This window comes from Gordonia gummivorans (assembly GCF_022513585.1).
Taxonomy (GTDB): Bacteria; Actinomycetota; Actinomycetes; order Mycobacteriales; family Mycobacteriaceae; genus Gordonia.
The window spans coordinates 1-415,175 of record NZ_JAKWBF010000001.1 but is presented as its reverse complement, the minus strand read 5'-3'; the positions used below and the strand labels follow the sequence as shown (position 1 = coordinate 415,175).

363 protein-coding genes, 2 tRNA genes and 6 pseudogenes are annotated in these 415,175 nt (G+C 66.3%); 199 read left to right on the top strand and 172 right to left on the bottom strand.

Going from position 1 to position 415,175, the window contains the following annotated elements:
- The 12 genes from MKW15_RS01860 to dnaA all read right to left on the bottom strand — a co-directional run.
- The coding region (locus tag MKW15_RS01860; RefSeq protein ID WP_240855535.1) for an enoyl-CoA hydratase at nucleotides 1–461 on the bottom strand (461 nt) is incomplete at its 3' end.
- Nucleotides 462–472: 11 nt separating this feature from the next.
- Nucleotides 473–1,606, bottom strand: a complete 1,134-nt coding sequence (locus MKW15_RS01855; protein WP_240855534.1) for a hypothetical protein — start codon at nucleotides 1,604–1,606, stop codon at nucleotides 473–475.
- Nucleotides 1,607–1,724: 118 nt separating this feature from the next.
- Nucleotides 1,725–2,561 carry a hypothetical protein gene (locus MKW15_RS01850; protein WP_240855532.1) on the bottom strand — a complete coding sequence of 279 codons (837 nt, stop codon included), beginning with the start codon at nucleotides 2,559–2,561 and terminating at the stop codon, nucleotides 1,725–1,727.
- Between the two features lie 557 nt (nucleotides 2,562–3,118).
- Nucleotides 3,119–3,194, bottom strand: a tRNA-Ala gene (locus MKW15_RS01845).
- A 7-nt stretch (nucleotides 3,195–3,201) separates the two neighbouring features.
- Nucleotides 3,202–3,278 (bottom strand) — tRNA-Ile (locus tag MKW15_RS01840).
- A 248-nt stretch (nucleotides 3,279–3,526) separates the two neighbouring features.
- Entirely contained in the window at nucleotides 3,527–4,468 is a 942-nt protein-coding gene (locus MKW15_RS01835) for a DUF3566 domain-containing protein (protein ID WP_240855530.1), read from the bottom strand.
- Between the two features lie 108 nt (nucleotides 4,469–4,576).
- Entirely contained in the window at nucleotides 4,577–7,060 is a 2,484-nt protein-coding gene (gene gyrA, locus MKW15_RS01830; RefSeq protein WP_240855528.1) for a DNA gyrase subunit A, read from the bottom strand.
- 98 nt (nucleotides 7,061–7,158) lie between these two features.
- On the bottom strand, nucleotides 7,159–9,219 hold the full coding sequence (gene gyrB / locus MKW15_RS01825; protein ID WP_240855526.1) for a DNA topoisomerase (ATP-hydrolyzing) subunit B: 2,061 nt from the start codon (nucleotides 9,217–9,219) through the stop codon (nucleotides 7,159–7,161).
- 307 nt (nucleotides 9,220–9,526) lie between these two features.
- Entirely contained in the window at nucleotides 9,527–10,075 is a 549-nt protein-coding gene (locus tag MKW15_RS01820; RefSeq protein WP_240855525.1) for a DUF721 family protein, read from the bottom strand.
- Entirely contained in the window at nucleotides 10,068–11,258 is a 1,191-nt protein-coding gene (gene recF / locus MKW15_RS01815; RefSeq protein WP_240855523.1) for a DNA replication/repair protein RecF, read from the bottom strand. Before recF ends, MKW15_RS01820 begins: the two co-directional genes overlap by 8 nt.
- A 31-nt stretch (nucleotides 11,259–11,289) precedes the next feature.
- A complete protein-coding gene (dnaN, locus tag MKW15_RS01810) occupies nucleotides 11,290–12,456 on the bottom strand; it encodes a DNA polymerase III subunit beta (RefSeq protein ID WP_240855521.1) in 1,167 nt (388 codons plus the stop codon).
- A gap of 590 nt (nucleotides 12,457–13,046) precedes the next feature.
- The gene (dnaA, locus tag MKW15_RS01805; protein ID WP_240855517.1) at nucleotides 13,047–14,678 is read right to left on the bottom strand and encodes a chromosomal replication initiator protein DnaA; all 1,632 of its coding nucleotides are present in this window, start codon (nucleotides 14,676–14,678) and stop codon (nucleotides 13,047–13,049) included.
- Nucleotides 14,679–15,258: 580 nt separating this feature from the next.
- Between dnaA and rpmH the strand changes: the two genes are divergently transcribed.
- The 9 genes from rpmH to MKW15_RS01760 all read left to right on the top strand — a co-directional run bounded on the left by rpmH (nucleotide 15,259) and on the right by MKW15_RS01760 (nucleotide 22,210).
- Nucleotides 15,259–15,402, top strand: a complete 144-nt coding sequence (gene rpmH / locus MKW15_RS01800; RefSeq protein ID WP_006337454.1) for a 50S ribosomal protein L34 — start codon at nucleotides 15,259–15,261, stop codon at nucleotides 15,400–15,402.
- Nucleotides 15,403–15,452: 50 nt separating this feature from the next.
- Nucleotides 15,453–15,854, top strand: a complete 402-nt coding sequence (rnpA, locus tag MKW15_RS01795) for a ribonuclease P protein component (protein ID WP_240855510.1) — start codon at nucleotides 15,453–15,455, stop codon at nucleotides 15,852–15,854.
- On the top strand, nucleotides 15,851–16,204 hold the full coding sequence (gene yidD, locus MKW15_RS01790) for a membrane protein insertion efficiency factor YidD (protein ID WP_374245920.1): 354 nt from the start codon (nucleotides 15,851–15,853) through the stop codon (nucleotides 16,202–16,204). Before rnpA ends, yidD begins: the two co-directional genes overlap by 4 nt.
- Nucleotides 16,205–16,207: 3 nt before the next feature.
- The gene (yidC, locus tag MKW15_RS01785; protein ID WP_240855508.1) at nucleotides 16,208–17,389 is read left to right on the top strand and encodes a membrane protein insertase YidC; all 1,182 of its coding nucleotides are present in this window, start codon (nucleotides 16,208–16,210) and stop codon (nucleotides 17,387–17,389) included.
- A gap of 59 nt (nucleotides 17,390–17,448) precedes the next feature.
- A complete protein-coding gene (locus MKW15_RS01780; protein ID WP_240855506.1) occupies nucleotides 17,449–18,126 on the top strand; it encodes a Jag family protein in 678 nt (225 codons plus the stop codon).
- 277 nt (nucleotides 18,127–18,403) lie between these two features.
- Entirely contained in the window at nucleotides 18,404–19,072 is a 669-nt protein-coding gene (gene rsmG, locus MKW15_RS01775; protein WP_240855584.1) for a 16S rRNA (guanine(527)-N(7))-methyltransferase RsmG, read from the top strand.
- Nucleotides 19,073–19,212: 140 nt separating this feature from the next.
- Nucleotides 19,213–20,151, top strand: coding sequence for a ParA family protein (locus MKW15_RS01770; RefSeq protein WP_240855504.1), 939 nt, complete (start codon nucleotides 19,213–19,215; stop codon nucleotides 20,149–20,151).
- 64 nt (nucleotides 20,152–20,215) lie between these two features.
- Nucleotides 20,216–21,274 carry a ParB/RepB/Spo0J family partition protein gene (locus MKW15_RS01765; RefSeq protein ID WP_240855503.1) on the top strand — a complete coding sequence of 353 codons (1,059 nt, stop codon included), beginning with the start codon at nucleotides 20,216–20,218 and terminating at the stop codon, nucleotides 21,272–21,274.
- Between the two features lie 135 nt (nucleotides 21,275–21,409).
- Complete coding sequence (locus MKW15_RS01760) at nucleotides 21,410–22,210, top strand: hypothetical protein (RefSeq protein WP_240855501.1); 801 nt, start codon at nucleotides 21,410–21,412, stop codon at nucleotides 22,208–22,210.
- Here the strand turns inward: MKW15_RS01760 and MKW15_RS01755 are convergent.
- The 5 genes from MKW15_RS01755 to sigM all read right to left on the bottom strand — a co-directional run bounded on the left by MKW15_RS01755 (nucleotide 22,181) and on the right by sigM (nucleotide 26,357).
- On the bottom strand, nucleotides 22,181–23,359 hold the full coding sequence (locus MKW15_RS01755) for an N-acetylmuramoyl-L-alanine amidase (RefSeq protein ID WP_240855498.1): 1,179 nt from the start codon (nucleotides 23,357–23,359) through the stop codon (nucleotides 22,181–22,183). The genes MKW15_RS01760 and MKW15_RS01755 overlap by 30 nt on opposite strands.
- Nucleotides 23,360–23,471: 112 nt before the next feature.
- Entirely contained in the window at nucleotides 23,472–23,810 is a 339-nt protein-coding gene (trxA, locus tag MKW15_RS01750) for a thioredoxin (RefSeq protein ID WP_240855497.1), read from the bottom strand.
- Between the two features lie 39 nt (nucleotides 23,811–23,849).
- Complete coding sequence (gene trxB, locus MKW15_RS01745; protein WP_240855491.1) at nucleotides 23,850–24,842, bottom strand: thioredoxin-disulfide reductase; 993 nt, start codon at nucleotides 24,840–24,842, stop codon at nucleotides 23,850–23,852.
- A 135-nt stretch (nucleotides 24,843–24,977) separates the two neighbouring features.
- Nucleotides 24,978–25,685: a hypothetical protein gene (locus MKW15_RS01740; RefSeq protein WP_240855489.1), complete on the bottom strand. Its 708-nt coding sequence runs from the start codon at nucleotides 25,683–25,685 to the stop codon at nucleotides 24,978–24,980.
- A 96-nt stretch (nucleotides 25,686–25,781) separates the two neighbouring features.
- Nucleotides 25,782–26,357, bottom strand: coding sequence for an RNA polymerase sigma factor SigM (gene sigM, locus MKW15_RS01735; RefSeq protein WP_240855487.1), 576 nt, complete (start codon nucleotides 26,355–26,357; stop codon nucleotides 25,782–25,784).
- A 337-nt stretch (nucleotides 26,358–26,694) separates the two neighbouring features.
- Between sigM and MKW15_RS01730 the strand changes: the two genes are divergently transcribed.
- The 4 genes from MKW15_RS01730 (at nucleotide 26,695) to MKW15_RS01715 (ending at nucleotide 29,988) form a co-directional block, all read left to right on the top strand.
- Nucleotides 26,695–27,339, top strand: a complete 645-nt coding sequence (locus tag MKW15_RS01730; RefSeq protein ID WP_240855485.1) for a TetR/AcrR family transcriptional regulator — start codon at nucleotides 26,695–26,697, stop codon at nucleotides 27,337–27,339.
- Nucleotides 27,336–28,607 carry a glycosyltransferase gene (locus MKW15_RS01725; RefSeq protein WP_240855483.1) on the top strand — a complete coding sequence of 424 codons (1,272 nt, stop codon included), beginning with the start codon at nucleotides 27,336–27,338 and terminating at the stop codon, nucleotides 28,605–28,607. Before MKW15_RS01730 ends, MKW15_RS01725 begins: the two co-directional genes overlap by 4 nt.
- Before the next feature lie 156 nt (nucleotides 28,608–28,763).
- Nucleotides 28,764–29,279, top strand: a complete 516-nt coding sequence (locus MKW15_RS01720; protein ID WP_240855482.1) for a hypothetical protein — start codon at nucleotides 28,764–28,766, stop codon at nucleotides 29,277–29,279.
- Nucleotides 29,280–29,304: 25 nt separating this feature from the next.
- Nucleotides 29,305–29,988: a GNAT family N-acetyltransferase gene (locus tag MKW15_RS01715; RefSeq protein WP_240855480.1), complete on the top strand. Its 684-nt coding sequence runs from the start codon at nucleotides 29,305–29,307 to the stop codon at nucleotides 29,986–29,988.
- A gap of 19 nt (nucleotides 29,989–30,007) precedes the next feature.
- Here the strand turns inward: MKW15_RS01715 and MKW15_RS01710 are convergent, their stop codons facing one another.
- The 3 genes from MKW15_RS01710 to MKW15_RS01700 all read right to left on the bottom strand — a co-directional run bounded on the left by MKW15_RS01710 (nucleotide 30,008) and on the right by MKW15_RS01700 (nucleotide 32,013).
- Nucleotides 30,008–30,862: an oxygenase MpaB family protein gene (locus tag MKW15_RS01710; RefSeq protein WP_240855475.1), complete on the bottom strand. Its 855-nt coding sequence runs from the start codon at nucleotides 30,860–30,862 to the stop codon at nucleotides 30,008–30,010.
- Nucleotides 30,863–30,935: 73 nt separating this feature from the next.
- A complete protein-coding gene (locus MKW15_RS01705) occupies nucleotides 30,936–31,295 on the bottom strand; it encodes a DUF2834 domain-containing protein (protein ID WP_240855470.1) in 360 nt (119 codons plus the stop codon).
- A gap of 31 nt (nucleotides 31,296–31,326) precedes the next feature.
- Entirely contained in the window at nucleotides 31,327–32,013 is a 687-nt protein-coding gene (locus MKW15_RS01700) for a TetR/AcrR family transcriptional regulator (protein ID WP_240855468.1), read from the bottom strand.
- A 118-nt stretch (nucleotides 32,014–32,131) separates the two neighbouring features.
- Between MKW15_RS01700 and MKW15_RS01695 the strand changes: the two genes are divergently transcribed.
- Nucleotides 32,132–33,079, top strand: a complete 948-nt coding sequence (locus MKW15_RS01695; RefSeq protein ID WP_240855466.1) for a sterol desaturase family protein — start codon at nucleotides 32,132–32,134, stop codon at nucleotides 33,077–33,079.
- A 54-nt stretch (nucleotides 33,080–33,133) separates the two neighbouring features.
- Nucleotides 33,134–34,168 (top strand): alpha/beta hydrolase family protein, encoded by a 1,035-nt coding sequence (locus tag MKW15_RS01690; RefSeq protein WP_240855463.1) that lies wholly within the window; start codon nucleotides 33,134–33,136, stop codon nucleotides 34,166–34,168.
- Here MKW15_RS01690 and murJ read toward each other — a convergent pair whose 3' ends face one another.
- The 3 genes from murJ to MKW15_RS01675 form a co-directional block, all read right to left on the bottom strand.
- The gene (gene murJ, locus MKW15_RS01685) at nucleotides 34,169–38,005 is read right to left on the bottom strand and encodes a murein biosynthesis integral membrane protein MurJ (RefSeq protein ID WP_462476161.1); all 3,837 of its coding nucleotides are present in this window, start codon (nucleotides 38,003–38,005) and stop codon (nucleotides 34,169–34,171) included.
- A gap of 89 nt (nucleotides 38,006–38,094) precedes the next feature.
- Nucleotides 38,095–40,773: a DUF6049 family protein gene (locus tag MKW15_RS01680; protein WP_240855455.1), complete on the bottom strand. Its 2,679-nt coding sequence runs from the start codon at nucleotides 40,771–40,773 to the stop codon at nucleotides 38,095–38,097.
- Nucleotides 40,766–41,977: an NUDIX domain-containing protein gene (locus MKW15_RS01675; protein WP_240855453.1), complete on the bottom strand. Its 1,212-nt coding sequence runs from the start codon at nucleotides 41,975–41,977 to the stop codon at nucleotides 40,766–40,768. The genes MKW15_RS01680 and MKW15_RS01675 overlap by 8 nt, the downstream gene beginning before the upstream one ends.
- 111 nt (nucleotides 41,978–42,088) lie before the next feature.
- Between MKW15_RS01675 and MKW15_RS01670 the strand changes: the two genes are divergently transcribed.
- Nucleotides 42,089–43,582, top strand: a complete 1,494-nt coding sequence (locus tag MKW15_RS01670) for a CCA tRNA nucleotidyltransferase (RefSeq protein ID WP_374245910.1) — start codon at nucleotides 42,089–42,091, stop codon at nucleotides 43,580–43,582.
- A 7-nt stretch (nucleotides 43,583–43,589) separates the two neighbouring features.
- On the opposite strand, the gene MKW15_RS01665 is transcribed toward MKW15_RS01670, so the two are convergent.
- Nucleotides 43,590–44,510, bottom strand: coding sequence for a diacylglycerol/lipid kinase family protein (locus MKW15_RS01665; RefSeq protein ID WP_240855578.1), 921 nt, complete (start codon nucleotides 44,508–44,510; stop codon nucleotides 43,590–43,592).
- 58 nt (nucleotides 44,511–44,568) lie between these two features.
- On the opposite strand from MKW15_RS01665, the gene MKW15_RS01660 reads away from it, so the two are divergent.
- Together MKW15_RS01660 and MKW15_RS01655 are read left to right on the top strand one after the other, a co-directional pair.
- Nucleotides 44,569–45,171: a TetR/AcrR family transcriptional regulator gene (locus tag MKW15_RS01660; protein WP_240855452.1), complete on the top strand. Its 603-nt coding sequence runs from the start codon at nucleotides 44,569–44,571 to the stop codon at nucleotides 45,169–45,171.
- The gene (locus tag MKW15_RS01655; protein ID WP_240855450.1) at nucleotides 45,171–46,706 is read left to right on the top strand and encodes a glycerol-3-phosphate dehydrogenase/oxidase; all 1,536 of its coding nucleotides are present in this window, start codon (nucleotides 45,171–45,173) and stop codon (nucleotides 46,704–46,706) included. Before MKW15_RS01660 ends, MKW15_RS01655 begins: the two co-directional genes overlap by 1 nt.
- A 3-nt stretch (nucleotides 46,707–46,709) precedes the next feature.
- Here MKW15_RS01655 and MKW15_RS01650 read toward each other — a convergent pair whose 3' ends face one another.
- Nucleotides 46,710–47,801 carry an aminotransferase class V-fold PLP-dependent enzyme gene (locus MKW15_RS01650; protein WP_240855447.1) on the bottom strand — a complete coding sequence of 364 codons (1,092 nt, stop codon included), beginning with the start codon at nucleotides 47,799–47,801 and terminating at the stop codon, nucleotides 46,710–46,712.
- A 206-nt stretch (nucleotides 47,802–48,007) separates the two neighbouring features.
- Between MKW15_RS01650 and MKW15_RS01645 the strand changes: the two genes are divergently transcribed.
- Complete coding sequence (locus MKW15_RS01645) at nucleotides 48,008–48,538, top strand: hypothetical protein (protein ID WP_240855445.1); 531 nt, start codon at nucleotides 48,008–48,010, stop codon at nucleotides 48,536–48,538.
- A gap of 383 nt (nucleotides 48,539–48,921) precedes the next feature.
- Here the strand turns inward: MKW15_RS01645 and MKW15_RS01640 are convergent, their stop codons facing one another.
- A complete protein-coding gene (locus MKW15_RS01640; protein ID WP_240855443.1) occupies nucleotides 48,922–50,244 on the bottom strand; it encodes an MFS transporter in 1,323 nt (440 codons plus the stop codon).
- A 62-nt stretch (nucleotides 50,245–50,306) separates the two neighbouring features.
- Here MKW15_RS01640 and MKW15_RS01635 point away from each other — a divergent pair, with 62 nt between their 5' ends.
- Nucleotides 50,307–50,984, top strand: coding sequence for a YqgE/AlgH family protein (locus MKW15_RS01635; protein WP_240855441.1), 678 nt, complete (start codon nucleotides 50,307–50,309; stop codon nucleotides 50,982–50,984).
- 92 nt (nucleotides 50,985–51,076) lie between these two features.
- Entirely contained in the window at nucleotides 51,077–53,113 is a 2,037-nt protein-coding gene (locus MKW15_RS01630) for a CocE/NonD family hydrolase (protein ID WP_240855439.1), read from the top strand.
- A gap of 93 nt (nucleotides 53,114–53,206) precedes the next feature.
- On the opposite strand, the gene MKW15_RS01625 is transcribed toward MKW15_RS01630, so the two are convergent.
- Nucleotides 53,207–54,199 carry a bile acid:sodium symporter family protein gene (locus tag MKW15_RS01625; protein ID WP_240855436.1) on the bottom strand — a complete coding sequence of 331 codons (993 nt, stop codon included), beginning with the start codon at nucleotides 54,197–54,199 and terminating at the stop codon, nucleotides 53,207–53,209.
- A gap of 21 nt (nucleotides 54,200–54,220) precedes the next feature.
- Nucleotides 54,221–54,730, bottom strand: a complete 510-nt coding sequence (locus MKW15_RS01620) for an SdpI family protein (protein ID WP_240855435.1) — start codon at nucleotides 54,728–54,730, stop codon at nucleotides 54,221–54,223.
- 118 nt (nucleotides 54,731–54,848) lie between these two features.
- Here MKW15_RS01620 and leuS point away from each other — a divergent pair, with 118 nt between their 5' ends.
- The gene (leuS, locus tag MKW15_RS01615) at nucleotides 54,849–57,656 is read left to right on the top strand and encodes a leucine--tRNA ligase (RefSeq protein ID WP_374245939.1); all 2,808 of its coding nucleotides are present in this window, start codon (nucleotides 54,849–54,851) and stop codon (nucleotides 57,654–57,656) included.
- A gap of 80 nt (nucleotides 57,657–57,736) precedes the next feature.
- Here the strand turns inward: leuS and MKW15_RS01610 are convergent, their stop codons facing one another.
- A complete protein-coding gene (locus tag MKW15_RS01610; RefSeq protein ID WP_240855427.1) occupies nucleotides 57,737–58,069 on the bottom strand; it encodes a TfoX/Sxy family protein in 333 nt (110 codons plus the stop codon).
- Between the two features lie 138 nt (nucleotides 58,070–58,207).
- Here MKW15_RS01610 and MKW15_RS01605 point away from each other — a divergent pair, with 138 nt between their 5' ends.
- Nucleotides 58,208–59,404, top strand: coding sequence for an acyl-CoA dehydrogenase family protein (locus MKW15_RS01605; protein ID WP_240855426.1), 1,197 nt, complete (start codon nucleotides 58,208–58,210; stop codon nucleotides 59,402–59,404).
- Nucleotides 59,405–59,414: 10 nt separating this feature from the next.
- Here the strand turns inward: MKW15_RS01605 and MKW15_RS01600 are convergent, their stop codons facing one another.
- Nucleotides 59,415–60,287, bottom strand: a complete 873-nt coding sequence (locus MKW15_RS01600) for an RDD family protein (protein WP_240855425.1) — start codon at nucleotides 60,285–60,287, stop codon at nucleotides 59,415–59,417.
- Nucleotides 60,288–60,589: 302 nt separating this feature from the next.
- Between MKW15_RS01600 and MKW15_RS01595 the strand changes: the two genes are divergently transcribed.
- Nucleotides 60,590–61,582, top strand: a complete 993-nt coding sequence (locus tag MKW15_RS01595; RefSeq protein ID WP_240855423.1) for a stage II sporulation protein M — start codon at nucleotides 60,590–60,592, stop codon at nucleotides 61,580–61,582.
- Between the two features lie 3 nt (nucleotides 61,583–61,585).
- On the opposite strand, the gene MKW15_RS01590 is transcribed toward MKW15_RS01595, so the two are convergent.
- From MKW15_RS01590 to MKW15_RS01570, 5 genes are read right to left on the bottom strand one after another with little or no spacing between them, the layout of a single operon-like run.
- Nucleotides 61,586–61,984 carry a hypothetical protein gene (locus MKW15_RS01590; RefSeq protein ID WP_240855421.1) on the bottom strand — a complete coding sequence of 133 codons (399 nt, stop codon included), beginning with the start codon at nucleotides 61,982–61,984 and terminating at the stop codon, nucleotides 61,586–61,588.
- Nucleotides 61,985–62,033: 49 nt separating this feature from the next.
- Nucleotides 62,034–63,326, bottom strand: coding sequence for a DUF58 domain-containing protein (locus MKW15_RS01585; RefSeq protein ID WP_240855420.1), 1,293 nt, complete (start codon nucleotides 63,324–63,326; stop codon nucleotides 62,034–62,036).
- On the bottom strand, nucleotides 63,326–64,378 hold the full coding sequence (locus MKW15_RS01580; RefSeq protein ID WP_240855418.1) for an AAA family ATPase: 1,053 nt from the start codon (nucleotides 64,376–64,378) through the stop codon (nucleotides 63,326–63,328). Before MKW15_RS01580 ends, MKW15_RS01585 begins: the two co-directional genes overlap by 1 nt.
- The gene (locus MKW15_RS01575) at nucleotides 64,375–65,631 is read right to left on the bottom strand and encodes a DUF4350 domain-containing protein (protein ID WP_240855416.1); all 1,257 of its coding nucleotides are present in this window, start codon (nucleotides 65,629–65,631) and stop codon (nucleotides 64,375–64,377) included. The genes MKW15_RS01580 and MKW15_RS01575 overlap by 4 nt, the downstream gene beginning before the upstream one ends.
- Nucleotides 65,628–66,302, bottom strand: a complete 675-nt coding sequence (locus MKW15_RS01570) for a DUF4129 domain-containing protein (RefSeq protein WP_240855414.1) — start codon at nucleotides 66,300–66,302, stop codon at nucleotides 65,628–65,630. The genes MKW15_RS01575 and MKW15_RS01570 overlap by 4 nt, the downstream gene beginning before the upstream one ends.
- Before the next feature lie 167 nt (nucleotides 66,303–66,469).
- On the opposite strand from MKW15_RS01570, the gene MKW15_RS01565 reads away from it, so the two are divergent.
- The gene (locus MKW15_RS01565) at nucleotides 66,470–66,859 is read left to right on the top strand and encodes a nuclear transport factor 2 family protein (RefSeq protein WP_240855412.1); all 390 of its coding nucleotides are present in this window, start codon (nucleotides 66,470–66,472) and stop codon (nucleotides 66,857–66,859) included.
- Nucleotides 66,860–67,260: 401 nt separating this feature from the next.
- Here the strand turns inward: MKW15_RS01565 and MKW15_RS01560 are convergent, their stop codons facing one another.
- On the bottom strand, nucleotides 67,261–67,941 hold the full coding sequence (locus MKW15_RS01560) for an SDR family oxidoreductase (RefSeq protein WP_240855410.1): 681 nt from the start codon (nucleotides 67,939–67,941) through the stop codon (nucleotides 67,261–67,263).
- Nucleotides 67,942–68,022: 81 nt separating this feature from the next.
- Between MKW15_RS01560 and ggh the strand changes: the two genes are divergently transcribed.
- The 14 genes from ggh to MKW15_RS01490 all read left to right on the top strand — a co-directional run bounded on the left by ggh (nucleotide 68,023) and on the right by MKW15_RS01490 (nucleotide 83,136).
- Nucleotides 68,023–69,366, top strand: coding sequence for a glucosylglycerate hydrolase (gene ggh / locus MKW15_RS01555; RefSeq protein ID WP_240855409.1), 1,344 nt, complete (start codon nucleotides 68,023–68,025; stop codon nucleotides 69,364–69,366).
- A gap of 219 nt (nucleotides 69,367–69,585) precedes the next feature.
- Nucleotides 69,586–69,972, top strand: coding sequence for a cupin domain-containing protein (locus MKW15_RS01550; RefSeq protein WP_240855407.1), 387 nt, complete (start codon nucleotides 69,586–69,588; stop codon nucleotides 69,970–69,972).
- Nucleotides 69,973–69,978: 6 nt separating this feature from the next.
- Nucleotides 69,979–70,593 carry a dimethylamine monooxygenase subunit DmmA family protein gene (locus MKW15_RS01545; protein ID WP_240855405.1) on the top strand — a complete coding sequence of 205 codons (615 nt, stop codon included), beginning with the start codon at nucleotides 69,979–69,981 and terminating at the stop codon, nucleotides 70,591–70,593.
- Nucleotides 70,590–71,585: a PDR/VanB family oxidoreductase gene (locus tag MKW15_RS01540; protein ID WP_240855404.1), complete on the top strand. Its 996-nt coding sequence runs from the start codon at nucleotides 70,590–70,592 to the stop codon at nucleotides 71,583–71,585. Before MKW15_RS01545 ends, MKW15_RS01540 begins: the two co-directional genes overlap by 4 nt.
- A complete protein-coding gene (locus MKW15_RS01535) occupies nucleotides 71,582–73,096 on the top strand; it encodes a heme-dependent oxidative N-demethylase family protein (protein ID WP_240855403.1) in 1,515 nt (504 codons plus the stop codon). The genes MKW15_RS01540 and MKW15_RS01535 overlap by 4 nt, the downstream gene beginning before the upstream one ends.
- Nucleotides 73,093–74,088, top strand: coding sequence for a PDR/VanB family oxidoreductase (locus tag MKW15_RS01530; protein WP_240855402.1), 996 nt, complete (start codon nucleotides 73,093–73,095; stop codon nucleotides 74,086–74,088). Before MKW15_RS01535 ends, MKW15_RS01530 begins: the two co-directional genes overlap by 4 nt.
- Nucleotides 74,085–75,119 carry a heme-dependent oxidative N-demethylase family protein gene (locus tag MKW15_RS01525; RefSeq protein WP_240855401.1) on the top strand — a complete coding sequence of 345 codons (1,035 nt, stop codon included), beginning with the start codon at nucleotides 74,085–74,087 and terminating at the stop codon, nucleotides 75,117–75,119. The genes MKW15_RS01530 and MKW15_RS01525 overlap by 4 nt, the downstream gene beginning before the upstream one ends.
- A 62-nt stretch (nucleotides 75,120–75,181) precedes the next feature.
- Complete coding sequence (locus tag MKW15_RS01520; RefSeq protein ID WP_240855400.1) at nucleotides 75,182–76,534, top strand: ammonium transporter; 1,353 nt, start codon at nucleotides 75,182–75,184, stop codon at nucleotides 76,532–76,534.
- A 197-nt stretch (nucleotides 76,535–76,731) separates the two neighbouring features.
- Nucleotides 76,732–78,075, top strand: coding sequence for a type III glutamate--ammonia ligase (gene glnT / locus MKW15_RS01515; RefSeq protein WP_240855398.1), 1,344 nt, complete (start codon nucleotides 76,732–76,734; stop codon nucleotides 78,073–78,075).
- Nucleotides 78,076–78,180: 105 nt separating this feature from the next.
- Nucleotides 78,181–79,077: a class II glutamine amidotransferase domain-containing protein gene (locus MKW15_RS01510; RefSeq protein WP_240855397.1), complete on the top strand. Its 897-nt coding sequence runs from the start codon at nucleotides 78,181–78,183 to the stop codon at nucleotides 79,075–79,077.
- Nucleotides 79,065–79,805, top strand: a complete 741-nt coding sequence (locus tag MKW15_RS01505; protein ID WP_374245898.1) for a GltB/FmdC/FwdC-like GXGXG domain-containing protein — start codon at nucleotides 79,065–79,067, stop codon at nucleotides 79,803–79,805. The genes MKW15_RS01510 and MKW15_RS01505 overlap by 13 nt, the downstream gene beginning before the upstream one ends.
- Nucleotides 79,806–79,885: 80 nt before the next feature.
- Nucleotides 79,886–81,229 carry an FMN-binding glutamate synthase family protein gene (locus tag MKW15_RS01500; protein ID WP_240855394.1) on the top strand — a complete coding sequence of 448 codons (1,344 nt, stop codon included), beginning with the start codon at nucleotides 79,886–79,888 and terminating at the stop codon, nucleotides 81,227–81,229.
- Nucleotides 81,226–82,422 carry an NAD(P)/FAD-dependent oxidoreductase gene (locus tag MKW15_RS01495; protein ID WP_240855392.1) on the top strand — a complete coding sequence of 399 codons (1,197 nt, stop codon included), beginning with the start codon at nucleotides 81,226–81,228 and terminating at the stop codon, nucleotides 82,420–82,422. The genes MKW15_RS01500 and MKW15_RS01495 overlap by 4 nt, the downstream gene beginning before the upstream one ends.
- Nucleotides 82,423–82,446: 24 nt before the next feature.
- Entirely contained in the window at nucleotides 82,447–83,136 is a 690-nt protein-coding gene (locus MKW15_RS01490; protein WP_240855390.1) for a helix-turn-helix domain-containing protein, read from the top strand.
- A 468-nt stretch (nucleotides 83,137–83,604) separates the two neighbouring features.
- Here MKW15_RS01490 and MKW15_RS01485 read toward each other — a convergent pair whose 3' ends face one another.
- Together MKW15_RS01485 and MKW15_RS01480 are read right to left on the bottom strand one after the other, a co-directional pair.
- Nucleotides 83,605–84,885, bottom strand: coding sequence for an MFS transporter (locus MKW15_RS01485; protein WP_240855388.1), 1,281 nt, complete (start codon nucleotides 84,883–84,885; stop codon nucleotides 83,605–83,607).
- Between the two features lie 18 nt (nucleotides 84,886–84,903).
- Complete coding sequence (locus tag MKW15_RS01480; RefSeq protein ID WP_240855386.1) at nucleotides 84,904–85,371, bottom strand: MarR family winged helix-turn-helix transcriptional regulator; 468 nt, start codon at nucleotides 85,369–85,371, stop codon at nucleotides 84,904–84,906.
- Nucleotides 85,372–85,524: 153 nt separating this feature from the next.
- On the opposite strand from MKW15_RS01480, the gene MKW15_RS01475 reads away from it, so the two are divergent.
- Both MKW15_RS01475 and MKW15_RS01470 read left to right on the top strand, forming a co-directional pair.
- The gene (locus tag MKW15_RS01475; protein WP_240855383.1) at nucleotides 85,525–86,754 is read left to right on the top strand and encodes an ATP-binding protein; all 1,230 of its coding nucleotides are present in this window, start codon (nucleotides 85,525–85,527) and stop codon (nucleotides 86,752–86,754) included.
- A 10-nt stretch (nucleotides 86,755–86,764) separates the two neighbouring features.
- Nucleotides 86,765–86,989, top strand: a complete 225-nt coding sequence (locus MKW15_RS01470; RefSeq protein ID WP_240855382.1) for a PLD nuclease N-terminal domain-containing protein — start codon at nucleotides 86,765–86,767, stop codon at nucleotides 86,987–86,989.
- A gap of 45 nt (nucleotides 86,990–87,034) precedes the next feature.
- On the opposite strand, the gene MKW15_RS01465 is transcribed toward MKW15_RS01470, so the two are convergent.
- From MKW15_RS01465 to MKW15_RS01455, 3 genes are all read right to left on the bottom strand, one after another.
- Nucleotides 87,035–89,107, bottom strand: coding sequence for a PhoX family protein (locus MKW15_RS01465; protein ID WP_240855381.1), 2,073 nt, complete (start codon nucleotides 89,105–89,107; stop codon nucleotides 87,035–87,037).
- A 139-nt stretch (nucleotides 89,108–89,246) separates the two neighbouring features.
- Nucleotides 89,247–91,274 (bottom strand): TPM domain-containing protein, encoded by a 2,028-nt coding sequence (locus MKW15_RS01460; RefSeq protein WP_240855380.1) that lies wholly within the window; start codon nucleotides 91,272–91,274, stop codon nucleotides 89,247–89,249.
- A gap of 42 nt (nucleotides 91,275–91,316) precedes the next feature.
- Complete coding sequence (locus MKW15_RS01455) at nucleotides 91,317–92,117, bottom strand: LLM class F420-dependent oxidoreductase (protein WP_240855378.1); 801 nt, start codon at nucleotides 92,115–92,117, stop codon at nucleotides 91,317–91,319.
- A 92-nt stretch (nucleotides 92,118–92,209) separates the two neighbouring features.
- Between MKW15_RS01455 and MKW15_RS01450 the strand changes: the two genes are divergently transcribed.
- The 6 genes from MKW15_RS01450 to MKW15_RS01425 all read left to right on the top strand — a co-directional run bounded on the left by MKW15_RS01450 (nucleotide 92,210) and on the right by MKW15_RS01425 (nucleotide 99,541).
- Complete coding sequence (locus MKW15_RS01450) at nucleotides 92,210–93,358, top strand: MalY/PatB family protein (RefSeq protein WP_240855377.1); 1,149 nt, start codon at nucleotides 92,210–92,212, stop codon at nucleotides 93,356–93,358.
- Nucleotides 93,359–93,547: 189 nt separating this feature from the next.
- Nucleotides 93,548–94,153 carry a class I SAM-dependent methyltransferase gene (locus tag MKW15_RS01445; RefSeq protein WP_240855375.1) on the top strand — a complete coding sequence of 202 codons (606 nt, stop codon included), beginning with the start codon at nucleotides 93,548–93,550 and terminating at the stop codon, nucleotides 94,151–94,153.
- Nucleotides 94,154–94,187: 34 nt separating this feature from the next.
- Nucleotides 94,188–95,396: a DNA polymerase IV gene (gene dinB, locus MKW15_RS01440; protein WP_240855374.1), complete on the top strand. Its 1,209-nt coding sequence runs from the start codon at nucleotides 94,188–94,190 to the stop codon at nucleotides 95,394–95,396.
- Nucleotides 95,397–95,670: 274 nt separating this feature from the next.
- Nucleotides 95,671–97,134 carry a CitMHS family transporter gene (locus MKW15_RS01435; RefSeq protein ID WP_240855370.1) on the top strand — a complete coding sequence of 488 codons (1,464 nt, stop codon included), beginning with the start codon at nucleotides 95,671–95,673 and terminating at the stop codon, nucleotides 97,132–97,134.
- A 105-nt stretch (nucleotides 97,135–97,239) separates the two neighbouring features.
- Entirely contained in the window at nucleotides 97,240–98,883 is a 1,644-nt protein-coding gene (locus tag MKW15_RS01430) for a sensor histidine kinase (RefSeq protein WP_240855367.1), read from the top strand.
- Nucleotides 98,876–99,541 (top strand): response regulator, encoded by a 666-nt coding sequence (locus MKW15_RS01425; protein ID WP_240855366.1) that lies wholly within the window; start codon nucleotides 98,876–98,878, stop codon nucleotides 99,539–99,541. The genes MKW15_RS01430 and MKW15_RS01425 overlap by 8 nt, the downstream gene beginning before the upstream one ends.
- 275 nt (nucleotides 99,542–99,816) lie before the next feature.
- Here the strand turns inward: MKW15_RS01425 and MKW15_RS01420 are convergent, their stop codons facing one another.
- From MKW15_RS01420 to MKW15_RS01410, 3 genes are all read right to left on the bottom strand, one after another.
- Entirely contained in the window at nucleotides 99,817–100,566 is a 750-nt protein-coding gene (locus MKW15_RS01420; RefSeq protein WP_240855570.1) for a DUF429 domain-containing protein, read from the bottom strand.
- On the bottom strand, nucleotides 100,563–101,864 hold the full coding sequence (locus MKW15_RS01415) for a TrpB-like pyridoxal phosphate-dependent enzyme (protein WP_240855364.1): 1,302 nt from the start codon (nucleotides 101,862–101,864) through the stop codon (nucleotides 100,563–100,565). The genes MKW15_RS01420 and MKW15_RS01415 overlap by 4 nt, the downstream gene beginning before the upstream one ends.
- Before the next feature lie 115 nt (nucleotides 101,865–101,979).
- Nucleotides 101,980–102,549 (bottom strand): GNAT family N-acetyltransferase, encoded by a 570-nt coding sequence (locus tag MKW15_RS01410; RefSeq protein WP_240855361.1) that lies wholly within the window; start codon nucleotides 102,547–102,549, stop codon nucleotides 101,980–101,982.
- Between the two features lie 137 nt (nucleotides 102,550–102,686).
- Here MKW15_RS01410 and MKW15_RS01405 point away from each other — a divergent pair, with 137 nt between their 5' ends.
- From MKW15_RS01405 to MKW15_RS01380, 6 genes are all read left to right on the top strand, one after another.
- Nucleotides 102,687–104,063: a 4-hydroxyphenylacetate 3-hydroxylase N-terminal domain-containing protein gene (locus MKW15_RS01405; RefSeq protein WP_240855359.1), complete on the top strand. Its 1,377-nt coding sequence runs from the start codon at nucleotides 102,687–102,689 to the stop codon at nucleotides 104,061–104,063.
- Nucleotides 104,060–105,274, top strand: coding sequence for an acyl-CoA dehydrogenase family protein (locus MKW15_RS01400; protein WP_240855357.1), 1,215 nt, complete (start codon nucleotides 104,060–104,062; stop codon nucleotides 105,272–105,274). The genes MKW15_RS01405 and MKW15_RS01400 overlap by 4 nt, the downstream gene beginning before the upstream one ends.
- Before the next feature lie 32 nt (nucleotides 105,275–105,306).
- Nucleotides 105,307–106,416 carry a homogentisate 1,2-dioxygenase gene (locus MKW15_RS01395; RefSeq protein WP_240855353.1) on the top strand — a complete coding sequence of 370 codons (1,110 nt, stop codon included), beginning with the start codon at nucleotides 105,307–105,309 and terminating at the stop codon, nucleotides 106,414–106,416.
- Nucleotides 106,413–107,591, top strand: a complete 1,179-nt coding sequence (locus MKW15_RS01390; RefSeq protein ID WP_240855352.1) for an alpha/beta hydrolase — start codon at nucleotides 106,413–106,415, stop codon at nucleotides 107,589–107,591. The genes MKW15_RS01395 and MKW15_RS01390 overlap by 4 nt, the downstream gene beginning before the upstream one ends.
- Before the next feature lie 63 nt (nucleotides 107,592–107,654).
- Nucleotides 107,655–108,773 (top strand): acyl-CoA dehydrogenase family protein, encoded by a 1,119-nt coding sequence (locus MKW15_RS01385; protein ID WP_240855349.1) that lies wholly within the window; start codon nucleotides 107,655–107,657, stop codon nucleotides 108,771–108,773.
- A 255-nt stretch (nucleotides 108,774–109,028) separates the two neighbouring features.
- The gene (locus MKW15_RS01380) at nucleotides 109,029–109,865 is read left to right on the top strand and encodes an endonuclease domain-containing protein (protein ID WP_240855348.1); all 837 of its coding nucleotides are present in this window, start codon (nucleotides 109,029–109,031) and stop codon (nucleotides 109,863–109,865) included.
- A gap of 527 nt (nucleotides 109,866–110,392) precedes the next feature.
- Here MKW15_RS01380 and MKW15_RS01375 read toward each other — a convergent pair.
- From MKW15_RS01375 to MKW15_RS01360, 4 genes are all read right to left on the bottom strand, one after another.
- A complete protein-coding gene (locus MKW15_RS01375) occupies nucleotides 110,393–111,784 on the bottom strand; it encodes an acyl-CoA synthetase (protein WP_240855568.1) in 1,392 nt (463 codons plus the stop codon).
- Nucleotides 111,785–111,808: 24 nt separating this feature from the next.
- Complete coding sequence (locus MKW15_RS01370; protein WP_240855347.1) at nucleotides 111,809–113,419, bottom strand: GMC oxidoreductase; 1,611 nt, start codon at nucleotides 113,417–113,419, stop codon at nucleotides 111,809–111,811.
- Nucleotides 113,420–113,563: 144 nt separating this feature from the next.
- Complete coding sequence (locus MKW15_RS01365; RefSeq protein WP_240855345.1) at nucleotides 113,564–114,112, bottom strand: TetR/AcrR family transcriptional regulator; 549 nt, start codon at nucleotides 114,110–114,112, stop codon at nucleotides 113,564–113,566.
- Between the two features lie 79 nt (nucleotides 114,113–114,191).
- Nucleotides 114,192–114,821 carry a helix-turn-helix transcriptional regulator gene (locus MKW15_RS01360; protein WP_240855344.1) on the bottom strand — a complete coding sequence of 210 codons (630 nt, stop codon included), beginning with the start codon at nucleotides 114,819–114,821 and terminating at the stop codon, nucleotides 114,192–114,194.
- Nucleotides 114,822–114,953: 132 nt separating this feature from the next.
- On the opposite strand from MKW15_RS01360, the gene MKW15_RS01355 reads away from it, so the two are divergent.
- Complete coding sequence (locus MKW15_RS01355; protein ID WP_374245936.1) at nucleotides 114,954–115,727, top strand: MSMEG_1198 family transcriptional regulator; 774 nt, start codon at nucleotides 114,954–114,956, stop codon at nucleotides 115,725–115,727.
- A gap of 8 nt (nucleotides 115,728–115,735) precedes the next feature.
- Here MKW15_RS01355 and MKW15_RS01350 read toward each other — a convergent pair whose 3' ends face one another.
- Genes MKW15_RS01350 through MKW15_RS01325 form a run of 6 tightly spaced genes read right to left on the bottom strand, consistent with a single transcriptional unit; the run spans nucleotide 115,736 to nucleotide 122,492 of the window.
- On the bottom strand, nucleotides 115,736–116,899 hold the full coding sequence (locus tag MKW15_RS01350) for a TerD family protein (protein WP_240855342.1): 1,164 nt from the start codon (nucleotides 116,897–116,899) through the stop codon (nucleotides 115,736–115,738).
- The gene (locus MKW15_RS01345; RefSeq protein WP_240855566.1) at nucleotides 116,896–117,735 is read right to left on the bottom strand and encodes an HAD family hydrolase; all 840 of its coding nucleotides are present in this window, start codon (nucleotides 117,733–117,735) and stop codon (nucleotides 116,896–116,898) included. The genes MKW15_RS01350 and MKW15_RS01345 overlap by 4 nt, the downstream gene beginning before the upstream one ends.
- Nucleotides 117,736–117,782: 47 nt before the next feature.
- Complete coding sequence (locus tag MKW15_RS01340) at nucleotides 117,783–118,913, bottom strand: cysteine protease StiP family protein (RefSeq protein WP_240855340.1); 1,131 nt, start codon at nucleotides 118,911–118,913, stop codon at nucleotides 117,783–117,785.
- The gene (locus MKW15_RS01335) at nucleotides 118,910–120,178 is read right to left on the bottom strand and encodes a phosphoribosyltransferase family protein (protein WP_276614457.1); all 1,269 of its coding nucleotides are present in this window, start codon (nucleotides 120,176–120,178) and stop codon (nucleotides 118,910–118,912) included. The genes MKW15_RS01340 and MKW15_RS01335 overlap by 4 nt, the downstream gene beginning before the upstream one ends.
- Entirely contained in the window at nucleotides 120,175–121,380 is a 1,206-nt protein-coding gene (locus MKW15_RS01330) for an HpcH/HpaI aldolase/citrate lyase family protein (protein ID WP_240855337.1), read from the bottom strand. The genes MKW15_RS01335 and MKW15_RS01330 overlap by 4 nt, the downstream gene beginning before the upstream one ends.
- Nucleotides 121,377–122,492: a hypothetical protein gene (locus tag MKW15_RS01325; RefSeq protein WP_240855564.1), complete on the bottom strand. Its 1,116-nt coding sequence runs from the start codon at nucleotides 122,490–122,492 to the stop codon at nucleotides 121,377–121,379. Before MKW15_RS01325 ends, MKW15_RS01330 begins: the two co-directional genes overlap by 4 nt.
- Nucleotides 122,493–122,685: 193 nt before the next feature.
- Between MKW15_RS01325 and MKW15_RS01320 the strand changes: the two genes are divergently transcribed.
- The 3 genes from MKW15_RS01320 to MKW15_RS01310 are packed head-to-tail and all read left to right on the top strand — an operon-like array spanning nucleotide 122,686 to nucleotide 124,777.
- A complete protein-coding gene (locus MKW15_RS01320) occupies nucleotides 122,686–123,306 on the top strand; it encodes an AIM24 family protein (RefSeq protein ID WP_240855335.1) in 621 nt (206 codons plus the stop codon).
- Nucleotides 123,307–123,314: 8 nt separating this feature from the next.
- Nucleotides 123,315–124,019 carry an AIM24 family protein gene (locus tag MKW15_RS01315; RefSeq protein WP_240855333.1) on the top strand — a complete coding sequence of 235 codons (705 nt, stop codon included), beginning with the start codon at nucleotides 123,315–123,317 and terminating at the stop codon, nucleotides 124,017–124,019.
- Complete coding sequence (locus tag MKW15_RS01310) at nucleotides 124,016–124,777, top strand: AIM24 family protein (protein ID WP_240855331.1); 762 nt, start codon at nucleotides 124,016–124,018, stop codon at nucleotides 124,775–124,777. Before MKW15_RS01315 ends, MKW15_RS01310 begins: the two co-directional genes overlap by 4 nt.
- 16 nt (nucleotides 124,778–124,793) lie before the next feature.
- Here the strand turns inward: MKW15_RS01310 and grpE are convergent, their stop codons facing one another.
- Nucleotides 124,794–125,291 (bottom strand): nucleotide exchange factor GrpE, encoded by a 498-nt coding sequence (gene grpE, locus MKW15_RS01305; RefSeq protein ID WP_240855329.1) that lies wholly within the window; start codon nucleotides 125,289–125,291, stop codon nucleotides 124,794–124,796.
- A 65-nt stretch (nucleotides 125,292–125,356) separates the two neighbouring features.
- Here grpE and MKW15_RS01300 point away from each other — a divergent pair, with 65 nt between their 5' ends.
- The 3 genes from MKW15_RS01300 to MKW15_RS01290 all read left to right on the top strand — a co-directional run bounded on the left by MKW15_RS01300 (nucleotide 125,357) and on the right by MKW15_RS01290 (nucleotide 129,922).
- Complete coding sequence (locus MKW15_RS01300) at nucleotides 125,357–127,033, top strand: Hsp70 family protein (RefSeq protein WP_240855326.1); 1,677 nt, start codon at nucleotides 125,357–125,359, stop codon at nucleotides 127,031–127,033.
- 9 nt (nucleotides 127,034–127,042) lie between these two features.
- Nucleotides 127,043–129,139, top strand: a complete 2,097-nt coding sequence (locus tag MKW15_RS01295) for an Ig-like domain repeat protein (RefSeq protein WP_240855324.1) — start codon at nucleotides 127,043–127,045, stop codon at nucleotides 129,137–129,139.
- 75 nt (nucleotides 129,140–129,214) lie between these two features.
- Nucleotides 129,215–129,922: a TerD family protein gene (locus MKW15_RS01290; RefSeq protein ID WP_240855323.1), complete on the top strand. Its 708-nt coding sequence runs from the start codon at nucleotides 129,215–129,217 to the stop codon at nucleotides 129,920–129,922.
- A gap of 184 nt (nucleotides 129,923–130,106) precedes the next feature.
- Here the strand turns inward: MKW15_RS01290 and MKW15_RS01285 are convergent, their stop codons facing one another.
- From MKW15_RS01285 to MKW15_RS01275, 3 genes are all read right to left on the bottom strand, one after another.
- On the bottom strand, nucleotides 130,107–131,261 hold the full coding sequence (locus MKW15_RS01285) for a DUF475 domain-containing protein (protein WP_240855321.1): 1,155 nt from the start codon (nucleotides 131,259–131,261) through the stop codon (nucleotides 130,107–130,109).
- A 128-nt stretch (nucleotides 131,262–131,389) separates the two neighbouring features.
- The gene (locus MKW15_RS01280) at nucleotides 131,390–131,965 is read right to left on the bottom strand and encodes a TerD family protein (RefSeq protein ID WP_240855320.1); all 576 of its coding nucleotides are present in this window, start codon (nucleotides 131,963–131,965) and stop codon (nucleotides 131,390–131,392) included.
- A gap of 106 nt (nucleotides 131,966–132,071) precedes the next feature.
- Complete coding sequence (locus MKW15_RS01275) at nucleotides 132,072–133,004, bottom strand: quinone oxidoreductase family protein (RefSeq protein WP_240855561.1); 933 nt, start codon at nucleotides 133,002–133,004, stop codon at nucleotides 132,072–132,074.
- Nucleotides 133,005–133,109: 105 nt separating this feature from the next.
- Between MKW15_RS01275 and MKW15_RS01270 the strand changes: the two genes are divergently transcribed.
- Nucleotides 133,110–134,834, top strand: coding sequence for a plasmid pRiA4b ORF-3 family protein (locus MKW15_RS01270; RefSeq protein WP_240855318.1), 1,725 nt, complete (start codon nucleotides 133,110–133,112; stop codon nucleotides 134,832–134,834).
- A gap of 200 nt (nucleotides 134,835–135,034) precedes the next feature.
- Nucleotides 135,035–137,053 carry an aconitate hydratase gene (locus MKW15_RS01265; protein ID WP_240855317.1) on the top strand — a complete coding sequence of 673 codons (2,019 nt, stop codon included), beginning with the start codon at nucleotides 135,035–135,037 and terminating at the stop codon, nucleotides 137,051–137,053.
- 338 nt (nucleotides 137,054–137,391) lie between these two features.
- Here MKW15_RS01265 and MKW15_RS01260 read toward each other — a convergent pair whose 3' ends face one another.
- Both MKW15_RS01260 and MKW15_RS01255 read right to left on the bottom strand, forming a co-directional pair.
- Nucleotides 137,392–138,483, bottom strand: a complete 1,092-nt coding sequence (locus MKW15_RS01260) for an inositol-3-phosphate synthase (protein WP_240855315.1) — start codon at nucleotides 138,481–138,483, stop codon at nucleotides 137,392–137,394.
- The gene (locus tag MKW15_RS01255; protein ID WP_240855310.1) at nucleotides 138,476–139,195 is read right to left on the bottom strand and encodes a PadR family transcriptional regulator; all 720 of its coding nucleotides are present in this window, start codon (nucleotides 139,193–139,195) and stop codon (nucleotides 138,476–138,478) included. The genes MKW15_RS01260 and MKW15_RS01255 overlap by 8 nt, the downstream gene beginning before the upstream one ends.
- Nucleotides 139,196–139,395: 200 nt before the next feature.
- Between MKW15_RS01255 and MKW15_RS01250 the strand changes: the two genes are divergently transcribed.
- From MKW15_RS01250 to MKW15_RS01235, 4 genes are all read left to right on the top strand, one after another.
- The gene (locus MKW15_RS01250; protein ID WP_240855308.1) at nucleotides 139,396–139,785 is read left to right on the top strand and encodes a DUF5318 family protein; all 390 of its coding nucleotides are present in this window, start codon (nucleotides 139,396–139,398) and stop codon (nucleotides 139,783–139,785) included.
- Nucleotides 139,786–139,958: 173 nt separating this feature from the next.
- Nucleotides 139,959–142,247, top strand: a complete 2,289-nt coding sequence (locus tag MKW15_RS01245; RefSeq protein WP_240855306.1) for a transglycosylase domain-containing protein — start codon at nucleotides 139,959–139,961, stop codon at nucleotides 142,245–142,247.
- A gap of 8 nt (nucleotides 142,248–142,255) precedes the next feature.
- Nucleotides 142,256–143,869: a glycosyltransferase family 87 protein gene (locus MKW15_RS01240; RefSeq protein ID WP_240855305.1), complete on the top strand. Its 1,614-nt coding sequence runs from the start codon at nucleotides 142,256–142,258 to the stop codon at nucleotides 143,867–143,869.
- A 28-nt stretch (nucleotides 143,870–143,897) separates the two neighbouring features.
- Nucleotides 143,898–144,506 (top strand): hypothetical protein, encoded by a 609-nt coding sequence (locus tag MKW15_RS01235; RefSeq protein ID WP_240855299.1) that lies wholly within the window; start codon nucleotides 143,898–143,900, stop codon nucleotides 144,504–144,506.
- Nucleotides 144,507–144,520: 14 nt separating this feature from the next.
- Here MKW15_RS01235 and MKW15_RS01230 read toward each other — a convergent pair.
- Nucleotides 144,521–144,916, bottom strand: a pseudogene (locus MKW15_RS01230) (GNAT family N-acetyltransferase); the annotation flags it as partial.
- Between the two features lie 7 nt (nucleotides 144,917–144,923).
- Between MKW15_RS01230 and MKW15_RS01225 the strand changes: the two are divergent.
- Nucleotides 144,924–145,192 (top strand): annotated as a pseudogene (locus MKW15_RS01225) (hypothetical protein); the annotation flags it as partial.
- 172 nt (nucleotides 145,193–145,364) lie between these two features.
- On the opposite strand, the gene MKW15_RS01220 reads toward MKW15_RS01225, so the two are convergent.
- A complete protein-coding gene (locus MKW15_RS01220; protein ID WP_240855297.1) occupies nucleotides 145,365–146,225 on the bottom strand; it encodes a Mesocentin in 861 nt (286 codons plus the stop codon).
- Between the two features lie 244 nt (nucleotides 146,226–146,469).
- Here MKW15_RS01220 and MKW15_RS01215 point away from each other — a divergent pair, with 244 nt between their 5' ends.
- The gene (locus MKW15_RS01215; protein ID WP_240855295.1) at nucleotides 146,470–147,363 is read left to right on the top strand and encodes a LysR family transcriptional regulator; all 894 of its coding nucleotides are present in this window, start codon (nucleotides 146,470–146,472) and stop codon (nucleotides 147,361–147,363) included.
- Nucleotides 147,364–147,390: 27 nt separating this feature from the next.
- Here MKW15_RS01215 and MKW15_RS01210 read toward each other — a convergent pair whose 3' ends face one another.
- Nucleotides 147,391–147,969, bottom strand: coding sequence for a GNAT family N-acetyltransferase (locus tag MKW15_RS01210; protein ID WP_240855293.1), 579 nt, complete (start codon nucleotides 147,967–147,969; stop codon nucleotides 147,391–147,393).
- Nucleotides 147,966–149,354, bottom strand: a complete 1,389-nt coding sequence (locus MKW15_RS01205) for a hypothetical protein (RefSeq protein WP_240855292.1) — start codon at nucleotides 149,352–149,354, stop codon at nucleotides 147,966–147,968. The genes MKW15_RS01210 and MKW15_RS01205 overlap by 4 nt, the downstream gene beginning before the upstream one ends.
- A 50-nt stretch (nucleotides 149,355–149,404) precedes the next feature.
- On the opposite strand from MKW15_RS01205, the gene MKW15_RS01200 reads away from it, so the two are divergent.
- From MKW15_RS01200 to rplI, 5 genes are all read left to right on the top strand, one after another.
- Nucleotides 149,405–149,818, top strand: coding sequence for a hypothetical protein (locus MKW15_RS01200; RefSeq protein ID WP_240855288.1), 414 nt, complete (start codon nucleotides 149,405–149,407; stop codon nucleotides 149,816–149,818).
- 130 nt (nucleotides 149,819–149,948) lie between these two features.
- Nucleotides 149,949–150,230 (top strand): 30S ribosomal protein S6, encoded by a 282-nt coding sequence (rpsF, locus tag MKW15_RS01195; RefSeq protein WP_240855285.1) that lies wholly within the window; start codon nucleotides 149,949–149,951, stop codon nucleotides 150,228–150,230.
- Between the two features lie 129 nt (nucleotides 150,231–150,359).
- The gene (locus tag MKW15_RS01190; RefSeq protein ID WP_240855283.1) at nucleotides 150,360–150,881 is read left to right on the top strand and encodes a single-stranded DNA-binding protein; all 522 of its coding nucleotides are present in this window, start codon (nucleotides 150,360–150,362) and stop codon (nucleotides 150,879–150,881) included.
- Between the two features lie 27 nt (nucleotides 150,882–150,908).
- Nucleotides 150,909–151,169, top strand: coding sequence for a 30S ribosomal protein S18 (gene rpsR, locus MKW15_RS01185; RefSeq protein ID WP_240855280.1), 261 nt, complete (start codon nucleotides 150,909–150,911; stop codon nucleotides 151,167–151,169).
- A gap of 19 nt (nucleotides 151,170–151,188) precedes the next feature.
- Nucleotides 151,189–151,641: a 50S ribosomal protein L9 gene (gene rplI, locus MKW15_RS01180; protein WP_240855279.1), complete on the top strand. Its 453-nt coding sequence runs from the start codon at nucleotides 151,189–151,191 to the stop codon at nucleotides 151,639–151,641.
- Between the two features lie 214 nt (nucleotides 151,642–151,855).
- Here rplI and MKW15_RS01175 read toward each other — a convergent pair whose 3' ends face one another.
- Complete coding sequence (locus MKW15_RS01175) at nucleotides 151,856–152,527, bottom strand: hypothetical protein (protein ID WP_240855277.1); 672 nt, start codon at nucleotides 152,525–152,527, stop codon at nucleotides 151,856–151,858.
- 496 nt (nucleotides 152,528–153,023) lie between these two features.
- On the opposite strand from MKW15_RS01175, the gene dnaB reads away from it, so the two are divergent.
- Nucleotides 153,024–155,276 carry a replicative DNA helicase gene (gene dnaB / locus MKW15_RS01170; RefSeq protein ID WP_240855276.1) on the top strand — a complete coding sequence of 751 codons (2,253 nt, stop codon included), beginning with the start codon at nucleotides 153,024–153,026 and terminating at the stop codon, nucleotides 155,274–155,276.
- Nucleotides 155,277–156,428: 1,152 nt separating this feature from the next.
- Here dnaB and rsgA read toward each other — a convergent pair.
- Nucleotides 156,429–157,544, bottom strand: a complete 1,116-nt coding sequence (gene rsgA / locus MKW15_RS01165; RefSeq protein WP_276614456.1) for a ribosome small subunit-dependent GTPase A — start codon at nucleotides 157,542–157,544, stop codon at nucleotides 156,429–156,431.
- Nucleotides 157,545–157,834: 290 nt separating this feature from the next.
- Here rsgA and MKW15_RS01160 point away from each other — a divergent pair, with 290 nt between their 5' ends.
- The 8 genes and pseudogenes from MKW15_RS01160 (at nucleotide 157,835) to MKW15_RS01125 (ending at nucleotide 166,927) form a co-directional block, all read left to right on the top strand.
- The gene (locus MKW15_RS01160) at nucleotides 157,835–159,151 is read left to right on the top strand and encodes a helicase-associated domain-containing protein (RefSeq protein ID WP_240855268.1); all 1,317 of its coding nucleotides are present in this window, start codon (nucleotides 157,835–157,837) and stop codon (nucleotides 159,149–159,151) included.
- A gap of 72 nt (nucleotides 159,152–159,223) precedes the next feature.
- Nucleotides 159,224–159,352, top strand: a pseudogene (locus MKW15_RS01155) (type 1 glutamine amidotransferase domain-containing protein); the annotation flags it as partial.
- A 189-nt stretch (nucleotides 159,353–159,541) separates the two neighbouring features.
- Entirely contained in the window at nucleotides 159,542–160,864 is a 1,323-nt protein-coding gene (locus tag MKW15_RS01150) for a lipase family protein (RefSeq protein WP_240855266.1), read from the top strand.
- Nucleotides 160,865–160,941: 77 nt separating this feature from the next.
- Nucleotides 160,942–161,562, top strand: a pseudogene (locus tag MKW15_RS24640) (glycosyltransferase family 39 protein); the annotation flags it as partial.
- A 1,394-nt stretch (nucleotides 161,563–162,956) separates the two neighbouring features.
- Nucleotides 162,957–164,024 (top strand): glycosyltransferase family protein, encoded by a 1,068-nt coding sequence (locus MKW15_RS01140; RefSeq protein WP_240855263.1) that lies wholly within the window; start codon nucleotides 162,957–162,959, stop codon nucleotides 164,022–164,024.
- A complete protein-coding gene (locus MKW15_RS01135; protein WP_240855261.1) occupies nucleotides 164,017–165,096 on the top strand; it encodes a glycosyltransferase family 4 protein in 1,080 nt (359 codons plus the stop codon). Before MKW15_RS01140 ends, MKW15_RS01135 begins: the two co-directional genes overlap by 8 nt.
- On the top strand, nucleotides 165,096–166,094 hold the full coding sequence (locus tag MKW15_RS01130) for a hypothetical protein (protein ID WP_240855560.1): 999 nt from the start codon (nucleotides 165,096–165,098) through the stop codon (nucleotides 166,092–166,094). The genes MKW15_RS01135 and MKW15_RS01130 overlap by 1 nt, the downstream gene beginning before the upstream one ends.
- Nucleotides 166,091–166,927: a glycosyltransferase family 2 protein gene (locus MKW15_RS01125; protein ID WP_240855260.1), complete on the top strand. Its 837-nt coding sequence runs from the start codon at nucleotides 166,091–166,093 to the stop codon at nucleotides 166,925–166,927. Before MKW15_RS01130 ends, MKW15_RS01125 begins: the two co-directional genes overlap by 4 nt.
- Nucleotides 166,928–167,131: 204 nt before the next feature.
- Here MKW15_RS01125 and MKW15_RS01120 read toward each other — a convergent pair whose 3' ends face one another.
- The gene (locus tag MKW15_RS01120; protein WP_240855559.1) at nucleotides 167,132–167,878 is read right to left on the bottom strand and encodes a SigB/SigF/SigG family RNA polymerase sigma factor; all 747 of its coding nucleotides are present in this window, start codon (nucleotides 167,876–167,878) and stop codon (nucleotides 167,132–167,134) included.
- A 546-nt stretch (nucleotides 167,879–168,424) separates the two neighbouring features.
- On the opposite strand from MKW15_RS01120, the gene MKW15_RS01115 reads away from it, so the two are divergent.
- Genes MKW15_RS01115 through MKW15_RS01105 form a run of 3 tightly spaced genes read left to right on the top strand, consistent with a single transcriptional unit; the run spans nucleotide 168,425 to nucleotide 169,702 of the window.
- Complete coding sequence (locus tag MKW15_RS01115; RefSeq protein WP_240855257.1) at nucleotides 168,425–168,751, top strand: phage holin family protein; 327 nt, start codon at nucleotides 168,425–168,427, stop codon at nucleotides 168,749–168,751.
- A 35-nt stretch (nucleotides 168,752–168,786) separates the two neighbouring features.
- Nucleotides 168,787–169,512 carry a HemK2/MTQ2 family protein methyltransferase gene (locus tag MKW15_RS01110; RefSeq protein WP_240855255.1) on the top strand — a complete coding sequence of 242 codons (726 nt, stop codon included), beginning with the start codon at nucleotides 168,787–168,789 and terminating at the stop codon, nucleotides 169,510–169,512.
- The gene (locus MKW15_RS01105) at nucleotides 169,499–169,702 is read left to right on the top strand and encodes a CDGSH iron-sulfur domain-containing protein (RefSeq protein ID WP_240855253.1); all 204 of its coding nucleotides are present in this window, start codon (nucleotides 169,499–169,501) and stop codon (nucleotides 169,700–169,702) included. The genes MKW15_RS01110 and MKW15_RS01105 overlap by 14 nt, the downstream gene beginning before the upstream one ends.
- 13 nt (nucleotides 169,703–169,715) lie before the next feature.
- Here the strand turns inward: MKW15_RS01105 and MKW15_RS01100 are convergent, their stop codons facing one another.
- From MKW15_RS01100 to MKW15_RS01085, 4 genes are all read right to left on the bottom strand, one after another.
- On the bottom strand, nucleotides 169,716–170,717 hold the full coding sequence (locus tag MKW15_RS01100) for an iron-containing redox enzyme family protein (protein ID WP_240855252.1): 1,002 nt from the start codon (nucleotides 170,715–170,717) through the stop codon (nucleotides 169,716–169,718).
- Nucleotides 170,718–170,817: 100 nt separating this feature from the next.
- Nucleotides 170,818–171,024 carry a hypothetical protein gene (locus MKW15_RS01095; protein ID WP_240855249.1) on the bottom strand — a complete coding sequence of 69 codons (207 nt, stop codon included), beginning with the start codon at nucleotides 171,022–171,024 and terminating at the stop codon, nucleotides 170,818–170,820.
- Between the two features lie 43 nt (nucleotides 171,025–171,067).
- Nucleotides 171,068–171,388 carry a DUF6480 family protein gene (locus tag MKW15_RS01090; RefSeq protein WP_308220998.1) on the bottom strand — a complete coding sequence of 107 codons (321 nt, stop codon included), beginning with the start codon at nucleotides 171,386–171,388 and terminating at the stop codon, nucleotides 171,068–171,070.
- 85 nt (nucleotides 171,389–171,473) lie between these two features.
- Nucleotides 171,474–172,136 carry a GAF and ANTAR domain-containing protein gene (locus MKW15_RS01085; protein ID WP_240855558.1) on the bottom strand — a complete coding sequence of 221 codons (663 nt, stop codon included), beginning with the start codon at nucleotides 172,134–172,136 and terminating at the stop codon, nucleotides 171,474–171,476.
- A gap of 384 nt (nucleotides 172,137–172,520) precedes the next feature.
- Between MKW15_RS01085 and mbp1 the strand changes: the two genes are divergently transcribed.
- Both mbp1 and MKW15_RS01075 read left to right on the top strand, forming a co-directional pair.
- Nucleotides 172,521–172,763, top strand: a complete 243-nt coding sequence (mbp1, locus tag MKW15_RS01080; RefSeq protein ID WP_240855247.1) for a microaggregate-binding protein 1 — start codon at nucleotides 172,521–172,523, stop codon at nucleotides 172,761–172,763.
- Nucleotides 172,764–173,322: 559 nt separating this feature from the next.
- Nucleotides 173,323–173,634, top strand: coding sequence for an STAS domain-containing protein (locus MKW15_RS01075; protein ID WP_240855245.1), 312 nt, complete (start codon nucleotides 173,323–173,325; stop codon nucleotides 173,632–173,634).
- A gap of 2 nt (nucleotides 173,635–173,636) precedes the next feature.
- On the opposite strand, the gene MKW15_RS01070 is transcribed toward MKW15_RS01075, so the two are convergent.
- Complete coding sequence (locus MKW15_RS01070; RefSeq protein ID WP_240855244.1) at nucleotides 173,637–174,074, bottom strand: anti-sigma factor; 438 nt, start codon at nucleotides 174,072–174,074, stop codon at nucleotides 173,637–173,639.
- Between the two features lie 170 nt (nucleotides 174,075–174,244).
- On the opposite strand from MKW15_RS01070, the gene MKW15_RS01065 reads away from it, so the two are divergent.
- Entirely contained in the window at nucleotides 174,245–174,514 is a 270-nt protein-coding gene (locus MKW15_RS01065) for a DUF4235 domain-containing protein (RefSeq protein WP_240855243.1), read from the top strand.
- A gap of 25 nt (nucleotides 174,515–174,539) precedes the next feature.
- Here MKW15_RS01065 and MKW15_RS01060 read toward each other — a convergent pair whose 3' ends face one another.
- Both MKW15_RS01060 and MKW15_RS01055 read right to left on the bottom strand, forming a co-directional pair.
- Nucleotides 174,540–175,916 carry an NAD-dependent succinate-semialdehyde dehydrogenase gene (locus tag MKW15_RS01060; RefSeq protein WP_240855242.1) on the bottom strand — a complete coding sequence of 459 codons (1,377 nt, stop codon included), beginning with the start codon at nucleotides 175,914–175,916 and terminating at the stop codon, nucleotides 174,540–174,542.
- A 300-nt stretch (nucleotides 175,917–176,216) separates the two neighbouring features.
- The gene (locus tag MKW15_RS01055; RefSeq protein ID WP_276614491.1) at nucleotides 176,217–177,014 is read right to left on the bottom strand and encodes an SDR family oxidoreductase; all 798 of its coding nucleotides are present in this window, start codon (nucleotides 177,012–177,014) and stop codon (nucleotides 176,217–176,219) included.
- Nucleotides 177,015–177,190: 176 nt separating this feature from the next.
- On the opposite strand from MKW15_RS01055, the gene MKW15_RS01050 reads away from it, so the two are divergent.
- Nucleotides 177,191–178,369 (top strand): zinc-dependent alcohol dehydrogenase, encoded by a 1,179-nt coding sequence (locus MKW15_RS01050; protein WP_240855240.1) that lies wholly within the window; start codon nucleotides 177,191–177,193, stop codon nucleotides 178,367–178,369.
- A gap of 422 nt (nucleotides 178,370–178,791) precedes the next feature.
- On the opposite strand, the gene MKW15_RS01045 is transcribed toward MKW15_RS01050, so the two are convergent.
- Nucleotides 178,792–179,487, bottom strand: coding sequence for a DUF6766 family protein (locus tag MKW15_RS01045; protein ID WP_240855237.1), 696 nt, complete (start codon nucleotides 179,485–179,487; stop codon nucleotides 178,792–178,794).
- Nucleotides 179,488–179,865: 378 nt separating this feature from the next.
- On the opposite strand from MKW15_RS01045, the gene MKW15_RS01040 reads away from it, so the two are divergent.
- Together MKW15_RS01040 and MKW15_RS01035 are read left to right on the top strand one after the other, a co-directional pair.
- Complete coding sequence (locus tag MKW15_RS01040; RefSeq protein ID WP_240855236.1) at nucleotides 179,866–181,440, top strand: DUF222 domain-containing protein; 1,575 nt, start codon at nucleotides 179,866–179,868, stop codon at nucleotides 181,438–181,440.
- Nucleotides 181,441–181,497: 57 nt separating this feature from the next.
- Nucleotides 181,498–181,950 carry a hypothetical protein gene (locus tag MKW15_RS01035; RefSeq protein ID WP_240855234.1) on the top strand — a complete coding sequence of 151 codons (453 nt, stop codon included), beginning with the start codon at nucleotides 181,498–181,500 and terminating at the stop codon, nucleotides 181,948–181,950.
- A gap of 55 nt (nucleotides 181,951–182,005) precedes the next feature.
- Here MKW15_RS01035 and MKW15_RS01030 read toward each other — a convergent pair whose 3' ends face one another.
- From MKW15_RS01030 to MKW15_RS01000, 7 genes are all read right to left on the bottom strand, one after another.
- On the bottom strand, nucleotides 182,006–182,341 hold the full coding sequence (locus tag MKW15_RS01030) for a hypothetical protein (RefSeq protein WP_240855233.1): 336 nt from the start codon (nucleotides 182,339–182,341) through the stop codon (nucleotides 182,006–182,008).
- A 90-nt stretch (nucleotides 182,342–182,431) separates the two neighbouring features.
- Nucleotides 182,432–183,088, bottom strand: coding sequence for an SRPBCC family protein (locus MKW15_RS01025; RefSeq protein ID WP_240855232.1), 657 nt, complete (start codon nucleotides 183,086–183,088; stop codon nucleotides 182,432–182,434).
- Nucleotides 183,089–183,090: 2 nt separating this feature from the next.
- Nucleotides 183,091–183,948, bottom strand: coding sequence for an FAD binding domain-containing protein (locus MKW15_RS01020; RefSeq protein WP_240855231.1), 858 nt, complete (start codon nucleotides 183,946–183,948; stop codon nucleotides 183,091–183,093).
- Nucleotides 183,945–186,359, bottom strand: a complete 2,415-nt coding sequence (locus MKW15_RS01015) for a xanthine dehydrogenase family protein molybdopterin-binding subunit (protein ID WP_240855229.1) — start codon at nucleotides 186,357–186,359, stop codon at nucleotides 183,945–183,947. The genes MKW15_RS01020 and MKW15_RS01015 overlap by 4 nt, the downstream gene beginning before the upstream one ends.
- Nucleotides 186,356–186,907: a (2Fe-2S)-binding protein gene (locus MKW15_RS01010; protein WP_240855228.1), complete on the bottom strand. Its 552-nt coding sequence runs from the start codon at nucleotides 186,905–186,907 to the stop codon at nucleotides 186,356–186,358. The genes MKW15_RS01015 and MKW15_RS01010 overlap by 4 nt, the downstream gene beginning before the upstream one ends.
- Nucleotides 186,908–187,042: 135 nt before the next feature.
- Nucleotides 187,043–188,137: a vWA domain-containing protein gene (locus tag MKW15_RS01005; protein ID WP_240855226.1), complete on the bottom strand. Its 1,095-nt coding sequence runs from the start codon at nucleotides 188,135–188,137 to the stop codon at nucleotides 187,043–187,045.
- Nucleotides 188,134–189,024, bottom strand: a complete 891-nt coding sequence (locus tag MKW15_RS01000; protein WP_240855224.1) for an AAA family ATPase — start codon at nucleotides 189,022–189,024, stop codon at nucleotides 188,134–188,136. Before MKW15_RS01000 ends, MKW15_RS01005 begins: the two co-directional genes overlap by 4 nt.
- Nucleotides 189,025–189,435: 411 nt before the next feature.
- On the opposite strand from MKW15_RS01000, the gene MKW15_RS00995 reads away from it, so the two are divergent.
- Genes MKW15_RS00995 through MKW15_RS00965 form a run of 7 tightly spaced genes read left to right on the top strand, consistent with a single transcriptional unit; the run spans nucleotide 189,436 to nucleotide 197,443 of the window.
- Nucleotides 189,436–190,560: an XdhC family protein gene (locus MKW15_RS00995; RefSeq protein WP_240855222.1), complete on the top strand. Its 1,125-nt coding sequence runs from the start codon at nucleotides 189,436–189,438 to the stop codon at nucleotides 190,558–190,560.
- 19 nt (nucleotides 190,561–190,579) lie between these two features.
- On the top strand, nucleotides 190,580–191,467 hold the full coding sequence (locus tag MKW15_RS00990) for an FAD binding domain-containing protein (RefSeq protein ID WP_240855221.1): 888 nt from the start codon (nucleotides 190,580–190,582) through the stop codon (nucleotides 191,465–191,467).
- Nucleotides 191,468–191,500: 33 nt separating this feature from the next.
- A complete protein-coding gene (locus MKW15_RS00985; RefSeq protein ID WP_240855220.1) occupies nucleotides 191,501–192,001 on the top strand; it encodes a (2Fe-2S)-binding protein in 501 nt (166 codons plus the stop codon).
- On the top strand, nucleotides 191,998–194,397 hold the full coding sequence (locus tag MKW15_RS00980) for an aerobic carbon-monoxide dehydrogenase large subunit (RefSeq protein WP_240855219.1): 2,400 nt from the start codon (nucleotides 191,998–192,000) through the stop codon (nucleotides 194,395–194,397). The genes MKW15_RS00985 and MKW15_RS00980 overlap by 4 nt, the downstream gene beginning before the upstream one ends.
- 33 nt (nucleotides 194,398–194,430) lie before the next feature.
- The gene (locus MKW15_RS00975; RefSeq protein WP_240855218.1) at nucleotides 194,431–195,357 is read left to right on the top strand and encodes an XdhC family protein; all 927 of its coding nucleotides are present in this window, start codon (nucleotides 194,431–194,433) and stop codon (nucleotides 195,355–195,357) included.
- Nucleotides 195,354–196,238 (top strand): AAA family ATPase, encoded by an 885-nt coding sequence (locus tag MKW15_RS00970; RefSeq protein WP_240855217.1) that lies wholly within the window; start codon nucleotides 195,354–195,356, stop codon nucleotides 196,236–196,238. The genes MKW15_RS00975 and MKW15_RS00970 overlap by 4 nt, the downstream gene beginning before the upstream one ends.
- Nucleotides 196,235–197,443, top strand: a complete 1,209-nt coding sequence (locus MKW15_RS00965) for a vWA domain-containing protein (RefSeq protein WP_240855216.1) — start codon at nucleotides 196,235–196,237, stop codon at nucleotides 197,441–197,443. Before MKW15_RS00970 ends, MKW15_RS00965 begins: the two co-directional genes overlap by 4 nt.
- 28 nt (nucleotides 197,444–197,471) lie before the next feature.
- Here MKW15_RS00965 and MKW15_RS00960 read toward each other — a convergent pair whose 3' ends face one another.
- Nucleotides 197,472–198,440, bottom strand: coding sequence for a LysR family transcriptional regulator (locus MKW15_RS00960; RefSeq protein ID WP_240855214.1), 969 nt, complete (start codon nucleotides 198,438–198,440; stop codon nucleotides 197,472–197,474).
- 337 nt (nucleotides 198,441–198,777) lie between these two features.
- Between MKW15_RS00960 and MKW15_RS00955 the strand changes: the two genes are divergently transcribed.
- The 3 genes from MKW15_RS00955 to MKW15_RS00945 all read left to right on the top strand — a co-directional run bounded on the left by MKW15_RS00955 (nucleotide 198,778) and on the right by MKW15_RS00945 (nucleotide 200,805).
- On the top strand, nucleotides 198,778–199,131 hold the full coding sequence (locus MKW15_RS00955; RefSeq protein WP_240855212.1) for a hypothetical protein: 354 nt from the start codon (nucleotides 198,778–198,780) through the stop codon (nucleotides 199,129–199,131).
- A gap of 94 nt (nucleotides 199,132–199,225) precedes the next feature.
- Nucleotides 199,226–200,593, top strand: coding sequence for a wax ester/triacylglycerol synthase domain-containing protein (locus MKW15_RS00950; protein WP_240855211.1), 1,368 nt, complete (start codon nucleotides 199,226–199,228; stop codon nucleotides 200,591–200,593).
- A 44-nt stretch (nucleotides 200,594–200,637) separates the two neighbouring features.
- A complete protein-coding gene (locus MKW15_RS00945) occupies nucleotides 200,638–200,805 on the top strand; it encodes a hypothetical protein (RefSeq protein ID WP_240855209.1) in 168 nt (55 codons plus the stop codon).
- Nucleotides 200,806–201,042: 237 nt separating this feature from the next.
- On the opposite strand, the gene MKW15_RS00940 is transcribed toward MKW15_RS00945, so the two are convergent.
- Together MKW15_RS00940 and MKW15_RS00935 are read right to left on the bottom strand one after the other, a co-directional pair.
- Complete coding sequence (locus MKW15_RS00940; protein ID WP_240855207.1) at nucleotides 201,043–201,480, bottom strand: peroxidase family protein; 438 nt, start codon at nucleotides 201,478–201,480, stop codon at nucleotides 201,043–201,045.
- Nucleotides 201,481–201,543: 63 nt separating this feature from the next.
- A complete protein-coding gene (locus MKW15_RS00935) occupies nucleotides 201,544–202,686 on the bottom strand; it encodes a peroxidase family protein (RefSeq protein ID WP_240855206.1) in 1,143 nt (380 codons plus the stop codon).
- Between the two features lie 166 nt (nucleotides 202,687–202,852).
- Between MKW15_RS00935 and MKW15_RS00930 the strand changes: the two are divergent.
- The 3 genes and pseudogenes from MKW15_RS00930 to MKW15_RS00920 form a co-directional block, all read left to right on the top strand.
- A pseudogene (locus MKW15_RS00930) lies at nucleotides 202,853–203,005 on the top strand (type II toxin-antitoxin system VapB family antitoxin); the annotation flags it as partial.
- Between the two features lie 230 nt (nucleotides 203,006–203,235).
- On the top strand, nucleotides 203,236–203,478 hold the full coding sequence (locus MKW15_RS00925) for a PIN domain-containing protein (protein ID WP_240855204.1): 243 nt from the start codon (nucleotides 203,236–203,238) through the stop codon (nucleotides 203,476–203,478).
- A gap of 14 nt (nucleotides 203,479–203,492) precedes the next feature.
- The gene (locus MKW15_RS00920; protein WP_240855202.1) at nucleotides 203,493–203,912 is read left to right on the top strand and encodes a hypothetical protein; all 420 of its coding nucleotides are present in this window, start codon (nucleotides 203,493–203,495) and stop codon (nucleotides 203,910–203,912) included.
- On the opposite strand, the gene MKW15_RS00915 is transcribed toward MKW15_RS00920, so the two are convergent.
- Nucleotides 203,885–205,351 carry an MFS transporter gene (locus MKW15_RS00915; protein WP_308221000.1) on the bottom strand — a complete coding sequence of 489 codons (1,467 nt, stop codon included), beginning with the start codon at nucleotides 205,349–205,351 and terminating at the stop codon, nucleotides 203,885–203,887. The two genes, MKW15_RS00920 and MKW15_RS00915, sit on opposite strands and share 28 nt — an antisense overlap.
- Before the next feature lie 156 nt (nucleotides 205,352–205,507).
- Between MKW15_RS00915 and MKW15_RS00910 the strand changes: the two genes are divergently transcribed.
- Both MKW15_RS00910 and MKW15_RS00905 read left to right on the top strand, forming a co-directional pair.
- Nucleotides 205,508–206,080 carry a TetR/AcrR family transcriptional regulator gene (locus MKW15_RS00910; RefSeq protein WP_240855200.1) on the top strand — a complete coding sequence of 191 codons (573 nt, stop codon included), beginning with the start codon at nucleotides 205,508–205,510 and terminating at the stop codon, nucleotides 206,078–206,080.
- A 29-nt stretch (nucleotides 206,081–206,109) separates the two neighbouring features.
- Nucleotides 206,110–206,952, top strand: a complete 843-nt coding sequence (locus tag MKW15_RS00905) for a Cof-type HAD-IIB family hydrolase (protein WP_240855198.1) — start codon at nucleotides 206,110–206,112, stop codon at nucleotides 206,950–206,952.
- Between the two features lie 751 nt (nucleotides 206,953–207,703).
- On the opposite strand, the gene MKW15_RS00900 is transcribed toward MKW15_RS00905, so the two are convergent.
- The 8 genes and pseudogenes from MKW15_RS00900 to MKW15_RS00865 form a co-directional block, all read right to left on the bottom strand.
- On the bottom strand, nucleotides 207,704–208,753 hold the full coding sequence (locus MKW15_RS00900; protein WP_240855197.1) for an agmatine deiminase family protein: 1,050 nt from the start codon (nucleotides 208,751–208,753) through the stop codon (nucleotides 207,704–207,706).
- A pseudogene (locus MKW15_RS00895) lies at nucleotides 208,750–209,743 on the bottom strand (nitrilase-related carbon-nitrogen hydrolase). The gene MKW15_RS00900 and the pseudogene MKW15_RS00895 overlap by 4 nt, the downstream one beginning before the upstream one ends.
- A 21-nt stretch (nucleotides 209,744–209,764) precedes the next feature.
- The gene (locus MKW15_RS00890; protein ID WP_240855194.1) at nucleotides 209,765–211,300 is read right to left on the bottom strand and encodes an APC family permease; all 1,536 of its coding nucleotides are present in this window, start codon (nucleotides 211,298–211,300) and stop codon (nucleotides 209,765–209,767) included.
- 19 nt (nucleotides 211,301–211,319) lie between these two features.
- A complete protein-coding gene (locus MKW15_RS00885; protein ID WP_240855193.1) occupies nucleotides 211,320–212,795 on the bottom strand; it encodes an NAD-dependent succinate-semialdehyde dehydrogenase in 1,476 nt (491 codons plus the stop codon).
- Nucleotides 212,792–214,141, bottom strand: a complete 1,350-nt coding sequence (gene gabT / locus MKW15_RS00880) for a 4-aminobutyrate--2-oxoglutarate transaminase (protein WP_240855192.1) — start codon at nucleotides 214,139–214,141, stop codon at nucleotides 212,792–212,794. The genes MKW15_RS00885 and gabT overlap by 4 nt, the downstream gene beginning before the upstream one ends.
- A 62-nt stretch (nucleotides 214,142–214,203) precedes the next feature.
- Nucleotides 214,204–215,064 carry a universal stress protein gene (locus MKW15_RS00875; RefSeq protein ID WP_240855190.1) on the bottom strand — a complete coding sequence of 287 codons (861 nt, stop codon included), beginning with the start codon at nucleotides 215,062–215,064 and terminating at the stop codon, nucleotides 214,204–214,206.
- Nucleotides 215,061–217,022 carry a primary-amine oxidase gene (locus tag MKW15_RS00870; protein WP_240855188.1) on the bottom strand — a complete coding sequence of 654 codons (1,962 nt, stop codon included), beginning with the start codon at nucleotides 217,020–217,022 and terminating at the stop codon, nucleotides 215,061–215,063. The genes MKW15_RS00875 and MKW15_RS00870 overlap by 4 nt, the downstream gene beginning before the upstream one ends.
- 10 nt (nucleotides 217,023–217,032) lie before the next feature.
- Entirely contained in the window at nucleotides 217,033–218,460 is a 1,428-nt protein-coding gene (locus tag MKW15_RS00865; RefSeq protein WP_240855187.1) for an aminobutyraldehyde dehydrogenase, read from the bottom strand.
- A gap of 111 nt (nucleotides 218,461–218,571) precedes the next feature.
- Here MKW15_RS00865 and MKW15_RS00860 point away from each other — a divergent pair, with 111 nt between their 5' ends.
- The 3 genes from MKW15_RS00860 (at nucleotide 218,572) to MKW15_RS00850 (ending at nucleotide 221,856) form a co-directional block, all read left to right on the top strand.
- A complete protein-coding gene (locus tag MKW15_RS00860; RefSeq protein ID WP_240855185.1) occupies nucleotides 218,572–220,128 on the top strand; it encodes a PucR family transcriptional regulator in 1,557 nt (518 codons plus the stop codon).
- A complete protein-coding gene (locus tag MKW15_RS00855; RefSeq protein ID WP_240855184.1) occupies nucleotides 220,116–220,661 on the top strand; it encodes a YceI family protein in 546 nt (181 codons plus the stop codon). Before MKW15_RS00860 ends, MKW15_RS00855 begins: the two co-directional genes overlap by 13 nt.
- A gap of 541 nt (nucleotides 220,662–221,202) precedes the next feature.
- Nucleotides 221,203–221,856, top strand: a complete 654-nt coding sequence (locus MKW15_RS00850; protein ID WP_240855182.1) for a hypothetical protein — start codon at nucleotides 221,203–221,205, stop codon at nucleotides 221,854–221,856.
- A 55-nt stretch (nucleotides 221,857–221,911) separates the two neighbouring features.
- Here MKW15_RS00850 and MKW15_RS00845 read toward each other — a convergent pair whose 3' ends face one another.
- Genes MKW15_RS00845 through MKW15_RS00835 form a run of 3 tightly spaced genes read right to left on the bottom strand, consistent with a single transcriptional unit; the run spans nucleotide 221,912 to nucleotide 227,152 of the window.
- Complete coding sequence (locus MKW15_RS00845) at nucleotides 221,912–223,348, bottom strand: wax ester/triacylglycerol synthase domain-containing protein (RefSeq protein ID WP_240855180.1); 1,437 nt, start codon at nucleotides 223,346–223,348, stop codon at nucleotides 221,912–221,914.
- 25 nt (nucleotides 223,349–223,373) lie between these two features.
- Complete coding sequence (locus MKW15_RS00840) at nucleotides 223,374–224,855, bottom strand: HAD-IB family hydrolase (RefSeq protein ID WP_240855178.1); 1,482 nt, start codon at nucleotides 224,853–224,855, stop codon at nucleotides 223,374–223,376.
- Nucleotides 224,852–227,152: a glycerol-3-phosphate 1-O-acyltransferase gene (locus MKW15_RS00835; RefSeq protein ID WP_240855176.1), complete on the bottom strand. Its 2,301-nt coding sequence runs from the start codon at nucleotides 227,150–227,152 to the stop codon at nucleotides 224,852–224,854. Before MKW15_RS00835 ends, MKW15_RS00840 begins: the two co-directional genes overlap by 4 nt.
- Nucleotides 227,153–227,278: 126 nt before the next feature.
- On the opposite strand from MKW15_RS00835, the gene MKW15_RS00830 reads away from it, so the two are divergent.
- Nucleotides 227,279–227,743 (top strand): cupin domain-containing protein, encoded by a 465-nt coding sequence (locus MKW15_RS00830; RefSeq protein ID WP_240855175.1) that lies wholly within the window; start codon nucleotides 227,279–227,281, stop codon nucleotides 227,741–227,743.
- 2 nt (nucleotides 227,744–227,745) lie between these two features.
- On the opposite strand, the gene MKW15_RS00825 is transcribed toward MKW15_RS00830, so the two are convergent.
- A complete protein-coding gene (locus MKW15_RS00825; protein WP_374245808.1) occupies nucleotides 227,746–228,561 on the bottom strand; it encodes a DUF1206 domain-containing protein in 816 nt (271 codons plus the stop codon).
- A gap of 196 nt (nucleotides 228,562–228,757) precedes the next feature.
- Between MKW15_RS00825 and MKW15_RS00820 the strand changes: the two genes are divergently transcribed.
- A complete protein-coding gene (locus MKW15_RS00820; RefSeq protein ID WP_240855173.1) occupies nucleotides 228,758–229,582 on the top strand; it encodes an SHOCT domain-containing protein in 825 nt (274 codons plus the stop codon).
- Between the two features lie 130 nt (nucleotides 229,583–229,712).
- On the opposite strand, the gene MKW15_RS00815 is transcribed toward MKW15_RS00820, so the two are convergent.
- Nucleotides 229,713–230,156: a nitroreductase family deazaflavin-dependent oxidoreductase gene (locus tag MKW15_RS00815; RefSeq protein ID WP_240855171.1), complete on the bottom strand. Its 444-nt coding sequence runs from the start codon at nucleotides 230,154–230,156 to the stop codon at nucleotides 229,713–229,715.
- Nucleotides 230,157–230,226: 70 nt separating this feature from the next.
- Here MKW15_RS00815 and MKW15_RS00810 point away from each other — a divergent pair, with 70 nt between their 5' ends.
- Entirely contained in the window at nucleotides 230,227–231,210 is a 984-nt protein-coding gene (locus MKW15_RS00810; protein ID WP_240855169.1) for an MDR family oxidoreductase, read from the top strand.
- A 408-nt stretch (nucleotides 231,211–231,618) separates the two neighbouring features.
- Here the strand turns inward: MKW15_RS00810 and MKW15_RS00805 are convergent, their stop codons facing one another.
- Nucleotides 231,619–232,539, bottom strand: a complete 921-nt coding sequence (locus MKW15_RS00805; protein ID WP_240855166.1) for a LysR family transcriptional regulator ArgP — start codon at nucleotides 232,537–232,539, stop codon at nucleotides 231,619–231,621.
- Nucleotides 232,540–232,671: 132 nt separating this feature from the next.
- Between MKW15_RS00805 and MKW15_RS00800 the strand changes: the two genes are divergently transcribed.
- The gene (locus MKW15_RS00800) at nucleotides 232,672–232,827 is read left to right on the top strand and encodes a DUF6131 family protein (protein WP_240855164.1); all 156 of its coding nucleotides are present in this window, start codon (nucleotides 232,672–232,674) and stop codon (nucleotides 232,825–232,827) included.
- A gap of 10 nt (nucleotides 232,828–232,837) precedes the next feature.
- Here MKW15_RS00800 and MKW15_RS00795 read toward each other — a convergent pair whose 3' ends face one another.
- The 3 genes from MKW15_RS00795 to MKW15_RS00785 are packed head-to-tail and all read right to left on the bottom strand — an operon-like array spanning nucleotide 232,838 to nucleotide 236,046.
- Nucleotides 232,838–233,794, bottom strand: a complete 957-nt coding sequence (locus MKW15_RS00795; protein WP_240855163.1) for an HpcH/HpaI aldolase/citrate lyase family protein — start codon at nucleotides 233,792–233,794, stop codon at nucleotides 232,838–232,840.
- A 57-nt stretch (nucleotides 233,795–233,851) separates the two neighbouring features.
- Nucleotides 233,852–234,925 (bottom strand): phosphotransferase family protein, encoded by a 1,074-nt coding sequence (locus MKW15_RS00790; RefSeq protein WP_240855161.1) that lies wholly within the window; start codon nucleotides 234,923–234,925, stop codon nucleotides 233,852–233,854.
- 5 nt (nucleotides 234,926–234,930) lie between these two features.
- Nucleotides 234,931–236,046 carry a hypothetical protein gene (locus MKW15_RS00785; RefSeq protein ID WP_240855159.1) on the bottom strand — a complete coding sequence of 372 codons (1,116 nt, stop codon included), beginning with the start codon at nucleotides 236,044–236,046 and terminating at the stop codon, nucleotides 234,931–234,933.
- An 86-nt stretch (nucleotides 236,047–236,132) separates the two neighbouring features.
- Here MKW15_RS00785 and MKW15_RS00780 point away from each other — a divergent pair, with 86 nt between their 5' ends.
- Nucleotides 236,133–236,741: a TetR/AcrR family transcriptional regulator gene (locus MKW15_RS00780; protein ID WP_240855157.1), complete on the top strand. Its 609-nt coding sequence runs from the start codon at nucleotides 236,133–236,135 to the stop codon at nucleotides 236,739–236,741.
- Here the strand turns inward: MKW15_RS00780 and MKW15_RS00775 are convergent.
- Nucleotides 236,725–237,345: a DedA family protein gene (locus tag MKW15_RS00775; RefSeq protein ID WP_240855155.1), complete on the bottom strand. Its 621-nt coding sequence runs from the start codon at nucleotides 237,343–237,345 to the stop codon at nucleotides 236,725–236,727. The two genes, MKW15_RS00780 and MKW15_RS00775, sit on opposite strands and share 17 nt — an antisense overlap.
- A gap of 144 nt (nucleotides 237,346–237,489) precedes the next feature.
- Between MKW15_RS00775 and MKW15_RS00770 the strand changes: the two genes are divergently transcribed.
- Entirely contained in the window at nucleotides 237,490–239,124 is a 1,635-nt protein-coding gene (locus tag MKW15_RS00770; RefSeq protein WP_240855154.1) for an acyl-CoA synthetase, read from the top strand.
- 147 nt (nucleotides 239,125–239,271) lie between these two features.
- On the opposite strand, the gene MKW15_RS00765 is transcribed toward MKW15_RS00770, so the two are convergent.
- From MKW15_RS00765 to MKW15_RS00715, 11 genes are all read right to left on the bottom strand, one after another.
- A complete protein-coding gene (locus MKW15_RS00765; protein WP_240855152.1) occupies nucleotides 239,272–240,381 on the bottom strand; it encodes an MSMEG_0565 family glycosyltransferase in 1,110 nt (369 codons plus the stop codon).
- 4 nt (nucleotides 240,382–240,385) lie between these two features.
- A complete protein-coding gene (locus tag MKW15_RS00760) occupies nucleotides 240,386–241,237 on the bottom strand; it encodes a carbon-nitrogen hydrolase family protein (RefSeq protein WP_240855150.1) in 852 nt (283 codons plus the stop codon).
- Between the two features lie 15 nt (nucleotides 241,238–241,252).
- Nucleotides 241,253–242,695: an MSMEG_0567/sll0787 family protein gene (locus MKW15_RS00755; RefSeq protein WP_240855148.1), complete on the bottom strand. Its 1,443-nt coding sequence runs from the start codon at nucleotides 242,693–242,695 to the stop codon at nucleotides 241,253–241,255.
- A gap of 3 nt (nucleotides 242,696–242,698) precedes the next feature.
- A complete protein-coding gene (locus tag MKW15_RS00750; RefSeq protein WP_240855146.1) occupies nucleotides 242,699–243,754 on the bottom strand; it encodes an MSMEG_0568 family radical SAM protein in 1,056 nt (351 codons plus the stop codon).
- A gap of 54 nt (nucleotides 243,755–243,808) precedes the next feature.
- Nucleotides 243,809–245,101, bottom strand: a complete 1,293-nt coding sequence (locus MKW15_RS00745) for an MSMEG_0569 family flavin-dependent oxidoreductase (RefSeq protein ID WP_240855144.1) — start codon at nucleotides 245,099–245,101, stop codon at nucleotides 243,809–243,811.
- Nucleotides 245,102–245,124: 23 nt separating this feature from the next.
- Complete coding sequence (locus tag MKW15_RS00740) at nucleotides 245,125–245,421, bottom strand: MSMEG_0570 family nitrogen starvation response protein (RefSeq protein ID WP_240855142.1); 297 nt, start codon at nucleotides 245,419–245,421, stop codon at nucleotides 245,125–245,127.
- Nucleotides 245,414–246,313: a carbon-nitrogen hydrolase family protein gene (locus MKW15_RS00735; RefSeq protein ID WP_240855141.1), complete on the bottom strand. Its 900-nt coding sequence runs from the start codon at nucleotides 246,311–246,313 to the stop codon at nucleotides 245,414–245,416. The genes MKW15_RS00740 and MKW15_RS00735 overlap by 8 nt, the downstream gene beginning before the upstream one ends.
- A 2-nt stretch (nucleotides 246,314–246,315) precedes the next feature.
- Nucleotides 246,316–246,840: an MSMEG_0572/Sll0783 family nitrogen starvation response protein gene (locus MKW15_RS00730; protein ID WP_240855139.1), complete on the bottom strand. Its 525-nt coding sequence runs from the start codon at nucleotides 246,838–246,840 to the stop codon at nucleotides 246,316–246,318.
- Between the two features lie 624 nt (nucleotides 246,841–247,464).
- Nucleotides 247,465–249,504: a heavy metal translocating P-type ATPase gene (locus MKW15_RS00725; RefSeq protein ID WP_374245931.1), complete on the bottom strand. Its 2,040-nt coding sequence runs from the start codon at nucleotides 249,502–249,504 to the stop codon at nucleotides 247,465–247,467.
- A 69-nt stretch (nucleotides 249,505–249,573) separates the two neighbouring features.
- Nucleotides 249,574–250,203 (bottom strand): TetR/AcrR family transcriptional regulator, encoded by a 630-nt coding sequence (locus tag MKW15_RS00720; protein ID WP_240855137.1) that lies wholly within the window; start codon nucleotides 250,201–250,203, stop codon nucleotides 249,574–249,576.
- 28 nt (nucleotides 250,204–250,231) lie between these two features.
- Nucleotides 250,232–251,503 (bottom strand): competence/damage-inducible protein A, encoded by a 1,272-nt coding sequence (locus MKW15_RS00715; RefSeq protein ID WP_240855135.1) that lies wholly within the window; start codon nucleotides 251,501–251,503, stop codon nucleotides 250,232–250,234.
- A 129-nt stretch (nucleotides 251,504–251,632) separates the two neighbouring features.
- Between MKW15_RS00715 and MKW15_RS00710 the strand changes: the two genes are divergently transcribed.
- Nucleotides 251,633–252,820: a hypothetical protein gene (locus MKW15_RS00710; RefSeq protein WP_240855133.1), complete on the top strand. Its 1,188-nt coding sequence runs from the start codon at nucleotides 251,633–251,635 to the stop codon at nucleotides 252,818–252,820.
- Nucleotides 252,817–254,040 (top strand): sulfotransferase family protein, encoded by a 1,224-nt coding sequence (locus MKW15_RS00705; protein WP_240855131.1) that lies wholly within the window; start codon nucleotides 252,817–252,819, stop codon nucleotides 254,038–254,040. The genes MKW15_RS00710 and MKW15_RS00705 overlap by 4 nt, the downstream gene beginning before the upstream one ends.
- 4 nt (nucleotides 254,041–254,044) lie before the next feature.
- Here MKW15_RS00705 and MKW15_RS00700 read toward each other — a convergent pair whose 3' ends face one another.
- The 5 genes from MKW15_RS00700 to MKW15_RS00680 all read right to left on the bottom strand — a co-directional run bounded on the left by MKW15_RS00700 (nucleotide 254,045) and on the right by MKW15_RS00680 (nucleotide 261,487).
- On the bottom strand, nucleotides 254,045–254,908 hold the full coding sequence (locus tag MKW15_RS00700; protein WP_240855130.1) for an SDR family NAD(P)-dependent oxidoreductase: 864 nt from the start codon (nucleotides 254,906–254,908) through the stop codon (nucleotides 254,045–254,047).
- Nucleotides 254,909–254,952: 44 nt separating this feature from the next.
- Nucleotides 254,953–257,943, bottom strand: a complete 2,991-nt coding sequence (locus MKW15_RS00695; protein WP_240855128.1) for an Ig-like domain-containing protein — start codon at nucleotides 257,941–257,943, stop codon at nucleotides 254,953–254,955.
- 163 nt (nucleotides 257,944–258,106) lie between these two features.
- On the bottom strand, nucleotides 258,107–259,741 hold the full coding sequence (locus tag MKW15_RS00690) for an MDR family MFS transporter (RefSeq protein WP_240855555.1): 1,635 nt from the start codon (nucleotides 259,739–259,741) through the stop codon (nucleotides 258,107–258,109).
- Between the two features lie 220 nt (nucleotides 259,742–259,961).
- Complete coding sequence (locus tag MKW15_RS00685) at nucleotides 259,962–260,441, bottom strand: MarR family winged helix-turn-helix transcriptional regulator (RefSeq protein ID WP_240855126.1); 480 nt, start codon at nucleotides 260,439–260,441, stop codon at nucleotides 259,962–259,964.
- Between the two features lie 26 nt (nucleotides 260,442–260,467).
- Nucleotides 260,468–261,487 carry a LacI family DNA-binding transcriptional regulator gene (locus tag MKW15_RS00680; protein WP_240855124.1) on the bottom strand — a complete coding sequence of 340 codons (1,020 nt, stop codon included), beginning with the start codon at nucleotides 261,485–261,487 and terminating at the stop codon, nucleotides 260,468–260,470.
- 128 nt (nucleotides 261,488–261,615) lie between these two features.
- Here MKW15_RS00680 and MKW15_RS00675 point away from each other — a divergent pair, with 128 nt between their 5' ends.
- The 5 genes from MKW15_RS00675 (at nucleotide 261,616) to MKW15_RS00655 (ending at nucleotide 266,298) form a co-directional block, all read left to right on the top strand.
- Nucleotides 261,616–262,797: a Gfo/Idh/MocA family protein gene (locus MKW15_RS00675; protein WP_240855122.1), complete on the top strand. Its 1,182-nt coding sequence runs from the start codon at nucleotides 261,616–261,618 to the stop codon at nucleotides 262,795–262,797.
- A 47-nt stretch (nucleotides 262,798–262,844) separates the two neighbouring features.
- Nucleotides 262,845–263,843: a sugar phosphate isomerase/epimerase family protein gene (locus tag MKW15_RS00670; protein WP_240855121.1), complete on the top strand. Its 999-nt coding sequence runs from the start codon at nucleotides 262,845–262,847 to the stop codon at nucleotides 263,841–263,843.
- 34 nt (nucleotides 263,844–263,877) lie between these two features.
- On the top strand, nucleotides 263,878–264,885 hold the full coding sequence (locus tag MKW15_RS00665; RefSeq protein ID WP_449754780.1) for a sugar ABC transporter substrate-binding protein: 1,008 nt from the start codon (nucleotides 263,878–263,880) through the stop codon (nucleotides 264,883–264,885).
- Nucleotides 264,885–265,766: a sugar phosphate isomerase/epimerase family protein gene (locus tag MKW15_RS00660; RefSeq protein ID WP_240855119.1), complete on the top strand. Its 882-nt coding sequence runs from the start codon at nucleotides 264,885–264,887 to the stop codon at nucleotides 265,764–265,766. Before MKW15_RS00665 ends, MKW15_RS00660 begins: the two co-directional genes overlap by 1 nt.
- A 142-nt stretch (nucleotides 265,767–265,908) precedes the next feature.
- A complete protein-coding gene (locus tag MKW15_RS00655) occupies nucleotides 265,909–266,298 on the top strand; it encodes a DUF5313 domain-containing protein (RefSeq protein WP_240855118.1) in 390 nt (129 codons plus the stop codon).
- 37 nt (nucleotides 266,299–266,335) lie between these two features.
- On the opposite strand, the gene MKW15_RS00650 is transcribed toward MKW15_RS00655, so the two are convergent.
- Entirely contained in the window at nucleotides 266,336–267,172 is an 837-nt protein-coding gene (locus MKW15_RS00650; protein ID WP_240855116.1) for an SDR family oxidoreductase, read from the bottom strand.
- Nucleotides 267,173–267,245: 73 nt separating this feature from the next.
- Complete coding sequence (locus MKW15_RS00645; RefSeq protein WP_240855114.1) at nucleotides 267,246–268,472, bottom strand: NAD(P)/FAD-dependent oxidoreductase; 1,227 nt, start codon at nucleotides 268,470–268,472, stop codon at nucleotides 267,246–267,248.
- A gap of 326 nt (nucleotides 268,473–268,798) precedes the next feature.
- On the opposite strand from MKW15_RS00645, the gene MKW15_RS00640 reads away from it, so the two are divergent.
- Both MKW15_RS00640 and MKW15_RS00635 read left to right on the top strand, forming a co-directional pair.
- Nucleotides 268,799–269,926 (top strand): TDT family transporter, encoded by a 1,128-nt coding sequence (locus tag MKW15_RS00640; protein WP_240855111.1) that lies wholly within the window; start codon nucleotides 268,799–268,801, stop codon nucleotides 269,924–269,926.
- A gap of 180 nt (nucleotides 269,927–270,106) precedes the next feature.
- The gene (locus MKW15_RS00635; protein WP_240855110.1) at nucleotides 270,107–272,107 is read left to right on the top strand and encodes an OPT family oligopeptide transporter; all 2,001 of its coding nucleotides are present in this window, start codon (nucleotides 270,107–270,109) and stop codon (nucleotides 272,105–272,107) included.
- Between the two features lie 13 nt (nucleotides 272,108–272,120).
- On the opposite strand, the gene MKW15_RS00630 is transcribed toward MKW15_RS00635, so the two are convergent.
- Nucleotides 272,121–273,422, bottom strand: coding sequence for an aspartate aminotransferase family protein (locus MKW15_RS00630; protein WP_240855109.1), 1,302 nt, complete (start codon nucleotides 273,420–273,422; stop codon nucleotides 272,121–272,123).
- A gap of 66 nt (nucleotides 273,423–273,488) precedes the next feature.
- Here MKW15_RS00630 and MKW15_RS00625 point away from each other — a divergent pair, with 66 nt between their 5' ends.
- Nucleotides 273,489–274,094 carry a maleylpyruvate isomerase family mycothiol-dependent enzyme gene (locus MKW15_RS00625; protein ID WP_240855107.1) on the top strand — a complete coding sequence of 202 codons (606 nt, stop codon included), beginning with the start codon at nucleotides 273,489–273,491 and terminating at the stop codon, nucleotides 274,092–274,094.
- A gap of 56 nt (nucleotides 274,095–274,150) precedes the next feature.
- Entirely contained in the window at nucleotides 274,151–275,374 is a 1,224-nt protein-coding gene (locus MKW15_RS00620) for a lipase family protein (RefSeq protein ID WP_240855105.1), read from the top strand.
- Here the strand turns inward: MKW15_RS00620 and MKW15_RS00615 are convergent.
- The 3 genes from MKW15_RS00615 to MKW15_RS00605 form a co-directional block, all read right to left on the bottom strand.
- Nucleotides 275,364–276,740, bottom strand: a complete 1,377-nt coding sequence (locus MKW15_RS00615; RefSeq protein WP_240855103.1) for a linalool dehydratase/isomerase domain-containing protein — start codon at nucleotides 276,738–276,740, stop codon at nucleotides 275,364–275,366. The genes MKW15_RS00620 and MKW15_RS00615 overlap by 11 nt on opposite strands.
- Nucleotides 276,661–277,401, bottom strand: coding sequence for a hypothetical protein (locus tag MKW15_RS00610; protein WP_240855101.1), 741 nt, complete (start codon nucleotides 277,399–277,401; stop codon nucleotides 276,661–276,663). The genes MKW15_RS00615 and MKW15_RS00610 overlap by 80 nt, the downstream gene beginning before the upstream one ends.
- Before the next feature lie 80 nt (nucleotides 277,402–277,481).
- Complete coding sequence (locus MKW15_RS00605) at nucleotides 277,482–278,918, bottom strand: NAD(P)/FAD-dependent oxidoreductase (RefSeq protein WP_240855099.1); 1,437 nt, start codon at nucleotides 278,916–278,918, stop codon at nucleotides 277,482–277,484.
- A gap of 74 nt (nucleotides 278,919–278,992) precedes the next feature.
- On the opposite strand from MKW15_RS00605, the gene MKW15_RS00600 reads away from it, so the two are divergent.
- The 3 genes from MKW15_RS00600 (at nucleotide 278,993) to MKW15_RS00590 (ending at nucleotide 281,585) form a co-directional block, all read left to right on the top strand.
- A complete protein-coding gene (locus tag MKW15_RS00600) occupies nucleotides 278,993–279,631 on the top strand; it encodes a TetR/AcrR family transcriptional regulator (RefSeq protein WP_240855096.1) in 639 nt (212 codons plus the stop codon).
- 45 nt (nucleotides 279,632–279,676) lie between these two features.
- Nucleotides 279,677–280,333, top strand: a complete 657-nt coding sequence (locus tag MKW15_RS00595) for an O-methyltransferase (RefSeq protein WP_240855095.1) — start codon at nucleotides 279,677–279,679, stop codon at nucleotides 280,331–280,333.
- 169 nt (nucleotides 280,334–280,502) lie between these two features.
- Nucleotides 280,503–281,585, top strand: coding sequence for an alpha/beta hydrolase (locus MKW15_RS00590; RefSeq protein WP_240855093.1), 1,083 nt, complete (start codon nucleotides 280,503–280,505; stop codon nucleotides 281,583–281,585).
- A gap of 175 nt (nucleotides 281,586–281,760) precedes the next feature.
- Here MKW15_RS00590 and MKW15_RS00585 read toward each other — a convergent pair whose 3' ends face one another.
- From MKW15_RS00585 to MKW15_RS00575, 3 genes are read right to left on the bottom strand one after another with little or no spacing between them, the layout of a single operon-like run.
- Nucleotides 281,761–283,488 (bottom strand): NAD(P)/FAD-dependent oxidoreductase, encoded by a 1,728-nt coding sequence (locus tag MKW15_RS00585; protein ID WP_240855091.1) that lies wholly within the window; start codon nucleotides 283,486–283,488, stop codon nucleotides 281,761–281,763.
- Between the two features lie 41 nt (nucleotides 283,489–283,529).
- A complete protein-coding gene (locus MKW15_RS00580; RefSeq protein ID WP_240855089.1) occupies nucleotides 283,530–284,651 on the bottom strand; it encodes a hypothetical protein in 1,122 nt (373 codons plus the stop codon).
- A gap of 1 nt (nucleotide 284,652) precedes the next feature.
- A complete protein-coding gene (locus MKW15_RS00575) occupies nucleotides 284,653–285,801 on the bottom strand; it encodes a phosphotransferase family protein (RefSeq protein WP_240855088.1) in 1,149 nt (382 codons plus the stop codon).
- Nucleotides 285,802–285,842: 41 nt separating this feature from the next.
- Here MKW15_RS00575 and MKW15_RS00570 point away from each other — a divergent pair, with 41 nt between their 5' ends.
- The 3 genes from MKW15_RS00570 (at nucleotide 285,843) to MKW15_RS00560 (ending at nucleotide 288,250) form a co-directional block, all read left to right on the top strand.
- The gene (locus MKW15_RS00570; protein ID WP_240855086.1) at nucleotides 285,843–286,436 is read left to right on the top strand and encodes a TetR/AcrR family transcriptional regulator; all 594 of its coding nucleotides are present in this window, start codon (nucleotides 285,843–285,845) and stop codon (nucleotides 286,434–286,436) included.
- A gap of 27 nt (nucleotides 286,437–286,463) precedes the next feature.
- Nucleotides 286,464–287,774, top strand: coding sequence for an NAD(P)/FAD-dependent oxidoreductase (locus MKW15_RS00565; RefSeq protein WP_240855085.1), 1,311 nt, complete (start codon nucleotides 286,464–286,466; stop codon nucleotides 287,772–287,774).
- Nucleotides 287,775–287,848: 74 nt separating this feature from the next.
- A complete protein-coding gene (locus MKW15_RS00560) occupies nucleotides 287,849–288,250 on the top strand; it encodes a hypothetical protein (protein WP_240855084.1) in 402 nt (133 codons plus the stop codon).
- On the opposite strand, the gene MKW15_RS00555 is transcribed toward MKW15_RS00560, so the two are convergent.
- Nucleotides 288,166–288,945 carry a sulfite exporter TauE/SafE family protein gene (locus MKW15_RS00555; protein WP_240855083.1) on the bottom strand — a complete coding sequence of 260 codons (780 nt, stop codon included), beginning with the start codon at nucleotides 288,943–288,945 and terminating at the stop codon, nucleotides 288,166–288,168. The genes MKW15_RS00560 and MKW15_RS00555 overlap by 85 nt on opposite strands.
- A 56-nt stretch (nucleotides 288,946–289,001) precedes the next feature.
- On the opposite strand from MKW15_RS00555, the gene MKW15_RS00550 reads away from it, so the two are divergent.
- Complete coding sequence (locus tag MKW15_RS00550) at nucleotides 289,002–289,424, top strand: CoA-binding protein (protein ID WP_240855082.1); 423 nt, start codon at nucleotides 289,002–289,004, stop codon at nucleotides 289,422–289,424.
- 737 nt (nucleotides 289,425–290,161) lie between these two features.
- On the opposite strand, the gene MKW15_RS00540 is transcribed toward MKW15_RS00550, so the two are convergent.
- Nucleotides 290,162–291,043 (bottom strand): LysR family transcriptional regulator, encoded by an 882-nt coding sequence (locus tag MKW15_RS00540; protein WP_240855080.1) that lies wholly within the window; start codon nucleotides 291,041–291,043, stop codon nucleotides 290,162–290,164.
- A 111-nt stretch (nucleotides 291,044–291,154) separates the two neighbouring features.
- Between MKW15_RS00540 and MKW15_RS00535 the strand changes: the two genes are divergently transcribed.
- The 6 genes from MKW15_RS00535 to MKW15_RS00510 all read left to right on the top strand — a co-directional run bounded on the left by MKW15_RS00535 (nucleotide 291,155) and on the right by MKW15_RS00510 (nucleotide 296,847).
- Nucleotides 291,155–291,544, top strand: a complete 390-nt coding sequence (locus tag MKW15_RS00535) for a YybH family protein (protein WP_240855079.1) — start codon at nucleotides 291,155–291,157, stop codon at nucleotides 291,542–291,544.
- Between the two features lie 83 nt (nucleotides 291,545–291,627).
- Nucleotides 291,628–292,122, top strand: coding sequence for a MarR family winged helix-turn-helix transcriptional regulator (locus MKW15_RS00530; RefSeq protein ID WP_240855552.1), 495 nt, complete (start codon nucleotides 291,628–291,630; stop codon nucleotides 292,120–292,122).
- 88 nt (nucleotides 292,123–292,210) lie between these two features.
- On the top strand, nucleotides 292,211–293,653 hold the full coding sequence (locus MKW15_RS00525; protein ID WP_240855078.1) for a phosphotransferase family protein: 1,443 nt from the start codon (nucleotides 292,211–292,213) through the stop codon (nucleotides 293,651–293,653).
- Between the two features lie 52 nt (nucleotides 293,654–293,705).
- Complete coding sequence (locus MKW15_RS00520) at nucleotides 293,706–294,971, top strand: acyl-CoA dehydrogenase family protein (protein ID WP_240855077.1); 1,266 nt, start codon at nucleotides 293,706–293,708, stop codon at nucleotides 294,969–294,971.
- 62 nt (nucleotides 294,972–295,033) lie between these two features.
- Nucleotides 295,034–295,507, top strand: a complete 474-nt coding sequence (locus MKW15_RS00515; RefSeq protein WP_240855076.1) for a hypothetical protein — start codon at nucleotides 295,034–295,036, stop codon at nucleotides 295,505–295,507.
- Between the two features lie 14 nt (nucleotides 295,508–295,521).
- A complete protein-coding gene (locus MKW15_RS00510; RefSeq protein ID WP_240855074.1) occupies nucleotides 295,522–296,847 on the top strand; it encodes a chloride channel protein in 1,326 nt (441 codons plus the stop codon).
- 147 nt (nucleotides 296,848–296,994) lie between these two features.
- Here MKW15_RS00510 and MKW15_RS00505 read toward each other — a convergent pair whose 3' ends face one another.
- The 4 genes from MKW15_RS00505 to MKW15_RS00490 all read right to left on the bottom strand — a co-directional run bounded on the left by MKW15_RS00505 (nucleotide 296,995) and on the right by MKW15_RS00490 (nucleotide 300,107).
- Entirely contained in the window at nucleotides 296,995–297,537 is a 543-nt protein-coding gene (locus tag MKW15_RS00505; protein WP_240855070.1) for a DUF1697 domain-containing protein, read from the bottom strand.
- 25 nt (nucleotides 297,538–297,562) lie between these two features.
- Nucleotides 297,563–297,733 (bottom strand): hypothetical protein, encoded by a 171-nt coding sequence (locus MKW15_RS00500; protein WP_240855069.1) that lies wholly within the window; start codon nucleotides 297,731–297,733, stop codon nucleotides 297,563–297,565.
- 103 nt (nucleotides 297,734–297,836) lie between these two features.
- Nucleotides 297,837–299,141: a DUF4185 domain-containing protein gene (locus tag MKW15_RS00495; protein ID WP_240855068.1), complete on the bottom strand. Its 1,305-nt coding sequence runs from the start codon at nucleotides 299,139–299,141 to the stop codon at nucleotides 297,837–297,839.
- Between the two features lie 198 nt (nucleotides 299,142–299,339).
- On the bottom strand, nucleotides 299,340–300,107 hold the full coding sequence (locus MKW15_RS00490) for a methyltransferase domain-containing protein (protein WP_240855067.1): 768 nt from the start codon (nucleotides 300,105–300,107) through the stop codon (nucleotides 299,340–299,342).
- Between the two features lie 130 nt (nucleotides 300,108–300,237).
- Here MKW15_RS00490 and rnhA point away from each other — a divergent pair, with 130 nt between their 5' ends.
- Genes rnhA through MKW15_RS00460 form a run of 6 tightly spaced genes read left to right on the top strand, consistent with a single transcriptional unit; the run spans nucleotide 300,238 to nucleotide 304,446 of the window.
- Nucleotides 300,238–300,717: a ribonuclease HI gene (gene rnhA / locus MKW15_RS00485; protein ID WP_240855064.1), complete on the top strand. Its 480-nt coding sequence runs from the start codon at nucleotides 300,238–300,240 to the stop codon at nucleotides 300,715–300,717.
- A complete protein-coding gene (locus MKW15_RS00480; RefSeq protein ID WP_374245756.1) occupies nucleotides 300,717–301,622 on the top strand; it encodes a D-isomer specific 2-hydroxyacid dehydrogenase family protein in 906 nt (301 codons plus the stop codon). Before rnhA ends, MKW15_RS00480 begins: the two co-directional genes overlap by 1 nt.
- Nucleotides 301,623–301,653: 31 nt before the next feature.
- On the top strand, nucleotides 301,654–302,121 hold the full coding sequence (locus MKW15_RS00475; protein WP_240855549.1) for a gluconokinase: 468 nt from the start codon (nucleotides 301,654–301,656) through the stop codon (nucleotides 302,119–302,121).
- A gap of 29 nt (nucleotides 302,122–302,150) precedes the next feature.
- On the top strand, nucleotides 302,151–302,618 hold the full coding sequence (locus MKW15_RS00470) for a MerR family transcriptional regulator (RefSeq protein WP_240855060.1): 468 nt from the start codon (nucleotides 302,151–302,153) through the stop codon (nucleotides 302,616–302,618).
- Nucleotides 302,615–303,595 carry an aldo/keto reductase gene (locus MKW15_RS00465; RefSeq protein ID WP_240855058.1) on the top strand — a complete coding sequence of 327 codons (981 nt, stop codon included), beginning with the start codon at nucleotides 302,615–302,617 and terminating at the stop codon, nucleotides 303,593–303,595. The genes MKW15_RS00470 and MKW15_RS00465 overlap by 4 nt, the downstream gene beginning before the upstream one ends.
- Nucleotides 303,596–303,654: 59 nt before the next feature.
- Nucleotides 303,655–304,446, top strand: a complete 792-nt coding sequence (locus tag MKW15_RS00460; protein ID WP_240855056.1) for an SDR family oxidoreductase — start codon at nucleotides 303,655–303,657, stop codon at nucleotides 304,444–304,446.
- Between the two features lie 83 nt (nucleotides 304,447–304,529).
- Here MKW15_RS00460 and MKW15_RS00455 read toward each other — a convergent pair whose 3' ends face one another.
- Entirely contained in the window at nucleotides 304,530–305,102 is a 573-nt protein-coding gene (locus MKW15_RS00455) for a YdeI/OmpD-associated family protein (RefSeq protein WP_240855055.1), read from the bottom strand.
- Between the two features lie 48 nt (nucleotides 305,103–305,150).
- On the opposite strand from MKW15_RS00455, the gene MKW15_RS00450 reads away from it, so the two are divergent.
- A complete protein-coding gene (locus tag MKW15_RS00450) occupies nucleotides 305,151–305,828 on the top strand; it encodes a hypothetical protein (protein WP_240855054.1) in 678 nt (225 codons plus the stop codon).
- A gap of 125 nt (nucleotides 305,829–305,953) precedes the next feature.
- Here MKW15_RS00450 and MKW15_RS00445 read toward each other — a convergent pair whose 3' ends face one another.
- The 6 genes from MKW15_RS00445 to MKW15_RS00420 all read right to left on the bottom strand — a co-directional run bounded on the left by MKW15_RS00445 (nucleotide 305,954) and on the right by MKW15_RS00420 (nucleotide 314,814).
- Complete coding sequence (locus MKW15_RS00445; protein WP_308220997.1) at nucleotides 305,954–307,882, bottom strand: ABC transporter ATP-binding protein; 1,929 nt, start codon at nucleotides 307,880–307,882, stop codon at nucleotides 305,954–305,956.
- Nucleotides 307,879–309,612 carry an ABC transporter ATP-binding protein gene (locus MKW15_RS00440; RefSeq protein ID WP_240855053.1) on the bottom strand — a complete coding sequence of 578 codons (1,734 nt, stop codon included), beginning with the start codon at nucleotides 309,610–309,612 and terminating at the stop codon, nucleotides 307,879–307,881. The genes MKW15_RS00445 and MKW15_RS00440 overlap by 4 nt, the downstream gene beginning before the upstream one ends.
- 75 nt (nucleotides 309,613–309,687) lie before the next feature.
- Nucleotides 309,688–310,491 (bottom strand): family 1 encapsulin nanocompartment shell protein, encoded by an 804-nt coding sequence (locus MKW15_RS00435; protein ID WP_240855052.1) that lies wholly within the window; start codon nucleotides 310,489–310,491, stop codon nucleotides 309,688–309,690.
- A gap of 26 nt (nucleotides 310,492–310,517) precedes the next feature.
- Complete coding sequence (locus tag MKW15_RS00430) at nucleotides 310,518–311,525, bottom strand: Dyp-type peroxidase (RefSeq protein ID WP_240855051.1); 1,008 nt, start codon at nucleotides 311,523–311,525, stop codon at nucleotides 310,518–310,520.
- Nucleotides 311,526–311,603: 78 nt separating this feature from the next.
- Nucleotides 311,604–313,277 (bottom strand): FAD-binding dehydrogenase, encoded by a 1,674-nt coding sequence (locus MKW15_RS00425; RefSeq protein ID WP_240855050.1) that lies wholly within the window; start codon nucleotides 313,275–313,277, stop codon nucleotides 311,604–311,606.
- Between the two features lie 49 nt (nucleotides 313,278–313,326).
- A complete protein-coding gene (locus MKW15_RS00420) occupies nucleotides 313,327–314,814 on the bottom strand; it encodes an amidase (protein WP_240855048.1) in 1,488 nt (495 codons plus the stop codon).
- Nucleotides 314,815–315,159: 345 nt separating this feature from the next.
- Here MKW15_RS00420 and MKW15_RS00415 point away from each other — a divergent pair, with 345 nt between their 5' ends.
- Nucleotides 315,160–316,119 carry an alpha/beta hydrolase gene (locus tag MKW15_RS00415; protein ID WP_240855046.1) on the top strand — a complete coding sequence of 320 codons (960 nt, stop codon included), beginning with the start codon at nucleotides 315,160–315,162 and terminating at the stop codon, nucleotides 316,117–316,119.
- A gap of 409 nt (nucleotides 316,120–316,528) precedes the next feature.
- On the opposite strand, the gene MKW15_RS00410 is transcribed toward MKW15_RS00415, so the two are convergent.
- Both MKW15_RS00410 and MKW15_RS00405 read right to left on the bottom strand, forming a co-directional pair.
- On the bottom strand, nucleotides 316,529–318,055 hold the full coding sequence (locus MKW15_RS00410) for a PorA family protein (RefSeq protein ID WP_240855045.1): 1,527 nt from the start codon (nucleotides 318,053–318,055) through the stop codon (nucleotides 316,529–316,531).
- A 100-nt stretch (nucleotides 318,056–318,155) separates the two neighbouring features.
- Entirely contained in the window at nucleotides 318,156–319,532 is a 1,377-nt protein-coding gene (locus MKW15_RS00405; RefSeq protein ID WP_240855043.1) for an ABC1 kinase family protein, read from the bottom strand.
- A 153-nt stretch (nucleotides 319,533–319,685) separates the two neighbouring features.
- Here MKW15_RS00405 and MKW15_RS00400 point away from each other — a divergent pair, with 153 nt between their 5' ends.
- The 8 genes from MKW15_RS00400 (at nucleotide 319,686) to MKW15_RS00365 (ending at nucleotide 327,663) form a co-directional block, all read left to right on the top strand.
- On the top strand, nucleotides 319,686–320,681 hold the full coding sequence (locus MKW15_RS00400; RefSeq protein ID WP_240855042.1) for a hypothetical protein: 996 nt from the start codon (nucleotides 319,686–319,688) through the stop codon (nucleotides 320,679–320,681).
- Nucleotides 320,682–320,775: 94 nt separating this feature from the next.
- Nucleotides 320,776–321,819, top strand: a complete 1,044-nt coding sequence (locus MKW15_RS00395) for an NAD(P)-dependent alcohol dehydrogenase (protein WP_240855040.1) — start codon at nucleotides 320,776–320,778, stop codon at nucleotides 321,817–321,819.
- A 128-nt stretch (nucleotides 321,820–321,947) separates the two neighbouring features.
- A complete protein-coding gene (gene nadB / locus MKW15_RS00390; protein WP_240855037.1) occupies nucleotides 321,948–323,534 on the top strand; it encodes an L-aspartate oxidase in 1,587 nt (528 codons plus the stop codon).
- 205 nt (nucleotides 323,535–323,739) lie between these two features.
- Nucleotides 323,740–324,615: a hypothetical protein gene (locus MKW15_RS00385; RefSeq protein ID WP_240855036.1), complete on the top strand. Its 876-nt coding sequence runs from the start codon at nucleotides 323,740–323,742 to the stop codon at nucleotides 324,613–324,615.
- Nucleotides 324,616–324,702: 87 nt separating this feature from the next.
- Entirely contained in the window at nucleotides 324,703–324,996 is a 294-nt protein-coding gene (locus MKW15_RS00380) for a metal-sensitive transcriptional regulator (RefSeq protein ID WP_240855034.1), read from the top strand.
- Between the two features lie 58 nt (nucleotides 324,997–325,054).
- Nucleotides 325,055–325,258: a heavy-metal-associated domain-containing protein gene (locus MKW15_RS00375; RefSeq protein WP_240855033.1), complete on the top strand. Its 204-nt coding sequence runs from the start codon at nucleotides 325,055–325,057 to the stop codon at nucleotides 325,256–325,258.
- A gap of 9 nt (nucleotides 325,259–325,267) precedes the next feature.
- Complete coding sequence (locus tag MKW15_RS00370; RefSeq protein WP_240855032.1) at nucleotides 325,268–325,417, top strand: hypothetical protein; 150 nt, start codon at nucleotides 325,268–325,270, stop codon at nucleotides 325,415–325,417.
- Nucleotides 325,414–327,663, top strand: coding sequence for a heavy metal translocating P-type ATPase (locus MKW15_RS00365; protein ID WP_240855029.1), 2,250 nt, complete (start codon nucleotides 325,414–325,416; stop codon nucleotides 327,661–327,663). The genes MKW15_RS00370 and MKW15_RS00365 overlap by 4 nt, the downstream gene beginning before the upstream one ends.
- 7 nt (nucleotides 327,664–327,670) lie before the next feature.
- Here the strand turns inward: MKW15_RS00365 and MKW15_RS00360 are convergent, their stop codons facing one another.
- Nucleotides 327,671–329,137 carry an FAD-binding protein gene (locus MKW15_RS00360; RefSeq protein ID WP_240855028.1) on the bottom strand — a complete coding sequence of 489 codons (1,467 nt, stop codon included), beginning with the start codon at nucleotides 329,135–329,137 and terminating at the stop codon, nucleotides 327,671–327,673.
- Between the two features lie 146 nt (nucleotides 329,138–329,283).
- On the opposite strand from MKW15_RS00360, the gene MKW15_RS00355 reads away from it, so the two are divergent.
- The 9 genes from MKW15_RS00355 (at nucleotide 329,284) to MKW15_RS00315 (ending at nucleotide 341,845) form a co-directional block, all read left to right on the top strand.
- Complete coding sequence (locus tag MKW15_RS00355; RefSeq protein WP_240855027.1) at nucleotides 329,284–330,831, top strand: molybdopterin-dependent oxidoreductase; 1,548 nt, start codon at nucleotides 329,284–329,286, stop codon at nucleotides 330,829–330,831.
- Nucleotides 330,832–331,295: 464 nt separating this feature from the next.
- On the top strand, nucleotides 331,296–332,801 hold the full coding sequence (locus MKW15_RS00350; protein ID WP_240855026.1) for an alpha/beta hydrolase family protein: 1,506 nt from the start codon (nucleotides 331,296–331,298) through the stop codon (nucleotides 332,799–332,801).
- A 119-nt stretch (nucleotides 332,802–332,920) separates the two neighbouring features.
- Entirely contained in the window at nucleotides 332,921–334,495 is a 1,575-nt protein-coding gene (locus MKW15_RS00345) for an alpha/beta hydrolase family protein (protein ID WP_240855025.1), read from the top strand.
- 233 nt (nucleotides 334,496–334,728) lie between these two features.
- The gene (locus tag MKW15_RS00340; protein WP_240855024.1) at nucleotides 334,729–335,817 is read left to right on the top strand and encodes a Re/Si-specific NAD(P)(+) transhydrogenase subunit alpha; all 1,089 of its coding nucleotides are present in this window, start codon (nucleotides 334,729–334,731) and stop codon (nucleotides 335,815–335,817) included.
- Nucleotides 335,817–336,122: an NAD(P) transhydrogenase subunit alpha part 2 gene (locus tag MKW15_RS00335; protein WP_240855022.1), complete on the top strand. Its 306-nt coding sequence runs from the start codon at nucleotides 335,817–335,819 to the stop codon at nucleotides 336,120–336,122. The genes MKW15_RS00340 and MKW15_RS00335 overlap by 1 nt, the downstream gene beginning before the upstream one ends.
- The gene (locus MKW15_RS00330; RefSeq protein WP_240855021.1) at nucleotides 336,119–337,633 is read left to right on the top strand and encodes an NAD(P)(+) transhydrogenase (Re/Si-specific) subunit beta; all 1,515 of its coding nucleotides are present in this window, start codon (nucleotides 336,119–336,121) and stop codon (nucleotides 337,631–337,633) included. The genes MKW15_RS00335 and MKW15_RS00330 overlap by 4 nt, the downstream gene beginning before the upstream one ends.
- 69 nt (nucleotides 337,634–337,702) lie before the next feature.
- A complete protein-coding gene (locus MKW15_RS00325; RefSeq protein ID WP_240855019.1) occupies nucleotides 337,703–338,146 on the top strand; it encodes a DoxX family protein in 444 nt (147 codons plus the stop codon).
- 133 nt (nucleotides 338,147–338,279) lie between these two features.
- A complete protein-coding gene (locus MKW15_RS00320; RefSeq protein ID WP_240855545.1) occupies nucleotides 338,280–339,290 on the top strand; it encodes a YdcF family protein in 1,011 nt (336 codons plus the stop codon).
- A 314-nt stretch (nucleotides 339,291–339,604) separates the two neighbouring features.
- Nucleotides 339,605–341,845 (top strand): solute carrier family 23 protein, encoded by a 2,241-nt coding sequence (locus tag MKW15_RS00315; protein ID WP_240855018.1) that lies wholly within the window; start codon nucleotides 339,605–339,607, stop codon nucleotides 341,843–341,845.
- A 6-nt stretch (nucleotides 341,846–341,851) separates the two neighbouring features.
- On the opposite strand, the gene MKW15_RS00310 is transcribed toward MKW15_RS00315, so the two are convergent.
- From MKW15_RS00310 to MKW15_RS00300, 3 genes are all read right to left on the bottom strand, one after another.
- Nucleotides 341,852–342,592, bottom strand: coding sequence for a metallophosphoesterase (locus MKW15_RS00310; protein WP_240855017.1), 741 nt, complete (start codon nucleotides 342,590–342,592; stop codon nucleotides 341,852–341,854).
- A gap of 85 nt (nucleotides 342,593–342,677) precedes the next feature.
- The gene (locus MKW15_RS00305) at nucleotides 342,678–343,439 is read right to left on the bottom strand and encodes a dienelactone hydrolase family protein (RefSeq protein ID WP_240855016.1); all 762 of its coding nucleotides are present in this window, start codon (nucleotides 343,437–343,439) and stop codon (nucleotides 342,678–342,680) included.
- Between the two features lie 45 nt (nucleotides 343,440–343,484).
- Complete coding sequence (locus MKW15_RS00300; protein WP_240855014.1) at nucleotides 343,485–346,010, bottom strand: ATP-dependent DNA ligase; 2,526 nt, start codon at nucleotides 346,008–346,010, stop codon at nucleotides 343,485–343,487.
- A gap of 88 nt (nucleotides 346,011–346,098) precedes the next feature.
- On the opposite strand from MKW15_RS00300, the gene ku reads away from it, so the two are divergent.
- The 3 genes from ku to MKW15_RS00285 are packed head-to-tail and all read left to right on the top strand — an operon-like array spanning nucleotide 346,099 to nucleotide 349,102.
- Nucleotides 346,099–347,025, top strand: coding sequence for a non-homologous end joining protein Ku (gene ku, locus MKW15_RS00295; RefSeq protein ID WP_240855012.1), 927 nt, complete (start codon nucleotides 346,099–346,101; stop codon nucleotides 347,023–347,025).
- Between the two features lie 46 nt (nucleotides 347,026–347,071).
- Nucleotides 347,072–348,433 (top strand): MFS transporter, encoded by a 1,362-nt coding sequence (locus MKW15_RS00290; protein WP_240855007.1) that lies wholly within the window; start codon nucleotides 347,072–347,074, stop codon nucleotides 348,431–348,433.
- A 48-nt stretch (nucleotides 348,434–348,481) separates the two neighbouring features.
- A complete protein-coding gene (locus MKW15_RS00285) occupies nucleotides 348,482–349,102 on the top strand; it encodes a LysE/ArgO family amino acid transporter (protein WP_240855006.1) in 621 nt (206 codons plus the stop codon).
- On the opposite strand, the gene MKW15_RS00280 is transcribed toward MKW15_RS00285, so the two are convergent.
- Nucleotides 349,071–349,949 (bottom strand): LLM class flavin-dependent oxidoreductase, encoded by an 879-nt coding sequence (locus MKW15_RS00280; RefSeq protein ID WP_240855005.1) that lies wholly within the window; start codon nucleotides 349,947–349,949, stop codon nucleotides 349,071–349,073. The genes MKW15_RS00285 and MKW15_RS00280 overlap by 32 nt on opposite strands.
- A gap of 6 nt (nucleotides 349,950–349,955) precedes the next feature.
- Complete coding sequence (locus MKW15_RS00275) at nucleotides 349,956–352,199, bottom strand: MMPL family transporter (protein ID WP_240855004.1); 2,244 nt, start codon at nucleotides 352,197–352,199, stop codon at nucleotides 349,956–349,958.
- Nucleotides 352,200–352,273: 74 nt separating this feature from the next.
- Between MKW15_RS00275 and MKW15_RS00270 the strand changes: the two genes are divergently transcribed.
- Nucleotides 352,274–353,554: an alpha-hydroxy-acid oxidizing protein gene (locus MKW15_RS00270; RefSeq protein WP_240855002.1), complete on the top strand. Its 1,281-nt coding sequence runs from the start codon at nucleotides 352,274–352,276 to the stop codon at nucleotides 353,552–353,554.
- Between the two features lie 11 nt (nucleotides 353,555–353,565).
- Here MKW15_RS00270 and MKW15_RS00265 read toward each other — a convergent pair whose 3' ends face one another.
- Nucleotides 353,566–354,537, bottom strand: coding sequence for an oxygenase MpaB family protein (locus tag MKW15_RS00265; RefSeq protein WP_240854996.1), 972 nt, complete (start codon nucleotides 354,535–354,537; stop codon nucleotides 353,566–353,568).
- 86 nt (nucleotides 354,538–354,623) lie between these two features.
- Here MKW15_RS00265 and MKW15_RS00260 point away from each other — a divergent pair, with 86 nt between their 5' ends.
- The 5 genes from MKW15_RS00260 (at nucleotide 354,624) to MKW15_RS00240 (ending at nucleotide 359,170) form a co-directional block, all read left to right on the top strand.
- The gene (locus MKW15_RS00260) at nucleotides 354,624–355,352 is read left to right on the top strand and encodes a TetR/AcrR family transcriptional regulator (protein ID WP_240854992.1); all 729 of its coding nucleotides are present in this window, start codon (nucleotides 354,624–354,626) and stop codon (nucleotides 355,350–355,352) included.
- A 16-nt stretch (nucleotides 355,353–355,368) separates the two neighbouring features.
- Nucleotides 355,369–356,064 carry a TetR/AcrR family transcriptional regulator gene (locus MKW15_RS00255; RefSeq protein WP_374245723.1) on the top strand — a complete coding sequence of 232 codons (696 nt, stop codon included), beginning with the start codon at nucleotides 355,369–355,371 and terminating at the stop codon, nucleotides 356,062–356,064.
- 101 nt (nucleotides 356,065–356,165) lie between these two features.
- Entirely contained in the window at nucleotides 356,166–357,377 is a 1,212-nt protein-coding gene (locus tag MKW15_RS00250) for an acyl-CoA dehydrogenase family protein (RefSeq protein WP_240854990.1), read from the top strand.
- Nucleotides 357,374–358,399, top strand: a complete 1,026-nt coding sequence (locus MKW15_RS00245; RefSeq protein ID WP_240854986.1) for a phosphotransferase family protein — start codon at nucleotides 357,374–357,376, stop codon at nucleotides 358,397–358,399. The genes MKW15_RS00250 and MKW15_RS00245 overlap by 4 nt, the downstream gene beginning before the upstream one ends.
- A 27-nt stretch (nucleotides 358,400–358,426) precedes the next feature.
- Nucleotides 358,427–359,170 (top strand): SDR family NAD(P)-dependent oxidoreductase, encoded by a 744-nt coding sequence (locus MKW15_RS00240; protein ID WP_240854985.1) that lies wholly within the window; start codon nucleotides 358,427–358,429, stop codon nucleotides 359,168–359,170.
- 15 nt (nucleotides 359,171–359,185) lie between these two features.
- Here the strand turns inward: MKW15_RS00240 and MKW15_RS00235 are convergent, their stop codons facing one another.
- Nucleotides 359,186–359,899: a histidine phosphatase family protein gene (locus MKW15_RS00235; RefSeq protein WP_240854982.1), complete on the bottom strand. Its 714-nt coding sequence runs from the start codon at nucleotides 359,897–359,899 to the stop codon at nucleotides 359,186–359,188.
- A 107-nt stretch (nucleotides 359,900–360,006) separates the two neighbouring features.
- Between MKW15_RS00235 and MKW15_RS00230 the strand changes: the two genes are divergently transcribed.
- Nucleotides 360,007–360,423, top strand: coding sequence for a VOC family protein (locus MKW15_RS00230; protein ID WP_240854981.1), 417 nt, complete (start codon nucleotides 360,007–360,009; stop codon nucleotides 360,421–360,423).
- Between the two features lie 37 nt (nucleotides 360,424–360,460).
- Here MKW15_RS00230 and MKW15_RS00225 read toward each other — a convergent pair whose 3' ends face one another.
- On the bottom strand, nucleotides 360,461–361,507 hold the full coding sequence (locus MKW15_RS00225) for a sigma-70 family RNA polymerase sigma factor (RefSeq protein ID WP_240854977.1): 1,047 nt from the start codon (nucleotides 361,505–361,507) through the stop codon (nucleotides 360,461–360,463).
- A gap of 674 nt (nucleotides 361,508–362,181) precedes the next feature.
- Between MKW15_RS00225 and MKW15_RS00220 the strand changes: the two genes are divergently transcribed.
- Nucleotides 362,182–363,360, top strand: coding sequence for an ROK family protein (locus MKW15_RS00220; RefSeq protein ID WP_240855542.1), 1,179 nt, complete (start codon nucleotides 362,182–362,184; stop codon nucleotides 363,358–363,360).
- A 204-nt stretch (nucleotides 363,361–363,564) separates the two neighbouring features.
- Here MKW15_RS00220 and MKW15_RS00215 read toward each other — a convergent pair whose 3' ends face one another.
- Nucleotides 363,565–364,410: an ABC transporter permease gene (locus tag MKW15_RS00215; RefSeq protein ID WP_276614449.1), complete on the bottom strand. Its 846-nt coding sequence runs from the start codon at nucleotides 364,408–364,410 to the stop codon at nucleotides 363,565–363,567.
- Nucleotides 364,407–365,438 (bottom strand): ATP-binding cassette domain-containing protein, encoded by a 1,032-nt coding sequence (locus MKW15_RS00210; RefSeq protein WP_240854976.1) that lies wholly within the window; start codon nucleotides 365,436–365,438, stop codon nucleotides 364,407–364,409. The genes MKW15_RS00215 and MKW15_RS00210 overlap by 4 nt, the downstream gene beginning before the upstream one ends.
- 297 nt (nucleotides 365,439–365,735) lie before the next feature.
- Here MKW15_RS00210 and MKW15_RS00205 point away from each other — a divergent pair, with 297 nt between their 5' ends.
- From MKW15_RS00205 to MKW15_RS00190, 4 genes are read left to right on the top strand one after another with little or no spacing between them, the layout of a single operon-like run.
- The gene (locus MKW15_RS00205; protein ID WP_240854974.1) at nucleotides 365,736–366,137 is read left to right on the top strand and encodes a TOBE domain-containing protein; all 402 of its coding nucleotides are present in this window, start codon (nucleotides 365,736–365,738) and stop codon (nucleotides 366,135–366,137) included.
- Nucleotides 366,137–366,901, top strand: a complete 765-nt coding sequence (gene modA / locus MKW15_RS00200) for a molybdate ABC transporter substrate-binding protein (RefSeq protein WP_240854973.1) — start codon at nucleotides 366,137–366,139, stop codon at nucleotides 366,899–366,901. The genes MKW15_RS00205 and modA overlap by 1 nt, the downstream gene beginning before the upstream one ends.
- A gap of 29 nt (nucleotides 366,902–366,930) precedes the next feature.
- Entirely contained in the window at nucleotides 366,931–367,719 is a 789-nt protein-coding gene (locus tag MKW15_RS00195) for an ABC transporter permease (RefSeq protein WP_240854968.1), read from the top strand.
- Between the two features lie 17 nt (nucleotides 367,720–367,736).
- Entirely contained in the window at nucleotides 367,737–368,810 is a 1,074-nt protein-coding gene (locus MKW15_RS00190; protein ID WP_374245710.1) for a sulfate/molybdate ABC transporter ATP-binding protein, read from the top strand.
- On the opposite strand, the gene MKW15_RS00185 is transcribed toward MKW15_RS00190, so the two are convergent.
- From MKW15_RS00185 to MKW15_RS00165, 5 genes are all read right to left on the bottom strand, one after another.
- Nucleotides 368,774–369,004 (bottom strand): hypothetical protein, encoded by a 231-nt coding sequence (locus tag MKW15_RS00185; RefSeq protein ID WP_240854960.1) that lies wholly within the window; start codon nucleotides 369,002–369,004, stop codon nucleotides 368,774–368,776. The genes MKW15_RS00190 and MKW15_RS00185 overlap by 37 nt on opposite strands.
- 550 nt (nucleotides 369,005–369,554) lie before the next feature.
- Nucleotides 369,555–370,016, bottom strand: a complete 462-nt coding sequence (locus tag MKW15_RS00180; RefSeq protein WP_240854959.1) for an Hsp20/alpha crystallin family protein — start codon at nucleotides 370,014–370,016, stop codon at nucleotides 369,555–369,557.
- 184 nt (nucleotides 370,017–370,200) lie between these two features.
- Nucleotides 370,201–371,022 (bottom strand): hypothetical protein, encoded by an 822-nt coding sequence (locus tag MKW15_RS00175; protein WP_240854958.1) that lies wholly within the window; start codon nucleotides 371,020–371,022, stop codon nucleotides 370,201–370,203.
- Between the two features lie 67 nt (nucleotides 371,023–371,089).
- A complete protein-coding gene (locus tag MKW15_RS00170; RefSeq protein WP_240854957.1) occupies nucleotides 371,090–372,064 on the bottom strand; it encodes an adenylate/guanylate cyclase domain-containing protein in 975 nt (324 codons plus the stop codon).
- Nucleotides 372,057–373,235: a TetR/AcrR family transcriptional regulator gene (locus tag MKW15_RS00165; protein WP_240854955.1), complete on the bottom strand. Its 1,179-nt coding sequence runs from the start codon at nucleotides 373,233–373,235 to the stop codon at nucleotides 372,057–372,059. The genes MKW15_RS00170 and MKW15_RS00165 overlap by 8 nt, the downstream gene beginning before the upstream one ends.
- 130 nt (nucleotides 373,236–373,365) lie before the next feature.
- On the opposite strand from MKW15_RS00165, the gene MKW15_RS00160 reads away from it, so the two are divergent.
- The 3 genes from MKW15_RS00160 to MKW15_RS00150 all read left to right on the top strand — a co-directional run bounded on the left by MKW15_RS00160 (nucleotide 373,366) and on the right by MKW15_RS00150 (nucleotide 377,946).
- Nucleotides 373,366–374,577 carry an acetyl-CoA C-acetyltransferase gene (locus MKW15_RS00160; protein ID WP_240854953.1) on the top strand — a complete coding sequence of 404 codons (1,212 nt, stop codon included), beginning with the start codon at nucleotides 373,366–373,368 and terminating at the stop codon, nucleotides 374,575–374,577.
- A gap of 38 nt (nucleotides 374,578–374,615) precedes the next feature.
- A complete protein-coding gene (locus MKW15_RS00155; protein ID WP_240854951.1) occupies nucleotides 374,616–376,790 on the top strand; it encodes a 3-hydroxyacyl-CoA dehydrogenase NAD-binding domain-containing protein in 2,175 nt (724 codons plus the stop codon).
- A gap of 472 nt (nucleotides 376,791–377,262) precedes the next feature.
- Nucleotides 377,263–377,946 carry a slipin family protein gene (locus MKW15_RS00150; RefSeq protein ID WP_240854949.1) on the top strand — a complete coding sequence of 228 codons (684 nt, stop codon included), beginning with the start codon at nucleotides 377,263–377,265 and terminating at the stop codon, nucleotides 377,944–377,946.
- A gap of 189 nt (nucleotides 377,947–378,135) precedes the next feature.
- Here MKW15_RS00150 and MKW15_RS00145 read toward each other — a convergent pair whose 3' ends face one another.
- The 3 genes from MKW15_RS00145 to MKW15_RS00135 form a co-directional block, all read right to left on the bottom strand.
- Nucleotides 378,136–378,993, bottom strand: a complete 858-nt coding sequence (locus MKW15_RS00145; RefSeq protein WP_240854947.1) for an alpha/beta fold hydrolase — start codon at nucleotides 378,991–378,993, stop codon at nucleotides 378,136–378,138.
- 396 nt (nucleotides 378,994–379,389) lie between these two features.
- Nucleotides 379,390–380,346, bottom strand: a complete 957-nt coding sequence (locus tag MKW15_RS00140; protein ID WP_240854946.1) for a R2-like ligand-binding oxidase — start codon at nucleotides 380,344–380,346, stop codon at nucleotides 379,390–379,392.
- 129 nt (nucleotides 380,347–380,475) lie between these two features.
- Nucleotides 380,476–382,590 (bottom strand): MMPL family transporter, encoded by a 2,115-nt coding sequence (locus MKW15_RS00135; protein WP_240854943.1) that lies wholly within the window; start codon nucleotides 382,588–382,590, stop codon nucleotides 380,476–380,478.
- Between the two features lie 202 nt (nucleotides 382,591–382,792).
- Between MKW15_RS00135 and MKW15_RS00130 the strand changes: the two genes are divergently transcribed.
- Nucleotides 382,793–383,920: an NDMA-dependent alcohol dehydrogenase gene (locus MKW15_RS00130; RefSeq protein WP_240854942.1), complete on the top strand. Its 1,128-nt coding sequence runs from the start codon at nucleotides 382,793–382,795 to the stop codon at nucleotides 383,918–383,920.
- Nucleotides 383,921–384,130: 210 nt separating this feature from the next.
- Here the strand turns inward: MKW15_RS00130 and MKW15_RS00125 are convergent, their stop codons facing one another.
- Together MKW15_RS00125 and MKW15_RS00120 are read right to left on the bottom strand one after the other, a co-directional pair.
- On the bottom strand, nucleotides 384,131–384,724 hold the full coding sequence (locus MKW15_RS00125) for a potassium channel family protein (protein ID WP_374245699.1): 594 nt from the start codon (nucleotides 384,722–384,724) through the stop codon (nucleotides 384,131–384,133).
- The gene (locus MKW15_RS00120) at nucleotides 384,721–386,727 is read right to left on the bottom strand and encodes a M13 family metallopeptidase (RefSeq protein ID WP_240854940.1); all 2,007 of its coding nucleotides are present in this window, start codon (nucleotides 386,725–386,727) and stop codon (nucleotides 384,721–384,723) included. Before MKW15_RS00120 ends, MKW15_RS00125 begins: the two co-directional genes overlap by 4 nt.
- Before the next feature lie 61 nt (nucleotides 386,728–386,788).
- Between MKW15_RS00120 and MKW15_RS00115 the strand changes: the two genes are divergently transcribed.
- The 4 genes from MKW15_RS00115 to MKW15_RS00100 all read left to right on the top strand — a co-directional run bounded on the left by MKW15_RS00115 (nucleotide 386,789) and on the right by MKW15_RS00100 (nucleotide 391,052).
- A complete protein-coding gene (locus MKW15_RS00115) occupies nucleotides 386,789–388,264 on the top strand; it encodes a dihydrolipoyl dehydrogenase family protein (protein ID WP_240854938.1) in 1,476 nt (491 codons plus the stop codon).
- Nucleotides 388,265–388,320: 56 nt separating this feature from the next.
- Complete coding sequence (locus MKW15_RS00110; RefSeq protein WP_240854937.1) at nucleotides 388,321–389,049, top strand: FadR/GntR family transcriptional regulator; 729 nt, start codon at nucleotides 388,321–388,323, stop codon at nucleotides 389,047–389,049.
- Nucleotides 389,046–389,750, top strand: coding sequence for a sterol desaturase family protein (locus MKW15_RS00105; RefSeq protein WP_240854936.1), 705 nt, complete (start codon nucleotides 389,046–389,048; stop codon nucleotides 389,748–389,750). The genes MKW15_RS00110 and MKW15_RS00105 overlap by 4 nt, the downstream gene beginning before the upstream one ends.
- Nucleotides 389,751–389,825: 75 nt before the next feature.
- Nucleotides 389,826–391,052: an alpha/beta hydrolase family protein gene (locus MKW15_RS00100; RefSeq protein WP_240854935.1), complete on the top strand. Its 1,227-nt coding sequence runs from the start codon at nucleotides 389,826–389,828 to the stop codon at nucleotides 391,050–391,052.
- A gap of 112 nt (nucleotides 391,053–391,164) precedes the next feature.
- On the opposite strand, the gene MKW15_RS00095 is transcribed toward MKW15_RS00100, so the two are convergent.
- Entirely contained in the window at nucleotides 391,165–391,902 is a 738-nt protein-coding gene (locus MKW15_RS00095) for a pirin family protein (RefSeq protein ID WP_240854934.1), read from the bottom strand.
- A 195-nt stretch (nucleotides 391,903–392,097) separates the two neighbouring features.
- Between MKW15_RS00095 and MKW15_RS00090 the strand changes: the two genes are divergently transcribed.
- A complete protein-coding gene (locus tag MKW15_RS00090) occupies nucleotides 392,098–393,732 on the top strand; it encodes an NTF2-like N-terminal transpeptidase domain-containing protein (RefSeq protein ID WP_240854933.1) in 1,635 nt (544 codons plus the stop codon).
- Nucleotides 393,733–393,738: 6 nt separating this feature from the next.
- On the opposite strand, the gene MKW15_RS00085 is transcribed toward MKW15_RS00090, so the two are convergent.
- Complete coding sequence (locus MKW15_RS00085; protein ID WP_240854932.1) at nucleotides 393,739–394,191, bottom strand: DUF3054 domain-containing protein; 453 nt, start codon at nucleotides 394,189–394,191, stop codon at nucleotides 393,739–393,741.
- Nucleotides 394,192–394,242: 51 nt separating this feature from the next.
- Nucleotides 394,243–395,415: a lysylphosphatidylglycerol synthase transmembrane domain-containing protein gene (locus tag MKW15_RS00080; protein ID WP_240854931.1), complete on the bottom strand. Its 1,173-nt coding sequence runs from the start codon at nucleotides 395,413–395,415 to the stop codon at nucleotides 394,243–394,245.
- Between the two features lie 55 nt (nucleotides 395,416–395,470).
- Between MKW15_RS00080 and MKW15_RS00075 the strand changes: the two genes are divergently transcribed.
- The gene (locus MKW15_RS00075) at nucleotides 395,471–396,727 is read left to right on the top strand and encodes an AI-2E family transporter (protein ID WP_240854929.1); all 1,257 of its coding nucleotides are present in this window, start codon (nucleotides 395,471–395,473) and stop codon (nucleotides 396,725–396,727) included.
- Here the strand turns inward: MKW15_RS00075 and MKW15_RS00070 are convergent.
- The 3 genes from MKW15_RS00070 to trmB all read right to left on the bottom strand — a co-directional run bounded on the left by MKW15_RS00070 (nucleotide 396,724) and on the right by trmB (nucleotide 401,558).
- Nucleotides 396,724–399,975 carry an MMPL family transporter gene (locus MKW15_RS00070; protein WP_240854927.1) on the bottom strand — a complete coding sequence of 1,084 codons (3,252 nt, stop codon included), beginning with the start codon at nucleotides 399,973–399,975 and terminating at the stop codon, nucleotides 396,724–396,726. The two genes, MKW15_RS00075 and MKW15_RS00070, sit on opposite strands and share 4 nt — an antisense overlap.
- 129 nt (nucleotides 399,976–400,104) lie before the next feature.
- Nucleotides 400,105–400,782, bottom strand: coding sequence for an NYN domain-containing protein (locus MKW15_RS00065; protein ID WP_240854925.1), 678 nt, complete (start codon nucleotides 400,780–400,782; stop codon nucleotides 400,105–400,107).
- Entirely contained in the window at nucleotides 400,779–401,558 is a 780-nt protein-coding gene (gene trmB, locus MKW15_RS00060) for a tRNA (guanosine(46)-N7)-methyltransferase TrmB (RefSeq protein ID WP_240854923.1), read from the bottom strand. The genes MKW15_RS00065 and trmB overlap by 4 nt, the downstream gene beginning before the upstream one ends.
- An 89-nt stretch (nucleotides 401,559–401,647) precedes the next feature.
- On the opposite strand from trmB, the gene MKW15_RS00055 reads away from it, so the two are divergent.
- The 8 genes from MKW15_RS00055 to MKW15_RS00020 all read left to right on the top strand — a co-directional run bounded on the left by MKW15_RS00055 (nucleotide 401,648) and on the right by MKW15_RS00020 (nucleotide 411,902).
- Entirely contained in the window at nucleotides 401,648–402,535 is an 888-nt protein-coding gene (locus MKW15_RS00055; protein WP_240854921.1) for a hypothetical protein, read from the top strand.
- Complete coding sequence (locus MKW15_RS00050; protein ID WP_240854920.1) at nucleotides 402,532–404,082, top strand: GTPase domain-containing protein; 1,551 nt, start codon at nucleotides 402,532–402,534, stop codon at nucleotides 404,080–404,082. The genes MKW15_RS00055 and MKW15_RS00050 overlap by 4 nt, the downstream gene beginning before the upstream one ends.
- Nucleotides 404,063–404,455, top strand: a complete 393-nt coding sequence (locus tag MKW15_RS00045; protein ID WP_240854919.1) for a DUF6802 family protein — start codon at nucleotides 404,063–404,065, stop codon at nucleotides 404,453–404,455. Before MKW15_RS00050 ends, MKW15_RS00045 begins: the two co-directional genes overlap by 20 nt.
- A 209-nt stretch (nucleotides 404,456–404,664) precedes the next feature.
- The gene (locus MKW15_RS00040) at nucleotides 404,665–406,491 is read left to right on the top strand and encodes a phosphoenolpyruvate carboxykinase (GTP) (protein WP_240854918.1); all 1,827 of its coding nucleotides are present in this window, start codon (nucleotides 404,665–404,667) and stop codon (nucleotides 406,489–406,491) included.
- A gap of 56 nt (nucleotides 406,492–406,547) precedes the next feature.
- Nucleotides 406,548–407,558, top strand: coding sequence for an esterase-like activity of phytase family protein (locus MKW15_RS00035; protein ID WP_240854917.1), 1,011 nt, complete (start codon nucleotides 406,548–406,550; stop codon nucleotides 407,556–407,558).
- Between the two features lie 76 nt (nucleotides 407,559–407,634).
- Nucleotides 407,635–408,522, top strand: coding sequence for an ABC transporter ATP-binding protein (locus MKW15_RS00030; RefSeq protein WP_240854916.1), 888 nt, complete (start codon nucleotides 407,635–407,637; stop codon nucleotides 408,520–408,522).
- A gap of 17 nt (nucleotides 408,523–408,539) precedes the next feature.
- Nucleotides 408,540–411,098: an ABC transporter permease gene (locus tag MKW15_RS00025; protein WP_240855537.1), complete on the top strand. Its 2,559-nt coding sequence runs from the start codon at nucleotides 408,540–408,542 to the stop codon at nucleotides 411,096–411,098.
- A 39-nt stretch (nucleotides 411,099–411,137) separates the two neighbouring features.
- Nucleotides 411,138–411,902: a hypothetical protein gene (locus MKW15_RS00020; RefSeq protein ID WP_240854915.1), complete on the top strand. Its 765-nt coding sequence runs from the start codon at nucleotides 411,138–411,140 to the stop codon at nucleotides 411,900–411,902.
- Nucleotides 411,903–411,909: 7 nt separating this feature from the next.
- On the opposite strand, the gene MKW15_RS00015 is transcribed toward MKW15_RS00020, so the two are convergent.
- The gene (locus MKW15_RS00015; RefSeq protein ID WP_374245926.1) at nucleotides 411,910–412,650 is read right to left on the bottom strand and encodes a class I SAM-dependent methyltransferase; all 741 of its coding nucleotides are present in this window, start codon (nucleotides 412,648–412,650) and stop codon (nucleotides 411,910–411,912) included.
- A gap of 209 nt (nucleotides 412,651–412,859) precedes the next feature.
- Between MKW15_RS00015 and MKW15_RS00010 the strand changes: the two genes are divergently transcribed.
- Nucleotides 412,860–413,996: a glycosyltransferase family 4 protein gene (locus MKW15_RS00010; protein WP_240854907.1), complete on the top strand. Its 1,137-nt coding sequence runs from the start codon at nucleotides 412,860–412,862 to the stop codon at nucleotides 413,994–413,996.
- Entirely contained in the window at nucleotides 413,993–415,012 is a 1,020-nt protein-coding gene (locus tag MKW15_RS00005) for an isopenicillin N synthase family dioxygenase (protein WP_240854906.1), read from the top strand. The genes MKW15_RS00010 and MKW15_RS00005 overlap by 4 nt, the downstream gene beginning before the upstream one ends.
- Nucleotides 415,013–415,175: the final 163 nt, after the last annotated feature.

Below are 415,175 nucleotides of genomic sequence, written 5' to 3'. Positions count from 1 at the left end.
GCCGTCTTTAGCGATTGGGGTGTCCGGACCGTAGTCTTGGACACGTAGGTTTGAACGGCGACCGTGCTCAGCCCGGAACCCGTCATCACCTCGCGCACGATCTTCTGTCCAGGTCGAGGACCAAAGGCCGCCGGAATCCAATAGTCACGATAGAAGGCCCGACTCCCCAAAGCGGTGATTCCGATCAGAAATCGGCACTGTGGATTTCGCGTCCATCCACGGCCGTTTCCGGTGAAGCCTCGAGAGGTCAGTGTGACTTTGACGACGCCCGGCTTCCGACTCTTCGAGGAGAGTCCCACGTCGAACGAACCACGACAGTAGTCATGATCACCGACTGTCGCGATGATCGGACTGTAGATCGCGATGTTGCCGAGGGGACGGTCGGCTCGCGCCGGGGCGGCACCAAACAGCATGGCCATGACGGCCACTGCGATCGATACGACTGCACTCTTGCGCACCATTCGAGGTCTCCTCAGTTCGGTCGTGCTTCTTGTGGCCACGCGATGTTCACACCGGGCACCACGGATTTCAGTGCTGCCGCACCCTGTTTCGTCAGAGCGCGAGCACTCTGCTCGACCTGCGGACCCAACACCCGATACGGGGCAGTGGCCTGCTCCACCGACCACCCGAACTTCTGGCCGGCGATATTGCCGCTCACATCACCACGCTTGTTCACCACATAACTCACCGCCGGCAACCCAGCACGCTTGGCCTCATCAGGACCCAGGGTCAGCACAAACTGGTTCCCTTCCGGATTCGGCAACGCATGCTTGGGACCCGGGTTCTGCTGCCACGGCGCCCGCGGATTCGCCCCCGGATCCCCCGCACCCAACGTGTACGCCACAACACCAGCAGCCACCGTGCCCGCCAAACCCACCACCGCCACCGGAACACCCAGCAACGCAGCACCCGTCACCGCGCCCACACCAGCGCCAATCAGGGCACCCGGACCGACGAACGGCCAGGGCGCAAGCGGCTCGATTGCAAGCCCGACCGCCGCACCAATGCCCGCGCCGACCGCGGCACCCGCGAGCCCACCCACAGCCGCCGCAGCCACCGTCGCACCCACCGCGACCGTGCCACCGGCCATCACACCGATGATCGTCGACGCAGCCTGACGACTCGCCTCATCCTTGGGCACGCCTACCGAAATCAAACCCTGTGCGATCTTCGACTCCCCATACGCAGACCACGCATTGATCGAGTTCACATCTCGAACACTCATGCCCTGCGGGATGTCGGTGATGAAGTTGCCGATACGAATCTTGTTCGGCGGCGGCGCAATCGGCCGCACCGGAGCCACCGGCTTCGGCGCGGTCAACGGACGATTCGGCACCGGCGAATACCGATCTCCATAATCAATCACCTCAGGCACATACGGCTGATACGGCGCCTCCTGCGGCGGACCCGGCACCGAACCCGGACCCGGCTCCACCAACGGAACCTCATTACCCGGCGACGGCGCCGGGGTGGTACCGCCCTGCTCCGGAACGCCCGGCGTTGTACCACCCTGCTCCGGAACACCATGAGCGACACCAGCACCCACACCCGTCGCCAGCGCGGCAGCCATTGCGGCGACACTCAACGACAGCCGTACCGAGCCCACTCCGTCGGCCTCCCGACGATGCTTCGACCGTCCCCGAGTTGATTGCTCACCTGTGATTTCCTCTCCTCCAGCGGCTCCCCCCGGGAGCACAGCGATTGTCGTTGTCGGCAAACACTTGTCAGCCCTCGTCCTTGGTTATCGACGCGATCCACGTCCTGCCTTCCAGCGACTCGGTGCGAATCACCTGCGGGTAGACGATCGGGGCGCCGCCGGTGGGCGGAAACACGCTGAGCCGCACCCGGTAGGTGCCTTCTCCGATGCTGGTGATCACCAAGCAGTGGTGAGATCCCGGACGAACGTTGTCGATGATGGCCTGCAGGACGTTCTCCGAATCCACTGCACCGGCCAGGGTTACGAGCCGAGCCTGCCGTGCGGAACGGGTGACGTAGTAGGCGTAGTTGAACGCCTTGATGGCACCGGCACCTGACCGCTGATCTCCCGCGTCGTTGCCGGTGGTGACCGGACCCCGGGTCGATGACGGGCAGTCGTTGGTGGGCGTCGACGAGATCGTGTCGTCGGGCGATGGCGTCGAACTCTGCGCGGCAACCGATTCCGTGGCGCGAGGTTCGCTGCCGCCGGTCAGCGCTAGTGTAAGGCCTCCGATGAGCGCAACTGCCACAAGAGCCGCCGCAGAGGCGAGAACCGCACCTCGATGGTCGTCCCAGACCCCGCGGACAGCTGACAGGCGCCCAGTCCGAGGTGGTGTGCGGTTGGGGGGCTCGAAGAGCGTCTCCCACTCTTGTGGAGCTCGCTGCGCCCTTGCCGCAGGCACTGCAGCCGGACGCTGGGGTTCAGACGGTGCTGTGGCGGCCGGACGCGGAGTTCCGAGTCGCGCCGCGGCGAGGTGGTCGGCGAGGACCCGGCCAGTTCTGGTGTCGGGTGTCGCGGCCGGCGGTTCGAGGTCATCGAACCAGCGCAAGGTCGGTTTCATCGCGTCAGCACCGGAACCGAGCATGACTCAACCCAGGCAGACCCTGCCCAGCTGATAGCCCTATCCCCCGACTGCTCACCGCAAGTTCCCCCGACGACAAATGCCCTGCACTTGAAACACTCTGAGCGCGACGCTACATCAGATCAAATGTGGAATTCATCCCGGCATCCACAGGTGTGTGCCCAGTCACAGTCGAGTGCATGGCTCTGGGCACGACGGTCCAAGCGACGGGCGCAGTGCTCCGCGGCAACAGTCGCTGTCTCCTATCGTGCTGAAAGCTGTCACCGTAGGGCCGGACCTGCTTGAGCGGACGCTCAGCCGCCGGAGCACCCGCACGGGGCCAGGCGGTCGGTGGTGGGGCGTGTTTGGAATCTGTCCCCACCAGGGACCGGCACAGGCTTGCCGGACGCGGTGGCACACTCACTCGCGATTTCAACTACACCCGGAGGTCGTGGCGCGTCATACTTTCAAAAGCTATGACTCCATGAGCATTCTCGTTTGGTCGATGACGGCCGGCTTCGCCTTACTGGCGAACGACGCGGCACGAGTTACATTCCGCAAGAATGAGGTGCGTGGTGGGGTGGTGGAGCCTAGGAGATTCGAACTCCTGACATCCGCCTTGCAAAGGCGGCGCTCTACCAACTGAGCTAAGGCCCCTGGTTCTTGGTGGGCCTAGGAGGACTTGAACCTCCGACCTCTTCGTTATCAGCGAAGCGCTCTAACCGCCTGAGCTATAGGCCCTTGAACCGAGGTGTGAGATTACCCGACCCGACGCTCAAGTAGCAAAACGGCTGGTCGGTGGGCCCTGGGAGCCTACGCTGCGCGGTGACACGCCACGGCGACCATTTCGGTGACCGTCACCGCGGGGCTCTCGACCCGAATGCCCGAACGCGATCGCCACTCCGTAGGAAAGCTGTACGTCTCGACCCCACCACATGCACTGTGCACTTGGTCGGCCTCCCAGGTACAGATTTCCGACGGGTCCGCCGTCAGTCCAGGTCGGCGAGTGTGACCTCGGCGCCACCGACGAGGTCGGCACAGATGTTGTAGATATAGGACCCGATGGTGGCCAGAGCGGTGATGAGGATGGCATTGACCGCACCGAGCAACGCCGACGCACCGAACACGGTTGTGGCGCTCACGATGTCACCTTCGCTCGCCGAACCGTCGGCGGTGACGAGGGTGCCGAAGGAGTTGTTCACCTGATCCCAGACACCCATGCCGTCGAGCACGAGGTAGAGAACGGCGATCGCGATCATCCAGATGATGAAGCCGATGACCGAGAGCACGGCGGCGATCTTGAAGGTCGCCCACGGATCGATCCGGCGGATCTGAACGGCCGCACGCAGCGGAGTGTTGCCGCGGACCTGCGCCGGCGCCGACCGTGCCGACGGTTTGGTCACCGCAGCGGCCGCAGCATTGTTGGCCGCTGCCTGTTTGGCCTCGGTGTGGTGGATCGCGTCGAGGTCGGGCAGCTGCTGCCCCTGCAGCTGGTCGCGCTCGATGGTGCTCGTCGGCGATTCGACGAACCGTTGCGTCGGCTCCTGGGTTGCGGTGGCCGTCCGCCGCGGCGGATTCTCCAGATTGGTGACCGGGGCCTGCTGTCCGCTCATGCTGGCGGCGGCGGTACCGCTGCTCACGATGCCGCGCGGCGGCGGGCCGCCTTGTCCATTCTGCGGCGGGCCGCCTTGTCCATTCTGCGGCGGACCGCTCGGCCCGGCTGGCGCACCCTGCCCGTTCGGCGGCCCGACGACGGTGTCCCGGGTCGGCCGCTCGATCTCCTGCGTGACGCCCGGATCCACCTGGTCACGGCTGTCGGTCTGGCCTCGCTGCCAGGGCGGGACCAGACCGCCCGTCGGCGTGCCTGTGCCCGGCTGACCCCCAGCGCTGGGACCACCGTTGTCCTTGTCCCGATTGTTCGGTGTGCTCACTCGCAATTCCCTCGCTCGGCGTCTTCTGGTCACCGTTTTGTCGGCAGCACGTCGTTCCCAGCCTAACGGTAGTCGAGGTCACATCCGCGTTACCGCCGCCGCTGTCGGCTACTCGGTCGGCTCGTCGGGCTCGTCGGCGTTGCGTGCGATGGCGATGACCGTGGTGCCCTCGTCGAGGTTCATCAACCGCACACCCTTGGTCTGACGTCCTGCCTTGCGCACCTGCTTGGCACCCGTGCGGATGACGCCCCCACCGGAGGTGATCGCGTACAGCTCGGATTCGTCGTCGACGATGAGTGCGCCGATCAGCTCGCCGCGCCTGCGGTCGTGCGCGATGGTCAGCACGCCCTTGCCGCCGCGTCCCTGGACCGGGTAGTCGTCCATGCCGGTGCGCTTGGCGTAGCCGCCCGACGTCGCGACCAGCAGATACGTGCCCTCGCGGACCACGTTCAGGCTCAGCAGGGTGTCGTCGGCGTTGAACCGCATGCCCTGCACGCCGGAGGTCTGGCGACCCATCGGACGCAGCGCCTCGTCGTCGGCGTGGAACCGGATCGACTGTCCCTTCTGCGATACGAGCAGCAGGTCGTCGTCGGCGCTGCACAGCTGCGCACCGACGAGTTCGTCCTCGCCGCGCAGGTTGATCGCCGCGATGCCGCCCGACCGGTTGGAGTCGAAGTCCTCGAGCCGCGACTTCTTCACCAGACCGTTGCGCGTCGCGAGCACCAGGTACGGGGCGTCGTTGTAGGTCTTGATCTGGATGACCTGCGCGATGCGCTCTTCCGGCTGGAAGGCCAGCAGGTTCGCCACGTGCTGGCCGCGTGCGGTGCGGTTGGCCTCGGGCAACTCGTACGCCTTGGCTCGGTAGACGCGGCCCTTCGTGGTGAAGAACAGAATCCAGTCGTGCGTCGACGACACGAAGAAGTGCTTGACGATGTCGTCCTGCTTGAGGCCGGCACCCTGCACACCTTTGCCGCCCCGACGCTGACTGCGATACAGGTCGGTCTTGGTGCGCTTGGCGTAGCCGGTCTCGGTGATGGTGACGACGACGTCCTCGCGGGCGATCAGATCCTCGTCGGACACGTCGCCGTCGGCCGCGATGATCTGGGTACGACGCTCGTCGCCGTACTTCTCGACGACCTCCTTGAGCTCGTCGCGCACGATCGCGCGCTGACGCTCGGGCTTGTCGAGGATGTCCTTGAGGTCGGCGATCTCGCGCTCGATCTCGGCGAGTTCGTCGATGATCTTCTGCCGCTCCAACGCCGAGAGGCGACGCAACTGCATCGCCAGGATGGCGTCGGCCTGGATCTCGTCGATCTCCAGCAGACCCATCAGGCCGGTGCGAGCGGCCTCGGTGTTGGCCGACGCGCGGATCAACGCGATCACTTCGTCAAGGGCGTCAAGGGCTTTCACCAGACCACGCAGGATGTGTGCGCGCTCCTCGGCCTTGCGCAGCAGGTACCGCGTGCGACGCACGATGACGTCGATCTGGTGCTCGACGTAGTAACGGATCATCTGGTCGAGACGCAGCGTGCGCGGCACACCGTCGACGATGGACAGCATGTTGGCACCGAAGCTGGTCTGCAGCTGGCTGTGCTTGTACAGGTTGTTGAGCACCACCTTGGCGACCGCGTCGCGGCGCAGGGTGACGACGATCCGCATGCCGACACGATCCGAGGACTGATCCTCGATTCGGCTGATGCCCTTGAGTTTTCCTTCGTTCACCTGCTCGGCGATCGACTGGATCAGGTTGTCGGGGTTGACCTGGTACGGCAGTTCGGTGACGACGAGAGTGGTGGTGCCCTTGTTCTCCTCGATGTCGACCACCGACCGCATCCGGATGCTGCCGCGCCCGGTTGTATAGGCGTCGCGGATGCCCTGGCTGCCAACAATCAGTGCGGCCGTAGGGAAATCGGGTCCCTTGATTGATTCCATGCAGGCGTTGAGCAACGTCTCGTCGTCCGCGTCGGGATGCTCGAGCGCCCAGAACACCGCGTCGGCGACCTCGGTCAGGTTGTGCGGCGGGATGTTGGTGGCCATGCCGACGGCGATGCCGCCGGATCCGTTGATCAGCAGGTTCGGGATGCGCGCCGGCAGAACCGTCGGCTCCTCGGTCTTGCCGTCGTAGTTGGGCGTGAGATCGACTGTCTCCTTGTCGATGTCACGCAACATCTCCATCGCCAGCGGCGTCAGACGCGCTTCGGTGTAACGCATCGCGGCTGCGCCGTCGTTGCCGCGCGAACCGAAGTTGCCCTGGCCGTCGATGAGCGGGTAGCGCATCGACCATGGCTGAGCCATGCGCACCAGCGCGTCATAGATCGCCGTGTCGCCGTGCGGATGGTAGTTACCCATCGTCTCCGCAACGGGTTTCGCCGATTTCACGTAGCTGCGGTCGGGGCGGAACCCGGCGTCGTAGGACGCGTAGAGCAGGCGACGGTGCACCGGCTTGAGGCCGTCGCGCACCTCGGGCAGCGCGCGCCCGACGATCACGCTCATGGCGTAATCGATGTAGCTCTTCTGCATCTCCTGGCCGAGATCGACCGGTTCGACGCGATCGCCTTCACCGCCGGCGGGCGGGAGCGTGGTGTCAGTCATTGCTCATTCTTTCTGCCGGGTGGTTTCGAGGCTCGCTTCGCTCGCACCTCAACCAGCGGAGTGCGGCGGTTCGCATGTGAGCCTGCGATGGGGAGGCGTCAGACATCAAGGAAGCGAACATCTTTCGCGTTGCGGGCGATGAAGCTGCGGCGGGCGGCGACATCCTCGCCCATCAGGATGGAGAAGAGTTCGTCGGCAGCGGCCGCGTCGTCGAGCGTCACCTGACGCAGGACGCGGACCTCCGGATCCATCGTGGTCTCCCACAGTTCCTTGGCGTTCATCTCGCCGAGGCCCTTGTAGCGCTGGATGCCGTCGTCGGCGTTGATCTTCTTGCCGGCGGCCCGACCCTCTTCGAGCAGGCCATCGCGCTCGCGGTCGGAGTAGGCGAACTCCGGTTCGGCTTTCTGCCACTTCAGTTTGTACAGCGGCGGCTGTGCCAGATAAACGTGACCGTGCTCGATGAGCGGGCGCATGAAACGGAACAGCAGCGTCAGCAGCAGCGTCGAAATGTGTTGTCCGTCAACGTCGGCGTCGGCCATGAGCACGATCTTGTGATAGCGCAGCTTGGCGATGTCGAACTCGTCATGGATGCCCGTACCGAACGCGGTGATGATCGACTGGACCTCGGTGTTCTTGAGCACCCGGTCGATACGTGCCTTCTCGACGTTGATGATCTTGCCGCGCAACGGCAGGATCGCCTGGTACATCGAATCCCGGCCCGACTTGGCCGAGCCACCCGCGGAGTCACCCTCCACGATGTAGACCTCACACTTGGACGGATCGTTGCTGCGGCAGTCGGCGAGCTTGCCGGGCAGACCGCCGATGTCGGTTGCGGTCTTGCGCCGCACCAACTCTCGCGCCTTACGCGCCGCCATGCGGGCCTGCGCGGAGTCGACGGCCTTGCGGATGATGATCTTGGCCTCGGCCGGATTGGACTCGAACCAATGCGCCAGGTGCTCGTTGCACGTCTTCTGCACAAAGCCCTTGACCTCGGTGTTGCCGAGCTTCGTCTTGGTCTGGCCCTCGAACTGCGGGTCGCCGACCTTCACCGAGATGACCGCCGCGAGTCCCTCGCGGATGTCGTCGCCGGTGAGTTTGCCGTCCTTCTCCTTGAGCAGCTTCTTGTCGACGGCGTACTTGTTGACCGTGCTGGTCAGCGCCGCGCGGAAACCTTCCTCATGGGTGCCGCCCTCATGGGTGTTGATCGTGTTGGCAAAGGTGTGCACCGACTCGGAGTAGCCGGCGTTCCACTGCATCGCGATCTCCACCTCGTGCCCGGTGCCCTTGGCGGTGAAGCCGATGACCGAGGTGTGGATCGGTTGCTTGGTGCGATTGAGGTGCTTGATGTAGTCGACCAGGCCGTCGGGGTAGTGATAGGTCCGCGTCTTCGGCTTGGCGGCCGCGGTCTTCTTCTCTTCCTCGGACTTGACGGTCTCCGCGGTGTCCGCGGGCGGGGTGTCACCGTTGGCGTCCCCGGGGGTGTCGACGACGTGCGGGCGCTTGTCGGTCAGCGTGATGGTGAGGCCCTTGTTGAGGAAGGCCATCTCCTGCAGGCGACGCGCGACCGTCTCCGCGCTGAACACTGTGGTCTCGAAGATGTCGGCGTCCGGCCAGAACCGCACCGTGGTGCCGGTCTTTCGGGTGGGGTCGCCCTTCTGCAGCGCCTCGGGCTTGGCGTGATCGTAGGTCTGCTCCCAGTGAAAGCCGCCGTAGTTGATCTCGAGCTCCACCTTGGTGGACAGAGCGTTCACCACGGAGATGCCGACGCCGTGCAGACCGCCGGACACCGCGTAGGCGTCCGAGTCGAACTTGCCGCCCGCGTGCAGCTGGGTCATGACGACCTCGACCGTCGGGACGCCGGTCGCGTGCATGTCGGTGGGGATGCCGCGGCCGTCGTCGACGACCTCGACGCCACCGTCCTCGAGCAGCGTGACCTCGACCTTGGAGGCGTAACCGGCCATCGCCTCGTCGACCGAGTTGTCGACGACCTCCCAGATCAGATGGTGCAGACCGCGCTCACCGGTGGAGCCGATGTACATGCCCGGTCGTTTGCGGACGGCTTCGAGGCCTTCGAGGATGCTGATCGAATCGGCGCTGTACTCGCCGGACTTCTTTGTCTTGCGACCCTTGGATCCTGCGGTGTCGTTACTGTCGGCCACGAGGTGCGTCCGCTCCTGTTCTGCTCTGGACGACGCCATCAGACGTGCGTCGTCGTTCCGTCGACGTGGTGGGACGACTACCATCGGTGTGGACACAAGTCAGGTTCGTCGCAGGCCTCGTCTGGCCCGCGACCGCCACATGTGATGGTCGTGCTCCCACCCCTGTCGGGACAACATCACCAGTGTACTGCCTAACCCGACCAGGAACCCGCATCCGGGGCCGCTGACGCGTTCGCTGGCGAATTTTTTTGGATAGTTGCCGGTTCGATCGTGGCCTGGGGACAAAACCTCGTTCTGGAGACCGTTGTCACCCGTAGGTGTCGCGGGGTCCGCGACCGGGGACGTGCCGCTCCCCTTTTCGCCACGACGGCCCCTTGGGACCGGTGATCCGCAGCGAGGTGACCATCCCGTCGCCGATGGCCGCGGCGATCTTCGCCAGGATCTGAGCCTGCACGTAACGCAGCTGGGTGGCCCACGCGGTGGACTCGGCCTGAACGTGTAAGACGTTGTCGCGCAGAGCAACCGGCTGTGCATGCGCCGCAACGTCGGCACCGACGATCTGCTCCCACATGCCGAAGAGCGTGCCTTCACCGATCTTGGGCTGCCACCCACGCTCGCGGGCGAGACCACCGGCGAGCCGGCCAAGCGGCTGCGGATCCCGGCCGTCGGGTCCCGACCCCGACCAGCGTCGGCGCTTGCTCTTTCCGCTGGTCGGACGTCGAACCGGGGACGCCCGGCCATGTCCGACCGACTTTCCCGCAGCCCTCGCCGCCGCCCGGGCCTCTTCCAGGGCGCGGCGCGCGCGTTCGTATCCGCCCAGGTTCTCGGGCGTACCGGCGTCGTCTTCGTCAGTCACCGGTCGCCTCCTCCCCTGTCGCCAGCACCGACCGTCGGCCTTCCTCGTCGGCGACGACTTCGATGGCGACGCGTCGGCCACCGATGCCCGACGGGATGTCCTCCGCCACGGCAGCGGTCACCAACAACTGTTCGGCGTCGGCGGTGAACTCCGCCAGTTTACGACGCCGCGCCGCGTCGAGTTCGGCGAAGACGTCGTCGAGCATGATCACCGGCTCGACGCCCTCGGCACGCGCAAGGGCCACCGACGCGAGCCGCAGCGACAATGCGAGCGACCACGATTCACCATGGCTGGCAAAGCCTTTCGCGATCTCATCACCAAGAATCACGCCGACGTCGTCACGATGCGGACCCACCAGGCAGACGCCACGATCGATCTCCTTGGACCGCAGATCGGCCAACCGGTCAAGAAGTGACTGACGAATGTGCTCCACGTCGGCCGACTCACCTGCCGGCGGCAGCAGATCTGCTCCCGCCGTGGGGAGGTAGGCCAGGTCTGCCGGACGCGAGTGCGGGGCGATCGACCCGTACGCCTCGATGAAATGCGGGCGCAGGGCTTCGAGGATGTCGATGCGTGCCGCCGTGACCACCGCTCCGTGCTCGGCGAGCTGACCGTCCCAGACGTCCAGTGTGCTCAGCACCGATTCGGCGTCGCTGCCCCCGCGTCGCATCGCGGCCCCCGCGGTCTTCAGCAGGGCGGACCGCTGGCGCAGTACGCGGTCGTAGTCGGAGCGGGCCGCAACATGGAGCGGGCCCTTCTGCGCGACCAGTTCGTCGACGAAGCGTCGACGATCGGTCGGTTCCCCACGCACCAGCGACAGGTCCTCGGGCGCGAACAGCACGGCGCGCAGAATCCCGACGACCTCGCGGGCGCGACGTGCCGGACCACCGTTGATCGACGCCTTGTTGGCACCTTCGGCGTTGATCCGCAGTTGCGCGGTGAGTTCGCGTCCACTGTTCTCGACGGTCGCCGTGACCAGCGCCGATTGCTTTCCAGTGTGGACGAGCGGCACATCGCTGGACACCCGATGGGACCGGAGCGTCGCCAGATAGTAGAGCGCTTCCAGGATGTTGGTCTTACCGAAACCATTGCGCCCGGTGAAAATGGTCGGCTCGGCACGCAGCTCGATGTCGGCAGACTGCCACGACCGGAAGTCGCGAAGGTGCAGCTCACGAACGAACACGGCAGCTTCTCGACGGGCGCGGGCGCGCGGGTCAGCCCGGAAGGCGGACCGGCATGAGCAGGTACGTGAACGCGCTCGCCGGCGCCGGGAAGGCACCCGACTCGTCGGCCACCGGTTCGTCACCACTCGCCGGACGCAGGACAGCGGGCCGGCTCGGCGTCGTGAATCCGAAATCGACCGTGTCGGCGTTGATGGCCGACAAGCCGTCCAGCAGGTATCCCGGGTTGAAGGCGATCGTCAAGGGTTCGCCGCTGAACTGCACAGCCAACTCCTCCTCGGCCTTGCCGGCTTCGTCGCCACCGGCCGTGAGGAGCACGGATCCCTCGGCGAATTCCAGGCGCACCTGGGCGCCACGCTCGGCGACCAGCGCGACGCGTCGGATCGCCTCGATGAGCGGCGCGCTGTCGATGGTGGCAACCGCCGTGTGACTTGCGGGCAGCAACTGACGGAACTTGGGGAACTCGGCGTCGAGCAATCGGGTGGTGGTGCGCTTGGACTCACCGAGGATGCCGAGGATGCCGTCGGAGCCGATCGCCGAGCCCGCACCGAATGCCAGCGACACCACACCGGTGCCCTCGGCGCCGGCGGTCTTGGCGCTCTCCGAAAGCGTCTTGGCGGGTACCAGAACCGCCCCGGTGGTGTCCGGATCCGTGGGCTCCCACTGCAATTCGCGGACAGCCAGACGGAATCGGTCGGTGGCGGCGAGCACCACGCCGGAGCCTTCGATCTCCACGCGCACACCGGTCAGCATCGGCAGCGTGTCATCACGCCCGGCCGCGACGGCGACCTGCGAGATCGCCTCGGCGAACAGCTGGGTGGGGATGGTGCCCGTGACCGCGGGCAGGTCGGGCAGCTGTGGGTAGTCCTCCACAGGCATCGTCGGCAGCGAGAACTTGGCGCTCCCGCACGCGATGGCCACGCGGGAACCGTCGAGGGTCACATCGACCGGCTTGTTGGGCAGCGCCTTGGTGATCTCGGCGAGGAGTCGGCCCGAGACGAGGACCTTGCCGGGTTCGGCGACCTCGGCGGCGATGGACTCCTGGGCCGAGACCTCGTAGTCGAATCCCGAGACGGTCAGGCCGTTGTCGACGTCGAGGACCACACAGCCGAGCACCGGTACCGGCGGTCGAGAAGGCAGGCTACGGGCGACCCAGGCAACGGAATCTGCGAACTCGTCACGCGCGACACGAAACTTCATGCTGGGAAACAGCCCTTCTCTCGTTCGGGGATCCCCACTGTAGAACGCCACCGCGCCGGAGTGGGCTGTTGGGTGTAAGTCGAGGCGCTTTGCGTGGATGCGAGCCGAGCGAGGCTGTCGGTTTCGGCACTGACACTGTGCACAGTCCTTCTTACAAAAGAAGTTCTCTAGAGAGGGATCCATCTCAGTAATAGGTGCTGTGGAATCTGTGCACAACCGGGGAATCAGCCCTGTCCGAGCGCCTCTGGCGATGTGGATGTCCGGTGGACGATCCGTGCACGGTTACGCCGAGGTATGTGGAGTACCAAGGTTGTTCGTATTCCGTGCACCTTGCGTACACAAGTTACCGACGGTTATCCCAAGACTCATCCACAGCTGGTGATGAACATACTCAGTGGGATTGTGAGTCGCCGCATCGACGACGAGAACCTCAACCTTGTCGTGATGGTTGAGGGTTGGTTCCACGATCGCCATAGGGAATCTGTACGCCCTGACCTCACGAGACGCACAGTGCACCTGACCGGTCTCCCAGGTACAGATTCCCGAGGGGTCTGGACGGAGCTATCTCGGTGGCCGCGGCGGTCGAATCGTCAGGAGGAGGCGCGCTGTTTGATGCGCGCGGTGAGCTCCTGGACGTGGTCGTACACCTTGCGCCGCTCGGCCATCTCCTTGCGGATCTTGCGTTCGGCGTACATGACGGTGGTGTGGTCGCGGTCGAAGGTCTCGCCGATTTTGGGTAGCGACAGGTCGGTGAGCTCACGGCACAGATACATCGAGATCTGCCGCGCTTGGGCCAACGAACGCGTCTTGCCGGGTCCGCGGAGTTCGTCGACGGAGATGTCGAAGTACTCGGCCGTGATCACCAGGATGCTGGCCGCGCTGACCTCCAGGGTGCCGGAGTTGGGCAGCAGCGCCTGCAGGACGACGTCGGCGAGCGACATGTCGAGCTCGGCGTTGTTGAGCGACGCGTAGGCGGTGACGCGGATGAGCGCACCCTCGAGTTCGCGGATGTTGCGCTCGATCTTGGAGGCGATGAGTTCGAGGACGTCGTCGGGCACCGCGATGTTGTCCATCTGTGCCTTCTTGCGCAAGATCGCGATGCGGGTCTCGAGATCGGGTGGCTGGACATCGGTGATCAGGCCCCACTCGAATCGCGTGCGGAGTCGATCTTCAAGTGTCGCAAGCTGTTTGGGCGGTCGATCGGAGGAGATGACGATCTGTTTGCTCGCGTTGTGCAGCGTGTTGAAGGTGTGGAAGAACTCTTCCTGGATACCTTCTTTGCCGATCAGGAACTGGATGTCGTCGACGAGAAGGACATCGACATCGCGGTAGCGGCGTTTGAACGCGACCCGACGGTCGTCACGCAGCGAGTTGATGAAGTCGTTGGTGAACTCTTCGGTGGAGACGTACTTGACCCGCATACCCGGGAAGAGGCGCTGAGCGTAGTGGCCGGCAGCATGCAGCAGGTGAGTCTTGCCGAGCCCCGATTCCCCCCAGATGAACAGCGGGTTGTATGCCCGGGCCGGGGCCTCGGACACCGCAACCGCCGATGCATGGGCAAACCGGTTGGACGCGCCGATGACGAAGGTGTCGAAGGTGTACTTCGGGTTGAGGTTGGCGCTCGGCACCGCCGGTGCGGTGGTCGGACGTTCCGCGAAATAGGCGGTCCAGTCCCCGGAATCAGGTCGCGGGCGGTCGCCGGAGGCTTCGCCGCCAGGTGAGCGGAACGCGTTGTCGGCCAAACCAGGCCGCGGACGACCCGCCATCGACTCACCGGGGAGCCCGTCGTCGAATGCCGTGCCCGACGCAGAAGGACCCGACGCAGAAGGACCCGACGCAGAAGGAGCTGACGCAGAAGGAGCTGACACCGGACCGCGGTTGATGTCTGCGCGGGCATCGACGTCGGAGCCGTTCTCCGCGCGGGTGTCCTCCGCGCGTGGCGTGGCGATGCGAACGCCGAGGTCCACCGGCTGCCCGAGGTGTTTGCTGAGGGTGGATCGAATGGTGTCGCGGAGGTTCCGTTCGATCTGCTCTTGGACCAGTGGCGTGGGCACCGTCAACAGCGCGAAGCCTTCGGCCAGGGTGAGCGGGCGGACCAACGACAACCAGGCCTTCTGCTGCCTGGTGAGCGGTTCGTGGTCGGGTGCGGCGGCATCGTCGTCGTTCAACTCGGCGACGACCTGCTGCCACACCTCGCCAAATGTGTCGCGGTCTGAAGTCACGTGGGGCCCTCCTGCCCGGGAAAACTACCAGCGTTCTCCGGCAAGGATGGCGTTGCGTTGCGATAGAGCCGAGTTGTCCACACAGTTATCCACATCTGTGTACAGAAGGGATGAAGATACCGGAAGCATCGCTTCGCGGCCAAGTTCCATGGTCGACGCGGGCGACCACTTCGGTGAAGGTTACAGAGCAGTGGCTGCCGTCACAACAGAATCCGAAACTTTCGATCACGAGAAGGACAACACTTCGCGACAACGGAGAACACTGGGCGTCGGGGTGCGGATGGCGCTGGGTGACTCCGGCCCGGGCGACCTCGTGTCGGCTTCATCACAGGGTCTGCGATTGCCCGGTCGGCGTCGGGACCCTCGTTTGATTTGAGGCGCCACTCTCAGTACTCTCGACTGGTCATCCAGGTTGCGGATTTGCGCGGTGACCGCGCGGAGCTTTACCAGGTTCCGTCGAGGTCAACCGACTGATACCACCGACACGAGTTCGGCACCGCTCCCGGATCAACCGACCAACCAGAAAGCCGTGGGTTCGCACGCGAGGCGGGCACCCACGCACGGAGCACAAGGAGTCACCGTGGCCAAGGGCAAGCGGACCTTCCAGCCGAACAACCGTCGTCGTGCGCGCGTGCATGGATTCCGGCTGCGCATGCGCACTCGCGCCGGCCGCGCGATCGTCAACGGCCGTCGAAGCAAGGGCCGCGCGAAGCTCACGGCCTGATCGTCGACCGATGACCGAGTCGGTGCCACCGCCTCGGTCTCCGCTGATCGATGACTGCGCCTCGCCATCGGATCTCCCGGAGATCCGACTTTTCTCGCACGCTGCGAAACGGCGTGCGGGTTTCGTCGCGCGATCTGGTGGTGCACGCATCGCCCGTCCCGACCATGTGGCCCGATCCTCGCAACGTCCGATCCGACGTCGCGATGACCGGTGGACCCTGGTTGGGACTGATCGTGAGCAAAGCTGTGGGCCCGGCGGTGACCCGGCACGCCGTCGCACGTCGTCTGCGTGCTGCCTTCGCCGAGACCATGCAATCGTGTCCGTCACCGGAGACCTTCGTGGTTGTTCGTGCTCACCGCAGCGCCGCGCTACGCAGCAGCGTCGAACTCGCCGAACAACTCCAGGGAGCGTTGACGCATCCGCGACTTGCCCGGCTCGGTGATCGACCATGACGGACACCGTGGACCAGAGCATGCAGACTCCTCCGACGACGGCGGCTTCTCCCACGAAAACGGGGCGGCTGTGGACAACGACCAAGCTCCTCCCCCGCCGGGCACTGATCTTCCTGATCGAGCTCTACCGCACCTGGGTCTCGCCGCTGCGTCTGCCGACGTGCCGGTTTGAGCCGACCTGTTCGGGGTACGCGGTCGAAGCCCTCGAAACCCACGGCTTCTTCTATGGCGGCTGGTTGTCGATCGTTCGACTCCTGAAATGTGGACCTTGGCACAAACCTGGTTACGACCCGGTACCCGAACACGGGTTCCGCTGGCGTAGACCACCGACGGAAGTGAGGGGCAACTAACCCGTGCTCAACTTCATCTACTACCCCGTCTCCGGGATCATGTGGGTCTGGCATTGGCTGTTCGACCACATCACCCCGAACACTCCCGGCGGCGACGGCATCGCGTGGGCGCTGTCGGTGGTCTTCCTGGTGTTCACCCTTCGCGCGATCCTGTACAAGCCCTTCGTCAAGCAGATCCGCACGACGAAGAAGATGCAGGAGATCAATCCGGAGCTGCAGGCGATTCGAAAGAAGTACGCCAAGGATCGGGTCAAGATGACCGAGGAGATGCAGAAGCTGCAGAAGGAGCACGGGTTCAACCCGTTGCTCGGCTGCCTGCCGATGCTCCTGCAGATTCCCGTGTTCATCGGTCTGTTCCACGTGCTGCGGTCGTTCAACCGCACGGCGACCGGCATGGGTCAGCTCGGTATGTCGGTCGAGGAGACGCGCAACACCCCGAACTACTTCTTCAGTGTCGAGCAGGTGCAGAACTTCCTCGACGCCCGCCTGTTCGGTGTGCCGCTCTCGTCGTTCATCACCCAGCCGGTCACCGAATGGCCGGCCTTCGGAACGATCGACTTCACTCGTGCGCACATCGCGGTCGTCGTCATTCCGATGATGATCATCGCGTCGATCGCCACCCACATGAACTCCCGCGCATCGGTGGCCCGCCAGCCCGAGGCCGCGCTCGAGAACCCGCAGACGCGCATGATGAACATGCTCGCGCTCTACATCTTCCCGCTGGGCATCCTGGTCACGGGTCCGTTCTTCCCCGTCGCGATCCTCCTCTACTGGATGAGCAACAACATCTGGACCTACGGGCAGCAGCACCTCGTCTTCGGACGTATCGCCAAGGAAGAAGAGGAAGCGAAGCTCGCGAAGCAGGAGAAGCTGAAGGCCAACTCCCCCAAGCCGGGCGCGAAGCCGGTTCGGATGAAGAAGGGCCAGGCGTCGACGTCGGACGAGACCGACGCGTCCGACACACCGTCGGGGACGGATGCTGCCGCAGCCGAGACCGATAAGGGCGACGACGCGACCACTGCCCCGACCGAGGCAGGCGCCAAACCCAAGCCCGGACAGAAACCGGCGCGCCCGGGGCAGCGTTCCGGTTCGGGTTCCAGTCCTGGATCGAAGAAGCAGAACTCAGGTAATCGCGGGGGGAAGAAGGCCACCAATCGTGGTGGCCGCCGCGGTGGCCGAAGATGACGCTCGATCTCGAGCAACAACGACTTGTTGGTGGAAGCACAGAGTTAGGTGGATGTGAGATGACGGAGACTGCGACCCAGAGCGATCGCGAGACCGAGCAGGTGAACGAGTCGGCTGCGGTGGATGCCGCTGCGGTGGATGCCGCTGCGACGACCGAGGAGCCGGGACAGAGCGTCGCACCTGCGGAGTCGGATGTCGAAGATGTGGTCGCCGAGACCGATGATTCGGATGACGCGGACGACGACGCGGATGATGCGGATGAGGGTGACGAGGAGGATCGTCTGGTGGAAGAAGGCGAGATCGCCGGCGACTACCTCGAGCAACTCCTCGACGTCCTGGACTTCGACGGCGACATCGACCTCGATGTGGACGGTGATCGCGCGATCGTCAGCATCGACGGTGGAGACGATCTGGCCAAGTTGGTCGGCCGCAAGGGCGAGGTGCTCGACGCACTGCAGGAGCTGACGAGGCTCGCCGTCCAGCAGGCGACCGGTGACCGCAGTCGCCTGATGTTGGACATCGCGCGGTGGCGTGCGGATCGTCGCGACCGTCTCGCCCGGCTCGGCCGGGAAGTTGCAGAGCGCGTACTGGCGTCCGGTGACCGCGAGGCACTTGACCCGATGACGCCGTTCGAGCGCAAGATCGTGCATGACGCGGTGGCCGACGTCGAGGGCGTCGTGAGCGAGAGCGAGGGCGCTGAGCCGAAGCGGCGCGTCGTCGTTCTTCCCACTGTTTGATATCCCCGATCTACAGACAAGGCCCCGACGGTGTTCGGGGCCTTGTCTGTGTCTGGGATCGGAATTACAGCGGTGTTGTTTCACGTGAAACATGCGAGGTTGTGGACGGCTGTTCCGGCGCTCGGTCGCCTGGGGATAGTCAGCGCCCCGACCGTCCGACCGACTGTTTCACGTGAAACACTGAACCATCGAGCTTCAACGCAAGGGGGCGACGCAAGTGTCAGAACGACGCGACGATGATCGCAACGACACCGATACGGGGAGCGACGCAATCGAGATGTCCAGCGCCCCGCCGGCGGCAGCTGCCGACGTGTTTGGTGACCGCATCGAGTTGGCTCAGGCCTACCACCGGATCCTTGCGGCGGACGGGATCGATCATGGACTCATCGGCCCGCGCGAGATACCTCGACTGTGGGACCGACACATCCTGAATTGCGCGGTGATCAAGGAGCAGATCGGCGAAGGCGAGGCCGTGGTCGACGTCGGGAGCGGGGCCGGCTTGCCGGGGATCCCGCTGGCGATAGCGCGACCGGATCTCGAGGTGGTGCTCCTGGAACCGCTGCTTCGGCGCAGCACATTTCTGGAGCGGGCGGTCGGTGAGCTCGGCCTGCCGGTGCGGGTGGTGCGCGGTCGTGCGGAGGAGCGAGTCGTCAGGGAAGAGCTCGGTGGCATGGATGTGGCGACCTCGCGTGCGGTCGCTCCCCTGGAGCGACTGAGCAAGTGGTCCGCTCCCCTCATTCGGCCCGGGGGTCTTCTGGTCGCCATCAAAGGCGCGTCGGCCGTCGAAGAGATCGAACGTGACGGAGCAGCAGTGGGTCGGGCCGGGATCGGCGGCCTGCGAGTGGAGCTGTGCGGTGAGGCCATTCTGCCCTCCCCCACGACGGTCGTGGTCGGTGTGAGGTCGGAGCGTGGCGGTCGCGAACGCGGTCGCGGAAGGAAGCGGTGAGCTAGGTGGTATGGAGTCCGCGGAGGGCGCAGAATAGGAAGCGGTCCGCCGAAGGGAATGGCGGCCCGCAACCGCATTCGGCAGATGCCGTCGGTGCATCAGGCACCAATGGTTACGAGGTCGGGCAAAGGAGTCAACGCGTGGTCGACCAGGACCCGAACGTTTCACGTGAAACAGCCGAGGGAGTCCCCTACGACGACACTCCGATCGCAGCGGCCGCCGAACGCGCCAGTCAGGTCCTGACACCGGGTGGTGCGGGCCAACTCCCCCGTCCGCCGCAAACACGCATCATGACGGTGGCGAATCAGAAGGGTGGTGTCGGCAAGACAACCACCGCTGTGAACATCGCCGCCGCGCTCGCTCTGCACGGTCTGCGGGTCCTGGTCGTCGATCTCGACCCGCAGGGCAACGCGAGTACGGCCTTGGGGATCGACCACCGCGCGCCCGACATCGCTTCGGTCTACGAGCTGTTGCTCGGCGAGGTGACGCTACGGGAAGCGATCCAGCAGAGCCCCAGTAATGAGCGCCTGTTCTGTGTGCCGGCCACCCTCGACTTGGCCGGGGCCGAGATCGAGCTGGTCTCGCTCGTCGCACGCGAGAATCGGCTGCGCAACGCCCTCTCGGAGGGAACCCTCGCCGAGTTCGACATCGATTACGTCTTCATCGACTGTCCCCCATCGCTCGGGCTCCTCACCGTCAACGCGATGGTCGCGGCCCGCGAGGTCCTCATCCCGATTCAGTGCGAGTACTACGCGCTGGAAGGTGTGGGACAGCTCCTTCGCAACATCGAACTGGTGCAGGCACATCTCAACCCGGGACTTCATGTGTCCACGATCGTCTTGACGATGTACGACGGACGCACGAAGCTCGCCGATCAGGTGGCCGAGGAGGTGCGCCGACACTTCGGCGACAAGGTCCTCGGCGCGATCATCCCACGCAGCGTGAAGGTGTCGGAGGCACCGGGCTATGCGATGACGATCATCGAATACGATCCCGGATCGCGTGGCGCGATGAGCTACCTCGACGCGGCGCGTGAACTCGCGCTTCGCTCCCCCGCACCAGAGACGGCACGCGCATGACGCGGAGTGGTTGCGATCGACAGCAGTGCACACCCATCAAGATCTTGCCGGGAGGACAACCATCATGAGTCCACGTGAAACCGCACAGCGTCGTGGCGGACTCGGACGCGGGCTGGCAGCACTCATCCCGACCGGACCGGTGGACGACCAAGCAACCGGTGCGCCTCGCATGGGGGCGGCGGCTGCCGACGTCGTGATCGGCAAGTCGGCTGCTCCGGAGTCCAGCACTCAGGGGCCAGCCGCGGCAGGCGGGGCCACCACGGCCACACTCACTCAACCCCTTGCCCACGACGAGGTCGGTGCGGTCTATCGCGAGATCCCGCCCGCCGAGATCGAACCCAACCCGAACCAGCCGCGCACGGTTTTCGACGAGGAAGCCCTCGCCGAACTGGTTCACTCGATCACCGAATTCGGTCTGATGCAGCCGATCGTCGTGCGCGAGCTGTCCACACCGACGGCATCGGGCGTCCGATTCCAGTTGGTCATGGGTGAGCGACGGTGGCGGGCCAGTCAGGAAGCCGGCCTCGAGGCCATCCCCGCGATCGTCCGCGAGACGGCCGACGGCGACATGCTGCGCGACGCGCTGCTCGAGAATATCCATCGGGCTCAGCTCAATCCGCTGGAAGAGGCTGCCGCGTACCAGCAGCTGCTCGACGAGTTCGGCGTGACCCACGAGGAACTCGCCTCCCGGCTCGGCCGGTCACGCCCGTTGATCTCGAACATGATCCGCCTCCTGAAGCTCCCGATCCCGGTCCAGCGTCGGGTCGCGGCCGGGGTGTTGTCGGCGGGCCACGCCCGCGCGCTCCTCTCGTTGGAGACCGGAAGCGACGCGCAGGAGGCACTTGCTGCACGCATCGTTGCCGAGGGGTTGTCGGTGCGAGCCACCGAAGAGGCGGTCACCCTTGCAAACCGGGGGGACGGACCGGACGGTCGGTCGCCGGCCGCGCCCAAGCGTCGGCAGATGCAGATGCCCGGACTCCAGGATCTTGCCGAGCGACTCTCGGATCGGCTCGACACGAGGGTTACAGTCGGATTGGGTAAGCGAAAGGGCAAGATCGTGGTGGAGTTCGGATCGGTGGAAGACCTCGAGCGGATTGTCGGCGTCATCGACCCCAAGAAGTGATTCGTCGGCCGGAAATCCCCTCATGATGACCCACGGAAGTTATGTCACTGTGACGACAGCTCGCCCTGCCACCGAAATGCCCTGGGCTGCAGCATTTTTGGCCGAACAGGTGCTGAAGTCGGAGATCGGGTGACGATGGGCATCGGAATCGTTCGCCTTGACCTCGACTCGTTCGAGTTGCTGCCCCAACACACGCGACGATGTGTGTTCTGGGAGGTGGACCCGGCCACAAATCAGGCGCGGTCCCCTGACACGGCGATGTTCGGTGACCTCGGAGCGTTCGAGAGCGAGTTCGACAAAGAAGCGTGGATCTCCGGACTCCTGCTCGAATGGGGAACGTGCGGGCAGGTCGCAGTGGATACGGCAACCAACAGTGTTGTCGGGACGGCCTTCTACGCCCCGCCCAATCGTGTGCCCCGGTCGACGTCCTTTCCCACTTCCCCGGTGAGTCACGACGCTGTGCTGCTGACGAGTATTCGAACCGAACCCGGTCACGACGAAGCCGCGACGGTCCTGCTCGATGCGGTGCTCGCAGATCTGATGCGACGAGGCGTTCGGGCTGTCGAGGCGTTCGGTCTGGTCCGGTCGGCGCACCAGGCGGGTGGCGGTGAGGTCGCCTCGGAAGAGGGATTGAGTTCGTGGACGGACGAATCCATCGTCGAAGTCGCCCGAGAGATCCTCGACGGCCCCCAAGATGACCTGTGTCCCGTCTGCATGATCGATGCCGGCTTCCTCAAGGACTCTGCGTTCGACGTTGTCGCGAGCCATCCTCGGTTCCCGCGATTTCGACTGGAACTCGACGAGGGGCTCGGCTGGAAGTTCGAGGTCGAGAGTGCCCTCGAGAAGCTGGTGGTGATGGCGGCGATCGACCTGGCAGGTCGTGAGCGCAGCGCAGTACCGGTGGGCCTAGCGGGAGATCTCTTCGGCCGCCAGTAGCTCGGCGAAAGTGTAACTGCCGGTGGGCCTGTCGTCCTGGCCCAGCAGGTACAGGCGTTTGACCGCAACCAGGATCGCCTCGGCAATGACGTTGCGGTAGTTCGAATCCGCAAGCGTCGCAGCATCTTCGGGATTGGTGATGTAGCCGATGTCGATGAGTGCGACGGGCATCCGGGTCAGTCGCAACAGATCCCACGTGCGTTCGTGGGTGCGGCAGTCGGCCAGTGGTGTGCGGGCAGCGATCTCGCGCTGAATGTAGCCGGCGAGGTTGCGGCCGATGGTCGAGTACGAGCCGTGGCTGTTTCCGAAGTAGAACGACGCCACGCCATGTGCCTTCGGGTTGCGGTAGTGCCCGCAGCGCAACGCGATCATCAGGTCGGCGTCCATGAGGTTCGCGACCCGTGCTCGTTCGTCGTCGGAGGGATGTCCGCGGCCGTCGTGCGACAGGAACGTTTCCATGCCGGCCGCCGCCATGCGCCCTTCGAGCCGGGCGGCGAGGTCCCATAGCAAGCGCGATTCGCGCTCGGCGGTGTCGCCGACCGAAAGGTCGTGCAGGCCACCGGAACCCGGATCGATCAGGATGCGTTTACCGGACAACCGAGGACCCGAGCGTCGGACATGTTCCTCTTCTCGGATCGCATGCGGCGATCCACCGGTGACCCGGGTGCCGAGACGCTCGAGCGAACGCAGGGTCGCCGGTCCGCAGATGCCGTCGGAGGACAGTCCGTACTCGCTCTGGTAGAGCCGGACGGCGGTGTCGGTGGTTTCCCCGAAGACTCCGTCGACCAGTGAGGTGTAGTAGCCGAGATTCTGCAGCCGGCTTTGCAGCGTCGCCACATCGTCGCCGACCATCGGCGCCGAGAAGCGGAACGCCAATACGCGGGCGCCGAGCTGATACGAGGCCTCGCGAAGGGCCCGGTACGTGGCCGGACCGACGATTCCGTCGACGATGAGCCCGCGCTCCTGCTGGAAAGCGCGCACGGCGTGATCAGTCGCGTCGTCGAAGATCTCTTCCGGTGGGGTCCAGCCGTTGGTGCGCGAGTTGGATACGAATCCGGCGGCAGGGGCGGTCAGAAGACCACGTCCGGCCAGGATGGCGCGGATCTCGGCAACCGCCGATCCGTGATCCCCCAGGCGGAACAATGGCATCGCTGACACTCCTCGTCTCGTCAGGCTGCATTCTCTCAGGTGGCCCCGGCACCGCCAAATACTGGCGCTGCCGAGGCCTTGACCTGGGATGTTGCTTACCCGGGTGTGGGTGTCAGGCGGAGGTGCCCACCACGGTGTCGAGTTCACGCAGGAGCGCGGCCTTGCCCTTGGCTCCGACGATGGTCTTGGTGGGCTGACCGTTCTCGAACAGGATCATGGTCGGGATCGACATGATCTGGAAGTCACGCGCGGTCGCGGGGCTCTCGTCGACGTCGAGCTTGGCGACGGTGAGCTTGTCGCCGTGGTCGCGGGCGATCTCCTCGAGCACCGGCGCGACCATGCGGCACGGACCGCACCAGGTCGCCCAGAAGTCGACGAGTACCGGCTTGTCGGAGCCGAGCACGGTGTCCTTGAATGTGGCGTCGTTGACGACGACGGTGTTTGCACCCATGGTGGTGTCCTCCTCAGTGGATAAGGTGTGTTGCTGGTGTCAGGCGGGGGCTTGGACGGGCTCGGCGTCGGCCACGGTCAGGTCGGCGGCCTCCCCCTGTTCGGCGAGCCAGCGCTCGGCGTCGATCGCGGCGGCACATCCGCTGCCGGCGGCGGTGATCGCCTGGCGGTAGGTGTGGTCGACGAGGTCGCCGGCGGCAAAGACGCCGGGCAGCGACGTGTACGTGGTGCGACCCTGCACCTGCACATATCCCTCGCTGTCGAGGTCGACCTGGCCGCGCACCAGTTCGCTGCGCGGGTCGTGCCCGATGGCGACGAACATGCCCGTGACGTCGAGATTCTGGGTTTCACCGGTCCGGGTGTCGGCGAGCACGAGACCGCTGACCGAACCGTCGCCGATGACCGACTGCACGCCGGCGTTGGTGACGAAGCGGATCTTGTCGTTGGCCTTGGCCCGCTCGAGCATGATCTTGGACGCCCGGAACTCCTCGCGCCGGTGCACCAGCGTCACGCTGCGCGCGAACTTGGTCAGGAAGGTCGCTTCTTCCATGGCCGAGTCGCCACCACCGATCACGGCGATGTCCTGATCCTTGAAGAAGAAGCCGTCGCAGGTGGCGCAGGCTGAGACGCCGCGGCCGAGGAGCTGCTGCTCCCCCTCCACACCCAGGTAACGGGCTGCGGCACCCATGGCGAGGATGACTGCGCGGGCCCGGAAGACCTCGCCGCCGGCCTCGACCTCCTTCACCGCACCGGTGAGGCGCACCGCGTCGACGTCCTCCATGCGGAGGTCGGCGCCGAAGCGCAGCGCCTGCTCACGCATCTCGTCCATCAGTGCGGGGCCCTGGATGCCGTTCTGGAAGCCGGGAAAGTTCTCCACCTCGGTGGTGGTCATCAGTGCGCCGCCGAACTGGGTGCCCTCGAAGACGATCGGCGCCAACTCGGCGCGCGCCGCGTACACCGCTGCGGTGTATCCGGCAGGTCCCGAACCGACGATGATCACCTCATGGATCTGGTTCGATGTCGTCTCGCTCATCTATCCTCCGTGCTCTGACGCCGATTGCCTCGTCCCGGGTTGCCGGGAGGGCGTCACGGCTGCTTCAACACAAGGGTAAGCGGAGATGTTCCCCCATCGGTGACCTGCACCGAGTGATTCGGCCAGACGTCTGACTCAGGGTGCGCCGATGGTGGTGCGGGTGATGGTGGAGGGGTGACCGGTGTCACAGTCGGTACCGACCACCAGGGCGTCGAAGCGACCGGCGACTCCGGTCGACAGCAGAATGACGGCGGCCGGCCGTCCGTCGCTGGTGATCGGTCCCGACCCGACGACCACCGCGTCGTCGGGCACACCGTTGGCGGCGAGGCAGCGTCGTAGTGCGGCGGCGGATCCGAACGGAGCGCTGTCGGAATGGCCGAGGACCGACAACGCAGAGACGAGTTCGTCCCCGCTGAGTGTGCGCGAGGGCGTGGCGGGGGTCGGCGACGCCGCGATGGGTGGTGCGGCGTCATCGGAGGAGGCCCTTATGACGAGCACCGACACCCCGAGGACGACGAACAGCAGTACCACTGCGGCAGCCGAGAGAATCCGCGTGCGCGGTGGATGCGAACCGGCGCGGGATGGCGGCGCCGCGGCGAGATCGGTGAGGGTGGCACCCACACGCGCGCGGACATCATCGGGAACGTCGACCATGTCGGTGGCACTGGCAGCGAGATCGTGTCGCGTGGCGGCCAGTGCGCGCAGGACAGCCTGGGCGTGCGGGTCGTGGGCGATCTGCTGAAACATATGTGCCGCAACATCATCGGGTAGGGCTCCGGCATCGAGATCGGCGAGGAGGTCGGCAGAGTAGGGCGGATCTGGCAGATCACTCTGCGGGGTCATCGTTTCAGTCTTCCATTCTGGGTGTGCGTCGGATCGGGTTGCATCGGTTCGGTGGTCTCGATGTCTTGGACGCACGCGATCCAGTTTCGGTTCCCATCAATTCTCACGGAGATGCCCCAGCGCCTTGGCGAGTCGCAGCCGGCCGCGCGCACAGCGACTCTTGATCGTGCCCTCCGCGACGCCGAGCAGCTTCGCCGCGTCGGCGACGGAGTATCCCTCGATGTCGACAGCCACTATCGCGGCGCGCTGATCGGCGGTGAGCACGTCGAGAGCACGACCGATCGACACCGAAAGATCAACTGCTGCAGTGTGATCCGTTACGTCCATCAGTTCCGGAACATCCCATCCGGGAAGTGAGATGGCCTTCTGCGCCTTGGTCCGCCGAATCCGATCGAAACACGAGTTGAGCACGATGCGATGCAGCCAACTGATGACCTTGGCGTCGGCCCGAAACCGGTGAGCGGTGCGATGCGCGCTGAGCAGGGCGTCTTGGAGGGCGTCGGCGGCGTCGTCGGGGTTTCCGGTGGTGCGGTATGCGAGTGACCAGAGGTATGTGAGGTGGCGTTCGATGAGGATGGTGAAGGCTTGGGGGTCGCCGTTGCCGTGGGCGGTGATGAGTTCTTCGTCGGTGCGCGTATCTGACGCGTGCAGTTGACGTTTCCCCCAGGCCATGGGCTGAGACTAGTGCAGGATCGGGGTGGTCGATGGTCGATGTCGGGGTTGTGCACAGCGGTGTGAGGTGTGGACGTGGACAGTCCGGCTACGGCGACGCGCGGACGTGGCGGACGTGGAGCCGAAGACCTCGACAAGACAGATCTCCCCGCAGCGGTCCGGCTGATCCTCCAGACCGATCAGCCACGCCGAGAACATCGACTCGGGCGTCAACATCGCTCGACACGTCACCTCGACCCGCCCGCGAAGCGGTGTCATACCCCAGAGGGTCGACTGTGCCTCGCGTACGACCTCCAACCATGTGGCGAATCTAGACCGCACGGTCTATGATTAGACCGTGCGGTCGAAACTCGAATCCGAACGGACCTTTGCCGACCAAGCGCGTCGGCGGCAGATCGTCGCATGCGCAATCGATCTGATCGCCGAAGTCGGCTACCCGCAGGCGTCGCTGGCGAAGATCGCCGAGCGCGCTGGCATCGCGAAAAGTGTTGTGCTCTACCATTTCAAGAACAAGGACGAAATCGTCGAGGGTGTCGTTGCCTCGGTGTTCGAGGCGTCCGTCGCGATCATTGCTCCGCGCGTGCTGGCTGCGACAACGCCGCCGGAGCGACTCATTGCTTACATCGAGTCGAATGGTGAGTTCCTCGATCGCCACCGTCGAGAAGCCGTGGCCTTGCACGAGGTGTCCCTTGGCTATCGCGACGCGTCGGGTCGACGATTCGATCAGGCGGTGGTAGCCGATGTCGAAGAGCACGGCATTCCAAGCGAATTCGCGATACTCGACCCACTCGTCATCCTGCAGAAGGGTTTGACCTCAGGCGAGTTCGCGTCCGACGCAGATCCGCTGACACTCAAGAACATTCTTCGCGCGTCCCTCGACGGGGCGGTGAGCGAACTGTCGCGCGACGCCGACTACGACGTGATCGCGCACTGCGCCGCTGTACGGAACTTGTTCGTCAACGCGTTAGGAGCACAGTCATGAGCCCACGTGTCACAATCCTGGCCTTCGGGACCCGCGGCGACGTCGCGCCCATCATCGGTCTGGCCGCGGGTCTGCAAGGCGACCTCGGCGCGGATGTATCTGTAGCGGCGCAGCACCCGTACGAGCAGATGGTCACCGATGCTGGACTCGAGTTCCGACTCTTGCCGCGTGACACCGAGAGTGACACGCGTGCTTCAGAGTACGGACAAGCGATGGTCGACGGTCCTCGAATGCGACCGACAAAGGACGCGTTGGCGGGCATGCGACGAGATCTGGTGGGCGTCGGAGAAGCCATGGCGAAGGCGTCCGCCGATGCCGACCTCGTCCTGTGTGAAGGGCCCGTCGGCGGTCTGCTCGGATGGCATGCGGCCCAAGCCTGCGGTGTCCGGAGCGCAGCGCTGATGCTGCAGCCTGCCTACCCGACAGGCGATTTCGCTCCCCCGGCACTCGGTACCAGGTCGTTCGGGCGCTTCGGTAACCGTACGGCCTGGCGATTGGGCGCAGCCGGTGAGCGCGTGTTTGCGCCTCTGGTGGACGATCTACGGGCATCGCTGGGATTGCCGGACCAATCGCGAAGCAGTGTGCAGAAGCGCAAGCGTGAGTGGATCCAACTCTGCGGCTTCAGTGAGTCCGTCGTCGCACGACCCCGAGACTGGCCGGAGAGCGTTCACATCACCGGATACTGGTGGCCGGACGATGATTCGGAGTATCAGCCACCGGCCGAATTGGCGTCCTTCCTCGAGGACGGCCCGCCACCGGTCTACGTCGGCCTGGGTAGCACCGCGCTGAGCGATGGGAGCGAAATCAGCGACATGGTTAGAGCGGCCCTACGCGCAGCGGGACGTCGCGGCCTCGTTAATCGCGGATGGGCGAATCTCGATGGAGGCTCGGATGATCCGGATGTGCTGACGATCGACGATGTTCCTCATAGCTGGTTGCTTCCGCGTGTCTCGGCCGCGATCCATCACTGCGGCGCAGGTACAACCGCCGCGACTCTACGGGCGGGCATCCCCAGCGTCGCGCTACCCGGGATCATGGACCAACCGTTCTGGGCGCTGCGCTTGCATCGACTCGGCTGTGCGCCCGAGCCGATTCCCCGAACCTCGGCCACCCGCGACAATCTGGCCGCGGCATTGTCGGCGTTGTCCGACGACAAGGGTGCCGAGTATCGGTTTCGTGCAAGAGAGTTGGCCGATCACCTCGCGCGAGAGGACGGTGTGGCCAACGCCGTCGCACTTGTCGAGCGCGTGCTCGCCGGGTCGGCCTGAATGTCATTCAAACTGAACAACAACGCCCGGCACCAACTGTAACCGTGGGTATTCTCAGCGCGGAACCGCGACCTGCGACGGTCGTCACCGAACAGGGGGAATCAGATGACGATGACGGATCCGGCGAAACACCTTACCACCAAGCAGATTACGGCAGTGTCTGACAACACGCAGAAGAAGGTCGGTGAGTGGATCACCTGGCCGCAGCGCGCACGAGCGTCGAACCTCGCCTGGTGGTGGGGCAGCCTGACCGTTGCCGTGCTCGGCCTGTTCTGGCTGGGGTGGTGGGGAATGCACCCGGGAGCGCCGTCGTGCGACGGGGAGACCATGAGCCCTGGTGACAGTTGCATCTTCACCAACGGTGGTGCCAAGAGCTACGACGAAATGGCCGAGCCCAAGACGGCCCTCGCGATTGCCTGCGCGGTCATCGCGGTGCTCCTGGTGGCCTGGGTGACGACGGTGAGCCTGCGGGCCCGCAAACCAACGCCGGCCGAGGCGGCCTCTTTCTCTGCGACGGCGACCGCCTATCGCGCGTCCGTGGTCGAGTCGGTGCAGGGCAACCCAGACGATGCGGTTATGGCGTACCACCTCGAGCTGCTCGACAAGATGGTCGCCAAGGCGTTGGAGCGCAACGGTATCGAGATCCGTGGAGACCAAGTGTCCGTTGTCTGACCGGCCATGGCGGTACCGTCGTCGCGTGGACACGAACCCGTTGGACAACCCGGCGTATGCGGCACTGTCCGGCCCGCACGCCCATGTTGCCGAGCGTCGTGGTCGGGCGCTGCGGTATCCGGCGGACGTCAACCCGATCGCAGCGTTGCCGTTGGATCCGACCCAGCAGGATTGGGCCGACGCATGCGAACTCGTCGGTCCCGGCGGCTCCCTGTTTCTCCCCGTAGTGCCGGTGAACCCGCCGCCCGACTGGCATGTTCGACTGAGCATGCCCGGCGTTCAGATGGTGGCCGAGCACATGCTCGACCTCGAATCCGACGAGGAGGCAGCCGAACTCGGAGCGTCCGACGTACTCGACATGCTGGATTTGGTCGGACGCACGCGACCCGGACCCTTCGCCGAACGGACCATCGAACTCGGCACCTACCTCGGTATTCGCCGCCATGGTCGGCTCGTCGCGATGGGTGGCGAACGCCTGCTGGTGCCCGGATGGACCGAGATCAGTGCCGTGTGTTCCGATCCGCAGTTCCGGGGTCAGGGTTTGGCGGGTAGTCTGATAATACTGCTGTGCAACCGGATTCGCGCTCGCGGGCGGACACCGTTCTTGCACGTCGCGAGCGACAACACCAATGCCATCCGGCTCTATGAGCACCTCGGGTTCGTCGTGCGCGCCGAGGTGATGTTCACGCTGTTGACGGCGCCGAAGTGAGGTGGAGCGGAGGGGCGGATCAGACCAACGGGATCCCCAGCCGGTTGCGTACTCGGGTGTCCCACAGGAACAGTCGGAAGATCAACTGTGCCAACCACAATGGTTTGCGACGCTCGCGTTTGACGAGCTTGCCGACGTAGCTGTCGAACCACCGTTGATCGGCCGTCGACCAATCGACACCCATGGCGTCCCGGAAGGGTTCCGGTAGGTAGCCGATGGTACGACGGTACTTCACCGGTCCGTAGCGCTTCTGCACCCAGCGTGGTGCGTACCCGAAATTGGCTATGCCGAGCAGGAATTCGCGGATCTCGTCGTCGATGTGGAGGTTGGCCGTCTGCTCGTTCCAGTACGTCTCGAACGCGTCGCGATCGACAGGCCAGAGTTCGGCCGGCATCTGCAGAGTGGTTCCGCAGACCTTGCCCTGCTGGTAGAACTCCTCGCGCTGTGCGCCGCGCAGTGGTCCGCGCACACGCTCGTAGATGTCTTCCCAGCCGAGGTACAGGCATGCCGCGACCCACAATTGGAGCCGCGGATCCATCGCGTTGTACTCGACGGGACTGTCGTCGACCGAACGGACCTGTGCGTGTTGACGATTCACCGCCTGCCGAAATCGCCGTCGGTCGTCGGCACTACCCATCGCGGCCACCGCGAGGTACGACGCCGTCGTGCGCCCACGCTTGATCGGATGCAGATCGAGGCGTCCACTCTCGACCGTGCTGTGTGCGACTCCGTAGCCGATGGCGGGATTGGCGAGTTGCATGATGACGTTCGCCGTACTCATCGTCTGTCCCATCGACAGCAGCGACTTCGCAAACAGCCTGCTGTCGATGTGATCCATCTCGACCCGCGACATCCGGTGGGTGTCTTGCGCCATGGTCTCCCCCAACACTCAATCTGACTACGTCTGTAACCAGATACCTCGAGTATGCGGTGCTATCGGCACACTGTCAACGACCACCCGCAGCCGCGCGGCCGCGTACCAGCAGGAAGAAGGGAATGGCGGTCGCGATCCCCACGCCGAACGTCAGCACCAGCGACGCCAGCCACCACCGCAGAATGCGGAGCTTCTTGGCCTCGACGACCGCCCACAGGTGGAAGGCGATCACAACGTAGGTCAGGTCGACCATCGCGAAGCGGCCGGGTGTGGTCTTGAGGATGTCTCCGCCGAAGAAGTCGCCGACCGATCGCCAGCCGTTCTCGCGGACGTAAGGTATGGCGATGGCGTTCTGGGTGACGAACGCGGAGAGGAACACGATCAGTAGTGAGCGTTCGCGCCACGGTGATGGGGTGTCGGTCTGCGTGGTCATCGGTCCTCCTGGTGGGTGGTTGCGTCGGGCGTCATGGTGCCAGCCAGCGTGCGTGCGCATCGATGAACAGCTCAACCCCGACATCGCGAATGGCTGTGAGGTCGAACAGCGACGCGTCGGCGGTGTCGTCGGGGCCGAAGCCCTGGGTGTGACTCGTGTACCAGTCCACGAGGAGCTGGGTGATGGCGCCGACCAGGGCGATCGCGGCCAAACGCTGACTGGCCGCTGCGGGGACACCGCCCCTCGCGAGCAGGATGATGAGGTCCGCCCAACCGTGAATTGCGTTGAGGCGCAATCGTTCCAGATCCTCGTCGACACCCACCACCTCGACCAACATGACGCGGGCCCGATGGGGATTCTCGGCGAGCGCGGTGATGAACGCGCCCAGGGTGGCACGGGCTACAACGGGGACGTCCGTGGTGGCCACTCCCCCGCCGTCGGCCGGCAACAGTGGCGTCGCGACCTCCATGACCTGTGATCGTGCGAAGGTGACGCAGTCCTCGTAGACGCCGGCCAGCAACGCCGAGCGGTCGGCGAAGGATTCGTAGAAGTAGCGCTGGGTGAGACCGGCGTGGTCGCACACCCGCTTCACCGAAACGGCGCGGAAGCCGTGGGTTCCGAACAATTCGAGTCCCGCGGAGATCAGCTCCGCGCGGCGACGCTCGCGGCGGAGGTCCGCGTCGGCTCCTCCATACCGTCGACCCTCGGTTTCGCTCACGACCCTCTTTCCGTTGTCGGCCGCGTCCGACGATAGACCGGACGCATCTGACATGCTATCGTGTCAGAAATTGGCTATCTGACCCGATCTCGTGTCAGATGAACCGTGAGGAGCCGACATGCTGGACTTTCTGCCCGAAGCGATGCGAGAACCGACAGTTGTCGCGATCCCGTTCTTCGTGACGATGGTGGTACTGGAATGGGTGGCCGCCGCCAAGCTCGAGCACACCGAGACGCAGCGGCCGTCGCAGCGAGAGGTGCGCGAGTCGTCCGCGGCCGGCACTTACAACTGGCGTGACTCGCGGGCGAGCCTGCAGATGGGGCTCGTCTCCATCGCGACCAGCGCAGGGTGGAAGGCCCTTGGGCTCCTCGCCTACTCCGCGATTTTCGCCTACCTCGCGCCGTGGCAACTGTCGGCGACGACGTGGTGGACGTGGGTGGTGGCCTTCGTCGCGCTCGACTTCCTGTTCTATTGGGAACATCGGATGGCGCATCGTGTCCGACTGATCTGGGCGACGCACCAGGCCCATCACTCAAGCGAGTACTTCAACTTCACGACGGCCCTGCGGCAGAAGTGGAACAACAGTGCAGGACTGGTGATGTGGTTGCCCCTCCCCTTGCTCGGGATTCCACCCGCCGTGGTGTTCGGTGTGTACTCTCTGAATCTGGTCTACCAGTTCTGGATTCACACGGAGCGCATCGGAAAGCTCTGGCGACCTATTGAATTCGTCTTCAACACACCGTCGCATCACCGCGTGCACCACGGCAGTGACGCCGACTACCTCGACCGCAACTACGGCGGCACCTTCATCATCTGGGACCGCATGTTCGGCACCTTCACCGCCGAGGCGCAGCGTCCCACCTATGGACTCACCAAGCCGATCGACACCTACAACATCTGGCGTCTGCAGACCCACGAGTATGCGGCGATCCTTCGAGATGTCCGACACACGAGAGGCTTTCGCAATCGGCTTGGGTACCTGTTCGGTCCGCCCGGATGGACGGCCCCCGACCCCGACGAGGTGTCAAGCTCCCGCGCGGAGCACGACACAGTGAAGATTCGGTGAGGACTCGCGCAACTGCACCCGACGTGGCCGCGACCCGGCGTAGCATCCCTGCGCATGAGAACGTGGCGTGACGTACGCGTCGCGCTGATTGCTGTCTCGGCATCGGCAGCGCTCATCGCCGGGTGTTCGTCCGACCCATCCCCACCGCCCGAGTTCGCCGGCCCGCTGATGGGTGCACCGATCGCGGATGGGAGATCGCCGGAGCCGACGGCGCTCGCGGCGGCACCCGAAACGCGAGCGGTCAAGGGCTACAGTGTGACCCGACTCCCCTATCGAACGCGTCGAGCGGGTGACCCGGCCCAGAATTTCGCCGATCTGTACCTGCCGGACGGCAAGCATCCATCGCGATCGGTCCCTCTCGTGATCCTCGTCCACGGTGGATCATGGAAGGCCGAGTACGACCTCACGATGATGCGTCCCTTCGCCATCGATCTCGTACGACGCGGCTTTGCGGTCTACAACATCGAGTTCCGTCGGGTGGGTTCCGGCGGCGGGTGGCCGACGACGTTCACCGACGCGGCCGACGCGGTGAACGGTCTCGTCGACCTTGCGCGCACCCGGCCGCAACTCGATCTCGCCGAGACCGTGATTCTCGGCTACAGTTCCGGCGGACAGCTCGCCACCTGGTTGGCATGTCGACATCGGTTGTCCGGCAACCGGACTGTCAGTCATGAACTGGGCAGCACGCCGCGTTTCCGGCCCGCTCGAGTGGTGTCGGTGTCGGCCCCGCTGGCCATGGCGTTCGCCGCGGAACACGGCAACAGTCGTATCGTCGCGCTGATGGGCGGAACACCCGAGCAGGTTCCCGAACGGTACCGCGCCGTCGACCCGATCGCGCTCATCGATCCGCAGGTGCCGGTGATCGCGGTGCACGGCGACAGCGACCGTCTGGTGCCGGCCGTGCTGTCGACGCGATACATCAGTGCGGTTGTGGCGGCCGGGGGACTCGGCCGGCTCGTGGTCGCGCCGGGCAGCAGTCACGGGACGGTCGCACGGCGCGGGACGGCGTCCTACCGGGAGATCCTGGACATCGTCACCGGCTTCACGCGCAAATCCGTTGAGGAGATGCGTAATTCGCGGCCGAGGTGATCAGGCCGTCATCGACACCTGGGCGACCTCGGCCTGGTAGCGGCCCTGTGAGTTCTGCGGTAGTGAGGTGATCCAGACCATGAGGTACGGACTTGCCTGCGGGTTGGGGATGGTGATGGTGGTCGTCGGCCGGTTGACGTTGCCGGTGGCCACCTCGGTGGTCTGAGCGAAGGTCGGATTCGCACTCGGCGACGTCCGGATGGAGACGGTGAAACCCGGTGTCGCAGTCCGGATTGTGACCGTCTTGACGGCTTTCGATCCGCCCACGTCGAAGAGCAGTCCCAAGCCGTTCTTGAGACCTCCGAACGCCGGTGAGCGCATGTACGGATCGGTCTTCCACGGGGGAGCAGCACCGGTGATGACGTTGTTGACGTTGGTCGACGGGTCCGGCGGCTGACTGGAGAAGTCCTGCACGGTGACCGATTGCAGCGCGACGGGCGCACCTTGTGCCGCCGGGCCCGGACCCGCGGGCGGCGCCGAGGCCGACGGGGGTGCGGAGGTGGTCAGGATGGAGTCGATATCCGAGGATTCGCCCCCGCCGCCAAAGATGTTGGAGGCCCACACGATCAGCGCGATGACCAGGAACAGGGCGAGCAGGCCGGCACCGACGAGCAGACCGACGTTGCGCTTCTTGTGCGCGGGATCGTCCTGCTCGGTGGTCCGGGACGCCATCGCGACCGGCTCGGTGGCGTCGTCGCGGATGGCCGGCAGCATGTCGGTGTTGAGGTCGAGCACCGTCGCCTGGTCGAGCACGTGCTGAACGGTGGCGGCGGTCCGGATGCCGCGACTTCCGTCGAGCGCCCGCGCAGCCACCGCAGAGATCTCGAAGGGGATGTCGGGGTTGACCTCTCGCGGCTCGATGGGCTCCCCACCCGGGCCGGGCTCGGCGACCGCGAGTCCACCGACCGGCTTGCCTGGCCCGGCGGTGGTGGTCAGTCGCGAACCCGATTCGGCGTCCAACGGCCACCGGTTGAGGAGAAGCGCGTAGAGCACCGCGCCGAGTCCGCGAACGTCTGACGCCTTGTCGTCACCGGCGAGCGTGCCCGGGAAGGCGAGGACCGCATTGCCCTCGTGGCTGATCCGGATGCGGTTCGGGTGGTCGATGGACAGGGCGCCACCGGAACGGTGGGCCAGTTCGGCTGCGGCGGCGAGCGATCGGACGGCACGCGCAGCGCCGATCGGGGACGGACCCGACGCGGCGACGTCGGCCAGGGACGAGCCCTCGACCCATTCGGCGACGACAATCCCGCCGGACGATCCGCGCACGACGTCGAGCACGCGCGCCACACCGTCGGAGTTCACCTGTCCGAGACGGAGAGTGCGGGACAACACCGCCTGGGGGCCCTGATCAGATGCCTTGACCGCGACCCCGCGCTCGGGAGGTGGTGCGAGTTGTTCGGCGTCGACGAAGGTGAGGGCGACGTTGCGGTCGAGATTGACGTCGAGGGCACGCCAGAACTGCAGACCGCGGGTGCCGCCGTGGTGATCGAGTAGTCGGTAGCGGCCGCCCGCGACGACGGCGCCGGGCACCAGCCGCGGACCTCGGGGTCGGGGTGCCGGTGCGGGGGAGGACTCGGCGCGCGGGTCGCTGTCGTTGCGGGGGGCAGCGTCGGGACCGGGGGGATCCGTCGGTATGGGGTGTGAAGCCGCCGGATCGGAAGCTGTGGTGTCGACCTCGCTGTCGCTCACGCGCCGAACTCCTTTCCTCCGGTACCGCATGTCACGGGGCGGCGCCGCTGGGCGCGGGTCGTTCTGCAGGCGCGGTGCGTCCCGATAGCCGGTGGCGCCACCGGAATGCACCGAGTAGGACTGCCACGTCGCCGTGCCCCGGTCGAACCGACGCAGCACTTGTACTTGACCAGAGTACGGGAGCGATTCGTCGTCGGTGACGCGCGGAAACTGAACCGTGATCGTTGCGGCACTCTCCTGCTGCGGAACCGGTGGCGGCGCGAGCGATGGGATGAACCGTCCGAGCAAGCGGCGGACCGCCATTCCGATCGCCACGACGTCCGGCACCCGGAACGCGGCGAGGAGAGCGTAGGTCACGCCCAGCACGATGGCGGCCGTGAAGGCCAGGTACAGCAGTGATCCGAACTTGGCGAGATGCTCGATGAGCATGTGCAGTCCCGACAGGGTGGCGACCAGCCAGACGAGTGCGGCCACGGCGATCGACACGGCGAGGGTGACGACCGTCGTCCGCGTCACCCCGCGCAAGTGCACGTTGCCCAGCCGACGTTTCAAGAGGAAATGCCCGACGATCGCGCCGACGAGATACCCGAGCCCGTTGGACAGGGCGAGCCAGCGGACCACCAGATCCGGATCGTCGAACAGGACCGGACCGAGATAGGACGCACCCACCTTGATGGCGGTGATGCCGAGGACCATGAGGGTCGGGGTCCAGGCGTCCTCGCGGGCGTAGAAGACGCGCAGCTGCACCAGCGTCATCGCGTACGGGATGAGGGTGAAGGCGCCCCAGGCGAGGACCGAGCCGAGCTGGCTGGCGTCGTCGGCGCTGAACTTGCCGAAGTTGAAGACCGCCACACCCAGGGCCGGGCCGAAGAACGTCATGTAGGCGACCACCGGCACCAGCGCGACCATGGTGAGCCGGGTGGCCAGCGACAGGTCGTCGACGACGGCGCGGGTGTCGTCGGCGGCGGCGTTGCGCGAGAGCCGCGGCATGATCGCGGTCAGGATGGTGACGCCGAGGACGCCGTAGGGCAGCTGCAACAGTTGCCAGTGGGTGGCGTACACACTGATGCCCGACGCGGTGGCCGACGATGCGATCCGGTAGGTGATCACCAGTCCGACCTGCAGGATCGCGACATAGATGACGATCGCGAGTGCCATGTTGCCGAACCGTCGGAGCCGATCGTCGAGTCCCCACTCCAAGCGCAGGTGCACCCCCGCGCGACGCAGCCAGGGGAGCAGGATCGACGCCTGCATGACGACGCCCAGCGTGGTGCCGATGCCGAGCACCAACAGTTGCGGGTCGGTCATCCGCACCGGATTGAGGGTGATCGTTCCCGGCATCAACGCGTAGAGCACCAGGGTGGAGATCTGGACGATGTTGTTGAGCACCGGTGCCCACGCGCCCGGTTTGAAGAAGCCCTTCATGTTGAGGATCGCGATGAAGAGCGCCGAGAGCCCGTAGAACAGGATCTCCGGCAGGAGCAGATAGGCCAGCGCAGTGGTGAGCGGACGGTTGACCTCGCCGTTGCCGACGTTGAGATAGGTGAGCAGGGGAGCGGCGATCAGGGCGATGACCGTCGCGGCACCCAACGTGACCACGGTGAGCGTGAAGATCCGGTTGATGAAACTGCGTCCGCCGTCGGGGTCCTCGGCTTCCGCACGCACCAGGACGGGGATGACGATCGCCGTCAGGACCGCGCCGAGCACCACCTCGGCGATCATGTTGGGCAGCACGTAGGCGGCCTGGAACGCGGAGGCGACCGCCGGACCGAGCATCGCCAGGACCAGCACCGTCCGGACGAATCCGGTGATTCGGCTGGTCAGGGTCGCCAGTGCGATCGAACCGCTGGTGCGCAGGATGCTCGAGTCGGAGTCGCGCGCCAGTCCGGTGGACGACGCCGGCTCGTCGTCGGACGTGACCGCGGCCGCAGGCCGTTCGTGGCCGGCCGGTTGCTCCGGCAGCGGTGCGCGGCGTTCGGGGGGAGATGGTCGACGTGGCGGTTGCGAGCGGCCGGCGATCGGAGGCTGCTCGCCGATCGGTCCGGCCAACGGTGCGGCACCGCGAGCCGGCGTGCCCGGGCGCGGCCCGGTGCGTTGCGATTCGTTGCGCTGCGGTCCGTTGCGTTGCGGCTCAATACGTTGCGGCATGGCTCGGTCGGGTGGCGTCGGCCGACCACTCGGTGGTCGCGGCCGGTTCCGTGGGTCCGGGCTCATGCCTGGATTCTTGCGGTCCTCGGTCATCGCGGACCGCCGGCGTCGTCGGGCGGCTCCGGGTCCGGATGCGACCCGATCTCTTCGTGGTGCAGGTTGCGGCGTCGTTCCTGGTAGCTGCTGCCTGCGAGGAGACGTTCGAGGTCGTCGGGTTCGGGACGGTCGGCGTCGGCGGGATCCGGTTCGCCGCGGAAGCGATGCCACAGCCGTCGTGCGACGAGGAGCACCAGCGCGGCTCCGGCGACGATGGTGACGATGAACAGGACGCGCCCGTACGCGTTGGATCGCAGGGAGAGCGTGATCGGTTCACCGAGTGACAAGCCGGTCACCGTGGACAGGCTGATCGCCACCGACGTGGCCTCCGACGACTCTGCGCGCGTGGGCAATTGGATCTGCCTGGTCCCGTTGGCCGGGATCTCGACCACGCCGACATCACCGACCTCCAGATCGGCCGGGCCGCTCGTGGTGATCTTCACACGTACCGGGAGGTCGAGCTGGTTGCGGACCACGAGCAACAAGGGGCTGCGTTCGGAGGCCAGCGTGTACCGACCGCCGGGATCGAGAATGGTCACCTCGCCACGCATGCGCTGCAGGGTCGACGACACGGCGGTCACCCGTTCGCTCTGTGCGCCGGCCGTCTGCGCACGGGCGGCGGTCCCGGCCAGCGCGGGTGTCTGCATGGCGCGCAACAGATCTTCGCGCAGGGGCGACATGTATCGCTCGGGGGAGGCGTCGACGTCGGCCGACGACACCAGCGACCCTTGGAGCTGCCAGCTGACCTCGGCGTTGTCCCGGATTGCGGCGGTGGTCGACGGGGTGAGCACCGACCCCAGGCGGGCGATCGGACCGACGCCGGGCGGGTTGGCGAGGCGGGCCGCATCGGTGGCCCGCGACACCGCGTCGGCCACCGTGCCGAGCGGTACCGCGGTCGCTGCGCCGGAGTCCACCAGGAGCCGGGTCGCGTCGAACAGTGCCCTGATGTCGGCGAGCGTCGGTGACCAGTAGGTCGACGGCATCAGGAGCTCGCTTCGGCCCACCGTGGGCCGCCGTTGTTCGGCGCTGTTCGCCGAGGCCTGGGCCACCGGCGCGGCGATCGCCGGATAGGCCAGCGCCGCGATCGCGGCCTGGCGACGGCTGAGATCGGATTCCGCTGCGAGGTCGACGACCTGGTCGGATGGGGTGATCGGGGGTGTCGTGGGTGCGGTGCCGAGACCTGCGAACGCGGCGCTGATCGGGGCCTCGTAGGTGGCGACCCCGAGCCCGTCCACCCGGTAGAGGCCGGATTCGGCCGACTTCTGTGGTCGCACCGAGCCGGATGTGAGCGCAACTCCCGGAATCCGGGCGCCGGTGAGGACGCCCGCACCTTCGCGGTCGACGGCGCCGAGCGCGGGGATCGCGAGGGTTCGAATGCTGCGCACCCCCAGGATCGCGTCGATCACGTCGGCCGGTGACTCGAGGGCCGCGGTGGACAGCGCGAGGTTCCCGACCCGCGCCAACGAGGTCAGATCCGCTTGGGCGAACGGCAGGGCCACCACGCACAGGCGTCCGGCGATCCTGCGTAGTTCGGACAGCCAGGCACCGGCGGCGTCGCTGCCGATCCCGTCGACCGTCGGTGAGCGCGGGTCGGCGAGATTCGTCGACACCTGGTAGCCGAGCGACATCGCACGGACGGTGATGAGGAGATCGGGGTCGATGGCCAGGCACAGGCCGCCGGCCAGTGCGGCCGCGGGCGGTGGGGGAGTCTGCTGGTCACCGGAGTTGTCGTCGGTGTTGTCATCGCCCTCCTGCGACGACCCGGACTCGACCTTCTCCCGAGGTGCGGGGCCGACGACGTCTTCGAGCGCGGCGAGCAGCGTGTGCAGGCGGCCACCGTCGCTCACCGAACGGGCCAGATCCTCGCCGATCAGGCGAACGGGCTCGGTGTTGCCGCCGAGGACACCAGCCGCGAGCTGCGGTGGCGCGGCCAGCGGCCACAGCATCGTCATCCGTGACGGGCTGGCGAGATTCGCCGACACCGAGCCGTCCGGTCCCAGGCCGGGCGTGCTCGACTCGCTCGGATCCTCGGTGGTCGGCGGCACATAGTCGGCGGCGCGGGCGGCGTCGGGCGGCAACGACAACACGGGCAGCAGGGTTCGCGACCCGGCGACCTGCGCGGTGTCCCCGTAGTCGGGAATCCCGTTGACGTTGACCTGCAGCGGGTACACCCCGGGTTGCGAGATCCGCAGTCCGTCGGCCGCCGACAGCGCCATCGAGATCCGGAACTGCGCGCGCGATCGCGGTGGGAGGACGTCGCTCACCCGCGTGAACGGACTGGCCGCGGCCACCGGCGGATGGTCGAGCGCCAGCGAACTGCGCAGCTGCGACGCCGAACTCACTGCGTCGCCGCGTTCGAGGCGGATCGTGACGTCGCGGATGCTGCGGTCGCTCGTGTTGTCGACATATCCGGTGACGGTCACGGTCGAGCTGCTCGTGGTGGTCACCATGGTCGGGTTCATCGACTCGATCACGATGCGCGCGAACGACGGGAACGCGCCCGCGTCGTCGGGTGCGGCCGCGCTGCGCCCCGCGAACGGATTGAGTCCCACGAACGGGTTGGCGAGCAGCGCGAGGAGAAGTGTCACGGACAGCGAGACGAGCAGTTTCCGTGCACGTCGAGACCGTCGACGAACTCGAGGCGCCACCGACCGTGGTGGACCGTCAGTCATCGCCTGCCGGTGGCCGACGCGACCGGCGACGGCGCCGACGAGACCGTGCCGGTGGCGGCGTCTCGTTTCGGCGCTCGTTGCGCGCGGCTGCGGCTTTCTCATAGGCGTTGGGTTCGGTGCGGATGCTGTCGGCCTCCGACTGGGCCAGTCGATTCGGATCGGCGGCGAGGTCGGCGATCACGCCGCGGGCCATCCGGGCCAGTCGCCGCTCGTCAGAGTACGTGAGACGGCGCGGTAGCTCAGCCAACGGCACCCACGCGACCTCGCTGACCTCGTAGTCGTCGTCGGAGAGCTCGCCGCCGACGCTGCGCAGCAGATAGTGATGCACCGTCTTGTGGATGCGGCGGCCCTCGCTGACGAACCAGTAGTCGATCTTGCCGAGGGGGGCCACCACCGTGCCCTGGATGCCGGTCTCTTCGGCGACCTCGCGAATGGCGGTCTGCTCGGCGGTCTCCCCGGTTTCGATGTGCCCCTTCGGCAACGACCACATCATCCGGCCCCGCCGGTCCACCCGGCCGATCAGTGCCGCGGCGAGCTGATCGACGGGAAGGTCGAGGTCGGAGATCACCAGGCCGCCGGCCGAGGTCTCCCGCACGGTGCGCAGTCGTTCGCCGTTGGGCCGTTCGGCCCGCGGTGGTCGGCGCCGCTTCTTGGTCGTCGGCTTTCCCGGGACCTTGGCGGCCGACGCCAGACCGGTCTTGGTGATGGTCGCGGTCACGGAGACGAGGTCGGAGGGCTTCGGCGGGGTCACTCGTGGCCTCTGCCGGTCCGGGTCCACCGGCAGCTTGTCGACAGGTCGGTTGTCTGCCGATGGGGCTTCGATCAGGGCGGATTGGCGGTCGGCACTCTGCGCAGCCGTCGACCCCGGTGCACGGCCGTGCGCCACGTCGTTGGGTGTGGGAACGGGCGCCGACGGCGCGCTGCCGCGTCGCTCGCCTCGAGCCTGCCCGGGGTCGGCCGAAACCGGCTGGGCGGTCCGGCCCGACAGCTGCGGACTGTCGGGTGTCCGTGCTTCGCCCTTGCGTCCGCCACGCCGACGTCGTCCGCGACGATTGCGGCGCCGCGACGCACCCTGCTGACCGGTGGTCGAGCCCGCGGAATCGTCCTGAGCGGCGGCTTCGGCTGCCCGACCGTTCGTCATTCGACCACCCGACGCGACGTCATCTGCGACGCCTGAAGGGTTGGTTGAGGGATCGGTGGGCACGCCCCCGACTCTAGCCGCTGGTCACCTGCTGTTTGCCTGGAGTCCTCGGCATGTGGCGGTGCGGATGACTCCTGGCGCCCGGCGAACGACTCGACGGTAGGGTGGCATGCCGTGACAGACTCGACCGCCGGCCGGCCCGGCCAGACGCGGCCGCCGGGATCGGCCCGACCGGACCCCGAACGGCGTACGCGACTGCTCGCCGCCGGCGCGGTCACCCTGCAGGGCCTCGGCGACATCCTCAAGCCACTCGGAGCGGTGTTCGAGGACGCCGGACACGAGCTGTACCTCGTCGGAGGGTCGGTGCGCGATGCAATTCTCGGGCGGCTCGGCAACGATCTGGACTTCACCACCGACGCACGGCCCGAACGTGTCGTCGAACTGATCACTGGCTGGGCCGACGCGGTGTGGGACGTCGGGATCGAATTCGGCACGGTCGGCGCCCGCAAGGGCGAGGCGATGATCGAGATCACCACCTTCCGCGCCGACGTCTACGACCAGGTGGGCCGCAATCCGCAGGTCACCTTCGGGGACACCCTCGACGGCGACCTCGTCCGCCGCGACTTCACCATCAACGCGATGGCCGTCGCGATCGGTGCGGCCGGCGCCGGCGAGCTGCACGATCCGCTGGACGGGGTGACCGCGGTGCTCGCGGGCGTCATCGACACCCCGTCGGCACCCGAGAACTCCTTCGGCGACGATCCGCTGCGCATGCTGCGCGCGGTGCGTTTCGTCTCGCAGCTAGGCTTCGCACTGGCGCCCCGGGTGACCGACGCGATCAGCCGGATGGCCCCCGAGATCGACCGCATCACCGCGGAGCGGGTGCGCGCCGAACTCGACAAGCTGATCTGCGGCGAGTACCCGATCGACGCGATCGACGCGATGGTCGACACCGGACTCGCGCAGCGGGTGCTGCCCGAGGTGCCCGGCATGAAACTCACCATCGACGAGCATCACCAGCACAAGGACGTCTATCAACACTCGCTGACCGTGCTGCGGCAGGCCATCGACCTCGAGGAGGGCGATCCGGATCTTGTGCTGCGCTGGGCGGCGCTGCTGCACGACATCGGCAAGCCCGACACCCGCAAACACGAACCGGGCGGCGGCGTCAGCTTCCACCACCACGAGGTCGTCGGCGCGAAGATGGTCCGCAAGCGCATGCGCGCGTTGAAGTACCCCAACGCGGTGGTCTCGGAGGTGTCCGACCTCGTCTACCTGCATCTGCGCTTCCACGGCTACGGCGACGGAACGTGGACGGACTCGGCGGTGCGACGCTACGTCACCGACGCCGGAGGACTGCTCGACCGCCTGCACAAGCTGGTGCGCGCCGACTGCACCACCCGCAACAAGCGCCGCGCCCGCCGGCTGCAACAGAACTACGACCACCTCGAGCAGCGGATCGCGGCGCTGCAGGAGGCCGAGGATCTCGACCGCGTGCGCCCCGACCTCGACGGCAACGCGATCATGGAGTTGCTCGGTCTGCCGCCGGGACCGCTCGTCGGACAGGCGTGGCGCTACCTCAAGGAACTGCGCCTCGACCGCGGACCGCTGAGCCGCGAAGAAGCCGAGGACGCCCTGCGTGAGTGGTGGGCCGAGCGTCAGAAGTGAGGCAGGGTCAGGCCGCGGGTGCGTAGATCTCGATCGCGTCGGGTACCACCTCGAACACGGCGGGCAGTTCGCCGACCAGGTCACCGTCGATGGACACCGCTGCCGGTGGATCGCAATACAGTTCGATCTCACGCCCGCGCAGCGTTCGCACCATCGGATGGCTCACGTGTTCGCCACTGAAGACCTTGGGGAAGACGCGGGCAACGGTGGTTCGCGCGAACCGCGGTGGTCGATGGCCCACGGTCACGTCCAGGGCGCCGTCGGACATCGACGCATCCGGCGTGATCTGCATCCCGCCCCCATACGACGTGGTGTTGCCGATCGCGGCAAACACGACGTCCCCCTCGGAACGCTCGTCGTCGACGCGGACGTGATAGTGCCTCGTGCGCAGGCCGACGAGTTCGCGCATGGCGGCAAGGGTGTAGCGGGCCTGACCTCGCGGCCACGACATCGCGATGGCGCGTTCGGTGACCGAGGCGTCGAATCCGGTGGCCGCGACCGTCGTGAAGAGTGCGGTGTGGCCGTCGGGAAAGGTCACGCGGCCCAGGTCGACGGTCCGGCGGCGGCCGGTGAGCAATATCTCGGCGGCCTTCGCCGGGCTCCCGAGTGGGATGTCGAGGTTGCGGGCGACGTCGTTGCCGCTGCCGGCCGGGATGATCGCCAAGGGTGTCCCGGTGCCGATCGACGCCTCGACGGCAAGACGGATGGTGCCGTCGCCGCCGACCACGGCGAGCGCGTCGGTCGCGCCGCGTGCGGCCTTGCCGGCCAGGTCAGCGGCCTCGTCGGCGTCCTCGCCGACCAGCATCTCGACCTCTACGCCGGCGCTGTGCAGCGCGCGGGCGGCCTCGGCCGCCACGCGGGTACCGGCACCGTGCCGGGCGTACGGATTGACCAGCAGGGTGACGTGTTCGGGGGTGGCCGGGGTCATCGGATGGGGGCCCGATGTCGTCGCGGCGGGTTCGTCATGCGTTACAGTGTTACACATCATGTCAATCCGTAACGAGGAGATCGCGGATCTCGTTCTCGACGCCGCCCGCCGATGCCTCATCCGTAGCAACGGCCACCGCGTGACGGTGTCCGAGGTCGCTCGCGAGGCCGGTGTCAGCCGTCCCACCGTCTACCGGCGGTGGCCCGACATCGCCGAGATCATCCGCGCGCTGCTCACCCGGGAGGTTCTCGGGACGGTGGAGAGCGCGGCCGGTGCGAGCCTCGTCGACGGTGCCGAGGAACTCGACGATCTGGTCTCGCTCATCGTGCGGGTGGTCGCCGCCCTGCGTGCCAACGAGCTGATCGCCTCGCTGTGGCGCGAACAGCGAGACTTCATGGCGCCCTACGTGTTCGAACGTCTCGGTACCAGTCAGCAGGGAGTGCTCGCGCTGCTCGCCGACCTGCTCGCGCAGGGGCAGAGCCGCGGTCAGGTGCGGGTCGGGGACACCAAGCAGATGGCCGCCATGGTGCTGATGATGGCCCAGGCGTTCCTGCAGTCGGGGGCGCTGGTCTCCGACATCCTCGCCGACGACTGGCGCACCGAACTGTGCCACGTACTGGGCGGGTATCTGCGTCCGACCGCCGGTGACGGGCACTTCTGATGGCCGTGTTGTCCGGCGTCACCCGGCGCGCCGATCTCGAAGAACTCGCGGAACGGACCCAGCCGCTCGACGTGCTGGTCATCGGCGGTGGGATCACCGGTGTCGGCGTTGCCCTCGATGCCGCGACCCGCGGACTGCAGGTGGCGCTCGTGGAGGCCGGCGACCTCGCATCGGGCACCTCGCGGTGGAGCAGCAAACTGGTGCACGGCGGGTTGCGCTATCTGGCGACCGGTCAGTTGTCGATCGCGCACGAGAGCGCCGTCGAACGTCATCATCTGATGACAGTGATTGCGCCGCACCTGATCCGACCGTTACGCCAAGTGGTGCCCGAGAACGGTCCGCGCGTGCGGTCGAGCCTGATCCGCGCAGGGTTCAGAGCGGGAGACATGTTGCGGCGCAACGCCGGAACGCCGTCGTCGGTATTGCCGCCACCGGCGCCGATGTCCACCATGGAGGTGCTCGGCCGCTGCCCGACCGTGCGACGGACCGGGCTGCGCGGCGGAATCTCCAGTGCCGATGGACAACTCGTCGACGACGCCCGGCTGGTGGTTGCCGTCGCGCGCACCGCGGTGGCGTTCGGGGCGAGGATCTGCACCTACACCAGGGCCACGGCAGTGGACGGGCGGGGTGCCACACTCACCGACACGCGCACCGGCGAGAGCTTCACCGTCGCGGCCCGTACGGTGATCAACGCCACCGGCGTCTGGGCACCCGACGTGGATCGGACGATGTCCGTACGGCCCAGTCGCGGAACACATTTGGTGTTCGACGCCGCATCGTTCGGCAAACCCAGCGCGGCACTGACGGTTCCGGTGGACGGATCATTGTCCCGGTTCGTGTTCGCGCTGCCCGCTCAGCTCGGTCGGGTGTACTTGGGGCTGACGGATGTGGACGCGCCCGGTCCGATCGTCGATCAGCCGCAGCCCGACGACACCGAGATCGATTTCCTGCTCGACGCCATCAATTCGGCGCTGCAGCGGTCACTCACCCGCGACGACATCATCGGCACGTTCGCCGGCCTGCGCCCGCTCATCGACGCAGGCGACGGCGACGGTGGCGGCGCCCTCGCCGACGTCTCCCGACGTCATCGCGTCCAGGTCACCGACGGCAGTCTGGTCAGCGTGATCGGTGGCAAACTCACCACCTACCGCCGCATGGCGCAGGATGCCGTCGACACCGCGGTCGCCGTGGGCGAACTGAGGGGCGGCGAGTGCGTCACCACGACGACGCCGCTCGTGGGAGCCATCGGGATACGCGCCGACGCGGAGCTCCCGACGTCGCTGGTCGAACGGTTCGGCGCCGAAGCCCCGGCCGTCGTCGGCCACGCCCGGCTGCCCCGGCCCCTCGATCCGATCGCGCCCGGCATCGACGTCACCCGCGCCGAGGTCGAATTCGCGCTGACTCATGAAGGCGCGCTGGACGTCGACGACATCATCCACCGCCGGACCCGCATCGGCCTGGTCGACGCCGACGCCAAGGCGGCCTGGGGAGCGGTCACCGAGATCGTCGGCGAGATCGCGCCCACCGTTCCCTGAGGGTCAGTAGCCCATCGTCCGCAACTCATCCGCGACTCGGTCGAGGTCGGTGCGTCGTAGATCGAGATGCGGCGAAAGGCGGAGCACCGACTGCTCGGTGGCCAGCGGCGCCCGCCAGGGGTCGGCCGCGGTCACCAGGATGCCCAGCGACAGGAGCTTGTCGCGTGCTGCGGCGACGTCGCCGGCTCCCCAGCCCGGCGGAGGCGCCAGCGTCACGATCGCGGACGGTTCGTCGACCGGTTCGAGAACCTCCCAGCTCGCGATTCCGGTGAGCCGTTCGCGAGTGGCGCGACCGACCGCGGCGAGTTCGCGGAACACGCGTTGCTGGCCGACTGCGAGCACCTCGCGGACCGCGACTCCGAGACCGAGACGGCCCGCGACAAACGCCTCGGAGCTGTCGATCTCCACCGGGCGCAGGCAGTCCCGCCGCACCGCGACGAACCCGACACCGCGCGGACCGGTCAGCCACTTGCGGCTGGTGCCGTAGACGACGTCGGCGCCGGTGACGGTCGGTACGTGTCCGGCGGCCTGAGCCATGTCGACCACCACCGGAACCTGGGCTTGGTGCGCGATCTCGACGATCTTCGAGATCGGTTGCACCACACCGGACATCGAGCCTATGTGGCAGATGTGGATGAAATCGGGCTGCTCGAACTGCAGCATGTTCTCGAGCGCGTCGGTGTCGACGTGGCCGTATACGTCCGCGTCGGGCATTGTGCGAACCGCGTAGCCGCGGCGTTCGAACTCCACCAGGTTGGGACCGAATTCGTTCTTGGCCACCCACACCGTCGATGCGATGGGGAGTTGCCAGTGCGTCAACAGTGCGCGCAGGGCGGCGCGGGCACTCTCGCGGAAGGCGAGCTCGTCGGTGGTGTGCCCGATGAGCGATGCGAGATCACGTTTGTCGCGGGCGATCTCGTCGGCCACCTCGTCCGCGGCGACGTAGGACCCGCGTTCGGATTCCCGCCAGAGATGCCCGGTGATCGATTCGATGACGGCGTTCGACGACCGTCCCGCAGCCGCCGAGTCCAGATGAGCGAAGGCAGGTTCGACTCGGGCCGCGTGCCACTGTTCGCCGAGTTCGCTCACGTACATAGGCCTTGAACCTACCCGGTGGCGGTAATGCGTCCGGCACTCGGTCGACGTCCGGGTGGGCGCCGGGAGCGGAGCGAGCGGGCCCGGTGTGTGGTGGGCGCCGGGAGCGGAGCGAGCGGGCCCGGTGTGTGGTGGGCGCCGGGAGCGGAGCGAGCGGGCCCGGTGTGAACTGGAACCGAAACCGGTGCCGATGCGTCCAACCATTCATGGAGCCGGTAATCGAGTACATCTTCGGACCCGGTGACGGTTCGACCACCACGTGGACGTCGTCGGCCGACCTCGACCTCGATCGGGATGGCACCCTCGATGCGGTCGCGCTGGACTTCGACGGTGACGGTCGTCGTGATGACGCCATGTGGGACACCGACGGCGATGGGACCGCCGACGTCAGTGCACTCGACCTCGACGACGACGGGGTGTGCGACGCGTTCTTCCGGGACTCGGGGCGTGGGCTGTGGGATGTCGAGACCGACCGCGGACGGACACCGGTGCCCAAGCCACCGGACGGACCGCCGCCACCCCCGCGACATCGTCCGCCCGCCGAGATGGACACGAACGGAGACGGGCGGGTCGACGCGAAGCTGGAGAGTTCCGATCGCGGTGGTCGAATCACCCCCGACCGCCTCTACGTCGACGCCGACGGGGATGGAACCTTCGACCACGTCCTCGTCGATCTGGACGGCGACGGCCGGGTCGACGCGTACTACGACAGCACCGACCCCCGCTTCCGTCGTTGATCGTGGAGGTGGGACGAGTGGGGCCTCGTCGCAGAAACCGCACTTGTCGTCAGAAACCGCACGTGTGGCCAGAAACCGCTGGTGCGCACCGGGTTTCTGACCAGACACGCGGTTTCTGAGATCGCGACACGCCGACAATGCGCCTCGGCGGCGGCCTCGGACCACCGTCATCGTCGAGCCCGCGACCATCGATCGACGCGTTCCGCAGAACGCGCCACACGCTCCCGGCACCCGCAAGAAGATAGGGGAAGAAACTTCGTCCCCTACCCTCAGAGTCCTCCCCTACAAATTCCTCGGGGACGACTGTGAACCCCGGGGAAGAAACTCTTCCCCTAGATTTTGCGAGCACGGTACCGAAGCATTTGCCCAGGTCAGCGAGCCGGTCAGTGACTCGCCGGGGCCGGCCGCGACTCGGTCGTCGCATCCACCGGCCGGTGTCGATGCACCACCGCGACCACGGCCACGCCGACGAGGTACAGCACGACGCCGAGGACGACGAGTCCGGTGGCCTGGCCGTCGGCGGGGATGGCCAGCGCCGCGACCGTCACCGCACCGACGTAGGCGATGTTGAACACCGCGTCCTGCACAGAGAACACCTGCCCTCGGACCATGTCGTCGATGTCGACCTGCATCGCGACGTCGCCGCACAGCTTGGCGGTCTGTCCGACGAGCCCGAGGACCAGTGCGGCCGCGCAGATGACGGCGAAGTTGAACGAGAGGATGGTGAGCTCGGCGGCGGCACCGACCACAAGTGCGGCCATCAGCGTTGTGCGCCGCCCGACTCTGGCGACCGCGATGGGTGTGAGGATGGCCGCGACCAGTGCACCCGCCCCGGTGAAGCCGACCACCATGCTCAGCCGGTCGACGCCGTCTCCGGATCCGGTGTGCCGGGCGATCACCAGGATCATCAGGGTGTTCATGCCGAACACCAACCGGTGTGCTCCGATGGCCGACAACGCGGCCGCGACCGGCCGGCAGTGCGCCACCGCCCGGGCTCCGTGCAGCAGACCCACGGCGACCGCGTGGAATGCGGAGCGGCCGGGATCGTCCGGCTCGTCCGGACCCAGTTGCAGCGGCGCAAAGCGATGGGCGAGACGACCGGCCAGGACGGCCAGAATCACACCGGACGCCATGGTCAGTGCACTGCCGGTGTTGTCGTCGCCGAATACCGCGCGCAGGGCCAGCGTCACACCGAGCCCGACGGTGAGCATCGCGCCCCCGAGCGTCGTGAACAGGGCGTTGGTCGCGACGATGACGTCGCGTCGGGCAACGTGCGGAAGACCTGCGGACAGGCCGGCTGCGACAAAGCGGCTGGCGCCGGTGACGGCCAGCGCACCGACCAGCACCACGGTGTCGGGGGCGCCCGACGCGATGGCGGCCGCGACGACAGCGATGATCAACGCGCGCAGGAAGTTCGCGTACATCAGGACATTGCGACGGTCCCAGTGATCGAGCAGCGCTCCGGCGAACGGACCGATCAGCGAGTAGGGAAGCAGCAGCACGGCGAGCCCGCCCGCGACGGCGAGCGGATCGGCGTGCCGTTCCGGATTGAAGAGGATTCCGCCGACCAGCGACGCCTGGAAGATGCCGTCGGTGATCTGACTGGACAGGCGCACCGCGAGCAACCGACCCAACCCGGGCGAATGCCGGAGCGAGGCGACGAATGTGCGCCAACCCCGGGGCTGACGGTGCGGGGTGGAGCTCACTGATACAGCGTAGGGCATTGCATTGGCGACCCCGATCGGCGTGAGCGTGCGATGATGGTCACGTGGCCGGCGCCGACGACGCAGATGACCCCACTCCCGACTCCCGCGACGACACACATCCCGCTGGGACAGGTAGCGGTGGCCGCATGCCCGGCGCCGCTGCCGAGCGCGAATCAGCCCATCGTGTGCGCCCCGGCACCGCACTTCTCGCATCCACAGATCTGATCGAACCGACCTTCGCACGATCGGTCGTCTACGTCATCGAGCACAACGACGCCGGGAGTCTCGGCGTGGTGATCAACCGGATGAGTCAGACCGCCGTTCACAATCTGCTGCCGCAGTGGACCGACCTGGCCGCGACGCCGCGCGCGCTCTATGTGGGCGGACCGGTCAAGCAGGACGCCGCACTGTGCCTCGGCGTCGTCAAACCCGGTGCCGACATCACCCCGTTCGAGGCACTGCGGCCCATCGACGGTCGCGTGGTGCTGGTGGATCTGGACGGCGACCCCGACGAGCTCGCGGAGGTCCTCGAGGGTGTCCGGATCTTCGCCGGTTATGCCGGGTGGGGGATCGGGCAGCTGGGCGGAGAATTGCAGGACGGCAGCTGGATGGTCGCCTCCGCGCTGCCCCGCGACATCCTGGCGCCACCGACGATCGACGTGTGGTCCGACATCCTGCGTCGCCAACCGTGGCCGATGCCCCTGCTGGCCACCCACCCCATCGACCTCGCCCTCAACTGAGTAACCCAGAACACTTTTGTGCTTGTGCTGTGACCTGACCCGCGCGTAGCCTACGCTCGAGTAACAATCGGGTATCGGGGCGTGGGGGATTTATGCGACTCAGGGTGGTAGTCGGAGCACTGGTGACGATCGGGGCGTTGGTCGTCGGCATCGGGGGGACGGCAGCCGCCGACCCGACGGGCGGCGCTGCGGCGCGTGGCTGGCAGGCAAGTCACGACGGCCCGCAACCCTACGCGGGCGTCAACGTCACCTGGGATGTGCCGATCCGGATGAGCGACGGAACCATCTTGCGCGCCAACGTCTATCGGCCCGCCAACGCGCGCCAACAACCGACGTCGAGCAAGACGCCGGTGATCGTCAACATGACGCCCTACACCAAGCTCATCACCGCCGTCGGCACCGCAGTGACGCAGAATCCGGTGCTCGGGCCGTTCCTCACGCAGGTCGCCACGGCAGTCGGTCAGGTCTCGCGGCCGATCCAGGGTTTCGCCGATCTTTCGACATTGACCAACACGCTCCGCGATCAGGGTGCCCGGACGTTCCTGGTCGACGAGAATCTGGTGCGCAGCGGCTACACGCAGGTCGTCGTCGACGTCCGGGGCACCGGCTTCTCGCAGGGCAAATGGGATGTCTTCCAGGCTCGCGAGCAACAGGACACCGTCGAGGTGATCGACTGGGCCGCCCGGCAACGCTGGTCCAACGGCAAGATCGGCATGTCCGGGGTCTCGTACTCGGCCATCAATCAGATCCAGGCGGCCAGCAAACGGCCGGCAGCGCTCAAGGCCATCTTCCCGGTCGAGCCGGGTGGCGATCTGATCCGCGACATCGTCGCGCCGGGCGGTGCGCTGGGCGTCGGCTTCCTGCCGATGTGGCTGACGCTGGTCAACACCACCAAGATGATCCCCAATGTGGCGTCGATGCTGAACGGGACCTTCGACTGGAAGTGGTTGGCCGACCGCATATCTGACCCGTTCACGTTCTACCCGCAACTCTTCGCTGCGTTGCTGACGCCCGACATCCCGTCGGTCCCACCGCAGTTGAAAGAACTCCTGGAGACCAACTCGGGTCCCCGCAAGGCCTGGCAAGACCACGCCGAGCGGATCACCACACCGACGTTCATCTACGGCGGCTGGTTCGATCTGTTCACCAACAGTGAAGTGCGGATGTACAACAACATCCCGCTGGCCCCGGGACGCAAGCAGTTGATCATGGGCGACGGCTATCACCTCACGATCGGCGGCGGACAGACCGGTCGGGCGGGAACCCCACCACGCCTTGACGTGCTGCAGAAGGCGTGGTTCGACAAGTGGATCAAGGGCAAGGACAACGGCATCGACGCCTACGGTCCGGTCCAGCTGAAGCAGGTGGGCGACAGTTGGATCTCCGCCCAGCAGTTCCCGCGGGCCGGTATGTCGCGCCAGCGCCTTTATCTCAGTGACCGACGCAGCGGCACCGCCCCGTACGCCGTCCGCGACGGCAGCCTGGTGACGGCCACGCCGGGATCGCATGGGCGACTGACGGTTTCGCCGGGCGTACTGACGGCCTGCTCGCGTGATGCGTCGCAGCAGTTGGCCGGTGCGCTGGCGCTGTTCCCGTTCTGCGCCAAGGATGCCCGCATCTCCGAACGTAACGCGCTCTCCTTCACCACAGCGCCGATGACCACGACGCGCAGCGTGTCCGGGTACAGCAACGTCCGGGTGAATGCGGTGATGAACGCGACCGACGGCTACTGGACCGCAACCCTCAATGATGTTGCCCCCGACGGGACGTCCAAGGTGATCAGCTCCGGACAGGTGATGGCGTCGCTGCGCAGCTACGATCCGGCGCGGTCGCAGTTCGCACCGAACGGCGACGTCATCGACCCGTTCTACAACCTGACCCTGTCCACCCGGCAGCGCGTCACACCCGGTCGGCCGGTCGCGATCGACATCGGGCTGCTGCCCACCGAGGCCCTCATCCGGCCCGGCCACCGGCTGCGCGTCGACGTGTTCGCCATGAATTTCCCTCGTGGACTGCCGCTTCGGCCGCTGCTCAACGAATCACGACTGGCACCACAGCACATCCAGCTCGATCCCACACATCCGAGCTTCGTGAATCTGCCTCTCTCCACGCCACTTCCTACCCGCTGATCGAGCCGGTACCGAGCGGAGCGAGGCACCGTGTCGACCCGCTGATCGAGCCGGTACCGAGCGGAGCGAGGCACCGTGTCGAGATCACTCCCGCTAGTCCACAACCTCCCGCGAATACCGCGTCGCCAGCCACGAACACAGGATGAGCTGGATCTGATGGAAGATCATCAGCGGCAGCACGATGATCCCGACCACCGACCCGGCGAACAGCACGGTCGCCATGGGTAGTCCGGTGGCGAGACTCTTCTTGGTGCCGCAGAACTGAATGGCGATGACGTCGGCTCGGGAGAAGCCGAGTCGTTGTGGGACCCACCGTGTGACGACGAGCATCACCACCACGAGGATCAGCGAGATCACCGCCACCGCGATCACCTGGCCCACCCCGACCGCCGACCAGATGCCCTGGCGCACGCCCTCGCTGAACGCGACATAGACGACGAGTACGATCGCGCCTCGATCGGCGAGTTTGGTCGGTGCCGAGTGCCGGTTGAAGAAGGGTCCCACCCAGGGCCGCGCGAGTTGCCCCAGCAGGAACGGAACCAGGATCTGCGCGACGATCTTGAGTACCGAACCGGCGTCGATGTGGATGCCGCTGCTGGTGCTCATCAGCGCGACCACGAGCAGTGGCGTCAGGAACACTCCGAGGATGTTCGACGCCGATGCACTGACGATGGCGCCGGGCACGTTGCCGCGGGCTATCGACGTGAACGCGATCGACGACTGCACCGTCGACGGGACGAGGCACAGGAACAGCAGCCCCGTATAGAGGTCGTCACCGACGATCGGCTCGACCACCGGCCGCATAGCGAGGCCGATGAGCGGGAAAGCGACGAAGGTGAACGACAGGATCGTCAGATGCAGTCGCCAGTGCTTGAGACCTTCGAGCGCCTCCCGCGGATGCAGCCGGGTGCCATAGAGGAAGAACAGTGCCGCGATCGCCGCGACGACGACCCAGTCAAGGATGTCGGCGGCGGCCCCTCGTGCAGGCAGGAAGGCCGCGACAACCACGGCCGCGACGATGGCCACGACGAAACCGTCGACGGGGGAGTGAGCCCACCATCGACGCGGGGTGGCAGGGATCGACATCGCGGCTGGGAGCGCCCGGCCTCAGGCCTGGGCGGTCTCGTCGGAGCAGACGCCGCGCAATGAGCACGACCCGCAACTCGAGGTGCCACAGTCCGAAGCGGGGTCGTCGTGCTCTGTGGTTTCGGCCGGTGCCTCGTTGTCGGTACTCGAGCAGCAACCACAACCCGAGTCTTCGACGGGAAGAGCCGCGGCGGCGCGGACACCGAGTGCGCTGACCAGGCCGACGATGAACAATCCCGCGACGAACGCGGCCACCCCGAAGACGACCGACCATGCGCTGTCAACGCCCAGGGTCAGTACAGCCCCCAGCACCAAGATCGCTGCCGCGCCGATCTGACCGGGGCCGGCAACGCGATTGGCCAATGCAAACGCCTCGTCGGAGGCCATGGAATCATCGGCGCGCACGCCGAGCCACCGATTGCGGCGCAGGCGTCCGGTCACGCCGAGCACACCGGTGACCGCCCATGCGACGGCAACCACCAGCAGCAGCACTGCGACGACGACGGACACCACACTCACGAGCTCAACCATACGACCGTGCGTCGTACCACACCGAATCGCACCGGGTTTCTGTCCCACGATGGACACGATTTACGCTGGTCGGGTGACTTCAGAATCCGCGAGCAGGTCGTTCCGCTACACCGCCGAGATGGCCGGTGAGATCGAACAGCGGTGGCAGCAGGAATGGACCGAGCGGCACGCCTACGAGGCGCCGAATCCGGTCGGGCCGCTCGCCGGCGACCTGAGTGCTTTCGACGGGGGTGGTCCGCAGGCCGCCGACAAGCTGTTCGTGCAGGACATGTTCCCGTATCCGTCCGGCGCCGGACTGCACGTCGGACACCCGCTCGGCTTCATCGCGAGCGACGTCTTCGCGCGGTACCAGCGGATGATCGGTCGCAACGTGCTGCACACGATGGGCTTCGATTCGTTCGGGCTGCCGGCCGAGCAATACGCGGTGCAGACCGGAACCCATCCGCGGACGACCACCGAGGCCAACATCGAGCGCTACCTGGCCCAGATCCGGCAGCTCGGGCTCGGCCACGACGAACGACGCCGGGTCGCGACCACCGATGTCGACTTCTATCGCTGGACGCAGTGGATCTTCCTGCAGATCTACAACGCCTGGTACGACGCCGAGGCCGGCAAGGCCCGTCGCATTTCCGAGCTCGTCGACGAGCTGGATTCGGGAGCAAGAACTCTCGACGGCGGCCGGAAGTGGGCCGATCTGTCCCCGGCCGACCGCCGAGGCGTCGTCGACGGCTATCGCCTTGTCTATCAGAGTGATTCGCTCGTGAACTGGTGTCCCGGATTGGGCACGGTGCTGGCCAACGAGGAAGTCACTGCCGACGGGCGCAGCGATCGCGGCAACTTCCCGGTGTTCCGCAAGCATCTGCGGCAGTGGATGATGCGCATCACCGCCTACTCCGACCGACTGCTCGACGATCTGGATCTGCTGGACTGGCCCGACAAGGTCAAGACCATGCAGCGCAACTGGATAGGCCGATCCCGCGGCGCGCGGGTGGCCTTCCCGGTGCCCGGGACCGACGCACGGATCGAGGTGTTCACCACCCGCCCCGACACGTTGTTCGGTGCGAGTTACATGGTGCTCTCGCCCGAGCATCCGCTGGTCGACGAATTGACCGCTGCCGCTTGGCCCGACGGCGTCGACGCGCGGTGGACATATCAGTCCACAGACCCCGCCGAAGCGATCAAGAACTACCGTGCGGCGATCGCGGCGAAGTCGGATCTCGAGCGCCAGGAGAACAAGGAGAAGACCGGTGTCTTCACCGGCACCTACGCCACCAATCCGGTGAACGGTGAATCGATTCCGGTGTTCATCGCCGACTACGTGTTGATGGGCTACGGCACCGGCGCGATCATGGCTGTCCCCGGCCACGACGGCCGAGACCACGAGTTCGCGACCGTGTTCGGCCTGCCCATCCGGGAGGTCATCGGATCGGAGCAGGGCGTCGAATCCGAGGCCTTTGTCGGTGACGGTCCGCTGGTGAATTCGTCGTTCCTGGACGGACTCTCGGTCGACGACGCGAAGGTCAAGATCGTGGATTGGCTGGAGTCCGAAGGGGCCGGCACCGGGACCGTGCAATACAAACTGCGGGACTGGCTGTTCGCGCGGCAGCGGTACTGGGGGGAGCCCTTCCCGATCGTCTATGACGAGGCCGGAAACGCGCACGCGCTGCCGGAATCGATGCTGCCGGTGGAGCTCCCGGAGGTCGACGACTACGCGCCGGTGTCCTTCGACCCCGACGACGCCGACAGCGAACCGTCCCCACCGCTGGCAAAGGCCACCGATTGGATCACCGTCGAACTGGATCTCGGCGACGGTGTGAAGACCTACACGCGCGACGCCAACGTCATGCCGCAGTGGGCGGGCAGTTCGTGGTATCAGCTGCGCTACATCGACCCCACCAATCAGGAAACGTTCTGTGCCAAGGAGAACGAGGCGTACTGGATGGGTCCGCGTCCGGCGCTGCATGGGGAGAACGACCCGGGCGGCCTCGACCTGTACATCGGCGGTGTCGAACATGCTGTTCTGCATCTGCTCTATTCGCGGTTCTGGCACAAGGTGCTCTTCGACCTCGGGTATGTGACCAGTCGCGAGCCCTACCGAAAGCTGTTCAACCAGGGCATGATCCAGGCTTACGCCTACACCGACGCGCGTGGTGTCTACGTGGCCGCCGACGAGGTCACCGAGCGCGACGGCACGTTCTTCTACCAGGGTGCGCAGGTCAACCAGGAATACGGGAAGATGGGCAAGTCGCTCAAGAATTCCGTTGCGCCCGACGACATCTGCCGTGACTACGGCGCCGACACCTTGCGCGTGTACGAGATGTTCATGGGTCCGCTGGATCAGTCCCGGCCGTGGGCAACCAAGGACGTGGTCGGGTCGCAGCGGTTCCTGCAGCGCATCTGGCGACTCGTGGTCGACGAGGAGTCCGGAGTCGTTCGTGTCTCGGACGCCGCCCTCGACGACGAGACGAATCGCGTGCTGCACAAGACGATCGACGGGGTCCGTGAGGACTACGCCGCGCTGCGCAACAACACCGCGGTCGCCAAGCTGACCGTTCTGACCAACCACCTCACCAAGAACTTCGAATCCACCGGCGCTCCACGGGAGGCGGTCGAGGCGTTGGTGATCATGCTCGCGCCGCTCGCCCCGCACATCGCGGAGGAACTGTGGCGCCGGCTCGGCCACGACGAACTCCTGGTGCGCGGCCCCTTCCCGACAGCCGACGCGGCATGGCTGGTGGAGGACACCATCGAGATCCCGATCCAGGTGAAGGGCAAGGTGCGCAGCCGAATCACCGTCGCCGCCGACGCCAGCGAGGCCACCGTGCGGTCGGCCGCGCTGTCCGACGAGAAGATCGCAGCGCTGCTCGACGGCGAGCCCCGCAAGGTGATCGTCGTACCCGGCCGCATGGTCAACGTCGTTCCCTGACCCACGCCCCGCCGGTCGTCCGGTTTTGTAGCAAGAGTGCGCGCCTGGCACGCACTCTTGCTACAAAACCGCCCACGGGATCACTTCGGGGGCAGTTTGCGCGCATAGTCGGCGCCGATGGAGACCCATCGGCTCAACGCGCGGTCGCCGGCGATCCCTTCATCGGATACGCGGAGCCAGCCGCGCGTCTCGCGCCCGGACATGATCATCGGCTCGGTGTGTGGATGCTCGAGCAACCCCTCGGTGTCCTCGGGCTTCACCCGCACCATGAGCCCGCCACGGCCGCTCGCGGCGACCGCCATGTTGCCGTTGATCAGGAACGCGAGACCGCCGAACATCGACTTCTCGTCGAGCCCGCATTCCGTCGCGAGCAAAGCGCGTATCCGGTAGGCGAGATCCTCGTCGTAGGCCACGGGTACGAGGGTAGGGGCCGCGCGTCCGTGCGGCCAGAGGGTGCACACGACTGTGACCTTCAGACCGCACAGCGGGGACCTCAAGACGCCGCGAGGTCGGGACTGGTGCCTGATCTTACTCTGGAGTAAGGTAGCCGCATGGCGATCAACCTGGAGCTCCCGAAGAAGTTCGATTCGACGGTCGAGCGCACCCATCTGGCGGCGGAGCACATGTTCCGGCCGATCACCCGCAAATACGACAAAGCCGAGCACGAGTACCCGGTCGAACTCGATGAGCTGGGCAAACTCGCCAAGCAGTCGCGTTCCGCGGAACGTTCCGACGACAAGGGCGGCGACAAGAAGGATGATGCGCCGTCGGTCAACGGCGCCAACCTGCGGTCCCTGATCGCGGCGCGTGAGATGAGCTGGGGCGACGTCGGGCTGTTCCTCACGATCCCCGGCCAGGGGCTGGGCAACGCGGCGATCGCTGCGGTCGCCACCGAGGAACAACTCGACCGCTTCGGCGACGTCTGGGCCGCGATGGCGATCACCGAGCCCAGCTTCGGGTCGGACTCGGCGGCGGTGTCCACCACCGCGACCGCCGACGGTGACGACTATCTGATCAACGGCGAGAAGATCTTCGTGACCGCGGGTTCACGCGCCGACCACGTGGTGGTCTGGGCAACCCTCGACAAGAGCATCGGCCGTGCCGCGATCAAGAGCTTCGTTGTCCCGATGGACACCGAGGGCGTCAGCATCGCGCGCCTCGAGCACAAGCTCGGCATCAAGGCGTCCGACACCGCGGTGGTCCGGTTCGAGAATGCCCGCGTGCCCAAGGAGAATCTGCTCGGCTCGCCGGAGATCGACACCAAGAAGGCCTTCGGCGGCGTCATGCAGACCTTCGACAACACGCGACCCGTCGTCGCCGCGATGGCCGTCGGCCTGGGCCGCGCGGCCCTCGAGGAGATGCGCCGCATGCTCGAGGAGGCCGGCCACACCATCGACTACGACAAGCCGGCTGCCGCCCAACACGCTGCGGTGAGCGAGTTCATTCGGATCGAATCCGATTGGGAGGCTTCGTGGTTGCACACCCTGCGGGCTGCCTGGATGGCGGACAACCGCCAGCCCAACTCGGCTGAGGCGTCGATGTCGAAGGCGAAGGCCGGCCGCATGGTCACCGAACTGACCAACAAGGCCGTGGAAATCGGTGCGACAGCCGGCTTCTCGGAGACCTCGCTGCTGGAGAAGTGGGCGCGCGATGCCAAGATCTTGGACATCTTCGAAGGCACGCAGCAGATTCAGCAGCTGATCATCGCGCGACGCGTGCTCGGCAAGTCCAGCGCCGACCTCAAATAGGGCCACACACTCATCGCAACAGACGCTCCCGAAGCCGGTTCTCTCGTTCGATCCGCGCTGCGTCGCGCCGGCTGCGTTCGGCCATCACCGCGCACAGCACCGCCTCGTCGGGAGCAGGCGGTGGCGCGGGCGAGACGAACGGTGCGACGTCGAAGATCAGTTGACGTGCCAGTCGCTCTCGCGGTTGCGGCCGCATGTTCTCGCGGTGTCCGAGGAATCGGCGCAGCATGACGGCCAGCGGCGCCGGAAGTGAGCCGATGTCGGCCGACGACGCCCACGTCGCGAGCTCGGCGGGCATGACGACGGGGTCGGGGATCTCCAGGCGTCGGCGATCACGGATGACGTAGGTTCCGGCCACGAGGTCGCCCATGCGTTTGCCCTTGGACGTGATCGCCGCGGTGAACAGCGCGGGCAGGCCAAGACAGCCGTAGATCTCGACGACCCCGATCAACGCCCGCGCCAGTGCATGGCGAAAGCCCACCGGTCCGGCGTCGTCGCGCACCGTCCGCAGGCCGACGATGAGATGACCCAGATTCTTTCCCTTGGTGGCGGTCTCGGCCGCTGTCGGTACCGCGACGAGAGCGATCACCACGGCCACGGTGCTCAGCGCATCCTTCAACGCCGAGTCGGCCTGCGCAAACACACTGCCGAACACCCAATTGAGCAGCACGTACAGGCCGACGCCGACGATGACGTCGACGATGCCGGACAAGATCCGCAAACCGAGATTGGCGGGCGGCAACTCCAAGGCGACCGCCTCACCGGACACCTGATCGTCGCGCCCGACGCCGACGGTGGCGCTGCCACGTCCCCAGGCCAGAGCCGCCGGCGGTCCGACGACCGGGCCGAATCCAGGCGGGTGCGGCGGCACAGGTCCGTACATAGCGCCACCCTAATGGTGTGTCTCGGAAATACGTAACTAGTCTCCGGCGTTCGATCGACGCCTGGCCACGTTGTCGTCGGTCACGATAGCGCCGCTATCGCTCCCTCCTCCGCCTTGCCAGAACGCCGATCGCTCCACCGAAGACTGGCCACGTATTCCCGAGACACACCACCAGCGTGGACCGCCGGGTCCACCGCCCTCGTCACAAGCGGTTGTGCAATCAGCGAATGACCTACCAGCGAATGACCTACCAGCGAATGACATCGTCCCGACAAACGACTCGATACCACTAGGCTGGCCGAGTGGATCTCGATGCCTATGTCAACGCGCACCGCGCGACGTGGGAACGACTCGACGAGCTGTCGAGGCGACGCGGACTCTCGGGGGCCGAGGCCGACGAGATCATCGACACCTATCAGCGCGTCGCGACGCACCTGTCGGTGATTCGTTCGGCCGCGCCCGACGCGTCGCTCGTTGCCTACCTGTCTGCGCTGCTCGCCCGGGCCCGCTCCCGTGCCGCAGGCACCAAGGGGGACACCTGGGCCGAGATGGCGAGGTTCGTGACCCAGTCGTTTCCGGCAGCGCTGTACCGGATGCGGTGGTGGTGGCTGTCGGTGATGGGCGCGTCAATGGTCCTGACCGTCGCGGTCGCGTGGTGGTTGCTCGACCATCCGCGCATCGAGAGTTCCCTTGCATCGGCCGACGAGATCGAGCGGCTGGTCAACAATGACTTCGAGGGCTACTACAGCCAGCATGCCGCGACGTCCTTTGCGGCTCAGGTGTGGACCAACAACTTCTGGTTGGCCGCGCTGTGTATTGCGCTGGGAATCTTCGGCTTTCCCGTCGTCTTCATGCTCGTCTTCAACGTCATCAACATTGCGATCGTCGCGTCGATCATGATCCGGCACGGTCGCGGTGACCTGTTCTTCGGACTGATTCTGCCGCACGGATTGCTCGAACTGACCTGCCTGTTCATCGCGGCGGGAGTCGGGCTGCGTCTGTTCTGGGCGTGGGTGGCGCCAGGGGCGAGATCCCGCGCGACCGCGCTGGGCGAAGAGGGCCGCTCGGCCATCGGCGTCGCGTTGGGACTCGTTGGGCTGCTGCTGATCAGCGGCGTGATCGAAGCGTTCGTGACGCCATCGGGCCTGCCCACCTGGGCACGAGTCGGTATCGGTATCGCCGTGTGGGCGGCCTTCTTCGCCTACGTCTTCACGCTCGGACGGTGGGCCTACAACGCGGGCGAACGCGGCGACGTGAGCGAGGCCGATCGAGGGTTCGCTGCCCCGGTGGCGTAGGCGTCAGGCGCAGCCGAGACGCACTGCTGCAGCCTGGAACTCGGCCTTCGACGGCACCGAGTCAAATCGGCCGGGAACGTCGTTGCGCCCCCGGATCGTGACGATGGTCTTCTTGCCGACGCCCGGTGCAGACACCCGGCTGAAGTACACCAGGCAGTTCTTCCGTGTCCGCATGGTCAGCTGATCCGGCCCGGACTTGGTCGGCCGCGACAGACCGTAGCTGTAGCCGAGGTTCGTCGTTGAGGTGAACCAGGTTTGGGGTGCCGCAGTGGCCATGGACTCAACGCCCAGTACGGTCGGCGCCGCGACCACACCGACGGACGCAGCGCCGACGATGAGGGACCCGCTCACGAATCGCGCAATGATGCCCATGAGCGCAAAGGTACCGGCCACTGTCGTCACTGGGTGAAGTGCACAGCCGATTTCGTCCGAACAGGCTACCCGAGGCGCGTCAGAGTAGGCCGCGCGACTTCAGCGTCAGGTAGTGATCGGCCAGTGCGGCCGGTAGCTTGTCGGGTTCGGCATCCACCACGTCGACGCCGAGCCGCCCGACGGCGGTCGCGGTCCGGTTGCGCAGCAGCGTGGTTCGAGCCGCGGCGGCAGCACCGTACACCTCTCGCGCATCGTCGCGCTGTTCGATGAGGTCGCCGAGCGCGGGGTCGGCGACCGATCCGATCACCACGCGGTAACGCTGCGCCAGCACCGACAGCGGCGGCAGCAGCGACTCCTCGACGGCGGCCGGCTCGAGCGGGGTGAGCAACACCAGCAGTGCCCGCTGCCGGCTCAGCTTGGTGACCTCGGCGCCGAGCATCGGCCAATCGGCTTCCAACAGCGCGGGTTCGAGCGTCGACATCGCGTTGACGAGGGAACTCAGCAAGTCCGATCCGGTGACTCCGACCACCCGGGAGTGCACGCGACGATCGCCCGCGATGAGGTCGACCCGGTCGCCGGCATGTGAGGCCAACGCGGCCAGGAGCAGCGCGGCGTCCATTGCGGCGTCGAGACGTGGCGTGTCGCCGACGCGCCCTGCCGATGTCCGCGAGGTGTCGAGCACGATGACGATGTGCCGGTCCTTCTCCGGCTGCCATGTGCGCACAACCACCGAGCGTCGACGTGCGGTCGCACGCCAGTCGATGCTGCGCACATCGTCACCCTCGACGTAGTCGCGCAGCGAATCGAATTCGGTTCCCTGACCGCGGATTCGGACCGCGGACCGGCCGTCGAGCTGACGGAGCCGGGCCAGTCGCGACGGCAGGTGTCTCCGAGATCCGAACGGTGGCAGTGCCCGGATGAACCCGGGCATCGGCAGGCCACGTTGTCGTCCGGCGAGGCCCAACGGTCCGCGCCGCCGCACCGTGACCCGCAGGCCGAGCCGATCGCCGCGTCGGGTCGGCGTCAGCACGGTGTGCACGGCCCGACGTTCGCCGGCGGGGATGTCCAGTGCGTGGACGTTGCCGGTTGCCCCTGCCGACGGCTGCCAGGCGTCGCGCAGTTGGCCCCGGAATCGGCGGGTGCCGGGATTGTCGACAACGATTGTGCTGGAAGTGGATTGGCCGAGTCGGATCGGATCGGTCGGGCTGCGCCGGACGGTTACCGCCGTCGTGGAGCCGGCGGCGAGTACGTCGATGCCGAGCAGCACCAGGCACCCGAACACCCATGCCAACGCGGTGAGGTAGTGGGGCCACACGATCACCGGCACCGCGCCGAGCGCCACCAGCGCGAAGAACCGCCCGGTCAGATACATCAGCGCGGGACGGGTACGGACCGGATGGCGGTGTCGAGTACCGCGGTCACCGACACCCCCTCCAACTCGGCTTCGGGTCGCAGCGAAAGGCGATGTGCCAGTGTCGATTGTGCGAGTGACTGCACATCGTCGGGCGTCACGAAATCACGACCGTTGAGCCACGCCCATGCCCGGCTGGTTCCCAGAAGTGCGGTGGCACCGCGGGGGCTCACACCGAGCGAGAGCGACGGCGACACCCGAGTGGCCCGCGCGATGTCGACGATGTACGCGGCGACCTGTGGTGAAACACTCACGTGCCGAACCTGATCCGCACCCGCCTCGATGTCGGTGGCCGAAGCGACCGGCCGCAGTCCGGCCGCGGCCAGATCGCGCGGATCGAAACCCGCGGCATGACGCGCCAGGACGGTGATCTCGTCGTCGCGAGGCGGCAGCGGCAGCGTCACCTTGAGGAGGAAACGGTCGAGCTGGGCTTCCGGCAGCGGATAGGTGCCCTCGTACTCCACCGGATTCTGGGTGGCTGCGACGAGGAAGGGGCGGGGGAGAGGACGGGGAGCCCCGTCGACAGTGACCTGCCGCTCCTCCATGGACTCCAGCAGCGACGCCTGCGTCTTCGGCGGCGTCCGGTTGATCTCGTCGGCGAGGAGGAGGTTGGTGAACACCGGACCTTCGCGGAAGGTGAATTCCGAGGTGGCGCTGTCGAAGACCAGTGATCCGGTGATGTCGCCGGGCATCAGGTCGGGCGTGAACTGGACGCGTTTGGTGTCGACGGCCAGCGCGGTTGCCACCGACCGCACCAGCAGGGTCTTGGCCACACCGGGTACGCCTTCGAGCAGGATATGGCCGCGGCACAGTAGTGCGATGAGGATGCCCGCGACGGCCGGATCTTGCCCGACAACGGCTTTGGCGACCTCGCCGCGCACAGCGTTGAGCGCGGCCCGTGCCGGGTCGGCGGGCGGGATCGGCGGCGCCTGCTTCGTGAACTGTGGGGGCTGATGGGGGAACTGTGGGGGCTGATGGGGGAACTGTGGGGGCTGATGAGGGTCGATGGTCATGGTGTGCGGTGAACCTCCTTCTCGAGGGCGGTCAGTTCGGTGGTGAAGACGACCAGCGCGTCCTCTGTGTCGGGTAACCGATCGGCAAGTAGGGCGCTCACCTGCGCCGGATCGCGGCCGGTCGCGGCGACCACTGCGTCGATGATCGCGCTCACCGCGGGACCCGGCGGGGCGGGGTGACCCGCCAGCGCGTCGAGCTCCCAATCGGGCTGGGCGAGTACGGTGATCGCGACCGACGGGTCGTAGGGCAGGCCGAGATAGCGGGCCAGGTCGGTCAGTGTTTGGATGCGAAGGGTGGCTGCGGATCGGGTGACCGCTCGCGCACGGTGGTACATGCGTCCGCGTGCCTGCGTGGTCTCTATCGCCTTGACCACAGCGGGAAGCGGCTCGGTGACGAGCGGGCCGAATCGCCTGCCGCGCCACAGCATCAGAGCGAGAACCACAAAGACCGACAGCAGGATGAGTGGCCCGATCGCGCGCGGGATGTCGGACGACTCGTCGTCGGATGTGATCTCGTCGGTCAGGTAAGGCACGTACCACAGCACACGGTCATTGCCGGCGATCATGCGAATCGCGACGCCGGCGTTGTCGTACTGGTCGAGATGGGCGTTGACGAGCATGTCGCCGCCCATCAGCACGATCTCCGGTCGGCTCGTCATCGCCGGCATGATGAGCACACTCGATGCAATCCCGTCGGTGAAGCATGCCACCGCACCGGGTTCGGTGGTGGTGTAGGCGATGGGTCCGTAGGTGGTGGCGTCGCCGGGGGCGATACCGGACGTGGTGCAGCCGGCGTAGACAGCACTGGTGGCCGAGCCGTACACGGCTGTGGCGTTCACTCCGAACGCGGCGAGATCGCCGGGCGGCCCGACCAGGACGATGCGACCCGCATTGGCTACCCGGTCGAGAAAGTGTTGCCGGGTACCGGGATTCAGCAACGACGCCGACGAAACCACCACGGTGGTGTCATAGTCGGGCCGATCCGCGTCGTCGAGTCCCTTGATGCCTCGCGCCACCTCGACATCCACACCGTGGTCGTCGATCACGGACACGAGCGCTTTGGTGCCGCCGGGGCCCGCGCCGGCGGGATCGAAAGGGTTGTCGGGAGACTCGGTGGCCAGGGAATTCAGCCCGGCACCCAGGAATGCCACGACGACAACCCCGACGACCACGACGACGATTCCGACGGCCAGCCAGATCCATCGGTCCAACGTCCTCTTCGGAGTCGACGACACAGGTGTGGTCACCGTCATCGAGGCACCGCGAATCGGTCATCGGCGACCTCGGTGTCGTCCTCGGGCCGGGTCGATGCGAGCTCGGATTCCAGTTCCAGTGCCCGGTGGGCCTGATCTCGAGAGGCGTGCCGATCGCCGTAGGCGATCGCGTCGAACAGATCGGCGCAGTCGCGCAGGCGGGTGGTGTGGTCGGGGAAGCGTCGCACGAGTCGTGTGGCGACCTCGTGGGCGGTCAACGAGGGTGCGTCGTCGAGCAGCCGGCGCTCGAATGCCCGCTGCGCCACCGCACGCATCGCGGCCACGACGCAGGCGTCGAAATCCCCGCCGTCGAGGGCTTCCCGAGCCTGCTCGCGTAACTGCTTGGCACTCAGGGGTTCCGAGCCGAGTACCGATTGCGCGGTCTCGGTGTCGGTCGTCTTCTTCTTGGGAGTTCGACGAACGAACCGGGCGAGGTAGATGATGAGCCAGGTCGCGACGGCCGCGACCAGAACCCAGAAGATGATCGTGAGGGGCTGCGAGACGTCGCCGAGGCCGGTGAACGTGTTGGCGAACCACTCGAGAATGTTCTCACCGGCACGCTGCAACCAGTTGGGTTCCTTCGGCTGATACTCCTGTTTGGACAGCTCGTCCTTGGCCCATTCGCGGGCCTGCTCGTTGTCGGGGTCCAGCCCGGCCGCGAGGGCGATCATCGACCTTCTCCCCCTTTGGACGCCGGGTCGGCGCCGTGCCTGTGGGCCGAACCTACCAAATCCGCGACGGCCCGTCGGGAAGCGTCGTTCGCTCGAAGCATCTTTCTGACCGGCGGGCGGCGTGCTAGCGTCACGACTAGAACACGTTCTAATTTCGGAGGATGAACATGACCGTTGACCAGGCAGGGCTCGCGGAGAAGATCGACGCCGTGGTGGACTCCTACATCGAGTACCTGACGACCGGCACGGCCGAGCAGATCGCCGACCTCTACGCGGCGAACGCGACCGTCGAGGACCCGATCGGCGCGGACATCCGCGACACCCGTGAGCAGCTGATCGAGTTCTACTCGATCATCACCGGCATGGACGAGCGGACCGCGACCCTGAAGTGGAAGAAGGTCGCCGGCGACACCGCGGTCTTCGAGTTCACTCTCGTCACCGGCACCGCAGGAATGCGCTTCGAGATCACCCCGGTCGACATCATGGTGTTCGACGCCGACGGCAAGATCTCGACCATGCGCGCCGTCTGGCAGCAGTCGGATCTCAAGCAGCTCTGATCCCCGAGGAGTCAGGTGACCAGCCCCGCTGACCTGGGAAAACGCATCAGCGCGGTGCCCGCAAAATCTAGGGGAAGAACTTCTTCCCCGGGTTTCATAGTCGTCCGCTAGAAATTCCTAGGGGACGACACCAAGGGTGGGGGAAGAAGTTTCTTCCCCCACTTTGTGTGCCACCCGCCCCCGACGACGACCCGCTGCCCGCTTCCACGATCGCCGCCGCAGACGGCGGGTGGGTCGCTGATCCGAGGAGTACTGCTTTCCGGCTCCTGACCTGTGGAAACTCTTACGCCCACCGCGCCGCATCGGTCACCACGTCGAGCGTCGGCTGTGGGCGGTTCCGGATGCGGCGAGCGGCCGGACGTCGATCATCTGGTCCGCCGACGATTTCGATTGACGACCCCTCAGCCGCGACCCGTCGGCCGAAGCACGATGTCCTGCGGATGCGCGTCGGCGGGGGTGTGGATGGCGTGCGCCACCGCGGTGGCGACCGTCTCGGGCCGCAGGAACTGGGCGGCGTCGTAGTCGCGCCCTTCGATGGCGACCAGGTCGCGCTGCATGTCTGTGTCGATACGGCCCGGGTAGATGGATGTGACGCGCAGCGTCGGCTCTTCGGCGCGCAGCGCGTCGGCGAGTGCGCGCAGCCCGAACTTGCTCGCGGCGTAGGGCGCCCAGTGCGCACGGGCGTTGCGGCCCGCGCCGGAGTTGATGAACACCACGTGTCCCTGCGCGGAGCGCAGCGCAGGCAGGAGCAGCCGCGTGAGTTCGGCCACCGCGACGAGGTTCACCTCGAGCACGTGGTGCCACTCCTCGACGGGGGTGTCGGCGACCATCTCGAGGCTGCTCCCGACACCGGCGTTGTGCACCAGGACGTCGAGCTCGGAAACAGCTTCGACGGCGGCCGCGACCTCGTCGTAGTCGGTCAGCTCCACGGGAAATGTGCTCGCCCCGTCGAGTTGCGTGGCGAGATGGTCGAGCTGCGGTGACGGCCGTCCGCCGAGCAGCAGGTCGTGGGTTGGCGCGAGCTGGCGGGCGATCTCGGCCCCGAGGCCGCGGCTGGCCCCGGTGATCAATGCGGTGGGCACCCATCCGACACTACCGATGCTCAGTGGCCCGACGAAGACACTCGCGCAGCGGACGCACAGGAGTCAGTGCAGAATCGACGGGTGGCACGGTACGGATTCACCCCAACGCAGTTGTCGGCCCGCGCCGCCTATCTCCTGCGCGGCAACGACCTGGGGACGATGACGAGCGCCGCGCCCCGCCTCTACCCACACATGTGGAGCTGGGATGCCGCGTTCGTGACGGTCGGGCTGGCGCCGCTGTCCGTCGAACGTGCCGTCATCGAGATGGACACCTTGCTGTCCGCGCAGTGGCGCAACGGCATGATCCCGCACATCGTCTTCGCCAACGGCCGGGATGGCTATTTTCCCGGACCGTCGCGCTGGGAGTGCGCCCGGCTGGCCGACTGCTCGCCCGATTTCCCCGACACCTCCGGAATCACCCAGCCGCCCGTCCACGCGATCGCCGTGCAGCGCATCCTCGACCACTCACGTCGGCACGGTCGTACCACTCGAGCCGCGGCCAACGAGTTCATCGACCGCCGTTGGGGTGCGCTGATGCGGTGGCACCGGTGGCTCGCCGACGCCCGCGATCCCAGCGGCCGCGGCCGGATCACCATCTTCCACGGCTGGGAATCCGGCATGGACAACTCGCCACGGTGGGATAAGCCCTATTCGAATGTGGTTCCCGGAGCTGACCTTCCGCCCTACAAGCGGGCCGATCTCGACCACGTCGGCGGCGACGCGTCGATGCGACCGTCCAACCTCGAGTACGACCGCTACATCTGGCTGGTGGAGCAGATGAAGCGCGCCAACTACGACGACGCGGTGCTGCCCAAGACGATGGACTTCGCCGTCGAGGACGTGTTCGTCAGCGCCATCTTCTCGGTGGCCTGCGACGTGCTGGCCACCATCGGCGAGGACTACTCGAAGCCGCGGTCGGATGTGCGCGACCTCCGCGCCTGGTCGGATCGCTTCCGCGCCGGCGTCGTCGCGGCCGCCAACGATCGCAACGGCGCGGCGCGCGACTTCGATCTGCGAGCGAATGCGTGGATCAACACCGACACCATCGCGGTGTTCGCCCCGCTCCTGTGCGGCGGGCTCTCCCGCGAACGTGAGCGGGCTCTGCTGCGTCTGTTCGACGGTCCGCGGTTCTGCGGGCACCCCGACCTCCGGTACGCGGTACCACCGTCGACGTCGCCGATCTCGGCGGACTTCCGCCCCCGCGAATACTGGCGTGGGCCGGTATGGCCGGTGATGACCTGGCTGTTCAGCTGGGCATTTGCTCGGCGTGGCTGGACGGAACGATCCGCCCGACTGCGTGACGAGGGATTGCGACAGGCCACCGACGGCTCGTTCGCGGAATACTACGAGCCCTTCACCGGCGAGCCGCTCGGCAGCATGCAGCAGAGCTGGACGGCGGCGTCCGTGCTCGACTGGCTCGACTGAACTCCCCACAGGTGGCCGGGTAACGAAGCACGGCCACTGTGTCCGTTTTTTCGCGAATGCACGAATGTGATGTGAGTCTCACTGTAGAAGACGATGTTTCTCACGCATAAACACACATGTCACACGTTCGAAACAGTCACTATGTTTCATAGCATGCAACGAAGTCCACTGAGATGATCCAGCGTTCTTCGAGCCCGTGAAACCCCCGAAGGAGCCAATGTGACCGTCGAGAGCACCACCCAAGCGACCGAATTCCGTGTGACCAGTGACGCCTGGAAGGGCCTGCCCAGAATGCCGGAGGCGGAGTACCCCGGCACCGAGGGCTTCATCGGAGACGCGTATGAGAACCCGGACGGCAGCCCCATGTGCAGCGGCTTCTTCGAGCTCCGTCACACCGATGCGCCGCTGTACTACGAGTACGAGTACGACGAGATGAAGGTCGTCCTGGAGGGTGAGTTCCTCCTGGAAAACAAGGAGACCGGGCAGAAGTCGGTCGCGAAGGCCAAGGACGCGATCTTCTTCCCGAAGGGCTCGAAGATCTACTTCAGCACACCGAGCTACGCCCTGGCCTTCTACACCGGTCAGCGCGACGCGACACTGCTCTGACGCGGAATGACCGAGCTGGTCGATTCGCCGGCTTCCGCCGGCGAGGAATACACACAGATCGCATACTCGAGCATCCCGAGCTGGGCCCGGCCCGCCATCGCAGAGGACGCCGCGTCGCCGGCCGATCTGCCGATCCCGGCTGGTACCTCGTATGTGCTCGTCGGCATCGGCGATGAGGGCTGCGCGAACGTCGACACCTGGGCGCGCGCCATTGGCGACGCGGCACCCGTTGCGCAGGTCACCCACGCCGACGCGTCGGGCGCTGCGGCCGGACTGCGCGCGGCTGTGTCACGCAGTGTCGTCGGCGTACGGGTTCTCGTGTCCGGTCCGGCCGGCGCGTGTCTCACCGTGCGCGCCTCGGGTGTGAATGCCGGTCTCAACGACGACGAGATCCACGTCACCGTCGCCGGTTCGGGCGCCATCGACGTCTTCTGCTCCCATTGTCGCGTGGTGAATCAGGTCGTGGCCGAGGTCGACGACGTGATCACCTGCAACGGATGCGCACGCAATCTGCTTGTCTACTATCACGTTTCGCGCAGAACGGGCTCGTACCTCGGCTACATGGTCGATGCCGAGGAGCCCGCCCGCGCGCCCGGGACGCATCAGGAGTCCGACCGATGAAACTCGCTGTGAGCGCCGAGTCGAGCGAGGTGAACACCGCCGCCCCGAGCATTGGTGCGCTGACGCTGATCGTCACCGGGATCACCCAGTCCGGCAGGTCGATCCGCACGTTCACTTTCGCCGATCCGCAGGGTGCACCGCTACCCGGCTTCATTCCCGGCAGTCATCTGGTGGTTCACGCAGGTCCACACACCAACGCCTACAGCCTCACCTCCGACGGGACCGACCCGATCGAGTACTCGATCTCGGTGCTGCGCGTCGCCGACGGCGCGGGCGGTTCGGTGTGGATGCACGACCACGTGCGGGTGGGCGATCTGGTTCGTGTCCTCCCACCTCGCAGTGCCTTTGCCCCCGTCGCACGTGCGGCCAAGCATCTGCTGGTGGCCGGTGGGATCGGGGTGACACCGATCGTGTCGCACCTGCGTGCCGCCGCACGATGGCGGCGAAAGGTGCAGATTCTCTACACCTTCCGCCCCGACAACGCGGCACACGTCGACGACGTCGTCGAACTGGGCGGAACGGACGCCGAACTCTTCACCGCGCGAGCCGATTTCGCCGTGCGACTCTCGGTGGTGCTGCGCGAGCAGCCGGTCGGCACTCACCTCTATACCTGCGGCCCCGGACCGCTCATCGACCACGTCGTCGAGACGGCCGTGGCGCTGGGCTGGCCCGAATCGCGTATTCACTTCGAGCGCTTCGGAATCGACGCACTCGATGCCGGCGACCCGTTCCGCCTGCGGTTGACCGAGAGCAGTACGACGCTGGACGTCCCGTCGGGCACCAGCATGCTCGAAGCCCTGGAGGCCACCGGGATCTCGATCCCGAATCTCTGCCGACAGGGTGTGTGCGGTGAGTGCCGCATACCACTGACCGCCGGGGAGGCCGTCCACCGCGATCTGTTCCTCAGCGACGAGGAGAAGTCCTCGAGAGAAGCGATCATGCCGTGCGTCTCCCGCGCCCCCGACGGCTGCACCCTGGAGGTTCCGCTGTGACCGTGTCGCTCTCACCCGACCTCGTCGCCGGGTTCCCGTTTCCCTTCCCCGAGGATCGCTACCGCTACTCCACCAACGTCGAACCGGCCGGTGAGCCGGTGGTCACCGCCGGAGGCGTCTGGGGCGCCGCGGTCGTCGACATCGACTCCGAGTACCACCACGAGCTCGCCGAGCGAGCCGCGGTCCTGGCGGCCGATCCCACCCGTCACGCGGTGCTCCCGCACATGGCACCGGCGGCGTGGGATGCGATGCTGACGTTGATGCGCGCGCTGTCGGCGGCCTACCCCGACACCATGCACCTCACCTCGACCGGCACCGACACCTGGCACTGGCGCAACGACCTGCTCGACGTCGAGCAGACCTTCCGCTACGGGGATTCGACGACACTTCCGGAAGAACCCCTGCGCTACATCGCATCTCAGGTTCAGGAAGACATCGCTCTGCTCGATCAGCGCTGCGACACGCTGTTCGTCGACGCAGGTGTCATCACCTTCGCGGCGGACTGGAGCTTCGGCTTCGACGTCGGCATGAGCTTCCTCGAAATCCACGGACCGGTACCCCGGGTCCGCAAGATGGGCGTCATCACCCGCGCACACGAGTTCCTCAAACGATTGCAACCACATAAGCCGTACCGACGCACCAACTGGACGATGACCATCGGCCGTCGCCTCGACGTGTCGACCGAAGGCTACCCGGAGTGGGGACCCGACCGCGAGATGATCGGGCACGTCTACGACGCCGAGTTCGGACGCCTCGTCCACCTGCGCGTCGAGGTACAACATCTCGTCCGCCTGCCCGACTCCGGTGCGCTGATGTTCCTCATCCGCACCTACATGTTGCCGCTCGAGCAGCTCGCGACAGTGGAGGCGTGGCGCCTGCGCGCGGCCGAGGTGTTCGACGAACTGCCTTCGGACATGGCCGATTACAAGGGCGTGATCAAGTACAAGCAGCGGGCCGCCCAGTGGCTGCGGGCGGCTGCGAGTGTTCCTGATGTGCCGGCTCTCGGCATGCCCATCTGGCCGACGACACCACCTACCGTGGACACCACCGGAGCCGCGTTCCTCGTCGTCGGCATAGGCGAGGACGCCCAGACCGGCCACGTGTCGCGCCTGTGGGTCGGTGCCGCAGAGGCTGCCGGCCCCACGCGGCTGCTGGTGCTCGACTCCCTTTCGGAGGAAGCGGATCTCGCCGTGCTGCTCGATGCGTTTGACGATGCACGCACGGGAACAAGGATTCTGGTGACCGGCGGTCAGTACGACGTGATGATGGCTCTGGCGCTGGCCCGTGAGGCCGGGGCGACCGACGCGGAGCTGAGCGCGTTCGTCACGCACACCCGTGACCTGCCGATGTACTGTGCGCATTGCCGCGACACCTTCCGGGTCGAGGCCGCGCCGGGGAGTGTCGTCGAATGTCCCGGCTGCGTAAGGAATCTGGAGATCCACGAGCATCATTCCGCAGTCCGGGGAAGCTTCCTGGCGTCGGCGGCCGAAGTCGGCTCGGAGCGGTCATGACGGCGGTCGCCGAGCCGGGACATCCCGGACACCTCCATCCGTCGTATGACACCCGCGCCCGGCCGATGCGGGTCACCGAGGTCCGGTCGTTGACCGAACGCATCAAGCACTTTCGTTTCGCGCCGGTGGATGTGGGCTCGGTCGCCGTGACACCCTTCGCGCCCGGCAGTCATCTGATCGTGTCGGCCGGTGAGCATCGCAACGCCTACTCGCTCGTGGACGACGGGATGTACGCCACCGGCTACGGCATCTCGGTATTGCGCCGTGGAGCCGACGGCGGGTCGGACTGGTTGCACGACAACCTCTCCGAGGGGGATGTGGTCGAGGTCGAGGGGCCGCGGTCGATGTTCGCACCCGTTCTCGACCAGCGGCGCGCATTGCTGGTGGCCGGTGGGATCGGGGTGACGCCGGTGCTGTCGCACGCACGGGCAATCGTCCGCGATGGTGGTCAAGCGGAGATCGTCTACTCCTATCGACCGGGACAGGCAGCGCATGTCGACGATCTGCGCGACCTGGCGACCCGGGCCGGCATCACGCTGCACGAGGTGCACGGTGCCGACGCGACCGCCGCGTTGTTGAAGTCGGTATTTCGCCGGCAACCACTGGGCACTCACGCCTATGCGTGCGGACCGACCGCTCTGCTCGAGACCTACCAGCGGATCGCCACCGAGGCCGGATGGCCCTCGGCGCGAGTTCATCTGGAGCGGTTCACCGAACCCGAGCAGGATCCCGGTGAGCCGTTCACCGTCGGCCTGCGCTCTGGTGAGCAGGTCGAGGTCCCGGCGGGAGTGTCGCTCTTGGAGCGGCTCCTCGAACACGGTGTCGCGATCCCCAACCTCTGCCGCCAGGGGGTGTGCGGCGAATGCCGAATCCCGGTGCGCGCAGGGCAACTCGAACACCGTGACTTCGTGCTCACCGAGGAGGAGAAGACCGCCGGAGACGCGATGCTGTGTTGCGTGTCCCGCGGCGTTGATATCGAGGTGGACCTATGAGCATTGCACCGCAAGAGATCTCGACTCACGGGGAGGTCGCCCGGTATCTCGACCAGCCCGTCGACCATCTGGCCAACTTGCCCTGGCCGTTCCCCGACGAGCTCGCCGAGTTCACCTACACCGTGAACGTCGAACCGGCGCGTGTGCCGCGCCGGACCCGTGGTGGTGAATGGGGCAGGCACCTAGTTGACCTCGGCGGCGCCGAGTACCTGCAGTACATGACCGAACGACGTCGGATACTCGACGCCGATCCGTCGCGTGTGCGAGTGATGCCCGGCATGGAACTGGCCTGCTGGGATCTGCTCCTCTACTACCTGCGTGACCTCGATCTCGCCTACCCCGACCTGATGCATCTCACCGAGCAGGGTGACGGCCGATTCCATTGGCGCAATGATCTTCTCGGCACCGACCAGGAGTTTGTCCTGGGCGAGTACGACACGCTGCCGAACGGCCCGTTGGACTTCCTGGCCCGGGAGGTGCCCGACGATCTGCTGCTCGTCGTCGAACGGGACGGCCGCCTCTACTTCGACGCGGGCGTGGTCACCTTCGCCGCCGCGTGGTCGGTCTCCTTCGATGTCGGCATGGACATGTACGAGATCCACGCCCCGGTACCGGGTCTCACGCGGGACGGGATCGTGGCCCGAGCCGAGCAGTTTCTGCGGCGCCTGCCCGCCGACCAGGTGTATCGGCGCGTCAACTGGACGCTGTCGGCATCGGACTCCGACAAGCTCGACGTGAGTCTCGAGGAGCTGCCCGAATGGGTGAACGACGTTCCGCAGATGGTCACCGAGGCCGACTTCGCTCGAGCGCGTCTGCGGATCGAGCTCGAACACTTTGTCCGGCTGCCGATGTCGGGTGCGGTCACCTTCAACATCCGCACCTTCATGGCGTCGCTCGAGGAAGTGCGCCGGATTCCGGAATGGTCCCGTCAACTGGCCACGGTCATCGAGACCCTGAGTCCGGACATCGCATCGTACAAAGGCTTTCTCGACTATCGCGACGACGTGGTCGCGTACCTCCGCGGGCAATGACGCCCGCTGCTGTTTGAATCACCCACCCCGACACACCCTGTCGTCAACCCGAGGAACACCCTATGGAACCGGTAATCGCCGCCAACGCCGATCTGGCGTGGATGCTCGCGGCATTCGTCTTTGTCCTGCTCATGTTTCCCGGCCTCGCCTTGTATTACGGCGGCATGGTCGGATCGCGGAACATCCTGAACATGATGACCATGGTCCTGTCGACCCTGGGCATCACGGCCATCATCTATGTGCTCTTCGGATACGGCCTGCAGTCGGGGCCGTCGGTCGGCGGCTGGGGCATCATCGGCGACCCGACCGACTACTTCGGATTGACCAAATGGATGTCCGACGAGGGCACCGGTACCACCGAGACCCTGTACTACGTCGCATGGTTCATCCTGTTCGCGGCCATCACGATCGCCATCGTGGCCAGCGGTGCAGCGGGCCGGATGAAGTTCTCCGCCTGGCTCGTCTTCGCCCCGATCTGGCTGATCCTGGTCTACCTGCCGGTCGCGCACTGGGTGTTCGCCGCCGACACCGACGACGCGCAGGGCGGATTCCTGCTGAACGACCTGAAGATTCACGACTACGCGGGCGGTACCGCGGTGCACATGAACTCCGGTGTTGCTGCGTTGGCACTCGCGCTGGTTCTCGGTGCACGCCGGAAGCGTCTGGAGCGACCCAACAATGTGCCCTTGGCGTTGCTGGGTGGCGGCATCCTGTGGTTCGGCTGGTTCGGGTTCAACGGCAGCTGCGCGCTCGGTGCGAGCTTCCTGACCCAGGTCGTCATCCTCAACACGCTGCTGGCCGGCTGCTCGGGCATGATCGGCTTCCTCATCATCGAGAAGTGGCGCGAGGGACACGCGACGTCGCTCGGGCTCATCACCGGCACCGTTGCCGGCCTGGTCGGCATCACGCCGTCGGCCAACACGATGAACCCTTTGGGTGCGCTGATGGTCGGCTTGATCGCTTCTGCCGTGGTCGCCCTGCTGCTGAGCTTCAAGTCCAAGTTCAAGGTCGACGACACGCTGGACGCCTTCGCCGTGCACGGTGTCGGCGGCATCGTCGGCACACTCTGCATCGTGCTCTTCGCGGCCGAGTCGGCCCCGGCCGGTGTCCAGGGCATCCTGTTCGGCGGCGACTTCGACATCCTGTGGCGCGAACTCGGCGGCATCGCGATCACCTGCACCTTCTCCTTCGTCATGACCTGGCTGATCGCCAAGGCCCTCGACAAGACCATCGGTCTGCGCGTCGACGAGGAGACCGAGACCACCGGGCTGGACTCGACGATCCACGCCGAGAGTGCCTACGAGATCCCGGCGTCGGGTGTCGGTCACGGTCCCGGCCTGGGAGCGCAGTCGCGTCACACCACAGTGAGCGTAGAACACGCTGTGGCTCAATCGGTTCCGGCCGGCCAGTCCTGATCGTCAGTAGCGGCAGGGGGTCCACCGACGCGGTGGGCCCCCTGCCGTCGTTTCCGCAGGCCAAGTCCTCAGGGAAACGACACTGACCGCTCACCGCCGAGAAACACGATCGTAACAACTCGGGTGTCTACTTCAAGTAGACAAAGTACACCAACAGTAGACATACTGGTTACCAACACCACCGACCGGAGAAAGCCATGACCGAAACCCCCACCCTCGCCAGTCTCTGCGAGGCGCACGGCACCACGTTCATCCTCGCCATGTTCGTCGACCTCCGCGGCAAGCCGTGCGCCAAGCTGGTTCCGGTCGAGGCCGTCGACGAACTCGCCACCGACGGCGTGGGTTTCGCCGGCTACGCGGTCGGTGCGATGGGCCAGGAACCCAAGGACCCGGACCTGATCGCCATCCCGGACGTCAGCTCCTTCCTGCCGATTCCCTTCATCAAGGAGGGCCTCGCGCTGGTCCACTGCGATCCCCATGTCGAGGGCAAGCCGTGGCCGTTCGCACCACGCAACATCCTCAAGTCGTTGATCGCGCAGGCCGGTGACGCGGGATTCGAGCCGTGGGTGGGCGCCGAGGTGGAGTACTTCCTGCTGAAGCGGGCAGCGGACGGCTCGCTGGTCACCGCAGACGATTCCGACGACTCCGATCAGCCCTGCTACGACGTACGCGGCCTCACCCGCATGTACGACCACCTGACCGCCGTGTCCACCGCGATGAATCAGTTGGGCTGGAGCAACTACGCCAACGACCATGAGGACGGCAACGGCCAGTTCGAGCAGAACTTCGCCTACTCCGACGCACTCACCACCGCCGACCGGGTGGTCACCCTGCGCTACCTGCTCTCCACCATCGCCGCCGAGCGCGGCATGATCGCCACCTTCATGCCGAAGCCCTTCGCCGAGCGCACCGGCTCCGGACTGCACTTCCATCTGTCCCTCACCTCGGCGGACAAGCCGGTCTTCCCGGGCAACGTCGAGGAGGACGAGCGCGGCCTGGGTCTGACGGCGGAGGCATATGCCTTCGTCGGCGGTGTTCTGGAACATGCTCCCGCCCTGCAGGCGGTGATGGCCCCGACGGTCAACTCCTACAAGCGAACCGGAGCAACCGCCACCCGTTCCGGAGCTTCCTGGGCACCCCGCAAGGCGACCTACGGCGGCAACGACCGAACCCATTACGTCCGCATCCCCGACGAACAGCGGGTGGAGTTGCGCGGCGGCGACGGCTCGGCAAATCCCTACCTGGCCATCGCGGCCGCACTCGGCGCGGGCCTCGATGGCATCAAGCGCAGTCTCGATCCCGGCGCCCTTGGGACCTGCCCCGGCCACATCTCGGACCTGCCGCTCACCCTGCTGCACGCGGTCGAGGCGTTCGAGTCCGACGACGTGATCCTCGGTGCGCTCGACGCTGCGCTTCCCGACGACTGGGCGGTAGATCACCGGCCGTCGAGCTACTTCTCCAACCTCAAGCGTGAGGAGTTCTTCAAATGGCATTCGTCGGTGTCCCCGTGGGAGGTCGACGCCTACCTCACCGCCTTCTGATCACCCACCCACCCATCTCGCTGGTCGAGCCGACACCGAGCCGCTAGGCGAGGCGTCGTGTCGAGACCACACATACCGAACCCACCACAGCAAAGGACCCAAATCATGTGTGGCATAGTCGGACTCCATCTCCGCAACCCAGATCTGTACCCGCGCCTGGGCGCCCTGCTCGCCGAGATGCTCGGTGAGATGCAGGACCGCGGCGCCGACTCGGCCGGCATCGCGGTCTACGGCAACGAGGCATGGTCGCCGTCGGGGCACGGCTGCGTCAGCCTGCTCGCGGTCGACGTGACACCCGCCGATGCCTCGGCGAAGATCGGCGCGGCACTGGGTGTTTCGGTCGCCGCACAGAACGTCGACGCCACCCTCGTGCTGTCGGCGCCGGTGAGCTCCGAAGAACTCCTGGGCGCTGCGCGTGCGGCATATCCCGGCGCACTCGTCGCCGGCTTCGGTGCCGACCTCACGGTACTCAAGGGCGTGGGCGCACCCCGCGACCTCGCTGCAGATTGGGGCCTCGCACAGGCGTCGGGCTGGCAGGGCGTCGGGCATACCCGCATGGCAACCGAGTCCGCGGTCACCCCGTCGGGAGCACACCCGTTCGCCGTCGGGCCCGAGCAGTGCCTGGTACACAACGGTTCGTTCTCCAACCACGCGAGCATCCGCCGCGACCTGCGTGCTGCCGGTGTGGAATTCGACAGCGAGAACGACACCGAGGTGGGTGCCCGGTTCGTCGCCCACCAACTCGCCGCCGGCAAGGACGTCGAGACCGCACTCAAGGAGGTCTGCGCCACCTTCGACGGCTTCTACACCCTGCTGGTGTCCAACCGCGACTCCTTCGCCGTGGTCCGCGATGCTATCGCCTGCAAGCCCGCGGTGATCGCCGAGACCGACGATTGGGTTGCGATGGCGAGCGAATACCGTGCTCTCGCAGGACTTCCCGGCGTCGAAAACGCGCGCATCTGGGAGCCCGAGCCCGAGGTGGTCTACGCATGGACACGCTGACCGCAACCCTGGAACCACAACTTTCGATCCCGAAGGAGGAGACCATGAATCCCGCTCATCATTTCGATCTCGCCGAGACTCCTCTGCGCGAGGTCAATTCGGCCCTGCACGGCGACGTGTCGGGCGAGATCGTCATCGACAACCCGGCCGGCGCACACAGCGTGGCCGCCGGCGTCAACGCGCCGGTCAAGATCACCGTCAACGGCCATGTCGGCTACTACGCCGCCGGAATGAACCAGCAGGCCGAGATCACCATCGACGGCAACGCCGGCACCGGTGTCGCGGAGAATATGATGAGCGGAACCGTCGTGGTCAAGGGCAACGCTTCCCAATCGGCCGGCGCCACCGCGCACGGCGGACTGCTCGTCATCGAGGGAGATGCCGCGGCCCGCTGTGGCATCTCGATGAAGGGCATCGACATCGTGGTCGGGGGCAGCGTCGGCCACAACAGCGCCTTCATGGCGCAGGCCGGACGCCTGGTGATCCGCGGCGACGCCGGACACGGGCTCGGCGACTCGATCTACGAGACGCGAATCTATCTACGCGGCAACGTCGAATCCCTCGGCGCCGACTGCGTCGCCAAGCCGATGCGTGCCGAGCACCTCGAAGAGCTTGCCGGACTGCTGAAGGCCGCCGGCTACAAGGACGACGATCCCAGCACCTACACCCGCTACGGCTCGGCCCGTCAGCTCTACCACTTCCACAGCGACAACACGTCCGCGTACTGACGCCTTCCGGTCCCTGAGGTGCGAGGAGCGCTAGCGACGAGCCTCGAAGGGCCGCTACACCTTTCCACAGAAAGAACATCATGACCGACAACCTGAGCATCGAGCAGCGCGGGCTCCGTGAGTCCGCCACCTTCGACCGCACCACCATCGCAGCCATCCAGCGCGCCGCCGACACCGGTGTCTACGACATCCGGGGCTGGGGCGCCAAGCGAAAGCTGCCGCACTTCGACGACCTGCTGTTCCTGGGAGCGTCGATGTCGCGGTACCCGCTCGAGGGCTACCGCGAGCGTTGCGACACCGACCTACTGCTCGGCACCCGAAATGCCAAGTACCCGTTGCACCTCGACACCCCGGTCACCATCGCCGGCATGAGCTTCGGCGCCCTGTCCGCCGGTGCCAAGGAGGCTCTCGGCCGCGGCGCATCGGAGGTCGGGACGTCGACCACCACCGGCGACGGTGGCATGACGCCGGAAGAGCGGGGACAGTCCAAGAACCTCGTCTACCAGTACCTGCCCTCGCGGTACGGGATGAACCCGGACGACCTGCGCAAGGCCGACGCCATCGAGGTGGTGCTCGGGCAGGGTGCCAAGCCCGGCGGCGGCGGAATGTTGCTGGGACAGAAGATCTCCGAGCGAGTGGCTGCGATGCGGACGCTGCCCGAGGGCATCGATCAGCGCAGCGCCTGCCGTCACCCGGACTGGACCGGACCCGACGACCTCGCCATCAAGATCAACGAACTGCGGGAGATCACCGATTGGGAAAAGCCGATCTATGTCAAGGTCGGTGCCACCCGCACCTACTACGACGTGAAGCTGGCCGTGCATTCCGGCGCCGACGTCGTGGTGGTCGACGGCATGCAGGGCGGCACCGCCGCCACCCAGGAAGTGTTCATCGAGCACGTCGGCATCCCGACGCTGGCCGCCATCCCGCAGGCCGTGCAGGCGCTGCAGGAACTCGGCGTGCACCGGGCGGGCAAGGACGGCGTGCAGCTCATCGTGTCCGGTGGCATCCGCAACGGTGCCGACGTCGCCAAGGCGATGGCCCTGGGTGCCGACGCCGTGGCCATTGGCACCGCGGCGCTGATCGCCTTGGGCGACAACGATCCTCGCTACGCCAAGGAATACGAGGCGCTCGGTTCGGCGGCGGGCTACTACGACGACTTCCAGGACGGACGCGACCCAGCGGGCATCAGCACCCAGGATCCGGAACTCTCCGCACGATTCGACCCGGTGATCGGCGGCAAACGCCTCGCCAACTTCCTGCGGGTCACGACCATGGAGGCGCAGACCATCGCCCGCGCGTGCGGCAAGGCGCACCTCCAGCACCTGGAACCCGAAGACCTGGTGGCGATCTCGCTCGAGGCCGCCGCCATGGCGCGGGTCCCGTTGGCCGGCACCTCGTGGATTCCGGGGGCCCGATTGTGAGCGAAGGCAATTCGACCGCATCCGTCGTCATCGTCGGCGGTGGACTCGAAGGTGTGGCGACCGCATGGGCGCTGAGCCAGCGCGGTATCACCGATGTCGTTGTCTGCGAACGCGACACCGTCGGCGGTGGGATGACCGGCAAGTCGTCGGGCATCGTCCGGTGCCACTACGGGGTCAGCTCGCTGGCGGCGATGGCCGCCATCGGGCTGGAGGTCTTCGAGAAGGCCGAAGAGATCTTCGGCACCGAGATCGGATTCCGTCAGACCGGGTACGTCGTGGGCGTCGGCGAACCCAACGTCGACAATCTGCGCAAGAGTCTCGCCGCGCAGCGTGCGGTCGGGGTGCAGACCGAGGAGATGGACAAGGCGGAGGTCGCCAAGCTGTGGCCCGCCGCCGACCTGGAGCCGTTCGCGGCCTTCGGATGGGAAGAGCGCGGCGGCTACGGCGACGCGTACCAGACCGCCCAGGCCTTCGCGGCGTCGGCACGGGCTGCCGGCGTGCGAATTCGTCAGGGCACCACCGTGACCGAACTGATCGTCGACGGCGACCGGGCCACCGGTGTGCGGCTGGCCGACGGCTCCACCATCTCGGCGGACACCGTGGTGGTCGCGACCGGCGTGTGGTCGAAGCCCTTCCTCGCGCCCCACGGCGTCGACGTACCGATCTCGGTGCATCGCGAGCAGATCGTGATGATCCACCCGGGTGTGGAACTCGGCGCGGTGCCGGTGTTCTCGGATCTGGTGTCGCTCCAGTACGTCCGGCCGGACGTGCGTGGTGAGATCCTGTTCGGCAACAGCGATCTCGCCGAGCTCGAGATCGCCGATCCGGACAGCTACCTCAATCGCGCAGACGAGGCATTCCTCGATCTCACCGTCGACAAGGTGGGTACCCGCTTCCCGGACTTCACCGAAGCAGCGATCACCAGCAGCTACGCCGGGTGCTATGACGTGACCCCGGACTGGAATCCGATCATCTCGCATGGACCGCTCGACGGGCTGGTGCTCGCCGTCGGGTTCAGCGGGCACGGCTTCAAGATCTCGCCGGCGGTGGGCCGGCTCGTCGCCGATCTCGTCGTCGACGGCCGTAGCGCCGATCCGCGTATCCCTGAGTCTGACTTCCGCTACACCCGGTTCGCCGAAGGGGAACTGCTCACGACGCGCTTCCCATATGTGGGTGCCGGTGAGATGCGCTGACCTGCACGTGACGGGAGTCTTACCGTGTGTCTCCTGACAGTGGACGCCGGGCGTCACTATCCTGGCGTGGTGGACGAGCCCCTGATCCGGAATCAATCCGGAACCGCGCGAGAACGCCCCGTCGACCAGCCCGTCGAGGAACTGGAACTCGAGGCCGCGATTGCGCGCAACGTGCGCAGGCTCCGTCAGCAGGAGGGGTTGTCGGTCGGCGACATGGCGGCCAAGGTCGGCATCTCCAAGGCGATGCTGTCGAAGATCGAGAATGCTCAGACGTCGTGCAGTCTGAGTACTCTCGCTCGTCTATCCCACGGGTTCGACGTCTCGGTCACGTCGTTGTTCCGTGGCGCCGACCTGGAACGTTCGGCGGTGTTCGTCAAGGCGAACGAAGGCTCCCAGATCATTCGCGAGGGCTCCCGTGAGGGCCACGAGTACGAGCTGCTCGGGTCGCTGCGCGGTGAGCACAAGCGCCTGGAATGCCTGCTGGTGACGCTGACCGAGAAGTCGGTGACCCAGCCGCTGTTCCAGCATCCGGGCACCGAGTTCATCTACATGCTCGAGGGGTCGATGGACTACGCCCACAGCCGCTCGGTGTACCGAATGCGGCCGGGCGACGCGCTCCAGCTCGACGGGGAAGGCGCGCACGGTCCGGTCGAGTTGGTCGAACTGCCGTGCCGTTTCCTCTCGGTGATCGCCTTCCCCGACTCGGCCATCTGACCTCTCGGCGCCTACCGCTGGCTCGTCGGGATCTCCGTCTGCTGATCGAGTAGGTGAGCCCTTGTCGAGGGGCGTCCTGGTGATTGAGTAGGCGAGCCCCCGAGGTCGAGCCGTATCGAAATCCGGTGAGACAAACGTGTCCGCGACCCAGTGGTCTCCGACATCGTCGGCGATCGTGGAAGCGGGAAGTGTCCGTCGGCGCGCGACAGAGGACACCCCGACGGGTCAGGAGAAACGTTGTAGCAGAAGGTGCCCCATACGCGACACCTTCTGCCACGACGTTGGCTGCTCGGCCTCGACACCTGGCGTGCTCGGTCACTCCAGCCGTCGCACCGCAAGAAACTAGGGGAAGAAACTCGTCCCCTACCCCTGGAGTCTTCCCCGCGAAATTTCTCACGGACGACTCAACAAGCCGGGGACGAAAGTAGGGGAAGAACCTTCCCATACTTTCAGTGGCCCGGCGGCTCACTAGTACTCCTCGGCACCGATGAGCGCGGCGTCCTCATCGACCGTCTTGCCGACCGCCTTGCGTCCGCCGACGAACGACACGGCACAGACGGCGACCACGCAGTAGGCCGCGGCGAACCACCACGGTGCGGCATGCGATCCGAACCATTCGGCGAGGTGCGCGACCAGGACGGCGGCCACGGCGGCACCCATCCAGCGCAGGAAGCTGTAACCGGCGCTCGACACCGAGCGTGGGGTTTCCGGACCGTTCGCCGACATCGCGACGCCGGTGAACAGCGTGTTGAGCACGCCCGACGGGATGCCGGAGATGATGACCGCGAGCCCGATGAGCCAGACCTGATCGTCGAGGGTGCCGATGCCGGCGAGCGCCATGACCACCGCGTAGGTCGCGATGGCGGTGATGACGCCACCTTTCTGCCCGATCCGCTGCGCGAGCCACGGTGCGACGAAGACACCCGCGAGGGCGGTCAGCAGACCCCAGCCGAAGAACACCAGGCCGGCGTAGATCGGCCGCAGTCCCATGGCGATGGGTGCCCAGGCGATGACGGTGAACAGAGCGCCGGTGTAGAACGCCGAGCCGATCGAGGTGATGAGCAGGGTGCGGTTGCGCAGCGCCTTCAGCGGGTCGACGATCCGGACCGGGACTCGCTCGGTGCGCGGTCCGTCGGTGGGCAGCATGACCGCACACAGGATGGCGCCGATCAGCATCAGGATTGCGGTCCCGGCGAACGGTGCGCGCCACGTCCATTCACCCAGAACGGCTCCCAGCAGCGGGCCGATTGCCAGACCGACGCCAAGCGCGGCTTCATACAGCATGATCGCGCCGTGCTGGCTGCCCTTGGCAGCGGTCACGATGAACGCGAGTGCGGTCGCGATGAACAGGGCATTGCCGAGTCCCCAGAGGACGCGGTAGGCGATGAGTTGGTCGATGCCGCTGGCGAAGGCCGAGATCCCGGCCGCCACGACGATGAAGGCAAGGCCGACGGTGAGGGTCCGCTTGGGGCCGAAACGATAAGCGGCCCAACCGGTCAGCAGCATGGCGACACACTGCACGCCGACGTACACGCCGAACAGCAGGGTCAGCTTCTCCGGCGGCGCATTGAGCGCCTCGGCGATGCTGTTGAGGATGGGATCCACGAGACCGATGCCCATGAACGCGATGACTGCGGCGAAGGCCGTCACCCAGACCGTGCGGGGCTGTCCGCGGAACGCCTCGATGAGCGAATGTTCTTGATGGTCGGCTACTTCCGAAGAAGCTGGCCGATTCTCGGTGACTGTCATAGGTGATTCCTCGCGTGATCAATCGGTGGGTGCGTCGGCGCGGGCCGGCTGGATTTCGAGTTGCTCGCGCAGACGCTCCAACGCTGGTGCGGCGGCGTCGAGTGCTGCGCGATCGGCGTCGCTCAGTTGTGCCACTGCTTCGGTCAGAATGCTGTCGCGTTGTCCGCGAACCCGGTCGAGAACGTCGACGCCGTGGTCGGTCAGCCCGACCAGGACGGCCCGCCGATCCTCGGGATCCGCATGACGTTCGACGAGGCCGTTCCGAGCCAGACCGTCGATGAGGGCGGTGGCCGTCGGCATGCGGATGGACTCGCGGTCGGCGAGTTCGCCCATCCGCATCGGACCGTGGTCGAGCAGTACGGACAGTGCCGACGCCTGCGCCGCCGTGTACTCACGGATCGGCGTGTGGCGTCGAAGTGCCAGGTAGAGCCGCGTCAGCGTCGGCCGCAGGGCGGCCGCCAGGGCGGAGGGTTCGACATCAGACACATTCGTAAGCCTAATACTTAGGGATACGAAGTAAAAGTCGGACCGTTGTGACCTTGGGCACGCGCGGTGTTGGGCGCGATCGCCGGCCTTAGGAATATTAGGACGCTTTATTATCTGCGGATAAACTCGGCTAGCTCTTGATGAAGTCGGTCCGTGGACCGACTTCGCAATCCCTACACACCGAACGCAGGCGCTGAGCCGGAGGTTGTGGCTGGCCGCGATGAACTCGTTTCAACCTTTGAAGTACTCCGTGCTCGGCTATCGCGGGGGCGAACTGAGCAGTCGATGATCATCACCGGCCTGCGCGGCGTGGGCAAGACTGTGGTGCTCAATCTCTTCGCCGAGCGGGCGCGTGAGTCTCGTTGGCAAGTGGCTGAGTTCGAAGCCAGCAGAAACGACGACGCGCACTTTCGAGGCACGCTCTTCTCTGTGTTGCGCGCAGCCCTCCTCCAGATCTCCCCGAGACAACGATGGACTGACAGAGCGCATCGGGCGGCGTCCGCACTGTCGTCCTTCAGCGTGTCGGCGGCTGGATTGTCTGTTTCGTGGGATGTCGCTGTCGAGGATGGACTGGCAGACCACGGGAACTTGTCCATGGACCTCACCGACGTCTTGGTCACTCTCGGCGAGGTGGCCGGTGAGGCTGGTCGAGGCATCGTGATTCTGGTGGACGAGGTTCAGTTCTTGCGAAAGACCCAGTTGGAGGCTGTGATCCAGGGAATTCACAAGACCGTCCAGCGAAAGTTGCCAATCACGTTCGTGGGCGCGGGGTTACCGCAAATCGCGGAGCTCGCCGGTGACGCCAAGTCGTATGCGGAGCGCCTCTTCACTTTTCCGGTCATCGGTTCACTCGACGAGTCAGCTGCGCATCGTGCGCTGGCGGGCGCCGCCGAGCAGGAGGGGGTGACTTTCGAACACGCCGCCCTTGAGCTGGCTGTGCAGATCACGCAAGGCTATCCGTACTTCTTGCAGGAGTTGGGATACCAGGCTTGGGAGGTCGCCGAAGGCGAATCCATCTCGCGCGAGGATGTGGAGGTCGCGCGCGAAGCGTACGACGCCAAACTTGACTCCTCCTTCTTCCGCGTCCGACTCGACCGCGCCACCGCGCTGCAGACCGCCTACATGCGGGCAATGGCGGAGTTGGGTCCCGAGCCACACAAAGCCGGTGACGTCGCACGCAGCATGGGTCGCGAGTCGACTCAGCTGGGGCCGACGCGGGCCGAGCTCATCAACATGGGCCTCCTCTTTACGCCCAGTCACGGCTATGCAGCTTTCACAGTGCCGAACTTCGATGGGTTCTTGAGGCGCGCGATCCCACATCTCGAAGTCCCCACGACCAGACGCCGCGGCCGACGCGACGATGGTTCAGGGACGTCAGAGTAATCTGGCAAACGTGAGAAGTCCCAAGAAGCGATTCAACGATCTCTCCCCGCGGTCACAGGCACTGATTCGGATCGGCACGGTCGTACAGATCGGATTGCAGGTGGCCGCTCTGGTGGACATCGCCCGCCGCCCGGCGTCGGAGATCAACGGCGGCAAGCGCAAGTGGGTGGCGTTGAGCTTCGTGAACTTCTTCGGCCCGATTGCCTACTTCGTCACCGGCCGCAAGGCCGACTGACGCGCACGATCAACGATTTTCGACGCACGGTCAACGAGAGCGGGGCTACACCCCGATCGGGCCCGCGTCCCGCCATACCGCGACGACGGCCGGACGGGGTTGGGCGTTGCCGCCGTCGGGCCAGTTCGACGCCGGGTTGTCGGCCGAGTGGTCGTCCTCCTCGCCGGGGTGCTGCACGCACACGATGACGCGGTCGGTGCCGATGATCGGTCCGCAGGTCTCCGCGCCCTTCGGCACGGTCAGGAATTGCTTTGTCTGCCCGCGGTGTTCGCCGTCGAGTGCGACGGCGAACAGACCGTCGTTGCTGTCGAGCGCGTTGCCGTCGGTGGAGATCCAGAGGTTGCCGTGCGGGTCGAAGGCCACGTTGTCCGGGCACGAGATCGGACTGACCTGAGTCTTGTCGAAGCCGGCGAAGTAGGTGTCTGCCTCGGCCGGATCGCCGCAGACCAGCAGCAGGTCCCAGGTGAAGTCGGTGCCGGTGTGGTTGTCGGTGATCTCGATGATCTGACCGTTCTTGTTCTCGTTGCGCGGGTTTGCGGTGTCGGCGGCGGCCTCGCCGTCGGTGCCGCGCTTGGAGTTGTTGGTGAGCGCGCAGTACACCTTTCCGGTGATCGGATGCGGCTCGATGTCTTCGGGCCGATCCATCTTGGTGGCACCGGCGCGGTCGGCGGCGACCCGGGTGAACACCGCGACCTCCTCCGGCGACATCCCCTCGATGTGTGATTGGGCGCTGCCGTCGGGCCGAACGGTGAGTAGCGGCTTCCAACTGCCCGAACCGGCGAATGTGCCTGAGGGCGGTAGCTTTCCGCTGCCGTCGATGGCACCGGGGTCGTTGCCGGTGAACGTGGCGACGTACAGGGTGCCCTCGTCGAGGATTCCCGCATTGTGTGCCCGCGCGGCCTTCGACAGTCCGGTCTTCATCCGCCGCGTCGACACGAATTTGTAGATGTACTCGAACCGTTCGTCGTCGCCGCTGTAGGCGACCACGGTCCCGGCTTCCGGGCCCCTCGACACGACGTGGATGGTCGCGGACTCATGTTTGAGCCTGCCGAGGGCGCTGTGCTTGATCGGCGTCGACGCCGGGTCGTGCGGATCGACCTCGACGACGTATCCGAATCGGTTGGCCTCGTTGGGCTCCTGGGCCAGATCGAATCGCTTCTCGTATCGGCCCCACTGGTGCTCGTCGGCGTCGTCGTCGAAGCTGTAGCGATCGAGGTTCTCGCTCGCCGTCTTGTCGGTGACCTTGCTCGCGTTGGAGAAGTAGTTGTTGAAGTTCTCCTCGCCGGAGAGCATGGTGCCCCACGGGGTGAGCCCGCCGGAGCAGTTGGCGATGGTGCCGAGGATGGTGGTACCCGCGGGGTCGGCTGAAGTGCGCACGAACTCGCTGCCCGCGGCCGGGCCGGTGAGCTGGAACGGCGTCGACGCCGTGATCCGGCGGTTACGTTCTCCGACAACCGGATCGAGAGATCCTACGCCGGGCGTGGCGCTCACCTCCAGCACCGTGATGCCATGCGCGGCCATCGCGATGCGTGCCTGATCCTCGGTGGGCTGCTTGGGGACGTAGCCGGTGAACATGAACTCTTCGGAGGTGTACTCCTGGTTGCATACCAGGTAGAAGTGGTTGCTCACACCGTCGACCGGGATGAGGCCGGCGAAGTCGTTGTTGTACCCGAACTGCATTGCCTGCGCTTGCGGGGTCTGCGCACCGAAGTCGAATGCAGGCGCACCGGGCAGCACCGGATCGCCCCAGCGGATCACCACCTGCTGCCGGTATCCGTCGGGAATCACCAGTGTGTCTTCGGTATTGGGCGGCACCGCGGTGAAGTTCATGCCGGACGGCGATGCGCCGGAGTTTGGGGCGGCGGACTCCGAAGAGTCGCCACATGCGGCGAGCACCGACGAAGCGCCCACTGCAACGGCCGCACCCGCGGTCGAACGGAGCACCGTCCGTCGAGACACACCGGTACGCGCGATGTCGCGAAAGTAGTTGTTGTCGCTGCTATTTCCGGGCTCATGCCAGCAGGCGCTGCCGCACTTGTACCGGCACGTCACGCGAGCACGGGCCGACCGGCCGACCTCGGCACCACCATTGGTGAACAGTTGCAACGGAATACGCACGCGGAATCCTCCCCGATTTGCGTGGGACAGTCTCCGGGGATGTTGGAGAACCGGATTCGACGTTAGGTGCGCGAAGGAACGTCCCGGACACCCTGCGGTGAACGGAAGGCGAACAAAACGGACAAGCGGTGGCCGACAATCAGAATCGACCGCCCACTCCGATCCGACCCGAACTGCTCGAGCCACCGAAGGACCCCGGGCTCCGACCACCGGCTCCGAATCCGCCCCCGAAACCCCCGCCGAATCCGCCCCCGTAGCCGCGTCCGCGGCCGCCCATGCTGCCGCGCAGGAAGCTGTCGACGAGGATGCCGCCGAGTACCGCGCCCGCCGTCGATGCGCCATCGGAGCGGGGCGTCTGCGTGTTCTGCCAGCTCACCACGTCGCCCTGCGCGGCCATCAAAGCCTGGTCGGCGAGGGCACCCGACCGCCGGGCCGCGTCGGCCGCCGCGAGCGGATCGGTGCTCGCCGACTCCTGTGCGGTGGCCAGCAGACGCTCTGCCTCGGCGAGGCGAGTGCGCGCGGTGGACTGCACAGCTCCGCGTCGGGTCCCGATGAAGTCGGCGGCCGTCGACACCTTGGCTTGTGCGGATTCGATTGCGGCGCTGACCACTTGGGTGCGTCGAATCCGCTCGGCCGAGGCGTCGCGGGCGGCGGCAAGCGCGTCGTCGAGGTCGGCGTCGGCGTCGACGAGCGCGGTGAACACCCCCAACGGGTCGGTGTCGAAGTTGTCCCGCGCCGCCTGCAGCGCAAGCTGTGCCGCGGCCACCGCCGTCGCGAGCGCCGGTCCACCGTCGGACGTCAGGGCAGCCGCCTCGGCGAGTTCACCCTCCACCTCCGCGATGAGCGCGGGCATCCGCGAATGGGCTGCGGCGATGTTGGCGTCGGCGTGATCGATCGCGTCGAGCAGTTGGCCGGCCTGTTCGATGGCCCCTTCGGCGGACCGGATGTCGGCGACCGCCGGCCCCTGCTCACCCGCCGGCTGGGCGATGGCCGCCCGGCCCTGGTCGGCACTGGCCTCGGCGAAGGTGATCTGCTCGGCCGCCAGGTCGACGTTGTGCCGGATCGAGGCGAGGGTGTTCTCCCCATGCTTGGCGATGAGGCCGTCGAGCCGCTGACGCGATCCGTCGAGGCGCGCTTGCAGTGCGACGATCCGCTGCGTGATCTGGTCGAAGCGCGCGTCGGCGTTGATCAGGAGATTGCGCATGGCGTCGAACTCGGCGACCTGCGCGTCGAGTGCGTTGTCGACGTCGGTGCATGTGGTGATGATCTGGACCAGCATCGACCGTCGCTCGTCGGCGGTCTCGGGCACGTTGTCGTCGAGCCGCTGACGCAGAGAGAACGAATCGGCGAGGCCTTTGCGGGCTCGGTCGAGCGCGCTGGTGAACGGGGCGCACTGCGCCTCGCCGAACTCGCCGACCGCGAGCTGCAACTCCTCGGCGCTGGTGCGGATCGCGTTGTCGGTGTCGGTGAGCACCTCCCGCGACCACGGGTCGAGCACGTCGAGTGGCTGGGCGGCGAGTTGGTCGGCGGTCAGCTCGTTGTCGCGCAGATGCGACAGGTCGTCAGAGATTCGACGACGATCACGCCGTCGACGGTAGGCGAGCGCACCCCCGCCGCCCACCACCGCGGCTCCGCCCAGCGCACCCGCGATGATCCAGCCCGTGTACGACGGTTCCAACGCGGTGTCGATGCCATTGGCCGCGCCGAGACCGGCGCCCGCCCAGTCGCCGCGCTTCAGGGCGGGCACCACGTCGTCGGACGCGATGGTGTCAAGATCCGACTGGTCGAGGTTCACCGCGTTGGGATCGATGGGGAACAGGTCGTAGGACTGGTATTCGGTTGCCACCGACAACAGCACGTCGTGGTCGCCGAGCCCGCTCGATGTCGCGGTGCGGTTGCCCCACTGCTCGGGGTTGAGCCCGTTGAAGTCGCGAACGTAGACCACCCACAGCTGGACGCCCCGATCGGCATAGAGCCGGTTGATCCGCTCGTCGAGTTGTGCGCGCTGCGCCGAGGTCAGCACCCCCGCGGAGTCGACCACGTGCGTCGACATGTTCACCGGCGCCTCGGCATTCGACCGCCCGCTCCCGAGGAAGAACGCGGCGAGCAGCGCGAGCGCGACCCCCACGCCGGCAATCAGGTGCGACGACGTCCGTACGACATGCATGATCACAAACCTAGTCGGCTCTGCCAGCCGGCCGAAGCAGGATCAGTTCGCGTCGCGCCAGCGGCACACGGCGTCGAGGGTGCTGAGGTCGTAGTCGGGACCGCCGACACCGACGGTGATCAGCGTGACTCCGGCGTCGCGCAGAGCGTCCGCCTCGCGCAGGGCGGCGTCGATCGATCCGCCGCGCGCCTCGACCGCCGCCGAGTGTTCGATGGTGGCCGGGTCACGACCAACGGCCGCGCAATGCTCGTCGAGGATGGCGGACTTGCGCCGGTAGGCCTCCTCGTCGACGAAGTAGTGCCAGATGTCGGCGTGCTCGGCGACGTGGCGCAGCGTCTTCTTCTCGCCGCCACCGCCGATGAGGACGGGGATGTCGCGGGTGGGTTTCGGGTTCAGCTTGCCGAGTCGGTCGGCGATTCGTGGCAGCGCGCGCCCGAGGTCGTCGAGGCGGCTGCCCGCCGTCCCGAACTCGTACCCGTACTCGTCGTAGTCGCGCTCGAACCAACCCGAGCCGATGCCGAGGATCAGCCGCCCGTCGCTGATGTGGTCGACGGTGCGGGCCATGTCGGCCAGCAACTCCGGATTGCGGTAGGAGTTGCAGGTCACGAGCGCGCCGATCTCGACATTCGACGTCTGCTCCGCCCACGCCCCGAGCATCGTCCAGCATTCGAAGTGCGCGCCGTCGGGGTCGCCGTACAGCGGGAAGAAGTGGTCCCAGTTGAAGGCGACGTCGACGCCGGTGTCCTCGGCCCGACGCACCGCGTCGCGGATCAGCTTGTATTCGGGAGCTTGCTGGGGCTGGAGTTGGACGCCGATGCGGAGAGGAAAGTCGCGGGAGCTCATGTCGCCAGTCTGCCCGCAGATCCGCTCGGCGTCGATGTCCGATTCGTTGACCGGGGCTGTGCAGCGACTCTGGATCCGGTAGCAAGGACGCCGTGAGTGATTCACCGGTCATCCCCGAGCTCGACGCTCTCCGCAAGCGCACATCGGTCAAATGGACCGCATACCCCGACGACGTACTCCCGATGTTCATCGCGGAGATGGATTTCGAACTCGCGCCCGTCGTCGCCGACGCGATCATCGCCCAGGTGCGCGCCTCCGACCTCGGCTACGCCGGTGACTCCGGCAGCACGGGAACGACTTTCGCCGGCTTCGCCGAACGCCGGTGGGGATGGCAGGTCGATCCGGTCGACGTCTCACTGACCACCGACGTCAGCGTCGTCCTCGTCGAGGCGTTGCGAGTGGCGATCGATCCCGGCGACGGCGTGATCGTGATGCCGCCGATCTACCCGCCGTTCTTCGAGGTCGTGCCAGAGGCGGGCGGGCGCGTGGTCGAGGTGCCGCTGAGCTTCGACGGCGCGCGGTGGGCTGTGGATCTGCCCGGCATCGAGGCCGCGCTGCACGCCGGTGCCCGCGCGATCCTGCTGTGTCACCCGCACAATCCGCTCGGTCTCGTCCATTCCCCAGCGACGTTGTACCGCATTGCCGAGATCGCCGCGAAGCACGACGCGGTGGTCATCAGCGACGAGATCCACGCACCCCTGGTGCACCCGGGCATCGAGTTCGTGCCGTTCCTCGACGTCTCCGACACCGCCCGCCGTGTCGGGATCGCGGCGCACTCGGCAAGCAAGGCGTTCAACATCGCCGGAGTCAAATGCGCGATGTCGGTGGTCGCATCCGACGAGATGCGCGCCCTGATCGCCCGGCAACCCGAGGAAGTTCGTTATCGCACAAGCATTCTGGGCCGAGCTGCAACCGATGCCGCGTTCTCGTCCGGCGATCGCTGGCTCGACGACACCATCACCCGCATCGTCGACAACGTTGATCTGCTCGAGGAACTCCTGGCCGACCAGATGCCCGGCGTCGTGCTGCATCGACCGTCTGCGTCGTATCTGGCGTGGCTCGACTTCCGTGCCACCGGACTCGGCGACGACCCGGCCGAACCGATCCTCGAGCGCGGTCGCGTCGCGCTACATCGCGGGCCCGCATTCGGTGATGCCGGAAAGGGGTTCGCACGACTCAACATCGGGTGCTCGCCGGAGATGCTGCGCGCCGCGATCGCCCGGATGGCCAGCGTCCTCTGATCTGAAGTCGCGCCGGCGCACCCACAGGCGCTCGCGTTTCTCTCATCCGCTCGCAATGCATCACGCGCAGATGGGAGACACGCGAGCAGATCTCAGCGGTCGATGCGCACCTGCGGTTTCTGCGACCAGTTCTTGCCATCCTCGCAACCACTATCGATCTGCCAGAGATTCCGTGACACAGTCGAATTCATGAGCACACCGCAAACCGATGACCACAGCGCTGCCGAATGGGATGCGCGTTACCGCAACGCCGACCGTCTATGGACCGCCGACGTCAACCCGGCGCTCATCGCCGAGGCCGCTGATCTACCTGCCGGCACTGCACTCGACGTCGGATCCGGCGAGGGTGCCGACGCCCGCTGGCTCGCCGATCGCGGCTGGCAGGTCACCGCGCTCGACATCTCGCAGGTGGCCATCGACCGTGCCCTGGAGATCTATCCGCGTCCGGCGATCACCTGGATTCAGGCCGACCTCCGCACCGATGATGTCCCCGGCGTCGACTTCGGACTGGTTGCGCTGCACTACTTTCCGATCACCGCCGAGAATGCCCATGTGGCCCGCAAGCTGGTCGCCGCGGTGGGTGTCGGCGGCACGCTCCTGGTGGTCGCCCACGCACCCGACGGCGTCCGTGCCCACGGATACAACCCCGACGAGTATGTGCAGCCCGCCGACTTCCGGAAGCTGCTCGATGAAGGGTGGGAGGTGCTCGTCGACGAGACCCGCGAGCGTGGTCGAGCAGCCGGCGGCGGTCACCACACCCATGACGTGGTGCTCCGCGCGCGTCGCACGGCATAGACGTCTGTCGTAGGGCCGTGCGAACATATGTTCTATGCGAATCGAGCGTAAGTCCCGGGACGACGCCTCGATCCTGCATGCCGATCTCGACTCCTTCTACGCATCCGTGGAGCAGCGCGACGACCCGGCTCTCCGCGGTAAGCCTGTCATCGTGGGCGGGGGAGTGGTGCTCGCCGCGAGCTATGAGGCCAAGGCCTTCGGTGTCCGCACGCCAATGCCCGGCCACGAAGCGCGGGCGCTGTGCCCGAAGGCAATCGTCGTACGCCCCCGGTTCGACGCCTACATGGATGCCAGCAAGGCGGTCTTCGAGATCTTCCGCGACACGACGCCCGTGGTCGAGGGCATCTCGGTCGACGAGGCATTCCTCGACGTCGGTGGCCTGAAGCGGATCAGCGGCACCCCCGACCAGATCGGAGCCGAACTGCGTCGTCGCATCCGGGACGAGGTCGGGCTGCCGATCACCGTCGGAGGTGCGCGGTCGAAGTTTCTCGCCAAGGTGGCCAGTGCGGTGGGCAAACCCGACGGCCTGCTGATCGTCGAACCCGGTACCGAGCTGTCGTTTCTGCATCCGCTGCCGGTGCGTCGGCTGTGGGGTGTCGGGCCGGTGACCGAGGCCAAGCTGCACGACGCGGGGGTCACGACGGTCGGCGAGATCGCGGGCCTCGGCGAGCGTGCGCTGCGGTCGATTGTCGGGCCTGGCGCCGGGCGCCATCTGTTCGCGCTGTCGTTGGCGCAGGATCCGCGTCGCGTGGAGACCGGGAAACGACGCAGTTCCATCGGGTCGCAACGCGCCCTCGGTCGTCGACCCAAGTCGGAATCCGATCTCGAGGCGACCATCGTCGCCATCGTCGAGCGTCTCGGCAAACGGTTGCGTACGGCCGAAAGGGTGTGTCGCACTGTTGTTCTACGGCTCCGATTCGACGACTTCGCCCGCGCCACCCGGTCGCGCACCCTCATCGAGGCCACCGATCGCACCGACGTCATCATGGTCGCCGCGCGTGGCCTGCTCGCCGACGCGATGCCGCTCATCCGCGACCGCGGCTGCACCCTGGTGGGCCTTTCGCTGACCAACCTCGACGATCACGACAGCATCCAACTCACCCTGCCATTCGAGCCGGATCATGGTGAGGCGCTCGACAATACGATGGATCAGCTTCGGGACAGGTTCGGTCGCGACTCGGTCACCCGGGCCGTCCTCATCGGCCGAAACCACGGTGACGATGCACCGATGCTGCCCGACTGATCCGAAGAGCTTGGTGACCAGTTCTCTGGGCTGCGGAAATCTGTACGTGGCAGGCCAGCCACGTGCACAGTGCGATTGGTTGGGCTGCGGCGTACAGAGATCCGACGGGGGGTGGCGGTGGTGCCCACGCTTCCCGCGTCGAATGGCGAGCGAAAAGCGCAAAACGCGTCTATCGCACGCAAGCGTGACTGTGACGTGGATTACCCGTTGACTTCGATGTCAACGGCCTCACACGGCCGTTCCCCACAACTCACAGCCAGAATCGAGCACGACAATGTTGGTAGCACTCGGTCTCCTGATGGTGGCCACCTTCATGGTCCTCATCATCACCAAACGGGCCACCCCGGTGGTTGCGCTGATCCTCGTTCCGGTCGCGTTCGGCCTCTTCGCCGGCGCCGGTCTCAGCATCAGCGACATGATCAAGGACGGAATCGGAGATCTCGCGCCCACCGCGGCGATGCTGTTCTTCGCGATCATCTACTTCGGCATCATGATCGACGTCGGGTTGTTCGACCCGATCGTCCGCGGCGTGGTCCGCATGGTGCGCAACGACCCAGCCCGGCTCGTCGTCGGCACCGCGGTCCTCGCGATGGTCGTCTCCCTCGACGGTGACGGCTCGACCACGTTCATCATCACCACGGCGGCCCTGCTCCCGCTGTACCTGAAGCTCGGCGTCAGCCCCGTGGTCCTCACCGTCACGGCCGGTCTGGCCAACGGCACGATGAACATCCTGCCGTGGGGCGGCCCGACCGCCCGCGCCGCCAGTGCCCTCAACATCGACACCAACGACGTCTTCATCCCGATGCTGCCCGCGCTGGGTGCCGCGCTCGTCGTCGTGCTGCTGTTCAGCTATCACCTCGGGGTGCTGGAGCGTCGTCGCATCGGCAAGATCGAGATCCGCGAATCCATCCTCGCCCCGCAGCGCGACGAGGTGCTCGTCGGAGCCGGCGGGTCCGGCACCACACCCCCGAACTCGGGTCGACGCAGCCGCCCGATCGGCGGAACCGGCGACGCCCCCGATGCCGACGATGCTCCCGCGACTCGCGACCTGCATATCGAGGAATACAATGACGACGGCGAGACCACCTTCACCGGTGTCCTCGATCCCAACCGAAAGACCCTGCGGCCCAAGCTGTTCTGGATCAACGCCGGACTCACCGTCGCCCTGCTGGCGATCCTCGGCATGGACGTCGTCGCCATCCCGGTCCTGTTCATGATCTTCGCCGGCATCGCCCTCGCAGTGAACTTCCCGCACGTGAAGGATCAGCAGGAGGCCATCACGCGGCACAGCTCGAGCATCGTGTCGGTGGTCGCGATGGTGTTGGCCGCGGCGGTCCTCACCGGTGTGTTCAACGGGACGGGCATGGTCGACGCGATCGCGCACTGGCTCGCCGACGGCATCCCCGCCTGGATGGGTCCGCACATGGCCATCGTCGTCGGAGTTCTGTCCATCCCGCTCACCTTCCTGATGAGCAACGACGCCTTCTACTACGGCGTGCTGCCGGTCCTCTCGGAGACCGCGACGAAGTACGGCATCGATCCCACCGAGATGGCCCGCGCCTCCATCACCGGGCAGCCCGTGCACATGCAGAGTCCGCTGGTCCCCGCCATCCTGCTGCTGGTCGCACTGGCCGGCGTCACGCTCGCCGACCACCACAAGAAGGTGCTCTGGCGGGCCACGGCGGTGTCGCTCGTGATGCTCGTCGTCGGAACGCTGGTCGGAGCGATCCCGTTCTGAGCACCGCCTCGCTCCCTGAGGTGCGAGCGGAGCGAGCCTCGAAGGGCCCGTCGACCCGGTCCAACCGACCGGGTCGGCGGGCCGTTGCGTCCTAATCTGAGATCCATGCGATTGCGGACGCAGGTGCTGGTGCTGCAACTCGCGGTGATCGCGGTCAGTCTCGCCGTCGGCTTCGGGTGGGTCGTCGTCGGAGCCGACGACCGGGTCCGCGACGAGTACGCACAACGCGCCCTCGCGATCGCCGAGTCCGTCGCCAGCGATCCCCAGGTCCGGGCCGATGTCGCATCCACTCAAGGAACCGGTCTCGACGCGGCAGCACTCGCCGCCGGACCGGTGCAGACCGAGGCCAACGCCGTCCGGGACCGCACGGGTGCGCTGTTCGTGGTGATCGCCAACCGGGATCGCGTTCGCCTGGCCCACCCGGAGGCCGCCGAGGTGGGCAAACCGGTGTCGACGGATCCGTCGAAGGCGCTGAGCGGTCAGGTCGACATCACCACCGACCGCGGCACCCTCGGCGAATCCGTCCGCGCCAAGGTGCCGATCTACGGGCCCGACGGGTCGGTGGTCGGGCTGGTCAGCGTCGGCGTGTCCACCGAGAGCCTCACCGCCGACACCCGACGTGACGTCGTGGCGACCGCCCTCATCGCGGCGGTTGCGCTGGGCATCGGCGCCATCGGGTCGATCCTGCTGGCCCGACGCTGGCGCCGGCTCACCCTCGGTCTGGAGCCCGACGAACTCACCGCCCTCGTCCGCGAACAGACCGCGGTGCTGCATTCGATGGCCGATGGTGTGCTCGCCGTCGACAGCACCGGTGTCGCGCGCGTCATCAACGACAAGGCGCGAGCGCTCCTCGACATCGACGCCCCGATCGGAACCGCAGCCGACGAACTCGGGTTGACCCCCCGAGTGCGCGCCGTGCTCGACGAGCCGACCGCCGACCCGGTGGCCGCAAGTGTCGGCGATCGCATCGTGCTGGTGAGTTCGCGCCGCGTCCAGGCCGACGGCCGTGACCTGGGCATGGTGCTCTCGGTGATCGACCGCACCGACGTGGAGACCCTCAGCCGCGAGGTTGACTCCATCCGATCGATGAGCTCGGCCCTGCGCGCTCAGCGGCACGAAACCGCGAACCGCATGCACGTCCTGGCGGGGCTGTTGCGGCACGGACACACCGAGGAGGCGCAGGCGTACCTCGACGAGATCACCGGCGCCACCAGCACCACACACCTTGCGGGACTCGACAACGTGCAAGAAGCGCATCTGCACGCCTTCCTGGACGCCAAGACGTCGCAGGCCCGCGAACGCCGGGTGACGCTCCGACTCGGCGACCAGACGTGGGTCGACGGAACACTCACCGAACCCGTCGTGGTCACCACCGTGCTCGGCAACCTCATCGACAATGCCTTGGATGCGGCGTCCGAGGACAACGGTGAGGGCGTTGTCGAGGTCGACGTCATCGGCGACGGCAACGCGCTGGTCATCGCGGTCGCCGATTCGGGGTCGGGTATCGAGTTCGACACCCCGGACGAGGTGTTCGCCGAAGGTGCCACCACCAAACCCGGCGACGGCGTACCCGGTGGCCGCGGTATGGGACTCGCGCTGACCCGGCAACTCGCGCGCCGTATCGGCGGCGACGTGTGGATCGCGGACCCGGGCGGCGAACGTCGCGCACCCAGCTCGCTCGGCGGAGCCGTGTTCGTCGCGCATCTGCCGTGCGTTCTGGAGACAGGGAGTCAGGAGAGCCATGAGTGAGGACCTGACCGTGCTGATCGTCGACGACGACTTCCGGGTCGCCGCGCTCCACACCGCCATCGTCGACGCGGTGCGCGGCTTTCGGGTGGTGGCGCGCGCGGGATCGGTTGCGGCGGCGCGTGCCGCGATCGCCGACCACCCCGACATCGACCTCGCGCTCCTCGATGTCTACCTCCCGGATGGATCGGGTATCGACCTGGTCGGCGAACTCCCCTGTGACAGCTTTGTAGTGGGTGCGGAGACCGAGGCGACCGCCGTGCGCACCGCCATGCGATCGGGCGCGCTGGCCTACCTGATCAAACCGTTCGACGACGCCGAACTCGCGCGCCGGCTCGCCGGGTACGCGCAGTACCGCCGAGTTCTCGACGCCGACAACGTCGATCAGCGGGCCGTCGACGCCGCGCTGTCGGCGCTGCGCTTCGGCACCCGCCCCGCCGACCGCGACGACGGCGGTTCGCCCACCGAGAAGCGCATCCTCGAACTCTTCGCCGACGCCGACGGACCACTGTTCGCCGACGATGTCTCGACCGCCATCGGCGTCGCCGCACCGACCGCCCGCCGGCATCTCGCCAACCTGGTCACCGCCGGCCGCCTCACCATGACCCTGCGCTACGGCTCCACCGGCCGACCGCGCCAGGAGTACCGCCTCGCCCTCTGACTCCAACCGTGGGACGAACGCTGAACCCACACCCTGCCGACCCCGCTCGAGGTCGATCCCACCGCTCCCGGTCGATCCCCCCGCTCCCTGAGGTGCTCGAGGCGCTAGCCGAGAGCCTCGAAGGGCTGGTGAGACCACGAAATTCAGCGACCAAGGACGACGGGTCACCAGCCCCTTCGATGCTCGCAAGCTCGCACCTCAGGCAGCGTAGGGTAGCTCCGTTTCCACGGATCCAGGCTCAGGTAGCGGAACTTCGGCCCAGAAAGACCCCAGGATCAGGGACCAGCGGAAGAGACCAGCTGGTCGAGCTCGCAGTCGGGCACGTGTATCCAGCCCTCGCGCATCGCGGTGTCGCGAACGTCGTCGGGCGGTGCAGGGGTCAGTCCGAGATCTGCCGTTCGCGCGATCAGCGCGGTGATCACGGCGTCGAAGGCGTCGTCGTCGGCGATCATGGCATCCGCGTGGCTGTTGAGATCGAGCCAGGGCGCCGCCTGACCGAGCTGCTCGACCATCACTTCGCGCGCAGATACATTCGCGGCGGTCTTGTAGCCGCGTGACTGCAGACCCCAACGTCGTAGCGCTGCAGCGGGGTACGCTTCGATCGCCCAGCCCGACGCGCGGTCGGTGATGCCGAGATCGGCCAGCAGGCCGGCACACCGGAACGCGACGTGGGCGATGTTGTCGGCCGACACCGAAAGCGGGCGTCGACCGCCGGCGAGTGCGGCCACGTAGAGGTCGGTCGTTCGGTAGGCCAACGGGCGCCGACGCGAGACGTCGTCGAGGCCGCTCCCCGCCGACAACTCGCCTCGATGTTGCGCCACAACGAAATCCACGAAGTCGTCGGGCCAGCCGAACGGCGAGTCAATACCTACGCGGGCTGCCCCCGCGACCATCGTGTGGATCCGTGCATCGTCGGCCGGCATCACGAGCTCTGTCACCCGAGCCGAGCCGGATCGCCACTCGATCACCGCGACAGCGGTTTTCACCGGCGACGCTGCCAGATCGACGCCCACGGTGTACGTCAGAAGGAGCCCTCCAGGAACTCGGCGTAGGCGGGAAGGTCGAGCTGCCCGTGCCCGGACAGACCGATCACGACCACCTGCTCGGTGTCGTTGTCGGCGACGTGCGCAGCACAGGCGGCGATGGCGTGGGTCGATTCCGGTGCCGGCACGATGCCCTGCGTGCGGGCGAACTGGACGCCGGCGGAGAAGGCGTCGTGCTGGCTGATCGCCACCCCTTCCACGAGGCCGAGCTCGACGGTGTGACTCAGGGCGGGGGCCATCCCGTGATAGCGCAGACCACCCGCGTGGATCGGGTCCGGGACGAAATCCATTCCGAGCGTGTGCATCTTGAGCAGCGGGGTGAGCCCGGCCACGTCACCATGGTCGTAGCGGTACTCGCCCTGTGTGATCGAGGGACATGCAGCCGGCTCGGCCGCCACCACACGGGGGTTGGACCGACCGTGCAGCTTCTCCCGCAGGAACGGGAACGACAACCCACCGAGATTGGAACCGCCTCCGGCACAGCCGAAGACGACGTCGGCGCCGTCGGGCTCGACGGCCGCGAGCTGCTCGACCGCCTCCTGACCGATCACACTCTGATGCAGCACAACGTGATTGAGCACGCTGCCGAGCGCATACCGGGTGTCGGGGTTCTGCGCGGCCACCTCGACCGCCTCGCTGACGGCCATACCCAGGCTGCCCGTCGTGTTCGGGTCCTTGGCCAGCATCGCGCGGCCGGATTCGGTGAGATCGGACGGACTCGGGTGGATGGTGCCGCCGTAGGTGCGGATGAGGTAGCCGCGGTAGGGCTTGGAATCGTAGGAGGCACGCACCTGCCACACCTCGACGTCGATCCCGAACTGCGCCCCGGCAAACGCCAGTGCGCTGCCCCATTGTCCCGCACCGGTTTCCGTCGTCAGCTTGGTGACGCCGTCGACGCTGTTGTAATACGCCTGGGCCACTGCCGAATTCGTCTTGTGACTGCCGACGGGGCTCACGCCCTCGTACTTGACGTAGATGCGCGCCTTGGTGTTGAGCGCCTGCTCGAACTTGCGTGCTCGGAACAGCGGCGAAGGACGCCACATCCGGTAGATGTCACGGACCGGTTCGGGGATCTCGATGTAGGCGTCGGTGGACACCTCCTGCGCGATCAGTCCACTCGGGAACAAGGCCGCGAGGTCGTCGGGCCCCACCGGCTCCTTGGTTCCCGGATGCAGATGCGGTGGGATCGGAGAATCGAGTTCGGCAGCCAGGTTGTACCAGTGCGTAGGAACATCGACGGTGATCAGATCCGGATTGCTGGCGTCCACGTGCATCGTCATGCGATTCACTGTAGTGCGCCGGGGTTGAACGATCCCTTGATTCGCGTGTCCGCTGCACGGTCAACGGATTGCGACGCACGATGAACGATTTGGGACGCACGGTCAACGATGTGCGTCAGAACTCGAGCCGCATCAGTACCCGCGGGAATCCGTTGAGCACGGAATCGGTCTGCGCTGCCAATTCGAACCCGGCATCTTCGAACAGCTTCCGGGTGCCGGCGTAGGCCATCGTGAGGTCGACCTTCTCGCCGCGGTTGTCCACCGGATACCCCTCGACCGCCGGTGCGCCGTGCTCGCGTGCGAACTCGACCGCACCGGCCAGCAACGGGTGCGAGATCCCTTGTTTGCGATGCCCGGGCCGCACGCGCAGGCACCAGATCGACCACACGTCGAGGTCGTCGACGTGCGGGATCTTCCGGTTGCCCGCGAAGGTGGTGTCGGCGCGCGGTGCCACCGCGGCCCACCCCACCACGTCGTCACCGTCGTAGGCGAGCACACCGGGCGCCACCGTTCGTCGGCACAGCTTGCGGACGTATTCACCACGGGCTTCACGGGCGAGTTCCTGGTTCAACTTGTTGGGAATCCGATAGCTGAGGCACCAGCAGACGTTGGCGTCGGGCCGCTTGGGCCCGACCATCGTGCGCACATCGGCGAACCGCGACGCCGGTCGTATGTCGAAGGCCATGTCACTACCCTCACGGACGGGCGGTGCACTCGCAACCGTGTCCAAGCATCCTCACGACCTTGTGGTTTTCTGAATCTGAATCTAGCATCAGAAAAGTTGATCGGTACCGAGAGTCTGACCCGAAGGAGACGTAGAAGATGGCGATGATGACCAGGGAGGATTACCTCGCGTCCCTCGACGACGGTCGCCGGATCTTCGCGGAGGGCGAAGAGGTCAAGCAACTGGCCGATCATCCGCAGTTCGCGACGGCGATCGAACTCGTCGGCGACGGCTATGAGCAGAACTACCGGCCGGGCGACGACGCCAGCGGACAGTACTTCCAGATCCCGAAGAGCACCGCGGATCTGAAGGAGATCCTGACCGAACTCCTGCACTGGGACATGGTCACCGTGACCACCAGCCAGGGCCTGCTCGCACTACTGACCGCGGCCGCGCGGATGCGTGCCGACAACCCGGCGCTCTCCCAGCGCATCGAGGAGTACTTCGAGTACTGCCGCCGCAACGACCTCCGTTGCGTGCAGGCGATCACCGACGCGAAGGGCGACCGCAAACTTCCACCCGGAGCGCAGGACGACCCCGACGTCTACACCCGCGTCGTCGAACGCCGCCCCGACGGCATCGTGATCCGAGGGGCCAAACTCCACATCTCGTCGGCCGCCATCAGCCACGAGCTGGTGGTGATGCCGACCAAGAACATGAAGCCCGGCGAGGAGGACTACGCGGTCGCGTGCGCGGTTCCGGTCAACGCGCCCGGCGTCCGGATCGTCAACACCAGCTACGCACCGCGCGAGCGCGAGGGTGATTTCCCGGTGAGCTCCAAGCACAACATGCCGGAGGGCTTCATCATCTTCGACGACGTGTTCGTGCCCAACGAGCGTGTGTTCCTCGACGGCCAGATCGCCCACTCGGCGACCTTCGCGCACGCGCTTGGGCTGTGGGAACGGCTCGGCGGCACCGCGCACATGTCCGAATTCGCCGACCAGCTGGTCGGATTGGCGCAACTCATCGCCGAGGCCAACGGCACCGAGAAGATCAATCACATCCGGGAGAAGATCGCCGAGATGGTGATCTACGCGACGATGGTGCGGTCGGGTCTCGAGGCGGCCATCGCCAATTCCGAGGAGAGTCCGGAGGGCTGGTACTTCCCCAGCGAGTTGTACACGAATGCCGCAAAGCACTACGCCGCAGCCGATTACAGCCTGATGGTGCGCCATCTCCATGACATCGGCGGCGGGTCGATTCTCACCGCGCCGTCGGTGGCCGACCTGGAGAACGACGAGGTCGGGCCGCTGATCAAGAAATACATGCGGACCAAGGACGGCATCGACGGCGAGTACCGCACGCGGCTGTTCCACGCGATCCGCGACTTCACCGCCGACGCCTACGGTGGCTGGCAACTGGTCACCATGCTTGCGTCCGGTGGCGGTCTCTATGCGCAACGTCTCGTGGCGCGCAAGCACTACGACATGGACAAGGCCAAGCGACTGGCACTTGAACTCGCGGGCCTGGCATGACCGTTGAGACCGTCGAGGTGCCGGGGGATCTCGGGGCCTTCGCCGAGTACGTCCGAACCCGGGTCGGAACTTTCGTCAACGAATTCGATTCGACGACAGAGGATTCCGTCGACTCCAGCGACCGCATCGCGGCGGTCGAGGAGTTGCGGGACGGGCACGATGCTGCGGTCGCGACGCAGCGCCGGCTGCAGCGGGCACTCTTCGACGCCGGAATCGCCTGGCCCAGTGGACCCCTCGACCTCGGCGGTCTCGGTCTGACCTTCGCCCACGACACCGTCCTGGACACGGTGCTCGACGAGCTCGGCTTGCCTTCCCGAGAAGCTCTGTTCGTCGGATTGAACATCGTCGCACCCGCTGTGGTGCATCATGCGTCAGCCGACCTGCGGAGTAGCGTCGTGACCGGTCTCTACCGTGGCGACCTGATCGGATGCCAGTTGTTCAGCGAACCCGGCGCCGGCTCCGATCTGGCCGGCGTGAGCACCAAGGCGGTACGCGACGGTGACGACTGGGTGCTGACCGGCCAGAAGGTGTGGACCTCGATGGGTCATCTCGCCGACGTCGGGGAGGCGCTGGTCCGGACCGATCCGAATGCCCCCAAACACGCTGGGCTGACGATGTTTCTGGTCGACATGCACGCGCCCGGCGTCACCGTACGACCGATCCGGCAGATGACCGGCGGCGCGGCCTTCAACGAGGTGTTCCTCGACGAGGTGCGGGTTCCCGACTCCCATCGGATCGGCGGGATCGGGGACGGCTGGACGGTGGCCTCCACCAGCCTCGGCAACGAGCGCAGCACCATGAGCGGTGCCGCAGGGCCGCTGACGCCGTACGTCATGGAGCGCGTCGTCGGGCTGGTGCGCCGGCTCGAGGCGGAGGCAGATCCGTTGCTGCGACCGCAGATCGCTCGAACCGTTGCGGCCGTGGCCGCGATGCGCGCCGCGTCGGGACTGTCCGCCGGATCGTGGTCGCACCGCATGGAGCCGGTCGCGGGGTCGGTGCTCAAGATGCTGATGGCTACGGCCGCCGACGAGATCTCCGCGCTGGCCGCGGCGGTCCTCGGCGAACGCGCCTTTGTCGATCACGGCGAGAAGGATGCGTTCGCGTGGTCGGAGTTCGTGTTGGGTGTGCCGGCACTGCATCTGGCCGGCGGCACCGACGAGATCCAATACAACGTAATCGCTCAACGCGGACTTGGGCTTCCGCGAAGATAGTCCTCAATCCACCACAGCAGAAGGAGATCGAGATGGAATCGTTCATCCAGCACCGCAAGGGACGCACACCGCGTCAGGTTCACCGCGACGTGGAGGACCTCAAGGACGACGAGCTCGGCCGCTACGGATTCGTCGGCCGCACCGCACACTTCTACCGCCGCAACGATCCCACCGCGTATCGGGCCGTCGGCGACTTGTCCGGCGTCGACCGGCTGACCCATGATCTGACCCCCACCGATCAGATCGATCCGGCCGGCGAACCGCTGCTGATGTTCTACAACGACGACTGCCGCATCCTGCTGAGCCGGCGCAACGAGGTCGCCCCGTTCTACACCCGCAACGTCGACGGTGACGAGTTGATCTTCGTACACGAGGGAACCGGCCACTTCGAGACCGAATTCGGCCGTCTCGCATACCGTCCCGGAGATTACGTGTACATCCCCAAGGCGACCACGTACCGCCAGATCCCGGACAACCAGTGCATGTTCCTCATCATCGAGGCCGTCGAGGAGTTCCGGGTTCCCGACGCCGGGGTACTCGGGCGTCATCATCCGTTCGACTCGTCACTCGTCGTCGTACCCGAGGCCGAGGTGTTCCCCGACGACGGCCGTGAGGAGTACGAGGTCCGGTTCCGGCAGCGCGAGGGCAAGACGTCGGTCTTCTACAAGTTCAACCCGCTCGACGTCGAGGGCTGGAAGGGTGACAACTTCGCGTTCACCTACAACCTCGAAGACTACGATGTGATCACCTCGGACACAGTGCATCTGCCGCCGACCGTGCATCTGTTCATGCAGGCCACCGGGGTCTACGTGATGAACTTCCTGCCGCGACCGGTCGAGAGCCGCAAGGGCGCCGAGCGGCCGCCGTGGTATCACCGCAACGTCGACTTCGACGAGATCGCCTTCTTCCACGGTGGCACCATGTTCGGCATCGAGATGCCACCGGGGCTCATCTCCCATGCGCCGCAGGGCATTCACCATGGCATGCCGGAGCGGGCCCGGGAACGTGCCCGTCGTCGCTTCGACCAGGACGAGCGTGTCGAGTGGAAGGTCATCTCCATCGACACCCACAAGCGTCTGACCCCGACGCCGGCGATGATCGAATCCCTACAGGTCGAGGTCCAAGAGGAAGTGCAGGTATGAGCGAGAAGAAGTTCGAGTACGAGCGCGTGCCCTACCTCGTCGTCTTCGACGACACCTCGGCCTATCGCGACACCTACGGTGGCGTGACGGACAGCGTGGTACTGGAAAGTTATCTGTTGCGCCCCAAGGATGTTCCGTCCGACACGGTCATCATCTTCATGCATCCGATCGGTGGCGGTGCCTACCTGCCGATGTCGAATGCGTTGCCACGCGCCGGGCATCACGTGATCTATTGCAACAGCCGGTATCGCGGCGTCGACAGCGCGCTCATCATGGAGAAGGTCGTGCAGGACCTCGGTGCCTGCGTCAAGGACGCCAAGGAGCGACTCGGCTACGAGAAGGTGATCTTGGCCGGCTGGAGCGGCGGTGGCGCACTGTCGCTGTACTACCAACAGCAGGCGCAACACGCGACGGTCACCGCCACCCCGGCGGGTGAACCACCGGATCTCACCCAGCTCGACCTGCCCGCCGCCGACGGCATGATGTTGCTCGCCGCTCACGTGAGCCGCCACGGCACGCTCACGGAGTGGATGGATCCGTCGATCCTGGACGAAAACGACCCGGAGAAACGCGATCCCGAGCTCGACCTGTACAACCCCAACAACCCGAATCAGGCGCCCTACACCGAAGAGTTCGTGACGCGCTACCGGGCCGCGCAGATCGACCGAAATCGGCGCATCACCGCGTGGGTCAAGGATCAGCTCGCCGATCTGCGTGGTCGGGGTGAGCCGCTGATGGAGCGCGGGTTCGTGGTGCACGGGACCATGGCCGACCCCCGCTGGCTCGACCTCACCCAGGACCCCAACGACCGCAAACCCGGCTGCTACCTGGGTGATCCGCGCATCGTCAACATGGGCCCGGTCGGCTTGGCCCGCTTCACCACCTTGCGAAGCTGGTTGTCGCAGTGGAGCTATGACGATGCCAACGGCGACGGCCCGCGCTGCGCGGCCGATCTCGAGGTGCCCACCCTGGTCATCGGCAACTCCGCCGACAATGCGTGCACCCCGAGCCACACCCAGCGGCTCTTCGACGCCGTCGGGCATCCGGACAAGACGATGCACACGATTGCCGGTGCGACGCACTACTATTCGGGCCGCGAACAGATCCCGTACCTCAAGCAGGCCGTCACGACGATCACCGACTGGTTGGGTGAGCGGTCATGGACCGGCGTGTGACACCCATCCGCTCCCTGAGGTGCGAGGAGCGCGAGCGACGAGCCTCGAAGGGCGGCCGCAGCCATGCATGACATCTCCACCGACGAGGTGCGCACCTCCCTGCGCACCTACTTCGCCGACCATCCGGGAATCGCCGAGGTTCGACACAACCGGGACGCGACTGACCAGACTGGTCGCACTGCAGCGGGATTCGATGTCGCGGGCTGGCGCACGCTGTCGGAACAAGTGGGCATCACCGGTCTCGGTACACCCGAATCCTGGGGTGGCCTGCAGCTTCCGGCGGCACATCTCGTCGCGGCGGCCGAAGAGTGCGGGGCCACCCTGTATCCGGGGCCGGTTCGCGCCACTCTGCTGCTGTCGGCGGCGCTCGTCGGTGTGGACCCCGACGCTGTTCCCACCCAGGAACGTGAGGTTGTGGAGAGCATCCTCGCCGGGTCCGCGGTGGTGGGAACACCCACGGGCGACAACACCCTCACCTATGCCGATGGGCGAGTCAGCGGACGACTCGGAGCGGTGACCCACGGAGCGGTCGCGCATGTGATCGTGGCGTCGGTGTCGACGCCGCAGGGTCCTGCCCTGGCGCTGATCCACACGGGGGACGCGCGGATCGAACGCACCTCGGTGCCCGGCGTCGACCTGGTAGTTCCGTTGGCGGACATCGCATTCTCTGACACACCTGCGTTGCTGCTGACGACTCCCGCGGACGCCGGCGCCCTCGCCCGGCACCATCGGCTCGAGACCATGCTCCTCGCGGCCGAGCAGGTAGGTGGCGCGCAAGGCTGCCTCAACGGGATGGTGGAGTATGCCAAGGTCCGTGAGCAATTCGGTCAGGTGATAGGGACCTACCAGGCAGTTTCTCATCGGTGCGCCCACACTGCTGTCGCCACTGCTGCGGCACGGGCGCTCGTCGTCGCAGCCGCAGACCCCCATGACGCCGACAATGCCAGCGCGGCGGAGCAGATCGTGCTGTTGGCGCGGGCTCAGGCGGCCGACACCTATTCCGACGCATCCAGCGCATTGATCCAAGTCTCCGGCGGGATTGGCTTCACGTGGGAGCATGACGCGCACTTGCACTTCCGGCATGCGCGCGCAACCGCTGCCATCGGTGGCACCCCGGATCAGTTCCGTGATCGCGCGGTCACCGCAGGTTGCCTCGACCTACTCACCCCGGGAGCCGCGTGACTCTGGAATCCGCCCCAGATTCCCGCCCTCGTCAGCTCCCCTGTTTACGCACTGTCGATGACGTACGTGGTGAGGGCGGATATCGGCGGCAGGTTTCTGGGGCGGTTTTCAGCGGCCGACGCGCAGACCGACTGTGGGCACCCGATCGGCACACTACGTGCATGTGCGTCCCAAACCTTTCACAGGCGGTGGTGGTTCTCCACAGGTGCATCGTGAGCGGCAATGCAGGCACGATGGCCGTGCACACTCGCGTTCATGGACTTCGACGACCTGGCCAAGGCCTACGGGGGCGTGCTGGCCACGCACCAACTGCTCGCGTGCGGCCACAGCACCGAGGACATACGTCAGGCGAAGTTCGACGGGATGCTCAGCCCTTTGCGCCACGGATGGTACGCGGTTCGCGACGCTGATCCCGGAGTCGTTGCCGCAGTGCGGGATCGCGGTGTCGTGACGTGCGCATCGGCGCTGCGGCGCTGCGGACTCTGGGTGCCTGACCACTCGAAGGAGCTGCACAACCGGGTGACCCGGCACGAGCGGAGGCAATCTCATGACCGCTGTCGCCGCTACGGGCGACCGTCGCCCGCCTTGGTCGCCGTCGACGACGTATTGACGTCGCTTCAGTACGGTGCGCGGTGTTTCGACGAGGAGGGATTCGTCATACTCTGCGACTCGGCGCTCAACCTCGGCGAGGTGACTGTCAAAGAGCTCGAGCACGCGTTTCGCTTGGCGCCGGAGAAGATTCGACGCTCGATCGGAAAGTGTGACGAGGGAGCGGCGTCGGGCACTGAGACCGCGGGTCGCCTCCGCCTGAAGTCCAGAGGGGTGAAGGTGGAGGTTCAGCACGAGGTGCCCGGCGTCGGACATATTGATCTGCTGGTGGGAGATCGGCTCGCGATCGAGTTCGACAGCAAGGCGCATCACACCGGCGAGGAGAACTACGAGGCCGACCGGACTCGTGACCGAAAGCTGGTCGCCCGCGGCTACATTCCCATGCGGGTCACGTACAACCAGGTGTTTCTGCGGTGGAACAGCACCTATGCCGATATCCAGGCGGCTCTGCGGAATGGGTACCACCGGAAGCGTTCGGCCTGAAATCTGTCACCGAATTCCGCCCTCGTCGAGGTCGGCGCTGACGATATGTCAACGACGGCCCTGGCCAGGGTGGAAATCGGGGACACATTTCAGGGTGGTCACTTCGCCACCACAATGCCAGGCCGATCTCGAGCACGTCGACAACAGCGATGACCGGCTGCAGGAAGAAGAACACCTGCAGCGTTGCGATCTGCACGACGATCCAGAGCAGCAAGGTCGCACCCGCGAGCACTCCGCCGAGGACGCCGAGGCGTGGCGAACTCGGTACGAGTGCGGCAATGGCAGCCGCCAGGTGTGGAACCGCGATGAGCGCGATGAGCATCCATCCGGGACCCACCCAGCTGTCAAACGGTGTGCGCTCCAGCCAGTCTCGATTCATCTGCCACGTGTCGGCGATGAGCGAGATGCCTCCGTACGTCGCCTGCGCCGTGATGAAGAGTTCGACGATCGCCAGCGCCCAGCACTGCCACGGCCGACGCGGAACCGACGTCCGCGGCAGATTGGTCTCGGAACGAGTACCCATGAGCTCAGCCCAGGAGCTTCTTCTGCACCTTGCCCATCGCGTTGCGCGGAAGGCTCTCCACGAAGCGAATCTCTCTGGGCCGCTTATGATGTGACAGTTCATTGGCCACGAGCTCGATGAGGACCTGGTCCTCCACGGCGTCGCCGACCACATACGCGACGATGCGCTGACCCAGATCGTCGTCGGGTACTCCGACCACAGCGACCTCATGGACGGCGGAATGCGCCATCAAGACGGTCTCGATCTCACCCGCGCCGATGCGGTAGCCGCCCGACTTGATGAGGTCCGTGGCGCGTCGGCCGACGATGCGGTGCATGCCATCCGAGCCGATCACCGCGACGTCGCCGGTGGCGAACCAGCCGTCGCCGACCCACGATTCGGCGGTGGCGTCGGGTCGGTTGAGGTAGCCCGACGACAGCATCGTGCCCCGAACGTGTAGATCCCCGACACTCTCCCCGTCGTGCGGAACGTCGGAATCGGCCTCGCGCAAGCGGGTTTCGACGCCTGCCACCGGTAGCCCGACCCAGCCGGGACGACGCTCGCCGTCGGCCCGGGTACTGACGGTGATGAGAGTCTCGGTCATCCCGTAGCGTTCGACGATCTCGTGGCCGGTGTGCGTACGGATCTGCTCGAACACCGGCACGGGAAGCGGCGCACTGCCGGACACGAGCAGTCGCGCCGATGACAATGCTTGTGCGGCAGCAGGATCGGATGCCATGCGATGCCACACCGTGGGGACGCCGAAGAACATCGACGCTCCCGCCTCGGCCGCCGCCGCGTAGCCGGCGGGCGTGGGTTTGACGGTGTGGATCAGTGCACCGCCTCGTCGCAACGGGCCCAGAACACCCAGTATCAAACCGTGCACATGAAACAGCGGAAGACCATGTGCCAGGGTATCTCTCGAGGTCCAGGCCCAGGCGTCGGCCAGTGCGTCGAGACCCGCTGCGATCGCCCGTCGCGTGATCGGAACTCCCTTGGGCAGCCCGGTGGTGCCCGAGGTGTAGAGGATCAGGGCCGTCGAGTCCGGTGCGGGCTCCGGGTGTGAATGCCACGACCGCGCATAGCGCCGCACCGGGATCGCGGGCAGCATCGGCTCGTCGGGTGCGGGACCGAGCCACGCCTGCGCCCCCGAGTCGGCGAGGATGTGCTCGAGTTCTTTCGCACCCGAATCCGGTGGCACCGGGACCACCGCGACGCCTGCGATCAACCCGCCGACCACTGCGAGCACTGTGTCGATGCTCGGCCGGGCCAGGACGGCAAGGGTGTGTGCACCACGGATGCGTTCGGCGACCGCCGTCGCCGCGCCGACGAGGTCTTCCCGCGAGAGTCGATCGTCGCCGATCACGACGGCGTCGGGCAGATCCGGGGCGTTGGGCAGCAGGGTTCCGAGCAGCAGCACCCACTTACTGTGTCATGCCGGTCAGATGAGCGTGCCCACGTCCTTGGCGACGATGTGATCGAGGGCGCGTTCGGCGACGGCGGCGATCGTCATCGACGGATTGCAGGCCGCCGAGTTTCCGGGCATCAACGCACCGTCGACGACGTACAGTCCGCGCTGCCCGCGGACGCGGCCGTCCAGGTCACACACGGTGCCCATGCATGCCCCGCCCAGCGGGTGCCAGGTGGAGTTGACGATCCCGTTGGTGTCGGTGAGGACGGACCGAGGGCCGGCGATGCGTTTGACGGTCGGGCCGATGTGCCGGTTCTGGATCGACTCGTCGCCGGTGGCCGGCCACCACAGTCGGGCCTGATCGCTGCGGCCGTCGTAGCGGAAGTGTCCGCGCACCCGGCTGGCGCCGTAGCCGACGAGCATGGTGGTCTTCGGTCCGATGGGATTGGGCGGCATCGACGCCTGGATGACGGTGAACGCCGACTCCGGGTCCCGCCAGTTCTTGCTGCCGTAGACCACCGGTCCGCCCTGCTTGGCGCCGAAATCGGCGTCTGGATCGGTCCACATGTAGATGCGGTCGGCGTTGGTGCCCCATCCCTGGCCGAGGCCGTCGGGGAGGTCGGGGATGTGTCCGAGCTTCTCGGCGCGCATCAATAGTCGGGTGGTGTTGACGCTGCCCGCACCCATGATGAGCGTGGGCGTCGTGAGGATCTGCTTCTCGATTGCCCGCCCGGAATCGTCGAGCTTGTCGACGTGGATCACCCACTGTCCGTTGGGGTTACGGAAGATCTCGGTGACGTTGCTCTGGGTCCGGATGGTGGCGTTGCCGGTGGCCTGTGCGGCCGCGATGTAGGTCTTGTCGACGCTGAACTTGCCGCCGTTGTTCACGCCGAGTTGTCCGTCGCCGGTGGTGTACGACGCCCGCATCTTGCCCTGCAACTCGGCGAGTGCGTAGTTCCAGTCGATCGGCATCGGGATCTTCGACAGCGGCAGGCCGAGATGGCGGACGCGATCGGCGAAATGCCGTGCGGCACGGTAGTTCGGCGAATTGACCAGTGCGTCCGGGGCGGTCGCGAGGTGCAGCATCCGGGCGACGCGCGGGTAGTGCACCCGATTCATCGTCGGCCAGTCGAGAGCGTTGGGGAAGTGGGCTTCGAAGACAGCCCGATCGGGCTGCAGGGTCATACCCTGGTAGACCAGTGAGCCGCCGCCCACGCCTGCCGCGCAGACCGCGGTCATGTTGTCGCCGACCACCGTTTCGAGAAGTCCTACATAGGGTTCCACCGAGATCGGCCGACCGAAGATCTGCGACGCCGAGTTGTACCAGAGGATTCGCTTGTCGGGGTTGGTCGGGTTGGGGAAGGTGTTGGCGTTGGGTCCGGTCCGCCACCAGCGTCCCCGCTCGAGGACGAGCACCCGAACGCCCGCCTGGGCGAGCCGCAGAGCTGCGACGCCGCCGCCGAAACCGGACCCGATGACGACGACGCGGTGATCCTCGCGCACCGTCCGCACGCGCTTGGCCGGTTGAGCGGATGCGGTCGGAGCGCCACCGATGGCGCTGCTTACGGCCGCACCGGCCACCACGGCTCCGGTGCCGGCGAGGAAGGTACGACGAGAAATGCGCGTGTCAGCAGACACCATGGCCCCCAGTGAGTGAAGTGGATCTCCCCGAACGAGACCCAAAACTAGACATAGGTGGCCAAATGTGTCAACTAATGGAGGGAATCCTCACCTTTGTGTCCTGTCGCACCACCCGCCAAGGCGGTTTGCGGAGGTGCGCGGGCCTCAGGGAGTAGGCGCGTCGATCCGGATGCTCGCGACCATGGGGTCGAGCCAGCGGCGCAGGAACTGGCGCAGTTCCTTGTCGGGCCGGTCGTCGAACAGAACCACCGACAGGCTGAGGTGGACCATGAGTTCGGCCAGGTCCTCGATGTCGCGGACTTGGCCCTTCAGTGGTGACAGGAACTGCAACCCAACGGGTTTGGCGCGTCGGATCACCCCCTCGTCGAAGAGCGGATTGCCTTGGTCGGCCTGGAACATCGCCTTCAGAACCGGCGTGGTTCGCGCAAAATGCCGTCCGGCCATCACCAGTTCGATGAGGAAGTCGGTGGGGTTGTCGGTTGCCGCGGCATGCGCCTGGATGTCTTCCATCGCCATCAGCGTCAGATGGGCCACCGACTGCGAAACCAGGTCCTCCCGCGTTCCGAAGATCGAGTACACGGTCTGTCGCGACACTCCGGCAGATTCGGCGACGGCCGCGATGGTGACGCCGTCAAAACCCGACGTCTGCACCAGTTCGAGGGTGGCATCGATGATCTTCCCGCGCGACCGCATGATGTCCATTATTCACCGACGGCACATGCCGCCCGGTGGCTTGTTCATCTTTCGAAAGCTGCTGGGTGGCCGTAGAACGTCAGGCAGATTCGCGCATCGCAGCGGAATCGATCCACCCGTCGGCCACGAGCTGCAGCAGCATCTGGGCCTTGTTGCCCACCGGACGTCCTGCGTCCTCATAGCGCCGTGCGACGCGACGATAGTGTTCGCGCACTGTGCTCTCGGCGATGCGATGCAAACGCGATGTCTGCCGAAGTGTGGCACCCAGGGTGTAGGTGTGCAGAATCTCACACTCGCGGGGAGTGACATGGACTCGAGCCGGACGCGGGGCGCGCTCGGCGATCTCGGTGAGAAACCGCTCGAGGTACGCAAGCGACTCGGGTCCTTCGGCCGGGATCACTCTCACGCTGGGACCGCCGCCATATGCGGTGATCCTCCCTATCCGGTCGGGCGTGGACAGGAAGACGGTGGGAATGGGATGTCCGCAGTCGCCGATGCGCGCCTGGCGCAGGTCGTTGGGTTCACGAGCGATGATTCCGTGGGCGACAACGACGTCGTCGCTGGTGGGGGGCACGTGAACAGCACGAAGGCCGGACCGCTCGACCAGCGCGACGAGTGCCGCGGTGGCGATGCTCTCCACACCGACTACCGCAACGGTGGGTTGGACCGGCGCGACCGGGATTCCCGGGGCGGGCATCGTGGACGTCATGCGGTCCTCCTGACGAGATCGGGCATCCATGCTCAATCCTGATTGAACGGATCGCGCAAGTCAGCAGAGTTTGCGACCCGATTCGGACATATCCGGGTGCTGCTTCGCATGAATGACAACCCGCGATGCGTGATGTCGCATGATTGCCGACGATCCGGCAAGATTACGCACGTGCTGAGAGGACTGCGGATGCTGATCGCGTCGCCGCTCGGGCATGTCGTCGAACCGCCGTTGCAAGCCTTTGATGACGTGACCGTGGTGGTGGCCACCGACGAAGATGAGTTCACGCGTGCGGTGGCCGGGCAGGTTCGTTTCGACGTCGTGGTGGCCGACCTGATCTGGAACAGCCCCGAGACGGAATGGACCTTCGACGGTCTCGACGTCATCGATGCGCTCACCAAGCACGACCGCCTGGCACCCGTGCTGCTCGCCACGCAGGGATATGGAATGGAGCAGGACCATCTGGACGAGGCGAGACTGCGTCCCGAGGTGCTCGGCGTGGTCGCCAAGTCCGACGGCCTCCAGGCACTGATGGAATCGATCCGGACCGTGGCCTACGGGCAACGTCTGCCCTTCGAGCCGGCCACGGACCGGCGCCGGACGCCGCTCTATGAGCTCTTCGTGGGGCAGCGTGGCCACACCGCGGGACGGCTCGCAGGGGCCATCGCGTCCGGGGCGTCGTCGGACAACGTCTCACTGGCGCGGGCCGCGAAGGTGTCGCCCAACACCGCCAACAAGGTCACCAGCCATTACCTCGGGCCGATCATCGAACGTCGAGGTGAGCACGACGACCGGCTGCCCATGACTCAGGCAGCCGTCTACCGGTGGTGCGGTCTGCACGCCCGCTACATCGTGAGCTGGTGCCGACGGCACGGCCACGCGGATGTGCTCGGCGAACTGAGATAGTTGCCCGATCAGGCGAGGTAGCGGTCGACCAGCTTCTCGGCCTTCTTCGGTGTCCGGGCTTGGAACCCGTCACCGATCGCGCGCAGCTTCCATTGCGGGCCTTCACGATTGATCACCGCCATCACCACACCGGTGAACGGCATACCACCGGCGAGGGTGAAGCGGGCCAGTTCCGCGTTGTTGGTGTCGTCGATGAGGCGGCAGTACGCGTTCTGGACCTCCTCGAAGGTCTGTCCGCGATAGGAGGTGACGATGAAGACCAGATTGTCCACCGACGGTGCCACCGCGGGCAGTGACACGCTGATCACCTCGTCGTCGCCTTCACCCTCGCCGGTCAGGTTGTCGCCGGAGTGGTGGATCGACTTGTCTTTCGAGTTCAGCCGTCCGTAGTACACGGTGTCGACGCACCGGCCCGCCGAGAACATCAGCACGGACGCGTCAAGGTCGATCGCACTGCCCCGCTTGCGGAGGCCACCCGGCGGCGGCACGGGATCCCAGCCGAGACCCATGCGGATGGCGGTCAGGGCAACTCCGCCGTCCTTGCGCAGCGTCACCTTCTGGCCCTTGGACAGGTTGACCGGACGCGACTTGGTCAGATTTATCTCGGGTGCCGGGGGCGGCGGCTGTGGTGGTGTGTACGCGGGCGGTGCGGGTGGCGGTGTCGGGGCAGCGGGCTGATCGTCGACGCTGACGCCGTGGTCGCGGACGAGATCGGCGAACCCTCCGGCATAGCCCTGCCCGACCGCACGAACCTTCCAGTCACTCCCACGACGATAGAGTTCGACGGTGATGACCACGGATTCCGTTGTCAGACCGCCGATCACGAAGTCGTAGTGCTCCCGGCCAGACGCGTCGCCAACCCGCGCGACCGGCGGAGCGCTGCGCCCGAAATTCGACGACGGGTCGTCGAGGGTGACGACCGCGCGGACGGCATCGATGTCGGCGGGGATCGCGCCGGTGGCGATGACCAGGCGAGGCCGGCCCGACGCGGTCTCGAGTCTCACCCCGGGGCCAACGGGCTGGTTGTAGAAGACGAAGTCGGCGTCGGAGCGCACCAGGCCGCGGTCGGTGACCAGCAGGGCCGAAAGATCCGCGGCGGCACCCACGTCGACCGTGATCGTCAGGTCGGCGGTGGGCAGAGGCGCGTTCTGCCCCTTGCTCAGAGCGGTCATGGGGTGGCCTCCAACTCATTGACGGCGTCCTGGTTGATGTCGTCGGGGCTGACCGAGCGTACATAGTCGCAGAACCAGGTCAGGATCTCTTCGCCGGCAAGCGCTCCCGAGTGCTCGGTCACGGCGACGTGGGCGCGGTTCCACCCGAGGTTCTCCAGCTCGCCGTGGCTGGGCCGGATGGCCGCGTCGGAGGCTTCGAGCAGGTCGGCGTCGAGCCAGCCGTCGCCGGCCGAGATGAGCGGGGCGTCGGCGGTGATTCGGCCGGAGTCGACGAGGCGGCGCCGTACTTCGCCGATGGCTGACGATTTGGTCACGCACCCGGGTGTCGCGTAGATCTTGCGGCCCTGCTGCGACACGGTCCACCCGTGACGGCCGCACCACTGCGTCCAGTCTGCGAGGAAATCGGCGGGCTGAGCGTCGAGGTCGACGACCAGGTAGCAGAACAGGTCGTCGGCGATGCGTAGCGACTTCACCCAGGAGTCGTCGGTGCGGCGCTTCAACTCGGCGACGACGGTGTCGAGATCGGCTGCGCTGGAACGCACGGCGTCATCGATACTCGCGCGCCACGCGGCGTCGTCGGTGCCGTCGACCAGGATGCGGCCGCCGTTGGAGACCACGGCGTACGGGAAAGGGCTGCCCGGCAGCGTGACTCGATCGAACTGGGCCTGGGTTCGGGTGGTGACCGGCACCACCGGCACCGCGGCAGCAAGGCGGGCCAACAGCTCTTGACTGTGGGCCGTCATGTAGGAAATCGGTGCCTCCTGGTAGATCTCCACACACTTCGGCGCCAGCGTCGCGAACTGTTCGGCACCCATCGCCGAGCGTGAGTAGATCATCGTTCGGTCGAGGTCCGTCGCGACGAGAACCCGTGCCGGCCCGGCGATCACGCGCCCTCCTTGATGATGCCGACGCACGAGTAGGCCAGCCCGTCGACGACCTCGATCGGGACTCCACGTTCGGCTGCCAATAGACGAATGTGCGCATGATCGGGTTGCTCCGCATCGTTCACCAGCACACGCCAGGGGATGCGACGCAAAAGGACTCGGGTGGTCTCCCCGATGCCCGGTTTGACGAAGTTGATCGACGACAAGCCGTACGACTCCTGGATCTGTTCCACCGCCTGCCATCCCGCCCAGGTTGGCGTCCGATCCGATGCGACGATCTCTTGTACGCGCTCAGGCACTCGCTGCGCGACCGCCGAGAACTGCGCACTGATGGTGTCGAGGAGGACGCCGGAGACGTCGAACGGGGCGAGTTCGCGATAGAACTTGGCGCCGTGGTAGTCGTCGGGACCGATGTGGTCGCGATTGAGCACCGTGCGCGAAACAAGGCCCGAGACCGTCGAATTCAGGCAGGCCGACGCAATCAGGAAGTCGTCGCGGGTGCCGTAGGTCGCAGTGCAGTGTCCGGTGTCGGCGAGTACCGCCAGCTCGTCGTTGAGCGCGGGACCGCCGGCCTGCTCGAATTCCCGCAGGGCGACGGTGAGTTCACGCTGGATGGCACCCTTGCCGGTCCATCCGTCGATGAACGCCACCGACTCCGGATCATGGTCGGAAACGATGTGCCGCAGGGCATTGGTGTCGATCCCGCGACCACGGACGATCGACACCGCGTAGTGCGGCGAGGAAATACCATGGGCGAATTCGATCCAGCGTCGGATCAGCACGCCGACGGGAGTGCCGGCCCGAGCCAGTGAGACCAGCGTCGGACGTGAATGACGCTCGGCCAGAATCAGTTCCGCCACCACACCGACGGCCTCGGCAAGGCGCTGAGCCGACGCCGCCAGGGTCGTGTGGAAAAGCCGCTGATACTCCTCGCCCGGTTGATACTCGATGGGTAGCGATTCGGCGTAATGGGCGGCACCGGACTGGATTCGCCGCTCACGCTCCTCGATAGCGCCCTCGAGGGCGATGTCCGACAAGTCCTTGAGCAGCCAGGTCACCTCGTCGGGACGGTAGGAGCCGAAGTCGGGGCCGCGCAGCCCCGATGCACGAGCGGTCGTCGTTCCGGTCATCGGGCACCTCGTGCTTTGGCGATCACGGACTGTACGGTCTCGGGCACCACCAGCACCATCACATCGTGCCCGGCGGTGGTGAGCACATCGAGCAGGCCGCCGGGCTCGCGTAGCTCCGCGGAATCCGCCGGGGTATCGGCGACAAACAGTACTTGCGCGGGCGAGGCGCTGACGTTGTACACGTAGCGCCGCGCATCCGGGTCGAATTCCGGTGCGGCGAACTCGAATCCACGTCGCAGCGGATAGCCGTCGACGTCGCGGACATGCGCCGGCGAACGCGTGGTGGTCTGGTACCGAACGTCGAGGCCCGCGCTCTCGAGGCGTTCGGCGATGCACAGCGGCAGGTACATGAACTCTTCGTGGCCGATCACGACGAGCGGTGTGCTCGGGTCGAGTCTCTCGCGGACCGCAGCCGCCACGTCGTCGGCGGCGCGATGAAACGCGGTGGCGTCGGTGGCGAGGTAGCCGTGCCGTCCACCGTCGGGAACGTCGTCCGGCCACTCGGCATGCGTCTCTGTCACAGTACCGCGCGTCGGCGACACCGGATTGAGTCTCGCCGGTGGCAAGTTACAGACCTCGTCGATCAGGTTGTCCGGCAACGTGACCCGGCCCGTCGCCAGGGACACGAACTCGATGCGCACGCTGAGCTCGGTCGCGGCACGATCGGCGGCCGCTACATGATCGGCGTCGCGCATGTCCACCAGCGCGGCGACCACATAGTGCGATCGTGGCGCGAAACGATGCAGCGCAGCGATGGCCTCGATCGCCGTCTTACCGGTGGAGATCTCGTCATCGACGAGGACCAGCGGCCCAGGACCGGCGATCAGATCCGGCGAACTCGGTTGCAACAGGTGTGTGGTGGCGTGGGAGTGGCCCTCCTCGAATGTCCCGTGCACCTGCGCCCCGGGGCGCGACCGCCGCGTCGAATGCAGGTAGGTGGCAGCAGAAATTCGCTCAGCCACGCAATGACCCAAACCCGTTGCCGTCTCGGCGAATCCGACCACCGTGGCGGACCGCGCGAGATCCGGACCCAGCACACCGAGGACGACGTCGCCCAGATCGTCGGCGGCGCCGCGCACCACGCTTGGCGGGATCGGGATGTGCTTGCCCAGCACCGTCGAGACCAGCAGATGCGCGCGTCGCCGGTTGCGCCGCAACCCCAGTACAACGAGATCGTTGACCGAGCGGCCGGTGGTGGCATCCGCCACCCCGATCACTTCGGCACCGAAAGTACCTGTCACCCAGGAAGGAACGGTTTGTGTCATCCCGGCACCAGCGCCGTCAGCAGATCGACGAAGTCGACACCCTGCCTGGTCACCCCGAACACGGCGGCCCGATCCATCACCAGATGCGCCCAATTGCGGTGCGGCTTCATCTCATTCATCTTGTTGTGATACGACGACGCACGTACCCCGCCGGTCTCCTGCGCGAGGATGTCGACGGCATCCTGATACTCCTCGTGGGTCACCGCCGACAATGCGTGCACGGGCGCCACGTGTGCGGGATGGATGACGGTCTTGCCATGGATGCCGTTCGCGCGGTCGAGCGCGATCTCGCGCAGCAGGCCGTCGATGTCGCGGCTCACCAGCTGCTGGCGGAACATCACCGCGTCGTGTTCGCGAAAGGGGGTCTGGCGCAACGTCGGACGAAAGAGACGTTCGTGGTCGGCGAAGTACTCCCAGACCGGACCGGTCACGATGTGGCCGGTCGCGTCGCGACGACCCAACCGGTTGACAACGGCGGCGATGAGGTCGGCGGCGACGCGGACGTCGTAGATGGTGAGGTCCCGGTCGCGTCGGATGCCGAACAACCCGCAGATGTCGGTGGCGCCGATCCGCACGGCGAGAACATGTTCGCGGAACTCGTCGAGGAGGGCCGCGATATCGGTGAGCTGATCGTCACGCGTCTCCCGGTGGACGAGTGCGGGCGACTCGAGGACGGGCATCGCGAACAAGCGCGATCCGGTCGCCACCGAAGCGTCGCGGATGGCCTCGAGGTCGGCTCGCCCGGTTGACGTCCCGAACTTGGGCAGGACGAATCCGTTCAGCGCCGGACACGATCCCAATGCCGTTGTGATGGAACGGATCTGCTCGACCCGACGGGTGCGGACGAACAGCAGCATCGAGGACACCGGCGTATCGGCGAGGGTTCGCAACGCATCCACCGCAGACTCGATGGCGACCCGTTCGTCGTCGTCGGCGACGGCGTCCTCGAGGTCGATCACCATCGACGTCACGCCCTCGGCATGGCGTCGAGTTATGGCGTCCGCCAGTCCCGGCCGGGTACCCGGGACATAGAGGGTCGCGCCGAGGGCGAGGGCGAGCCGGGTGCGGGGCGCGTCGAGCGGGATGCGTTCGGGATGCACGCAGAACAACTGGTCGGCGACGGTCGCGTCGATGTGGCGGAAGTGTTGCACCCCGACACCGGCGACCCCGGCCGCGCCACCCGCGGCCGCGGTGGTGGTCATCGTGCTGCCACCTGTCCTCTCATTCGGTCGACGATCTCCGAAATCCGTCGGTCGACGGCCTCCAACTGGGTGAGGTAGGCCCAGTAGTCGGGATGGATTCGTTCGAGCGCCCCGCCGGCTCGTTCGATCCGGTCGGCCTGAGCATCGAGCACCGAACCCCATTCGTCAACCAGGCCGTGATTGATTGCGAACTGTTGGGCATCTCGTAACCTGAAGCTTACCCGGCGTCGAACCGCGGACGGATCGTCGCGCACGCCGCGCAGCAGGCGCAGGCGGTCGAGGACGGCATCGACCGCATCGTCGGCCAAGGACAATTGCTCCCGGGCGGCTTCGGCTTCCGATACGGCCAGATCCGGGGCGTCGGTGAGGTGGCCGCGGGCTGTGGCCAGGGCGTTGTCCGCGCGACCCAGCGCGGCGGTGATGGTCGCGTCATTTCCTTCGAGGTCGGTCGAGCACTCGGCACTGAACTCGCGACGCAAGGTCGAGAGTGTCGGCTGCACCTGTTCGCGGCGCGTCGAAATCGCGCTGCGCAACGTCTCCACCGATCGAATGACGACCTGCGCGCGGTCGGCGTAGCCGGCGGCCTCGCCGAGGACCTGTTCCACCCGGGCCGCCGCGGCGATCACCGCACGCGCGGCCTGCCGTCGCCCGGCCAGCCCCGACGCCTGGGCGAAGGCGGCATCCGCGGCCGCCAGGTCGTCGGTGACTCGCACGACCGACGTCAGTCGGGCCAGTCGGGGATCGGTCTGTTCGAGCGCGTTCACGGCGCGGGTCGTGGCCACCCGCGCGTCATTGCGCAGCACGGCATCTTGCCGAAGGGCGCCTCGGGCGCGTGTCAGTTCGGCGTCATGGTCGTGCCCGAAACGGGTCATCTCCTCGTTGATGCGTCCGAGCGCTTCGGTGCAAGCCTGCACCTCCGATGGTTGCGGACGGAATCGATCGTCCGCGTTGCCCGTCAGACGCAGGTACTCGGCGGTGATGGCCGAGTGCCGCTCGCGGATCGCGACCCACTGTGCGCGCAACGACGATCGGGGGTCGAGTTCGGCGGCCGCCGACACCGCGGTGTCGATCTCCCCGACGATCCGATCGGACGCCAGAAACTCCGAGGTCATCTGTTCGATGTACCCGCTGGAGTCCACCGCAGGGCGGCTACCTCCGCCAAACCAGCGGCGGGCAAAGTTTCTGGGCACGAGCCGATGCTATCGAGTAACTTTCAACCCGACACCCAGGCGCCGACCACCGTCGATGCGCCCGCGTGCCGACGAGGTCGGTCGCGTCGACCGGGAGGATCGAGGTAGAGGTGACGTGCAGCTAGTCCAACGCTCCAAGAGGGTCATCGAGGCCAGACTCAACAACACCGCCGTGCGCGCGCTGAGTGGATCGATGGTGGCCTACGAAGGTCAGGTCAATTTCAAGTCCGCCGGCTTCGGCGGCGGGGCCGGTGTGATGGCCGGTCTCAAGCAGCGCGCGACCGGCGAGGCGCTGTCGTTGATGGAGTGTGCCGGGCACGGCGTCGTGTACTTCGCGCACGACGCGGCCGAGGCCACCATCATCGAGATGACAGGTGACACCCTGCAGGTCGAATCCGAACAGCTGATGGTGCTGAACGGCAACCTCAACACCAACATCACCTTCGCCGGCCTGCGCGGCGCATCGTCGGGGCAGGGTCTGTTCACCACGACGGTGACCGGACACGGCCAGATCGCACTGCTGTCGCGGGGCGGCCCGCTGATCCACCTCGAGGTGTCGCCCCAGTACCCGCTCGTGGTCGACCCAGACGCGTTCGTCTGTGCGCGCGGCAACCTCAACCAGTCCTTCGTCACCGACGTCTCGTGGCGCACCGTCATCGGGCAGGACGCCGGCGAGGCGTTCTCGCTGCGCTGGGACGGTACCGGCGTCGTCTCCATCCAGCCCGCGGAGCGGTAGGAGTAGCAGTGTTCACCAAGGTCAACAGCAAGGTCGTCTCGGTCGACATCGGCCAGACCGGGCCGGTGGTCGCCCGCAAGGGCGCCATGCTCTACTACACCGGAAACGTCCTGTTCCAGCCTCACCAGATCGCCGGCGCCGGGGGCGGCGGATTTGGCGGAGGGTTTGGGGCGATGGCCGGCCGCGCGCTGGCCGGCGAACACGAGTCGACGATGATCGCGCAGGGAAATGGCAAGGTGCACTACGGCTTCCGTGGCATCGAAGTGCAGATCGTCGACGTCGGGGCGGTCGGCGGAATGATGCGCGTCGAGGCATCGCGACTGCTCGTCTACGCCGCCAACATGCAGGCATCGGTGGTGTCGGTCGCCTCCTCGGGCGGCGGTGGCGGAGGCGGGGGCGGCGGCCTGCTCGGCTCGCTGCGTTCGGCCGCGGCCGGAGTGGTCACCGGCCAAGGCATGTTCACCACCCAACTCTCCGGTGGCGGCTCGGCGGTGATTCTCGGACATGGCGGAGTCTTCGATCTTCAGGTCACGCCGGACAAGCCGGTCATCGTCGACCCGCAGGCCTTTGTCGCGTCGGCGGGGCAGATCAACACCAACCTGAAGTCGATGGTCAGCTGGCGCAACGTCGGCCGAACCGGTGGTGAGGCAATGCAATTGGAGTGCACCGGCCATGGAGTGGTCTTCGTGCAGGCCTCGGAGGAGAAGCTGTGAGCGAGCTCAACACTGTCTGGAATCCGATGAACTTGCCGTCGGACGACAACGTCCCCGGCAACAACTACAGTTTCGTGATCGACCTCAACGCCCCCTGGTTCCTGTCCAAAGGTGCGATGATCGCCTACTACGGCCAGATGAACTTCACCTCACTCACGCACGGCATGCAAGGCCAGATGCTTCAGATGGTGGCCCAACAGTTCTCTGCGCCACTGTATCTCGGGGACTACGTGGTGGCCGAAGGTCACGGAAAGCTGATCATCGGCGACCGCGGATACGACATCAACTCCTACGACCTCGAGGACGGCAACCTCACCATCCGGGCGTCGAATCTGCTTGCCTTCCAGCCGAATCTGACCCTCAACCAGTCGATCGTGCCGGGCTTCCTCACCCTCATCGGGACCGGGAAGTTCCTCGCCTCGTCGAGCGGACCGGTCATGTTCGTGGAGCCGCCGGTGCGTGTCGATCCGGAGGCGCTGGTCGGGTGGGCCGATTGTCCTTCGCCGAGCCACCACTTCGATCAGGCATGGGTCAACAGCTTCATCGCGGCCGCCGGCGCCCGATTCGGGATCAACTCCGGCGAAGAGCGTCAGTTCGACTTCGTCGGCGCCGGAACGGTTCTCGTGCAATCGAGCGAGAAGGTGCGCAACGACAAGTCAATTGTGCAGACCATCCGCGGTCAGCTCCCGGGCCTCTCGGCACCCGGTCTGCAACAGATCAACCAGGAGATCACCGCGCAACTCGGCCAGCATCAGTAGCGACGGCGAGCGGTGGCTACACGTACACGGTCACCATCGCCGGCCGCACCGACCGTCCGGCGACCACGAGTCCGGGTCGGATCATCTCGGCCACTCGGCCTTTGGTCGCAGATGCATCGTCCGCCGATAGCGTGTCCGCCGCCTCCATCACGGCGACGTCGAACTCGTCTCCGGCGCACGGGTTTATGACGGCTCCGTCGCGACCGACGATGAGTCGCTCCAGGCCGTCGCGCAATGCAGTGAAAGCGGCGGCCTCGCGCTCGGACTCCGCCGATCGTGCACACACATCGGCGTCCGTGTACAACGCGAACAGGTCGACGAGCAGCGGCCTGTCGGCGGCTTGCCCGCCCGAGCGCGCCTTGTCCGACGCGACCAGACGGTCGAGCGTGAGTGACTGCCGCGTCACGACGCGGGCGAGGTCGGATACCTGCTCGGCGAGGCGGTCGATGGGCTCGGAAGCGGCCACTTCCGCCACGAGGGATTCGGGTGCCGATGGATCCGCCGATTCGGTCATTCATCGAGCCTACCGGCCTCGCACCGAGGAGCCCGCAGCGTCGATGCGCTGCTAGCATCCGTCTCGTGGGCGTCTATGGAATCGACTTGGGCACGACAAATTCCGGCATCGCCACAATCGGCGCCGACGGCAGGCCCGAGGTCATCTCCGGACTCAGCGGCTCGGTCACCACCCCGTCGGTCGTCCTGTTGACCTCGGCCACCGACTACGTCGTCGGTGAGGGTGCGCGCCGCCAGGCCCGCCTCGACCCCGACAACGTCTGCGCGCTCGTGAAACGTCGTATGGGCGACCCCGATTGGCGGTTCGTCGCGCACGGTCAGACGTGGTCGGCGCCGGCCATCTCGGCGCTCATCCTCAAGTCGCTCGTCTCTGATGCGGCGTTCGCGGGGGAGAAGGTGGAGCGCGCCGTCATCACCGTGCCCGCCTACTTCGGCGACGAGGAGCGGCGCGCCACGATTCAGGCGGGGAACTACGCGGGCATCGACGTCGCCGGTGTGCTCTCGGAACCGATCGCGGCCGCCTTGTCGTACGGATTCAGCCGTTTGACCGACGGACTTGCCGGGCGTACGCCCGACGAGACGGTTCTCGTCTACGACCTCGGCGGTGGCACGTTCGATGCGACCGTGATCGAACTCGCCGATCGGCGGATCTCGGTCCTGGCGGTCGACGGGGATCATCAGCTCGGTGGCGCGGACTGGGATGAGCGCATCGCGCTGCACCTGTCGCGAACCTTCTGCGCCGAACACCCCGACACCGAGGACCCGCTCGACGACTCGGCCGGGTCGCAGAGTCTGGTTCTTTCTGCCGAGCGTGCGAAACACGAACTGACCGAATCGGATTCGACGTCCGTCGTGGTTGCTCACGATGGTGCTCGCTCGGTCATCACGCTGACGCGCGCACAGTTGGAGGAACTGACCGGCGGGCTGCTGCAGCGCACCGTCGACCTCACCCAATCCTGCCTCAAGGCGGCACGTGCGCGGGGGGTCGACCGCGTCGACCGTGTGCTGCTGGTGGGTGGGTCGTCGCGAATGCCGATGGTGGCCAACGCGATCGGCAAGGCACTGAACATCACCCCGGAGTTGTCCGACCCCGACCTCGCTGTCGCGCGGGGAGCCGCGATCTACGGTGACAAACTCGAAATCGAACGTCTCGTGACCGCCGATCTGCGCACGCGGGGCAGGCTGACCGACGGTTCCGGCGCGCTCGAGGCGAGTCCAGCCGACGTGGAGGACTCGTGCCGCCGCGTCGCCGACGCGTTCGGGCTGCCCGTCGCCGGGGTGCGCCGGATGCTGGAGATCTCCGTCGACACGGTGGTGTCGCGTGGCTTCGGTGTCCTGGCTGTGGGTGGACGGTCGGGTGGACTCGAGGCGACCTGGCTGGTGCACCGCAACCAGACCCTGCCGATCCGGGTGGGCCGTTCCTTCGGCACCGTTCGGGCAGATCAGGATCGGATCAATCTGACCGTCCTCGAGCAACTCGGACAGCAGGCGACGCCCCGTCCCGAAGATGCCAAAGTGCTCATCGAGGGCACCATCACCGACATTCCGCCCGGCTACGACGAGGGCAGCGAGGTGCGGGTGACCTTCGAGATGGGATTCGACGGGGTGCTGCATGTGCGGGCCCATCACGTCGACGCCGACATACCACTGACCCTGAGCGCCAAAACCGGTGCGACGCTGTCGCAGTCGGAGGTCAACCGCGAACTCGACCAGGTGCAGCGGTCGCGGCGTCGGGACCGGTGAGGCAGACCGGTGCAGCCGTTCGTCGCCAACGACTATCGTAAGCGTGTCCTCGCCGCGGTCGATCGCCGCGGTGGTGTCGATGCCTCCGATCCCTTTGAGCTCTACGACATTCCGCTCGACGAAGCCGAATCACTCACCGATGCCGAGGTCAGCCGCCGGATCGACGAGGTGTGGGCGTTCTGGCAGAAACAACGCGACCATCCCAAGTACCGTGTCCTGGTCGGTCAGCTCGTCGCCGAACACGAACAACGCAGTGAGTCACTGCGTTTCGCCAACCGGCGGTCCGCGCTGGCACGCACCGTCACGGCGACCCGGGACCAACGAGATGCGGATCGATTCGAGTTGCTGGACAGCGCGATCGAGCGGCTGATGCAGCGTCACGGAGGCATTCCGGCGTCGAAGCGGTCGGGACTCGACGACATCGGCGCGATGGGTGGCCTGACGCCGGCCGAGATCGCGACACGTCTGCGGCGCTACCGCATCCTCGACGATTCGTCGGCGTCGACGCCGCTACCCGCCCCGACGCCGGAACTCAGCTCGGCACGGCTGGAACAGATTGCCACGCTGCTGGGCGAATTCGACCGTCTGCAGGTCGACGAGCGCACCCCGACATTGCTGTCGTTGCTGCGCCTGACCCTCGACGACGCCACCGATCTGGACGAGATCGGGAGACGGACAGCGCAATTGGGGGAACGGTCGCGCGAACTACCGGCCGGCCGGTTGCGTGCCGTCGTCGACGAACTGCTGGTGCACATACGGGAGATCCTGCTCGGTGATGTCGGCTTGGCGCGCGCGTATTCCGCAGCCGTGATGACCAGGGTCCGATCCCATCTCGAGCCTCGTATTCGTGCTGCTGTGCTCGTAGAAGACGAACTGCTGGAACATGATCGCGAGTTTCTGGTCCAGGAGGCGCTCTCGTTGGGCCTCGGCCCGGTCGGTGCGCGAGCGATGGTCGACGAGATCGCCACGGATTTCGGCGCCGCGGCACCCAAGCCGACGGTCGAAGCCCGGCCGGCGGTCGGGCCCGAACCGGCGCGTCGATCGAGGGAGTGGGAGGCTCCGCTGCGTTCGGCGCGCGCGATGCTGCGTCAGGGCAAGCCGGTGGCGGCCCGGACGCTGTGCCGCGAGGCACTCGACCTGGCGGGCGACGACTCTGACGCGATCCGCCAGATCCGTTCGGTGACAGAGGAAGTCGAGAATCTGCTGGCCGATGCAAAGGCGCGTTGGCGACGTGCACTCGACGATGCGGGAGCCGACCGTCACGTCGCAGCGTTGGCGGCGCTGGATGAGCTTTCGCGCACGGCGTCGGACATCGACACCCTCGACGTCCACGGACCCCAGCTGAGTGCTGCGCTGGAGGTCTCCCGGCGTGCCGTGGCTGCAGCGGAAAGCGTTGTCGCGCAGTCGAAGGCCGGAGGAGTCGGCCCGGCAGTACTCGCCGCTGCTGCGCGCGCCTGCGCCGACCACCCGGAACTGGCGCGGATGACCGCGCAGGTCAGCGTCGAACCCGCGACCGATGTGCGTGTCACGGTGCTCGGTGGCGTGGCCTGCCACATCACGTGGCAACCGTCGGCGACGCCGGGCGTGGTCTACCGTGTGCTCCGGCTGCGGGCCGACGGATCGTCGCAGACCGTGGGTCGCACATCGGCAACCGAACTCGAGGACGGTGGCGCGACGCCCGGGGCGGTGCCGCCCTCCTACGGCGTGGTCGCGCTGCTCGGTGGATTGTCGTCGGATATAGCCCGTTCCGACGGTGGGGCTGCCGTCGCGAGAGTCTCCGAATCACGGAGTGCGCCTTCGAGTCCCGACATTGTGGTCCGGGGTGTCGTCGACGGTCGACTCCGTTTCGACTGGCCGGTCGGGGTCACCGAGGCCATGGTGGTCATCCGGCCCGACCAGCCGCCGTCCGACCCCGCCGACCCGCAGGCCCGCGGAACCAAGATCACCAACACGCGGTACGAGATCGACGGTGGCTTTGTGCTGCCCGCCGGTGCGCGCCATGTCGCGGTCGCGAGTTGTCGGCGCGACGAACGTGGAGCGCTGCACACCGCAACAGCTTTCGGGCCACAGGCGAGGGCTGTGGTCGATTCATCCAGATTGGAGTGACGAACAGAGAAGTCGTCGTCGAAACATCAGTACCGTTGACATAACTCAGCAACCGATACGCGAAGGATCGCAATCATGGGCATCGACTACACCAAACGTCCGAAGGCGCAGCCGGCACCACCGCCGCCGCCTCCCCCCGCTCAGCCGTATCAGCAGCCGCCGGCCCCGCAACAACCACCCGTGTCGCTGTCCAAGGTCACGTTGACCAAGTCGGCGCCGAGCGTGTCGCTGACCAAGCAGGGTTCGACGACCGGGCAGATGCGGGTCAACCTCAACTGGACCTCCGGGTCCAAGGGTGGGCTGTTCAAGCGGTCGGCGGGCGTCGATCTCGATCTGGCGTGTCTCTGGGAGTTCAACGACGGTGACCGAGGCATCGTGCAGGCGCTGGGCAATTCGTTCCAGGCGCCTTACGACGGCCAGCCCATCATCTACCTCGACGGCGACGACCGCTCCGGTTCGGCCGTCGGCGGCGAGAACATGTACATCGATCTCTCCCAGACCCACCGCATTCGCCGGGTGCTGATCTTCGCCTACATCTACGAGGGCGCACCCAACTGGGCGGCCGCGAACGGTGTTGTCACCCTGTTCCCGGCCAACGGCCCGCAGATCGAGGTCCGGCTCGACGAGTCGGATCAGGGCGCCATCTCCTGCGCCATCGCCCTGCTGGAGAACCGCGGTGGCGAACTCATCATCAACCGCGAGGTCCGCTACATCCGTGGTTCGCAGTCCAAGGTCGACGAAGCCTACGGCTGGGGCCTGAACTGGAAGGCCGGCCGCAAGTAGGCGGCGGCTTCCTCCCGCTGCCTGTGGGTGGTCGCCCTCCCGCTGCCTGAGGTGTGAGGAGCGCTAGCGACGAGCCTCGAAGGCCCTGGTGAGATGACATTGTTGTCTCACCACGACCCTTCGAGGCTCGCTTCGCTCGCACCTCAGGGAGCGGTAGGGACCCCTCGGTCGGTTTCCGGGACGGTCAGGCCGGTGCGTCGATCTCCGACGGCTTCGCCTCGTCGTCGCCGGCCTCCTCGCGCCGCTTGCGCAGGACGCTGGAGGTGAACGCCGCTCCGATCAGCACCACGCCCACCAGGCCGGTGATGATCTCGTTGACGTGTGTCCCGATCGAGTACAGCAGGATGACCGCCAGTGCGCCGATCGCCCAGTGCGCACCGTGCTCGAGGTACACGTACTCCGACAGGGTGCCCTTGCGGACGAGGAACACGGTCAGCGAACGCACGAACATGGCGCCGATGAAGCCCAGGCCGAGCGCGATGATGATCGGGTCCGCGGTGATCGCGAAGGCGCCGATGACACCGTCGAACGAGAACGACGCGTCGAGGACCTCGAGGTAGAGGAACAGGAAGAATCCGGCCTTACCGGTGGCCTTCGCCAGTTCCGTCGGGCCCGACCGCTTCGTCTCGGAGGTCGCGCTCTCCTCCGACGCCTCGCCATCTTCGTCGTCGTCCTCGGTCTCGATGTTGAACAACTCACCGAGCCCGTTGACCGCGATGAAGGTGATCATGCCGAGCGCGCCGGCGATCATGACCGTCGACACCTCGTCTTCGGGTGCGATCCATGTGGCCGTGATGACCAGCAGGCTGGTGGCGATGACGACCTCGAGCATGTCGAGCTTGCCGATGCGTTCCAGCGGCCGTTCGATCCAGGTCAGCCAGGTGATCTCCTTCTCCTCGAGCACGAAACCGAGGAAGAGCATCAGCAGGAACATGCCGCCGAAGGCCGCGATCTGCGGATGGGCGTCGGTGATGATCGTCTCGTAGCTCGGATCACCGTTGGGGAAGTAGGCGGCGTCGTCGGGCGGCGGGTTGAGTGCGAGGTCGAGTGCCTGGACAGGGCCCAGTCCCGACGCGAGCCAGACGATCACCAGCGGGAACACCAGACGCATGCCGAAGACGGCGATCAGGATGCCGATGGTGAGGAAGATCTTCTGCCAGAACTCGCTCATCCGGCGCAGGACGGTCGCGTTGATGACGGCGTTGTCGAAGGACAGCGACACCTCGAGGATGCCGAGGATCACGGTGAGGAAGACGGCCTGCCACCCGCCATAGAGGAAGGCGACGATGATGGACAGAATCGTCACGACAATCGAGATGCCGAATATTCGTATTACCAAGGTGTATAGGGCCTTTCATCGAGGCGAACGGTCGGTGTCAGAGCCCTCGCGGATGGAATGCTCTCGGAATGCGCCATGCCGCACCCGAAGGTCGGGTGCGGCATGCGCGGGCACTGCTGCGGAGTCGATCAGACGTTGACGCCGAAGTCGCGGGCGATACCCGCGAGCCCCGACGCGTAACCCTGGCCGACAGCGCGGAACTTCCACTCGGCGCCGTGACGGTACAGCTCACCGAACACCATGGCGGTCTCGGTGGAGGCGTCCTCGGAGAGGTCGTAGCGGGCGATCTCGGCGCCACCGGCTTGGTTGACGACGCGGATGAACGCGTTGCGCACCTGGCCGAAGGACTGGCTGCGGGCGTCGGCGTCGTAGATCGAGACCGGGAAGACGATGGAGTCGACGTTCGGCGGAACGGCCGCGAGGTCGACCTTGATCGCCTCGTCGTCGCCCTCACCCTCGCCGGTCAGGTTGTCGCCGGTGTGCTCGATCGAGCCGTCGGGCGAACGCAGGTTGTTGAAGAAGACGAAGTGCGCGTCCGACAGCACCTTCTTGTCGGCGCCGAGCGCAATCGCGCTGGCATCGAGGTCGAAGTCGGTGCCAGTCGTTGTGCGCACATCCCAGCCGAGACCGACGAGCACCGCGGTCAGACCCGGGGCCTCCTTGGTCAGCGAGACATTGCCACCTTTGCTCAGGCTAACGCCCATTACGAGAACCTCTCTGTTTCGTGTCCACATTGTGTGGTTTGACGCTCGGACGCCACTCTATGTCAGTTCGCTGCGGGGGATCCTCCGCAGATACTTGCTGAATGACTCAGGTGGTCAGGACGACCTTCCCGCCTGCATGGCCGCCGGCCACCAGACGCAGCGCCTCGACAGCGTCCTCGAGTGCGAACGTCCGAGCGACTGGCACCACCAGGTCACCCTGTCCGGCGAGGCGAATGAGATTGGATCGCACCGAGTCTCGGAACAGCTGACTTTCGGGCTGGGCGCCACCGAGCGCGATGAATCCGTCGGCGGCGGCGCGCCGGGGTGCGGCGATGGTGACGATCCTCGACCGGTCGTCGACGAGTTCGAGTGAGGCGTCGATCGCGTCGTCGGTGCCGGAGGCGTCGAGTGCTGCCTGGATGCCGAACGGCTCGGCCGCCTCACGTATGTGGTCGGCGAGACCCGGGCCGTCGTACGAGACAGGCACGCCGCCGAACTCGCGGATCCGGTCGAAACCCGCAGGACTTGACGTCCCGACGACGCGGATGCCGCGCAGTCGCGCCAGTTGCAGGACCGCGACCCCGACTGCGCCCGACGCGCCATGCAGCGCCGCCGTCTCGTCACGATCCAAAGATGCGGCCCGCAACATGTCGGCGGCGGTGCACCCGGCCAGTAGCAGCCCGGCCGCTTCGTCGAAGGTCAACGACGCCGGCTTGGCGAACACCTTGTCGGCGGACACATTCAGCGCTGTTGCGTAGCCGCCGCGAACCCGGAAGGCGAGTACATCTCCCCCGATGTCCACGGAATCGACCTGGGGGCCGACGGCCTCGACCGTACCCGACACCTCGTACCCGATAGGCAATGGCAGCAGCGTCGAATCCGATTCGCGTCGAACGTGTTTGAGATCGGCCGGGTTGACTCCCGCGGCGCGTACCGCGATGGTCACCTCGCCTGGGCCTGGTTTGTCCAACTCCTCGTCGACGAGTGCGAAGTCGCCGAGACCATCGAAACCCGTTGCCACCCAGCGTTGTGCTCGCAACCGATTCACCACCGTGGCGTCGAGGTCGCACACTTGGTCCACATCCCTCGAGGATATTTCCCGAGCCGCGAAAGAACCGTCGAACATGGCTTACCCTGGGCGTCGATGAGCTCGAAGAACAAGAAACCCAGGGGCGCCAAGCGCGCCGAGAAGTCGCGTAAGCGCGCCGCCCGGCGCAACAACGTCATTCCGCTGCGGCCCGGTGCCGACAACCTGGATGCCCTGATGGATGGTTTCGACGACTGGCTCGAAGAGACAAACTTCGAATCGGACGTCGAACGCCGTGCCGATCTGGTTGCGGCCGTCCAATTTCTGTACGAAACCCTCAGCCAGTCGCAACCCGGGTTGTCGATCACCGACTGGTCGTCGGCCGAGGACCTCGACGCCGCGTTCGACACGGCTGAGTTCATCGAACAGAACGACGTGGGCGCTCCGCCGGCCGTGGTGTTCATCTTCGCGCTGCGTGTGTTCGTCGACTTCCTCGTCGCCACCGGGAAGTGGACGGGCGGCGAAGATGGCGCCGACTTCGCAATGGGTGCGTGTGAGGGGTACGTCGCCGACAAGATGGACATGCCCACGAGCGTCGAGGTCCCCGACGTCGAACCGAACCTCGAGTTCGCGGAGCTGTCGGCGACACAGATCGTGCTCTGGCTCGACGCGCTGCTCGACTGGATCGGGCCGGGGCAGCCGACGACGGAAGAGTCGTTGCCAGAGCCGGAACTCTTGCCCGAACTCTTCGAGACGCTCGGCGTCGACCCCCCCGAAGAAGAGCTGACCTCGTTGAGCGGTCACCCACTCGAGTCCCAGGTGTGGGATCTTGCGGAGGCCATCGGGTTGATCGAGGCCGACACCTCGCAGGTACGACCAGGTGAGTTCGCCGAAGACTGGCGCCCCGAGGCCAACGGACTCACAGCGGCTCTCGACATACGGCGTCGCGCAGTGGCTGCCTCGGTGACCTTCTTGCTCACCGACCCCCGGATTCCGAGCGACGAGCCCGACGAAGTGGTCGCCCGCATCGTTTACCAGGGGCTGATGCCGGTGAACATACCGTTGGAGGCGATCGACGAGATCGAAGAGGAAGACGAGTTGCTCGGTGCGCTCGTCAAGGCACGTCTGACGGCGATCCTCGTGGACGGTTGGCTCGTCATCGACGACGACAAGTACGTGGTCCCCGAGGCCCTACGACCGGCTGTGTGGGCGGGATTCCCCGACTACCTCAATCCGGAACTGGGGAACGACCAAGCGATGATCACCGTTCGCGCCGACATGCCCGGGATCACGCCGCCCGTCTGGCGCACGCTGCGGCTGCACTCATGGGTGCGCCTCGACGAACTGCACGACGTCCTGCAGATCGTGTTCGACTGGGAAGATGCCCACCTTCACCAATTCATCGTTCGCCACACCGGGCACGTGCATCGGTACATGCCCGAGCATGCGATCCGACAGGGACTGCACCCGGCTGCGGATACCGAAGTCGAAGAACGTATCCGAATTGGCGAGTTGCTGGCCGCCCCAGGCGACGAACTGATCTACGAGTACGACTTCGGTGACGATTGGACGGTCCGGCTCGTCGTCGAGCAGATCGAGCAGATCGAGCCGGAGAACGACGATCCGTCGGCCACAGTGCTCGACGGCTCAGGGACAGCGCCGTTCGAGGACGTCGGCGGTGCGGGCGGTTGGGACGAGTTCCTCGAAGCGATCAACGATCCCGAACACCCTCGCTACCAGGAACTCCGTGAGTGGACGGGAATGCCCGAACGCATCCAACTTGACCCGACCCTGTTCGACGTCGCCGACGTCAATCGTCTTCTCCTCGATCCGGACATGTGACCGAACCCTGGCGACGGGTAGACGAGCCTGACACCATGAGGTGAGGTCACGGATCGAGCGCCCAGTCCGACGCCGCGATTCGCGTAAGGGTCCAGCCCCGGCCCGTCCGCCGGCGACCGAGAAGAAGCAGCGCTCGGTCCGACGTCGTCTGTGGTGCGCGAGAGGTCGCGGTGACGCGTGAGGACGGCCGAGGACCCGACATGTCAAACGAACCTCGAAACATCGCACAGAAACTCATCGGAGCACACCTGGAGTCGGGTGAGATGACACCCGGATCCGAGATCGCGATCCGCATCGATCAGACCCTGACACAGGATGCGACGGGCACCCTGGTCATGCAGGAACTCGAGGGCCTCGAGCTCGACCGGGCACAGACCGAGGTGAGTGTGCAGTACGTCGACCACAATCTGCTGCAGACCGACGAGAAGAACGCCGAGGATCACGACTATCTGCGAACCGCTTGTGCGCGTTATGGATTGTGGTTCTCCAAGCCAGGTAACGGTGTCTCGCACCCAACGCACATGCAGCGCTTCGGAATTCCCGGCAAGACGATGGTGGGATCGGATTCGCACACACCTGCTGCGGGTTCGCTGGGCATGCTCGCGATCGGCGTCGGCGGGCTGGAGGTCGCACTGGCGATTGCCGGGCACCCACTCAACATCCGCATGCCGGAGATCTGGGGAGTGCGCCTGGAAGGCGAACTGCCGCAATGGTGTTCGGCCAAGGATGTCATCCTCGAGATGCTGCGCCGCCATGACGTGAAGGGTGGGGTCAACCGCATCATCGAGTATCACGGTCCGGGGCTGGCCGGGCTGAGCGCGATGGACCGCCACGTCATCGCCAATATGGGTGCCGAACTCGGAGCCACCACCACCGTCTTCCCCAGCGACGACGCCGTGCGCGAGTTCCTGCGGGCCGAAGGGCGCGAGGACGATTGGGTCGAGCTCGTCGCCGACGACGATGCGACCTACGACGTCGAAGACACGATCGACCTGTCCGAGATCGTGCCGTTGATCGCCAAACCGTCGTCGCCCGGGAACGTCGTCCCGGTGTCCGAGGTTGCCGGAGAACCGGTGTCGCAGGTGGTCATCGGGTCGAGCGCCAACCCCGGTCTGCGCGACTTCGCCATCGCCGCCGCGATGGTCGAGGGCCGTCAGACGCTGGGCGAGGTCAGCTTCGACATCAATCCCACATCACGCGAGATCCTCGCCGACCTGACCACGATGGGGGCGACGGCGAGTCTCGTCATCGGTGGTGCGCGTATTCATCAAGCGGGCTGTATGGGCTGTATCGGCATGGGTCAGGCACCGGCGACAGGTCGAAACTCGTTGCGCACCATGCCCCGCAACTTTCCGGGACGGTCGGGGACAAAGGAGGACGCGGTGTGGCTGTGCTCGCCGGAGACTGCCACGGCGTCGGCCCTGACCGGGGTGATCACCGATCCGCGCGACTGGGCCCGCGACGTCGACATGGCCTACCCCGAGTTGGCATTGCCCACCGATCATGCGATCAACACCGCGATGCTGGTGGCGCCGCCGGATGCCGACGAGGCGGCGCAGATCGAACCGGTGAAGGGCCCCAACATCTCCAGCCTGCCCGAGCTCGACGACCTCCCCGACGAGATCGAGGCCCCGGTGCTGCTCAAGCTCGGTGACAACATCTCCACCGACGAGATCTCACCGGCCGGGGCGCGGGCGTTGCCGTTTCGTTCGAACATCCCGAAGCTGGCGGAGTTCTCGTTCACCCGCGTCGACGAGACTTATCCCGATCGGGCTCGGGACGCCGAAAGCACCGGGCACATCATCGTCGGCGGTGAGAATTACGGTCAGGGTTCGTCACGTGAGCACGCCGCGATCGCGCCGCGCCACCTCGGTCTGCGCATGGTCATCGCGAAATCGTTCGCGCGCATCCACTGGCAGAACTTGGCCAACTTCGGTGTTCTCGCAGTCGAATTCGACGACCCTGCCGACTACGACGGCATCGACCAGGACGACGTGCTCCACGTCGAGAATCTCCGCGATGTGCTCGAATCCAAGGACGAGATCAGCGTCCACAACGTCACCAAGGACACGACATTCACGGTGCGACACCGGTTGTCGGCGCGACAGGTGGCCGATGTCCTCGCGGGAGGCATCATTCCGCGGCTCGCGGCCGAGCATGAGTCGGATCACCAGGAGGCGCGCGAGACGACCGTCGCGACCAATCCATCCGCTTCCTGAGGCGCACGAGACCATCCGCTGCCTGAGGTGCGACGAGCGAGCGAAGCCCTGTCCGGTGCCTGAGGTGCGACGAGCGCTAGCGAAGCCCTGTCCGCTGCCTGAGGTGCGACGAGCGAGCGAAGCCCTGTCCGCTGCCTGAGGTGCGACGAGCGCTAGCGAGGAGCCTCGGCCCCGGTGACCGTCGCTACGGGGTTGACCAATTGCCTTGTCTCACCGGCCCTTCGAGGCTCGCAGGCTCGCACCTCAGGGAGCGGACAGCAGATGGCGCCGCGATGGAGCGAAAACAGCCGTGCCGCACACCTTTTCGGTGTGCGGCACGGCTGTCAGAGCGGAAAGACTCAGCCCTCGATGATGAACGCCTCGAGCTGCTGACGCGCGACTTCGTCGGCGAGCTGCTGCGGGGGGCTCTTCATCAGGTAGGCCGAGGCCGGGATGACCGGTCCGCCGATGCCGCGGTCCTTGGCGATCTTGGCGGCGCGCACGGCGTCGATGATGATGCCGGCCGAGTTGGGGGAGTCCCACACCTCGAGCTTGTACTCCAGGTTCAGCGGCACGTCACCGAAGGCGCGGCCTTCGAGGCGGACGTAGGCCCACTTGCGGTCGTCGAGCCACTCGACGTGATCGGACGGGCCGATGTGGACGTTCTTGTCCTGGACCTTGCCGGCGAGCGGGCCGGTGAGATTCGAGGTGACGGCCTGGGTCTTGGACACCTTCTTGGACTCCAGGCGCTCACGCTCGAGCATGTTCTTGAAGTCCATGTTGCCGCCGACGTTGAGCTGGTAGGTGCGGTCGAGGGTGACGCCGCGGTCCTCGAACAGCTTGGCCATCACGCGGTGGGTGATGGTCGCGCCGACCTGGCTCTTGATGTCGTCGCCGACGATCGGGACGCCGGCGTCGACGAACTTCTGCGCCCACTCCGGGTCGGAGGCGATGAACACCGGCAGGGCGTTGACGAACGCGACATTCGCGTCGATGGCGCACTGCGCGTAGAACTTGTCGGCCTGGTCGGAGCCGACGGGCAGGTAGGAGACGAGGACGTCGACCTGGTTGTCCTTGAGCGCCTGCACGATGTCGACGCCGGAGCCCTCGGCCTCGGTGATGGTCTCGAGGTAGTACTTGCCGAGTCCGTCGAGGGTGTGGCCGCGCTGCACGGTGACGCCGGTCGGCGGCACGTCGGCGATCTTGATGGTGTTGTTCTCGCTGGCGAAGATCGCGTCGGAGAGGTCGAAGCCGACCTTCTTGGCGTCGACGTCGAAGGCAGCGACGAACTCGACGTCGCGCACGTGGTAGGCGCCGAACTTCACGTGCATCAGGCCGGGCACGGTGGAGTTCTCGTCGGCGTCCTTGTAGTACTGCACGCCTTGCACCAAGGATGAAGCGCAGTTTCCTACGCCCACGATGGCAACGCGCACCTTGTTGGGCTCACCCATGGTCGGGTTCTCCTTCTTCTCGCGGCGCCGCAGACGTTCGCTGCGCGACCGGTGTTTTCACTTGCTCAGTTTCCGCATCGAAGACATCGCCCTCAAAGGCGTCATCATCGAAGACATCGCTGTCGGTTGCGGTGTCGGTGGCATCCACGTTGGTGCCACCCGGATCTGTCACAGACGTGTCGTCGGCGGCAGATCCTGAGTTCTCGGCCGCGATCAGCTCGTTGAGCCAGCGCACTTCACGTTCGCTGGATTCCAGGCTGAGCTGATGCAGTTGCCGGGTGTAGCGGTCGACGGTCCGGTTGGACCTTCCGACGATCTCGCGCAAACCCTCGCGGCGTTCTTCCACTTGCCGACGGCGACCTTCCAGGATGCGCATCCGCGCCACGGCCGGGGTCCGGCTGAAGAACGCGAGGTGCACACCGAATCCGTCGTCGGTGTAGTTCTGCGGACCGGTGTCGGCGACGAGCTCGCTGAACCGGGTCCGCCCCTTGTCGGTGAGCTGGTAGACACGGCGTCCGCGTCGAACCTTCATCCCCGACGGCGTGGCGGCTTCATCGATGAGACCGTCCGCCTGCATGCGGCGCAGCGTCGGATACAGCGACCCATAAGAGAAGGCACGGAACGCACCGAGCAGACCGGTCAGGCGTTTGCGCAGCTCGTATCCATGCATGGGGGATTCGATCAGCAGTCCGAGAACGGCCAGTTCGAGCATTCCTCACCCCCTTCCGGGGTCGTGTGGTCCGACGCATGTGTATCGATGACGTGTCGGTGCACACTGACGCTCCGACACCTCGCTTCGATGTGTCCACCAATGTATCGCACCGATATAACAATCGTCCATGCAACTCGACACATTGCTGCGGCCGCACGTCGCGCGGGCGGTCCACCAACGCAGGACGTACGCTGAAACACGTGCAACGCCAGATCGTCGACTACGCCCTGCAGCGGCGCGCGCGGTTGGCCCAGGTTCACTCGGGCCGGACCGCCGTCGCCGATGTCTGCGATGCGAGTCCGTATCTACTGCGTGCCGCCAAATTCCATGGCCGCCCGTCGAAGACGGTGTGCCCCATCTGCCGAAAAGAGCAGGTCACGCTGGTCTCCTGGGTGTTCGGCGAGCGTCTCGGACAGGTGTCGGGCTCGGCCCGCAGCACCGAGGAGATCGCCAAGCTCGACGCGAGTGCCGAGGAGTTCTCGGTGCACGTGGTCGAGGTGTGCCGGACGTGTAGCTGGAACCATCTCGTCCAGTCGTACGTTGCGGGGTTGCCACCGCGGTCGACGCGGACTCGTCGCGTGGCCAAATAGTCAGCAACTCACCATCGAACGTTGGTCTTGGTCGTCGTCGCAGGAGACTGTGTTCTGCGCGACGATTTTGCCGTGAGGCGGGCCGATACGTCACGATGGGATAACGAAACACGATCGAGAAGTACTGTGGTGGCGGTGAGACAGCCCGCGTGGCCCGGTGGGAAAGGTTGACGATGAGCGAGGCACGAAGCACTTCGCCCACGTCGCGTGGTGCCGGAACTGGTCCGGCCCGGGGGAGCAACAGCGCGAATCACAAGAAGCACACGCGGTTCGCGTGGGCACTCGGCATTGTCGGCGCGGTGGTCCCGGCCGTCATCCTGGTGCTCGTCATGGCGTTCGCTTGGACGTACTACCACGCCGAGATCCCGGAACCCGAGGTCAGCCAGAAGGCGACCATCGTCGACTCCGGCGGAAACATGATCGCCGAGGTCAAGCAGGCCGACGGCGACCGCAAGGTGATCCCCTACGACGAGATCCCGCAGACCATGACGCAGGCCATCGTGGCTGCCGAGGACCGCGAGTTCTGGGACAACGACGGCTTCTCGGCCAAGGGAATCTCGCGTGCCGTGATCGGCAAGCTGACCGGCAACGCCGACGCCGGCGGCGGTTCGACCATCACCCAGCAGTATGTGAAGAATGCGATCGTCGGCGACGAACGCAGCTACAGCCGCAAGTTCCGCGAACTGGCGTACGCGGCGAAGATGAAGCCGGGCAACGGGTGGTCGAAGGAGAAGATCCTCGAGTCCTACCTCAACACCATCTATTTCGGCCGCGGCGCATACGGCATCGCCGTCGCGACGCAGGCCTACTACGGCAAGTCCATCAACAAGGGCCTGACCATCGATCAGGCCGCGCTGATCGCCGCGATCGTGCGCGCGCCGTCGTACTACGACCCCGCGATCAACCCGGGCGTGGTGCTCGGCCGCTACCAGTACGTGCTCGACGGCATGGTCTCGACCGGTGCGATCACCAAGCAGCAGGCACTCGAGGTTCGTGACCGTCTCCCCAAGACGATCGAACCGCGCAGCTTCTCCGACGTCACACCCGGTCCGAGTGGCCTGATCAAACGGCAGGTCCTCGCGGAACTGCCGAGGGTCGGGATCACCGACAAGCAGCTTCGTACCGGCGGACTGAAGATCGAGACCGGCATCGATCCGCAGGTGCAGAACTCGGTGGTGCAGGCCGCGTGCCGGCAGAACCGCATCTACAAGTGCCCCGACGGCAAGCTCAACGGCGAACCCAAGAATCTGCGGGCCGCGGCGGTCTCCATCGATCCGCGGACCGGTGCCGTGCGCGGCTACTACGGCGGCGACGAGTCGCTCGGCTGGGACTACGCCCAGGCCGGGCTGCAGACCGGCTCGTCGTTCAAGGTCTTCGCGCTGGTCGCCGCGCTGGAGCAGGGCATTCCGCTCTCCCGCGTCTACAGCTCCGCTCCCTACCAGGCCAGCAACGGACTGACCGTGGAGAACTCCGACGGTGAGAGCTGCGGGTCGTGCAACCTGGCCACCGCCATGAAGATGTCGCTCAACACCGTCTACTACCGGCTGATGATGGACCTCCAGGGTCAGGCGAAGGCCGTGGCCGACGCGGCGCATCAGGCCGGCGTCGCACGGTCCTTCGGCGACATCGAGCAGACGCTGCAGGAGGCCAACGGCTATCCCGAGGGCGGCGTCGTGCTCGGGCAGTACCCGTCGCGCGTGATCGACATGGCGTCGGCATACGCGACGCTGGCTGCATCGGGCATCTATCGCGAGCCGTATTTCATCCAGAAGGTCACCGACTCCGACGGCAATGTGCTGTTCGAGCGGCAGAAGAACTCGGGCCAGCGGGTGTTCCCGGCCAAGGTCGCCGACAACGTGACGGCCGCGCTCGAGCCGGTCGCGTCGTACTCCAACGGGCACGCCCTCTCCGATTCGACCCTCGGCTCGCGCCCGTCGGCGGCCAAGACAGGCACCGTGCAGCTCGGCGACACCGGCAACAACAAGGATGCGTGGATGGTCGGGTACACGCCGCAGTTGTCGACGGCCGTCTGGGTCGGGACCAACGGCGGCGGAGCGATCGAGAATCTCAACGGCGCGTCGATCTATGGCAGTGGTCTGCCGTCCGACATCTGGCAGGCCGCGATGAACGGCGCGCTCACCGGCAAGCCGATTCAGCAGTTCCCGGAACCCGATGCGGTCGGCGGTCAGGCCGGGGTGCCTTACGAGCCGCCGCCGGTCACCTACGACAACACGACCACGCAGCCGCGAGGTCCGCGCACGTCCCCGCGCGGTGGCGATGACACCAACCGCAATGGCGGCGACGGCAACTGGACCCCGGTGCCCGGGATCACGATTCCGACCGGACCGCCACGCGGTGGCGACAACCAGGGCAACGAGAACAACAACGACAACGGCAACGACGACAGCGGGAACGGGAACAACGACGACGGCGGCGACGTGCCGAATCCCCCGATCGGCTGACCCCGGCAGTGTCGGAACCTGGTGGGTCGGAACCCGTTGGCGGTGAAGCACAACCGGACGGTGTAAGCCCGCTCCCACTCTCGGCGGATCGGCGTACCGACGAACACCGAATCGCCCCGTCGCACACGGATCATCTTGTGTGGGAGGCAAGTTCGGTTGTCGGCGGTCCGGTGGGCGCACATGCCGCGGTTGGTCGTAGCCGATACCTGACGCCGATCCGTGTCTTGTTCGGCCTCGCGCTTCTCACGCTCGCGCTCAGTTGGTTCGGCAAGGCGGGATGTCTGCAGCAGGCAGAGCCCGACGACGGGACCGCCGGCCAGCCCGGCGCGGTGGCGCGACTCGACTGGGACGACCAGCGACAGTTCACCGACCTCTGCTACTCGGACGTCATCAGTCTGTACGGGGCCGAACGGCTCGACATGGGCGCGCTGCCCTATCGGGATTACTGGTATCAGGACGACGGCAACGGCCAACAGATCAAGCGCTACATGGAGTATCCGGTGCTCACCGGCATGTACATGTACGGAGCCGCACGGGTGGCCGGTTGGTGGAGCTGGGCGCACGACAACTGGGGAGTTCCCGCTGCGATCGACGTCGTGCTGTTCTTCAACGTCGTCGCGCTCGGTCTGGCGTTGTTCTGGCTGGTCACCATCTGGGCGACCGCTCTGACTGCGGGCGCGCGCATGTGGTCGGTGTGGTTGGCGGCACTCTCGCCGCTGGTTCTGGTGCACGCCTTCACCAACTTCGACGCCATCGCCACCGCCATGGTCGCGCTGGCCATGCTCGCGTGGTCGCGCCGGATGCCCTGGCTGGCAGGCATATTCATCGGTGTCGGCACAGCGGCCAAACTGTATCCGGCGTTGCTCCTGATCGTGCTGGCGGTGCTGTGTCTACGAGCGGGCAAGCTACGGGAGTTTGCCGCCACGGCCGCCACCGCGGTCGCCACCTGGCTGGCCGTCAACCTGCCGATCCTCGTCCTGTACCCGAACGGTTGGCGAGAGTTCTTCCGCCTCAATGCCGATCGTAACGCCGACCCCGACACGTGGTACCGCGTCATCACCGATCTCGGCGGTAGCGCCTGGAATGTGAGTCTGCTCAACGGGCTGACGATGGTGCTGCTGGTGCTCGTCGTGGGCGCCGTGGTGGCCATCGGATTGGTTGCTCCGCAACGGCCGCGGGTTGCGCAGCTCGCGTTCCTGCTCGTCGCGGGATTCCTCCTGGTCAACAAGGTGTGGAGTCCGCAGTACTCGCTGTGGCTGGTCCCGCTCGCGGTGCTGGCGCTGCCACACACGCGAATTTTGTTGAGCTGGATGGTGATCGACGCCCTGCTCTGGATTCCCCGGATGGGCCTGTTCCTCGATCCCAGCCGCCGATGGCTGCCCGACGAATGGTTCACCTTCGCGGTGGTGCTGCGGGGTCTGATGGTTCTCGCGCTGTGCGCCCTGGTGATCTGGCAGATCTGGCATCCCGCCGACGACCTGGTGCGGCGCAGGCGTCTTGGCGGTCACTACGACGACCCGGCCGGCGGAGTGCTCGACGGTGCGCCGGACAAACTGGGACCGAAGGTGATGGGTCGGCAGAGCCCGCAACCGCTGGGCGAGCGAGAGCCTGAACCAGCCTGACCGCAAACCGACGCAAGGGGGTCAACGAATGACATACGACAACGCAGGTGGGCAACCCCCGCCGTTTCCGCCGATGCCGCCCGGACAGCCGATGCAGCCGGGACAGACATGGGGTCCGTACGCGCCTCCGCCGCCACGACGTTCGCGTACCGGCCTGATCATCGGGATCGTCCTGGCGGCTGTCGTCGTTGTGGCACTTGTTGCCGGAGGTGTGATCTGGGCTGTCCTGGCCGCAAGTGGAAACGACGATGAGTCTGGCTTCTCGGATAAGGAGTACACCGAATTCGCCGGCCAGTTCGTGACGGACTTCAGTACGTCGACGCCGACCGATCAGTCCGGATATGAGCGGGCCATCGCGTCAACCTGTCCCGGCTCGAGTGCCCGCACTGGGCTGGAGAATGCGAGAGAAACGACTCTGCAACTGCGTAAGCAGATAGCCGCATCGGCACAGGTTCAGCGCACGGCGATCGATTCGGAAAACCGCACGCCCGATGCCGTCCCAGTCATCGTCGTGTTCACGGTCACGCAGACGACCTCCTCCGGACCCACGCCAAAGGTCCCTTTCACCATGGAGATCACTGTCGAGCAAGAGAACTCAGATCTGTGTGTCGCGAAGGTGGACCGGGTCGGACAGTGACCCGCCCATGCGGATCACGACATCCTCTGCAATAGACGTTCTTTCGCCGGCGGCCAATCGTCGTCGACCATCGCGAACTGCGCTGTGGTGCGCCATCCATCGCCGAAACGTCGGTGCTTGCGCAGCAGGCCTTCGAAGGTGGCGCCGAGTTTGGTGATCGCCGCTCGTGATTGGGCGTTGTTCTCGTGCGTGTGCCACACCAGCCGCACGGCGCCGCAGTCCTCGAAGGCGTGACGCATCAGCAGATACTTGGCGGTGGGGTTGATGGTCGTGCCTTGTGCCGCTTCGGTATAGAAGGTGTAGCCGATGGCGCACGTCAGGTGGGCCGCGTCGATGTCGTAGTAGCTGGTCGAGCCGACCAGCGCGCCGGTCTCGCTGTCGATGACGGCGAACGCGACGCGCTGCTCAGGTGTCTTCAGCTTGCTGCTCGTCGCGGGATTCCTCCTGGTCAACAAAGTGTGGAGTCCGCAGTACTCGCTGTGGCTGGTCCCGCTCGCGGTGCTGGCGCTGCCGCACACGCGAATTGTGTTGAGCTGGATGGTGATCGACGCCTGCTCTGGATTCCCCGGATGGGCCTGTTCCTCGACCCCAGCCGCCGATAATTACCCGACGAACGGTTCACCTTTGCGGTGGTGCTGCGAGGTCTGATGGTGCTCGCGCTGTGCGCCCTGGTGATCTGGCAGATCTGACATCCCGCCGACGATCTCGTGCGACGCCGACGCGCCGGACAAGTTGGGACCGAGATCCGTGCGGTCGTCGGCGCAGAACCCGCCGCAAGCGCCGGGACCTGCGCTCGCCCACTCTGCCGGCTGACACCTCCGGGGCCGGCGATTGCCGGCGCCCGGAGGCGCCCGGTGCTCAGTTCTCGCCGTCGTCGTCCGGGGCTGTGGTCGGGGCGTTGTCCTCGGTCGTGTCGTCGTCCTGGGTCGTGTCGTCCTGGGTCGTGTCGTCGTTCTGGGTCGTGTCGTCGGCACCGGGGTCATTGCCCGCGCCGTTGTTGGGATTGGTACAGACCGTGCCTTCGCACGGAACGTACCTGTTGGATCCGTCAGGTGCGGGGATCGCCTTTGGCGCGACGTAGGAGCCGCTCGGGCAGGCCGGATCCTGGTTCTGTGCGCAGTAGGCCTGGGACTTGTTGTTCCCCTCCGACCCATCGGCACCCTGCGGACCACCGTTGACAGGGCGGCCGGCGGCGTCCCATGCCCCATTGCCCGGGCCGCCGCCGTGATTCGGGTTGGTGCATACGGTTCCCTCGCACTTCACGTACGAGTTGCTGCCGTTCGGATTCCGAATGGCGTCAGCTGCGACGAAACTGCCCTTCGGGCAAGCGGGATCCTGATTCCGCGCGCAGTACGCCTGCGTCTTGTTGTTGCCGGTCGATCCATCCGCCCCGGTCGGACCACCCTTGACCGGGTTGCCGTTCCCGTCCCAGAAACCACTTGCCGGATGGGTCGCCACATGCGGGCCGAGATAGGTTCCGGTGGGGCACTTCGGGTCCTCGTTGTGGGCGCAGAAGCCGCGCGTGAGGTTGTTGCCCATCGAACCGTCCGCACCTTTGGGTCCGCCGTTCACCGGCTTGCCGTTGGTGTCCCACGATCCCGCCGCATTGACAATGCTGGTCGACGTGGCGGCCGAGTCCGACGAGGTGTCATCGCTACATGCCGCCAGAAAGAAGCACACAGCGAATAGGGATGCCGCACATACAAGTACTCTTTTCATCACGCTCTTCTCGGATACATTCCGCGGGCGATCACATCGTGACCGCGTGGACATTCTCGATAGGATTCAAGCAAATGCTGACGGATCTCCACCGACGAACAACGAGGCTTTTGGGTAGTGCAAATCAGACTTGTACCGGCAGTGGCCACAGCCCGTGCGCCGTGCGGCACCGGCATCGGACGCAGATGTCGTTCGTGACATCCACCGTTGTCTCGCTTGGAGATCGATGTGAAGGGAGGATGACGTGACCGATCCGATGATGCTGGACAGTAGGCGCCTCCGAAACTTCGTGGTGGCGGCCGAGTCGGACACGTTGTCCCGCGCGGCGCAGAATCTCTTTCTGACACAGCAGGCGCTCTCCGCCTCGGTGCGTCAGCTCGAGCGTGAGCTGAACACCCCGCTCTTCGATCGCTCGCACCGGCACTGGGTGCTCACCGAATCCGGGAAAGTACTCTATGAGGGCGCGAAGGCGATCCTCGCGGGCAACGCGGCGTTGGTCCGGTCAGTGCAATCGGTGGCGACCGGCCGGCCGACACCGTTCGTCGTCGGGCACTCCCCGGCGATCTCTGGTGAAGAGGTGTACCGGTTACTCCGTCCCATCATCGCCGCGGAGCCGGAGCAGCCCATCACGGTTCGTCAGCTCTTCCCCGGAGACCTTCGGGAAGAACTGTTGAGCAACGACATCGACGTCGCCCTTCGTCGTGGAGTGGACGCGCCCGAGGCATTGATGTCGTCGGTTTTCGCCTATCACGAACTGCGGCTGGCGGTCCATGTGGAGCATCCGCTTGCAGGAGAGCGACAGATCGCCGCGCAGGCACTCGCCACCACCCCCATCGTCGTATGGGCTCCGGAACGGCATTCGTTCTACACCGATCTTCTCGTATCCTATTGTCGGCGTTCCGGATTTGAGCCTTCGCTGATCATCAACAACGTTCAGGGAACCCCGCCCTTCACCGCGGTGCTGCGTCACCGGTCCGCCGCGGCGTTCGTGACGGATGCGGCCGGCGAGCTCGCGGGTGGATCGATACGCGTGATCGACTTCGACGAACCGCCGCTCGTGCCTGTGCAGGCGATCTGGTTGCCGCACAGTCATTCGGCGTTGCGATCCGCCATGATCGACGGTGGTTCGCGAGTGTGAGAAGTGGGGGAGCTCTGATCGCCATCGTCACGGTAGTCGTTGCAGAAGTGTCTCCTTCGCCGCCGGCCAATCCTCGTCGACCATCGCGAACTGCGCCGTGGTGCGCCATCCGTCGCCGAAGCGTCGATGCTTGCGCAGCAACCCCTCGAAGGTGGCGCCGAGTTTGGTGATGGCAGCACGGGATTGGGCGTTGTTCTCGTGCGTGTGCCACACCAGCCGAACCGCGCCACAATCTTCGAAGGCGTGTTTCATCAGCAGGTACTTGGCGGTCGGGTTGATCGTCGTGCCTTGTGCCGCTTCGGTATAGAAGGTGTAGCCGATCGCACAGGTGAGGTTGGCTGCGTCGATGTCGTAGTAACTGGTGGAACCGATCAGCGTCCCGGTCTCGTTGTCGATCACCGCGAAACCGACGCGCCTCTCCGGATCGTGCAGGGCTGCTTCGACGAAGCTGCGGGCGCTGACAGCGTCGACCGGGACGCCCGGTACCCAGCGGAATCGGGAAGGATCGCCCACCACCTTTGACAATGCCTCGACGTCGTCGAATCTCAACGGCCGCAACGTCACTCGTTCCCCGATCAGAGGACCGCTACCCAGCCAGGAACTCACGCGGGGACCTTCTCTCTTGTCATCATGGTTGCCAATGGTTCTCGCAGCGGCGTGCGGACGAAGGTCACGATCAGCAGGGCCAGGATGACCGCATGGACCCACACGGAGATAGACACGCCTGCGATCGGCACCCACGACGGCCACCCGTTCTGGATGAAGCCTATGTAGCGGAAGATGGAGATGTCGAGCACCAAGTCCGCGACGAGGTAGACCGCGATCAGCTGCCAGCGCACCTGCAGCAGGACGAAGAACGGTAGAAGCCACAGCGTGTACTGCGGTGAATGCACCTTGTGAAAGAGCATGAACCCGGCCAACATCGATGCAGCCACCCCGATCCACGGGTAGTAGCCAAGCTGTTCCTGGCGTCGTCGGCTGAGCGCGATGGCGACGGCGAACGCGGCGAGGATGAGCAACGGTGACATGACGCCGACCACGGCGTCGTAGCTCGGGGTGTCGTCGTCGAAGAGGAAGCGTAATCCCCAGTACCACACCGAGTTGGTGGTCGCGTCGGCCGTGCGCTTGCCCTGGAACTGCCACGCCGCCTTCCAACCGTCGAAACCCAGTGCGATGAAGGGCAATTGGACCAGCAGGGTGGTCAGAGAAGCGGCGCCGACAACCCAGCCGGCGCTCCTCCAGTCGGGTCCGCGCTTGGTGTCGTCGCCTCGATAGAGCACGTACAGGGCGAGCGGGAGGACGAACAGACCCGGATAGAGCTTGAGGCAGAAGCCGATTGCCAGCAGGATCGCCGCCAGCACGGCCGACGTCCGTAGCGAGAGCCGCCGATCTCCTGTCCGCGGATCGGGGCTCGACCCCCACGCCATCACCGCAATCGCCCCGACCGTGGTGGCCACCACCGGCAGCTCCCAGTTGTGGAAGGCGTAGAGCATCAACGGGGGTGTCGCCACCCACAGCAGCACCCACCACCGCGCCATCAGTGCGAGCAGCACGGTGATCAGGAAGGCGAACGGCGTGAGGAGCCAGATGGTGTGCTGGAAGAACTCGGTGTCGGTGTGGGCGCCGATCGCTCCGAGATAGATCAGCAACCCCGACAGCACCGGGTATTCGACGACCCCGCCGTAGAGGGTGCCGTCGGGGTGGATGCCGCCGTGGATGTAGGGGAAGACGTGCTTGTCGACGTCGCGGTCGAGCCACAGCTGCATGATGTCGGAGTAGCAGGGGATCAGGCGCGTCTGGTCGCCGCCGGGGAAGTTCTGGCTTCGACCGTCCGCGTCGAACGGGTCGCCGCCGCAGCGCACCTTGACGTGATAGCTCCACGCCAGCGACAGGCAGGTGAGAAGCAGGGCCACCACGATGATGAGGACTGTCTCGCCGCGACCGGTGAACGCGGGGAACCGCGAGCGAATCGGAGTACGCGGTCCACCCATGATCACAGCGTATGCGGTGCTCCGCAGCGTCGAGCACCTACGCTGGTCGTGTGGAACCGATCAGCGTTCAGGCGGTCACACCAGGACTGCGATACACCGTGGATGCTGCCGCCGCGGACGTGTCATCGCAGCAGATCACCGTGTACCAGGGTGTGCTCGTGCTGGTGCACAACCAGTCGTTTCGCGGCATTGTCCGGCACACCGACGTCTCGCCGCTCGCCTTCTTTGTCCCCGACAGCCTCGACTACCCGGATGAACCGCTGTCTGTGCACACGGAGGTCTCCGTGCGCCGGTTCCTCAGCAGATCGCAGGCCCCGATGGCATTGGGTGTGGCGCGGGCCGTGACCACCGTCATCGACGATCCGCGCGGCGGTGGCCGACGCTGGCTGCACACCCAGGTCGATCTGTACGGCTACGCGGTCTCGGAACTGGAGCTCAACTATCGCGTCACCGTGGCAACCTGACGCGCATCGCTGTGCACGGATTTTCTTCCAAACCCCCTGGTCGTGTATCTTGGAGCGGTTGCCGACGCAGGCGACCCTCCTGCCACGGAACGTCCGTGGCCGATTAGCCCATAGGAGGTGATGTGGTCTTATGCGTCACTACGAATTGATGGTCATCCTCGATCCGAATCTGGACGAGCGCACCGTCGCACCCTCACTCGATACCTTCCTCAATGTTGTCCGCAATGACGGCGGCAAGGTGGATGGCGTCGACATCTGGGGCAAGCGCCGTCTTGCCTACGAGATTGCCAAGCACAACGAGGGCATTTACGCGGTCATCGACCTGAACGCGGAGCCCAAGACTGTTTCCGAGCTGGATCGTCAGCTCAAGCTGAACGAGTCGGTTCTGCGCACCAAGGTCCTGCGGAAGTAATCCACAGATTCCTTGATCGTCTGAACACGTCGGTACCGGGCCCTAGGGTTGACGCAGTGGTCAAACCCAACTGACTCCCGGTGCACGTCGATCAGCGAGTGCCCACACACGACCCGAGGGGAAACACACATGGCAGGCGACACGGTCATCACCGTCGTAGGAAACCTCACCGCCGACCCGGAACTGCGGTTCACGCCGTCCGGTGCTGCGGTGGCGAACTTCACGGTGGCCTCCACTCCGCGCACCTTCGACCGCCAGACCAATGAGTGGAAGGACGGCGAAGCGCTGTTCCTCCGCTGCAACATCTGGCGGGACGCGGCAGAGAATGTGACCGAGAGCCTCACCAAGGGTGCCCGGGTCATCGTGCAAGGACGGCTCAAGCAGCGGTCCTACGAAACCAAAGAAGGCGAACGACGCACGGTCGTGGAACTCGAGGTCGACGAGATCGGTCCCTCGCTGCGCTACGCCACCGCCAAGGTCAACAAGGCCTCGCGCGGCGGTGGGGGCGGCGGCGGATTCGGATCGTCGGGCGGCGGCGGAAGCCGCAGCGGTGGCGGTTCGAATCAGCAGGTCGCCGATGATCCCTGGGGCAGCGCGCCTGCCAGCAACAGCGGATCGTTCAGCGGCGGGGACGACGAACCACCTTTCTAGATTTTGTAACGACTGGAGCAACACACAATGGCAAAGGCAAAAGCCAGCCGGAAGCCCCGCGTCGAAAAGGTCACCAAGACCAAGGCGTGCAGCTTCTGCAAGGACAAGAACAAGGCTGAGATCGACTACAAGGACACCGCTCTGCTGCGGCGCTTCCTGTCCGACCGCGGCAAGATCCGCTCGCGTCGCGTGACCGGGAACTGCGTTCAGCACCAGCGCGATGTCGCGGTGGCCGTGAAGAACTCGCGTGAAGTGGCCCTGCTGCCCTTCACCTCGACCGGCCGATAAGCGGAAAGGGAGAACTGACATGAAGCTCATCCTCACCGCTGCCGTGGAGAACCTCGGCGAAGCCGGCGACACCGTCGAGGTCAAAGACGGCTACGGCCGCAACTACCTGCTGCCCCGCGGTCTGGCCATCCGGGCCACCCGTGGCGCACAGAAGCAGGTCGACGACATCCGTCGCGTGCAGGCTGCCCGCGAGGTTCGTGGTCTCGAGCACGCCAACGAGCTGAAGCAGGCCCTCGAGGGTCTCGCCGACGTTTCGCTGGGCGTGAAGACCCACGACTCGGGCAAGCTGTTCGGTTCGGTGACCGCGGCCGACGTCGCGGGCGCCATCAAGACCGCCGGCGGCCCGACCGTCGACAAGCGCACCGTCGAGCTGCCCAAGGGCCACATCAAGGCCACCGGTAGCTACCCGGTGATCGTCAACCTGCACCCGCAGGTGGCGGCCACCGTGCAGCTCGCCGTCGTCGCCAGCTGACACCAGCGCACCAAACCCCAAGGGGCCGGATGGAATTCGTTCCATCCGGCCCTTTGCTGTGCGCAGCCGCCGCTCGCCCTTTCCGCTCCCTGAGGTGTGAGGAGCGCTAGCGACGAGCCTCGAAGGGCCTGGCGAGATTCCGACTCCAGCACACGCCGAAACCGGGAATCACGTTGGCGCCCAGCCAGTTCAGCCGCACCATCGGCCAATCGAGCTACTTCGGCGCCGGTGGATTGGCCGGCAACTGATTCCAGTACTGCAGGCGCGGCGGAAGATACCGGGGCGCCGGGTTAGGGCTGTGCCCGACCGCGTCGTTGCCGGGTTTGATGGTGTCCCACGACGGGAAGAAGAACTTGTGCCACGCCGGTGTGAAGATCAGGCCGCGATCAGCGGTCCGGCACGCCACCTCGTTGGCGCGGGGCACCGTGCACGTCACTCCAGCGATCGTGACGCGTTTGCCGACGCCGAGTAGCGGCGGGCGGAAACCGGACTTCGAGCCGAAGCGGTAGTTCTGCCCACCAGGACCCTTGGACGCCACCCACCACGGGCCCTGGAGGTCGAGGGCAAAGATCGCGCCCGTCGCGTTCAACGGAGCCGTCGCAGGACGCCCCTGACAGCCCACGTAGCGGTACTGCGGGCCGATCTGGCACATCCACCGCCCGGTGGTGAAGAACGAGCGCCCGTTGTCGACGTAGGCCAGTGAACGGAAGGTCGTCGGGTTGACCGGTTGATAGCGCGAGAGGTCGAACTCGACCGGCAGCGGCGGTCCGACGGGGGCTGCGTCAGCAGAGGGCGTCGACAAGGCTGCTCCCGCGGACACGAGCAGGGCGGCGGCGAGAACGCTCGCCAGACGACGATGGAGAGTGATCCATGGCACGATCGACATTGCATCACAGCGCCGCGCGGTTCGGGACGCGAATGTCCACATCTGGGACGCTCGCCCCACACCGACCCCGGTGTCCCCACTGCGCCTACCTGCTGTAACGCAGATCACATCTATTGTTCACCGGAATGTTGGGCACAGTGGGTTGATATCGGTTCGCAACACGCCCGATATCGACATTCGCATGACACGCCGTGCGATCTGAAATCGGTAGCTGTGGATAGAAGTCAAGGCCCTGACCGCTGCGTATTCGTCTACGCACAACACAATTCCTCATCTTGTCCACAGTCCCTGCACAACGGTTCCTGCGCCGTTCACATTCGGTCCACAGATCGCTAACAGATTCATCAACAGTCTCATTTGAGTGCGCTCAGTTGAGGTCATAGTGTCCTGCCTCAGCGCCTCGATGTGGCTGCGCGCACCGCGAAAGATGGGTTTGTCGGTGCTGCCGGGTAAGACGGGGCTGACAACAACAAGGCGTTCCGAGAGGTGTGCACGCGTGGCCGTTGTGGATGACCGTGGGCATGACGCAACACGGAGTCGGGGCGAGGGGTCGGGCAATGGCAGTGGTCGCTTCGATTCGGAGCCGCCACCCGAGGAGTTCGGTCGGCAGCCGCCGCAGGATCTGGCTGCCGAACAGTCGGTGCTCGGCGGGATGCTGCTGTCCAAGGACGCCATCGCCGACGTCGTGGAGAAGATCCGCACCAGTGACTTCTACCGTCCTGCCCATCAGGCGGTGTACGAGGCGATCCTGGAGCTGTACGGCAAGGGTGAGCCTGCCGACGCCGTGACCGTGTCGGCCGAGTTGGAGCGTGCCGGTGAGCTGCGCCGCGTCGGTGGCGCCCCGTACCTGCACACCCTGATCTCGACGGTGCCCACGGCGGCGAACGCCGGCTACTACGCGGAGATCGTCGCCGAGAAGGCCATTTTGCGTCGCCTCGTCGAGGCGGGTACCCGCATCGTCCAGTTCGGTTATGCCGGTGCCGACGGCCAGGATGTGGCCGAGGTGGTCGACCGCGCGCAGGCCGAGGTCTACGAGGTCACCGAGCGTCGGACCGCCGAGGATTACGTGCCGCTCGAGGAACTGCTGCAGCCGACGATGGACGAGATCGACTCCATCGCCTCCCGTGGCGGCATTTCTCTCGGTGTGCCAACGGGTTTCGCCGATCTCGACGCGGTCACCAACGGTCTGCATCCGGGCCAGATGATCATCGTCGCCGCCCGTCCCGGTGTGGGTAAGGCCCTCGCGCTCGACACCCCTCTGCCGACGCCGGGTGGCTGGACGACGATGGGCCGGGTGTCGGTCGGCGACGAGTTGATCGATGCGCAGGGTCGTCCCACGCGCGTGGTCGCCGCGACCGACGTGATGACCGACCGCCCGTGCTTCGAGGTGGAGTTCAACGACGGCACCGTGCTGGTCGCCGACGAGCAGCACCAGTGGATCGTTGACATCGACAACGAGTCGCAGGTGGTGACCACCGAGATCCTGCGCTCACATGCGGGCTGCGCGGTGGTGCGTAATTCCCGGCCATTGGAGTTGCCGCGCAAGCGATTTGCGTATGGCCCCTATACCGTTGCGGCGCTGGCGGGGATGGCCTTCAACGATCCCGAGATCGCCATGCGCATCGACGCTGAAGGCCCGGTCGACGTGATGACACTGATGGCCGATCTCGGTGGACGCATCCCGTATGAGTATCTGCGCGGGTCGATCGCCCAGCGTCGAGCGCTGCTCGCCGGTTTGCTCGACGCGCGCGCCACCGTCGACGATGACGGCTGGATCACCGTGCCCGCCGCCACCCGCCACATGACCGCCGTCATCGCCGACCTGGTCGCCGGCTTGGGCTACAACTACAAGCGCTCGGTGACCGGTTGGCTGCGCGTCGACGCCGACGACGACGTGTTCACCGTCCACCACAAAGCGGTGCGGCACAAGGAACTTCGACGCGCCGCCGGTGTCCGACGCGTCACCGCGGTCCGTCCGGTCGCTTCGGTTCCGGTGCGCTGCGTGCAGGTCGACAACGCCGACGCCCTGTACCTGGCCGGTGAGGCGATGGTGCCCACCCACAATTCGACCCTCGCCATGGACTTCCTGCGTTCCGCGTCCATCACCCACGGTCTGACCAGCGCGATGTTCTCGCTCGAGATGAGCAAGACCGAGATCGTCATGCGACTACTCTCGGCCGAAGCCAAGATCAAACTCGCCGACATGCGGTCGGGCTCCATGAGCGACGACGACTGGACCCGCCTGGCCCGACGCATGGGTGAGATCTCCGAAGCGCCGCTGTTCATCGACGACTCGCCGAACCTGACGATGATGGAGATCCGCGCGAAGGCCCGCCGCCTCAAACAGCGCAACGACCTGAAACTCGTTGCCGTGGACTACATGCAGCTGATGACCTCGGGCAAGAAGGTCGAGTCCCGCCAGCAGGAAGTCTCCGAGTTCTCCCGCCAATTAAAGTTGCTCGCAAAGGAACTCGAAGTACCCGTCGTCGCCATCAGCCAGCTGAACCGCGGACCGGAGCAACGGACCGACAAGAGGCCCCAGGTCTCGGACCTTCGCGAGTCGGGATCGCTTGAACAAGATGCGGATATGGTGATCCTGCTGCATCGCCCCGATTCAATCGAGCGGGATGACCCCCGTGCGGGCGAAGCGGACATCATTTTGGGCAAGCACCGTAATGGACCGACAGCGACGATAACCGTTGCGCACCAACTACATTTGAGCCGGTTTGTGGACATGGCTCGGGGTTGAGCTGCTGCCGCGGCTGCTGCTACTGCGGTCGCGAGGGCCGGCGAACACGATGGTGAGCCGTCGCGGCGCACATCCGCACGCTGCTCACTCACCGACCAGGGACTCCTGGACCGCGGCGCGATGCACGATCGCAATGTCGCGGAGTGCCTGGGCTAAGTCGTAGCTGCAGCGTGAGACCAACAGCGCCGCAGCAACCAGCAAGCAGTACTTGACAGGCAGTGCCGCGGCATCGCATTCACTGATGTGATGCCGCGGTGTCTCATCTACCGGCAGTCGTCGGGAACAACCCAACGCTGATGCTTGGATGCCGGTTGGCGATGGTCTGACGCGAATGATCGTCCGTCTCCGTAGTCAGCGTGAGGATCCACGGAGTGATCTCCTCGGTGAACTTGCCAGGGTGAGGCTCGAGGTCGGCTAGGACATCTCGTGCAACGGAATCGAGCCGCGCTGCGGTGAGTTGTCCGCGGAATCCCGAAAAGGCAAGGCTCACATCGCGCGTGAGAGGACCTGGGACGGTATCGGGACCGTTGTCGTCATCCCACTGGCTACGTAGCATCGGTGAGACGATGGGCTCCACTGAGAAAGAATGGCGTACCCGACGGGAAAAGGACCGTGCCCCAACAGTTTTAGCGTGGCGGATGAAACGGTCGATTCGACGTGGCGAAGCGCATACGAGGATACGGCACTCCATCACAACAGGTTTCACGGCTGACTCACTCCTTGACGGCTAGATGTCCCTCCGACCATAGCCCACAATCTGAAAAAAGCCAGTTCACAGCCGTCTGGCAACACGTGCACGTGCTGTCGCCACGGTGCGCCGCAGCCTGTAGTGGTGGGGTACCAGCGTTCAAACACTCACCGTTCCTGTCGCCACATCACCGGCGCGTTCATACGTCGCGCACACCACGCCGTTGGGCGTCACCAGACTGCCGGTCATCGCGAACTCCGCGGCAATGGTTCCTACCAGCACTGGCGAACTGCCAGATCTCCACCTTCAGCCCCGACGGCGCCCGGTGCTGATCATCCCGACCCACGACCACGACGCGGGATAGCGCGAGACGTGAAGCTCCAGCGCGCCGCTCGACCCGCAGGCCGCTTTCGCGGATGCTGATGATGCTGGGGTAGGTAGGTCCATGACCGTAGTCCTCGCTGTCATTGCTTGAAGTTGGGAGAGTTCTTGACGGCGCGGATCGTGCGTGTCAAGTGCTTGTCGTGCCGCCGCTGCTCGGCGCGCAGTCGCGCGTCGGTACGCGATGCGGCGTAGGCGTTTTCGCGCTGCAGCCGTCGGTAGCTGTCGAGGCGCCGCTGAGTGAGACGATCGGTCTCGACGGCCGCGAGGACAGCGCAGCCCGGCTCGGTGATATGGGCGCAGTCGGCGAACCGGCAGTCTTGCGCCAACTCGGTGATCTCGGCGAAGGTCTGGTCCAGACCCTCATCGACGTCGTGCAGACCCACGCCGCGCAGACCGGGCGTGTCGATCAGAACACCGCCGTGCGGCAGCGGCACCAGCTCCCGCCAGGCAGTGGTGTGGCGGCCCTTGCCATCACTGGTGCGTACCGCACCGGTGGCCAGGAGGTCCTCGCCCAGCAATCGGTTACCGAGCGTCGACTTGCCCGCGCCCGACGGGCCGAGTAGCACGACCGTGCCAAACAGGGCGTCGGTGAGGGCGTCGAGGCCCTCACCGGTGGCGGCGCTGGTGACCAGCACGTCCACCCCCAATGCGGCCTCGGCCGCCTCGGCCTCTGCCCGTGAAACATCCTCGCACTCATCGGCTTTGGTGAGGATCACCAGGGGAGTGGCGCCGCTCTCCCAGGCGATGGCCAGCATTCGCTCGATTCGCCCGGGACGGACTGGATCGGCGAGGGAGACGACCACCACCACGGTGTCGACGTTGGCAGCCAGCACCTGGCCATGGGACGTGCGCGACGCGGAGGAGCGAACCACGGCGGTCCGACGCTCGAGAACCTCGGCGACGGTGGCGGCGTCGGACGTGGTGGACGGTCGCAGCGCGACCCAGTCACCGGTGCACGTCGCCAACCGATCCTTGACGCCGGAGTGCGCGGGAACCACCGCGCGAACCGGTCCGGCCGCGGTGACGAGTTCGCACAAGCCGCGTTCGGCCCGCACAACACGGCCAGGAATCAGCCCGTCGGCACGGAATGGTGCGAACTGGAGGTCGCGGTCGGCGTCCCAGCCGTAATCGGTCAGAGGCAGTGCTCCCACAGGGGAAGCGTGACGATGTTGACGTGAAGTGGGGTGTGAAGACATTTGTGGAGACCTTTGCGGAAGGGGCCCTCCGTATCGCACGCGCAACCAGAACTCCCGCTAGGGGAGAACAAGAAGGGTGCTGATCAGGACGAGGCCTGTGAGGTGTGGATGACTCGGGCACTGCGTACAGCAGTGATCGCCGCGACGGTCATCGGCTCACCTCTATCAGGCTCCGCAGCACACAAATGTGTCTGCTGGTTGACTCAGTTTAGCAGCCTGTGTTGTCGTCGGGCAGCTCGCAATACAACGGAAGGTTTGCGCTGGGCGACGACCTCGGACAGGCTGCAGGAGTGACGAACACGGATACCGATAAGAGCACCGAAGTGCGGTTGACCGAGCAGGAAGCGCTGGCCAACCTGCGCACGGTTCTGGAGTTGTGTGCGTCCGGTCAACTCAAGTGCAGCGCGAAGACCTCCCGCGCGTCGGCGGCGACGGTGGGTCTCGTGGCCAGCCACCTGATCAACGGCGACTTCTATCCCGACGACGCGATCGCCGCATTCGCCTGGCCCCTGCTGATCCAGTCCGGCGGCCTGGCCAACCTTGATGGCACTCGCCTGGCGCTGACGCCGAAAGGTCGTGCGGCGCTGGGTAAACCGCCGGCCGACGTCATCCGCGACCTGTGGCGCCGATGGCTCACGCACGGAGTGGTCGATGAGTTCAGCCGGATCGATGCGATCAAAGGGCAGCGTGCCACCAACGTGCTGACTGCGGTCAAGCCGCGTCGGGCGACCGTCGCCGAGGGACTGGCCGCCTGTCCTCCTGGTGAGTGGATCGAGGTCGACGACCTGTTCTCGACGATGCGCCGAGCGCGTCTCAACCCCACCATCGCCCGCAGCGAACGCGCCCTGTGGAAGCTCTACATCATCGACGCCGAGTACGGGAGTTTCGGCTACGACGGGTACCACGATTGGTCGTTGCTCGAGGGCCGCTACACGCTGGCGGTCACATTCGAATACGCAGGCACACTGGGCCTGGTCGACCTCGACTACCGCGACCCCCGCGGCGCTCGCGACGACTACCACGACAATTGGGGAAGCGACTTCCTCGACGCCCTCAGTCGCTACGACGGCCTGCGCCGAATCCGACTCACCCCGTTGGGCGCCTACGCACTGGGCCTCACCCATACCTTCGTGCCGTCCGACGACGTCGCCGAGACGTCGTCGCTGACTGTTCTGCCCAACCTCGACATCGTGATCCCCCGCGGCATCACCACCACTGAGAAGCTCACGCTCTCCGCCTTCGCCGCCCAAACCGCCGACCACGTCTGGACAGTGTCGGCGACCACCCTGACCGCCGCACTCGGGGCGGGAAGAGACCTCGCCGACTTCGTCGCCTTTCTGATCCTGCGCAGCGATCATGAATTGCCGTCGCCCCTCACCACACTCATCAACGACGTCCGCCGACGCGGCGCACAACTCACCGACCTCGGACATCTCCGAGTGATCGAGTGCGCCGATCCGGCCGTAGCCGCGCTCATCGCCCGGGATCGCAGGCTCCGCTCGCTGTGCCGCCAGCTCGGAGACCGATTTCTGACCGTCGCACCCGAGAACGAGCCGAAGTTCCGGACCGCTCTGCTCAAGCTCGGGTACGTGTTGCCGACGGTGTAATGGGTTCACTGGCAGCGACAGCACGTAGGCATGGATCGCGTCGTTGGCGAGTGCGGAGAGCACATCGACGATGGTGCGAACCACAAGAAGGCAAAGCTCCCGTTTGTCTCCTATGTACTCGCAGACGGCAATCTCGTCACCGGGCAGAACCCGGGATCGGCCAAGGAAACGGCCACGAAGGTCGCGTCGCTTCTTCGGTAGCTCGGGCTCGGGGGCCTTCCGGTAATCGCGGCAGTGGGGTCGGTCACAACTGAGGCCGGTGGGTCGACGGCCCAGTCGGACGGAATCTTGGCATCGCCGTGATCGTTCAGAATGGTGGGGGACGTGGCTCAGACGCCGACGTCCGCCGATCGCGGCACGAAGCGGACGGACAGGAAGGCGAGGTGCGTGATGACCGTCGAAGTGAAGACTGCCGATATGACGACCGCCGCCGGAGCTTTCGCGTCACCAGACATGATTGCGCCGACGCCACTGCCCAGCGAGGATCCGTTCTTCGACGCTCCCGCCGAGGTCGGCAGCCTGGCTCCGGGCGAGGTGATTCGATCGCGGCAAGTGGAGCTCAAGGACTTCTGGGCGTCGCACCATCAGAGCCAGGCGTGGCAACTGCTCTATCGCTCCACCGACCTCAACGGAGTCGCCGGAGTGGCGGCGACCACTATTGTTCTGCCGCGGAGACGTGCGCCGCGTGGCCGATTCATGCTGTTGTCGTTCCAGTGTGCGATCGATGCCGTCACGTCGTCGTGTTTCCCGTCGTATGCGCTGCGTAAGGGCACGGGAGCCAAACACGCAATCGCACCCTTCGAGTTTCTGGTGGTGCGCCGCGCACTGGCCAAGGGCTGGGCGGTGACCATTCCCGATCACGAGGGCATGCTCGGTGCGTGGGGTGCACCCCGAGAACCTGGTTACCGCACCCTCGACGGCATTCGCGCAACCATCGCGTTCGCCGGCGATCGGCTGGCGCCACATGTGCCAGTCGGCTTGTGGGGCTATTCCGGTGGTGGAATGGCCACCGCATGGGCTGCGGAGATGGCCCCCACCTACGCTCCGGAACTGAATCTCATCGGCGCGGTCCTGGGCTCGCCGGTCGGCGATATGGGTTCGGCGCTGGTACGCCTGAACGGCGGATTCCACGCGGGACTTCCCCTGATGGTGATCGCCGGTCTGTGCCGGGTGTATCCGGCGCTGGCCGCGGCGATGGAGGTACACGCGACCGAGGTGGGCCGCCGAAATCTCGCAGCCATCGCCGAGATGGGAACCGTTGACGCCCTGCGTGAGTTCCGCAATCACGACATCGACGACGACATCGATATCCCGATCGCCGACCTGCTTGCCCAGCCTGAGATCGTGACGATGATGGCCGATCTCGGACTCGGTTCACACCGACCCGACATTCCGCTGCTCGTCATCCAAGCCGTCCACGACGAAGTGATCGGCATCGATGACATAGACGAGTTGACCGCGAACTACCGGGCGCACGGCGTACCGGTGACATACATCCGCGACCAGCTCAGTGAGCATTTCACCCTCCTGCCGTTCTCGGGTCCACTGGCGGTCAAGTGGCTCTCACATCGGCTTCAGCGACGTCCGGCGCGCGATCGCACTGTCACTTCGCTTGTGGGGCAACCACGTCCGCGATTCCGCCGCCGGACGGGTGGCCGCCAACCACGCCGGTTGCGTGGTTCGTCGACCGCTGGGCGTCGCGATGCCCCGTAAGTCGGTGCTGGATCAAACTGTGCTCGACCCAGATCCGATCTCGCCGACCAGGCCTTGGGGGCAGTAGCGTCGCCATCATGGGCTCGGAGACGACCGTCGAGCGCTTCGCTCGAGGTCCGGTGTGGGCGGCAGCGGCCGCCCAGGCCGTGCTGCTGACCGTGTTCTCGTTCGGCTACGACTATCACCGCGATGAGCTGTACTACCGGATGCTCGGGCCTGCGTGGGGGTACGTCGACCAGCCTCCGCTGACTCCGGCCATCTCGCGTGCGACGCTGCATCTGGCCGACGCGGAGTGGGCGATGCGCATTCCCGCGACGCTGGCGTCGGCGCTGTCGGTCGTCGTCCTGGCGATGATCACCCAGCGGCTGGGTGGTGGCCGTACCGCTCAGACCCTGGCCGCCTGGGGTTATGCCACCGCGATGATGCCCCTGATGCTCGGCCACGTCCTGTTTACGTCGACGATCGATCTGCTGCTGATCCTGCTGGTGGTCTACGCCCTGCTCGTGGCGGTGCAGGGTCGCGACCGATGGTGGCTGGTGGCCGGTCTGCTCGCGGGTCTCACCACCTACAACCGGTGGTTGATCGTGACCGTGGTCGCCGGGCTGGTTTTCGGCCTACTTCTGCTGGGGCCGCGGCGGGTGTTCCGGACGCCCTGGCCGTATCTCGGTGGCGTTGTCGCCGTGATCGTGGGCCTGCCGAATTTGATCTACCAGGCCACTCATGGGTGGCCGCAGCTCGAGATGGGCGCGGCACTCGGCGCCGCAAATGGCGCGAGTGTGCGCAGCGGCTTCGTCGTGATGATGATCGTCTTGCTCGGTCCACCGCTGGTCGCGGTGTGGGGTACCGGCGTCGTCTGGCTATTGCGGTCCGACCGGCGCCACGTCGACGGCTGGCTCGTGGTCGGGTTCGCCGTGCTGCTGGTGTTCACCTTCGTCGGCGGTGCTCAGCCGCACTATCCCGTGCACCTGCTGTCGGTGATGTATGCCGCGGGTTGCGTGCCGGTGGCGACGTGGTTGTCGGGCAACCGATTCCGGCAGCGGCTGGTGATCCTCGTGGTTGCGATCAATGCTGTGGTGTCAATCGTGTTGGCGTTGCCAGTCATTCCGCTACGAACGGTCGGTCGCACCCCGGTGGTCGACGCCGGACCGATGGTCGCCGACCAGCTCGGATGGTCCCAATACGTCGAGCAGATCGCCCGGATCTACCATGACCTGCCCGCCCCGCGCCCGCCGATCCTGGCGTCGAACTACGGGGAGGCCGGGGCGTTGGCCCGGTACGGTCCCGAGTTCGGTCTGCCGGCACCGTATTCGGCGCACGTCGCACTCTATAACCAGCGTCCACTTCCCGAAGGCACCGATGCGGTCCTCGTCGTCGGTGGTCAAGTCGCCAGAGCCACAAAGCTATTCAGAACCTGCACGACGCTTGCGACGCTCGACAACGGGCTCGGCGTGGACAACGAGGAGCAAGGTATGCCCGTCGCACTCTGCGAACATCCGCACAACCCGCAACACTTGTGGGCGGCGCTTCGTCATCTCGGCTGACGACGTCGTCAGTGGTTGCGGCGTCGCCGCAGCGCGTCCACCGGTCCGGTGACGTTGACAACGACGGGCACACCACCGATGTTGTCAGGAAGTCGGGCCGTCACACCGGCATCAGTCACGCCTACTGCCTTGCGTCACGCGACCCTGAGTCAGGCCGGTCGTGCGCCCCCTCTTGCCGACAATCAGGCCCAGGGATGCAGTGAGAGGCGCGTTACCGGTGCGGTAGTAGCAGGCGCTCCCTCCGGACAGGTAGTACTGCCGGGGGCATGTTCATCGAAAGCGCGACTGTTGCGGCAAACCCAGGAGCGACTCAGCGCAGGCGACTACGAGCTCGCCTGGCGAGCCGGGGAACGCCTGACCCTGAAGGAGGTCGTCGGCTTTCCGCTCTGTAGTGCTGGGCTGAAGGCCAACCATGATGTGAAGCGCGTCACGATTGGAGTCCATCGTACCTGGGTACCTCTGCGTCAGACGGCGCACCGCGCCGCTGCGTGCATCGGTTGAGCAGTCAGCCGCCCTTACCCATGCGGAGGACCGCAGAAGGTTGGTGGTTTGTGTTCAACACCCAGGTCCGAGTCGCCTCGGTTCCCAGTTCGCATGTCTACGTGCGCCACCTTTCGACGCCCGACGCGTCGTCGCAGGTCACACGCTTACCCGATCCGGTACCCGCGGACGGACGCAAGGTTCCGGGCGGGTGGTGGCCCCCCGTCATGCTCGACCCCGACTGGATAGCTCGCCACCACGACGATTTCGACCTGATGCACGTGCACTTCGGATTCGACGCGATCGGTCCGGACACCATGCGCGCGATCGTCGACGAACTCGAACGGCACGGGAAGCCGCTGGTGTACACGCTGCACGATCTGCGCAATCCGCATCACCCCACTCCGGGCGACCACGAGAAGGTGCTCGACGTTCTGGTGCCCGCCGCGACCGAACTCGTCACGCTGACGCCCGGGGCTGCGGAGGTGATCGAGCGGCGGTGGAGTCGTACGGCGTCGGTACTACCGCATCCGCATGTCGTCCCACGCGTTCGGTTCCCGGCCTCCCCGACGGTAGGTGAGGAGTTCGTGGTGGGCGTACACGCAAAGAGTGTGCGGCCGAACATGGATCCGTTGCCGGTGATCTCCACGCTGACCGATGCTGCCGCCTCGTATCCGGACGTCGTGATCCAGGTCAATCTGCACAGCGAAGTCTTTGAACCGGGAAGCCATTGGTACAACCCGGAATTCGGGTCTGCGGCACTGTCGCTGGGCGGACGCCCCGCCACGCGCGTCGTCGTCCATGACTATTTTAGCGACGACGAACTGTGGGACTATCTGGAGAGCCTCGCCGTATCGGTGCTGCCGTACCGCTTCGGCACCCACTCCGGCTGGCTCGAGGCGTGTCATGATCTTGGTACCGCGGTGATCGCGCCCAGTTGCGGCTTCTATCGGGATCAGCGGGAGTGCGAGCTGTTCGACTTCACCGAGGACCGCTATGACGCAGAATCGCTTGTCCAAGCACTGGATCGAAGCTATCGACGGGTGCCGACGCCCCCGACCTGGACACAGCGGCGATCGGAACGGGCTTGGATCGCGGCCGAGCACGACCGCTTGTACGCCCGGTGCCTCGATGCCTGAGTCCCCGTTGCGCATCGCCCTCATCGCGTCCAGCCGGCACCCCATCGCCCAGCCGTTCGCCGGCGGACTGGAAGCCCACATCTGGCATCTGACGCGGGCGCTGACCGCGGCAGGCCATCACGTAACCCTGTTCGCCGCAGACGGCTCTGATGTGGGTACCGATCGCGATTCGCTTCGCGCCGAACACTTCACGCCGTCGCCCGCGGCGGCCCGTGACGTGTCCATGCCGCACTACCCGGTGCTCGAGGAGCATCATGCGTACTTGTCGCTGATGATCGCGCTCGCCAACGGCACGCACACCTTCGACCTGGTCCACAACCACAGCCTGCACTATCTCCCGATCGCCATGGCGCCATCACTCGACATACCGATGCTGACCACGCTGCACACACCGCCGACGCCGTGGCTCGAATCCGCCATGACCATCTTCCCGGGGGCCCACTGTGCGGCGGTCAGCGAACACACGGCGCGCGCGTGGTCGCATGTGGTCGCCGACATCGCGGTGGTCCCGAACGGTGTCGACACCGAGCAATGGCCAACGGGCGCAGGAGGTCCCGATCTGGTCTGGTTCGGCCGCCTCGTCCCGGAGAAGGGTCCGCACGTGGCCATGGAGGTCGCGCGCCGCACGGGGCGTCGCCTGCGGCTGGCCGGGCCGGTGAGCGACCGTGAGTACTTCGCCGACCGGATCGCTCCCGGGCTCGACGATCGGATCGTCTACGTCGGTCACCTCGAGCAGCCCGCCCTCGCGCAACTCGTCGGCGCCAGCGCCGTCACCCTGGTGACTCCGCGGTGGGACGAGCCGTACGGCCTGGTGGCCGCCGAATCCCTTTCGTGCGGAACACCAGTGGCCGGTTTTGGCCGCGGCGGACTACCGGAGGTGGTCGGACACGGCGCAGGAGTACTGGTCGGCCGCGATGACGTCGAGGCGTTGGTCGCGGCCGTCGAGGACGCCGCCCGCCTGGACCGCGCGGCAGTCCGACGCCACGCCGTCGCGCACTGCAGCCAGGGCGCCATGGTCGACCGCTACCTGCAGGTGTACACCTCGATGGTCTCGCGACCGGTGGCCGCGTGATGATCGGGTACTACATCCATCATCAGGGCATGGGGCATCGGATGCGCGCGGAAGCCATCGCGGCGTCGTCGACCGTGCCGTTCGTCGCCCTCACCAGCCTCGCCGACGACGCTGTGCCGTTGTCCGACAGTGCCTTCGACGAGGTGATCACGCTGGATCGGGATGACACCGCGCACTGTCCCGTCGACGTCGACGCCGGTGGGGCGTTGCACTGGGCACCGATGCGAGACCGGGGGCTTGGGGGCCGAATGCTGCAACTGGCCGACTTCGTGCGCGATCGCCGACCAGAGGCGGTGGTGGTGGATGTGTCTGTGGAGGTCACGTTGCTGCTGCGACTGCTCGGTGTACCCGTGATCGTCGTGGCATTGCCGGGCAATCGCCGCGACGGCCCGCACCGCTTGGCCCACCAGGCGGCCTCGGCGATCATCGCGGCGTGGCCGGGAGATCTTTATCGTCCCGACTGGCTCACCGAGTTCGACGCGAAGACCACTTACACCGGCGGAATCAGTCGATTCGACGGACGTCGGGTGACCTTCGATGAAAGACATCGTTCCGACGTGCTGATCCTCACCGGCGCAGGCGGTTCCGTCGGTATGCCGGCCGACTCCGATGAGGACACCAGCAGGTTGTCACCCGGCGTGATGGTGCGCCGCCTCGGCGGGGCCTACGCACCATGGACCGATGATCCGTGGCCATACCTGTGCGGCGCGGGAACCGTGGTGATCAACGCGGGACAGGGTAGCGTTGCCGATGTGGCCGCGGCCCAACGACCTGCCATCGTCGTGCCCGAGGAACGTCCGTTCGATGAGCAGTGTTGCACCGCAGACACACTCAGCCGCCATCAACTCAGCCGGGTGATCCCATCCTGGCCGGTAGCGCAGGAATGGCCGTCCCTTCTACGAGAATCTGCCGCGGCCGGGCCCGACTGGTCGAGGTGGCGCACTGCGGGAGCAGCCCGACGCGCCGCCGCGGCCGTCGAGTCAGTAGCGCGATCATGATCGCCGATCATCGTCGCGATCGACTTCGGTTGGCGCTCATCACGATTGTGTCCGGACGCCACGAACACCTGCGACGTCAGTTGGCTCACGTCCAGACATGTGCCGACGGGCCCGATCATCATCTGGTGTTGGCGATGAATGATTCGGAGATCGCCACGATCGCGGCCCCGTTTCCCGCCGCGACAGTCATCGAGATGGCGTGCGAAACAACAGCGCTGGAGTTGTCTGCGGCGCGAAACCGCGGTGCACGGGCGGCACTCGACGCCGGCGCCGACCTACTGGTGTTCCTCGACGTCGACTGCATCCCCGGTCCCGATCTGTTCACCCGCTACCGCGCGGCGTGCGTCACCGGGCACCCCGACTCGCTGCTCTATTGCGGTCCGGTCACGTACCTGTCGGAGCGGCAGTCGGTGGCCGGTGACGTTACGCAACACACTGATCCACATCCCGCACGTCCGGCCCCCGAGCGGGGCCGCATCGTCGTCGACGATGACCTGGACCTCTTTTGGTCGTTGTCCTTCGCGGTGACCGCATCCGCGTGGCGCAGACTGCCGGGGTTCCACGAGGGTTACCGAGGGTATGGCGGCGAGGACACCGACTTTTCGATGATCGCTCGGCGCAGAGGCTTCCGAATCGCGTGGGTCGGTGGTGCGGACGCCTACCATCAGTATCACCCGGTCTCCGACCCGCCGGTCGAACACATCGACGACATCATGCGCAACGCGTCTCTCTTCCACGAGCGCTGGAACTGCTGGCCGATGCGGGGCTGGCTGGATGCCTTCGAGGCGGCCGGCCTCGCGACATACGACGCGGACAGCGACTGCTGGCAGTAGCTTTCCCCATGTGGACATCGACGCCGGTCCCTGGTTCCGCGACTCTGATGACCATCGAGCAGTTCGCCCGCCGTCCGGTGTGGGCGGCCGCAGACGCTCAGGGCGTGCTGCTGACGGCCTTCTCCTGGATCCGCGGCGGGCTGCCCGCAGGGACCGACGCTGCGTGCATCCGCGCGACCCGGCGCATGTGTGGGCGGAGCTTCGTCACCTGGGCTGAGATCGACGTGCGTCGGCGGGCACGTCGGACTCGTCGTCGGTGCCCAGATCGGCACGAAGCGTCGACAGTGTGCGCGTCAGCAATCGCGACACATGCATCTGGGAAATGCCCACCTCGGCCGCGATCTCGCTCTGCGACATCGCGTGGAAGAACCGCAGAGTCAGAATGTGGCGCTCCCGTTCCGGTAGACGGTCCAGCGCCGGACGTAGCGTCACGAACTCGTCGATCTGTGCCAGCCGCGCGTCGTCGTCACCGAGAGTGTCGCGGATCGACCGTCCTTCGCCGTCCTCCGGGGCGGCGTCGATCGAGCGGGCGTAATACGCGGACCGCGCCATGAGGCCGTCGATGACCTCCTCGACGGGCACGCCCAGATGGTCGGCGAGTTCACTCGGCCGCGGTGATCTCCCCAGCCGCTGCACCAGTTCGTCGCTGGCCTTGCCGATGCTCAACGACATCTCTTTGGCCCGGCGCGGCACGCGCATCGACCACATGGTGTCTCGGAAGTGGCGCCGGACCTCGCCCATGGCCGTCGGCACGGCGAACGACAGAAAGTTCTCGCCGCGTTCGACATCGAATCGGTCGACAGCGTTCACGACACCGATGCGCGCCACCTGCACCAGATCGTCGAACGGTTCGCCACGAGCGCTGAATCGTCGCGCCACGTGCTCGGCGAGGGGGAGGCATCGCTCGATGATCTCGTCGCGCAGCCTGCCTCTGCGGTCGTCGTCGGCCATGTCGCGCAGCGCGCGCAACGACTCCACGACGTCGGCGTAGTCATCGTCACCCCGCCGGCTGCGGGCCTGCGCGCGCGCAGCTGGCCGGGAGGCCTCGGGAGACGTCGACAAGCAACTCCTCCGATCATCGCGAAGCGGCGGAACAGACGGTGGCCGAGTGGCAGCGCTCGGCATGGGCTCTGCACAAGCGACACTACTCATTACCCGTGAATCCCCAGTTCGAAACATTCGCTCGGCGCCGACCTGGCTGGTTTGATCTCCCCCGATCGGGGGAACACCCTTGCTCGATGCCAGTCGGCATAGGCACACACAGCGATTTGGGAGGCGCGCCATGGCCACGTGTGAGGTGTGCGGCAACGACTACAGCCGCACCATGACGATCACCGTAGACGGTTCGGCCGAACGTACAGGCAGAGTATTCGACAGTTTCGAGTGCGCGATCGCAGCGCCGGCGCCCAGTTGCGCCCACTGCGCGCGTCGGGCAGGGTCCACGGGTGTGGTCGACTCCGCGTCCGATGACCTCTCGCGCCGGCACACGGTCACACGATGACCCGACATCGTCAGAGCTCCGATGCCCGCCTGATCAAGGCGTTCGGCTTGATCGGCTACGGCGGACTCATCCTCGGCCTCGCGCTCGTCGCCCTCGCGATCGGCGGAGCGGCCGGCGGCCGCGGCGGATGGTACTGGGCCGCAGTGGGAGCGGTGGTCGTCGTTGGCGTCGCCGTCGGACTGTTGATCGCGGGGCGACGTCTGTCCCGCCGACAACCCGCCGAGGTACGGGTCCAGGAGGATCCACTCCAGCCGGAGGTCACCGCCGAGGAAGAAGATCGCTACGAAGCGCGTTATCGCGCAGGTACCGACCCCGGGCAGTGACGTTCACGTCCGCCCGCCGATCGAGAGCACAGTTCATGACCGTCAACGAAGATCGTCCGGCCACAACCTTCGGAATCATCGAGGCGAACGTCTATCAGCCACAGGATGATTCGTACCTTCTATGCGAGGCACTCCGGTCCAGCGGCGTGGCCGCAGGAGCACGGGTTGCCGACCTCTGTACAGGTAGTGGCGTTATTGCACATGCGGCCGCGCGGGCCGGAGCCCGCTCGGTCGTCGCTGTCGACACCAGTCCGATCGCGGTACAAGTGGCACGCCTGATGTGCAGAACCGCTCCGACCCCCGTGTCGGTCGAGCTCGGTGATTTTGCCGCGCTCGCCGGCCGCGGTGGTTTCGACGTGGTGACCTGCAATCCGCCGTACGTGCCGACGCCCGAGAGTTCGTACGCCGACGTGGGTGGTCCGCGGCACGCCTGGGACGCCGGTGCCGACGGGCGCGAGGTGCTCGACCGCCTGTGTGGCCTGGTCGGCGACCTTCTCGTGCCGGGCGGGACGTGCCTGCTCGTGCAGTCCGAGTTCGCCGATGTCCAGGCGACGCTTGCGGCCCTGACAGCCACCGGTCTCGACGCAGACGTCTACCTCGCTCGCCACGTACCCTTTGGTCCGGTGCTGACTGCGCGCGCGAGGTGGCTCGAATCGACAGGCCGTCTCGACCGCGGGCGACGAGTCGAGGAGCTGGTCGTGGTCCGCGCGGACAAGCGAAGAAAGTCGGCAGGGTGGAGGATGTGCGATGAGTCGGTCTGACAAACCCATGCCGGTGCGGATGGTTCGCGGCGGCCCGACGCTGGTGCCTGGACCGGTCGACATCGAGCTGGCCGACGGCTCGCACGTCGTGTCCGACCGGTTCATGGTCGCGCTCTGCTCATGCGGTAAGAGCAAGCGGTACCCGTTGTGCGACACCAGCCATCGCCGCCGACGACGCAGCGAGCACTGACGCGGACCCGGGTTCAGCCGCGTAGACCGACACCGGCGCGCCACGCGGACTGCAAGCCGTCGTCGAACTTGTCCTCGACCAGGAGAAATCCGCGAATACCGAACACCACATCGCGTTCCAGCTCCGGCTCGGCGCCCACGAGCGCACCGACGACATCGGTCCGCAAGATCTGTTCGTGGACGGCGTCGGCTTCCACGTGTTCCCGATAGAAATGACGGCACGCTTCCGGGGCATCGATACGTTCGAGTCCGGCGAGCAGTCGCGCGGAGCCGGGCGGCGAGGTGATCTCCGTGGCCGCCAGGTGCCCGACAGCGGCACCCCGCAGCGCCCGGTGGAGACCGAAACAGGACATGAGGTTGACGGGCGACAAGGCCCACGCCGGGGCGGTGTCCAGGTAGGCGAGATGCCGTGCGTCGAGGTCGGCGGCCTCGAGCAGGTCGGCGAACAACTCCTGATGAACCGCGTCGCCGCGTCCGCCCCCGAACTCGTCGAACTCGACGGCGACGAACGCCGCCTTGGCGGTTCGCCGCAACCGGGGGATCGCCCACGCATGCGGGTCTGCCTCCTTGAGGTGGTACACGGACCGCATCGCGAAGAGATCGCGGAACTGATCCCACGTGCCGGTGTCGCGCAACCGGAACGAGACACCGTCGCCGTCGACCGGTTCGGTGCTCAGTTCATCCATCTCGACTGTCGCCGAGACGTCGGTCTCGATGTCACCGACCTCTCGGCGAACCGCGTCGAGAAATGCGCGTTCGAGGTCGCGGCGGAATCCCAGAATGTCCGGATCCCATTCACGATCGTCGTCCACGCCGTCGAAGCCCGCGTAATGCAGCTCGTAGGCGACGTAGAGCGCCAGCTGCAGATCGTCGCCGAACGGGTCTGCGGATGTGACATCGCGACGATGTTCCACTGGTGCTCCACTCCCGAGCGCATCGATGAGATGCGACGACAGCGGACCCCGCGGCGCCGGAAGCGCCAGGCGGATGGCCGTCGAGCGTGTTGCGAGCGACATGAAACCCCTTACCCGGAGAAGTGATGGATCGTTCGGCGGCGACTACCCGTTCACCGTCCTGGCGAAACCGACGGGGCAATCAACTGCACGGCGGACGCCTTCAGTCAGGTGGCTCCGCTGCGCCGGCCTCCGGCGCATCAGGGTTGTCTTCTCGATCGCTTTGTGCCGACGCGGGGTCGACCTGATCTGCGTCATCGGGGGACGGGGTGTCCAGATGACGACTCTCGAGTTCGTCGACCTTTTCGCGGGCATCGTCGGGGGTCTCGGACGCCGTCGACGTGGGTTCGCCGCCGTCTGCAGTGGTCATTCGGAATTGCCTCCTTCGACCAGGAATCCGTTGGAATTGAGGTTCATCCCACAGATACCGGATCATCACGTCCGCCGCCAGGCCGGCGGGCTCGGGTCACAGCATCGTGACGACGAGGCCGACCGCCACGACGATCATGAGGACGATTGAGGATCGCGGCACCGAACAGCATGACGATGCCGCTGCGCGGAAAGACCCGCGCGAAGCGATCTTCGTGGTGGGAGAGTCCAGAGGTCTGCGGGGCATCCGGAGGTGTGTCACCCGGCGCTGCGCCACCGCCGGGTTCGAGGCCGGGAGTGAGTGCCGGATCCGGATCCGTCCCACCCCGGTCACCGCGCGCCGGGCCGGGGGTGTGCTCGGACATGTCTGCTCCTGTCGCTGGACGCCAACGAACACGGAGTACCCATCCGGCGGCGGTTTACACCGTGCGGGACGCGGGTTTCCCGACGTCAACGATCCGGACGCTCGGCCTCGATCACCTGGCGGGCGATGTCGGCCACCGGGGTGTTGGTGTCCTGCGACAGCCGACGCAGGAGCCCGAACGCCGCAACGGCGTCGATCCCGAAGCGTTCCATGAGCATGCCCTTGGCCTGGCCGATCATGTCCCGGCTGGCCAGAGCGCTGCGAAAGTCGCTCTGCTGTCTGGTGCGAAACAGTGCGAGCGCCGCATGAGTGGCGAAGACGAGCCCGATCTCCTCGTCCTCCTCGCCGAAGGCGTTGATCTCGTCGGAGAACAGATTCAGTGCCCCGAGGGCGCCCTGGTGGGTGAACAGCTGGAAGGACAAGCTGGATCGTGCGGGTGTTTCGGCGAGTGTGCGGGCGGCCAGTTTCGGCCAGCGGGGATCCGTCGAGAAGTCGTCGACGCGCACGGTGTGCTGCGCCCACGCCGCCTCGACGCACGGCCCCTCGGCGGTCTCCTTCTGTAACCGATCGAGGTGGGCCATGATGTCGCCGGTCGGCGCCAGGGTGGTGAACCCGCCGTCGGCGTCGATCACGAGGATGCCGGCGTACTGCGCGCCCGGCACGCTGGCCACCGCCCCCGCCGTGATCGACGCGATCGCACGATCGACGCTGTCGGCGCCTGCTTCGGGTATCGCGTGCACCTCGCGCATGAGTTCGGCGATACTGTGATGAACATTCACGTCGACCCTCCTCGTCCCGATGCCGTCACCACGCACATCAACATTATCCGCCCGATCTGCCGCGCTGGTGTGGACTGATGTTTGGAGATCAGCTCGTCCGGCAAGTCATCGTCCAGGCGTCGTTCGCTCACCTCGGCAGCCCTCGGAGACCGGTCACGGCGCTCGCGGTGACTCGGCACCCGAATGCGGCACGAGCGTCGGTTGGCGCCGCGTGTGGCGATCGGCTTGCGCAGAATCATTCGTCGGCGACCCGGAGTGTGACGTTTGGCGAAGTGCTGACGAGGGAATGCGCACAGTGGGCATCCGAGTTTGCCCGCACAACCGAAATCAACCTATGTCGAACGAGGTGGCCAAATGGCATCCGAACGAAGCGGACCGGGCGAAGCGGTCAAAGGCGCGACTGAGCGAGTGAAGGGCAAGGTCAAAGAGGTCGCCGGCGCAGTGACCGGGCGTGACGACCTGGAGCGCGAGGGACAGGCCCAGACGGACAAGGGCGAAGCGCACACCGACGCCGCGAAGCATGAAGCCGAGGCCGAGGCCTCGCGTGGGGCGGCTAAGGCGGCCGAGGAACGCGAGCGGACCGAACAGGAGCGATGACGGGAATCACCCGTCCGTGACCCGAACGCCGGTGCCGCCGCGACATGGCGGCACCGGCGTCGGTCAAAATCCGACTGGGTGAAACACGTTCACGTGTCCGAACGGGCGCCGCCGCCATGAGCGTTGAGAAGTCGATGGTCGAAGAACCGGCGGACCACATCCGGCAGCCGTACGTGGGCCTGGGTACTGTTGCCCCGCAATCGATTACGAAACGACACAACAGAGAAGCCGCTGGTCTCGGGCTGTCAGAAACAGTACTGGGGCGTCTCGCGGTGTGCTCGGCGGCCCCACGAACCCGCCCGGGAGTCGGGTCGAATGGTTGTCAGGGTGCCTCGGACGCCGTACGGTTGAGGACAGCGGTTCAGCGAGAAGCTGCTCGCGAGCGAGTGAAGCGTCCACCTTGAGGTGGCGGTGCTCGTCGCATCCATCGACGAGCGGACAGAGCACACCGATGAACCCTTTTCCCATCACCAGCGGCGGTACTCCTGCTGGTTCCCACCGAGGCCTGTTTGTGACCACACACAGCGAGGCCGACGCATTGGCCACGAAAACACTGAATATGCAACGGTTTTCGGGTGACATCGACATCTCGAACGAGTTCGAGTTCCAATACTCGTTGGCCACCGTGTGTCGTCAGCCGCCGGGGTACCTGATTCTCGACATGCTTGCGGTCGACTTCATCAGTGCATCGGCGCTGGCGATCTTCGCCGATTTCCTGGCGGAGGCAACAACGCTGCGCGCCATGGCGGTCGCAGTCACCTGCAACCGCCCGATCGCGCGGTCGCTCGAGGTCTGCGGCCTCGACCGGACCGTCGAGATCTATCCATCGCTCGACGACGCTCGGGCCGCCGTCTACGCCAAGGCGTCGTGACGTCAGGCCCGTCGACGAGCCACGCGAACCATGAGTAGCTGTGCCGGGCCGGCGCCGACGTGGGCCCAGTGTCGTGCGTCGGTGACCGTCTCGACCACGCGCCACCCGAATCCGTCTGTCTCCAAGGCGAATCCGGAGACCACCGGCGCCTCCATGGTTACCACCAGGCCCTGTGGGCCCGTGGTGAGGGCCACCTCGATCCGTTCGGCCGGGCGCGCGCCTTCAATCAGTTGACCGCAGATCTCGTCGACACCCAGTTTCAGATCGGCGACGTCATCGATGGTCCAGTCGTCGAGAAGCATGACGTGTTCGACAAGGGCGCGAATGATGGGCAGTGTCGTCCGGTGCGCCCGCACCGACAGCACAACCGGAACGTCGGCGGACCTGGTGATCTCGTCGATCACACCCACACCGGCGCTGCTCGCCTGCTGCTCAGCCACTTTGCCTCCTTCATGCAGGCCATGTGTCGACGCGTTGATACCCGCTCCGACGCCAATCGAAACGCCGTCCCGGCCAATGCTTCGCGGCGCCAGGTTTCGCCCATGGTAGAAGGGGTATGCGGGCCTGGTCCACGGTCCCGCCGTTACGCCACCAGGTGCAGGAGGTTCTCATGAGCGCGGTGTCCAAGTCCATCTACAAGCCGCTGTCGATCGCCATCAGCGCCCTCGGTGGTATCGCTGCCGGTGCCGTATTCGGGCGGATCTGGCAGCAGGTCGCCGGTGATTCCGCTCCTCCCGATCCAAAAGACTTGCAGCGCAGCAACGCCGAGGTCTTGGCCGCCGCCGCCCTGCAGGGGTTGATCTTCGGTCTCGTGCGCGCAGCAGTTGACCGCGCGGGCGCCCGGGGCTACCGGGCAGTTGCCCACGAGGATCCCAAATAGCGAGCTGCGGCGTCGAATTCGTCGCCTATTTGGTGGAGATGCGACGCAGGCGGGTGTTGACGAATTCACCGAGTCCCCAGCGGCCGAGTTCACGCCCGTACCCCGACCGCTTCACGCCGCCGAATGGCAATCCGGGCAGCGTGGTGCCGTGCTCGTTGACGTAGGCCATGCCGACTTCCAACCGGTCGGCGACCTCGGCCGCCTTCTCGGAGTCGGTACTCCACACCGAACCGCTCAATCCGAATCCGACGTCGTTGGCGAGACGCACGGCGTCGTCGGCGGACGAGGCCCGGTACACCATCCCGACCGGACCGAAGATCTCTTCGGTATAGGCATCCATCTCCGGGGTGATGTCCGTGAGCACCGTCGGCTCCAGGAAGGCCCCGGCGGAATCCACCGGATGTCCGCCGGTCCGCAATCGGGCGCCCTGCTCCACCGCGGTCTTGACCTGCTCGGCGACTCCGTCGCGTGCTTCGATCGACGAGAGCGGCCCGACCTCGATCTCGGGGTCGGCCGGATCGCCCAGTGCGGCACCGTCGAATTCGGCGACCAGTTTGTCGACGAAGTCGTCGTAGAGGTCGTCGAGGACGATGAAGCGCTTGGGTGAATTGCATGCCTGTCCGGCGTTGGACAGGCGGGCAGCGGCCGCGATGTGTGCCGTGCGCGCCATGTCGTCGGTGTCGAGCAGGATGAAGGGATCGGAACCACCCAGTTCGAGAACGGACTTCTTCAGGTTCTTCGACGCCACCTCGGCAACCGCGGCGCCGGCCCGTTCGCTGCCTGTCAGCGACACACCCTGGATCGCCGGATCCTCGAGCAGTGCCGCGATCTGGTCGCTGCTGGCGTACACGTTGATGTACGCATCCGACGGCACACCGGCGTCGTGCAGGATCTCGGCCATCAAGGCCGACGACGCCGCACAGATGGACGCATGCTTGAGAATGATCGTGTTGCCGATCAAGAGATTTGGCGCAACGAATCGTGCGACCTGATAGTAGGGGTAGTTCCACGGCATGACACCCACCAGAGGTCCGACGGGGCGGCGCTGGACTATCGATTCCGTTGCACCCTGCGGATCGAGGGTCTCGTTCTGCAGCAGGTCGGGGCCGTGCTCGGCATACCAGCGGTAGATGTCCGCCGCGAGCTGAACCTCGCCTTCTGACTGCTTGATGGGTTTGCCCATCTCGGCGGTGATCGTTCTCGCGAGTTCATCGGAACGTTTCTCGTACAGTTCGGCGGTGCGGCGCAGGGCTTCGGCGCGATCGGTGTCCGGCACCTCGCGCCACGACCCGAAGGCGGACGCGGTCCGCTCCACCAGGGTTGCCAGCTCACTGTCGTCCAGAGTCCGGAACTCGCGCTCGGTGACTCCTGTGGTCGGATTGGCGGTGACATAATTACTCATGGATCCCATCGTACGTATTGCCAAGGTACTCAACCACTGATCTCAGCTAACGATCGAATTGCATTGACAGGTAGCGCTTTGTACCGGCAAAGAGCCGAAAGTGATTGATACACAGCCTGTTTTTCGATGACCGTCTGCGGACATCCTGCTTATCGCCACGCCGATCTGGCTCGGGCACATGTCGAGCGTCGATGCCACCGCCGCGTCCGCGCGAAATGGGCACCACCTCGCAACGCTCATCTCACAGAAGAGCTTTCCGTCCCATTCGTGACTGTCATCGGGTCACTGTCATCGGCGTGCTCAACCCGGGAGGGTCTCCCCGCCGAGTGGCGCGAGCACCTCGCCGGTGTAGTACGACGAGAGTTGGTCGGCGGCAAAGAACACGTACGACGGAGCGATTTCGTCGGGCTGCGCGGCCCGTCCGTACGGTGTCTGCGTACCGAATCCGGCCACCTTGTCCGCAGGCATGGTTGCCGGGATCAGGGGTGTCCAGACCGGGCCGGGCGCAACGCAATTCACCCGAATATGGCGGTCCAGCAACGATTGCGCGAGCGAGTAGGTGAGGGCGGTGACCGCGCCCTTGGCGGCGGCGTAATCGATCAACTGCTTGTTGCCGCGCAACCCGTTGATCGAGCCGGTGTTGATGATTGCTCCACCCCCGGTGAGGTGCGGAACCGCGGCACGGGTCGTGTGGAAGAAGCTGTCGACGTTGACATCGAAGGTGCGTCGCCACTGGCCGGGGGACAACTCCATGAAATCGTCGACGGGATTCTGGAACGCCACATTGTTGACAAGGAGATGAAGCCCGCCGAGTTCGGCCACGGTCCGCGACACCACCTCTGCGCAGTGTTCCGGGTCGGCGAGATCACCGGCGAATGCGCGTGCCCGCCGCCCCTCCCGTTCGACGAGGTCGACGGTGTGCGCGGCGTCGTCATCCTCGTCGAGGTAGGCGATGGCAACGTCCGCACCCTCCTTGGCGAAGGCGATCGCGACGGCTCGGCCGATGCCCGAGTCGCCGCCGGTGATGAGTGCGGTCTTGCCCTGCAGCAGATCCCGGCCCCGGTAGGCGCGCATCTCGTCTCGCGGCGCCTCGGCCATCTCCTCGGTACGTCCGGGATAGGCAATCGTGTGCGCCCGGTGTTCGGTGTCGTCGGTCACCGGCGACGGATACCCATCCGGGCAGGCGGGCAAACGCACCACCACGCGCAGGTTTGACGGCGTCGGTAACCGGGCACGCTGGCGCAGGTAACGACATCCGGCGACGAGGAGTGGCGATGCGTGCAGTGACCTGGCAGGGCCGACGAAACGTGAGCGTGGAGCAGGTGCCCGATCCGAAGATCGAAGAGGCCACCGACGCCGTCATCAAGGTGACATCCACCAACATCTGTGGTTCCGACCTGCACCTCTACGAAGTGCTGGGCGCCTTCATGGAGCCCGGCGACATACTCGGGCATGAACCGATGGGTGTGGTGGAAGAGGTCGGCGACGGGGTGAGCACCCTCGCGGTGGGCGACCGGGTGGTCATTCCGTTCCAGATATCGTGCGGCAGCTGCCACATGTGTGACGCCCAGCTCTACACGCAATGCGAGACCACGCAGGTTCGGGAACAGGACACCGGTGCGGCGCTGTTCGGCTATTCGAAGCTCTACGGCTCGGTCCCCGGCGGCCAAGCCGAGTACCTTCGGGTGCCGCACGCTCAGTTCACCCACATCAAGGTGCCGCACGACAAGCCCGATTCGCGCTACGTCTACCTCTCGGATGTGCTGCCCACCGCATGGCAGGCCGTCGAGTACGCGTCGATTCCGCCCGGCGGGAGCGTGACCGTCCTCGGTCTGGGTCCCATCGGGGACATGGCTGCGCGCATCGCCGCTCATCACGGTGCCCGCGTGTTCGGCGTCGACCGCGTGCCCGAACGCCTGGCTCGTCTCGAGGAGCGCGGCATCTCGACCATCGATCTCGACGCCGTCGACGACGTGGCCGAGGAGGTTCGCTACCGGACCGAAGGCCGCGGTACCGATGCCGTGATCGACGCGGTCGGCATGGAAGCGCACGGGTCGCCGATGAGCAAGACGATGCAGCGATTCGTCGGACTGCTCCCCGATGGCGCGGCCGAGCCACTCATGAAGAAGGCGGGAATCGACCGCCTCGCTGCGCTGTACTCGGCCATCGACATCGTGCGGCGCGGCGGCACGCTGTCGATCATCGGGGTCTACGGCGGTGCCGCCGACCCCTTACCGATGATGACGTTGTTCGACAAACAGATACAGATCCGGATGGGACAGGCGAATGTGAAGAGATGGGTGCCCGACATCATGCCCCTACTCGAAGACGGCGACCCGCTCGGCGTCGATTCCTTTGCCACGCATGAGTTCCCACTCGATGACGCCCCGCACGCCTACGACATCTTCCAACGCAAGGCGCAGGGTGCGGTCAAGATCATCCTGAAACCATGAGAGCGTTCGGTGCGATCGTCGCCTCCGGATGGTCACTCGTCCGATGACTCGTCCGGCGATCGAGCCCGCCGCACGAGACAGGCCAATCGGCTCATGGCCGCGACCAGGTGGATCGCGTATGTCGCCTTGCTTGCCGGTGCCATCGTGTTCGTTGTCGCGATCGGCGGTTCGGGCAGGTGGTCGGTCGCACCTACGCTCGCAATCGCCGGGGCCACACTGGCACTGACGTCGGTGGCGGCCCTCGGCGCAAGCCGGCGGATGTGGGAAAAGAAGGTCGAAGGTTTGGGGCGACGCCGACAGCACGTGTTGCGGAAACATCGCAGTCGGGAACATCGCGGTCGGGAACATCGCAGTCGGGAACATCGCAGTCGGGCACGCCGTCGTCGTCGATCACCAGGCGCTCGCCGCCTCCGCTGACCGTTCTACGCGCCAGTCCGCTTGTGCGGATCCGCGACCGGCTTGGATTCCGCCGATCCCCGTTGCCTGAAATAGATCGACAAGAAGACGATTGCGGCCACCGCGATGAATTCGCTCTGCCAGTTCTGCATCGATTCGAACCAGAACTGCGATGTCCCGAGGTACTCCCACACGCCGACCGGTGCCTCGCCATGGTGCACTTGTTCGTCGCTGTAGGCCGCGGCTCCGCCCATTGCGTGAAGCACGAACGACGCGAAGAACAGCGCAAAGAAGATCAGTGACAGCGAGTTCTCATAGAGGCGCAATGCCCACCCGCCCTTCCTGACCGGCCACGGAGACTCCGACGAGCCGCTTTCGCCACGAGGATCCGCATCCTGCGGAGCGCGCTTGCCGACGGGTTTGGATTCCGACGAGCCCTTTTGGTAGAGAAGGGCAGTCAAGACGACGTACATGCCCATCTGAAGGAATTCGGACTCCCAGTTCTCGAACGTCGCTTCCACGAAGTCACCACTGACGAGGTACTGACCGAGCGACACGGAGGCCGACCCGTGCGACTGCTGCTCCTCGTTGTGGACACTCCACCCGGAAAAGATCATGCCGAGGAAGAACACGGCAAACAGTGCCAGGCAGGCGATGAGAAGACCGTTATCACGTGCCAGCCGGCGGACTCGTGAGACTCGGACTTCCCGTTCCGCGATCACGGTTCGACTGTATCGGGCATGACCACTTTCCGAACGCCGTCGAGATACGGCGATCCGCGCGAAGTCGAAGGCGAAACCGTGCGATGGCGCGGCCGCGACCCTGCCGGTTCTCGACCGCCGACGACGTTGCGCACCAGGCCCGGGCGCCTCCGTAGGGTGTCGTCGTCGCGCCGGCCGCCGGATGCAGGTTCAAGTGATCCTTCGACCTGCGGCGCCGATGTTTGTCGGTGGCATGGTTTAGCGTGGTTTGTACACGGGATGTGATGACTGAGTAGTTGATGATTGAGGCCGGCGTGGCTGGCCTGGTTCCTTTTGATGATGAGCATGTTGTGGGGATGGTCCCGATCCGTTGTGTTTGTCGTGTCGGAAGGGATTGTCGTGTCTGTGTTGTCGACGCCGTCACCGTGGCCTGAGCAGTTTGCTGCCGGGTTGCTGGGTGGGGTCGACCCGACCGATGCGGACGAGACGCCGACCAACGACCTACTCCTCGGGATGGCTGAGATTGATCGTGGGCGGGCGGCGTTGGCGTATGCCGAGTATCGGTCGGCGGCGGTGCTCTATGACCGGTATGTGGCGGCCAAACTGGTCGAACCCTCGCCGTCGGGGTTTGTGACCGACGGCTACGCGGATTGTGCGGCGCGGATCGCGCGGGCCCGCGGTGTGGGGCAGCGTGCGGCGGAGAAACTGTTGGGGGAGGCGGTGTCGCTGCGGGATCGGCTGCCCGAGGTGTTCGACTGTCTGCGCGACGGGATCATCGCGCCCTGGCAGGCCCAGTTGACGGTGACGCGTACCGAACTGGTGGAGGAGTCGGCGGCGGCACCGCTGGTGGATGCCGAGATCGCTCATCTGTTGCGCACCCGCAAAGGCGTGTGGTCGCGGGCGCGGATGCGCGACATGATCGACCGGGTGGTGTACCGCCACGACCCGGATGCGGTGCGCCAGCGCCGCAAGGACGCTTTGGATGCGCGTGGGGTGTGGACGGCCGTACTGGAGGATGGGACCGGGGAGATCACGGCGGTGGGGGCCGCGGAGGATGTGCGGATCGCTGCGGCGCGGGTGGCGGGGTTGGCGAAGGCGGTGTGCCGCAATGATCCGCGTACCGTGCAGCAGCGGCGTTCGGATGCGATGTTCGCCCTGTTGTCGGGGACCGGGTTCGAGTGTGATTGCGGGCGTGCGGAGTGCGACGCCGACATCCCCGATCCCTCCACGATCACCGCCCCACCGTCGACCGCGATCATGGTGCATGTGGTGTGTGACGAGGCGACGCTGGCCGGGACGGCCGACAACCCGGCATTCGTGGAAGGTCACGGCCTCATCTCCGGTGAGCATGTGCGCGACATCGCCCAACGGCCCGATGCTGTCGTGAAGCCGGTGATCGGGCCGCAGGCGGTGGCGAATCCGGATGGGTCGTTCACGTTGCCGGCGCACCAACCGTCGGATCCGTATCGGCCCTCGGCCGCGTTGGACACGTTTCTGCGGATCCGGGATGGTTACTGCGCTGATCCGGGCTGTGTCACGTCGGCGTGGCAGGGCGATGGTGATCATGTGGCCGAGTTCGATCACGACCATCCCGAACAAGGTGGGCAGACCACGGCCGAGGGTATGAACATCAAGTGCCGTCCCGGGCATCTGCTCAAGACGTTTGGTGAGTGGGTGGATGATCAGTGGCGCGACAGCGCGGGCCGGTTGCGTACGGAGTACATCACTCCGGAGGGTTTGGTGCTGCCGGGGGAAGCCGAAACCAATGAGGACGTGTTTCCGGGGTTGCGGCGTATCCGGTTCGTCGCGCCCGCTCAAGGGCCACCAGTCGGTAACGCGCACAACGGTATTGACAACACCCGCCCTCGTCGTGGTCGGGTGGCGGACAAGCATGCCCGACGCCGGGCAGAAAGGAACCGCAACCGACGGGCCCGCGACGCCCGCGACCTCGCCGCAGGCCCACCACCCTTCTGACATGGAGGCGCCCGCAACTCGCCAAGAGGTGCGCCGCGCATCAACTATCGTTGGCCCATGGCAGAGCTCTCTCGTCGGCGCGTGCTCTGGGGTGGCGCGATCGCAGTCGTCGCAGCAGTTTTCGTCGTCGTCACGCTGCTTGGGCGCGACGCGATCAACGAACGGGCGCAGGATGAGTCGCAGGCGACGGAGCGCTGCACCTCGATCATCCGCGGCGACATCGCGGCCCGGCTCGAGGCAGGTGGGACGAGCTCCGCGCAGGCATCGTCGGCCGAGTTCAGCGGTGTCACGACCGACAACACCGGGCTGTACGCCACGGAGTTGAACGCGTTGCGCGAGGCACGCCGCGATCGATCCACGGTGGCGAACAGTTGGGAGGTCTCCGGCACCGTGCGCATCCAAGGCGATCTACCGAGTGGGTCGGGACTGGGGCCCACCAACACTTTTCGCTGTACGGCCGTTGTGTTCAATGACCGCGCGGTTCTGGTGGCAAGCCACCGGATCAACTGACGCCTGGCCCCGGGAAGCGTCGCGCAGTGTGCGCGCGTCCCTACGCCCTGTCGAGCTACCTCTTGTCGACCCAATACTGACGCAAGAAGCCAAATCCGCAATCGGCGTACGAGGTTCCGATCACGGCCCTGTTCTTCGGGTTCCGCTGGCCCACTTTCATCCAGGGGCCGTACGCGCGGTATTCGCCGTACACGTTGCGGCACTTGGCGGCGGCACGGAACTGCCCGCCCCCCTTCTTGCAGTTGGCGTACGCCACGCTGCTGGCATACCAGGCCTTGCAACTGGTGGGAGCGGCGGATGCGTTGGGAACCGCCTGGGTCAAGCCAAGGAAGATCGCAACGACCGCGCCGAATGACGCCAGCACCACTCGAGTTCTCACCTGATACTCCATCTGTAGGACGCCGCAAATGTCGGCTTTGTCCCGTATCAGGTACCACACCGATGGCAGGTGAGCACCGCCCGGGGCCTTCGCAGGCAGACCTCAGCCACGCAACCGGCGCACCACCACGAACACGATCGCGCCCAGCACAATCGCCCCGACGATCGGTGCGACCCGCTTGAGCACCGAGCCCCCGGCATACGCCATCAGGTCGAGAGCCTCGGCCTCCTCCGGGGGTTGTTCCACCACACGGGGTTTCGACGTGTCGGGCGCAGCAGTTGCACTGGTAGCGGGCGAAGCCGGGGCCGCCGGCTCCGCGTCGCCGAGTTTCTTCGACAGGCACGACGAGAACTGGTCGATGATCTTGCCGCCCACGTCGGAGAGCATGCCTCGGCCGAACTGGGCCGGCTTGCCGGTGATCGCCAGATCGGTGACGACGCTGCCGGTGGTGGTGCCACCCTCGTCTTTGAGTGACATCGACACGGTGGCCTTTGCCGTGCCCTGCCCTCGCGATTCCTTGGCACTGCCCTCGATCACGGCGCGGTGCGCACCCTCGTCTTTCTCGATGAAGTTGCCAACACCCTTGTACACCAAGGCAACCGGGCCGATCTTCACCTTGATCTGTCCGGTGAACTTGTCACCGTCGACCTCGGTGAGCGTCGCCCCGGGCATGCAGCCCGCGACGCGCTCCGGTTCCACCAGGGCCGCCCACACGGTCTCGATCGGTGCGTCGACCGAAAAGCTGTGTTCCAGTTGCATGGTCAGACGCCTGCCGCTGCCACGACCGCTCGCCGGGTGAGCACTTTCGCCAGGTGGGTTCGGTACTCGGCGTCGGCGTTGGGATCGCTCATCGGATCGGTGCCCTCAGCGGCATGGTCGGCGGCCGCGCCGATCACATCGATGGCGGCCGACTGCCCCACCAGCGCCTGCTCCACGGCACGTGCCCGCATCGGCACCGCACGCATGTTGGTCAGGCCGATCGCGGCCTCGCGGATGATGCCGTCGTCGTCGACGTCGAGGGTGGCGGCCACGGCGATGATCGACCAGCTCTGGGCCACCCGATGGAACTTCTCGTAATGCGCCGTCCATCCGGTGTGCTTCGGAATGCGCACCGACACCAAGATCTCGTCGGGTTCCAGAGCGGTGCTGAAGATGTCGGTGAAGAAGTCCTCGGCCGCCACATCACGCTTGCCGTTGGGACCGACGACGGTCATCGTCGCATCCAGCGCGACGGCGACGGCACCCAGATCGCCTGCCGGATCGGCATGGGCGAGCGACCCACCGAACGTGCCCCGGTGGCGGATCTGTGGATCGGCGACGGTCTGCTCGGCGTCGGACAACAACGCCGCGTGCGCGACGACGAGAGAATCGGTCATCACGTCGTGGTGCGTGGTCATCGCTCCGACGACGATCGAGTCGCCGTCCTCACGTACGCCGCGCAACTCCGCGACCCGCCCGAGGTCGACGAGGGCGGTCGGCGAGTTCAGCCGTAACCGCAACACCGGCATCAGGCTTTGCCCGCCGGCGATCACCTTGGCGTCCTCGCCGGCGTCGGCCAGCGCGGAGACCGCCTCGTCGAGGGTGGTCGGGGCGAGGTAGTCGAACTTGGACGGAATCATTGGGCACCTCCCTGAGCAGACCGGGCTGCTTCGGTTTGAGCTGACTGGATGGCTCTCCACACCCGCATCGGACTGCAGGGCATCTCGACGTCGGCCACGCCGAAATGGCGCACCGCGTCGATCACCGAGTTGACGACTGCCGGGGTGGAAGCGATCGTGCCGGCCTCGCCGACACCCTTGACGCCGAGTGCATTTCCGGTGGCGCGGGTCTCGGTGCGGTCGGTGGTGAAGTGCGGCAGGTCGGGTGCTCCGGGCACGAGGTACTCGGCGAACGACCCGGACAGCAACGTGCCGGACTCGTCGTAGATCGCGTCCTCGTAGAGCGCCTGCGCGATGCCCTGCGCGAGTCCGCCGTGCACCTGCCCTTCGACGATCAGCGGGTTGATCACCGCGCCGATGTCGTCGACGCACACGTATTTGCGGATCGTCACCAGACCGGTCTCGGTGTCGACCTCGGCGGCGCACAGATGTGTGCCGTGCGGGAAGGAGAAGTTGTCCGGGTCGTAGGTCGCGTCCGAGTCGAGATTCGGCTCGACGCCGTCCGGCATGTCGTGCGCGGCGAACACCGCGAGCGCGACGTCGGTGATCCCGACCGCCGTCTCGGTGCCCTTGACGGTGAACTTGCCGTCGGCGAACTCGAGATCGTCCTCGGAAGCCTCCATCAGATGCGCGGCGATCGGCCGGGCCTTGTCGACGACGCGGTCGGCCGCCTTCACGATCGCCATCCCGCCGACCGCCAGCGAACGCGAACCGTAGGTGTCCAGGCCGCGCGGCGATGTCTGGGTGTCGCCGTGCAACACCTCCACATCCTCGAAGGGCACGCCGAGCCGGTCGGCGACGATCTGGCTGAACGCCGTCTCGTGGCCCTGGCCGTGCGCCGAGACGCCGGTGACCACCTCGACCTTGCCCGTCGGCAGCATCCGGACCGTGGCGTTTTCCCAACCCCCCGCGCCATACGACAGCGAGCCGAGGACACGCGACGGTGCGAGCCCGCACATCTCGGTGAAGGTGGACACACCGATCCCGAGTTGCACCGTGTCGCCGCGGTCGCGTCGTTCCTTCTGCTCACGCCGCAGGCCGTCGTAGTCGAGCAGTTCGGTGGCCTTCGCGGTGGCCGCCTCGTAGTTGCCCGAGTCGTAGGTCAGGCCTGCGACAGTGTCGAACGGGAATTCCTCGTGTTTGATCCAGTTCTTCGCGCGCACCTCGAGCGGATCCATCTCGAGTTCGGCGGCGAGTTCGTCCATGATCCGCTCGATCGCGAAGGTCGCCTCCGGACGTCCGGCACCGCGGTAGGCGTCGGTCGGCGTCTTGTTGGTGAACACGTTGGTGCAGGCGAAGTGGTAGGCGGGGAACTTGTAGATGCCGTTGAACATGAACGCACCCAGAATCGGGACACCCGAGGTGACCAACCGCAAGTAAGCGCCCATATCCGCGAGCAACTCCACCTTGAGGCCCCGGACGCTGCCGTCGCGGTTCGCCGCCAGCGTCAGCTTCTGGATCTGGTCGCGGCCGTGATGGGCCGCCTGCATCGACTCGCTGCGTGATTCGGTGTATTTCACCGGCTTGCCGAGGCGCCGTGCCGCCAGCAGGGCGAGCACCTCCTCCGGGCAGACCTGCAGCTTGCCGCCGAAGCCACCGCCGACGTCGGGCGCGATCACCCGCACCTTGTGCTCGGGGATGCCGAGGGTCATCGCCAGCATCAGCCGCAGGATGTGCGGGACCTGGGTGGCCGACCACATGGTGATCTGTGTGCCGGTGGGGTCGACGACCACCGAGCGCGGTTCCATGAACGCCGGGATGAGGCGTTGCTGCCGGAAGGTGCGTTCGATCACGACCTCGGCGTCGCGGATCTCGTCGTCGACGGCGGTGCCGGTGCCCGCCTCGGCGGAGTCGAAGATCCACACCGCGCTCACGTTGGTGCCGAGATCGGGATGGACGAGGTCGGCGCCATCGGCGGCCGCCGCGGCGAGGTCGAGCACCACCGGCAGGTCGTCGTAGTCGACGTCGATCGTCTCGATGGCGTCCTGTGCCTCGGCGACGGTGCGCGCGACGACCATCGCGACCGCTTCCCCGGCGAACTGCACGGTGTCCACCGCGAGCGACGGAGCCGGCGGAGCCTTCATGTCCTCGGTGATCTGCCAGGCGTTCGGCAGGCTGCCTTGCTCCTCGGCGAGGTCGGCCCCGGTGTAGACGGCGACGACGCCCGGCATCGATCGCGCTTCTTCGACGTCGATGCTCGCGATCCGCGCATGCGCCATGGGACTGCGCAGCAGCGCGATGTGCAGCATGCCGGGCAGCACCAGGTTGTCCGTCCACTTGGTGCGTCCGGTGATGAGGTGGTCGTCTTCCTTGCGGACCCGGGCCTTGCCGATCTCGTGCTCGACGGCGCCCGGTTCGACGGTTGCGGTCATCGTGCACCCCCCGTCTCCTGCATCGGACGGCTGGTGTCCGCGCCGGCCGGCTGACCTGTGCGTTCCACCCGCGGCGATGCGTCGGCCTTCAACCGTTGCGCCGCATCCAGGGCCGCGCGGACGATGTTCTGGTAGCCGGTGCAGCGGCACAGGTTGCCTTCGAGGCCCTCCCGGACGTCATGCTCATCGGGGTTCGGATTCTCGGCGAGAAGGTCGATCGTCGACATGATCATGCCCGGGGTGCAGAAGCCGCACTGGAGTCCGTGATTGTCGCGGAACGCCTCCTGGACGGGATGCAAGGTGCCGTCGGCAGCCTTGAGACCTTCGACGGTGGTGACGTCGGCGCCGTCGGCCTGCACGGCCAGCACCGAGCACGACTTGACGCTGTGTCCGTTCAGCAGCACCGTGCAGGCGCCGCAATTGCTTGTGTCGCAACCGATCACGGTGCCGACCTTGCCCAGCTGATTGCGTAGATGATGTACGAGCAAGGTGCGGGGCTCCACCTCGTCCTCGTAGGTCGTGCCGTCGACGGTGACAGTGACACGCATGTTGGCCTCCAATGCGTTCGCCAAAGGTGGGCTGAGGGCCTGGCGAAGCCCTAGAGAACACTGTGCGCCTCCGCTGCGTGTCAGATGTCCGAAATCGCGGATCACGTGCTTCCGACGGGGGTTTTGGTGAGCCCCTCACGCCTCGCGGATGGCGGCGAGCAGCTCCTGCAGGGTGGCCAACGAGTGACCGGCCAGCAACCCGTCGAGATGCGGCAGTGCAGCGGCGATCCCGCCCTGGATGGGCCGGTAGCCGTCCATCCCGGCGTGCGGGTTGACCCAGAACACCGCTCGGGCCAGACGGTGCAACTGCGCCATCTGCTGGGCCAGCAGCGTCGGATCACCGCGTTCCCAACCGTCGGAGAAGATCACCACCACAGCGCCGCGTGCCACACCTCGGCGTCCCCATCGGTCTCCGAACGCCTGCAGGGTTTCGCCGAGGCGGGTCCCACCGGCCCAGTCCGGCACCGCTCGACCGGCCGCCGACAGGGCCAGTTCCGGATCGGCTCCGCGCAGCGCGCGCGACAGTCGGGTCAGCCGGGTGCCGAGCGAGAACACCTCTGTCCCGCTCGGATTGGCTCGGGTCACGACGTGTGCGAACCGCAGCAGGGCGTCGGCGTAGGGGCTCATCGAACCGGAGACGTCGAGGAGCAGCACCACCCGTCGTGGACGGGTTGCTCGTCGGTGCCGGCTTGGGCGCACCGGCTCGCCGCCGGCAGCCAGCATGTCGCGCAGGGTCTTCCGGCGATCGACCTCACCGCGTCGTGCGGGAGCGTGACGTAGCGCCGGACGACGCGGCGGCATCGGTTTCAACGTCGCGATGAGCTCGGCGAGGTGGGCGCGTTCGGCCGCCGACAGCGTCGCGATGTCGCGATGCCGCAGCACCTCGGTGTCGTCGGCGGCCACCGCGAGGTGCGGACCCGACCCGCTCGTCTGCTGGGTGTCGGTGGTGCGCAGCGCGGCCAAACGGGACGGTCGGGGTTGGGTGGGACGTCGCGTAGTGCGCGGCATCCGGTCCCCGAACCAGGCGTCGAAGGCCAGATCGAAACGGGGACGATCATCGGGATCGCGGCACAGTGTCGCCAGCCCCGCGAAGTACACCTGGTCGACGTCGGCGAGGTCGATCTCGCCCAGTGCGCGCACCCAGGTCTCCACCGTGTCCGTCGCGACCGGTAACCCCGCGTGGGTCAGACTTCGCGCGAAACCCGCGAATCCCACCAGTTCGCCGTTCATGCCAACAGTCGGTCCAGGCCGGCGCGCAGGACCCGGTCGGTGTCTTCGCGGTACTTCAACACCGCACCCAGGGTGGCCGCGGCGACCTCCGCGTCGAGCACGTTGCGGTCGAGTTCGGCGAGCGCGCGAGCCCAGTCCAGTGTCTCGGCGACGCCCGGTGGCTTGAGCAACTCCAGCTTCCGCAGTTCCTGGACCGCGCCGGCTACCTGCGCGGCCAGGGCGTCGGAGATGCCCGGCACGCGACGCGACAGGATGGCGATCTCACGGGCCAGCGAGGGGTGTTCGAGCCAGTGGTAGAGGCAGCGGCGTTTAAGTGCGTCGTGCACCTCGCGAGTGCGGTTGGACGTGAGGATCGCCAGCGGCGGGACGGCCGCCTGCACGTGCCCGAGTTCGGGGATCGTGACCGCGTTCTCGTCGAGCAGTTGGAGCAGGAACGCCTCGAACTCGTCGTCGGCGCGGTCGATCTCGTCGATGAGCAACACGCACGGCGCCTCGGTCAGCGCTTGCAACAGTGGGCGGGCGAGCAGGAATCGGTCGGTGTAGAGCGACGATTCGGCCGCATCGGCATCGAGCGGTCCGACGCTGGCCGCCTCGAGGGTGCGCAGGTGCAGGAGTTGGCGCGGAAAGTCCCAGTCGTAGAGCGCCTGCGAGGAATCGATGCCCTCGTGGCATTGCAGGCGGATCAACGGCAGGTCCAACGCTTGCGACAGCCCGACCGCGAGCGAGGTCTTACCGGTGCCGGGCTCCCCCTCGCAGAACAGCGGCCGACCCATCCGCAGCGCGAGGAAGGCGGCCATGGCCAGGCCGTCGTCGGCGAGATAGCCGGTGGCATCCAGCGCGGCCGCCAGTTCGGCCGGTGACCGGGGGAGGGGCGGTGCGTCGGTCATGACGCGAGCCTATGCCCAGGTGGGGGCCGAGGACTCGAACTCTTCGGAACAGCGACCTGACACGAAACCTGCCCACGATTGCGGCCCCAGGCAAAGCCGCCATCGACACATTGTCAACGGCGGCTCTCCCGAGGGCGCAAGTCTGGGGCGGTTTTCAGGTCTCGATTGTCCGGTCGGCGGGTGCCATCGCATTCGACGCGCGGACCGCCTCCGACCTCTGATGGACTGGGTTCATGGTGGGCATCGTCGCACGACCCGGCGACACTGCGGACGTATCGACGACTAAGGGTGCCCTGACCTCAGCAAACACTGAGGTTCCGGTTGACGTGCGGCAAAACCGGCGCACACTGGACGACGTCACACCACTGTGATCCAAACCACAATGGTGTCCACAGGATTAGAGGTGTCTGAATGCGAGACGTCCTGCCCACGCTCGCGGATCATTGGCGCAGAGGTGAGACGGTCGGGCTGACGACCGTGGTCGCGACGACGGGCTCGGCGCCCCGACAACCCGGGGCGTCGTCGATTCGCCTGGCGGATGGACGCGTCCTGGGGTCCGTGTCAGGCGGGTGCGTCGAAGGTGCTGTCTACGAACTCGCGGGTGAAGTCATGGCATCCGGCACTCCGAGCAGCGAGCGATACGGGATCGCCGACGACGAGGCGTTCGCCGTCGGCCTCACGTGCGGCGGGATACTCGACGTGTTCTGCGAATCCGTCAACCAGGAGACCTGGCCCGATCTCGGCGACCTCGCCGACGCCGTCGCCGCCCGACGACCCATTGCGGTGGCCACCGTGACCGCCGGTGCGCACGGACAAGTGGGCAGCCACCTGACCGTCACCGCCGACGACGTGATCGGCACGCTCGGCGGACCGAACCTAGACCGGGCGGTCGCACAGGACGCGCGCGGCCTGCTGGATCTGGGCGAGTCGTCGACCCTGCGCTACGGGTCGGCGGGCGAGCGTATGGGCGACGGCGTCGCGGTGTTCGTCAACTCCTTCGCCCCGCCGCCACGCATGATTGTGTTCGGCGCCATCGACTATGCGGCCGCGGTTGCCGCGGCCGGTGCGGCGCTCGGATACCACGTGACGGTGTGCGATGCGCGCAGCGTGTTCGCCACCCGCGATCGATTCCCGGCCGCACACGAGATCGTCGTCGACTGGCCGCACCGCTACCTGCGTGCCGAGAACGCGGCCGGGCGTATCGATTCGCGCACCGCGATCTGCGTCCTCACCCATGACCCGAAATTCGACGTTCCGGCACTTCAAGCGGCCTTCGAAACTCCTGACGGGGTGTACATCGGAGCCATGGGCTCTCGGCGCACACACGACGATCGGCTGCGTCGGTTGCGACAGGAAGGCGTCACCGACGCCGATCTCGCGCGGCTGCATTCACCGATCGGCCTCGACCTCGGCGGGCAGACACCGGCCGAGACCGCCGTGTCGATCGTCGCCGAGATCATCTCGGCCCGACGCGGCGGCAGCGGCGTCAACCTGAACCGGCTCGCCGATCACATCCATCCCGACGCCGTCCGGTGATCGCAACAGAGGAGACATCATGCAGGTTCCGGCACCGTTCGAATATGAACGCGCAACCAGCGTCGACGACGCGATAAGGCTCCTCGGGCAGCTCGGCGACGAGGCACGGCTCATCGCCGGCGGCCACAGTCTTCTTCCGATGATGAAGCTGCGGCTCGCGACACCCGAATACGTCATCGACATCAACGATCTCCACGCCGAGCTCGGCTACATCCGCTTCACCGACGACGACGTCCGCATCGGTGCGCTCACCCGGCACTGCGAACTACTCGCCAACGAACCGCTGTTCTCGTCATTCCCCATCTTCCGCGACGCCGAGCGCGTGATCGCCGACCCGGTGGTACGCAACCGGGGAACCCTCGGCGGCTCGTTGTGCCAGGCCGACCCGTCCGAGGACCTGTCGAGTGTCTGCACCACCCTCGACGCGAGCTGCGTGATCCGCGGCGCAGACGGTGAACGGGTGGTCACGATGGCCGAATTCCACCGCGGCCCTTACGAAACCGCCGTCGAACAGAACGAAATGCTCACCGAGGTGCGCATTCCGATCCGTTCGGGCGGCAGCAGTGCCTACGAGAAGGTGGAGCGCCGCGCGGGAGACTGGGCGGTGGTCGCCGTGGGGGCAGCGCTGTGGCTGGCCGACGGTGTCATCGCCGATGCCCGGGTGGGTCTGGCCGCCGTCGGACCCAACACCACCGGCATACCCGCGATCTCGGACGCGTTGCGCGGACAGGAACCCACCGAGGCGGCATGGACCCGCGCGGGTGAGATCGCCGCCGAATCCTGCGACCCGGCCACCGACGGACGCGGAACCGCCGACTACAAGCGGCATCTCGCCGACGAACTGACCCGACGTGCCCTCCGGCGGAGTGCCGCGCGCCTGGGCGTCGGTGCGGACGCCACCGCCTGAACTCCGGACAGCCCTGGAACAGAGGAGAATTCGATGCAAGTGACGATGACCGTCAACGGTGAATCGGTGACCCGAGACATCGAACCCCGTCTGCTGCTCGTGCATTTTCTGCGCGACACGCTCGCGCTCACCGGAACCCACTGGGGATGCGACACGAGCAACTGCGGAACCTGTGTGGTGCAGATCGACGGCGAACCGGTGAAGTCGTGCACCATCCTCGCCGCGATGGCGGGTGGGCACGACGTGCGAACCGTAGAAGGACTCGAACACGGCACCACCCTCGATCCGATCCAGCAGGGCTTCATGGAATGCCATGGGCTGCAATGCGGTTTCTGCACGCCCGGCATGCTGATGACCACCCGCGCACTCCTCGACACCAACCCGGACCCGAGTGAAGACGAGATCCGCGAGGCGATCAGCGGCCAGATCTGCCGATGTACCGGATACACGACGATCGTGCGGTCGGTGCAATGGGCGGCCCGGCATTCCGGTGACGAGGCCACCGACGACGTCACGGCAGGAGCGGCGCAATGACCATCACCACGCCCCCCGAACCGACCGCAGCGGACCTCGTCGACAACAACCAGAAACCCGTCGGATACGGGCGGATGCTGCGCAAGGAGGACCCGCGGTTCATCCGCGGGCTCGGCCGCTACGTCGACGACGTGCAGCTGCCCGGCATGCTGCACATGGCCATCCTGCGCTCACCGGTCGCGCACGCCAAGATCGTCGCAATCGACACCACCGCAGCCGAAGCGCTGCCGAAGGTGAAGGCCGTCATCACCGGTGAAACGCTCAAAGGCCTTGGCCTGGAATGGATGCCGACCCTGTCCAACGACGTGCAGGCGGTGCTCGCCACCGACAAGGTGCGCTTCCAGGGCCAAGAGGTCGCCGCCGTGGTGGCCGAGGATCGTTACGCGGCACGCGATGCCCTCGAACTGATCGACGTCGACTACGACATTCTCGAACCTGTCTGGGACGTCCGGACCGCGCTCGACCCGTCGGCACCGGTGATCCGCGACGACCTCGAGAACAAGACCGACAACCACGTCTTCGACTGGGAGACCGGTGACAAAGCGGCCACCGACGCGGTTTTCGCCACGGCCGACGTGGTGGTCAGCCAGGACATCGTCTACCCGCGCGTGCATCCGGCGCCGATGGAAACCTGCGGCGCCGTCGCCGATTTCGACCGTGTCGACGGAAAACTCACCCTCTGGTCGACGAGCCAGGCGCCGCACGCCCACCGCACGCTGTACGCGATCGTGGCGGGCATCCCGGAACACAAGATCCGCGTCATCTCCCCCGACATCGGCGGCGGATTCGGCAACAAGGTGCCGATCTATCCGGGATATGTGTGTGCGGTGGTCGGCTCGATCGTCACCGGAAAGCCGGTGAAATGGATGGAGGATCGCACGGAGAACCTGACCAGCACCGGTTTCGCCCGCGACTACATCATGCGTGGCGAGATCGCGGCGACCAAGGACGGTCGCATGCTGGCCATCCGCACCAATGTCCTCGCCGACCACGGCGCGTTCAACGGCGTTGCCGCCCCGGTCAAATACCCCGCCGGATTCTTCGGTGTCTTCACCGGTAGCTACCAGCTCGAGGCGGCCCACTGTGCGATGACGGCGGTCTACACCAACAAGGCGCCGGGCGGGGTCGCCTACGCGTGTTCGTTCCGGATCACCGAGGCGGTCTACCTCGTCGAACGGTTGGTCAATTGCCTCGCCTACGAACTGAAGATGGATCAGATCGCGTTGCGACGCAAGAACTTCATCCAGCCCGACCAGTTCCCGTACACCACCAAGACCGGCTGGGTCTACGATTCCGGCAATTATGACGAGACGATGCTCGAGGCGATGCGGATCGCCGACTACGACGCGTTGCTCGCCGAACAGGCGGCCAAACGCGAACGTGGTGAGTTGATGGGGATCGGGGTTGCGTTCTTCACCGAGGCCGTCGGGGCCGGACCGCGCAAGGACATGGACATCCTCGGACTCGGCATGGCCGACGGATGCGACGTGCGGGTGCACCCGACCGGGAAAGCCGTCGTCCGCCTGTCGGTGCAATCCCAAGGGCAGGGACACGAGACGACCTACGCGCAGATCGTCGCCGAAGAGCTGGGCATCCCACCCGACGACATCGACGTCGTCCACGGCGACACCGACAACACGCCGTTCGGACTGGGCACCTACGGCAGCCGCTCGACGCCGGTGTCCGGGGCCGCGGCGGTCGTCGCGGCGCGCCGGATCCGCGACAAGGCCAAGCTCATCGCGTCAGGCATGCTCGAGGTCTCGGTCGCCGACTTGGAATGGGAGAAGGGGACGTTCAAGGTCAAGGGCGATCCTGGCACGTCGGTGACGATCGCGGAGATCGCGATGAAGGCGCACGGCGCGGGCGACCTGCCGCCGGGTGTGGAAGGCGGGTTGGACGCGTCGGTGGTCTACAACCCCGCCAACCTCACCTACCCGTTCGGTGCCTACATCTGTGTGGTCGACATCGATCCCGACACCGCGGTCGTGAAGGTTCGACGCTTCGTCGCCGTCGACGACTGCGGTACCAGGATCAATCCGATGATCATCGAGGGGCAGGTGCACGGCGGACTCACCGACGGTGTGGGGATGGCGCTGATGGAGATCGTCTCCTTCGACGAAGAGGGCAACTGTCTCAACGGGTCGTTCATGGACTATCTGATCCCGACCGCCCTCGAAGTGCCGCACTGGGAAACCGGATTCACTGTCACGCCCTCGCCACATCATCCGATCGGCGCGAAGGGCGTGGGGGAGTCGGCGACCGTCGGTTCACCGCCGGCGGTGGTGAATGCGGTGCTGAATGCGTTGGAACCCTTCGGGGTTCGCCACGCCGATATGCCTCTGACGCCGTCGCGGGTGTGGGAGGCGATGCAGGGGCGGGCGCGGCCGCCGATCTGAGGAGTGTCCCGGACCACGAGAACAGGAGCAGGCATGCCATCGGAACCACGGCGCTTGACCGACATTGCTGCACAGTTCATCTCCGAACGTGTGCCGTTTGCCCGGGCGACCGTGGTGCGTGCCCAGCCACCGACCTCCGCGCATGCCGGGGATTTCGCCTTGGTGACCGCGGACGGGCGCATCGACGGCTTCATCGGCGGACAGTGCGCGCGGGAGTCGGTTCGTCTCGCCGCAACCGACGTCATCAACGCCGGCGAGGGAATGCTGCTGCGCATCGTGCCGGATGGCGGCGATCCGTTCCCGGAGACGCCGGGGGCGCGGGTGGCGGTGAACCCGTGCATGTCCGGTGGTGCCTTGGAGGTGTTCGTCGAACCGGTGCTGCCCGCGCCGATCCTCCACGTCGCCGGTGACACACCGATCGCCACGGCCGTCGCCGAACAGGCCCGTCTGCTGGGATTGGAGGTGACACAGCCTGATTCGTCGTCAGCCGCACTCGCCACGATCGTGTGCACGCACGGCGGCGACGAGGCCGGGCTGATCCGGTCGGCCCTCGAGGGTGGGGTCGGGTTCATCGGGCTGGTGGCCAGTCGCACCCGGGGCGCAGCAGTGCTGGATTCGATGGAACTGACTCCGGCGCAGCGAGACCTGATCCACACTCCGGTGGGTCTCGACATCGGCGCCGTCACCCCGGCCGAGATCGCGTTGTCGATTCTGGCACAAGTGGTCGCCGCCGTCCGGCGCGACGGCCTCCGGACACCGCGGATCGATGCCGACGATGCTTCTGCGGCAACGCCTCCGGCGCAACGGCACGAGGTCGATCCGATCTGCGGCATGACCGTCGTCGTCGCCGAGGACACACCTGGCGTCAGCGACGAATCCGGACAGCACTGGTTCTGCTGTGCCGGCTGCCTCGAAGCCTATCTCGCCCGGACGAGCGGCGACCTGCAGGCGATGAGATGACCGCTCCGGTCAGTCTGTTCGAGTCGCCCCGCGACGTCGTCGAACGCCTGGACGCCATCGACTACCTGGCCGACGAGGGGATCGCCACCGCTCTGTATCTGGCCACCGCCCTGCAGATGCCTCTGCTCCTGGAAGGTGAACCGGGAGTGGGTAAGACGTCGGCGGCGATCTCGGTTGCGGCGGCCCTCGACACCGACCTGATCCGCCTGCAGTGCTACGAAGGTCTGGCGGCCCACGACGCCTTGTACGAGTGGAACTATCAGCGCCAGCTTCTGGCGATCCGGCTGTCCGAGTCACGGGCCGAGTCGATGTCCGACGCAGATCTGTACGCACCCGAGTACCTGTCCGAACGTCCGCTGCTGGCCGCGATCCGGCATCAGGGCCAGCGGCCGCCGGTGTTGTTGATCGACGAGATAGACCGTGCCGATGACGAATTCGAGGCGCTGCTTTTTGAGTTCCTCGGCGAGGGCGCGGTTTCCATTCCAGAACTCGGCACCATCCGGGCGCAGCGACGACCCATCGTCGTCCTCACCTCCAACCGCAGCCGCGAGCTCCACGATGCGTTGCGCAGGCGCTGTCTGTACCACTGGATCGCGTACCCGGGGGCCGCCCAGGTGGCGGCCGTGCTGCGCCGAACCGTGCCCGCCGCCCCCGAATCCCTCATCGCCGACGCTTCCGTGTTCGTGGGTCGGGTCCGCGAACTCGACCTCGACAAGCCACCCGGCATGGCCGAGGCGATCGACTGGGTGTCGGCGCTCATCACCCTCGGCGTCCCGGAATTGATGCCCGACGCGGTCCTCCCGACCCTCGGCACCCTCGTGAAGACCCCGGACGACCACGCCGACGTCGCCGACGCCCTCGCGCGGGGCGCTCTGTTGTGAACCAGATCCTGAGCCTGGTCGATCGAGCGGCGTTCGCCGCCGGGTTCACCGACCGACTCCGCCGCGCCGGTCTGGCCGTCGGTCAATCCGATGCTGCCGTGTTCGGCCGGGCTCTTGGTGCCGTCGACCGAGGTGTGCTGTCCGACCGGCAGAAACTGTACTGGCTCACTCGGATCGCGCTGGTACGCAAGCACTCCGACCTGGCCACCTTCGATGCCGTGTTCAACGCCGTCTTCAACGATGCGGTGTTCTCCCTCGATCCGGCGGCCCTGCGCGCCACCTCGACGGGACCGCGCGGCGAGCAGTCACTCGCGGTACCCGGCCCGCACGCCGCCGACGACCCGGACACCGAGGGCCTGCCGTGGGCGACACTGCCGCGGATGGCGGCGGGCGCGGACTCCGCAGACGACGAAGACGGCACGCCGGTGTGGATTCCCCGACCGAGCGCGATCGATTCGATCGCGCGGATTCCCTTCGACCAGTTGGACTCCCGGCAACTCGAACTCATCGATTCCTGGCTCGACGACGCCACCCAGCGCTGGCCGCGACGACGGAGTCGACGCGAGCGCGTGATCGGAAGCGGTCGGCGAATAGATCTGCGGCACACGCTGGTACGGGCTCGCCACACGGGTTGGGAGATCGCCGACGTCGCCTACCGGGGCCCGGTGTGGCGGCAGCGGCGCATCGCGATGGTCTGTGATGTGTCGCAGTCGATGCAGGCCTACACGACCGTCTATCTGCACGCGATGCGCGTCCTGTCGAGGCGTGGCCGCGCAGAGACATTCGCCTTTGCCACCCGGCTCACGCGGATGACATCGATCCTGGCGCGGTCGTCCATCGACGATGCGGTCGAATCGGCGAGCGAGAAGGTGGTGGATCGGTTCGGGGGCACCCGGATCGCAGCCAGCCTGGATGCACTCTTGCATTCGCCGCACGGACAGACACTGCGCGGGACGATCTGCGTGATCGCTTCGGATGGATGGGATTCCGGCGAGCCAGAGGTCATGGAACGGGTCATGTCGCGGATTGCGCGCCGCGCATTCACGGTGATCTGGCTCAATCCTCGTGCGGGCGTGCCGGGTTACGCGCCGCTCGTGGGCGGGATGGCGGCAGCGCTGCCGTACTGCGATCGACTGCTACCGGCGGGCACCGTCGACGACCTGCCCGCGGTGATCGCCGCCATCGCCGAGGCGCGTCGACGCTGACACAACAGTGGAATGACAAGCGGCAGAATCAGTTCCATAGCGTGACGTAGACCGCTGGACGGAAGTTCTTCACCGGTACGCCGGTGCCGCGCAGCATCGCCTGCATCGCCTTGGGCGTGCCGACAAACCGCATGAGTTCACTGGCCGTGCGGGTGGGATCGTGCGCCAGGGTCGTCGCGCACCATGTGTTGCGCCGATGCACCTGCTCGCCGTTCACGCGCACCAAGCGACCGTCGGCCACCTCCGTGCGCACCGCGAAGGTGGGCGCAAGGGTCAGCGCGCTGCCGCGTTGCGTCTCCTCCCAGGCGGCGGCATCGCTCTGGAAAATGCGCTGGCAGGCGTCGGGCACACCGAGCTTGCGGAGCATCGTGGGGATGGCTTCATGAACGGCGGCCGCGGACGGTCCGAGGTTCCAGGTCGCGTGCGCGAGTTCCTCCGGGCTGGCCCGGCGCTGAGTGAAGGGATGGCTCGGGGCCGCCATCGCCTCCACGTCGTAGGTGAGAAACTCCTTGATCGTCAACGCGTGACCGCCGTCGGTGACTTCCATGTCGGTCGGCGCCGGCCCGATCGCGACGTCCACCGCCCGCGACGCGAGGAGCGAGGCGAACCGATCCGGGGAGTGCACGCTCAGTTCGACCTCCAGGTCCTTCGCGCGCTTGGTGAACAGATCGATCAGACCGCTCGCCGCATGCTCGGCGAACAGACTCGATGACGCGAGCCGGATCGTGCGCCGTCCACCGGCGGCGGCACCGACCTCGCTGATCGTCTGATCTTGCAGTCCGAGGATCTCGACCGCGCGGGCCGCCAGTCGCAGACCGCCCGGGGTGAAGGCCAGCCCCGACCGCGTCCGACTGAAGAGCTGGTCGCCGAGACTCTTGCGCAGCGCCGCCACATGCATCGACACCGCCTGCTCGGTGAGGGCCAGTTCGGTGGCGGCGTTCTTGACCGATCCGGTCCGCACTACCGCGACGAAGGCGCGCAGCTGTGCCGGCGTCATGAGCTCCGCAACATCTGGTCTCCGTGTCGCACGTTGTCTGACACATGTCGATCCTAGACGCGCATGTACCCCCTCCGGGCCGGGCAGGTGACACGCCGGAGCAGCCGTGAACCTCGCGCCGACTGTGACAAAGTCGGACATATGTCGTCGACGCGAATATCCACACCCGCCGCGTGGGCGGTACTCGTCCTGTCGGTCGCACAGGCCCTCGCGGTGTTCATCCCGCTGCTGACTTTCGGCGGTCAGCCGAACGACGACGACGTCGATCTGTTCATCAGCCCGACCGGCTACGCCTTCGGTATCTGGGCGGTCATCTACCTGCTGTCGATCGCCACCGGTGTTGTCTTCGTGCGCACACGGACGACGGGGACCGGGTCGGCGCAGCGGTTGGCCATCGACCTCGCCGTGGCGTGCGGCGCGGCGGCGCTCTGGCTGGTCGGCCGGCTGGCAGGTTGCCTTCCTGGTCGCTGCCGCGGCCCTCGGTTCCGCGGTCACGTTCGTGGTCGGCTCCTCGGTCATCGCCTATCCACTCACCCTGCTCTGGGCGTTTGTCGCGATCATCGTCAACGCGACGGGCGAGTCGACCACCGTCGTGGTCGTGGCGGTGGTGGGGATCGTCGCGGTCATCGTGGCCTACCTCGGATCGGTGAAGAGCCGCGAGCGCCGAGACGAGGTGAGTGCGCGGCGGTGACGTCGTGCCCGGTCTGGCTTGCCCAGCATGGGACCTTGGTACCGCAACTGGCCAAAAGCCCATGACGAGCGCCGCCACGGAGAACACTCGAGATATGAGTGACGACGTCGTCCGGATGACCCAAACGGACATGTTCTCCTGGCGCATGGAGCAGAACCCGATCCTGCGCTCGACCATCGTGGCAGTCGCACTGCTCGATGCCTCGCCGGATTGGGATCGTTTCGTCGCAACGGTCGAGCGTGCGACCCAGGTGCTGCCGGCGATGCGACGCAAGCTCGTGCCCGACCGTGGCCTCGCTCCACCGCGGTGGGTCGACGACCCCGACTTCGACCTGGGCTGGCATCTGCGCAGACTTGACGCTCCGCACCCCAAGAACTTCCAGGGAGTTCTCGAGGTCGCACGGACCGCGGGCATGTCGGCCTTCGACCCGGCCCGCCCGTTGTGGACATACACCCTGCTCGACGGGCTCGAGGAGGACGGCGCGGCGGCCGTTGTGATGAAGTTCCACCACTCCCTCACCGACGGCGTCGGCGGAGTTCAGATTGCCGCGGAGACAATGGATTTCGAACGCGACGGCACTGCGCGCCCACCGGTTGCGGTTCCCGACGCAGAAGCCCGCAAGCCATCGATCATCGACACCGCGGGCTGGTATGCGTCGTCGGCTGCCGGACTCGCGCGCAATTCGGCGTCGGCGGCAGCACGACTTGCGGCTCGCTCGATCACTCGTCCGCTTCAGACACTGCGCGACGCCGGCGGCACGGCACGGTCGGTGGCGCGCATCGTCGAACCGGTCACCACCACGGCGTCTCCGGTGATGACCGAACGCAGCACCCGGCGGCACTTCGCGACATTGGACGTGCCCGTGGAGAAGCTGGCAGCAGCCGGTGGTGTGGGCGGCGGGACCCTCAACGACGCCTTCCTTGCCGCCATCGTCCTCGGGATGCGTGAGTATCACCGCCGCCACGACGCCGACATCGATCACCTGCGCGTGACCATGCCGATGAATCTGCGGTCCGACGACGATCCGCTTGGCGGGAACCGGATCACGCTGCTGCGCTTTGCGCTTCCCTGCGACACCGACGAACCGAAAGACGAAATCGGGCGCATGCACGAGATCGTAGCGAAGTGGCGCGTCGAACCGGCGGTGCCGCTTGCCGAACCGATCGCCGGTGCCCTGAACGTGCTGCCGTCCGCGGCCGTCGGCGCGATGCTCGAGCACGTCGACTTCGTCGCCTCCGACGTGCCCGGGTCGCCCGTGCCGCTCTACTTGGCAGGCGCGAAGATCATCCGGCAGTACGGATTCGGCCCGACCATCGGCGCGGCGTTCAACGTGACCCTGCTGTCCTACGTCGGCGACTGCTGCATGGGCATCGACGTCGACGACGCCGCGGTGCCCGACATCGACACGCTGGTCGACAGTCTCGACAACGGATTTCGCGAGGTGTGCGAACTCGTCTCGTGAAATGCCGGCGCGCGGATTCTGCGCTCACGACCTACGATCCGCCCATGGCCAACAATGTGAAACTGGTCCTCGCCGGGGGCCGTCCAGTCGAGTATGACGAAGCGACCATCAGCGTCGAACCCGGCGGCGTGCTCAAGGTGATCGAGACGACCGGCTACATCACCTATTACGCACCGACCGAATGGCGCACCCTCGGGCACACCCCCGACTGATCCGAGGAGTTCGGTGACCAGCCTTCTGACCTGGGGAAACACGATGGCGTCGTGCCCGCAAAATCTAGGGGAAAAACTTCTTCCCCGGGTTTCATAGTCGTCCGCGAGAAATTTCTGGGGGAGGACTCCAAGGGTAGGGGAAGAAGTTTCTTCCCCTATTTTCTGTGGGCACGCGAGCAGGTCGAAGCTCCCTGGATGTGAGGCGTCGGCGGGTGGGTCGCTGATCCGAGGAGTCGCTCAACACTTGAAACTGGCATCAACGGCGTCGGGGTCCGTCGCGTTCCTTTTGATGATCTGTTCGAGCGAGCGGGTCCCTTCGATGATGTCCATGCCCTTCTGGGTGAAGGTGTTGACGTTGAAGACCTCTTTGGCCAGAAGCGGATTGGTGAGTGCCTGGGTGAACGCGTCGTGGGCGACCATGGTGGTCATCGTCCACCCCATCATCATGTAGTCGGGGTAGTCCTCGGCGAAGATGCCGATGTACCACTCGAGATTGTCGATGTGGCCGTACATCTCTCGCAGGCGGTCTTGAACCGCTTCGTCGTCGGTGAGTTCGGCAAAGCTGTGTATTGGGTTGAGGCCGAAGTACTCTCGGTACTCGTTGAATGTCCGCAGCCGTGCATGACGCATGAGGGCGACCGTGCGCTCCTCGACGGATGCGACGTTGGGGTCCATCCGTTCCGAGAGGTAGTGGGGAGTGTTGAACAGACCGATCTTGCCCGACCGCTCGTGCGAGCACTATGCGATCAGCGACTCGATGCCGCGCGAGAGGACGAGCGGGTTGTTGCTGAGAAAGTCTTTGGCTTCCAACCTGTTTGCGCCCTCGCCGATCCAGTCGGGCGCGAGTGGGTGCCAACGGTAGAGCAGGTTGAATTCGATGGCGCCGCGATTGGCACGATTCCAGCGTTCGCCGTCGGCCATGAACTTCACCATCTCGACGGGGAAGTCGAACGGGCCGATGTGCATGATGTATTCCTCGACCACCAGCTTCAGCAGGAGCACGATCATGATGTTGCGGGTGGTCTGGAACAGCCGTTCGTCGTTCCCCTCCCATTCCGGATGCGCAGCGTTCAGCACGTCGGCGATGCGATTGTGCTCGCGCAAGAAGATCGTGTCGAGCATCGTGTGACCGATCGTCGAATTGCCGTGCTCGAGGCCGACCGCGAAGACGAAATCCATTCGGTCGTCGGGGACACGCGCGAGGATCTCCTTGAAGAGGACATCCTCGTCGTGGAGACCCTTGAACTCCTCTTTGACGATCAGCGGGCCCTTGGGGTCACGGGGCTCGAACAGATAGGGCGGGTACTCCTCGCCCCTGATGCGCTGACTCTTCAGATGACCGCCCGTCTTGGAACGCAACTTGTCGGTCTTCTCGGCGCTGAGACCGTAGATCTGGCACAGGTCGATCTCGTGCGGAGAGGTGTTCTTGGCAGGGTTCTTGCGGTCGGTGCGCAAGAAGCTGTCGGTGAACCATTGCGCGAAGAACACGAACGTCACGCTGGTGTCTGTCGACTTCACTTCCTCATTGCGAGGTCGCCGGAACAGTGCGGTCACGTCCTGCTCGCTGGGTAGATCCTCGGGTGGGGTGGTACTGGGCGGCAGATGTCGCCCCGAGTACGTGCGGTCGGTGAGGCTTTGCCAGGTGGTGTAGTCGGCGGCCATCGAATACGGGTGCGGGCGCGGTGGTGCGGCATTCGCGAACTTGTTGATGGCGAATCGGCTCGCGGCGGTTCGGAATCCCGGAATCCGGCCGATGGGTCCAAGGATTCGCGGAAGCTCACGTTCCCAACTGTCGGGAAGGTCTGGTGGTAGCCGAAGGCGCAGCCGCCTCTCGATGGTCTCTTGTGGTCGACGAAGCAGGAGCATGGTCTGTGAGAGCATTCGTGCCTCCGGGGCGGAGCTCGGTGTGGTGGTGACCTCGTCCTTTCAGCGTCATGCGTGGCGCGCGCATTCTCGCGAGTAGTCGACTACCTGTCTTCGGACCGGGTTGAGAATGATGTTGGACATGTATGCTGGGTGCATATATCACCAACATCAGAGGTGTGCCGTGGCGGTGACTCAGATAGACCTGGACGATGCTGCGTTGGCAGAGGTCATGCGGATAGCCGGGGTTCACACGAAGAAAGAAGCGGTGAACCTCGCGATGCGTGACTATGTCGAGCGGTTCCGGCGCATCGAAGCTCTGGCTCGGAGCCGAGATCAAGCACAGAAATGGGATTACGCGGGCTGGCTCGAGGTACGGGCGGATGAGCGAGCCGTCGGACGGTGATCGGCTTCCTCGTGGACTCGTCTGCTGTTTGGCGACTGCAACGGCAACCGGGCCTCACCGCGACTTGGGAGCCCGCTTTGTTGAGTGGCGCTATCGGTTCGTGCGAACCGCAACGCGCCGAGTTCCGTCGATCTGCAAGAAATGCTGACGAGTTCGACGAGATGAGTCAGATGTTTCGTAACCTCTACCCCGACGTGCCGGTGCCGAAGTCGGTGTGGCAGTGGGCCGAATCCGCGCAGCACCAACTCGCGCGGGTCGGTTCGGCCAGGGCCTTGTCAGTGGTCGACCTGCTGGTCTGTGGTACCGCAGCCATCAAGGGTCTCGTGATCCTCCACGACGACGCCGACTTCGAGTTGGCCGCACGCCATCTCGCCGAGGTCGACGAGCAACGCGTCGTGGGGTGAGGATTCCTGCCGCGATGACCGACGCCTACCATGACCACCTCACGTATCTGGTCGCCTATGCGAACGACGACTGGGTGGGGTTCTCCCCGATCGTCGGCGCCGCCACCGCATTGGCGCGACCGACGCCGACCCGTGACCGCGTGACCGACCTCGTGCTCGGGCTGATCTCCGACTTGCTGGCAACGGGAGTGCTCGCCGGCGATCTCACCGATTCCGACGACGAAACATTCGTGCCGTGGGCGATCGATGTGCCCGCGGTCCTTGTGCGGATTCGCGCCGAGATGACGCAGTTGCCGGACTCCCGGACTCCGGGGACATCTGCTGGTTCACAACAAGGGCCGGCGATGACCCCGCTGGGTGTCGCTCGGTGCGAAATGCTCGCATCTCAGCTGGCGGAGGGGAACCCTCACGCACGCGCGAGACTGTGCTCCTGATCGGTCGAGGCGTCGTCGGTCTCCGCGACGTGCACGGCACCCTCGGGACCCGACCCGCGCGGAATCAGCGACGCGATCATCAGCGCCACGAGCGACACGCCCGCGCCGATGAGCAGTGCGACGTTGAATCCGGCCTCCGACGCCATCGTGTGGCCGCCGAACGTGATCGTCATCTGTGCGAGCACCGCACCGATGACGGCCGCGCCGATCGAGGTGCCGAGCGAACGCATCAACGTGTTGAAGCCGTTGGCCGCCGCGGTCTCCGACAGCGGGACCGAACCCATGATGAGCGCGGGCATCGCGCCGTAGGCCAGGCCGACGCCACTGTTGATCACCATGAGCGCCACCATGATTCCCCAGGCCGTGCCGGAGAGCAGCAGCGTTAGACCGTACCCTGCGGCGAGCACGGTGACGCCACACATCAGGGTGAGCTTGGGACCGCGGGCGTCGGTGAGTTTGCCGCCCAATGGGGAGACCACCATCATCATCAGACCGCCCGGCAGCATCCACAGCCCGGCTGCCAGCATGGATTGGCCCAGGCCGTAACCGGTGGCTTCGGGCAACTGCAGCAACTGCGGGAACACCAGCATGCTGGCGTACATGCCGATGCCGACGAAGATCGACGCGATGTTGGTCGTCAGCACGCGTGGGCGTGCGGTGGTGAGCAGGTCGATGAGCGGTTCGCGGGTGCGCAATTCCCAAGCGCCCCAGGCCAGTAGCGCGACAACCGCACCGATGAACAGTCCGACGATGCCGGCCGAGGTCCAGCCCCAATCGGCGCCCTTGGACACCGCGAGCAGCAAGCTCACCAGGCCGATGCCGAGCAGCACCGCGCCCGGGGCGTCGAATCGCTGGCCCTGTGCGGCAGGCCGGACGTCGGGGATCAGTGTCCACACCAGGACCGCGATGATGACCGCGAGGACCGCCGAACCCCAGAACAGCACACGCCAGTCGGCGTACTCGGCGACGGCCGCGGCGATCGGCAGACCGAGTCCGCCGCCGATGCCCATCGACGCGCTCACCAGCGCGATCGACGAACTCAACTTGTGCGATGGGACCGCGTCGCGCAGCAGCGCGATGCCCAACGGCACCATGCCCATGCCGAGGCCCTGCAGGCCGCGGCCGACGATCATCGGGACCACCGACGACGACAGGGCACACACCACCGACCCGACGGCCAGCGGCACGGTCAGCGCGAGCAGCACGCGCTTCTTGCCGAGCAGATCGCCCAGACGACCGGTCACCGGCACACACACGGCGGCGACGAGCAGTGTCACCGTGATGACCCACGTCGAGTTCGACGCGGTGGTGTTCAGGATGGCGGGCAGTTGGGGCAGCAGTGGGGTGACCAGGGTCTGCATGATCGCAGCGACCGTGCCCGCGAACGCGAGGGTGGCGACCACGCCGCCCGCCCGAGTGCCCGCTTCAGGCGTACCTATCACGAGGTGCTCCTTTCGGAGTGTGGAAGCGCATAAGTAAACATGTGACTACATGACGGTAGGCTTGTGCGGGAGCTAAGTCAACGTGTGTTTACTTGTGAGTGGTCAACGTCACCCCGACTAGGCTTGGGCCGTCGACAACAGCAAGGGAGTTCCATGTCCGAGGCGTCCGAACCGCGCCGGCGCAACGCGGCCGCCACCCGTGAGGCGCTGCTCGAGGCGACCCGAACCCTTCTCGCCGAACACGGGGCTCACGTCACCACACGCGACATCGCGGGCGCGGCGGGCGTCAACCAGTCGCTGGTGAACCGCTACTTCGGTTCCAAGGAGAATCTGTTCGTCGAGGCCGTCCGTGGGAGCATCTCGACCACCGTCGACCTGGTCGCCACGGCGCCCCTCGACGAACTGCCCGACGGCATCCTTCGTCAAGTCCTCGAGGTCAGTGACTCCGGTGGCGGGATGACCGGACTGCTGGTCGGTGTCGTCGACAGCGAGACGGTCAACGACGTCATACGCGACGCCATCGAGAAGACGTTCACCGAGACGCTGGGGAACCGCCTCGACGGGCCGGACGCTGCTCTCAAGGCGGAGCTCATCAATGCCCTCGTCGTCGGCATCTCGCTCATGCGCCACCGAATCGCCAGCCGCGAGATCGCCGACGCCGATGTCGAGGACATCTCCCGGTACGTACGGCTGATGGTGGCACCCCTACTCGGCCGGGCGCACTGACACTTGCGGCCGGTGAGACACTGACAGCGATGAACACCCCGATCCCACCCGTTCCCGACGACGTGCGCCTGATCGTCAGCGACATGGACGGCACGCTCCTCGACGAGAGCAAGGGCATCCCGGAGTCGCTGTGGCCGTTGCTCGATGAACTCGGCCGACGCGGAATCGTTTTCAGTCCCGCGAGTGGTCGGCAGGCCGCCACGCTCCTGCATCAACTCGGGCACGCGGTACCCGGCCTGGTGGTGATCGCCGAGAACGGGTCGGTCGTCGCGCGTGATGGCGAGAAACTCAGGGTCACTCGGCTCCAACCCCGGGTCGCCACCACCGTCCTGGGTCGGGCGCGTGACCTCACCGACAGCGGCGCAGCAGATCTCGGCGTCGTACTGTGCGGCCCCGACACCGCGTTCGTGGACCGGTCGGACGACGCATTCCTGGAGCAGGTTGTTCCCTACTATTACGCGCACGAGGTGGTCGACGACCTCAGGGAGGTTCGGACCGAACTTGTCAAGGTGGCGATCTATGACTTCGGCGGCATCGAGAAGGTCACTGCACCAACGCTGATGGCGCTGGATGGTGCCATGGAAGTTGTTGTCTCCGGACAACATTGGCTCGACGTGATGGCGCCGGGCGTCGACAAATCCGTCGCGGTGACCGCCGTGCAGGAGAAATTGGGCATCACGCCCGCGCAGACGATGGTGTTCGGGGATTACCTCAACGACCTGGCCATGCTCGGTTGCGCAGACTGGTCCTACGCCATGGCCAACGCACACCCGCGCATCCTCGCGCAGGCGCGCTACGTCGCGCCGTCCAACGCAGACAACGGCGTGGTGCGGACCGTGCGCGCCGCCCTCGGCCTGCCCGATCTCCTCTGACTCGAAGAGTACTGCCTTTGGCCTCCTGACCTGGGGAGATGCGTGTGCTCCGTCGTCGCAAAACTTGGGGAAGGGTTTCGTCCCCGGGGTTCACAGTCGTCCCCTAGAAATTAGTAGGGGAGGACTCTGAGGCTGCCAGGGGACGAAGGTTCGTCCCCTACTTTCTGCGGACGCCACGACCGTGCCGCGCGTTCTGCGGAACGCGACGGCCGACGAGCGGTGACTGAGATCGGGCCCGTCAGCGTCCGCTTCCGGGAAATACCCGGAGGACCACCGTCACGGGCCCGATCTCAGTCACAGTCACAACGCGCTCTTCCCGCCTCCATGATCGTCGGCAACGCCTACGGTGGGTCCCAGACTCGAAGAGTTCGGTGACCACCGCGCTGACCTGGGGAGACGCAGTCTGCTGCGGAGGCGGTCCAGACACTCTGTGTCCTGTTGGAGAATCTGTGTGCTGCAGCACACAGGTGAGCCGATTCGGCACAGGGTGGTCTGAGTGCACCCGGGGCGCATCACCGACCAGGTCGGGTGCGGCCTGGGCTTGTGTCTGGTCACGTCCCGCGTCGAGCTGCGAGAACTCGAGTTGAGCTGGAGAACGCGAGTGCTGCAGCACTCGCATTCTCCAATTCGGCTCTGGTTGTCGCGGTGCCGGCCGCGCGGAAGATCCCCAGCCGCATGGGCGGCAACGTTCTTCCCGCCTCCACCATCACGCGACGACGTCGGCGGGTGAGTCGCTGACTCCTCGGCGAGGTCAGGTCCCGGCGGGCTGATTCTGTGTGATGCAGTGGATCCCACCGCCCCGGGCGAAGATCGCGCGGGCGTCGATTGCGACGACCTCGCGACCGGGATACACCGAGCCGAGGATCTCGGCGGCCTCGGCGTCGGACGGATCGTCGAACGAGCAGGCGATCACCACGCCGTTGGCGACGTAATGGTTGATGTAGCTGTAGTCGACGAATCCCTCGTCGTCGGTGAGCACCTGCGGGGCGGGCACCGAGATGACATCAAGCGACGACCCGGGACGTTCGGTGCCACGGTCGATCACCGTGTTCTCGAGGATCGTCCGAAGCTCCTGCGATACAGCATGATCGGGGTGATCCGGATTGCGCTGCTCGTGGACGATGACGGTGCCGGGAGTCGGCATCGCAGCGACGATGTCGACGTGTCCGCGCGTCCCGTACCGTTCCGAATCGCGGGTGAGGCCACGAGGTAGCCAGATCACCCGATCGACCCCGATGGTCCGCGCCAACTCCGCCTCGACGTCGCTCTTGCTCAGACCGGGGTTACGGCCCGGGTCGAGTTGCACAGTCTCGGTGACCAATACCGTGCCGGCGCCGTCGACCTGGATGCCGCCACCCTCGTTCACCAGCGACGACGCGATGTGGGAGACGCCGGTGCGTTCGATGATCATCGACGCGATGTGTTGGTCGTTGTCCCAGGTGGCCCAGTCCTGTGCGCCCCAGCCGTTGAACACCCAATCCACCCCGCCGACCCGGGCGCCCGGATCCGCATCGTCGTCGACGACGAACGTCGGACCGATGTCGCGCATCCAGGCGTCGTCCAGCGGTGCGGCCACGATGTCGATCGACGACGACAGATGACGGCGCGCGTGCTCGGTCTGGCTCGGATCGACGACGACGGTCACCGGCTCGAACTCGCTGATCGCGTTGGCCACCGCGGCCCACGTGGTCCGTGCCTCCTCGTGCTCCGCCGGTGAGTCACCCAGTGAGTAGCCCGGAGCGGGAAAGGCCATCCACGTGCGTTCGTGTGGCTCGTGCTCGGCAGGCATCCGCCACGTCATCGCGGAACCTCGGTGCCGTTGTTGCCCAATGGATAGTCCCGGTCCACCGGTGCGGTGAGCCGAGCGTAGGTGTCGGGTCGCCGGGTCATCAGGAACGGGAACAGGGTGAGCCAGTCACGGCGCTGGTCGAGGTCGAGATCGGCGATGAGCACCGCGGATTCGTCGCGGGGCGCCTGCACGAGCACGCGGCCGTACGGGTCGGAGATGAACGACGAACCGTAGAAGGTGATCTCACCCTCGTCGCCGTGCCGATTGGGAGCAATCATGAACGTGCCGTTGGCAATTCCGTTGCCGACGATCACGCTCTGCCACAGCGGTTGGGTGTCGAACTCCGGATGCCCGGGTTCCGATCCGATGGCAGTCGGGTAGACGATGATCTCGGCTCCGGCCAACGAATACATCCGTGCGACCTCGGGGAACCATTCGTCCCAACACGTCGGCATTGCCAGTCGTGCTCCGCCCAGTTCCTCCGCGGTGTGTACCGGGTACGCGTCGGGTTCGGCGGGACCCGGGCGAAAGTAGGTGTCCTCGTAGTAGCCCTGGGTGACCGGGATGTGCAGTTTGCGGGTGCGGGCCACCAGACCGTCGGGCCCCACGAGGACCGCGGTGTTGAAACCCAGTCCGTCACCATGGATCTCGTGGTTGTCCGGATCGTCGCGCTCGTAGAGGGACGCATGTACCAGCACACCATTGCGCTTGGCCGCATCCGCCGCGAACCGCAGCGTCGGACCGGAGTCGAGATCCTCGGCATCGGCACCCGGGTCGCTCCCGCCGCGGACGAAGGCGGGGTAGCGGCTCAGAGTGAGTTCGGGCAGGAACACCACCTTGGCGCCCTCGGCGGCAGCCAGCGCAATCCCCTCCGAGAGTTCGGCAAGCAGTGCGTCCGTGGACGGCTGCCACCGATGCTGGACAAGCCCGACGCGGGGCTCGCGACGGGGCGTCGACGCGTGCCGGCGACTCGGGCGGTGTCAGCGCGGTGATCGTGCGCATGATCGAATGGTCCTCTCGTTGTCAGCGAACGGATGTGGTCTCGGGTGTCGACCGTGGCAGCGTCTCGCCCCGGAAGAAGGCCGGCCGCAGGATGCGCATCACGATCATCAGCACCGCGCCGAGGAGCAGTAGGCCGAACCCGATGTAGAAGATCAGTCCGACGCCGAACAGCGATGCGCCGCTGCCATTCTCGGGGTCGAAGCTCTCACCGACGGAGATCACGAACACAATCAGCAGCGCCGTGCCGCCCAAGAGCGGGCACAGGAACTTGTAGATGATGTTGTGCGCGTTGGCGAACAACTGGTGACGGAAGTACCACACGCACGCGAAGGCAGTGATCCCGTAGTACCAGCAGATCATGATGCCGAGCGCCGCGATCGTGTCGGTCAGGGTTCGCTCGGACAGCAGTGTGACGGCCGTGTAGAAGACGGCGGTGACGACACCGGCCACGGCCGCACCGTAGGCCGGCGACAGAAACCGCGGACTGATCTCGGCGAACTTGGCCGGGAAGGCGCGATAGGAACCCATGGACAGCATCGTGCGGGCGACGGGCAGGAATGTCGTCTGCAGACTTGCCAACGAAGACACCAGGATCGCGAGGAACAGCAGGATGCCGCCCCACCGGCCCATGACAGGCTCGGCGAGAGCGCCGAACACGTTGTCGGCGTTGTCCGGGTTGCCCAACCCCAGACCCTCCTCGCCGACACCGGCGTACATCATCGTCGCCAGGGCGACCAGCAGGTAGGTGCCGAGGATGGTGAGCACGCACAGCAGACCCGCACGACCCGGGGTGCGCTCGGGGTCCTTGCTCTCCTCACCGAGGGTCAGGCAGGTGTCCCAGCCCCAGAACGCGAATATCGATCCGGTCAGGCCGACGGCGAACGCGGTGATGGTCAATCCGGTGAAGGGGTTGAACCAGTCGATGTCGAAGGTCAGACCGCCGGGGGCGCTGCCGTTGCCGACCTTGACGAACGCGATCACCGAGAACACCACCAGGACGATCATCTGGAAGCCGACGAGGTAGTACTGGATGCGTTCGCTGGTGGTGATCCCGCGCATCGAGATGTAGGTGGCGGCCGCCAGCAACGCGAGCGTGGTGAGGATGTTGACCAGCTTGTTGCTGGTGCCGAGATCGGCCAGAGTCGGGTGATCGAAGATGCGGGCCAGCAGGAGGTAGAAGAACTGCACCCCGACGGCGGCGAGGTTGGAGAGCACGATGATGGTCGCGATCACCATGCCCCAACCGCACATCCATCCCACGTACGGACCAAATGCCTTGGTGGACCACGTGAACGACGCGCCCGCATCGGTGGTGTCGGAGTTGAGCTCGCGATAGGCATAAGCGGTCAGGAACATCGGGATGAACCCGGCGATGAAGATGGCCGGCATCTTCAACCCGACCGCTGCGACGATCAGGCCGATGCTTGCAGTCAGGGTGTAGCCGGGGGCGACGGTCGATACGCCGAGAACGGCGCCGGAGAAGACGCCGATCCGATTGGCGGCCAGACCCTTTGACGACGTCTCGGTCAGTTCTGGCTCGGTGGGTGAGGTGGCCATGGCACGCTCCAGTCGTGGGTCAGGCGGTGAGTGCGGTGTACTTGGTGTTCAGATATTCCTCGATGCCCTCGGCCCCGCCTTCGCTGCCGAGGCCCGACTGCTTGATTCCGCCGAAAGGTGCGGCGGGATCCGAGATGATCCCCCGATTGACGCCGACCATGCCGGCCTCGAGAGCTGAGGCGACGCGGGCGGCGCGGTCCAGGTCGCGTGTGTAAAAGTATGCTGCCAAGCCGAATTCGGTGTTGTTGGCGGCGGCGATCGCCTCCTCTTCGGTGTCGAACCCGGTGATTGCGGCGACCGGGCCGAAGATCTCGGCACTCGAGATCTCGGCGTCTGCGCCGACCTCGTCGATGACCGTCGGTGCGTAGAAGTGTCCGGGTCCGGAGATCACCGATCCGCCGGTTCGGATGCGCGCGCCGGCGCTGATCGTACGGTCGACGAGATCGGCGATCCGATCGCGTTGTCGCGCATTGATGATGGGGCCCAGATCGACATCCGCCTCGGCTCCGGCCCCTACCCGCATCGATGCGACGCGTTCGGTCAGTGCCGCGGTGAAGGCGTCGCGGACGGCGTTGTGGACGAGGAACCGGTTGGCCGCTGTGCACGCCTGCCCACCGTTGCGCATCTTGGCTGCCATCGCCCCCTCGACGGCGGCGTCGAGGTCGGCGTCGTCGAAGACGATGAAGGGTGCGTTTCCGCCCAGTTCCATCGATGTGCGCAGAACGTTCTCGCCGGACTGCGCGATGAGTGCCCGGCCGACCGGGGTGGAACCGGTGAACGACAGCTTCCGCAGGCGCGCGTCGCTCATCAGCGCTCCGACGACTGACGGCGCGTTCATGGTGGGGATGACCGACAGCACGCCGTCGGGGAGTCCGGCGTCGCGCAGGACCGAGGCGAGCAGCAGCATGGTGAGCGGGGTGTCCTCGGCCGGTTTGACGATCACCGTGCAGCCGGCGGCGAGCGCCGGACCGATCTTGCGGGTCCCCATCGCGAGCGGAAAGTTCCACGGTGTCACCGCAAGACATGGACCGACCGGTTCCTTGCTGACCAGGATCCGGCCGTTGCCCGACGGTGCGGTGGTGGTGCGTCCGCCGACACGCACCGCCTCTTCGGCGAACCAGCGCAGGAACTCCGCGCCGTAGGCGACCTCGCCCCGGCTCTCGGCGAGTGTCTTGCCCATCTCGGCCGTCATCAGCGTCGCGAAGTCGTCGGCCTGCGCCGTCACGAGTTCCCATGCGCGCCGGAGGATCTCCGAGCGTTGCCGGGGTGGGGTTGCCGCCCACTCCCGTTGGCATTGCGCTGCCGCCGACAACGCGTCGAGGCCGTCGTCGACCCCCGCATCGGCGACGCGTGTCAGGACCGATCCGATGGCCGGATCGTGGACCGCGAAAGTGGCGCCGGTCCTCGCCTCGCGTGCCTGGCCGCCGATCCACAGCCCGGTGGGCACGCGGGTCAGCACTGCCTCGACGTCGGCCCGCTGCGCGAGCGCAGTCATCGGGCCGATCCGAGCGTGAGGATGGCGTCGCACAGCACGTCGAGGCCGTCGGCGAGCGCGGCGTCGTCGATCACCAGGGGCGGGAGCAGCCGGATCACGTTGCCCGCGGTGCCGCAGGTGAGCACGATGACACCCTGTTCGAGCGCGCGTGCGGCGACGGCGCCGGTCAACTCTGGATTGGGTCGTGTTGTACCGGGTTTGACCAACTCAACCGCCATCATCGCCCCTCGCCCACGAATGTCGCCGACGACGTCGGTGCGTTCGGCGAGCTCCCGCAGCCGCGACTCGATGATGGTCCCGATGTTTCGTGCCCGCGCGGGCAGGTCGAGTTCCCGCATCGTGTCGAATGCGGCGAGCGCGGCCGCGCAGGCGACCGGGTTGCCGCCGTAGGTGCCGCCGAGTCCGCCGGGATGCACGCGGTCGAGCAGGTCGGCGCGGCCGGTGATCGCCGACAGCGGCATGCCGCCGGCGATGCCCTTGGCCATGGTGATGATGTCGGGCACGATGCCCTCGTCGTCGCACGCGAACCACGAGCCGGTCCGCGCGAATCCGGTCTGTACCTCGTCGGCGATGAACACGACGTCGTTGGTGCGCGCCCACTCTCGCAGCGTCGGCAGGAATCCCGTTGCGGGGACGATGAATCCGCCCTCACCCTGGATGGGTTCGATGATGATCGCGGCCACCTGGTCGGCGCCGATCTGGGCCTCGATGGCGGCGATGGCGCGCGCGGCGGCCTGCTCACCGGTGAAACCGTCGGGATCGCGGTACGGATACGACATGGGCATCCGGTACACCTCGGGCGCGAACGGGCCGAAATGCGCCTTGTAGGGCATGTTCTTGGCGGTCAGCGCCATGGTGAGGTTGGTGCGGCCGTGGTAGGCGTTGTCGAATGCGACGACCGCATCTCGTCCGGTCGCCAGGCGGGCGACCTTGACGGCGTTCTCCACCGCCTCGGCACCGGAATTGAAGAGGACGCTGCGCTTTTCGTGGTCGCCTGGCGTCAGGTCGGCGAGCGCCTCGGCCACCTCGATGTAGTTCTCGTACGGTGTCACCATGAAGCAGGTGTGCGTGAAGTGTTCCACCTGCGCAGCCACCGCGGCACGCACCCGGGGATCGGAGGCACCGACGCTGGTCACCGCGATACCCGCACCGAGGTCGAGCAGCGAGTTGCCGTCGAGGTCGACGACGAACCCGCCGTCGGCGTCGGCGGCATACACGGGCACCGCCGACTTCACGCCCGCGGCCACACAACCGGCACGGCGCTGCGCGAGCGCCCGAGACCGCGGGCCGGGCAGTTCGGTGACCAGACTGCGCTTCTGCGGCAGACGGTAGGTTACTTCGGACACTGGTCCTCCAAGAAGCAGTCGGGACAGAGGGTTTCATCGGCAGCGGACACCGCCGCGCCGGGTCAGCGCTCGCCGCGCGGCACCACGATCATCGGTACCTGCAGGACGCGCATCATCTTGGCCGCAGTCGATCCGAGGAACAGCCGACGCGGCTGTGCCAAGCGACTCGATCCGACCATGATCAGGTCGCCGTCGTGCCAGTCGAGTTTGTGCACCGCGTCCTCGATGTGACGTCCCTCGACCACCTCTGCGCTCACCGGTATCTCAGCGGGCAGGCGTGATCGGGCGTCGTCGACCAGGCTGCGCGCGTGTGCCCGCGCCGCCTCGAGCGAGCTCTCGTCGTCGCGCACAGCGCCGCTCACCGGCTCCACGGCCACCAGGGAGATCAGCCGTAGACCCACCTTGGCGGCAGCACAGAATCGGGTGGCCGTGTCGAGGAGTTCGTCGGCGCCGGGGCGATCGCCGATGGCGCAGGTGACTTCACGGATACGGGAGATGCCCGCCCGGTAGGCGCCCCGCGGTGCGACGACCAGCGGCAGCGGCGACGAGTGCAGCAGACCGTTGACGACGGTGCCGAGGGAGTGTGTTCCGATGAGGCCGCCGCCTCCACCGCCGACGACGATCGCGGACGCCCCGATCCGCTCGGCGATCTCGATGATTCCGGCGCCCGACGATTCGGCGAACGCGACATGTGTCGTGACCGTGACGTCATCGTCAACCTGGGCGGCGGCGTCGGCCAGCCAGCGGCTCGCACGGTCGGACAGGACGGCCTCGAAGTCGCCGGGCGGGGCCGGGGCCACCCGGTCGGGCGGTAGCACCATGGCGATGTCGAGTTCGGCGCCGAAGCTGCGGGCCAGGCGCGCGCCGAGGGCCAGGGCGTCAGCGCCTCCGGGAGTGGCCAGGTAGGCGACGAGCAGCCTCATGCGTGGCCCCCGGTGGAGTCGTGGTGGCACGCGGCAGGCGGTGTCGGGGCGACGTCGAGCGACGGGTTGCGGTCGAAGAATCCGACCGGCTTGAGCCAGAAACTCACCGTGTCCGACGGCATGATCGGCCAGTCCTCGGGCCGGGTGATGTGATGGATTCCGAAGACGTACCAGAGGACCACGTCGGTGTTGTCGATCGACCGGTCGGCGGACGTCCACTCCGGCAGTCCGAGGCCGCCGGCGCTCTGGTTGACGAATTCCCCTGCCGGCCAACGCTCATCGGGAGAGTTGGGGGTCGCCCACAGCGTGTGCTCGATGGCCCGGCAGCGGTCGAGGATGGGTGAGTCGGGGTCGAACATGGGTGGGAATGCGGCCCCGGGCACCAACTTGTAGGACGGATGCGTGCCCAGACCGTTGGTTGTGTTCTCGTTCACCACCTTCCACGCCCGCTGGGTCTGGAAGTTCATGTCCTGCTTGGCTTCCTGCTCGGTGCGCAACGGTGTGTTGACCTGGCGCAGCGAGAGGCCGTACGGATTGTCCGGGCCGGTGGGCACCACCTGGGTCTCGGTGGTGTAGACGGTGTTCTGCGTTCCGTCCACGTCGAGATCGAGTCGGGCGATCAGGAAGTGTTGATGGAACGGCGCATAGGTGCCGTTGTCGACGACCGTGCCGTGCTCGGGGGTTTGTCCGGGGGCCAGTGTGCTGACGACCATGATGCCCGTCGCGCGCACCTCGCATTCGATGTTGCCGTCCTGATAGAACCGCCAGTAGACGAGGTACTCATAGTTGGCGACGGTGACGTGGCACGACACGGTGAGGCGACGCATGCGCCGCACCTCGGCCCCGTCGTGGTCGACGTGCTTCCACAGGACGGCGTTGTCCTCCTCGTGGATGCAGATGGCGTTGGTGATGACGTAGGGCTCGCCCTTGCTGTCGTGCAGGACCGCGTCGAGGTACCGGATCTCGCCGAGACAGTCGCACCCGAGTTCCAGCGACGTGGTCATGAACCCCAGACCCCATTCGCCGATGTCGAATGCGGTTCTGCGGTAATGATCCACGCAGTGATCGCGGTAGGGGACCATCATCTCCGCGAACGACAAGCGGTGCGCGATGGGCCGTCGCCTGCCGTTGTCGTTGTAGCTGATCGCGTGCAGGGTCATGCCTTCGCGATGGTTGAATCCCACACGCAGGGACCAGTTCTGCCAGTCGAGCCGATGGCCGGTGAGAGTGAACGACGGACCGTCGGGTTGAGTGATGTCCAACGCGCGCAACGGTTCACGAGTGCTCGCGGATCGGATCTCTTCGGGGACGTGAGCGGGGACGTACTCGCCCATGATCTCGGGGTTGTCCAGGGTGAAGGTGTCCTCGATCTCCAGCAGCTCCATCGAGTTCAGGTCGATGATGCAGTGGAAGCCGTTGACCGGCCCCGCGTAGGGATTCATGCCCGGTCCCTTGCGAACCCAGCTGTCCGACCATCCGATCCGCCTGCCCCGGTAGCGCTCCGGGATCAGGACGGCGCCGTAGGTCCAGGTGTCCATGAACACCAGGCTCATGTCGGTGATCCCCCGCCGCGCGAGCGCCGCGATCACATCGGGGTGCGACCGCAGTGCTGCATCGGCCTCCTCCCACTCGTCGACAGTGAAATTCGCCTGTACCCCGGGGATGTGCTCCCAGGTGGTGACCGTGGAATCGGTCAGGGACACCAGGGCCTTGTAGGTCTTGTTGCTCGCGCGCTCGAAACACACGACGTGCGCTGCACGCTCGGGCACGGTCGCGTCGGCGTCGTACCGGGCGAGTGCGGCCTTGTCGGGTTCGGCCATCTCGATACTCGCGTAACGCCATTCGGGGGCCGCCACGCCGTGCGCGGTTCCCAGGATGTCCACCACGGCGGTGAACTCGTCGCGCGTCAGTGGATCGAGCGGGTGAAAATCCTGCGGGTGAAAATCCCTGTCGGTCACTGCGATCCTCTCAGTCGTGGGCGCTCATGACGTGCTTGATACGGGTGTAGTCCTCGACCCCGTATGCAGAGAGGTCCTTGCCGTATCCGGAGTGCTTGAATCCTCCGTGCGGCATCTCGGCGACCAGCGGGATATGGCAGTTCACCCACACCGCACCGGCATCGATGCGCGCCGAAACACGTTGCACCAGTCCATGATCGGATGCCCAGATGCTCGACGCGAGGCCGTAGTCGACACCGTTGGCCATGGCGATCGCGTCGTCGGTGTCGTCGAAGCGCTGCACGGTGATGACCGGTCCGAACACCTCGTTCTGCACGATGTCGTCGTCCTGGCGGACGTCGGTGATCACCGTCGGTTCGAAGTAGAACCCCTTGTCGCCGTGCCGGTTGCCGCCGGTCACGATCGTCGCGTGGTCGGGCAGCGCGGCGATCTTCTGGTTGACCGCGGTGAAGTGCCGAATGTTGTTGAGGGGACCGTAGAATGCGTCCTCGTCGTCGACTCCGCCGGGCCGGAGTTTCTGGGCCTGGGCCACCAGGCCGTCGAGGAACTCGTCATACACCGACGCGTGCACGATGGCGCGGGTCGCTGCGGTGCAGTCCTGGCCGGCATTGAAGAATGCCGCCTCGGCGATGCCGCTGGCCGCCTTGTCGATGTCGGCGTCGCCGAACACGATCGCCGGTGCCTTGCCACCGAGTTCGAGATGAGCGCGTTTGACGTCGGCCGCTGCGGCCGCCGCCACCGCGATGCCCGCGCGTACCGATCCGGTGATCGACACCAGACCGAGGCGTCGGTCGGACACCAGCGCGGCGCCGGTCTCCCCGGTGCCGAGGACCACGTTCAGCACACCGTCGGGCAGGATGCCCCGGGTGAGTTCCGCCAGGGTGAGCGTGCTCTCCGGTGTGGTGTCGCTGGGCTTGAGGACGATGGTGTTGCCCGCCGCCAGCGCCGGGCCGATCTTCCACAGGGCCATCATGAACGGGTAGTTCCACGGCGTGACCTGGCCGACCACCCCGATCGGTTCGCGCCGCACGTAGGACGTGAAGCCCTCCATGTACTCGCCCGCCGACCGGCCTTCCAGCAGGCGGGCGGCACCGGCGAAGAAGCGCATCTGATCGGCGCCGACGAGAACTTCCTCGGATCGCACGAGGGAACGCAACTGACCTGTGTTGCGGACCTGAGCATCGACGATCTCGTCGGCCTTCTTCTCGATCTGGTCCGCGATCGCGAGTAGCGCGGACTGCCGTTCTCGTGGCGTCGTCCGGCCCCACGAGGCGAAAGCGCTCGCCGCGGCATCGACGGCACCGCTCACTTCCGCCGCCGTCGACACCGGCGCGACGGCCACCAGCGACTCGTCGGCCGGGTTGATCACGTCCAGGGATTCGGTGGACGTGGAGGCGACAAATGCGCCGTTGACGAAATTCTGGAGCCGCTCGGTCATGTCGGACCTCTCTGATGGCGGGGTGGTAGAGACAGACTGCACAAGGTGCGGGGCCGCTGCATCTGCCAAAATGGCGTAACTGAATGTGATCTGTGCGACAGATTGGAGTGCATGGTGGGCCTCGCCGTCCGTTGGCTCATCGGTCGGGAAGACCTGAGCCTACGACTGCGGGCCGGGTCGGTGGGGGCGATTGCCCAGGTCACCTTCGCGGTGACCACCGAACTGCCCCACCCCGGCCGCTGGCTGTCCGGAGGCGAGGTCGTCCTCACGACGGGGATGGGCCTGCCCGCCGATCCGGCCGGGCGGCGAGCCTACGTGCGCGAGCTCGTCGACAGTGACATCGCGGCGCTGGGATTCGGGGTCGGTCTGTCCTTCACCGACATTCCCGCAGAGCTTCTCGACGAGGCTGACACCTGCGGTCTTGCCGTGTTCGAGGTTCCGTTCGCAACGCCGTTCGCGGCGGTCGTGAAAGCGGTGATGGAACGGCTCGCCGAGCAGCAGTACGAGCAGATGCTCGCCGCGTCGCGGGCCCAGCCTCGGATGACGCGGGCCGCCGCGAACGGTGGGGTGCAGGCGATCGTGCACGAGTTGTCGCGGGCGAGCGGCGGGCCGGTCACCGTGGTGGATCCGCAGGCGCGGATCGTGGCGCACGGTCACACACCTCCGTCGGACAACGTGATGGCGATGATCGCGTCGCTCGTCGCCGAGTCCCCGCACGGCGATGCCATCGCCGACAGCAGCGTGATCCCGGTCGAGGCGTGCACAGTGGTCGTGCAGACGATCCGGTTGGGCAGGCACATCCACGGCTACCTCGTCGTCGAACTGCCCGGCGATCCACGGGCGCTCGACCAGGTCTTGATCGGACACGCGAACTCGCTGCTGGCGCTGGACTTCCACAAGCCACGACGACTCCGTGCCGAGCAGGCCCGGGTCAACACGACGGCGATGCGCATCCTGCTCGCCGGCGAATACGATGAGTCCGCTGCCCGCTCGGTGCTGCTCGCCGCGGCCGATTCCCAGGAGCAGGTCCGCGTCGTCGCAGTACGCGGAAGCCACGACCGCGCGGCGGTCGGTGAGGCCGTCGACGATCGGCTCGGCGGTGCCGGACGGGCGATGTTCCACACCGTCGGGTCCGACGACCTCCTCGTCGTCGTGCGCGGCAGCGACGACATCGAGTTCGTCTCCGAACTCTTCGTCGACCTGCCGACCGATGTGCGCGATCACCTGCGGATCGGGGTGAGCGCTGCGCGCGATGCGGGCGACCTGCGTGCTGCCGCGGACCAGGCGCGGATGGCAGCGGTGGTGGCGCCTGTCGGGGGTGAACCAGAGGACGCGCTGCGCGCGGTGGGCCGGACGCTGCTCTGCGCACCCGATGTGCGACGGGTCCTCGACACTCTCGCGGGGGTGCTCGTCGACCCGATCGTCGACTACGACACCAAGCACGGCACCGACCTCTTGGCGTCGTTACGCGCCTTTCTGGAGGCCAACGGGCAATGGGAGCACGCGGCGGCCGCGTTGGGCGTTCATCGGCACACGTTGCGGAGCCGGTTGCTCAAGATCCGTGACATCGTGGACTGCGACCTCGACTCCGCCCGGGTGAGGGCGGAGTTGCTGCTGGCCATCACGGCGAGGTCCGGAACAGACGGGGAAACGCAATGGCAGACGTGACATGGACATTCTCCTCGACCGGCGGGTCGATTGTCGTGCACACCGGTGTCAGTGGCCGGGCAGCGCGGACCGGTCACCGGCTGACGATCGAGATGGCCGAGTGGTCGGGATCGGCGACAACGCGCGATGGCCTGCCGGTCAGCGCCCAGGCGTCCATCGTCGTCGATTCACTCAGGGTGCGTTCGGGAGAAGGCGGGCTGACACCGCTGACCGGAGCGGAGAAGTCGGTGGCTCGTGGCAATGCGCTGAAATCCCTTCAGCACGACAAGTTTCCGGAGATCCGCTACCAGGCTGAGTCGTTTGAAGCGGCGCCGGACGGCTTTCGAGCACACGGAACTCTGACGATCCACGGGCGTGGACGTCCGCATGATCTCGATGTCCGCGTCGCCGATCACGGCGATGCGCGGGTCCTGATCGCCGAGAGCATGGTCAACCAGAAGGATTTCGGTATCAAGCCCTACTCGCTCATGATGGGCGCCTTGAAGGTTGCCGACGAGGTGCGGGTGGAGATCGAGATCGTTGTCGAGAAATAGGCCCCGCAACGATTCACCGAGAATCCACGTCCGCGGCCATGAAGGCTGCCGCATCCCTCCCCAGGCTCAACACCGGTTGTCGCGGTGCCGGCGCGTGGAAGCTCTCATCCGCATGGGTGGCCACGTTCTTCCCGCCTCCAGGATCGTCGGCGTGGCGTCCCACTGAATCTAGGGGAGGAAGTTTCTTCCCCGAGGTTCGGAGTCGTCCCTCAGAAAATTGGCGGGGACGACACCAAGGGTAGGGGACGAGTTTCTTCCCCTATTCTTCGGACGGACCCGCTCTTCGCGCCTCCACGATCGCAGACGGGGGCAAGCTGACTCCTTCTTGCGCAACAGATATTGAGTAATCCGGACACGGCAGGCAACGCGCTGTGCTGGAGCGGAGGGATCGTGCCGCGTATGTCGCATTGCGACGCGCTGTTCATCTGGTGTGCACCGGTGCAGCCCCGGTCGTTGACCCAACCAACCGGTTCCCTCCCTACGTTGAGCGCGAAAAACATTCAGTCCCAGGAGAATCTGGGACCCGAGGGGACAGGCATACATGAAGCTCAACAGACTTATCGCCATCGCCACGATGCTGATCGCGTCGATGGGGATTGCGTTCGGTGCCCAGGCGGCACCGCAGACGGCCCACACCACGACGCACTGGAACGTGATGCGCAGCGGCAGCAGCGTTCTCGTGTCCACCAACAACGGAACCCTCAGCACCGACCACGGCAGACTGCTCCTGCGCGACGCCAAGGGTGCTGTGGTCAGTGCCGTGCCGCTGACCGTCGCTGTCAACAACTACGCTCACCCGGTCAACGCACAGGTCTCCGGCACGACCGCCAAGCTCGCCGTGAACATGAGCCCGGCCCTGGCTCGCTTCCAGCCGTTCACCCACCAGGCCGACCTGGGTGCCGCGGTGTCCGGCGTCAAGGACAACATCACACTCACTGCTGCGATCGGTGGATTCCTAGGTGCTGCAACCGGTTTGGTTGGCGGCTGCCTGCTCGGTGCGATCGCGGCCGGCGTCGTGTCGGCTCCTGCTGTCATGCTGTTCGGTGCCGGCCCGCTCGCCGGGTGCATCGGTGGCGCGCTGCTCCTGGGCGCGGGCGCATCGCTCGCCGGCACCGCGATCGGTGGCATCGGCGCGGTCATCGCCAACGCCGGACCGTTCATCCAGCTTCTTCGCGAGCCGAAGAAGAGCAAGTAACACCATAGCGTTACCTCTCACCGGTCGGCCCGTCTTCGGACGGGCCGACCGCCTTTCACTGCAGTCGCTGCAATGACCCCGGTTGTACGTCGTGGTCCGCGGCCAATGCGAGCACCTCGTCGAATCCCGCGACGAGGCAATCGGCGAACAGGTCGATGTCGGTGACCGCCGCACCATCGGAGTTCAACCCGATACAGGCGGTTCCGTTGTGCGTGATCATCGTTGCCATCACAGCGCACCCCGGCAGCGGACCGAAGGGGAACATCCGCTCCACCTTTGCCCCGGCAACGTATGTCTCCCAGGGGATTCCCGGCACATTACTGGCCTGCAGGTCGTTCTGGCTGGTCGTCCCGCTGAACTGCATCAGCACCGAACCCGGTAGCCAGGCCATGACCGCACCCAGGGTGTTGAACAGGTCCACCGCCGGCTCGTGCCGGGCCGCACGCACCTGTTCGCGCACCGTGAGCACCCGCTCGAAGGGATCGGCGATGCCGACCGGGCCGGCCAGGCGACCGACCGCAATGCGGTTGCCACCCGCAGGATCTTCGGGACGGCGAACCGAGATCGGGATCGCCACCGGCATCGCCTCGATCGCGGTACCCATCTTCTCGTGGTAGATCCGGAATCCACCGAGCAGCCCGGCGAGGTAGACGTCGTTGATCGACGCGCGGGTCGCGGTCGCGGCCGCCTTCAGGTCGGCGAACGGAACCTCGAAAGCGCTGAAACGCCAGGAGATACTGCGATTCGCCAGGAGTGGGGAGCCCGGTGGACTGACGAGACCGGCGACCCGGGGTACTGAACGTCCGTAGCGCAGAGCAGTACTCAGGGCCTGCCGGGGGCTGACGAGGGATCGGATGCCTTTGATGGTCATGTCGATGCGGTGCGGGATGCGACGCATCTCCTCGTCGAGCTGTCGCGTGATGATGTCCACCGCGGAGATGTGGACGGGATCGGGGCTCGGCGGCTGCGGTTTCCCGGGATTGTGTTCCCGTGTCGGTGAATGTAGTTGGGCCAGGCCGAGAATGGCGCCGAGACCGTCGGTGAGTGCGTGGTGGGCCTTGAGGAAGTAGGCGGCCTTGCCGTCGGGGAGTCCCTCGATCAGCGTGCCCTCCCACGGGGGTCGCGCGGCGTCGAGGGCTGTCATCGCCAGTTGCTCACACGTGGACAACAGTTCGCGCATGCTGCCGTCGCCGCCGAGTCGGATGCGACGTACGTGGTAGTGCAGGTCGAAGTCGGGATCGACCGCCCAACTGGGGGTTCCGGCTCCGATCGGGGAGTCGACGACGCGCTGCCGGAACCGGGGAGCCATGCGAGAGCCCCATTCGTGGGCCGCGATCAGCCGATCCCAATCGGGTGCGCAATCGTAGATCTCGAGCATGCTGATGGTGCCGCGCATCCGACGGTCGGTGTCGCCGCGCCACATGATGGTGTCGACGGGACTCATGTGCGGCTCGTTGGCCCAGTCGAGTGGGCGGTCGGCGTTCTCGGTCATCCCCGAACCTCCTGCGTCGGTACAGTCACACCCGAACCTCCTGCGTCGGTTCATCAGAGCCGTCGTCGAACGATTGCAGCGGCCAGTCGGCCAACGTGGTCACATACATCTGCCGCACTTCCTCGGCATGTTTACCGATGTCCTCGGCCCGCCACCCGGTGGTGTCCACCGGCGGCAGCACCATCACCTCCACCGTACCGGGCCTGATCAATTGGGAACCGCGCCACATCAATTCACCCGTGTTGCGCAGGACCACCGGTACCAGCGGCACGCCGGCCTGCATCGCGATGTGGAACGGTCCCTTCTTGAACGGGCCGATGCGCGGCGTCGACGACCGGGTACCCTCGGGTGCCACCACGAGCGACTTCCCGTCCTCGCGCAGGGCTTTCACCGCGGGGGCGAGTTGCTCGATGGCCTTTCCGGCGTCGGCACGGTCGATGAAGACCAGGCCGGCCTGATCGAGGATCTGGCCCAGCACAGGAACACGCTGGACCTCCTTCTTGGCGACGCCGGTCGCATCGGACCGCACCAGGTTGATCATCACCGGCATGTCGAGTTTGGACTGATGGTTGAAGAGGAACACGCAGGGCCGGTCGGAGATGAGGTGCTCGCCACCGTCGAGGACCTGCACGTGGACGCCCGCGAGGGACAGGCCGACGTCGTTGCCGGTCGGCAGGGTCGCGATGAGGGCATTGGGATCGCGCCGAACCAGTCCGGCCGTGAAACCTATTGCGGCAGAAGCGAGAAACGAGCCATAGAACGCGCTGGTGCGGGCCAGCATGCCGATGCGATTGTAGGTGGGGTTGGTGATGTCGATGATCGGCCACCCCCGCGCCTGCGCCTCGGCACGCAGAGTGCGCATCGGAGACACGGCCGCCGGATTGCCGACGGCCTCGAGGTAGGGGATGTCCTCGTTGCCGTCGCTGTAGGCGAAGGAGGCATCGAGGTCGATCTCGTGGTCGCGGGCCAGCGTCCGGACGGCGGCCGCCTTGCCCGGACCCCACAGCGGCCGGCCGAGGACTCGTCCGGTGACCACCCCGTCGATCACCTCGACCTCGGTGGCCAACGCGTGGTCGGCCTCGATCTCGCGTGCGATGGGTTCGATCTGGAATCGCGTTGCCGACGACGCGATCACGATCATGTGGCCCATCTCGCGATGGGCGCGCAGGATCTGCCACATCTGCGGGCGCAGCTTGGCCGCCGTCTCGTGCTTGAAGAGGCGGTTGCCGAGGTCCTGCAACTCCGCATACGTCTTGCCGGCGAACGTGGGTTTGGTCGCCTCGAGAACCTCGGCGTAGTCCTGTTCGGATTCGACGCCCCGCAATCCGATGAGCAGGAAGTCCGCGAGTTCCCCGAGGCCGAACTCGAGACTACGCACCCGTGCCCCGACGATGGCCGTCGCCGAGAAGCCCTCGATGAGGGTTCCGTCGTAGTCAAAGAACGCCGCGACCTTCTTTCCGGTTGGTGCGGACCGGATCTGGCGTAGCCGATCGGTGAGTGCACTCATTGCGTCACCCCGGTGAGGACGTCGGCCTGCAACTCCTCGATCGAAGCGATACGCGACAGCCGCCCGCGCATGACCTCCACCTCGTCGAGCCATGCCTCGCGGGCCGCGGCGAGGTCGGCACCTTCCGTGCCCTCGATGAGGCCGCGGTTGTCGGCAAGCTGGTAGGCGGCGTCGTAGAGATCCTTGGACACCGAATCCTTGCTCCGCACAACGCCTTGCAGCGAGAGCTGGCGTCCGAGCCCGAGGCAGTCGGCGAGGATGGCGTCCTTGTCTCGTGACGCGGTGCCCAACTCCACGAGGCGAGTGGCGACCACGAGCTGCGCGTCGAAGAACGGCTGCAGCGTGCGTCGGGCCAGCAGGCCTCCGGTGTGACTGTGCAGGACGTCGTAGGTCCATTCCCGGCTCGGCTTCGCATCCCGCCACTCGACGGCAATGAGGTCGAGCTCAGCACCGAGACGGTGCAAGAACTCGTCCTTCGGCGGGAAGAAGAACTCGAACTTGAGCAAGTCGCGGATACGGAGCGCCTCCCGCTGTGCTGCGGCCAGCAGAGCCTCGTCGGCGACCCCGAACTCGTCTTCGGCGATGGCGACGTCGCCCGGTGTCACCTCGACCGCCCCCTCGGCCACCGCGAGCATGGCCACCTCGACGATCGCGCGGTCGACGAAGTGATGCAGCGCGCCGTTGCGGTAGTAGGCAGCGATCGCGTGATTGTTGGCCGCGATCGACCAGACGGGCTCGGACCCACCGTCGAAGCACGTCACCACGCCCGCGTCGCCAAGGACACGCAATGTCCGGGTCAGCCCGGCGCCCCTGCACTGCGCGGGGTCGGGGCCGGGGAGGTCGCGCCGGCGAATGTAGTCCAGCAGTGGCTCGAGAATCCGCTCGATCTCGGGTTCGGTGTAGGCGCGGTCGCTGGCGCCCAACAGGGCAAAGCCGGCCAGCGAAGTCGCTGAAATCGGTGTAGCGGTGTTGATCTCGTCCATCACTCGGAACGCGACCTTGTCCAGTTGGGACGGTCCGGTACCGGCGTCGGCAAGCGCGGCACGCAGGGAAAGGGGTTCACCGAACCGAATTCTCGCCTCGCCCAGATATCCGCGCTGCGCCTTGGCGTAGCGCAGCAGCCAGCCGATGCCCTCCGGCCGCTTGGTGCCGCCGGCGTCCTCGGCGGCCATGGCCCCGATCTCGTGGAGTTGGTCGTAGACGATGGAAGTGGGCACGATCGTGACGTCGGCTTCGTCGAGTTGTTTCACCGCCTCGACCACGTAGTTGAGCAGGCCCAGCATCGGCTTGCGCAGCTTTCCGGTGCGACTGCGACCACCCTCGATGTACCACTCGAGGTTGAAGCGCTTCTCCACGATGAATGCCAGGTATGCGCGCATCGCGAATTTGTAGACCGGGTCGGAACCGAACTTGCGGCGGATGAAGATGATGCCGGCGCGCTGGGCGATGGGTCCGACGGGCCAGAAGGACAAGTTGATACCGCCGAGCACGAGATTCGGCGGGAAGTCGTGGCCGCGCAGGACCGTGGCGAGCACCAGCGGGTCCACGTAGGAGCGGTGCGACGGCAAGAAGACGAGGCTGGTCGACTTGTTCAGTGTGCGTAGCGAATTGAGCGTGTCGAGGTCGACGGACACGTTCCAGGCCCGGTCGTGCAGCCTGCGGAAGGTCGCCGAGAACACGTCGCTCATCAGCCGACTCTGAGTGGCCACAAAACCCGTCAGCTTGTCGGTGGCGTCGTTGACCACCACGTCGGCGGGCCTGCCGAGTTCGGCGGCGAGTTTGGCGGCGCCGGTCCGGAACCGTGCCGAACTGCTGATCTGCTCGGCCACCAATCGCGGCACCTTGTACCGGTCACCGACGATCTGGCGTTCCGCGCGTTCGGCGGACAGGGAGGCTTGCAGCGCGACGAATTTCGCGAACGGCACATCCTGTGCGACGTCCCGTTCGTGGCGGCGTCGCAGATCGTCGATCGACGCAGGCTCACCCGCCACGACGCGCAGCGCGTCGGGCCGGCGACTGCGGATCAGCGGCTGCGCGAAGCCGACCGGGCGTCGCGGATTGGACAGCACCAGGACGTCGCCGAGCGTCACTCGCCGCTCGCCGCGGCGGACCGCGGGCAGCCAGACCGGTCGGACCGGAACGACGAGTGTGTGGTCGGGCAGCTCGTCGAATGCAACCTCATCGGGCCGGCGGATCGGCGCACCCGGATAGGCGGACTGGGCCCACTCCGTCACCGCACTCATCTCGCATCCCGTGCGAGTCTCCGCCAACACCATCACCGGATCGCTCACGCGCATCACCCTCACATCTCATCGGTTGCACCAGTCCCCGACCTGCCCTCGGCACGCTCATTGTGACTCTGCGCGATGCGCTGAAGAGTGAAAACGGGGAGAACGCCTGGGTGAGCGCAGTATGGTTCCGCCATGAACTCACTCGCACGGTTGGTGTTCGCCCCCGCGGCGGCAGTGGTCATCGCGTGCGGCGTCCCGGCGCTCGCGAGCGCGACCCCCTCGTCAGGAGTCACCGCGGTCACCCTGGCCGAGGGCGACATCCCGGCGGGCTTGCTGCCCTTTGTGCCCGACGGAGTGCACGTCGTGGTGCGGGAGATCACGATCGCGCCCGGTGGGACCACCGGCTGGCACTACCACGACGGCAACCTCGTGGGACTTGTCCGATCGGGCACCCTCACCCACCCCGGCGCGGATTGTGTGCCAGTGGTATATCGGACCGGCGACATCATCAAAGAGCCCAAGGGGCAGGCGAATACGCACGTAGGACGCAACCTTGGGTCGGTGCCCGTGGTCCTCGACGTGCTGTATCTGATCCCGCTGAGCAAGCCGCTGTTCGAGGATGCGCCCGCACCCGGCTGCGACAAGCAGGGACGCTGACGTCACATGCGTGCGTGGCGCGCCATCACGAACGAATAGAAGCCGTATGCGGCGATGCCGAATGCCGCGAGCACGAGCAACAATTGTCCGGCCGGTAGACCCGCGAGTGTCTTCACGGCACCGTCGATCCCGGTGGCCTTGGCCGGGTCGGCACGGACGGCCGCGACGATGACGAGGACGCCCGCACCGGTGAGTGCTGCGCCCTTCGCGACGTACCCGATCACTCCGGACCACACGATCAGCGGGGAGTCGCCACCACGCTTGAGATCGTCGAGGAAGCGACGCGTCGCACCCTTGTAGATGTGGTAGCCACCGATGGCGATCACCACGAGTCCCACCACCACGAGCAGGGCCTTGCCGCCGGTGGAACCCATGAGCCGCGCACTGAGCCCGGCATTCTGCTGCCCGCTGGATTGGCCGTGGCCCAGCGCGAACTGCGCGGCCGAATAGGCGAAGGCGATGTAGACCGCGGCCAGGCCCAGGGCTTTGGCGCGATCGGTCCATCCAGTGTCCTCGTCCCCGTGGGAATTGCTGGGTCGGGACTCGCCGGGGTGCGGCCCGAGGATGGCTTCGACGATGCGCCACAGCGCGAGCGCCGCGAACACGATCACCGCCAGCCACAGGGCGATTCGACCGCCGGCGGATTCCGCGAAGATGCCCAGCGCCCCGGACTGATCGGCGTTGCCACCACCCCCGAACGCGAGGCGGAGAATGATGTAGGCGATCAGGATGTGCACGCATCCGCTGGCGAACTGGCCTGCTCGGGCCGCGTTCTCGAACCATGTGCGCTCGGCCGCCTTCTCGGCGATCTCGGACACTGAATCACCCCTGTCGTCGTCACTTGTCCCCACTGACCTGACTCCAGTGGAACACCATCGGGCGCAGATATCTCGCGACCACCGGATTCGACCACGAGTCGAGGTGAGTCCACGCGATCCGCGTCGGTGAGAGCGGTTGGGTGCCTGCTCGTATAGTGGTGGCCTCAGGTTCTCCCGCCGACGAAAGAGTCTCACCATGGAGGCAACGGTCACCCCCGAAGCCGAGCAGGCCGTATCCGACATCGCGCAGCGCTACGGGCTGTCCCGCGACGCGGTGCTGGCCATGCTGTTCGCCGTGAACAACGGTGGCGGCACGATGGCGCAATTCTCCATTCCCGAACTCGGTGGTTCCGGGCAGTGGATGCGTGGTGGCATGACGATGGTCGGCAACATGTTCGACAACGCGCTCAAGGCGCGCGTCGATGGTCTCTGCAACGAGTTGTCGCAGCTGCTCGCCACCACCACCGTGTTCCCGCCGACTCCGGCCGCAAACGTCGGGTTCGGTGGATTCACCGCCAACAACTGGTGGCCCGGCGACCTCGGCGTGCCCAGTTCGACGGGCTCGCAGAACGGCGCACGGTACGCGATCTTCCCCGGCACCCGTCGACTCGCCATCGAGTTCAATGGTGTCACAAGGGTTTTCGATACCGGCGACCATCAGATCGGCGGCGTCCAGCAACAGCAGGGCGGGATGTCAGGCACGTTGAGCTTCACCAGCCAGTTCGGCACCTTCGACACTTCCAGCCTCACCGAACTCGGCACGCAGGCCATCGTCGACACTCCTGTCGCGGCACCGGCTCCACGCCATGCGGCCGAACCCCAATACGCTCCGGAACCCCAGTACGCGCCCGAACCCCAGTACGCCCCGGCCCCGCAGTTCGACGCCCCGGCACCATCGGGTGGATCCGACGCCGACGCCATCGTCGCGGCCATCGAGTCGCTGGCCGGACTGCATCAGCGCGGCATCCTGTCCGACGACGAGTTCGCTCAGAAGAAGGCCGAACTGCTCGGTCGGTTGTGAGCGTCCCGGTGGTGCCGTATGTGGTTGCGGCGTCGGCCGTTTCGGCGGTCGGGTTGCGCACCTATTTCGCGCGAGTTCGCTGAGGCGCTCGGAGGGTGCGCCCGAAGGGGCGCCGCGTTGGATGCGTCGGCTAGCCGGATTCGCGTTCGAGTGTCGACGCGCGCTCGAGCACCACGATCGGGATCACCCGCTCGGTCTTCTTCTGGTACTCGTCGTAGTCGGGCCAGACCTCGGTCATCTTGGCCCACATGGCCGGCTTCTCTTCGTCGGTGGCGACGCGGAAGTGCACCGGAATGCGCTCGTCCTTGACCTGGATCTCGGCGTCGGGGTTGGACTCCAGATTGAGGAACCACGCGGGCGGCTCATCGGTGCCGCCCTTGGAGGCGACTACCAGAAACGCGTCCTCACCCCACGGTCGGAAGATGAGTGCGTGTTTGCGCTCGGCCCCGGTTTTTCGCCCCTTGGTGAAGAGGATGAGGATTTGGGTACCGTTCCAGTGGTAACCGTCCTCGCCGTCGGTTTCGAGGTACCGCTCGACATGTGCATCGCCGTGGAGGTTGTCGACTGAAGCCATACCTGCACCCTGCCACGAATACCGACCGACCATCACCGCCTTCACGACACCGACGTTTCAGGAGCGCACGATGACAACGATCCCGTCCTTCACCGCATATCGGGCTCTCGCCGCCAAGGAACCCGCCCAACTCGTCACACTCGGCGCCGATGATCTCGCCGACGGTGACCTACTCGTACAGGTGCGCTACTCGACGCTGAACTACAAGGACGGTCTGGCCATCCTCGGCAAACCTGGTGTGGTCCGGAGCTTTCCGCTCACCTGTGGCATCGACCTCGCGGGTGATGTCGTGGACGATGCCGCGGGCTTCACGGCGGGCCAGCAGGTGGTCCTCACCGGCGCCGGCCTGTCGGAGACGCGCGACGGCGGCTATTCCGGGTACCAGCGGGTGGATGCGGCAGCAGTTCTCCCGGTTCCTGTCCAACTCGGTTTGTGGGGATCGATGGCAGTCGGAACCGGCGGTCTGACGGCGATGCTGTGCGTGCTGCGGCTCGAGGCCGCGGGGGTCTCACCAGATCAAGGACCGGTGCTGGTCACCGGGGCGACCGGCGGCGTCGGCAGCTTCGCGGTGTCCATCCTGTCGCGCCTGGGCTACGAGGTGCACGCGTCGACGGGCAAGGCAGACGAGCACGACTACCTCCGTGAACTGGGCGCATCCGAGATCGTCGAGCGCGACACCCTCACCGGCGAGCCCCGACCCCTCGCCAAGGAACGGTGGGCGGCCGCCGTCGACAGCGTGGGCGGGGTCACGCTGGCCAACATCCTGCCGCAGATCCGCTACTCGGGTGCGGTCGCCGCCTGCGGCCTCGCCGGCGGACCCGGCCTGGCCACCACCGTCATGCCGTTCATCCTGCGCAATGTGGCTCTGCTCGGTGTCGACTCCGTCAACGCCCCCATCGAACTACGACGCGCGGCCTGGGCACGTCTCGACGAGGCGCTCACCGTCGACGAGCTACAGCGCGTTGCGGTCAACGCCGGATTCGACGAGATTCCGGCGCTGGCGGCGAAGATCCTCGACGGTCAGATCCGCGGACGAGTCGTCATAGAGGTGTAGTCACCGCTGATCCGAAGAGTTGGGTGACAAACGCTCTGAACTGCGCGTAAGCGTCCACCACCCCCACCACCCCCACAGGTCCCGGAGGTGCCCGAGGCGCCGGCCGAGGGATGGCCCCGAAGGGCAGGCGACCGGGTCACGTCAGCGCGCCGCCGGGCCACTGAAAGTAGGGAAGGTTCTTCCCCTACTTTCTGCCCCTGCTTGTTGAGTCGTCCGCGAGAAAATTCGCGGGGAGGACTCCAGGGATAGGGGACGAGTTTCTTCCTCTGAGGGTGCCGGGAGCGTGTGGCGCGTTCCGCGGAACGTGTCGATCGACATCGCGGGCTCGACGAGCATATGTCGCCAGCACCCCTGGCGCGGGAAGCGTCCGTGTGCGCCGAGACGGTGGTTCCGAGGCCGGCAGCAAGGTCACTGTAGCGGTAGCAGCTCGGCTCGGGCTGCCGCGACGATCCCGGCGGTCACCGCGTCGAGCAGCGGTGAGCTGAGTTTCCAGTACTGCCAGTACAGCGGGACGTCGTGGTCGGGGTCTGGGTTGTCGGGGTCGAGGAACCTGACGACGCGGCCGGCGTCGAGGGCGTCGGCGATCTGGGCGTGCGGCACCACACCCCATCCCATGCCCATCTCGACCGCGCGGTGGTATTCGACCGACGCCGGGATGTAGATCGTCGGCGGTTCGGAGGCCTGTGACGAGTAGGCGCGCAACACGGTGCGCTGGATGTGGTCGTTGCGGTCGTAGGACACCATCGGCGCGCGCGACAACGTGTCCGACGTCGGACCGTCGGGCATCCACTTGCGCAGGAACTCCGGGGTCGCGACCGGCACGTAGCGCATCACACCGAGCGGTATCACGGTACATCCGCGGATCGCTATCGGATCGGAAGTGATGGCGGCCAACGCCTTTCCCGAGCGCAGGAACTCGCTGTTGCGGGATTCGTCGTCGCGCAGCACCTCCACCACGACGGGGTGCTCACGGTGAATGCGTGCCAGGGCGGGTAGCAGCCAGGTGGCCAGCGAGTCCGAGTTGCCGCCGATCGGTATATGGATGGGTCGGGGACGTTCGCTGTCGGGGGTGTCTCCGATGAGTTCGACACCCGCTTCGGCCGTGAGCAACTCCCATTGCTTCGCGAGACGGATCAACACCTCGCCGTCATCGGTCGCGATCGCCGGTTTGGTGCGCTGCACCAGGACACGCCCGACGGCCACCTCCATCGCCTTGATCCGCTGACTGACCGCGGAGGGGGTCACGTGCAGTTCGGTCGCGGCGGCCTCGAACGTGCCGTGCTCGAGAACGGCGCGCAGGGTGCGCAAGCCGTCGATCGAGATGTCCACGGCGCGAGCTTAGCGTCTCACCTTGGCACCGAAGTCCCCGAAATCCACCGCGAAGCGCACGAAGGTGGTTAGTGTCGCCTTGTACTTGCAGCAGCGTCGAGTGCCATCTCCACCGAACGAGAGGGCTCGATCGTGATCATCCTCGGAATCATCTGTCTCATCCTCGGGTTCATCTTCAGCATCCCGATCCTGTGGACCATCGGCATCGTCCTGGTGGTCATCGGCATCATCCTGGCGATCCTCGGCGCCACCGGACGCGCGGTGGGCGGGCGAGCGCACTACTACTGATCGCCCATCACTACCGATCGGGAGCCCACTTCTCGACGCGGTCGAGCCCGGCGGCCCGGCCCTTTGCTGCGACGACGAGCGCGAGCTTGCGGGACGCCTCGTCGATCATCTCGTCGCCGAGCATGGCCGCGCCGCGTCCACCGCCGGCCGCCGAGGTGTGAAAGGCGTAGGCGTCGAGAATGTTCTCGGCGTGGTCGTAGTCCTGCTGGCTGGGCGTGAAGATCTCGTTGGTCGGGCCGATCTGGTCGGGGTGCAGCACCCACTTGCCGTCGAAGCCGAGCGCCGAGACCTGAGTTGCGCTGCGCCGCAAGCCGTCCAGATCGCGGATCTGTGCCCACGGGCCGTCGATGGCCTGCAAGTCGTTGGCTCGGCAGGCCATCAGGATGCTCATGTGGATGTGGTGGAAGGCGTCGGCGATCTCGTATCCAGGTGGCTGCGCGCCGATCACCAGCGACTTCATGTTGATGCTCGCCATGAAATCGCCCGGACCGAAGACGATGCTCTCGAGTCGCGGTGAGGCCTGGGCGATCTCGTAGATCTTGATCAGTCCTGCGGCATCCTCGATCTGCGCCTCGATGCCGATCCGGCCCACGTCGAATCCCTCGGTCTTCTCGATCTGGGTCAGCAGCATGTCGAGTGCGGCAACCTGATTCGGGTGATTCACCTTGGGGAGGATGATCGCGTCGACCGCCGACCCGACGGCGCCGACCACCTCGATCACGTCGGTATAGGTCCAGGGCGTGGTCCAGTCGTTGACCCGCACCCCGCGGATCTGTGCTTGCCAGTCACCGTCGCCGAGCGCCGCGACGATGTTTTTGCGCGCGACCGGCTTCATCGACGGAGCGCAGGAGTCCTCGAGGTCGAGGAACAGCTGATCGGTACCCAGTGACCGTGCCTTGTCGATCATCTTGGTGCTCGACGCCGGGACGGCGAGGTTGGTCCGGCGCGGACGCAGGGTACGGCTCACAGGTCTCTCCTCGAGGTCTGGACACGACGGTCACCTCGGACCGTACCGCCCCATGACTCAGACCCCGCCGCCGAGTACCAGGTCCAGACGCTGTGCGCAGATGTCGGTGAGGTCGATCCCGTCCAGGCCGAGGGAGGTGTTGAGCCGGATCAGCACGATGCCCAGCAGCAGCGCGGCTGCGACATCGGCGAACAGCATGTTCTCGACCCGGTGGCCGGTGAGCTGTTCGTAGCGGTCGAGGGTTTCGGCTCGACTCGGCGTGCCGGCGGCCGAAGCGTGATCGGGCAGTGGACTGCTCACCCAATCGGTGAGGAACATCCACGCAAGGTCGCCGGCCGGATCGCCGAGGTAGGCGACCTCCCAGTCCACCGCCGCCACCGGGGTCCTGTCCGGCGCGTACAACACGTTGGACATGCGGCTGTCGCCCCAGCAGAGGGTCATGCGCGACGGTTGGTAGGTGTGCTGTTCCAACCACGAGAGTGCCTGTGTGAATGCGGGTTTCATCGGTGCACCATCCGCGGCCCAGGTGAGACCGTGGCGCAGGAAGGAGATGACCTGCTCGGCGGGCTCGGCGCCGAATGCGTCGAGTGCGAGGAAGCCGAGCCGGTGGCGGTCGACGTCGACGGCGTGGGTTGCGGCGATCAGGTCGACACAACCATTCCAGTAACGGGCACGACCGGCGTCGTCGGTGTCGGCGTAGATGCCTTCCTGGTGATACGGCGGCATGTCGCTGACCGTCGAGACGCCGTCGATGCGGTCCATCACGAAGTGAGGCGTCCCGAGTGCGTCGGTGTCCGGGTCGATCCAGCGCATCGTCGGCACCGGGACACCCGATCCACCGAGGCGTTGCATCGTCAGATACTGACGGCGAAGGTCGAAATCGGGAAGCACCGCGTACTCGGGCGGCCGTCGCAACACCAGTCTGAGCGGTTCGTCGCCGATATGTCCGTCGCGGCCGCGCACATCGACCACGTCGAAGAGGTACGTTTCGGTGGATCGGCCCATGGGTGCGCTGTGCCAGTTGGTGATTCGTGCGTCCTCGGCGCCGGGTATGCGTGAGCGCACAATGTCGACCACTGCGTCGGGCAGCTGCTCGGGCGTGGGGCGCAGGGTGCGGTGAGCGGTATCCATCGCCCTCACCATCCGGTGTAGCCGTAGCGAGGGTAGGCACCCATGAACACCATCTCGACGAGACCGTGACCCACCTTGCCGTCCATGCGCACCTCGCACAGGGTCTCCGACACCAGGCTCACCGGGGCCACCACATCGGGGTCGGACGAGTCGACGGTGAATCCGTCGATGAAATCGGTTCCGCGCCAATGGCCCGAGGCGTACCCGTTGAACTCCTGATAGCCGGCCAGACCGGGCCAGAAGTCGCACAGCGGTGCGACTTCGATCGATGTCGACGAGCGGTCGGCGCGCAGGATCGTGAACACACCGCCGGCGATCAGGCGTCGTTGCTCACGGAATTTCAGCTCGTGTTCGACGTCGATGATGGTGTCGGCGGGGCGGCCGGTGTCGATGGGGTGGAGGATCTCGCCCTCGAACTGCCACCGCTGCCCGGTGCTGGTCTCGCGTTGCGCGAAATGCACTATCTGGTCGTCGAATTGGAAGATTCCCATGTAGTACAGGACGCCGTCGGGGATCTCGCCGGGCTGCATGTGGGTTCCCTCGGGCAGGCTGCCGCCACCGGGACCGTTGCGGACGCCCCAGGAATGGTCGCGGCCGAACCACCAGCGGTCGGGGTCGATGTCGAGGCGTTCCCCGTCGACCTCGATGTATCCCTCGACGCGCCCGTTCTGATAGAACCGGCGCGCATCCTCCTTGATCCGGCCACGCTCGCGGTGGAATGCGGGAGTCTGTTCGTAGGCCGGGAATTCGCCGGTGAGCGTGAGATCCAGCGTGACACCCTGCTCGTTGGCTCGCAGCTGCGAACGAACTCGACGCAGCGGCTCCTCGACCGAATAGGTGTACGGGCCGACCGTGTAGTGGCCCAATCCGGTGTCGCTGCCCAGTATTTCGGTGGACATGCGCACCACGCGGGTCTCGCCGCCGCGTCGGGTGATCATCGCGTACGCGTCGGTGACGTTGCGATTCGGGTATCGGGCGAGGCCGGTCATCACATTGATGTCGCCGGACTTGTCGAAGCCGTACATCACGATGCGTTCGACCCAGCGCAGGTCGCTCTGGTCGACGTGGTCGAACGAGGTGGGCAGCTGATGACAGAGGAGTTCGTCGTGGGCGGTGAGCATGGGGCGGTCCTTCCTGGGGAGCGACTCCGCATTACGTTACGTGCCGTAACGGAATGAAAGTGGCGTTTTCGCGATACTCTTCTCACGTGAGCACCGACCAGGACGTTTCCCGCTCCGAGATCGGCACCGTCGGCCGCCCGCGCGATCCGATCAAGCATCAGGCCGTGGTGCGTGCGACCCGTGAGCTGCTCGACGAGGAGGGATTCGGTGGAGCGACGGTCGCGGCAATCGCCCGTCGTGCGGGTGTGGGCACGCCGACGATCTACCGGCGCTGGCCGCGTCGGGAGGACCTCATCGAGGACGCGGCATTCGGTGCAGAATCCGAATCCCTACCCGAACCGACCGGGGACCTGACGGACGACATCAGCGCGTGGACGGAGCTCTTCCTGCGTCGCCTCGCCGATCCGGTCACCCGTGCGGCGCTCCCTGGTCTGCTGGCGGCCTACCACCGTGAACCGGGCCGATACGAGCAGTTGGTGGCCCGATTCGAGGCCGACGTGCGCGAGTCCTTTGCCGCGATGGTGGCATCGGATACCGGTGTCGACCAGGACAGGGCCGTCGACGTCGACACCATCTTCTCGATGCTGGTGTCGTCGACGCTGGCGCGTGCGCTCACCTTCGGTCTCGACGACGCCGACGACTTCCGCGACCGAACAGTGGCGGCGTTGGTGACCCTGGTCAGGGCGCGGGATTAGCGCGGCGCTCCCGCAACCAGCGGTAGAGGTAGTAACCACCGGCAACAACCACCAGTGCGACTGCGGCATAGAAGAGCACGGTGGTGCCGAGGGCAGCGCCGGCGAAGTAGCCGACCAGCAGCACGGTCGTGGCCCAGCTCGTCGCGCCGAGCACATCGGCCACACCGAATCGGGCTCCCTGCATGTTGCTCATGCCGGCCATCGGTGGCACGAGCGTGCGGACGTAGCCGATCCAGCGACCGGTCGCGACCGCGATCATGCCGTCGGAGTTGATGCGTTCGGCGGCACGCGCCCAGCGTTCCTCGCCGAATCGTCGTCCCATCCGGGAGGACTTCATCCGGTGGCCCGAGCGTCGGCCGATCCAATAGCCGACCGCGTCGCCGGCGACCGCGGACACGCACACCGCGATGATGAGGACGACGATCTGCGTCGACCCGATGGCCGCGGCGACGCCCGCCGCGAGCAGAATCGCCTCGCTGGGAACCAGGAGGCCGAGGACCAGCGTGGCGGTCTCGGAGAAGATGACCGCGCAGGTCACGAGGTACACCGCCCATGACGGCACCGATCCGATCAGATCGACGAGCCAATCGGCCAAGGCGTGCACAGCACAGAGACTAATGACGGGCGGTGACAATGTCGTCGTCGGCGATCACCCGCTGGTGATTTCACCAACAGGTGGCCATAGTCTGTGAGCCCACATACATTGGCATCAGACAACGCGCGTTTCCGAAATTGAGGAGTGGCCCACATGGCATCTGTGCGCAACGCACTCGAGATGGTGTCCGACACCGTCGGTGCGATCCGGGTGCTGCACAAATCCGGTGCGATCAATCTGACCAACCCGGGCGAGGCAGTGAAGGCGGTGAAGCGCAGCAAGACCATCGGCCCGGCGTCCGCGGTCATCGTGCACGGCGCCGAGGAGTACCCCGACGCACCCGCGATCACCGATGAGCGCGGCACCGTGACGTTCGGTGAGCTGGACCGCCAGAGCAACGCGCTCGCCAACACGTTGCTGGCCTCCGGTGTGGCGCCAGGATCGGTCGTCGGTGTGCTCGCCCGCGACCATCGCGGCCTGATCTTGGCGTTGAGCGCGGCGGGACGCGCCGGTTACCGCCTGGCGATGATGAACACCGGGTTCGGCAAGACCCAGTTCGTCGAGGTCGCCGAGCGCGAGAAGGTGCGCGCAATGCTGTACGACGAGGAGTTCATCGATCTCCTCGAGGGCTTGCCCGACATGCCCCGAGTTCTCACCTGGGTCGACGGCGATCGCCCGGTACCCGAGGGCGTCCGCACCCTCGACGAGGTGATCGAGACGGGCGACACCGGCATGCCGCCCGAACCCGAGACGTTCGGCGGATTCGTCATCCTCACCAGCGGCACCACCGGCCTGCCGAAGGGTGCGCAACGATCCAAGATGTCGCCGTTCACCAGCGCGCTGCTGCTCGATCGTGTTCCCCTTCCGCAGCACGGCTCGATGGTGATCGTCTCCCCGATCTTCCACTCCACCGGCTTTGCGGTCTGGGGCGTGGGAACCGCACTCGGCAACCAGACGGTGGTGCTGCGTCGGTTCGACGCGGAGAAGACCCTGACCGCCCTCGCCGAACACCGCGCGGAGGTGTTGGTCGCGGTGCCCACGATGCTGCATCGCATCCTGGCGCTCGGGCCGGAGGTGATCGGCAAGTACGACGTGTCGGCGCTGAAGATCATCGTGATCGCGGGATCGGCTCTGTCACCGGCACTCTCGGAGCGTGTGCAGGACACCTTCGGCGACGTGCTCTACAACATGTACGGCTCCACCGAGGTCGCGATCGCATCCATCGCGCAACCACATGAACTGCGACAGGCACCCGGCACCGTGGGCCGGCCACCGGTGTCGAGTCGCTTGGCGCTGTTCGACGGCGAGGGCAACCGCATCACCGGAAAGAACGTCAGCGGGCGGCTCTTCGTTCGCAACGGGGCGCCCTTCGAGGGTTACACCGACGGTCGCAACAAGGAGGTCATCGACGGCTACATGTCCAGCGGTGACATGGCGCGTGTCGACGACAGTGGACTGTGGTTCATCGAAGGCCGCGACGACGACATGATCGTGTCCGGCGGTGAGAACGTCTACCCGCTCGAGGTGGAGAACCTGCTCGCCGCGCATCCCGAGGTCGCCGACGTCGCGGTCGTCGGGGTCGACGACGAAGAGTTCGGACATCGACTGCGCGCGTTCATCGTTCGGCAACCCGACACCGATCCGCAGCCCGACGACCTGAAGCAACACGTCAAGTCGAACCTGGCCCGCTACAAGGTGCCGCGCGACGTGGTGTTCGTCGAGGAACTACCGCGAAACCCCACCGGCAAACTCGTTCGCCGCAAGCTCCCGACGGGGCCGCTGGACTAGTCCACCTCCGATGGGGGACCTTCCGCCGGCTGAGCACACGCGCACCACCAGGCCTTCGAGGCTCCTCGCTAGCGCTCGTCGCACCTCAGGCAGCGGTAGGGAGTCGCGACTCGCTCGCACCTCAGGGAGCGGAAGGAGGTGGGGTTGCTACTCGGCCAACACCGAGGCCAGGGGATGTGCACGGTAGAAATCGAGATGCGCTCGGGCGGCGGCCTCCCAGGTGAGTGAGCGGGCCAACTCCCGCCCGGTGTCGGTTCGCGCGGGGTCGGGAGTGCGGGCCGCGGCGAGTTCGGAGGCCAGTTCGTCGACGGTCGCGGCGTAACGGACGGCGTCGCCGAAAACCTCTCGGAGGATGGGCAATTCGCGTGCAACCACCGGACGTCCGGCGGCCAGCGCCTCCATCGCGGCGAGACCGAAGCCTTCCTTGATCGACGGGAATGCGAAGACCTCGCAACCGGCGACCAGCGCCGGTAACGCGTCGTCGTCCACGGCGCCGAGCACCACCGGTGTGATGCCCAATTCTTCTCGGCGGGAGTCGAAGTCGGCGCGGTAGTCTCGGTAGTCGAAGAGGGTCTCACCGCCTGCGAAGACGAGTTGCAGATCCGGATCCTCGCGACGCAATGTCGCGAAGGCCTCGAGGAGGTCGATACTTCCCTTGCGTGGTTCGATCCCACCGACTGCGAGCACGTACCGTCCCAGCTGTCCGCGCCAGGTCTCCCGCTCTGTGGTGGCTTCCGGTGTTGCCGACGCGGCGTCGGCGAACCGATCGAAGTCGACGCCGTTGGGGATCACTGCGGGCGAGCGCCCCCATCCTGCGTGCACTTCGTCGGCCACTGCCTGCGAAACACAGATGCGCGCATAGGGATTGACGACAGCCTTCTCGTGGCACTCCACGAGGATCGGCGTCGTGAACTGGTCGAGGTGGTGGATGGTCCGGATACAGGTGCCCACGGCATTGGCGCTGATGCAGTCCTGGGCGTGCACGATGTCGTACTCGGTGGGATCGAATCCGGCGCGCATGGTGTCGATCGATCTGATGATCCGCGGTGTGACCGCTTCACCCTCGACGTCGGCGAAGGGCAGAAGACGTTGGTGCACAGCCGGATCGATCGAACGGAAGAAACCCTCGTCACCGCCGCGAGCCAGGCTCCACACGGTGACGTCGACGCCGATGCGGGCAAGCGCCTCGGCGAGATTGAGCGTGTGGACCACGCCGCCACGTGGCTTGGTCGAATAGGTCAGGAGGGCAACCCGCATGTCGTCACTCTCCTCGAACGGCCGAAGCGCGCGTTGCGTAGATCTCCGGGCGCAACTCGGCGAGGTGATTCAACACGCGTCGTGCTCGCATGATCTCGGCATCGACGTCGACCAATGCTTTTGCCAGACCACCTTTGGAACGCGTCGTCGCCAAGATGTCGCCGCCAGGGCCGACGATCTTGGCCTGGCCGAGAAACTGCAGCGACCCCGTGACGCCGGTGAGGTTCGACGACACGACGAACACCTGGTTCTCGGCGGCGCGTGCGCAGTCATAGAGGTCGAACAGTCGCGACTGTCGGTCCGCCGGCAGACGAGTGGCCCGGTCGGTGACACTGGCCGGCCAGGCAGACAGCGCTGCGATGATGCGGGCGCCGTCGAGGGCGAGTTTGCGGGCGGACTCGGGAAAGGTCTTGTCGTAGTCGATCAGCATTCCGATGGTTCCGACGGGAGTGTCGAAGGTGCTGAACGAGTCGCCCGCCGTGTACGCCTTCGATTCGCCGGCGGGCTGGTGCACCTTGCGGTGCGTGCCGAGAATACCGTCGCCCGAGAGGCATACGGCCGAGTTGTACCGGTCACTACCGGCGGCCTCGGTGTACCCGATGCAGATGGTCATCGGCCCGGCCGCGGCGACCATCGCGGCCAGTTCGGGTCCGTCGGGATCGAGGGCGGGCGGTAGGTCGTCCGGATCGGGGTCACGCAGGTCACCGATGTATCCGCCGAGCGACGCGTCGGGGAACACGAGCAGATCGACACCATCGCGCGCTGCGGCCTCCACGATTCCGGCGGCCTTGGACACGCCGCGTTGCACATCGCGGCCGAAATGCGCTGCCAGCGCGCCCAGGGTGAGGGTGCCCATGTCAGCGAACTCTACTCATGCGGCGCCGAGTCCGGTGACCGTGGACCGGATCGCCGTCGTGGTCTCGCCGTCGGGCCAGCGTAGACGCACACCGGGCTCGTCGGTCAGAAATCCGCACGGCGAGGATGCCGCCGGGGCGGCAACCTCGGTGATCGGGGTGGGGTCTGCGATGAGCATCGCGAAGCCGGGAAAGCAGGTGAGCCAGGATCCCATCGACGCATCGGCCGGTCGCGGAACGGCGTCGACATCGAGCACAGCGCCGGTACCCGACGCCTCGGCGAGCATGCCCAGAGTGCCGGCGACCCCCGCCATGCTGACGTCCTTCGCGGCCGCAGGCGCCAGGTCGGCGACCAACGTCGAGAGTGTCGCGAGCTCGTCGGCCGACCGGGAACTCGTACTGTCCCATTGCCGTCCGTGATAGCCAGGGCGCCACGCGCCACCGAGGTCGGCCAGCAGCGACACCGTGTGTCCGGGCCGTCCACCGCCCGCCGCGACCGGACGATCGGTTCGACCCAGGGCGGTCACCGACAGCGAAGCGGGCACACCGACCTGCGTATGCCCACCGAGAACCGGTGTGCGCCAAGCGTGTGCGGCCGCCGACATCCCGCGGACGATCCGGGTCAGGTGGGAGCGGGTCGGTGCGCCGACGGCGTCGAGCAGGCCGACGGGACGCGCGCCCATCGCCGACAGGTCGTTCATGTTGACCAGCACCGAGCACCAGCCGGCCCACTCCGGGTCGCGCTCGACCATCGACGGCAGGATCGCGTCACAGGCGGCAATGAGGTCGGTATCGGGTATCAGTGCACCGTCGTCGCCGCGGAAACCCTTGGGACCCAGGCCACCTCGCTGTGCCATCAGTGGTCGGAGGACGTCTGCCAGCAGCGATTTGGAGCTGTCGGCGAGCCGCTGGACGTGATCGATGGGCCAGGTCATCCGACTATGGGCGCGGCCGGCAATTGTCGGGCCCGTGCCCCGCAGCGTCCATCCCAGGGCCGAGAACATCCGCAGGTAACGGTCTTGGACTGTCGCATCGAACCGCAGCACCCCGGCCGATTCGGCATGCGCGCATGCCGCTCGGATCAGAGCCGGGCCGATCCCGGCTGAGTCACTGCCCGCCGCGACGACCAGTCTGCTGCCGGCCCACCAGCCCAGATCCGTTGTGGTGACGGGGGAGAGTCGAACTCCGCCGACGACATCGCCGTCGGTCGTGATTGCCGCGAGCACCACGGTACGTGGATCGTCGTCCGCGTCGTCGCGGTCGGTTCCGGCAAACAATCCTTGACGATCGACGAACTCGTCGTGCCGAAGTCGATGGTAGGCGGCGAGTTGCTTCGCGCCGTCCACCCGGCGAATCAAGTACGACGGTGGTGCAGTCCGCGGGCCGGCGAGAATCGACAGATCAACCCCAGACGCCGGTTGATGAGTGGAGCTCGGATCGAGATGATTGCCGTCCAACATGATTCAGCCTCCCACCGCCGGCAGGATGCTGCATGCGCCACAGGCTGCGCACCCGGCGCGCTGGTCCGAACCCGTCATCCCGATCAGACGCAGGTGGTCGGCGACCTCGCGGCTGATCTTCTCGACCACGGCCGGGTCGGGTGCCCTCGCCTCATCGACGTCGACCGCCAGCGTCCCGCGATGAGGCCGGAACGGAACGACGAACGGGTAGACCCCGGCATCGGCGAGTTCCTTTGCACCCGTAATCAGTTCGTCGGGCTCCTCGCCAAGTCCCACCAGCAGGTAGGTCGACACCTGGTTGCGGCCGAACACGCGAACCGCCTCGGACCACACGGCGCGGTACTCGGTGAGGGGGACGGTCGACTTTCCCGGCATCCATCGTCTGCGTACGGAATCGTCCAGGGATTCGACGTGGATGCCGATGGCGTCGGCTCCTGCTTCGCGGAGATCGGTGATGGTGGACAAGTCGGCGGGTGGCTCGCATTGCACCTGGATCGGCAGGTCGGGGACGGCGCGCTTCACAGCGCGGACGCAACGCGCGAGATGCCTTGCGCCGCGATCCCGTCCGGCCGAGGTGCCGGTGGTCATCACCATCTGCGTGACGCCGTCGAGCTCCACCGCGGCACGGGCCACTGCGGCGAGCTGCTCGGGCTTCTTGACCGCCACCGTCGAACCCGATCGGAGCGACTCTTCGATGGAGCAGAACCGGCAGCGTTGGTCCTCGGCGTAGCGGATGCAGGTTTGGAGAACGGTGGTCGCAAGGACGTTGCGTCCGTGCAGCTTTGCGAGCTGTTCGAACGGAACCCCATCGTCGGTGGTGAGATCGTAGAATCGTGGGCGCCCGATCACGTCGATCGCGAGTCCCGCATCCTCGCCGTCGAGCAGGACACGTGATCCGTCGAACACGAAGGGACTGTCGGAATTTCGCGGGATCGCGGCATGCAGTCCGTCGACGATCAGGTGTCCGTCGTCGGTGGGACCGGCGCCGCCGGTGCGGTTGACCGGTGGCGTGCCGCGGATTCCGAGAAGCGCCAGATCGACCCTGGTGGAAGCCGTCATCGTGATGTCTCCGTTCGACCCTGTCGTTGACCGTCGGGGCATGCGTCTTCCTGACTACTGACCTGAGGCGAGTCGCAGTTCGGGCCGGCCCAGTGCGGCCCCGATCGACTCCGCGACGTGGCGCGCATCCCGGTCGATCCCGAGGAATCGTCCCGAGCCCCAGGTGTGCATCCAGGGCAGACCGACGAAGCTGAGTCCCCGAATCTGAGTCGCGCCGCGGGTTTGCATGGGTCGGCCCGCACCGTCGAACGCGCTGGCCTCGATCCACCGGTAGTCGGGCCGGTAGCCGATGGCCCACACGATCGCGGTGATGCCGGCGGTGTCGAGGTCGAGTTCGGTTGGCTCGCTGTCGGGTTGCCACACCGGCTGGTAGCGCCCGGGTTCGGGTGCCTCGATGCAGTTGTCGTCGATGTAGCGATCGATGTCTACACAGATGGAGTTGTAGACGGTGTCGGCCTTGTCGAGCGAGTCGGTGAGGGTCGGGGCGAACTGCAACGCCGAGTCCTTGCCTCCGGCGAGATGTCCGTAGAGGTGCATGCCTTCGAGTGCGAACCGGCGAAGGTCGATGTCACGTCCGCCGTCGCGGCCGGTCACATAGTGATTGGTCTTTTCCTGCGCAGCTTTGCCGCCCGGATACTGCTGTGCCGCGATGTCATACAAGCCCATGTCGGAGAGCCACGTCATGCAGTCGCGTCCGCGGTAGGTCCGGGCAACCCGGGGCGCGTTCCCGACGGCGAGGTGTACCTCTCGACCGGCGAGGTGGAGGTCCTCGGCGATCTGGGCCCCCGACTGGCCGGTGCCGACCACGAGGACGGCCCCGTCGGGGAGTTGATCGGCGTTGCGATACTGCTCGGAGTGAATCTGTGTGACTGCGGGATTCAGCGACGCGGCGTAGGGCGGGATCACCGGGATCGGGTAGCCGCCGGTGGCCACCACCACCTGGTCACAGGTGAGCACTTGTTCGCCGGTCGGGCCGGTCATCGTGAGTTCGAAGGCGTCGCTGCCGGGTTGGCGCAGACGAGTCACGGATGTGTGCGTGCGCATCGGTGGTTCGAAGGTGGCGAGCCAGCCGTCGAGCCACTCGATCACTTCGTCGCGCGTCATGAATCCGTCCGGATCGGTTCCCGAGTATGTGTAGCCGGGCAGCCGGCAGTGCCAGTTCGGTGTGACCAGGGTGAAGTTGTCCCAGCGCTTGTCGGACCATGCGTGCATGGGGGTCTGCGACTCCACCACGAGGTGTTCGATGCCGGCCCGGCCCAGGTACCAGCTGACGGAGAGTCCGGCCTGCCCGCCGCCGATGATGACGACGGGGACGTGATGTGTTGGGGTATGAGCCGATTCGCTCATGATGGCTCCAGGTGGGTTCTGTGTTAGGTGATGGGCAGTGGCGGGTGCATGGTCACAACCTCGACCATTGATTCGGTGGGGTAGCGGACCGCAGCGGCGCGGATGTCGTCGGCGGTCGCCGCTGCGGACGTGCACGCGAAGCCGAACTTGGCGCGGACGCGTTCGGCTGCTTCGTCGAGGGCCTCGGTGGCGCGTCGGCTGAACTCGCCGACCGTATAGCTCGTCTCGGGTTGCAGGTGGTCGTGGATCACCAGGCTCGGCGAATAGCATTCCTGCACTGCGCCATCGGGCCACCGCACGGTGAACGTCATCTCAGGCATGGGCCAGACTCCGCCATCCTGCGTCGCCGGTGGCGTCGAGTTCGGTGAGGGCGCCGTAGGCGTCGGGTCGTCGGTCGCGGAGGTGGAACATGCCGGCCCGCATGGCGGTGAAGGTGCCGGCGATGTCGACCTCGGCGACGGCGAGTCCGGCATCGAGCAGGGTCGAATCCAGCACATTGCCGCCGGGATCGACGATCTTCGCGTTGCCTACGTAGCGCAGGGAACCAAACGTCCCGGCCTGATTGGACGCCACCCAGAACACCTGATTGTCCAGTGCCCGTGCCGAATCGAACAGATTGAAGCGGTACGTCCAACGGTCGTCCTGCAGGTTCTCCGCGGTGGCTGTTCGGGCCGCCGGCCATGCCGACAGGCTGGCGATGATCTCCGCACCGCCCAACGCCATCACCCGGGCCGCCTCGGGGAATGCCTTGTCGTAACAGATCTGGAGTCCGACGCGCCCGACCGGAGTGTCGAACACCCCGTAGTCCGTGCCAGACGAGTACGACATGTTCTCGCCGAGTGGCTGATGCACCTTGCGGTAACTGCCGTAGATCGTGGTTCCGTCGAGCACGGCGGCCGCGTTGTAACGCGTCTCTCCGTCCTCCGCGAGTTCGCAGAATCCGATCGCGACGACCATGTCACCGACGATCGATTGCACCCGTTGGATTTCCGGGCCGTCGAGGCGGATTGCGGGAGGTAGCGATCGCGACGTCGTCTTGACCGTGTCGCCATGGTTGCCGAGTGAGGAGAGGTAGCCGCCGATGGCCGCTTCGGGAAAGACGAGGAAGTCGACGCCGCGTTCTCGTGCTCGCGCGACGTACTCGGCGATGGTCTGGTAGTTCTGTTCGAGATCGCGGGTGAAATTCGCCGCAACCGATCCGATGACAGTCATGGTCACACCATGTACGTGGAGTTGATGATGGCGCCCTTGCGGGCGTAGTGGATGATGGCGTCCTGCACGTCTAGTGGGTGAGCGGGGATGACGCCCTCGATCAGGTCCTCCTCGCGTCCGCCGTGCAGTGCCAGGCCGAATCGGCAGCAGAACACAGTGCCGCCCTCGGAGATGAAGGTCTCCAACGAGTTGTTGATGTTCTGCTCGCCGGGGAAACCGGAGTCTCCCGTCGTCGGAAAGCCACGGGTGGCAAGACAATTGATCGCGCCCGGGCCGTAGAAGTAAATGGCCGACTCGAATCCCTTGCGGAGTGCGCGTGTTGCCTGGAGCACGGCCACGAAGGAGACCGAAGACTCGTGCGCGATGCCGTGCACGAGCGTGAAGTACGTCTCGCCGTCCTCGGCCTGGTAGTCCGGGAAGATCTTGGTTCCGCCATAGATGTTGGAGCCCTTGGGAAGTGACGGATGTGGGATCTCCGCGAGAGACGACGCGATGTTGGCGGTGATGGTCTCGTCGAACGACGGCATGGCTGCTCCTGGGAGTCACGTGCGCAGGCACGGTGGCGGGGGTCAGGCGACGCTGCCTGGAGTGATCGAGTTGGACTACGATCGTGGGTAGCGCTGCTGGCTACGAAATACAGTTCACGCCCACAGTATTTCGTGGTGGTTACGAGCGGACTAATTGAGCGGCCGATCCCGTTAACATGACCGCTGGCTCCACCGAGTCAGCGACCCACCCCCCGACGAACACTTGGCGGGTGGTCGTCGAGCCTTGGGGCGCACCAAAAGTGGGGGAAGAAGTTTCGTCCCCTATCCTTGGAGTCGTCCCCACGAAATTTCGCGGGGACGACTTGGAACTTGGGGGAAGAAGTTCTTCCCCTAGATTTTTCGGGCCGGGTGCTGGCGCACTACCCCAGTTCAGAGCGGCAGTCACCAAGCGCTCGGATCATCGACCCACCCGCTGACGTCGTCGGCGATCGTAGAGGCCAGAAGAGCCTGGTCGCCGAGCGCGAGGCATTCCGACCCACCGAACCCACCGCGATCCTGTCGGATGCCTGTGCCCCTCAACCCCACCACGTGCACTATCCACGTGGCCAGCCTCCCAGGTACAGATTTCCGCAGGTCGCCGCGGTGGTCACCCAACATTTCGAGTCAGCGCAGATAGCGCTCGACGGAGCGCTCGGGTGTCAGATCGAGACGGCGAAGCAGTTGTGCGTTGAGCGCGACCACGACCGTCGACGCCGACATGAGGATGGCACCGACGCTCATCGGGAGGACGAATCCGATCGGGGCCGCGATTCCGGCCGCGAGTGGAACCGAGATGAGGTTGTATCCGGCTGCCCACCAGAGGTTTTGCTTCATCTTCCGGTAGGATGCGCGGGAGAGTTCGATGACCGACAGCACCGATCGTGGATCGTCCGACGCGAGGATGACGCCGGCTGAGGCGATCGCTACGTCGGTTCCCGCGCCGATCGCGATCCCTACGTCGGCCGCAGCGAGCGCGGGGGCGTCATTCACGCCGTCGCCGACCATGGCGACCCGGCGTCCTTCGCTCTGCAACTCGGCGACCTTGGCAGCCTTGTCTTCCGGGCGCACACCGGCATACACGCGATCGATGTCGAGTTCGGTGGCGACCGTGGCGGCGACGGCCTCGGCGTCGCCGGTGATCATGACCACCGCAACGCCGGCGTTGTGGAGTGCCTCGACGGCCTGTCGCGATTCGGGCCGGATCTCGTCGTCGAGCCGCAGCGCTCCGATGACCGCGCCGTTGGACACGACGTGCAGGATGATTGCGCCCTCGCGGCGCCACTCGTCGGCGACACCGAGTTCGTCGGCGCGTTCCTCGTCGAGCAGGTGGGGTCCGCCGACCCGCACCCGACGACCGTCGACGGTTGCGGTGACGCCCACCGCTGGAGATGACGAGAAGTCCGACGCCGCAGTAACATCCAATCCTCGCGCGTCGGCCGCGGCGGTGATGGCCCGGCCGAGCGGGTGTTCGCTGTCGGCCTCGGCGGCCGCGGCCACGGCGAGCACGTCGTCGGCGTCGTGCCCGGGGGCGGGCTCGATTCCGGTGACGGCGGGCGCGCCGGCGGTGAGGGTTCCGGTCTTGTCGAACAACACGGCGTCGACGGTCCGCATGGTCTCCAGGGCCAGGCGATCCTTGACGAGGACGCCTCCGCGCGCGGCACGTTCGGTCGCGATGGCAATCACCAGGGGGATGGCCAATCCGAGGGCGTGCGGACAGGCGATCACCAGAACAGTGATCGCTCGGACCACCGCGTCGTCGGGCATGCCGATCGCCGTCCACACCACCGCGGTGATCAGCGCTGCGCCGAGTGCGAACCAGAACAACCAGCCTGCTGCGGTATCGGCAAGGCGTTGTGCGCGGCTGGAACTCGACTGCGCATCCGTGACGAGTCGCTGGATTCCGGCCAGTGCGGTGTCGTTGCCTATTGCGGTGACGCGCACCCGAATCCCAGAGTCCGTGGCCACCGTGCCGGCCACCACGCGATCGCCGAGCCGACGGTCGACGGTCCGCGATTCGCCGGTGACCATCGATTCGTCGATCCCGGCCGAGCCTTCCACGATCACTCCGTCGGCGGGAACCGTGCCACCGGGCCGCACGATGACGACGTCATCGACCACGAGGTCGGCAGGGGTGACGGTCACGACGTCGTCGCCCTCGATCCTCTCGGCCTCGTCGGGCATCAGCGCTGCGAGCGAGTCCAGCGCCGACGTCGTCTGCGCAAGAGAGCGCATCTCGATCCAGTGCCCGAGCAGCATGATGACGACGAGTAGCGCGAGTTCCCACCAGAAGTCCAGGTCGTCGTCGAGCACGCCCAGCGTGGCTCCCCACGACGCCACGAACGCCACGGTGATGGCCAGGGCGATGAGGAGCATCATCCCGGGTTGCCGCTGCCGGATCTCACCGATTGCGCCGGTCAGGAACGGGCGACCGCCCCAGACATATATCACCGTCCCCAACAGCGGGGATACCCACGACACCCAGGTGGCATCCGGTAGGTGGTAGCCGATCAGGTGCGCGAACATCTCGCTGGCCACCACGACCGGGACGCCCAGGACCAGCATGATCCAGAAGAGTCGACGAAAGACGGCCACGTGGTCGGCGTGACCACCGTGGCCCGAGTGGTCGGTGTGGCCGGCATGGCTGCTGTGATCGCCGTGCATCATGTGATCACCGGGCATCGTGGGGTCGTGATGGGAGGTGGCCATGGCGCCACCGTATACCCTATAGGGGTATCAGCGCGACCCGCGACCGGGTTCCATGATCGTCTCCGCAAGCGCGGTCAGGCTGACGGTGAGGATCTGCTGGACTTCGCTCTTGGACAACGACTCTCGATCCAGCCATTCCCGTGCGGCGGCCCGCACCATGCCACCGTAGGCACGAATGGCGGCGGATGCCGTTGCGCGCGAGGCGTCGTCGCCGTCGAACCCGATGGCCTCGAGAACGCGCTGTGCGGCGTGGTCGTCGGCCTCGTCGAGAATGGCACGCACCTCGGGGTCGTCGCCGACGCCTTCGCCGCCGACGGCAAGCCAGGCGCGGCCGTGGGTACCGAGCACTGTCAGGAGCCAGTCGACGGACGATTGCACCCGTTGGTGCAGGGTGCCTTCCGGCAGATTGACCTCGTCGAGCTCGGGCACGAACATCATCGCCCGGACGACCTCGAGGTAGAGGTCGCGTTTGGTGCCGAAATAGTGGTTGAGCAACCCGCGGGCGACTCCGGCGTCACGTGCGACCGAAGCCATTTGCACAGCGGCATAGGGCTGTTCGCCGAATGCGCGGATCGCGGCAGCCAAGATGTCGGACCGGCGTTCATCGGGCCCGAGCCGGCGCCAACGAGGCTCCTCGGATGTGCTCACCCCTGTCATGGTGTCACACGGGGGTGCAGCGTCGGGCTCAGGTGAGCTCGCGGAGGAGCAGATGCAGCACTGCCGTCGTCGCCAGTGACCGGACGGACGCCCGATTGCCCGGGAATCGACGCGTCACGGTGACCGTGTCCCGACCGGCGATGGCGATTCCGAAGCAGACCGTACCGACCGGTTTGTCCGGACTGCCGCCGTCGGGGCCGGCGACACCGGTGGTGGAGACTGCGGTGTCGGTGTCGAGACGATGCAGCGCGCCTTCCGCCATGGCCCGGGCAACCTGCTCGCTCACCGCGCCGAACTCGGCGATCATCTCGGCAGGCACGTCCAGGAGGCCGGTCTTGACGTCGTTCGCGTACGACACCACACCACCCATGACGTAGGCCGACGACCCGGCCCGGTCGGTGAGACGCGCGGCAACCAGTCCGCCGGTGCACGACTCGGCGGTGGCCATGCGCCGACCGGTCAGCGCCGCGGCGATCAGATCTGCGAGCGTGGCGCCGTCGGTCGAGAAGATCTGCCGCTCATGAGCGTCGAGCAACACGCGCACCAGCCCGTCGTAGGACGACGCCGCCTCGGCCGGAAACCGCGTGACGATCTCGACTTCGCCGCCGCGCAGGCAGGTCGTGATCTCCAGGTCGTCGAAGCCGTCGACCTGACCCTCCGCATTGCGGAGGGTCGCGGCCAGTTCGGCTTCTCGCAGGCCGTACGCACGGATGGTCTCCTGGCGGTGCTCGCCGCGTCTCGCGATGGCGTCGGCGATCTGCGGGGTGGCCAGACCGGCCGGCCACATCGCCTGCAGCTCGGCCGGCGGCCCCGGCAGGATGAGGATCGCGGGCCGTGCGGGCTGCGCACTGATCGCCACTCCGGGCGCGGTTCCGACCGGCGCAATCGATTGTGCACCAACGGGTACCAATGCCTGTTTCCGAACGCCTGCCGCAGTCGCGACCGGGTCGGTCTGCACCCCGGAGCGGGACTGCCAGTCGCGCACACGTTCGGCGATATGCGCCTCGAGGTCCGCCTCCACACGCAGTTCCAGACCCGCAAACGACGCGACGGTGGCGACGGTGAGATCGTCGGCCGTCGGGCCCAGGCCGCCGGTGGTGACGATCAGGTCCACCCGTTGCTCGGTGAGGAACGCCAGTTGCGCGGTCAGGTCGGCAGGCCGGTCGCCGCAGATGGTGATGTGTGCGACGTCGACGCCCAGTTCGAGGAGTCGCGCGGCCACCCACGGACCGTTTCGGTCGGTCACCCGACCCGACAGAACCTCGGTACCGGTGACCACGATGCCCGCGCGCACACTCACCTCGTCGAGCCTAGTCGCCTGCTGCCGGAGGGGCGTGCGCCCGCGGGTTGTCCGCATGATCGGCCAATGCCCGGACATCGGGCAGCGTCGTCGCCGATCATGAGTGCAACCGATCTCGAAAGGTGGACGATGAACGGTCGGACGATCGCGACGTCGATGTTGGGGCAGTTCAAGCGGGCCCGGGTCGCCTACTTGAAGCTGCGGGGACAAACACCGGACACCGTCGCCGAGCAGCGCGTCGCCAGCGGCAAGACGTGGGAGGAGTTCTGCGACACGCTCAAGGCGGCGGGCGCGGCGGTCGTGTTCCCCGGGACGCCGACCGACCCGCTCACGCAGGCCGAGGGCTACCGCTACCTCAGTCGCCTCACCCGCGCCGGACTCGAGGCGTTTGTCGAGTACGCCGATCCTCGCGCACCGGTACTGCGCCGCATGGTGCACGAGACCGTGAAGATGGGTTCGGACAACCCCGACAACTTCTACATGAACGCCAATATCGACGGGACACTCGAGTACCGGATCAGCGGCACGCGAGGCACCGTCGACTACCTCGGCTTCGGTACGCAGGAAGGCAATTACGGGGAAGGCGGCCAGATGCCGACCACCGGCTATGTGGAGGCCGCCGAACTCGCCATCGCACCCGACGGCTCCTTCGAACTCATCGTCAGCGCAACCGAGCACAGCGGGAACTGGCTACCGATGACGCCGGAGACCGGACTGCTGATCGTGCGGCAGACCTTTGCCGACCGCACCACCGAGGTCCCTGCCGAAATCGAGATCGAGGTGCTCGGCGGGTCGGCCTCACCGGAGCCCCTGACCGCCGCGCAACTCGACGCCGGACTCGGGCGTGCGAGTCTGTTGGTTGCGGGTGCATCGATGCTGTTCGCCAAGTGGGCCAAGGACTTCCAGAAGTATACCAACGAGTTGCCGATGTTCGATCCGGAGCGTTCGACGAAGGCCGGCGGCGATCCGAACATCATCTACTACCACAGCTATTGGCGGCTCGGACCCGACGAGGCGCTGGTGATCGACAGCGAGATCCCCGAATGTGACGGCTGGAACTTCCAACTCGACAATCACTGGCTGGAATCGTTGGACTACCGCTATCACACGGTGCACGTGAACAAGCACACCGCGAAGTATCGGCCCGACGGCTCGGTGCGGATCATTGTCGCGCAACGGGACCCGGGACTTCCCAACTGGATCGAGACCACCGGGCATGACTGTGGCGCAATGTCATTCCGCTGGATTCGCGCCCAGAACCACCCGCAGCCGCAGACTCGGGTGGTGCGGGTCGACGACCTCGCGGGTCTCCCGTGACCGACGGATTCACCCCCTTCGTTCGGCGGCCGATCCGCCTGCTCAACCGTCTCGGCTCTTTGCTCGAGGAGCGAGGTGTCACGGTGGACCTGTCCGCCGAGACATTGCGTCGTCGTGCGGTGAAGGCCACGGGATTGCCGTGGTCGGCCGATCGTCAGACGGATCTTGCATTGGATGCGTTGTGCCGCTCGATCATCGAGGACGCCCAGCTGAGTACCTTTGGGGCGCTGGTGATCCGGGCCCGCATGCACGGCATCCTCACCACGCGCCTGCGCGTCGCGGCGCTACTCGAACGTTATCCCGACATCGCGACACTGCCCATCGAACCGCCCATCGTCATCGCCGGCCTGCAGCGCAGCGGCACGACGATGCTGCACCGGCTCATCGCCGCGGACCCGGACATGCGGGCCGTCGGCTCCTGGGAGGTGGTGCATCTGCTTCCGCGTAAGCGAGAGAAGTCGGGTCGGCCGACCGTGCGGATCGCCCAGACCAAAGCCGCGGAACTAGCGCTGCGCTACTTGAATCCGCAGTTCTTCGCGATCCATGCAGTGGAGGCCGACGGTCCCGAGGAAGACGTTCTGCTGCAGGAGTATTCGCTGCTCTCGCAGGTTCCCGAGGCTATGCTGCACGTGCCGTCGTATGCCGAGTGGCTGTCGAAGCAGGACATGCACGGTTCGTATGCCTACCTGAAGGTCCTGCTTCAGATCCTGCAGTGGCAAGACCCCCGTCGCCGCTGGGTGTTGAAGACACCTGCACACCTGGAGCACCTCGACACCCTTCTCGACGTCTTCCCGGATGCGCTGATCGTGCAGACCCATCGCGATCCGCTGCGCACCACGGCGTCGTTCTCGAGCATGCTCGCCCACGGACACTCCGTGTTCAGTGAGCACGTCGATGCGCGTGAGGTGGCGCGCCACTGGCTGACGCGTAATGCGGACATGGTGAATCGTGCGCTCGACGTACGTGAGCAGCGTCCCGAGGTCTTCCTCGATGTGCGCTACGAGGACCTGGTCGACGATCCGATGGCCCAAGTCGAACGCATCTATGCCGCAGTAGGATTCGAACTGACCGAGGAGGTGCGCGCGCGGATGGAGGAGCACCGGAAGGGGCACGCCCAGCACAGCCACGGCGTGCACAGGTACTCATCGGAGGAGTTCGGGCTGAGCGAAGGTGAGGTAAACGACGCGTACGCGCGATACCGTGCAGCGTTTGCGCTCTGAGCTTTCAGAGCGGGTAGGCGGTGGCGGTGAGTTCTTCACCCTTGGCCCACAGGCGCGCTGCGACATCGAAATCGCATGCAGCCGTCGAGCGTCCGAAGAGCACGGGCTCGCCACGCAGCGCCCAGATGCCGTCGACGCCGACGTAGCTGCCCGGCGCGATGGGCCGGGTCAGGCAGTAGAGCGTGGTCTGCGCACCGGCGTCGTTGTCGTTGGCCAGTAGCGACGCGCCGCTCTGGACGATGCGATGGGCGATACCCAGACCTGGCTTGTTGGAGATGTTCGACGCCACCCAGCCCGGCGTGGTCATCATCGCGCTGACCTCGGATCTGCTGCTGCGCAGTCGTCGATCGAGTTCGAGTCCCCAGAGCATCACGGCCAGTTTCGATCTCGCGTACGCACGGGCGGGATTCCAGCCCTTTGACGTCAGGTCGAGGTCGTCGGGGTCGAGGGTGGCGCCACGATGCGCGTCCGACGCGACCAACACGATCTGCCTCGTGATGCGGGGCAGCAGCAGGTTGGTCAACGCGAACGGGCCGAGGAAGTTGGTGCCGATGCCGAGCTCGAATCCGTCTGTGGTGGTGCGATGCTGGTGTGGGAAGACTCCGGCATTGTTGATGAGATAGTCGACGCTGCCGTCGAGCGTCTCGGTGAACTCCCGCACCGAGGCAAGGTTTGCGAGGTCGAGATGGATGACCTCGCAGTCGCCGCCGAACTCCGCCGCACGTTGCTTCCCGAGTTCGACGTTGCGCACGGCGAGTACCACGCGCACGTCCGCTTGCGCGAGGGCTCGCGCGGTGGCCATGCCGAGACCGTTGGTGGCGCCGGTGACAACGGCTCTGCGTCCGGCCAGCGCGGTGAGGTCTTCCATGCGCTCAGTGTGTCACCGTACAGTCCATCCTCGATAGGACTCGGTCAGACGCCAGTGGTGGAGTTCACCGTGACCGCCACTGGGGTCGATCCGCCATGCCCGTCGCTCACGGTGACGACAAACGTGTCCGACCAGTTGACCCCCGGTTGATTGCCCGTGTAGGTCCACGCCCCGGTCGTCTCGTCGATGACGACTGTGCCGTGCGAGGGTGCGGTGGTCACCGCGTAGATGAGGGCGTCTTCGTCGGCGTCCGACCCGGTCACGACCCCCGATCTCACCGGCGTGGTAAAGGCCTGCAGGTCGGTGGTGAAAGCGTCTGTGACGTAGAGGGTCTTCCCGTCCGGCGACACGACCAGATCGTTGGGTAGGTAGCCAGAGCTGGTCACCGCGAGGGTACTGACGCTCTCGCCGCTGACTGTATCGATGACCGCAACACTCTTGTTGCCCTGCCCGTTGACGGTGGCGACATAGAGCGATTTGCCATCAGGAGTTATCGCCGCAGCCGTTGTCTGGCGTCCGAGCGGGATCACCTTGGTAACCGCCATCGTCGCCGAGTCCAAGACATATACGGAGTTGCTCGTCCCGCCGGTGACATAGAGCGTGTCACCGTCGGGCGATATCACGATGTCGGTGATGCCGACGGAGGACAAGGCTGACGGAGTGGTTTCACCGGTCTCGATGTCTATGCGCGCCACCGTGCCCGAGTGGGCGGCGTAGATCGCGGTACCGTCGGGGCTCGGCCTGACAATGTAGGCGGCGTCACCGCTCACGTTCGGGACGGTGGAGACGGCGAGGGTCTCCGCGTCGATCACCGCCACCGACGGGCCGGCGGCGTCGCTGCCGACGTAGATCCATCGTCCGTCGGAACTCACCGCGACCGTAGTGGGTTTCTGGACCGGGATGGTGTGGGTGACCGTGCCGGAGGCGGTGTCGACGACGGACACGCTGTTGCCCCAAAAGTTCGCGACGTATGCCGTCGTGCCGTCGGGACTCAGCGCAACCGCTTGCGGGTTCTGTCCCACCGTGACCTTCGTGATGCTGCCGTTCGTGGTGTCGAGGATGACCAGGTGCCCCGTCTGGTACTCCTGGCTGGGCATATACACGTACCGCCCGTCCGGGCTTACCGCGCTGCCATTGAGCCACTCGTAATGGATTCTGCCGCCAACGGTGCCGATGGCGCCGACGGTGGTGGTCGTGCGCGTGCTGTTTTGGGACGACAGCACGGTGTAGCCGGCCGTGGGTGCGTTGTTGAAGGGATAGAGCGTGACGGGGATCGCGTGGGTGGTCGTGCCGCCGTGGCCGTCGGTGGTGGTGACGGTGATCGTGTCTGTGGCCGGGAGGCTGGGATCGCCCGCGAGTGCGTGGACGTAGTCAGGATCGGCGCCGTAGTACACGGTGATGGAACCGTCGGTGTTGTTGATGACGGTGGCGACCCCGCGTTGGGATGAGGCAGTGGTGGTGAGGTCATCGCCGTCGCCGTCGGTGCGGGTGAAGGTGTAGGAAACGCTGTTGTACGCGTTCTGGGCGTCCGTGAGCGTGAGTACCGGGGCGCTGTTGACGGGTGCGATCAGCGGGCTCAGCGTGACTGTGCTCGTGCCGCCGTGACCGTCGTCTGCGGTGACGGTGAAGGTGTCGCTGCCGAGCGGGATGCCGTCGGCGGCGAGTTGGTGGGCGTAGTCGGCATCGGGTACGTAAATGATCGCGACGGTCCCGTCCCCGTGATCGTTGATATCGATCGTGCCGTGTGCGGGCGTGGTGTGGGTGATCACGAGGTCATCGCCGTCGCCGTCGGTGCGGGCCAGGATGTAGACGCTGGTGTTGTCTGGGTAGGTTCCGCCGCTGAGCACCGCCAGCGACGGCCCCTGATTCTGGGCGGTGACCGGCACGGTGATGGTTGCTGTTGTTCCGGATGCTGGTGTGACGCTGTAGGTGTGGCGTTGACCGTCGGTGGCGGTGATGGTGAAGGTGTCGGTGGCCGGCAGGGTGGGGTCGGCGGCGAGGGCGTGGGCGTAGGTGGGGTCGGGGGTGTAGGTGTAGGTGCCGTCGGGGTTGATGGTGACGGTGCCGTGGTCGGGTGCGTCGATCAGGGTGTAGGTGAGGGTGTCGCGGTCGGGGTCGGTGGCGCCGAGGGTGCCGGTGACGGTTCCGGTTGTGGTGTCGACGGTTTGGCCGGTGGGGGCGAGGTTGGGTGCGCTGTTGAGGTAGCGGCGGTTGAGTTGTTGCCATGCGGCCCACACGAATATCAGGGCGGGTTGTGCGGGGGTGGGATTCGGGCTGGATTGGTGGGGGTTGTAGCCGAACAGGGTGAGGATGCCGGCCACGATGCGGGTGGGGGTGTTCTCGACGGGGGCGCCGTTGTCGGTGGTGGTGGCCGGTGCGGGGCCGTTGCCGGTGACCGTGCCGCCTTCGGGGGTGGCGGGTGGTGTGGTGGTCTGCAGGAGTGCGGGGGTCTCGGTGACAGTTGTCGGTGCTGCGGGTGAATGTCGTTGTGTGTCGGGGTGTTCGGCCACCTGGGTGGTGTCGGGTGTAGTGGTGGTGGCTGGTTCGTGGCGGTCGGGGGTGGGGGTGGTCTCGGTGGCGGCGGTCGGCGCGTTGTTTGCGATCGTGGGGGTGGGTTCGGGTGTGGCCGTGGCGCTGTCGGATGTGGCGGTCACCACCGCGGGCGGGGTGTCGGCGTTGTCGTCGGTCTGGTCGGTGTCGTCGGGCGTGGTGGTCGAATCGGCGTCGTTGTCGGTGTTGTCGGCCGCATCGCCGTCGGTGGTCTCGTTGTCGGAGTTCTGTCCTGCGGCGGCTGCCGGGTCCGAATCGTTGTTCGTCGAGTTCGATGAACTGGAATCATCTCGCGAGTGATCGGACTCCGATTCCGAGGACGAGTCGTCGGAGGTGTCGTCCGAGGTGGAGTTGGAGCTGTTGGACGATCCGTCGGAGGGTTCGGCGAAGGCGACGACGGGGCTGCCGCCGAGCCAGAGTGCGGCTCCGGCGCCGGTGGCCGCTGCGAGGGCTTTGATGCGATGGGTGGTGGTGCGGTGGTGCATCGCTGCGGTCCTCCTGGGAATGAGAAGGGCCGCAGCCGGATTCGTCCGGTCCAGGCTCTCCTTCTCGCCTCACCCGCAACGTTACGAATGTCGACGCGGTGAGGTAAGTCCCAGTTTGGGGCCACGGTTAGCGACGCTAACCATGAACTTTGCTCGCGCTACATCATCGAGAATGCTTGCCGGAGAACTCCTTTTCGCTTTCGATGATGCCGTCGAACTCGGCGTCCACCTTTGCGGTGTCCATCAACTCGGTGTCGAGCAGCTCGGGTGCGGACGCTGCCAGTTGCGCACTCTCCTCGAGCGACGAGCTCGTCTTGAGCGCGACTTCCTTGATGAACAGGATGGCGACCAGGCTGAGCGCGGCCATCACGCCGGCGACCAGGAAGATCCGGGCCGTGCCGTCGCCGTATGCGCCGCGGACGATGTCGGCGATCGGACTCGGCAACTCGTTGAGGTTCGACAATCCCGCATCGGACCCACCGGTTTGCGCGGGGTTGATGCCGACGGCGCGTAGGCCCGACGCGATCAGGTCGGTCACGTGGTTGGAGAGAACGGCACCCAGCACGGACACGCCCGCCGCGCCACCGAGGGAACGGAAGAACGTGACTGTCGAGGTGGCGGCACCGAGGTTGTCCGGGGTGACGTTGTTCTGCACGGCGAGGACCAGGTTCTGCATCGTCATACCCATGCCGAGCCCCAGGATGAAGAGGTATCCGCCCAGCAACACCATGTTGGTGTGCGCGTCGATCGTCGACAGGAGCCCGAAGCCCGCGGTCATCGCTGCGGCGCCGGCCACCAGGAAGCCCTTCCATCGGCCGTACCGGGTGATGAGTTGGCCCGACACGGTGGCCGACACCATCGAACCGATGATCATCGGCAGCGTGAGCAGACCGGCCGCCGTCGGTGAGTAGCCACGTGCGATCTGGAAGTACTGGCCGAGGAACACGGCACCGCCGAACAGGGCGACACCGACTGCGACGCTCGCGAGGGTGGCCAGCGCGGTGGTCCGATCGCGGAACAGGCGCAGCGGAATGATCGGGTCGGCGACGCGCGACTCGGTGATCAGTGCCGCGATGAGCAACACCACGCCCAGTGCGACCAGGCCGATCGACATCCCCGACGACCAGTCGAAGCTCTTGCCCGCCAGGGTGACCCAGATGAGCAGAGTGCTGACACCGGCAGCGATGAGCACGGCACCGAGGTAGTCGATGTGCACGCCGGCCTTGCGGACGACCGGCAGGTTCAGGGTGCGCTGGATGACCAGCAGTGCGATGACCGCAAGCGGAACGCACACGTAGAAAGTCCATCGCCAGCCCAGCCAGCTGGTGTCGACGATGACGCCGCCGATGAGCGGGCCGGCCACCGTGGCCACCGACATCACGGCCGCGATCGGACCCTGGTAGCGGCCACGCTCACGCGGGCTGAACATCGACGCGATCACGATGACGACGAGTGCCTGCAGTCCGCCCAGGCCCAGACCCTGGATGACGCGGAAGCCGATGAGCATGCCCACCGACTGGGACAGGCCGGCGAGTATCGAGCCGAGGGTGAACAGCATCAGCGACAGCTGCACGAGGAGCTTCTTGCTGATCAGATCGGAGAGTTTGCCCCAGATGGGGGTCGTCGCCGTCGACGCCAGGAGGGTCGCGGTGACCACCCAGGTGTACTGATCCTGGGTGCCGTGCAGGTCGGTGATGATGGTCGGGAGCGCGTTGGACACGATCGTCGACGAGAGAAATGCGACGAACATGCCCATGAGCAGGCCGATCAGTGCCTCGATGCGTTGCCGATGGGTCATCGGCGCACCCGAGGCCTGTTCGGCTCGCGTGGTTGTCGTGGTCAAGGTGAGACCTCCGGGTTCAGGTGGCAGGACGCCGCTGTGCGCGGAGTCGGAAAGGGGGGCGACCCGCCAGCGCGGGCGGTCGTCGGATCGGTGGCGCGTGGGGGTGAGCACGCACCGAATTAGTTGATAGCCGCAACTATAACCAACTATGGTTGCAACCCGCAACTATCTTTGCCTATTCCGCGGAATGCTCCGGGTCGGGGTGTTTCGCGTCACCGTCGCCGTCGCCGGACACGTCGGCGAGGCGCCGAAGCAGCTCGGTGAGGGTACGGATGTCGGCGGCGTCCCATCGATTCAGGCGGGCGCGCCAGTCCGCGACGGCCGACGCCACCACGGCATCGACCCGTTCCCGGCCGGCGCCGGTCAGGGCGACCACTCGAGCGCGTGCGTCGTCGGGGTCGGGCGTCCGGCGGGCCAATCCCAGCCGCTCCACGGAATCGATCTGGCGGGTGACGGTCGACTTGTCGAGGTCGAGCATCGCCACGAGCTGTGTGATCCGCAGGGATTCGTGGCGGTAGAGGATGGTCAGGAGCGGGTAGCAGGACGGGTCGAGACGCGGGTCGATCGCACGAGCACGATTGCGCGTTCGAGCCCGACCGCGTCGCCAGAAGTCGGCGAGTTCGGACTCGAGGTCGGTGATCGGATCGCTACCCACCCTGTGCAGGGTAATCGCGCGTCGGGTCAGGAGGAGGCGACCCGCGCGGTGGTGCTGCGGATCACCAGTTCGGGTGTGAGAGCCGACGCCGCCCGGTCGGTGCGGCCGGCGTCGAGCCTGCTGACGACGTCGGCGATGGCGGCCTGCGCCTGTGCTTGTGGCTGCTGGCTCACGGTGGTGAGGTCGATGTTGGCAAGGCGGGCGAGCGTGCTGTCGTCGTAGCCGGTGATCGACACCTCGCCTGGCACGTCGACACCTGCGCGACGAAGGGTGTCGAGGAGGCCGACGGCGAGACGGTCGTTGGCGCAGACGACGGCGGTCGGCAGTGTGCGCGACAGGATCTGCTGGGCCGCGCGGATTCCGGCGTCTTCGGTGAAGGCCCCGCCCTCGACGACTGCGGCGTCGGCGGCCAGGCCGTGGCGTCGTAGCGCGCGCAGGAACCCGCTGCGACGATCGGCGGCGATGGTTCCGGGTCCGCCCGCGACGTGGATGATCTCGCGGTGTCCGAGCTCGACGAGATGGTCGACGACGAGCGAGATGCCCTTGGCATCGTTGGTGCGGATCACGTCGACGGTCGGCGACGAGGTGCGTCGACCGATCACCACCGTCGGAACCCGATCGCCCAATGCGGAGATGGCCCGGGTGTCCAGCTCGGGCCCGACGAGAAGCATTCCCTCGCAGCGGAAGTCGAGAAGTGTCTCGACCACGCGGGACTCGTCGTGGCTGGGGGTCACCGCACCGAGAACGATCTCGTATCCCGCGAGATCGGCTGCGGACACGAGATATTCGGCGATCTCGGCGTGAAAGCTGTTGCGGATCTGGGCCACCACGCCGATGAGGTGCGAGCGTCGTGCGGTCATCAGCGCAGCCGTCCGGTTTCTGCGGTAGCCGAGCTCTTCGGCGGCCTGTTCGACGTCGCGTCGCGTCTGCTCGCCGACGCCGGGTGCCTGACGGAACACCAACGACACCGTCGCCTTGGAAACACCGACGCGGTCGGCGACATCCTGCATGGTCGGACGGCGCCCGGCTGCCGACGTCTCGGTCATTCGCAACCTCCTCGTTGATGAATCAGGGGTTGACAGCTCCCTGTGGTGTGGCTCATAGTCGTCAACATCGTACACAACTAGACCGGTTTAGTAGACCGGGCTAGTGAAACAGGAAACGGGAGTTCACAGTGACCAACGAATCGATCGGTGTCGCCGTTATCGGTGGCGGTATGGCCGGGCGAGCGCATGCTGCCGGGTATCGCAACGCCGGCACGCTGTTCGGCCTCGACCGGCCGGATGTCCGGCTGGTCGCCATCGCCGACGCGAATCCGGCCGTGGCCGACGACAACGCCAAGCGGTACGGGTACGATCGCGCCGAATACGACTGGCGTGCGATCGCCGAGGCCGACGACATCGACGCGGTCAGCGTCGTGGTGGCCAACCACCTGCATCGCGAGATGGTCGAGGGATTGCTCGCCGCCGGCAAGCATGTGCTGTGCGAGAAGCCGCTGGCCGGTTCGCTCGCCGACGCCGAAGCCATGCTCGCCGCCGCCGACAGCACCCGGGACCGGGTTGCTGCGGTCGGCTACACCTACCGTCGGGCGCCTGCTGTGGAGCAGATCCGTCGCGAGTTGGCGGCCGGGACAGTCGGGGACCTCGTCCACTTCAACGGCCATTACTGGTGCGACTACGCCCTCGACCCCACGTCGCCGATCACGTGGCGCTACCAGGGCGGGCCCGGCACCGGAGCGCTCGCCGACGTCGGCAGTCACCTCATCGATCTGGCCGAGTTCGTCTGTGGACCCATCGCGGAGATCTCGGGTGCGCGGTTCCACACGGTGATCACCGAGCGGCCGATTCCCCTCGGTACCACCTACGGCCACACCAAGGGCGCGGTCAGCAGCGAGAAGGCGCCGGTGGAGAACGAGGACATCGCCACCTTCACCGCGACATTCGCCGGTGGGGCCGCCGCCACCTTCTCGGCTTCCCGCGTTGCACACAGCCTTCCGGACGGACTCGGTTTCGAGCTCTTCGGAACTGCCGGATCGGCTTCCTGGGAACTCGCCCGCATCGCCGAATTCCACCTCGCCGCAGACGATGTGCGTGCCGACCTGAACGGTCCGCGGCGCATCACCATCGGACCCGACCACCCCTACATCCGCGGCGGACTGCCCATGGACGCGGGTGGCGTCGGACATGGCAAGGCCGAACTGTTCACCTACCAGGCGCGCGCGTTCCTCGACCAGATCGCCGGCATCGACGTGCTCGGTCCGCTGCCCGGCTTCGACACCGGCCTGCACAGCATGCGCGTCGTAGCCGCCATCGCCGAGTCCGCGGCCGGCGGCGGCGCGACCGTCAAAGTCGGCTGACAAATCACTCACGATTCCCAATCACTCTGCAAGTAAGGACAATTCCCATGAAACTCGGTGTCTACACCGCGATCCTGCACGACCGCTCCCTGCGAGACGCCCTGGAGGTGATCGGCTCCCTCGGCCTGACCGGTGCCGAGATCAATGCCGGCGGCTTCTTGCCCACCCCGCATCTCCCGGTGCGTGAACTGCTGTCGGGCGAGGTCAGTTCGAGTGAGTACCTCGCCACCTTCGACGGCACCGGTGTGGAGATCGCCGGCCTCAACTGCAACGGAAACCCGCTGCATCCCGACCCCGAGGTAGGGCCCGAGGACGCCGACGACCTGCGCAACGCCATTCGCGTCGCCGGCCTGCTCGGAGTTGACCGGGTGGTGACGATGTCGGGTCTGCCGCATGCGCATCCGGGCGGTCAGTGGCCGGCGTGGCACGTGAACACCTGGGACTCGGGTTATCTGGACTCGCTCGACTACCAGTGGGACGAGGTGGCGGTCCCGTTCTGGCGTGAGATCGACGCCCTCGCAGGCGAGAACGGCGTCAAGGTGGCGATCGAGATGCACCCGCAGAACCTCGTCTTCAACCCGCCCACCATGCGACGTCTCGTCGAGAAGACCGGCGCCACGAACGTCGGCGCGGAGATGGATCCGTCGCACCTGTTCTGGCAGGGCATCGATCCGGTCGCGGCCATCGAATGGCTCGGACCGCTCGTGTTCCATGCAGCTGCCAAGGACACCCGGATCAACGAGAACTGCAAGATCTACGGCGTCCTCGACGAACGATTCACACGTATCCCGCTGTCGGACAACCCCACCGGACTCGGCGGACGGCACGTCGTGAACAAGTGGCCCGAGGACTCGGCCTGGGATTTCGTCGCCGTCGGCCGTGGTCACGACGTGGACTTCTGGACGCGGTTCCTCCAGGCGCTGGAGAAGGTCGACCCGGACATGGCGGTCAACATCGAGCACGAGGACGTCGAACTCGGGCAGATCGAGGGCCTGCAGATCGCCGCGGAAACCCTCAAGGCCGCCAACTCGGTCGCGGCCCGCTGATACCCACTCGGAACCCAGAGAGAAGCGATTGACGGTGAGCACCAACCATTCCCGGCGTCGCCGGCTACTCGCGGCGGCCGCATGTGTCGCCACGATCGCGGTGGCGGCCGCATGCTCGAGCACCGGCGGCAAGCCCCGCGACGACGACGGCGGCATGGCTGCCGGTCAGGCCAACACACCCCGATTCACCGTTGCGATGGTGACGCACGGCCCGCCCGGTGACACCTTCTGGGATCTCATCCGCAAGGGCGCCGAGACGGCTGCAGCCAAAGACAACCTCGAGCTGAGGTACTCGTCCGAACTTCAGGGTCCCGACCAGTCGAATCTGCTGCAGAATGCGGTCGACAGCAAGGTCGACGCCATCGCGGTGACACTGGCCAAGCCGGAGGCCATGGCGCCTGCGGTGCGGCGTGCCGTCGAAGCCGGCATCCCCGTCGTCGCGTTCAATGCGGGCATCGATGCGTGGAGTTCGCTGGGTGTGCTGTCGTATTTCGGTCAGGACGAACAGATCTCGGGTGAAGCGGCCGGTCGTCGGCTGAAGCAGGATGGGGCGTCGAAGGTGCTGTGCGTCATCCAGGACCAGGGCAACGTCGCACTCGAATCACGTTGTGCCGGAGTCAAGTCCGGTATGGGCGGTAACGGCGTGGAGAATCTCAACGTGAACGGGACCGACATGCCGAGCGTCCAGGCCACCATCGCGGCCAAGCTGCAGCAGGATCCCGGCATCGATCACGTCATCACGTTGGGTGCTCCCATCGCATTGGCCGCGGTCAAGTCCAAGGATGCCGCCGGTAGCGAGACCAAGATCGCCACCTTCGACACCAACGCCGCCCTCGTCGACGCCATCAAGTCCGGTCAGGTGCAGTGGGCAGTCGATCAGCAGCCCTTCCTGCAGGGCTACCTGGCAGTGGATCAACTGTGGCTGTATCTCAACAACCGCAACGTGATCGGCGGCGGTCAACCGACGCTGACCGGGCCGGCCTTCATCGACCAGACCAACATCGACGCCATCGCCGAATACGCGCGGAACGGAACACGCTGATGAAGATCGCACTCGATCCGACGCCCTTCCATCACGATCACGACCTGCTCGAGTTCCCAAGGCTGGTGGCCGAACTCGGCTACGAATATCTGCAACTGACCCCGCACCGAGACTTCATCCCGTTCTTCAATCATCCACGCGCCGACGATGATCTGGTGCGCAGCTTTCGCAAGGCATGCGACGACGCGGGTGTGCAGGTCGCGTCTGTGCTGCCGGTGCTGCGCTGGTCGGCACCCGACGAGGATGCGCGTGAGGCGGCCGTCCGGAACTGGAAGCGGGTCATCGAGATCACCGTCGACCTCGGTGTCAACGTGATCAATACCGAGTTCTCGGGGCGTCCGGAGCGTGCCGAAGAGTCCGAACGTGCCTTCTTCCGGTCGATGGAGGAGTTGCTGCCGATCATCGAACGAGAGGGTATCGACGTCCGAATCGACCCGCACCCAGACGATTTCGTCGAGGACGGGCTGGAAGCCGTACGCATCATCCGTGGTGTCAACTCACCCAACATCGGCATGGTGTACGTCGCGTGCCACACCTTCCACATGGGTGGGAACATGGCTGAGATCATGGCCGCCGCCGGTGATCGGCTGCGGCTGGTGCATGTCGCCGATTCGATGGATCACCGACGCTCGCACGGACTTCGGTACATCACCAACCCGCCCGGCAACCCGGTCCGCGTGCATCAGCACCTCAAGATCGGCGACGGCGACGTCGACTGGGACGAGTTCTTCGGCGGCCTCGGCAGACTTGGCTTCTACGACCGCGACGACACGGTGATGGTGTCATCGGTGTTCGCCGAGGACGAGAACGCGGTGGAGGTGTCGCGGTATCAGCTGTCGACGATGCAGGCGTATATCGACAAGTACTCCACCGCTCGTTGAGAGGGACCAAGGTCACTACTGTCCAATTCAATCGTGTGCTACTAATTGAGGAGGCAGCGAGCAGCATGAGGTGAGAACGGTGCAGGTCACTACGATGGCGGATACAAGCAACTCGATCGACCAGACGGGGAATGAGACTGCGATGTCCGCTGACCGCTCACGCCCGGGCGCATGGCAGTACTTCAAGTACGCCTATGGCGCCCGACTGCCCGAATCGATGCGTGAGTGGGTGGCCAACGATCTCGCCGGCCCCGGAGCGGCGTTCCGGATGGTGGCGCGCTGGTCGGTGCCCTGCATCCTGCTGCTGGTTCCCATGTTGTTCGTGCCGACGGAGTGGATCATTCGGCTGAACATGACGATCCCGATCCTCATCCCGTACATCTTCTTCTCGATCGCTCTGAACAAGGTGTATCGGCGTTATCGGCTCACCCAACACGGGCTCGACCCGGATCTGGTCAACAAGCTCGAACGCGAGAAGAACGCCGATATGTATGAGGAGTACAACCGCAAGTACCGCGGCGGCCGCAGTTAGCGGTGATAAGGGCTGAGGCCCCTAGTACAGGTAGTCCTCAGTACAGGTAGTCCTCGCCGCTGGCGCGCACCGTCACATCCGACAAGCTGATTCCCCACGGCTGATCGATGACGTGTACGACGGCGTTGGCGAGGTCGTCGGGAGTGATCAGCCAGTACTTCACCGAGTCGACGTCGACGAGTTCGGCGGGCATCTCGCCCTTGACGAGGCTGGTCACGTGTTCCTTGTAGGAGAGCGCACGCTGGCCGACGATGCCCATGATGGCGCGATCGTTGACGATCCAACTCGCGAGGTTGGTGCCCGCGACGCCCGTCGGTTTGACGGTCGTCACCTTGATCTTGCCCTTGGCCTCGATGCGTAGGGAGTCCGACAGCGTCGTGACGGCGGCCTTGGTTGCCGAGTAGACACCGGAACCCTCGAATCCACCGTTGCCGTAGATCGACGAGATGTTGACGACCTGTCCGCGGCCCTGCTCGATCATCTGGTCGTAGACGGCGGAGATGCCGTTGACGACGCCCTTGATGTTGATGTCGATTGCCTTGTGCCACTTCTGCCATGCCCGCTCGTGGTCGGCGAAGTAGGCCAGCGGCATGACGCCCGCGTTGTTGACCATGACGTCTATCGCGCCGTACGTCTCGACGGCAAGCGTGGCCGCGGCGCGCATCTGTTCCATGTCGGTGACGTCGGCCACCTGGTGAACCGCCGAACCGCCCTGGGCGACAATTGCTTCCGTGGTCTGCGCGAGGCCGTCGGCGTTGATGTCGACGCCCACCACGTGTGCGCCGCCAGCTGCGCACTTCTCGGCGATGAGCTTGCCGAAGCCGCCGCCGGCTCCGGTGACGATGATGACTTTGCCCTGCAGATACTGCGACATGACTCCCCTAACCGGCCGTGCGATCGAGAGGATCGTAGCAGTGGTGCCCGAGCGATCGTTCGGTAGTCCCGCGTCAGTCGGCGGTCACGTCCGACAGGGCGACGTCGGCATCGGCCAGCTTTGCCGGATCCAGCGCGGCTCCGGCGGAGATCAACTCCTTGATGCCGTCGAGTTGATCCCAGATGTTGACCTGCATGCCGGCTCGGAGGTGATCTTCGTCGTCGAGCCAGAATGCGAGGAACTCCAGGCTGTCGGGGCTGCCGCGAAGTACGACGCGGTGCTCACCAGACGCGAGACCGGAATACTCCATGCCGAGGTTGTACTGGTCGGTGAAAAAGTAGGGAAGATTGGTGTATTCGGCGCTGCCACCAAGCATGTTGGCAACCGCGACGGCGGGTTGATTGAGTGCGTTGGCCCAGTGTTCCGTGCGCACCCGACGCCCGAGAACGGGGTGCTCGGCGTTGGCGATGTCACCGACCGCGAAGATGTCCGGATCACTGCTGCGCAGTCCGGCGCTCACCAGGACACCGCCGTCGCCGATGTCGAGTCCGGCGCTCTCGGCGAGTTCGATGTTCGGGACCGCTCCCGCGGCCACCAGCACCGCATCCGCGTCGATGGTGTCGCCGCCCTTGAGCCCGATGCCAACCGCGCGCCCGTCCTCGACCAGGATCTCGGCCACGGCCACGTCGGTGCGCAGATCCACCCCATGCTTGCGGTGCAGGTCGGCGAAGATCGCGCCCACCTCTGCGCCCAGGGCGCCGATCAGCGGTTGCGGCGCCGTCTCGGCGACGGCAACCTGCGCGCCGCGGTTGCGCGCGCTCGCCGCCACCTCGAGCCCGATCCAGCCGCCGCCGACGATCGCCACGCGCATGTTCTCGTCGATCGCCTCGCTCAGCGCCACCGCGTCGTCGTAGCTGCGCAGGTAGTGGACACCATCAGCGTCCGCGCCGGGGAGGTCGAGATGCCGGGACCGTGAACCCGTTGCCAGAAGCAATTTCTCGTATGCAAGGGTGCTTCCATCCGGCAGTGTCACGGTGTGCGCTGCGGCGTCGATCTCCTCGATCATGGTTCCGGGGTGGACATCAATTCGATTGTCCCGATACCAGTTTCCGTCGTGCACTGTGAAATCGTCGAGCTTCTGCGAGCCCGCAAGAAATTCCTTCGACAATGGTGGGCGCTCGTAGGGAAGATGCTCTTCGGAGCCGAAGAGGACGATATCGCCGTCAAAATCCTTTTCCCGCAAGGCCTCTGCGGCCTTGGCGCCGGCGAGTCCGCCACCGACGATGACGATGGTTGGCATGATGCCTCCCTGCAGTCGCGTATGTCCTTCGTCCTGCGTAGGACCTACTGTACGCCCGCAGCGCGCAACATTGGCTCGATGCGGTGCGAGCATGCGAATCGTGCGCCGTTGCGCGCCCGCGGCATTGCGAGTTCGCAGGCCATGCCGATGAATGTCGCTGGTATCGGATCCCCCTGCGGGTCGGCAGCTGATCCGAAGACGTGGCGGGGCGGGGAGGTACAGCTTTCGTACAGGCGGCGAGCGTTGTCCAACCCACAACCAAGAGTTGTGACCTCACAAATCGAAGCCCGCTTCCGCCGATGGCGCCGAGAGCGGAAGCTCGATGCATGGCAACTCTCACCGACACCCGCAACACGGCCCGCTCCGAGGCGAACTCGCAGATCCGCAGCGGCGCAACGCTGTTGGCTCATGTGACGCCGAACTGGTTTGGCGCGGTCATGGGAACCGGGATCGTCGCCACCGCCGCGGCGGGCCTGCCGGTCGGGACGGCCGCGCTCGAACCCTTCGCCGTCGCGATGTGGCTGGTCGCCGCCGGGCTCCTGGTCGTGGTCGCGTCGGCCTTCGTCGGGCACTGGATGCATCACCCCGAGAATGCCCGCGGCTACGCACGTCACCCCATGATGGGCCACTTCTACGGCGCCCCGGCGATGGCGTTGCTGACTGTTGGCGCCGCCACCCTGTTGGTCGGACGGGACGTCGTCGGCGACCATCCGGCGGTGTGGATCGACGCAGTGTTGTGGACGGTCGGCACCCTACTGGGGGTCGCGACCAGCGTGTGTCTGCCCTATTCGATGATGACCCGCCGTTCCGACGAACCACGGGTGGCGATGCCGTGCTGGCTGATGTCGGTGGTCCCGCCGATGGTGTCGGCCACCACTGGAGCGCTGCTCGTCGGGCACATCCCGGCGGGACAGGCTCGGCTGACGATGCTCTGCGGGTGCTACGGACTGTTCGGTCTGAGTCTGTTCCTCGGCATGATCACGATGACCCTCATCTACTCCCGTGCCATCCAGGACGGTCCGCCGGCAGGCGCAGCCGCACCGACGTTCTGGATCACTCTCGGTCTCATCGGGCAGTCGGTCACCGCCGCGAACCTGCTGGGCAACGCTTCACAGGGTGTCTTCACCGACGAGCAGGCGTACATCTCCCAGGGACTGCGAGTTTTCGGCATCGGGTATGGAATGGCGATGGCAGGTTTCGGAGTTGCCATGTTCGCATTGGCGGTGGCGGTCACCGTGCGCGCCGTTCGCCGGCGGATGCCCTTCGCGATCACGTGGTGGAGTTTCACCTTCCCGGTCGGCACGTGCGTCACCGGCCTGGCCGCTCTCGGCAAGGTCCTGCACGCCGCCCCGATCGAGGCACTGTCGGTGGTGCTGTTCGTTGCCCTCGTGGGCGCGTGGACGCTCGTCGCGTCGATGACGGTGGTCCACCGCCGCGCAGTGCTGGCGCCTTGATCAATCTCGGGAGGGACCCCGATTCGGGCAAAAAGGGCAGATTCCGGGTGGACGTTCGCAACGTCGCACGCGGGGTCGATCTCGGCTTTACAGTTGGTCGACAACCCATACATGCCACGGTCGAGGGGGCGGTCGGGCTGATCGCGTTCCGTTCTGCGGTGCGCAGTGAGGGGCCGAGGAATGACCACATCAGGCATGACCCCGATCGAGTCCCGCGGACAGGCGAACCTTCGCGAACTCACCATGCGCGGTGTGATCCTCGGCGGGATCATCACGCTGGTCTTCACCGCAGCGAACGTCTACCTGGGCCTGCGCGTCGGTCTCACGTTTGCCACCGCCATCCCGGCCGCGGTCATCTCGATGGCGATCCTGCGCTACTTCGCCGATCACTCGGTGGTCGAGAACAACATCGTGCAGACCATCGCGTCGGCCGCGGGCACGCTTTCGGCCATCGTGTTCATCCTGCCCGGCCTGGTGATGGTGGGCTGGTGGACCGGCTTCCCGTACTGGGTGACGGTGTCGGTGTGTGCGATCGGCGGCGTGCTCGGCGTCATGTATTCGATCCCGTTGCGTCGGGCCCTGGTCACCGGATCCGATCTGCCCTATCCGGAAGGTGTTGCGGCAGCGGAGGTTCTGAAGGTCGGCGACTCGTCGGGCGGGGCCCGGGAGAACAAGGCCGGCCTGCGGATCATCGTCGTCGGCTCGGTTGCGTCGGCGGCCTTCTCGCTGCTCACCAAGCTCAAGGTGGTGAGCGACTCGGTCTATGGAGCGATCAAGATCGGCACCGGCGGCACGCTTTTCAACGCCGGGCTGCTGATGTCGCTCATCGGTATCGGGCATCTGGTGGGCGTGTCGGTAGGTGTCGCGATGCTCGTCGGGCTCATCATCTCCTTCGGTGTGTTGCTGCCAGTGATGAGCCAGGGCAACCTCCCCGACGGTGACGGCCTGTATGACCAGGTGAACACCTTCTTCGGCAGCGACGTCCGACTCGTAGGCGCCGGTGCCATTGCGATCGCCGCCTTGTGGACGCTCGCCAAGATCATGATGCCGATCATCCGTGGTATCCAGTCGGCGCTCGCGTCGACGAGGTCGCGCCAGAAGGGTGTGAGCGTCGACCTCACCGAGCGTGACCTGCCGATGACCATCGTCGGTTCCACCATCCTGGTGCTCCTCATTCCGATCGGCTTCATGTTGTGGGACTTCGTGCACGACACGGTCCTCGAGGGCAGCGCGGCCGGGATCATCACCCTCAGTATCGTCTTCATCTTCGTGATCGGTTTGGCGGTCGCATCGGTGTGTGGGTACATGGCCGGTCTCATCGGATCGTCCAACAGTCCGATCTCCGGTGTCGGCATCCTGGTGGTGCTGATCGCGGCGATTCTGATCAAGATCGTCTACGGCTCCACCGATGCCGCGCACACCGCCGCGCTGGTGGCCTACACGCTGTTCACCGCCGCGATCGTGTTCGGCGTGGCGACCATCTCCAACGACAACTTGCAGGACCTCAAGACGGGCCAACTCGTCGGAGCAACACCGTGGAAGCAGCAGGTGGCCCTGATCATCGGCGTCGCCTTCGGAGCCGCGGTGATCCCCCCGATCCTGCAACTCATGTACACGTCGTTCGGGTTTGTGGGCGCGCCGGGCGAGACCGCGGACTCATTGGCCGCGCCGCAGGCGAGTCTGCTGTCGAGCTTGACCACCGGCGTACTCGGCGGCGACCTGAACTGGTGGCTGATCGGACTTGGAGCGCTGCTTGGCGCGATCATCATCGGCATCGACGAGGCGTTGGGCCGGGCGACACGATTCCGATTGCCGCCGCTAGCGGTCGGGATGGGCATGTATCTGCCCATGTCGGTGACCCTGGTCATCCCGATCGGTGCGTTCATCGGCCACTACTACAACCAGTGGGCCGAACGCAGCGGTGGCGCAGTCGACCACAAGAAGCGCATGGGAACGTTGTTGGCCACCGGCCTCATCGTCGGTGAGGCACTTTTCGGTGTGGTGTTCGCCGGGATCGTGGCCGCCACCGGTGACGACGCGGTGCTCGCGGTCGTGGGCGACGGCTTCGAGAAGTGGGCCGAGGCGCTGGGCGTCATTGTCTTCGCCGCGTCGGTCGCCTGGCTGTACAAGTGGACGTCGAAGACTGCCGCGGAGAGTAGCTCGGACCCGGTCAAGGAGTGAATCCGACTGCTGTTCAGGTGGATTCGGTGAGTGCCTGATCGAGGATGGCGAGTCCTTGCCGCAGTTCGTCGTCGGTCGCGGTGAGTGGCGGTGCGATGCGGAATATGCCGCCCATGCCGGGGAGTTGGACGACGTTCATGTGCAGCCCGAGGTCGAAACAGCGTCGGGTCACTTCGACGCCGAGACGGTCGGCGCCACGCTTGGTGACACGATCCTCCACGAGCTCGACGCCCTGCATGAGCCCACGGCCACGCACATCACCGATGCTGGGGTGGCGGTCCTGCAGCTCGAGCAGCCCGTCGCGCAGCAGCGAACCCGCTTGTGCGGCTCGATCATCGAGATGATCGCGCTCCAGCACGTCGAGCACGGTGTTGCCGACCGCGGCGACCAGCGGGTCGGAGACGTGGGTGGTGAAGAACAGGAACCCTGCGTCGTGTGCGGCGGCCTCGATCTCGGGTGAGGTGATCATCGCGGCCAGCGGCAGTCCGGCACCGAGAGTCTTGGACAGAGTGAGGATGTCGGGCACGATACCGTCGCGCTCGAAGGCATACCAGGAGCCGGTGCGGCACAGTCCGGTCTGCGCCTCGTCGACGATGAGCAACATTCCTCGCTCTTCACACCGACGTTTCAGCTCCGCGAAATAGCCTGGCGGAGGCTCGATCACGCCACCGGACGAAAGGATGGGCTCGACGATGCACGCCGCGAGTGAGCCGACCGACTGTGCGTCGATCAGGTCGAATCCGAAGTCGAGTTGTCGTTGCCATTCCAGCGCGCCGTCGGCGTCGACGAAATCGGGGCGATAGGGGTTGGGGGTGGGTAGCGCGAAGTTGCCCGGCGCCACCGGGCCGTAGCCGCGTCGTCCGGCACTGTAGGTGGAAGCCGCTGCGGCGTGGGTCATTCCGTGCCAGGAACGCGCGAACGACACTATCTCGTGCTTGCCGGTGACCAGCTTGGCCATCCGGATCGCCGCCTCGTTGGATTCGGCGCCGGTGCTCAGCAGCAGCACCTTGCTCAAGGGTTCCGGCAGGGTGGCGCTGAGGCGTTCGGCAAGTGTGAGCACCGGTTCGGAGAGCATGCCGCTGAAGAGGTGGTCGAGTTCGGCGATCTGACGCGACACCGTCGACACGATGTCGGGGTGGGAGTGGCCGAGGATCGCCGACATCTGGCCCGACGTGAAATCCAGGACGGGCCGGTCGTCTGCGGTGTAGACCCAGCTGCCGGCCGCCCGCGCGATCAGTTCGGGACTGAACTGACCTCCGTAGCGAACCAGGTGGCGGGTGTCGACGGCAGAGGGCGTGACCTGCGAGTGTGGCATCGCTTCACGGTACGTCACCCCCTGATTCGGGTGCATGGTGGACGGTGAGGGGTGCACACTCGACGTATGGACGAGGTGCAAGCGTTTCGAGCGGCGGCCGACCATTTCGTAGCGCTCGTGTCGGAGATCGACGACCAACAGTGGGATGCGCCGGGACTCGGTGAGTGGGATGTCCGGGCGCTGGTCGGGCATACCGGACGCGCGCTGTCGACGGTTCGCGACTACGTGGCTCAACCGTCGCCGGATGTCTGCGAGATTCTCACCATCGCAGACTATTTCGACATCGCAGCGCAGCCCGGGCAGCCCGCTGCAATCGCCGAACGAGGACGGCAGGCCGGTGCCGCGCTGGGATCCGATCCGCTCGCAGCGGTCGAGCAACTGCGCGCCGACGCCCTCGCGGTCCTCGCGGAGACATCTGGCGACCGGGTGGTGCCGACGGCGGCCGGCAGCATGCGACTGAGCGTTTACCTGCCCACCAGAACCTTCGAACTTGCGGTGCATGGCCTCGACATCGCCCGGGCAACCGGACAGGAACCGGAACTGCCGGATGAGGTGGCGGCGGACGCGCTGGCGACGGCGTCGGCGATCGCCGTGCGGAAGGGGCAGGCGGCGGCTTTGTTGCTCGCGCTCTGTGGACGGACGCCGTTTGACACGTTGGCCGCTATTGTGTGACAGCCGAATTCGCGATGCCTGTACCTGCGGTGCGTTGATGTCCGTAGCATCTCTGCATGACGATCACCAATGCGATCGGCCCCGGATTTGATGTAACACGGCCAACCCGTCCGGTTTCCGGAACGGGTGAGGACTCCGGCCTCAACGCGCGTTTCCCGGTGTATCCCAACCTGGTGGGCGATCTCCTGAACTCGGACGGTCCGAGCGTGGCGGCCCGGCAGCTGTCGTCCGTGGCATCCGGGTACGTCTATTCCGACGTCGCGACTCAGGCGACCATGATGACGCGGATGGGGCTCGAGAAAAGTCGGTGCGTCGCCGTCCAGATGTCTGTCGATGCCATGTTCATCAGGTCGACTGCTCATGTGATCCAGAGCGAGGACGGCAGGGTGGTGATCGTCGCGTATCGAGGCACCGAGCCCACCAACGTGATCAGCTGGCTGGCCGACGCAGACCTCTACCCGGATCGCATCCCGTTTCTCGCGGCTCAGGGCCTGAGCGTCGAACAGACTCGAGATGACGAACGACTCGTGCACGGCGGCTTCTACCGCAACTTCCGCGCCACCAAGCTCGCGATCATCGAGCAACTCTACAAAGCGAGGAACGGACACCTCCTGGGACCGGCCGCAGACTGCTGTGAGCAATGTGTGGACGCCGAGGCAACGAACTCACCGCAGGGGCGGCTCGGGCAGCCGCTTCCCGGCCCGATCCAGCCTGCGGAAAGTGTCTTCTTGACCGGACACAGCTTTGGTGGCGCACAGGCGACCTTGATGGCGACGGCACTGCGGTTCGACCCGGTCTATTCGGAAGCATTCGAGGGAATATCCAGGGCCACGTACACATTCGGCCAGCCCATGGTCGGTACGCCACAGTTCGCCGACTTCTGTGCCGATGACGAGGCGCTGCAGCAGAACACGTACCGCTTCATCTACCAACGTGATCCGGTGCCGCATCTACCACCGACCGCTACGGGACGCTTCAAGCATTTCGGACAGGAGTTCCGCTACGAGCGTGCTCCCTGGGAATGTGAGCCGCGGTGGCATGGTCCGCAAGGTCGCCCGACTGGACAAGACAGTGGTCTGCTCGGATTGGTCGGTATGCCGCTGGCCTTTGTGACCCGCCAGATTCCGGTGCTGCGGGCAATCCCGTTCGAGTACTCGATCGACGATCATTTTCCGCATCACTATGTATCCGCAGCGACACCACTCGATCGTCCCAACGAGTACGGCGACCATTTGGTCGTCGCCCCCAAGTCGAAGGGTTTCGGGCCGTTCAGATGGTGACCCGCACCTCGTGCCGACCGCCGAGGTCGACGTCGATGATCGCCGTTCCGTCGCTGTCCGCCTTGATACTGGGTTCCACCGCGCCGTCGACCCGATAGGTCTGCCGGGGGCGCAATCGGCCGATCCGCAGCGGCGTGCGAACTTCGCCGGCACCCGGGTGGAGGACGAGGTCGAGTCCGGTCCCGTCGCTGACCGCCTTGGCGACAAGCACTTCGGGGTAGGCGGCCTCGGTGAGCATGGGTCCCGATCGCCACGCGTCGGGCACCCGTCCGTTGATCAGCCCCTGCAGGCTGTCCTTGCCGACGAACCGGGAGAAGGCGTACGCGCAATTGACCCAGGTGGACACGCCCTCCAGCTTCTGGGCGCCGTCGGGCGACCGGTCGACGTCGGTGTTGATCCGAATGTGGTGGGAAACCCCTTGTACGACTTCGTCATCGCCCATTTCTCTGGCCGCGCAGAGCACGTTGACCCAGGCCCATGCGTCGCCGAGGTGGTACGAGCCGACGTCGAGCCGATCGATGGGTCGGATGCGGAGCTCCACCTTGTCACCGTGAACGCGAAGTCGATGAGTGCGCAGCGAGGACCAGGTCTCCTCCGCGAGGTCCGGCATGATGCCGTTGAGCCAGTAGACCATGACGGCGTCGTTGGCCAGCATCGGCGGCATCTTCAGGCCCATCGGTCCGCGTCCGAACAGGAATCTGCCGTTCCCCAGTAGATATCCGTTGTGTACCAGCGAATCTCGCGTCTTGTCGATCAGGTTGTCGGTGAGGTCGGTGTCGTGGAGGCGGTCGTAGCCGGCCAGCCCGGCGAGCGCGATGGTGTTGCACATCGGGTAGATGAGGTGCGGCTCGCACGGATACATCGTGTCGGGGCTGGCATGCATGTTGTTCTCGATGGCCCGGGCGATCTTGGTGAACCCGTAGTCGTACGTATTGCGGCGGTTCCACACGAGGGGGAGCGCGCCGTCGGCGTCAAAGCTGTGGTCGTCGTTCATGGTTTCGTACATGGCGAGCATCGCTGCGAAGAAGCCGGTGTACATGACGTTCGCGAACACCATCGGGTCGGGATTCCACCGCAGGTATCCGGCCAGACGTTCGGTTGCCCAATAGCCCCACACGCGTTTGTCGCACATCTTGCGAATGAGGTTGCCCTGGGCCTCAGCGAGGTAGCCGCCGAACGCCGGTGTGCGGGTGTATTGCGCCAGGGACAGGGCGTACGACGCGTAGGCCAGCTGATATCGGAGAGCGCTGCCGCCGATCTGTTCCAGCCGGGTGAACCCGGTGAAGTCATCGACCGGCTGGAGCGCCAGATCGAACAGATAGCGCTGCGACGCCAACTCGTCGGGCGTCGACTCGGTGACCGTCACGCTCGTCTCCGGGCTCAACCGCAGGGACGGACGATACGGGGCGCTCTGCAGTGATTCGGTCATCATCTTCCAGACGTGAGGAGGGGCGAACACTCGATGGGAACGCCAACAGCAGGCCGACGAAGGCGGCTGCGAGCGGCAGCACGTGCATCACGGTGTGCAGGGTGACGTTGTGTACGTGATAGAGCGACGCGACATGCATGTCGAGCGCCATCAACTCCAGGCTCGCGATGGCGATGCCGACGCAGGCGCAGCCGACGATTTGACTCCGGGTGCAGGGGTCGTCTCCCCGACGCATGAGCCTCGACGCAACACGTATGGCGACAGCGGCCAGGAGGAGAGCGCCTGCGGTGCGTACCAGCCAGATGGTCTGCGCGGCATCGCCGGTGGCGATTCCGCATGTCACCAGGAGTGCGCTCATGGCCAGGTAGACACCCAGCCCGACTGCGACGAAACGCAACGTCCAGGCAGCGACCCCGGTTCGGGTGTCAAGGGTGCGATCGGGGTGCCGCGGTGGCAGAAACGCCGCCGACGCTTCGCCGGGAGCCGGCCGGTTCGCGGTGGGGGCAAAGCCGTCGTCGCTGAGCGCACGACGCGCCCGCCACGGTGCCAGCCGGTGATAGACGGCTATCAGCAGCGCTGCGACGATGCAGCAGGCCATCGCAACCCTCCGTATCTGGAAACATGGCGTTCCAGATACGCTATCGCGTTTGCGTCTCAGATGTAACCGGGATCACTCGTCTATCCGCGGAAGCGACGACGCTCGCGCCAGTCCGACACCATTCGGCCGGTCTGGGTCCGCAGGTCGGCGGCCACATCGAGGACCGAGACGTCGGGTCGCCGCAACGCGCGGGCGGTGGTACCCGCCAGTGCGGATGGCGGCGTCATCGCGGCGGGCGGTTGGACGCGGTTGTAGATGTCGCTGAGCACCGCAGCATATTCGGGGCGTTCGCGGGCGCGGTGATAGAGCTCGTACTCCAGCGGCGACGGCGGGAGGCCCGCGGCCAGGAAATTGGTCCACTGGTAGATCTCGATGCAATCGCGTTCACGCTGCCGAGCCCAGTCGGCGGTGGCGCGGTCGACGGTCTGCGGATCGGGTGGGCCGGCGTGCCCGGCGCGGGTACCCAGGACGGGCGCGAGGTATTCGCCGAGCAGTCGCCCGTAGCGGTAGGCGTCGCGAATTCCCTGCGCGGTGACCGGATCCTTGAAGTGCCCGGCGTCGCCGGGAAGCACCCAGCCTGGCCCGCTTGACGTCCGGAAGTACGATTCGATCCCCGTGCAGGCACGCACCCTCGAGGCCAACTCGCAACCTTCGAGGCGCTTTGCCAGGCCGGGCAGATTCTGGATGCCCTGCAGGTAGGCATCGGTCACCTTGCGTCCGCGGAACTGGGGGATGAGATCGATGGGCGGTTGCAGCAGGCACAGCAGTTCGCCGCCGTCGCACGGGAACGCGGTGCCCAGGAGACCCTCGACCCGCCACTGGGATGCGATGTGGCGCAGGTCGTCTCGATCATCCTTCCAGTAGGCGAAGTAGCAGGCACGGCCGCTCGGTGCGCTGATGATCGGTGTGCGTGCGCCCACTTGTTCGGCGACAAAGCTCTTGCGACCGTCGGCGCCGATCACGATCGGCGCGCGCACCACGTGACGGCGCTCATCGGCGTCGGAGTATTCGATTCCGGCGGCACGCCCGCCGTCCCAGATCACCTTGGTGGCGGTGCACTGTTCACGAATCTCGGCGCCCGCGGTCTTGGCGGTACGGACCAGTGCGTCGTCGAGGTGGGTGCGTCGGACGCACATCCCGTAGTCGATCCCGGATACCGCGGAATATGGAGTGCGCCAGCCTATCTCGTCGAGTATTGCCTCGGCGATCGGCATGCGTGGCGCGCCGATTGCCTCCACAGCGCCAAGCGCGCCGAGGGCGTGGATCTCGGCCATCGTCGACGGCCACAACAGATGTGTGGAGAGGGTGTCGGACGGGAAGCGGGCCGAATCGATGGCGAGGACGTTCAGGCCGCGCTGCGCGAGTGCGATCGCGGTTGCCGCGCCCGCGCAACGCGCTCCCACAATGACCGCATCGAAATACTCGCTGTCACCCGACGGAACGCCATCCTGCTCCTCGACACCCGATCCGCTCCCCGCAGCGTTCATCACCGACTCCCGCCCATTCTTCTTGGACACATTGTCTGACACAGTGTCAGGAGACCGTATTGCCTGCGCACAGAGGGTGTCAAGGGTGGCGTAGCATCCTGGCCATGGGATCGGTGACCAGGCCCGCGTCGAATGCGAGTCAACGTCGCGGCGAGGTCACCGAACGGGTGCTCACCGCGGTAGAACAACTGCTGGCCGACGGCGAACGATTCACCGAGATCCCGGTGCAACGGATCGCGGAGAGTTCGGGAATGTCGCGTCCGGCGTTTTACCAGTACTTTCCGAACAAGAGTGAGGTCCTCATCCAGGTGGCCGACGTGGCCTCCCAGGAGTTCTTCGCCGGACCCGCACGCTGGTTTGCCGACGACGGCTCCCTGGGCCGCGGGGTCGACGGCGTCGCGGCGGCAATCCGAATGATGGTGTCGGAGTTCCGGAAACACTGGTCGCTCATGCGCGCGCTGAGCGAGGTCGCTGCCTACGACGCCCGGGTCGCGGACTTCTGGTTCGGTCGCATCGAGTCGTTCATTGCCGCCGCGTCGGGACAGGTCGACCGCTGGCGTGCCGACGGCCGGGTGGACGCAAGCGTGACCAGGGAGTCGGTGGCGGCGGTGACCTGGATGGTCGAACGGTCGGTGACCCAGCACGTCCTGCATCCCGACGACGACACGCCGGATGCGGACGAACGGTTGGTTGCGGCACTGTCGCGCACGATCTGGCTCACCATCACCGGCGGTCCCCGCTGATCCGACTCACAGCCGACGTCCAGCATCGATGGATACGTTGGGCCCATGACCTCCACACTGCACACCGACCCCGTCGCGTCGACCATCGCCGCGATGTACGACGACGCCCGAGCGCAATTCGACCGGGCGGCAGGCGGCGGACGTCCGCGATTGTCCGACGACGCAACCGCGCAGGAACGGGCCGACGCGGCGAGCGACGCGTACATGCCGGTGAGTCCGATGGCCGGACAGCTGATGTACTCGCTGGTCCGGGCCACTCGGCCGGACGTCGTCGTCGAATTCGGGATGTCGTACGGAATCTCGACGCTGCATCTGGCCGCCGCGGTCCGCGACAACGGCCACGGCCAGGTCCACACAACCGAGATGAGCGCCAAGAAACTCGCTGCCGCGGCCGACACGTTTTCTCGAGTGGGCTTGGACGATGTGATCACCATCCACGCCGGCGACGCGCTCACCACCCTCGCCGACCTCGACGGACCGGTGGGCTTCCTCTTTCTCGACGGCTGGAAGGACATGTATCTTCCGGTGCTCGAGCTGCTCGAGGACCGGCTGCCGTCAGGGACGCTCATTCTCGCCGACAACACCGAACGCGAGGGGGTCGCGCCGTACCTGGCGCGGGTTCGGGACCCGGAGGCCGGCTATGCCGGCGTCAACTTCCCTGGCAAGGGCGCCGACACGATGGAGTTGAGCGTTCGGCTCTGAGGCGAAGGGCGGCCCAGGGAGGTGTTACCGACACTCTGTGTCCTGTCGGAGAGTCTGTGTGCTGCAGCACCCAGTTGACCCGATTCGACACAGGGTGTGGCCAGGAATCGAGTTGGGTTGGAGACCGTGTTGAATGTCGGGGACGGTCGACGAGGAGGGATGGGCGCGGATGGGCAGGTTTGACGGGGTTGGGACGCTGTATCGCGTGTTTCGGGGTGAACAGGTCGGCGAACCATTCGCGACGCCGCACGTGGTGGTCGCCGACGGTCGTCACCGGCTGCTCAAGCGCTACGACCCGACGGGCACGCGGATCGATGCTCCGCCGGTGCTCCTGATCCCGCCGCTCGCGGTGTCGTCGAGTTGCTACGACCTCGCCCCCGGCCTCTCGTTCATCGAGTTCCTGACTTCGACCGGGCGGACCGTCTACCTCGTCGACTTCGGGGACATGGATCGCACGGACCGCGATCTCGGGTTCGCCGGTTTCTTCGCCGACATCGTTCCGGAAGCGATTCGACGAGTGATCGGCGACAGCGGTGCCGAGATGGTCGACCTGGTGGCGTGGAGCATCGGCGGCACCCTGGGGTTCCTCACCCTGGCCGCAGACCCGGGGCTCCCGGTGAGGTCGATGACGGCCGTCGGCACGCCGCTCGACTACGCGCCGGTTGCCATGTACCGGCTGGGCAGAGCACTCACGCGGCCGACGAATGGCAAGGCGATCACGGTGGTCTTGCGCGCGCTCGGTGGTATCCCGGCGCCAGTGGTGCGCACGGTGTATCGCGCAACCGCATGGCAGCGCGAACTGAAGAAGCCGGGCTACATCATGAGCAACGCCGACAATCCCGACGCGCTCGCGAGAATGCAGGCCATCGATCGGTTTCAGGCCACGATGCCCGGATATCCGGGCAAGGTGTCCGAGGAGATGTGGGAGAACTTCGTCTATCGTGCCGAACTTGCCGGCGGTACATTGCATTTCGGCGACCGGGTGCTGGAACTCTCGTCGATCACCCAGCCCATCGCCCTCTTCGGCAGTCACCGCGACGCGATCGTCAGTTGGGAGGCCGCGCATCACGGCGTCGAGCTGTTCGACGGTGCGCAGCACGTCGAGTTCACGACGGTCGAGTCGAGTCACCTCGGCTTGATCGCCGGGTCCGACGCTGTCGCACACACCTGGCCGCGGATCGACGAGTTCCTGCGGGAACTCGATTCGCGGCCAGGTAGCGACGGTCACCAGGCCTTCGAGGCTCCTCGCTAGCGCTCGTCGCACCTCAGGCAGCGGTAAGCGGCTGTGCGCTTGTCGCACCTCAGGCAGCGGTAGGCGGCTGTGCGCTTGTCGCACCTCAGGCAGCGGTAGGCGGCTGTGCGCTTGTCGCACCTCACGCAGCGGTAGGCGGCTGTGCGCTCGTCGCACCTCAGGCAGTGGGCTGATCCTAGAGTTGTTGTCGGCGTAGGTGATCGAGCCAGGCATGCACGAGGGGCACCACGCTGGCGCCTTCGCCGCTGGCCGCCGCGACGCGTTTCATCGAGCCGGATCGGATGTCGCCGGCGGCGAACACACCGGGGGTGCTGGTGGCGAGGTTCGGCGGCGGCAGACCGTCGGCCCAGCGCTCGCGCGGTACGTCCCGTCCGGTGAGGACGAAGCCGTCGTCGTCGCGGTCGACCTCCGGTGGCAGCCAGTCGCAGGTGGGTTCGGCGCCGATCAGCACGAAAAGTCCACCGGCGGTGACCTGTTCGGTGTTTCCGGTGGGTCGGTCGCAGAGCTGCAACCACTCGAGTCGTCCGTCGCCGCCACCGTCGATGACGTCGCAATTGCCGCGCACCGATATCCGGGGGTTGAACGTGATCTCGCCGATGAGGTACTGGGACATGGTGGCGCGGAGATCTTCTCGACGGATCACGATGGTCACCGACCGCGCGTGCCGCGCCAGATGGATCGCCGCCTGTCCGGCGGAATTGCCGCCCCCGATCACGAACACGTCACGACCGTCCATCTCGCGGGCCGCCGACATCGCTGCCCCGTAGTGCACACCGCGCCCGACAAGGTGCTCGAGTGGATCGATACCCAGACGGCGATAGGTGACGCCCGTGCTGATCAACACGGCTCGCGCGACGACGTCGCCGCCCTCGGTGCACATGCGATGCGGTGTGCCGTCGGTTCCGGGCAGGATCGACTGCACGTCCCATCCCGTATAGAACTGGGCCCCGAACCGCACGGCCTGCGTCCGGGCCCGCTGCGCGAGTCGCATGCCGGAGATTCCGCGCGGGAAGCCGAGGTAGTTCCGGATCATCGAACTCGTCCCGGCCTGCCCCCCGATCGCCTCGGATTCGATGACGACCGTCGAAAGTCCTTCCGAGGCAGCGTAAACCGCTGCTGCGAGTCCGGCAGGTCCCGAACCGATGACGGCGAGGTCGACCACGGTGCCCACGTCGACATCTGACGGCCGTCCGTAGATGAGCACGGCCACGTCGCGCACCGTCTCGGCCGCGATGACCGATCGCCCGTCGTCGGCGCGCAGGGAATGCACCAGCGGGTAGACGCCGACGCTGGACGCGAGTTCCTCGGCCTGTCGGCCCTCTGGACTGTCCGGCGGGTAGGTGCGGTTGGGCATGCCCATGCGATCGAGGAAGTCGCGGATCGCCAGCGACAGCAGCGTCGTCGTGGGCGTGATGATGCGGATCGCGTCGACTTCGGGTGCCGCCACCGTTGCGCCCCAGTCGGAGAGCATTTCGGTTATGGCGTAATGGAATTCCTCATCCCGGGCGCCACGGGGCAGTAGCAGGAACGTGTCGAACTTGCCCTTCTGCAGCGCCGGCCGCAACGTGGTGGTGTGCTCGGCGAAGTTCTGCCACGCGATCACGACCACCCGCCGCGCCGTCGGCACGATGCTCCGGAACGCCGACAGCGCCTCCAGGAGGTTCATGTCGGGCAGTTCGGACGACACCACGATCAGCGCCACCGGATGTCCCTCGCTCGCGAGTCGGCCGAGCAGCGCTATCGCCTCGATTGCACTGCGCGTGCAGGTGACATGGTAATCCCTGGCGTACCTGCTGAATTCGAGCATGAGCGCATCGCCGTGATCGGCCGACACGAGGACAATCGACGGTGTCCGCGGGTCGTCGGCAGCGGCGATGGTGGGTTCGCTGGGTGGTTCGCTCATGAGGGGTGCCCCATGCGACGACACGCTACACGCGAACAGACTCAGGGGGCGACGGACAGCCAGTCGGCGAATCCGGACGGATCGTGGCGTCCCAGGGCGCCGTGCTCGAACAGACCCCACCCCTCGCGGGTGGTGCCGTCGGCTTCGCGACACACCGCCCGGCCGACGTGGTCGATGACGCCGAACGCGGCGCGCCCGATGATCGCCGGGTCGGTCATGTCGTAGGTGAGGCGTTCGGTGAACTTCTCGCCCCGCCACACGCCGTGGATCCAGTCCGGGTCACCGCCGTAGCCGCCGCCGACGTGGATGGGCACCGCGAGCCGGGACTCGACGTCGAGGTGGATCGTCGCGCCGTCGGGGGTGGTCGCGGTGATGGTGGCACCGGTCGGGATGCGGGTGCCCGACGTGTACTGGACGTCGATACGTGGCCAGCCGAGTTGTTCGACCCGCCCGTCCTTCCACACCCGCACGCAATCGTTGAGCGATCGGTACCCGCTCGGTTCCTCCTGGACGATGAGGACCATCTGGAAGTCGTCGAACGCCATCGGGATGTAGAGCCACCACATCCCTTCGAATGGGGGATCGGCGGGCCGTCCGGCCGGTTCGGGTTCGCCGACCGGCCGCAGACCCCACGAGCGGTCCCGGGAACCGATCCAGCGGTCGGGTTCAACGGCGATGTGCTCCCCGTCGATCGTGATCGACCCGGTCCAACTGCCGACCTGGGCGAAACGCTGCGCATCGAGCGTGACCTTGGTGCCCGCGCGCATGAGGTGGGGTTGCTCCAGGATGGGGTCGAACAGCCCGTTCCACGTGAGGTCGACCGCCACGCCCTCGGTCTCGTCGAGGGTGAGATGCAGCCGCCGGAGTGGTTCGGAGACCTCCATCCGGTAGCCGCCGACCTGCTGGTTCAGCCGATCGTCGTCGATGGCGTCGCTGAGGTGGACGGCGGTCTGGACGTCCCCGCGCCGGACGAGGACAAAGGCGTCCTTCACGCCGAGGTTCGGGTAGTAACCGATCCCGGTGATGAGGAAGATGTCGCCGCTGCGGTCATGCGCATTGAGGTAGGCGCGGTCGTAGAAGTTGCGATTCGACTCGCCCGGCCACGCGATCGGTTGGGGCAGTTGATGAATCGGGAACTCGTCGAGTGGTCCCAGGCCCGTCATGTCAGTTCCCTTCGCTCAGCAGGCGTTCGAGCAGACTGCGGTGATAGAACAGTGTGCCGTCGATGTCGTGCGGCGCGTCCATCTCGCCGAAGTGGACGCGGCGCGCGCCGGTGCGCATGAACACGCAACACCATTGGACGCCCGCGTAGATGTAGAACCAGCGCAGGTCACCGAGTTCGACTCCGGTCAGCTCGCGGTAGGTGGATCGAACATCTTCCTCGCGCAACACATCTGGCAGACCCGGGAGTCCGCCGAGGCCGGCCAGTTCCTGGAAGACCATGTGCGCGAAGATCGTCCACGACACGTCGAGTTCGCGTGGGCCCACGGTGGCCATCTCCCAGTCGAGTACCGCGGTCGGCGCGAAGTCTCGGTACATGACGTTGCCGATTCGAGCGTCACCCCAGGTGAGGACGGGATCGGCGGCCGCAATGTCGTCGGGGAAGTTGGCTTCCAGCCAGTCCAGTGCACGCGCGACGAGCGGCGACGGGCCGATTCCCTCGACCGAGTAGTCGTACCAGCGACGCAGCGCGGCGAAGGTACGACGCAGGGGTGTGTCGCCCGGCGGCAGGGCGTCGAGGAGGAAACCGAAGGTCTCGGTCGGATCGGCGATGGCGTGGATGCCGGCGATCACCTTGATCGTCGAATCCTGCAGTGCACGTTGGTCGATGGGCGCGGCGTCGGAAAACCAGTTGTCGCCGAACGTGTACGGCATGACGTCCGGTGGAACCTCCCCGTCTCGTCGTTGCATGACGAAGAACGGCTGACCGAGTAGCTCCCCGGTGGGTTCGAGGAACCGGACCGGCGGGACGGGGACGTCGGTGTGCTCGCCGACCAGGCGCATGACGTCGAACTGATGATTCATCCGGTATTCCGGGAACACCGGGACGTCGGCGTCGGCGGGCGCCATGCGCATCACCCAGTCGTCGGCGTGGCCATCGGCCCAGTCGACATGCAGCGGGATGGTCTCCGACGACATGCCGTTCGCGTCGACTCCGCTCTCCACCGTGACCGTCGGACGCGACGACGCTCCGGACACCGATGTCAACCAGTGCGCGAGGGCCTCGGGAATCGAGGTGCTGTCGCGACTGGATCGCTGGAGATTGTCAACATGCCCGACGGTCGGTTCAGTGGTGTGTTCGGTGGTCGCCATGGCGCCCAGCGTCGCACAGATACGCTACGATGAGTTGCGTAATGGCGAAAAATGCCGATGAGGCTGCTGCAGCACCCGGACGACCGCGGGACGGACGAATCGACGCCGCGGTGCTCGACGCGGCCGCCGAACTGCTCGTCGACGTCGGGTACAGCCGACTGACGATGGCGGCGATCGCCGAACGTGCACAGACCACCAAGACGGCGCTGTACCGGCGCTGGAGCGGCAAACCGGAGCTCGTCCACGAGGCCGCGTTTCCACCGGCCACCACGCTGCCGCCGACGACCGGCGATATCGCCGCAGACATCCGGGCCATGGTCGTGGTGGCCCGCGACCTGTTCGCGAGCCCGGTCACGCGAGCAGCCCTGCCCGGCCTGATCGCCGACATGGGCGCCGACGCCGAACTGGCGACACGCGTCCACGGCCGGTTCGCCGAGGCCTTCGGTGCGGTGCACACCCGTCTTGTCGAGGCCGTCGACAGCGGTGAAGTGCGTACCGACGTCGATGCCGACCGGTTGATCGAGGTGATGGGCGGCGCCGCCATGTTGCGCCTGCTCCTCGACCCCGACGCCGTGCTCGACGACGACTGGGTCGAGCAGATGACGGCGATCGCACTGCACGGCGTGCAACGCTGAGTCCCCGCGCCTGCGACAATCGGTTCCGTGGCCAAGGTCAGACCTCACGTCGTCGTCATCGGAGCCGGGTTCGGCGGACTGCATTGCGCCCGGCGACTCAAACGCAGCGCGGTGGATGTGACGGTGGTGGACCGCGGGACCAGCCACCTGTTCCAGCCGTTGCTCTATCAATGTGCGACGGGACTGCTGTCCGAGGGTGCCATCTCCAGCCCTGTGCGACATTTGTTGCGTCGGCAGCGAAATGCCGACGTGGCGCTCGGCGAGGCGACGGCCGTCGACGCGACCGCGCAGACGGTGACGGTGACGCGCATCGACGGATCCGAATTCGCCCTGCGCTACGACCATCTCGTGGTGGCCGCGGGTATGCGCACCGCTTACCACGGGAACGACGAATTCGCCGCTCACGCACCGGGAATGAAGACCCTCGACGACGCACTCGCGATCCGGCGCCGAGTGATCGGCGCGTTCGAGATGGCCGAATCGGCCTCCGACGCCGACCTGCAGCGGTCGTGGTTGACGTTCGCCGTGGCCGGCGGCGGGCCGACCGGCGTCGAACTCGCCGGCCAGATCCGAGAACTCGCCACACTCGCGCTCGACCGCGAGTTCCGCACCATCGACCCCGAGCGCGCGCGAGTCCTGTTGCTGCACGGCGGAGATCGGGTGCTGCCGAGTTTCGACGCGCGACTGTCCGCGGATGCCCAGCGCACGCTCGATCGGCTCGGGGTGGAGACCCATCTCGGCGTGCATGTCACCGGTGTCGGCGCGGACTACGTCGAAACCACCAGCAAGGCGACGCACGAGGTGGTCCGCTATCCGGCGCGCACCACCCTGTGGACCACCGGCGTCGAGGCGGTGCCGTTCGCAAAGACGCTCGCCGACGCGCTCGGTGTGACCCAGGACCGATCGGGCCGAATCCCGGTGCGGCCGGACCTGTCGGTCGACGGTCACGACAATGTGTGGGTGGTCGGCGACATGAGCTCGCTCGACGACCTGCCGGGCGTCGCGGAGGTGGCCATGCAGGGCGGTCGGCATGTGGGCGCGGTGATCGCCGGGCTCGTCGACGGTCAGCATGACCGTGCGCCGTTCCACTACCGCGACCTCGGCAACGCGGCCTACATCGCACGTCGTCAGGCGGTCGTGCAGGCCGGACGGCTCCGGCTGTCGGGCTCGTTGGGGTGGTTGGCGTGGGGCGTCATCCACATCGCCTTCCTCGCCGGCATCCGCAACCGGATGGGCACGGTGATCTCGTGGTCGGCAACGCTTCTCACCGACTCGCGCCGGGAGCGCGCCATCACCTACGGAGATCCCGAGACGGCACGTCAGCCGTACTCGCGATGACCTGAGAGGTAGTGGACCGCGGCGCTTGACCGGAGGACCCTGGGGGCAGGCGAAATCACCTCTAGGAGGCGACCATGATCGGGCGCAACCGTTTTGGCCAACCCACCGGCCCGCCCACCGAATCCAGCCCCCGGTGGCTGAGCGTCGTGTTGCGCTGCGACCGTTCGGGTTCGGGCTGGTACATCGGGCTCGGCTTCTTCTTCGCGCCGCTGGTACTGGCGCTCGATCCGTGGCCGATCGCGGTGGCCATTGCATGGACGGCGATCGCGCTGTTCGGTCTGTGGCTCGGCATCCTCGGCGTGTTCATGGCCATCGGACTCGGTCGCGTGTTGCGCTCGGGCGAGACGGTTCCCGACGAGTACTGGATGGCGCTGCTGGGTGACCGGTCGGGTCAACTGAGCAGCCGCCACAGCCCGATCAGCCCGACGACCACGATGACGCCGCGAAGGGCGTTGGGTGACAGTCGCCTTCCGTAGCGGGCGCCGACAACGCCACCGACGAGGGAGCCGGCTGCGATCAGTCCGGCGGCCGTCCAGTTGATGCGGTCGAAGGCGACGATGGTGTATGCCAGGGCGGCAACGACATTGACGACGAGACTGAGCAGGTTCTTCGCGGCGTTCATCCGCTGCAGATCGTCGGGGACGATCACACCGAGGGCGCCGATCAGCAGGATACCTTGCGCCGCGGTGAAATAGCCGCCGTAGACGCCGACCGCGAAGGTGGCGACAACCATCGCGGCGGTGCGGGCCGGTGTCATCGGGAGCCGCTCGCCGTGGAGAAGCCCAGTGCGTGCGAACACCCGGCGCTGGATGCGCGGCTGGATCACGACGAGGATCAGTGCCCCGATCAGCAACACCGGAACGACGGCCTCGAACACCGTCTCGGGCAGATGCAGAAGCAGCCAGCATCCGAGAAGTGCGCCGGTGAAGGACGCGGGAAGCTGCCAGCGCAGTTGTGGCCACTGGCCTTCGAGCTCGCGTCGGTAACCCCATGTCCCCGACACACCGCCCGCGACGAGGCCGACGGCGTTGGACATCGTCGCGCTCACCGGCGGCACACCGAAGGCGACCAGGGTGGGGAAGGTGATCAGGGTTCCGCTGCCGACCAGCGCGTTGATGGCGCCGGCCCCGACGCCGGCGATGGCGATGGCGAGCAGTTCGACGGGCGTCACCCCTCCACCGTCGCATGTGGCTCCCCACCGGCGACACCCGGTTCTACACTCGGACGATGACCGCAACCGACGACGTTGTCGAGAAGATCCTGTCCACCTACGACACCATCACGGTGGTCGGCGCGAGTGCCAACACCGCGAAGGCGGCGAACGAGGTGCCTGCGTACATGCAGGAACATGGGTGGCGGATCATCCCGGTCAATCCGACAGCGCAGGAGATCGTGGGCGAGACCGTCTATCCGACGCTGGCCGACGTCCCCGAGCAGGTGGGCCTCGTCGATGTCTTCCGTCCGGGACCCGAGTGTGCCGAGGTGGCGCGACAGGCGGTCGCCTCGGGTGCCACCGCGCTGTGGCTGCAGCTCGGTATCCGATCCGACGAGGCGCGGGAGATCGCCGAATCGGCCGGGTTGCTCTACGTCGAGGATCGGTGCCTGATCATCGAACAGCGTCGCACCGGCCTGCGCGCGCCGCGCAGCTGACCGGTGCCGCCATGTTCCGCCTCCACGACCCGCTGACCGACGGGCAATTGGCGCTGTTCCTTGCCTTTCTGGCGTTCACGGTGACCTTTGTGATCACCCGGGCCATCACGCGGCTGATTCGCGCGGGCCGAGGTCCCTTCCGGGACAACGTCTCCGGGGGCGTACACATTCATCACGCGGTGCCCGGGATCGTGCTGACCATCGTGGGGGCGTTCGTCTCGGTGGCGGCGGCGGGGCGTTCGCCGGCCGCCGAGATCAGCGCGATCATGATCGGTGTCGGTGCGTCGCTGGTGCTCGACGAGTTCGCGCTCATCCTGCACCTCAAGGACGTGTATTGGTCACGGGAGGGCCAACTCTCGGTCCAGGTGGTCTCGTTGACGGTGGCCGGACTCGGCATGGCGACGCTCGGTTTCAATCCGCTCGAGGATTCGAGTCTCGAACTGGGACCGGTCGTCTTGACGGCGAACCTGCCGATCAACATCGCCTGCCTGCTCTGCTGCATCGCCAAGGGCAAATACTCCACGGCTGTGGTCGGCGCGTTCGTGCCGCCGCTCGCCTGGGTCGGTGCGATCCGGTTGGCCCGGCCCGACTCGCCCTGGGCGCGTCGCCGCTACTCGGCGCCGAAACGAGAGGCCGCGCGTCGTCGGGCCGAGAAGTTCGACGCGCGGTACGGACGATGGGGAATGACTGTCGAGGACTGGGTGGCGGGGCGCCCGACCAAGACGGCCGATGAGCAGTCAGCGTCGGATCCCGAAGGCGTCACGAATGAGGGCGATGAAGGCTCGGGTCACCGCGCTGGCCTCGCTGCGCCACACAAAGCCGAGGACAGCCGGCTCGGTGATCTCGCGAATCGTCCGGCCGGTGATGTCGCGACGCCCGGAAACGATTGATTCACTGAGTATTCCGACGCCCAACCCGCCGGCGACGAGTTCGAGGATCGCGTCGGGTGAGGACGCCTCCATCGCCGGCCGGAAGGTGCGGGCGCCCCGATCGAAGGTCGTCCGGATTCCCGCGCCGCGGGGCAGGCAGATCAGGTGATGGGATCGGAGGTCGTCGAGCGACAGTTCGTCGCCTGACGCGGTGTGCTCGAGCGCCGGATGATTCGGCGGTGCCGCGGCCACCACCCGCTCCGAGAACACCGTCAGCGACTCGAGCGAGGGTGGCAGGTCACCGTCATGACCGGCGAGCGCGATGTCGAGGTCGCCGTTGCCGACGGCGCTGATCAGGTCCTCGGAGCCCTGCTCGGACAGCGAGATCTCGATCGCCGGATGGTCGCGGTGGAGTCGGCCGAGCGCAGCAAACAGCGGTTGCATGGTGCATCCGTCGACCATGCCGACCGCAAGACTGCCGCGCAGGAGGTCGTTGACGTCGGCCACCGACTGGGCCATCGCATCCGCCGACCGCAGGGACGCACGCGCCGCGGGTAGTGCAGCGGCGCCCGCATCGGTCAGCCGGACGCGACGCCCGGCGCGGTCGAACAGTGCCGCGCCGAGTTCCCGTTCGAGAGCCCGTATCTGCGCGCTGATGTTCGGCTGCGTGGTGTGGGTGCGCTGCGCCGCCGCGGTGAAACTGCCCGTGTCGGCCACCGCGGTGAAGTATTCGAGCTGCCGCAGTTCCATAACTGGAGATTATATGGAGAATCGAGAACATTACTTGGACTTCTTCTGGCTGACCGGGAAGCCTCGGAGGTGGAAGCAGAACATCGACACCAACACCAAGGAGTGATCACGATGACCGACAAAACCACATATGTTGCTCGTACGCCCGAGGACATCACCCGTCTCTTCGTCCAGTTCTCCAACGCCGGCGATGCCGACGCGGTCGCCCGGCTCTACCACGAGGACGCGGTGATGGCCTATCCACCTGGAAGCGTCACCGAGGGCCGGGCCGCCATCCGCGAACTCTGGGCATCGGTGCTTGAACACCGTCCGACCTTTGTGCCCGAAACCCCGCTCCCGACACTCTATTTCGGTGATGACCTGGCACTCACGTCGACACCACCGCGCGACGGTGCGGGCGCCCGGGCGCAGGTCGTGGCGCGCCTCGCCGACGGCTCGTGGGTGCGCGTCATCGACCAACCCGAGTTCGTGTCCACCGGCTCGGACCAACCCAATCGATAGCGCGCTACCGAATCACTAGACTGGTGCACGACGGCCGCACTTCTGCGGTCGTCGCCCCAGTTGAGGTGATGGCAGCGGAGGTGATGGCGGTGGTGGCCGATCAGGAGGCGGTGGCGGGCAGTATTGCCGCTGCAGATGATCCGTTGTCGCTCGAACGGCAGGTCTGTTTTGCCCTCGCGGTGGCCAATCGATCGGTTCTGCGGATCTACCGCCGACTGCTCGATCCGCTGGGACTCACCCACCCCCAATACCTGGTGATGCTGGCGCTGTGGGAGACCGACCCGCGCGCGGTCAAGGACATCGGAACCGCCCTGCAGCTCGACTCGGCGACGCTGTCGCCGCTGCTCAAGCGCCTTGAGTCGTCGGGGCTGATCGTCCGGCGTCGCCGCGGCGATGACGAGCGCAACGTCGACGTGGCACTCACCGACGACGGCAGGCACCTGCGGGAACAGGCGCTCGCGATTCCGCCCGCCGTGGTCGCGGAACTCGGCGTGGACCTGTCCGAACTCGAGGAACTGCATTCCGTGCTGACGCGGGTGAACGCCGCGGCACTGCGCGCCGAAGCGGCCCGCGACTGAACGGGTCACATCGCCACGTGGGTGTGATTGGCGTCATGCTAGCTTCGCAAGATCGGGGTATTCGCCCTGGGTGCGGAGGGGTGTGACGGTGAATCAGCGGACCGACGACCAACTCGAGGTGCGCGCGGTGACCGACGCCGATGAGGTGGCTGCCCGCATAGCGCCGCGACTGTCCCAGGATGGATCGCTCGTGGCGCAGTCGGCGCGGGTGTTGCCTGCCGGTGCAAGCCGAACCACCTTCCTCGTCGGTCTGAGCGGCGGCAGCACCGATGCGATCGAGAATGTCATCGTCCGGGCGGTTCCGTCGGCCCGAACCGGCGACGGCGGACTCGGGATCGAAGCCGCGGTGCTCGGTGCGGCCCACGCCGCCGGAGTGCCGGTCCCGCGGGTGCTCGACTCGGGGCTCGGCGCCGGCGAGAGTGTTCTCGGCTACCCGTACTTCGTGATGAACTTCGTTGTCGGAGAATCTATCCCGCGACGCATTCTGCGCGACGACGAGTACGCGACGGCTCGTGCTGGGTTTGTCGGGCAGGCCGGGGAGATCCTGGCCAGAATCCATCGGATGGACCGCAGCGGCTTGGGCGTTCTGCCGTCGATGCCGGACCCGCTGGCGGCGCTCGCCGGATTGTTCCCGAGGGAATGGGACGAGATGCCGGCCGGTTTGGTTCTCGCCGCCGGGTGGCTGGACCGCAATCGGCCGGAACCGTCGCCGGAGGTCACCGTGGTACACGGCGACTTCCGGTTGGGCAATCTGATGATCGACTCCGAAGGTATTGCTGCGGTGCTGGATTGGGAGCTGGCGCACGTCGGCGACCCGGTCGAGGATCTGGGGTGGCTGTGCGCCAAGGCGTGGCGATTCTCCGCACCGCAACCGGTGGCGGGGATGGGGCTGCGCGCCGAGTTGCTCGACGCCTACGAAGCCGAGGCCGGTTGGCGCCCGACCGACGCGGCACTGCGCTGGTGGGAACTGTTCGCGACCGTACGGTGGGGCCTCATCTGCGCGGTGCAGGCGAACCGGCACCTCGACGGCACTGAACGCTCCGTGGAGCTGGCGGCCATCGGAAGGCGGAGTGCGGAGCAGGAATTCGATGCGCTCCTCGATCTCGGCATCGTCGAACCCGAACGGGTCGCCGATCCCCTCGACGCTGCAGCTGCCGACCCGGAGCATCCATTCGGGGAGGATCCGTTCGGGCCGCCCGTTGCGCCCGAGTTGCTGGAGTCGGTCGCCGACTTCCTCCGGTCGGCACCCGTCACCGAGAACATGGCGCCGCACATCAGGTTTCACACCCGGGTCGCGGCCAACGTGCTCGACGTGGTGCGTCGCCAGTTGCTCACCGCGCCCGAATCGGTGCCGGCCAGTGCCGCCCGGTTGCGTGACCTCGGTGTCGCGAATCAGCGCGACCTCGTCGCGAAACTGCGCGACGGAACCCTCGACGGCGACAACCCGGACGTCCGCGCGGCGATCGCCGCCGACGTGCGTGCCCGGCTGATGGTGTCGAATCCGAAGTACTTCGCCGTGCCGCATCCCTGACGCCGGCGTTAATTGACCCGCAGAATCAACAACCCGATCAGGAGTCTTCCCAGTGGATTTCGCACTACCCGACCACCTGCGTGATTATCTCGACGAACTCGACGTCTTCATCGAAGCCGAGATCGTCCCGCTCGAGCAGGCAGACGACAACATCCGATTCTTCGATCATCGCCGCGAGGATGCGCGTACCGACTGGGAACGCGGCGGACTTCCCAATGCCGAATGGGAAGCGTTGCTGGGTGAAGCACGCCGACGCGCCGACGCGGCAGGACACTTCCGGTATCCGTTCCCGGCCGAATACGGCGGACGGGACGGTTCGAACCTGGCGATGGCCGTCATCCGCGAACACTTGGCCTCGAAGGGACTCGGCCTGCACTGCGATCTGCAGAACGAACACGCGATCGTCGGCAACAACATCGGCCTGCTGCTGATGCTGGCGTACGGTTCTCCCGAGCAGAAAGCCGAGTGGGTGGACGGCCTCGCCGCCGGAACCAAGTTCTTCGCGTTCGGCATCACCGAGCCGGATCACGGGTCGGACGCCACGTACATGGAGACCACAGCGGTCCGTGACGGCGACGACTGGATCATCAACGGCGAGAAGACCTGGAACACGGGAATCCATGTCGCGCACCGGGACATCATCTTCGCTCGCACGAGTGGGGAACCGGGCAACGCCCGCGGTATCACCGCGTTCCTCGTCGACCCGCATTCCGATGGGTTCACCGTCGACGAGTATCTGTGGACCTTCAACATGCCCACCGATCACGCGCACATCACCCTGCGTGACGTCCGCGTGCCCAACTCGGCGGTGTTCGGTGCCGAAGGGGCCGGCTTGCAGGTGGTTCAACACTTCTTCAACGAGAATCGGATTCGCCAGGCCGCGTCGAGTCTCGGTGCCGCGCAATACTGCGTCAATCGCGCGGTGGACTACGCCAACGAACGCGCCCCGTTCGGCAAGAAGCTGTCCACCAATCAGGCAATCCAGTTCCCGCTCGTCGACCTGCACACGCGGTGCGCGATGGTGCGCGCGCTGATCCGCGAGACCGCGTGGAAGATGGACACCTACGGGCCCTTCGCGGCGTCGGCCGAGGTGTCGATGTGCAACTACCAGGCCAATCGGCTGTGCTGCGACGCGGCGGATCAGGCGATGCAGGTGTTCGGCGGTCGGGGCTACTCCCGGCACGAGCCGTTCGAACACATCTACCGGCACCACCGTCGCTACCGCATCACCGAGGGCGCCGACGAGATCCAGATGCGCCGCGTCGCGGGCTATCTGTTCGGGTTCATGTCGAGCAAGGCACCCAAGGGAGTGTCGTAGGGTTGGGTCATGAAGTCGTCTGAATCACAGGGCCGGGGGTCACAGGACCGGGGGAACGCCCGATGATCGCGGCCATCGTCATCGGTGTCACGGTGATCGTGGCGCTCGTCATTCTGGGCGGTGCCGCCTGGTTCGCGTTCGATTCGGACAAACGCATCCGCAAGTTCGCGCGGTCGACCGATCTCATCCCGGGCAAGCCGAGTCGGGCGCCCGACTCGTGGGCCACCGATAACAGCCGGGAAGCGTTGCTGCACAGGCGTATCCGCTATGCCATCAACGACGTGCACAACAATCCGGGCATCGCGCACGACGACGAGCTGATCGCAGCGCGGGATCGGCTCGACGACGCCGTGTTCGCGCTCGACGATCGGCTCATCGCCGCTGCGGCAAGTGACGGCGAGGAGAAGACCGAAGCTCTCGACGCCGCGGAGTCCGCGATCAAGGTGCTCGAGGATCTCCCGGCCAAACTGTGGGAGGCGCCGAAGGAGCAACAGGCGCAGGACCTCGACCGGGTCACCTCGGCCTTGCGCCGCTGACGTCGGTCGGGCTGGTGAACGATCCCGACTCCCAGGCGTTGGAGCAGGATCCCTCGCGCCGTCACCTGGTGGTTCTGCCGTTGACAGCGGCGGTCGCCGGTGTGGCCGCCGGATTCGTGGGTGGCGCGTTTCGCTTGTTGCTCGAACACCTCGACACCTGGCGCGAGGACCTGGTGCGCTGGGCCGACGGGGCGGGAGCGCTTGCCTGGTGTGTACCCGTGGTGGTGGTCGCCTGCGGCGCGGCGTTGGGCGCGGCAACCACCCGATGGGTGCCGTTGGCGGCGGGCAGCGGGATTCAGCACGTCGAGGCGGTGGAACGCGGCGAGGCCGATCCTCCGCCGCTACGCGTGGTTCCGGCCCGTTTCGTCGGCGGCCTCGCCTCGATCGGGCTCGGCGGAATGGTGCTGGGCCGTGAAGGCCCGACCGTGCACATGGCCGCGGCCATCGGCGCCGCGACGGGGCGGCTGCTGCGGGCCGGTGCCGAGGACATTCGCACGCTGCAGACGACGCTGTCCGGCGCGGGTCTCGCGGTGGCGTTCAACGCCCCGGTCGCCGGCGGTCTGTTCGTGTTCGAGGAGATCCGACGCCGGGTGCGCGTCGTCGACGTCCTGGCGGTGTTGGCGGCGGTGGCATCGGCGGTCGGCTGCATGCGTCTGGTTCTCGGCGATCATCCGGACTTCGCGGTGCCGTCGGTCGACCGGCCGTCGCCCGCCGCGGTGCCGATCTTCGTCGTGTTCGGTGCGGTGGTCGGCGTCTGCGGAGTCGCCTACTCGCGGCTGACGGTCGTCTTGCTCGACGTCGTGGAGAAGATGACCGCGGTTCCGCGTGAGATCAAGGCGGCGGCGATCGGGTTGATCGTCGGCGGCGTGATGATGATCGAACCCCTCGTCGTCGGTGGCGGTGATGCCCTCACTCAGAAACTGTTGAGCGGGCACGGTTTTGCCCTGTCGACGGTGGTGATCTTTCTGGTGGTGCGCTTTGTCGCCGGGCCACTGTCGTATGCGGCCGCGACCCCGGGCGGGCTGTTTGCCCCCATGCTGGCGCTCGGTGCTCTGATGGGTTTGGTGGCCGGGCGCATCGTGGGGGTGTTCGACCCGGCGTTGGGCGACCAACTGACCCCCGCGCTGGTGCTCGTCGGTCTGTCCACTTTGTTCGCCGCGGTGGTGCAGGCGCCGTTCACCGGCATCGTGCTGGTCATCGAGATGACGTCGATCACCTCGGTGACGGTGCCGATGCTGGTCTCCGGCGTCGGTGCGGTGACCATTTCAGCGCTACTCCGAAACCCGCCGATCTACGACGAGCTACGGAAGCGGATGTTGGCTGGGCCGGGTGGTCGGTGACGTGTGACCCCACCGCTGCCTGAGCTGAGGTGCGAGCGAAGCGAGCCCTACCGCTCCCTGAGGTGCGAGCGAAGCGAGCCTCGAAGGGGCATGGTGAGACGACAATGGTCCTCTCACCAGGGGCTTCGAGGCTCGCAGGCTCGCACCTCAGCCGGCGGGAGGGGTATCGCCGGCGAGTTCGATCAGTGTGCGGACGGTGCGCAGGTTGCGGCCGGTGCCCGCGACTCCGAGCTTCTTGGCGATCACAGGGGCGGTGAGCTTCGACCGCCCCGCCCCTTCGCGGTACCGAATGTGCAGGTCGTTGCCGATGACTTTGACGTCGGTGTCGTCGTAGGGCGCCGCTTCGAACTCTTTGACCTTGGCGGCGGCGGGTTTTCCGGTGAGGCAGTAGAGGTAGGAGTACTTGTCGTCGACGACGTCGAACGGATGCGCGTCGAGCGCCCTCTGTAACTGTTCCGGCGTTCGGCTGATGACTTCGCGGAAGTATCCGAAGCGGTCTTCGATGGCCTTCTCCAGTGCGCGGTCGAAGGTGCTCGGCGCGCCCTTCGGCGTGCACAGCAGATTGCCCGACGCGATGTAGGTCGAGACATCGGTGGCGCCGAGTTCCTCTGCAATGGACCGCAATTCGGCCATGGGCAGCTTGGCGCCGCCGACGTTGACCGCACGAATCAGAACCACTCGCCTGGTCATTCGTGCTCCTCTGCCGGTCGGGTCGTCAGATCACGGTGGGCCGCGGCGGCGGGTCGGGTTCCGGCGGGCGCGGGGACGGGTCCGGAGTCGGCGGCGCAGGTGTGGGGATCGGCGGCTCGGCCGGGGGTTCGGGGATCGGCTCCGGTGCCGGGATCGGGTCCGGTGGGGGTTGTGGTGGGGGAACAGGCTGACTCATCGTCGTTCCTCTCGGCGCGCGGGCATTGGCGGCGCGGGCTCGGCCTGACCCCGACGCTACGCCTGCGTCGCTCCGTCGGCCACGACCACCGCAACCCCGGTGGTCAGCGAATCTTGGACAGATCGGTCCGGATCATCATGACGTTGTAGTCATCCCAGCGTGACGCCGCGAAGTACAGCATCTGTCCGGTCGAGCGCGGATGGATGTAAGGCGCGTAGAGGCCGTCGGTTTGCGATCGGGCGACGATGAGTCGTTCGCCGCTCCACGGGCCCACCGGGGACGGTGACGTGCGCAGCATGATGTTCCCGGCACGCTCGGTGAGCATCACGAACTTCCCGAGGTAGTTGTTGTAGGCGACCGTCGTCTCGCTCACCGGCTGGCGGATGATCGGGACCGCGGCGGCCGGATTGGGCGACCATCCGTTGCCGGCGAAGTACTCGTAGCGGTTCAGGTTCAGGATGTCGGCGGGCCGGACCCGTGCGATGAACGCCGCACCGTGCCGGCCATTGGGTGTGCCGTACTGGTAGACGTAGTCGCCGCTGCGCAGAAACGCACCCATCTGGAAGCGCCCGTGACCTGCCTGCACCTGCGGCATGCCCGGAATGCTGAGTTCGACGTTCGCGCGGATCGTGTTGTTGTTGGTCGTCCACGTCTGGCCGTTGTTGTACGACACCGCAATTGCCGAGAAGTTGGTCTCCCAGCGACCGGGTCCGGTCCACTTGTGGATCGACATGTAGTTCATGTACTGGACGCCGCCGATGGAGATGCCGCCGGTCGGGATCTTGCCGACCTCGGTGTTGCGCACCCCGATCGCGTTGAGCATCGGCTGGGCGAACGTCGGGTGCTGCGGTGTCACCGACGCTCCCGATCGCACCGATCCGGGGATGGCGTTCGGGAAGCTCATGCCCTTGTCGAGGTCGGCGGTGGGATTGCTGCGCAGCATCGTGTTGTGCCGCCAGACCATCTGCCCGGCGCATTTGCCCCAGGTGTCACCGAAGGCCATCAGGATCTGGCCGGAGCCGTTGTCCCACATCACGCCCACGTCGGTGGAAGTGATGGAGAAGCGCTTGTCGGTTCGGTTGGGGCTGCGCGGACCGGTGATCCACTGGATGGCCCGGCTGGGGCCCTTGAGCCGCGGCAGCGGACCTTGCGGCTTCTTGCCGTCTGCCCGGTAGCTGCCGAAGTCGAGGCTGCCCATGCCGAGCTGACTCGATCCGCTGCTTCCGGTGCTGCCGACGTCACCGCCGTGGAAGCCGGTGGCTGCACAGATCGATGCCTCGGCGGTGGGCGTCCCGACGACGACGCCGGTCAGGGCGAGCGCGCCGACCGTCGCGCCCGTGAGCGCCGACCGCAGAAGGCGCGGTCGGCGACGATCTGCCGCGCGGGGCAGCCAACCGGGTCGGAACATGGGAAAACCCCCTGTGAAGCCGTGACAGTTGTTGTCAGTGTTGCAGAAGTGATCACGGCGTGTGACCTCGGGAAGCCGGTCCGACATCCATGCGTGACCGTTTCCTGAGCATCTCGTGACCAGTCGCTGCATCCGTGACGGTACTTCGTTGCCCCGACCACCCCGACGGATACCGGGAAAAGAGTGCGTTGCGCGCGGTCAGGCTCTCGTCGCGACCGCGAAGGTACGCCGGAACGGCAAGACGGTGCCGGCTTCCTCGGGTACGAACTCTGCGGCGAGGCGTTCCCGCAGGTCGTCGGCGAAACGGGCGCGACTCTCGCCGTCGAGGGCCTGCAGGAAAGGTCGCAGACCGGTGCCGGAAATCCACTCGTACACCGGGTCGGGGCCATGCAACACATGCAGGTAGGTGGTCTCCCAGGCGTTGACGGTGAGTCCGCGCTGGGCGAAGAACGTCAGATAGTCATGCGGGGACACGGTCGGAAGACGCCGCACATCGTCGAGCTGCTCCCGGTACGGGTCGCTGCGCGCGAGTTCGTCGATGGTCCGGTGAGTGGCCGAGTCGGCGTTGTTGGGTACCTGAATGGCAAACGTGCCGCCGTCGGTGAGGCGTTCGAGCAGCCGGTCGATGACGTCGAACTGATCGGGAACCCACTGAAACGCCGCGTTGGAGACGAACAGGTCGGTGGGTCGTGACGGTGTCCAGGACACGAGGTCGGCGACGTCGTAGTTTGCCAGCGCGTCGGTGTTGTCCCCGATGGCGGTGTTGATCATCTCCGCGGAGGAGTCGACGCCCAGGATCTCGGCGCCTGGCCATCGTGCGCGGAGATGCTTGGTGAGATGGCCCGGACCGCAGCCGAGATCGACGATCGTCGACGGCTGGGTGGGAATCTGCGCGATCAGGTCGAGAAATGGGCGCGCGCGGTCGTCGGCGAACTGAAGGTAGCGAGTCGGATCCCAGACCGGCATGGTTCCGAGGGTAGCCGTGACCGGTGCCCGGCGGCATGTCGGAGGATGTTCGTCGCACCGACGATCGCAACGTTTGGCCCGGCGTCTACGCGCGCGTCGGCTTTTGCGTCCGCAGCGTTAAGGTGCAACAGTGACCGAATCGAACTCAGCTGGCGCGGCCGTTGTCGAGATCTCGACCGATGGCGCCTGTCTCGGTAATCCCGGACCGGGCGGCTGGGGAGCGGTCCTGCGGTATCGCGGCACCGAGAAGCGGATCTCCGGTGGTGAACCGGATTCGACGAACAACCGGATGGAGTTGACCGCCGCCATCGAGGGACTCGCGGCGTTGACCCGACCGTCGACCGTCGTGCTCTACACCGACTCGACCTATGTGCGTAACGGGATCATGAAGTGGGTCAAGGGCTGGCAGTCCAATGGCTGGAAGACCTCCGACAAGAAGCCGGTGAAGAACGCCGAGTTGTGGCGGCGGCTCGTCGACGAGGAGAAGCGGCACACCGTCGAATGGCGTTGGGTGAAGGGTCACGCCGGTGATCACTACAACGAGATCGCCGACGAACTGGCGACGTCGGCGGCCCGAGATGTCGCCGCGGGTGGCAGGGTGGCCGGCTGATGTCCCTCGCGGTGGCCATCGAGCCCGAGCGCGACGAGCACATCGTTGCGGCGGTCGAGAGCACTGGCGCGCAGGTGACCACGATCGACGAGGCGCGGGTTCTGGTGTGGATCGGCGGACCCGACGGGTTCCCCGAGCTGCCCGACCACATCGAGTGGGTCGCACTCAAGACCGCGGGCATCGAGGGATTTGTGCGTGCCGGCATCCTCGACGACCGTCGGCTCTGGACCAACGCGTCGGGCTTCTATGCCGAGAATGTCGCCGAACATGCACTGGCACTGTTGCTTTCCGGTCTTCGCCAGATCAACACGGCGGTGCTGCGGCATTGGGACCAGGCCATCGACCCCGCCGTTCGATCGCTGCATGGTTCGACGGTGACGATCGCCGGAGCGGGCGGGATCGGCGCGTCGCTGATTCCGCGACTGCGTGCGTGTGGTGCGCGGGTGATCGCGGTGAACCGGTCGGGTCGTGAGGTGGAGGGTGCCGACCGGACCGTGCCCACCAGCGAGATCGCGTCTGTGTGGCCGGATACCGACCATGTGGTGGTGGCTGCGCCGGCCACGCCCGAGACGCATCATCTGCTCGACGCCTCCGTGTTCGCGGCTCTGCCCTCGCACGCGTGGGTGGTCAACGTCGCTCGTGGTCCGCTCATCGACCAGGCTGCGCTGTACGACGCGCTCGTGGCCGGCGACATCGCCGGTGCGGCACTCGATGTCACCGATCCCGAGCCGCCGGCGCCCGATGATCCGCTGTGGTCGCTACCGAATGTGATCATCACTCCGCACGTCGCGAACCCGTCGTCGGGACTCACGCGCGAGCTGGCACCCTATGTGGCAGAGAATATTCGGCGATTCACTGCGGGTGACGAATTGCTGTCGGTGGTGTCCACCGAACGTGACTACTGAGGTGTTCCATGGTCGAGGCCCGATCGTCGTGATGGGGGTGTCGGGGTGTGGGAAGTCCACGGTCGGAGCGAAACTTGCTGCGCGACCAGATGTTCCGTTTGCCGATGCCGACGATCTGCACCCCGCGTCGAACATCGTGAAAATGGCTGCCGGAATTGCGCTCACCGACGCCGATCGATGGCCCTGGCTTGATCTGGCAGGTGAATGGCTTGCGGCGAATCCGCGCGGCGTGTTGAGTTGTTCGGCGTTGCGCCGGACCTATCGCGACCGGTTGCGCGCGCACTGCGCCTCGGCCTTCTTTGTTCATCTCGACGGTGATCGGTCGCTCATCGCGCGCAGGCAAGCCGACCGCCCTGGCCACTTCATGCCGGCGTCGTTGCTGGAGTCGCAGTTCCGGGACCTCGAACCGCTGGAATCCGACGAAGCGGGCGTGGTCGTCGATGTCGGTGACGATCCCGACGCCATTGTCGACGGCCTGTACCAGCGGCTCTTGCGTTAGAGCGCGCTCAAACGCCTAGCGTCGTTGTCATGAGTACAGAACACCTCATGGCCAGGGCGCTGGCGGCGCTCGGCGAGATCGACGGTCCGATGTCTGTGGAGGTCATCCATCGGTTGGTCGAGACCCCCGAGATCACTGAGCCGCTCGGCGTCGCAGAGGCGGCCGAGCTTCTCGATCTCTCCCCGCACACCTTGCGCTACTACGAACGCATCGGTCTCGTGACCGTTCCGCGCGACGGCACCGGGAATCGTGTCTACGACGACGCCGCGGTCCGACGGCTCGTCTTCCTGTCCCGAATGCGGCTGTCGGGCATGGCCATCCGCGATCTCCAGCACTACGTCGAACTCGTCGATCAGGGGGACGAGACGGTCGGGGAGCGGCTGGAGATGCTGCTCGAACACCGCGACACCGTGCGACGTCAGATCGCCGAACTCACCCTGTCGCTAGCCGCTACCGAATACAAGATCGCCACCTACGGAGGAAGGACACAACCATGACCACAACACTCACCGCCACCCGCCGCATCGGCGACCTCGACGTCGCACCGCTCGGATTGGGTTGTATGGGAATGAGTTTCGCCTATGGTCCGGCCGACGAGTCCGAGGCGCTGGCGACGCTCAACCTCGCCATCGACCGTGGCGTCAACCTGCTCGACACCGCCGACATGTACGGCGGCGGCGCCAACGAGCGCTTGCTGGCGAAGGTGCTCGCGGATCGTCGTGACGAGGTGGTGCTCGCGACAAAGTTCGGCATCAAGACCAATCCCGACACCGGCTATCCCGCCGGGGTCGACGGATCGCCGGGGTACGTCAGGCAGGCGGTCGAGGCGTCGCTGCGTCGGCTCGGCGTCGACGTCATCGACCTCTACTACCTGCACCGAGTGGACCCGACGCGGCCGATCGAGGAGACGGTGGAGGAGATGTCGAAGTTGGTCGCCGAGGGCAAGGTGCGCAATCTAGGCCTGTCCGAGGCGAATGCAGATTCTCTGCGACGGGCGGCCGCAGTACACCCGATTGCGGCGTTGCAGTCGGAGTGGTCGATCTTCAGCCGCGACATCGAGGTGTCGGATGTGCCGGCGGCGCGCGAGGTCGGTGCGACGATCGTCCCCTACAGCCCGCTCGGCCGGGGCATGCTGACCGGCGCGGCCAAGGTCGCCGAGGGTGCGGACTTCCGGAAGACCCTGCCCCGCTGGCAGGGCGCGAATCTCGACGCCAATCTTGCTCTGGTGGAACAGATTCGGGGTATCGCGGATGAACTGGAAGCAACTCCCGGTCAGGTAGCGCTCGCCTGGGTGCTGGCCCGCGGCGACGACGTGGTGCCGATCCCGGGCACCAAACGCCGCACCTACCTGGAGGAGAATCTGGGTGCCGTGGACGTGCAGTTGTCGGCGGAGCAACTGGATCAATTGTCGCGTCTGGAACCGGCGGGCGATCGCACCTCGGACATGGAGTGGGTGGCGGGGCGGTCGGCGTGAGCGTGAGCAGTTTCTAGAACACGTTCTCGTTTTGGCTTCGGACGTGGCATCCTCAAGGCGTGATTCTCGACAGATTCCGAATCGACGACAAGGTCGCGATCGTCACCGGCGCGGGCCGCGGACTGGGTGCGGCCATCGCTGTCGCATTCGCGGAGGCCGGTGCCGACGTGGTCATCGCGGCCCGCAGTGAATTCGAGCTCGACAAGGTGGCCGGGCACATCGCCGACACCGGGCGCCGGGCGCGGGTGGTGGCGACCGATCTCAGCAACATCGACGCCGCCGCGAGTCTCGCCCAGATCGCGGTCGATGAGTTCGGCCGGCTCGACATCGTGGTGAACAACGTCGGTGGCGCCATGCCCCGACCGTTGCTCGACACCACACCCGAGCAGCTCACCGGTGCCTTCGAGTTCAACGTTGCCAACGCCCACGCGCTCGTCACGGCGTCGGTGAAACACATGTTGGCGACGGCCGACGGCGGATCCATCATCAACATCACGTCGACGATGGGGCGGCTGCCGGGCCGCGCCTTCGCCGCGTACGGCACGGCGAAGGCCGCGCTTGCGCACTACACGCGGCTCGCCGCGATGGACCTCAATCCGCGTATCCGGGTCAATGGCATCGCACCCGGGTCGATCCTGACGTCGTCGCTGGAAGTGGTTGCCGCCAACGACGAGATGCGGGCGACCGTCGAGGGCGCCACGCCGCTCCACCGGCTGGGTGAACCCGAAGACATCGCCGCTGCCGCGCTGTACCTCGCCTCGCCGGCCGGTGCGTACCTGACCGGCAAGATCCTGGAGGTCGACGGCGGACTGATCGCCCCGAACCTGGACCTGCCCATCCCGGATCTGTAGTCGCTCAACTGCAGAACCACACACCCGGAACTCCCATTTACACACGAGATTCCATGTGTAGATGGGAGTTCTCGGTGTGTCCATCAACCGGGCCGCTCGTTGCGTTCGGCTTGCGCGACGAGGGTGGCAATCCGCTTGGTCTTCGTCTCCGGACGTTTGGCGAACGCGAGTTGGCTGAGCCCGAATTTGCGCGCGCTGGGTGGGAAGGCATCCCAGTTGGCGCGGGCGGTCGGGTTGGCGTCCAACGCTGCGGCGAGTTCGGGAGATTCGATCAGCGCCTCCGCGTCGTCGAGCAGATTCCAGAGCCCGCGGGCCTTGGCGTCGTCGATGACGGCCTGCCCCGGCGGTTGCATCCGCCCGGATTCGACCAGCGCGGTGACCCGGGCCTTGTTGGACGCGGCCCAGGCGCTGTTGCGTCCGCGGCGCGTGAACCACATGCCGCGACGATGATCGTCGATGGTGCGGGTGTGGCCGTCGATCCAGCCCCAGCAGAGAGCTTCCCGGACCGTTTCGTCGTAATCGAGAGGTTCGCGGCCGGAGTCTTTGCGCCAGAACACAAGCCAGACACCCGAGGAGTCGGCGTGGTTGTCGCGCAGCCATTCTCGCCATTCGTCGAGGGTGTCGGCGACGAGGTGCGGGGCGTCGGGGTCGGCCATGCCCGTCAGCGTAGCCGGGTGCGTGCGATGCGTCGGTACAGTTGAGTTGTGGACCAGGTCCTCAACTTCGCGCAAGACTATTGGTGGCTGATCTTCCCGATCGGCGGGGTTGTCGGGGGCTGGGCCGGACACATTGCGCGGTACAACGAGAAGCGGCGTCAGGACAAGATCGAACTCGCCAAGATCAAGGCGAATGCGCAATCCGAGCAGATTCGGCTCACGCAAGCGTCTGCCGAGCAGATCGCCAAGGTGACCACACGCCATGACGGGGTCAATGAGCGATGGTTCGGCTACGAACTCGACCTGGCCACCCTCATCGACTTTCCGCTGATGACCGACATGCGCGAACCGCTCACCTTGGCATTTCACCGTGCGAAGGTGCGGGCCGACGACCTGCGGCCCGCATCGTCGACGGAAGTGATGGAACCGCAGGACTTCGCGGAGTATCGGGACGCGGTCGGCGATTACGCGGCAGCGTTCGAGGCGGCCGAGCGAGAAGCGCGGCGTCGTCGGCAATCGGACTTCTCGCCTGTCGAACGTGAGCGACTCGAGCGCGCACGCCGATTGGTCGCCGTGGCTGGTGACAGTGGTGCGACGCCAGCAGAGCGGCAGGCGGCCTATCGGAAAGCACGGGCAGAACTCGACGGACTCATCGACGTGCCCGCGCCGGCGGCGCAGGAATTGGAACGACGGATCGCGGGGGAGTTGGAGCGCGGGTCGGGGTAAGCGGGATTCGTTGGTGGTTGCCGACATTGTCGGGTCGCGAGGCCCTTCGAGGCTCGCTCCGCTCGCACCTCAGGGAGCGGTAGACGATGCGGACACCGCTGGACGCAACTCGATCAGGGGATGGGTCACTCCGTCTCCAACGCACCCGCGAACTGGCTGCGGTACAGGCGGCAGTAGGCGCCGCCGGCGGCGAGGAGTTCGTCGTGGTTGCCTTGTTCGACGATGTGCCCGTCCTCCATCACGACGATGACGTCGGCGTCGCGGATCGTCGAAAGCCGGTGCGCGATGACGAAACTGGTGCGGTCGGTGCGCAGGTTGGCCATCGCCTGCTGGATGAGCAGTTCGGTGCGGGTGTCGACCGAGCTGGTCGCCTCGTCGAGGATGAGGATCGTCGGCTTGGCGAGGAAGGCGCGCGCGATGGTGATGAGCTGCCGTTCACCGGCGCTGACACCGCCGCCCTCGTCGTCGAGGACGGTGTCGTAACCGTCGGGCAGGATGCGCACGAAGTGGTCGACATGACTCAGGCGGGCCGCCTCGAGAACCTCTTCGCGGGACGCGGTGGGGTCGCCGTAGGCGATGTTGTCGTAGATGCTGCCACCGAACAGCCACGAGTCCTGCAGCACCATTCCGGTGCGTTCGCGGAGGTCGTCGCGGGTCATGCGGCGCGCGTCGACACCGTCGACTCGGATCACGCCTGCGTCGATGTCGTAGAACCGCATGATGAGGTTGACCAGCGTCGTCTTGCCTGCGCCGGTCGGCCCGACGATCGCGATCATGTGTCCAGGCCGCGCTACGAGTGACAGGTCTTCGATGAGCGGTTTCTCGGGGACGTAGCGGAAGTCGACGTGGTCGAACTCGATCAGCCCGTGGCCGTCGGAAGGGGTCTGCGGGTCGGCGTCGTCGGGTGTTTGTTCGTCGGCGTCGAGGATGTCGAAGATGCGCTCGGCCGATGCCACGCCGCTCTGCATGAGGTTGATCATCGAACCGATCTGGGTCAGCGGCTGCGTGAACTGGCGCGAGTACTGGATGAACGCCTGCACCTCGCCGAGGCTCAGCGCGCCGGATGCGACGCGCAATCCGCCGACCACCGCGACCGCGACGTAGTTGAGATTCCCCAGGAACATGATCGTCGGCATGATGGCGCCGGAGATGAACTGCGCGCGCCAACTCGATTGGTAGAGCTTCTCGTTGCGTTCGTCGAAGGTGTCTTCGATCTCGCTCTGCCTGCCGAATGCCTTCACCAGTTCGTGCCCGGTGAACGCCTCCTCGACCTGCGCGTTGAGCTTGCCGGTCGACGACCACTGGGCCATGAAGTGCGGTTTGGACCTCTTCGCGATGAACGCGGTCGCACCGACGGCGAGTGGGATGGTGATCACCGCGATGAGGGCGAGCAGCGGCGAGATCCAGATCATCATGATCAACAGCGCGATGACGGTCAGCACCGAGTTGAGGAACTGGGAGATGGTCTGCTGCAGGCTCTGTGAGAGGTTGTCGAGGTCGTTGGTGACGCGGCTGAGCAGGTCGCCGCGGGGCATGGAGTCGTAGTAACGCAACGGAAGTCGATGGACCTTGGCCTCGACGTCGGCCCGCAGTCCCCGGATGGTGCCGACGACGGCGATGTTGAGCAGATAGGCCGCGAGCCAGGCGAGCACGGCCGACCCGACGTAGAGGGCCAGCACGATGATCAGCACCTTGCCGACCTCGCCGAAGTCGACGCCGACTCCCGGCGTGAGATCCATCGACGACACCATGTCGGCGAACGTGTCCTGGCCGCGTGCGCGCAGGCCGTCGACCACCTGCTCCTTGCTCATGCCGGCGGGCAGCTGTGAGCCGACGACGCCGTCGAAGATGAGGTCGGTGGCATGCCCGAGAACGCGCGGCGCGATGGCGGTCAGGATCACCGACGCGACGATCGCGGTCAGGATGATCACCATCGCGATCCGGTACGACGCGAGCAACCGAACGAGTCGTTTCATCGACGGGCCGAACGATCGCGCCTTCTCGCCGGGAGCGCCCATCATCGGGCCGGGGCCCGGTCCGCCCGGGCGCGTCACGATCCCTCCTGCAGTGCGAGTTGGGAATTGGCGATCTCGGCGTAGGTCTCGCAGGTGTCGAGCAGTTCGTCGTGCCGTCCGATCCCGACCACGCGCCCGCGATCGAGGACGACGATCTGGTCGGCGTCGACGATCGTCGAGATGCGCTGTGCGACAACGATGACCGCCGCGTCTCGGGTGGCCGGCCGCAGTGCCGCGCGCAGCCGGGCGTCGGTGGTGAGGTCGAGCGCGGAGAACGAGTCGTCGAAGAGGTAGACGCCGGGACGCCGGATCAGGGCGCGGGCGATGGCCAGGCGTTGTCGTTGCCCGCCGGAGACGGTGGTGCCGCCTTGCGCGATGGGGGTGTCGAGACCCTCGGGCATGGCTTCGACGAAGTCCTGGGCCTGTGCGACGCGCAGTGCTTCCCAGATCTCGTCATCGGAGGCGTCCGGTTTACCGTGTCGGAGGTTGGTCGCGACGGTCCCGGAGAACAGGTACGGGCGCTGCGGCACCAGACCGATGGCAGCGCGCAGGACGTCGGGGTCGAGGTCTGCAACGTCGGTGCCGCCGACGAGGACCGAGCCCGACGTGACGTCGATGAGACGCGGTACCAGGCTCAGCAGGGTCGTCTTACCCGATCCGGTGGAGCCGACGATCGCGGTGGTGGTGCCCCGTTCGGTCTCGAAGGTGATGTCGCGCAGCACGGGATCGTCGGCGCCCGGGTACCGGAATTCGGCGGCCCGGAACGCGACGGTCGACGGTGCGGTCGCGAAATCGACGGGCGTTTGCGGCGGGGACACGGACGTCTCGGTGTCGAGCACCTCGCAGATCCGCTCGGCGCAGACCGCTGCGCGCGGCGCCATCATCGCGAGGAAGGACGCCATCATCACCGACATCATGATCTGCATGACGTAGCTGATCATCGCCGTGAGTGCGCCGATCTCCACGCTGCCGTCGGCGACCCGATGTCCGCCGAACCAGATGATCGCGACGATGGTGACGTTGGTGATGAACAGCACCGCCGGGAAGGCGAGTGCCATCATTCGGCCGACGCGCAGCGTTGCGTCGGCCAGCTGATCGTTGGCGACCGAGAAGCGTTGCATCTCAAAGCGTTCACGCACAAAGGCGCGGACCACCCGGATGCCGGTGATCTGCTCGCGCAGGATCTGGTTGACCTTGTCGATGCGGTCTTGCATGACCCGGAACCCGGGAATCATCCGCGCGATGATCAGGGCCATGGTGACGCCCAGCACGGGCACCGCGACCACCAGCACCCACGAAAGACCCGGTGCCACATGGATTGCCATGGCGATGCCGCCGATGCACATGATGGGGGCCATCACCAGGATGGCGGTGCTCATCACGATCAGCAGCTGCACCTGCTGGACGTCGTTGGTGGTGCGGGTGATCAGCGACGGCGCGCCGAATCTGCCGACCTCCCGCGCGGAGAAGGTGTTCACCCGGTGCAGCAGGTCGTGCCGGATGTCGCGACCGGCACCCAGCGCGGCGCGTGCACCCCAATACTGGGCGGTGATCGAACACACCACCTGCGCGATGGTGATCGCCAGCATCCAGCCGCCGATGCGGAGGATGTAGTCGGTGTCTCCCTGCGCGACGCCGTTGTCGATGATGTCGGCGTTCAGCGTCGGCAGATACAGCATCGCGGCGGTCGCCACCAGTTGGAGGGTGACGACCAGCACCATGTTCACGCCGTAGCGCGACAGGTAGGTGCGAATCAGTCGCGTCAGCATGGTGTCGTCACTTCGCCGAGGCTAGCAACAGGGTGCGACACGCTGCCACGGGTTTGTCTGTGAGCGGGATACGGCTCAGCTGGCCGGCACGAGCGGTACGGCGGCCTCGCCGCTGTAGGTGAGGAAGGTGAACGACTCCTGGAAGTAGAGGTTCACGGTGTCGGCGTCGTGGGAGTCGTAGCCGATGGACACGTCCTGGCCGATGGTGAGTTCGAAGTCCCCGCCGCGTGTACTGAGGACAAACGCGCCGGTGATGGCGGGTGCCCACACGATCTCACCGTCGATCAGCCGCTGGATGTGCTGACGGATCGGGTAGCCGTGGTTGGAGGTCTCGTTGACCAGGTTGTAGACGTCGGCGGAGAGCGCGATCGAGTACGGACCGTCGACCGACGCGAGTTTCAGCGTCGACAACGCCAGGCTGAACGCCTCCGGATAGTCGCGGACGTCCTCGGGCAGCGTGATCGGGTTTGCCGTCGCGTCGACACGGATGCCGTCGATCCCGGCCGCCGCATAACTCTCGAAGATGGCGCGATCCTCGGCGAGCGCGAGGTCGCGGGCGGCGTCGACGACCGGATCCCAGTCGGAGTCCTGCGCACCGCGGTCGACGTCGTCGATGGCCTCGCGGGTGACGGTGAACGGCACTTTCAGTTCCACCAGCGACTGGGTGTGCCGAGTGAACGCCTGAATGCCCTCAGACGGTGAATCGATCTTGGAGCGGTGGCCCAGCGTCACCGACGCGGTGTCGAGGCCGAGGGGTCCTTTCACGTCGACGAGGCGTCGACCCGCACTGTTGCGTTTGAAGGAACGGGCGGCTTCCTCCTCGATCTCAGCCCAGGCGGCCTCGGAGATCGGCGCGAGTTCGCGATGCAGGTTGTTCATGGTCACTCCTCGTGTCGGGTGGGTGGTCAGCGTAGGGAGCCGATGCCGAGCGAGCCGTCGGCGGGCCGGACTCGGGCGGCTGGTTCGGCGGGCTCTTCCGCCGGTGGCGCAGGCGGGAGGTCATCGAAGAAATCGATTGTCGGGGTGAAGAATTGGGACCCGGACACCGCGGTGGTGAAGTCGAGTAGGCGGTCGTAGTTGCCGGGCGGGTCACCGATGAACATCTTGCGGAGCATCTCTTCGGTGACGTCGGGTCCGGCGGAGTAGGCGATGTAGAAGGTGCCGCTCTCACCCGCGCCGGACACGTCGCCGTAGGGCATGTTGTCGCGGACGATGTCGATCTCCTCGCCGTTCTCGTCTTCGACGACGTTGAGCGCGATGTGCGAGTTGGTCGGCTTCACGTCGTCGGCCATCTCGACGTTGTCGAGCTTGGTGCGGCCGATCGCGGCTTCCTGCTCCTCGGTGCTCAGTGCGGTCCACGCGGTGAAATCGGTGACGTAGCGCTGGATCGCGACGTAGCTGCCACCGGCGAAGTCGGGATCCTCGTCGCCGACGGTGATCGCGTCGATCGCCGCCTGACCGACCGGGTTCTCGGTGCCGTCGACGAACCCGATCAGATCGCGCAGATCGAAATACCGGAACCCGTGTACCTCGTCGACAACGGTCACGGCGTCGCCGAGTGCGGCGGTGAACTTGCGACCGAGTTCGTAGCAGAGGTCGAGTTGGTCGGCCTTGATGTGCAGCAGCAGGTCACCGGGGGTGGCCGGGGCGGTGTGCACCTCGCCCTCGTAGGCGACGAACGGTCGGAGGGACTGGGGGCGTGGACCGTCGAACAGGCGGTCCCACGCCTGCGAGCCGATCGATACGATCCCGGCCAAGGCCATGTCGGGCGCACGCGACGACACCGCATTGGTCAGGCTCGGTACCTGCCCGAGGAAGTCGCGTACCTGCGCCTCGCCGCCCTCGTTGATGACGAGCACGACGAAGATCGCGGTCTTCGTCTTGCGCGTGAGGATGGTCTGCGGCACCGGCACGAGATCCACCCTATCGGACCCGGTGGTCGCTGTGGTGACGATGGGCTACCTGTGAAAATATTGGTGAGGCAACCCTTTTCAGCGAGCCGCGACCGCCCGCCCCGCCGCGCGGCCGGAGAAGATGCACCCACCGAGGAAGGTGCCTTCGAGCGCGTTGTAGCCGTGGACGCCGCCGCCGCCGAAGCCGGCGACTTCACCGGCCGCGTACAGGCCGTCGAAGGCACTGCCGTCGGGCCGCATCACCTGGGCGTCGAGGTTGGTCTCCAGGCCGCCCAATGTCTTGCGGGTCAGGATGTTGAGGCGGACGGCGATCAGCGGGCCGTGTGCCGGATCGAGCAGGCGATGCGGCTTCGCGACACGAACCACCTTGTCGCCCAAGTACTGTCGCGCATTGGTGATCGCCATCATCTGCGCGTCCTTGGAGTACTTGTTGTCGAGTTGTGCGTCGCGGGCGGAGATCACCCGTTCGATCTGCTGCAGGTCGAGGGCCGGCCCACGCGCGATCTTGTTCATGCCGGCCACGAGCTCGGGTAGGTTGTCGGCGACCACGAAGTCGACGCCCTTGTTCTTGAACGCGTCCACCGGGCCGGGCGCACCCTTCGCGAATCGGCTCTTCGCCGCGAACTTCAGATCCTTGTTGGTGATGTCGGGATTCTGTTCGGAGCCCGACAGGGCGAACTCCTTCTCGATGATCGACTGGGTCAGGATGAACCACGAGTAGTCGTGACCGGTGGCGAGGATCTCACGCATCGTCGAATTGGTGTCGAAGCCGGGGAAATTGGGTGGCGACAACCGGTTTCCGTTGGCGTCGAGCCACAGTGACGACGGCCCCGGGATGATGCGGATGGCATGGTCGGGCCAGATGGGATCCCAGTTGTTGATGCCTTCGGTGTAGTGCCACATGCGATCTCGGTTGACGATGTTGGCGCCGGCATCCTCGGCGATCCCCAGCATGCGGCCGTCCACATGGGCCGGGACCCCGGAGATCATCGTCGTCGGTGCCGGGCCCAGTCGCTCGGTGGGCCAGTTCTGGCGGATGAGGTCATGATTGTGGCCGATCCCACCGGAGGTGACGATCACCGCTCCGGCACGAATCTCGAAGTCGCCGATCACTTCTCGGCTCGACGCCTTGCCGCGGTCGAGATCGGTGGGGGCCAGCAGCGACCCGCGCACGCCGACCGCCGCGCCGGTGCCGTTCTCGCCTTCGACGATCAGCTCGTCGACCTGATGGCGGAAGCGGAACTCGACCAGCCCGCGCTTCTCGGCCTCGAGCACTGGTTCGGCGAAGATACGCACGACCTCCGGCCCGGTACCCCAGGTGAGATGGAAGCGCGGGACGGAGTTGCCGTGGCCGTCGGCGAATCCGCCACCACGTTCGGCCCACCCGACCACGGGCGTGAAGCGCAGACCGAGGTCGTGCACGTACTGCCGCTTCTCGGTGGCCGCGAACTCGACGTAGGCGCGGGCCCACTGCCGGGGCCAGAAGTCCTCGTCGTCGCGGTCGAAACCGGCCGACCCCATCCAGTCCTGCAGCGCGAGTTCGGCCGAGTCGTGGATGCCGAGTCGGCGTTGCTCGGGACTGTCGACGAGGAACAGGCCGCCGAGCGACCAGAAAGCCTGGGCGCCAAGGTTGTTACGATTCTCCTGATCGACGACGATCACCTTGCGCCCGGCCTTCGTCAGCTCATGTGTGGCGACCAATCCGGCAAGTCCGGCACCGACCACCACCGCGTCGGCCTGCTGCTCTGTCAACGTTCTCTCCCCTCACGAGATGGCTCAAACACTAGTCCTGCGGCTGCCGTCAGAGTGAGATCGTCGCGTAACGATCGAACCAGGGCTGTGCTTCCTCGAGAGCGGCGGCGAGCGTGAGCAGATCGCCGTCGGCCCCGAGCCGGCCGACGAACTGAACGCCGAGGGGCAGTCCGTATGCGGTCCAGTGCAGCGGCACGCTGATCGCCGGGCGGCCGGTGAGGTTGGCCAGCTGGGTGTAGGGGACCCACCCGAGGTTCTCGGCGATGAGGTCGTCGAGTACGCCCATCCGCGACAGGATCGAACCCCCGCGCACTCGGGCGATGATGCGCGATGCCCGCTGCAGGAGGGCGGGCGTGGTGGTGGCCCCGATCCGCAACGGTGGGGTGGCCAGTGTCGGGGTCAGCAGGAAGTCATGTGTCTGGTGGAACCGCTCGAGCGCGAGAACATGGTTGTTGACGTTGTTCAGCGCGGTGAAGACGGGCACCACCCCCGCCGAGCGGCCGATTTCGGCGACCGCGAGCGTGTCGGCCTCGAAGTCCGAGTCGGTGGCGCCGGTGAGGCGTTTGGCCTCGGCGACCTGATCGGCGACCTTCGCGAACCATATGGTGAGGAAGTCCTTGGCAAGGGCCGCGTCGTCCTGCGGTGGCGTGACCTCCTCGACGTGATGGCCCATGTCCTCGAGCAGGCGCGCGGCGTTCTGCACGGCGGTGATCGCTTCGGCGTGCGGGTCGGGATTGATCGCCGACGCGGTCGAGAAGCCGATGCGCAGTCCGCGCGGCCGGTTCGCGATCTGCTCGGTGAACGGTGTGGCGGGGACGGGGGTGGGGTACACCGACGACGGGGAGGGCCCGACGATCGCGTCGTAGATGGCGGCGGCGTCGCGCACCGTCCGGGTCACCGCGCCCTGGACGGCCATACCGAAGAGGAGCTCGCCGGTGTCGGGGCCGAACGGGGTGAGTCCGCGCGTCGGCTTGAGGCCGACGAGGCCATTGCACGCGGCCGGGATGCGGATCGATCCGCCACCGTCGTTGGCGCCCGCCGCCGGCACGATGCCTGCGGCGACCGCTGCGCCGCTGCCGCCCGACGAGCCGCCGGGTGTGTGGTCGGGGTTCCAGGGATTGTGGCTAGGACCCCAGAGTTCGGGTTCGGTGATGCCCTTGGCCCCGAACTCGGGAGTGTTGGTCTTGCCGAAGATCACCAGCCCGGCGTCGAGGAATCTTTGCACGACGGTGGAGTGCTCCGCCGCGACGAGTGTGGCGAGCGAACGTGAGCCCGACGACGTCGGGAACCCGCGATACTCCTGGCCGAGATCCTTGACGAGGAACGGGACACCGGCGAGCGGGCCGCTGAGGTCGGAACTGCCGACGCGCTCGGTCGCCGTCGTATCCATCCGGTACACGATCGCGTTGAGCGTCGGGTTCACCGCGTCGGCCCGCTGCTGGGCCAGCGCGAGCAGTTCGGCGGCGGTCACTTCGCGTCGGGCAACCAGAGCGGCCAAGGCTGTTGCGTCGAGCGTCAGGTATTCGCTGAGGTTCACTTGTCCAAGACTAGTGACGCCTGACACAAGAGATTTGCATCACCGCCGACGACGCAAAAGGGTAACGCCGCGATGACGGCGTGAGCGGAGCGGTGGACGTATGTTTTTCAGAGATTCGTCCGATCGCCGATTGCATCACGTTGGTGCAGGTCACATTCAGTTTGGGGTCAACCGCGCCCGGTGCTGGGCCGCTTCGGACCGCGCTCTCGCCTTTGCCGGTGTGTTATCGAGCCGTTACACTTCCCAACGACGGGTTCAGACCCGGTAAGGGACCAATACAATCCCTTCAACGAACACCCTCTGATGCAGGCCCGATCGGGTCTTGAAGGATCGTAAGGAATGCGAATGCTGACTCGCGCCCGTAAGCGCCTCGTCGCCGGACTCGTGGCCTTGCTGGCCGTGTCGGCTGCGACGCTTGTCGCCGCCCCGGATGCTTCGGCCGCGCGCGGCTGCAGCGTCGAATACGTCCGGTCCGCTTCGATGCACCGCACCGTTCCGGTGTGCATCGTCTCGGCCGGTGGCTCCAACAAGCCCACGCTCTACCTGCTCGACGGACTGCGCGCCCCGAACTACACCAGCGGCTGGCTGCAGAACACTGACGTCGCGCGCTGGATGGGTGGTCGGGGCACCAACGTCGCGATCCCGTTCGGTGGTGGCGGCAGCTTCTACACCGACTGGGAGCAGCGTGACCCGCGACTGGGCGTCAACAAGTGGGAGACCTTCCTGACCCGTGAGCTGCCTGCCTACATGGCTCGCGTGCACGGCAGCGACAACCGCCGCAACGGCATCGCCGGACTGTCGATGTCGGGCACCTCGGCGCTGAACCTCGCGTCGCGCCACCCGGGCTTCTACAAGGCTGTCGCGTCCTACAGCGGCTACCCGACCGTCACCATGCCGGGCTTCACCCAGGGCATCATGGCGTCGGTCGCCGAGATGGGCGGCAACCCCATCAACATGTGGGGCTTCTACCCGGCCGGTCAGTGGTTCCAGAACGATCCGTTCCTGAGCGCCGGCAACCTCGCAGGCAAGTACGTGTACGTCTCGGCGGGCACCGGTGTCGGCAGCAAGTACGACTCCTCGGTCAACCCGACCAGCGGCAACTTCGACCCGGTCAAGTTCGCGCAGATGATTCCGCTGGAGGTCGCAGCGTCGACCAGCAGCCAGCTGTACATCGCTCGCGTCGCACTGGTTCCGGGCGTCAAGCTGACCACCCGGATCACCCCGGACGGCACCCACTGGTGGGACTACTGGCAGGCCGACTTCAAGCAGTCGTGGCGGACCACCTTCCGTCCGGCCTTCTTCTGACGGACTGAGCTCGGCTTACGAGGCCGGTGACCTTCGGGTCACCGGCCTTCGTCGTGGTTGGGTGAGGTTGGTGATCAGTGCGTCGCCGACGGAAGTCTGTACCTGGGAGGGTCACAAGCTGCACTGTGCCGATGCCTCGCCCGTCACGTACAGATATCCAACGCGTGGAGGTCGCTGATCCGACGAGTGTGGCGCCAGCCCTCTGACCTGAGCGAATATGCCGGCGCCGGGCCCGCAAAATCTAGGGGAAGAACTTCTTCCCCGGGGTTCATAGTCTTCCGCTAGAAATTTCTCGGGGAGGACACCAAGGGTAGGGGACGAAGTTTCTTCCCCTACTTTCTTGGCGGCCGATCGGACCCGGCTGGCATCAGATCCGACCACGGGAGGGTCGCCACCCTCAGCCGTCCGACTACTCGCCGGGCGGCGGTGAGAAGCGATCCCGGAAACCGCGGGTGGCGGTGTCGTCCGCATCGGGTTCTCGATGCACCGGGCGGAACTCGTCCTCGGCGTCCGACGAGTGCCGGGGTCCGGTGACCTTGGGGATCTGCTCGGTGGGTCGTTCCCACGGATTCAGGCCGGCCGGGCGTCGTGCTTCCTGCTGCGTGGCCGTGTCCGCGTCGTCCGTCCGACGATCGATCACCGACGTCGTGGCTGCCGGTCCGGCACCCGCTGCGGCGTAGGGCGCCCGGCTGTCGGTCTCTCGGTCGACGACGCGAGTGGGTTCGTCGTCGGGTCCAGGTCCGTCGTCGGGTCCACGGCCATCATCGGGACCGTGTGGTGGATCGCCGGCATCGGCGTCGCGCTTACGGCCGCGCCAGAACAGAAGTGCCCAACCGATCAACAGCAGCACGCCGACGATCCCCAGGATGAGCGGCAACCAGAAACCGCCGAGCTTGAGCAGGCCCTTGTAGTGGTCGGCCTTCTCGGCCTGGTTGGCGATCGTCTCGTCACTCCACTGGAAGGTGCCCCGGAGCGAATCCATCCGGAAATCACGCACCGCCGACGAGGTGGCGTCGCTCTGGTCGGGCGAGCGGAAGTACTGATGCTGGTCTTCGCGCCCGTCGATGATCGTCCCGGTCTCGGGTTCGACCCACACATGGCGGGTGGCCGTCGCGTACCGGTGCATCTCGATCGGCTGGCTGGGTCGAATGCCACGCCCCGAGATACCCCACCACCGAGCCGGCATCGTCAGCATCGTGCCGAGGGCCGCGTTGCCCTGTGCATTGGGCAGTTCCGAGAGATCGCGCTCGGGCACCTCGCTGACGAAGTGGTAGGTCTTGACCCCGTTGATGTCCTTTTCGTCGACGAACTTCGCGGGCACATCCTGGCGGGTGTTCAGGTCGTACATGTAGTACTCGCGCTTCTGGACGTTGAAGCCGAACTTGTACTGGAAACCCTGCCGGCGGTCGAGGTCGACGGACACCTGCTTGACGTCGACGCCCTCGGGCGCGGCCTCGAGCTGCAGACTGTTGACGGTGTTGTTGGGAACCGACGTCTTGCGGTTCACCGAGACGCGGTCGATGTTGGCGGTCAGCAGTCCGTCATCGCAGTTGCGCTCCTGACCGGCCGCGGCGACGGTCGGTTCGGTCTCGTTGCCGTTCGCGTCGCGGATGCGGTCGATGAGCACCGTCTGCGCGGATTGGATGGTGGCCTCGCGCCGATCCGACGGATCGACGATGACGGAGCGTCGTTGCTGGGTGAGGTGCGCCTCGAGGGTCTGGGCGCGGCTCTGCGAGATGGAGCACCGGTCGAAGATGACGGCGGGGAATCGGTTTCCGGTAGCGCCGTCGGCAGGCACCGTCGTCGACACGGACACGATGTCCAGGTCGAGGGGCACCACCCGAAGCTGAGGAACCAGCCATGCCGGGATGGCGATGGCCGCGGTGATGCAGGCAACGCCGAAAAACGCCAGCAGCGCCGGCCAGAAACGTCTCATTTGTGACTCCTGTGAATCAAGCTCAACGCCCCAACCCTAGTGCCCCGTGTCGGAGATTCACTACTGACTCCCCGACCGGTTGGCGTCGCCGGCGTACTGTTCAGCCTTGCGATGACTTCTCCGCCCGGCGGTCACGCTCGGCCTCCTTCAGGATGCCGGCCATGTAGCCGTAGATCTCCTTGTCCGCCATGGCCTTCCATCGTGGTGCGAGCAGCTTCATGTACTTCTCGACGTACAGCAGTTGCTTGCCGACCAGGACGAGCTCTCGCGGCAGCCGTGCGTCGTACGCCTTGGCCACTGCGGCGAGCTGACGGCCCAGGTCGGTGTACGACATCGACCCGAGATCGGTGGTGGACAGTGGCGCGGCCACCTTTTCGATGTCGGCAGCGCTGCCCGACGTCGAGCCCGGCCGGTGCACCGCGCCGAGTAGGAAGATGGCGCGACCGGCCGACTCGTAGTCCCCGCGCACGATGAGGTCGACGACGAGCTGGCGCAGAATGCGGCGCGTTCGTGGGGTGAACCGCCCGACGATCCCGAAGTCGAGCAGGACGAGTGTGCCCTCCGCGTCGACGAGGACATTGCCTGCGTGCAGGTCGCCGTGGAAGAGGCCGCCGTGAAAAGCCGATTCGAGCAGCGACAACAGCAGGTTGCGGCACAGTGCGACGCCGTCGTGGCCGGCCGCGCGGACCGCTGCCGCGTCGTCGATGCGCACCGCGTGGATGCGCTCCATCGTCAGGACTCGTGACGTCGTGAATTCGTCGTAGACGGTCGGGACGCGGACGCGGTCGCCGAACGGGCCGTCGCGCAGACACTCGTACCACTCGCGCATGGCGTCGGCCTCGATCCGGAAATCCAGTTCGGCGTCCAACCCGGTGGCGAAATCCTCGACCACATGCCGAGCGCTGAGCATGCGGCCGTACTCGGAGATCTCGGCCAGGCCGGCAACCCGTTCGAGGATGGCGACGTCGGGTGCCAGGCGCTCGGAGATGCCGGGCCGTTGAATCTTGACGACGACTTCCTCACCGTCGTGCAACGTGGCGGTGTGGACCTGCGCGATCGACGCCGACGCGATCGGTGTGGTGTCGAAGGAGGCGAAGATCTCTTCCGGCGGCGCGCCGAGTTCGGCGGTGAACACGTCGCGGACCACGGCGCTGTCGGCGGCCGGGACCCGGTCGAGGAGGGATTCGAACTCCGACGAGAGGGTTTCGGTGAACACTCCGGGACTCGACGCGATGAGTTGGCCGAGCTTCACATACGTCGGCCCGAGATGCTCGAAGGTCGTGCGGATCTCGTGAGCCACTCGCTTCGCGTTCGGGGCCCGACCCTGGAGCGCGTCGCCGACCGTATGGACAACGAACCGCCCGACGCCGGCTGCGGCGTGGGCTGTGGTGGCGCCGAAACGCGTGATCTCGGCGACCGGCGTCACCGGCTTGAGCCGCGCGCGCCGACCGTCGTCGACAGAACTGTGGATTGTCACCGTCGGCCATTGTAACGATCGGAACTGCTGCGATCCGGGGGCACGCGAGAGTAAACCAAGAGTCTCCTGAGGCAAAGATGAGACCCGGCTGAGCGAAATCTGACAACGCGGTGTATCAAATACGTGGTCGGGGATTTCGAGAAGGGACGATCGATGCGCACGAGAGCGATGCAGGGCCTGGTCGCAGTGGTGGCCGCGCTGACGCTGGCATGGACCGGAATGGGTCAGGCGGCGGCCGACCCGAACATTCAACTCCCGGGCGTCGACGACGGCGTCCCGAACTGCGCAGTGCTCCAGCCCCGAGCCTTCGCCGGGTACATCGGGACCAACGATCCCAAGCCGGCACGCAAGATGGACGAGAACTTCGCCAAAGTGCCGAAGGACTGGTGCAACACGTCGGTGGGCTTCAGCCGGCTGTGGTTCGGCAAGCCCAACGGTGTCACCTTCGGTATCCCCGACACCCCGCACGCGTTGTTCCCGTACAACAACGCCGAGATGCTCGCCAAGCCCATCTTCAAACCGGGCATGACGATGACGATGCGCGTCGGCGGCACCCAGCAGATCGGGTCCTGGGCCGGCACCACCGGCTGGGGTGTGTCCAACCGATCCATCGATCCGCTGGGTCTGGAGATCGCGTGGTTCATGTGGAACGACGGCAACGCGTACCTGGCCAACACCAGCGAGATCGTCAAACCGATCATCAATGCCCTCGGCATGGACTTCCCGCGTGGCTTCTTCCTGATGACCAAGAAGGCCGGCGAGATCGTGCCGCAGATTCGTCTGCTGCCGACGAGCTACCTGAAGAAGGAGCATGACTACGCGGTGGTGCTCGGCAAGAAGGACGTGACCTTCTACATCGACGGCAAGGAAGCCGGCACCGACGTCGCCCCGTTCTACGTCGACGGCAAGAAGCGCGGCGGCAAGGGCACCCACTACGGCACTTTCACCAACGCGCCTATCGGCACCTGGTACGACATCTCACGCCAGCCGGTACCCCTGCTCGGTCAGATGTGGCTCGACAGCGGCTACTGGTTCCCGCTGCCCCTGCCGCAATGGAACAACCGCTGGCAGACGGCCTACATGAAGCGCTACGTCCAAGGTCCCAGCAACGAGACGCCGCTGACGCTGACCAACTCCAAGGGCTGGTAGACATGCGTATCGCGGGCGTCCGGGTCATCTCGGACGCCCGCGGTCACGTATGCGTGAGGTGGCATGAGTCGCCGGTCGTCGGCAGACTGGCGGCATGTCGACAGTCAACGCCTACATCGCGACCGCAGCAGATCAGCCACTGAGCCCGACGACCATCGAGCGTCGCGACGTCGGACCGAACGACGTCGCCATCGACATCGCTTTCGCCGGGATCTGCCACTCCGACATCCACACCGCCCGCGCGGAGTGGGGTCGCACCAACTTCCCGGTGGTGCCCGGACACGAGATCGCGGGCACGGTGTCGGCGGTCGGGTCGGAGGTGACGCGGTTCGCGGTCGGGGACCGGGTCGGCGTCGGCTGCTTCGTGGATTCCTGCCGCGAATGTGGACCGTGCCGGGCCGGCGATGAGCAGTACTGCGAGCGCGGCATGGTCGGCACGTACAACGCCGTCGGACGTGATGGGCAGCCGACGCACGGCGGCTACAGCACCGCGATCGTCGTCGACGAGAACTATGTGTGCACGATCCCCGAAGGCATCGGACTGGCTGAGGCCGCGCCGCTGCTCTGCGCCGGCATCACCCTGTATTCGCCGCTGCGACATTGGCGGGCGGGGCCCGGTCAGAAGGTGGCGATCATCGGGCTCGGCGGTCTCGGACACGTCGGTGTGAAGCTCGCGCATGCGATGGGCGCCGAGGTGACGGTCCTGTCGCAGTCGCTGAAGAAGATGGAAGACGGTCTGCGTCTCGGTGCCGACAACTACTACGCGACCAGCGATCCCGACACCTTCCGTGCGCTGCGCAACCACTTCGATCTCATCGTCAACACGGTGTCGGCGAACCTGGACATCAAGAAGTACCTGAGCATGCTGGCCCTCGACGGAAGCCTCGTCGAACTCGGCCTGCCGGAGCATCCGATCGAGGTGCCTGCCTTCGCCCTGGCCGCCAACCGTCGCAGTTTCGCCGGATCGATGATCGGCGGTATTGCCGAGACCCAGGAGATGCTCGATTTCTGCGCCGAACACGGCATCGGAGCCGAGATCGAGGTGATCGCGGCCGATCAGATCAACGACGCGTACGACCGCGTCGTCGCCAGTGACGTCCGGTACCGCTTCGTGATCGACATCGCCACCCTGGGGTAGCCGGGCTGCACGGTCAACGGGTCTCGCCAGGCGGGTAGACGACGGGTAAGGTTTTCGACTGGGAATCGAAAACATCCTGGCGGTGTTGAGCCGAATAGGTATGTCCCTCGTCTCGAGAGGCTCGCGTCATGGCACAGCGGAACACAGTCGCGGATCTCGTGGTGATCGGCGCCGGTGTCGCAGGACTCACCGCCGCGCTGAGCGCCGCCGAGCGCGGACTGTCGGTGGTCATCCTCAACAAGGGGCCGCACTGGGCCCCGAACCGCGCCGAGCAGACCACCTCGACCTTCTATGCACAGGGCGGCGTCGCCGTCGTGATGCCAGAGGCAGGCGAGGATTCGGTTGCCGACCACCTCTACGACACGCTCGCCGCCGGCGCGGGACTCACCGAAGCCGACGCAGCCGGACCGATCCTCGGTGACGGTTGGGCGTCGGTATCTGAACTGATCGAACGTGGCGCCGCGTTCGACCGAGGCCGCGACGGGCGGCTCCTGCGTACCCGCGAGGGTGGTCACCGGGCGCGGCGGATCATTCATGCGGGCGGTGATGCGACCGGCGCCGCGATTCAACGCACACTCGCCGATGCGGTGGCGCGCACCGACATCGACTGTCGAGACGAGGCGACCGCGACGTCGATCCTCACCCATCAAGGGCTGACCGTCGGGGTCGCGTATCTGCAGAATGGCCACCGGCATGCGGTGTATGCGCAGACCGTCCTGCTCGCGACCGGCGGCGTCGGCCACCTGTTCGCCGCGACCACCAACCCCGCTGGTGCGACCGCCGACGGCATCGCGCTCGCGCTGCGGGCGGGCGCTGTTGTCGCCGACCTCGAATTCATCCAGTTCCATCCGACGATGCTCTACACGCCCGGTGCACGCGGTCGTCGCACGCTGATCAGTGAGGCCGTGCGCGGTGAGGGCGGAAGGCTGGTGGACGTCGACGGCCGGTCGGTGACCGCCGGCATCCCGATGGGCGACCTCGCACCGCGCGATGTGGTGGCCAACGCCGTCGAGGACGCGATCGAGCGCACCGGGCATCCGTGCGTCTACCTCGACGTGACCGGGGTCGACGACTTCGAACGCCGCTTCCCGACGGTGACCGCCGGGCTGGTCGCGGCCGGGATCGACTCGGCGGACGGTCGAATCCCCGTCGTCCCGGGTGCGCACTACCTCTGCGGCGGTGTGGTCACCGACGCTGACGGTGCTACCTCGGTGCCGGGTCTGCTCGCGGCGGGTGAGGTGGCGCGGACCGGGTTGCACGGCGCCAACCGTCTGGCGTCCAACAGTCTGCTCGAAGGCCTGGTCATGGGACGACGAGCGGCCGACGCTGCGTGGCGTCGGCGAGGCGAGCGGGTGGTCGAGGCGCCTGGCGCCGACGACGGGCCCCTGCCCATCCTGGATCGGGGCGCGCTGCAGGACGCGATGAGCAAGTGGGTCGGTCTGCGGCGCTCGGCAGCCGGACTCGACGGTATGGCGGCGCTCCTCGACTCCGCGCCCCTCCGTCCCGCCTGCACCCCTGCGGACGTGGAGGATGCCGCGCTCACCCTGACGGCGCGTGCCGTGGTCGCCGCCGCGTCCGCCCGAACGGAGTCTCGTGGCGCGCACGTTCGCACCGACCACCCGCAACCCGACGTCGTCGGACACTCCCGATTCTTTCGGTTGCGCGACGGTGACCTCGAGCCGGTCGAACTCGCGGCCGCTGCCCGCCTGATGTGAGGTTTGGTCTCGACCCCGTCTGGGGGTGGCACTGAGGCGGGGTCCTTCGTAGACTGACGCCCGGGATCTCCACATTCACCGATTGGTTGGGCTTCTCGCGGCGTTCATGTGACCTTCACTTACGCGCTCGCGGGCCTCGGGTGGCGGACGCGTACAGCGAGTCGCGTCCGGCTGGGGAGAGAACACTGCGTGGAGGGAGTCGACGATGAACGGCGAGGGTTGCTGGTCGACAGTTGTGTGTCGGCCTGCCGAGCGGGTGGCGCTCGGTCTCGCTCCCGAGTCGGAATGGCTTCTGCAATGCCGGCTCGGCCTCGGACACAGCGGCAATCACGCGACCGACGCCAGCGTTCGGCCGCGGCACGACCGTCGACTCTGGCTCGAATGGAACGACTTCGACAATCGTGCGCAATCGCTGATCGACCGGAATCCCTGTCCGGTGCCGTCGCCCGAAGGTGCCGGATGTGTCTTCTTCGCGGGTCATGGTGGCCCGCATTTCTATGCGCGGTCCAACGGGCACGTGCCGTCGGCGATGTCGGCCGCACCTGGCCAGGGGCATCACACCGGCGCGCAGCCCACGGGTGGATACCCACTCGCGAAACCGCCGGTTTCCGAGCCTCCATATGCTGGACCCCCGCTCTCCGGGCCTTCCGGACCCCCTCTTTCCGGACCACAGACGGGTCCGCACACACCTGCGCCCATGCATCCCGCCCCTGGCGGCCCGATTCCGGCTCCGCCGACCATGCGGACCGGCGCCCATCACTTCCCCGATCCGCCTGCGCACGTGGCGCCCCAACCCCCGGTCGCTCCGCCGCCACCCCAACCGGTGGCTCAGCAACCTGCGGCCCCCGACGCGGCTGCCTATCGCGGGGGCCGGCGCTCGACAAACACCGAACCTCCCGTGGACGGTCACCCCGTTCACCAGGCCGAGTACGAAGGGCGTCGTCGGCGGTCGGAGGACGGCGGTAGTGCCTCCGGTGAGATCTCCCTCGATCGTGGGGAGCGCGAGGCGCAGATCGGCGCCGCGCTCGAGGAGGTCGCCAACGCGATCGCCAAACTTGCCGCGGTCCTGCGTCAGCACTGACTCCCTCTCCGAGTGATCTATACCCCCCAGGGGTAGCTTCCGTGCGCGCTGGATGCTATACCGGTAGGGGGTATAGGAGTGAGCGAGATGGACGATCAGCAACACGGCTACATCGGCCGCAAGGACGACTACTTGCGACGACTGCGTCGCATCGAGGGGCAGGCGCGAGGGTTGCAGCGCATGGTCGACGACGAGGCATACTGCATCGACATCCTGACGCAGGTCTCGGCGATGACCAAGGCTCTGCAGGCGGTCGGATTGGGTTTGCTGTCCGAGCACATGAGCCATTGCGTGATGCACGCCGCCCAAGAAAGCGACGACGCCGGACAGGTCAAGATCGACGAGGCCATGGCTGCCATCGAGCGCCTGGTGAAATCCTGATCGGCATCTCGCCAAACACCCTGCTGCACAAGATCTTCACTACGAGGGGAGTATCACCATGACGACAAGCAATTACAGCGTGACCGGAATGACCTGCGGACACTGCGTGGCATCGGTACGTGAGGAGATCGGCGAGATCGCCGGAGTCACCTCGGTCGCCGTCACACTCGACGACGGGACAGTGGCGGTCACCAGCGACCGCGAGATCGACCGGGCCGAGATCGCCGCTGCGGTGACCGAGGCCGGGTATCAGCTGGTGTGAGGCGCTGACATGAGGGTGATCGCCTATGTCGCAGCGCTCGTCATCGCCTTCGCGGTGGCGTTCGGCGTCGGATACGCGTGGGGTCCCGACACCGAACCGGCACCCGCGCATACCAATTCGCACACCACTCACCAGGGTGCTGCCGAGGTGGCGCGATGACGACGACTTCTGCCATCGACCTCGACATCGCGGGTATGACGTGCGCGTCGTGCGCCAACCGGATCGAACGCAAGCTCAACAAACTCGACGGCGTTGCCGCGTCGGTGAACTATGCGACCGAGCGTGCGCACGTGCAGGTGCCCGACGGTCTGAGCACCGACGATCTCGTCGAGGTCGTACGGGCGGCCGGGTACGACGCCACGCCGATCGTCGAGTCGCCAGATCCCTTCGCGGGCAACGGGGATGACCCCGCCCACGACGCCGACCCTGAACTGGACTCATTGCGTCAGCGGCTGATCATGTCGGCCGTGCTGTCGGTGCCCGTCATCGCGATGGCGATGATCCCGGCGCTGCAGTTCACCAACTGGCAGTGGCTCTCGCTGACCCTCGCGGCACCCGTCGTCGTATGGGGTGCGTATCCGTTCCATCGTGCGGCGTGGATCAATCTGCGTCACGGTGCCACCACCATGGACACGCTGGTGTCGGTGGGGACGTTGGCTGCCTTCGGCTGGTCGGTGTACGCACTGTTCTTCGGTACCGCCGGAACACCCGGTCTCACACACGGTTTCGACCTCATTCCGCAACGCGCCGACGGCTCGTCACACATCTATCTCGAAGCGGCCGCCGGAGTCACGACCTTCCTTCTCGCGGGACGCTACTTCGAGAAGCGGTCCAAGCGCCGCGCCGGCGACGCCTTGCGCGCCTTGATGGACCTCGGTGCCAAGGATGTCGCGGTCATGCGCGGTGGCGTCGAGACGCGTATTCCGATCGGGCAGTTGGCCGTTGGGGACACGTTCGTGGTGCGGCCCGGTGAGCGCGTCGCGACCGACGGGATCGTGGTCGACGGTGCGTCTGCCGTCGATGCGTCGATGGTGACCGGCGAGTCCGTGCCGGTCGAGGTCACCACCGGCGACGCCGTCGTGGGCGCGACCGTCAACGCCAGCGGCCGGCTGATCGTCCGGGCCACGGCGGTCGGCGGCGACACCGCGCTCGCGCAGATGGCCAAGATGGTCGCGTCGGCACAGGAGGGCAAGGCCGACGCGCAGCGTCTGGCCGACCGCATCTCGGCGGTTTTCGTCCCGATCGTCATCGCGATTTCGGTTGCCACGCTGGGCTTCTGGCTCGGAGTTGCCGCCCAGTCGGGGATGGCGGGCGGCGACGTGACCTTTGCCTTCACCGCGGCCGTCGCGGTCCTGATCATCGCCTGCCCGTGTGCCCTCGGTCTGGCCACGCCGACCGCGCTGATGGTGGGCACCGGACGGGGAGCACAGCTGGGCATCCTGCTCAAGGGCCCTGAGGTGCTGGAAACCACGCGCCGCATCGACACGATCGTCCTGGACAAGACGGGCACCGTGACCACCGGCGACATGTCGGTGAGCGAGGTGATCCCGGCGTCGGGGCACGACGAGTCGTCGGTTCTGACGGCCGCGGCCGCGGTCGAAGTGGCATCCGAGCACCCGATTGCCTCCGCGATAGTCGCTGCAGCCAAAGGTGTTTCACTACCCTCTGTGGTCGGATTCCGTTCGACGCAGGGCGTCGGGGTGTCGGGGCAGGTAGACGGTCGCGACATTGTGGTGACCGCGCCGGATCGTACCGAGACGGCGTTGGGCGACGATCTCGCGCGGGCCGTCGACGAGGCACACGACCGTGGCGCGACCGCCGTGGTGGTGAGTGCCGAGGGGCAGCCCGTCGGGGTGATCGTCGTCGAGGATCAGGTGAAGCCATCCGCGGTCGCCGCCATCGCCGACTTCCGCCGGCTGGGTCTGACGCCCGCACTTCTGACCGGTGACAACGAGGGTGCTGCGCGTCGTGTGGCGCAGGAGGTCGGCATCTCCGATGTGACCGCCGGGGTCACGCCCGAGGGGAAGATCGACGCGATCAAGAAGCTTCAGGCGCAAGGACATTCGGTCGCGATGGTCGGCGACGGCATCAACGACGCCGCAGCACTCGCGCAGGCCGACCTCGGACTCGCGATGGGTACCGGCACCGACGTCGCCATCGCGGCAAGCGATCTCACGATCGTGAGCGGCGATCTACGACTGGTGGGTCAGGCGATCGAACTGTCGCGTCGAACTCTGGCCACGATCAAGGGCAATCTGTTCTGGGCCTTCGGCTACAACGTCGCCGCGATTCCACTGGCTGCCGCCGGACTGCTGAACCCGATGATCGCCGGTGCCGCGATGGCCTTGTCGTCGGTGTTCGTGGTGGGCAACAGTTTGCGGCTGCGGCGGTTCAACCCGAGTTAGCTCTGAATTAGTTCGCGGCCCGCGCGGCCGCATGCCGGCCCGCGCGACGACCGAAGTACGATCCCTCACCCAATTGCGTTCCGCTGCAATAGCCTTTGCAGTCCTGCGCAATGTTCGACGCCGAGGCGCCTGCCGCGTACAGACCGGGAACCACCTGCCCCGCTTCGTCGAGGACCTCGGCGTCCACGGATGTCGCCATGCCGCCCATGGTGAATCCGGCGTACATCGCCTTGCCCAGCGACAGGTTGTAGGCCGCCCACGGTCCGGTGTCCTGCGGTTCGAGGAACTCGGCTGCCTTGTGGAAGTCGGGATCTTCGCCCTTGGCGGCATTCTCGTTGTAGCGGGCCAGGGTTCGTTGCAGATTGCCCTCGGGGATGCCGAGATCGCTCTCCATCTCTGCGACCGTCTCCCAGCCGTCGATCAGCGGTACGAGGTAGTTGCGGTCGGGGTTCATATGGGACTCGTCGACGATGAGATAGGCCACGGCGTCGGGCTGTTCCATCACAAAGCCGGAGGTCCGGGCGTGGTAGGAGTCCTCGGTGACGAACCGATCACCGTTGGCGTTCACCACGATTCCGGTGACCATGCTGGCCGGCGGGTAGATGGGCGCGGTGATGAAGGCGTTGTCCATGTACTTCAGCTCGGCGCCGACCGATGCGCCCATGCGCAGGCCCAGGCCGTCGTCGTAGGTATTGCCGAGGACAAACGGCTTCTCGGCCAGATGCGGCGTGTTGGCCGCGACCATCTCGGGGTTCATCACAAAGCCGCCGGCCGCGATGATCACCGACCGGGCCTTGATGACGCCTTCTTCGCCGGGCCGCTTCCACACGACCCCGGCCACTGCGCCGTCGTCGTCGACCACGAGTTGCCGTGCGCCGGTGTCGTATCGGACTTCCGCGCCGAGCTCGGCCAATCGCTTGACGAGGAGGTCGATGACCATCGACGCACCGCCGGTGTCGCCGGGAACCGGCACTTTGTGTCCACGAGGAGCAGGCTTGGCCATGTCCTTGAACGGCCAGACCTTCTCGTTGCCGGTGTACATCAACCCCTCGGTGCCGGGCTGGATGACCGCCTTCTCCGGGTAGAAACTCCGCTCGAAGGCAAACCCGAGATTCTCCAGCCAGGTGAAGTGTTCGACGCTGTCGGTGCAATAGGCGTGGATCTTGTCGACCTCGGGGTCCACCGAGACGGCGGTGAGGTACTTCTCCATCTCCTCGACGCTGTCTTCCTGCCCGGTCGCCAGCTGCACGGCCGTGCCGCCGCCGAGGTAGAAGAATCCGCCGGCCATCGACGTGGTGCCGCCGGCCGCCGCCGCGCGTTCGATCAGGAGCACCTTGGCTCCGTGCGCCGCTGCCTCCACGGCCGCACAACCGCCCGCGATGCCGAACCCGATCACCAGGACGTCGACCTCGTCGGAGAATTCGGTCACGCTCGAGAGTGCGACGGTGTCGGGGATGTCCGTGCTTGCTGCCATGCCGCATACGATAGCGGAGAAACTAGAACATGTTCTAGTCCTGGTCGAATTGCGGCAGCGGCCGAGTAGGCGGTCGTCGGGCGAATGGTCGACGCTGGTTGCCGGGGCCGTGTCACCCGCCGCGAAATGCGGGTATCAACGAGGGTGTGACGAACTTCGGCTCCACCCCGGTGCGCTCAGCCTGCGCCGCGTTATCGGGTGTCGTCGCGGTTGCTGCCGGGCTCGCGGTCGGCGAGTTGGTGGCCGTCCCGATCTCGCCCGATGCATCGCCGTATTTCGCGGTGGGTTCGACCGTCGTCGACCATTCGCCGACGTCGGTGCGCGAGTGGGCGATCTCGACGTTCGGCACGTCGGACAAGACCGCCTTGTTCATCGGGATGGGTGTCATCATCGTGCTGATCGCCGCCGGTTGCGGGCTGGCCGAGCGGTTGCGCCCGCCGGTGGGCTCGGTGATCATCGGCGTGTTTGCGCTGGTCGGAGTCTTCGCCGCGATGGGTCGGCCGGGTTCGTCGGTGACTTATATGTTCCCGTCCATCGTTGCCGGGGCGGTCGGGATACTCGTCCTCCGTGTGCTGATCTCATTGCTGGCCGACCGGCCGGACCTCGAACCACCCGAGAAGGCGGATGGGGTGTCGCGACGGTTTGTGCTGACCGCCGGTGGGGTGATTGCCGCTGCGGCCGTGGTCGGCACCATCGGTCGCCGGATGCTGGCCGACACCGCGAACACCCTGGCAGACCGCGCGCGACTCGTCCTGCCGGTGCCGGCCAAGCCCGCCCCGCCGATCCCGCCCGGAACCGATCTCGACGTCGACGGTGTCACCCGGTTCGTCACCGGCAACGCCGATTTCTACCGCATCGACACCGCACTGCAGGTGCCGCGCCTGACGACAGCCGACTGGTCGTTGCGCATCCACGGGATGGTGGACAAGGAGGTCCGACTGTCCTGGGCGGACCTGCTGGCGATGCCGATGACGGAGCGCCTGGTGACGCTGACCTGCGTGTCCAACGAGGTGGGTGGCGACCTCATCGGCAACGCCAAGTGGCTGGGCGTGCCGATGAAGGAGGTCCTGGAACTGGCCGGCGTCCGACCGGGCGCCGACATGCTGTTGTCGACCAGCTCCGACGGCTGGACCTGCGGAACCCCGGTGTCGGCGGTGACGGACGGTAGGGACGCGCTACTCGCCATCGGGATGAACGGTGAGCCGCTGCCCATCGAACACGGGTACCCCATCCGTCAGGTGATCCCCGGGCTGTATGGCTATGTGTCGGCCACCAAGTGGGTGGTGGACTGGGAGATCACCAAGTTCAGCGAAGCGAAGGCGTACTGGTCGACGCGGGGATGGTCGGAACTGGGTCCGATCAAGTTGTCGTCGCGGATCGACCGCCCGGCCAACAGCACTGAGCACGCGCCGGGCGAAGTGGTGATCGCGGGGACGGCGTGGGCGCAGCACACCGGCATCGAGCGCGTCGAGGTGCGCATCGACGACGGCCCGTGGCAACCGGCAGAACTGGCGACCGAATACAGCGTCGACACCTGGCGGCAGTGGAAGTTCGCCTGGCAGGCCACCAGCGGTGAGCACGACGTGCAATGTCGCGCCATCGACAAGAAGGGGAACGCCCAGATCGAGGACAATGCGTCGCCGGCGCCGGATGGCTCGACCGGGCTCGACGGTCGGACGTACACGATCACGTGAGGGGTTGGGGCTGGAGCTGCCGAAATCTGTACGTGGCAGCGAAGCCGAGTGGAATGTGCACTTCGTCGGGGTGACGCGTACAGAAAACCTGTGGTGGGTCGTCGGGCCGGCTTCGCCCGCAAAATCTAGGGGAGGAGTTTCTTCCCCGGGGTTCGAAGTCGTCCGCCAGAGATTTCGCGGGGACGACACCAAGGGTAGGGGACGAGTTTTCTTCCCCTACTTTTTGTGCGGAGGCATCGCGCGGCGCGCTGACGCGGAGCACGGCGACCAACGCCTTGCGGGGTTCACCCAATCGGATGAATCTCAGACGATCGCCGCAGGTGAGACGCTATCGTTAGGATGTCTCACATTAACGAAGACTAATTGCTGATTCGATAACCGATACACTCTCGCTCAACTGTCGGTGACGTCCGGAACACCCCCGCCCGGACGAGCCGACGGTTGTTTGGTTCGAAGGGATTCAGGTGCGTCGGATTTTTTGGCTGTTTGCTGTCCTGACCACGGTCGGAGCGGTGTTCCTCATCCCCAACCCGAGTGCTCATGCATTGCAGATCGGGTCGATCGTCTTCCCGGACTTCGACCCGCCGGTCACCATCGATCAGTCGAAGCCGACGACCGTCGCTGAACCGGAGTGGGTCGCCCTGCAAATCGGGCGCAACTTCGACAGTGGCAAAGGTGACGTCGTCATCTTGATCCCCGGCACCACCGACTACGACGGCACCGATCAGCTCGGACGCACGCGCGACATAGGCATGTTCGGCACCGATCCGGATACGCAACCGCCGGTGCAGGTCGTCGACTACCCGGCAGCATTCGGCCTGACGATCGGGCCGCTCCCGATCTATCTCGCCGGCGAGGGCACCTTCAACGAGTCGGTCGATATCGGTACCCGCAAGGGCGTGGCGGCTGCCGAAGCGGCCTACGACCCGGACAATCCCGACCAGATCATCGTCATCAACGGCTACTCGCAGAGTTCGCCAGTCGCGATGAATGTCGCCTACATGCTCAAGGAGCGTGGCACGATCCCCACGGACCAGATCGTTGTCATCGTCGGCGCCGACTCCCGCTTCCCGCATTCCGGTGTGGAGAACGTAGTGCCCAGCTTCATTCCGGGCATGTACACCAACGGTGATCGCGACACGGACGACATGGAGGGCATCAAGGTCATCTCCTATTGCGTCCGCGGTGACGCGACGTGTGGTGTCGGCAACCCGTTCACCAATCCGATCGGGACGTTCTTCTACCTGATCCCCGGCTTCTACGTGCACGCTTTCCTCACGTACCGCATCAACGAGTACGAGGTCATCGATACGTGGTCCAGCCAGGCCCCTGATCGTGGTTGCGGATGTGGCAACACGACCTACGTCGTCTACGACGGTGGAAACCCCTGGGAGATGATGCTGCGCGACTTGGGTATCCCGATCCCTACGGAGGTCGACGACATCCTGTCCGCGATTATCCCGGTCCCGATGCCGGGGGAGCAGTCGACGATCGCCGGCGTGCCGGTGCCGACGCCGCGTGAGTTGCAGGATTCCATCTACGAGGCGCTCGGACTGACCGTCACGGTGACCGATCCTGATGTGAACAAGACGGTCCGCGACGACATGCTCGTCGATGACACGCAAGACGACTCCAAGACTGCAACTCCGGCGACCACGGCCAACACCGCCACGGCGCGGGGTCTTGCCGAGCGAGTCGACACCACGGCGAACGACGAGGGCGCTGACAACAACAGCGCCGACGACGACGACGGCGCCGCCGGCGAGAAGAAGGACGACAAGAAGTACGGCAACGCCGAAGCGGACAACGGTGACGACGACGCCAACGACGACGACAGTGTCGCCGATGACGACACCACCGATCACGACGCCACGACCACGGGCGACGACGCCGCCTCGCACAACGGCGCCCCCAGCGGTGCCGGGCACGAAAACAATTCCGACAGCGCGCATTCCGAGTCGGAAGACTGAGTCGGCCGACCCACTTGAACCGGGTCGTTAACCAGAGAAACGAAATCGTTAACAGTTCTACATATCAGCTTCGACAACCGTAGACTTCGGCTCACCCCCACCGTGAGATCGAGGTCTACGTGCGCCGAATTCTGCTGTCCTTCAGTGTCTTCCTCACCATCGGACTGTTCTTTGCGCCAGGTTCCGCGTCGTCGGCGACGCTGGGTCGGCCACTCGGCCCGCTCGCTTCGCTCCCGGCGCCCGGCCCGCTGACCCTGCCGGAGATCGAGGTACCTGCATCGTGGCAACAGCCCGAGCAGATTCGCCAACGGCCCGCGTGGCTGCCGGCCAACTTCGCCGACAACGCGACCGTCATCCTCGTCCCCGGAACCGACGACTTCGACGGTGCCGACCAGTACGGACGCACCGTCGCCATCGGCATGTACGACACACCCGAAGGTGGTCACTTCGACGAGACCCGCCACCTTGTGATCGTCAACTACCCAGCAGCCTTCGGTTTCACTGTGCTCGGGTACCCGGTTTATCTCGTCGGCGACTCCACCTACAACGACTCGGTGAACGACGGCACGATCAAGACCATCGACGCGGCGCTGGCCGCCCACGGGCCGTCAGACTCCGGGCAGAAGATCATTCTCAACGGCTATTCGCAGAGCGGTCCGGTCGCCTGGAACGCCGCCTACCTGCTGCATCAGTCCGGCCAGATCCCGGACAGCGACATCGTGGTCCTCCTCGGCACCGACACCCGATTCCCCAACACCGGCGCCGAAGTGGTGGTCCCCAGCTTCATCCCCGGCCTCTACACCAACGGCCCGCGCGACGAGTCGGCCACCGGCGACATCGAGGTGATCTCCTACTGCGTGCGCGGCGATTCGGGCTGCGGGCTCGGCAATCCGCTCGCGCACCCCTTCGAGACGGCCTTCTATCTCTTGCCCGGCTTTTACATCCATGGCGCAAACGGCAACTACGTCAACCAGTACACCGTCATCAAGACGTGGAAGGTCGACAACACCACCTACGTCGTCCTCGACGGTGGCAACCCGTGGGGAATGATGTTGCGTGGCATGGGAATACCGGTGCCACCCGAGTTCGATGCGGTGCTGTCGGCGCTCGTGCCGGTGCCGGTGCCGGGTGAAGCGGCCACCGTTGCCGGTCAGCCGGTGCCCACGCCACGCGAACTCCAGGTGCTCATCTACAACGCACTGGGGCTCACGGTCCCGACCACCGACCCCGATCAGAACCCCGACGCCTGGCAGGCCGTGTCGACCAGCAGCACCGCTCGAACCGCCGCCACCGTCACGGATGGGCAAAGTGACGACTCCGACGCCGCGGAAACCACACCCGAGCCCGCCGCCGAAACAACGCAAAGTGTCGAGAGCCCGGACACCACGGCAAACACGACCGACGACGGGACGGATGCCGCCGACAAGACCGACGGCGATAAAGCTGACGGCGACAAGACCGATGGCGACAAGTCTGACGGCGACAAGACTGACGGCGACAAGGCCGACAGCGATAAAGCCGACAGCGGAGACAAGACGGACGGCGATAAAGCCGACAGCGGAGACAAGACCGACAGCGACAAGACCGACGGCGACAAGACCGACGGCGACAAGACGGAATCGACCACCGATTCGCACGAGAACGACGGCGATCACGACTCGAACGACGACGCGTCCGGTGGCGACACGGAGTGATCGGCCGCAGCCAGGTTTTGGGCTGACCAGCGCCAGAATGCATGGACACCAGACTGGACATGTGTCCATAAGTCCAGGAGGACGTCTCGTCAAGGGGTAAGTGACCTATCTGACTGCGTCAGTCACGCTTGCTGAGGGCATGCTATGTTCTTCGCACGTTTTGTGAGCCGGGCGACATTGCATCGCCCGCGCAGCGCATGGGTCGGCGCTGCGGACCAGACAAGGTGAGAAACATGAGTGTGGGTGTCGTGCGCGAAACGGCCCAGGGTGAGCGTCGCGTGGCGCTCGTTCCCAAGGTGGCCGCGTCGCTGGTGGGCAAGGGTGTGCCCGTCGTCGTGGAATCGGGTGCCGGTCTCGGCGCACTGATCCCCGACGAGGCGTACACCGATGCGGGCGCAACGATCGGCGATCCGTATTCGGCCGACGTCGTGCTGCGCGTCGCGCCGCCGTCGGACGAGGAGATCGGCAAGCTGCGCAGCGGTCAGAAGCTGATCGGCTTCCTGGCGCCGCGCAACGCCGACAACCAGATCGGTGCGCTGAAGGCCGCGGGCATCGAGGCCTACGCCGTCGAGGCCATTCCGCGCATCTCTCGCGCGCAGGTGATGGACGCGCTCAGTTCGCAGGGCAACGTGTCCGGCTACAAGTCGGTCATCGTCGCAGCTGATCTGTCGACCCGCTTCTTCCCGATGCTGACCACGGCCGCCGGGACGGTGAAGCCGGCAACCGCGCTGATTCTGGGCGTCGGCGTGGCCGGCCTGCAGGCGCTGGCCACCGCCAAGCGACTCGGCGCGCGGACCACCGGCTACGACGTCCGGCCCGAGGTGGCCGAGCAGGTCCGCTCGGTCGGCGCGCAGTGGCTAGACCTCGGCATCGACGCCGCCGGCGAAGGCGGTTACGCGCGTGAACTGACCGAGGACGAGCGCGCCCAGCAGCAGAAGGCACTGGAAGACGCCATCAAGGGCTTCGACATCGTCATCACCACCGCACTCGTGCCCGGACGCCCGGCACCGCGCCTCGTCACCGCCGCTGCGGTCGAGGGGATGAAGCCGGGCAGTGTGATCGTCGACCTCGCCGGTGAGACCGGGGGCAACTGTGAGCTGACCGAGCCGGGGCAGACCGTCGTCCGCCACGACGTCACGATCACCTCGCCGCTGAACCTGCCGGCCACCATGCCCGAGCACGCCAGCGAGCTCTACTCCAAGAACTTGCTCGCGCTCATCGAGCTGATGCTCGACGACAACGGAGCCATCGCCCCGGATTTCGACGACGAGGTGCTGGCCGCATCGTGCGTGACGCGCGAGGCGAAGGAGGCGACTGCCTGATGTACACCCCATTGTTGGCGAACATCGCGATCCTGGTTCTGGCCGGGTTCGTGGGCTTCGCCGTGATCTCCAAAGTGCCCAACACACTGCACACCCCGCTGATGTCGGGCACCAACGCCATCCACGGCATCGTCGTGCTGGGCGCGCTGGTGGTGCTGGGTTCGTTGCCCGAAGACGCGAGCTGGGGAGTTCGCATCATCGGGTTCGTCGCGCTCGTGTTCGGAACGCTCAACGTGGTGGGCGGTTTCGCCGTCACCGACCGCATGCTCGGCATGTTCAAGGGTAAGAAGGAGGCCGCCAAGTGAACGGCAACGTCCGCAATCTTGCTCTTGCCGCCGGGACCGAGAAGTACGAGGCTCTCGGCTACGGCGTGACGGTTCTCTACATCGTCGCGTTCTCGCTGTTCATCTACGGCCTGATGGGTCTGACCGGACCCAAGACCGCGGTGCGCGGCAACTGGATTGCCGCCGTCGGCATGGGAATCGCCATCGTCGCGACCCTGCTGTACGTGTACAACAACCCGCCGAGTGTCGACGGTGTACCCGCGATCAACTGGATCCTCATCGTCGCCGGTCTGATTATCGGTGTGGTGCTGGGCATTCCGCCCGCACTGAAGACCAAGATGACCGCCATGCCGCAGCTCGTCGCGCTGTTCAACGGCGTCGGTGGCGGCACCGTGGCGCTGATCGCGTGGGCCGAGTACATCGAGTCCGACGGCTTCACCGCCCTGCACGCCGAGCCCGACGTCCACGTGATCGTCGGTTCGCTGTTCGCGGCCATCATCGGTTCGGTCTCGTTCTGGGGCTCGCTGGTGGCGTTTGCCAAGCTGCAGGAGATCATGCCGAAGGGGCTCGAGAAGACCTTCGTCAAGAACGCGAAGCTGTTCCAGTTCGCCAATATCGTGCTGGCCATCGCGGCCGTCGCAATCGCCATCTACATCGGTCTGTCTGCCGACAACACCGACGCGACGCCGTGGTTCTGGATCGTTGCCGTACTGGTGATCGCCGGCCTGATGGGTCTGTTCGTGGTGTTCCCGATCGGCGGCGCCGACATGCCCGTCGTGATCTCGCTGCTCAACGCGCTCACCGGTCTGTCGGCCGCGGCCGCCGGCCTCGCGCTGAACAACCAGGCGATGATCGTGGCCGGCATGATCGTCGGCGCGTCCGGCTCGATCCTGACCAACCTCATGGCCAAGGCCATGAACCGCTCGATCCCCGCGATCGTGTTCGGCTCCTTCGGCGGAGACGACGCGGCAGGCGGCGGACCGGCCGGCAGCGCGGGCGGCACCGTCAAGGCCACCTCGTCGGCCGACGCGGCGATCCAGATGGCCTACGCCAACCAGGTCATCGTCGTGCCCGGTTACGGTCTTGCGGTCGCGCAGGCGCAGCACGCGGTCAAGGAGATGGCGTCGATCCTCGAATCCAAGGGTGTCGAGGTCAAGTACGCGATCCACCCGGTCGCCGGTCGTATGCCCGGACACATGAATGTGCTTCTGGCAGAAGCGGATGTGCCGTATGACGCGATGAAGGAGATGGACGACATCAACGGTGAGTTCAACCGCACCGACGTCGCCATCGTGATCGGCGCCAACGACGTGACCAACCCGGCCGCGCGCAACGACCCGGGCTCACCGATCCACGGCATGCCGATCCTCAACGTCGACGAGGCGCGGTCGGTGATCGTGCTGAAGCGGTCGATGTCGTCGGGCTACGCAGGTATCGAGAACCCGCTGTTCTTCGCCGACCAGACCTCGATGCTGTTCGGCGACGCCAAGAAGTCCGTCGACTCCGTGGTGGAGGAACTCAAAGCGCTGTAGACGCTCCGATGAGTTTTCCGAGTGGGTGATGTCTGTATGGGCATCACCCACTTTCACTCGGAGGACATCATGAACGCGATCATCGGAACCCTGCAGAACATCAACGACGACGCTCCCGCGAAGTCACGCAATTGGCGGCACACCACGGGCGTGGTCATCAGCGTCCTGGTCGGCGCCTTCCTCATCTTCGACATCGTGGGCAAGCTGACCCAGCCCGACGCGGTGGTCGAGGGCATGGCCGACCTCGGCTTTCCCGTCGACCAGAGCTACGTGATGGGTACGGTCCTCCTGGTTTGCCTTGCGGTGTACGCGATTCCGCGTACAGCGGTGCTGGGGGCGCTCGGCATCACGGCTTACCTCGGTGGTGCGGTCACCGCGAACATGCGGATCGAGTCGCCCCTGGTATCCACCACTCTGTTCGCCGTCTACCTCGGAGTGTTCATGTGGATCGGCCTGGTCTTGCGCCGCCCGGAGTTGCTGAGGGTTGCGGGTATCCGCTCCAGCGCTCCCTGATCTTCGCTGCCTCGAAGGGCAGGCGACACAACGTCGCCTGCCCTTTGCTGTCTGCACTGGGTCGTTATCGACTTGGGATCGGACGGGTGTCGTGGCGTTGCGCGCCTTCTCTACTGTTACGCCAGTGACTTCTGTGACCAGGGTGACTCGACGTTTCAAGCTCGCCGCTGCGGCGACCGTTGCTGTTGCGGCGATCGGTGGCGGTGTGATCGGCACGATGCCGGTGCTCGGCAACCACGACGTGGTGCCGGTCGCGACCACGCTCGACGCGTCGTCGATGTACAACGACGCGCAGAAGAAATTCGCCGCAGGCGACGTGGCGGGCGGGCTCGCCGCGTTGAAGCAAGTCGTGAGTATGGCGCCCGCTGACGCCGAGGCGATTGCGCTGCAGGCGATCTGGTCGGACCAACTGGGCGACAGCAGCGGTGTGCAAGGTGCACTGAGCAAGCTGTCGATGATGAACCCGCAGCTGGCCACGATCGCACGCAACATCATCAGCGGTGTGGAGGCGGCCGCCAAGATCGTGCCGGACACCACGCCGAAGACCGTCGCGGGCCGGCCGACGATCGTCATCCTCGGATACGGCCTCAACGGCAACGGGAAGATGGCTCCCGAACTCGTGAATCGTGTGCGAGCGGGCAAGGCTCAGGCCGAGGTCAGCACGACGGCGCCCATCGTGGTCACCGGCGGAGCGCCGAAAAGCGGTGTCACCGAGGCTTCCGCCATGCAGAAGTGGTTGGTGGACAACGGAGTCGACGCGAGCCGCATCACCACCGAGGACAAGTCCGGATCGACTGTCGCCAACGCCCAGAACACCGCGGCCATTCTCCAGCGCACCGGTGTCCGGGACATCATCCTGATCACCTCGCCCAATCACATTCGCAGGGCAGCAGCCGATTTCGCGGCGACCGGGCTGCGCGTCGTGGGCACCCTGACCACCTCGACCGAGCTTTCCCGTTACGCCGCAACGCTACCCAAGGAGCGGCAGACCGGGATTCGCGTCGAGGCCACCCGGACCGCAAAGATCCCGGTGTCGCGTCAGCCCGGGGCGCTCCCACAAAACCTCCCCGACGCCGGGCCGGGACTGATCCCGGAGATCGGTGGCAAACTCCTCGAGCTGCTGGGTACCGGGTCGTCGAAGTAGCCGGTTGCCTGACTCGAAAAATCTAGGGGAAGAACTTCTTCCCCGGGTTTCGTAGTCGTCCGCGAGAAATTTCTGGGGGAGGACACCAAAGGTAGGGGGAGAAACTTCTTCCCCTAGATTTTGTGGCGGCTGGCTGGGAGCGCTTCTCCGGATGAACTCATGCGTATCAATTGATGTGTCGTGCAGTGTCTTTCAATCTCATTCGACGAGGAAGTGAGCGCCGACACATCGACGCGCGATGTGGAGCGGATCTCACACCATGTCCGTTTCGCCAGTTCTTTCCGTGTTAACAAAACATCCGTACGGTCGTTGTCATGTCGAATAAGGGGTTCGGGGGAGCCCTTTCGGAATTCCGTGAGAACGTCCGGTATGACCTGCCGGCGTCGCTCGTGGTCTTTCTGGTCGCGCTCCCCCTGTCATTGGGGATTGCCATCGCATCCGACGCTCCGGTGCTTGCCGGTCTCATCGCGGCGGTGATCGGGGGTATCGTCGCCGGCGCCATCGGGGGTAGCAAACTGCAGGTGTCCGGCCCGGCGGCCGGCCTCACCGTGGTGGTTGCCGAGATGGTCGCCAACTTCGGGTGGAAGGTGACCTGCTTCATCACCGTCTGCGCCGGGTGTCTGCAAATTGTGTTCGGGCTCAGCCGAATTGCCGGTGCGGCGCTCGCGATCGCACCGGTCGTCGTGCATGCGATGCTCGCCGGAATCGGCATCACCATCGCACTGCAGCAGATTCACGTGCTGCTCGGCGGCAGTTCGGCGAGCAGTGCGTGGGAGAACCTCAGCGAACTGCCCGGTCAGGTCGCCCACGTGGCCTGGGCGGACGCTCTCGTCGGCGTGATCGTGATCGCGGTGATGCTGAGTTGGCCGTTGATGCCGCCCAAGGTGCGCAAGCTGCCGGGTCCGTTGGTGGCTGTGGTCGGTGCGACCCTGGTGGCGCTGTTCTTCTCACTCGACGTGGAGAAGATCGCCATCGACGGCAACTTCTTCGAGGCGATCGCCCTTCCCGAATTGCCCAGCGGGAATTGGGGAGCCGTGGTCATGGGCGTCCTGACCGTCGCGTTGATCGCGAGTGTGGAGTCGCTGCTGTCTGCGGTCGCGGTGGACAAGATGCACACCGGCGCCCGCAGCGATCTCAACCGTGAACTGCTCGGCCAGGGCAGCGCCAACATTGCCTCGGGAATGCTCGGCGGTCTGCCCGTGACCGGCGTGATCGTCCGTAGCTCAACCAATGTCGCGACCGGGGCCAGGACGCGCTGGTCGGCCATCATGCACGGCGTCTGGGTGCTGGTCTTCGCGGTGTTCCTGACCGGCCTCGTGGAGCAGATCCCCACCGCCGCGCTGGCGGGCCTGCTGGTGGTCATCGGACTCCAGTTGGTGAAGCTCGCGCACATGAAGACCGCACTGCGAACCGGTGACCTGTGGGTCTACGCGGTGACCGTGCTCGGCGTCGTGTTCCTCAACTTGCTCGAAGGTGTCGCGATCGGTCTGGCGCTCGCCGTCGCAATGGTGGTGTGGCGGGTGGTACGCGCCGAGATCACCTCGGAGACGCTGGGTACCAATCGATCTCGACAATGGCTGGTGCGCGTGCACGGCTCGCTGAGCTTCCTGGCCCTCCCGAAACTCAACAAGGCCCTGAACGCTGTTCCCGACGAAGCCCACGTCACCCTGGAACTCGACACCGACTTCCTCGACCACGCGGCGTCGGAGATGCTCGAGGACTTCCGGTGGGCGCACGAGGCGGGTGGCGGAAGCGTGCATGTCGTGGAGAAGGGCAAGGCGCGGTTGGCCGATGCGCCGCGGCGTCCTCCGCGTCGGCACACGATGGGATTCGCCGGCCTCACCCCGTGGCGCAAGCGTCCCGCCAACATCGACGCGGAAGCCGACACCCGGCCGCCGTCGTTGCGCTCGATCATCGGCGGCGTCGACGAGTACCACCAGAATCATGCAGAAGCGCTGCGCGCCAACATGTCCGACGTCGTCAGCAGTCAGGATCCGGATGCACTCTTCCTGACCTGTGCCGACTCCCGGCTGTTGCCGAATGTGATCACCGCCAGCGGTCCGGGTGACCTGTTCACCGTTCGCAACGTCGGCAATCTCGTTCCGCCGATCGACTCGTCGGACGATTCCGTCCAGGCCGCGCTGGAGTTCGCGGTCGGCGAATTGGGTGTGACTTCGGTTGTGGTGTGCGGACATTCGTCCTGCGGAGCGATGCACGCGCTCATCACCGACGACGACTCGGACAACGATGTCGGTCCGGTGCGCCGGTGGTTGCGGCACGGACGGCCGAGTGTGATGGCGTACCAGTTGGGGCATCCGGCCGGCCGCGCGGCTGCCGATCTGGGCTTCGGCGAAGTGGATCAGCTGTCAGTGGTGAACGTGGCCAAGCAGGTCGAGACGCTGAGCAGGCATCCGATGGTGGGTCGCGCTGCGGCCGAGTCGACGTTGCGGATCGTCGGCATGTTCTTCGACATCGAGACCGCACGGGTCTACGAGGTGACCACCACGACGATCCGTCCGGTGGGACGCAACGCGGACGCTCTGGTCACTTCGTGAGGATCTTCAGAACATGACCGAACGGAAGTGGGTGACGAGTCGCCCGTCGTCGTCGAGGATGTGGAAGGCGATTCCCGGCGGCTGACCGCGGTTGACGATCTCGGTGCCCTCGAACGGGAGATTCAGGGTCGACGCGACACCCGGCGCGATACACAGCGGACGCCCCGCGAAGTGCGTGACGGCCGGTGTGTGCGCGTGTCCGCACAGGAAAGCAACGACGTTGGGATGGCGCTCCACCATGGCCGCGAGCCGATCCTCGCCGGTCTGACGGATCGAGTCCATGAACGGCATCGAGAGCTTGGCCGGTGGGTGATGAAACGCGATGAACACGGGATTGTCGGCACCGTGGCGAGTGATCTCCTCGGACATCCAGGCGAGGGTGTCGTCGGACAGGTAGCCGTCGTTGCGTCCAGGGATGGAACTGTCGGCGATGATGAAGAGGACGTCGTCGATGGTCTCCGACCAGTTGATCGGCGACGACGTCTCCTCCTTCAGGAGCGCGGCGCTGAAGTTCTCGCGGATGTCGTGGTTGCCCGCGGTGATGAGCATGGGCAGCGGGCTGTCGAGGACGAGGAAGGCCTCGCGGTACTCACTGGGGCTGCCCTCGTCGGCGATGTCTCCGGTGACGAGCAGCACATCGATGCCGTCGGCGCGCGCGTTGATATAACTCAGCGTCGACTCGATGCGGCTGCGGTTGAACCGCGTGCCATTGAAATGAAGGTCGCTGATGTGGGCGACAACGAACACGGGTACTCCTGTACGTCACTGACTCCCATGAAGGCTAGCCGCGTCGGACGGTGGAGGTGAGGCGAGGGTGGGCGTGAGTCGCGGTTCAGTGGTGCGGTGTCAAAGTCCGCGCGAACAGAGCTTCGAGTTCGTCGTAGTGGTGCTCGGCCGCTGCGTGGTGATAGTCCGCGGTGTCGGCCATGGTGTATCCGTGTGCTGCGCCGGGATAGACGGTCGCGTGATGTGTGACACCGCTGGAGATCAGCGCATGTTCGAACTGCGCGACGGCGGTCGCGGGCAGCGACCGGTCGTTGTCGGCGTGGATCGCGAGCACAAACGCGTCGATGCCGGCCATGTGCAGGTGTGGGCTCGATGAGTCTTCGGTCACCAGCCGACCGGTGTGGAACATGCCGACGGCCGAGACCTGCTCCGGCCGGGTACGCGCGGCGAGCAGGGCCAGCCTGCCGCCCATGCAGTAGCCCGTGACGCCGATGTGTGAACCCGACACGTCCGGCAGCGCGGCGAGCGCGTCGAGGTAGCGGGTGAGGTCCGGTATCACGACGTCATCGGTCAGCGTCCGCACCCGCCCCATCGCCACCTTCATGAAGGCGGCCCGGTCCTCGGGGAGGAGAAGGTCGTAGGCGGGGGCCACTTCCTCGGCGGTGCCGTTGCGGTAGAACACGTTGGGCGCCAGCACGACGTACCCCCAGGACGCTATTCGGTCGGCCATGGCCCGGGTGTGCGGACGTAACCCGATCGCGTCGGTCAGGAACAACACCCCGGGGTGTGGGCCGTCGTCGTCCGGGCGGGCGACGTAGGCCTCGGCATCCCCGTCGGCGGCGGCGATCACGATGTTCTCACCGGGCATTGCGTGGTCCTCTCGTCGATCTCGGGCGGTGGTGTCGTGCGTGGTTCACAGATCTCCGGGCAGCTTGTCGTGGCGGATTCCGCGCCAACTCGGATGTCGGAGGTGCCCCGTGCTGGTCCAGTCCATGAACCGAACCTCGCCGACGATCTTGGGCAGTACCCAGATTGCGGTCGACGCGACGGGACGGTCGAGCTTGTCCAGGAACGGCGAACGGGAGATCTGCAGCGGCTCGAGTTCGGCCGCGAGTGAACTCAACGCGGCGTCGGTGAAACCGGTACCCACCCGCCCGACGTACCGAAGTCCGGTCTCCTCGGGCAGTCCCAGGAGGAGCGATCCGATGGTGTTCGCGCGCGAACCGCGTCCCGGTCGCCAGCCGCCGACGACGACCTCGATGTCGCTCCAGTTCTTGTGTTTGAGCCACGACGTGGATCGTCGTCCCTGTTGGTAGATCGACGATCGACGTTTGGCGACAACGCCTTCCATGTTGTGTTCGCGGCTGTACTCGGCCGCCGCCCGGCCCGGGCCCGGCAACAGGGCGGGAATCTCGACGTGGGTCGAACGGCGGAAGGCGGGCGCCAGTTCGTCGAGCAGTTCGCGGCGTTGCTCCCACGTGCGACGCAGGAGCGACGAACCGTTGAGGTAGAGGATGTCGAACAGGTACAGCTTGAGTGTCAGGGGTTCGTCTGTGTTGTTGCGAGAGGTGAGCAGCGTGAAGTTGGTGCGGCCGGTCGAGTCGAGGGCCACCACCTCGCCGTCGAGGACCACGTCGAGTAGGCCGAGATCGTCGGTGACGGATGCGAGTTCGGGGAAGTCGCGGGTCATGTCGATGCCTGAGCGCGACGTCAGTTTCAGCTCACCATTGATGTAGCGCAACAGGATTCGATATCCGTCCCATTTCCCCTCGAACGCCCAGTCTGCGCCGGACAGGCCGTCGATCGACTCGTCGGTGGCCAGCATCGGACGTGGATCGGTGAGGCTGTCCGGCACGATCGGGCGGGGTTCGTCGCTCATCAGATGGGCGAGCCAGTTCTTGTCGCCGGTCTTGATCAGCGCGTAGCGGCCCTGCACCCGCTCGCCGTCGAGGCGGACGATGATCTCCTTGTCGCGCCACTTCTCGGTGGTGAATGTTCCTTTGTCCCAAATAGATACGTGGCCGCCACCATATTCACCCGAAGGGATGTCGCCCTCGAAGTCGGCGTAGTCCATCGGGTGGTCCTCGGTCTGCACGGCCAGCCGGTTCTGGTCGGGATCGGTCGGCAGATTCTTCGGCACCGCCCACGACACCAGCACGCCGTCGTGTTCGAGGCGGAAGTCGTAGTGCAGACGGCGTGCGTGGTGTTCCTGGATGACGAAGATCGGACCGGGTGGTCGGGACTCGTCGACGGTGTCTTCCGCACGGCTGCGGTGGTTCTCGTCGCCGAACGGCTCGGGAGTCTTGGCCGCGTTGCGCTTTCGCTTGTACTCGCGGAGGTTGACGACCTGTGTGTCGGTAGCTGGTGGAGTGATCTCGACACGACGCCTCGCCCCAGGGGGCTCGGTGTCGGCTCCGCCGGATCGAGCCGACCCCGAGCGGAGCGAGGCGTCGTGTCGAGATCGATCAGCGGGTGGGGGCTCGGTGTCGGCTCCGCCGGATCGAGCCGACCCCGAGCGGAGCGAGGCGTCGTGTCGAGATCGATCAGCGGGACGTGGCTCCGCATAGTCGTCGTCGAGATCGCCGAGCAGGTCGCCGTCGGATTCGATGCGGTCGAGGACGTCGGTATAGAGCAGTTGCGCGAGGTCGGGATCCTCGAGTTCGTCCCACGTCCGCGGGGCGGCGACCCAGGGTTGTGCGCGCCCGCGCAGCGAGTACGGCGACAGCGTGGTCTTGGAGCCGCTGTTCTGACTCCAGTCGATGAATATGCGTTGTTCGCGTTGGGTTTTCGCCATCGTCGCGGTGACGCGCTCGGGGTGCTCGCGGGCCAGTCGGGTGGCGATCTCCTTGGCCAGCGTGCGCGCCGCGTCCGGCGTCACCGGCCGCGGGAGCCGTGCGTAGACGTGAATGCCCTTGCCGCCGCTGGTGACCGGGTAGGTAGACATGCCTGCGTCGGCGAGGAGGTCGCGGATCTCGCGGGCGACCTGGGCGCAGTCGCTCAGCGCAACGTCGGGCCCGGGGTCGAGGTCGAGGACCATGCGGTTGGCCTTGGGGCCGTCGGGCCCGATCGGAAGACGCCACTGATGAGCGTGCAGTTCCAGCGCCGCCATCTGCGCCAGCCATACGAGCGTTGCGCGCGAGTCGGCGACCGCGTAGGTGATCACCCGTTCGCTGTGCTCGATGCCGTACCGGGTGATCCAGTCGGGTGCGCTCTCTGGCAGGTCCTTTTCGAAGAAGGGCGTCGACTCCACGCCGCCCGGCCACCGCTTGCGGGTGATCAGCCGCCCGGCGAGGTGGGGCAGCATGACGTCGGCGATCCGCGAGTAGTAGTCGATGACCTCGAACTTCCGCGTGCCCGTAGCCGGATACAGCACCTTGGTGAGGTTGGTGATGGAAATCCGGTGGCCGTCGACGTCGAGATGGGTTCCGCCGGTCGCCATGCATCCATTGTCCACTGCGGCGCGGCCGGTGACGTCATCTCCAGGGTCATCGCTGCCGCGATGGCGTCTCAGGTGGCACAATGGCCCCATGCGCTCGATCTGGAAGGGCGATCTGAGCTTTGGCCTGGTGAACGTTCCGGTCAAGGTGTACTCGGCGACGGAAAGCCACGACCGCAAGTCGTTCCAGGTGGATTCGAAGGACGGAACCCGAATCCGCTATCGGCGCGTGCGGGAGGGCACCGACACCGAGGTCGACTACGGCGACATCGCCAACGCCTACGAGACCGACTCCGGCGAGACCGTGATCCTCACCAAAGACGACCTCGCGACGCTGCCGGTACAGAAGAGCCCGGAGATCTCGATTCTCGAATTCGTGCCGGTTGACCAGGTCGATCCCATCTATTTCGACAAGCCCTACTACCTGGAGCCGTCGTCGAAATCACCGAAGGCCTACGCGTTGCTGGCCAAGGCGCTCGAGGAAACCGAGCGACTCGCGATCACGTCGTTCACCTTGCGCAACCGCACCCGGATGGCAGCGCTGCGCGTCGTCGACGGCGTGATGACACTGCAGACCCTGCTGTGGCCCGACGAGGTTCGCAAGCCCGATTTCGGCTTCCTCGACGACGACATCACGATCCACGACCAAGAGCTGAAGATGGCGTCGTCGCTGATCGAGACGATGGCCAAGGATTACGATCCGGGTGAATTCGAGGACACCTACCAGGTGGAACTGTCCAAACTCATCGAGGCCAAGGCCGACGGATCCGAGGCATTCCCCGAGACCGAAGCAGAGGACACCGTCGACGAGGACTCCGAGGTGGCCGATCTGCTGGCGGCGCTGCGCGCGTCGGTGAAGGACCGCGGGCCCGAGGACTCGGCGGACGACAAGGCCCCGGCAAAGAAGGCTCCGGCCAAGAAGGCGGCCGCGAAGAAGGCGCCTGCCAAGAAGGCCGCTGCCAAGAAGGCGCCCGCCAAGAAGGCCGCGGCGAAGAAGGCTCCGCGCAAGGCGAGCTGAGTAAAACCGCTGGCAGCGGCGGGCTGCGATCGGGCATCCTCGAAGGATGACCACCGCCGAGCGCCGATTGCCGCGTGCACTGATGCCGTTTGCACGGCGTCAGTACCGGCTGCTCTTGAGCGGTCTGGTGCTCGCGATGTTCGCCGACGGTGTGTGGACGATCGCGGTGGTGTGGCAGGTCATCGAGTTGGGCGGCGGACCCGCTCAGGTGTCGCTGGCCACCGGCGCATCGGCGGTCGGGATGCTCGTGTCCACATTGGCCGGAGGCGTTCTCGCCGATCGGGTTTCGCAGCGAGTCATCATGATCGGTCTCGAGACGGTCAAGATGATCGTCTTCGGCCTGATCGGGTTGGCGTCGATTCTGGGTGTGCTGTCGCTGTGGCATGTGGTGGCGGCCGCGATCCTCGGTGGCGTCACGATCGGCATGTACTACCCGGCGTACTCGGCGTTGCTTCCCAGCATCGTAGAGCCGTCGGAGTTGCAGGCTGCCAATGGAATTGAAGGGTTTCTGCGTCCGGTGGTGTTCCAGGCGGTCGGGCCGATGATCGCCGGTGCGGTCATCGCCGCCGCGGCGCCCGGTCCGGCGGTGGTACTGGCCGCTGCCGGTTCCATCGTGTCGGCGCTCTTCTACGTCCGCATGGATCCGGTGGCGCTGCGCCGGTCGGATTCCGATGGGGGTGAGCCGCTTCGCGGGAATCCGATTCGCACCGCGGTGACCGATGTCGCGGAGGGGTTCGCTTACCTCTGGCGCACGCCGTGGTTGTGGGCGACGCTGTTCTTCGCGTGCGTGCTGGTCTTGGCGACGATGGGGCCGATCGAGGTGCTCGTTCCGTTCGCTCTGCAGGAGCGCGTGCACGGCGGGGCGTCGGATCACGCGCTGGTGCTGGCCGGCTTCGGTGCGGGTGCTGCCTCTGCATCGCTCGTCTTTGCCTCGATCCGCATGCCCCGGCGATATCTGACGGTCATGTTCTCGATCTGGGGATTCTCCAGCGTGCCGTTGGTGCTGATGGGTCTCGCGGATGCGACGTGGATGTTCGTCCTCGCCGGCTTCGCGATGGGCGTTCTGTTCGACGGCCCGATGGTGCTGTGGGGCACTCTGCTCCAGCGTCGCGTGCCGCCCGCGATTCTCGGCCGCGTGGCGAGCCTGGACTTCTTCGTCTCGATTGCGCTGATGCCGGTCTCGATGGCGATCGCCGCGCCGCTCAGCCATTACCTCGGACTGACGACGACGTTCATCCTCGCCGGCCTGCTGCCGGTGCCCGTGGCTCTCGCCTTCTATCTGGCGGCCCGACTCTGGCGGGACGAAGTGGCGCATCCGATCACCGACGTGGTGACCGTTGCCGCGGATCCTGTGCCGCCGGTCGTCGAGCGGCCACTAGGACTCTTCAGTTCAACTAATGATTCGTGAGAAAGATTCGTTGGACTGTACATCGCGCTGCTCTTAGCGTGGAGAGTCGTGACCCCCTTCCTGACTCCGGCGCTTGCCGGCCTGCTGACCGGCGCCGGTCTGATCATCGCGATCGGACCGCAGAACATCTTCTTGCTCCAGCAGGGGGTACGACGTTCGCATACCGCCGCCGTCGTGGCGGTGTGCGCGCTCTCCGACGTGATTCTGATCGTGGCCGGTGTCGCGGGATTGGGTGCGCTCGTCGCGGCGCATCCCGGGGTGGTGACCTTCGCCAAGCTCGCCGGCGGCGCATACATCGTCGTTCTCGGACTGCTTGCAGCGAAGCGATGCCTACGTAGCGACGAGGCAATCGCCATCAACGCCGGAGAAGCGGGGACGACGAGCCGTTGGGCTGCGATTGCCACCGCGCTGGCGCTCACCTGGCTGAACCCACACGTCTATCTCGACACCGTGCTCACCATGGGAGCCATCGCGTCGAGTCACGGAAATGGCAAGTGGGCGTTCGCGATCGGTGCCTGCGCGGCAAGCTTCCTGTGGTTCACCGCGCTCGGGCACGGCGCGGGCCGGTTGTCGCGGGTGTTCTCCAAGCCACGCTCGTGGAAGATCCTCGACGGCGTGGTCGCGGTGGTCATGCTGATCATGGGCGGGTTGTTGATCGCGTCGGTGTGAAGCGGGCGGCGACTGCCTCGAGAACATCAACCGACGCGCGATAGGGCTCCTCGTCCCGCGGCCAGTGCACCACGACGTCGGTGAAGCCGAGTTCGTCTGCGCGGCCGACCATCTCGTCGAACAGGCCGATGCTTTCCAGCGAATTCCGCGGGGAGGAGTCCAGGCTCAGGTAGGCGTCGAAGTCTCCTGCGTCGCCGATGTCCGCACGGGCTTCCTGTAGGACGTCGCAACCGCGTGCGATGTCCTCGAACCACTCGTCGAGGGTGTCCGCGCCACGGCCGGTGGTCACCCAGCCGTCGCCGTGCCGGGCGGCGAAACGTATTGAGCGAGGACCGTTGCCGGCGATGAGTAGCGGTACCCGGTCGCGGACGGACCCGCCGACCAGTCGCATATCCACGATGCGGTAGTACTCGCCGTCGACCGTGACGTGGTCGTCGCGCAGCGTCGCGTCGAGCACGCCGACGAACTCCTGAAACCTGTCCACTCGCCGGCCGATCGATAACTCCGGCTGACCGAGGATGTGATCGTCGGGAGTTCCGCCGACCCCGAGTCCGACGAGGAGCCGGTCGTCGGAGATGTCGCGCAGGGTTTGCACCTCACGCGAAAACGCTGCCGGGTGACGGAAATTCGGCGAGGTGACGAACGTGCCGAGCTTGATGGACGTGGTCACGGAGGCCGCCGCGGCAAGCGTCGGCATGCACGAGAACCACTGTGCCTCAGGGAGTCCGCCCCACACCAGGTGGTCGTAGGTCCAGGCGTGGTCGAAGCCCATCTCCTCGGCCGCCGACCAGAGCGACCGCGACCGGGCCCACGGTTGGTCGGGGAGAATGCAGATGCCGTGGCGCACAGTCGATCACGCCGGAGTGGGTGCCGGCTTGCGTTCGTCCGTGGGGTCGGTGGAGTCCTCGATCGGGATCTCGCGGATGGCGGTGCCCTCCACGTCCACGTTGGGCAGGATCTTGTCCAGCCATCGTGGCAGCTTCCAGGCGGCGTCGCCCATCAGGGCGGTCACCGCCGGGACCACCATCATCCGAATCACGAAGGCGTCGAAGAAGACCGCGGCCGCAAGCGCGAATCCCATCATCTTGGCGATGGTGTCCGGGGCGAGCATGAACGCGGCGAACACGGAGATCATGATCAGTGCGGCGGAGGTGACCACACGCGCACCGTGCTGGTAGCCGATGATGACCGAGTCCTTGGCCGACACCCCGTGGACGTACTCCTCGCGCATTCGGGTCACCAAGAAGACCTGGTAATCCATTGCGAGGCCGAAGACCACACCGATGAGGAAGATCGGCAGGAACGAGATCACCGGTTTGGTGTGCTCGATCAGGCCGAAGTAGCCCTCCTGGAAGATCAGTACCGTTGCCCCGAACGTCGCGCAGACGGAGAACAGGAAGCCGATGGTCGCGGTGAGCGGCACCAGGATCGAACGGAACACCACCATCAGGATGATGAACGCGAGTCCGACGACGAGAAGCAGGAACGGGATCAACGCCGAACTGAGCTTGTCGGAGATGTCGGACAGAATCGCGGTCTGTCCGCCGACATTCACCGTGGCGCCGTTCGGGGCGTCCTTGGCGTAGTCGCGCAGCTGGTCCATCAGCGTGTGCGTCTCGGGTCCCGACGGTGACTTCTCGGGTGTCACCGTGATGAGCGCAGCGGTTGCGCCCTCCTGCGAATTGGCGGGATTGGGCCCGTTGCCCACCCAGGTGATCTGGCTCGGGTTGGCTACGTTGTCGAGCGTCTTGGCATGGGCGACAACGGCATCGGCGGCCGGTGCGACATTGCCGCCGTCGGCGTCGGTGACGACGACGAACAGTTCGCCGTTCACGCCCTCACCGAAGCCGCGTTGCAGCAGTGCGGTGGCCGAGTATTCGGCGTCGGACGTGGTGTCCATGCCGAGCTCGAGACGGGTCATCGGACCGGCCGCGACCGCGAGCAACACGAGGCCGATGATCGCGACGGGCAGCGGGTAGCGCGTGATGAACCGGCCGACGCGCAGGCCGTTCGACGGCTGGTCGTCGGGCTCGTCGCCGTGCCGGATACCCGGGATGCGCGGCTTGAAGGCGAACCGCCCGAACGCGCCGAGCAGCGCCGGGATCAGGGTGATGGCGCCCAGGACTGCGATGAGCACCGCGAACGACGCGGCGATACCCATCTGGGTGATGAACGGGATACCCACGACGCTCAGTGCGGCGACCGCGACCATGACGGTGAGACCGGCGAAGACCACGGCCGACCCGGCCGTGCCCACGGCGCGTCCCGCAGCTGCCTCACGGGTGCCACCGATGTTCAACTCCGACCGGTAGCGGGACACGATGAACAGCGCGTAGTCGATCGATACGGCGATGCCGAGCATCGTGATGATGGCGGTGGCGCTTTGCTGCACGTCCATGAACTTTGCGCTCAGGGTAACCAGCAGCATCGTCAGGCCGACCCCGACGATGCCGGTGATGATCGGGATGAACGCCGCCACGAGTGCTCCGAACGCGACGATCATCACGACGAAGGCGATGGCGAAACCGAGCAGCTCGGCAGCACCGCCTTGTTCCTGCACCTGCATGAGCGCGCCGGTGCCCTCGACCTGGAGTCCGTTGCCGCTGGATTCGGCGAGGATGTCCTTGAACTGCTCCATGTCGTCGACGGTGAGATCCTCACGCGGGATGTCCTGCTGGATCTTGATGAGGCCGACCTTGCCGTTGTCGCCGATGAAGAGCGACGCCAGCTTCGGATTCGCGGCCGCCGCGGCGACCGGATTGACGGTCTGCTCGGGCATGACGACGTGCGGGAGCGCTCGCAGCTTGCCGACCAGCGCGTAGATCTGGGCTTCGTGGTTCGCGAGACCGTCGTCGGCCGCGATCACCACCGTCGTCGGGGACTTGAGCAGCTGATCGTTGAAGGCCGGGAAGTCGGTCTTCATCACCGACATCGCACGGTCGGAGTCGGTGTTGGGGAGTTCGAAGTCGGTGGCGAACTTGGGTGCCGCGGCGGCGGTGATCGCACCGACCGAGAACAACGCCACCAGCCAGGCGGCGATGAACCACCACTTCTTGCGGAATGCGAATCGACCGAGTCGATAGAGCGCGAGTGCCACGTTCCCTCCCGAGGTTCGTTGTAAGCCAGCCTATCGATATCCGCGGAACACCATCGGATCGGTAGGGTGACGCCATGGCCGGTCTGGGACGTGTGCGACAGAACGAGATCTACACCGCCGGAATCCACCGCCGACCCCCGCGCGTACCCACCGACTTCGCCGAACTCGAGCGTCGTGCCCGTCGGGCCATGTCCGACCGGGCGTGGGCCTACATCGCCGGCGGCGCCGGTGAAGGACGCACGATGGACGCCAACCGGGCGGCACTCGAGAAGTGGGCGATCGTGCCGCGCGTCCTGCGCGACGTCTCCGAACGAACGTTGGAGATCGAGTTGTTCGGGCAGAAGCTGCCCGCGCCCGTCCTCTTCGCGCCGGTGGGTGCCGGGTCACTGGCCGCGCCCGACGCGGATGTGCACATCGGTCACGCAGCCGCGGAAATCGGTGTGCCCTATATCTTTTCGAACCAGGGCAGTGCGTCGATGGAGCGGGTGGCGCGCCAGATGGAGGCCGTCGCGCCAGGCGCCCCGCGGTGGTTCCAGCTCTACTGGTCCACCGACGACGACCTCGTCGACAGTCTGCTGTCGAGGGCCGAGGCGATGGGCGCGGCAGCCGTCGTCGTAACACTGGACACCACGATGCTCGGCTGGCGGCCACAGGACCTCAATCTGGGTTCGCTGCCCTTCGCGCGCGGTGAGGGCATCGCGCAATACACGTCCGATCCCCGGTTCGCCGAGATCGTCGCCGAACGGGTCGCGTCCACCGATGATGCCGAACGCCCCGAGGTGAGCCTGGGAGCCATCGCGACGTTGTTCTCCATCGCCCGCAACACTCCAGGAAAGCTGCTGGCAAATCTTCGCGCTCCGGAGCCGAGGGTCGGGGTGCAGACCTTCCTCGACATCTATTCACGGCCGTCGCTGAACTGGGCCGACGTCGAGGGACTGCGCGACCGCACGTCGCTGCCGATCCTGCTGAAGGGTGTTCTGCATCCCGACGACGCCCGACGCGCCGTCGACGTCGGGGTCGACGGGATCGTCGTGTCGAACCATGGTGGGCGGCAGGTCGACGGTGCGATCAGCTCCATCGATGCGCTCGACGCGATCGCCCCGGTGGTCGACGGTCGGATCAAGGTGCTGATCGACTCGGGAATCTATACGGGCGCAGACGTATTCAAAGCACTCGCGTTGGGTGCCGATGCCGCGTGCATCGGTCGTCCGCACATGTACGGGCTGGCGATCGCCGGAGCCGACGGGGCTCGCGACGTGGTCGCCGACATCATCGCCGAACTCGATCTCACGCTCGGACTTTCCGGCCACACGAGCGTCGCCGACCTTGATCGGGACGCGTTGCGTCGGTTGTAGCTACCCGCGAATCAGACCAGCGGACGACCCGTGCGGATTCGCCAGCGGACGTCGGCGAGCAGGATGTTGTAGGGGAATGCGCGCAGGCGGCGCGGTGCGCGGGTGATGATCGCGCGGACCACCGCGTTGTGGGCGTTGAAGATCAGCTTCTGCCACGGCGCCATCCGCACACCCATCTTGTCGCGGAACTCGACGGGCAGGAAGCCGAGGGTCATGATCTCGGTCCACCAGCCGAACAGGCCGGAGACCACCGGGCCGGCGAACTCGGCGCGCGCGATCGAGAGCAGAAGGTCGCGGATCGTCTCGTCGATCTCCAGTTCGGCGACCGTGGTCTGCCAGTACTCCTCGAAGTCGGCGCGGGTGGCCGGCCACATCTCGCGGGGCACCTGCAGCGTCGTGCCCATGACGGCGCCGGCCTGATACTCGGCGTCGGTGACCTCGGTGCGGCCGCCGTAGATGCGCAGGACGTCCTCGGTGCCCTTGTACAGGCAGGCGGCGACCCAGAGCTGCAGCTTCGGGTCGAAGGCGTTGTACTTCACCGGGCTGTCGGGGGTGGAGCGCACCTTCGCGTGCGCCTTGCCGACGGCCTTGCGGTAGGCCTTGCGGTCCTCCGGGCTGCCCATGGCCGCCACCGCGAGGTAGCTGAGGGTGGTGCGGGTGCGCTTGACGGGGTGCTTGAACAGGTTGCCGCTGTCGACCTTGGACTCGGCGACGCCGTACCCGACCGCCGGCACGGCGAGCTGCATGATGACGTTGGCCGGGCCGGCCAGGACGCCCGCACCGATCATGTCGAGTTCGGTGGGGAGTGCATCGAGCTCGGCGCGGCTCATCCGCGCGGCCGGCGGAATGTACTCGGTGTCGGGCTTCTCGGCGGCGAAAGCATCGGGAATCGCGTCTGCACTGGTGGGCAGGATGGTCATCGGCGCACTCGTGTCGTCCAGCGACAGTGCGGCGTTTCCGCTGCTGATGGGCTGCGTTGTCATGAGGTACCCCCTTGAGACGAAATTCTGAAAACGTCTGTTTCCTGTTTATTACAACGCCTAAGTTACTGGCGTGTCAATATGGACTTATGGCCTATAAATCCTCTGCATCGTCGAGCCGGGCGGCCAGTGGCGCGGAGCAGGGCGGCACTCTTCGTGCGTATGGCGGCGAAGGCGGTGACACCCGGGTCGCTCGGCGTCGTTCCGCATTGGTCGACGCATGCCTCGACCTGCTCGGCGACGACGAACCTTCGCCGGTCACCGTGCGTGGCGTCTGTCGGCGTGCGGGCCTCACCGCTCGCTATTTCTACGAGAGCTTCGAATCGGTCGACGAGTTGGTCGCCGTGCTCTACGACGAGGTCATCGCCGACATCGCCGACGCGGGTTTGCGGGCGTTCGAGGATGGCGCCGACGTGGTGTCCAAGGTGCGCGGTGGCGTTGCTGCGATGGTCGACATCATCGACGCCGATCGTCGTAAAGGCCGGCTGATGTTCTCGCAATCACTGCTGAGTCCGGTGATCGCCGCCAAGCGGATGGAATCGACGGCGCTGTTTGCCGGTCTCACGCTGCAGAGCGCGTCAGGCGTCATCGACCTCGACAGCGTGCTCGGTCCGGGTGCCGCGTTCGGGGTGGCGCATTACCAGGTCGGCGGGCTGAGCCGACTGCTCGCGGCCTGGGTCGAGGGTGACGTGGGCATGACCCGTGACGAGATCGTCAAGTTGAGCGTCGCACTGCTGCTCTCACCCGCCGAGCTGTTCGGCGCGGGCGATCTGATCCATCCTCCGGTGAATGGCGGTGGCACCACGCACAGCGCGTGAGGCTATGTTGGTAGCCATGACAGGCCGGGCCGGGGAGGCGGACGTGCAGCAAGCGGAGCCCGAGTCTTCGCTCGCATCGGTGTCTCCGGGAGAAGCCGGTGCGACCGGTCACTGGCGTGACTACGGCGAGGCCGAGCTACCGGTTCCGTTGGCAGCGGCGCTGGCCGCATTCGCCGAGCACGGCTATCACGGGACGTCGGTACGTGAGATCGCCGCGCGGGCCAACCTGTCGGTGCCCGGCCTCTATCACCACTACCCGTCCAAGCAGTCGTTGCTGCAGGGCCTGCTCGAGCGGACGATGACCGATCTGTTGGCGCGGTCCGAACTCGCCATCGCCGAGGCCGGACCCGAGCCCGTCAAGCAGTTCGACGCGGTGGTCGAATCGCTCTTGCGGTTCCACATGTACCGACGTGAGCAGGCCTTCGTCGGGTCGACCGAGATCCGCAGCCTCGACGACAGCTATCGCGACACCTACATCGGGCATCGGGACCGGCAGCAGCGGATGGTCGACGAGATCGTCTTCGCCGGTGTCGCCGCGGGCGATTTCGCGACGAAGTACCCCAAAGACGCCAGTCGTGCCGTGACCACCATGTGTGTCGGGGTGTCGACATGGTTCAAGCTCGACGGCGATCTGGGCGCCGACGAACTGATCGCCCGCAACCTGGAACTCGCCCGCCAAACGGTCGGGTATCACGCGCCTGCCGATTCCTGAAGCTTCTCCGCACTTGACCCGGACCGCCTGGGCTGGCATCGTATGGCATGCCGAACGATCGCTCGGTCGGCATGCTGTCACTGAATGCGCGAGGAGAGACGATGCCCATAGACCTGCGTCACGATTCCGAGATCGACGATCTCGTCGAGAAGACCCGACGCTTTGTCCGTGAGTACGTCCTGCCGATCGAGAACGAGGCGGCCGGCGACATCACCGCAGCGGGCGGCGACGACCTCCGTCGGGAGATGAACGCCAAGGCCAAGGCGGAAGGCATCTTCGCGCCGCACGCGCCGGTCGAGTTCGGTGGCCTCGGCCTCGACATGCGCGACCGCGCGCCCGTCTTCGAGGCGGCCGGCTACTCGACCTTCGGTCCGGTCGCGCTGCACATCGGCGCACCCGACGAAGGCAACGTGCACATGCTCGCGCACATCGCCAGCGAGGAGCAGCGGCAGAAGTACCTGGGGCCGCTGGCCACCGGCGAGGTCCGGTCGGCCTTCGCGATGACCGAACCGTCGCCGGGTGCCGGTGCCGACCCGAATGCGTTGCGCACCAAGGCAGTCAAGGTCGACGGTGGTTGGAAGATCAACGGTGAGAAGCGATTCATCACCGGTGCCGAGGGCGCAGGCTTCTACATCATCATGGCGCGCACCGCAGGCGAACCCGGCGACCGTGGCGGCGCCACCATGTTCTTGGCCCCCGGCAACACCGAGGGCATCACGGTCAAGCGCCACATCCACACCACCGACAAGTCGATGATCGGCGGGCACTGCGAGGTCGACTTCGTGGATGTCTTTGTGCCCGACGAGGACATCCTCGGTGAGGTCGACGAAGGCTATCGCTACGCGCAGGTGCGGCTGGGGCCGGCGCGCATGACCCACGTCATGCGCTGGCTCGGAGCGGCCACCCGCTGCCACGACGTCGCGCTCGACTACGTCGCGCAGCGTGAGGGATTCGGCGGCAAGCTCGGCGATCTCGGCATGATCCAGCAGATGGTCGCCGACAACGAGATCGACCTCGCCGCGACACGTGCGTTGCTGCTCAAGGCATGTCACGAACTCGATCTGGGCAACCACGCGTCGAACGAGACCTCGATCGCCAAGACCTTTGCCGCCGAGGCGTATTCGCGCATCGCGGATCGCAGCATCCAGATGTGCGGCGGGCTCGGCGTCTCCGAGGATCTGCCCCTGGCGCGGCTGCAGCAGGAGCTGCGTCCGTTCCGTATCTACGACGGTCCGTCCGAGGTGCACCGCTGGGCCATCGCCCGACGCGCGGTCGGGCGTGCACGCAAGGCTTTGCAGGCGGCCGCACAGTGACGGCCGTGGAGTCCGCGCTCGACGCGGATCGGTTGCGGCAGTTCCTGATCGACTCCGACGTCGCGGTGCAGGGTGAGCTGCAGGTCGACCTGATCTCCGGCGGGAAGTCGAATCTGACCTACGCGGTGACCGACGGGGTGTCGCGGTGGGTGGTGCGGAGGCCGCCGACCGGTGGGCTCACGCCGTCGGCTCATGACATGGGACGCGAGTGGGCGGTCACCTCGGCGTTGCAGGACACCGCGGTTCCGGTCGCGACAACGGTGGCCTTCGACTCGGATGGCTCCGCGATCGGTGCGCCGTGCACGATCGTCGGGTTCATCGACGGTCGCGTGGTGCGTACCGCGGCAGACCTCGAGGCGTACTCCGATGCCGACGTGGTCACCAACATCGATGCGCTGGTGCGCACGCTGGCCGACTTGCACGCCGTGGACTACCGCGCCGTGGGGCTCGGCGAGTTCGGCCGCCCAGCCGGATTCGCGGCCCGGCAGGTCAAGTTGTGGGCACGCCAGTGGGGACACGTGCACACCCGCGAGTTGCCCGACGTCGACAAGCTCGTCGCGGCATTGTCCGAACGGGTGCCGTCTGAGTCCCGGGAAACCGTGGTACACGGCGACTTTCGCGTGGACAACACGATCATCGCAGCCGACGATCCGGGACGCATCGAGGCCGTGGTGGACTGGGAGATGTCGACGCTGGGCGACCCCATCACCGACGTCGCCCTGATGTGCGTCTATCGCCAGCCCATCTTCGACACGGTGCTCGGATTCGAGGCGGCCTGGACCAGCGACCGCTACCCGTCGGCCGACGAGATCGCGCAGAAGTATGCGACTTTCGCCGGTGTGGACCTCGGTGACTGGGACTTCTATCTCGGCCTGGCGAACCTGAAGCTCGGCGTGATCGCCGAGGGCATCACCCACCGCGCTCTCGCCGGCGCATCGTCGGGCGACGGTGCGGAGAACGCCGCCGAGGCCACCGCGGAGTTCATCGCAGCGGGAATCAAACACGTCAGCACGTCGGCATAGAACGAAAGTCATAGGGGGACCAGGAAAATGGCTGATTCAGACTACAAGGTTGCGCTGGTCACCGGCGCGTCGCGCGGCATCGGCGCCGCCATCGCCGAGAGGTTTGCCGCCGACGGTTGGGATCTCACCATCAGCTCGCGCGGCCGGGAGGCCCTGGAGAAGCGGGCGGCAGAATTGCGCGAGCACGGTGCAGGTCGCATCGAGGTGATCCCGGCCGACATGACCGATCCGGAAGCCGTTGAGGCGCTCGCCACTTCGCATGCGGCAGCGTTCGGCCGATGCGATGCGCTGATCATCAACGCCGGGATGGGGCAGAAGGGTGCCGTCGCCGACCTGCCCGTGCGTCGCTTTGATCGTCTGTATCAGGTGAACGTGCGGGCGCCGTACATCTTGCTGCAGTCGCTGTTGCCGACGCTGCGAACCACCGCTGAAGCTGCCGGGGCGGCGAAAGTCATTGCCGTGGCGTCGATCACGGGCGTGTATCCGGAGCCGGAGCTGTCGGCGTACGGCGCCACCAAGGCCGCACTGATCTCCCTGTGTGAGACCTTCAATCTCGAGGAGTCCGAGCGCGGAGTGAGCGCCACGACGATCGCGCCCGGCTACGTCGACACCGACATGTCCGACTGGCTCAAGGACACCATCCCCGGCGATGAGATGATCACCGTCGGCGACGTCGCGACCATCGCCCACTCGGTCACGCAATTGTCCCGATATGCGGTGCTGCCCAACGTTGTTCTCACCCGGCCGGGAAGCAATCTGCATCGCGCCTGAACCGCGCCGCCACGTTCAGCGGAACGTCGACACCCCACCCTCGCGGTCGGCGAGGTGGCCGTGCTCGTTGAACGACACCAACGACACCCCGCTGCGACCGACGATCAGCTTGGTGATGGAGGCATTCACCATGGTGCGCGCCATCGCGGGCCAACGTTGCGCGGGGATGTCCCACAGTTGGGCGATCCACTGGGTGATCGAACCGGCCGACGACACGACCAGCACGGTCTGACCCGAACCGGCGAGTTCGGCAGCGCGAGCCGCGGCGTCGCTGATGCGACCGGAGAAATGCGCGTATGTCTCGTCCGGGCCGTCGGTCTCGTCGGCGGAAGTGGATGTGCCGGCTTCGCCGGCGGAAATCCAGTGCGCAAGCCCGGCGTCGAGCTGGCGCTGATAGCTCCGACCGTCACGGAACAGTTCGGCGCTCGCTGACCCCACCAGGGCGGGCAGCTCGTACTCGTTCCAGTCGGCGTCCACGGTGGGCGTTGGTGGGTTGTCGAAGGCCGCGAGCACACCGGCGAGCGTCTGCTGTTGCCGCGGGAGGTCTCCGCTGATGGCCGCGGTGATGGCCTCGACCTGACCGGCGAGCGCGGCGCCGGTGAGTTTGGCCTGCATGTCGCCGACGCGAGTAAGACCGCCGGGCCCGTTCGACACGTCAGTGCTCGCGTCGTCGATGCCGTATGCCAGCGCATTCGCCTGACCGTGCCGAACCAGATAGATCACACCCATACCTGCACCCTATGCGGCGCCGATGAATTCTCGGTGCCGGGCGGGTCTGCCCTTGTGGGGCGCCCCGAACCCGGACTTCCCATCGCGCTCCGCCCAGGAGACCCGCTGTGCCACCGATGATGTTCGTGAACCTTCCCGTCGCCGACCCGGCGCGGTCAAGGATCTTCTTCGAGAAGCTGGGGTTCCGGTTCGACGCGGTGTTCTGCGACCAGGGCACTCTGTGCATGATCGTCAACGACGCGACCATGGTGATGCTGCACGAGCGGGGTCGGTTCGCCGGCTATGCCGCCGGGCGGGTGGCCGATCCGACGACCGGTCGCGAGGCGCTGCTGGCGATCTCCGCCGATTCACGCAGCGAGGTCGACCGGTTCGCCGACGCCGCCCTCGCCGGTGGAGGATCGTTCTTGCGCGACGCCGACGACCTCGGCTTCATGTACTGCCGCAGCTTCTGCGATCCCGACGGTCACGCCTGGGAAATCGTGTTCATGGATCCGGCGTCGATCCCGCAGAACCCGGATTCGTAGCAATAGTGCGTGCCCAGCACACACTATTGCTACGAAATCAGTGCCAGGGGCTGGGCGCGGTCCGGGCCGGTGCGTCGTACGGTGCGGCCGGGAGGCCGAACCGCGCGAAGTCCTCTTCCATCGTGTCGCTGAAGAAGGCCACGACGTAGGAGACCTTCCCCGACTCGTCCAACTCGAGTACATGCAACTGGAAGGGGCGGTGGACGCCGTCCGGTTCGCGCATGTACAGCCCGAATGCGGGTTGGCTGTTGGCGACGGTCGGCAGCAGGATCTGATCGCCGGGCCCCTCGGCGGGACAGTTGCCGCGGATGAGGATGCCGATCGCCTCTGGGCCCTGGTACCAACCGGTGAACGGGGGCATCTCCCAGATCGCCTTGTCGGTGAACAGGTCGACGATGGCGTCGACGTCGTAGCGCTCGAATGCCGACACGTACTTCGCCAGCAGTTCACGCTTGGCGTCGTCGTCGAGCGTCCCGGGCGATTCCTGCACCGGCCGAGCGTTCTTCAGCTGTTCGCGGGCGCGTTGCAGCAGGCTGTTGACGGTCGCGGTGGTGACCCCGATGGTGTCGGCGACCTCGGCCGCCTTCCACTGCAGCACGTCGCGCAGGATCAGCACGGCGCGTTGCCGTTCGGGCAGGTGCTGCAGCGCTGCGATGAACGCCAGCCGCACCGATTCGCGGGCCCCGACCACGTACGCGGGATCGGCGTCGTCTCCGGGTGAGATGTCGTCGACGGTGCCCGCGAACGGCTCCAGCCACGGGACCTCGTGATCCTGGAGGAGGTCGTCGGCGGGGTCGAACGCGTCACCACCGAGACCGGACGGGAGCGGACGACGCTGCTTGCTGCCGAGCGCGGTGAGGCAGGTGTTGGTGGCGATCTTGTGCAGCCACGTACGCACCGACGATCGATGGTCGAACTTCGGATATCCCCGCCAGGCGCGCAGGTAGGTCTCCTGGGTGAGGTCTTCGGCGTCGTGGTGCGACCCCATCATCCGGTAGCAGTGCGCGATGATCTCACGCCGGAAGGGCTCGGTGACCTGCAGGAATTCGGCGTCGGAATCGGTGGTGGACGCGGTTGTGGTCATGCTCACAATCTACTCGCTGGTACCGACAACCTCGACCGCTCGCCGACGATCGTCGTGGCTTCGCCGAGGTCGATGCCGAGGTCGACGCATCACGCAGCCCCCGATTTGGGATCATCATGAACCTAACCGGCGTCACGGGCCCCGGATCGACCTATTCTCGCCGGTGAACGAGTGTGCGCTCTCTCCGAAAACCGGCTCGGACCTGCACCGGGTGCTTGCCAGATGTCTCGGGCCGTTGCTAGCTTGATCGCCATGACGAACGCCCGCAGCAGCCTCTTGGCGGTCACCTATGTGACGACCGCTCTCGGCTGTCGGCTGCCGTTCGCCCGTGTGCTCTGTTGTTGTCGAATGCGCTGATTCCCGACCCCTTCTCCCGGGTCGACTGTCTCGAACTCCTTTCAGCCCCCGCCCGTCCGTCGTGGACGTGGCGCTTTCGACGAGGACACTCAATGACCACCACGCTCGGCCCCCAAACTGCGACCTCCGCCACCCCGACCGTCCGCACCACCCCGCTTCCGACGCGTCGCGGTGCCAGTCCCACCCGCCAGCCCGTACCGTTGGCCTACGGTTCACGTTCGCTGGAACGGCAGCGCCTCGCCGACACGCGTCGTCGTGAACAGGCACAGCGACCGCGGCCCACGCAGCGGCCACGGGCGGCGAAGGGAGATGCGGGAGTGCATGTCGCGACGCCGCATCTGGAGCTGTCCACCAAGCCGGCCGCACTGGTGCTGCGGGCCGCACGCCTGTCGGGCCCGCTCTTCCGCGACGACGCAGCCGAACGGACCGGACTGTCGATCTCGACGGTGAACCGTCAGGTCGGCGCACTGTTGCGGGCCGGGCTCATTCGTGAGCGTGCCGACCTGGCGCCGGCCGGCGCCATCGGGCGTCCGCGCCTGCCGTTCGAGATCAACGTCACCGACTTCCTGACCGTCGGCATCCACATCGGCTACAAGGTCACCTCGATCACCACGCACGATCTGCTGCACCGCGTCGTCGGCGCCATCCAGATCCCCACCCCGGTGGCCGAATCGCCGGAGGCCACGCTAGCCGCCATCGGGGCAAGCGCCCGCCGGTTCTCGGCGCGCTGGACCGGTCGTCGGGTGCTGTGGGCCGGTGTGGCCATCGGTGGTCGCGTGGGGACCGGAGGCGTCGTCGACCATCCGCGGCTCGGTTGGCAGGCCGCACCCGTGGGTCGGGTCATCGCCGAAAGCCTCGGCCTGCCGGTGTCGGTGGCTTCCCATGTCGAGGCCATGGCTGCCGCCGAACTCGTGGTCAATCCCGACGATGCGAAGTCGGCCGAGGAGAAGTCGAGCTTTCTGTACTTCTATGCGCGCGAGATGGTCGGCGTGGCGTTCAGTGTTGGCGGAACGGTGCACACCCCGACCGCGGGCCCGCCGGTCATCGGTCACTTCCCGACCGGCACCACCGAGCACTTGGACCCGGCGCGTACCGGGGAACTCGAAGCGACGGTCAGCGACACCGGCATCGTCGAGGCCGCGCGGGCCGCTGGTCTGCCGGTGACGGAGATCGAGGACGTGCACGTCCTGGCGCGCGACGGTGACGTGATTGCGCGCGAGATCCTCGAAGAACGTGCTCGCGTGCTGGGCCGCACCATCGGCCTGGTCGCCGACATCTTCAACCCCGACCACATCATCCTGGGTGGTCAGGCGTTCACCGATTATCCGGCGACCCTCCCGGTGGTGGCCAAGGCGGTGCGCGAGACCTCGGTATCCCCGAGACGCGATGTGCGCGTGTCACATTCGGGTGCGACCGTGCAGCAGCAGGCTGCCGGCGCGGTGTCGCTCGACGCGATCTACAACGATCCGCTGGAGGCCGTGAACCTCACGGCGTAGACCTTGGTGACGCGAAGAGTCCCTCCCGCTGGCTGAGGTGCGAGCCTGCGAGCCTCGAAGCCCCTGGCGCGATGACATTGTCGTCTCACCTGGCCTTCGAGGCTCGTCGCTAGCGCTCCTCGCTCCTCAGGCAGCGGTAGGAGGCTCGTCGCTTGCGGTCCTCGCACTTCAGGGAGTGGGAGGGCCGGGTGCGCGAGGCTCAGCTCAATCCGAGGTGCGCTTGTAGTAGGCGCGCAGTGCGAACGGGGCGAAGATGACGGTCAGCGCCACCGACCAGATCAGCGTCGCGGCCACCGGGTGCTGCATCGGCCACGCAGCTTCGGGGCCGTAGGCGGGCCCGTTGCCCCACAGCACGCGCATGGCTTGCACGAGCGACGACATCGGGTTCCACTCGGCGATCGTCTGTAGCCAGTCGGGCATCGGGTCGGTGGGGACAAAGGCGTTGGACAGGAACGTGATCGGGAACAGCACCGAGAACATGAAGCCGTTGACCGCCTCCACCGAGCGCAGCCACGAGCCGATCAGGATGCCGAACCAGATCATCGCGAACCCGAACAGGATCAGCAGGGCGAAGGCGAGCACGGCGTCGACGAAGGAGCCGCGGATACGCCAGCCGATGGCGAGTCCGGTGATGGCCATCACCACGATGCCGATGGACGAATGCAACAGGCTCGCGATACTGCGACCGATCAGCACCGACGACCGGTGGATGGGCAACGACCGGAAGCGGTCGATGATGCCCTTCTCCAGGTCGGCGGTGATGCCGGTGGAGACGATGAAAGCGGTGAACACGATGGTCTGCCCCATGATGCCGGGCAGCAGGAATTCCTTGTACGACGCGCTCTCGGTCTGGATCGAGGCGCCGAACACGTAGGCGAACAGCAGCACGAACATGATCGGCTGGATCGTCACGTCGGACAGCATCTCGGGCATCCGCTTGGTGTGGATCATGTTGCGTTTCACCATGATCCAGGCCTGCTGAGCAATGTTGGTCTGATGGGTGGCCGGCATCTCCGTTACCGCCGACCCGGGTGTCACGGTGGTGGTCATCGGTCGTTCTCCTCGTCGGTGGAATCGGAGTTCTCGTCGGCGTCTTCGGCGCGGTGACCGGTGAGCGACAGGAAGACGTCGTCGAGGCTGGGGCGTGCGAGCCCGAGGTCGTCGACGGCGATGCCGCTTTCGTCGAACCAGGCGACCACGCGATTGAGGTCGGCGAGTCCGCTTGCGGCGGTGGTGAGTCGGCGGGCGCCCTCGTCGACGAAGACCTCCGCGCCGGTCTTGGCGAGCAGTGCCTGCGCCTGTGGGAGGTCGTCGGCGTTGGAGACGGTCAGCACCAGACTGGCCGCGCCCGCTTGTTGTTTGAGCTGCATCGGGGTGCCGTGCGCGATGATCTTGCCCTTGTCGATGACGACGATGTCGTCGGCGAGTTGATCGGCCTCTTCGAGGTACTGTGTGGTCAGCAGCAACGTGGTTCCTTGAGACACCAAGCCGCGCAGCACGTCCCACAGCTCCGAGCGACTCCGTGGATCGAGGCCGGTTGTCGGTTCGTCGAGGAACAGCACCGGTGGTGCTGCGAGGAGGCTGACGGCCAGGTCGAGCCGGCGACGCATACCGCCCGAATACGACTTGACCTGTTTGTTGGCCGCCTCGGTCAGCGAGAACTGTTCGAGCAGTTGATCGCCCCGACGAGCCAGATCGCGTCGGCCGATCCCGTACAGCCCGCCGATCATGCGCAGATTCTCGCGGCCGGTGAGGATCTCGTCGACGGTAGCCGCCTGCCCGGTCAGACCCATGCTCCGGCGGACGGCGTCAGGTTCGGCGGTCACGTCGTGTCCGGCGACCCGGGCGGTGCCGCTGGTGGGTGGGGACAGCGTGGTCATCATCCGGACGGTGGTGGTCTTGCCTGCACCGTTGGGTCCGAGCAGGCCGAGCACGGATCCGCGGGGGACGGTGAAGCTCACGCCGTCGACGGCGGTGAAGTCGCCGAAGCGCTTCACGAGGTCGATGGCTTCGATGGCGACGTCGGCGTCGGGGGCGGTGCGCGTTGTCATCGGTGCCGGGGCTGTGGGTGAGGTCATGTTTCTCCACGCTATCGAGGTGGTCGGACAATGGCGAAGGGTTTTTCCGCTCGCCTGCGACAGGCGAACACAGGGGCAGACCCACGCCGATCCGGAAACTCATCGGTGTGTGCTGCCACCTGCAAAAACGGACAAATCGGATGCACTGGTGTCGATGGTACGGGCGTGGTCTGACAGACCCGCGTCATTGTTCGGTGGGATGAGTCGCACCGTCGGGGAGCGGGCTTCGCGACCGTGCAATTCGTATGCGCGGACACTTCCCGCCTATTTCTCCGCAGATGCGGATATCATCTCCCCGTGGGTGCCATACGAGTACGCGATGCGTCGGTCCTCCTCGGCGTCAGCGACGACACCGTGCGCCGTTGGATCAGCGCGGGTGAGCTGTCGGCGATCGACGACGGCGGGGTGCAGGCCGTCGACGGGGTCGAACTGGCCGCCCTGGCACAGCGTCGCGCCGGAACGGCACCCGACGACGACTCCGGGGTGCTGCGGTCGGCGCGCAATCGCTTCACCGGACTCGTGACCGAAGCGGTCATCGACGGGGTGATGGCGCAGGTGACGATGCAGTGCGGGCCGTTCGAGGTCACGTCGCTGATGAGCGCCGACGCGGCGCGGGAACTGGGCCTGGAACCGGGCGTGGTGGCAACGGCGGTCGTCAAGGCGACGACCGTGATCGTGGAGAAGAAGCGGGAGAGCTGATGAGACGGATTCTGGCTGCGCTGTCGGTGGCGGGACTGTTGCTGGCGGTCGCCGGCTGTTCGTCGGACGACGACAGTTCGACGCCCGCGAGCGCCACCCCGACGACGCTGAACGTGTCGGCCGCGGCATCGCTCAAGAAGACGTTCACGGCCATCGCCGACGAGTTCCAGAAGCAGCACGCGGGGGTCACCGTCAAGTTGTCCTTCGACGGGTCGTCGACGCTGGTCAATCAGATCAAGCAGGGTGCGCCCGCCGACGTGTTCGCCAGTGCCGACGAGAAGAACATGGACAAGCTCGGCGATCAGGCCGTGGACCCCAAGATCTTCGCCACCAACACCCTCGTCATCGTTACCGCACCCGGAAACCCCAAGGGCATCAACTCGTTTGCCGATCTCAACAAGCCCGGCGTGACCACTGTGGTCTGCCAGTCCGCGCAGCCGTGCGGTAACGCCACCGACACCGTCGAGAAGAACACCGGCGTCACCGTTAATGCCGCATCGGAGGAGCAGTCGGTGACCGCCGTGCTCACCAAGGTGACGACGGGTCAGGCCGATGCCGGAGTGGTGTACGTGACCGACGCCAAGGCCGCCGGTGACAAGGTCGCCACCGTCACCGACCCCGCGTTCGCCGCTGTGGTCAACAAGTACCCGATCGCAACCGTGCAGGGCGCTCCCGGTGATGCGCTCGGCAAGGAGTTCATCGAACTCGTGCTGGGACCGCAGGGGCAGCAGATCCTGGCGGACGCCGGATTCGGTAAACCTTGACCCGACTCCGCATCGGCAGCCGATCGGGAATGTCGGCACTGCCGCTGTGGGTGTTCGCTCTCGCCGCGCTCGGGGTCGCGCTGATCGTCGTACCGCCGTTGGCGCTGCTAGCACAGACGCCGTGGGAGACCTTTGTCGAGGATGTGACGTCGGAGTCCTCGCTTGACGCACTAAGACTTTCACTGATCACGGCGACGGCGAGCACAGTGGTGTGCTTGCTACTCGGGGTGCCGATGGCGGTGATCTTCGCCCGCTACGACAACCTGTTCGTCCGCGTGCTGCGCTCACTTGTGCTGCTGCCCTTGGTGCTTCCGCCGGTGGTCGGCGGTCTGGCGCTGCTGTACACGTTCGGCCGACTCGGCGTCATCGGCAAGCATCTCCATGCTGCCGGTATCGACATCGCGTTCACCACCACTGCCGTGGTGCTCGCGCAGACCTTTGTCGCGCTGCCGTTCCTGGTGATCAGTGTGGAAGGTGCTGTGCGCGTTGTCGGTACGCGCTACGAGGAAGTCGCCGCAACGCTCGGTGCGGGCCCGACGCGGACGCTGTGGCGCGTCACCCTCCCACTGGTCGTTCCGTCCCTCGTGGCGGGTATGGTTCTGGCGTTCGCCCGGGCGCTCGGTGAGTTCGGCGCCACCATCACGTTCGCGGGCAACGCGCCCGGCGTCACCCAGACCGCGCCACTGGCCATCTATGTGGCATCGATCGACGATCCGAAAGCGGCGATCCCGTTGTCGCTCATCCTGGTTCTCCTCTCACTGATCGTCGTGGTCGGAGTACACAGCCGTCGTCGCCGAGGCGTGGTCGGGGCGCTGTGAACGAGACAGATCTTTCGGTGTCGATTGCCAACGAAATACCGAGCCTGCATCTCACGCACCGATTCCCGGCGGGACGCACCACGGCCGTTGTGGGACCCAACGGTGCGGGGAAGACCACCATGCTCCGGATGATCGCGGGCCTGCTCGTGGGCGATTCGGGGACTCGGATCACGCTCGGTGACAACGTGTTCCGCGATGACCGCACCTCCCTTCCGCCGCATCGCCGCCCGGTGGCGCTGCTGTCGCAGGAGGCGCGGCTCTTTCCGCACCTGAGTGTCGCGTCGAACATCGCGTTCGCACCGTCGGCTCAGCGTCTGCCCCGCGCCGAGGTGCGGGACCGGGTGCGCCGCTGGATGGCGGCCACCGAGGTCACCGACCTCGCCGACCGCAAACCCGATCAACTCTCCGGCGGTCAGGCGCAACGCGTCGCCATTGCGCGGGCGTTCGCTGCCGAACCGCGAATCCTACTGCTGGACGAGCCATTCCGAGCGCTCGACGTCGACGTCGCCAGTCGCCTGCGCGGCCTTCTGCGGACGCTGTTGGCAGATCACGAACGCACCACCATCATGGTCACCCACGATGTGCTCGACGCCGTGGGCCTGGCCGACGAGATCGTGGTGCTCGACGGGGGACGACTCGTCGAATCCGGTTCCACAAGAGCGGTTCTGGCCGGACCGACGAGCCGGTTCGCCGCGTCGCTGTCGGGACTGAACCTTTTTCTCGGCACGATGGACACGTCCGGCGGGGTGATGGACGCCGACGGCAACCGTGTCGTGGGTATGGCCGCCGAGACGCTTGACCCCGGTACGGCGGCCGCAGCCGCTTTCTCGCCGCGGGCGGTCGCGGTGTATCTGCAAGCGCCACAAGGGAGCCCACGTACCACGCTGCGTGGCGTCATCCGAGAACTCGAGCCCCGCGGTGACCACGCACTTCTGAACGCCGACGTCGAAGACCAGACGGTTGCGGCCGAGGTGACCTGGGCGGCGGTGGCCGATCTGGGACTCGAGATCGGGCTCGACGTCGACCTGGTGGTGAAAGCGAACGAGGTGAAGATCTACGGTGCCGCGTCTCCGGTCTCCTCTGACCACTGAGATCTCGGATCGTCGGAGTCGTCGAGTGTCACCGGTATGGCTTGTTCGGCGATATCGGCCTCATCGGCTTCGAGGCCCAGCACCTCGACTGGTTGCTGGACGGCGTCGTGATCATCGGGATCGACGGGCAGGGATTGTTCCACCGCATCCGCCTCGTCGGCATTCATCGAGACGCGTGGTTGGTCGGTTGTCATTCGATGCCTCCGCTCAGCCCAGGGAAACCGTCTTCTCGGGAATAGTGCTGCGACAGGGAGGGGTTCGCGGTAGGAGCACCGCAAACCCCCCCCTGGACGACCCGACGACAGCCCTCGTGCGTGGGAGAGAGACTACTTCTGAGCGTTCGTCGGGCGACGAGTTCATCACCTCCTTCGTTGGCTTTGGCTCTATACACAGACCTGTCGATCGCGCCGACGATCGCAGGCGGCGCGCGTTGTCGGCCGCCTCTCGACGGCGAGACCCAACCCCGGACTGGTTCGCGATGGCTGCCCGACCCCTCGCACCGTCTACGAGGTCGGAGTTCGCAAGCCGTGGTCACGCCGCCTGCGACGACAGCGTGACGCAGAGATGCGGCCGCGAAGAGCGCGTCGATTTCGGCAGCCAACCAGAGCTCGTCAGGATCGATCACCTCGAGGTGACCTGCGGTCGGGGCGGTGTCGGTGCAGACCATCATTCTCGTCACCCTCCGTTTCGCGCTGGGTGGTCAAGCGTCTCGCACGGGTGGTCAACTATTGCGACTCAATGGGATCAGCCGGCCGCCGAGTTCGTCGTCGCGGCCCTGATCTCCTGTTGCCTCGCACCGGCGTGGCCGATCTCGATCTTGCGGGGCTTGGCCTGCTCGGCGACCGGGATGGTCACGGTCAGCACTCCGTTGTCATAGGAGGCCGAGATCCTCGCCGGATCCACACCATCGCCGAGCGTGACCTGGCGACGGTAGGTGCCGGAGAAACGTTCACTGGCCAGCCACTGCACACCGTCATCGGTTGGCGCACTGCGGTGCGCGGACAGTGTGAGCACACCGTTGTCGACATCGAGGTCGATCGAACCAGGATCCGCACCTGGTAGGTCCGCGACGAGCGAATAGTGGTCATCGACCTTGTACACGTCGATGGGCATGAACCGCGGAGTGCGGCCCACAGTGCCGGACCCACCGGCAAGGAGCGCCTTGGCCCAGTCATCGACAGCAGCAAAGGGATCTACACGCAGCACAGCAAACACCTCCTTCTTCAGGGGTGCCGCCCCAATGACGGCACCTCACTTACCATCACTGCGTAACCTGATATTAGCACTCTCCTCTGGCGAGTGCCAACACTTTTTCACAATTGTCCGAGTCGAAGTACGGACGCGCGCAACAGGACTCGACGATTTGGGTCATCCGCGGTCGGGGTGGCCTCTACGTGAGGCAGCCGGTGCGCTGGGTCTCGGCGAACACCGGCACGCGGGTCACCAGGAGGCATTGAGAGTTATCGGGACGATCGTTGTAGCTGCCGCCCAACACGTATACGGTCGGAGCCTTGATCGCGTCCGCAAGAGCGTCGTACTCGGCCTCGGGGATCGTCCACTTGATCAAGTTTGTGCCGCGCGCGGTCAATTCCATCGTCTGGTCGATGCCGAGTGTGCCGGAGAGTTGCGGTGGTCCGCCTTGCTCGGAGATGTCGGTGGCAGCGAGGAACATTGGCATGTTCGTCAGCGTGCACCAAGCCGCCTCCACCGCATCGTCGTTTGTGGAGAAGCCGAAATCGGTTCGCGCATCCCGGCTTCCGCACAGGGAGGTGCTTCTTGTCCATGCCGGTCGGAAGCTGAGTTTGTCTGGGAACGGGGCATTGCGGGCGGGGGTGGTGTTCGTCAGACGCGCCGTCACCACGAATTCCCACGTCAGGTCGGTGCGGCCAGGCTTGGAGTTGGCGGTGTCGTTGGTCACCGTGATCGTGGGCTCGGTGACCTCCACCTGATAGCTGTACCCATCCTCGTCTTTCCAACTGTGCTGCAAGACGATCTTCTGTGGGGTGCCCTCTGCTGACGGCGTGGTGCGCAGGCCAGACTCGAGCGACCGCGATGTCGTGGTCCCTTGCGACGTGATCGTGCCGTTCTCGGTGGTGCTCTGATCCGAGGACGACCCGCAAGCAGCGAGAACCGCTACGAAAACGGCAGATAGCGCCACACAGAGTCGGTTGCGGTTGCGGTGATGGAGGGATGAACCCAGACGTGACAGCACGCAACGGACTAGACCCGAAAAGTGCATATCGAGTCAATCGGACATCGGGATTCACTCGATCGGACGATCAGCGCTCCGAGTCGTCCGACGTGGCCGGCAGTTCGGGGATTTCGAGCTCGTCTTCGTCTGCGCGACGGTCGACTTCGAGTGCGAAGGCGCGCAGACGCTTGTAACCCCGGACGCTCAGCGTCGGGATCTGCTTGAGGTAGAAGCGGTTGTCCGACCGGAGAGCGTTCGACACCGACTCGTCGACCAATGTTGTTCCCGGCCGCGCGGATCCGCACAGGCGGGCCGCGATGTTCACCGGCTCACCGAACACGTCGCCGAGCCGGGTCAGCACCTCACCCCGCGCGAGTCCGGCTCGCAGTTCGGGGATGGGCTGCGACTCGCTGAGACGGTGTATCCCGACGGCGGCCATCGCTGCGGCGGCCGGCTCGTGGAAGGTGAACATGACCGCATCGCCGAGCGTCTTGACCACCGATCCGTCGAGTTCGGTGATGATCTCGTAGGTGCGCTCTTCGAAGGCGTCGAGAAGCGACTGCAGTTCGGCCAGACCGATGCGCCGGGACAGACTGGTGTAGCCGACGATGTCGGCGAATCCCACGACAGAGTGCAGGCTTTCACTCGCCTCGCTCGCGGTGCGGCGTTCGAGGGCAAGCATCAGATGGCGGCGCCACACGAACTGCTGGATCTTCTCGAGGGCGTCGGCCATCTGTGGCACCGACCACGGGACGTCTGGGTCCGCGTCGAGCTCGACGAGCTGATCGGCCTGCCATTCCGCGAGGCGCGCCATGGACTGACCGATGCTCCGGGCGGTGGACACCTGGGCGGCCATCTCCATGACGTCTTCGCTGCCGCTGAAGATTCGCAGCGCCTCGAGGTCCTTGCGGGAGAAGATCTTCGTGTCGATGCGCCTGCGTGGAAAACCGAAGGCATTCCATATCTTCTCGGCATGCTCGCTGGGGATTCCCAGATTCGCGATGAGTTCGTCGCGGGTGTACTCCGCGGTGTCTTCCGACTGACCCTCGGTGGGTTCAGACATCAAGCACGCCCTTCATGAAGTACGCCATCCGCGCCCCGAACTCCGGCCGCGCCGTTCCGCGCCGCATCCGTACCGCGTCGTTGACGATGCTCAACGCGGCGTGGACCGCGACGGCTGCCGCGTCCCGCTTGAGGTCGGGGTCGACTGCAACCAGCAGGTCGATCCACCGTGCCACGTAGCGGCGCTGTACGTCCAGCAATGCGGCCGCCGGTGGCTGGCCCGCCAGGACTCCGGAACTGTTGAACGCCACCGACAGGTCGGGGGTGCTGGTGATGACCGTGACGTAGGAGTCGACGAGCAGACCGAGTAGTTTCGCCGGGTCGGAGGTGGCCGAGAAGGCGGCGATCACCCCGGCTTCGAGGCGCATGGCGCTGCGCTCCCCGATGCCGACCAAGATCGCCAGCTTCGACGAGAAGTGTTTGTACACACTGGGACCCGTGATTCCGACCGCCGCACCGATCTCGTCGACCCCCACGTCGGTGTAGCCGCGGTCGGCGAAGAGCGCGGCAGCGGCGTCGAGGATCTCGTCGCGTCGATTCGCGGTGACGTTGGTGACCGGCGACGGCGGGGTGAGTGGTGGCGCTGCACCGGGCGTGAGCACGATCAGCCGCCGCACCAGGGTGCCGAGTTCCACGCGCGCCCGGACGTCGGACATGCGGGTGTGATGCACCGACAGGCTGCCGCACACGCTGAGTACCGCCCAGGCCAGCTGAACCGTCTCGCGTTCGGTGAGTTCCGGTCGGCTCTGGGCCAACGTCGCCGCCCATCGGCCGAGGATTCCCCGGGTGCGCTGGGCGACCTGGATGTTCTGCTCCTCGGTCAGGTAGTTGCTGGTCCAGCGCCACAGCGCGGCCGAGCCCGGATGCGCCACCGCGAGCGTGCACGCGGCGTCGACGAGTTCGTCCACGGTCGGCTGTACTGCACCGGCGAACGCACGGTCGGTGCAGGCCTCCAGATCGTCGACGCCCGCCATCACCGCGGCGGCCAGCAGCGCCTGCTTGTCGTCGAAGTGCCGGTACAGCGACGGGGCGGTGACACCGGCACTCCGTGCGATGTCGGCAAGGGAGACCTGCGCATACCCGCGCCGCAGGAACAGCTCGGCGGCGTGGCTGACGAGCTGTCGTTTGCGGTCGGTGCCGCGCGTGCGGGCGGTGGGCTTACGGTCTGGCATGGTGAACCGACCATAGCGCACATTTGAGATCCGACGACGGTGTCTGATCACCAGGTATAGCCAAATTAGTTATTCCGCGTTAGCCTCGTAGAGTAACCACAAATGGTTCATGCGAAAGGAACACTCAATCGTGGCTGATCAAGCATTCATCTACGAGGCGATCCGTACGCCCCGTGGCAAGCAGCGCGGCGGCGCGCTGCACAGCGTCAAGCCGGTCGATCTGGCCAGCGGCGTCATCAATGAGGTCCTGGCCCGTCATGGCAGCCTCGACCCGTCCGAGATCAACGACGTCATCCTCGGCGTCGTCTCGCCGGTCGGCGAGCAGGGCGGCGTCATCGCACGTACCGCAGCTCTGAACAGCGGTCTGCCCGAGAATGTCCCCGGAACTCAGATCGACCGCTTCTGCGCGTCGGGCCTGGAGGCCACCAACCTCGCCGCGGCCAAGGTCGCGTCGGGCTTCGACGATCTGGTCCTCGCCGGCGGTGTCGAGTCGATGTCGCGCGTGCCGATGGGCAGCGACGGCGGTGCGCTCTTCACCGACCCGACCACCGCGTACGACAACTACATCGTCCCGCAGGGCATCGGCGCCGACCTGATCGCCACCATCGAGGGCTTCTCCCGTGAGGACGTCGACGCCTTCGCCGCCGAGTCGCAGGCTCGTGCTGAGAAGGCCTGGACCAGTGGCTACTTCGCCAAGTCCGTGGTCCCCGTCCGCGACATCAACGGTGTCATCGTGCTCGACCACGACGAGCACCGTCGTCCGGGCAGTACCGCCGAGAGCCTCGGCAAGCTCAAGCCCGCCTTCGCGGGTCTGGCCGAGATGGCCGGCTTCGACGACGTCATCCTGCAGCGCTACCCGGAGGTGGAGCGCGTCAACCACGTGCACACCGGTGGTAACAGCTCCGGCATCGTCGACGGTGCGGCTGCCGTCCTGATCGGTAGCGAGGAGGCGGGCAAGCGCAACGGCCTGACCCCGCGCGGCCGTTTCGTGTCGTTCGCGCAGGTCGGCTCGGAGCCGTCCATCATGCTCACCGGCCCCACCCCGGCCACCGAGCTCGCGCTGAAGCGTGCCGGCCTGACCGTCGACGACATCGACGTCTTCGAGCTGAACGAGGCGTTCGCGTCGGTCGTCATGAAGTGGATGAAGGACCTCAAGGTTCCGCACGAGAAGACCAACGTCAACGGTGGCGCGATCGCGATGGGTCACCCGCTCGGCGCGACCGGCGCGATGATCCTCGGCACCTGCCTCGACGAGCTCGAGCGCACCGGTGGCCGCTACGGCCTCATCACGCTGTGCATCGGCGGCGGCATGGGCATCGCAACCGTCATCGAGCGCGTCTGACGCCGGCGTCCCCTCTACCAAAGGAACTTTGAAAACACATGAGTGACAACCTTTTCAACTGGGAGAAGGACGCCGACGGCGTCGTCATCCTGACCATGGACGACCCCAACCAGGGCGCCAACACCATGAACGAACTGTTCATGACCTCGCTGCCGGTCATCGTCGAGCGTCTCGAGGCGGAGAAGGACGACATCACCGGTGTCGTCATCACCTCGGCCAAGAAGACCTTCTTCGCCGGTGGCGACCTGAAGGACATGACCAGCGGCCGCGGCGACGCGAGCAAGGAAGAGATCGCGACCGCGATCACGGAGCGCACCAACGGCATGAAGAAGGTGCTGCGTCGTCTGGAGACCCTGGGCAAGCCCGTCGTCGCCGCCATCAATGGCGCCGCACTCGGCGGTGGCCTGGAGATCGCGCTGCACACGCACTACCGCATCGCGGCCGACGTGAAGGGCGTGCAGATCGGTCTGCCCGAGGTCACCCTCGGCCTGCTCCCCGGCGGCGGTGGCGTGGTTCGTACCGTGCGCCTCCTGGGCATCCAGAACGCTCTGATGGGAGTCCTGCTGCAGGGCAACCGGTTCAACCCGACCAAGGCCAAGGAAACCGGCATCATCGACGAGGTCGTCGGTTCCATCGAGGAACTGATCCCCGCCGCCAAGGCCTGGATCGCCGCGAACCCCGAGGCAGCGCAGCCGTGGGACAAGAAGGGCTACAAGATGCCCGGCGGCTCGGTCACCAACCCGGCCTTCGCCGCGAACCTGCCCGCGCTGCCGTCGTTGCTGCGCAAGCAGATCAAGGGCGCCAACATGCCGGCCCCGCGCGCCATCCTGGCCGCGGCCGTCGAGGGTGCCTACGTCGACGTCGACACCGCCGACATCATCGAGACCCGCTACTTCGTCTCGCTGGTCACCGGTCAGGTCGCCCAGAACATGATCAAGGCGTTCTTCTTCGACCTGCAGCACATCAACAACGGTGGCTCGCGCCCCGAGGGCATCGAGAAGTACACCGCCAAGAAGGTCGGCGTCATCGGTGCCGGAATGATGGGCGCCGCAATCGCTTACGTCTCCGCCAAGGCGGGCATCGAGGTCGTCCTGAAGGACATCGACCTCGACGCCGCCAAGCGGGGCAAGGGCTACTCGGAGAAGCTCGAGGCCAAGGCTCTCTCGCGCGGCAAGACCACGCAAGAGCGCTCCGACGCGCTGCTGGCCCGCATCACCCCGACCATCGATCCCGAGGATTTCAAGGGTGTCGACCTCGTCATCGAGGCCGCCTTCGAGTCGGTTGAGGTGAAGCACAAGGTCTTCCAGGAGATCGAGGACATCGTCGAGCCGAACGCGATCCTGGGTTCGAACACCTCGACGCTGCCGATCACCATCCTCGCGCAGGGTGTGAAGCGTCAGGAAGACTTCATCGGTATCCACTTCTTCTCGCCCGTCGACAAGATGCCGCTGGTGGAGATCATCCGCGGTGAGAAGACCTCGGATGAGGTGCTGGCCAAGGTCATCGACTACACGCTGCAGATCCGCAAGACCCCGATCGTCGTCAACGACAGTCGCGGGTTCTTCACCAGCCGCGTGATCGGCACCTTCGTCAACGAGGCCATCGCGGCCGTCGGCGAGGGCGTCGAGCCGGCGTTCATCGAGCACGCGGGCACCCAGGCGGGCTACCCGGCCGCGCCGCTGCAGCTGATGGACGAGCTGACCCTGACCCTGCCGCAGAAGATCCGCAAGGAGTCCGAGGCGGCTGCCAAGGAAGCCGGCATCGACTTCCCGACGCACCCGTCGTTCGCCGTGGTCGACTGGATGGTCGACAATGGCCGCACCGCCCGCAAGGACGGCAAGGGCTTCTACGACTACGACGCCGAGGGCAAGCGCACCCAGCTGTGGCCGGGTCTGCGCGAGCAGTTCAAGTCGGGCAGCACCAAGATCCCGCTCGAGGACATGAAGGAGCGCATGCTCTTCGCCGAGGCGCTCGAGACCGTGAAGTGCTTCGACGAGGGTGTGCTCACCTCCGTCGAGGACGCCAACATCGGCTCGATCTTCGGCATCGGCTTCCCGGCATGGACCGGTGGTGTCATCCAGTACATCAACCAGTACGAGGGTGGCCTGCAGGGCTTCGTCGACCGTGCCAAGGACCTCGCGTCCAAGTACGGTTCGCACTTCGAGCCGCCGGCCTCGCTGGTCGAGAAGGCTGCCCGTGGAGAGAAGTTCTAGGGGCGAGAAGTTCTGATCTGCTGATCTGAAACCCGCAGGGCCCCGGCCGGATTCGTTCCGGTCGGGGCTTTGTGCTGTTGGCCAGCCAACTGCTTCTAGATCAGGCGAATAATCCGTTGCGGCCAGGTCGCCGACGTGGCAGAGTCTCTCGTCGGGCGTGAGAGCAGCCGAACGGAGGGTACTCCGATCATGTTCTGCGCGTACGACTTACGTCCTCTTCCACTGGTAACGGATCTGGCATCCCTGGGGTTCGAGTCCCCTCTGTGGCACCACCCCCGGGGTGAACGGGAACGTTCGGTCCTGCGGCGCTCGTCGAGCACGATGACGGGTGACCCCACCGACTGTCTCGCCCGCGGGTGGTGTCCGGGGCGAGCGAAGCGACGGGAAATACTGCCGGCCTGGCCATGGCGGGAGCACAACAACTTCAGAACACGACGACATGTCATGCGACGCAATGGAAAGGAGGCACGTCATGTCACTCTTCAGTCGAATCACCGTAGTTCCCGGGTACGTCACCCTGGAATACCGGGAAGGAAAGCTCACCCGGACGCTGCAGCCCGGCTCGCACTCGCGGCGTGGCGATGCCACCTACGTCACCGTCGACCTGCGTGAGCGGCTGATTCCGGTTGCGCCGCAGGAGATCCTGACGTCCGACGTGATGTCGGTGCGGGTCACCATGGCGCTGCGCCTCACCGTGGTCGACGCGGTCGCTTTCACCGAGCGGGCCGTCGACCCGATCGCGACGATCTACCTCGCCGCGCAGATCGCATTGCGTCAGGTGTGCGCCGCCTTGGCGTCCGACGACGTGATCCGCCGCGGTGATGCGGTCGACACCGCGCCTGTGCTCGTGGCAGCGCGTGCGGCCGGCGCCGGGGTGGGCGTCGAGGTCGCCGACGTGGTGATCAAGGACGTCATCGTGCCGCACGAGGTGCGGTCGGCGGCGCTCGAGGTGATCACGGCACGTTCACGCGGCCTCGCGAAGCTGGAGGAAGCACGCGCGGAGACCGCGTCGCTGCGAGCGCTGGCAAACGCAGGCAAGCTGCTCGACGCGCACCCGGCGCTGGCGCAGCTCCGGCTCGTGCAGGCAGCTCCGTACGGATCGCGAGTGGTGCTCGCGGTGGGCGGGGCGGACTCCGAGGCGCGCGCCGACGACTGATCGCGGGCCTGGTGCCGGGTGTGTCGGTGCGGTTGTTGCCGACACACTCGGCTCACCGGGGTTTCGACACGCGTCGGACTCGCTGCGCTCGCTCGTCGCTGCTCAACCAGCAAGGGGTCGGACTCGATGGCGGCTCGACCGGCGGGTGGGGGCTGCGGAGCGGGAGGGGGAGCGGGGTCAGCCCGGAGCTCAGCGCGCGAGGAACGCGGCGACGGTCGCCTCGAATGCCTCCTTGGCCTCGATCATCACCCAGTGTCCGCACTTGGGGAAGACGTGGAGTTCCGCGTCGGGGATGAGGCGCATCGGGACCATCGCCATGTCGGGTGGGCTGACGCGGTCGTCGCGGCCCCAGGTGAGCAGGGTGGGGCACTTGATCTTGTGCATCATCGACCAGTAGGGCGGGATGTCGGCGTCGGCGAGGAACTTCTGCTGCATCTCGAAGGCGGCCGAGCCGTACATCGCCCGGCCGGTGGCGAGGGCGTCGGCGTTCATCGCGGCTTCCCAGCGCTCCTCGATCAGCTCCTCGGTGACGAGCGCGCGGTCGTAGACCATGGCGGTGAGCCAGCGGATCAGCTTGTCCTTGTCGGGGTCGTCGGCGAACTCTTGCAGTAACCGCAAGCCCTCGCTGGGGCTGGGGCTGTACACGTTGGGTCCCACGCCCCCGATGGTCACCAGCTTCGCCACCCGGTCGGGCTTCTTCATCGCGAGGTTCACACCCACGACGCCGCCCATCGAGTTGCCGATCATCGGCGCGGAATCGATGCCGAGGGCGTTCATGAACGCGATCACCGACTTGCCCGCGGTCAGGACCGGCATGCCCTCCCACGGATCGCTCACCCCGAAGCCGGGAAACTCGAGCACGAAGCATCGATGCGTCTGCGCGAAGAACCCCAGATTGCCGCGATAGTTGCGCCAGCCCGTGACGCCGGGGCCCGAACCGTGCAGCAGGATCAGCGGCGGAGCATCGGGCGCGCCGGCCTCGTGATAGCGCAGCGTGCCCTGCTCGGTGGTCAGTTCCCGTTCGGTTGCGTCATAGGTGACATCCACGAACCAAGACTAGAACGTGTTCTATTCCGCTGTCACGCGGGTGAGTGACTATCCGTTGACGTCGTCGGCGATCGTGGAGGCGGGAAGAGGGCAGGACCGGCGGCCAGGATCGGGCCCCTGACGTTGGTCATCCGGGCATCTCCCGGAAGCGGACACTGACGGCCCGATCTCAGTCACCGGCTGTCGGTCATCGCGTTCCGCCGAACGCGACGCCACGAACACGCGCCCACAAAAGTAGGGGAAGAAACTTCTTCCCCGACCCTTGGTGTCTTCCCCCAGAAAATTCTCGCGGACGACTACGAACCCCGGGGAAGAAGTTCTTCCCTAGATTTTGCGGGCACGACGCCGTCGTGTTTCCCCAGTTCAGAAGCCTGGTTGCTGAACTCGTCGAGTCAGTCAGGCACCCAGTGCGGCGTCGTCCTCGTTGCCGAACGTGTCCTCGAGCGCCTCGGGGGAATAGTCGACGTCGATCTCGGCGACCGGGCGCCCGCGCGCGGCGGCGATCGCGTCGAGTCGACGGCTCGCTCGGTCGGCGGCGTGGGCGATGAACTGGGCGTTGTCTAGGCCGAAGGGTGGTGTCTCGAACTGCTCGTCGACCCAGTTGATCATGCCGAGCGCCAGCGGCGTCAGCTCGCCCAGGCGCGTGAGGGCGACATCCCAGAGGGCGTCGTCGTCGGCGATCAGTCGACGACACGTGTACGAACTCCACGCCACATGCCGGCGTTCGTCAGCGTTGACGAAGCGGATCACCCGCCGCAACCCGGGCAGGATGCCGTGTGTCGAGCAGATCCGCTGCACCATGTGGTGGCCGGTCAGGGCGAGCGACCCGACGACAACCTGGTGATAGGTGACCAACGCGCGGATCTCGTTCACAGGGGACGGGTCGTCGTCCAGTGCGGCGAGCGCGGTCGGGAGCTCGTCACCGAAGATCTGCCGATAGAACGGGTTGGCCTCCACGTAGGGCGTGAGGTCGTCGGACAGTCCGACGGCGTCGGACCACAACGCGAACACCTCGGCATGCTTGGACTTCTCGAAGGCAACCTGCGACAGGTACATCTCGTCGCCGAGTCGACGGCCCGCGACGGCTGACCGAAGGAAGGGCTGGATGTGCCGGGTGACCGCCTCCTCGCCGGCGCAGAACTGTGCGATGAGGTAGGTCGCGGCTCGTCGTCGCCCGTCGTCGATCTCCCGCCAATCCACGGCGTCCGCCGAGAAGTCGATCGCGGACGGGTCCCAGAATCGGGCGTTGCCCGTCATGAAGAGGTGCGTGGGAAAGCTGTCCCACTCCACGCCGGCACGAGGCAGGGGCGAAAGTTCTTCGCCCCCGTTCGTGTTGTGCTCGACGAGACTCAAGGCGACACCAGCTAACGATCATTCGACGGTTGTCCGTTGACGCTAACCCTTTACTGGCGCGAACGTTATCAGATTGACCGAACTCTCAGGTTTGGTTGAGGGTGTGTGGTCGGAGAATCAATTGTGTTGTCAGTCAGTCGATTTCGGCCTATCACGAGACAGTGTGCTCGGCCACCAGACACGGCGGCCGATGTCGATCGTCAGGGCAGGGACGAGCAGTGTGCGCACCACGAGAGCGTCGACGAGGACTCCGAAGGCCACCAGAAATGCGACCTGCGCGAGGAACAGCAGGGGAATCACCGCGAGCGCGGCGAAGGTCGCCGCCAGCACCACACCGGCCGACGTGATGACACCACCGGTCGCGGTGAGGCCGCGGATCATGCCGTCGCGGGTGCCATGAATTCGTGACTCCTCGCGCACGCGGGTCATCAAGAAGATGTTGTAGTCGATGCCGAGCGCGACCAGGAACACGAAGGCGAACAGTGGCACCACCGGGTCGGCGCCGGGGAAGCCGAAGGGGCCGTCGAAGAGCAGGCTCGAGACGCCGATCGTGGCCGCGAACGACACCACCGTGGTGGCCAGCAGCAATACCGGCGCGACGACGCTGCGCAGCAGCAGGATCAGGATCGCCAGCACCACCAGCAGCACGACCGGGATGATCAGGTTGCGGTCGTGGATTGCGGTGGTCCGCGTGTCCAGATCGACGGCCGACGTGCCGCCGACCAGGGCGTCGGCTCCCGGGATCGGGTGCACGACGTCACGGATCCGTTCCACCGTGTCTTGTGCCGCCAGCGACTCGGCGTTGTCGGTCAGTGTCACCTCGACGGCCACCTTGCCGTCGCGCACCACCGGCGTCCCGCCCTGCTGGAGAACCTGCGCGTTGGCCACGCCGTCGACCCCGCGCACCGCGTCGGTGACGGCGGCCGCGGACTGTTGGTCGGTGATGATCCAGGTCGGTGAACCGCTCCCGGCGTCGAAGTGTCTGGCCTGGATGTCGGCGCCCTGAACGGATTCGACGGTGCCCAGGAAGTAGTCGGTCGACGCGACACCGTCGGCGCGGAAGGTCGGCGCGAATGCGGCGCCGACCAGCAGAATGATCAGGGTGCCGATCCAGATGGTGCGCGGGCGGGCGGCCACGGCGTCGGCGATCCGACGCCAGAACCGGTGCGTGCTGCCGCCCTCGACATCGGCGTCGGGAGTGAATCGGGGACGCATCGGCCAGAACGCCGCGCGGCCGAGGAGTGCGAGGGCGGCGGGAAGGAACGTCATCGACGCCAGGAACGACGCCGCGATTCCGAGTGCCGCGACCGGGCCCAGACTTCGATTGGAATTGAGGTCGCTCAACAACAGGCACAGCACGCCGGCGATGACCGTTCCCGCCGACGCCGCGACCGGTTCGATCGTCGACCGCCAGGCGATGCGCAGCGCATCGTAAGTGTCACCGGTGGTGATGAGCTCCTCGCGGAATCGGGACACGAGGAGCAGTGCGTAGTCGGTCGCGGCGCCGAACACCAGGATGAACAGGATGCCCTGACTCTGGCCGTTGAGTTCGAGGGCGCCCTGCTTGGTCAGGAAGTACACGGCGCCGGACGCGAGCGACAACGCGAACACGGCCGAGATGACCACCACGAACGGGAGGATCGGGCTGCGGTAGACGACGATCAGGATCGCGATCACGACCGTCCCCGCGACCAGGAGCAGTAGGCCGTCGATCCCACCGAACGCCTCGCCGAGGTCGGCGACCTGTCCGGCCGGTCCGGTCACCGTGACGGTGAGCCCGTCGGGTGGGTTGGCGAGCGCGTCGCGCAGCTTCTCCGTGGTGTCGGCCGGTTCTCCGTCGGTGGAGATCGGGACGATCAGCTGAGCGGCCTGGCCGTCGTCGGAGCGGATCGGTGGTGAGAACTGCGGACCGAAGCCCTCGGTCCCGGCCAGTGGTGCGGTGGCCTGGCTGAGAAAGGCGAGGTCTTGAGGGGTGATGCCCGAGGTGCGCTCCGCGATGACGATCGCGGGCAGGAAGTCGGTGTCCTCGAAGTCGGAGAGCAGATCGTTGACCCGCGTCGACTCGGCCGACGCAGGCAAGAACGCAGAGTTCGAGTTCGTCGACACCGACGAGAGCTTGCCCGCAAACGGTCCGGCGACACCGCCGATGACGAGCCACCCGAGCAGGACGAGCGCGGGAATGAGCCACCGCAACGCCGTTGCACGGCCGGTGCCGCGGACCACTTCTTCTGGCTTCGTCGCCATGGGCTCATCTTTACATGTCTCGGTGTTCGGCAATCTCGGGCGCACGGTCCCTATTCGGAGCCGCGGCGGCGGTCGGATCGGTGTCTGAGAGATCCCTGAAACCGGCGCGGAAAAACGTTCCTTTGGGCAGGATGTGACGTGCGTCGCATAAGTCGATCGCCATAGTTTTTCCCCGCGTGGGATGGGACAAGAAGGAGCACGTATGAAGACCAAGGGCGCCATCCTCCGCGGAGTCGGACAGCCATGGCAGATCGAAGAATTCGAACTCGGCGATCCGGCCGCCGGCGAGGTGCAGGTCAAACTGGTCAGCTCCGGACTGTGTCACTCCGATCATCACCTGCGCACCGGCGACAGCCCGATTCCGATGCCCGTGCTCGGTGGCCACGAGGGTGCCGGTGTGGTGCACAAGGTCGGCCCCGGTGTCACCAACCTCAAAGAAGGTGACCACGTCGTCACCGCCTTCATTCCGGCGTGCGGAGTGTGCGAACCGTGTTCGCGCGGCGATCAGAACTTCTGCGACGAGGGCGCGCGATTGCTGTCGGGTCTGGCGATCTCCGACGACACGCACCGGGCGCACACCTCCGACGGCACCGGCCTGACCCAGATGTGCCTCCTGGGGACCTTCGCGCCCTACATCACCGTCAACCAGGCATCCCTGGTGAAGATCGAGGACGACATCCCACTCAAGGAAGCAGCACTGCTGGGTTGCGGTGTGGCCACCGGATGGGGTTCGGCCGTCGAGATCGGGGCAACCCACGCCGGTGACGTGGTCGTGGTGGTCGGCATCGGTGGCGTCGGGATCAACTCGGTCCAGGGTGCCGCCGCCGCAGGCGCGCGGATCGTGGCTGCAGTCGATCCAGTGCCATTCAAGCGGCAGATGGCCGAGAAGCTGGGTGCCACACACACTTTCGAGTCGATGGAAGACGCACTTCCGGTCATCGGCGAGATCAGCTGGGGCAAGATGGCGAATACGACGATCCTCACCGTCGGCGAGATCGACGGTTCGATGATCCAGCCGGCACTGAGCCTGACCGGCAAGGGTGGCCAGGTGATCGTCACCGGTATGGGCAACTTCGGTGCGATGGACGCCCAGATGAACCTCTTCGAACTGACCCTGCTGCAGAAGCGCGTGCAAGGCGCGATCTTCGGTGGAGCCAGCCCGCGTACGCAGGTCCCCACCTTGCTCAACGAGTACCGCGCGGGCAAGCTCAACCTCAGCGACCTGGTGACCAACACCTACCGCCTGGATCAGATCAACGAGGCCTACGACGACATGTTGGAGGGCAACAACATTCGCGGCATGATCGTCTACGGAGACGACGACTACTGAGCTGCGTCTGCGCGGAAGTGCGAGGCGCGCACTTCCGCTGGCCGGCGGAGCCTCCTCCCGCTGGCTGAGCTAGGTGCGAGCCTCGAAGCTCTTGGTGAGACGACAATGTCAACTCACCAGGGCCTCGAGGCTCTCGGCTAGCGCCTCGAGCACCTCAGGCAGCGGAAGGGTGCTGAGCCAGCGGGAGGGTGCTGAGCCAGCGGGAGGTTCTCAGCCAGCGGAGGGGGACTCTTCGCTTGAGTTCCCCACGTCGCGCTGTCGGAAGGTGATGAGCACGTTGAGGCAGCGGATACCGAGGCCGAGCAGGATGAGAGTGCTGGCCATCTGAATCGACACCGCGATGCGTGCGGGCTCGGAATCGGGTGCGATGTCGCCGAAACCCGTTGTGGTGAAAACGGTCAGGCAGAAATACAGCGCGTCGATCTTGGTCAGCTTCTCGTTGAAACTCCCGTGCGAGTAGTCCGAGAACAAGAAGTACGTGGTCGCGAACACCACGATGTAGAAGCTGGCCAGCGCGACCAGCATCTCCATCGCGGTGGCGACCGGCCGGGTGGATCGCGCGAATCTGCGTACCTCCCATACGCAAAAGGCGGAGAGCAGGATCGCCCCGACCAGTAAGCCGAGGTAGTTGACGTCGCTGTCCTTGTTGATCGGCAGCACGAAGTATCCGGTGAGCAAGACCACCGCAGCGCCGAGTGGCCGCAACAGGGCTTCGGTGACGTCGCGTCGGGCAATGCCGGTGAGCGGGTGCGGCTGCTCGGCCGGCCCGGATTCGCCCCCGCGCGCTCCGGAGTCGTCGGTCACCAGATCCTGACCCGGTCGGATTCGTCGAGATACAGTGCGTCGCCGGGCTTCACGTCGAAGGCGTCGTAGAACGCGTCGATGTTGCGGACCACACCGTTGCACCGGAACTCCGGCGGCGAATGCGGGTCGACCGACAGCCGTTTGATTGCTTCGGCGTCGCGGGTCTTGGTACGCCAGATCTCGGCCCAGCTGAAGAACACACGCTGTTCGCCGGACAGGCCGTCGATCTCCGGGGGTGTCGTGCCTTCGGTCGCGAGGCCGTAGGCGACCAGCGCGATCGACAAGCCGCCGAGGTCGCCGATGTTCTCGCCGATGGTGAAGGCGCCGTTGACCTTGTACTTGGGATCGAGGCCGTCCGGGGTGAACTCGCCGTACTGATCGATGAGTTTGCCGGTACGAGCCGAGAACTCGTTGCGGTCGGCGTCGGTCCACCAGTTCACCAGGTTGCCGTCGCCGTCGTACTTGGCGCCCTGATCGTCGAAGCCGTGGCCGATCTCGTGCCCGATCACCGCACCGATGCCGCCGTAGTTGGCCGCGTCGTCGGCGTCCGGATCGAAGAACGGCGGCTGCAGAATCGCTGCCGGGAAGACGATCTCGTTCATGCCGGGGTTGTAGTAGGCGTTCACCGTCTGCGGTGTCATGAACCATTCGTCGTGGTCGACGGGTGATCCGATCTTCGCAAATTCGCGCTCCTGCTCGAATGATGTAGCGCGCGCGACATTTCCGATGAGATCGCCGCGGTCGACGATGAGTGCGCCGTAGTCGCGCCAGGACGCGGGGTAGCCGATCTTGGGGGTGAACTTGTCGAGTTTGACGAGCGCCTTGGTGCGGGTCTCCGGCGTCATCCATTCGAGGTCGGAGATGTTGCGGCGGTAGGCGGCCACCAGATTCGCGATCAACTCGTCCATCCGCGCCTTGGCCTCGGGGCCGAAGTGCTTGTCCACGTACAACTTCCCGACCGCGAAGCCCATCGCGCCCTCCACGAAGGACACGCCGCGCTTCCAGCGGTCGCGGTTGGTCTCCGCTCCCGACAGCGTCCGCCCGTAGAAGTCGAAGTTCTCGTCGACGAAGTCCGACGACAGGTACGGTGCCGCCGAACGCAGCAGACGCCAGGTGAGCCAGGTCTTCCAGTCCTCGAGTGGCCGCTGCGCGACCAACCGGGCCGCGCTGGTGACGAAGGACGGTTGCCCGACGACGACTTCCGCGAAGGTGGCATCGCCGACCGTCCCGAGGCCGCCGAACCACTCGCCGAGGTCGAAACCGTCTGCCGCGGACTCCAATTCGTCCAGGGACAGCAGGTTGTAGGTCTTCTCGGCGTCGCGTCGGGCCACGACATCCCAATGGTCTTGGGCCAGAGCGGTTTCCAGATCGAGGATCGTCGCCGCGCGATCGGCGGCGTCGTCGAATCCGGCGAGGGTGAACATGCGCTCCACGTGCGCGACATACGCGGTGCGGGTGTCGGCGTGATTGTCGTTGCCGTCGGCGTCGGGGTGATAGTACGACTCGTCGGGCAACCCGAGGCCGGACTGCACGATGTGCACGAGGTAGCGGTCGGACGCCCGCGCGTCGGTGTCGACGTAGAAGCCGAACAGGCCGCCGACGCCGTGCCGGGTGAGGCGACCCATCCGACGGCAGAGCGCGGCAACCGAGTCGATCGCGGCGATCTTCTCGATCTCGCCGGCGATGGGTCCGATGCCGAGGGCATCGACGTGGTCGGTGTCCATGAACGACGCGAACAGGTCACCGATCTTCAGCGCGTCGGAGCCGCTCGGTGGGCTCGACTCGGCGCATTCGGTGATGATGTCGCGGACGTTTTCCTCGGCGCGATCGCGCAGCACGTGGAACGCCCCGTCGATGGCACGGTCCTCGGGGATCACGTGGGATTCCAGCCACTTGCCGTTCACGTGGGCAAACAGGTCGTCTTGGACGCGAACGGAATCGTCGACCCACTCGAGGTCGAGTCCGGACGCGAGGGTGGTGTCGGAAGAAGTCACGCGCTCCATCCTGTCACCGCGATCGCGATCCGTCAGCCGCGTCGGCCGACGCGGGCCTACCGTGGATGTCATGACGGCCCCTGATCTCGAGTCAACCCAGGTGCGTACCTACGACGTGGTGGTGGTCGGGGGTGGTCCGGTCGGCGAGAACGTCGCCGACTACGCGATCCGGGGGTCCGATCGGACGGCGGCGATCGTCGAACACCAGCTGCTCGGCGGTGAGTGTTCGTATTGGGCGTGTATGCCGAGCAAGGCGTTGCTGGGTGCGGGTGCGGCACTCGCCGCCGCGCGTGCCTTGCCGGGGTCCGCTCCCCGGGTCGTCGATGACCGGCCGGAACCGGACGCGCTGCTCGGGTGGCGCGACACGGTGAACCATTCTCGCGATGACGCGTCGCAGGTGGCGTGGGCGCGTGGTGCGGGCATCGAGGTCGTCCGCGGGCATGGGCGGATCGTCGCGGATCGGCTGGTGGTCGTCGAATCGGCTGACGGCGGGCGCTTGACTCTGCACGCGCGGCATGCGGTGGTCATCGCCACGGGCAGCGTTGCCTCGATCCCACCGATCCCCGGGTTGCGCGAGGCCCTGCCCTGGACGTCGCGCGATGCGACCAACTTGGTGGAGGTGCCGGACCGGATCGCGATCCTCGGCGGTGGTGTGGTCGCATGCGAGGCCGCCACGTGGTTGGCCGACCTGGGTGCCGCGGTGACCATGGTGATCCGCGGCGACCGTGTGCTTCCCAAAGCAGAACCCTTTGCGTCCGAACGGATTGTCGGCGGACTGCGCAAGCTGGGAGTGGACGTGCGATTCGGCACGACGATCGCCTCGGTGGACCGTCCTGGTGTCGCCGATACCGGGTATGGCCGGCTGCACGGCGAGCCGGCACGTGTCGTTCTGTCCAGCGGTGACACCGACGAGGACATCACGGTCGACGAGATCCTCGTGGCTGCCGGAAGAACGCCGGCGACAACGGATCTCGGGCTCGATTCGATCGGTCTCGAGGCGCACGGCCCGGTGGCCGTCGACGATCACATGACTGTCGACGGCCATCCGTGGTTGTACGCCGTGGGCGACGTGAACGGCCGAGTTGCGTTGACCCACATGGGTAAATACCAAGCGCGGGTTGCCGGCGACGTCATCGCTGCTCGTGCGCAGCGTCGCGAGTTGGACAACCCCCGGTACGCCGCGTCGGCCGACCGCGACGCCATCCCGCAGGTCGTGTTCACCCGCCCCGAGATGGCCTCGGTGGGGCTGACCGAGGCGCAGGTCCGAGAGCGGGGCATCGAGGTGCAGATCGCCGAGACCGACATCGCGGTCGCCGGCTCATACCTGGCCGGACCGGACTACTCCGGGCGCGCCAAGCTCGTCATCGACCGCGACCGTGGCGTACTCATCGGCGCGACGTTTGTCGGTGCGGGCATCGCGGAGCTGGTGCACTCGGCGACGGTGGCGGTGGTCGGGGAGGTGTCGCTCGATCGCCTCTGGCACGCGGTTCCGTCGTACCCGACGATCAGCGAGGTGTGGCTGCGGCTGTTGGAGCAGTTGCACTAGAGTCATATTGGTCTGACCACTTGACCACCTGTGCCCTGGTGGCTACCGTCACACCCATGCCGTTCGAACCCATCTCGCCGCGCAGCGTGCCCGAGGACGTCTATGAGCAGATCGTCGACGGCGTGCTGTCCGGCGAACTGCCCGCGGGCGAGTCGTTGCCGAGTGAGCGTGAACTGGCGCGTGTGCTCGGGGTGTCGCGCCCCGCGGTGCGTGAGGCATTGAAGCGGGTCGCTGCGGCAGGGCTGGTCACTATCCGGCAGGGCGGGAGCACGCGGGTGCTCGATCCGGCGTCGAGCGGCGGACTGGATCTGCTGCCTAGACTCCTTGTCCGACAGGGTGAGCTCGACCCTCGAGTCGCTCGCTCGGTGGTCGAGGCGCGGGCTCTGATCGGACCGAAGGTTGCCGAGCTCGCTGCGCTCCGTGCTGCCGATGGGGTTGCAGCACAACTGGAGTCGTCGCTCACCGATCTGGAGAACGAATCCGATCCAGCCGGACAGCAGGTCGTCGCGCTCGAGTTCTGGAGTCGCGTCATCGACGCCGCCGACTCGATGGCGTTCCGGCTGATGTACAACTCGCTGCGAGCCGCCTACGAACCGGTATTGCCCGAGCTGGCGACGGTTCTCGAACCCGAGGTCGGCAACCTCGGCGGCTATCGGACGGTGGTCGAGGCGATCGCGTCGCACGATCCGATCCGCGCCCGAGCCGCCGCCGAGGCATTGCTCGCGCCGGCAACCCAAGCGCTGCTTGCGATGTGCGAAGGACTGATGGGAGTGGAATCCACATGAAAACCCCGGATCAGGCGCGGCGTCGCGTCGAGAGCGACGAGCGTCGTCTGCGGGCGTCGCGGCGAAACGTGACCCTCGCGTCGGCCTTGGCCGAATTCGTGAAACATCCGTCGCCCTGGATGATTTCGGCATTCCTGGTCGCGTCCGTGGTCGCTCGGGTCTGGGTCGGCGGCTGGGGTGTCGCGGATCTTGTCGTACCCGTCGTGATGGTCGCGGTGTTCCCGATCGCCGAGTGGCTGATCCATGTCTTCATCCTGCACTGGCGGCCCAAGCGGCTCGGGCCGGTCACCCTCGACACCCTGCTCGCGCGCAAACACCGTGAGCACCATCAGGATCCGCGCGACATCCCGCTCATCTTCATCCCGTGGCGGGCGTTGATACCGGTGCTGGTGGCGGCGCTCGTGGTCGGGCTGGTGCTCTTTCGCAGCGTCGAACGTGGGCTCACCTTCATGGTGGTTCTCGGACTTCTGGGCATCGTGTACGAGTGGACGCACTACCTGATCCACACGGACTACAAACCCAAGACCCGCCTCTACCGGGCGACCTGGCGCAATCATCGCTTCCATCACTACCGCAACGAGCACTACTGGTTCACGGTCACCACGTCGGGAACCGCCGACCGTCTACTGCAGACCTATCCCGACCCCGAGTCGGTGGAGAAGTCGCCGACCGCGAAGAACCTTCACGCGCTCACCGATTGACGGTCGACGTCTGGCGGCGAAATCTGCGTCAGTTGACGGATGTGTTGCCATCGGCCGCGCTGCAGAGTCGAAGGCATGCAACTACCTCACGCAACACATACCGCTTACGACACCGGCTTCTATTCCGACGAGGGCCGCGACTACTCCGTCCGTTGCCTGCTCGGCACCTCCAACGCCGGCGGCGCCGACGTTGGCGAGGTTCTCGCCACCATCAGCGGACTCAAGGGCGGCGGACAGGCCTGGTTCGACGCCTGGCTCCGACTCGGCCGGCGCGTGCGCCACGAGGCCGACGCCAGCGCCGCAGGCGGCCACCGGGTCAGCGCGGCATGGGCGTACCTACGTGCGGCGAACTATCTTTCGATGGCGGTCGACGCGGTCGACGAGTTGCCCACCGCCGAACAGCGGCTGCCGGTGTTCCGGGAGCATCGCGCCGCATGGGAATCGTTCATCGACCACGGCCCGTTCGATGCTCATCGACTCACGATCCCGTACGAGGACACGACGTTGCCGGGCTGGTTTCTCGCACCGCTGCACCCTGATGGCGGCCGGCCCACGCTGGTCATGATCAACGGCAGCGACGGCGCGGTGTCCGGTCAGTGGAGTGCCGCCGCACGCGGCGCGCTCGAACGCGGGTACAACGTCGTCATGTTCGACGGGCCCGGTCAGCAATCCATGCTGTTCGAACACCAGATACCGTTCCGGCCCGACTGGGAAGCGGTGCTGACGCCGGTCACCGATGTCGTACTGCAACAACCCGGCGTCGACTCGGATCGTCTCGCGCTGTACGGAATCTCGCAGGCAGGCTACTGGGTGCCGCGCTCGCTTGCCTTCGAGCACCGGTATCGTGCGGCCATCGCCGATCCCGGCGTCGTCGACGTCGCAACGAGTTGGATGGACAAGCTGCCGAGCCCACTGCGCACGGAACTCGCTGCGGGCAAGCGTGACTCATTCGACCGCGACATGGGTATCGGAATGAAGCTCAGCTCGGCAACGAAGCGTGAATTCGATTGGCGGGCAAGGCCTTATGGTGCCACTGGATACTTCGAAACCTATGTGGCGGTCCAGGAGTACCGGCTCACCGACGAACTCGCCGCCCAGATCAGAACCCCGATGCTGGTCACTGCTCCGGAACACGAACAGTTCTGGCCCGGACAGTCGGCTCGGCTCGTCGGCATGGTCGGAGGAGGAGCGGAACTGATGGAGTTCACCGCCGCCGATGGGGCGAGTTGGCATTGCCAGCCGATGGCCCGCGCAATGACCGACCAGCGCATGTTCGACTGGCTCGACGTCAAGCTGGCCTGACCGAGAGGGACACGACTCGCGACAACCGGTGCCGAATCGGAGAACGCGAGTGCTGCAGCACTCGCGTTCTCCAACTCGACTCGATTCCTGGCCGGGCGAGTCGGTCGGGGCGCTACTCGCCGAGTCGCTTGTTCATCGCCCAGACGAGGACCTCGGCGTCGGAGGTCGCCGTGATGGCCAGCCCGTCGGCGTCGTCGGCGCGCAGGGCGTCGCCGTCGCCAAGCCGATCGTCGCCGATCACGACCTCGCCGGCGGTCACGAACACGTGGGTGAAGCGTGCCGGCGGAACCTCGACACACTGCCCCGGTGTCAGGCGCGCCGCGTAGAGGGTCGCGCCGGCGTTGGCGATACGGATCGCGGAGTCGACACCGTCCTCGCCGGAGGCGACCGGCACGAGTTTGCCCGGACGAAGCAGGTCGGAGACGTTAGCCTGTTCGTACGACGGCTCGAGACCGTGGTTGTCGGGCATCACCCACATCTGGATGTAGCGCACCGGCGAGCGGCCGGAATCGGAGAGGTCGGGCCAGGGGTCGTTGCGTTCGGAATGCCGGACGCCCGAACCCGCACTCATCCGCTGTGCGAGGCCGGGATAGAGGACCCCGCAGTGCCCCGCGGAATCGCGGTGAACCAGCGTGCCCTCGACTACCCAAGTGACGATCTCGGTCTCCTGGTGAGCATGTGAATCGAACCCGTGGCCCGGCGACACCAAATCGTCGTTAATGGCCAACAGCACTCCGTAGTGGGTGTTGTATGGGTCGTAGTGGTCTCCGAAGGAGAAGCTATGGCGGGACACCAGCCACTCGGTGGCCGTCACCGCGCGCTCGGGTCCTCGGATCAGGGAAACCGTCATGATCCATTATGGACAGCCGGTGAGCGCGCTCTGGCGACCAGGGCAGATACGCGAGTTCCGCACGGCCCACGCCATTCCCGGCCGGCCGTCACCCCCGCACGAACAGCGCCGCGAGACACGATTGTGACCGCTCCGATCCCCGAATGGAAGCTCAAGGGATCGAAATCGCGTGTGACAAGAGTGAAAATTGTGAACATGAAGATCTGGGTCAAGTGCGCGATCCTCGCGACTTGTGCCGCGCTCGGAATCGCTGTCGCTGTGTCCTCGTGTGGAATCACCGGAACAGACGACACCGGGGCCGCAGCCGCGATGAGAGGCTATGCGTCCGCGTTGAACAAACAGGATGCCGGTGGTGCCGCGCAGTTCACCACCGCACCTGGTCAGGCCGGGGAGGCGCTCACCGCGACCCTTCAGGCGATGCGGGCCAACAGCGTGCACGTCGAGGTGCGCAACCCCGTCGAATACAGCGACGGCACGGCGTCGTTCGCCCTCAAGACCACCTACACCTGGGACAAGGGCCGGAAGTTCGAGACCACCAGCAACGGCACCGCCCGACACCTCTCGACCGGGTGGAAGGTGACGTGGGAACCGTCGATCATCTATCCGGGTCTGCCCGCGGGCGGAATGCTGCGCGAGATCCGCACCGACGCGACCCCGGCACCGTCCGTTCGCAGCCGTACCGGCAAGGCGTTCATGGTCTTGCAGCCGGTCAACGAGCTCATCCTCGACCCGGCCCGCACCCGGAACCCGGACAACTCCGCCCGCGCGCTGGCACGCGCCATCGCCCCGATCGCCCCGCTCGTCACCGCGCAGATCATCACCAACAAGCTCGACGAGGCGGCCGGCAGGCCGGTCACGGCAGTGGTGCTGCGCGACTCCGACATGGGCGTACTCGCCGGCAACCCGGCTCGTATCCCCGGGGTCACCGTCAACAAGGCGGGCGCCCTCGTGATGGCCGACCGTCGACTCATGTCGCCGCTCGAGTCGGGGCTGACCAACTACTGGCAGGCCATCCGCGACGCGACCGCCGGCTGGCAGGTACAGATGGTCGGTCCGGGCATCAAGCCGCGCAAGCTCGTCGGCGAGCAGGGTCCGGCCGGGCCGAGCGTGTTCACCACCGTCGATCAGTCACTGCAGCTCACCCTCGGTGACGCCGCGGTGGAGGTCGGACAGCCCGCCACCATCCTCGCGCTCGACGCCGTCACCGGCGGCATCCTGGGGATGGCCCAGAACACCTATGCGGCTCAACGCAACATCAACGTCGACCAGGCCTTCCCGGTGGGCACCACGCTCAATCCGGTGTTCGACGCGGTCGGACGCGCGGCAGCGGCCAACCAGGAGTCCAGCGAGGCCATCCTCGACCGGCTCGGGCTCGGCGTCCAGCTGACGGTGCCGGGTGCCAGTGCGCCGATGCCAGGGCAGCCCGGCGTGACGACCGTCGACTTCCAGCACGGTCAGACCGTGTCGATGATGAACATGGCAGCCCTCGGTGTGGCGCTCGCACGCGGCGGCGCCGGACAGTTCACGTCCACGGCGCCCTTCGTCATCAAGGGCGTCCCCACCAAGGTGGTCGGCGGTTCGCTCGGCGAACTGGATCCGGCGCTGATCAACCAGATCCAGCGTGCGATGGTGCTGACCGCGAAGAAGGGCGACGCGAGTGACCTGACCCGTGCGCCCGGCCTGCGTGCACTGGTCGGCACCAACGGCCCGCAGGGCCCCGGATGGTTCGTGGGCTTGCAGGGCGGCAAGGTGATCGTCGTCTACACCGAGGGACCGAAGTCGGGAACGGCGGCACTCCAGGTGGCGCAGAAGTACTTCACCATCAAGTAGCGCGAGTCAGGAACTGCGCTGAGCGCGTCGCGCGAGTGCCGCGAACGCAAGGCGCCATCCCAGCAGGAACAGCGCGAGGAAGGTTGCCGCCACGACGACGAACGCGACTTCCACGCCTTGGTGCAGGATGTAGCGCACGATCATCCCGACGGTGACCGTGCAGAACCAGATCACCAGACCGACCGGAACCACCCGGTCGGGGCGGAAATCGTGGCCGAAGAAGTCGCTCGACCGGACATGCGAGTACACATAGGTCACCGACCAGCCGGCGGCGCAGCCGACGAGGAACGGCCACAACGTCTGCACGACGCCGATCAACGACAGGGCCTCTTCGTGGCTGGCCCGCCCGATGAGGGCGAAAACGGTGATGGCTGCGGCGTCGATGAGAGCGGCGACCGGTGCCGACGCCACCCCGCGCATCGGGGCGAGCGTGTGCTCTACGGTGTCCGAACTCGCCATGGTGGATTACGGTAGCGTCTCGGCGCTGCGCTTGGCACGTCAGGATCGCGCTCAGCGGTCATCGGTCGTTCGATCGGGGGATGACTCGGGGGATGGCGGGGCGTCCCACGGTGGGTCGGGATCGTCGGATTCGTCCTGAACGCGATCGTCGGGGTCGGCGACCTCGTCGCGGGTGATCTCTTCTTCGAGTGTGTCGACGGTCTTGATGCGGTGCCGGAACATCACCATGATCACGACCCAGCCGATCGCCGCGACCAGCACATAGCTGATCATCCGGTAGACGAGGACGGCGGTCAGCGCGTCGGTCGCCGGCATTCCCGCGCTGGTCAGGGCCGGGACGAGCACCGCGTCGACCACGCCGATGCCGCCCGGGAGCAGCGGGACCGCCGTTCCGACCGCCTTGCCCGCGGCGTAGGCGACCATCAAACCCGAGATGCTCGGATGGGCGCCCACCGCCCAGCACGCGAACATCAGGCAGGCGACGTCGGCAACCCAGTTGAACAGGCTCCACCCGAACGCGATCGAGGTGTCGCGCTTGGTGAGCTGCACCGCGCGCAGCTGCTCGAGGGTCTCCAACAGCTTGTCGATGCCATGGTTGTCCGGCTTGCTGCGCAGCTGGTTGACCCAGCCCAGCACCCGGATACCCGTCGACCGCAACGACTCGGGATGACTGGCCAAGAACTGCAGGACGAGTGCCACGGCGAGGAACCCGGCCACCGAGAAGAACACGGAGAATGGACTGGTCTTTGCCCCGGCGAGCACCGCGCCACCGAGTCCGAGGACCGCGAGGCCGATGCCGGCGAGCAACCCCGACATCACCACCTGCCACGACGCCACCACCGGCGTCGCCCCCCATTTGCGGGTCTCCCGATAGGTGAAGGCAGGGGCGAGGACCTGGCCACCCGGCATCGTCTGGCTGACCGAGTTCGCGGCGAGGATCAGCGACAACGACTGCCACTGCTTGACGACCACGCCGGCGGACCGCAGAAGTGCGCGTTGGACCTGGGCGAAGCTGTCCATCGACAGCAGCGCCGCAAGAATCGACGCGAGAATCCACGGCCATTTGAGGTCGTCGATCCGCCACCAGGTCTCTTCGAGCTTCGGCCAGATGAGATAGATCTCGACCGCGAGCACGGTCACGACGATCGCCAGCAGGGTCCAGCGCACCCACCAGAAGCGTGGCCGCGCCGGGGCGCTGCGGGGTGCAGCTTCCTCCGACGACATAGTGGACACCCTAGGGCATGTCCCTTGCCCCGCCGATGAGCCTACGGTAGATGGGGTGACGGACTCCGATTCCACACGTGACCCGGCGGTGTTCGATCGGTCCCGCGTGCACCCGCTTGTTCGTGCGACCGCCGAGTGGAGCTGGCGGCTGCTCGTCATCGCAGCGGCCGCCTACGTGCTGTTGCTGATCTTCTCCGAGTTCGAGCAGGTGCTGGTCCCGGTGGCGCTGGCCGTGCTGGGCGCGGCCATGCTGGTGCCGGTGGTCGACGCCCTCGATCGGCGCGGGGTGCCCCGATCGTTGGCGGTGCTGGGTGTCATCGTCGTCGCGCTGGGTCTGCTCGCCGCCGTCCTCACCTTTGTCATCCGCGAATTCGTCCGGGGCGTACCCGAACTCGCCGACCAGGTGCGGCTGACCGTCGACCGCACCAAGCAGTGGCTGATCGACGGCCCCCTGCACATCAACGCCGATCAGGTGGGCAACGCCGGAACCGACGTCCTCGACGTCGTGCAACACAACCAGGACAAGGTGACCTCGGGGGCGCTCGCCACCGCGACCACAGCCGGTGAGATCGTGACCGGCGCCCTGCTCACCGTCTTCCTGCTGATCTTCTTTCTCTATGGGGGAGGCCAGATCTGGCGGTTTCTCGTCGGAGTGGTCCCCGCGGCCAGCCGCCGCCGAGTGTGGGGCGCCGGGATCGCCGGGTTCGGAACCCTCATCGGCTATGTCCGGGCAACGGTGGTGGTCGCGCTCGTCGACGCGTTGGGAATCGGTGTGGGACTGGCGATCCTGCAGGTTCCGTTGGCCTTGCCGCTCGCGTCGCTGGTGTTTCTGGGCGCGTTCATCCCGATCGTCGGCGCGTTGGTGAGCGGTACGCTGGCCGTCATCGTCGCCCTGGTGACCAACGGCTGGATCGCCGCGGTGATCACCCTCGCCATCGTGATCGGCGTGATGCAGCTGGAAAGCCATGTGCTGCAACCATTTCTCCTCGGCCGTTCGGTTCGGTTGCATCCGGTTGCGGTGGTGCTGGCGATCGCGGCCGGCATCGTGTCGGCGGGCATCATCGGCGGTCTGCTCGCGGTGCCGTTGATCGCCTTCCTCAACACCGCCGTGCGCCACCTGGCCAGCACACGACCCTCGCCCGACGACGGGCGGTTGTCGTCGGACGATCGCATGTACGTGGCCGAACCCGACAAACCGATGTGGGACGAAACCGGCGGGATCGGACCGAGCGGGGACGCACCGACGTGGGCCGAATACGCCGACGGCATCGCCGTCCTACCCGACGACGACCCGCCGGAACCGCGATCCTAGGAGTCGGACTTGCTGCGCCGCAACAGATCCTGAACGCTGATCTGTCCGCCGTCCTCGGAGCGCGCATGCCGGTCGGTGCGGGAGCGCCGTGACACCGGCGCGTCGGAATCGGCGGTCTCGCGACTCTGCGCCGAATCCGTCGGAGCCGACGGCACGGCATCGGGCGACAAACCGCGGTCCATCCGGTCGCCGGTTCCGCGCGGTTGCTGCGGCGGTGGCGAGGTTCGCTCGGGCGACAGCGACGCCGCCAACGGGCGTTTGCCGGTGTCGTTGAGGGTCGGCCGACGCCGCAGTGGTGAGTCCGGCGGGGGTGAAGTCGGCGGGGCGCCCACCGGACCCGGCCCCACCGGACTCGGCCCAGCCGGGCCGGCGGTCGGCGCGGGTGCCGTGCGCGGCGCGGGCCCCTGCGGCGCGGGTCCCTGGGTCGGCGCCGCTGGGGGTCCGGGCGGTTGAGGTGCCTGCGATGTCGCCGGCTGGGGATCGCCGAGACGTATTCCGCCGTCCCCGAGTCGCCAGCCACCGGTGTCCGGGCCGGAATTCCGACCGGTCGTCGGCCGCCGATACGGCGTCGGCCGGCGCGGTGGGTTCCCAGGCGGCGGTCCAGCCGGTCCACCCCGGGTGGGGGCAGCGGCCGGCACGGAAGTGGTGGGGGCAGCCATCGGTGCCGCAGTGGTGGGAGCTGCAGTGGTGGGAGCTGGGGTGGTCGGTCGGGCCGGTCCAGGGGCCCCGACCGCCCGCCCGCGTACGGGGCGGCTGGTCGCGACCGTCGCCGGCTCGGGCTGTTCGCGCCGGATGCGTCCGGACGGTCCGCGGCCCGGCGGCGGACCCATGGCTGCGGGGCGTGCGACCCGCGGGCGCTCCATGACCGAGGTCGGGGCTTCGGCGGCGAGTGTGCCCGCGCTCATCGTGCGGGCGGCCGCGGCACTGTCGCGCATCTCGTCGGGCTCATCGTCGAGGACGGTCTCGCCGAGACCGATCTTCTGCTGCATGACGCGCATCCAGCGTGGCGCCCACCAGCAGTCGTCGCCGAGCAGCTTCATCACCGACGGCACCAGCAGCATGCGGATGACGGTGGCGTCCAGGATGAGGGCCGCGATCATGCCGTAGGCGATGTACTTCATCATCACGATGTCGGACAGACCGAACGCGCCGGTGACCACCACGAGAATGGCTGCGGCCGCCGTGATGATCCGTCCGGTGTGGGCGGTACCGACGCGCACCGCCTCGGTGGTGCTCGCGCCCTTCTGTCTCGCCTCGACCATGCGTGACAACAGGAATATCTCGTAGTCCGTGGACAGGCCGAACACGATCGCGATGATCAGCACCAAGACGGCCGCGAACAGCGGGCCGGGCGTGAAGTTGGCGATCTCGGCGCCGTGACCGTCGACGAAGATCCAGGTGAGGATGCCGAGGGTGGAGCCCAGGCCCAGCGCCGACATCAGCGCCGCCTTGATCGGCAGCACGATCGACCCGAACGCCAGGAACATCAGGAAGCCGGTCACGAGCACCAGCAGGACCGCCATCAGCGGAAGCCGGCTCATCAGTGCGTCGATCGAATCCTGCGTGAGGGCTGGGGTGCCCGCCACATACATCTGCAGGCCCTGCGTGTCGATGGCGCGCAGATCCTTGATCGCCTGCGCCGCGGTGTCGCGGTCCTCGAGACCCGCCGCCATCTGGAAGATCCACGCGTCCGAGCCCGGGTACTGCGCGGACTGCGAGTCGTTGGGCGAGGTCGAGAACTGTTTGGTGAAACCGGGGATCTTGTTCGCCTGGTCGGCGATCGACTGGAGTTTGTAGTCGTAGTCCGCGGAGTTGGGATCGTAGACGATGACCAGCTTGATCTCTTCGGTGCGCTCGGTCGGGAAGTACTCGTCGAAGTGCTCCTGCGCCAGCCTGTTCGCGTTGTCCGGCGGCAGGTACTTCTCGCTGATGCCGCCGAACTGGATGCCGCCGAACGGGATGATCAGCACCAGGAGCAGCAGGACGGTCGGGACGGCGGTCGCCACCGGATGCTGCATCACCCAACCGGACAACTTGCCCCAGAAACCGTTCTCGACATCGGCGCGGGTCTTGATGCGACCGGTGAACCGGCTGTCGATGGCGTCGGCCCGCTTGTCGCCGAAGATCTTGCGCGTCACCGGGATCACAGTCCAGCCCATCAGGGTGCGGATCGACAGCGCGTCGATGCGCGGCCCGAGGATGCTGAGGATGGCCGGCAGCACCGTGATCGACAACAGCGCCGCGAGTGACACCGACGCGATGGCGCCGTAGGCAACCGATTTGAGGAAGCCCTGCGGCATGATCAGCAGACACGCGAGAGCAGCGACGATGATCGTCGCCGAGAACACGACGGTCTGTCCGGCCGTCATCACCGTTCTTCGGACCGCGGCCTTGGTGGAATAGCCTTCGGCCAGCTCCTCGCGGAACCGGGACACGATGAACAGGCCGTAGTCGATCGCGATACCCAGCCCGATCAGCGTCACCACCGACTGGGCGAAGATGTTGAGTTCGGTGGTCAGCGCCAAGACCTTCATGATGCCGAGCGACCCGGCGATGGTCAGACCACCGATCAGGACCGGGAGGCAGGCGGCCACCACGCCGCCGAAGATGAAGAACAGCATGATCGCGACGATCGGCAGCGCGATCACCTCGGCGCGCCGGATGTCCTCGTCCATGCCGTCGGCCATGCTGCCCGCGACCGGTTGCAGACCCGCCAGTTCGAAGGTGGTGCCCTGCAGGCCGAACCGCTCGGCGATGTCGTCGAAGAACGGTTCGATCGTCTTGTAGTTGTTCAGCACCGTGGTGTCGTCGTTGCCGGCCACGCCGATGCTGATGAATGCGTGCCGTTTGTCGTCGGTGAACGCGCGTTCCTGGATGGCGGGCTGGATCGCCTGCTGCAGGAACGGGTCGATGATGCCGGGGTCCTGCCGGTTGACGATGTCGGGATGCGCCGCGATCAGGTCGTTGACGAAGTCCTCGACCTTGGCCCCGAACTCCGGGTTGTCGACGGTGGTGCCCTCGGGCGGCGTGATCAGCAGGATGATGTCGGAGCGGTGATCGCGCCCGAGCGCGGCGTCGGCGTACTGCGAACCCTTCACCGATTCCGACGTCGGATCGAACCAGCCGCTCTGACTCAGATGCTTACCCAGATCGAGGCCGTAGAGTCCCAGGCCGGCCATCAGCGCGATCATCACCGCGATGACGGCGAAGCGCATCCGGTAGACGAATGTGCCGATGGCTCCGAACACGCTGGTTCTCCTTTCGATGCCCGATGGGTCTGATAGGTCGGGGTCTGAGCGCTAGCGCCGAATTCTCGCAGCGCCGCCTGAGGTATGGCTGAGCGATAGGGCGATAGGGGGTGTTGGGACGGGGTCGCCTCAGCGCAACAGTGCACTCAACGGGCGGAACGGCGTCAGCCAGGCACCCTCGTCGGGGAGCGAGTCGAGGCCGATGCGTGGCAGCGGCTCACGAAAGACGCCGGGGATGTCCTCGAGGTCGATGAACTCCAAGTCGTCGGCGGTCAGGGCCCAGCTGGCGTGTTCGCGGAATCCGATGACGGTGACCGGCACCCCGTCGGCGGCCACATCGGACAGCGGTTCGCGGAAGGCCTGGCCGTCCGCGGACGCCACGATCACCCCAGCTAACCCAACAGTCTGCCTGCGAAGTGCGATGTGGTCGAGCATGTCGGGATCCACGTCGCTGTCGTCGGACAGCTTGGGCTTGGCGAACACCGAGTAGCCGACGTTGCGCAGCGCATCTACCCAGGGCCGCACAACATCGGCGCTACCAGGCACGATGTTGGTGAAAACGGTTGCCTCGGGCTCCACGGCAGCGCCGTCGGGCAGGCTCGCCGACACGTCGGCGGTGCGTTGCAGCAACCAGCGGCCCAGCGCGTCGAATCGCGGACGATGTGCCGCCGTGGGCCGGCCACCGAGGATGGCGCCGAGCCCCATGTCCATGTTGGGGGCGTCCCAGACCAACAGCATTCTCCGGGTCTGGCTCGCGCCCGCGATGGTCTCGGCGAACCCGGTCGCGTTCTTGTTCGGTTCGGTCATGACTGCTCCTCGCCGGCGGTGCCGGTCTGCCGTGGCACCGGCCGCGTGTAGACGAACTCGTTGACGTCGCGTCCCTCACGCTCGGCGCGTCCCTCGAACTTGGTGGTCGGCCGCTCCAGTGAGATCGGTGTCTCCCCGGTGAGTTGCACCACATGGGGGCGATTCGGGTCCTGGGTGGCGAGTTCCTCGGCGATCCACTCGGCATATCCGGCGTGATCGGTCGCGATGTGCAGGACACCGCCGGGGACGAGTCGGTCAGCCATCAACTCGAGCGTGCCCGACTGGACGAAGCGTCGCTTGTGATGACGCGATTTGGGCCACGGGTCGGGAAAGAAGAGTCGGATCCCGGTCAGGCTGCTCGGCGCGATCAGTTCGGTCAGGACGATGGCCGCGTCACCACGGATCATCCGCACATTGGTGAGCCCGCCACGATCGATGAGCCCGAGCAACTGTGCGAGACCGGGTCGGTAGACCTCGACCGCCAGGACATCGACGTCTGGTTCGACCGCTGCCATCGCCGCGGTCGACACCCCGGTGCCGCTACCGATCTCGAGGACGGTCGGCGCCTGCCGGCCGAACAGCGTGGGCAGATCCAGGACCGGCTCGGGGATGCGGTCGGTCCCGATGGCCAGATCCCGGCCGAGCACCGGCCACAGGGTGTCCCAATTGCGCTGCTGGCCGGGTGTCAGGGTGCCCCGCCGGAACCGGAAGCTGGTGACCCGCGGGTACAGGCGGGCACGTTCGGCGCTGTTGTTCACCAGCCCATCGTTGCGCATGACGCCGGGCTTGTGGAGGTCCGGGCGTCGGCGCGGCGCCGTAGCGGTTACCCTGCCAGCACTGTGGCCGAGAGGGCGGGGGTGGCGCGATGGGACCGACGGTGACGTCTGGGCCACCTGGTCACGCCCCCGATGTGCTCACCCGCGCGGCCGACGCCGGGCGGCTGGAGTCACTCGTCGAGGCGGGTTCACCGCTGCGGTCGACGCTGGAGATTGCCGGGCGGCGCTACCTTGCCCCGCTGCATGTGCAGGTTCTCGGACGAGACGGCGTGGGTCGCGACACCATGGCCCGTGCCCTGCGGGAACGCTTGTCGCTCAGCGTGATCGGGCCGGGAGAGAACGACTCAGCCGCCGACGCGGATCTGTGGCTGTATGTGTTGGCCGGGCTGCCGCGCCGCGCGGATGTCGGGGCGGTGCGCCGGTTGCCGGCCGACCGCCGGATCGTGGTGCTGGGAAAGGCCGACACCCACGGCGACTGGGACACCGCGGTACAGATCGCAGCGAAAGCTGCCGACGTGCTGCGCACCCGGGTCTTCACCGTGTCGGCACTGCTCGCCTGCGCCGATCTCGACGACGACGAATTCGCGCAGCTGCGCGCCTGGGTCGCCGACGGCGTCGAGATGCCGTCGATGGCCGGCCGGTTCCTGTCCGGTCCGCCCGGCTCGGCCGCGCGCCAGATGCGTGTCGGTCTCCTGCGCCGCCTCGATCAGTTCGGCATCGACCTGGCTTTGGCGCTGATCGGCTCCGGGTCGCCGGCGGCCGCCGACGTCGAGGCGCTGAATCGTTCGTTGCAGGCGGCGAGCGGTATCGCCGACCTCGTCGAACCCATCCGCGGGCACATCGGCGTGGTGCGAGGGTGGCGGCAGATCGAACTCCGTGCCGCGGTGGAACGGGCGGCCGCGGCCGGGCTGGATCGCGACACCGCCGAAGCGCTGCTCGCCGGCGGCCACATCACCACCGCGGAGGTGGCCTCATGACGACGACCGCCGCGGATGCCGCCGGGAGCGAAGCGAGCGGGGCAGATCTCGATGCCGCCGGGAGCGAAGCGAGCGGGGCAGATCCAGACAGTGTCGGCACGATGCTCGGCCGGACCACCGAACTCACCGGCTTCGACCCGACACGGGTCGACGGGACGGGAACCACGGTGGTAGTGGCCGGCACGCCGGGTGTCGGCGTCCGGGTCCTCATCGATGCCTGCCGGTCGATCGCCCCCGACCTGGACCTCGTCGAGCGCACGCCCACCGCCGCGGCGGGTCTCGCGGTGCTCGTCGTCGACCCCTCGTCATCGGTGGCCGACGAGGAACTGCAGCTCCTCGACGACCTGCGCGCCGCCTACGGGGTGGTCGGGCTGGTGTGCACCAAGATCGACGCGTTCTGGGAATGGCCGCGCGTCCTGCGCAGCCACCGTAGGACGCTCGATCCGTACGAGTCCCTGCCGCTGTTCGCGGTGTCGGGGGTGGCCGCGATGTCCGGCGGGCTCGATGAGTCGGGTGTCGTGGCTCTGGTCGAGTGGCTGCGCGAACAAATGTCGGCACCCGTCGAGATACGCCGTCACCGGGCGAGGCTGGCGGCCGCACAGGGTGCCGTCGAACATCTGCTGGACGAACTCGACGCCACCGAACCCGACCGACTCGACGAGTTGATGCGACGTCGGCACCGCCTGGTCGAATCCCGCGACCGCGGACGAACCGATCGGCTGACGGCTGTGCGCGCGGGCTTGCACCGGGTGCGTGCGGAATCGTCGTCGCAGGTGCAGGCCGGTTTGCGATCGATCGGCTCGGACCTGGCCGGTCTGGACATCGGGCCCGCCGAGCGGCGTAGGGCACTGAGTGCCCGGCTCGATGACCTTGCCGCGGCGGTGTCGAGCGCCACCGACGAGCGGATCGAGGAGGTGTCGGCGGGTGCGTTGATCGGCCTCGACACCGATACCGAGCCGGCCGACGAGGAGTCCTGGCGCGTCGAGGTCGGGCCCAGCCGGGACACCACCGACGCCCGGCGAGGTGCCGAGGATGCGCTCGTCGTGCTGATCGGGGCCTCTACCGGCCTCGGTGTTGGTCGGCTGGTGGTCACCCCGATGGCGTCGGTGCAGACCTTGCAGTGGATCAGCATGCCCCTCACGCTGGTGTTGGGCGTGGCGGTCGCCGTGTGGGTGATCAGGATGCGACGTGGCGCAACCGCACGCGCGGCGGCCCGTGGCTGGGTGTCTGAGGTGCTGGCCGAGGTCCGCTCCCGCGTCGACCACCAGATCGGCCAACGAGTCGCCGGTGCCGAGACCCGGATCGCGGGTCAGATCGCGCGTTCCTACGATCGCCGGACCCGACTGGTCGCGGCCGAGGTCGCAGCTCTCGACGAGCGTGCGCGTGGCCTGCGCGACTCGGAGGTCGAGGTCCGACGCCGGCGTGAGGTGGCACGTGCGATGCGGCAGGTGCTGGTGGACGCGCAATCGGCGCTCGCCGAGTCGGTGCGCGGCCGGAAAGCAGGAATGGTGAAGGAAGGAGTATCCGATGGATCCGATCTTCGGTGAGCCGATCTTTGGTGAGTCCGCCTTTGGTGAGTCCGCCTTTGGTGAGTCACTGCCGGGAGAGCAGCCGGGCGGTGCACATGACGCGTCGGCCGGTGACCTCACCCCGGCAGATGATCTCGACTCACACCTGTGGATGCAGGACGAGGGCCGGATCTGGGACCTCGGACCGGCCGAGGTCGACACCGACAACGACGGTGTCAACGACTCACTGACCCGCAACGGACCCGACGGATTCACCGTCTACACCGACAGCGACCGGGACGGTCAGGTCGACAAGATCACCGAGATCAACGCCAACGGCGACTTCCGATCGGCGGTGCTGAATCCGGAGACCGGCACCTGGGTTCCGACCGACTCGGGACGGCTCAACTGACCGGCGAGACAGGTTTACGGATTGAATGAATCATCAAACTCGCAGCCCAACCAGGGTAAAACGTCCTGATGGCTCTGAATGTGGCATATCCCGCATCTGCGTACCCTGGCACCTAGCGCCCGTTCGGTCGTCGTATCCTTGAGCTACGACGACATCACCCCTTGGCGATCAGTCGAGCCGGTCGCCAGCTCCCAGGAGGCACCACAGCTATGACCGCAGCGACAATTCCCGGATTGGATCCCGACAGCGCACCGACCAAACACGCAGGTCTGCTGGCCTGGATCGCCGAGGTCGCCGAACTGACCCAGCCCGACCGCGTCGTCTGGTCGGATGGCAGTGACGAGGAGTGGAACCGCCTCACCGAGCATCTGGTCTCGGCGGGCACCCTGGTCAAGCTGAACGAGGAGAAGAAACCCAACTCGTTCCTGGCCAAGTCCGACCCCGCCGATGTCGCCCGTGTGGAGTCCCGCACCTACATCTGCTCGGAGAGCGAAGCCGATGCCGGACCCACCAACAACTGGGTGGCACCGGACGAGATGCGCGCCACCATGACCGAGCTGTACCGCGGATCGATGCGCGGCCGCACGATGTTCGTCATCCCCTTCTGCATGGGCCCGCTCGGCTCCGACGACCCGAAGCTCGGTGTGGAACTCACCGACTCCGAGTACGTCGTCCTGTCGATGAAGATCATGGCCCGCGTCGGCCGGCAGGTGCTCGACCTCCTGGGCGAGGACGGCTTCTTCGTGAAGGCGCTGCATTCGGTGGGCGCGCCGCTCGAACCGGGTCAGGCCGACGTGGCGTGGCCGTGCAACACCGAGAAGTACATCACCCACTTCCCGGAGACCCGCGAGATCTGGTCGTTCGGCTCCGGCTACGGCGGCAACGCACTCCTCGGCAAGAAGTGCTACGCGCTGCGCATCGCCTCGGTGATGGCGCGCGACGAGGGCTGGATGGCCGAGCACATGCTGATCCTGAAGCTGACCAGTCCGGAGCAGAAGGTCTACTACGTGGCCGCTGCCTTCCCGAGCGCCTGCGGCAAGACCAACCTCGCGATGATCCAGCCCACGATTCCCGGCTGGAAGGCCGAGACCGTCGGCGACGACATCGCCTGGATGCGGTTCGGCGACGACGGCCGCCTGTACGCGATCAACCCGGAGTTCGGGTTCTTCGGCGTCGCACCCGGCACCAGCGACGACTCCAACCCGAACGCGATGCGCACCATCGAGGCGGGCAACACGCTCTACACCAACGTCGCACTCACCGACGACGGCGACATCTGGTGGGAGGGCATCGGTGGTGACACCCCCGATCACCTCACCGACTGGCTGGGCAACGACTGGACGCCCCAGTCCGATCACAAGGCGGCCCATCCCAACTCGCGCTACTGCACCCCGATCTCGCAGTGCCCGTCGCTGGCCGACGAGTGGGACGACCCGCGTGGCGTGCCGATCTCGGCGATCCTGTTCGGTGGCCGCCGCAAGACCACGGTGCCTCTCGTGACCGAGGCACACGACTGGCAGACCGGCGTCTTCATGGGCGCCACGGTGGGCTCCGAGCAGACCGCCGCCGCCGAGGGCAAGGTCGGCACCGTGCGCCGCGACCCGATGGCGATGCTGCCGTTCATCGGCTACCACGTCGGCGACTACCTGCAGCACTGGGTGGACCTCGGCAAGAACGCCGACGCGACCAAACTGCCGAAGGTGTTCTACGTCAATTGGTTCCGACGCGGCGACGACGGCCGCTTCCTGTGGCCCGGATTCGGCGAGAACAGCCGTGTGCTGAAGTGGATCATCGGCCGGATCGAGGGCGAGAACGAAGGCACCGAGACACCGATCGGTATCGTCGCGAAGCCCGAGGAGATCGACGTCACCGGCCTGGACACACCGGCCGACGACGTGAGGGCCGCACTCACCTTCGACGCCGACGAATGGCGCCGCGAGCTGCCGCTGATCGAGGAGCTCTTCGACTTCGTCGGTGACAAGCTGCCGACGACCCTGCGCGACGAGCTCGACGGTCTCAAGCAGCGGCTCAGCTGATCGAGTCGAGGTTTGGACCGGGGCGCCCTCAGGTTGCTGAGGTATCGTCTCCCCCTATGAGATTCCGCTTGTGGGGGGCGGCGATGGTCGTCGTCGGCATCGTGGCCCTGATGATCACGCCGGTGGCGGCCGCGCCGGCGCACAGCGCCCCGGCACCCCGGGTCACCTCGTTCTATCTGAGTTCCACGGGTTTCACCCCGGTCCCGACGCTCGGTGGGATCACCGGAATCGATCGCAAACCCGACGGCGAGTACATCATGATCGCCTCGGCGGGTCTCGGCCGCTACTTCGACGCCCGGATTCCGTTCTTCTCGTCGACCGGAGCCTTCGGCCGCGCGACCGTGTCGCTCGCCGGCCGTCCGATCCTGGGACCGGGCTTCATGCCGATGATGCCGGGTGCAGCGCAGTTCGAAGGTGTGCGCAGCCGCGGCAACGGATTTGTCGTCGCCAGCGGCGGCGCACATCAGTTCGTCCGGCTCCTCGGCCCGTTCGGCAACCAGGTGCGTGATCTGCCGTTGCCGCAGGCCTACCGCAAGGCCAAGAACACCGGACTCGACCCGCGGCGCGGACTCATCGGTGTCGCCGTCGCACCCGGCTCGGGAATGATCAGCACCCTCACCGCCGGTGGGCTGAAACAGGATCCGGCTCATTCGGCGCGCCTGCTCATCTGGCCTGGCCGCGGCACCACCGAGTTCGTGTATCGCACCGACGGCGACAAGTTGGCCGCCGACGTCGTCGCGGTCAACAAGACCGACTATCTGGTGCTCGAACGCGGGAAGGGCCGGGCAACACGGATCTTCTGGACCACCACGCGCGGCGCACAGTCGGTGACCGGTAAAGCGCGCCTGAGTGGCCGCGAGGTCGCGATGCCCAAGGTTCCGATCTTCTCCACCGCACCGCTGCCCGGACTGCGTGCGGGCAACATGTCGGGTCTGGGTTGGGGCAACTGGCTGCCGGACCGGCCGTGGCTGAAGTACCGGGCGCGAGTGCTGTTCGTCGTGACCAACGACGGCCTGGGCGTCCCGCCGCGGGTACACGCACTCGAGGTCCGATTCCCGAAGCGCTGAGCGCAATGACCGCCGGGGGTGGACTCAGGGTGATCACGGATGGCCAACCCGTCGAGGATTTGGCACCGTGGTACCCATGACCTCAAGTCAACCGCCCTCCAGCGACCCGCCCAGTGGAGGATTCGTCACCTCCGCTCCGACCATCGCGGCCGGTGCCGAGAACCTCGTCAAGCGTTTCGGTTCCGGCGACACCGCCGTGGAAGCGCTTCGCGGTGTGACGATCTCGTTCCGGGCCGGCGAGTTCACCGCCATCATGGGCCCGTCCGGCTCGGGTAAGTCGACGCTGATGCACTGCCTCGCCGGACTCGACGTCGCGAGCGGGGGCCGGGTGCAGATCGGCGACGTCGACCTGACGAGGTTGTCGGACAAGGCGATGACGATGCTCCGGCGCGACCGTATCGGTTTCGTCTTCCAGTCCTTCAACCTGGTGCCCACGCTGACCGCCGCGGAGAACATCACACTGCCCGTCGACATCGCCGGCCGCGAGGTCGACAAGGAGTGGTTCGACGCCGTCGTCGAACGACTGGGGATCACCGACCGGCTCGGCCATCTGCCCAGCGAGTTGTCGGGCGGGCAGCAGCAGCGCGTCGCCTGTGCCCGCGCGTTGATCGGCAAGCCGGCGATCATCTTCGGCGACGAGCCGACCGGCAACCTCGATTCCCGTTCCTCGGGTGAGGTGTTGAGCATTCTGCGCGCCGCCACCGACGAGTTCGGCCAGACGGTGGTGATCGTGACCCACGATCCGCGCGCCGCGTCGTATGCCGATCGTGTGGTGTTCCTCGCCGACGGTCAGATCGTCCGGGAGTTGTCCCGCCCGAGTGCCGACGACGTGTTCGAGGTGATGCGTCACCTCGACGACGTGCCCGCCACCGCGGCCGATACAAGTGCCACCGAAGCCGCCGCCCAACCCGTCATCTCCGGAGGCGGCAAACACGAGGCTCCCGACCTCGACGAGGCGCGCTGAACGTGGCCACCTCGGTGATGCGCCGGGTTTCCCTGCGAAACCTGCGGGCGCACAAGCTTCGTCTGTTTCTGACGGTGTTCTCGATCGTCCTCGGCACGTCCTTCGTGGCCGGCACGATCGTCTTCACCACCACCATCTCCAACGCGTTCACCAACATCTTCGACAACGCGGCGCAGGGCGTCGCAGTGGAGATCACCCCGTCTGATCCGCAGTCGGCGGGTGTGCCGTTGACGGTGGTGGACCAGCTCCGCCAACGTTCGGCCGAGCTCGGCATCGACAAGCTCGTCGTCAACAACAGCGGTCTGGTGACCATCGCCAATTCGGAGGGCAAGGCGCTGCAGACCGGTGGCGCCCCCAGCGTGGGTACCGCCTACATTCCGCCCGCAGAGGCGATTTCGGCTGCCGATTCGCGGATCATGACCGGTGGTCGGGCGCCGATGAATGCCGGCGAGATCGCGTTGAACGAGACCGCCGCCGACGCCGGCGACTTGAAGGTCGGCTCGAAGACCAAGATCGTCGTGGGCCAGGGCAATGCGCCACCGCGCGAGGTCACGGTGGTCGGCCTGATCGACCTGCCGACCTCGACCGGCGGATACGTCAATGTCCAGTTCGACGCGGCGACCGCGTCGATGCTCTTCTCGGACGGCAAACACGCTGCGCTGGTGGATATGTCGGCGGTCGACGGGGTGACGCCCGAGCAGCTCGTGGAGCGGGTGCGGACCGCGCTGGGACCGGCCGCGGACCGGCTCGAGATCCGGACCGGCGATCAGGTCCGACAGGATCAGAAGGATCAGGTCAACCAGTTCCTCGACATCTTCCAGTACATTCTGCTGGCGTTCGCCGCCATCGGCCTGATCGTCGGCACGTTCATCATCTACAACACCTTCTCGATGCTTGTCGCACAACGCAATCGGGAGTTCGCACTGTTGCGGGCGGTTGGCGCCAGCCGGCGGCAGGTGTCGCGGTCGGTCCTGTTCGAGGCCTTCATCGTCGGCATCATCGGCGGCCTGATCGGACTCGCGATCGGGATCGGTCTGGCCGCGGGACTGAAAGCCCTGGTCACCTCGAGTTCGGGGTTGCCCGCGGGCTCCCTGGAAGTGACCATCCCCGCGGTCGTCGCCACCATTGCGGTGGGTGTCGTCGTCACCATGGTCAGCGCATGGGTGCCGGCGGCCCGGGCATCCCGGGTGCCTCCGGTGGAAGCGATGCGCGCAAGTGCCACAGAGGGTTCGGCGTCCCTGCGAACCCGCACGATCATCGGTGCGGTCGTGGGTGTGGCCGGCGTGGTCGCCCTGGTCGTCGGTGCGACCGGCGAGGGACTCGGACCGGTGCTGACGGTCGCCGCGGGTGCCGGCGCGATCATCCTTGCCACGGTGCTCGCCGGACCTGCCCTCTCGCAGCCGTTCGTCGGGGCTCTCGGCCGGGTGGTCGGTGCGCCGTTCGGCACGATCGGCCGGTTGGCCCGCACCAACGCCGTGCGCAATCCGCGCCGTTCCGCCGCAACGGCTTTCGCATTGACCCTCGGCCTGATGCTGGTCGCGGTGATCGGGATTCTCGGCGAATCCTTCAAGGGAACGGTCGACGACGCCGTCGACACCGGGGTCACCGCCGACTACATCATCGCCGGCACCAACCAGGCGCCTCTCCCTGCCGCAATTGCCGATGCGGTGAAAAATGTTGACGGAGTCCAGGATTGGGTTTCCTTCGGGATTGTCCAGGCCCAGGTCGAGGAGGCCGGCGGCGAGCGGTCGGTGACCGGCTATTCGCCCCTCGGCTCTCCGGTGGCGAGCGTGGCATCGGTGGACATGGTCGACGGATCGTCGGATGTCCTTGCGCCCGAAGGGTTGTTCGTCAGCGAACGCAGCCGTGATTCGCTCGGCTGGCGGCTCGGGGACGTCGTCACGTTCGTCGGGTCGGACGGCACCAAGATCCCGGTCACCGTTTCGGGGGTGTACGCCGACAACGAATCGCTGCAACCGTGGATGCTCGGTGCGGCGGTGTACGAGAAGCTGGTGCCGCCGCCGGCCCGGGCCAGTGTCGCCATCTTCGTGAAGGCAACGCCTGGAACGGATCTCGACACCCTGCGCACCAATCTGGAGAATGCCACCGATTCGTTCCTGATCGCTCAGGTGCAGGATCGCGAGCAGTTCAAGAGCACCATCACCAAGCAGATCGATCAGATGCTGATCACGCTGTACGCGATGCTCGGGCTGGCGCTGCTGATCGCGGTGCTCGGGATCATCAACACGCTCGCGTTGTCGGTGATCGAGCGCAAGCGCGAGATCGGGATGTTGCGGGCCATCGGCATGGTGCGTTCCCAGGTTCAGCTCGGCATCTACGTCGAGTCGGTGCTGATATCTGTCTTCGGCGCTGTGATGGGTGTGATCCTCGGTGGTGCGATCGGCTGGGCGCTGGTTCGGACCCTGGCGAAGTGGGGATTGGGTGCGCCCCAGGTCCCGTGGATCCTGATCGTGGTGACGCTGGTGGGCGGGGCCGTGGTGGGCGTCCTGGCCGCGGTGTGGCCCGCGGTGCGTGCCGCGCGGACCGGACCGTTGGAGGCCATCGCCGATCCGTAGTGCAGTCGGTGGATCGAGGCGCCTGGCACAATCGTCCGCATGACGCGACCACCCGAGGACGATCCACGCGATCCCCGGCAGCAGCCGCCGCCACCGTCGAATACACCGCAACATCCCGAGACACGCCAGTTCGGACCGAACACCGACCCGGCGGCGATCGGGGACCCGGTACCGCCCCAGCCCGACCCGATGACAGGTCCCACCGACCAGTACGGCCAGTTCGCCGAACCGGCCCCGCCGTCACAGGCCTACACGAACGCCGGACCCTCGGGTGGCTACCCGCCCACCGGTTACGGCGCCGACCCGCAGCCGTACAAGAACACCGGGCGCACCGTGGGGCTCGTGCTCGCGGTCGTCGCGGCGCTCGTGGTGATCGGGATCGTCGCGTTCCTGATCCTGCGAGGTGGTGGCGACGAGTCGACGACGGCAGGAGCGTCGTCGACGACGAGCAGCGCACCGTCGAGCAAATCGAGCTCAACGACGACGACCACAACCACCACGACGACTCGGACAACCTCGTCGCCCACCTCGACAGCACCGTCGGATCAGGTCACCTACCAGCTGACCGGTGGCGGTAGCGTCATCACGCTGAGCTACGAGGCCTCCGGTCGGCGCGGGTTCGTGGCGAGCACCGGCACGCCGTGGTCGTTGTCGGTACGTGTGGGCGGCGACAACGCCGAGCTCACGGCGATCGTCGTTCAGGGCACGGTGACGTGCACGATCATGCGCAACGGTGAGCAACTTTCGTCGGCGACCAGCGGTCCGTCACCGCTCCCGCTGCGGTGTGCGGCGCCGCTGCAGTAGCCCGGCGTCAGCGCTTGCGCAGAACGAGGACCAGGTTGGTGCCCAGCACCTCACGCAGCACCGGCACCCGCATGACCCACCACATCCACCTGGGCAGATAGCGCGGGAAGGCGGCGACGAGGTCGGCGTTGTCCCGCGCGGTGGCGGCCCAGCGCAAACCCTGGGCGGCGGTTACGGGAAACAGCGAGGTGCCGAAGAGATTCTTCGGTGGATGACCGTGGCGTCGCGTGTACCACCGCGCCGCGCGGTGGCCGCCGAGATAGTGCGTGAGCCCCATTTCGTGGCCGCCGAACGGCCCCCACCACAGGGTGTAGCTGACGATGGTCAGGCCGCCCGGGCGCGTCACTCGCAGCATCTCGTCGCACATCTCCCAGGGTCGCGACGTGTGTTCGACCACGTTCGACGACAGGCAGATGTCCATCGAATCGTCCGCGAAGGGCAGATTCTGTCCAGAGCCACGCACGGTTCCCCGGTGTTCGAGTCCGCCCGCATGCATCTCGGCGGGGTCCGGTTCCAGAGCGAGGTAATGGGCTCCGACCTCCCGAAACGCGTCCGCGAAGTACCCCGGACCACCGCCGACGTCGAGGATGACCGCCCCGGAGAGCCCGGTGTCGTCGGTGGCGAAGGCGGCAACCATGTCGCGGGTGTCGCGAGCCAGTGCGCCGTAGAAGCGGGCCGGGTCCGACTGCTCGAAGCGGAAGTCGTTGAGGAGTCCTACCGCCCGTCGCAATGTCGCCAGAGCGGCCATGTCACGTGCCGGCATGGGGTGGTGTTCTGCTCCTCGACCGCGATTATGTCTACAACTTCCGTTGTAGACGCGCCAGTAACTTATCGATTAGAGTCTATCGGCATCGGGGGAGAGCAAGAAGGTTCCGGGCCGTCGCACATGGCGTGGAGGGGATGACGTGTTCGGCGCCCGGAACCACTTCTGCGACGTCGTCGGTAGGCTGACACGCAATGCATCCACCATCTGAGGTCCTGCTGCTGTGCTGGCGGGACACCGGCCACCCGCAGGGCGGCGGAAGTGAAACCTACCTGGAACGGGTCGGTGCCGAACTGGTCCGACGCGGCGTGCGCGTCACCTTTGTGACTTCTGCCTATCCGGGTGCGGCACCCAACGAGATGCGTGACGGTATCCGGTTCGTCCGCGTCGGCGGTCGAATCTCTGTCTACCCGCGGGTGGCGGCGATGATGCTGGCGGGTCGGATGGGACTCGGCCGGCTGGCCGCGACGGCACCGCAGGCCGTTGTCGACACCCAGAACGGAATCCCGTTCTTTGCCTCGATGGTGAGTCCGGCGCCGACCGTCGTCCTGGTGCATCACTGTCACCGTGAGCAGTGGCCCGTCGCGGGTCGCCTGCTCGGCCGACTGGGCTGGTTCCTGGAGTCGCGAGTGGCTCCTCGCCTGCATCGGCGCAACCGCTACGTCACGGTGTCGACCCCGTCCATGCAGGAGCTGGTCGAGTTGGGTGTCGACGCCGAGCGGATCTCCGTGGTTCGCAACGGCATCGACCCGCTTCCCGACGGCCTCGCGGCGGCTCGTTCCTCCGGCGAAGGGGTGGTGCGGTTGTGCGTGCTCTCGCGCCTGGTGCCGCACAAGCAGGTCGAGGACGCCCTTGCGGTAGCCGCGGATCTGCGACGGGGTGGCCTCGAAGTGCACCTCGACGTGATCGGCGGCGGATGGTGGGATGGCGAGTTGCGCAGCACCACAAGCCGTCTCGGGCTCGATGACGCGGTCACCTTCCACGGGCACGTCAGCGAGCGTCGCAAGCACGAGATCCTGTCCGCCGCCCGGGTGCACCTGATGCCGTCCCGCAAGGAGGGCTGGGGTCTAGCGGTGGTGGAGGCGGCGCAGCATGGTGTGCCGACGATCGGCTACCGCAGTTCCGTCGGCCTGCACGAGTCCATCGACCACGGTCGGACCGGGCTTCTGGTCGATGGAGTCGACGAGCTCCTCAGCGCCACAAGGAAACTCATCGAGGACGACGCGGAGGCCCGGCGTCTGGGCGACGCAGCCCGAGTCAAGTCGCAGGGATACTCGTGGTCGGCGACCTGCGACGGCTTCCTGGATGTCTTCGCCGAGGTGTGTCGTTGAGTACCACCGACGGATCGGCGTCGTCGCTGCCGATCTTTGACCTCGCGGTTGCGGCCGACGACCCGGACCCATTCAGGGCCGATCTGCTCGAAGCCACTCACCGGCTGGGCTTCTTCTATCTCGTCGGGCACGGCATCGAACAGCGGCGGTTCGACGATCTGATCGACATTGCGCGTCGTTTCTTTTCGCTGTCGGACGCCGACAAGGACGAGATCTCACAGTTGCGAAGTCCGCAGTTTCGCGGCTATTCGCGGCTCGGTGGGGAATTGACGAACGGTGCCGTCGATTGGCGCGAGCAGATCGACATCGGCCCCGAGCGAGCGGCAATCGAAGGGGCCGAAGGCTATTGGCACCTGCAGGGTCCCAACCTGTGGCCGTCGGCGCTTCCGGAGCTGCGCCCTGCGCTCGAACAGTGGTCCGAGGATCTGGCGGCAGTCGGACGGGAATTGCTCGGCCACTGGGCGGCCGCACTGGGCGCACCGGTGACGGTTTTCGACGACGCATTCGCCGATCGCCCGGCAACCCTGATGAAGGTGGTCCGCTATCCCGGTTCCGAATCAGACCGGCAGGGTGTTGGGGCACACAAGGATTCCGGGGTCCTCACCCTCCTGCTCGTGGAACCCGATACCGCTGGTTTGCAGGTGGAGGGGCCCGACGGCGAGTGGATCGACGTGCCTCCACGCCGCGGCGCGTTCATCGTCAACATCGGCGAACTTCTCGAGGTGGCGACCGGCGGTTACCTTCGCGCCACCCGCCACCGCGTGCTCGCACCACGGCCGGGACGAGACCGGATCTCGATCCCGTACTTCCTCAATCCTGGTCTGGACGCCCAGATTCCGGTCCTCGAACTCCCGGGAGAGCTTGCCCGGCACTCGCGAGGGGTCGAACTCGACCCGGACAACCCGATCTTCAACACCTACGGCGAGAACGCCTGGAAGTCGCGGACCCGGGCGCATCCCGACGTCGCGTTGCGCCACCACGGCATTCGGCCCGCAGGCGCACCGACGTCGTACTGATCCGAATCGCTCGATGAGCGGCTCTGACATGCGGGATACACGGCGGCTCAGGGTGGCGGGTTGCGGAAAATAGAAGAGTTTCTTCCCGTCTACTCTCTTCGACGATGCGGATGCCGTTGCGTCACCGCACCAGCGTTGTCGCGCGGTCGGAGCCACCGCATCT

Coding starts and splice junctions, on each gene's coding strand:
- MKW15_RS01520 (WP_240855400.1), top strand. CDS start 75,182: ATGGAACCGGTAATCGCCGCCAACGCCGATCTGGCGTGGATGCTCGCG.
- MKW15_RS01205 (WP_240855292.1), bottom strand. CDS start 149,354: ATGGGTGGACCGCGTACTCCGATTCGCTCGCGGTTCCCCGCGTTCACC.
- MKW15_RS00790 (WP_240855161.1), bottom strand. CDS start 234,925: ATGGATACCGCTCACCGCACCCTGCGCCCCACGCCCGAGCAGCTGCCC.
- MKW15_RS00470 (WP_240855060.1), top strand. CDS start 302,151: ATGAGTACAGAACACCTCATGGCCAGGGCGCTGGCGGCGCTCGGCGAG.
- MKW15_RS01620 (WP_240855435.1), bottom strand. CDS start 54,730: ATGGTTGAGCTCGTGAGTGTGGTGTCCGTCGTCGTCGCAGTGCTGCTG.
- MKW15_RS00655 (WP_240855118.1), top strand. CDS start 265,909: ATGTCCGCTGACCGCTCACGCCCGGGCGCATGGCAGTACTTCAAGTAC.
- MKW15_RS00960 (WP_240855214.1), bottom strand. CDS start 198,440: ATGACGCCGGCACAGCTGCGCGCCTTCGTCGCGGTAGTGCGGACCGGA.
- MKW15_RS00535 (WP_240855079.1), top strand. CDS start 291,155: ATGACCGACAAAACCACATATGTTGCTCGTACGCCCGAGGACATCACC.
- MKW15_RS01265 (WP_240855317.1), top strand. CDS start 135,035: ATGTCAAACGAACCTCGAAACATCGCACAGAAACTCATCGGAGCACAC.
- MKW15_RS01580 (WP_240855418.1), bottom strand. CDS start 64,378: ATGACCATCGACCCTCATCAGCCCCCACAGTTCCCCCATCAGCCCCCA.
- MKW15_RS01525 (WP_240855401.1), top strand. CDS start 74,085: ATGAGCATTGCACCGCAAGAGATCTCGACTCACGGGGAGGTCGCCCGG.
- MKW15_RS00040 (WP_240854918.1), top strand. CDS start 404,665: ATGACCGCAGCGACAATTCCCGGATTGGATCCCGACAGCGCACCGACC.
- MKW15_RS01245 (WP_240855306.1), top strand. CDS start 139,959: ATGAGCGAGGCACGAAGCACTTCGCCCACGTCGCGTGGTGCCGGAACT.
- MKW15_RS01090 (WP_308220998.1), bottom strand. CDS start 171,388: ATGTCCGAGCACACCCCCGGCCCGGCGCGCGGTGACCGGGGTGGGACG.
- MKW15_RS00910 (WP_240855200.1), top strand. CDS start 205,508: ATGTCCGAGGCGTCCGAACCGCGCCGGCGCAACGCGGCCGCCACCCGT.
- MKW15_RS01270 (WP_240855318.1), top strand. CDS start 133,110: ATGAGCTCGAAGAACAAGAAACCCAGGGGCGCCAAGCGCGCCGAGAAG.
- murJ (WP_462476161.1), bottom strand. CDS start 38,005: ATGCCGCAACGTATTGAGCCGCAACGCAACGGACCGCAGCGCAACGAA.
- MKW15_RS00375 (WP_240855033.1), top strand. CDS start 325,055: ATGACGACAAGCAATTACAGCGTGACCGGAATGACCTGCGGACACTGC.
- MKW15_RS00105 (WP_240854936.1), top strand. CDS start 389,046: ATGAAAACCCCGGATCAGGCGCGGCGTCGCGTCGAGAGCGACGAGCGT.
- MKW15_RS00700 (WP_240855130.1), bottom strand. CDS start 254,908: ATGGAAGACCTCACCGCGCTGGCCGGACGCAGAGCCGTTGTCACCGGC.
- MKW15_RS01400 (WP_240855357.1), top strand. CDS start 104,060: ATGACCGTTGAGACCGTCGAGGTGCCGGGGGATCTCGGGGCCTTCGCC.
- MKW15_RS01365 (WP_240855345.1), bottom strand. CDS start 114,112: ATGCGGTCGCGCGGGAAGATCATCGATGCCACCCTCGAACTGGTGCAG.
- MKW15_RS00370 (WP_240855032.1), top strand. CDS start 325,268: ATGAGGGTGATCGCCTATGTCGCAGCGCTCGTCATCGCCTTCGCGGTG.
- MKW15_RS00225 (WP_240854977.1), bottom strand. CDS start 361,507: ATGACCACAACCGCGTCCACCACCGATTCCGACGCCGAATTCCTGCAG.
- MKW15_RS01325 (WP_240855564.1), bottom strand. CDS start 122,492: ATGACCTCGGAGTTTCTGGCGTCCGATCGGATCGTCGGGGAGATCGAC.
- MKW15_RS01095 (WP_240855249.1), bottom strand. CDS start 171,024: ATGACCACTGCAGACGGCGGCGAACCCACGTCGACGGCGTCCGAGACC.
- MKW15_RS00660 (WP_240855119.1), top strand. CDS start 264,885: ATGAAGATCGCACTCGATCCGACGCCCTTCCATCACGATCACGACCTG.
- MKW15_RS00410 (WP_240855045.1), bottom strand. CDS start 318,055: ATGAGACGTTTCTGGCCGGCGCTGCTGGCGTTTTTCGGCGTTGCCTGC.
- MKW15_RS00560 (WP_240855084.1), top strand. CDS start 287,849: ATGATCGGGCGCAACCGTTTTGGCCAACCCACCGGCCCGCCCACCGAA.
- MKW15_RS00090 (WP_240854933.1), top strand. CDS start 392,098: ATGAAGATCTGGGTCAAGTGCGCGATCCTCGCGACTTGTGCCGCGCTC.
- MKW15_RS00035 (WP_240854917.1), top strand. CDS start 406,548: ATGAGATTCCGCTTGTGGGGGGCGGCGATGGTCGTCGTCGGCATCGTG.
- MKW15_RS01690 (WP_240855463.1), top strand. CDS start 33,134: ATGAGAACGTGGCGTGACGTACGCGTCGCGCTGATTGCTGTCTCGGCA.
- MKW15_RS00590 (WP_240855093.1), top strand. CDS start 280,503: ATGGGCAGGTTTGACGGGGTTGGGACGCTGTATCGCGTGTTTCGGGGT.
- MKW15_RS00935 (WP_240855206.1), bottom strand. CDS start 202,686: ATGCTCTCACAGACCATGCTCCTGCTTCGTCGACCACAAGAGACCATC.
- MKW15_RS00255 (WP_374245723.1), top strand. CDS start 355,369: ATGACAGGCCGGGCCGGGGAGGCGGACGTGCAGCAAGCGGAGCCCGAG.
- MKW15_RS01020 (WP_240855231.1), bottom strand. CDS start 183,948: ATGATTCCGTCCAAGTTCGACTACCTCGCCCCGACCACCCTCGACGAG.
- MKW15_RS00120 (WP_240854940.1), bottom strand. CDS start 386,727: ATGGAGCGCGTGACTTCTTCCGACACCACCCTCGCGTCCGGACTCGAC.
- MKW15_RS00985 (WP_240855220.1), top strand. CDS start 191,501: ATGCAAGTGACGATGACCGTCAACGGTGAATCGGTGACCCGAGACATC.
- MKW15_RS00550 (WP_240855082.1), top strand. CDS start 289,002: ATGACCGCAACCGACGACGTTGTCGAGAAGATCCTGTCCACCTACGAC.
- MKW15_RS00670 (WP_240855121.1), top strand. CDS start 262,845: ATGAAACTCGGTGTCTACACCGCGATCCTGCACGACCGCTCCCTGCGA.
- MKW15_RS01760 (WP_240855501.1), top strand. CDS start 21,410: ATGGGCATCGGAATCGTTCGCCTTGACCTCGACTCGTTCGAGTTGCTG.
- MKW15_RS00835 (WP_240855176.1), bottom strand. CDS start 227,152: ATGCGCGTGAGCGATCCGGTGATGGTGTTGGCGGAGACTCGCACGGGA.
- grpE (WP_240855329.1), bottom strand. CDS start 125,291: ATGACCGAATCGGCGGATCCATCGGCACCCGAATCCCTCGTGGCGGAA.
- MKW15_RS01075 (WP_240855245.1), top strand. CDS start 173,323: ATGCAACGGTTTTCGGGTGACATCGACATCTCGAACGAGTTCGAGTTC.
- MKW15_RS00495 (WP_240855068.1), bottom strand. CDS start 299,141: ATGTTCCGACCCGGTTGGCTGCCCCGCGCGGCAGATCGTCGCCGACCG.
- MKW15_RS01605 (WP_240855426.1), top strand. CDS start 58,208: ATGGCGATCAACCTGGAGCTCCCGAAGAAGTTCGATTCGACGGTCGAG.
- MKW15_RS01015 (WP_240855229.1), bottom strand. CDS start 186,359: ATGACCGCAACCGTCGAACCGGGCGCCGTCGAGCACGAGATCGGCAAG.
- MKW15_RS00875 (WP_240855190.1), bottom strand. CDS start 215,064: ATGAGGCTGCTCGTCGCCTACCTGGCCACTCCCGGAGGCGCTGACGCC.
- MKW15_RS00250 (WP_240854990.1), top strand. CDS start 356,166: ATGCCCATAGACCTGCGTCACGATTCCGAGATCGACGATCTCGTCGAG.
- MKW15_RS01355 (WP_374245936.1), top strand. CDS start 114,954: ATGTCGCATGATTGCCGACGATCCGGCAAGATTACGCACGTGCTGAGA.
- MKW15_RS00905 (WP_240855198.1), top strand. CDS start 206,110: ATGAACACCCCGATCCCACCCGTTCCCGACGACGTGCGCCTGATCGTC.
- MKW15_RS00785 (WP_240855159.1), bottom strand. CDS start 236,046: ATGCTCACCGCCCACGACGAACTCCTCTGTCATCAGCTGCCCACCTCG.
- MKW15_RS01625 (WP_240855436.1), bottom strand. CDS start 54,199: ATGTCGATCCCTGCCACCCCGCGTCGATGGTGGGCTCACTCCCCCGTC.
- MKW15_RS00640 (WP_240855111.1), top strand. CDS start 268,799: ATGGCAACTCTCACCGACACCCGCAACACGGCCCGCTCCGAGGCGAAC.
- ku (WP_240855012.1), top strand. CDS start 346,099: ATGCGCTCGATCTGGAAGGGCGATCTGAGCTTTGGCCTGGTGAACGTT.
- MKW15_RS00625 (WP_240855107.1), top strand. CDS start 273,489: ATGGACGAGGTGCAAGCGTTTCGAGCGGCGGCCGACCATTTCGTAGCG.
- MKW15_RS01655 (WP_240855450.1), top strand. CDS start 45,171: ATGGCCGTGTTGTCCGGCGTCACCCGGCGCGCCGATCTCGAAGAACTC.
- MKW15_RS00995 (WP_240855222.1), top strand. CDS start 189,436: ATGCGAGACGTCCTGCCCACGCTCGCGGATCATTGGCGCAGAGGTGAG.
- MKW15_RS00990 (WP_240855221.1), top strand. CDS start 190,580: ATGCAGGTTCCGGCACCGTTCGAATATGAACGCGCAACCAGCGTCGAC.
- MKW15_RS01130 (WP_240855560.1), top strand. CDS start 165,096: ATGATCGGGTACTACATCCATCATCAGGGCATGGGGCATCGGATGCGC.
- MKW15_RS01010 (WP_240855228.1), bottom strand. CDS start 186,907: ATGCGTGTCACTGTCACCGTCGACGGCACGACCTACGAGGACGAGGTG.
- dnaN (WP_240855521.1), bottom strand. CDS start 12,456: ATGAAGTTTCGTGTCGCGCGTGACGAGTTCGCAGATTCCGTTGCCTGG.
- MKW15_RS01565 (WP_240855412.1), top strand. CDS start 66,470: ATGACCGTTGACCAGGCAGGGCTCGCGGAGAAGATCGACGCCGTGGTG.
- MKW15_RS01485 (WP_240855388.1), bottom strand. CDS start 84,885: ATGACAGTCACCGAGAATCGGCCAGCTTCTTCGGAAGTAGCCGACCAT.
- MKW15_RS00950 (WP_240855211.1), top strand. CDS start 199,226: ATGAGTGACGACGTCGTCCGGATGACCCAAACGGACATGTTCTCCTGG.
- MKW15_RS00980 (WP_240855219.1), top strand. CDS start 191,998: ATGACCATCACCACGCCCCCCGAACCGACCGCAGCGGACCTCGTCGAC.
- MKW15_RS01680 (WP_240855455.1), bottom strand. CDS start 40,773: ATGACTGACGGTCCACCACGGTCGGTGGCGCCTCGAGTTCGTCGACGG.
- MKW15_RS00810 (WP_240855169.1), top strand. CDS start 230,227: ATGACAACGATCCCGTCCTTCACCGCATATCGGGCTCTCGCCGCCAAG.
- MKW15_RS01055 (WP_276614491.1), bottom strand. CDS start 177,014: ATGGCCGAGGCGCCGCGAGACGAGATGCGCGCCTACCGGGGCCGGGAT.
- MKW15_RS00115 (WP_240854938.1), top strand. CDS start 386,789: ATGACGGCCCCTGATCTCGAGTCAACCCAGGTGCGTACCTACGACGTG.
- MKW15_RS01425 (WP_240855366.1), top strand. CDS start 98,876: ATGAGTGAGGACCTGACCGTGCTGATCGTCGACGACGACTTCCGGGTC.
- MKW15_RS00920 (WP_240855202.1), top strand. CDS start 203,493: ATGACCGACGCCTACCATGACCACCTCACGTATCTGGTCGCCTATGCG.
- MKW15_RS00820 (WP_240855173.1), top strand. CDS start 228,758: ATGGAGGCAACGGTCACCCCCGAAGCCGAGCAGGCCGTATCCGACATC.
- MKW15_RS00680 (WP_240855124.1), bottom strand. CDS start 261,487: ATGACCGAGACGTCGGCAGCCGGGCGCCGTCCGACCATGCAGGATGTC.
- MKW15_RS01390 (WP_240855352.1), top strand. CDS start 106,413: ATGAGCGAGAAGAAGTTCGAGTACGAGCGCGTGCCCTACCTCGTCGTC.
- rnpA (WP_240855510.1), top strand. CDS start 15,453: ATGACTGCGCCTCGCCATCGGATCTCCCGGAGATCCGACTTTTCTCGC.
- MKW15_RS00325 (WP_240855019.1), top strand. CDS start 337,703: ATGAACGCGATCATCGGAACCCTGCAGAACATCAACGACGACGCTCCC.
- rplI (WP_240855279.1), top strand. CDS start 151,189: ATGAAGCTCATCCTCACCGCTGCCGTGGAGAACCTCGGCGAAGCCGGC.
- MKW15_RS00185 (WP_240854960.1), bottom strand. CDS start 369,004: ATGACAACCGACCAACCACGCGTCTCGATGAATGCCGACGAGGCGGAT.
- MKW15_RS00925 (WP_240855204.1), top strand. CDS start 203,236: ATGAGTCAGATGTTTCGTAACCTCTACCCCGACGTGCCGGTGCCGAAG.
- MKW15_RS01585 (WP_240855420.1), bottom strand. CDS start 63,326: ATGTATCTGACCGGGCGGTTCTTCGCGCTGGTGGCGCTCGGCGCGGTG.
- rpsR (WP_240855280.1), top strand. CDS start 150,909: ATGGCAAAGGCAAAAGCCAGCCGGAAGCCCCGCGTCGAAAAGGTCACC.
- MKW15_RS01370 (WP_240855347.1), bottom strand. CDS start 113,419: ATGGTGTCTGCTGACACGCGCATTTCTCGTCGTACCTTCCTCGCCGGC.
- MKW15_RS00385 (WP_240855036.1), top strand. CDS start 323,740: ATGAACGGCGAGGGTTGCTGGTCGACAGTTGTGTGTCGGCCTGCCGAG.
- MKW15_RS00050 (WP_240854920.1), top strand. CDS start 402,532: ATGACGACGACCGCCGCGGATGCCGCCGGGAGCGAAGCGAGCGGGGCA.
- MKW15_RS01410 (WP_240855361.1), bottom strand. CDS start 102,549: ATGGCCTTCGACATACGACCGGCGTCGCGGTTCGCCGATGTGCGCACG.
- MKW15_RS01705 (WP_240855470.1), bottom strand. CDS start 31,295: ATGACCACGCAGACCGACACCCCATCACCGTGGCGCGAACGCTCACTA.
- MKW15_RS00010 (WP_240854907.1), top strand. CDS start 412,860: ATGCATCCACCATCTGAGGTCCTGCTGCTGTGCTGGCGGGACACCGGC.
- MKW15_RS00725 (WP_374245931.1), bottom strand. CDS start 249,504: ATGATGCACGGCGATCACAGCAGCCATGCCGGCCACACCGACCACTCG.
- MKW15_RS00500 (WP_240855069.1), bottom strand. CDS start 297,733: ATGAGTCAGCCTGTTCCCCCACCACAACCCCCACCGGACCCGATCCCG.
- MKW15_RS00530 (WP_240855552.1), top strand. CDS start 291,628: ATGGCGGTGGTGGCCGATCAGGAGGCGGTGGCGGGCAGTATTGCCGCT.
- MKW15_RS01665 (WP_240855578.1), bottom strand. CDS start 44,510: ATGACCCCGGCCACCCCCGAACACGTCACCCTGCTGGTCAATCCGTAC.
- MKW15_RS00210 (WP_240854976.1), bottom strand. CDS start 365,438: ATGACCTCACCCACAGCCCCGGCACCGATGACAACGCGCACCGCCCCC.
- rsmG (WP_240855584.1), top strand. CDS start 18,404: ATGTCCAGCGCCCCGCCGGCGGCAGCTGCCGACGTGTTTGGTGACCGC.
- yidD (WP_374245920.1), top strand. CDS start 15,851: ATGACGGACACCGTGGACCAGAGCATGCAGACTCCTCCGACGACGGCG.
- MKW15_RS00855 (WP_240855184.1), top strand. CDS start 220,116: ATGGCAGACGTGACATGGACATTCTCCTCGACCGGCGGGTCGATTGTC.
- MKW15_RS00315 (WP_240855018.1), top strand. CDS start 339,605: ATGTCGAATAAGGGGTTCGGGGGAGCCCTTTCGGAATTCCGTGAGAAC.
- MKW15_RS00030 (WP_240854916.1), top strand. CDS start 407,635: ATGACCTCAAGTCAACCGCCCTCCAGCGACCCGCCCAGTGGAGGATTC.
- MKW15_RS00630 (WP_240855109.1), bottom strand. CDS start 273,422: ATGCCACACTCGCAGGTCACGCCCTCTGCCGTCGACACCCGCCACCTG.
- MKW15_RS01190 (WP_240855283.1), top strand. CDS start 150,360: ATGGCAGGCGACACGGTCATCACCGTCGTAGGAAACCTCACCGCCGAC.
- MKW15_RS01380 (WP_240855348.1), top strand. CDS start 109,029: ATGGACTTCGACGACCTGGCCAAGGCCTACGGGGGCGTGCTGGCCACG.
- MKW15_RS00720 (WP_240855137.1), bottom strand. CDS start 250,203: ATGACAGGGGTGAGCACATCCGAGGAGCCTCGTTGGCGCCGGCTCGGG.
- mbp1 (WP_240855247.1), top strand. CDS start 172,521: ATGGCATCCGAACGAAGCGGACCGGGCGAAGCGGTCAAAGGCGCGACT.
- MKW15_RS01630 (WP_240855439.1), top strand. CDS start 51,077: ATGCGACTCAGGGTGGTAGTCGGAGCACTGGTGACGATCGGGGCGTTG.
- MKW15_RS00490 (WP_240855067.1), bottom strand. CDS start 300,107: ATGCCGGTCTGGGATCCGACTCGCTACCTTCAGTTCGCCGACGACCGC.
- MKW15_RS01575 (WP_240855416.1), bottom strand. CDS start 65,631: ATGACGGTGACCACACCTGTGTCGTCGACTCCGAAGAGGACGTTGGAC.
- MKW15_RS00435 (WP_240855052.1), bottom strand. CDS start 310,491: ATGAACAACCTGCATCGCGAACTCGCGCCGATCTCCGAGGCCGCCTGG.
- MKW15_RS01050 (WP_240855240.1), top strand. CDS start 177,191: ATGCGTGCAGTGACCTGGCAGGGCCGACGAAACGTGAGCGTGGAGCAG.
- MKW15_RS01385 (WP_240855349.1), top strand. CDS start 107,655: ATGCATGACATCTCCACCGACGAGGTGCGCACCTCCCTGCGCACCTAC.
- MKW15_RS01350 (WP_240855342.1), bottom strand. CDS start 116,899: ATGACCGCTCTGAGCAAGGGGCAGAACGCGCCTCTGCCCACCGCCGAC.
- MKW15_RS00130 (WP_240854942.1), top strand. CDS start 382,793: ATGAAGACCAAGGGCGCCATCCTCCGCGGAGTCGGACAGCCATGGCAG.
- MKW15_RS00695 (WP_240855128.1), bottom strand. CDS start 257,943: ATGCACCACCGCACCACCACCCATCGCATCAAAGCCCTCGCAGCGGCC.
- MKW15_RS00755 (WP_240855148.1), bottom strand. CDS start 242,695: ATGTTGGACGGCAATCATCTCGATCCGAGCTCCACTCATCAACCGGCG.
- MKW15_RS00575 (WP_240855088.1), bottom strand. CDS start 285,801: ATGGCGACCACCGAACACACCACTGAACCGACCGTCGGGCATGTTGAC.
- MKW15_RS00335 (WP_240855022.1), top strand. CDS start 335,817: ATGTACACCCCATTGTTGGCGAACATCGCGATCCTGGTTCTGGCCGGG.
- MKW15_RS00830 (WP_240855175.1), top strand. CDS start 227,279: ATGAACTCACTCGCACGGTTGGTGTTCGCCCCCGCGGCGGCAGTGGTC.
- MKW15_RS00815 (WP_240855171.1), bottom strand. CDS start 230,156: ATGGCTTCAGTCGACAACCTCCACGGCGATGCACATGTCGAGCGGTAC.
- MKW15_RS00400 (WP_240855042.1), top strand. CDS start 319,686: ATGCGCACGAGAGCGATGCAGGGCCTGGTCGCAGTGGTGGCCGCGCTG.
- MKW15_RS01335 (WP_276614457.1), bottom strand. CDS start 120,178: ATGACACAAACCGTTCCTTCCTGGGTGACAGGTACTTTCGGTGCCGAA.
- nadB (WP_240855037.1), top strand. CDS start 321,948: ATGGCACAGCGGAACACAGTCGCGGATCTCGTGGTGATCGGCGCCGGT.
- MKW15_RS01650 (WP_240855447.1), bottom strand. CDS start 47,801: ATGTACGTGAGCGAACTCGGCGAACAGTGGCACGCGGCCCGAGTCGAA.
- MKW15_RS00860 (WP_240855185.1), top strand. CDS start 218,572: ATGGTGGGCCTCGCCGTCCGTTGGCTCATCGGTCGGGAAGACCTGAGC.
- MKW15_RS00260 (WP_240854992.1), top strand. CDS start 354,624: ATGGCCTATAAATCCTCTGCATCGTCGAGCCGGGCGGCCAGTGGCGCG.
- MKW15_RS01645 (WP_240855445.1), top strand. CDS start 48,008: ATGGAGCCGGTAATCGAGTACATCTTCGGACCCGGTGACGGTTCGACC.
- MKW15_RS00850 (WP_240855182.1), top strand. CDS start 221,203: ATGAAGCTCAACAGACTTATCGCCATCGCCACGATGCTGATCGCGTCG.
- MKW15_RS00055 (WP_240854921.1), top strand. CDS start 401,648: ATGGGACCGACGGTGACGTCTGGGCCACCTGGTCACGCCCCCGATGTG.
- MKW15_RS00600 (WP_240855096.1), top strand. CDS start 278,993: ATGGGATCGGTGACCAGGCCCGCGTCGAATGCGAGTCAACGTCGCGGC.
- MKW15_RS00610 (WP_240855101.1), bottom strand. CDS start 277,401: ATGGCCTGCTGCATCGTCGCAGCGCTGCTGATAGCCGTCTATCACCGG.
- MKW15_RS00515 (WP_240855076.1), top strand. CDS start 295,034: ATGATCGCGGCCATCGTCATCGGTGTCACGGTGATCGTGGCGCTCGTC.
- MKW15_RS00215 (WP_276614449.1), bottom strand. CDS start 364,410: ATGACCACCACCGTGACACCCGGGTCGGCGGTAACGGAGATGCCGGCC.
- MKW15_RS00025 (WP_240855537.1), top strand. CDS start 408,540: ATGCGCCGGGTTTCCCTGCGAAACCTGCGGGCGCACAAGCTTCGTCTG.
- modA (WP_240854973.1), top strand. CDS start 366,137: ATGAGACGGATTCTGGCTGCGCTGTCGGTGGCGGGACTGTTGCTGGCG.
- MKW15_RS00970 (WP_240855217.1), top strand. CDS start 195,354: ATGACCGCTCCGGTCAGTCTGTTCGAGTCGCCCCGCGACGTCGTCGAA.
- MKW15_RS01035 (WP_240855234.1), top strand. CDS start 181,498: ATGGCAGAGCTCTCTCGTCGGCGCGTGCTCTGGGGTGGCGCGATCGCA.
- MKW15_RS01725 (WP_240855483.1), top strand. CDS start 27,336: ATGAGCCCACGTGTCACAATCCTGGCCTTCGGGACCCGCGGCGACGTC.
- MKW15_RS00595 (WP_240855095.1), top strand. CDS start 279,677: ATGACCTCCACACTGCACACCGACCCCGTCGCGTCGACCATCGCCGCG.
- MKW15_RS00015 (WP_374245926.1), bottom strand. CDS start 412,650: ATGGCCGCTCTGGCGACATTGCGACGGGCGGTAGGACTCCTCAACGAC.
- MKW15_RS01125 (WP_240855260.1), top strand. CDS start 166,091: ATGATCGCCGATCATCGTCGCGATCGACTTCGGTTGGCGCTCATCACG.
- trxB (WP_240855491.1), bottom strand. CDS start 24,842: ATGAGCGAGACGACATCGAACCAGATCCATGAGGTGATCATCGTCGGT.
- MKW15_RS00945 (WP_240855209.1), top strand. CDS start 200,638: ATGGCCAACAATGTGAAACTGGTCCTCGCCGGGGGCCGTCCAGTCGAG.
- MKW15_RS00265 (WP_240854996.1), bottom strand. CDS start 354,537: ATGACAACGCAGCCCATCAGCAGCGGAAACGCCGCACTGTCGCTGGAC.
- MKW15_RS00710 (WP_240855133.1), top strand. CDS start 251,633: ATGAACGGTCGGACGATCGCGACGTCGATGTTGGGGCAGTTCAAGCGG.
- MKW15_RS00080 (WP_240854931.1), bottom strand. CDS start 395,415: ATGTCGTCGGAGGAAGCTGCACCCCGCAGCGCCCCGGCGCGGCCACGC.
- MKW15_RS00645 (WP_240855114.1), bottom strand. CDS start 268,472: ATGCCAACCATCGTCATCGTCGGTGGCGGACTCGCCGGCGCCAAGGCC.
- MKW15_RS00770 (WP_240855154.1), top strand. CDS start 237,490: ATGGCATCTGTGCGCAACGCACTCGAGATGGTGTCCGACACCGTCGGT.
- MKW15_RS01100 (WP_240855252.1), bottom strand. CDS start 170,717: ATGTCGCTCGCAACACGCTCGACGGCCATCCGCCTGGCGCTTCCGGCG.
- MKW15_RS01120 (WP_240855559.1), bottom strand. CDS start 167,878: ATGGCCGACGACGACCGCAGAGGCAGGCTGCGCGACGAGATCATCGAG.
- rpsF (WP_240855285.1), top strand. CDS start 149,949: ATGCGTCACTACGAATTGATGGTCATCCTCGATCCGAATCTGGACGAG.
- MKW15_RS00135 (WP_240854943.1), bottom strand. CDS start 382,590: ATGGCGACGAAGCCAGAAGAAGTGGTCCGCGGCACCGGCCGTGCAACG.
- MKW15_RS00365 (WP_240855029.1), top strand. CDS start 325,414: ATGACGACGACTTCTGCCATCGACCTCGACATCGCGGGTATGACGTGC.
- MKW15_RS00975 (WP_240855218.1), top strand. CDS start 194,431: ATGCCATCGGAACCACGGCGCTTGACCGACATTGCTGCACAGTTCATC.
- MKW15_RS00505 (WP_240855070.1), bottom strand. CDS start 297,537: ATGACCAGGCGAGTGGTTCTGATTCGTGCGGTCAACGTCGGCGGCGCC.
- MKW15_RS00305 (WP_240855016.1), bottom strand. CDS start 343,439: ATGCCCGGTGAGAACATCGTGATCGCCGCCGCCGACGGGGATGCCGAG.
- MKW15_RS00440 (WP_240855053.1), bottom strand. CDS start 309,612: ATGCTGACGCGACTGATTCGCACCTACCTGTCGCGCTACGGCGTGAAC.
- MKW15_RS00020 (WP_240854915.1), top strand. CDS start 411,138: ATGACGCGACCACCCGAGGACGATCCACGCGATCCCCGGCAGCAGCCG.
- MKW15_RS01710 (WP_240855475.1), bottom strand. CDS start 30,862: ATGGCGCAAGACACCCACCGGATGTCGCGGGTCGAGATGGATCACATC.
- MKW15_RS00690 (WP_240855555.1), bottom strand. CDS start 259,741: ATGACCCATCGGCAACGCATCGAGGCACTGATCGGCCTGCTCATGGGC.
- MKW15_RS00240 (WP_240854985.1), top strand. CDS start 358,427: ATGGCTGATTCAGACTACAAGGTTGCGCTGGTCACCGGCGCGTCGCGC.
- MKW15_RS01415 (WP_240855364.1), bottom strand. CDS start 101,864: ATGACGATGCACGTGGACGCCAGCAATCCGGATCTGATCACCGTCGAT.
- MKW15_RS00065 (WP_240854925.1), bottom strand. CDS start 400,782: ATGACCGAACCGAACAAGAACGCGACCGGGTTCGCCGAGACCATCGCG.
- MKW15_RS01060 (WP_240855242.1), bottom strand. CDS start 175,916: ATGAGTAATTATGTCACCGCCAATCCGACCACAGGAGTCACCGAGCGC.
- MKW15_RS01765 (WP_240855503.1), top strand. CDS start 20,216: ATGAGTCCACGTGAAACCGCACAGCGTCGTGGCGGACTCGGACGCGGG.
- MKW15_RS01220 (WP_240855297.1), bottom strand. CDS start 146,225: ATGAAAAGAGTACTTGTATGTGCGGCATCCCTATTCGCTGTGTGCTTC.
- MKW15_RS00300 (WP_240855014.1), bottom strand. CDS start 346,010: ATGGCGACCGGCGGAACCCATCTCGACGTCGACGGCCACCGGATTTCC.
- MKW15_RS01455 (WP_240855378.1), bottom strand. CDS start 92,117: ATGAGCTCCCGCGACTTTCCTCTCCGCATCGGCGTCCAACTCCAGCCC.
- MKW15_RS01445 (WP_240855375.1), top strand. CDS start 93,548: ATGAGCACACCGCAAACCGATGACCACAGCGCTGCCGAATGGGATGCG.
- MKW15_RS01500 (WP_240855394.1), top strand. CDS start 79,886: ATGACCGACAACCTGAGCATCGAGCAGCGCGGGCTCCGTGAGTCCGCC.
- MKW15_RS01340 (WP_240855340.1), bottom strand. CDS start 118,913: ATGACCGGAACGACGACCGCTCGTGCATCGGGGCTGCGCGGCCCCGAC.
- MKW15_RS00475 (WP_240855549.1), top strand. CDS start 301,654: ATGGGGGTGTCGGGGTGTGGGAAGTCCACGGTCGGAGCGAAACTTGCT.
- MKW15_RS00395 (WP_240855040.1), top strand. CDS start 320,776: ATGTCGACAGTCAACGCCTACATCGCGACCGCAGCAGATCAGCCACTG.
- MKW15_RS01105 (WP_240855253.1), top strand. CDS start 169,499: ATGAGTCGGTCTGACAAACCCATGCCGGTGCGGATGGTTCGCGGCGGC.
- MKW15_RS00155 (WP_240854951.1), top strand. CDS start 374,616: ATGAGTGACAACCTTTTCAACTGGGAGAAGGACGCCGACGGCGTCGTC.
- trmB (WP_240854923.1), bottom strand. CDS start 401,558: ATGCGCAACGATGGGCTGGTGAACAACAGCGCCGAACGTGCCCGCCTG.
- MKW15_RS00620 (WP_240855105.1), top strand. CDS start 274,151: ATGACGATCACCAATGCGATCGGCCCCGGATTTGATGTAACACGGCCA.
- MKW15_RS00165 (WP_240854955.1), bottom strand. CDS start 373,235: ATGCCAGACCGTAAGCCCACCGCCCGCACGCGCGGCACCGACCGCAAA.
- MKW15_RS00735 (WP_240855141.1), bottom strand. CDS start 246,313: ATGACTGTCATCGGATCGGTTGCGGCGAATTTCACCCGCGATCTCGAA.
- MKW15_RS00110 (WP_240854937.1), top strand. CDS start 388,321: ATGCCGTTCGAACCCATCTCGCCGCGCAGCGTGCCCGAGGACGTCTAT.
- MKW15_RS00290 (WP_240855007.1), top strand. CDS start 347,072: ATGACCACCGCCGAGCGCCGATTGCCGCGTGCACTGATGCCGTTTGCA.
- MKW15_RS01235 (WP_240855299.1), top strand. CDS start 143,898: ATGACATACGACAACGCAGGTGGGCAACCCCCGCCGTTTCCGCCGATG.
- MKW15_RS01000 (WP_240855224.1), bottom strand. CDS start 189,024: ATGACCGACGCACCGCCCCTCCCCCGGTCACCGGCCGAACTGGCGGCC.
- rsgA (WP_276614456.1), bottom strand. CDS start 157,544: ATGTCTTCACACCCCACTTCACGTCAACATCGTCACGCTTCCCCTGTG.
- MKW15_RS01255 (WP_240855310.1), bottom strand. CDS start 139,195: ATGCTCGAACTGGCCGTTCTCGGACTGCTGATCGAATCCCCCATGCAT.
- MKW15_RS00585 (WP_240855091.1), bottom strand. CDS start 283,488: ATGAGCGAACCACCCAGCGAACCCACCATCGCCGCTGCCGACGACCCG.
- MKW15_RS00580 (WP_240855089.1), bottom strand. CDS start 284,651: ATGACGGGCCTGGGACCACTCGACGAGTTCCCGATTCATCAACTGCCC.
- MKW15_RS00760 (WP_240855150.1), bottom strand. CDS start 241,237: ATGGGCACCCTCACCCTGGGCGCGCTGGCAGCGCATTTCGGCCGCGAT.
- MKW15_RS00085 (WP_240854932.1), bottom strand. CDS start 394,191: ATGGCGAGTTCGGACACCGTAGAGCACACGCTCGCCCCGATGCGCGGG.
- MKW15_RS01850 (WP_240855532.1), bottom strand. CDS start 2,561: ATGCTCGGTTCCGGTGCTGACGCGATGAAACCGACCTTGCGCTGGTTC.
- MKW15_RS01030 (WP_240855233.1), bottom strand. CDS start 182,341: ATGGAGTATCAGGTGAGAACTCGAGTGGTGCTGGCGTCATTCGGCGCG.
- MKW15_RS00740 (WP_240855142.1), bottom strand. CDS start 245,421: ATGCCTGAGATGACGTTCACCGTGCGGTGGCCCGATGGCGCAGTGCAG.
- MKW15_RS01755 (WP_240855498.1), bottom strand. CDS start 23,359: ATGCCATTGTTCCGCCTGGGGGATCACGGATCGGCGGTTGCCGAGATC.
- MKW15_RS01175 (WP_240855277.1), bottom strand. CDS start 152,527: ATGTCGATCGTGCCATGGATCACTCTCCATCGTCGTCTGGCGAGCGTT.
- MKW15_RS00170 (WP_240854957.1), bottom strand. CDS start 372,064: ATGTCTGAACCCACCGAGGGTCAGTCGGAAGACACCGCGGAGTACACC.
- MKW15_RS00730 (WP_240855139.1), bottom strand. CDS start 246,840: ATGCCGTCGTTCGACGAGACCATCACCGCCAACATCGCGTCGTCTCTC.
- glnT (WP_240855398.1), top strand. CDS start 76,732: ATGACCGAAACCCCCACCCTCGCCAGTCTCTGCGAGGCGCACGGCACC.
- MKW15_RS01280 (WP_240855320.1), bottom strand. CDS start 131,965: ATGGGCGTTAGCCTGAGCAAAGGTGGCAATGTCTCGCTGACCAAGGAG.
- MKW15_RS01430 (WP_240855367.1), top strand. CDS start 97,240: ATGCGATTGCGGACGCAGGTGCTGGTGCTGCAACTCGCGGTGATCGCG.
- MKW15_RS01545 (WP_240855405.1), top strand. CDS start 69,979: ATGACCGAGCTGGTCGATTCGCCGGCTTCCGCCGGCGAGGAATACACA.
- MKW15_RS00100 (WP_240854935.1), top strand. CDS start 389,826: ATGCAACTACCTCACGCAACACATACCGCTTACGACACCGGCTTCTAT.
- dinB (WP_240855374.1), top strand. CDS start 94,188: ATGCGAATCGAGCGTAAGTCCCGGGACGACGCCTCGATCCTGCATGCC.
- MKW15_RS01115 (WP_240855257.1), top strand. CDS start 168,425: ATGACCCGACATCGTCAGAGCTCCGATGCCCGCCTGATCAAGGCGTTC.
- MKW15_RS00465 (WP_240855058.1), top strand. CDS start 302,615: ATGACCACAACACTCACCGCCACCCGCCGCATCGGCGACCTCGACGTC.
- MKW15_RS01510 (WP_240855397.1), top strand. CDS start 78,181: ATGTGTGGCATAGTCGGACTCCATCTCCGCAACCCAGATCTGTACCCG.
- MKW15_RS01695 (WP_240855466.1), top strand. CDS start 32,132: ATGCTGGACTTTCTGCCCGAAGCGATGCGAGAACCGACAGTTGTCGCG.
- MKW15_RS01150 (WP_240855266.1), top strand. CDS start 159,542: ATGACCGTCGAAGTGAAGACTGCCGATATGACGACCGCCGCCGGAGCT.
- MKW15_RS00900 (WP_240855197.1), bottom strand. CDS start 208,753: ATGACGTGGCGGATGCCTGCCGAGCACGAGCCACACGAACGCACGTGG.
- MKW15_RS01780 (WP_240855506.1), top strand. CDS start 17,449: ATGACGGAGACTGCGACCCAGAGCGATCGCGAGACCGAGCAGGTGAAC.
- MKW15_RS00845 (WP_240855180.1), bottom strand. CDS start 223,348: ATGACCGAGAACGCCGACCGCCCACTCGACTGGGCCAACGAGCCGCAC.
- MKW15_RS01330 (WP_240855337.1), bottom strand. CDS start 121,380: ATGACCACCACCGCGGCCGCGGGTGGCGCGGCCGGGGTCGCCGGTGTC.
- MKW15_RS00150 (WP_240854949.1), top strand. CDS start 377,263: ATGTCACTCTTCAGTCGAATCACCGTAGTTCCCGGGTACGTCACCCTG.
- MKW15_RS00360 (WP_240855028.1), bottom strand. CDS start 329,137: ATGGCAGCAAGCACGGACATCCCCGACACCGTCGCACTCTCGAGCGTG.
- MKW15_RS01110 (WP_240855255.1), top strand. CDS start 168,787: ATGACCGTCAACGAAGATCGTCCGGCCACAACCTTCGGAATCATCGAG.
- MKW15_RS01540 (WP_240855404.1), top strand. CDS start 70,590: ATGAAACTCGCTGTGAGCGCCGAGTCGAGCGAGGTGAACACCGCCGCC.
- MKW15_RS00940 (WP_240855207.1), bottom strand. CDS start 201,480: ATGGACCCCAACGTCGCATCCGTCGAGGAGCGCACGGTCGCCCTCATG.
- MKW15_RS01005 (WP_240855226.1), bottom strand. CDS start 188,137: ATGAACGGCGAACTGGTGGGATTCGCGGGTTTCGCGCGAAGTCTGACC.
- MKW15_RS00635 (WP_240855110.1), top strand. CDS start 270,107: ATGACCACATCAGGCATGACCCCGATCGAGTCCCGCGGACAGGCGAAC.
- MKW15_RS00480 (WP_374245756.1), top strand. CDS start 300,717: ATGTCCCTCGCGGTGGCCATCGAGCCCGAGCGCGACGAGCACATCGTT.
- MKW15_RS00045 (WP_240854919.1), top strand. CDS start 404,063: ATGGATCCGATCTTCGGTGAGCCGATCTTTGGTGAGTCCGCCTTTGGT.
- sigM (WP_240855487.1), bottom strand. CDS start 26,357: ATGGCCTGGGGGAAACGTCAACTGCACGCGTCAGATACGCGCACCGAC.
- MKW15_RS01260 (WP_240855315.1), bottom strand. CDS start 138,483: ATGGGTGAGCCCAACAAGGTGCGCGTTGCCATCGTGGGCGTAGGAAAC.
- MKW15_RS00570 (WP_240855086.1), top strand. CDS start 285,843: ATGGCGAAAAATGCCGATGAGGCTGCTGCAGCACCCGGACGACCGCGG.
- MKW15_RS01600 (WP_240855425.1), bottom strand. CDS start 60,287: ATGTACGGACCTGTGCCGCCGCACCCGCCTGGATTCGGCCCGGTCGTC.
- gyrA (WP_240855528.1), bottom strand. CDS start 7,060: ATGACTGACACCACGCTCCCGCCCGCCGGCGGTGAAGGCGATCGCGTC.
- MKW15_RS01345 (WP_240855566.1), bottom strand. CDS start 117,735: ATGATCTACTCACGCTCGGCGATGGGTGCCGAACAGTTCGCGACGCTG.
- MKW15_RS01085 (WP_240855558.1), bottom strand. CDS start 172,136: ATGCGCGAGGTGCACGCGATACCCGAAGCAGGCGCCGACAGCGTCGAT.
- MKW15_RS01460 (WP_240855380.1), bottom strand. CDS start 91,274: ATGCATGTCGTACGGACGTCGTCGCACCTGATTGCCGGCGTGGGGGTC.
- MKW15_RS00455 (WP_240855055.1), bottom strand. CDS start 305,102: ATGGCCGACCCCGACGCCCCGCACCTCGTCGCCGACACCCTCGACGAA.
- MKW15_RS00750 (WP_240855146.1), bottom strand. CDS start 243,754: ATGACGGCTTCCACCAGGGTCGATCTGGCGCTTCTCGGAATCCGCGGC.
- MKW15_RS00340 (WP_240855024.1), top strand. CDS start 334,729: ATGAGTGTGGGTGTCGTGCGCGAAACGGCCCAGGGTGAGCGTCGCGTG.
- MKW15_RS00865 (WP_240855187.1), bottom strand. CDS start 218,460: ATGACCGAGCGGCTCCAGAATTTCGTCAACGGCGCATTTGTCGCCTCC.
- MKW15_RS00415 (WP_240855046.1), top strand. CDS start 315,160: ATGCTGACTCGCGCCCGTAAGCGCCTCGTCGCCGGACTCGTGGCCTTG.
- MKW15_RS00235 (WP_240854982.1), bottom strand. CDS start 359,899: ATGGGTGTGATCTATCTGGTTCGGCACGGTCAGGCGAATGCGCTGGCA.
- MKW15_RS00745 (WP_240855144.1), bottom strand. CDS start 245,101: ATGAGCGAATCGGCTCATACCCCAACACATCACGTCCCCGTCGTCATC.
- MKW15_RS01570 (WP_240855414.1), bottom strand. CDS start 66,302: ATGATCGCCCTCGCGGCCGGGCTGGACCCCGACAACGAGCAGGCCCGC.
- MKW15_RS00195 (WP_240854968.1), top strand. CDS start 366,931: ATGTCGGCACTGCCGCTGTGGGTGTTCGCTCTCGCCGCGCTCGGGGTC.
- MKW15_RS00540 (WP_240855080.1), bottom strand. CDS start 291,043: ATGGAACTGCGGCAGCTCGAATACTTCACCGCGGTGGCCGACACGGGC.
- MKW15_RS00270 (WP_240855002.1), top strand. CDS start 352,274: ATGGCCGGTCTGGGACGTGTGCGACAGAACGAGATCTACACCGCCGGA.
- leuS (WP_374245939.1), top strand. CDS start 54,849: ATGGCCGGTGAGATCGAACAGCGGTGGCAGCAGGAATGGACCGAGCGG.
- MKW15_RS00890 (WP_240855194.1), bottom strand. CDS start 211,300: ATGGCCACCTCACCCACCGAGCCAGAACTGACCGAGACGTCGTCAAAG.
- MKW15_RS01025 (WP_240855232.1), bottom strand. CDS start 183,088: ATGCAACTGGAACACAGCTTTTCGGTCGACGCACCGATCGAGACCGTG.
- MKW15_RS01435 (WP_240855370.1), top strand. CDS start 95,671: ATGTTGGTAGCACTCGGTCTCCTGATGGTGGCCACCTTCATGGTCCTC.
- MKW15_RS01135 (WP_240855261.1), top strand. CDS start 164,017: ATGCCTGAGTCCCCGTTGCGCATCGCCCTCATCGCGTCCAGCCGGCAC.
- MKW15_RS00840 (WP_240855178.1), bottom strand. CDS start 224,855: ATGAGTGCACTCACCGATCGGCTACGCCAGATCCGGTCCGCACCAACC.
- MKW15_RS01065 (WP_240855243.1), top strand. CDS start 174,245: ATGAGCGCGGTGTCCAAGTCCATCTACAAGCCGCTGTCGATCGCCATC.
- MKW15_RS01740 (WP_240855489.1), bottom strand. CDS start 25,685: ATGACCCCGCAGAGTGATCTGCCAGATCCGCCCTACTCTGCCGACCTC.
- MKW15_RS00765 (WP_240855152.1), bottom strand. CDS start 240,381: ATGCGGGTTGCCCTCCTGACCTATTCGACCAAGCCACGTGGCGGCGTG.
- MKW15_RS01290 (WP_240855323.1), top strand. CDS start 129,215: ATGGGCATCGACTACACCAAACGTCCGAAGGCGCAGCCGGCACCACCG.
- MKW15_RS01360 (WP_240855344.1), bottom strand. CDS start 114,821: ATGACGTCCACGATGCCCGCCCCGGGAATCCCGGTCGCGCCGGTCCAA.
- MKW15_RS01405 (WP_240855359.1), top strand. CDS start 102,687: ATGGCGATGATGACCAGGGAGGATTACCTCGCGTCCCTCGACGACGGT.
- MKW15_RS00095 (WP_240854934.1), bottom strand. CDS start 391,902: ATGACGGTTTCCCTGATCCGAGGACCCGAGCGCGCGGTGACGGCCACC.
- MKW15_RS00650 (WP_240855116.1), bottom strand. CDS start 267,172: ATGTCGCAGTATCTGCAGGGCAAAGTCATCATCGTCACCGGAGCCGGC.
- MKW15_RS01505 (WP_374245898.1), top strand. CDS start 79,065: ATGGACACGCTGACCGCAACCCTGGAACCACAACTTTCGATCCCGAAG.
- MKW15_RS00885 (WP_240855193.1), bottom strand. CDS start 212,795: ATGACTGCGCTCGCGCAGCGGGCCGACGTCGAGGCAGTGCTGACCCGC.
- trxA (WP_240855497.1), bottom strand. CDS start 23,810: ATGGGTGCAAACACCGTCGTCGTCAACGACGCCACATTCAAGGACACC.
- MKW15_RS01660 (WP_240855452.1), top strand. CDS start 44,569: ATGTCAATCCGTAACGAGGAGATCGCGGATCTCGTTCTCGACGCCGCC.
- MKW15_RS01395 (WP_240855353.1), top strand. CDS start 105,307: ATGGAATCGTTCATCCAGCACCGCAAGGGACGCACACCGCGTCAGGTT.
- MKW15_RS01530 (WP_240855402.1), top strand. CDS start 73,093: ATGACGGCGGTCGCCGAGCCGGGACATCCCGGACACCTCCATCCGTCG.
- MKW15_RS00380 (WP_240855034.1), top strand. CDS start 324,703: ATGGACGATCAGCAACACGGCTACATCGGCCGCAAGGACGACTACTTG.